The sequence below is a fragment of the Sphingosinicella ginsenosidimutans genome, from assembly GCF_007995055.1.
GTDB classification, from domain to species: Bacteria; Pseudomonadota; Alphaproteobacteria; order Sphingomonadales; family Sphingomonadaceae; genus Allosphingosinicella; species Allosphingosinicella ginsenosidimutans.
Genome location: NZ_VOQQ01000001.1, coordinates 2,602,619 through 3,037,769, shown reverse-complemented (window position 1 = coordinate 3,037,769; position 435,151 = coordinate 2,602,619). Strand labels below are relative to the sequence as shown.

Sequence of the window (435,151 nt, the reverse complement as noted above, 5' to 3'; positions counted from 1 at the left end):
AGCGGCCCTGGACCTGGAAGGCGTCGCCTCGCGCGCAGCGCGGGCGAGTCGAGCGCGGTGCGCCGCGGCGTCGATCCCGGCGACGAGCCGGTCGTCGACGCTCTTGCCCTCGGCATCGCGCTCGGCCCGATACTGGGCGGGCACCCGCTCGTAGCGCTCGATCAGCTCGGGCAGGTGCTTGCCCATCAGCCGCCGCGCATCCTGGGCGAGCGGATCGAGGATATTGGTTTCCGCCAGCCGGCTTTCGAGCAGCGGCAGCTGGGCGCCGATCGCATCGATGCTCCGCGCGGCGGCGGCGGGAAGATCGCCGCGGCGGCGCACCAGCAGGCTTTCGAGCCGCTGCACCACCGCCTTGTTCGGCATGTCCTCGCGATAATCGACGACCGGCTTCTCGCCGCCCCACAGCGAGAAGAAGAGAATCGCGAAGAGCATCAGCGCCGCCACCGCGAACAGGCCGCCGATCCCGATCGGCCCGACGACCAGCCCGAAGCCGATGGTCGCGACGATCAGCGCGCCGAGCGCGACGCCGATATTGGTGATCCTGTGCGCGAAGGCGGCGAGCCCGCGTTTCGTTTCGCGCCGGCGCGCCGCGTTGGCCGGGTTGCGATCGATGCGCCCCATCACGTCGTCGAAACGGGCGATGGCGGCATCGACCTGGCGCGACGTGCTCATCGTCCGCCTTCAGCCCTCGAGCGCGTCAGCGGCGATTCCGAAGGCCCGCTCAGCTGGTTCTGAGCGACGCCCCTCGGCACGGCCGATATAGCCGCGGCTCTTCTCGACCTCGCGGCCGAGCGTGTCGACGGTCTGCTTATGTGCCAGCGCCTCGATCTTGAACTTGTCGATCGAATCCATCGTGTCGTAGATGTTCTGGAAGGCGCGCTGCAGCGTTTCCAGGGGATCGTCGCCGACGCGGCCTGCTGTGGATCTCGCCGGTCTGGCTCTTGAGCAATTCGCCGGTGCGATCGATCATCGTCGCGGTGGTCGTATTGAGCGCGGTGACCTGTTCGAGCACCAGCCTCTGGTTGGTCAGCGCCTGGGCGACCGTCACCGCCGTGCGCAGCGCCGCGACCGTGGTCGTGGAGGCGCGATCGACGCCCTTCACCAGCTCGACATTGTTCTTCTTGACCAGATCGAGCGCGAGATAGCCCTGCACCGTCACGGCCATCTGGGTCAGAAGGTCGGTGGTGCGCTGGCGGGTGTAGAAGAGCGCGGTCTCGCGGATCGCCTTGGCCTTGGCCGGATCGGTCGCGTCGAGCTCGTTCGCCTTGTCCTCCAGCTTCTGATCGAGCGCCTTGGAGATGTGGATCATCTGCTCAAGCTTGCCCATCGTCTTCCACAGATTGGCGCGCTCGACGTCGATGGCGGCATTGTCCATCAACAGCTCGTCCTTGCCGGAGGCGAGGCTGGCGAGGATCGACGAGATGTGGGTCTGCGCCGACTGATATTTGCGGAAATAGGTCGTGAGGCGGTTGCCGACCGGGATGATGCCGAGGAACTTCCTCGGCTTGCCCGCGGCGCCGTTGCGGCCGGGATCGAGATCCTCGACCGTGCGCCGCAATTTGGTGAGGTCCGCGCCGATGCCGGTCTCGCTGTCGATCGCCTTGACCGGCCGATCGAGGAAACGGTTGGACGCGCCGGCCGCCTCCGCGATCTCCTTGCGGCCCATGGTCGTCAGCTGATCGACCTTCTTGCCGAAATCGGGCGAGTTGGCGTCCCAGCGCCACCAGCTCGTCGACGAACTTCTCCACCCGCTCGTCGAGCGCGCTCTTCTGATCGTCCTTGAGCGGCACCAGCCCGGCGGCCTGCTCCGGCGCGACGGTCTGGAGCGGCGCTGGCGGATCGAGCGTCAGCGTCGACGCCGTCGCGGTCTGGGTCTCGGTTTCGGTCTGGGTCGCCATTGTCGGCCCTCCTCGCAGGTTTCCCGCCAAGATTGGGGCCTCCGGCGGCGCGGCGCAAGTGAGAAAGTGTATTATTTGTGTAAGACGCAGGGCGCGCGCGTTCAGTTTCCGCTCATGCCCCGGGGCGCAATAGTCGCCGCTTTCCGGGCAGGAGCCCCGGCCGGACGGTTCGAAGGACGAGGACATGAACAAGTTCATCATCGGCGCCGCCGCGGCCGTGCTGGCCGCGCTCGCGCTGCCGGCGCCGGCGCTGGCGCAGTTCGGCGGCGATCCCAACGCGCAGGTCGATTATCCCGGCGATCCGAGCGCCGCCGATGCCGGCACGCGCGCGCGGCCGGACGACGCCGCCACAGCCGACGATCAATATGATGACGAGGACGGGCAATATGCCCCGGACGACGAGGGCTGGATCGACGATGAGGGCGCGCCGGTGGACGGCAAGCCCGATGCCGGAACCTATCCCGACGAGGCTTATCCCGACGACGCCTATCCGTACGACGGGGATGGCGGCCTGGATGAGGGGGCTCCCCCGGGGGACGCGCCTGCTTATGGAGACAAGCCCGATCCCGACGCGTCGGTTCCGCCGAAGATGAACCCGGCCTAACCCGGTGATCAACAGCCCGTTCAGCAGCGGCGGGCTAGACCGGGCCCAGATCGGATCGAGAAGACAGGATTTCCGATTCCGGCCCGTTTCCGCCGGATCGGTTGTGAGGGCGCCCCGGCCATCCCCCGGCCGGGGCGTTTTGCATTTTGTTTTGCCACTTTACTGCGAGGCGCGTCCCGTTATGGGAGGGCTTGTCTCAAGTGGGAGCAGGTCATGCGGCATCTGATTTTGTGCGCCTTTGGCATCGTCGGCGTCATCGCCATGGCCAATGCCCAGAGCGGCGGTCCGGCCGGGCGTGATCCGCGACCGGCAGGCCAATTACAAGCAGATCGCCGCCGCGGTGCGGACCATCAGCCAGCAGGTGCGGGCCGACCAGCCGTCGATCGAGCAGATCCGCCAGGCGACCGCGATCGTCGCCGATCGTGCGCCCCGTGTCAGCGGCTGGTTTCCCCGGGGCACCGGGCCGGAGGCCGGCGTGCCGACCCGCGCGCTTCCGGTGATCTGGCAGAATCCGGACGATTTCCATTCCAAGGCCGTCGATTTCGTCGTCGCCGCGCGGGCGCTGAACGATGCCGCGCAGCGGGGCGACATCGCCGCCGTTCGTGCCGGCTTCCCGCGGCTCGGCGCCGCGTGCGGCGCGTGCCACGACACCTATCGCGCGCCCGAGCAGCATTGAGCGACGAAGGCGGAGCCGTCGCGCGGGTGCGCGTTTGGGACCTGCCGACCCGGCTGTTCCACTGGCTGCTGGTGGTGCTCATCGGCGTGATGTGGTGGAGCGCCGAATATCACCGCATGGATATCCACCTGCTGGTCGGGCCGATCGTGCTCGGCCTGCTGCTGTTCCGCCTGGTCTGGGGCGTGATCGGCGGATCGACCGCGCGCTTCGCCAATTTCATCAGGGGCCCGCGCGCCGCGATGAGCTATCTGAACGGCCGCGCGGCGCACGTGCTCGGCCACAATCCAATCGGCGGCTGGAGCGTTGCGATCATGCTCCTGCTGCTGTGCACGCAGGTCGGGCTCGGCCTGTTCGCGAGCGACGAGGACGGGTTTGCCGCGGGGCCGCTATCAAAATACGTGACCTATGGCAGCGCGCGAAAGCTGGCGCATAACCATCACCTTCTGTTCAATGTTCTACTCGTCTTCATGGCGCTGCATGTCGCCGCGATTCTGTTCTACGCGCTGGTGAAGCGAAACAATCTGGTCGGGCCTATGCTGCACGGCCGGCGCGAGGCCCCTGCGGGCGCCGCCGGACTCGTGCCTGCCTCTCCGGCGCGGTTCCTGATTGCCGCGGCGATCGCGATTGGCGTCACCCTGCTGCTGACCCGCTGGCTCTAGAGGTCCGGCAGGACCTGCTCGGCGACGCCCCAGCCCTTGAGGCCGCGCGCGCCGGCGCGATCGAGCAGCTTTTCGACATCGCGCACCGAAAAGGCGTGGCCGCTTTCGTAGTCGTCGAGCTCGTCCCAGTTGATCGGGGCGGCGACCGGGGCGCCGTCGCGGGCGCGGACCGAATAAGGGACGATCGCCGTCGCGCCGCGCTGGTTGCGCAGATAATCGATGAAGATGCGGCCCTTGCGCTGCGCCTTCATCAGGTTGGCTGTGAAGCGACCGGGCTCCGCCTCGGCCAGCGCGAGCGCGAAGCGGCGGCAGAAATCCTTCACCTCGGGCCATTCGGCCTTCGGCGTCAGCGGCGCGATGACGTGGACGCCCTTGCCGCCCGTCAGCATCGCGAAGGTGGTGAGCCCCATGTCGGCGAGCTGGCGGCGCAGGTCGCGCGCGGCCTTGCGGACGGCGGTGAAATCGAGCCCTTCGTCGGGGTCGAGATCGAAGACGATCCGATCCGCTTTCTCGACATCGGCGACGCGCGATCCCCAGCCGTGAAACTCGATCGTGCCCATCTGGACGCAGGCGATCACCCCGGCCGTATCCTCGACGTAGAGATAATCCTCCTTGTGCCCGTCCTTCTCGGCGATCGGGACGTGGCGGACATGATCGCCGAAGCTGCCGCTGTCATGCTTCTGGAAGAAGCATTTCTTCGCGCGCCCCTGTGGGCAGCGGACCAGGCTCACCGGCCGCTCGGCCACCCAGGGGAGCATGGCCGGGCCGATCGCGCGATAATAAGCGGCGAGATCGCCCTTGGTGACCTTCACCTCCGGGAAGAGCATCCGCTGGGGATTGCTGATCCTGATGTCGTCGTCCGGCGCCTCGTCGGCCAGTGGCTGCGGGCGTTCGGCCACGACCTCTTCGGCCGGCTTGTCGCCGCGCAGGCCAAGGAAGCTCGCATGGCGAAGGATGCCGTCGCTGGTGATCGATCCGAAGGCGATCTCGGCGACCAGATCGGGCTTCACCCAGTGCGCGCCGCGCGTTTCCGATCTCGGCGCCGCGACCGTGGGCGACTTCGCCTCGATCCGGCGGAAGCGCTCCAGCAGCGCCTCCTGGTCGGCATTTGAAAAGCCGGTGCCGACCTTGCCCGCATAACGCAGCGTCCCGCCTTCGTTCACCGCGAGCAGCAGCGCGCGAAAGCCGCGACCGGCCTTGTCGCTCTCGGTCCAGCCGACGATGACGAATTCCTGCCGGTTGGTGCATTTGATCTTGAGCCAGGCCTTCGTCCGGCCCGAGCGATAGGCGGCGTCCGCCTTCTTCGAGACGATCCCTTCCTGGCCGGCCCTGCACATCGCCTCAAACAATTGCTCGCCTTTGCCGACGATATGGTCGGCATAGAGGAGCGGGGGGCGGGGGGTGTCGAGCAGGGCGGCGAGCCGCGCCTTGCGCTCGACCGTGGGGCGCTTCGCGAGGTCCTCGCCGTCGATCTCGAGCGCGTCGAACAGGAACAGTGCAAGGCCGCGCCCGCCCTCGCCGATCGCCTGCTGGAGCGCGCCGAAATCGGTGTTGCCCTTGTCGTCGACCGCGACGATCTCGCCGTCGAGGAGCGCCGAGCGGACCGGCAGCGCGCGCGCCGCCGCGGCGATCTCGGGGAACCTGTCGGTCCAGTCGAGCCCGCTGCGCGTATAGATGCGCGCCTTGCCGTCGGCGATCGCGAGCAGGCAGCGATAGCCGTCATATTTCATCTCGTGGATCCAGCCGGCGCCGGCAGGCACGTGATCGACCAAAGTCGCCTTCTGCGGCTCGCGGAAGCGGGGGAGTTTCGCGTCCGCGGCCTTCGCCCTGGGCGCGCGCCGCGCCGGCGCTTTCTTTCCCTCGGCGATCTCGTTCATCGTGCGCCCGGTCGCGACCGAGGTGAGGAAGGTATCGGTGAGCCCGGTCGAGCTGCCGGCATAATCGTCGTCCACCTTCTTCAGGATCCAGTTCTCGTTCTTCTCCTTGGCCCGCGGCTTCAGGCGGAACATCACCCATTCGCCCTTCATCCGCTCGCCGTGGAGGGTGAAATGGAGATGGCCCTCGGCCAGCGTCTTCACCGGATCCTTGCCGGGCAGCGGCTCCCAGGTCCCGCGGTCCCACAGCATTACCGTGCCGCCGCCATATTCGCCCTTGGGGATCGTGCCCTCGAAGGTCGCATAGGACATCGGATGATCCTCGGTGCGGACCGACAGGCGGTTGTCGGCCGGATCGAGGCTCGGCCCGCGAGTCACCGCCCAGCTTTTGAGCGTTCCCTGAAGCTCCAGCCGGAAATCGAAATGGAGCCGGGTCGCGTCATGCTTCTGGACCATGAAGATGAGCGATTTGGCGCGCTTGCGGGCGACCTTTCCGGCCGGCTCGGCGGTCTTCGCGAAATCGCGCTTGCGATTGTAGGTCGCGAGTGGATCGGCGCGCTTGGCCATCTAATCCTCCCTGTCGCCACAGGCGATGCGGAGGGGGGCCGCCTGAAAGGCCGTGAAGGGGCGTTCGGCGGGGGAGCCCCCTCCACCATGCTTCGCATGGTCCCCCTCCCCATGAGCTTCGCTCACAGGGAGGATCGGAGCGACGCGCCTCACGCCCGTTTCCTCGCCGGGCTCTTCTTCGCCGGGGCTTTCTTCGCCGCTGGCTTGCGCGCCGTCGCCTTGCGCTTGGGCGCCTCGGTCGCGCCGGGCTTGTCGATCGAGCGCTTGAGCGCGGCCATCAGGTCGATCACGTTCGATCCGCCGCGCGCCGGGGCTTCTTCCTCCTCGGCCTCGATCCGCTCGCCGGTCTTGCGCTTCTTCTCGATCAGCTCCTTCAGCGCATCGACATAGCGATCGTGGAACTTGCCGGGATCGAACTTGCTCGTCTTGCGATCGATCAGCGCCTCGGCGAGGTCGAGCAGCTCCGCGTCGGGCTTGTCGTCGCCGATGTCGCGAAAATAGCCCTGCGCCTTCACGACCTCGTCGGCATAACGGAGCGTTTCCATCAATATGCCGCGCCCGCACGGCTTCAGGCTCACCACATATTCGCGCCCGCGCATCGCGAGCTGGCCGAGCGCAACCTTTTTCGTGTCCCGCAGCGCCTCGCGAAGCACGATGAACGCCTCCTCGGCGAGATCGTCGGCCGGAACGACATAATAAGGCCGCTCATAATAAAGCGGATCGATCTCGTGCGCGTCGACGAACTGGGTCAGCTCCAGCGTCTTCTTCGACTCCAGCTTGACCGCTTCCAGCTCCTCGTCGTCGAAGGTGACGTAATGGCCCTTCGAATATTGGTAGCCCTTGACGATCTCGTCGGCATCGACCGGCCCGATGCCGGGCACGACCTTTTCATATTTGATGCGTTTGCCGCTGGGCTCGTGGATCTGGTTGAAGGCGATGGTCGCGCCGCTCCGGGTGGCCGAGAAGATTTCGACCGGGATCGAGACCAGAGCCAGCCTGATCTGCCCCTTCCAATAAGCGCGTGCGGCCATGCTCGTTCCTCCCGATCGTATCGCCGCCGAGTCAATTGCCGGGGCGAGAGGCGGTTCCCTCCTATACCGGAATCTCCGTGGTGTATTTGACCTGGCGGAGCGCGAAGTTGCTCGCGGCGTTGGCGACGCTCGGGTGGGCCAGCACGCCCTGGCGGATGAAGCGGTCGTAATCGGCCACGTCCCTGACCGCGATGCGCAGGAGATAATCCCACTCGCCGGACATCGCATAGCATTCGACGATCTCCTCGCGCGCGGAGATGAACTGCTCGAATTCGGCGCGCGCGTCGGTCGTCTGGCGGTGCATGCGGACCTGACACATCACGTTGACGCTGCGGCCCAGGCGGGCGGGGTCGGCGAGGCGGACGGTCGCGCCGAGGACCCCGGCGCGCTCCAGCGCACGCACCCGCCGCCACACCGAGGCGGCCGAGGCGCCGACATGATCGGCGAGCGCGGCATGGCTGAGGCTGGCGTCGCGCTGAAGCGCGCGGACGATTCGCCGGTCGATCTCGTCGAGGTGCGGATTTTCATTCACGGAACGGGCATATCACGAAACAAATGCTTCGCCAAACGGCGCAGAGCGAGAAAATTTGAGAGGCTTTTGCGCGCCGCCCGGAATAGGAATAGGCGCATGGCCATGGAAACGCTCGTGGACCGGGGGCCGTCCTTGCAAGAGGCTCCGCTGCTGTTCGACCGGCTGGAAGCCCAGCCGGCGGATTCCCTTATCGCATTGATCGCGCTCGCCGAAGCCGATCCGAGGCCGACCAAGATCGACGTCGGCGTCGGCGTCTATCGCGACAGCGACGGCAACACGCCGATCCTTCGCGCGGTGAAGAAGGCCGAGCGGATCCTGGAGCAGGTGCAGACCACCAAATCCTATATCGGCTCGCAGGGCGATGCGCGCTTCACCCAGCTGATCGGCGAGATCGTGTTCGGGCCCAACCACGATCCGAACATCGTCGGGCTGCAGACGCCGGGCGGATGCGGCGCGCTCCGCATCGGCGCCGATCTCATCGCTCGCGCCGGCGGCGACATCCGCATTTTCGTCGGCCAGCCGACCTGGCCCAATCACGCGCCGCTGATCGGCACCGCCGGCGTGCCGATGGTCGATTACCGCTATTACGACCGGGCCACCCATCGCATCGATTTCGACGCGATGATGGAATCGCTGAAGGGCGCGCGGCGCGGCGATGTCGTGCTGCTCCACGGCTGCTGCCACAACCCGACGGGCGCCGATCTGGATGCTGACCAGTGGCGCGCGATCGCCGATCTCGTCGCGGCGCGCGGGCTGATCCCGTTCGTCGATCTCGCCTATCAGGGCCTTGGCAACGGGCTTGAGCCCGACGCCGCCGGCACCCGCCTCGTCGTCCAGGCGGCGGAGCAGGCGCTCGTCGCGCAGAGCTGCGACAAGAATTTCGGCATCTACCGCGAGCGCACCGGCAACCTCTTCATCAAGGCGTCCAGCCCCGCCCAGGCGGAGGTCGCGTTCGGCAACCTCATCGGCCTTGCCCGGACCATGTGGTCGATGCCGCCCGATCACGGCGCCGCGGTCGCGCGGATCGTGCTGGAGGACCCCGACCTTCGGGCCGACTGGCACGCCGAACTCACCGATATGTGCGCCCGCATCCGCCGCATTCGCGCCCGGCTCGCCGCAGCCGATCCGCGCCTCGCCTATATCGGCGGGGAGCATGGCATGTTCTCGATGCTGCCGCTGACGCCGGACCAGGTGATCGGGCTGCGCGCCAGCCACGGCATCTACATGGCGCCGTCCGGCCGCTTCAACGTGGTCGGCCTGTCCGACGACAGCGTCGACCGCTTCGCCGCGGCGGTGCTGGAGGCGATGGATGGCTGACCTTGCCGTCCGGGAACGGAGCGGGCGCGCCAACACGCCCGATCCGGACTTCGACTGGCGGCGAATCGCCTGGCTGACCCATGTCAGCCGGGCGATGGACAAGCTGGAGGAAACCCGGCTCGTTCCCGAACGCAAGGTGCTCTACCAGTTCAGCGCGCGCGGCCATGACATGGCGCAGGTCATGCTGGGCACGCGGCTCACCCACCGGCATGACGGCGCGTGCGGCTATTATCGCTCGCGGCCCTTGCTGCTCTCGCTCGGCGTGCCGCTCGCCGACGCGCTTGGATCGGGCATGGGCCGGGCCGGCGGCTATTCGGACGGGCGCGACATCGGGGTGGTGTTCAACTATCCCAATCCGAACGGATGCCCGGCGCTGCCGATGTGCGGCGGGGTCGGCGCGCAATATACGCCGACCGCGGGCTGGGCGCAGGCGATCCGCTATTACCAGGAGGTGCTCGGCGACGAGAGCCATGCGGGCGCGATCGCAGTCGTGCTCGGCGGCGATGCCTCGTGCGCCACCAACGGCTTCTGGTCCGCGCTCACCATCGCGACGACGCAGAAGCTGCCGATGCTCTTCTATGTCGAGGACAATCAGTTCGGCATTTCCGTGCCCTCGACCTTCCAGACGCCGGGCGGCGACATCGCCCGCAATCTCGCCGGCTTCGCGAACCTCGAAATCCTCTCCGGCGACGGCACCGATCCGGCCGAGGCGGCGCGGCTGATCGCGCGCGCGACGGCGCATGTGCGCGAAGGGAAGGGGCCGGCGCTGCTCCGCCTCACCGTGCCGCGGCTCCAGGGGCACAGCTTCCAGGACACGCAGACCTACAAGAGCGAGGAATTCGTCGCCGCCGAATGGGCGCGCGATCCGCTGCCCAAGCTCGAACGCTTTCTCGTCGGCCCGGTGATGACTGCGAGCGAGTGGGACCAGATCGGCCGCGACGCCGAGGCGGCGGTCGCCAGCGCCTGCGCCGAGGCCGAGGCGCGCGGCATCTCCGATCCCGAGGATGTCACCAGCCACGTCTTCTTCGACGGCGAGATGCAGCAGCTCGGCGGCCAGTGGACCAAGGGCTATGTACCGCCGCCGGCCGACGAGACCCCGCGCCCGGAGGGTCAGCGGCTCAACATGGTGACGGCGATCCGCCGCACGCTCGACCAGGAGCTGGAGGCGAATCCGCGCGTCCTTCTGTTCGGCGAGGATATCGGGCCGAAGGGCGGCGTCCATGCGGTGACGCTCGGCCTGCAGGAGAAATACGGGCCGGCGCGGGTGTTCGACACCAGCCTTTCCGAGGAGGGCATCGTCGGCCGCGCCGTCGGCATGGCGCTCGCCGGGCTGATGCCGGTGCCCGAAATCCAGTTCCGCAAATATGCCGAGCCGGCGACCGAGCAGATCAACGATTGCGGCACGATGCGCTGGCGCACCGCCAACCGCTTCGCCGCGCCGATGGTGCTGAGGATGCCGATCGGCTTCTTCAAGTGCGGCGATCCCTGGCACAGCCAAACCAACGAGGTGCAGTTCGTCCACAATCCCGGCTGGCGCGTCGCGGCGCCGAGCAATGCGGAGGACGCGGTCGGCCTGCTTCGCGCGGCGCTTCGCGGCAACGACCCCGTGGTCTTCTTCGAACATCGTGCGATGCTCGACGATCCCTGGGCGCGGCGGCCCTGGCCGGGCGATGCCTATGTCCTGCCCTTCGGCAAGGCGAAGAGGACGCGCGAGGGGGATCAGATCACGATCGTCACCTGGGGCGCGATGGTGCCGCGTTGCGAGGCGGCGGCGGACGGCATTTCCGCCGACGTCATCGATCTTCGCACGCTCCAGCCCTGGGACAAGGAAATGGTGCTGGAATCGGTCGCCCGCACCCGGCGCTGCCTGATCGTCCACGAGGACCTTCGTTCCGGCGGCTTCGGCGCGGAGATCGCGGCGGTCGTCGCCGACGAGGCCTTCCTCGATCTCGACGCGCCGGTCGCGCGGGTGACGATGCCGGACATACCGAGCCCGCACAATCCGGTGCTGCTCGATCATGCCGTCCCCTCGGTCGCGCGGATCCGGGCGCGGATCGACGAGCTTTTGGGATTCTGACGTGATCGACGTCGTCGTGCCGATGGAGCAGGAGGGGACGAAGGCGGTCGTCCGGTCCTGGCTGAAACAAGTGGGCGACCCTGTGGCGGAGAATGATCCGCTGGTCGAGCTCGAGACCGACAAGGTCGCGATGGAGGTGCCGGCGCCGGCGGCGGGCGTGCTCGCGGAAATCCTGCTTGCGAGCGATGCCGATGCGGTGCCGGGCGCGGTGCTGGGCCGGATCGCGCCTGAAGGCACCGAGACCAGGGCGCCGCTCATCCGGCCGGAGCGAAATCGGGGGACGCCGGCGCCGAATCCGAGAATCCGCCCCTCGACTTCGCTCGGGACGAGCGAGGCGGGGAGGGAGTCGCGCCTGTCTCCGTCGGTGAAACGCGCCCTTCGCCAGCATAGCCTCGATCCTGCCATCATCGAAGGCACCGGTCGCGGCGGTCGGATCACCCGCGCGGATGTGGATCGCGCCGTCTCGACCGGGGCGAAGCGGCCGCCCGAGGGCGTCATCCCGGCCGCGACGGCAGACCTTCGCGCGCAGATCGTCCCGCACGATCGGATGCGGCTCGCCATCGCCGAGAACATGGCCCGATCGCTCGCCGAGGCGCCGCACGTCACCGCCGTGTTCGAGGCGGATTTCAGCGCCATCGCGGCGCACCGGGCGAAGCACAGGGACGCCTTCGCCGCGAAGGGGATCAAGCTCACCTACACCGCCTATCTCGTCGCCGCGGCGGCCGAGGCGATGAAGGCGGCGCCGGCGATCAACAGCCGCTGGCACGAAGACCGGCTGGAGATTTTCGGGACTGTCGACATCGGCGTCGGCACCGCGCTCGGCACCAAGGGCCTGATCGTGCCGGTTCTCCGCGGCGTCGAGGCGCTCGATCTTGAGGGGATCGCCGCCGGGCTCGACGACCTCATTACGCGGGCCCGCGACGAGAAGCTGACAAGCGCCGACGTGAAGGGCGGCACCTTCACCATCTCCAATCACGGCGTCTCGGGTTCGCTCTTCGCCGCGCCGATCATCATCAACCAGCCGCAATCGGCGATCCTCGGCGTCGGCAAGCTGGAAAAGCGCGTCGTGGTGCGCGAGGTGGGCGGCGTGGACACGATCCAGATCCGGCCGATGGCCTATGTCAGCCTCACGATCGATCACCGCGTCGTCGACGGCCACCAGACCAACGCCTGGCTGAGCCGCTTCGTCGAGGTGCTGGAGACCTGGCCGGCGGCCTGACGGGGACGCGTCCCGGCCCCGCTCAGGCGAACCCGGCGATGCCGAGGGCGATCGCGACCAGGACCAGCAGCGCCAGGCCCGCGATGAACAAGGCCCGCTGCCACGGCCGGCGCAGCTCGATCTCGCCTCCGCGGACCGCCTCGGCCCTGTGATGCGGTGCGGATTGTGGTGGCTTCGCCATTCCGATTCAACAATTTGCGCCCCGCGCCGTTCCCATGTGGGGGGGCGTTGCAATTCCGTAACGGCATGTTAGCGCTACCCGTCGAGGGGATTGCCTGTGAACCGGAAACTGGTCGCGGCGATAGACGGAGAGAAAGTCGCTTTCGGCCTGGTCGACGGCGATCCTTCGGTCGTGCGCGCGATCCGCGAGCAAGAGACCGGCGACTTCCCGACGTTCACCGACGCGCTGCAAGCCTATCTGCGTGAACATCACGTCGCCGCCACGGGGCTCGACTTCGGGCTGGCGGTCGCCGGGGTCGCGCGGGGAGACACAATCAGCCTTGCCAACTGCCGATGGTATATTTCGGTGAGCGGCCTCAGATCGTTCTTCGGCAGCGAGCCGCTGGTGCTGAACGATTTCGAATCGATCGCCTGGTCGCTGACCGGGCTCGATCCGGCCAGCGTCCAGCGCGTCGGCCCGCTGCCGCCGCGCCCGATCCGGCCGGGAAGCACCTTTCTTGTCGTCGGAACAGGCCCCGGCCTCGGCGTCGCCGTGCTCGCGATGGGCAGGGAAGGCAAGGTGCGGGTGTATCCGAGCGAAGGCGGCCATGCCAGCTTCGCGCCGCAGAATGCCGACGAGGACGCTTTGCTTGCCCACCTGCGCGCGCGCCACGGCCATGTCTCCTACGAACGATTGCTCGCCGCCTTCGGCCTCCAGAACATCCATGGATGGCTCGCGATGAAATCGGGCCGCACCGCCGGCCCAGCGCCGGCCGCGGAGACGATCGTCAACGCCGCCCAGCGCGGCGATGCGATGGCCGGAGAGGCGATCGCGATCTTCGCCCGGATTCTGGGATCCTTCGTGGGGGATATCGTGCTCGCGACGGGCACGTTCGACGGGGTTTACCTGGTGAGCCCGCTGCTCGGTGCGCTGCGGCCGGCGCTCACCGACGATCGCTTTCGCGCGGCGATGATCGGCAAGGGGCGTCTCAAGAAGGCGCTGGAGCCGGTCGCCGTCGGCTATGCGGAAGGCCGCAGCCCGCGCCTTCGGGGCATGGCGGCCGCGCTCGCCGCTCGATCCGCCGCGTCGGGCGAGCCGGTCGCGCCCGCCCGGGCTTGACGCGGGCGGCGCGAACCGTCAGATTCCCGGCATGAGCAGCGCCGTTCTTTCCGGCTTCGATTCCGCGCAGCGCTGCGCCGCGTCCGTCTACGTCTATTATTATCCGCCCGCCCGGACGGGAACGGACTGACGCGCGCCTGAAATAGCCACGTTCATCCACCCCGTCCGGATCTCCGGGCGGGGTTTTTCTTTGTGCCAAGAAGGACCCCGACATGCTGACCGAAGAGAGACTGAACCCGCCCGTCGAAGCGGCGTCCGATTGGACGATCCCGCAGCATTGGGAGCGCTTCACCGAGGAGGAGCATGCCGTATGGGACCTGCTCTTCGAGCGGCAGCGCAAGATGCTGCACGGCCGCGCGGTGCGCGCCTTCGAAGAGGGGCTCGACGTGCTGCGGCTCTCGCATCCCGGGATTCCGGACCTCGAGGAGCTCAACGAACGGCTCCACGCGCGCACGCGCTGGACGGTCGTGTCGGTGCCGGGGCTGATTCCCGACGACGTCTTCTTCGCCCATCTCGCCAAGCGACAGTTCCCGGCCGGCAATTTCATCCGCAAGCGCGACCAGCTCGACTATCTCGAGGAGCCGGACGTATTCCACGATGTGTTCGGCCACGTCCCGCTGCTCGCCAATCCGGCGGTCGGCGATTTCATGCAGCGGCTTGGCGAACTCGGCCTTGAATCGATGCGCCGGGGCGCGCTCCACCGGCTTGCGCGGCTCTACTGGTACACGGTCGAATTCGGCCTCGCCCGCGAGGATGGCGAACTGCGCATCTATGGCGCCGGCATCGTCTCGAGCTTCGGCGAATCGCATTATTCGCTGGAGAGCGCGCAACCCAGCCGTCACGCCTTCGACATCGAACGGGTCCTGCGCACCCGCTACCGGACCGATACGTTCCAGGCCGGCTATTTCGTGATCGACAGCTTCGAGGCGCTGCTCGACGAGTTGCTGACCCACGATTTCCCGGCGCTCTATGCCGGGCTGGAAGGGACGGAAGACCTGTCGGTGGCCGGCTGAGGGCCCGCAGGGGGGCCGAAACGACAAGTGCCCGGGCGTTTCCGCCCGGGCACCCGTAAGACGGCACAAGGCCGTCTACCCCCTTTGTGATGCTCCTGCCCGCGCGTCCGCCCCACCTCGCAAGGGACGAACGGGGCCGGAGCCTCCCCGAACCAGGCCTTAAGCCTTTGGTTGCGTGGGGAAGACGCTATGCGGCGGTGGCGCGCTTGTCATCGCCTCATCGCGCGGGTGCGGCACTTTGGCGTCCGGCTGTTGCGAGTCTGCCACAGGGGAGCGTGGGCGCGCCCAGTTGCCTTGCCCAATCGCCCCCCGTAGAGCGGCCTTCCAATTCCAGTTACCGGACCGGTCCCGATCCCATGCGCCTTTCCCGCTATTTCCTTCCCGTTTCCAAGGAGACGCCGGCCGACGCCCAGATCGTCAGCCATCAGCTGATGCTGCGCGGCGGGCTGGTGCGCCAGACCGCCGCCGGCATCTATGCCTGGCTGCCGCTCGGCCATCGCGTGCTCCGCAAGATCGAGCAGATCGTGCGCGAGGAACAGGACCGCGCCGGCGCGATCGAGATGCTGATGCCGACGATCCAGGCCGCGGATTACTGGCGCGCCACCGGCCGCTACGACGCCTATGGCCCCGAAATGCTCAGGATCGTGGATCGCCAGGATCGCGAATTGCTCTACGGCCCGACCAATGAGGACATGCTGACCGCGATCTTCCAGCATTCGGCGAAGAGCTACCGCGATCTGCCGCGCATCCTCTACCACATCCAGTGGAAGTTCCGCGACGAGATCCGTCCGCGTTTCGGCGTGATGCGCGGGCGCGAATTCCTGATGAAGGATGCCTACAGCTTCGACCTGGACGAGGCCGGGGCGCGGGTGAGCTACAACCGGATGTTCGTCGCCTATCTGCGGACCTTCGCGCGAATGGGCCTGCGCGCGATCCCGATGCAGGCCGATACGGGCCCGATCGGTGGCGATCTTTCCCACGAGTTCATCATCCTCGCGCCGTCCGGCGAGAGCGAGGTGTTTTTCCACAAGAGCTGGGAGACGCTGCGATCGGCCGAAGATTATGCGGTCGACGCCGAAGACAGCACGGCGCTCCAGGCCTTCGTCGATTCGATGACCGCCGATTATGCCGCGACCGACGAGAAGCGCGACGAGGCGCGCGAGGCGGCGCTCGGCGACGACCTGCGGCAATCGCGCGGCATCGAAGTCGGCCACATCTTCTATTTCGGCGACAAATATTCGAAGCCGCTCGGCTTTTCGGTGAGCGGACCGGACGGCAGCCCGGTGACTCCGCTCGGCGGCAGCTACGGGATCGGCGTCTCGCGGCTCGTCGGTGCGCTCATCGAGGCGAATCATGACGAGGCCGGGATCATCTGGCCGGACGCAGTGGCGCCGTTCAAGGTCGCGCTCGTCAACATGCGCGCCGACGATGGCAGCGTCACCAGCGCGGCGGACGAGATTTACGGCCGGCTTTCGGATGCCGGCGTCGAGACGCTCTATGACGATCGCGACGAGCGGGGCGGCGCCAAGTTCGCGACCGCGGACCTGATCGGCCTGCCCTGGCAGCTCATCGTCGGGCCGCGCGGGCTGGCCAACGGCGTGGTCGAGCTGAAACGCCGCGCGACCGGCGAGCGGGAGGAGGTCAGCATCGAAAGCGCGCTCGCGAGGCTGACCGCGTGATTCTCAACCGCTACGAGCGGATGATCGCCCGGCGCTACCTGCTGCCGGGCAAGGGCGAGGGCTTCATCTTCCTCGTCGCCTCGATCAGCCTCGTCGCGGTGATGCTCGGCGTCGCCGCGCTGATCATCGTGATGAGCGTGATGAGCGGCTTTCGCGCCGACCTGTTCGACAAGGTGGTGGGGGTGAACGGCCATGCCGTCATCCAGGGCTATGGCGGCCGGCTCGACAATTGGCAGCCGATCCTGGAGCGCGCGCGCCGAACGCCCGGCATCACCATGGCGACCCCGCTGATCGAGCAGCCACTGATGGCGACGCATGAAGGCCGGGTCGAGGCGATCCTGCTGCGCGGGATGACCACCGACGACATTCGGAACAATCCGTCGATCAATCGCGGGCTGAAGGCGGGCAACCTCGCCGACGTGCGGCCAGGCACGGACAATGTCGCGATCGGATCGCGGCTTGCCGAACTGCTCGGCATCGGCGTTGGCGGGACGATCACGATCATCAGCCCGCAGGGGCGCGAGACTCCCTTCGGGACGGTGCCCCGGATCATCGATTATCATGTCGCGGCGATCTTCGAGGTCGGCCTCTACGATTTCGACAAGGCCTATGTCGTGATGCCGATGCAGGAGGCGCAGAACTTCCTGCTGATGGGCGATTCGGTGGGGATGATCGAGGTGCAGACCAGCGACCCGGATCGCGTCCAGCAGATCCTTGCGCCGCTCTCCGCCGCTGTCGCGGGGCGTGCGGTGGTGAGCGACTGGCGGTCGATGAACTCGGCCTTGTTCGAGGCGATCCAGGTCGAGCGCGTCGTCATGTTCATCGTGCTGTCGATCATCGTCGTGGTCGCCGTGTTCAACATCCTGTCCTCGCTCATCATGCTGGTGCGCGCGAAGCGGCGCGACATCGCGATCCTGCGAACGATGGGCGCGACCCGGGCCGGGCTGATGAAGGTGTTCATGACGGTGGGCGTGTCGATCGGCGTGCTCGGCATCGTCGCGGGGCTGATCCTCGGTGCGCTCGGCCTCTATTTCCGCCAGTCGGTGGTCAATTTCTTCCAGGGGGTGACGGGCGAGAATCTGTGGGATCCATCGGTCCGCTTCCTGACCGAGCTGCCGTCGCGGACCGACCCGATCGAGGTCACCGCGATCGTCGTCATGGCCTTCGTGCTGACCTTCCTCGCGACCTTGCTGCCGGCCTGGCGCGCGGCGAAGACCGATCCGGTCGAGGTGCTGCGTTATGAGTGAGGTGCTTGGCGTCCGCGGGCTCAGGCGCAGCTTCCGCCAGGCCAATGTGACGATCGACGTGCTGCGCGGCGTCGATCTCGCGATCCGCGCGGGCGAGATCGTCGCGCTGCTCGGCCCTTCAGGATCGGGCAAGTCGACCCTGCTGCAGGCGGTCGGCCTGCTCGAAGGCGGGTTCGAAGGCTCGATCATGATCCAGGGACGCGAGGCGGCGGCGTTCAACGATGCCGAGCGGACCGCGATGCGCCGCGACACGCTCGGCTTCGTCTACCAGTTCCATCACCTGCTGCCCGATTTCACCGCGCTCGAAAATGTCGTGATCCCCCAGCTCGTGAAGGGCGCGAGCCGCGCCGAGGCCAATGCGCGGGCGCAATCGCTGCTGACCGGCCTCGGCCTTGCCGAGCGGCTCACCCACCGGCCGTCCAAATTGTCGGGCGGCGAGCAGCAGCGCGTCGCCGTCGCGCGGGCGCTCGCCAACCGGCCGGCTTTGGTCCTTGCCGACGAGCCGACCGGCAATCTCGACGAGGCGACGGCCGACATCGTGTTCGACGAATTCCTTCGTCTCGTCCGCGAGGAAGGCAGCGCCGCGCTGGTCGCGACGCACAATGAACGGATCGCCGCGCGGATGGATCGCGTCCTGCGGCTGCACGAGGGCGTGCTCGAATAGGCTGTGGAAAAGCCCCAACCAGCGCTTCCCACGACTCGTTCCAGGCGTCCATAGTCCCGCCATGCCCGCGCCCTACGTCCCGCTTCGCATCTTCTCCTGCTATACGATGCTGGAGGGGGCGATCGATCCCAAGGCGATCGCCAAGCGCGCGAAAAGGCTCGATTTTCCGGCAGCGGCGGTCACCGACCGCAACGGACTCTATGGCGCGATGGCGTTCAGCGACGCCTGCCTGGCGGAGGGCGTGCAGCCGGTGGTCGGCGCCCTGCTCGGCGTCGCGAGGCCCGGCCCGGGGGGCGATGGCCGCTCGCCGACGGTCGACTGGCTCGCGCTCTATGCCCAGGACGCCAAGGGCTATGAGAATCTGTGCGCGCTCGTCTCGTCGGCGCATCTCGATCGGCCGGTCGAGGACGAAGCCCATGTGCCGTTCGCCGCGCTCGATGGCCGCACCGACGGGCTGATCGCCTTGACCGGGGGCGGGGAGGGGGCCCTTGCCCGTCTGCTCGCCGAGGGCCAGGCGTCGGCCGCGGATGGCGTGCTCGCGCAGCTGATGCGGCTCTTTCCCGGCCGCCTCTATGTCGAGCTCAGCCGTCGCGGCGATCCTGTCGAGCAGGCGGCGGAGGCGGCGCTGATCGACCTCGCCTACACGCACGATCTTCCGCTGGTCGCGACCAACCCCGCGACCTATGCCGATGCCGATTTCCACGGCGCGCACGATGCGATGCTGTGCATCGCCCAATCGAGCCAGCTGGCGCGCGACGATCGTGCCCGCTCGTCGCCCGAGGCATGGATCAAGCCCGCCGCCGACATGCGCGCGCTGTTCGCGGACCTGCCCGAGGCGATCGACAACACCAGCGTCGTCGCGCGGCGCTGCGCGTTCGGCGCGCCCAAGCGCAAGCCGATCCTGCCCCGCGTCGGCGGCGATCTCGATGCCGAGGCCGAGCAACTGCGCCGCGACGCGCGCGCCGGGCTCGCGGCGCGGCTCGAGCGCTATGGCGATCTCGGCGAGGCGCAGCGCCAGGCCTATTACGACCGGCTCGATTTCGAGACCGAGGTCATCGTCTCGATGGGCTTTCCGGGCTATTTCCTGATCGTCGCCGATTTCATCAAATGGGCGAAGGAGCAGGGCATCCCGGTCGGGCCGGGCCGCGGATCGGGGGCCGGCTCGGTGGTCGCCTGGGCGCTCACCATCACCGATCTCGATCCGCTGCGCCTCGGGCTCATCTTCGAGCGCTTCCTCAATCCAGAGCGCGTGTCGATGCCGGACTTCGACGTCGATTTCTGCGAAACGCGGCGCGGCGAGGTGATTCGCTATGTCCAGTCGCGCTACGGCAGCGACCGGGTCGCGCAGATCATCACCTTCGGAAAGCTGAAGGCGCGCGCGGTGCTCAAGGACACCGGCCGCGTCCTCCAGATGCCCTATGGCCAGGTCGATCGGCTCGCCAAGCTCGTCCCCAACCACCCGACCGATCCGTGGACGCTGGAGCGCGCGCTCAACGGCGTTTCGGAGCTGGCCGCCGAATATCGCTCCGATCCCGACGTTCGGCGCCTGTTCGATCTGGCGATGAAGCTGGAGGGGCTGCCGCGCCACAGCTCGACCCACGCCGCCGGCGTCGTCATCGGCGATCGCCCGCTCGACCAGCTCATCCCGCTCTATCGCGACCCGCGATCGGACATGCCGGTGACGCAGTTCGACATGAAATATGTCGAGGGGGCGGGGCTGGTGAAGTTCGACTTCCTCGGCCTCAAGACGCTCTCGGTGCTCCGCAAGGCGGTCGAGATGCTGGCGAAGCGCGGCATCCATGTCGATCTCGACGCGCTGTCGTGGGACGATCCCGCCGTCTACGCGCTGCTCCAGAAGGGCGACACGGTCGGCGTGTTCCAGGTGGAATCGGAAGGGATGCGCCGGACGCTCTCGGCGGTGAAGCCGACCGTGTTCGAGGACATCATCGCGCTCAACGCCCTCTATCGCCCCGGCCCGATGGACAACATCCCGATGTTCGGCCGCCGCAAGAATGGCGAGGAGGAGATCGAATATCCGCACCCGCTGCTCGAAGGCATCCTCAAGGAAACCTACGGCATCTTCGTCTACCAGGAGCAGGTGATGCAGGCGGCGCAGATCCTGGCCGGCTACAGCCTCGGCGGCGCGGACCTGCTGCGCCGCGCGATGGGCAAGAAGATCAAGGCGGAGATGGACGCGCAGCGCGACACGTTCGTGAAGGGCTGCGCCGAGCACAACCAGATCCCGGCCGCCAAGGCGAACGAGCTGTTCGATTTGATCGACAAGTTCGCCGGCTACGGCTTCAACAAGAGCCACGCCGCGGCCTATGCCCTGCTCACCTACCAGACGGCGTGGCTGAAGGCGCATTATCGCAGCGAGTTCTACGCCGCCGCGATGTGCTTCGACATCCATCTGACCGACAAGCTCGCGATCTTCGTCGACGACATGCGCCGGTCCGGGATGACCTGCCTGCCGCCCGCGATCAATGCGAGCGAGGCGGAGTTCTCGGTCGAGCAATCGGGCGACGAGTGGGTGGTCCGCTACGCGCTCGGCGCGCTCAAGGGCGTCGGCGAGAAGGCGATGGAGCAGCTGGTCGAGGAGCGGCGCCTGAACGGCCCGTTCCGCGATCTCGATGATTTCGCCGCGCGGATCGATCCGCGCCTCCTCAACCGCCGCCAGCTCGAAAGCCTCGCGGGGGCGGGCGCGTTCGACGGGCTGGCCGAGCGCTGGTCGGCCTTCGGCGCGGCCGAAACGATCCTCGCCGCCGCCGCCAGCGCCGCCGAGGCGCGGCAGAGCGGGCAGGGCGGCCTGTTCGGCGAGGGGCCCGCCAACGTCGTCCCGATCCGGATGCCGGGCGGCGAGCCATGGACGCTCGCCCAGCGCATGGGCGCCGAAAAGGAGAGCTTCGGCTTCTATTTCTCCGGCCACCCGGTCGATGCCCACGCCCATGTCGTCGCGGCGCACGGCGCACGGACCTTCGGCCAGCTCGGGGCGATGCCGATGCCCGCCGATGGCGGCCGCACCGGCGCGACGATGGCCGCGCTGGTCGAGGATACGCGCTGGCGCACCTCCGCCAAGGGGCGCCGCTACATGATGGCGACGCTCTCCGATCCTTCCGGCCAGTTCGAGGCGACGGTGTTCGACGATATGGTCGCCGAGGAGGTCCAGGCGGCCGCCCGCAACGGCGCCTGCGCGCTGCTTGGCGTCGAACTCGACCGAAGGCCGGGAGAGGAGACGCCGCGGGTCACCATCCGCTCGCTCCAGCCGCTCGATGGTCTCGCGCGGCGCGTTCGGCTCCAGCTCGAGGTCGAGATCGCCGATCCCGCCGCGATCGCCCGCCTCGCCGAGGCGATGGCGGACGCGAAGGGCGGCAATGGGCAGCTCGTCCTCGCCGCCGATCTGGGCGAGGGCCGTGCGGACCTGATCCTTGGCCGCGACTTCGCGATCGACGCCGATCTCGCCGAACGGGTCAAGCGGATCGACGGCGTGCGCGCCGCCCGGCTCAAGCCGCTGGAGGCGCCGAGGCTCGCGCTGGTCGGCTGATCCGGACCCGCGACGGCCCTGTCGCTTTCCCCCTCGACATGGCGGCGTGGAGATTCCAGCCTCCGCGGTGATGAACGGGGGAACGGCGATGCTTGGCGGGATGCAGGATTTCGAGCTTCGGATTCCGCGCGTGCTCGAACATGCCGCGCGCGAACATGGCGGCCGCGAAATCGTAAGCGCCTGGGCCGACGGGAGCGTCACCCGCACCGACTGGGCCGGGATCGCCCATCAATCGAGGCAGCTCGCGCAGGCGTTGGAGGCGATGGGCCTGAAGCGCGGCGACCGGATCGCGACGCTCGGCATGAACCATCATCACCATCTGGTCGCCTGGTATGGCGCGATCGGGATGGGCGGCATCATCCACACGATCAACCCGCGCCTGTTCGACGAGCAGCTGGTCTACATCGCCAACCATGCGGACGATCGCGTGCTCTTCTACGACCGCGCCTTCGCGCCGATCGTCGAGCGGCTGAAGCCGAAGTGGACCGGCATCGAACATTATGTCTGCTTCGACGACGGGGAATTCAGCGATCTCCTCGCGCCGCATGACGGGAATTATGACTGGGTCGAGGGATCGGAGCGCGAGCCGTGCATGCTGTGCTACACCAGCGGCACGACCGGAAATCCCAAGGGCGTGCTCTACGAGCACCGATCCTGCATGTTGCAGGCGATGGCGGAGATCGCGCCGGCCTGTTTCGACCTGTCGCCGCAGACGGTCGCGCTCCCGATCGTGCCGATGTTCCACGCCGCCGCCTGGGGCCTCCCGTTCGCGGCGGCGATGGCGGGCGTGAAGCTGGTTTACGCCGCGCTCAACGATGCCGAGCTGCTGTGCCGGCTGATGAACGAGGAAAAGGTGACCCATTCGGCGGGGGTCCCCACCGTCTGGCTGGCGATGCTCCAGCATATCGACCGCACCGGCGCGAGGCCCGAACATCTGAAGATGATCGCCATTGGCGGCGCGGCGGCCCCGCGCGCGATGGTCGAGCGACTGATGAAGCTGGGCATCCGCGTCGGCCATGCCTGGGGGATGACCGAAATCTCCCCGGTCGGGACGATCGGCGCGCCCACCGCCGACTGGGCCGACCTTTCCTTCGACGAGCAGGTCGATCAGGTCGTGCGACAGGGCCGCGTTCCGTTCGGAGTGGAGCTGCGGACGGTCGATGATGACGGCCGGATCCTGCCGCGCGACGGCGCGAGCTCGGGCCGGTTGCAGGTGCGCGGTCCCTGGGTGCTGCGCCGCTATTTCGGGGACGAGAGCGGCGATTGCATCGACGCGGAGGGATGGTTCGACACCGGCGACGTCGCCATCCTCCATCCCTGCGGGACGCTGCAGATCACCGATCGTTCGAAGGACGTCATCAAGTCCGGCGGCGAATGGATCAGCTCGGTCGAGCTGGAAAACGCCGCAATCGGCTGCCCCGGGGTCGCGGAGGCGGCGGCGATCGGCGTGCCTCATCCCAGGTGGGACGAACGGCCGCTGCTGCTGGTGGTCCGCAAGGAGGGCGCGGAGGTCACCGCCGAGGCGATCCGCGATCATCTACGCAACCACGTCGCCAAATGGTGGCTGCCCGACGAGATCCTGTTCGTCGACGGCCTGCCGCACAGCGCGACCGGCAAATTGCTCAAGACCGTGCTTCGTGTCCAATATCGGGACCATCGGCTGGCGGGCTGAAGCTTTCCTTTACCAGTGCGGCCTATGCGCTTGGCCATGTTCCAGCCGGGTCAGATCGCCGCCGCGGCACCGGGGCCGGGCGCGCGTCCAGCGCCGCCCGAGCCGTCTGCGCGCGTCACGTTGCGGCCGATCGGCGCCGCCATCGACCTCGCGGGCGAGTGGGCTGCGCTCGCCGCGCGCGCCGCCGAGCCGAACCCGTTCACCGAACAGTGGTTCGCCGCCGCGAGCCTCGCCCATTTCGGCCGCTTTTACGATCTGCGCCTCGTCGAGGTCCGCCGCGGCGCGCGGCTGATCGGGGTGATGGTGCTGTCGATCGAGCGCGGCTATGCGCGGCTGCCGCTGCACTACGTCCAGAACTGGTGGCACCATCAGATGTTCCTCGACGCCCCGCAGGTCGAGGCGGGGCAGGAAAGGGCCTTCTGGGAAGCGGTCCTGAAGGCGCTGGACGCGGCCGATTGGGCGCCCAATTTCCTGCACGTGCGCGGCATCGCCGAGGACGGGCCGCTGCACCGCGCGCTGGCCGAGGTTCGTGCCGCGCCGATCGTCCATCGCCGGGTGCGCGCCTTCCTTGAGAGCGACCTGTCCGCCGAGGCTTATTACGAGCAGGCGGTGCGCGCGAAGAAGCGCAAGGAGCTCCGGCGCCAGAAGAACCGCCTCGCCGAGCTCGGCGGGATCGCCTTTCATGTCCTTGCCAACGAGGCCGAGCTTCGTCCCTGGTGCGACGCCTATCTCGCGCTCGAAAAGGCCGGGTGGAAGGGCAAGGCGGGCACCGCGCTCACCTGCGATCCCCATGCCGAGGCCTTTTTCCGCGAGGTCGTGGCCGCTGCCTTCGCCGCCGGCCGGCTCCAGTTCCGCAGGCTCGATGTCGGCGGCAAGCCGATCGCGATGCTGGTCAATTTCCTCACGCCGCCGGGAAGCTATTCGTTCAAGACGGTGTTCGACGAGGAATATGCCCGCTTCTCGCCGGGCGTGCTGCTCCAGATCGAGAATCTCGATATGCTCGAGCGGCCCGACATCGCCTGGATGGACAGCTGCGCGGTCGAGGATCATCCGATGATCGACAGCTTGTGGACCGAACGGCGCAGCATCGTTCGGATCACGGTTCGGCTGAAGGGCGTGCGGCGCGGCGCTGCTTATGCGCTGGTGCGCGGGCTCGAGCGGGTCGCGGCGCTGCGAAAGGGCAAGCGATGACGCCGCAGCTGCTGATCGTCGTCGACACCGAGGAAGAGTTTGACTGGTCGGCGCCATTCTCGCGCGATTCCCGCGCCACCACGTCGATCCCCGCCCAGGCCCACGCGCACGAGATTTACGATCGCTTCGGCATCGTCCCGACCTATGTGATCGACCATCCGGTCGCGACCGATCCGGCCGCCGTCGCGTTTCTCAAGGGGCTGCGCGACGCCGGCAAGGCCGAGATCGGCGCCCATCTCCACCCCTGGGTCACGCCGCCGCATGTCGAGGAGGTGACGACCCGCAATTCCTATCACTGCAACCTGCCGCCGGCGCTGGAGCGGGCGAAGATCGAGACGCTGACCGCGACGATCGAGGCGGCGTTCGGGGAGCGCGCGAAAGCGTTCAAGGCGGGCCGCTACGGCTTCGGGCCGAACACCAGGCAGGTGCTGATCGATCTCGGCTACGAGGTCGATTGCTCCTTCGTGCCGCACACCGACCTTTCCGGCGACGGCGGTCCGGATTTCCGGGGCGTGCCCGATCATCCGCACTGGCTGGACGAGGGCAGGGGCCTGCTCGAAATCCCGCTCACCGTCGGCTATCTCGGCGCGCTCCCCGGTCTCGGCGCGAAGGCCGACTGGCTGTTCGACAATCCGAAGGCCGAGCGCCTGCGCGTCCCCGGCCTCCTTGCCCGCACCGGCCTCGTCGCCCGCTCGCGCCTGACGCCCGAGGGCACCCCGCCGGACGAGCAATGCCGCCTGATCGAGGCGATGGCCGCGCGCGGCCACAGCCTCTTCAGCCTCACCTATCACAGCCCGAGCCTCGCGCCCGGCCATACGCCTTATGTGAAGGACGAGGCCGATCTCGCCGCCTTCCTGGTCAGCATCGAGCAGGTCCTGACCTTCTTCCGTGACCGGGTGGGCGGCACGTTCACGACGCTGGGCGAAGTGCGACGTCATTTCCCCGGAGAACGCGCGGTCGCATAGAGAATACGGAGGATATAGCAATGTTGCCATTCGCGCTTTTATTGATGGTGTCGGATCGCGCCGACCCGAGAGAACACCCAGTCGCAGCAATCGAATGGGTGGATCATTACTCTTACTGTCTTGAATCCGTCTTTAACGGACATCGCGCGACGAGCCCATCCGAGCCTCGCCGCAATGCCGCCCGTAGCGCCGCCGTCGTCTGCTGGCCGGTAAGAGCAAGCGCCACCAGCGTCATAGTCAGACATCTCTCCAGCGACGACCCTGATCGCAGCGCGGACGACCGCCAACAGACTGCGGACCGTGTGTTGAATCTTGTTGCGGATGCCTTCGCTGCGCACGTCGGTCTTACGAGATCAGATCTCGGCCCGCTTTGTGCGCCCTCCTACTTTGAAGGAGATTGCGGCGCGGCGACACGCCCGTAGAAACCCGTACATCCGGCGACTCACTAATGTGCCGCCGCTTCGCCCCCTGAACCCGGCCGCTGGGCATGCTGCTGTCCCGCTCCGAACGTCCGCCCGAAGAAGCTGTCGGCATACCACATCGGCGCCTGGTCGCCGTCGGCGATCTCGCGGGCGATCAGGTAGTTCAATTGCGCGAAGCGCGCGCCGGCCTGCCAGTCGATCGCCTGGTTCAGGTCGTCGGCGGGGCTGTGATATTGGTGGGCGAGGAAATCGGTGAAGCGCTGCCGCCCTTCGCCGGCGAAGCCGGTCATCAGGAAGACGGAAGGGACGCCCGCCTTCACGAACTCGAAATGGTCGGAGCGGGTGAACAGGCTCTCCTGCGGCAGCGGATCGGGCGAAAGCGCGACATGCATCCGCGCCGCCGCCCGCTGGACGATCGGCCCCAAGGTCGAATGCTCGGCGCCGAAGGCGATCACGTCCGAGAAATCGTAGGTGAGCACCGGCATGTCGAGATTGACGACGCCGACGACCCGGCCATCGACCACCGGATTGCGGGCGAGAAATTCGGAACCGTGCAGGCCCTTTTCCTCGGCGGTCACCGCCGCGAAGATCACCGGGCGCCGCGGGCGGTTGCCCGGCTGCGACATCGCGCGGGCGACCTCGATCAGCGTCGAGATGCCGGTCGCATTGTCCATCGCGCCGTTGCAGATCCGGTCGGCCGCGCCCTCGGGCCGGCAGATGCCGATATGGTCGAGATGCGCCATCAGAAGCACATATTCGTGCGCGAGCGCCCGATCGGTGCCGGGGAGGATCGCGATCACGTTGCGGCTTTCGAACGGGGTGTTTTCGCTCGCCGCGATCGAAACCGCGCCATTCTGCGCGAGCGCGAAGCCGTGCGGATGACCGCCACGGCCTGCTTCCGCGAAGATCGCGCCGAGCTGACGCGGCGCGCGGGCGAAAAAGGTCTCCGCGGTCGCCGCATCGGCGGTCGCGGTGAAGGGGAGCGGATTGTCGAGATAGGGATGCCCCTCGGCGTCGAGCCAGGCCGTGCCCGGCCGGCTTCCGCCGCCGCCGCGCCGCCGTCCGTTCGATCCGGCCGCAGGCGGCGGGCTGACCAGGATGAGGCCGGTCGCGCCCCGCGCCGCGGCCGCATGGCCCTTTTCCGCGTTGAGATCGGCCGCGACGTCGCTCGGCAGGTCGGCGGGCGTGCCGGCAAGCGCGACGACGATCTTCCCGCGCACGTCGAGACCGGCATAATCGTCAAATCCGGCCTGCGGCGCGTCGAGCCCGTAGCCGGCGAACACCATCGGCGCATCGATCGCCGTCGCCGCGCTCGACGGCCGGGCGCGGAAGGAGATGCCCTGGCCCTGCGCGAAGACATGGCCGCCGACGGTCAGCGTCGGCGTGCCGCTCTGCGCATAGCGGATGAACTGGATCGGCTGGAACCAGCCGCCGTTCACGCCCGGGCGCAACCCGAGCCCTTCGAACTCCGAGGCGACGTAGCGCGCCGCGATCTCATAGCCGCGGGTTCCGGCCTCGCGCCCCTCGAGCGCGTCGTCGGCGAGGAAGACGACATGGGACCGGAAGGCCTCGGCCGAAAAGGCCGGCGCGGGCGCCGCGTCCTGAGCCGCCGCCGCCCCGGTGAGCAGCAGCGCCGCGATCGGCGCGGCCAGTGCGACGAATTTCATCCCTGTCCCCTCCAAGCCTGATTTAGAGTGCCTAGACCGAGCCCTCGGCAGTGGCAATCGCGGTAACGAAGCTGAACGGGCGCCAACGGCGTCGGTCAGCTTCCGTTCAATCCATCTATGGAAATAAACGCTTCGTCGCACGATTTTCTTGCGGCGGATGGAGTGGAGACAATGACGGTTTCGATCTTCGGTAAACGCGGCCAGACCCTCGCGCACGATCCGGCGCGTCGCGGCTACCACATCGTCTATCGGGAGAACGAAACGAACCACTGCCCTGGCTGCGGCCGCTCGCACTGGTACAAGGGCCGCCTGTCCGCCGAGTGCGCCTTCTGCGGGACGGCGCTGCCGCTCGCGGACGCCGGTACGTTCGGCGTCGGCATGGTGCGCCACGGCCGCCGGCGGCTCGGCGATCTCGCCGCGGCGGCCTGACGATCGGGTGGCGGACGCGCGCCGATGCGCGCGATCCGCTTGCCCTCCTTGCCAGCATTGCTATAGACGCCGCCGAGCCGTAGCCCGGCGGGCGTGGCGGAACTGGTAGACGCGCTGGATTTAGGTTCCAGTGGGCAACCGTGGGGGTTCGAGTCCCTCCGCCCGCACCAGCTCTCTCACAGTCAGACTGAAGAGCGCCGGGGTGGCGCTGACAAGGAAAGTTTTGAGCTCGAACATGCAGACCGTCGAAACGTTGAACGAGGGCCTCAAGCGCGCCTTCCGCCTGACCATTCCGGCCAAGGACATCGATGCCCGCATCGATGCGGAGCTGAAGACGATCGCGCCGCAGGTGCGTATGCCCGGCTTCCGCCCCGGCAAGGTGCCCGCCAACCTGGTGCGCAAGATGCACGGGCAGGCGCTCGCCCAGCAGGCGCTCGAAAGCGCGGTGCAGGAAGGCGTCCAGAAGCTGATGGCCGAGCAGAATATCCGCCCGGCGATGCAGCCGAGCGTCGCGCTGGAAACGGCGGGCGAAGGCCAGGATGCGGTCGTGAAGGTCGAGGTCGAGGCGCTTCCGGACGTTCCGGCGCCCAAGACCGAGGGGCTGAAGCTCGAGCGGCTGACCGTCGAGGTCACCGACGCGATGCTCGACGAGGCCGTGACCCGGCTGCTCGAAGGGCAGAAAAGCTTCGAGCCGGCGCCGGCCAGCCACAAGGCGGGCAATGGCGATCTCGTCGTCATGGATTTCGAGGGCAAGGTCGACGGCGAAGCCTTCGAGGGCGGCAAGGGCGAGAACATGTCGGTGGAGCTCGGCTCCGGCCGGCTGATTCCGGGCTTCGAGGACCAGCTGATCGGCGCCAAGGCCAATGACGAGAAGCAGGTGAAGGTCACCTTCCCGGAAAATTATCCGGCCGCCTATCTCAGCGGCCGCGAGGCCGTTTTCGATGTGGTCGTGAACGAGGTGCAGACCCCGCGCGCGATCAAGGCGGATGACGATTTCGCCAAGTCGATGGGCCTCGAGGGCATCGATCAACTCCGCCAGCTCGTGAAGGCGCAGGTGGAGCAGGAGCTGAACGGCCTCACCCGCACCCACATGAAGCGGCAACTGCTCGACCAGCTTGCCGCCGCGCATGATTTCGAGGTTCCGCAGTCTATGGTCGAGGCCGAGTTCGACCAGATCTGGCGCCAGCTGCTCCACGAGGCGAGCCACGAGGCCGATCCGGCCGCGGCGCGCGACGAGATGGAGAAGGACCGCGACGATTATAAGGCGATCGCCGAGCGGCGCGTGCGCCTCGGCCTGCTGCTGTCGGAGATCGGCGCCAAGGCAGGCGTTGAAGTGTCGCCGCAGGAGATGAACCAGCTCATCGCCCAGGCCGCGCAGCAATATCAGCCGGCCGACCGGCAGCGCTTCGTGGAATATGTCCAGAACGATCCGATGGCGGCCGCGCAGCTTCGCGCACCGCTGTTCGAGGACAAGGTGGTCGACTCGCTCTTCGTCCAGGCCGAGATTTCGGAGCGTACCGTCTCCCGCGAGGAGCTGGAAGCCGCGATCGAATCCGAGGACGGCCATGTCCACGGCCCGGGCTGCGGCCATGATCATCACGATCACGACCACGATCACGCGCCCAAGGCGAAAAAGGCACCGGCGAAGAAGGCCGCGGCCAAGGCTGATGCGAAGCCCGCCAAGGCCGACGCGAAGCCCGCAAAGGCCGATGCGAAGCCCGCAAAGGCATCGGCGAAGAAAGACGCCGCGCCGGCCGCCGAGAAAGCCGCTTCCCCGGCGAAGAAGCCTGCGGCAAAGAAGGCGAAGAGCGAGGCCTAGGAGCTTTCGCTCGCCCCGAGCGCAGTCGAGGGGCGCTGGCACGGACTGATCGCTTGCGCCCCTCGACTTCGCTCGGGACGGACGGAGTCATGGGGGCGCCAGGTGGGTGAAACGAGACTTGCAGGGCCGCGCATCGCCGTCCTCCTTCCCTGCTATAACGAGGAGGCCGCGATCGCTCAGACGGTCGCAGCCTTCCGCGCCGCGCTCCCGGATGCGGCGATCTACGTCTATGACAACAATAGTTCCGATGGGACGCGCGAGGTCGCGGCGGAAGCCGGCGCGATCGTCCGGTCGGAGCGGATGCAGGGCAAGGGCCATGTCGTTCGGCGCATGTTCGCCGACGTCGAGGCCGACATCTATGTGATGGCCGACGGCGATGCGACCTATGACGCGTCAGCCGCGCCGACCTTGATCGCCAAATTGATCGACGAGCAGCTCGACATGGTCGTCGGCGCGCGCAGGTCGGAGGTCGAGGCGGAAGCCTATCGCCGTGGCCACGTGCTCGGCAACCGGCTGTTCACCGCTTTGTTGTCCAATCTGTTCGGCCGGTCGTTCAGCGACATCTTCTCTGGCTATCGGGTGTTCTCGCGCCGGTTCGCCAAGAGCTTTCCGGCGCTCTCGGCGGGCTTCGAGACCGAGACGGAAATCTCCGTCCACGCGCTGGAGCTCGCCATGCCGGTGGGCGAGGTGGTCACCGCCTACGGCGCGCGTCCGGAAGGATCGGTGTCGAAACTGTCCACCTATCGTGACGGCTGGCGGATCATGAAGACGATCCTCCACCTCTATCGGATCGAGCGCCCGGTCCTCTTTTTCGGCAGCCTGGCGCTGCTGCTGGCGGGGATCGCGGTCATCCTCTCGATCCCGCTCGCGGTCACTTACGTCCGGACGGGGCTGGTGCCGCGCTTCCCCACGGCGATCCTCGCCACCGGGCTGATGATCCTCGCCGCGCTCAGCTTCTTCGCCGGGCTGATTCTGGACACCGTGGTTCGCGGCCGCCGCGAGGTGCGCCGGCTCCACTATCTGAGCTTCCCGGCGCCCGGCGGCGATCGCTGAGCCTCACGCGGCGCGACGGGCGGAACGTCGACCGATCCGATCCGTTTCGCCTCCCGCACCGAGGAGGATAGTTATGCGCACGATCATGTTCGCGACCGCGATGGCTGCGCTTGCGCCAATCGCAATGTCCGCGCCGGCAGACGCCCGGACGCGCCATCACTCTGTGAGCCATCACCGCAACGTGCATCATTATCGCCACCGCTGCTACCGCGGCCACGGCACGACGGGCCTGCTCGTCGGCGGCGGCGCCGGCGCGCTGATCGGATCGGCGGTGACCCATGGCGCGGCGGGCCCGATCGTCGGCGCGGCCGGCGGCGCGCTCCTCGGCCGCCACATCCAACGCCACGCCCGTTGTTCATGATCTCCCGATCCGGGACGGCGCGAGGGGCTTGAACCTTCGCGCCGATCCTCCGATGTTGGGCCTTGTCGATCAACACGTACCTACAGGACCCTTCTTCCCATGGACCATGAAGACATCGTCGGCGGCCTCGTCCCCATCGTCATCGAGCAGTCGAACCGCGGCGAGCGCAGCTTCGACATCTATTCGCGGCTGCTGCGCGAGCGGATCGTCTTCGTGACGGGGCCGGTCGAGGATCACATGGCGACGCTCATAACCGCCCAGCTCCTCTATCTGGAATCGGAGAACCCGAAGAAGGACATCTACATGTACATCAACTCGCCGGGCGGGGTCGTCACGGCGGGCATGGCGATGCACGATACGATGCAGTATATCCGGCCGCGCGTCGGCACCGTCTGCATCGGCCAGGCCGCCTCGATGGGCGCGTTCCTGCTGTCGGCGGGCGAAAAGGGGATGCGCGTCGCGCTCACCAACGCGCGGATCATGATCCACCAGCCGTCGGGCGGCGCCCAGGGCATGGCCAGCGACATCGAGATCCAGGCGCGCGAGATCCTGCGCATCCGCCAGCGGATGAATGAGCTGATGGCGCAATATACCGGCCGCTCGATCGAGGAGATCGAGAAGAATGTCGAGCGCGACAAGTTCTTCTCGGCCGCCGAGGCGAAGGAATTCGGGCTCGTCGACGAGGTTTTCGAGCGTCGGCCGGTGCCGGCGGACGAGGATGCGGCGAAGGCCGCCTGAGCCGGCGGTTAACCTTTAGGCCATTGTGGCCGCGCTAATTTGCGGTCAGGATGCGTCGTTAATGTGACAATGGGGCCCGTGCCCCCAAGGACGATTTATGACGAAACTCAGCGGCGGCGACAGCAAGAGCACGCTTTACTGCTCCTTCTGCGGCAAGTCGCAGCACGAAGTCCGCAAGCTCATTGCGGGCCCGACCGTGTTCATCTGCGATGAATGCGTCGAGCTGTGCAACGACATCATCCGCGAGGAAACCAAGTCCGCGCTGGTCAAGACCAAGGACGGGGTCCCGACCCCGGCCGAGATCTGCAAGGTGCTCGACGATTATGTGATCGGGCAGAGCCAGGCCAAGCGCGTCCTCTCGGTCGCCGTCCACAACCACTACAAGCGGCTCGCGCACGGCGCCAAGGGCGGCGATGTCGAGCTCGCCAAGTCGAACATCCTGCTCGTCGGGCCGACCGGCTGCGGCAAGACGCTGCTCGCCCAGACGCTGGCGCGGATCCTCGACGTGCCCTTCACCATGGCCGATGCGACGACGCTGACCGAGGCCGGCTATGTCGGCGAGGATGTCGAGAACATCATCCTGAAGCTGCTCCAGGCCAGCGACTACAATGTCGAGCGGGCGCAGCGCGGCATCGTCTATATCGACGAGATCGACAAGATCAGCCGCAAGTCGGACAATCCCTCGATCACCCGCGACGTTTCGGGCGAGGGCGTGCAGCAGGCCCTGCTGAAGCTGATGGAAGGCACGACCGCCTCCGTGCCGCCGCAGGGCGGGCGCAAGCATCCGCAGCAGGAGTTCCTCCAGGTCGACACGACCAACATCCTGTTCATCTGCGGCGGCGCCTTCGCCGGCCTCGAGAAGATCATCGGGGATCGGCTGGAGGGCAAGTCGATCGGCTTCGGCGCTCATGTCGCCGCGCCGGACGAACGCCGCGTCGGCCAGATCCTGCGCCAGAGCGAGCCCGAGGACCTTCTCAAGTTCGGGCTCATCCCCGAATTCGTCGGCCGCCTGCCGGTGATCGCGACGCTCGAGGATCTCGACACCGAGGCGCTGGTCAAGATCCTGAAGGAGCCGAAGAACGCCCTCGTCAAACAGTATCAGAAGCTGTTCGACATGGAGGACGTGAAGCTCACCTATACCGACGACGCGTTGGTCGCGACCGCCAAGAAGGCGATCGAGCGCAAGACCGGCGCGCGGGGCCTCCGCTCGATCATGGAGAATATCCTGCTCGACACGATGTTCGACCTCCCGTCGATGGACGGCGTGGACGAAGTGGTGATCGACAGGGACGTGGTCGAAGGCCGCAAGGAGCCGATCCGCACCTACGCCAAGGCCGAAGACGCAGCTTAGGCTGCGGACCCGTCGGAACCGGTCCGCGACGCGTGCGCGCTACTTGCCGCTGCGTCGCGCCGGCTGGTTCTGGCTCGGCGTCGTGCCGGCCCAGGGCACGGTCGCGACATTGTAGGTATTGACCTCGGCCTGGGTGAGGCAGCGCATCCGCGTGCGCGGATCGCCGTCGCCGACCGCGCTTTGCTGATACATGACCTCGGTCAGCAGGCGACGCGAGATGCCCATACGGATCAGGAAATCATTGTCCTCGCTGGCGAGCAGCGCGGAATCCTGTTCGATGTCGCCGATCAATCCGATCGTATTGTCCTCGCCCTGGGCGACCTGCTGGCGGATCGCCTGCCGGTCGCTCGTATGGGTGAACATGTGGACGATGAACAACCCGCCATTGTCCACGTAACGGGCGGTTCCTCCCATGAAGAGGAAATTGCAGGCGGAGAAACAGGCCCATCCGGCGGGGATGCGGGTCTGGAGATTGTTCTCCCGGATGATGCGCCCGGCTTCGTTGCCGACACGCGCATTGCCGCCCGGAGACCGCAGCCAGATCTCGTCGCCCTGAAACGCCTCGATCGCCGCGCGCAGCCGGGGGATCAGATTGTCGTCGATCGCACCTTCGGCGAGCAGCACCGGGCGCTGGCCGGGCCGTTCCTGCACCGTGAAGCGCATCTCCCGATAATTGGACCAGTTCGGGTTTTCCGGACAGGTGGGATTGGCGCGTGCCCCTTGCTGGGCCTCGACGCCGGCGCTCGCGCACAGGGCCGCCATCGCGAGGAGGGAAGCGAACGGGCGCACGTCCCGCGTCAGACCCGAACGTAGCGATTGGACGGCGGGCGGCGGCACATTTCCTTGGGCGCGCGCGTTTCCTGGCCGTCGACGATGACGATGTCCGTCACGGTCATGCAATCGCCCTGCGCGGAATTGGCGTTGACGGCCGTCACGGTGGACGATCCGGTCACGCCCGGCCGGCTGTCGCTCTGCCAGGTCGATGTCGAGCCGACGGTGGCGCTGCGGGTCGCTTCCTCGGTCGCGCGGGCGGCCTGCTGCTGCTCGCGGCAGTCGAGCATGCCGGCGATCGCCTCGCCGAGCATCTCATCGACCGGCAGCAAATTGGTCACCATGCTCGCCGCGCCGCCGACGCGGCCGCCAATGCCGCGGGCAAGGCCGCCGAGCATGCCACCCATCGAACGGCCCCGCGAACGCGCATTCTCGCGCTGCTCATCGGTGCAGCCGCCGCCCGAAGCGCCGCGCGTCGCCGCCGGCGCGGCCGATTGCGCGTCGCCCTTCTGGGCGGCGGCGGCGGTCGTCAGGATCGGCGCAAGCACCAAGGGAATTGCCAGCATCGCTCCGCGAAGCATCGTACCACCCCTTCAGTTCGTTGAGCCAAGGAAATTAAACCCCGCCCGATGGATGGGTCAATCGCAAAGCACCCGCTTGCGACGGGGGTGACATTCGGGGCGACGAAGACGCGGCGGGGCGTCACGCGAGTGAATCGCGTGACGTCGGTCGGGCTCGGCTTGCCGACCCGCCGGCCGGCCTTCGCGCTCTCTTGCAGAGCGCGACGATCGCGTTGCGATCGCCGTGCTCTGCGCGGGCGCTCCGGCCCTTCATTGATGCGTAAGGGCTTTGGCCCCATATGGGAGGAAAGCCGCGCCTTCCGCGCGTTCCGGAGTGCCAAGTGAGCGAAACCTATCCAGTCCTTCCCTTGCGCGACATCGTCGTCTTTCCGCACATGATCGTGCCGCTCTTCGTCGGTCGCGACAAATCGGTCGCGGCGCTCGAAAGCGCGATGACGGCAGACAAGAGCATCTTCCTCGTCTCCCAGCTCGATCCGGGCGAGGACGATCCCGATCGCGACGATCTCTACGATCTCGGCGTGGTCGCGAGCGTGCTGCAGCTTTTGAAGCTTCCCGACGGCACGGTGCGCGTGCTTGTCGAAGGCCGCCAGCGCGCGACGCTGAAGTCGCTTTCTCGCCAGGACGGCCACCTCGTCGCCGAGGTCGAGACCATCGACTCCGCCGAGGTCGAGGGCGCCGAGGTCCAGGCGCTGATGCGCTCGGTGATCGAGCAGTTCGAAAATTATGCGAAGCTCAATCGCAAGCTGCCCGCCGAAACCGCGGTGCAGCTCGGCCAGATCGAGGAGGCCTCGAAGCTGTCGGACGCGGTCGCGGCCAACATCGCGGTCAAGGTCGCCGACAAGCAGGCGCTGCTCGCCGAGCTCGATCCGTCGAAGCGGCTCGAAATGGCCTATGCCTTCATGGAGGGCGAGCTCGGCGTGCTCCAGGTCGAAAAGAAGATCCGCTCGCGCGTGAAGCGCCAGATGGAGAAGACCCAGCGCGAATATTATCTGAACGAGCAGCTGAAGGCGATCCAGCGCGAACTCGGCAACGAGGGCGAGGAAGGCGGCGGCGACGAGCTGGCGGAGCTCGCCCGCAAGATCGACCGGATCAAGCTCAGCAAGGAAGCCAAGGGCAAGGCCCAGAGCGAACTGAAGAAGCTGCGCGGGATGGCGCCGATGTCGGCGGAAGCGACCGTCAGCCGCAATTATCTCGATGTGCTGCTCGGCCTGCCCTGGGGCAAGAAATCGAAGCTGAAGCACGACATTGCGGAGGCGCAGCGTATCCTCGACGAGGACCATTACGGGCTCGAGAAGGTCAAGGACCGGATCGTCGAATATCTCGCGGTTCAGGCGCGCACCAACAAGCTGAAGGGGCCGATCCTGTGCCTCGTCGGCCCGCCGGGCGTCGGCAAGACCTCGCTCGGTCGCTCGATCGCGCGGGCGACGGGCCGCGAATTCGTTCGCCAGAGCCTTGGCGGCGTCCGTGATGAAGCCGAGATCCGCGGCCACCGGCGCACCTATATCGGTTCGCTGCCGGGCAAGATCGTGAGCAATCTCAAGAAGGCCGGCACGTCCAACCCGCTCTTCCTGCTCGACGAGATCGACAAGCTCGGCCAGGATTTCCGCGGCGATCCCGCCTCGGCGCTGCTGGAAGTGCTCGATCCCGAACAGAACAGCAAGTTCCAGGATCATTATCTGGAGGTCGATTACGACCTCAGCGACGTGATGTTCGTGACCACGGCCAACTCGCTGAACCTGCCGCAGCCGCTGCTCGATCGCATGGAGATCATCCGGCTCGAGGGCTATACCGAGGACGAGAAGGTCGAGATCGCCAAGCGGCACCTGCTGCCCAAGCAGATCGAAAGCCACGGCCTCAAGGAGGGCGAGTTCGCGCTGACCGAGGAGGGGCTTCGCGCGCTGATCCGCCATTACACCCGCGAGGCCGGCGTCCGCACGCTCGAGCGCGAGATCGCCAAGGTCGCGCGCAAGGCGCTGCGCCAGATCCTGGAGGGCAAGGCGCAGTCGGTCGTGGTCACCGCCGACAATCTCGGCGACTTCGTCGGCGTCCGGAAATTCCGCCACGGGATCAGCGAGGACGAGGACCAGATCGGCGCGGTCACCGGCCTTGCCTGGACCGAGGTCGGCGGCGAGCTCTTGACGATCGAGGCGGTCACGGTCCCCGGCAAGGGCCAGATCCGCACCACCGGCAAGCTCGGCGAGGTGATGCAGGAATCGGTGCAGGCGGCCTTTTCCTTCGTGAAGGCGCGGGCACCGAGCCTCGGCGTGAAGCCGAGCCTGTTCGCCCGCAAGGACATCCACGTCCACCTGCCCGAGGGCGCGGTGCCGAAGGATGGCCCGTCCGCCGGCATCGGCATGGTGACCGCGATCCTTTCGACGCTGACCGGCATTCCGGTGCGCCGCGACGTCGCGATGACCGGTGAGGTCACGCTTCGCGGCCGCGTGCTGCCGATCGGCGGGCTCAAGGAGAAGCTGCTCGCGGCGCTCCGCGGCGGCATCGCCAAGGTGCTGATCCCGGCCGAGAACGAGAAGGACCTGGCCGACATCCCTGCGAACATCCGCGAGGGGCTGGAGATCGTGCCGGTGAGCCATGTCGACGAGGTGCTGACCCACGCGCTCGTCGCGCCGGTCGCGCCGATCGAGTGGACCGAGGCCGATGAGCTCGCGGCGCTGCCGCGTGGCGAGATCGCGCCGGCGGTCGACGAGCGGGGCGGGGCGGCGGTTCGGCATTGACCGGCCGCCTGTCCCGAAGCGGCGCGCTTGTGTGGCGTTCGCCGCTTTCCTTTTGACTTGCGCGTAACGGCTCGCTTTTAATCCCCTTTCTCCGGCCGTGCGCCGCGAGTCTTCGGGAAAGCAGGGGTCAGCGATGAACAAGCAGGAGCTTATCGGCCACGTCGCGGATGTAACCGGGCTGGCGCGGGGGGAAGCGTCGCGTGCTGTCGAGGCTGTGTTCGATACGATCAGCAGCGCGCTGACGCGGGGCGACGAGGTCCGGCTGGTCGGCTTTGGCACGTTCACCTGTTCCCGGCGCAAGGCGTCGACCGGACGCAACCCGCGAACCGGCGAGCCGATGCAGATCAAGGAATCGACCCAGCCCAAGTTCAAGGCGGGCAAGGGCCTCAAGGATGCGGTGAACGGCTAGGCCTCGGCGCTGGACAGGCGGGGAGGCGGCCGCTATGGGCCGCTTCCTTCGTGCGCGTGGGCGCGTAGCTCAGTGGTAGAGCACACCCTTCACACGGGTGGGGTCGTAGGTTCAATCCCTACCGCGCCCACCACGCCACGCCGATGACCGGCCCGCCATTCCTCGAGATCGACTCGATGAGCCGCCGTCATGGCGATCGCCTGGCGGTCGACAACGTCAGCCTGTCCGTGAGCAAGGGCGCGTTCGTCGCGCTGGTCGGCCCGTCGGGATCGGGCAAGACGACCTTGCTCAAATCGATCAACCGCCTCGTCGTGCCTGATTCGGGCACGGTGCGGATCGACGGGCGCGACACCGCGAACCTGGCGCTTCCCGAACTCCGGCACGGCATCGGCTACGTGATCCAGAGCATCGGCCTGTTCCCGCATATGAACGTCGCCGAAAATATCGGGATCGTGCCCCGGTTGATGGGCGAGAAGGGGGACAGCCGAGTCGCCGAGCTGCTCGATCTGGTCGCGCTCCCGCGCGACGTGGCGACGCGCTTTCCACGCGAACTTTCGGGCGGGCAGCAGCAGCGCGTCGGCGTTGCCCGGGCGCTCGCCGCCGCGCCGGCGCTGATGCTCATGGACGAGCCGTTCGGCGCGCTTGATCCGGTCACCCGCGACACGCTCGGCCGCGCCTATCGCACGCTGCACGACCGGCTCGGCCTCACCACCTTGATGGTGACGCACGACATGGCCGAGGCGCTGCTGCTCGCCGATCGCGTGATCGTGCTGATCGATGGGCGCGTGCGGGCCGACGCCGCACCCGCCGATCTGGTCGGGATCGAGGATCCGGAGGTGCGCGCCCTGGTCGAGGTGCCGCGCCGCCAGGCCGAGCGGCTCGCCGCGCTGTGAGCCCGGCACTCTCCGATTCGCTGGTCGCGCTGCCTCCCTTGTTGCAGGCGCACCTGCTGCTGAGCGGATCGGCGGTGGCGATCGGGGCGGTCATCGGCCTCGCGCTCGCCATCGCCTCGGCGCGCAGCGCTGCGGTCCGCAGGCCCGCGCTTGCACTGGCCGGCCTGGTCCAGACCGTGCCGGCGCTGGCGCTGCTGGCGCTCTTTTATCCAGCGCTGCTCATCCTCGGCCGCGCGAGCGGGCTTGCGATTCCGGCCCTCGGCTTCCTGCCGGCCCTGCTCGCGCTCAGCCTCTATGCCTTGCTGCCGATCCTCAGGAACGGCGTCGCCGCGCTCCAGGGAATCGATCCGGGGATCATCGAGGCGGCGGACGGGATCGGCATGACCGCGGGCCAGCGCCTTCGCCTGGTCGAGCTGCCGCTGGGCGCACCCGTGATCCTCGCCGGCATCCGCACGGCATCGGTGTGGACGATCGGGGCGGCGACCTTGGCGACCACGGTCGGCCAGCCGAGCCTTGGCGACCTCATCTTTTCCGGGCTGCAGACCGAAAACTGGGTCCGGGTCCTGGTGGGCTGCGGCGCGGCGGCGGCGCTGGCACTGGCGGCGGACGGGCTCCTCGCGCTGGTCGAATCGGGCCTCGCGCAGCGTAGCAGGGGGCGGATCGCCGCGGGCCTCGCCATCCTCGTCGCGGGAATCGCGCTCGCCTTCGCGCCCGGTCCAAGGGCCGACGGCGGCGAGATCGTGACGATCGGCGCCAAGAATTTCTCCGAACAATATATCCTCGCCAGCCTGATCGAGCGCCGCCTGCACGCCGCAGGCTACCGGACGCAGCGCCGCGACAATCTCGGCTCGACCGTCGCCTATCGGGCGCTCGCCGCGGGCGACATCGACGTCTATGTCGATTATTCGGGGACGTTGTGGGCCAATATCCTGGGCCGGAGCGATACGCCTGACGCGGCGGCGATGCGGCGCACGCTCGCGCGAGCCCTGGAACGGCGCGACCATGTCCGAATCCTCGGCTCGCTCGGCTTCGAAAATGCCTATGCCTTCGCGATGCGGCGGGGCCGCGCCGACGCGCTCGGCATCGCCAGCCTCGACGATCTCGCCCGCGCCGCGCCGCGGCTCGCGCTTGCCGCGGATCTCGAATTCCTGACGCGGCCGGAATGGCGCGCGGTCCAATCCGCCTATCGTCTCGATTTCGGCAGCCAGCGCTCTTACAGCCCGACCTTCATGTACCGTGCGATTGCCGACGGATCGGCGGACGTCATTTCGGCTTTCTCCTCCGACGGCCGGATCGCGGCGCTCGATCTCGTGACGCTGGCCGATCCGCGCCATGCGCTGCCAAGCTACGACGCCCTGCTGCTCGTCGCGCCGCGCCGCGCCGGCGATCGCCGCTTCACCGACGCGCTCGCGCCGCTGATCGGGTCGATCCCGGTCGATCGGATGCGGGCGGCCAATTACATGGTCGATCGCGACACGGGCAAAAGCACGCCGGACGCGGCGGCCGCCTGGCTGGACCGGGGAAGGGCGCCGTGATCGCTGAGTCAGAAGGGGGCATCCGCATCGCCGTCAAGGTGACGGTGCGGGCCAGGCGAAGCGAGATCGTGGGGCCTGTCGCCGACGCCGGCGGTCGAACCGCCCTTGCCGTCCGGCTCGCCGCGCGGCCGGTGGACGGCGCCGCCAATGCCGCGTTGATCGCGCTCGTCGCGGCGGAACTCGGGGTGCCGAAATCGGCCGTCGCGATCGGCTCGGGCGAGAAGTCCCGGCGAAAGGCGGTCCACGTTACCGGGATAACCGCAGGTGCCGCCACGGCCCGGCTCGAAAGGCGGGCGGGCTGACGCGCCCCGCTGTCTGGCGGGGAAGCCGGCACCTAGCTTGAGCGAGGTTACCGGGGAAAGCTTCAATGGACGACGATCAAGCCTATTATGCGCGCCGCGCGGACGAGCATCGGCAATGGGCGGCCGCCGCCGGCTCGCACGATGCGCGCCGCCGCCATCTCGAGCTCGCCGAACTCTTCGCCGCGAGATCGCGGGCGCTGGCGCGCAGCGCCGCCTGACGCACGATCCTTGACGCGGGGGGAGCCGCCCCCCTATGTGCGCGGCGCACCTCGCATGTGGCGATCGTAGCTCAGCTGGTTAGAGCATCGGTTTGTGGTACCGAGGGTCGCGGGTTCAAGTCCCGTCGATCGCCCCATTTCCTATTCCGCCTGCCGACAGGACCGAGCCCGATGGATTCGCTTTGGGATTTTCCCGATTTCGACGCGCATGAACTCGTTCATTTCGTGACCGATCGGGCGAGCGGCCTCAGGGCGGTGATCGCCGTCCACTCGACCCATCTCGGCCCCGGCGCTGGCGGCACCCGTTTCTGGCACTATGCCGAACCGGGCCAGGCGATCGCGGACGTGCTGCGGCTGTCGCGGGGCATGAGCTACAAGAATGCGATGGCCGGCCTGCCGCTCGGCGGCGGCAAGGCGGTGATCCTTGCCGATGAGAGGCGGACCAAGACGCCCGAGATGCTCGCCGCCTTCGCGCGCGGCGTCGACGGGCTCGGCGGGCGCTACGTCACCGCCGAGGATGTCGGGGTCAATGTCGACGACATGGTCGCGATCTCCCGCGTCACCCGCTACGTCGCCGGCCTCCCGGTTCCCGACGGCAGCGTCGGCGGCGATCCCGGGCCGCACACCAGCTATGGCGTCTATCTCGGCGTCAAGGCGGCGGTGAAGCAGGGACTCGGCAAGGACAGCCTGTCGGGCCTGCACATCGCGATCCAGGGCGCCGGCAGCGTCGCTTCCGGCCTCGCCCGCCGCGCCGCGGCCGATGGCGCGCGCATCAGCATCGCCGACATCGATTCCGCCAAGGCGAAGGCGCTCGCCCGCGACGTCGGCGGCGAGGTCGTGGAAACCGACGCGATCATGACCCTTCCGGCGGACGTCTTCAGCCCGAACGCGCTCGGCGCGATCCTGACCGAGGCTTCGATCGCCGCGCTCCAGGCGCCGATCGTCGCCGGCGGCGCCAACAACCAGCTCGCGACCGCGGCGGACGGCGATCGCATCCAGGCGCGCGGCATCACCTATGCGCCCGATTATGTCATCAACGCCGGCGGCATCATCAACGTGTCGACCGAATATCTGAAGGATGGCGACCAGAGCGAGGTGCGCCGCCGGATCGAGGCGATCCCCGGCCGCCTGCGCGAAATCTGGGCGGAAAGCGAGGCGACCGGCCGCAACGCCGCCGCGGTTGCCGACGCGATGGCGCAAAGGCTGATCGGGCGCGGCTGATCGCGCGCGCAAGGCGCTTCCCCGCACCGCGGGCCTTCGCTAAACAAACGCGCGACCATGCACGTTTACGCGAATCCGGCCCGTTTCCTCAAAATAGCGCGACCGCTCACCGCCTGGCTCGGCTGGTTGGGCGCCGTGCTGATCCTGGTCGCGCTGTGGTTCGGCCTGTTCGTCGCGCCGCCGGAGCGGTTCCAGGGCGATAGCGTGCGAATCCTCTACATCCACGTGCCCTCCGCCTGGCTCGCCATGGGCGGCTGGGCGGGCATCGCCGCGGCGGGCCTGGCCCAGCTCGTCTGGCGTCATCCGCTCGCCGCGGTCGCGGGGCGTGCGCTCGGCGTGCCCGGTGCCGTCTTCGCGGCGCTCGCGCTCGCGACCGGCTCGCTCTGGGGGCGTCCGACCTGGGGCAGCTATTGGGAATGGGACGGACGGATGGGCTCCATGCTGGTCCTCTTCTTCCTCTATCTCGGCTATATCGCGCTCGCAGGGGCCGAACGGGAGAGGGACGGGGAAGGGCGCCTCACCGCCATTTTCGGGCTCGTCGGCGCGATCAACCTGCCGATCATCCACTATTCGGTCGTGTGGTGGAAATCGCTGCACCAGGGGCAGAGCATCGACATCCTTCGCGGCACCTCGGCCATCGCCCCGCAGATGCTGTGGCCGTTGCTCGGCTCGGCGATCGGCTTCACCCTGTTGTTCGCGGCGATCGTGCTGATGCGGATGCGCGCCGAGCTTGCGCGCACGAAGGTCGAGGCGCGGATGAAGCGCATGGCCGCCGAATGAACCCCTGGCCCTTCGTCATCGCCGCCTATGGGCTGGTCGCACTCGGCACCATCGTCCTCGCTGGATGGAGCTGGATCGCGATGCGCCGCGCCGAATCCGCCGCTGACAAGCTGAGGCAGCGGCCATGAAGGCGAAGAACCAGCGCCTTGTCCTGCTGATCGTCGCGGTGGTCGCGGTGCTCGGCGCGGTGCTGCTCGCCATGTCCGGCCTCAAGGACCGGGCCGCTTTCTTCTACGCCCCGGGAGATGTCGCGACGAAGGGACTGCCGCTCGATCGCGCGGTGCGGATCGGCGGCATGGTGCGCCGTGGCTCGATCGTGCGGAGACCCGATGGCGTGACGATCGACTTCGTCGTCACCGACGAGACCCCGAACGTCATCAACGTCACCTATCGCGGCATCCCGCCAAGCCTGTTCCGCGAGGGCAGCGGCGTCGTCGCGGAGGGACGGTTCGAACCGAACGGTCATTTCGTCGCCACCGAAATCCTCGCCAAGCATGACGAAAATTACGTTCCGCCGGTGATGCGCCAGGCGCGGGGCCAGCATGAAACGGACACATTGCGATGATCGCTGAAGGGGGGCTTGCGGCTTTGTGGCTGGCGGCGGCGCTGTCGCTGCTCCAGCTCTATCTCGGGTCCGCCGCGGTGCGGCCGGCGGCGGACACGACGGCGGACCTCAGGGCCGTGCGCGCGGTCGCGGTGGCGCAGGGCGCCCTTGCCGCGCTCGCCTTCGGCTTGCTGATCCTGTGCTTCCTGCGCACGGATCTCTCGGTCGCGCTGGTGGCGGCAAACAGCCACTCGATGAAGCCCTGGCTCTACAAGTTCGCCGGCGCCTGGGGGAATCACGAAGGCTCGATGCTGCTATGGGTGACGGTGCTCGCGATCGCCGGGGCCGCCGTCGCCTTGTTCGAGCGGCGGCTCGATCCGCGAACGCTCGCCGCGACGCTCGCGGCGCAGGCGGCGATCGGCCTCGGCTTCTACTTCTTCCTCCTGTTCGCGTCGAACCCGTTCAACCGCCTGAACCCGATCCCGGTCGAGGGCAATGGCCTCAACCCGCTGCTCCAGGATCCGGGCCTCGCCTTCCATCCGCCGACCCTCTATTTCGGCTATGTCGGCATCTCGATCGCCTTCTCCTTCGCGGTCGGTGCGCTGGTGACGCGCGATGTCGGGCCCACCTTCGCACGGGCGATGCGCCCCTGGGTGCTGGCCGCCTGGGTGTTCCTCACCATCGGTATCACCGCCGGCTCCTACTGGGCCTATTATGTGCTCGGCTGGGGAGGCTGGTGGTTCTGGGATCCGACCGAGAACGCGTCGCTCATGCCCTGGCTCGCCGCGACGGCGCTCTTGCACAGCGTCACCGTGCTGGCGACGCGCGACGGGCTTCGCGCCTGGACGATCATGCTCGCGGTGGTTGCCTTCTCGATGTCGATGATCGGCACTTTCCTGGTGCGCTCGGGCATCCTCACCAGCGTCCACGCATTCGCGGTCGATCCGCGCCGGGGCGCGGTGATCCTCGGCCTGCTCGTCATCTATATCGGCGGCGCGCTGCTGCTTTATGCGCTGCGCGTCGGGACGGTGAAGGAAGGCTCGCGCTTCGATCTGTTCAGCCGCGAAGGATCGCTGGTCATCAACAATCTGCTGCTGTCGGTGATCCTCGGCGTCGTCTTCGTTGGTACGATCTATCCGCTTATCACCGAGGCGATGGGGGCCAAGGTTTCGGTCGGCCCGCCTTATTTCAATCCGATCGCCGGATCGGTTGCGCTCATCCTCGTCGCGATCATGGGCATGGGCCCGCTGATGCGCTGGCGGCGCGACGGAGTCGGGGCGCTGGCCAATCGCTATGCGGTGCCGACGCTGGTCAGCGCGGCAGCGCTGCTGCTTGTCGTCGTGCTGGCGCCCGGGGTCGGCATCCTCCCGCTGCTCGGCATGGCGATCGCCCCCGGGGCCGCCATCGCGAGCCTCGCGCCGCTGTGGAAGCGCAACCTGAGGCGCACCCCGCTTTTCACCTGGGGCATGGTGATCGCCCATCTCGGCGTCGCGGTGAGCCTGTCCGGAATGGCGATATCCACCGCCTTCGACAAGGAAACGCTGGTCGCGCTCCATCCCGGCGAGACCGCGACCGTCGGCCCCTATGTCGTGCATTTCGATAGCGTCGCGCCGGTCGCCGGGCCCAACTGGACCGCGATCGAGGCGCGCATGACCGCCCGGCGCAACGGTACCGGCGGGCCGATCGCCCTCAATCCGCAGGCGCGGATGTTCAGCGCGCCGCCGACGCCGACGACCGAGGCCTCGATCCGCACGTTCCTCGACGGGCAGCTCTACACGAATGTGGGGGAATCCGACGATATGGGGCGCTGGCAGATCCGCCTCTGGTGGAAGCCGATGGTGACCCTGATCTGGCTCGGCGGGGCGATGATCGCGTTCGGCGGCTTCCTGTCGCTGATCGGCCGCGTGCTTCGTGAACGGCGGGGGCGCCAGCCGTCGGCCATGGGCGGGGAGGCGCTGGCATGAGGCGGCTACGGATCATCCTGTGGATCCCGGTGCTCGTCGTCGGCCTGCTCTTCATCGTGCTCGCCGTCGGCCTCTACCGGCCCGACGATCACCAGATCCAGTCGGCGATGATCGGCAAGGACGTGCCCGAGTTCAGCCTTGCTGCAGCGCTCGACGGGCGGCCCGGCCTGTCGAGCCGCAACCTGCGCGACGGTCAGCCGCACCTCGTCAACATCTTCGCGAGCTGGTGCATCCCGTGCCGGACGGAGGCCGTCCAGCTCGCCGAGCTCAGCCGGCGCGGCATTCCGATCGACGGGATCGCCGTGCGCGACCGCCCCCAGGACCTCGCCGCCTTCCTTGACCAATATGGCGATCCATTCCGCGCGATCGGCGCCGACAACGACCGGCGCGTCCAGCTTTCGCTCGGCTCGGCCGGCGTGCCCGAAACCTTCATCGTCGACGGGCGCGGCGTCATTCGCCACCAGCATATCGGCGCCATCATGGACAGCGACATCCCGGCCATCGTCGCGGCGTGGGAGGCGGCGCGATGAGGAAGGCCCTTGTCACCGCCGCGCTGCTGGTCGCGAGCCCGGCGCTCGCCGATTCGCTGCTGCCGCCGGCGCCGCTCGCCGACGTGCAGCTCGCCGATCCGAACCAGGAGCGCCAGGCCAAGGCGCTGATGGAAACGATCCGCTGCGTCGTCTGCCAGGGCCAGTCGATCGCCGATTCGAACGCAGAGATGGCCGGCGACATGCGCTCGATGATCCGCGAGCGAATCCAGGCCGGCGAGACGCCGGACCAGATCCGCGCCTGGATGATCTCGCGCTACGGCGAGTGGGTGAGCTTCCAGCCGCCCGTCGAGCCGAAGACCTGGCCGCTCTGGGGGCTGCCGCTGCTCCTGCTGATCGCCGGGCTCCTGCTCATTCGCGGACGCCTGAGGCTGAGGAGGCGCTGATGGGCTGGGTGATGATGATCGGCCTTGCCGTGCTGACCGGCGCCGGCCTTTGGTTCTTCCTTCGGCGGGACATGGGCGCGGTCCAGTTCGCGGCGGCGGCGATCCTGCTCGCGCTCGCCGGCTACGCCTGGCAGGGGCGACCCGACCTCGCCGGCGCGCCGAAGCCGAGGCCCGAGCATGAGGAGGTTCCCGACAGCCAGTTCGCCCAGATGCGCGGCGACATGCTCGGCCGGTTCGACCGCGCGGCGCAATGGCTGACGATGGCGGAAGGGTTCCAGCGGCGCGGTGACACGCAGACCGGCGTCGAGATCGTCGAAGCCGGGCTTCGCGATTCGCCGAACGATCCCGATCTCTGGGTGGGGCTTGGCAACGCGCTCGTCGTCCATGGCGGCGGAATGATGAACCCGGCGGCGCAATTCGCTTTCCAGCGAGCGCAGCAGATCGCGCCGCAGCATCCCGGGCCGCGCTTCTTCTATGGGCTCGCGCTGGCGCAGGGCGGCCATTTCGACGAGGCCGAGCGCATCTGGCGCGATCTTCTTGCCGAAGCGCCCGCCGGCGCGCCTTATCGCGCGGCGATCGAGGAGCGGCTCCAGGCGCTGCAGGCGGCGCGGCTCAGCGGTGAAATCCCGGCACCCCCACCATCGGCCGAGGATGCGCCGGCAAGCGGAATCGCGCCCGAGGGCAATCCGTCCACCGGTGCCCCGTCGCCGCCCCCCGCCGGCGCGGCGACGGGTCGATAGGTCAGGCCGGCTCGTAAGGCAGGCCGAGCGCGTCGGCGACGGCCTTGTAACGGACCTTGCCGTTCGAGATGTTGAGGCCCGCCGCAAGGTGCGGATCGGCCTTCATCGCGGCCTCGGCGCCCTTGTTCGCGAGCGCCATCGCGAAGGGCAGGGTGGCGTTGTTGAGCGCGAAGGCCGAGGTGCGGGCGACGGCGCCCGGCATGTTGGCGACGCAATAATGGATCACGCCATCCACCTCGAACACAGGATCGCTGTGCGTCGTGGGGTGCGAGGTCTCGAAGCAGCCGCCCTGGTCGATCGCGATATCGACGAGCACCGATCCGCGCTTCATCGTCTTCAGCATGTCGCGGGTCACGAGCTTCGGCGCCGCCGCGCCAGGAACCAGCACCGCGCCGATCACGAGATGCGCCTGGCGCACTGCCGCGGCGATCGCCGCCTTGCTGGCATAGGCCGTCTTGATCTGGCTCGAAAAGAACATGTCGAGCTCGGCGAGCCGGGCATTGCTGATATCGTAGATGGTGACGTCCGCGCGCATCCCCACGGCCATCTGCGCCGCGTTCACGCCGGAGACGCCGCCGCCCAGGATCGCGACCCGCGCCGGGGCGACGCCGGGAACGCCGCCGAGCAGCACCCCGCGGCCGCCTTGCTCCTTTTCGAGATAGTGGGCGCCGACCTGCACGGACATGCGGCCCGCGACCTCGCTCATCGGCTTCAGGAGCGGCAGCGAGCCGTCTTTTGCGGTCACCGTCTCATAGGCGATGCAGGTCGCGCCGGAGGCGATCAGGCCCTTCGCCTGCTCGGGATCGGGGGCGAGATGGAGATAGGTGAAGAGCAGGTGCCGCGGCTCGAGCATCGCGATCTCGACCGGCTGCGGCTCCTTCACCTTCACGATCATGTCGGCGGCGGCGAAGACTTCCTTGGCGGTGCCCAGGATCGTCGCGCCGGCGGCGACATAGTCCGAATCCTCGAAGTCGATGCCGGCGCCGGCGTTCGTCTCGACGACGACCTCGTGTCCGGCCGACACCAGCTCTGCGACCGACGGCGGCGTGAGGCCGACGCGATATTCGTGATTCTTGATTTCCTTGGGAACGCCGATGCGCATGATGCCTCTCCTGATGGGCGGATTGGCTCCCTTACTCCAAAGCGTCCGGGAAGTGCTTGCGAATCGCCGGGCGCGCGGCCGGCGCTTTGCAAGATGGTTGCGTCATCCCCATCTATTTTGCGAAATGTGCCACCATGGACGCGATAGACCGCAAGATCATCGACCTGCTCGGGGTCGATTCAGCCCTGACCAGCGACCAGCTTGGCGCGAAGGTGGGGCTGTCTCCCTCCGCCGCGCACCGGCGCGTGAAGGCGCTGGAGGAGGCGGGCCTGATCCTCGGCTATCGCGCCCGCCTGTCGCCGGCGGCGAAGGGCAATCCCTCGACAGTGTTCGTGTCGGTCACGCTCGTCGACCAGCGCCAGGCGACGATGATGGCGTTCGAGGAGGCGCTGGGGCGGACCGCACAGGTGTGCGAGGCGCATCTGATGAGCGGCCAGTCCGATTATCTGCTGAAGGTTCTCGTGCGCGCCGACGACAGCTACGAGCGCGTCCACCGCGAGATCCTGTCGGCACTTCCGGGCGTCCACCGGCTGGTCACGCAATTCACCATCCGCACGCTCGCGGCCGGCGATTGAGGGCCCCGGTAATATTGCTGTGGAATGAACGAGGTGCTAGGGGCCGCGACGCCTTGGCACGGTCGGGGCAGCAACGGGGAAAGTCGGACGTTCAGCGTTCCTGACCGATGAGCGAAGCCAGAACCTCCGAAATGCCCGCGGCGCACGGCCCCGGCGCGCATGGCCGGGCGGGCCTTGCCGGGCTCGCCGTCGGCGCGGTCGGCGTCGTCTTCGGCGACATCGGCACCAGCCCGATCTACGCCTTTCGCGAGACCTTCGCCGGCCATCATCAGCTGAGCCACGGCCTCGCCGAGATCACCGGTGTGCTGAGCCTGATCTTCTGGTCGATGATGATCGTGGTGACGATCAAATATGTGATGGTCATCATGCGCGCCGACAACAAGGGCGAGGGCGGCAGCCTGGCGCTGCTCGCGCTCATCAGCCGGTCGACCGCGCGCGCCCAGCGACGATGGACCGCCGGCATCGTCCTTCTCGGCGTCTTCGCCTGCGCGCTCTTCTATGGCGATTCGATGATCACGCCGGCCATTTCGGTGCTGTCGGCGGTCGAGGGCCTGACCACCGTGCAGTCGGGCTTCGAGCCGTTCGTCGTGCCTGTCGCGGCCGCGATCCTGATCGGGCTGTTCGCCATCCAGGCGCACGGCACGGCGCGGGTCGGCGCCTTTTTCGGCCCGATCATGCTGCTCTATTTCGCCACGATCGCGGTGCTCGGGATCATTCATATCGCCGATCGTCCGTGGATCATCGTCGAGACGATCAACCCGGTGAACGCGGTCGGCTTCTTCTGGCACGACCGGCTCCACGCCTTTCTCGCGCTCGGCTCGGTCGTCCTCGCCGTGACCGGCGCGGAGGCGCTCTATGCCGACATGGGCCATTTCGGCCGCCGTCCGATCGGGCTGTCGTGGCTCGTCTTCGTCATGCCCGCGCTGATGCTCAACTATATGGGGCAGGGAGCGATGATCCTGTCGCTCGATCCCGCCGCCGCCAATGAAGCGGTGCAGAATCCCTTCTTCCTGCTCGCGCCGGAGGCCGGGCGGCTACCGCTTGTCATCCTCGCGACGCTGGCGACGATCATCGCCAGCCAGGCCGTGATCTCGGGCGCCTTCTCCGTGACCCAGCAGGCGATGCAGCTCGGCTTCATCCCGAGGCTGCGGATTCTCCACACCAGCGAATCGGCGGTGGGGCAGATCTACATCCCGGTGATCAACTGGACGTTGATGGTGATGGTGATCCTGCTCGTCCTCTTCTTCCAGACATCCAGCAATCTTGCCGCCGCCTACGGCATCGCCGTGACCGGTGCGATGTTCATCGACACCTGCCTGCTCACGGTGGTGCTGTTCGTGCTGTGGCGGTGGAAGCCCTGGTATTCGGTGCCGCTGCTCGCGCTCTTCTTCCTCGTCGACATCGGCTATTTCACCGCCAATCTCACCAAGGTGCCGGCCGGCGGCTGGTTCCCGCTGCTGATCGGCTTCATCGCCTTCACCTTCCTCACCACCTGGGCGAAGGGCCGCAAGCTCCTGATCGAGCGGATGGACGAGGCGGCGATCCCGGCCCCGGTCTTCATCAAATCGGCGGTGAACAGCGCCCAGCGGGTTCCGGGCACGGCCGTCTTCATGACGACATCGGCCGAGGGGATTCCGCCCTCGCTGCTCCACAATCTCAAGCATAACAAGGTGTTGCACGAGCGGGTCATGCTCCTCACCGTCAAGATCGAGGACGTGCCCTATGTGGACGAGGAAAAGCGGTTCGAATTGAAGGCGCTCGGCAACGGCTTCTTCCGCCTGATCGTTCGCTACGGCTTCATGCAGGAGACCGACATCCCGGCAGCGCTTGTCCAGGTCCAGTCGTGCGGGCCGGAGTTCAAGATGATGGACACCAGCTTCTTCCTCGCCCGCCAGACGCTGATCGCCTCGCAGCGGCCCGGAATGGCGATCTGGCGCGAGAAGCTGTTCGCCTGGATGCTCCGCAACGCCGAGAGCGCGATGGAATTCTTCAAGCTGCCGCCCAACCGCGTGGTCGAGCTCGGCTCGCAGGTGGAGATCTGACCGGCCCGCTGATCGTCACGGCGACCTTCGGGCCGGGCGACGACGGCTGGCTCCAGCAGCTGCGGCGCGATCATTACCCGCCCGAGCGCAATCGGGTGCCGGCGCATCTCACGCTCTTCCACCACCTCCCGCCGAGCATCGAGCGCGAGCTCGCCGCGCGCCTTGCCGACGCGGCCGGGGCTCCGCCGCCACGCGCGACGATCGCCGGGCTCATGGATCTGGGGGAGGGGACGGCCCTGCGCGTCGAGAGCTCCGACCTGGAGGCGATCCGCTCCGATCTCGCCGATGCGCTTCACGGGTTGTTGACGCCCCAGGACCGGGCGCCGTGGCGCCCGCACCTCACCATCCAGAACAAGGTCACGCGCAGGGCCGCGCGGGATGTCCAGGCGCGGCTTGCCGCCATGCCGATGCCGCGAGCGCTCGCCATCCGCGCGCTCGCGCTCTGGCGCTATCAGGGCGGCCCGTGGGAGCCGCTGCGCAGCTGGCCTTTCCGACGCTAGTCGAGCTGGCCGATCCCGTCGCAGCTATAGTCGAACGCCGCCAGCCCGGCCTCGAGATGGCCGCCGAGCGCCGGCATTTCGAGCAGCTCGTCGATCCGCTCGTCGGGATCGAGATCGTTCGCCTCCGCCAGGGCGTCGTCCCATTCGCTTGAATCATAGGTGCCACGGCCGACCCAGGCGAGCGCGACGATCTCCGCCAGCTGATCGTCGGCAAGATCGTCGAGCAGGGCGACGACCTCCTCCTCGACCCCGGTGTTCAGCTCGTCGTCGAGGACCGAGAGCGCGCCGCCGGACTCGTCGTCGTCATCGTCGGTGTCGTCGACATCGTCGGGATCCTCGTCGGGATCGTTGCCGGGCACCTGCGCGTCCAGCTCCTTGGAGCGAATGATGAGGCGGCAGATCGTCTCAAGCGGCGTTTCGAGGTCCATTTTCGTCTCCGTCCCCTCTCATGCGCGCTCGAACGAGGAGGCGCGGCTTGCGGTTCCGAGGCCTGTTTCACATGCGGAGCGGTCGTTGAAAAGCGGCTTCCATCGCTCCGGTTGACCGACACGGCCCACCTTCCTATAGCGCGCCCTCGCGTCGCTCGGCGACGCGGCCGATGGGGCGGAGTAGCTCAGCTGGTTAGAGCAGCGGAATCATAATCCGCGTGTCGGGGGTTCAAGTCCCTCCTCCGCTACCACCGGGCCCGGGAAGGGCCCGTCAGTCCCTCAGCCGTTCAAGATAACCCGCCGCCCACAATGTGCGGGCCAGGGCGATCGGGCTGTCGCAGGAGAGATCGGCGGGGGTGAAGCGATCGCCCGACAGCGCGACATCGAGCGCGTCGCCGTCGTGCGGATTGAGTTCAAGGTCCTCGCCTGGGCCGATGAGCACGAGCCGGCCGCTATCGTCGGCGACATTCCAGGGAACGAAGCGGCGGCGACGGAAGGGCGTCGAGTCGGTGATCGGTTGCTGGGCGGCGGCGATCACGCCGGCCGTGTTGGGCTTGCGCGCACGCATGAAATTGTCGGCGAGCAGATCGAAGGCGCCATCCATGCGCGCCCTTTCGGCGACGAGATCGATGAGCTTCGCGAAATGGCGCTCGGCCGCCGCCCGATCGAAATCGCGGGCGGCGAACCCGGCCGGGAGCGAGCGGCGGAAGGCCGGCTCGGCGAGCGCCAGCTCGGAAATCGATTCGAGCAGAAGATCGGCCCAGGTCTTGGTGATGAGGCCGACGGTGATGTGGAGCGACGGCTCCTCCCCCACATTCTCGGCATCGTGCATCAACCCGCGCGGCACATAGAGGCAGTCGCCCGGCTCCAGCGTGAATGATTCGGTCACCTCGCCGGCCTGATGGGTCGCGATGTCGAACTGTTCGCCGCGATAGGGCGTCTCCACCGGCGTTCCATAGAGCCGCCACGCCTTGCGGCCCGAAATCTGCATCACGAACACGTCGTGATTGTCATAATGGGGCGGGAAGCCCTGGTTTGCCGACCCGTCCTCGTTCACGCGCGGCGTGAGATAGATGTTGGTCTGGACGTGGCACGAGAAGACCTCTTCGAGCGAGCGGCAGAACTCGCCGAGATTCGCCATCGAATCGTGGAGGTGGGGCAGGATGATCGTCGCCCCGTCCATGTAGAGCTCGGCGACCGCGACCGGATCCACCCGGCCGCGCGAATCGATATAGGCATCGCGCGGCGGACGCTCGCGTCGGCTGGTCAGATCGAGCATGCCCTCGCGCAGGTCGGCGCCGGCGATGAACGCGTCGAGCGTGTCGAGGGTCAGGAGGTCGGCGTAGCGAAAGGGCTCGCCGCGCCGGACGAGCAAGGCGCGCTGCTCGTAATATTCGCCGAGGAAGGCCTGGCGGGTCATCGGCGCGATGAGGAAGCCGAGCGCATCCTCTTCCCAGCGCGGCGACGCCGTCGCCCCGCTCGCCTCGTCCATGTTCAACGCCTTGCTCGCCATACCGGTCTCCCCAGGAGGCGACCCTATCCGGCCCGGCGAAGGTCCGCCAAGCGCTTTTCGCCGCGGTTCCTGAGGAAAAGCGGGGCCGGCCGGCGGGCCGGCCCCGGGCAAGGGCTATTGCGTGCCGCTCGCGCCGCCGCCGGCGGCCGCCTGGAGTTCGGCGAGGGTCGCGCCGGTCACGAGCGCGCCGCCGCTCGCGGCAAGCGCCGTGCGCGGCAGGCGGATCTGCTGCTCGCCCATCTGGACGGTCACGGTCTCCGCGTCGAGCGCCTGGACTGCGCCAACGACCGCGCCGTCGCGATCCTTGACCTGGGTGCCGACCGCGAAGGCGGCTTGCGCGGCCTGATTGGCCTGATCGACCGCGGCGTCGAGCTGCGCCTGGGTCATGCCGAACAGGACATCGCCCTCATGGACCGTGAAAGAGGTCGCCGGGACGGTCGCGTCCAGGCGATCGGTGCGGATGGTGACATTCGTGCCGTTGATCGCGGTGATCGTGCCGACGACGCCGCCCTGGACGTCCTTGACCGTGGCGCCGACTTCGACACCAGCGGGAACCTGGGCAGTCGCGGCGCCGGGCGCCAGCGCAATGGCGGCGAAGGCCGCGGCGGCCAGAAATCTGCGAAAAGTCATGCGTTCTCCTTGACGGCGAGACAGGCGCGAACGCCTTGAAAGCCCGCGTTTATCTGCTGCTGATCGGGTGGGGAGCCGGGGGCGGCCCGCCCGATCGGGAGCCTAGACTCGCCCGACTCGCAATTGCAAGGCGCGAATCGGTGAATGTCTCACGCTGCGGACCCTTCCGTCGCGCTCGCCGCCGCCGCCGGAATGACGCCGCGGCGGATCTGGTCGAGCTCGATCGATTCGAACAGCGCCTTGAAATTGCCCTCGCCGAAGCCCTCATTGCCCTTGCGCTGGATCACCTCGAAGAAGATCGGGCCGATCATGTTCTCGGTGAAAATCTGGAGCAGGAGGCCGTCGCCGGTCTCCGGCGATCCGTCGATCAGGATGCGGCGCTTGCGCATCGCCTCCACGTCATGGGCGTGGTTCGGGATGCGCTGGTCGATCATGTCGTAATAGGTGTCGGGGCTGTCCTGGAAATGGACCCCGTTCGCCTTCATCCGGTCGACCGTGACGAAGATATCGTCGGTTGCGAAGGCTAGGTGCTGGATGCCTTCGCCCTTATATTCCTTCAGATATTCCGCGATCTGGCTGTAATCGTCCTGGCTTTCGTTGAGCGGGATGCGGATCTTGTCGTCGGGCGCGGTCATGGCGCGGCTCAAAAGGCCGGTCTGCTGACCCTCGATGTCGAAATAGCGGATCTCGCGAAAGTTGAAGATGCGCTCGTAGAATCCAGCCCAGTGGTTCATCCGGCCGCGATTCACATTGTGGGTGAGATGATCGAGCGTGTGGAGCCCTACGCTGTTGTCCTCGCGCGTCGCGCCGGGGACCGGGGTGAAATCGACGTCGTAGATCTGCTCGGCGCCATAGCGATCGACGAGATAGAGATAGGATCCGCCAATCCCTTCGATCGCCGGAATGTCGAGCTCGCCGCGACCGCGCGGGGTCTTCACCGGCGTCGCGCCCCGGGCGATCGCCATCTCGAACGCCTTTTTCGCATCCTTGACCCGGAAGGCCATGCCGTTGGCGGACGGGCCGTGCGCCTTGCGGAATTCCGCCGGCTGGCCCGCGGGCTCCATGTTGAGGATGAAGTTGATGTCGCCCTGGCCGTAATGGCGCACGTTCTTCGACTTGTGGTTGCCGATATGGGTGAAGCCGAGCTTCACGAACAGGTCCGCCATCGCCGCCGGATCGGGGCTTGTGAATTCGACGAATTCGAAGCCGTCGAGGCCGAGCGGATTGTCGTGGACGGACGAGGGCGTATCATGGGCGGTCATCGGAAACATTCCTGAATCTTGAACATGGGGGATGGCCGAATCCTACCAGCCCGGACGCGCGGCGGCAAATCACGGTTGCGCGGGGCTGGGGGCCTGCCTACCTCATCCGGGCAAGACAAGGACCACCGAATGACCGCCACCCACTCCTCGCGCATGATCATCCTCGGCTCCGGCCCGGCCGGTCTCACCGCCGCCATCTATGCGGCGCGGGCCGGCCTGGCGCCGATCGTCGTCCAGGGCATCCAGCCCGGCGGCCAGCTCACCATCACCACCGATGTCGAGAATTATCCGGGCTTCGCCGACGTCATCCAGGGCCCCTGGCTCATGGAGCAGATGCAGAAGCAGGCCGAACATGTCGGCGCACGCATGGAATGGGACCATATTTCCAGCGTGGACCTCTCGCAGCGGCCGTTCCGCCTCACCGGCGACAGCGGCAACGTCTATCTTGGCGACACGCTGGTGATCGCGACCGGCGCGCAGGCGCGGTGGCTGGACCTTCCGACCGAGGAGCGCCTGAAGGGCAAGGGCGTCAGTGCCTGCGCGACCTGCGACGGCTTCTTCTATCGGGGCAAGAAGGTGATCGTGATCGGCGGCGGCAACACCGCGGTCGAGGAGGCCCTCTACATGACCAACCACAGTCATGACGTCACCCTGATCCACCGCCGCGATTCGCTCCGCGCGGAAAAGATCCTGCAGGAACGGCTCTTCGCGCATCCCAACATCAAGGTGCTGTGGAACCGCGAGATCGCGCGATTCCTTGGCGAGGGCACGCCCGAGGTGCTGGTCGCCGCCGAGCTGCGCGACACGACCAGCGGCGCGATCGAGCGGATCGATATCGAGGGGGCGTTCGTCGCGATCGGCCATGTCCCGGCAACCGAATTGTTCAAGGGCCATCTCGAGCTCGATTCCGATGGCTATGTGAAGGTCCAAACCGGAACGACGCACACCAGTGTGCCCGGCGTGTTCGCCTGCGGCGACGTCATGGACAAGACCTACCGCCAGGCGGTGACCGCCGCGGGCACCGGCTGCATGGCCGCCCTCGACGCAGAGCGTTTCCTTGCCGAGATGGATTTCGAAAGCGTCGAGACGCACCTCCTCCAGGAGGCGTGAGCGCGGCGATCAGCGCCGAAGCGAGTGGATCGCCTGCTCGACCATTTCCAGCAGCGCGGCCTCGTCGCCCGGCCGCGCGAAGGTGTGCGAATTGGTCGCGAAGGTCTGCGTCGCCTGGACGAGCCCGCCATAAAGCGGGGTGCGAAGCTCCGCCGCCGCGGCGATGGCGGTGGCGTCGCCGGTGGCGAGGATCACTTCGCTCGGCACCCGTCGTTTGCGCAGGGCACGGGCGATGTCGCGCGCCAGCCCGGCTTGGCGGCGTCCGGTAACAATGCGCCACAGGCCTCTGATGAGCTTGCGGAAATTCACCGCTCCGGTCAGCAGTCGCTTCCAACCCTCGCGGCTTGCCAGCTGCGCGCGGTAATGGGCGGAGACGGCAGCGGCGGGGGGCGCGCCGGCTTCGGCCTCGACCAGCCAGGGATTGACGAGGATCAGGCCGTCGATCCCGTCCCCGTGCAGCGCCAGCGCGCTCGCCCCGTCGCACAGGCCGAAGCCGAGGATGCGGGTGAGGGCAGGGACCTCAGCCCGGAAGGCTGCCAGCGCGGCCTGGATGTCCGGGCCGCTGCCGCGAAATCCCGGATCCTCGCCGGCGCTGTCGCCAACCCCGCGCCGATCGAAGCGGAAGCAGGAAATTCCATTCTCCGACAGGCTCTTGGAAAGCCTTTCGTACATTCTGTGGGAGCCGACGCGCGTCTGGCTTCCGCCCATGACCATGAGCAGGCCGATCGGCCCTTTGCCTTCGTCCAGCGTCGCGCCGAGCGTCGCGCCCTCGCAGGTGAAGGTCAGGAGCCGGCGCATGTCGCGTGCCAAGCGGCGATGTCCGCCGCCATCGCTTCGGCCAGCTCGGCGGAGCTGCCCGGCTCCGATCGCCGCCACAGCGCCGGGCCTTCGATCTTGAGGTCGGCCTCGCCGGGATCGCTGGCGAGGCGGACGATGCGAAGCGGGGCCTGCGCATAGGGCCTGGCGTCGGCGAGGAAGCCGCGCACGTCGGCCGAGGCCGGGTAGCCGGCCCATTCGCCGCCGCCGAAGCCCGCGCGCTCCATGTCGCGGACGAGCGATGCGCCGTCCACAGGGCTAAGGCGCCAGCGGCCGATCGCCGCCGCCGCATCGTCGATCAGCCCGCCACCGCGCAGCGAAGCGAGGAGTGGCGCGCCGCCGCTCTTCTCACTGACCAGCCTTGCGGCGGCACTGACGTCATGCCGCCAATCGCGCCAGCTGGCCTCCTCCAGAGCGGTCTTGCTCTCCCCGGTGCCGGCGAGATCGGTGAGCCAGCAGCCGAAGCCGCGACCCGCGAGCGCGCGCATCGCCGCCGCGACGAGCGCTCGGGTGCGGTTCATTTCCTCGAAGAGCGCGGGAACGAAGAGCACCGCCGGCGCCTCCGCAGCGCCGATCCGCATCATCCAGAGCCGGCCCCGCGATCCCTCGAAGGGCTCATAGGCGAGGCCGTCGGCGTTCACGCGGCGACTTTCTCCCGCGTGAAGCGAAGCAGCGCGCCATAGCTTTCGAGCATGTCGGCGTCGACCTCATGATCCTCGATCAGGATGCCGAGCCGGTCCTCCAGCTCGGTCAGCAGACCGGCGACCGCCATCGAATCGAATTCCGGCATCGCCCCGAACAGCGGGGTCTCCTCGTCGAACGAGGCGACGCGCGCCACGGGCAGGCCGAGCACGTCGACCAGCACGCCCCTCAACGTCGCATCCACGCGGTCATGATGATGTGGATGTGCAGCCAAGTCTCACCCCTCCGATTGGGCCGCGGGCCTAGCGAGTCCGCAGCCGCGCGGCAAGCGCGGAGGCCCGTTCGCGCAGGCCGCGGAGGAGGCCGGGGAAGGTGCGCGGATTGTGGGCGACGATCCGCCACAGCTGCCGCCGCTCGGCCATCCACTCGGCCTTATAGGGCTCGTCGCCGACGCCATAATCGATCGCCGCCACGCGATCCTCGTCCAGCACATGGCGGAACATCGCCTGCGAAAGGATCGAGCCGGGGGACAGCGCCTTGGCGTCCTCGGCATAAGCGAGCTTGTGGATCGTCGCCTCGCCATTCTCCACGGTCCAGAGCTGCGCGGCGACCGGCCGGCCGTCCTTCTTCGCGACGCCAAGGCGGAGGCAGCCCGCGGCGCCTTCCTGCTCGGCGAGCGCGCGCAGGAAGGGGAAGGAGCCTTCCTCGGGCTTCCAGCTCGCGCGGTAGACCGATTCGTAGTCGGCCCAGGCCTCGGCGTCGAACCGCCGATGGATCATGACGTCGAGCGCGGCCGCCCTGGCCTTGCGCCGCACGGTGTTGCGAAGCCTGCCCGATCGCGAGGCCCAATAGGCCTCGAAATCCATTCCCTCCGTCGCGATCCGCCAATTCGCCTTGTCAGGCTCGACGCGCACCCACCAGCCGGCCTTCGCAAGGCCCTCGGCCAGCGGCTCCGGCCGCTCCATCGGGGCCATGACGAGGCTGGCAAGGCGGCGCGCGGCGAGCGTTTCGGCGAATGACGTCATGGCGTCGGCGCCGGAGCCGCCGATCGGCCCCACCCGCAGGGAATACCAGGCGGCATAGGGCCGTGCCGTCCTGCCCTCGATGGCGAGGACCAGCCATGACGGCGCGCCCTCCGCATCGGCGCGCAAGGCCAGCAACCGGCCGGCAGGCGGGCAATGCGCTTCGAGCAGGCGGAACCAGTCGAGCCGATCGTAGAGGATCGGCCGCGCCGCGCGATCGAGCGCGCCCGCGGCGTCGCGTGCGACCTCGTCCAGCCGTTCGAAACAGGCAATTTTAACCGACACGTGCCAAAGCCCCTTTGCCCGCGCCCTATCACGCGGGCATTTAAGCAGGAATGAAGGTGCCCGATCCAATTCCCCGGCCGCTCGACCATCTGACGCTTCGCGGCGCTCCGGAGGCGCCCGCATTGGTGACGCGCGAGGGCATGCTCGATTATGCCGGACTCGAACAGGCGGTCGGCGCGCTCGCCGCCGCCCTTCGCGCGCGTGATCTCGGCGAGGGTGATCGGGTGGCGTCATGGCTCCCGAAGACGCGGCTCACCAGCCTGCTGCCGCTCGCCTGCGCGCGCGCGGGCCTCATCCACGTCCCCATCAATCCGCTGCTCAAGCACGCGCAGGTCGCCCATATCCTCGCCGACAGCGGCGCCCGGGCCCTCCTCACCGCCAAGGCGCGCATCGCCACGCTCGAGGAGGGCGATGTGCCCGCCGGCTGCGACCTGATCGACGAGGAGGCGAGCGCGGCGCTGTTCGATACGCCGCCGCTCCTGCCCTCCGATCGCGACCCGGAGGATCTTGCAGCCTTGCTCTACACATCGGGCTCCACCGGGCGGCCCAAGGGCGTCATGCTGACCCACGCCAATCTGTGGCTGGGCGCGATCAGCGTCGCCGCCTATCTTGGTCTTGCGCCCGAGGACCGGACGCTCGCGGTGCTGCCACTGAGCTTCGACTACGGGCAGAACCAGTTGCTTTCCACCTGGGCCGCCGGCGGCTGTGTCGTGCCACTCGACTATCTCGCCGCGCGCGATGTGATTCGGGCGATCGAAACACACAAGATCAGTACATTGGCTGGCGTTCCTCCCTTGTGGGTCCAGCTTGTCGAGGCGCCTTGGCCGGCCACCGCGGCGCTGTCGCTGCGGCGGCTGACCAACAGCGGCGGCAAGCTCGCCCCGTCCGTGATCCGGCGGATGCGCGAGGTCTTTCCCGCGGCCGACATCTATTCGATGTACGGCCTGACCGAAGCCTTCCGCTCGACCTATCTCGAGCCGGCGCTCCTCGACGAACATCCCGATTCGATGGGGACGGCAATCCCCTTCGCGGAGATCATGGTGATCGGCCCGGACGGCCAGGCGGCGGCGGAGGGCGAACTGGTCCATGCCGGGCCGCTGGTCGCGAAGGGCTATTGGAACGATACCGCGCGCACCGCCGAGCGCTTCAAGCCCGCCCCGGCGGGCTCGATCTATGGCGGCACCGCCGTCTGGTCGGGCGATCGGGTCCGGCGCGATGCGGCCGGCTTGCTCTATTTCGTGGGCCGCGAGGACGGGATGATCAAGACGTCCGGCAACCGCGTGAGCCCGACCGAGGTGGAGGAGGCTGCTCTCGCCTCCGGCCTCGTCGCCGAGGCGGTCGCGCTCGGCGTCCCCGATCCGCGGCTCGGCGAGGCGATCGCCCTGGTCGTCCGGCCCGATCGCCGCGACGAGGAAGCGGCGCTGCGCGCGTTCCTGAAGCGCGAGCTCCCCAATTTCATGCAGCCGGGGCCGATCGTCTGGCGCGAGGATCTGCCGCGCAGCCCCAACGGGAAGCTCGATCGGGTGGCGCTGAAGCAGGAGCTGATGGGATGACCAAGCCGATGGGCCCGATCCCGGCCGGCTTCGCGGCGGACGCCGACGGAATGCTGATGATCGGGGGGCGACGCGCCGACGCGCTGGTGGCCGAGGCCGGCGATACGCCGCTCTTCGTCTACGACCTTGCGCTGGTGGATGCGAAGATCGCGCGATTCCGCGCCGCATTCCCGAGCGTCCACCTTCATTATGCAATAAAAGCAAATTCCTACGCTCCACTCCTTGAACATGTTCAAAAGCATGTCGACGGCCTCGACATCGCCTCTGGCGGCGAGCTCGGCTTCGCGCTGGAGGCCGGTGCCGATCCTTCGACGATCAGCTTTGCCGGCCCCGGCAAGCGCGATTCCGATCTCGAGGCAGCGATTGCCGCCGGGGTCACGCTCAATTGCGAATCGGAAGGGGAGGCCGAGCGCGCCTTCACCATCGGCGCGCGGATCGGCCGGACGCCGCGCCTCGCGGTGCGGGTCAATCCCGATTTCGAGATCAAGGGATCGGGGATGCGGATGGGCGGCGGCGCAAAGCCGTTCGGCGTCGATGCCGCGCGGGTGCCGGCGCTCGTCCGGCGAATCATCGCGGCGGGCGCGACGTGGCGCGGCTTTCACATCTTCGCGGGCTCGCAGGCGCTCGATCCGGCCGCGCTGATCGAGGCGCAGCGGGCGACGGTGGCGCTGGCTGCCCAGCTTTCCGACCAGGCCGGGGAGGCGCCGCCTCTCGTCAATCTCGGCGGCGGATTCGGCATTCCCTATTTCAACGGCGAGCAGTCGGTCGACGTCGAAGCGGTCGGCGAGGAACTCGAACGGACGCTAAGGAACCGACCGCAAGCCCTTCAGAAAACGGAGTTTGCGATCGAGCTCGGCCGCTGGCTGGTCGGCGAATGCGGCGTCTATCTGACGCGCATCGTCGACCGCAAGGAAAGCCACGGCAAGACCTTCCTCGTCACCGACGGCGGCATGCAGCATCAGCTCGCCGCCTCGGGCAATTTCGGGCAGGTCGTCCGCCGCAACTATCCGGTCGCCATCGCAAACCGCTTCGGCGCCGCGCCCGAGGAGGACGTCACCGTCGTCGGGTGCCTGTGCACGCCGCTCGACAGGCTTGCCGACGATGTCGCCATGCCGCGCGCGGGGCCGGGCGATCTCGTCGCCGTCTTCCTTGCCGGGGCTTATGGGCTTTCGGCCAGCCCGCAGGCGTTCCTCGCGCAGCAGGCGGCCCGCGAGATCGTGGTTGGCGCGCACGCGGATTAACCTGCGCGCCGCTTCGGTCCCATTGTGGGACGACCCCCAAAAGCCCCTTGTTCCTAACCGGAATTTTACCTCTTGGCACCATAGCGGGGGCCGAAATCCGCGGTTCTTCGGGCGCCTTCCAATTTCGGGACAGGCGCCGGCCGCGCGGCAAGAGGATCGATCATGCGCGTGGTTGCGACGTCCAGGCTGGCCCTTCTTCTGGGGAGCGCGGCGCTCGCGCTCGCCGGCTGCGCGACGGGGGGACGGACGGGCCGCACCCTGCCGCCGGCGAGCTTCGTCGGCACCGGCGAACAGGCGCCGGCGAGCGAGAATTACCAGATCGGCCCGTCCGACGAGCTCACCGTTTTCGTCTGGCGCAATCCGGAGCTTGGCGCCCACGTCCAGGTCCGGCCGGACGGACGGATCACGACGCCGCTGATCAGCGACATGGTCGCCGCCGGCAAGACTCCGGCGCAGCTCGCCGACGACATCAAGACGGTGCTTGCCCATTATATCCAGGATCCGCTCGTCTCGGTGATGGTCGATCGGCCCCAGGGCACCTTCGCCCAGCAGATCCGCATCGTCGGCGCGACCGAGCGGCCGGCGGCGATCCCCTATCGGGCGAACATGACCCTGCTCGATGCGATGATCGCGGTCGGCGGCCTCAACGAATATGCCGCGGGCGATCGCGCGCGCCTCGTCCGCACCGATCGGGCGAGCGGGCATCAGCAGGAATATGACCTCAGGATCGCGAGCCTGCTCCGCCGCGGCGACGTCAGCGCGAACGTCCGGCTCGAACCGGGCGACGTGATCATCATCCCCGAGAGCAGCTTCTAAAGGTCCGGCCCGGCTGATGGACGGTCTTTACGAACAGGTCCGGATCGCGCTGCACCAGGTGTGGCGGCGGCGCTGGGTGGCGATGGCCGTCGCCTGGGGGGTCGCGCTGCTCGGCTGGTTCGTGCTCGCGCTCATCCCCAACAGTTACGAGGCCAAGGCGCGGATCTTCGTGCAGCAGCAGTCGATCCTTCCGACCCAGACCTCGCTCGCGCCCGACGATCGCGCCGCCCAGCTTCTGCGGCTGCGCCAGACGCTGACGTCGAACGACAATCTCGCGCGCATCGTGCGGCGCACCGATCTCAACACGCTGGTCGCGAGCGAGCGCGATCTCGCCAATGTCGTCAGCGCGCTGCGCAACCGGATCACGATCACCGCCCAGCCGGACGGGATGATCGAGATCAAGGCGAGTTCGAACATTTCGGGCTTCTCCAACGCCCAGAACGCCCGCGCCGCGGCCGGCGTCGCCCAGGGGCTGGTCGATGCGTTCGTCGAGCAGAACCTCTCCGGCGATCGCGCACAGACCGGCCAGTCGCTCCAGTTCCTCAACGCCGAGCTGGCCCGGCGCGCCGCCGCGCTCCAGGAGGCGGAACAGCGGCAGGCGGAGTTCGACCAGCGTTACGCCACGATCCTCCCCGGCGACGGCCCGATCTCGCAGCGCATGGCGTCCGCACGCGCGGAGCTCGATTCGCTCCAGCAGCAGATCGTCGCCGGCCAGGCCGCGCTCGCCTCGATGCGCAGCCAGCTGGCCGCGACTCCGGCCAATCTCCCCGGCGGTCCCGACGGCGGCGGCGCGACCACGGCGACCGGCCAGATCGCCGCGCTCCAGGGTCAGATCAACCAGAACCTCGCCCGCGGCTGGACCGAGCAGCATCCCGACATCATCGCCGCGCGCGAGCAGATCGCGCGCCTGCGGCCCTATGCCGCCGCCGAGGCGCGCAGCGGCGCCCCAGCCGCGGGCGCATCCAATCCGTCCTACACCTCCCTGAGGGCGCTGATCGGCGAGCGCGAGGCGACGGTCGCCGCCGCGACCGCGCGACGCAACCAGATCCAGGCCAATCTCGCCCAGCTTTCCGCGCGCCAGTCGAGCGAACCCGGCGTCGCCGCCGAGCAGGAGCGGCTGGCGCGCGACCATGACGTGCTGAAGCAGCAATATGACCAGCTCCTCGCGAGCCGCGAGCAGCTGCGCCTGCGCAGCGACGCGCAGAGCCAGGCCGCGCCGGTCAACGTCCAGGTCGTCGAGCCGCCGAGCATCCCGAGCGCCCCCGCATCGCCGAACCGGCCGATCCTGCTGAGCGCCGTGCTCGTCCTCGCATTTGGCGCGGGCATCGCGGCGGCCTTCATCCTCGGCCAGATCCAGACGACCTTCCCGACCCAGAGCCGGCTCGCGGCGATCACCGGCCTCCCGGTGCTCGGGACGGTGAGCGAGGTGGTCACCGCGCCGGTCCGCGCCGCGCGTCGACGCCGCCTCGTGTGGCTCGGGGGCACCGGGGCGGCGCTCGCCGGCTGCTACGCGGTGCTGATGCTCGTCGAATTCTGGCAGCGGGCGCAGGTGGCGTGATGAAGCACAGCCGTATCTCCTTCATCGAACGCGCCGCCGAGCTCACCGATTTCGGCGCCCCGCTGCGCGCCGGCGCGCCCTCGCTGGAGCCGGCCCCCGAGCCGGTCGAGCCGTTCGAACCGGCATCTGCGCCACCTCCTGCCCCGGTGGAAGAGGCGCGGGCGCAGGCGCCTGTCGTCCGGGACGAGGCGCCGAGCCCGGTCCTCTCCCCCATGGAGAGGCGGAGCGAAGGCGAGCGAGCCACCGTCGCGATCGACCGCGCGGCGCTGGCCGAGGCCGGGTTGATCGTGCCTGGCGGGCCGGTGACCGGCCTTGCCGAGGAGTTCCGGCTGGTGAAGCGCCAGCTGCTCGCGACCATCGAGCGGCGTGTATCACAAAGCCCGGAAAAGCGGCGGTCGGTGCTGGTCGCATCGGGCCGGCCGCGCGAGGGCAAGAGCTTCTGCGCGGTCAACCTGGCGCTGAGCCTCGCCGGCGAGCGTGACACCGAGGTGCTGCTCATCGACGGCGATGTCGCCAAGCACGACATGCTCGCGCTGCTGGGGATCGAGACGGGCCCCGGCCTGGTCGATGCGCTCGCCGATCCAGCGACCGACCCGGAATCGCTCGTGATCCGCACCGACGTGCCCGGCCTCTCCGTGCTTCGGGCCGGACGCCAGGCGAGCAACATTCCCGAATTGCTGGCCTCGGATCGCACCCGCGAGCTGCTCGCGCGGCTGGTCGAGGCCGATCCGCGCCGCATCATCCTGTTCGATTCGCCGCCCGTCCTGATGGATTCGGTCGCCGCGACGCTTGCCGCCCATGTCGGCCAGGCGCTCGTCGTGGTCCGCGCCGATGCGACGATCGAGGCGGACCTGCGCGAGACGGTCGGTCTGCTCTCCGCCTGCGACCATGTCGGGCTTCTGCTGAACGGCGCCGGTCTTTCCGTCACCGGTCGCAAGTTCGGCGCTTATTATGAGGGGCGGGACCATGCGGGTTGAGTTCCGCCTCGTCCGCCGCCTCATGCTTGCGCTCGGCCTCGCGCTCGGGGCCGCGGCGGCGCCGGCGCAGACCCTGCCTTATGTTGATACGATCGGCGCAGCGCCGTCCGCCGCACCGGCCAGCGGTGTCTCCTACGCGCCGCCCGCCGCCGACGACTCGCGGGCCGCGCGGGACGCGTCGCCCCGCCGCGCCCGCCACAGCCGGGTGCGAATTGACCCCTATGTCGAGGTCGATCAGGCGATCAGCGCCGAACTGAGCAGCGGCGACACGCTCACCTACACCAATCTCGCGGTCGGCGTGGACGGCACGATCCAGCGCCGCCATGTCGCCGTCGCGGTCAGCTATCGCTACGATCGCCAGATCGGCTGGAATCGCGGGACGGCGGATCAGGACAGCCATTCCGGCCTCGCCATCGTCCATGTCGATGCAGCGCCCGGGCTGCTCGCCATTGATGCCGGCGCGCTCGCGACCCGCACCGGCGGGGACGGCCGCTTCTTCGGCCTCACCGGGCGTGACGCCGGGGTCGATGTCTACAGCCTCTTTGCCGGCCCGAGCCTTTCGACCCATGCCGGCCCGCTCGCGGTCAACGCCGCCTATCGCATCGGCTACACCGCGATCGACGATCATCTGGACGGCTTCGGCCTGGTCGACGGCTTCGATCATTCGACGACCCACAATGCGACGGCGAGCATCGGCATGGGGCCGGGGCGCCTGCCTTTCGGATGGACGATCGGCGGCGGCTATCTGCGCTCGACCACCGACAGCCCCTTCGACGATCGTTTCCACGCCGGCTATGTGCGCGGCGACATCGTTCTGCCCGTCTCTCCGACGCTCGCGCTGACGGGAGGAATCGGATATGAAAATATCAAGTCAGCCCAAAACGATATCGTGCGTAATTCAGACGGTTCCCCGGTCATCGGCGGCGATGGGCGGGCGATCGTCGATCCGGCGCACCGGATCCTCACCTACGATATCGACGATCTCATCTACGACGGCGGCCTGCTGTGGAAGCCGAGCGTCCATACCCAGCTCGAAATTCGCGCCGGCCATCGCAACGGGGGCACGACCGTCGTCGGCTCGTTCACGCACCAGTTCAATTCGCATTACGGCATGAATGTGCAGGTTTTCGATACGGTTGAGACGTTCGGCAACATCCTTGTCAACGATCTCAGTAGCTTGCCGACCGATTTTCAGCTTTCGCGCAATCCGTTCACCGGCGATATCGGCGGCTGCGCCTTCGGCTCGGCGCCGGGCAGCGGCGGCTGTTTCGATCGCTCGCTCCAGTCGATCCGCGGCGCGACCTTCCGGATGCGCGGCGTGAGCGCGGTCGTCTCCGGCAATCGCGGCCTGTGGGATCTCGGCATCGGCGCCTCCTACGTCCGGCGCGATTTCAGCCAGGGCGATGCCTCGCCGTTCGTCACCTTCGGCGGCGATGAAGACCAGACCGCGACAATCTATGGCAGCATCGGCCGGCGCCTCAGCCGCGTCTCGCAGGTCAATGTCGATGCCTATGCGAGCTGGTACGACACCGATCAGCCCGGCTTCGCATCGGTCACCACGATCGGCGGCGATGTCGGCTACACCCGCCGCCTGCTGCTCGACAGGCTCCAGTTCATTGCCGCTCTCGGCCTCTATCACAGCAGCCAGAACAGCGGCGACAGCACGGTCGGCTCGCTGCTGCTCGGCCTCAGATACAATTTCTAAAGGCGGGGAAGGTAGGGGACGCCCATGTACACCGACCATTTCGGCCTCACCGGACAGCCATTCCAGCTGACGCCCGACGCGCGTTTCTGGTTCGAAAGCCGCACGCATCGCAAGGCGATGGCCTATCTCGGCTACGGGCTTGCCCAGGCCGAGGGGTTCGTGACCATCACCGGCGAGATCGGGGCCGGCAAGTCGACGCTCGTCGCCCATCTGATGGCGACCATCGATCGCGCGCGGCTCAACGCCGTCAGCCTTGTCTCGACCCAGGTCGAGGGCGACGACATGCTCCGGCTCGCGGCGCAGGGCTTCGGCGTCGCCACCGCCGGGCTCGACAAGGCCCGCCTTCTCGATGCGATCGAACAGCGGCTCGGCGAGGAATTGCGCGCCGGCAAGCGCAACCTGCTGCTCGTCGATGAGGCGCAGATCCTGCCCGTGTCCTCGCTCGAAGAGCTTCGGATGCTGTCCAACTTCCAGGTGGGCGGCAAGCCGCTGCTCCAGACTGTGTTGCTCGGACAGCCGGAATTTCGTGACCGGCTCGCCTCGTCGGGCCTCGAACAGCTGCGCCAGCGCGTCATCGCCGCGCACCATCTCGAGGCGATGGGCGCGGATGAGCTTGAAGCCTATCTGCGCCACCGGCTGGGCCTTGTCGGCTGGACCGGGCGGCCCGATTTCGCGCCCGAGGCGATCGTCGCGATCCACAAGGCGAGCGACGGCATCCCGCGGCGGATCAACCAGCTCGCCAACCGGCTGATGCTCGCCGCGGCGCTCGAGGATGTCGACACGATCGACGCCGACCTGGTCGATGCGGTGGCCGAGGAGATCGGTGCCGATGCCCGGCCCCACGCGCCCGCGCCGGCTGCGGCCGGCGAGCGGGTGCTGCCGCTGCGCACCGCGCGGCCGACCCTGGTCGAGGCCGATCCGGCGGGCATTGCCGATCCGGCGGCCGTTCCCGATCCGGCCATTGCCCGCCGCATCGCCGCGCTCGAGGCGCGGGCGGATGAGCAGGAGGCGATGCTTCGCCGGATCCTCGCGCTGCTGATCGAATGGGCCGAGGGCGATGCGGAAAGGCCGGCGCGGTTCAACGCGGCCTGAGGAGGGCGGATGCGCAACGCCCTTTCCGTCGATGTCGAAGACTGGTTCCAGGTCGGCGCCTTCGAGCATGTGATCGATCGGAGCGACTGGGAGTCGCTGCCGCGCCGCGTCGAGGCGAATACCGACGCGGTGCTTGCCCTGTTCGACGAGGCCGGAGTGAAGGCGACCTTCTTCACGCTCGGCTGGGTCGCGGAGCGCCATCCAGCCCTGATCCGCCGCATCGCCGATGCGGGGCACGAGATCGCCAGTCACGGCTATGACCACAAGCGTGTGTTCACGCTGACCGAGGCGGGGTTTCGCGCCGATCTTGCCCGCGCACGCGGCCTCATCGAGGATGCGGCGGGGCAGCGGATCACCGGCTACAGGGCGCCGAGCTTCTCGATCGACCTACGCACCCCCTGGGCGCACCGCGTGCTCGCGGAGGAGGGCTATGCCTATTCCTCGAGCGTCGCACCGATCGCGCACGATCATTATGGCTGGCGCAGCGCGCCCCGCTTCGCCTGGCGGCCGGTGGAAGGGGCCGATCTGATCGAGCTGCCGGTGACGACGGCGGATCTCGCCGGACGGCGCCTCGCGGCGGGCGGGGGCGGCTTCTTCCGCCTGCTCCCCTACGGCTTTTCGAACTGGGCGATCCGCCGCGTCAATGCGCGCGACGGGCGGCCGGCCATCTTCTATTTCCATCCGTGGGAGATTGATCCGGATCAGCCAAGGATCGCCCGCGCGCCGCTCCGATCGCGGCTGCGTCATTACACCAATTTGTCCGAAATGCGCGGCAAATTGCTCAAATTGCTCAGGTCCCATGAATGGGGCCGGACCGACGCGATCGCCGCCGAGCAGGCGAGGGCGCTGTGAACGCGCCGGCCGTTCTCACGCTTGCGGTCCGCGCCGCCGATCCGTCGGACGCCGCGGCCGAAGCCTATGTGCGCACCCATCCCGACGCCACGCCCTTTCACTTGCCGCAATGGAGCCGCGCGATTGCGGCGGGCACCGGCCAGCGGGCGCATCTGCTGCTGGCCGAGCGTGGCGGCGCGGTGCGCGGAGTCCTGCCGCTCACCGAAGTGCGATCGCCGCTGTTCGGCAGCGCCCTGGTGTCCGCGGGCTTCGGTGTCGATGGCGGCATCCTCGCCGAGGATGTCGCGGCGCGCACCGCGCTCGCCGCCGAAGCCGTTCGACTGGCCGAGCGGCTCGATTGCCCTTCGATCGAGCTGCGCGGCGGGCCGGCTCCCGATGGCTGGGCGGTCGAGACGGGCGCCTATGCCGGCTTCGCGCGCGATCTTCCGGCCGGCGAAGAGGCGATCCTGAAGGCGATCCCGCGCAAGCAGCGCGCCGAGGTCCGCCGCGCGCTCGGCTTCGGTCTCGCGGTCGGGATCGGGCGCGACCTCGACGCCCATTACCGCGCCTATTCGGAAAGCGTTCGCAATCTCGGCACGCCGGTCTTCCCGCGCGCCCTGTTCGCCGCGACGCTCGCCGAGTTTGGCGAGGCCGCCGATATCCTCACCGTCTCGCGCGGGGGCGAGGTGCTGGCGAGCGTGTTCAGCCTCTACTGGCGCGGCACCGTCTATCCTTACTGGGGCGGCGGCACCCGCGCCGCCCGGGCCGCGCGCGCCAATGAGCTCATGTATTACGAGCTGATGCGACATGCCTCCGCGCGCGGCTGCACCCGCTTCGATTTCGGACGGTCGAAGATCGGCACCGGGGCCTTCGCCTTCAAGAAGAATTGGGGCTTCGATCCGGAGCCGCTCAGCTACGCCCATTGGGGCGGGCGGCGCGAGGTCAACCCGCTCAACCCGAAATACCGGATGCAGATCGCACTGTGGCAGCGTCTTCCGCTCTGGATCGCCAACCGGCTCGGCCCGCCAATCGCGCGAGGGCTCGGCTGATGGACGACATCCTGTTCCTCGCCCATCGCATCCCCTTCCCGCCCGATCGCGGCGACAAGATCCGCTCGTGGCACATGCTGAAGCATCTGGCCGGGCTCGCGCGGGTTCACCTCGCCTGCTTCGCCGATGACAGGGCGGATGCCGCGCACCTGCCGGCGCTGCGCGAGGCCATCGGCGCCGCGCTGGGCGATGTCCATATCGAGATCCGCCGCACCGGAAAGGCGAGCGCCGGGCTGAAGGCGATCGCCAACGGTCGCCCGGCCTCGCTGACCCTGTTCGACAGCGCCGCCCTGCGATCCTTCGTCCGGCGATCGCTGGCCTCGGGGCGGATCGGCACCATCTTCGCTTATTCCGGCCAGATGGCGCAGTTCGTCCCCGATCCATGCCCGGCGCGCTTCGTGATGGACTTCGTCGACATGGATTCGGCCAAGTTCGCCGCTTATTCGAAGACCGCGCCCCTGCCGATGCGCTGGGTCCATGCCCGCGAGGCCGAGCGGCTGTTCGCCTTCGAGCGCGCGACCGCGGCCCGCGCCGACGCCTCATTGTTCGTCAGCGAAGCGGAAGCGGCCCTGTTCCGTGACAGGACCGGTCTTGCCGGCATTCATGCGATTTCGAACGGCATCGATCTCGGCGTCTTCGATCCCGGGGCGTCTTTCCCGCGTCTGGCCGAGGCGGATCGGGGGGCGGGGCCGATCCTGCTCTTCACCGGCCAGATGGACTACGCGCCCAATGTCGACGCCGTCACCTGGTTCGCGCGAGAGATTCTTCCCGCCATCCCCGGCCGGTTCGTCATCGCCGGCCGCAATCCTGCCCCAACGGTGCGCGCGCTCGCCGGGCCGCGTATCGAGGTGACGGGCGCGGTCAGCGACATGCGAAGCTGGCTCGCCGAGGCGGACATCGTCGTCGCACCGCTCCGCATCGCCCGGGGCATCCAGAACAAGGTGCTCGAAGCGATGGCGATGGCGCGCCCCGTCGTCGCCAGCCCGGCGGCCTTCGAAGGGATCGAGGCGGAGCCCGGCCGCGACCTGATCGTCGCCGATGATGCACAGCGGATGGCGGACGCGATCAACAATCTGCTCGTGGCACCGGCGCGGGCGTTCGCGGTCGGGGCGGCGGCACGCGCGGCGATGGTGCGCGATTATGGCTGGGATCGCCGGCTCGCCCCGCTCGCAGACCTCATCGCGCCCGGCGCGCGCGCCGCGGCATGACGGCGGCGCTGTCCGCCGCGCGCCCGGCCAGTGCGGTCTCGCCCTGGCGCGCGCATCTCGCCGCGCTCGGCCTTGTCTGCCTCTTGCTCCTCGCGCTGTTCCACAGGGATGCGGCGCATATCGTGTCGATCTGGTGGAGCGATGCGACGTTCAACCACTGTTTCCTCGTCCTGCCGCTGATCGGCTGGTTGGTCGCCCAGCGCTGGCCGCAGCTGAGGCAGCTCCAACCCGCTGCCTGGTGGCCCGGGCTCGTTCCGGTCGGCATTGGCGCGATCGGATGGCTGCTCGGCGAAGCAGGCGGCGTGGCCTTTGCGCGCCATGCCGGCCTGGTCCTCATGCTCCAGGGCGCGGTCATCGCATTGCTCGGGCGCAACGTCGCGCGCGGGCTCGCTTTCCCGATCTTCTACGCTTTGTTCCTGATCCCGGCCGGCGAGGCGCTGGTGCCGGCGATGCAGACGCTGACCGCGAAGATCGCGACCGTGCTGCTGGGCTTCAGCGGCGTGCCCGCGCATCTCGAAGGCGTCTTCATCACCACGCCGGCCGGCTATTTCGAGGTTGCGGAAGCCTGCGCCGGGGCGCGCTTCCTGATCGCGATGATCGCCTTCGGGGCGCTCGTCGCCAATGTCTGCTATCGTTCCTGGCGGCGCCGCGCGGCATTTCTCGCCGTCGCGATCGTCGTGCCGGTCGTCGCCAATGGCATACGCGCCTGGGCGACCATCTATGTCGCGGAGCGGACCAGCATCACCTGGGCCGCCGGTTTCGACCATGTCGTCTATGGCGGCATTTTCTTTGCGCTGGTCATCGCGCTGATCCTCGGGCTCGGCTGGCGCTTCTTCGATCGCCGGCCCGACGATCCCTGGTTCGATCCCGCGGCGATGCCGGAGGAAAGCGGCGCGCCGGTGAACCTCGTCGCGGCGGCCTTGCTCGCCATGGCGATGCTGCCGGTGAGCTGGGCGGCGACAGTGTCGGCCGCGGGCACCCGCGCCGCGCCCGCTGCGATCGCGCTGCCGGACGTGCCGGGCTGGACCCGGATCGCGCCGGCGCGCGACTGGGCGCCGCATTTTGCCGGCGCCGACCGAGCCGCCTTCGCCCGCTATCGCGATGCGGAGGGGCGGGCCGTCGATCTTGCTCTCATCCTCTTCACTCATCAGGGCGAAGGGCGAGAGATCGTCGGCTTCGGCCAGGGCGCGATCGCCCCCGAGGGCGCCTGGGCATGGACCGCCGACGCGCCGGCTCCGCCGGACGGAAAGGCGGAGCGGATCGCCTCGCACGGGGTGGAACGCGAGGTGCTGAGCTTCTACCGGGTGGGCACGATTCTGACCGGAAGCGGGGCGAGGGTGAAGATTGAGACGATGAAGACGCGCCTGTTCGGCGGACCGCAGCGCGCGGTCGCGGTGCTCGTGTCCGCGCCGGCGCCGGCGCGCGGCGTCAGCGCACGCCCGGCAATCGACGCCTTCCTCGCCGCTCTCGGCCCCGTCGCGCCGCTCGCCGACCGCGCCGCCGGAGGCGCCTGACCATGTGCGGCATCGCCGGCATCTTCCACCCCGACGTGCCCAAGCCGGTCGATCCGGCGCGGATCGAGGCGATGACCAATGCGCTCGTCCATCGCGGTCCGGACGGCGGCGGCGTGTGGACCGCGCCCGGAGTCGGCTTCGGCCATCGCCGCCTTGCGATCATCGACCTTTCCGAGGCCGCGGCGCAGCCGATGCTGACCGCCGATCGCCGGCTGGTCGTCACCTATAATGGCGAGATCTACAATTTCCGCGAGGTTCGCGCCGAGCTGGAGGCCAAGGGCCACCATTTCGAGACCCAGAGCGACACCGAAGTCATCCTCGCCGCCTGGCGGCAATGGGGGCCGGACTGCCTCGCCCGGTTCAACGGCATGTTCGCCTTCGCGCTCTACGATGCCGATCAGGACGCCTTGTTCCTCGCCCGCGACCGGCTCGGCGTGAAGCCGCTCTATGTCTGCCAGCTGTCGGACGGGGCGGTCATCTTCGCCTCTGAGCTCAAGGGGCTGATGGCGCACCCGTTGCTCCGCCGAAGCCCCGATCCGACCGCGATCGAGGATTATCTCGCCTTCGGCTACGTGCCCGACGACGCCTGCATCATCGCCGGCGTCCGCAAGCTCCCCGCCGGCCACTTCCTCCACATCCGCCGCGGCCGCGAGATCGCGAACCCGGTCAGATGGTGGGATCCGGACTTCTCGAGCCCCGTCCGCGGCTCCGCGCGCAAGCTCGAGGCCGAGCTGGTCGATCGGCTGCGCGCGGCGGTCACATCGCGCATGATCGCGGATGTTCCGCTCGGCGCCTTCCTCTCCGGCGGGGTCGACAGCTCGGCGGTCGTGGCGTTCATGGCGGAGACGAGCCGGACGCCTGTCGAGACCTGCTCGATCGGCTTCGACGTCGCCGCGCTCGACGAAACGTCCTATGCCGAAGAGATCGCCCGCCTCTTCGCCACGAACCATCGCGTCCGCGAGGCTGCCGCCAATGATTTCGCGCTGATCGACACGCTCGCCGACGCCTTCGACGAGCCGTTCGCGGACGCATCGGCCATGGGAACCTACCAGGTCTCGGCGCTCGCCCGCGAAAAGGTCACGGTCGCGCTTTCCGGCGACGGCGCGGACGAAGCCTTCGCCGGCTATCGCCGCCACCGGCTGTTCCGCAACGAGGAGCGGGCGCGCGCCCTCCTCCCCGGCCCGCTCGCGCGGGGCGTGGGGGCGCTCGGCGATCTCTATCCAAAGGCGGATTGGGCGCCCAGGATGCTGCGCGCCAAGACGACTCTGCAGGCGCTGGGGCAGGGGAGCGGCCTTGCTTATGCCAATGCGGTCGGGGTGACGCCGCTCGCATTGCGCCGCCGCCTCTTCACCGCACCGCTCCACGGCTACCGTGCCGAGGCGCGATACGAGCGGGCCTTCGCCGAGGCGCCGGCCAATGACGGGCTGTCGCGCGCGCAATATGCCGATCTCAAGATCTGGCTGCCGGGCGACATCCTGACCAAGGTCGATCGAACGTCGATGGCGGTGAGCCTCGAGGCGCGCGAGCCTTTGCTCGATCACCGCCTTGTCGAATTCGCCGCTGGCCTGCCGGCGCGGATGCGCCTTCGGGGCGGCACCGGCAAATGGCTGATGAAGCGCGCGCTCGCCTCGCGCCTGCCGCACGACATCCTCCATCGTCGCAAGATGGGCTTCGTCACCCCGATCTCGGACTGGTTCCGTGGCCCGCTGGCCGGGGAAGCGGCGGCGATCGCGGACGGATCGGCGCTTGCGCAGACCGGCTGGTTCGACATGACCGCGATCGCGACGCTCGCCCAGGACCACCGCGCCGGGCTTTCCGATCACGGCCGCACGCTCTGGCAGTTGCTCATGCTCGAAAAGTCGCTCCAGCGCCTCTTCGGCCTCGGCGCGATCAAGGCGCCGGATAAAGCGCCGCGACAAAGAAAAGCCCGTCGGGCGGCGCGTTGAAGCCCAGAGCGGCGCGATCTCTCGCGTCCAGCGCCGCCTTCAGGTCCGCCTTCGTCCATTTCCCGCGCCCGACCAGCTCCAGGCAGCCGACCATCGATCGGACCTGATGGTGGAGGAAGGAGCGGGCGGCGGCCGCGATTTCGATCATGTCGCCGATGCGCCGGACGGCGAGCCGGTCGAGAGTCTTGACCGGGCTTTCGGCCTGGCAATGGGCCGAGCGGAAGGTGGTGAAATCGTGCCGGCCGACCAGCAGCTGCGCCGCCTCGTCCATCGCCTCCGCATCGAGCGGCACCGGCACCCGCCAGGCGCGCCCGGCGTCAAGCGCGAGCGGCGCGCGGCGATTTGAAATCCGATAGAGATAACGCCGCCCAATGCACGAGAATCGGGCGTGAAAATCCTCGGCTGCGATCTCGGCACTCAGGATCGCGACCGGGAGCGGGCGAAGCTTCGCATTGATCCCGTCGGCGAGGCGAAAGGGCGTGATCGGCCGCTCGACATCGACATGGGCGGTCATCGCCAGCGCATGGACGCCGGCGTCGGTCCGCCCGGCCGCGTGAAGCGTCACCTCCTCGTGGGTGATCGCCTGCACCGCCTCCTCGATCGCCTGCTGGACCGAAGGCCCGTGCGCCTGGCGCTGCCAGCCCATGAAGGGGCGGCCGTCATATTCGACGGTGAGGCGGAAACGGGTCACGCGAGGAGGGTGCCGGCCGGGATGGGAAAGCCGCGAAGCAACTCGCCCGGCGTCATCGCCGCGCGGCCCGCGCGCTGCACCAGGGTGGGGTGCAGCGTTCCTTCGGCGCAGGCGATGGCAAGCCCGTCGGCCACCGTTCCGGGCGGGGCGGCATCTCCGCTCACCTCGGCCGCAAGGATCCGGATCCGCTCGCCGCGATATTCGAAGAATGCGCCCGGCGCCGGGTTGAACGCGCGCACCTGCCGCTCCGCCGCCACGGCGCTGCCCGAAAAATCGAGCCGCGCCTCGCTCTTCTCGATCTTGTGCGCATAGGTCACCCCCTCGTCGGGCTGCGGCACTGGCGTCATGGCGTCGATCCGGCCGAGCACGTCGATCATGAGCCGCGCGCCCATTTCGGCAATTTCGGAGGTGAGCTCACCCGCCGTCTTTCGATCCACCGGTGTCGCCTGCCGCGCATAGACCGGCCCGGTGTCGAGCCCCTTTTCCATCTGCATGATGCACACGCCCGTCTCCTCGTCGCCTGCAAGGATCGCCCGCTGCACCGGCGCCGCGCCGCGCCAGCGCGGCAGCAGCGAGCCGTGGACGTTGAGGCAGCCATGGCGTGGCGCCTCAAGGATCGGCACCGGCAGGATCAGCCCATAGGCCGCAACCACCGCGGCATCGAGGTTGAGCGCGGCGAAGGCCGCCTGCGCTTGCGGGTCGCGCAGCGTCAGCGGCGTGCGAACCGCGATCCCCGCCGCCTCGGCGCGAAGCTGGATCGGGGAGGGCGACAGCGCCTTGCCGCGCCCGGCGGGCCGCGGCGGCTGCGTATAGACCGCGACGATCTCGTGTTCCGCCCCGATCAGGGCGTCCAATGTCGGCACGGAGAAGTCCGGGGTTCCCATGAAGGCGATGCGCATGGCGCCGTCCTATCCGCTACATTCGGCTTGGCAAGCCGCCGCGCTTCCCCATATCCCACGGCCATGGCCTCCCAGGAAATCGAAGCCCTGACCCAAGCGCTCGCCCGTCTGCCGGGGCTCGGACCGCGCTCGGCGCGCCGCGCGGTGCTGCACCTCATGAAGCGCCGCGAGAGCGCGCTGACGCCGCTGCTGCGCGCGCTGGAGAAGGTGAATGAGAACCTCTCCGTCTGCGCGATCTGCGGCAATGTCGACACGACCGACCCCTGCGGTGTCTGCGCCGATCCCAGGCGCGACGCGCGACTGCTCTGCGTCGTCGAGGAGGTATCGGACCTCTGGGCGCTCGATCGCTCGCGGCTCTTCCCCGGCAAGTTTCATGTCCTCGGCGGGCGGCTCTCGGCGCTTGAGGGCGTGCGGCCGGAGGATCTCAACATCGCCGGCCTGGTGAGCCGCGTCGCCGCCGGCGGCGTGGACGAGGTCGTGCTTGCGATGAACGCGACGCTGGAGGGCCAGACGACCGCCCATTATCTCGCCGAGCGGCTGGAAAGCTATCCGGTGCGCCTCACCCAGCTCGCCCACGGCCTGCCGGTCGGCGGCGAGCTCGACTATCTCGACGAGGGCACGCTCGCGCAGGCGCTGCGGGCGCGGCGCCCCGTCGCTTGAAGGCGCGGGCTTTTCCACCTACATCCCCGCCATGGCCATCCTGCCCATCTATGAGACGCCGGACCCGGTGCTTCGCCAGATTTCCTCGCCCGTCGAGGAGATCACGCCGGAGCTCCAGACGCTGATCGACGACATGTTCGAGACGATGTACGCGGCGCCCGGCATCGGCCTTGCGGCGATCCAGGTCGGCGTGCCGAAGCGCCTGCTCGTCATCGATCTCCAAGAGCCTGAGGTGGAAGACGGCGAGCCGGTTCGCGACCCGCGCGTCTTCATCAATCCCGAAATCCTCGAAGCGTCCGAGACGACCGTCCCCTATCAGGAAGGCTGCCTCTCGGTCCCCGACATGTATGCCGAGGTGATGCGCCCGGATCGCGTGCGCGCCCGCTGGCAGTCGCGCGACGGCAAGGCCCATGAGGAATGGATCGACGGGCTGCTCGCGGTCTGCCTCCAGCATGAGATCGACCACCTGAACGGCGTGCTCTTCATCGACCATCTCTCGCGGTTGAAGCGCGACATGATCATGAAGAAACTGGTCAAGGCCCGTCGGGAAAGCGGCGCCAGGCGCGCAGCCTGAACCCTCAAGGTCTGCAATAGACCAGCCCCGCATCGGCGATCGTCGTCGATTCGAACAGCATCGCCCCGGCCGATTCGGCGAAGCGCAGGCGGATCCTGTCCCGTCGTTCGGGCCCTTCCGCCGTGCAAAGCGCGGAGATGTCGACCCCGCCCGGCGTCTTTTCGACCCGTCGGAAGCGGCAATGCGCGCCGGCCGGCGTCGAGAGGGACTGCGCCGTGAACTGCCACGGCGCCGTCGCGCAGAGCCCGGAATCGGCCGCCCAGCGCCCAACGAATCTCAGCGGAGCATCCGCTGGCGGCAGGGCGTCTGCCTCGGGCGGGGGCGTGTGGTTTTCGAGGCCGTTCAGCTGATCGAGCGAGAGCGAGGCGTCGATGTCGACGCCGGAATCGACGGTGGTGGGCTCGGTCGATTCAGCGGGTGCCGCATCGGCCGCCGCGTTCGCGTCCGCGTCCGGCGCCGGTCGGCAGGCCGCGACGAGGGCGAGAATGGCGATCGTCGCCGACGCACAGCAGGCCGCGCCAAGCTTCATCGTTCAGGCGACGGAGTCGAGCGCCGCGCGGCAATCGCGCGCGCATTCCCGGCACATCTCGGCACAAAGGCGGCAATGGGCATGGTCATGCCGCGCGCATTCCTCGGCGCAGAGCTCACAGGTCCGGATGCAGGTCTCCAGCATCGCGCGGAGCACCGTCTCGTTCGAACCCGTCCGCCGCACGGCGATTGTCGCCATCGCCCCGCAAATGTCGGCGCAGTCCAGGCAGGAGCGGATACATTGCCGCATGTCCATCTCCTCGGCGACGCAGGCGTCGGCGCAGGAGGTGCAGAACAGCGCGCACAGCATCGAATGCCGCGCGGCGAGCGCAAGTGGCTCGCTGGCATCCCCGGCAACGTCGGGATGGGTGGCGATCATCTTCGAAAGGGACATGGGGGCCTCCTGGCGAAGCGAACGGAAATGGCTGGTGCCGGTTCCGCGCCTCGGCTAGGTTCGCGCTTCGTTCCAAACGGACAGGCGCATATGGACCCCATCTATCTTCTGCTCGCAATCTTGGTGGCGCTCGCCGCCGGCCTGGCCCTCGGCTGGTTCGCCGGTCGATCGCGCGCTTCGGCTCTGGCGGAGGAAAGGGCCAAGGCGGCCGAGCTGCTCCGCCTCGCCCTCGACGAGGTGACGAAGGAGCGCGACGAGGCCAGCCGGAACCTTGCGACGCTTCAGGCCGACGCGCGCAATTTCGAGACGCGCATCGCCGAGCTGAGGGAAGCGAAGGATTCGCTCGCCGCGCAATTCCGCGAGGTCGGTGCCGCGATGCTCGGCGAGGCGCAGAAGCAGTTCCTCGAACGCGCCGATGCCCGCTTCCACCAGGCGGGCGAGAAGAGCGAGCAGCAGCTCAAGGCCCTGCTCCAGCCGGTCGAGGCGACCCTCAAGCGCTATGACGAGAAGCTGGCCGCGGTCGAGAAGGAGCGGGTCGATCAATATGCCGGCCTTCGCGAGGCCGTGCAGCTGCTCCATGCCGGCCACACCCAGGTTCGCGACGAAACGCGCAACCTCGTCAACGCGCTTCGTTCGAGCCCCAAGGCGCGCGGCCGTTGGGGGGAGCAGAGCCTGAAGAACGTGCTCGAACAGGCCGGCCTGTCGCAATTCGCCGATTTCCAGACCGAGGTGTCGGTCGACACGGGCGACGGGCGGCTGCGCCCCGACGTGGTGGTGCGGATGCCGGGCGGCCGCAAGCTGATCATCGACGCCAAATGCTCGCTCAACGCCTTTCTCGACGCGAGCGAGGCGGCGGATGAGGCGGCGCGGGTTTCGCACCTCAAGGCGCACGCGGCGTCGATCCGCAACCATGCCCAGCAGCTCGGCTCCAAGGCCTATTGGGAGCAGTTCGGCGACGCCGCCGATTATGTCGTCATGTACATCCCCGGCGAGCATTTCCTGACCGCCGCGCTGGAGCAGGACGACGGCCTGTGGGACTGGGCGTTCGAGCGCCGCGTGCTGCTCGCGACGCCGACCAACCTGGTCGCCATCGCACGGACCGTCGCCGGCGTGTGGCGGCAGGAGCGACTGGCGGAGGAAGCGGCGGAGATCGCCCGCCTCGGCAAGGAACTCCATTCCCGGCTCGCGACGATGGGCGCCCATGTCGCCAAGCTCGGCCGCAACCTCGGGCTCGCGACGGATGCCTATAATTCCTTCGTCGGCAGCCTTGAAAGCCAGGTGATGACCCAGGCCAAGCGGTTCGAGACGCTCGAAGTGGCGAGCGGGGCGCGCGAGATCGAGGCCCTGCCGGTGGTCGAGGCGGCGCCGCGGCCGCTCACCAAGCTCCTGGCGCCCGAGAGCGCGGCGAAGGCGAACTAGCGCGCGGCCCGGTCGGCGCGGCGCAGGCGGAGCGTTCCGGCCGGGGCGGTGAGCTCCAGCATGTCCGCACCGACGGACGCGATTCGCGCGCCTTCGCTCAGGATCTGCGTCGCCTGCCGCTCCATCGCCATCGGATCGACGCCCTCAGGCCCGTTGACGTTCGCGCAGGCCATGCGCGTCATCATCATCGCGCCCACGGCAAGCCGCCCGCCGTCAATGCTGTAAGGCCCGGAAAAGCTGTTGCATCCGGCGCGTCCCGAGACCCGATCCGCCGTAAAGGAAAGAACGAAGCGATCGCCCGACACGGCCCGATCGCCGATGGCGACGATGTGCCAGCCTGTTCCAGCCAGGGCCGGCGATGACTCCGTCTGCACCGCGCTTTCCCCCAAACCGTCCGCCGGCGTCGCGCAGGCCGACGTCGCGGAAATGAGCGCCAGACCGAGCGCGGATGCAAGGACGATGGATGATCGCATGGCCGACGCCCCTGCGCCAAACGTCCTGACCGCGGGCTGAACGATCCCGCCGCGCGCTCGCATCACGACGCCGAAGTTGCGAGCGGCGGGGCGGTCGCTTGAGGTTCCCGCCCTTTTCTTTGCCGTGGCGGCGGCTATCGTGCCTGCCATGCGCAGCCTCATCCTCCTTGCCGCGGCCGTGATTGCCGCCGCCGCCCCCGCCCGTGCCGAGCGCCTGACGCTCGAGCGGGTCTTCGCCAGCCCTTCGCTTTCGGGCCCGACGCCCCGGATGCTGCGGCTTTCTCCAGACGGCCGGCTCGCGACGATGCTCCGCAACCGCCCGGACGACCGCGAGCGCTACGATCTGTGGGCGGTCGACACGTCGACAGGGCAGGCCCGGATGCTGGTCGACAGCGCGCGCGTCGGCACGGGAGCGGCGCTTTCGGAGGACGAGATGATGCGGCGCGAACGCGCGCGGCTTTCCGGCGTGCGCGGCATCGTGAGCTATCAGTGGGCGCCGGACGGCCGATCGATCCTGGTCCCGCTCGACGGCGACCTCTATCTCGCCGGGCTCGACGGCAATGTGCGCCGGATCACGGCGACGCCCGAGACCGAGCTCGACGCCCAGGTTTCGAAGACCGGTCGCTACCTCTCCTTCGTGCGCGACCAGAATCTCTACGTGGTCGGCGCGGACGGGACCGGGGAGCATGCGCTCACGACCGATGGCGGGGGCACCGTGACCTGGGGATCGGCCGAGTTCGTCGCGCAGGAGGAGATGGACCGGCGCACCGGCCATTGGTGGTCGCCCGACGACCGCTATATCGCGGTCGCCCGGGTCGACGAGGCGAGGGTCAACGTCGTCACCCGCACCGCGATCGGGGCCGACGGCACGCGCGTCTACCAGCAGCGTTACCCCGCGGCGGGCACGCCCAATGCGCTGGTCGAACTCTATGTGATGCGCCCGGACGGCTCCGGCCGGGTGAAGGTCGATCTCGGCGACGACACCGACATCTATCTCGCTCGCGTGAACTGGAGCGCGGACGGGCACGTCCTGCTCGTCCAGCGCGAGAGCCGGGACCAGAAGCGGCTCGACATGCTCAGCGTCGATCCGGCGACCGGGCGCTCGACGATCCTGTTCACCGAGACGTCAGACCACTGGCTCAACCTGCACGACAATCTCCGCCCGCTGCGCGACGGCAGCCTGATCTGGACCTCGGAGCGCAGTGGCTATTCCCACATCTATCGTTTCCGGGACGGGCGCTGGACGCAGCTCACGCATGGCGACTGGGCGGTGAAGAGCATCGACGGGATCGATGAGGCGGGCGGGCGAATCTACTTCACCGCCAATATGGACACGCCCATCGAACAGCATCTCTACTGGATCGACATGAACCATCCGGCCGCGCCCCATCGACTGACGGAGGCGGGCTGGTGGAACGACGCCGAGATGGATGGCGCCGCACGCCGGATGCTCGTCACCCGTTCGAGCCCGGCCCAGCCACCGCAGGTCTATCTCGCCGACGCCACCGGACGGCGGCTCGCATGGATCGAGGAGAACCGGGTGGCCGGGGATCATCCTTATGCCCCGTTCATGGCGGATCATGTCGCGCCGACCTTCGGCACGGTGCGCGCCGACGACGGCACGATGCTCTATTACAAGATGCTGACGCCGCGCCTGGAGCCGGGGCGGCGTTATCCGGTCTTTGTCCAGGTCTATGGCGGGCCTGGCGGCGGACGGCAGGTGATGCGCACCTGGGTGAGCCCGCTGCAGGAATATCTCGTGCAGCAGGGCTGGATCGTCTTCTCGATCGACAATCGCGGCTCGCCCGATCGCGGCACGCGGTTCGAGAACGCGATCTATCACGCTATGGGGCAGGTGGAGGTGCGCGATCAGCTGGCCGGACTCGATTGGCTTCGGCGGCAGGACTTCGTCGATCCCGATCGCGTCGCTGTCTTCGGCTGGTCCTATGGCGGCTACATGACGCTTCGGTTGCTCGAAGGTGCGCCGCGGGGCACGTTCCGGGCGGGCGTCGCGGTCGCGCCGGTGACGCGGTGGGAATTGTACGACACCCATTATACCGAACGCTATCTCGGCAATCCTGCCACCGATTCCGCGCCTTATGAGGAGTCGGACGCGGCGCCGCATTCGGACCGGATCGCCGATCATCTCCTGCTGATGCACGGCATGGCCGACGACAATGTCGTGTTCGAGAATTCGACGGTGCTGATGGGGCTCCTGCAGGCGCGCAGCTTCCCTTTCGAGACAATGGTCTATCCGGGCGCGACCCATGCCATTTCCGGCGAGGCCCGGCAGCTCCACCTCTATCGCACGATGTTCGATTTCCTCGACCGCACCGTCCGCAACGCTTCCGAAGGGGCGGGGAACGCGCATTGAGGGCGACTATCTGAGATATATCTTGACTCTTCCATATCGAAAGATATATCTCAGCCTATCTCAGCGATAGGAGGCCCAGATGGGCATGCGATTCAGGATGTATGGTGGCGGCTGCGGGCCGCGCGGTTTCGAGTTCCCCGAGGCGATCTTCGCGATGGGCATGGGCCGCGGCCGCCACGGATGGGGCGGCCGGCACGGCCCTGGCGGCGACTGGGGTGATTGGGGCGGCTGGGGCGGCGGACCGCGCCATGGCCGGCGCGGTCGCATGTTCGACGCCGGCGAGCTTCGCCTCGTCCTTCTCAAGCTGATCGCGGACGAGCCGCGCCACGGCTACGATCTGATCCGCGCCGTCGAGGAGCTGACTCACGGCGTTTACGCGCCGAGCCCGGGGGTCGTCTATCCGACGCTCACCATGCTCCAGGACATGGGCCTGATCGAGGAAGCGGGCGAGGGCGGGCCGCGCAAGGCGTTTGCCGCGACCGAAGAGGGCCGCGCCCATCTCGCCGAGAATGGCGATCAGGTCGACGGGCTGTTCGCCCGGCTCGAGGGCCTTGGCAGCGACCGCCGCCGCGCTGGCGGCGCGCCGATCCAGCGCGCGGTGGGCAATCTCCTGTCCGCGGTCTGGCATCGGGTCACGCGCGACGGCGTCGGCGAGAAGACGCTGCACGATATCGCGGCGATCCTCGATGAGGCGGCGCAGAAGATCGAGCGGGTGAAGGGCGACGAGAAGGAAGGCGACAGCGCGTGATCGCGAGTCACGCCAGCGTCCCCACCGCTTATGCGAGCCGCTATCTCCAGCAGCTCTGCAAGCATTGGGCGCACAATCTCGACGTCGCTTTCGATACGGAGCGGGGAAGGGTCGTCTTTCCCCGCGACGCGCGGGGAGCCGACTGGCCAGGCGATGCCGTGTTTACGATGGCCGCGAAGCCGGACAGGCTCGATTGCCGGATCGAGGCCTCGGCGCCTGGCCAGCTCGATGCGCTGAAAGGCGCCGTCGAGCGCCATCTCGATCGCTTCGCCTTCCGCGAAGCCCCGCTCGCCTTTGCGTGGCGGGACGATGCTCGATCGGCGGCCTGACCCGGTCGGGAAGGGCCGCCCCTAGGGAATCGGGCTCGCCTGCTGTCGACCGCCATGATGGTGCTGGCGGATGACGCGGATATAGGCGTCGACGAGTTCCTGATTGACCTCGTCCCAGCCGTAGCGACGGCTGGCCGCCTCGCCGGCATCGCCGGCGGCGCGGCGCGCGGCGGGATCCGCGCAATAGGCGGCGAGCGCGTCGGCGAAGGCATCGATCGCCCCGGGCCGGATCAGTCGGCCGGTGACATTGTCGGCGACGAGGCTGCGGCTGCCGGTCGCGCTTGCGGCGACGACGGGAAGCCCGGCGGCCATCGCCTCCAGCGTCACGTTGCCGAAGGTCTCGGTGACCGACGGGTTGAACAGCATATCCATAGACGCGACGGCCCGGCCAAGATCCTGGCCGCCCTGGAAACCCGCGAAGACCGCGTCGGGCAGCCTCTGTTCGAACCATTCGCGCGCCGGCCCCTTGCCGACGACGAGCACTTTGTGCCTGACCTTGCGGCGCGCGAGCCGGTCAATCGCCTCCGAGAAGACGTCGAGGCCCTTTTCCATCACCAGCCGGCCGACGAAGCCGATCACCGGCTCGTCGTCGGCGATGCCGAGGCTGCGTCGCCAGGCCATGTCGCGCCGGCCGGGATTGAAGATCTCGCGGTCGATGCCCCGTGTCCAGATGCCGACATCGTAATTCATGCGCTGGTCGCGCAGCAGCTGCGCCATCGATTCCGAAGGCGCGAAGATCGCGTCGCAGCGCCGGTAGAAGCGCCGGAGCACGGCGAGGACCGCCGGCTCCAGAAAGGCCAGCCCGTAATAGCGCGGATAGGTCTCGAACCTCGTATGGACCGAGGCGACGACCGGCAGATCCCATTTGTGCGCGAGCGTCACCGCGCGATGGCCCAGGATTTCCGGGCTGGACACATGGATGACATTCGGAGCGAACGCCCGCAGATCGCGCTTCACGCGCGGCGGGATCATGAAGCCGACCTTATATTCGGGCCGTCTCGGGATCGGGAACCACGGGATGTGGATCAGATCGCCCGTCGGCTCGAAGGCGGGCTTCTCCACGGTCGGCGAATAGACGCGCACCTTTGCCCCGCGCTCCAGCAGGTAACCGGCGAGGCGGTTCAGAGCCTGGTTCGCCCCGTCGCGGACATAATTGTAATTGCCGCTGAAAATGGCGACGCGAAGGTCGGTCACGTCCATCTCCGCGGGCATATGGAATTCCCCGCCGGAACGCAAAAGCGACGATCGCGCGCCGATCGAGGCGAGCGAGTCCCGGTTCGCGGGAGGAAGCAGCGGCGCGCTCAATCCTCGTCCTCCCTGCTGGGCGGCACATTGTTGCGCGGCAGCCGCCGGACGCTCCAGATGCCCCACAGCATCGGCGCGATCAGCGCGAACAGCATGAAGAGGACGAGCGCTTTTTTCATGGCCAGGCCGAAAAACGAAAGCGCCCCGCCGCCGGGTGCAGCGAGGCGCTTCGTTCGTGTCGAGCCTTACTCCGTCTCGGTGCCGGCCTGGAGATAGTCACCCGCATCGGCGTCGGTGCCGTGACCGCTCGGCGTGACCGCGGCGAGCGGCTCCGAATGGGTCGCCGCCTCGAGGCCCTGCGCGAGCTCGGCCGCATGCTCTTCGGCCGCCGTTTCCGGAGCGATGAGCGATGCCTGGAGCGAACGCTGCTGGGCGCGAAGCGCCGCATCGCGCGACGACGCCGCGACCCGCATCCGCTTCATGCCCGCGCCGGTGCCCGCCGGGATCAGCCGGCCGACGATGACGTTCTCCTTGAGACCTTCCAGTGTATCCACCTTGCCCTGCACCGAAGCTTCGGTGAGGACGCGGGTCGTTTCCTGGAACGAGGCGGCCGAGATGAAGCTGCGCGTCTGGAGCGAAGCCTTGGTGATGCCGAGCAGCACCGGCTTGCCGTCCGCGAGCTTCTTCTTGCCCTGCGCCTTCAGCTTGGCGTTGACCTCGTTCATCTCCTGCCGGTCGACCTGTTCGCCGACCAGGAAGGTGGAATCGCCCGCGTCGGTGATCTCAACCTTCTGCAGCATCTGGCGAACGATCACCTCGATGTGCTTGTCGTTGATCTTCACGCCCTGCAGTCGATAGACCTCCTGGATCTCCGACACGAGATATTCGGCCAGCGCCTTGACGCCGAGCACCTCGAGGATGTCGTGCGGATCGGGGCTGCCGCCGATCAGGTTGTCGCCGCGCTTCACGAAGTCGCCTTCCTGCACGTCGATGACCTTGGACTTGGGCACCAGATACTCGACCGGATCGCCGCCATCCTCGGGAACGATCGCGATCTTGCGCTTCGCCTTATAGTCCTTGCCGAACGCGATCCGGCCAGAGACCTTGGCGATGATCGCATTCTCCTTCGGCTTGCGCGCCTCGAACAGCTCGGCGACGCGCGGCAGACCGCCGGTGATGTCGCGGGTCTTGGCCGCCTCGCGGCTGACGCGGGCGAGCACCTCGCCGGCCTCCACCGTCTGGCCGTCCTCGACCGAGAGCATCGCGCCCGGCGACAGCATGTAGCGCGCCGCCTCGCCCGATTTCTCGTCGAGCAGGGTGATGCGCGGACGCAGGTCCTCCTTGCTCCGGGCGCTGCCGCGGAACTCGGTGACGACGCGCTGGGCGATGCCGGTGGCCTCGTCGGTCTGCTCGGCGAGCGTCTTGCCCTCGACCAGATCCTGGAACTTCACTGTGCCGCCCTTCTCGGTGATGACCGGCATCATGAACGGATCCCATTCGGCCAGGCGATCGCCCTTGGAGACGATGTGCCCGTGCTCGACCATCAGGTGTGCACCGTAGGGGATACGATGCGTCGCCCGCTCGCGGCCGTCCATGTCGACGATCGCAAGCTCGCCATTGCGGGCCATCGCGACGTGACGGCCGCGCGGATCGACGATCACCGGCAGGTCGCGCAGCTCGATCGTGCCGTCCACCGACGCCTCGAGGCTCGACGTTTCGTTGAGCTGGGCCGCGCCGCCGATGTGGAAGGTCCGCATCGTCAGCTGCGTGCCCGGCTCGCCGATCGACTGCGCCGCGATGACGCCGACCGCTTCGCCGATATTCACCGGCGTTCCGCGGGCGAGGTCACGGCCGTAGCAGCGGGCGCACACGCCCATCTCGCTCTCGCAGACGAGCGGCGAGCGGATGTTGACCGACTGGATGCCGAGCTCGTCGATCTTCAGGGCCGCGGCCTCGTCGATAAGGTCGCCTTCCTTGACGATCGTCTCGCCGGTCTTGGCGTCGACCACGTCCTCGGCGGGGGTGCGGCCGAGGATGCGCTCGCCGAGCGAGGCGATGACCGCGCCGCCCTGGACGATCGCGCGCATGTCGAGGCTGTTCTCGGTGCCGCAATCCTCCTCGACGATCACGCAATCCTGCGAAACGTCGACCAGACGACGGGTGAGGTAGCCCGAATTCGCCGTCTTGAGCGCCGTATCCGCCAGGCCCTTGCGGGCGCCGTGGGTCGAGTTGAAATATTCAAGGACGGTCAGGCCTTCCTTGAAGTTGGAGATGATCGGCGTTTCGATGATCTCGCCCGACGGCTTGGCCATCAGGCCGCGCATGCCGGCAAGCTGCTTCATCTGCGCCTGCGAACCGCGGGCGCCCGAATGAGCCATCATGTAGATGGAGTTGATCGGGGCGAGCCGGCCGTCTTCAAGCTTCGGCTGCGCCTTGATCTTGTCCATCATCGCGTTCGCGACCTGGTCGCCGCAGCGGCTCCAGGCGTCGATCACCTTGTTGTACTTCTCCTGCTGGGTGATCAGGCCGTCCTGGTACTGCTGCTCGTAGTCCTTCACGAGCGCGCGCGTCTCCTCGACCAGCTTCTCCTTCTCGCCCGGGATGACCATGTCGTCCTTGCCGAACGAGATGCCGGCCTGGAAGGCGTGGCGGAAGCCGAGCGCCATGATCGCGTCGGCGAACAGCACCGTCTCCTTCTGCCCGGTGTGGCGATAGACCTGGTCGATGACGTCCGCGATCTCCTTCTTGGTGAGAAGGCGGTTGACCGTCTCGAACGGCACCTTGTGCGACTTGGGCAGCGTCTCGCCGAGCAGCATGCGGCCCGGCGTCGTCTCGACGCGCTTCATGTACAGGTTGCCGTCCTCGTCCGTCTGCGGGACGCGGCTGTGGATCTTGGTGTGCAGGGTCACCGTCTTGTTGAACAGCGCCTGGTGCACCTCGGCCATGTCGGCGATCATCGAGCCTTCGCCCGGCTCGCCCTCACGCTCCATCGACAGATAATAGAGACCAAGCACCATGTCCTGGGAGGGCACGATGATCGGCTTGCCGTTCGCGGGGCTGAGGATGTTGTTGGTCGACATCATCAGCACGCGCGCTTCCAGCTGGGCCTCGAGGCTCAGGGGCACGTGAACGGCCATCTGGTCGCCGTCGAAGTCGGCGTTGAACGCCGAGCAGACGAGCGGGTGGAGCTGGATCGCCTTGCCCTCGATCAGCACCGGCTCGAACGCCTGGATGCCGAGGCGGTGGAGCGTCGGCGCGCGGTTGAGCAGCACCGGATGCTCGCGGATCACCTCGTCGAGGATGTCCCAGACTTCCTTGCGCTCCTTTTCGACCCACTTCTTCGCCTGCTTCAGGGTCATGGAGAGACCCTTGGCGTCGAGGCGCGAGTAGATGAACGGCTTGAACAGCTCGAGCGCCATCTTCTTGGGCAGGCCGCACTGGTGGAGCTTCAGCTCCGGGCCGGTCACGATGACCGAACGGCCCGAATAGTCGACGCGCTTGCCGAGCAGGTTCTGACGGAACCGGCCCTGCTTGCCCTTGAGCATGTCCGAAAGGCTCTTCAGCGGACGCTTGTTGGCGCCCGTGATGGTGCGGCCGCGGCGGCCGTTGTCGAACAGGGCGTCGACGGCTTCCTGGAGCATGCGCTTTTCGTTGCGGACGATGATGTCCGGCGCACGCAGCTCCATGAGCCGCTTCAGACGGTTGTTGCGGTTGATGACGCGGCGATAGAGATCGTTGAGATCCGACGTCGCGAAGCGGCCGCCGTCGAGCGGCACCAGCGGGCGAAGCTCCGGCGGAATGACCGGGACGACGTCCAGGATCATCCACTCCGGCCGGTTGCCGGATTCAAGGAAGCTCTCGACGACCTTGAGCCGCTTGATGATCTTCTTGGGCTTCAGCTCCGACTTGGTGGTCTCGAGCTCTTCGAGCAGCGCCTTGCGCTCGCCCTCCAGGTCGAGGTCGATCAGCATCTGCTTGACCGCCTCCGCGCCGATGCCGGCGGTGAAGGCGTCCTCGCCATATTCATCCTGCGCGTCGAGCAGCTCGTCCTCGGTGAGGAGCTGATACTTCTCCAGCGGCGTCAGGCCCGGCTCGGTGACGATGTAGCTCTCGAAATAGAGCACGCGCTCGAGCTGCTTCAGCTGCATGTCGAGCAGCAGGCCGATGCGGCTCGGCAGCGACTTCAGGAACCAGATGTGCGCGACCGGGGCAGCGAGCTCGATATGGCCCATCCGCTCGCGGCGAACCTTCGAGACGGTGACCTCGACGCCGCACTTCTCGCAGACGATGCCCTTGTACTTCATGCGCTTGTACTTGCCGCACAGGCACTCGTAATCCTTGATCGGACCGAAAATGCGCGCGCAGAACAGGCCGTCACGCTCGGGCTTGAACGTGCGGTAGTTGATCGTCTCGGGCTTCTTGATCTCGCCGAACGACCAGGAGCGGATTCGCTCCGGCGAGGCGATGCCGATCTTGATCTGGTCGAACGTCTCCGGCTTGGCGACCGGGTTCGCGAAGGTGGTCAGTTCGTTCATGTCTTCTTCCCTCAAACCCTCTCCCGTTCGGGGGAGAGGAAGAGCCGCCGAAGGCGGCGAAGGAGAGGGGGCGTCTTCCCCTCTCCTCGGCCCTCTCCCCTGGAGGGGAGAGGGGGAGTGGCTATTCCGCCGCCTCGGCGAAGTCCTCGTCGTCGCCAGGCTCGTCGATGCTGTCGAGCTCGACGTTGAGGCCGAGCGAACGCATCTCCTTCACCAGCACGTTGAAGCTTTCGGGGATGCCGGCCTCGAACGTGTCGTCGCCCTTGACGATCGCCTCGTAGACCTTGGTGCGGCCGATCACGTCGTCCGACTTCACCGTCAGCATCTCCTGAAGCGTGTAGGCGGCGCCATAGGCCTGGAGCGCCCACACCTCCATCTCGCCGAAGCGCTGGCCGCCGAACTGCGCCTTGCCGCCCAGCGGCTGCTGGGTGACGAGGCTGTACGGCCCGATCGAGCGCGCGTGGATCTTGTCGTCGACCAGGTGATGGAGCTTCAGCATGTAGATGTAGCCCACGGTCACCTTGCGATCGAACTTGTCGCCCGTGCGTCCGTCATAGAGATCGACCTGGCCCGAAGAATCGAGGCCCGCCTTCTCCAGCATCGCCGAGACATCCGCTTCCTTGGCGCCGTCGAACACCGGCGTGCCCATCGGGACGCCGTTGGTGAGATTGGAGGCAAGCTCCATCACCTGCTCGTCGTCGCGGGCGTCGATGTCCGCCGCATAGGCATCGCCGTAGATGTCCTTGAGCGTCGCGCGGACTTTCTTCACGTCGCTGCTTTCGAGGCCCTCGCCCTTGTGGCGGATGTCCTCGAGAAGCGCGGCCACCTGCTTGCCGAGGCCGCGTGCGGCCCAGCCCAGATGGGTCTCGAAAATCTGCCCGACATTCATGCGGCTCGGCACGCCCAGCGGGTTGAGCACGATATCGGCCGGGGTCCCGTCCTCCAGGAAGGGCATGTCCTCCTCAGGCAGAATGCGGCTGATGACGCCCTTGTTGCCGTGGCGGCCGGCCATCTTGTCGCCCGGCTGCAGCTTGCGCTTCACCGCGACGAACACCTTGACCATCTTCAGCACGCCCGGCGGCAGCTCGTCGCCGCGCTCCAGCTTCTCGATCCGGTCCTCCAGGCGACGTTTGATGACGCCTTCGGCCTCGTCATACTGGGCGCGCACCGCTTCCAGATCGGCCTGGGCGGCGTCGTCCTTCACGGCGAACTTCCACCATTCGTGCGGCTCGACGGAGTCGAGCGCCTCGGCGTCGATCTCGGCACCCTTCTTGACGCCCTTCGGCGCTGCGGTCGCGACCTGGCCAAGCAGCATCTCGCGCAGGCGGGCGTAGGTGGAGCGCTTCAGGATGTTGCGCTCGTCCTCGGCGTCCTTGCGCAGACGGTCCTTCTCCTCGGTCTGGATCGCCCGGGTGCGGTCGTCGATGTCGATGCCGTGACGGTTGAACACGCGGACCTCGACCACCGTGCCGGCAACGCCGGGGGGCAGCCGCAGGGAGGTGTCGCGCACGTCCGACGCCTTCTCGCCGAAGATGGCGCGGAGCAGCTTCTCCTCCGGCGTCATCGGGCTCTCGCCCTTCGGCGTGATCTTGCCGACCAGGATGTCGCCCGGCTCCACCTCGGCGCCGATATAGACGATGCCGGCCTCGTCGAGGTTACGCAGCGCCTCCTCGCCGACATTCGGGATGTCGCGGGTGATGTCCTCGGGCCCGAGCTTGGTGTCGCGGGCCATGACCTCGAACTCCTCGATGTGGATCGAGGTGAAGACGTCGTCCTTCACGATCCGCTCGGAGATCAGGATCGAGTCCTCATAATTGTAGCCGTTCCAGGGCATGAACGCGACGAGGACGTTGCGGCCCAGCGCCAGCTCGCCGAGATCGGTCGAGGGACCGTCGGCGATGACGTCGCCCTGACGGACGAGATCACCCTTCTTCACCAGCGGACGCTGGTTGATGCACGTGTTCTGGTTCGAACGCTGGAACTTCATCAGCGTGTAGATGTCGACGCCCGACTTGCCGGCCTCGACCCCCTCGGTCGCGCGGATGACGATGCGGCCGGCGTCGACCTGATCGACCACGCCGGTACGGCGGGCGGCGATCGCGGCGCCGGAATCGCGGGCGACGGTCTCTTCCATGCCGGTGCCGACGAACGGCGCCTCGGCCCGAACCAGCGGCACCGCCTGGCGCTGCATGTTCGATCCCATCAGCGCGCGGTTGGCGTCGTCATTCTCGAGGAACGGAATGAGCGAGGCGGCGACCGAGACGAGCTGCTTGGGGCTCACGTCCATCAGCGTGATCTGGTCGCGCGGCGCCATCAGGAACTCACCCGCCTGGCGGCTGGAGACGATCTCCTCGACGAACCGGCCGTCCTTGGTCAGTTCGGCATTGGCCTGCGCGATCGTGTGCTTGGCCTCTTCCATCGCCGACAGATAGACGACCTCGTTGGTCACCTTGCCGTCCACGACCTTGCGATACGGGGTCTCGATGAAGCCGTACTTGTTCACCCGGCTGAACGAGGCGAGGCTGTTGATCAGGCCGATGTTCGGGCCTTCCGGCGTCTCGATCGGGCAGATGCGGCCATAGTGGGTCGGATGGACGTCGCGGACCTCGAAGCCCGCGCGCTCGCGGGTGAGGCCGCCCGGCCCGAGCGCCGAGACGCGACGCTTGTGCGTCACTTCGGAGAGCGGGTTGGTCTGGTCCATGAACTGCGACAGCTGCGACGAGCCGAAGAACTCGCGCACCGCGGCGACCGCCGGCTTCGCGTTGATGAGGTCGTTCGGCATGACGGTGGACACGTCGACGCTCGACATGCGCTCCTTCACCGCGCGCTCCATGCGCAGCAGGCCAACGCGATACTGGTTCTCGAGCAGCTCGCCGACCGAACGCACGCGGCGGTTGCCGAGATTGTCGATATCGTCGATCTCGCCCTTGCCGTCCTTGAGGTCGACGAGGGTCTTCACGACCGCGACAATGTCCTCCTTGCGGAGCGTCGTCACCGTATCGTCGGCGTCCAGATCGAGGCGCATGTTGAGCTTGACGCGGCCGACGGCCGACAGATCGTAGCGCTCCGGATCGAAGAACAGGCCGGCGAACAGCGCCTCGGCGGTCTCGCGCGTCGGCGGCTCGCCGGGGCGCATGACGCGATAGATGTCCGACAGCGCCTGATCGCGATCCTCGGCCTTGTCGGCCTTCAGCGTGTTGCGGATCCACGCGCCGGTGTTGACGTGATCGATGTCCAGAAGCTCGATCCGGTCGACGCCGGCCTTGTCGAGCTTCTCCAGGTTCTCGGCGGACACCTCGTCGCCGGCCTCGATATAGATCTCGCCGGTCTTCTCGTTGATGAGATCATAGGCGCTGTAGCGCCCGAAAATCTCCTCGGTGGGGATGAGAAGATCGGTGAGCCCGTCCTTCGCCGCCTTGTTGGCCGCGCGCGGGCTGATCTTCTGGCCGGCGGGGAACACGACTTCGCCCGACTTGGCGTCGACGATGTCGAAGGCCGGCTTGTTGCCGCGCCATTGCTCGGCGACGAACGGCACCTGCCACCCGTCCTTGCCGCGCACCCAGATGACGCGGTTGTAGAAGGTGTTGAGGATTTCCTCGCTCGACATGTCCAGCGCATGGAGCAGCGCCGTGACCGGCAGCTTGCGCTTGCGGTCGATGCGGACGTTGACGATGTCCTTGGCGTCGAACTCGAAGTCGAGCCACGAGCCGCGATAGGGGATCACGCGCGCCGCGAAGAGATATTTGCCCGAGGCATGGGTCTTGCCGCGATCGTGGTCGAACAGCACGCCGGGCGACCGGTGCATCTGCGACACGATCACGCGCTCGGTGCCGTTGATGATGAAGGTGCCGTTCTTCGTCATGAGCGGCATGTCGCCCATGTAGACGTCCTGCTCCTTGATATCGAGCACGGAGCGGGCCTCGGTATCCGGGTCCACCTCGAACACGATGAGGCGCAGCGTCACGCGCATCGGCGCGGCATAGGTCATGCCACGCTGGCGGCACTCGTCGGTGTCGTATTTGGGATCCTCGAGCTCGTAGTGGACGAAATCGAGCTCCGCGGTGCCGGCGAAGTCGCGGATCGGGAAGACGCTGCGCAGGGTCTTCTCGAGCCCGGAGACATAGCCGTCCTGCGGCCGCGAGCGAAGGAACTGCTCGTAGCTTTCGCGCTGGACCTCGATGAGGTTCGGCATTTCCGAGACTTCGTGGATGTTCCCGAAGATCTTGCGGATGCGCTTCGATGCGGTGGGCCGGGTGTCCGGGGCTGCCTTGGTCGCCATGGAGATTTTTCTCGCCTTCTGGTGCCTGCCCGGCCTTGCCGGGCTCAAAATCGGGAGCGCTCAAACGCAAAAAGCCGCGAGTCTCCACGTCCTGGAAACCGCAGCTTCAGCGTCATGAAAACCCCAGCCGATCAATGCGTTGAACGCGATGCGCGACGTCGCGTCCTGTTCCGAAAGGCTGTGGCGGAGAGCGGGATATAGGGTGAGGGCCGGGGCGGGTCAAGCGGTGGACGGCAGATCGGCCCAGCTTTCGTCCGCCGCCGGCAGCGAGACGTGAAGGCTGGCACCGCCCTCAGGCCGGTTGCGGGCGCAGATCCGGCCGCCATGCGCCTCGACGATGGTGCGGCTGACGGACAGGCCGACGCCCATGCCGCCGGGCCTGGAAGTGACGAACGGGTCGAACAGGGTCTCGCTGAGCTCGGGGGCGATGCCGGCGCCATTGTCGTCGATCCGCAGCCAGATCATCCCGTTCTCGCGCCCGGTCGCGACAAGGATGCTCGGCTCCGGGGTCGCCGCGGTCGCATCGAGCGCATTGCGGATGAGATTGATGACAAGCTGCTGGATCTGGATCGGATCCGCCCAGATGAGCAGATCGGCGCCCAGATCGTAGCGCAGCCGCGAGACGCCGCCGGCGCCGACGGTGGCCAGCGTGGCCGCCTCGCGGATCACGACATTGGGGTCGATCACGCGCCGCTCTGTCGGATTCTCGCTGGTCATCTGGCGAAGCGAGCGGATGATATCGCCGGCCCCGAACGCGCATTCCTCGATGGCGGAGAGACTGCGTTCCAGCTCCTCGGGCGCCAGGTTTCCGTCGATCATCGCACGGCGTGTTCCGGCAACATAATTGCCGATCGCGGTAAGCGGCTGGTTGAGTTCATGGGCGAGGGTCGTCGCCATCGCGCTCATCGCGCTCCGCCGCGACAGGTGAATGAGCTCCGCCCGGAGCATTTCCACCTTCTCCTGCGCCGCCTTCTGCTCCGTGATGTCCTGCTTCGACCCGAAGATGCGCACCGGCGCGCCGGTCTCGTCCTTCTCGATGTCGGCCGTGAGCCGCAGCCAGCGCAGGTTGCCGCGGGCGGTCTTGATCCGGACGTCGATGGCGAAGCTGGTCCCGTCGCGGATCGCCTCGGCACGCCGCCGCTCCATCTCCCCGCGCGATTCCTCGTCGTACATTGCAACGATGTCGGGCCGCACGACCGGTACTCCGCGCGGCAGCTCGAACAGGTCATAGACGCCGTCGGTCCACGTGAGCTGTTCGTTGGCAAGGTCGCATTCCCACACGCCGATCCGCGCCAGCGACGAGGCGCGGTCGTACATCTTCTTGTAATGGGCGATCGTCCCCGCCTGCTCGTGGGACAGCTGAACGTAGCGCTCCAGCTCTCCCGTCACATCCGCAAGCGCCCGCGCGCGCTCAAGTTTCTGATCGCCGTCCATCGAATCCCAATCGGACGACGTCATGGCCCAATTTGGCAGTCACCACAATTGGTGATGGCGCGCGCCGAAAGCCCCGTTCGCGCGCCCCGGCGCGACTGTCAGATCGAATAGCCCATCCGTTCCGCCCACGGCGCGAGCTTCGGCAGAACCGACTCCATGAACCGACGATAGCGCAGCCAGCGGCCCTTCGCCCGAGAATAGACCGGCTCGCTCACCTGCGCATAGCTCGGCGTGCCGATGAAAGCGCGCGCCTTCGCGCTCGCGCGGTGATCGAGCAGGTGAGGCGACCAGTCGATGCCGAGGAATGCCGCGAGCGGCCGCAACTCGCTCTCAGGGTCGGCGACCAGTCGCTCATAGCGCACGACATGGACGTCCAGCGGGAAGACCTCGCGGCAACGAGCCCAATGGTCCATCGTCAGGTCGTACAGTTCGGCCAGGTCCTCGAGCGTCAGGAAATTCGCCATGCCGCCGCGCGGATCGAAGCGCGTCATGTAGCCGCTCAGCACGACATCGCACGGGTGCCGCTGGACGAAGATGAAACGTGCGGAGGGAAAGATGCGATGGGCGAGGGCGGTGTCGGCGATGCCGAGCGGCAATTTGTCGATCACGAGCTCCGCCTCCGCGGCTTCCGGCGCGACCCTGTCGAGCGCGTCGTAATAGGTCCGACGCAGCGCCGCGATCTCCGCCTCGTCCAGCAGCGGCAGGCGAGCCGGATCGCCGAGTTCGTCGGCGGCCGCCTGCAGCACCGGCCTCTCCTCGATTACCGCCGCGCGCGGATGGCCGGCGAGGAAGGTGTCGAGCAGGGTCGTGCCGGAGCGCGGAAAGCCGAACAGGAAGACCGGCGCGGGCCGAGGTTTCCTCCAGGTGGTATACCATTCGGGCGTGATCCGGGCGGAAAGCGCCCCGATCCGCTCCCTGTAGGCGGCCGCCATCGCTGCCGTGCCCGCGGTCTCGCGCGCCGTGAAGCCGTTCATCTCGGTGAACGCGGCGAACGCGGCCTCCACATCTCCGAGCCGGTCGGAGGCTTCGCCGATGAGCTTCGCCCGCATCCCGGGATCGATCGACGCCGGCGCGACCCGTGCCAGGCGGCGCGCGATTTCGAACTCACCCTTGCGCAGCGCCAGCCTGGCGCGGAGCAGCGGCAAAGTCGGCGGCAGCTCATCGAGCTGGGCGAGCTGGTCCACCACGGTCTCGAACTCGTCGACGCAATTGTCGCGTTCCAGCAGATCGGCGAGCGCGAGCAGCGCGGGCGCGAAGCCCGGGTCGATTGCCAGCGCGCTTCGCAGCGATGCCGTCGCCTCGGCCGGCCGATCGAGCAGGTCTTCTATGCGCGCGACGATGACCCGGCTCATCGGGTCAGCCGGACGTGCCTTGGCGCGCGCGCGCGCCTCGTCCAGCGCAGCGCCGCCGGCTCCGCCCGCGACCTGGGCTTCGGCGCGCTTGAGGACAAGGTCGTGCCGACCGCCGGACAAGGCGATCGCACGGTCAAACGAACCGTTCGCTTCATCCATATCGCCAAGCGCAAGCAGGCAGGCGCCCAGCCGCCCCCAGCTTTCGACATCCTTTCCGTCGCGCGCCACGACCGTGCGGAGCAGCGTGGCCGCGCGTCGATGGTCGCCTCGGCGTTCGCTCAGCAGGGCGTCCAGGCGCACCAGCTCGAGCGCCGCCGGGCCGCCGACCTGGGTTGCCGTGATCGTGGCGGCTGCCTCGTCGAGTCGCCCGGCGGCGATCAGCGTACGGATCAACTCGAGCCTGGCCAGCGGATGGTCATCCATCATCGAGGTGGCCTGCTGGAGGTGCGGCACCGCCCGATCGAAGTCGAGCCGGCGTGCATGCAGCATGCCGACGAACCATCTGAGGCCACCGTCGCCCGGCGCATCGGAAAGCGCGGCTTCGCCCGCTTCGATCGCTTCCTCGATCTCTCCCCGTCGTGCGAGCTCCATGGCCGCGCGCGCCTTCGGGGGGATCGATGTCACGCCTTGCTCCGCTACTGTCCTATTCAGGTAACGCGGCGGCTAGGCAGTGCGCGGCCCAGATTCCATGTTTGGCGCGACCAATGTCACGACAGTGCGACGAACGGCATGAAAGCCAATTCTTTCCGTCGTTTAGCGCGACGAACGTCACACATGTCGTCATCGCCCACCTGATCGCTTCGACGTTGGCGTGGCACTGTCCAACGCAGATCGCGTGGCGAGGCGAGCCCTCCGGCCAGCGAAATTCGTTGTCGGCTCGATATGAAACAGAAACGCACCATGCTTCGCCCCGCGACCCTCGCGCTGTTCGCGTCCGTCGCTTGTTTCAACGCGCCAGTATTCGCGCAAAGCAGCGTTGCGGCACCGCCGCCCGTCGAGGTGGCGCCGCCGTCGCCGGTCACGAGCGCGCCGCCCGGGCCGCCGGTCGTCAATGTGACGCCGGCGCCGGTGCAGGCGAGTCCGGCCCCCAGGCCGGCCGTGACCCCTCGGCTCCAGGTCGCCCTGCCACCGGCAGAGGCGGAGTCGCCGCCCGCGCGCGTCGCAAGGACCGCCCCGCGAGTCCGCAGCGCGCCGGCGCGCGCGGCGGCTCCGGCCCGCGCCCCGGTTCGGGCCGCGCCGCCGCCGGTCGCGGACGCCGCGCCGGTTGAAGCCCCACCGCCAGCGGCAGAGGCGCCGGTCGCTGCGCCGCCGCCCGCCGCCGAGCCGGCCCCGCTCCCGGTCGAGGAACCGGCGGCCCCCGCGACGCAGACGTCCGCCCAGCGCATCAATCCGCTCTGGTACGGCCTGATCGCGCTCGCCGCGCTCGCCATCCTCGGGCTCTTCGTCTTCCGGCGCCGGCGCGTGGACGAGGCGGCGTACGACGAGCCTTATTACGAGGCGCCGGCCGCCGATGTCGCGGCTGATCCCGCGCCCTTTGTCGCCGATCCGGTGATCGCGGCCGAGCCGGTCCCGGTCGTTTCGCCCCGGCCGGTCGCTGCCGAGGCCGTTCCGGATCGGGCCAATGTATCGCTCGCCGCGCCGGACGCCGCCGATATCGAGGCGCTTGCCGCGACCTCGGCGCCGACCGAAGGCCGTCCGTGGATCGAGCTGCTGCTCCGCCCGATCCGCGCCGGTACGAGCCGCGAGGATGCGATCGTCCAGTTCGAGCTCACGGTCGGCAATACCGGCTCGGTCCCGGCCCGCGACGTGCGCATCTCGACCTGGATGATGGCCGGCGATGCGACGGACATGGAGCGCTCGCTGATCACTGCGCCGGCCGACGCCCGGGTTTCCGAGCTCGATATTCCCGCCGGCGACGGAACGAAGATCGAGGCCGAGATCGCGATCCCCAAGGCGGGGCTCGGGGACTCTGTGCTCCCGATCGTTGCCGCAGAGGCGCGTTACCGGCTGCCGGATGGGCGCGAAGGCCGGACCGCCGCGTCCTTTGCGATCGGCCGCGCCGACGAGGAAGGTTTGCATCCGTTCCCGGCCGATCGGGCGTCGGGCCTGCTCGAATCGGTGGGCGCGGAACTGCATGGCGAACCCGAGCGCGTGTAAGAACGCGCCGGTTGCGAGGAGAGGGCGGCGTCCGTCGGGGCGTCGCCCTTTTCGTTCAGATCGCGGCGAGGCCCCTGGCGAGATCAGCGATGAGGTCGTCCGCCGCCTCGATGCCGACCGAAAGCCGCAACAGGTCCGGCGCGATCCCCGCTTCCGCCTGAGCTTCGGGGGGCATGCCGCGATGAGTCATTGTCGCGGGCGTGCAGATGAGGCTCGAATGGCCGCCGAGCGAGGAGGCGAGGGTGATGAGCGCGAGCGCGTCAAGGAAGCGCGCGGCCGATCCCTTCACGCGGAAGCTCAGCATGAACCCCGGTCCGCCTTGCTGCCGCGCCGCAAGCGCGTGGTGGGGATGATCGGCAAGGCCGGGATAATGGACGATCTCGACCTCCGGCCGCGCCGCCAGCCATCGGGCGATGGCGGACGCGTTGGCCTCCTGCCGATCGATCCGGAGCGCAAGCGTGCGCGCCCCGCGAAGCGTCTCCCACGCATCGCGCGCCCCGGCATTGAGCCCGGCGGCGTTCGCCCACCAGTGCAGCTGCTCGACCAGTGCGGCGTCCTTGGCGAGCAACGCGCCCCCGAACAGGTCGCTATGACCGTTGATCGCCTTGGTGGTCGAGTGGAGGACAAGATCGCAGCCGAGCGCCAGCGGGGTCTGGCGCAGCGGCGTCGGCAGCGTGTTGTCGGCGATGACGAGCGCGCCGGCGGGCTTCGCAAGCGCCGCGACCGCGGCGATGTCGGTGATCCGCATCAGCGGGTTGCTCGGCGTTTCGATCCACACCAGGGCCGTCTCGCGCGCGAGCGCCGCCGCCACCGCGTCGAGATCGGTCATGTCCACGAACGTGGCTGAAAGTCGGCCCTGATCTTCCAGCCCGCGGATCAGCCGATAGGTCCCGCCATAACAATCGTGCGGCGCGACGACATGCGCGCTCGCCGGCACGAGCAGCAGCGCGAGCAGCGCCGCAGCCTGTCCGCTCGCCGTCAGCGCGCCGCCGGCCGCGCCCTCCAGTTCGGCGAGCACGTCCACCAGCATGTCGCGATTGGGATTGACCGTCCGGCCATAATCATAAGCGGGTTTGTCCTCCGCGCTCGGCCAGCGGAACGTGTCGGAGGCCCAGAGCGGCGGGGTCAGGCCGCCGAGCGCCGGATCGGCGTCGGGCCGGGCGCTGGAGAGGATCGTGGCCGGATCGCGCTTGTCGGTCATTCAGCCTCCAGAAACGGCCCGATGAGCGCGCCGAGCCGCGCTGCATCCTTGAGGAACATGTCATGGCCCCACAGGCAATCGAGAATGTGGAGCTCGGCATCGGGAAGAGCCGCCGCAAGCTCGCGGCTTTGTTCCGGCGGCACAAGCCGGTCGCTCGAAGCGCCGAGAACGAGCGTCCGCGCGGCGATGGCGGAGGGATCGACGCGATGCCGGTCGATCGACCCCGACAGGCTCAGGAAACGCTGTGGAGACATCACCTCGCCATAGGCGTCGCCGCGCGCGCGCAGATAGGCCCCCGGCGCGGAGATGCTGAGCGGATCGGCGGCGGGAATGCCGCCTGCGAAGCGTTCGGCGAATTCCTCATGGGTGCGGTAGGTGGTCATCGCGAGCCCGCGCGCGATCGACTGCGCCTCGGCGCCTCGGCCTGTTTCGAGGCCGAGCGCGACGATCCGCCGCTGGATCTCGCGAATGGCGGTCGCCGCCGGATGCGGCGCGGCTGGGGCGGAGATGATCACCAGCCTGTCGACCAGCTCGGGCCGTGCCTCGGCCAGCGCCAGCGCGATCATCCCGCCATAAGAGGCGCCGATGATGCTCGTCGGCGCGCCAACGCCCGCCGCCTCGATCGCTGCGGCGAGGATTTCGGCTTGGTCGTGGGTGGTCGGCGCGATCCGGCCGCTTTCATCCGCGGCGAAATCGAGGCCCAGCACAAGATGCCGTTCGGGATCGACTGCGAGCCCGGGCCCGACCAACCCTGGCCACCAGCCCATCGAGCGATAGCGGCCCGCGGCGACGAAGCGGTCCGCGGAAATGCCGCCGAGCGCGACGATCAGCGGCCCGGCGCGATTGCCTGCGATGCGGGCGCGCGTGCTCGTGCCGAGATGGGCGAGATGCGGCGGGATCGGGACATCGATGTCGATCGCCGCCTGTTCGGCGCGGGTCATCAGCATCGGGCCGCATCCCGCACTCGACACAGATCGCCGATGATCGCCTCCGCGGTCGGGGCGCCCCCGGCACCCCGTCCGGCGCACTGGAACACCTGACCGTCGCGCGTGGTCACGCGGGCGGCGTTCCACTCGCCGGGAAGGGCAGGGATGCCGGCGTTCGCGGCCGGGCGCAGCGCAACCTCCGCGCCATCGCGGCTGAGCCGCGACACCTGGATCCAGCGGGTCCCCTTGATCCTAGCGGCGAACTCCGGATCCAGCGCTTCCGTCCGGACCGCGACGGTTGCCGGATCGTCCCCGAAGGCCTCGGCGGCGACCAGCTTCAACTTCGCGGCCGCATCATGGCCCTCCAGATCGCTCGACGAATCCTCTTCGGCGAATCCGGCCGCGCGTGCCTCCGCGAGGGCGGTCTCGAAATCCGAGCCCTGAGCCAGGCGGTCGAGGACGAAATTGACGGTGCCGTTGAGCACCGCCGTCACTTCAACGATCCCGCCCGCGGCGCGCGCGGAGGCGACGGTTTCGAGCACCGGCGCGGCCCCGCCGACCGCGGCGGCGTAACGAAGAGTCCCACCCGATTCGGCGACGAGCGCGGCGAGCCGCGCGTGCGAACGCGCAACGACGCGCTTGCTCGCGCTGACGACGTGGCGCCCCGTGGCGAGCCATTCGATGCTCAAGCCTTCGCCCGTCGAATCGCAGGAGAGAACGTCGACAAGGATGTCCGCATCGGTGGCGAGGAAGGCCGCGCGATCGCTGGACACGGGGCAGGGGGGCGCCACCGAGCGCTCGCGGGCGGGATCGCGCACCAGGATCGCCGCGATCTCGAAACCTGGCTCGCGCTCGAGCCGGCGGGCGAGCGCCTGGCCGACGACGCCATAGCCGGCGAGCGCGATGCGCCATGTGCGGCCTGGTTTCGGGACAGGAAGATCGAGTGTCTGGGCGGCTGGCAACATGAACGCGTCCTTCGTCTCGTTTCGCGAGGGACGGTGCTGCCGAAGGACCCCGTATGATTGCCGGTCCGGCCGCATCGTCCCCCGCCTGGGGAACCGCCACCTTGCCCGGGAGGGCAGGTTGGCGTGGGCCCGAAAGCCCACTCTTGATGCACGAAAAGCGCCTTAGCGCGATCCGATGGAGGTTTCCTTAACGGCCGCGCGGCGCGGCGGTCAAGGCCCCAACGAGAAAGGGCGGCCCCGAAAGACCGCCCTTCCGCATTTCCGTCCCCGGCCAGGCCGGGGCCAGCTTCCGTGCGCCCCTTCGGGCGCAGCGGATTACTTGAGCTCGACGGTGCCGCCGGCTTCCTCGATCTTCTTCTTGATCTCTTCGGCCTCGGCCTTGGAGACGCCTTCCTTGATCGGCTTCGGCGCGCCTTCAACCAGGGCCTTGGCTTCGCCGAGGCCGAGGTTGGTGATCGCGCGCACTTCCTTGATCACGTTGATCTTCTTGCCGCCGTCGCCGGTGAGGATGACGTCGAACTCGGTCTTCTCCTCAGCAGCCGGAGCCGCGCCACCGGCGCCGCCGGCGGCCGGGCCGGCAACCGCGACAGCCGCGGCGGCCGAAACGCCCCACTTCTCCTCGAGCGCCTTCGCAAGGTCGGCGGCTTCGAGAACGGTCAGCTCGGAGAGCTGATCGACGAGTGCATTGATGTCTGCCATTTTAAGTCTCCATGTGCGGGGCGCGTCGGCCCCAAAGGGTTCAGTTCAAACGAGGATAGGTCAGGCGGCGTCCTTGGCGGCATAAGCGCCGAACACGCGGGCCAGCTTCGCGGCCGGAGCGTTGACGACCTGCGCGATCTTGGTGCCCGGGGCCTGGATAAGGCCGATGAGCTTTGCGCGCAGTTCATCGAGGCTCGGCAGCTCGGCGAGCGCCTTCACGCCGTTCACGTCGAGGAGGGTGTCGCCCATCGCGCCGCCGACGATCTCGAGCTTGTCGTTCGTCTTGGCGAAATCCACCACGGCCTTGGCCGCGGCGACGGGATCGGACGAGGTGGCAAGCGCGGTCGGGCCGTTCAGCATCTCGCCGAGCGGCTGGTAGCGCGTGCCCTCCAGGGCGATGAGGGCGAGCCGGTTCTTCGCGACCTTGTAGGCGGCCCCGGTCTCGCGCATCTTGATCCGAAGCTGGGTGGACTGGGCCACCGACAGCCCGAGGTTACGGGTGACGACCACCACGTTGGCCTCGGAGAACGTCTGCTTGAGCGCCGCGACCGCTTCCTGCTTTTGAGCGCGATCCATAGCTACTTCCTTCACACTCGCCCGCCGGACCATCCGGCGGACGCATTTTTGCGGCGCGCGGGAAATCCCGCGCGTCACGAGTCCGAAGGGGAGGGGTTGCAGCCGGAAAGCTCCGGCAAACCCGCCTCGGCATCGCACGCCGGCCAGCGGTACAAATCTCTTCCCCGTCTAGGCTGGAGATTAAGGGCAAGCCCACCAGCGGTCTCGGACGGAACGCAAAGCGGGCGGACCCGCCATGCGAAGCGGCGCATCTACAGATCGCCACGCGAAAGTCAATTCCCGTGCGACCGCGCCTGTGGGAACCGTGCGGACGTCGCGCCGTTGCTTGAGGACGTCCAACGCCGGAGCCCGATGATGCCGCGCTACCACCTGCACGTCTACAACCGCATCGGCCATGTCCTCGACGAGGAGGGAATGGAGCTCGCCGATCTCGCGGCCGCGCGCGAAAAGGCGCTGGAAGGCATCCGCGCCATCATTGCCGAAGAGGCCAAGACGGGGCGGATCGATCTGGCCGGCCATGTCGACATCACCGATGGCGCCGATGCGCTCGTCGCCACCGTCGCTTTCCGGGACGCGTTCGACCTCACTCTGGGCAACGAGGGGGCGGGGTCGTGATCGAAAAGCTCCTTCTCAAGCTCCGCGCGCGCGATTCACTGAGCCCCGTCGAGGAGACGGCCCTGCGCGAAGGCATCGCCGAGGTGCGCGATTACCCGGCGGACAAGACGTTCGTTCGCGAGGGCGAGCTGCTGAACTTCTCGACCCTGCTGATCGAGGGGCTGGTGTGTCGCTACAAGGATCTGTCGGGCGGCGAGCGGCAGATCGCCGCGATCCATGTCCCCGGTGATTTCGTCGACCTGCACAGCTTTTCACTGAAGCGCCTCGACCATTCGATCATGACCTTGAGCCCGTGCAAGGTCGGCATCGTCCCGCATGATCGCCTGACGAAGATCACGGAGACGTTGCCGCACCTGACCCGGCTCCTGTGGTTCTCCACCAATGTCGATGCGGCGCTCCACCGCGAATGGGAGCTGTCGCTCGGCCGCCGCGATGCGCTCAGCCGGACCGCGCACCTGTTTTGCGAGCTGCAGGCGCGGCTCGAAGTGGTCGGCATGGCTGAGCCGGACGGCTACGATCTGCCGTTGACCCAGACCGAGCTCGCCGAATGCCTCGGCCTCACCAACGTCCACGTCAATCGCACGCTCAAGGTCTTGCGCGAGCGCGGCCTGGTCGATTTCCGCGGTCATCGGGTGACGATCCAGGACCGGGAGGCACTGGAGCAGGTCGCCGAGTTCAACCGCGCTTTCCTCTACCTCGATCGCCGCGTCTTCTGACGCTTAACCATGTTAATGCGCCATGACCTCCAGCCGGTGCAAACCACCGCCATGCGCGGTTCGGAACAGGGTACGATCGAGAGGGCGTTCGAGCTGGCGCGCACCGGTCAGGCACGGTCCATGCCGGCGCTCCGCGCCTTGCTGATCCGCGAGGGGCATCTCGACGTGCAGCACCATCTTTCAGGCAGCCTGATCCGGCGGCAACTCCGCATCCTGATGGACCAGGCGCGCGACGTGCGCTCGCCCGCGGAGGCCTGAAGCGGCGCAGGATCGCACGTCTCCGATCCCAGGTCCGGCAAGCGGATACATCGTCTGATACAATTTGCGACCAAGTGTCGCGATGCCGGACGTAGTTTCGGGACACTCGCCATGCAATTGCAGCGGGACTGGTGAGGCGAGATCCGATGGTTGTGCGTATTTCATTGATGGCCGCGCTGCTCCTTGGCGCCGCGCCGGCCGCGCTCGCCGCGCAGAGCCAGCCGCCGCCTTCGCGCGAGCCGGGCGTCAACCCTCCCGCCGGCGAAGAAGGCGACGACGAGGCCGATCAGGAGATCGTCGTCACCGGCGCGGTGCGCCGTCTCCCCGGCGCGGTGATCGGTGATATTCCGCCCGAGCTCCAGCTCGGTCCCGCCGACATCCGATCCTACGGGGTCAGCACGGTCACGGATCTGCTCGCCGAGCTCGCGCCGGAGATCGGCAGCGGCCAGGGACGGGGCGGGGAGCAGCCGGTGGTGCTCTTGAACGGCCACCGGATTTCCGGCCTGCGCGAACTCCGCGACGTCCCGACCGAGGCGATCCTGCGCGTCGACATCCTGCCGGAGGAGGTCGCTCTTCGTTACGGCTATTCCGCGACCCAGAAGGTGGTGAACATCGTGCTTCGTCGCCGCTTCCGCGCGGTGACGCTAGAGGCCCGCGCGGGGACATCGACCGAGGGCGGCGGCGAAAGCGGCCAGGGGGAAGCGACCCTCGTGCACATTCGCGGGGACAACCGGCTCAATCTTTCCGTGCAATATCAGCGCAGCGCGCCGTTGCGTGAAAGCCAGCGGGACATCGAGCCGACGTCGCCTGACCTGCCGTACGACTTCCGTGGCAACGTCACCGGGATCGGGGGTCCGGACAGCGAGATCGATCCGGCACTGAGCCTGCTTGCCGGCGAGACGGTGACGATCGCGGGCGTGCCCGGCCCCGATCCTTCGCTCGCCGATTTCGTCGGCACCGCCAATCTCGCCAACACCAGCGATCTCTCACGCTTCCGCACGCTGCGCCCGCTCGGCGATCAGCTCCAGCTCAATGCGGTCTGGTCCCGGCCGCTGTCCCGGCACATCTCGGCGACGTTCAACGCGAGCTTCGAATCGACCGGCAACCAGTCGCTGAACGGCGTGCCCGAGGCGGCTCTGGTCCTCCCCGCCGGCAATCCCTTCTCTCCCTTCGCCACCGATGTGGCGCTCGACCGCTATGTCGAGGGCCTGCTGCTCACCCAGAATGTGGGAACCCAGACCGCCCATGCCGCCGCGACGTTCCAGGGGGATATCGCGCGCTGGCATTGGACGCTCACCGGCAATTACGATCACGTCGTCAGCCGGACCCGGACAGTGCGCGGCATCGATCTATCGGGATTCCAGGATGCGCTCGACGCCGGCGATCCGGGCGTCGATCCGTTCGGCCCCTTGCGCGCGGGCTTCCTCGGGCCGCTGCTGATCGATCGGGCCCGGTCCGTTTCCGACACCGGGAACGTCCAGCTCATCACCAACGGCAATCTGGCCGAGCTGCCGGCGGGCGCGCTTTCGACCACGGTCAAGCTTGGCGCGTCGACACTCGGCTTCGCTACCAGCTCGATCCGCGCGGGTGTCGTCCGTTCGGCCGATCTGTCGCGCAACGACGCAAGCGCCCAGGTCAGCGTCGACGTGCCGCTCACCAGCCGCCGCCGCCATTTTCTGGAGGCGATCGGCGATCTATCGGCCAACTTCAATTTCTCGGCGGACCGGATTTCCGATTTCGGCACGGTGACCGATCTCGGCTACGGCCTCACCTGGAAGCCTGTCAGCCGGGTGACTTTGCTCTGGTCGATGAGCCGGGAGGAGGGGGCGCCGTCCGTCCAGCAGCTCGGCAATCCGCAGGTGCTGACGCCGCAGGTGCCGGTCTTCGACTTCACGACCGGCCGGACGGTCTTCGTGACCCGGCTCGATGGCGGCAATCCGGGCCTTTCCGCCGATCGCCGGAATGTCTTCAAGCTCGGCCTCAACGCCAGCATCCTCGATCGCCCGCGGCTCAATTTCACCGCCAACTATGTCCGCACCCGCACCGACAATGCGATCGCGAACCTGCCGGCGGCGACCGCGGCGATCGAGGCGGCCTTCCCGGACCGCTTCATCCGCGGCGACGACGGCGAGCTCGCCGAGATCGACAACCGACCGGTCAACTTCGCGCGCGAGCGGCGCGACCAGCTGCGCTGGGGCTTCAACATTTCCGTACCGCTGCGCGCCTCGGCGGCCGAGCGGGCTCGGCTCATCCAGACCTTCCGCTCCGCCTTTGCCGGCCGGTCGCGAGGCCGGCCGGGTGGGCCGGAACGCCGGGCCGGCGGGGAGGCGGCGGCGGCGCCGGCCCCCGGCACCGGGCCGGCTGCGTCGTCAGGCGGCGACAGTGCGGCGCCGGGACAGGAAACGCAGCCCGGCGGCGCGCGCGGTGGTGGTTTTGCGGGGCGCGGCGGGGGTTTTGGAGGCCGGGGCGGTGGTTTCGGGGGGCGTGGCGGTGGTTTCGGCGGCCGCGAGGGGATCGGCGCGGGCCGGCTGCAGTTCGCGGTCTATCACAGCTGGATTTTCCGCAACGACATCCTGATCCGGCCCGGCTTGCCGATGCTCGACCTGCTGAACGGCGATGCACTGGGCAGCTCCGGCGGCCAGCCGCGGCACCAGATCCAGGCGCAGGCCGGTTATTCGAAGGGTGCCTACGGGGCGCGGCTCAGCCTGGATTGGCAGAGCGGAACGACCGTGAATGCCGGCCCCGGCAATCCCAATGGGGATCTGCGCTTCTCCGATCTCGCGACCGCGAACCTGCGGCTGTTCGTCGACATGAGCCAGATCGGCAGCCTCGGCACGCGCAGCTGGGCGCGGGGCCTCAGGTTGTCGCTGTCGGTCAACAATCTGTTCGACGGGCACCAGCGGGTGCGCGACGCCAACGGCAATACGCCGCTCAGCTTCCAGCCGGATTATCTCGACCCGGTCGGCCGCGAGATCCGCTTCACCGTGCGAAAATTGTTCTTCTGACCGTCGCGACCCGGCGGAGATGAAAAAAAGGCCGGAGCGTTGCCGCCCCGGCCTTTTTTCATGTCGATTGAGCGTCGCCTCAGGCGCTGGCGACCTCGGCCACGTCGACCTTGAGGCCCGGCCCCATGGTGGAGGAAAGCGCGACCTTCTGGACATATTTGCCCTTGGCGCCGGTCGGCTTCGCCTTGACGATCGCATCGACGAAGGCGTCGAAATTCTTGCGAAGATCGGCCTCGGAGAAGCTCGCCTTGCCGATGCCGGAATGGATGATCCCGGCCTTTTCGACGCGGAACTCGACCTGGCCGCCCTTCGCGGCCTTCACCGCCTCGGCGACGTTCGGGGTGACGGTGCCGAGCTTCGGGTTCGGCATCAGCCCCTTGGGGCCGAGCACCTTGCCGAGCCGGCCGACGACGCCCATCATGTCCGGCGTCGCGATGACGCGGTCGAAATCGATCGTGCCGCCCTGGATGGTCTCCATCAGGTCTTCGGCGCCGACGATGTCCGCACCGGCGGCCTTCGCCTCATCGGCCTTGTCGCCCTTCGCAAAGACAGCGACCCGCACCGTCTTGCCGGTGCCGGCCGGGAGCGTCACGACGCCGCGGACCATCTGGTCGGCATGGCGCGGATCGACGCCGAGGTTCAGCGCGATCTCGATCGTCTCGTCGAACTTGGCGGTCGCATTGGCCTTGGCGGTCGCGATCGCCTCGTCGACGCCATAGAGCTTCTGCGTGTCGAGCTCGGCGAGCTTCTTCGCCTTCTTGGTCAGCTTCGCCATCTCGTCAGCCCTCCACCACGTCGAGGCCCATCGCGCGGGCGCTGCCTTCAATGATCTTCGTCGCCGCCTCGATATCGTTGGCGTTGAGATCCTTCATCTTGGTCTCGGCGATCTGCTGGAGCTGCGAGCGCTTGATCCGCCCGGCGCTCGCCTTGCCCGGCTCCTTGGAGCCCGACTTGATGTTCGCCGCCTTCTTGATGAGGAAGCTGGCCGGCGGCGTCTTCGTCTCGAACGAGAAGCTGCGATCGGCATAGACGGTGATGATGGTGGGGATCGGCATCCCCTTTTCCATGTCGTTCGTCGCGGCGTTGAACGCCTTGCAGAACTCCATGATGTTGACGCCGCGCTGGCCCAGGGCAGGGCCGATCGGCGGCGACGGATTGGCGGCGCCCGCAGGCACCTGGAGCTTGATATAGCCCGTGATCTTCTTCGCCATGTGTCACTCTCTAGTTCGGCCGGGCGCGCCGCAGGGGCATGCCCGTCCAAGGTTCAAGTCGAGCGGTCCAGACGGCGGCCCCGCGAGGCGCGCCTCCCGCAATGCTTTCCAGGCATGTCGCGTGGAAGGCGCGGCCCATAGCGCAGAGCGGGCGTCGACGCAATTCCCCTTCGCCAGGGGAACGCGATCGTCCGGCGAAGTCATGCAAGCAGATCGCGGCTTCGCGCCAAGACGCCGCCGTCATTTCGTAGATGCAATAACAATCCCCGCAATATCCGCATGTTGAGCGATAATCTTTGAATGACCGAACCGATCTAGATTTCATTCGGGGCCGCGTCTTAATCTGGCACGAGGTCAGGCCGTGGCCCGAGGGGAATGGATCATGGCCGAGGCGGCACTGGACGAACCGACCTACAGCTTTTCAGACATGGTGCCCGCGCCTGAGCGCCGCCATGACGAGCGCTACACGACCACCATGCGCGTCGGGACGATGAAGACCGAGCGCGGGCGGGAGCTCTGCCTCGTGCGCAACATTTCGTGCGGCGGCCTTCGCGCGCGCGTCTATGGCGACGTGCCGGTCGGCACCCATGCCGAGATCGAGCTCAAGAGCGGCCAGAGCGTCGCCGGCGAGGTGATCTGGGCCGAGGATGACGAGATCGGCTTGAGGTTCGACCGTCCGGTCGATGTTGCCGATGTCCTGTCGACCGCGACCGCCGCCGCCGAGGGACAGCGTTCGCGCCTGCCCCGGATCGAGATCCGCCGTTTCGCAACGGTCCGCTGCGGCGTGCGCGTGCTTCGCGGGGAGACGGTCAATCTTTCGCAAGGCGGCGTCAAACTTTCCCTGCCGGCCATGCAGATGCCGCCCGAAGAGGGAGCCGCGGTGGTCGTCGCGATCGCCGGCCTCGACCCCGTCCCAGGCACGGTGCGCTGGTCGAGGGCGGGGGAGGCCGGCGTCGAGTTCAACAGCCTGATCCCCTTGAAGCGCCTCTTCGCCTGGATCGGCGGCGAAGGCTGACCGGCGCGCGGTTCAGGCCGCGATCGCCAGCTCCTCACCGACCTCGGCGGCCTCGGCGGCCGGCGAGGCGGCCGGCGCCTCCGCCGCGGTCACGGCCCGACGCGGAGCCGGCGCGATCAGCCGCGAGGCGAGCACGACGACGCCAAGGCCCAGATAGGCGGCGATGGCGCCGACCGGGCTGAAGAACAGGGCGACGGCGAAACCGACGCGCAGCCAGTTGCCGCTGAACCCGAAATCTTCGCCGATCGCCTGGCAGACGCCGAGCATGGTGTCTTCGCGGGTGAAGAGGTTGGACTGGCTGGCCGACATTGGTGGAACTCCCTGGCGTGGTGGGCGGACTTGCCCGATGCCAATCCCATCAGCAGAAGCCGTGCCAGATCCACAAAAGCGAATATTATCAATCAGTTATGGAAAAGACGGGGAGGCGGACCCCTTCGTCCGCCAGGAATTTTCGCTAAAAATTGGCAAATCCCGCCAGATCGCGGGCCGGACATTGGCCGGAATCGGACAATATCGTCCGTCGACGGCCGATGGTCAGAACAGCTGCGTCAGATAGTAGAAAAGCGCGCCGACGGCTCCGGAGGCGGGGATCGTGATGATCCAGGCGATGACGACATTGCCGGCGATCCCCCAGCGCACCGCCGAGGCACGGCGCGCCGTCCCGGCGCCGACCACCGCGCCGGTGATGGTGTGGGTCGTCGAGACCGGGATGCCGAGCCACGAGGCGCCGAACAGCACGACCGATCCGCCGAGCGACGCGCTGAATCCCTGATGCTGCGAGAGCTTGGTGATCCGCGATCCCATCGTCTCGATGATCCTCCAGCCGCCGCTCAGCGTTCCGAGCGCCATCGCCGCGTAGCAGCTGATCGCGACCCAGTGCGGCACTTCGAAATTCCCGTGGAGGTAGCCGGTGGAATAGAGGAGGACGGCGATGATCCCCATCGTCTTCTGCGCGTCGTTGAGCCCGTGGCTCAGCGAATAGGCGCCGGAGGAGACGAGATGGAGCGCACGAAACGCGCGTTCGGCCCCGCCATAGCTCGCCCGACGCATCAGCCAGCTGGTGATCAGCATGATCAGCATGGCGAGGATCATGCCGAGCATCGGCGACAGCACGATCGCGATCAAAGTCTTGTTGAGCCCGATCCACTGGATGGAGCCGAGGCCTGCATGGGCGACGCCGGCGCCGATCAATCCGCCGACGAGCGCATGGCTGCTGGAGGAGGGGATGCCCTTCAGCCAGGTGACGACATTCCACGTCATCGCGCCGGCGAGCGCGCCGAACACCACTGCGGGCGTCACCAGATCCTTCTGCACCAGTCCCTGGCCGATCGTGTCGGCGACCTTGTGGAGGCTCGGGAAGCTGACCGTGAGGAAATAGGCGGCGCCGTTGAACATGGCCGCGAACAGGACAGCGTGGACCGGCTTCAGCAGCCGCGTGGCGACCACCGTCGCGATCGAATTGGCGGCGTCATGGAGACCGTTCAGGAAATCGAAGGCGAGCGCGACCGCGATCAGGCCGATCAGCAGCGGAAGGGCGAGATCGTGCATCAGGCGTGATCGATGACGAGGCCGTCGATCTCGTTGGCGACATCCTCGAACGCATCGACGATCCGTTCGAGATGCTTGTAGACCTCGCGATGGACCGAAAAGCGCAGCGGATCGACCGGGCCGAGCTCCTTGTAGGCGCGCTTGAGGCCGGCGGTATGGATTTCGTCGGCGTGGCTTTCCATCCGCACAAGCCGTTCGGTGAGCTCGTGGAGCCGCGTGCCGTTGCGGCCGACGTCGCGCAGCAGCGGCATCGCCTCGGCGGTCAGGCGGGCGGCATCGACGATGATGGCGGCCATGTCCTTCATTTCCGGCTCGAACGCCTTCACCTCGTAAAGATCGATCGCCTGGACCGTCGCCTGCATCTCGTCGATCGCGTCGTCGAGCGCGCCGATCAGGCCGATGATCGCGCCCCGATCGAACGGGGTGAGGAAGGTGCGGCGGACGGTCTGGAGCACCTCGCGGATGATCTCGTCGGCGTCATGCTCGCGCTCGATCACCTCGCGGATATGTTCCGCGCTGCCGTCCTGGAGCAGCCGCGCGAGCGCGTCGGCCCCGGCGACGACAGTCACCGCATGCGCCTCGAACAGGTCGAAGAAATTGCCGGTCTTCGGCAGCAGCCTTTGAAACCAAGCGAACATATGCCCCACCTTCGATCCTTGCGCGACGGCCTGGAGGAGACCGGTGCGCTGCGTTGCCGCCCTGAATTCCGATTGTCCGAACGAGCGGATCAGATCGCGCAGGTCCGGCTCGTCGACCGCGTCGGCGGCGTCGGCGAGGCTGAACCAGCGCCGCTCGCGCTCGTGCTGCTCCTTCCACTGGTCGAGCTCGCCGCTTACCGCCAGCGGGAAGACGTCGACGTCGATCAGCAGGGATGCGCCGCTGCGCCGCCGCTTGCGATAGCGATAGGAGCCCAGCGGCACCGGGCAGACGAGACCGAGGACCCCGGCCTCCTCTTCCGCCTCGAGCGCGGCGGCATTGTGCGCATGGAGCCCCGGCGCGGGATTCCCCTTGGGGATCACCCAGCGCTTCGCCTCGCGCGAGGTGATCAGCAGGATCCGCACCGGCGAATCGATCGCGTGACCCTCGGTCTGGTACGGCAAGGCGGCAATCTGGCGGATGACGGCGCTCCGATCGTCTCGCTGGCGCGCTTGTTACAATGTCGTCGCGGCCGGTCCAACCGTTTCGCGAGCGCGCGCCAGGGATCCCGATCCGCTACTTGACCCGTTCGACCTGCTCGAACTCGAGCTCGACCGGCGTCGCGCGACCGAAGATCGAGACCGAGACCTTGACGCGTCCCTTCTCGAAATCGAGCTCCTCGACGAGGCCGTTGAAGCTCGCGAAGGGACCGTCGAGCACCTTCACGTTGTCGCCGATCTCGTAATCGACGCTGACCCGGGTCTTGGGCTCGGCCTTGGCGGCCTCGTCCTTGGTGTTGAGGATGCGCGCGGCCTCGGCGTCGCTGATCGGCTGCGGCTTGCCGGACGAGCCGAGAAATCCCGTCACCTTGGGCGTGTTCTTGACCAGGTGATAGACGTCGTCGTTCATGTTCAGCTTGGCGAGAACATAGCCGGGGAAGAACTTGCGGTCGCTCGTCACCTTCTTGCCGCGGCGAACCTCGGTCACTTTCTCGGTCGGCACCTCGACACTCTCGACCAGCGCGTCGAGGCCCATCCGCGTCGCCTCGGCCATGATCGAATCCCGGACCTTGTTCTCGAAGCCGGAATAAGCGTGGATGATGTACCAGCGGGACATGGTGTCGTGCTTCCTGTCTGTCGTCTGCCTCCGCTGCCTTCGGGCAGGGAAGCAAGGTGAGGGCCTGCGCTTTAGCTCAGCAGGCTCAAGAGCTGGTGGACGATCGCGCCGAAGGCGGTGTCGACCGCGAAGAAGAAGAGTGCGAGGATCGTCGTCATGATGACGACCATCAGCGCCGTCATCACCGTCTGCTTGCGCGTCGGCCAGACGATCTTCGCCGCCTCGATCTTGACCTCGTTGATGAACTTGCCTGGACTGAATGCCACCTGTCGTGCCTTCTCGCTTCGAACCCTCTCGGGCCCGCAGAAACCGCAAGCCGCCTACATAATCGCGCGCCCGGCGAATGCCAGAGCGCGCGCTCGCCAGCCGGCCGCACCGGGCAAGGGCCCGCTGCCCCGTCCCCAAGGACCGGTGCCGCTTCCACCCATGCCGGATTGAGCGGGGCTTTTAGCGACATGCGCAAAGCCCGGCAAGAGGGCGCCGGCGCCGCCGGACCATCGCCGCGCGCCGTCCGAAGAAGGCGGATGCGGAAGAATGGCAGGAGTGGAGGGACTCGAACCCACGACCCTCGGTTTTGGAGACCGATGCTCTACCAGCTGAGCTACACTCCTGTGCCCAAGCGCGCGCTCCTAGACGGCGGGCGGCGGGGGCGCAAGGGGTGGCGCGCCCGGTCGCGCGGCGCTCAGGCGGCGGCGAGATTGCCGGCCGCGCCGAGCATCGCCCTGGCGGTCGACCCGGAAACGGGGCGGGAGAAGATATAGCCCTGGATCCGGTCGCAGCCCAGGGCGCGGACCAGCTTCAGCTGCTCCTCGGTCGCGACGCCCTCGGCCACCGTCTTCATGCCGAGGCTGCCGGCCAGCGCGACGACGGCGCGGATGATCGCGGTGCTCTCCGAATCCTGCGTCGACACGGCCTGGACGAAGCTGCGGTCGATCTTGAGCGTGTCAAAATCGGCCTTCCGCAGATAGCCGAGCGAGGAATAGCCGGTGCCGAAATCGTCCATGCCAAGGCGGACGCCGAGGCTCTGGATCTGCTGGAGGATTTTCTGCGTCGTCCCGGTGAGCTCGAGAAAGACCGTCTCGGTGACTTCGAGCTCCAGCCGGTGCGGCTCGATCCCCGCCTGGGTGAGCGCCGAGACCAGGGTGACGATGAACGCCGGATCGCGAAGCTGGCGTGGCGAGACATTCACCGCGATCGAGATGTCGCGCGGCCAGCTCGCGGCCTCGCGGCACGCGGTCCGAAGCACCCACTCGCCGATCCGGCCGAGCATCCCGGTCTCCTCGGCGATCGGGATGAACTTTTCGGGAGAGATCTGGCCGAGCTCGGGATTGTTCCAGCGCAGCAACGCCTCGAAGCCGCGGATCTTGAGCGTGCCGGCATCGACGATCGGCTGGTAGGCGAGGCTGAACTCGCCGGCATCGGCGGCGGTATGGAGCGCGATCTCGATCTTGCGCCGCTCCTCGGCCTCGAGGTGGAAGCTCGGATCGAAGAAGCGGATATCGTTGCCGCTGCCGTCCTTGGCCTTGTAGAGCGCGAGATCGGCGCTGCGGATCATTTCCTCGACCGTCTCGCCGTCCCTCGGCCCGATCGAAACGCCGATGCTGGCGCCGATGAACAGCCGCTGCTCGCGATAGAGGAAGGGACCCTGGAGCGCGCCGACCAGCGCCAGGCACAATTGTTCGATCTCGTCGCGGCTTTCGACCTCGGGGACGACGATCGCGAACTCGTCGCCGCCAAGCCGGCCGGCGGTCATGTCGTCGGCGATCGAGGCCTCGAAGCAGCGCGCGACCTGCTTCAGCAGATGGTCTCCGGCAACGTGGCCGAGCGAATCGTTGATCGTCTTGAACCGATCCAGATCGACGAGCAGGACGGCGCATTCATGGCCGCGGGCTCGGGCCGCCGACAGCGCGCTTTCGAGATTGTCGAGCACCTGCAGGCGGTTGGGCAGGCCGGTGAGCGCGTCGTGGCGCGCCATGTGCGCGATCCGGTCGGCCGCCAGGCGGGCTTCGGTGACGTCCGATCCGACGCCGTGATAGCCGGTGAAGCGCCCTTGCTTGGTGAAGATCGGCCGCGCGGAGAGCTCGATCGTGCGGCCGTTCTTGCCGAAGGGGAAGGGCAGGGCGATGTCCGAGAAGGGCTCGCGCCGCGCGATCGCCGCCTCGATCGCGGCGAGCGAGCGGCGGGTCGACTGATCGGTGCGCGGGACGGTCTTCAGAAGCTCGGAGAAATCGAGGCCCTCGATCTCCTCAACGCTGCGGCCGATGGCACGGGCGAAGCGGGCCGAGACGTTCTGGAAGGCGAGCGCGTTGTTGGTATGCCAGAGCCAGTCGGCATCGGAGCTCTCGAATTCGCGCAGGAGCAGGCTGACCGTCTCCTCGCGCTCCTCGAGCGCGATGTCGAGGCATTTGCGCTGCAGGAAGGCGCGGCCGTTGACGAGCACCATGCCCATCATCGCAAGCGTGTAGATCGGGCCGATGGCGACGACGATCGGCGATCCCGAGGTCGTCAGCATCTTCGTCACCGCGACGCCCATGATGAGCACATAGGGGGCTGCGGCCGGGGCGACCGGCGCGAAGACGAAGGTGGCGCCGGCCATCATCGTCGCGGTGATGACGCAGATTCCGAGCTGCTGCCCGTGATTGGCATATTCGAACAGATACCGCGCCGGAAACGCCCAGACGGTCCCGAAGAAGACCGTGTGATAGGCGGCGCGATTGAGCGTCTTGCGGGGGAGCGAATGGATCTGGCGGCCGCGAAGTTTCCGCTTGTTCTGAACGATATAGACCATCAGCAGCGCGAGAGCGAGCATCCAGGTCGCGATCAGGGCCGGCGGCGCCTGGCCGGCGAGCAGATAGCAGATCAGGAGCGCGTTGAAGGTCTGGCCCCAGGCCGCGATTTCCATCGCGCGGCTCATGTGGCGAAGCTGCGCGGCGCGCACGCGACCCCAACCGCGAACGCCGTCCGGCGCCTTGCGGTTTGCGACGACCTGCCAGTCGAGTTTGGGCAAGCTCTGTTCGGTCATGGCGCTCCGACGAACGCCATATTCTCAAAAGCGTTAGGGAAGGGTTATCCTAACTGGTCGCACGATGCGGTTACGCGGCGATGTCGTAGGTCTCGATCTCGCCCGAGAGATAAAGGTTGCGGGCCTTGGCGCGCGACAGCTTGCCCGAGCTCGTCCGCGGCAACGATCGCGGCGGAACCAGCTCGATGACGCAGTTCATCCCGGTGATGGCGCGCACCCGCTCGCGAATGAGGTCCTTGAGCTTGCCGCGCTCCTCCGGATCGGACGTGCGGCACTGGACGAGCACCGCCGGCGTCTCCTCGCCGCCCGGCGTGGTGATCGCAAAGGCGGCGATGTCCCCGGCCTTGAACCCCGGCAGCTGCTCCACCGCCCATTCGATGTCCTGCGGCCAGTGGTTCTTGCCGTTGATGATGATCATGTCCTTGGCACGGCCGACGATGTAGAGATAGCCGTTCGACATGTAGCCCATGTCGCCCGTGTCGAGCCATCCGTCGCCGTCAAGGCAGGCCCTGGTCGCAGCCTCGTCGCGGAAATAGCCGACCATGACCGAGGCGCCGCGGCAATGGACCTTGCCGATTTCGCGCTCGCCGAGCGGGCGTCCGTCCTCGCCGCGTATCTCGACCGTCATGTCGCGCACCGGACGGCCGCAATTCACGACGGCGCGGTAGCGCTGCGGCCGATCGCGCTCGCCCGCGGTGCCGCCCGCGAGCAAAGTCTCCTCCACCGTCTCGACGACGATTCCCTCGCCCGGCGGCATGATCGAGACGGCGAGCGTCGCCTCGGCAAGGCCATAGCTCGGCAGGAAGCTCGACGCCCTGAACCCGGCCGGGGCGAAGGTGTCGACGAAGGCCTGCATGACATCGGGCCGGATCATGTCGGCGCCGTTGCCCGCAACCCGCCAGCGCGACAGATCGAAGCGCTCGGCGACGTCCAGCTGGCTCGACACGCGTCGCGCGCAGATGTCGTAGCCGAAGGTCGGCGAATAGCTCATCGTCGTGCCCTGGTTGCGGCTGATGAGATCCAGCCATGCCAGCGGACGGCGGGCGAAATCCTCGGTCTTCAGATAATCGACCGACATCTGGTTCGCGACGGTGGAGAGAAGGCAGCCGACCAGGCCCATGTCGTGATAGAAGGGCAGCCAGGAGACACCCCGATCGGTCGGCCCCATCTTCATCCCGTGGCTGTGCGCCGCGAGGTTGGAGAGCAAGGCGCGATGGGTGATCGCGACGCCATGCGGGAATCGCGTCGATCCGCTCGAATATTGGAGATAGGCGATGTCGTCCGGCTGCGCCTCGGGCAGCGGCCCGCGCACCGCTGGCTCGGCGCCGAAGGCGGTCCAGTCGAGCCCGGCCGCGCCGAGCGACTTGGCCGCTTCTCCCGCCATGCCGGCCAGTTCGGGCGGGTAGAGGAACAGCGTCGGATCGGCGCTGTCGAGCTGGACCGTCAGCTGATCCACATAGGCCTCGCGGCCCCCGAACGAGGTCGGCAGCGGAAGCGGCACCGGCCACGCCCCCGCGTAGAGCGCACCGAAGAAGAGGGCGACGAATTCAGGCGAGGTCTCGGCGACGAGCGCGATCCTCTGCCCGGGGGCGACGCCGCGGGCGATCAGCCGGGCGGCATTGTCCAGCGCATCTTCGCGCAACTCGCCATAAGGGTAGGCGCGCACGAGCTTGCCGCGCGCGTCGTGGAAATTGAGGCCGCGCACACCGCGGGCGGCATAATCCAGCGCCTCCGGCATCGTCGCGAAATCGGCGAAGCGGCGAGGCAGATCGTCATGGGTCGGCGTGGGCTGAAGCCCTGCTGGGGTGGCCATCGTCATCGGCTTCTCCCGGCCTTCAAGGTCAAGCACGTCCGGCTGAATCCTCATCAAGGGGGTCAAGCGCCCCGAAATTGCTGTCCAGCGAGTCCCTTAAAAGACGAGGCGCGTTCATAATCCGGCTCGACTATGGCACAAACATGGCGATGACGCACCGTCGCAACGCTCGGCAACGGCCGCCGCTGGACCCAGCGACGCTGGAGCGCGCGGCGTTGCGCTATGCCGAACGCTACGCGACGACGCGTGCGAAACTCGCGGCTTATCTTGAGAGAAAGCTGCGCGAACGCGGATGGGCGGAGGCCGAGCCGCCCCGGATCGACGCGCTGATCGCGAAAATGGCCGATCTCGGCTATGTCGATGACGCCGCATTCGCAGTCGCCCGCGCGGCCTCGCTGGGTCGGCGCGGATATGGCGCGCGCCGCGTCGCCCAAGCGCTGAAAGCCGCCGGCGTCGGCGAAGAAGACGGCGCCGAGGCCCGCGCCAGCGCAAGAGAGGGCGCCTGGGACGCCGCGCTCAGATTCGCGCGCCGCCGCCGAATCGGGCCTTTCGCGGAAGACGAATCGGATCGCGAGGGAAGGGAGAAGGCGCTCGCGGCCATGCTCCGCGCCGGCCATTCCATCGGCATCTGCCGACGGATCGTCAGCGCGCGCCCCGGGGAAATCCCGGAGGAAGACGCCGCGTGAATGGCGACGGTTCACAAATCCCAAATCCATGTTAGTTTTACGGTAGTTTCAACTGCAACACCCGGGTCGATTTGCGATGACGTCGCGCCAGGAGGCGGCTGGTTTTACGGCTGTTCCCGCTGAAAGCGGGTCCGCGGCGCATGAGGAGGACGACGACGGGCTGCTGCGGATGAGCGGCGCGATCAAATGGTTCGACGCCACGCGTGGCTTCGGCTTCGCGGTGTGCGAGGGCGCGAGGGGCGACGTCCTCGTCCATTTCAGCGTGCTCAAGGAGCATGACCGGCGCAGCCTGCCCGAGGGCGCACGGATCGAGATGCTCGTCGCGGATCAGGAGCGCGGGCTCCAGGCCCGCAAGGTGCTGTCGATCGACCTCAGCCAGGCGGTGGTCCCGGAGCTCAACCGCCAGTCGGTCGCACCCGGCGCCGACCGGATCGATCCGGCCGCGCTGCTCGACGAGGCGGGGCCGTTCGAACCGGTCAAGGTCAAATGGTTCAACCGCCTGCGCGGTTACGGATTCCTCGTCAGGCCGGACGACGAATCGCAGGACATTTTCGTGCATATGGAAACGGTGCGGCGCGGCGGGCTCGGCGATCTCGTTCCCGAACAGCCGCTGCGCGCCCGCGTCGCCGAGGGGCGCAAGGGGCCGCTCGCGGTCGAGGTCGAGGCCGCCTGATCCGCCGAGGCTTGCGCGCGAGGCGCCATCGGCGCTAGGCGCCGACATATGGGCTTCTTCAAGAATCTCTTCACCTGGTGGGAAGGCGCGTCCCTGGGCACGACGTTGTTCAGCTGGCGGCACGGCGTCACCGTGGGCGAGGACTCGAACGGCAACGTCTATCGCGAAGGCGCCGGGCGGCGCTGGGTGATCTACAATGGCTCCAACGACGTCAGCCGCGTGCCGCCCGACTGGTATGCCTGGCTGACCCGCCAGATCGACGACGTGCCGGAGCGCGCGCTTCCGCCAGCGCCCAAGTTCCTCAAGGATCCGATGCCGAACCTCACCGGCACGCCGTTGGCCTATCGCCCCTCAGGGGCGCTGGAGCGCGGCGGGCATCGCGCCCGCGCGAGCGGGGACTATCAGGCCTGGACGCCCGACTGAGACATGGCTTCGCGCCGGACTTTCGCGCTTTGCGTGGGCCTTGCCGCGCTCGCCGCCTGCGGGCCCACCGGCGCGCCGGTCCAGAATGCGGAAGGCAATGAGGAAATCGAGACCGTCGACATTCCGCAGACGGCGACCCGCGAGCCGGCGGGGACGACGCCGATGGCGCAGCGCGTCGCCGTGCTCGGCCTGCTCAACAAGCGCACCGGCGCGACCCGCGACCTCACGCTGCGGCCGGGCCAGTCAGTGCGGGTCGGCGACGTCATCGTGCGGCTGCGCGCCTGCGAGACGACCGCGCCGTGGGAGGTCCAGCAGCTGACCGGCGCCTTCGTCCAGGTCGACGTGCGCAACCCGCAAGGCCAGTTCCAGCGGATCTTCTCCGGCTGGCTCTACAAGGAATCGCCCGGCCTGAATGTCGTCGAGCACCCGATCTACGACGTCTGGGCCAAGAGCTGCGCGATGACGCATCCGGAAGGCGGCACGCCGGCGCCGGCCGCATCGGGCGCGCGGGCGGCGAGCAATTCGTCGAGCGCGTCGAACGAGGCGGCGCCTTCGCCCGCGGCCGCGACAGCATCGCCGGCGGCTCCAGCGGAGGGGGCGTCTCCGCCAACGGCTGCCGCCAACAGCGAGAGATAATCGTCCTGCGCGACCTCGATCGCGCCGAGGCTCCTCAGGTGGCCGGTCATGAACTGGCAGTCGAGCAGGATGAAACCGCCGATCCTGAGGCGCGCGACGAGCCAGGCGAGCGCGACCTTCGACGCGTCGGTGACATCCGAAAACATGCTCTCGCCGAAAAAGGCGCGGCCGAGGCGGACGCCGTAGAGGCCGCCGACCAGCCGGCCTTCGTCCCATGTCTCGATGGAATGAGCGAAACCGCGGCGGTGCAGAACGCCGTAGCTCTCCTCGATCTCCGCATTGATCCAGGTTTCGTCGCGCCCCGCGCATCGCAGCACGACTTCAGCGAACGCCCGGTCGCGAGTCACTTCGAAGCGATCGGATTTCAGTGTCTTGCGAAGCGATCTTGAAAGATGGAATCGATCGAGCGGAAGGATCGCGCGGCGGCGGGGTTCGACCCAGTAGACCTCATCGGCATCGCGGCTGTCGGCCATCGGGAAGACCCCCGCGGCATAGGCGCGCAGCAGCATTTCAGGGTCGATCGCCATCGCTGCCGCCGGACCTGCCCTCCCGCTAGAGTATCTCGTCCGCCTTCTCCAGCGGCCGGGCCAGCCGGACGCCCTTTTCGGTTTCGACGAGCGGTCGTTCGATCAGGATCGGATCGGCGGCCATGGCGTCGAGGATCGCAGCGTCGTCGGCGCCGCGCGCGACCAGCGCTTTCGCGCCGGCCTCCTTCATCCTCAGCCCTTCGCGCGGCGTCATGCCGGCACGGTCGAACAGCCGTTCCAACTCATCGCGCGTCGGCGGCGTCTTGAGATATTCGATGACGGAGACGTCGGCCCCGGCCTCGCGCAAATGCGCCAGCACCTTGCGCGAGGTCGAGCAGTTCGGGTTGTGCCAGATGGTCGCTTTCATGCCGCCCCTATGCACGAGCGGCCGGGGCAATCCAACCGGCTTCGGTGCCTACCAACAGCGCCAGACGCGGCGGTGATGACGACCCCAGCGCCAGCTGCAATTGCGGTAGAAGCGGTTGTTCCAGCGATACCAGCCATAATGCGGGCCGCGTACGCCGTGCCACACCGGACCGTACCAGCCGGGGCCGGCGACACGGCGTTCGCGCCATCGGTTCCAGCCGGGACCGCCACGATGGTGGCGGTCGTAATAGCCGCGCTGTGCGCTCGCCGGGCTCGCCGGAATGGCGATGAGCGATGCCGCGACACCCGCGGCGGCGATCATTGGGAGCAGTTTCATCTCGCTTACCTCCAAACGGAAATGCGCCCTGTCTGGAGTGGTTTACGTTTGGGAAAAGCGACGGTTCCGGCGATCGCGACGGCCGGTTTCATGCTTGCCGCGATCAGTGGGGGGCTGTCGCCCGCGCGCGGCCGTCGAGCCAGCCGCCGTCGGCGAGCCAGTCGGCAAGACGATCGGGCCAGTGGATCACCGAGAGTCGGTTCGATTCGTCGATGTTGAAGGCGTGGCCGGCCTCCGCATACATGTGAAGCTCCGCCGAGACGCCGGCGAGGCGAAGCTGCTCGTAGAGCTGGACGGTCGGGGCGGCGCAGCACGGATCGCGCGAGCCGGCGACCAGGAAGGCGGGCGGCGCATGGTCCACCGCCCGCGCAGGAACGCCGAGCGGGCCGGGAAAGACGAGGATCTGGAAATCGGGGCGGGCGTCCGCGCGGTCGATCGCATCGCGCGCCGGGTTGAGGCCTGGATCGGGATTGTCGGCGATCAGGCTCACCAGCTCGCCGCCGGCGGAAAAGCCCATCACCCCGATCCGATGGGGATCGACCCCATAATCGCCGGCATGGGCGCGAACGAAGCGCACGGCGCGGCGGGCATCCCCGGCGGCGTCGCGCTCGATCGTGTAGGTCGAGCCGGCCTCGCGCGCGAGGCGGTATTTGAGGACGAAGACGGTGATGCCCATCCGGTTGAGCGTGCGCGCGACGTTCAGCCCCTCGTTCGTCCAGACGAGCAATTCGTGCCCGCCGCCCGGAAAGACGATCACCGCCGCGCCATTGGCATGGCCCGGATCGGGCGCGAACATGGTCACGCTGGGATCATGGATGTTGCGGACCCAGTAATCCTGCGCGACTTCCGGCTCATGCGCGCGCGCTTCCGATCCGGGCGCGCCGCTGGGCCAGAGTGGCAGCGTCACGCCATGCTGCGGCACGAACTGCGCTGCGGCGGGGGCGGCGAGAATCAGCAAGGCGACAAGGACGACACGGCGCAGCATCGATCATTCTCCCCCGGCGCCGCCTCGCGAGGCGGCCTCAGCTCTCTTCGCGCTTCAGCCATTCCTCCAGCCACTTGATCGTATAATCGCCGGCCTGGAAATCGGGATCGTCAAGCAGCGCCTGGTGGAGCGGGATCGTGGTCTTGACGCCCTCGATCACGAACTCCTCGAGCGCGCGCCGCAGGCGGCGCAGCGCGCCGTTGCGCGTCGTTCCATAGACGATCAGCTTGGCGATCATCGAATCGTAATAAGGCGGTACGCGATAGCCGGCGTAGAGCCCGCTATCGACGCGCACATTCATGCCGCCCGGCGCGTGATATTGGGTGACCTGGCCGGGCGAGGGCGCGAAGGTGCGCGGATCCTCGGCATTGATCCGGCATTCGATCGCATGGCCGCGGAACACGACGTCCTGCTGACGAAGCGTCAGCGGGTGGCCCTCGGCGATGCGGATCTGCTCGCGCACAAGATCGAGCCCGGTGATCGCCTCCGTCACCGGATGCTCGACCTGGAGCCGGGTGTTCATCTCGATGAAGTAGAATTCGCCATTTTCGTAGAGGAACTCGATCGTGCCGGCGCCGCGATAGCCCATTTCGGCCATGGCGCGGGCGACGAGATGGCCCATTTCCTCGCGCTGCTCCGGCGAAATGGCTGGGGAGGGGGCCTCTTCGAGCACCTTCTGATGGCGCCGCTGCAACGAACAGTCGCGCTCGCCGAGGTGGATCGCATTGCCCTGGCCGTCGCCGAAGACCTGGAATTCGACATGGCGCGGATCGCCGAGATATTTCTCGATATAGACCGTTGCGTCGCCGAACGCGTTCTTCGCCTCGGTGCGCGCCTGCGAAATCTGGCTTTCGAGGCTGTCGGCCGAGGTCACGACCTTCATGCCGCGCCCTCCGCCGCCCGAGGCTGCCTTGACGATCAGCGGGTAGCCAGTCGCGGCGGCGACCTTGCGCGCCTCCTCGATGCTCGCCACCGGGCCGTCGGAGCCGGGGACGAGCGGAAGGCCGAGCCTGGCCGCCGTCAGCTTCGCCTCGATCTTGTCGCCCATCGTGCGAATATGCTCGGGCTTCGGGCCGATCCAGATGATGTCGTGGCTCTCGACGATCTCGGCGAAGCGGGCATTTTCGGACAGGAAGCCGTAGCCCGGATGGATCGCGTCGGCCTGGCTGATCTCGGCCGCCGAGATGATGGCCGGGATGTTGAGATAGGATTCGCTCGCCGGCGGCGGGCCGATGCAGACCGTCTCGTCGGCAAGGCGGACGTGCATCGCGTCGGCATCGGCGGTCGAATGGACCGCGACCGTCTTGATGCCCATTTCATGGCAGGCGCGATGGATGCGAAGCGCGATCTCGCCGCGATTCGCGATCAGGACCTTCTCGATTGCCATCAGTCGATGACGACCAGCGGTTGATCGAACTCGACCGGCTGCGCGTCCTGGACGAGGATCTCGCGCACCGTGCCGGCCTTTGGCGCGGTGATCGGGTTCATCACCTTCATCGCCTCGATGATGAGAAGGGTCTCGCCTTCCTTCACCGCCTTGCCCGGCGCGATGAACGCCGCGGCGCCCGGCTCGGGGGCCAGATAGCAGGTGCCGACCATCGGCGACTTGATCGCGCCGGCCGCGCTCGGGGCGGGCGCGGCGCCGGCTTCGGCCGCCGGGGCGGGAGCAGGCGCGGGAGGCGCCACCGGTGCAGGAGCCGCGGCCGTGACCGGCCCCGCCGCAACCGTCAGCTGACGGCGCACGGAGACCTTGCGGTCGCCGTCCTCCACCTCGATCTCGGTCAGATCCTTTTCGGCCAGCAGATCGGCGAGCTGCCGGATGAGGTCGGTATCGACCCGCATGGCGCTCTCAACAACCTTGTCGTTGCTCATTTGAATCCCTTGTCTTGCCACGTCCCCAGGGGGCAAGCGGCTCTCCCTGTCAGAGACGCGCCGCCGCGTCCAGAGCCAGCGAATAGCTGCGGGCGCCGAAGCCGCAAATGCTCCCGCGCGCGACGCTGCCGATCAGCGAGCGGCGGCGGAAGCTCTCGCGCGCCTGCGGGTTGGAAAGGTGCACCTCGATCACCGGCACCTGGATCGCCTTGACCGCATCGTGGAGCGCGACCGACGTGTGGGTGAACCCGCCCGCATTCAGGATCACCGCCTTGGCGCCCCTGGCGTTCGCCTCATGCAGCCAATCGATCAGATGGCCTTCATGGTTGGACTGACGCAGATCGATCTCAAGACCGGCCTCTCTCGCCTGGTCCTCAAGCTGGCCGGCGATGTCGTCGAGCGTCTCGACGCCGTAAATCTCCGGCTCGCGCGTTCCGAGCAGGTTGAGGTTCGGCCCGTTCAGGACAAAGATCAAAGGTGGCGCGGTCATGGCGCGCCCCTATATGACGGGCGGGGGGCAACCGGCAAGGAATTGGGCTTGGACCACGAAACGATCTCGATCAGGGTCAACGGACAGCACCGGCGCGTGCGGGACGGGATGAGCGTTGCGGACCTCGCTCTGGAGCTCGGCCTCGAGCCCACCAAGGTTGCGGTCGAACGCAACCTGGAGATCGTGCCGCGATCCACGCTCGCCGACGTCGCGGTGAAGGACGGCGACGATTTCGAGATCGTGACCTTCGTCGGCGGCGGCTGAGACCGGGTCAGGCGATGGACGAGAGCTGGGCCCTCGGAACGGGGAGGCGCGCGCCGTAGCGACCGGCGATCCGCGTCACCTCGTCGAAGGTTGATTCGATCGCTGCCTGCGCCTGGCGGACGTCCGCCGAATCCGTCGCGTCGTCGTCATCCGAATCGTCGCCATTGTCCGCATCGTCGCCACTGCCGCTCGCCGATGCGGATTCCTCTGCGGCTGCGAGCTGCTCCCACGCGTGGACATGGGCCTGATAGGCTTGCCAGAAATCATCCGGCGCGCGCCCGCGCGGGATATTTTCCATCACCTCGGCGACATCGCGCGCGCTGAGCGAGCCGGTGTCGAGATTGTCGGCATCGAGGATCCGCTCGATCTCCGCGCGCGCCTGCTGGCCGGTCACGACGATGCCCGGTTCCGGGCTGGCAGCGGCGGCGGGAAGCGGCAGCAGAGCGAGTGCGAATGGCAAAAGAAAACGCATGGTCTTTCCCGGCATGGCGGCAGGGCTTATGCGACGCCGGCCAGCACATATATCGAACTTGCTCTCACCAATGAACGGAAAATCGACGTGAACCAGGCCAACCGCACCGCCGCCGCCGCCGCCGACAACATGGACGATCGCTGGACGGTCGCCGGCCGGACGTTCCGGTCCCGGCTGATCGTCGGCACCGGCAAATATGCGAGCTTCGAGGAGAACGCCGCTGCGCTGGAGGCGTCGGGGGCCGAGATCGTGACGGTGGCGGTGCGGCGGGTGAACATCTCGGACCCCGGCCAGCCCTTGCTCACCGACTATATCGACCCGAAGCGGTTCACCTATCTGCCCAACACCGCGGGCTGCTTCACGGCCGAGGAGGCGGTGCGGACGCTCCGGCTGGCGCGCGAGGCGGGCGGCTGGGATCTGGTGAAGCTCGAGGTGCTCGGCGAGGCCAAGACGCTCTATCCGGACATGCGCGAGACGCTGAAGGCGACCGAGACGCTGGTCCGCGAGGGCTTCAAGCCGATGGTCTATTGCGTCGATGATCCGATCGCCGCGAAGCAGCTGGAGGAGGCGGGCGCGGTGGCGATCATGCCGCTTGGCGCGCCGATCGGCTCCGGCCTCGGCATCCAGAACCGGGTGACGATCCGCCTGATCGTCGAGGGCGCGGGCGTGCCGGTTCTGGTGGACGCCGGCGTCGGCACGGCGTCGGACGCGACGGTCGCGATGGAGCTTGGCTGCGACGGCGTGCTGATGAACACGGCGATCGCCGAGGCGAAGTCGCCGGTGCTGATGGCCAGGGCGATGAAGGCGGCGGTGGAAGCGGGCCGGCTCGCCTATCGCGCCGGGCGGATGGGACAGCGCCGCTATGCCGATCCGTCGAGCCCGCTGGCCGGGCTGATCTGACACACGGCCGCCCGCCGCACTTTTCCTTCCGCACGGCGCACCGTGATGATAGGTTCGCTACGCCCCCGGAACATCGCCGGGCATGGCGTGTTGTCATCAGGCGCAGCGGCGCTCCAGCCGCGGGCGTCCAGGAGTGGAGGTTCGGGTCATGGGTGAGTTCGACAAGAATCAGGGCGCCGAGGGCGGCAAGCCCGGCTTCGATCAGGGCGGCAAGGACCAGTATCAGCAGGACGGTGGCAAGCAGCAGGGCCAGCAGGACCAGGGCTATCCCGAGAAGCCCGGTTACCAGCAGGACCAGGGCGGCGGCTACGACAAGGGCCAGCAGCAGCAGGACGGCGGCAAGGGCGATTGGGGCGGAAAGCCCGGCGCCGACCAGGGCTATCCGGAGAAGCCCGGTTACCAGCAGGACCAGGGCGGCGGCTACGACAAGGGCCAGCAGCAGCAGGACGGCGGCAAGGGCGATTGGGGCGGAAAGCCCGGCGCCGACCAGGGCTATCCGGAAAAGCCCGGCTATCAGCAGGGCCAGGACGACTATCCCCAGAAGGGCTGAGTCCGGCGGGATTCGAAAGGGTCGCGGCCGCTTCGGCGCCGCGGCCCTTTTTTCATCCGGGCTCGGGGCCCGACCTGGCGGTTGGAACCGGCACTGCCTCCCTCACGTTCATCGGGCAGGTACCACCAAAGGGAGAAGCCCGATGGGCGAGCTTACGGACAAGATCAAAGGCAATATCAACGAAGCGGCCGGCAAGCTGAAGCAGCAGAGCGACAATCCCGACAAGCGCGACGAAGGCGCTGCCCAGGAAATGAAGGGCAAGGGCCAGCAGTTCGTCGGCAAGGTCAAGGGCGCGCTCGGCGACGATATCTAGCCGACAAAGCGATCCTGGAGAGGATGGCCGTCCCGCAATGCGGGGCGGCCATTTTCATTCAGCGCGCCCGCAATTTCGAGATGGTCGTCGCGGCGGTGATCTGCTCGACATCGGTCTTGAGGTGCAGGAGGCGCACGCCCGATTGGGCGAGAGCGCGGTCCAGGGCCGGCGCGAACTCCTCGGTCCGCGTCACCGTCTCGGCCCAGGCGCCATAGGCGCGCGCCAGCGCCGCGAAATCGGGGTTCACAAGCTCGGTGCCGGAGATGCGCTGCGGATAGTCGCGCTCCTGGTGCATCCGGATCGTCCCGTAGGCGCCATTGTCGACGACCAGGATCAGGAGCCTGACGCCGTGGCGAATCGCGGTCGCGAGCTCCTGCCCGTTCATCAGGAAATCGCCATCGCCGGCGACCGCGACCACCTGCCGCTCCGGAAAGCGAAGCGCGGCGGCGACGGCGGCGGGCGGGCCATAGCCCATCGATCCGTTGGTCGGCGCGAGCTGGCTGGGGCAGGGGCCGTAATGCCAGTAGCGATGCCACCAGCCCGAGAAATTGCCGGCGCCGTTGCAGACGATCGTGTCGGCCGGGAGCTTCGCGCGCATCGCCGCGACGCAGGGGCCGAGATCGAGCGCCACGCCCTCGCGCGGCTTCGGCGTCGCCCAGGCCTCCCATTCGGCATGGGCCTCGGCGCCCGCGTTGAAATGGATGACCTCGTCTTCCCAGTCGGCGCACAGTTCGGCGAATTCCATCACGTCGGCGCAGATCGGCAGATCGGTGCGGTAGACCCGGCCGAGCTCTTCGGGATCGGGATGGACGTGAACGAGAATCTGGCCCGGATGATCGGGCGTCAGCAGGGTGTAGCCGTCCGTCGTCGCCTCGCCGAGCCGGGCGCCGACCGCGATCACCAGATCCGCGTTCCGGACCCGTTCGAGCAGCTTCGGATTGGGCCCGTAGCCGAGATTGCCGGCATAGACCGGGCTGTCGTTGGGGATTGAATCCTGCCGGCGGAAGGCCGCCGCCACCGGCAGCCCGATCCGCTCCGCCCACTCGCGGAAATGGTGGGACGTGCCTTTGCACCAGCCGGCGCCTCCGACGATCGCGACCGGGGAGGCGGCGTCCTGAAGCAGCGCCATCAGCGCGCCGACCGCCAGCGGATCGGCGGCCTGGGCGAAGCGCGCGTTGCGCGGCCGATCCTCGGCCTCGACCTCGTCCTTCAGCATGTCCTCGGGCAGGACGAGGACGACCGGCCCGGGGCGGCCGGCCATCGCGGTCGCATAGGCGCGGGCGACATATTCGGGGATGCGGCGCGCGTCCTCGATCCGCTCGACCCGCTTGGCGAGCGGCGCGAACATGGTGGCGAAATCGACCTCCTGGAAACCCTCGCGATCGCGGTCGCCGCGGGCGACATCGCCGATCAGGAGCAGCATCGGAGTCGAATCCTGGAAGGCGGTGTGGACGCCGACTGCTGCATTCGTCGCGCCCGGCCCGCGGGTGACGAAGGCGACGCCGGGCCGCCCGGTCATCTTCCCGTCCGCCTCGGCCATATAGGCGACGCCGCCTTCCTGCCTGCAGACGACGAGATCGATCTGCGGCGTATCGTGGAGCGCGTCCAGGGCGGCGAGAAAGCTCTCGCCCGGGACGGTGAAGATGCGCTCGCAGCCCTGGATGACGAGATTGTCGATCAGGATGCGGCCGCCGGTGCGTTTCGCTGTCATGGCGCCTGCCTAATCACGTTCGCGGCACGGTGAAAAGAGAGGCTGGCGCTTTACGTTCGCGTAAAGTAGGTCTGGTCCGCCAGCCAGAAGGAGAGCGGACATGGACAAGAGCGAGATGGCGTCGAAGCTGAAGGGCGCGAACGCCTATGTTCCGGGCAAGAAGGTGAAGCTCGACTTCGGCGACAAGGGCGTGATCATGCTCGACGGCATCGGCAATGAAGTGAACGAGACCGACGGCGCGGCCGACACGACGATCAAGATCAACTGGGCCGATTGGGAGGCGCTGTCCGCCGGCCAGCTCGATCCGATGACCGCCTTCATGATGGGCAAGCTCTCGGTCGACGGCGACATGTCGAACGCGATGCAGCTTCAGGGCGTGCTCTCGAAGCTGAAGGGGTAAACCGCCCACAAACTTGAAAAGTGATTCAAGTTCGCTTGACCGGACTCGGCGCGGGCGATTATCGCTCTCGCGCGAGCAAGGGGAGCGTTTTGATGAAGAAAGTCTATCCCGATGCGGCCGCGGCGCTTGAGGGCGTGCTGTTCGACGGCATGCTGATCTGCGCCGGCGGCTTCGGGCTGTGCGGCATTCCCGAGCGGCTGATCGACGCGATCCAGGCGAGCGGCGTCAAGGACCTGACCGTTGCCTCCAACAATGCGGGGATCGACGGGGAGGGGCTCGGCAAGCTGCTGCGGTCGCGCCAGATCAGGAAGATGATCTCCTCCTATGTCGGCGAGAACAAGGAGTTCGAGCGGCAATATCTGGCCGGCGAGCTGGAGGTGGAGTTCTGCCCGCAGGGGACGCTCGCCGAGCGGTGCCGCGCCGGCGGGGCCGGGATTCCCGGCTTCTACACGAAAACCGGCGTCGGCACCCAGGTCGCCGAGGGCAAGGAGATCAAGAATTTCGACGGCCAGGATTATGTCCTGGAGCGCGGCATTTTCGCGGACCTTTCGATCGTCAAGGGCTGGAAGGCCGACGAGAGCGGCAACCTCATCTTCCGCAAGACCGCGCGCAACTTCAATGCCCCGATGGCGACCGCCGGCAAGATCTGCATCGCCGAGGTCGAGGAGATCGTGCCCGTTGGCAGCCTCGACCCCGACTCGATCCATCTGCCGAGCATCTATGTGAACCGGCTCGTGCTCGGCGCGCCCTACGACAAGAAGATCGAGTTCCGCACCACCCGCGAGCGGGAAGCGGCGTGAGGCGACTGGCGCTTTTCGGGCTGGCGGCGCTGGCGGGGTGCGCGACCGCACCCGCATCCGCGCCCCAGGCGATCGCGCCCGCGACAGCCGAAGCCCCGCCTGTTCCCCCCACCATGCAGTGGCTGTACGGCTCCGGGGAAAGCGCTGCGTCGAGCATTCAGGCCTATCATGCGCTTCGCGACTATGTGATCGCCGCCGCCCGCGCGCGCCCGCGCGACAGCGTGGTGCTGGCCGAGGGCTCCAGCCTCGATCACCCCGATTTCGTGCCCTGCGGCGATCGGCCGCTCGCCGTGGTGCTCGATGCCGACGAGACGGCGGTGCAGAATCTCGGCTTCGAATATGACGATGCGAGGCATCCGGGCCGCGCCTACGACCAGGAACGGTGGAATCGCTGGGAGCAGACCGGCGGCCGGGCGCTGACGCCGATGCCGGGCGCGGTGACGGCGCTGCGGGCGATCCGTGCCGCCGGGGTCGCGGTGATCTTCAATTCCAACCGGCTCGCTCGCTTCGCCGATGCGAACGCGGCCGCGCTGAACGGCATCGGCCTCGGCCCCGTCCGCCACGGCGAGACCTTGTGGCTCCAGGGCGACACCCCGGGCGGTTCCGCAAAGGACCCGCGCCGCGCCCTCATCTCGCAGCGTTACTGCGTGATCGCGATGGTCGGCGACCAGCTCGGCGATTTCTCGGACCTGTTCAACGCCCGCGGCCTGAGCGTCACCGCGCGGCGCGAGGCCGCCGCGAGCGGGCCCTTCGCCCGCCTGTGGGGCAATGGCTGGTTCATCCTGTCCAACCCCGTCTACGGGCCGAGCATCCGCGGCGGCCCGGACGATGTCTTCCCTTCGGACAAACGCTGGTCCGACCCGCAAGGAGATCATTGATGCCCTGGGACCGCAACCAGATGGCCGCGCGCGCGGCGAAGGAACTGCGCGACGGCTATTACGTCAATCTGGGGATCGGCATCCCGACGCTGGTCGCCAACAATATCCCCCAGGGGATGGAGGTGACGCTCCAGAGCGAGAACGGGATGCTCGGCATCGGGCCCTTCCCTTATGAGGACGAGGTCGATCCCGATCTCATCAACGCCGGCAAGCAGACGGTGAGCGAACTGCCGCAGACCAGCTATTTCGGATCGGACCAGAGCTTCGCGATGATCCGTGGCGGCCATATCGACCTTGCCGTGCTCGGCGCGATGGAGGTCGCGGAAAATGGCGACATCGCCAACTGGATGATCCCCGGCAAGATGATCAAGGGCATGGGCGGCGCGATGGACCTCGTCGCGGGCGTCAAGAAGATCATCGTTGTCATGGAGCATACGTCGAAGAACGGCGATCCCAAGTTCATCCCGCAATGCACCCTGCCGCTGACCGGCCAGAATGTCGTCGACATGATCGTCACCGACCTGTGCGTGTTCCAGCGGCCGGACCATCAGAGCCCGTTCCGGCTCATCGAGCTGGCGCCCGGCGTGACCGCCGAGGAGGTCGCGGCCAAGACGACGGCCCATTACGCACCGCTCGCGGTCGCAGCCGAAGCCTGATGGCCGCGGGGGACTTCAAGCCGAAGTTCCTCACCGTCATCGGCGAAGGCTATGGCGCGGATCGACTGCGCGCCGACCTGATTGCCGGCCTCACCGTCGCCGTCGTCGCGGTGCCGCTCGCGATGGCGCTCGGCATCGCCAGCGGCGCTTCCCCGCGCGAGGGCCTGGTCACCGCGATCGTCGCTGGGTTTCTGATCTCCGCGCTTGGCGGATCGCGGGTGCAGATCGGCGGGCCGACCGGGGCTTTCGTGGTCATCGTCGCCGGGGTGATCGCCGCCCACGGAATGTCGGGCCTGATCGCGGCGACCATGCTTGCCGGCCTGATCCTGATCGCGGCAGGCTATGGCGGCGTGGGGCGGCTGATGCGCTTCGTGCCGATGCCGGTCATCACCGGCTTCACCGCCGGTATCGCCGTCATCATCGCCTCCAGCCAGATCGGCGACTTTTTCGGGCTGAGAACGGGCGCCGTGCCGGCGGAGTTCGTCGACAAATGGGCAGCCTATCTCCGCGCCTTCGGAACGATCAACTGGGCGGCCCTTGGCGTCGGCGGCGGATCGCTGCTGCTCATCCTCGTGCTCCGTCGCGCGGCTCCGCGGGCGCCGGCCTATCTGATCGCGATCGTCGCCGCGGGCCTCGCGACCTGGGCGCTGCGCCTCCCGGTCGAGACCGTCGGCAGCCGCTTCGGCGCGATGCCGGCCGGCCTGCCGTGGCCGCACTGGCCCGATCTTTCGTTGCAGATGATCCGCGAGATCATTCCGAGCGCCTTCACCATCGCCTTCCTTGCCGGGATCGAGGCCTTGCTCTCGGCCGCCGTCGCCGACGGCATGACCGGCTATCGCCACCGGCCGGGCCAGGAACTGGTCGGCATGGGCGTGGCCAACATCGTATCAGGCCTGTTCGGCGGCCTGCCGGCGACCGGCGCGATCGCCCGAACCGCGACCAACATCCGCGCCGGCGGCCAGACCCCGGTGGCGGGAATGGCCCATTCGGTGTTCCTGTTCCTCTTCCTGCTGCTGGCGAGCGCGGCGATCGGATATGTGCCGATGGCGGCGCTTGCCGCGGTGCTGCTGATGGTCGCGTGGGGCATGAGCGAGGCGGATCGCTTCCTGGTCCTGCTGCGGGCCGACGCGGGCGAGCGGGCCATCCTGGTGCTGACCTTCCTGCTGACCATCCTGGTCGATCTCACGGTCGCGATCGGCGTTGGCGTGACGCTGGCCGCCCTCTTCTTCATGCGCCGGATGAGCGAGCATGCCGGGCTTGTGCCGATCGATCCGGACGAGGATCCGGAGCAGCGAGCCCGGCTGCCCGAAGGGGTCGAAGTGTTCCGTTTCACCGGCCCGATCTTCTTCGGCGTCGCGAGCGAGATGATCGAGGCGCTGCGCCGGATCGGGCGGCGTCCCCGCGCCGTGATCCTTCGCATGGAGGAGGTGCCCTATATCGACGCGACCGGTGCGGCGGCACTGGCGACCTTCGTGCGGCAGGCGCGCGGATCCGGCGCCGAGGTGTGGCTGTGCGGCCTGAGGCGCGGGCCGCTCGAATTCCTCGCCCGGATGGACCCGCCCTACGCCGGGGCACGGCGCACGCTCACCTACCAGGGCGCGCTGACGCGGCTGACGGAGCCGCCGCGAGGGTGATTGCGCCGGCGGCGCGCGCACGCCACAGTCGAACGAAGGATTTGGGAGAGGGCGATGGAAGCGAAGCGCAGGCGGAGATGGGTCGTTGCGTTTGCGGGAGCGGGGCGGTGAAGGCCCTGCTCTCTCGCGCGCCCGGGGGCCCCGAAACCCTCGCGCTCGCCGAGCTTCCCGATCCGGTCGCGGGGCCCGGCGAGCTGCTGGTCGCGGTGAAGGCTTGCGCGATCAACTATCCCGACGTGCTCATCATCGAGGACAAATATCAGTTCCGGCCCGAGCGGCCATTTGCGCCCGGCTGCGAGATTGCCGGCATTGTCGAGGCGGTGGGCGAGGGGGTGACCGGATGGTCGCCGGGCGACCGGATGATCTCGACGCTGCCGCATGGCGGGCTCGCCGAAAAGGCGGTGGTGCCCGCGGCCGGCGCGCAGCCTTTGCCGGAGGGGCGCAGCTTCGCCGAAGGCGCGGCGCTGATCCTCACCTATGCGACCACGATTCACGCACTCGTCGATCGCGGTGGCATCAAGGCTGGAGAGACATTGCTCGTGCTCGGCGCGGCCGGCGGCGTCGGCCTCGCCGCCGTGGAGCTCGGCAAGGCTTATGGCGCGCGCGTCGTCGCGGCCGTGTCGTCGGAAGCGAAGGCCGAAGCCGCGCGCGCGGCCGGCGCCGACGCGACGATGATCTATGCCGCCGGTCCGTTCGGGCGCGACGAGGCGAAGGCGCTGGCGGCGCAGTTCAAGGACGCCGTCGGCCCGGACGGCGCGGACCTGATCTACGATCCCGTCGGCGGCGACTATGCCGAACCGGCGCTTCGGTCGATCGCCTGGGAAGGGCGCTATCTCGTCATCGGCTTTCCGGCCGGCATCCCGAAGCTCCCGCTCAACCTGACCCTCCTCAAGAGCTGCGACGTGCGCGGCGTCTTCTGGGGCGCGTTCGCGGCGCGCGACCCGAAGGCGAACGCCGCCCATGTCCGGACCCTGTTCCGCCTGTGGGAAGAGGGCCGGATCGCGCCGCGGGTGAGCCGGACCTGGCCGCTCGCCCAGGGCGCGCAGGCGATCGCGCACATGGCGGCACGCCAGGCGATCGGGAAGCTCGTCGTCACGATGGACGACTGATCGCCGGCGCGCGCCGGCGATCAGTGGCCGGGCGCGGCGGCGGCGGGCGGTGCGGCTGGCGCGGGCGATCCCGCCGCCGGAGCGGCCGCCGCGCGCTGCTCGCGGATCGCGTCGGCGACCTGTCCTTCGACCTCGGCGAGCTGCGCATGGAGGTTGGCTTGCGCGGGCGTCCGCTGCTCCTCGGGGAGCTGGGCGATGAACGCTTCGGCAGCGCTCTCGAGCGCATGGAGCTCCGTCGCGCAGCCGCTGGCGACGCTCGCCGCGCCGGCTTCCGGAGTGGCGGTCGCCGGAACATTGGCGAGCCCAGCCTCGATGCAATGTCCGAAGGCCATGCCGGCCTGCTGAATGGTGCTGGTGTCAGGCGTCGCCGGCGCCGCGGTCGCGGGGGCCGGAGCTTCCTGGGCCGGAGCGGAGGCCTGCGCCTGGAGCGCGGCGGGCACCGCGAGAAGGAACGAGGCGGCAATCGGGAATCGGATCATGGAATCGGTCTCCTGTCTCTGGGCCTTCAGGTGACAGATTCCGGCGCTTCGGCAAGCGGCTTTTGCGTTCGCATGGCGTTGCGCGGTCAAGGCGCCGCGCCTATCTGACACAGTGAAGACGCAAGAAGGGGTAGGCATGACCACGTTCGACGACCGCGAGAAAGCCTTTGAGGCGCAATATGCCCGCGATCAGGAGATGCAGTTCAAGATTGTCGCGCGCCGCAACCGGCTGCTCGGCCACTGGGCCGCGAAGAAGATGGCGCTGACCGAGGCGGAGGCCGAAGCCTATGCCCGCGACGTCATCCGCGCCGATTTCGAGACGGCGGGCGATGACGACGTGATTCGCAAGCTGCTCGGCGATCTGACCTCGGCCGGGGTCGATATCGACGAAGCCGCGATCCGCGAGGCGCTGGCGCACAAGACCGTCGAGGCCCGTCGCCACTTCATCGAGGCGCAGTGATGGCCATGGCCGCCGACGAGATCGAGACCCTGATCCGTGCCGGAATTCCCGACGCGCGGGTCGAGATCGTCGATCTCGCAGGCGACGGCGACCATTATGAAGCGCGGGTGGTCGCCGAAAGCTTCCGGGGGATGCCGCGAGTGAGGCAGCACCAGCTTGTCTATGCAGCGCTGGGCGGTCGGATGGGCAACGAGCTCCATGCGCTGAAGCTCAGCACCGCCACCCCCGAATGAAGGAAAAAGAAATGAGCGACGTCAACGCCCGCATCGAAGACATTGTAAAGAAAAACGACATCGTCCTGTTCATGAAGGGCACCGCGCTGTTTCCACAGTGCGGCTTTTCGAGCCGCGCGGTCGCGATCCTCGACCATCTCGGCGCGCCGTTCGAGACAGTCGACGTGCTCCAGGACGCCGAGATCCGCCAGGGGATCAAGGACTATTCGGACTGGCCGACCATCCCGCAGCTCTATGTGAAGGGCGAGTTCGTCGGCGGCAGCGACATCATGATGGAGATGTTCGAGGCCGGCGAGCTCCAGCAGCTCCTTGCCGACAAGCAGATCGTCGGCGCCTGAGCCTCCGTCCCGATGAAAAAGGGGCGGGCGGCGCGACCGGAAAAGTGCGCTACGCCCGCCCCGAGTGGGATCGTGTGGATATCCGGATTGATACATGCCGCGTGCCAATTCGCCGCGGCCGCGCAAATCCGCCATTTTTCACGGTAAATCGCGGTTAACCCTCCCGACGATTGTAAAGCGGCCCGACATGGGTGGCGCTGCGCCAGTGCGCGATCATTCATCCGTCGTTCATTCGTTTGACTACACCCGTAGTCAAGGATTGGGAGGGGATGATGGCGGAGCGTATCTCGTCCGCGGAGCATGAGGTGATGGAGGTGCTATGGCGCGATTCGCCATTGAGCGCCGCCGAGGTCGCCGAGCGGATCGGCGAGCGCCGTCGCTGGAGCATCCGCACAGTCAAGACGATGCTGGCCCGGCTCCTCGCCAAGGGTGTCCTCGCGCATGAGGAGGACGGGCGCCGCTACCTCTATCGCCCCGCGATCGCGCGCGACGACTATGTCGCGGCCGAATCGCGCCGGCTGCTCGACCGCCTGTTCGATGGCCGGGTGACGCCGCTGGTCGCCCACCTCGCCGAGCGCGACCGTCTGAGCGAGGCCGACATCGCCGAGATCGAGGCACTTCTCCAGGCGCTCAAACAATGATCGCCTGGCTCGCGCTCAACATGGGCTGGGCGAGCGCGGCGATGCTGCTCGTGCTGGCGCTGCGCCAGCCGGCGGCCCGGCTGTTCGGAGCTGGCGTCGCTTATGCGCTGTGGTTGCTTCCGGCGCTCCGGCTGATCCAGCCGCCGCTGCCGGCCTGGCACGCGGCCATTCCCTCCGTCGCTGCTCCCGAGACGCTGGTCGTCTTCGTCGAGGGGACGGCCGCGCCGCTGCCGCCGGACGGCGGACCCGGGCAGTGGGTGCCCATCCTGCTCGCGATCTGGGCCGGCGGCGCGGCCGTATTCCTGGCATGGCAGTGCCTTTCCTATCGCGCCTTCCTTGCCCGGCTTGCCTCTGGCGCCCGTCGGATCGGCGCGCATCGGGGGCTTCCGATCGTGGCGAGCGAGGGCGCCGAAGGGCCGCTGGCCCTGGGGTTCCTCAACCGGCATATCGTCGTCCCCGCCGATTTCGAGGCGCGCTATACGCCCGCCGAGCGGGTCCTCGCGCTCGACCATGAGGCGGTCCACCATCGGCGCGGCGATCTTTGGTGGAACCTCGCGGCGCTGCTCGTCCTCGCCCTCAACTGGTTCAATCCGATCGCCTGGATCGCCTTTCGCGCCTTCCGCGCCGACCAGGAGCTGGCCTGCGACGCGGCGGTGATGGCCGGGGCCGACGCCGGCGCCCGCCATGCCTATGCCAGCGCTCTCGTCAAATCCGCGAGCCGACCCGGCCTGATTGCAGCCTGCCCGCTCAATCATGCCGATCAACTGAAACGGAGATTGAGAATGATGAAGCAACATCGCCGCGGCCGCGCGCGCCTTATCGGCGGCCTCGGGATTGCCGGGCTCGTTGCCGCCGTCGGCCTTGTGACCGGCGCTTCCGGCGCGGCGCAATCGCAGCCCGCGCCGCCACCGCCGCCGCCCACGCCGCCGCACGCGGATGGCGAGGGCCAGCACCGCGAGCGCGTGATCGTCCGGACAGTGACCCGGGACGGCCATGATGAGACGACGACCGAGCGGATCGCGGACGGCGCCGACGTGCCGGCCGACGCCCGGCGCCGCACGGAGCGGGTCATCGTGGTCTCGCCGGGGACGGACGGGAATCGCGAGCGCGCCAGCGGGGAGGGAGGCCGCACGCGCATCCACACGCGCGTGGTGACGAGCCATTGCGAGGATTCGCTTCAGGATCCGGCGCGCGGCGACGAGTCTCGTCGCCGGATCGTCGTCACCTGCCGTGCCGGCCAGCCGGGCGAGGCGGGAGCGAGCGCGATGGTGACGGGCTGCAGCGACGCCGATCGCTTCGAGGTGAACGAAGGCACCGATCGCGACCGCTATCGCTTCGTCCTGTGCAGCACCGGGGCGAACGAAAGCCCCGCGCGGCGGGCGCAGACGCTTCAGCAGGTGCGCGACCGGCTTGCCGGCGATGCGGGCGACCTGACCGGCGAGCGCCGGACTCGCGTGCTTGCCGCCATCGACCGGGAAATCGCCCGCCTGCGGGGCAATTGAGGCCCTCACAGAAGTAGCATCGGGAAAGGCATGCGGGCGGCTCGGCGGGCCGTCCGCATCGCCATGGGCCAGCGACACGGGCTTGATCCTGTCGCCAGGCGTGCCACATGGCGCGCATGGCCGAGCCGCCTTATGAACGAGCCGAGGAGGTGGCGCCGGGCGTCCGTCGCATCCTTGCCGGCAATCCGTCGCCCTTCACCTTCGAAGGGACCGAGACCTATCTTGTCGGCACGGCCGAGATCGCGGTGATCGATCCGGGGCCGGACGATCCGCGACATGTCGATGCGATTCTCGCCGCCGTGGGGGGCGGCCGCGTGAGCGCGATCCTGTGCACCCACACCCACCGCGATCACAGCCCGGCGAGCCGCGCGCTCGCAGAGGCGACCGGCGCGCCGATCATCGGCTGCGCGCCGCTCGCGATTTCCGATGACGGCCCGCGCGCGGACGCCGCCTTCGATTTCGATTATGCGCCGGACCGGGTGCTCAAGGATGGCGACACCCTCGAAGGCGAGGGCTGGAGGCTCGCCGCCGTCGCGACGCCGGGACATACGTCCAACCATCTGTGCTTCGCGTTCGGCGACATCCTCTTCACCGGCGACCATGTGATGGGATGGTCGACGACGGTGATCGCGCCGCCGGACGGCGACATGGCCGATTATATGGCGAGCCTCGACAGGCTGCTGGCACGCGACGATCGCCTCTATTTCCCGGCGCACGGCCCAGCGGTCGAAAAGCCGCGCGCCCATGTCCGCGCGCTGATCACCCATCGGCGAATGCGCGAGAAGCAGATCCTCGAACGGCTCGGACAGGGGATCGGGCGCATCCCGGCGATGGTCGAGACGATGTACCGCGCGGTCGATCCGCGGCTGCATCCGGCGGCCGGGCGCTCGGTGCTTGCCCATCTGATCGATCTCGAGCGGCGCGGGCTGATCGGCCGGGAGGGCGAGGAATGGACGCTTCGCGCCTGAAGCGCTGGGCGCCTTGGGTCGCGGCGCTGGCGGCCCTGGTGGCGGGGCTGCTGATCGGCCTTGCCCTGCGGGCCGATCGCGGCCCGGCACCCGAGCACGATCCGCGCGCGATCGCGAACCGGGTCCTGATTTCGGTTCGCGAGCAGGGCCGGATCGTAACCTACAGCGCGCGCTTCGCTGCGATCGTCAGCGCGCGCGAAAGCCGGCTCGGGATGACCGCGGAAAAGACGCTGATCCTGCCCGGCACCGCCCGCTATTCGGTCGATCTGTCGCGTCTTCGCCGCCAGAACCTGGCCTGGGACGCGCCCACCTCGACACTGACGGTGACGCTGCCGCCACTTGAAATCGACGGGCCGCAGATCGATTTCGGCGATGTCCGGGAATATTCGGACGGCGGCCTTCTCCTGGCCCTCACCGATTCGGGACGGACGCTCGATCAGGCCAATCGCCGGAGCGCCCAGGATGAACTGATGCGCCAGGCGCGGGCAGGGACTGCGACGCACCTGGCCCAGGACGCGGCGATGCGGATCGTGGCACGCGCTTTCGCGCTTCCGTTGCGTTCGGCGGGGATTGACGCCAGCGTCGCGGTGCGGTTCGTGGACCCGGCGGGGCGGGAGGACGCAAGCTTCCTCGATCGCCCCGTTCGCATCGAGGACGCGGTAAGGAACAACGCATCATGAATGCCCCCAACGCCACTCTCCAGGGCCTCGACGTCCGCGCCGAGATCGATCGCCTCCGCCGCGAGCGCAACGCCGTGATCCTCGCCCATTATTACCAGGCGCCGGAAATCCAGGACCTCGCCGATTTCGTCGGCGACAGCCTCGATCTGTCACGCAAGGCGCAGGCGACCGACGCCGACGTCATCGCCTTTTGCGGCGTCCGCTTCATGGCTGAGACGGCGAAGATCCTGTCGCCGCAGAAGATCGTCATCCTTCCCGACATGAACGCTGGATGCAGCCTGGAGGACAGCTGCCCGCCCGAGCAGTTCGCTGCGTTCCGCGCGCAGCATCCGGATCACATCGCGCTCACCTACATCAACTGCTCGGCGGCGGTGAAGGCGCTGAGCGATATCATCGTTACCTCCTCGTCCGCCGAGACGATCCTGGGCCAGATCCCGCCGGAGCAGAAGATCATCTTCGGCCCCGACAAGCATCTCGGTGGCTATCTCTCGCGCACCCTCGGCCGGGAGATGCTGCTGTGGCCGGGCACCTGCATCGTCCACGAAGCCTTCAGCGAGACCGAATTGCTGAAGCTCAAGGCGCAATATCCGGGCGCGCCGGTGCTCGCCCACCCGGAATGTCCGGGCCATATCCTCGACCATGCCGATTATGTCGGCGCGACCTCGGGCATCCTCAAATATGCGCTGGAGGCACCGGGCGACGTCTTCATCGTCGCGACCGAGCCGCACATCATCCACCAGATGGAGAAGGCGGCGCCGCACAAGACCTTCATCGGCGCGCCAGGCGCGGACGGCAACTGCAACTGCAACGCCTGCCCCTATATGGCGCTCAACACGCTGGAGAAGCTCTACGTGGCGCTGCGCGACCTCGAGCCGCGGATCGAGATCGAGGAGGAGTTGCGCCTGAAGGCGAAGCGGTCGCTCGACCGGATGCTGGAGATGGCCGGCAACACGGTCGGCAAGGGCGACGTCGGCAAGCCGCAGATCAGCGGCGACTGATGGACCTGAGGCTTTCGCGCCGCGCCTTCATCGGGTCCGCCGCCCTCGCGGCGGCCGCGCCGGCACTCGGCGTCGATGAGGCGGAGGTCGATTGGACCGCGCTCGGCGAGGACGTGAAGGCCGAGATGCGCTGGGCCTGGGCCAATTATCGCGACCATGCCTGGGGCAAGGACGATTTCCTGCCGGTCTCCGGCGGATCGCGGAGCTTTCCACTGCGCGATCATCATCTCGGCCTCAGCCTGATCGAGGCGATGGACACGCTCTGGCTGATGGGCCTCGATGCCGAGTTCGCCGACGCGCTCGGCTGGGTGAAGGCCGCGCTCGACTTCGACGTCGACGGCGAGGTTTCGGTCTTCGAAACCTCGATCCGGCTCGTCGGCGGGCTGCTCTCGGCGCACCTCGCCTGCAACGATCCGGCGCTCCTCGCCAAGGCGCGCGATCTTGCCGATCGGCTGCTTCCGGCCTTCGACACGCCGACCGGCATTCCCTATCGCTATGTGAACCTGAAGACGGGCGCGGTGCGCGACCCGGCGACCAACCCGGCCGAGACCGGCACCTATATCCCCGAATATGGCACGCTGAGCCGCCTCACCGGCGACACGCGCTATCGGGAGGCGGCCGATCATGCGCTCGGCGCGATGTACGATCGCCGGTCGCGGATCGGGCTGCTCGCCGACAAGATCGACGCCCGCACCGGGGAATGGCTCAGCCGCCGCGCGACGATCGGGCCGCCGTCCGACAGCTTCTACGAATATTGCTGGGATGGCTGGCAGCTGCTCGGCGATCCGGGCTGCAAGACGATGTACGACACGCTGACCGCGGCGATCCTGGCGCATCAGGCGGTGCGGCACAAAGGTGCGTTCTGGTTCGTGGACGTCGATTTCGAAACGGGCGCGCGGCTTTCGACCGAGCAGGACGAGCTCGCCTCATTCTATGGCGGCCTCCTCGCCCAGGGCGGCGCGGCGGCTGAGGGCGCCGCTTATACCCGCGCCTGGGCCGCGGTTCAGGATCGCTTCGGCATTCTTCCCGAGGGCTATGATTATGCGACCGGACAGCCGACGGCGCGCACCAATTCGCTTCGCCCCGAACTCGCCGACGCCGCGTTCAACCTGTGGCTGCTCGATCGGTCGGACGAATGGCGGCGCATCGGCCGGGCGCACTATCTCGCGATGAAGCGGTGGAACAAGGCGCGCTTCGGCTACACCGACATGGCCGATGTCGTGACCAGGCGGCAGGCCGATCACTGCCCCGGCTATTGGTGGTCGGAGCAGATGAAATATTATTATCTGATGTTCGCGGACTGTCCCCGCTTCGATTACCGGGACAATTATCTTTCGACCGAGGGCAATGTGCTGAAGGGGCTGCTCGGCCCGGATTGAGCGATCGCCGGCTCCGGCCAATCGTTTTCATTGGCCGGTCCGCCATAGACGCGGTCCAGATAATAAGCGGCAAGATGATAATGCGCCCGCGCGACGTTCGAATGGGTAGCCTGATTGGCGAGCGTCAGCTCCTCTTCGACCCGATCGAGGAAATAATTGCGGTCAGCGGCGTCCATGCCCACTCCTTTGGATTGCCGAGGCGCTCTGGTAACCGCCGGTGGGCAGCCGGGGTTCCACGTCCTTGTCGCTCATTTGCCTCGGCTCGACCGCGGCCTGGTGACCGCGAACCGTCGCCGGCGGCGCATGCGCGGCCGATCGGAGCATCGACCGCTATCGCCGACCCGGAACTTGTGCCAAGGCGCCGACAACGGACGGAGAGACTATGACGGCGCAGCACTGGCAGCTCGAGGGCTTCGATCTCGGCCGCTTCGTCGCCGAGACGCTTGCCGAGGATATGGGCGAGGGGGGCGATATCAGCTCCGCCGCCGTCATCCCCGCCGACGCGCGTTTCGTGGGGGTGATGGATAGCCGCGAGGCGATCGTCGTCGCCGGGCTTCCGATCGCGGAGGCGATTTTCCGGGCGCTCGACCCGGATGCCGGGATCGAGATCCTGATCGACGAAGGCGGCCGGGCGCCCGCGGGCGCGGACCTGATGCGGCTTTCCGGCGATGCCCGCGCGCTGCTGACCGCCGAGCGATCGGCGCTCAACGTGGTCCAGCATCTCTCCGGCATCGCGACGCTGACGCGGCGCTATGTCGACGCGATCGCCGGCACGGGGACGATCCTGCTCGACACGCGCAAGACGATCCCCGGCCTTCGCCTGCTTGAAAAATATGCGACGCGCATGGGCGGCGCGCAGAACCACCGGATGGGCCTGTGGGACGCGGCGATGATCAAGGACAATCACGTCGCCGTCGCCGGAAGCGTCGGGGAGGCGACCCGTCGGGCGGCCGCGGCCGGCATCGCCCGGATCATCGTGGAGGTCGACCGGCTGGACCAGATCGAGCCGGCGCTCCAGGCCGGCGCCACCCACATCCTGCTCGACAACATGGCGCCGCCGATGCTGCGCGAGGCGGTCGGGATCGTCGCCGGACGCGCCCCGACCGAAGCGAGCGGCGGCGTCAATCTCGATACGATCCGCGCCATCGCAGAGACCGGCGTCACCTATGTCTCGGTCGGTCGGATCACCCAGTCGGCGCCGGCCGTCGATATCGGCCTCGATTTTACAGCGGCATGAGAGAGGGCATGATGATCCGCCGCCTCGCAACGGTCCTTCTCGCCCTGCTCACGCCCGCCGCGCTGTCCGCGCAGGCACTGCAGTGCCGCGTCCCGCCGCGCATCGCCGCGCCCCACCCGGAAGGCCCGAGCCAGCAGGAGCCGCGTCGCCTCCTGCCGATCGGCAGCTACACGCTGGCGCTGATCTGGGCGCCGGAAGCGTGCCACAATCGCTCCGAAAATATCGATTCCGACTTCGCCTGCGGCCGCGGAAACCGGTTCGGCTTCACCCTCCACGGCCTGTGGCCGGACGGGGAGGGGCGGGAGTGGCCGCAATATTGCGCCTCGGCGCCGATCCTTCCGGAGGCGCTGATCCGCCGGCATCTGTGCGCGACGCCCTCGGCGCAGCTCCTCCAGCACGAATATGCCAAGCATGGCACCTGCATGGGAATCGCCCCCGCCGCCTATTTCGCGCGCTCCACAGGGCTTTACGGCCGGCTTCGCTTCCCGGACATGAACGCGCTTGCCGCGCGGCGGGACCTGACCGTGCGGCAGTTCGCGACCGCTTTCGCGCGGGTCAATCCTGGGCTCAGCGCCGACATGATCCGGCTCAACGTCAATCGCCGCGGCTGGCTCGAGGAAGTCTGGCTGTGCCTCGACACCCGCTTCGCCTACCGCACCTGCCCGGTCGCCCAAGGCGGCGCATCGGCGACGCGGCGAATCCGCATCCAGCCATTGCCGCGCGGTCGCTAGCGCCGCGCCAGCACCTGCCCCTCGATCGTCCCCGTCTCGGGATGATGGCGATCGAGCCATTTGCGCACGATCCTGAGGTTGCGCGTGTTCGACCGGAAGAAGAAGTCGGGAATGGCGCCGACCCAGGGGATCGCGCCAAGCAGCAGATCGATCCCGACATTGCCGCCCATTCGCGCCAGGTGCCATTTCGGCATGCCCAGGTTGCGCGCTTCCCACACGATCCACGCCCCCATCGCAGCCGCGACGACATCGCCCACGATCGGGATGAGATCGAGCGCGACATCGAGGCCGAAGCGGCGGTTCGTGCCCGGGATGACGAAGGCCCGTTCCAGCAACGCTTCCATCGCCTCGATGCGCCGGCGTACCGAGGCTGGATCGCGACCGGCGCCGAGGCGGGCCGCGAGCGCGTCCATGTCCACGCGATTCGGCATCTTCGTCAGGGTCCTTCGGCGGCGATCAACGTGTCGATCGGATGCCGGGCAAACGGATTGGGCCTGAATCCGTTCAATCGCGGCGCCACCAGCGACCAGCGCAGCGGGGCGCCGATGACGATATAAGCGGTGATTGCGGACAGGATCTGATCGGCCTTGGCGAGCGCGATCTGGCGCGCGGCGGCATCGGGCGCGGCCCGCGCGTCGGCGAGCGCGGCATCGGCGGTGGCTTCGCACACTGCGCTCGCGTCGCAGGAAAAGCGGCGCAGATACCAAGGCGCGGCGATGCTTGGCGCCACCGCGTCGATCAGCGCGAGATCGGCATCGGCGCCGGGCGCGACGACGGTCGCCTGGACGCCGATGGCCGCCCAGTCGCGGCGCAGATGGGCGAAAATCAGGCGATAACCCGGCCCACCGGGCATCGCGACCCGCAACCGCATGGGCGCGGGGAGCGCCGCGATCGCCGTGCGGGCGGCCTGACGCCGCTGGCCGATCGGCTGGCTCGCCCAGTCCGGCTGGGCCGGGGTCGGTACCTCGTCGATGCCGGGGCCGATCAGCGCGGCGCGGCCCGCAAAGCCGGCAAGCAGCGCTTCCGCGGCGATCGAATCGCGGTCGACGGCCATGGCGAGCGCGCGGCGTATGGCCGGATCGCCGAGCGGCCCTTCGGCCTTGAGGAAGGCGAGCGCGAGCAGCCCCTGGGCCGGATCGAGGACGAGACGGTTCGATGGAAGATCGGCGGTGCGCGCGAAAGGAAGGTCTCCGATCGTCCCGCCGGTCACCAGATCGGCGCGGCCCGCGCGGAAGCGCGCGATCGCCTGCGCCGCGCTCTCGCCGCGCAGCTGCACCGGCGCCCTGCGGGGGCCGGCTTCCGGCCCGTCCTCGTCGTCGCGGTCATCGTCGGCCGGGATGGCGAGGCGGACGCCCGCCGCATCGTCCCCAACGACGCGATAGGGTCCTGTTCCCCGATCGCCGAGCGCCACCGACATTTCGGGCTGGGCGAGGAGCTGGAGGAAGTTGGGGCGCGGTCCCTTGAGGCTGATCTCAAGCACCTCGTCGGTCATCGCGACGATGTCGTCGATCGCGCCAAGGACAGGCTTCAGCGGATTGCGACTGGCCCGGCTCAGCGATGCCTTAAGCCGGGCGACGACCTGCGCGGCCGTGACCCGTGCGCCGCCATCGACCCAGGTGGCCCGGCGCAGGCGGAAAGTATAACGAAGGCCGTCGTCGGAGACGATCCAGCTCTGCGCCAGCGCCGGCTCGATCTCGCCGGCGGCATCGAAGCGGACCAAGCCCTGCGCGCTCGCTTCGGCAAGCATCGCCGCGGGCGGATCGAGCGGCCGGAGGTTCGGGTTGAGGAGGTGCGGCGGGCTGCCGATCGCGCTGATGCGGATCGGGCCGCGGTCTGCCCCGCCACATCCGCCGGTCAGCGCGATCGCCGCAATCAACGCCGCACACAGGATTCGCCGTCCCAACATGGCGGCGATCCTAGCGGAGCGGCCTGGAAAGAACAGCGCGGCGGGCGCGGCTTTTACTCCTCCTTCACGTCTTGACGGCTAAGCCGGGGCATGGATCCGGATACCCCGCGACTGGCCGAGCAGGAGGACGAGGAGGAGGCGGGCTTCAAGCCACGCCGCGCCCGCCGACATATTGTCGACGAGGTCACGCAGCTTTCTCCCCACCATCTGTTCAGGGTCGAGGTCCAGGTCCGCAACCTTTCGCCCTTCGGCTTCATGGCCGAATGCGACGAACGCGTTCGCATCGGGAGCTATGTCGCGCTCGATGTGCCCGGAATCGGCTCCGTCCATGCCCAGGTGCGCTGGCAGATCGGCGCGCGCATGGGCGGCATGTTCCTCGATCCGATCAGCCTCGCGCGGTGCGAATGGGCGGCGGTAAAGGCCGGGACGCCGTTCAGCGCCGCCTGACCGGGTCCGCCTCGCGCCGCGCCTTATGGGCTGCTCGGGTGCCCGGTATCCCTGTCGTCATCCCCGAAGACGCCGGCGGCAAGCAGCACGCCGCCAGCGATGATGGCGAGCGCCAGGATCGCCGGCGCGAAACCGCCGGCCAAATCGGAGCCGTGGTGCGTCCGCGCCGACGCGCGCGCCGCCGGCGCATTGGCGAGCGACAGCGGCTGCGCGGAAGGCTGGGCGAGAGCCGGCGATACCGCGAGGGAAAGACCGGCGAACAGGAGCATCGCTCTGGCAACCATTTGATTTCCTTCCGTCTTTGGACAGTCTCATCCAATGCCGCCAACTCGCGGCGATGCGAAAGGATGCCCCATTGCGACGGAGCGGACGGGAAAGCTGCCAAGTGGTGGCGGGCCGGCAAATGCCGGAGAATGGTGCGGACGGCGGGACTCGAACCCGCACGCCCTTACGGGCAGAAGATTTTAAGTCTCCAGCGTCTACCGGTTCCGCCACGTCCGCACGCGACACGCCTGACGCGGCCAGGACGTGCCGTCAATGTCGGCGGCCGGCCGATCAGACGTTCAGCCGCTCGCGCATTTCCTTGCCGGGCTTGAAATAGGGGACTCGCTTCGCCGAGACGTCGACCGGCTCGCCGGTCCGTGGGTTGCGTCCCTTGCGGGCATCGCGGCCGCGCGTCGAGAAGGCGCCGAAGCCACGCAGTTCGACGCGGCCGCCATTCTGGAGCTGCGCGATGATGGCGTCGAAGACGGCGCCGACCACGCGCTCGATTTCCTTGAGCGTGAGGTCCGGATGGTCCTCGCACAACTTCTGGACGAGTTCTGAACGGATCACGACCTGCCCCCCAGTTCGAAACCGCACGGATCAGGCCCGTGCCCGGCGCCGGCGGCCCCTTCGCCGTCCGTGCGCCCGGACAGTCGCACTGAAAACCGCAAAATGCAACAATGCCGTTGCCGAATTTCCGTGCAATTCAAACGGACTAGGGCTGGCAGGAGGAAAAAAGCGGGCTTTCGTGAGACGAAAGCCCGCTTTTCCGTAACGTTAGCCCTGCTTCTGCTTCAGCGCTTCACCGAGGATGTCACCCAGGCTCGCACCCGAATCGGACGAACCGTACTGTGCGACAGCCTGCTTCTCCTCGGCGATCTGCAGCGCCTTCACGGAGAAATTGGGCTTCTTCGAACGATCGAAGCCGATCACCATGGCGTCCAGCTTCTGGCCGGTCTGGAAGCGCTCCGGACGCTGCTCGTCGCGGTCGCGACCAAGGTCGCCGCGCTTGATGAAGCCGGTGGCCCCATCCTCGCCGACCTGGACGTCGAGGCCGCCGTCGGTGACGGCGAGCACGGTGACGGTGACCACGTCGTTCTTCGACAGGCCGCCGGCGCCGGCGGACCCGCCCTTGGCGACGCCGCCGCGCTCAAGCTGCTTCATGCCGAGGCTGATGCGCTCCTTCTCGACATCGACGTCGAGGACGACCGCCTTCACCATCTCGCCCTTGCGGTGGAGATTGAGTGCTTCCTCGCCCGAAACGCCCCAGGCGATGTCGGACATGTGGACCATGCCGTCCACGTCGCCGGGCAGGCCGATGAACAGGCCGAACTCGGTCGCGTTCTTGACCTCGCCCTCGACTTCGGTGCCGACCGGATGCTGCTCGGCAAAGGCGCCCCACGGATTCGCCTGGGCCTGCTTGAGGCCGAGGCTGATCCGCCGCTTTTCCTCATCCACCTCAAGCACCGCGACGTCCACCTCCTGCGAGGTCGACACGATCTTGCCCGGATGGACGTTCTTCTTGGTCCAGCTCATCTCGGACACATGGACGAGGCCCTCGATGCCGGGCTCAAGCTCGACGAACGCGCCATATTCCGTGATGTTGGTCACGCGGCCCTTGAACACGCCGCCGACCGGATATTTGGCGGCCGCGCCTTCCCACGGATCGCTTTCGAGCTGCTTCATGCCGAGGCTGATGCGCTGCGTGTCGCGGTTGATGCGGATGATCTGCACCTTCACCGTGTCGCCGATGTTCAGCACCTCGCTCGGGTGGCCGACGCGCTTGTAGCTGATGTCGGTGACATGGAGCAGGCCGTCGATGCCGCCGAGATCCACGAACGCGCCGTAATCGGTGATGTTCTTGACCACGCCATCGACCACCTGGCCCTCGGCGAGGCTCTGGATGAGGCCGGAACGCTGCTCGGCGCGCGTCTCTTCGAGAATGGCGCGGCGCGAGACGACGATATTGCCACGGCGGCGGTCCATCTTGAGGATCTGGAACGGCTGCGGGAGGTCCATCAGCGGGGTGACGTCGCGGACCGGGCGGATGTCGACCTGGCTGCCGGGCAGGAAGGCGACGGCGCCGCCGAGGTCGACGGTGAAGCCGCCCTTGACGCGGCCAAAGATCACGCCTTCGACGCGGTTGCCGGCGCTATATTCGCCCTCGAGCTTGTCCCAGGCGGCCTCGCGACGGGCGCGGTCGCGGCTCAGCATCGCTTCGCCGTTCACATTCTCGATGCGGTCGACATAGACTTCGACGACATCGCCGACGGAGATTTCCGGCTTCTGGCCCGGCGCCGCGAACTCGCGCAGCGGCACGCGGCCTTCGCTCTTGAGGCCGACGTCGATGACGGCCATGTCGTTTTCAATACCGGTGACGGTGCCCTGGACGACGCGGCCTTCGAAGCTTTCGTTCTCGCCGCCGAGCGATTCGTTGAGGAGCGCCGCGAAATCGTCGCGGGTCGGGTTTGCCGTGGTGGCCATGAGGATGGATATTCCTTCGTTTTGACGTTTGCCGGCCTGGGGGTTGTCTCCCCCGGTCTTTTCAACCAGCATGCCCTTGCGGCCCCATGCCGCCCGGGCGTCCTTCGAACCGTAAAGCCGGGCCAGCCGGATAAGGCAAAAGAGCGCGCCGGGGCGCGGCCCATCGCCCCGCCCGAACGCGCTGCTTATCCTGGCTGCCGCGAGCGCTTTCCTGCCCGTCGGACGGCGGCGCATATAGTGGATGCGCGCGGGCGGGGCAAGCGGGCGAGGATCAGCGGCTCCGCATGGTAATGCTGATGCGATCGGCGCGGCGCATGACATCGAGCGTGACGACGTCCCCGGCGCCGTCGAGCGCGCGCGAAAGCTCGGTCGCATTCGCGACCGGCGTGCCGCCGGCGGTGAAGATCACGTCGCCCGCCAGCAGGCCGGCCCGCGCGGCGGCGGAGCCGGGGGCGATCAGCGCGATCATCGCGCCCTGCTGCCGATCGGTGCCGATCCGCGCGGCCAGGGCGGGCGAAAGATCCTGGGCGACGAAGCCGAAATCATTGGCGGCGGCTGAGTCGCTGCGCAGAAGAGCGCTGTAGACGCGGCTCAGCGTTCCGGCGGGAAGCAGCAATGCGGGATCCGCGCCGCTGCCGGCGCCGCCGAGGCCCACGATGCCGATGACCTGCCCGTTGCGATCCAGCGCCGGCGCGCCTGCGAAGGCGGGATCGGGGGTTGGGCGCAGCTGGACAAAGGCGCGCGGGCCGGGGCGGCCGCTGGCGAAATCTGCGCTCACCATCAGCGGATCGGCGATGCAGCCATGGGCCTCCGGAGCTACGAGCGCGACGGCCTGGGTGCCGACGGGCGCCAGGGCGGACTCGGCCAAGGCGAGCGCGGGAAAGCCCGACCCATCGACCTTGAGCAGTGCGACTCCGGAGAGAGGATCGTCGGCGACGCGTCGCGCGCCGAGGCTGCGCCCGTCATCGAGCAGCACGCGCAGCGGCGCCGTTCCGGCCACCGCCTGCCCGCTTGCAAGGATATAGCCTTCGGCCGAAACGATGAAGCCGGTCGCGCGCGGCGGGGGAGCGGCGGTGCCTCCGCCGGATGCCGCGCCGTCCTGGCCCCACGCCCCGCGGTCGATCGCGACGATGGCAGGGCAGGCGGCGGCGATCATGTCCGCCATGTCGCCCCCGGCGAGCGGCGCGCGCGGCGCGGTCACGGCGTTCACCGCCGGCGCGACCACCTTCTGTTCGACCCGGGCGACCCGCGGCGAGAGATTGCCGCCGACGAGCGCGGCGCCAAGCGCCACCGCGATCGCGACGAGGCCGATGCTGAATGCGCGCAGGGTCGTGCCGCCGGTCATTTCGATTCCCGCGCCTCGCCGAACAGCTCGCGCTGGCTCTTCTCGAGCTCCTCGGCATAGCGGCGGCGGACATATTTCTCGGAGACGAGGCCAAGCACCGCGCCCTCGGGATCGACGACGACCATCTCGTCCGCGCTCAAATCCTCGAACCGGCGCATGATCGCGGCCACGTCCTCGTCCGGCCGCAGCGTCTGATCCGCGAGGATGGCGAGCGTGCGGACAGGCGCGGAAGGATCGGCGGACGCGGCGAAGGCAAGGGGCGTCGGCACGATTCCGGCATAATGACCGGAGCCGTCGGTGAGGATGATGCGGCCGGCCGATCCGAGCGGGAAGCGGTGGCGGAAATCGGCGATCGTGATGTCGGCATCGACCATCGGCGTTTCCCGGCGCATCATCCGTCCGGCCGTCAGGCTGCGCATCCAGCCGATGTCGCGCGCGCTGCGGATCGTCTCGCCGCGCGTGTGGAGCCGCCAGGTCGAGAAGGAGAAGCCGAACGTCTCGCGCACCAAGGTGCTGGCGCACAGCGCGGCCGCGATGGCGACCGCGGTCAGCGCGAAATCATGGGTCGATTCGAGGACCAGCATCGACATCGTCATCGGACCGCCGACCACGGCCACCGCCATCGCCGCCATGCCGACGAGCGCGGCGTCTACCGGATCGATCGGCGGCGCGCCGGGCAGAGCGGCGAGGATCAGCGCGAACATTTGCCCCGCCAGCGACCCGAGGAAGAGGGAGGCGAAGAACATGCCGCCGCGAAAGCCGAAGCCGAGCGAGATGGCCGAGGCGGCGATCTTGAGGAAAAAGATGCCGGCAAGCGTGCCCAGCCCCAGCGGCACGGCAAGATCGAGATGGAGCGCGCCGTGGCCGGCCGAGAGCGTCTGCGGCGAAAGGAGCGCGAGGGGCATCAGCAGGATGCCGCCGGCCACCGGACGCCACCGATCGGGGATCGGCAGCCGTCGCACATTGGTTTCGAGCGCGGTGATCGCCTGCATGAGGATGATCGCCGCGAGCGCGCAGGCGAAGCCGAGCGCGGCGTAGAAAAGATAGTCGGTGGTCTCGATCGCATGGCCGCTCGGCAGAGCGATGAGATAGGGCGCGGCGCCGGCGGAGCGGATCATCACCGCGGCGGCGATGCAGGCGGCGGCGACTGGCGCGATCGCGGCCGGCGTATAGGCGCCGATGACGATCTCGAACGCGTAGAAGGCGCCGGTCAAGGGCGCGCTGAACGCAGCACCCACGGCGGCCCCGGCGCCGGCGCCGACGAGCGTTCGAAGGTCGTTGCGGCGCAGCTTCAGCCACTGGCCGGCGATCGACGCGACGCCGCCGCCCATCTGCGCATAGGCGGCCTCAAGGCCGACGGAGGCGCCGGCGCCGTTGGAAACCAGGGTCTGGGCGGAGACGACCAGACTGTCCCTGGCCGGGATGACGCCGCCATGCAGCGCGTTCGCCTCGACGACGTCGATCGGCGCTCGCTGGCGGCCGCGCGTCGCATAGGAGATCCCCGCAAGGACGAGGCCGCCAAGCGGCAAGGCCAGGAGACGCAGCGGATCGACGGCGGTCACGGCGCTCAGCCGATCGATCGCGGCGCCGTAGAGCAGCCGCTGCACCAGATGGGCGAGACCGCCCTGGATCAGGGTCAGCAGCCCCGCCGCAAGCCCGACCGCGACCGCAAGCGCGATCAGCGCGACCTCGCTGGAGCGCAGGCGACGCCGTTGATGGCGCAGGATCGACGCGAACTTGGTCGGGGTCATGAATATGCTCGAACTTTGCGGGCTTCCGTAGCGACCGGCCCGGCGGTCGTCCACCTGCGGGGTTCCGATGGAAAATGGCTGGAGGCGTTCGCCCGGCTTTCCTACAAGCGGGTGATGTCGCTGACCCAACAGGACGCGCAATCGCTGTTTCACCGCGCCATCGCCGATTTGGGCGCTGGGCGGCTGGACGAGGCACGGAGAGCCGCCGACACGCTGGCCGCGAGCAATTTCGCCAATGCCCATGTCTGGCTGCTACAGGCCACGACGTGCCGCGCGCAATCCGACGCCGCCGCTGAAGAAGCCGCGCTCGACCGGTTGCTCGCCGCCGAGCCGAGATCGGTGCGTGGGCTGGTGATGAAAGGCGATTGCCGTGCGGCGGCCGGGGATGAACGTGCCGCGGCCGGCTATTATCGCGCCGCGGTGATGATCGGTGGGGAGGGGCAGCCCCCGCCCGCGCTCCAGGACCTGCGCCGGGCTGAAGCGGCGCTCGCTCAGTTCAAGGCACGTTATACGGAGCGGCTGGAGGCTTCGCTTGCCGCGCAGGGACTGGGCCCGAACAACCGGAGCGCGCGGTTCCAGCAGTCGCTCGATATCGCCGCCGGGCGCAAGCAGGTCTATTTCCAGGAGCCGACGGGCTATTTCTTTCCTGAGCTGCCGCAGATCCAGTTCTACGAGCGGGAGGTCTTTGCCTGGGCGGGGGCGATCGAGGCGGCGACCGACGCCATCCGCCGGGAGATCCTCGCCTATCGTACGAAGGGCGACACAGGCTTCCGGCCCTATATCCAGGGCGGGGTGAACGAGCCGCGGATCGACGAGAACCCGCTGCTCGACAATGTCGACTGGAGCACCCTGTTCCTGTGCGAGAATGGCGCGATCGCCGAGGATGTCGTCGCGCGCTGCCCGCGCACCTGGGCGGCCGTCCAGGCGGCGCCGTTGCCGCGGGTGGACGGCGCCGGGCCGACCGTGATGTTCTCGCTCCTGCGCCCCGGCGCGCGGATCAATCCGCATACCGGCGTCTTCAATGCACGGCTGACCTGCCACCTGCCACTGATCGTGCCGCCGAACTGCCATTTCCGCGTCGGCAACGAGACCCGCCAGTGGGAAGTCGGCAAGCTGATGGTCTTCGACGACACGATCGAACATGAGGCCTGGAACGGCAGCGGCGAGGACCGGATCGTGCTGATCTTCGACATCTGGCGGCCGGAGCTCAGCGAGCGCGAGCGGCGCGAGATCGCCGCCGTCCTCAGCTTCCGCTAGCGAGCCGCGCCTCGACCGCCGCAATCGCCGCGGCGATGGCCTGCTCCACATCCATGTCGCTCGTGTCGAGCAGGATAGCGTCCTCGGCCTGGCGAAGCGGCGCCGCGCCCCGGCCGGTGTCGCGCGCGTCGCGGGCGCGGATGTCGGCGAGCACCTCGGCGAGATGCACGTTGCGGCCTGCGCGCCGAAGCTCGGCGAGGCGGCGCGAGGCGCGCACCTCGGGCCGGGCGGTGACGAACAGCTTGGCTTCGGCCTGCGGCGCGATCACGGTGCCGATGTCGCGCCCGTCCAGCACGGCGCCGCCGGGCTGCGCGGCGAAGCGCGTCTGTCGCTCCAGCAACGCCGCCCGGACCAGCGGATAGGCCGAGATTCGCGAGGCGACTCCGCCGACCGCCTCGCTCCTCAGCTCCGGATCGTCGGCGTCGATCTGTTCGATATGGGCCGCGCGCGCAGCGGCAAACTCGCTATCGGGATCGCCGCCCATTTCGAGCAGATTGAGCGCGGTGGCGCGGTAGAGGAGGCCGGTGTCGAGATGCGGCAGGCCGAAATGCCGGGCGAGCGCGCGGGCGATCGTGCCCTTGCCGCTGGCGGCGGGGCCATCGACGGCGATGATCATGCCGCCGCCTTTTCGAGCAGCGAGTCGAGCGTCGCCTCGAAGGCCGGAAAGCTGGTTTCGACCGGGCTCATATCGTCGATCGCGATCGCCTTGCGTGCATGGAGGCCGGCGATCGCGAAGCTCATCGCGATCCGATGATCGAGCCGAGCCGAAATCTCGCCGCCGCCGGAGAGGGGCTCGCCGCCGCTGCCATGGACGACGAGGCCGTCCTCGCCCTCCTCGACACGCACGCCGATCGCCGCCAGCCCCTCGGCCATCGCGGCGAGCCGGTCCGATTCCTTGACGCGAAGCTCCGCGAGGCCGGTGGTCCGCGTGGTCCCCTCGGCAAAGGCGGCGGCGACGAAGAGGATCGGGAATTCGTCGATCATGTCGGCGGCGGCCTCGGGCGGAAGATCGACGCCGCGCAGCGCCGCATGGCGCACGCGCAGGTCCGCGACCGGTTCGCCCGAAAGCTCGCGCGGATTTTCGAAAGCGATGTCGGCGCCCATGGCCTTCAGCGCGTCGTAAAGGCCCGTGCGGCGCGGGTTGATGCCCACATCGGCGATGGTGACGTCCGATCCGGGGACGATCGAGGCGGCGACCGCGAGAAAGGCGGCGGCGGAAGGATCGCCGGGCACGATCACATGCTGCGGCCTGAGTTCCGCCTCGCCGCGGATCCGGATCGCCGGACCGTCGCGCTCGATCTCCGCGCCGAACAGCGACAGCATCCGCTCGCTATGGTCGCGCGTCGGCGCCGGCTCGATCACCTCGGTGACGCCGGGGGTGTTGAGCCCGGCGAGCAGCAGCGCGGATTTGACCTGGGCGGAAGCGACCTCCATCCGGTGGCTTTGCGGCAGGGCAGGGACGATACCCTCGACGATGGCGGGCAGCCGTCCGCCCTCGCTCGTCTCGATCCGCGCGCCGATCCGCCTGAGCGGCACGGCCACGCGATTCATCGGCCGGCGGCTCAGCGAGGCATCGCCGACGAAGGTCGCGCGGATCGGATGACTGGCGACGAGGCCCATGAGCAGGCGCGTCGAGGTGCCCGAATTGCCCATGTCGAGCGCCGCTTCGGGCTGGAGGAGGGAGCCGACGCCAGCGCCGGAGACCGTCCATGCGCCGTCCGGCCCGCGCTCGATCCGAGCGCCCATTGCGCGCATTGCCGCCGCCGTCGAGGCGACGTCGCCGCCGTCCGACAGGCCCTCGATCCGGCTTTCGCCGACCGCGAGCGCTGAGAACATGATCGCGCGATGCGAGATGCTCTTGTCGCCGGGCACGCGCACTGTCCCGCGCAGTGAACCGCGCGGCGCGAAGGTCCGCCGAAGAGCCGCCGATGCCGTCATGCGCTTGGCTTTTGACAGCGCGCACCCCATGTGGCAAGGCGCGCGCCGATCGGGCCGATCGCCTTCGTGGCCGCGCCTGCCTTTTCACGTCGTTACGGAGATTTTTCACCCATGGTGAAGCCTGAGTGGGGCACCAAGCGGACCTGCCCCAAATGCGGAACCCGCTTCTACGATCTCGGCAAGGACGATCCGGTCCACTGCATCAACTGCAATGTGGCCTGGCAGCCCGAGCCGGTGCTGAAATCCAAGCAGCCGCTGCCGTTCGAGCAGCAGAAGCCGGAGCGCGAGGTGGAGAAGGAGGATAGCGATCTCGCGTCCGACGATCTCGATCTCGAGGTCGACGAGGAAGCCGAGGAGAATCCGGACGACGAGGTCGATCTCGGCGGCGACGACGATATCGGCGTGCCGGGCGCCGGCGACGACGAGGAAGAAAGCTAAGTCAGGCTTGCGTCGGGGCGGCGCCTTGCGTAAAGGCGCCCTCCACATTCCGCCGGTCGCCCAGGCCGCGCGAAGGGTTCGGGGCCGTAGCTCAGCTGGGAGAGCGTCGCAATGGCATTGCGAAGGTCAGGGGTTCGATCCCCCTCGGCTCCACCAACCTGTTTCTCCAGGACCGGCTGAAGCCGGAGACTGCCCGTAGAAGCAAGGCTTTGGCCGCCCGGCTCATCCGGCCGGCCGCGCCCAGTGGTGCATCGTCAGCCAGCGCATGAAGGCATCGAACCAGCCGGTGCTGGTCGTCTCCTTGTCGTACATTCCGAAGCCGTGGCCGCCTTGTTCGTAGAGGTGGAACTCGACCGGCCGGTGCGCGGCGCGCCAGTTGCGGACCAGATCGAAGCCGCTTTCGCCGAACAAAGGGTCGTCCGAGGCGAGCGCGACGAACATCGGCGGCGCATCATCGGGCACCGTCAGCGGCAGCAGCGGCCCGTAGATGTAGCCGATGAAGGCCGGGCGGGCATCATCGACGGTCAGCGTCGTCGCCATCGTCAGCATCGCGCCGGCGGAAAAGCCGATCATTCCGATCCGCCGAGGATCGACATGCCATTCGGCCGCCCGGGTGCGGACGAGCGCGAAGGCGGCGCGGGCGTCGGCGGTCTGGGGGCCGAGGTTCGCCATCGCGGATTCGGGGGTCATCCGCGGCGGCCCGGCGGCGCCGGAGAACATTTCGCGCATCGACCGCTCGAATCCCGGCATGTCGGGCGGCGTCTGGTTCAGGCGGTATTTGAGGACGAATGCGGCGATGCCGCGGGCGGCCAGCGCGCGCGCGACCTCCCACCCTTCATTCGACATCGACAGGGTGCGAAAGCCCCCGCCTGGCGCGACGATCACCGCGGTGCCTGTGGCATGGGCGGGATCGGGGAGGAATGGCGTCAGGGTGGCGACGGTCACGTTGCGTGTGAATTCGCTGCCATATTGCCGATACCAGCTTTCGGGGGTGCTGGCCCCTGGGAGCGGACCGGTGTCGAGCGTGATCGCGCCAGGCTGCGCCGGTGCGTCGATCGGGGTCATCGCATCGTTCTGCGCCCGCGCCGGCCCGCCAAGCGCGAGCAAGCCGAGCGTCGCCAGCGCCGCGAGGCGCAGTGCTGTTCGTTTCATCTTATGTCTCCTCGATGCGTGTCGGCGTCGCCCGTGGCATGCGGCCGGCCGGTGACGCCCGCATCGGTCTGGACGACCGGCCGCATCGTGCCGTCGGGGTTGAAGGCGAGATATTCGACGGTGACCGAGCGCCGGCCGAGCGCGCCATGCTGGCTGCCGATGGTGAGCGCGGCATTGTGCAGGAAGAGGTAGGTCCGCCCGCGAAAGTCGGCGATTCCGGGATGGATGGTGAAGCTGTCGCGGGCCGATCCGGTCAGTTCGCCGCGATAGGTCCAGGGGCCGGTAATGGCCGGCGCGGTCGCATAGGAGACATGCTCGTCGCGCTGCGTCGAACGGTCGAGCGAGGCGTAGACGAGATAGTAAAGACTGCCCCGGCGGTAGAGCCAGGGGCCTTCCTCGAAATGCCGCGGCGTGATCTCCATGATCGGCCCGTCGATTTCGGTCATGTTGGGCTTGAGCCGGGCGAGGTAGCAGTTGCGGTTGCCCCACGCGATCCACGTCGTGCCGTCCACGTCGGTGAGCACGGTGGGGTCGATATCCTCCCAGCTGTGGGTGCCCCTGGGAGTCATCTCGTTGGTGATCAGCGCCGATCCGCGCGCATCGACGAAGGGCCCGGTCGGGCTGTCGGAAACGGCGACGCCGATCGCCTTGCCGGGATGGGTCGCGTCATGCTCGACCGCGGCATAGAACCAGAAACGGCCGTTTCGCTCGATCACCTGGGAAGCCCAGGCATCGCGGATCGCCCAGCGGAAATCGGTGGCGCGCATGATCGCCCCGTGCGCCGTCCAGTGGCGCATGTCGGTGGTCGAATAAGCGAGCCATTCGCGCATATTGAACATTTCGCCATCGTCCGCCTCGTCGTGGCCGACATAGAGGTAGAGCCGGTCACCGATGACGAGCGGCGCGGGATCGGCAGTGAAACGATCACGGATGATCGGGTTTGAGCCCGGGGCGGGCCCGGCCGAGGGCTGGCCGGAGGAACCGGCGGCGACGGCAAAGGCCAAAGCCGGGATCGCCGCGCGACCAAAGCGCCGAAGCTGAGTCGTTCCGATCAGACGTTCATCCTCCCCGGCGCTGTTAGCGCTATCATTGCACTGGTGAGGCCGCTCGCCAAGAGGGGCGCGCGGCTTATGTCACAAGGCGGGCGGATCGAGCTCCAGCCAGCGTGCCATCCCGGCCAGCTCGGCCCCAAGGCGCGCGCGCGTGTCGACAGGCGCACCCGGCTCGAGATGCAGGCTGCGGACGAGCAGGCGCCCGGCCTGGCGGTCGGCCTTGAGGTCGACGCGGGCGACAAGCGCGCCGTCCATCAGGAAGGGGAGCACGTAATAGCCGTGGGTGCGCTTGTCGGCCGGGACGTAGATCTCGATCCGATAATGGAAACCGAAGAGTCGCTCCGTGCGCCCGCGCTCCCAGATCAGCGGATCGAAGGGGACGAGCAGGGCCTGGCCGTCGATCCGGCGCGGCGCGCGCGCTTCGGCATGGAGGAAGGCGGGCTGGCGCCACCCCTCGACCCGGGCGGGGAGCAGCTCGCCCGCCTCGACCAGCGCCTCGATCGCGCCTTTCGCCTCGTCGGGCTTCAACCGGAAATAATCGCGCAGGTCGGCCGCGGTGGCGATGCCGTGGGCGCGGGCGGCGCGGGCGATGAGCCGGCGCTGCGCCTCGGCCGGATCGGGCGTCGGCAGATCGAGAATCGCTGGCGGGATCACTCGCTCGGCAAGATCGTAGACGCGCTCGAAGCTGCCGCGCCGGGTGGCGGTGGTGATGCGCCCGGCCCAGAAGAGCCATTCCAGCGCCCGCTTGGTCTCGCCCCATTCCCACCAGCCGCTGCGGCTCTTGCCATGCTCGAAGTCGGAGGCGGCGAGCGGGCCTTCCGCGCGGATGCGATCGAGGATCGCCTCGGCGGCGCCGCGCTTCTCGCCGGCGAAGACGCGCAAATGCCCCCAGCCGATCTCCCCCCGCTCGGCGCGGGCCATCCGCCAGCGCAGCAGCGGGTGTAGATCCAGCGGGAGGAGCGAGGCCTCATGCGCCCAATATTCGAACAGGCGGCGCTGGCGCTTCGGCCCCCAGGCGGCGCGGTCGATCAGGCCGCGATCATAGCTGCCGAGCCGGGAGAAAGCGGGGAGATAATGCGCGCGGGCGAGAACGTTGACGCTGTCGATCTGATGCAGGGCGATCCGATCGAGCGTCCGGCCGAGCGGCGCCCAACTGGTGACCGCGCGCCGCGGCAACCCGAATCCCTGCGCGGCGAGTGCGATCCGCCGCGCGGCCTTGAGGCTCAGCGTCGCGGGTGTCACTCGGCGGCCACGCCGGCCTGCGCAGCGAGCCTGGCGAGCGCGGCCATATGGCCGGCAAAGGCCGTGCGACCGGCAGCGGTGAGCGCGAGCCAGGTGCGCTGGCGCTGGGCGGCCACGGCCTTGCGGACCTTCACATAGCCGGCCTCTTCGAGCTGCTTCACATGCTTTGAGAGGACCGATTCGCTGACCCCCGTCTCGTCGCGGACGAGCGCGAACTCGGCCTCGTCGGTCGCCGACAGGATCGCGCAGACGCGCAGCCGCAACGGCGCATGGATCAGCTCGTCGAAGCCGCCGAGGCTCATCGTTCCCCACCCGTCAGCTCGGCGCGCCAGGCGCGGTCCCAGAGGCTGCTGCCCAGCGCCGCGATCGGGACGGTGACGAGCCCGAACGCGATCGGCGCCCACCACCATCCGAGACCGGTCCTGAGCGCGAGGCCGCCGACCATGAACAGGACGAGCAGGAAGGCAAGGGAGATCGCGATCGTGCGCGTGCGGCCGGGGCGATAGCCGTTCAGCGAAATCCCGGCGCGATCCGACCAGGCTCGATAGAGCAGGCCCAAACCGAGTACCGAGCCACCGACGACGAGCATGCCCCATGGCTGCGGCGATCCGCCGCCGGCGACCAGCGCACCGCACAGCAGGCCGTAGATCGGCGCGTACCAGGCGGGGGAGGGGTTGCGCGCCGCGATCCGTTCCCTGGCGCGGTGGACGATCTCGATGGCTTCGCGCGGGTCGACTGTCTCGGTCATGGCTCCTCACTTTCCGAGTCGGAAAGTAGCTTCACTTTCCATCTTGTCAAGTGACGCGTCAGAAGCGCAGGCGCCCGGCCAGCACGAGCCGCGAGCGATAGGTGGCGTCGATCGCGCGATCGGTGTCGTACCAGCGAAGTTCGGCCGAGAGATTGCGGGCCACGGAGAGCGTGAGGCCGGCATTATAGGCAACATAATCCGGCCCGCCGCCACGGGTGCGCCGGGCGATCGCGCCATCGATCGAGAGCGGGCCGTGGAGATGAAGCGCCGCGCCCGCCTCGATCAACAGCGAGTTGCGGGTCGGCCCGAGATCGTCCGGGCTCCACAAGGCGGTGAAGCGGGCGCGGATCGGGCCGATCGCGCGCCCGACGGTCATCGCGGTCTCCAGCGCGCGCGAATCCCGGGCCGCGCTCGCCCCGGTGTTCACCCTGGCGGCCACAGTGGCGGAGAGATCGAAGCCCGCGAGGGTCTGCTGCATGCCGACCGAAAGCGCGGCCTCGCCATCGGCGTCGGCGAGGGTGACGTTCTTGAGATAGCCGGCGATCACGACGTCGCCGATCCGCAGGCTGGGCCGCACCACGATCTGGGGCCCCGACGTCTGCCGCAAACCCTTCGACATGCCTTGGCCCGCAAGGACGATCTCAAGAGCCGGATCGAAGGGTGGAAGGGCAGCCGGCATGGATGGCATTTCGATGACGTCGACGGCTGCGGTGTGACAGACCGGCCTTGCACCTGGCAATGGCGCATGTGGGACGGGAGGGAGTTTTCGTGTGGGGGCGTTGCCTCCCTCCCGGCCCTCCGCCTCGCCAAAGGCGGATATCGCTGAGATCAGAATTGCAGGCCGATCCCGGCATTGGCCCCGGCGCGGCCGCGGGTGTCGACGCTGGCGCCGGCCCGGACGACGGCGCGGCCGCTGCGGGTCCGGGCGGACAGGCCGAGCGCGAAGGCGGTCTGCCCGCCGAACGTGCCGATCCCCATGCCGACCATGCCGCGCCCGGCGTCGGCCGCCTGGGGCAGCGCCGCGGCGGCGAGCGCCCCGGCAATGCCGCCATAGGAGTCGCGGCGAAGCGTGACCAAGTCCTGCCCGAGCGCGTCGATCCTGAGATCGGTGTAGCTCTGGGCCTGATTGACCGCGGCCTGCAGGCCCGCATTGACCTGGCCGACATTGGTGGCGTCGGTGTCCGCCATACCGGCCGCGACATTGTGCAGCCCGACGGGGCCGTCGCCGGCGCCAACGAGGGTCACGTCGTCGCTGACCGTGCCGCCGTTCGATGTCGTGGGCGTCGCCGCATCAGAATATTGAACCGGCGAGACGGTGCTGCCGCTGATATTGTTCATGATATTGGTGATGGCGGTGCTGTTGTCGGTGACGCGTGCGTCGAGAGCGGCAATGTCGGCGACATTCTGAACCACGACCTGGTTGGTGGCGAAAAGCTGGTTGCCGTTGACCGCATCGGTGGAGCCGGCCGCAACGATGCCGTCGCGGACATTGTGCAAACCCACCGGTCCGCCACTGGCGCCGGCCAGCACCGCCTCGTCCGTCACCGTCCCGTCATTGGCGATGGTCGGCGTTCCGGCATCGGCATAGCGGACGGGGCCTGGCGCCACGCTCCCGCCGCCGCTCGACATGTTGCTGTTCACCAGCGTCGTGAGATTGGCGATCGCATTGGTGTTGCTTGCCACCTGCGTGCCGAGCGCGGCGACGGTCTGGTTGGTCGCGTCGAGCTGCGCGCCGTTCACCGCTTCGCGCGAATCCGCAGCGATCCGGCCGGCGGCGACATTATCGATGACGGTCCCGCCGGTGCCGGCGAGGGAGACCCGGTCGCGGGCGGGACCGTCATACTGGAGCGCACGCGCCCCAAGCTGCGAAACATTGTCGGCGACGCCCTGAAGCTGGGCGACGTTCACGGCGTCGGTCGGTGCCGAGCCCGCCGCGACATTGGTGATCTGCCGCTCCGCGCCGAGTGCGCCGACCGAGAATTCGCCGGCCGACAGCTGCGGATCGGGGAGGCCGACGGCGGCATAAGCGAGTTGCGGCCCGCGCGAGGCGACGGAACCCGTGCCGATGGCGACGCTGTTGGCCGCATCCACCTGGGCGCCCGTGCCGATCGCGACCGCGCCGGTGGCGGCACCGCCGGTGGTCGCGCCATTGCCGAAGGCGATGGAATTGATTTCGCCGGCGTTCGCCGAAGCGCCATTGGCGCCGAGGCCGGTGATCCGGTTGCCGCCGATCGCGATGCCCCCTTCATCGGTGAGACTGAGCGAATCGGCCTGACTGTTGCAGCCCATGGAAGGATCGACCGTGTTGCCGTCCGTATCGACGGCCTGGAGGCCGATCGGCGCACCCGACGCTGCACTCGAGAGCAGGCCTGCGACATTGGTGTCGAGCGGCGGCAACGCCTGGCCGACGATCGGGATGATCTGGACGATGCCGAGGATCGAGTTCACCCGGTCCTCGACCGGCGCGACGATGCCGTTCGCGACGGGGCCGAGAATATCGGTCACCGCCGAGCGCGGCAGGCGCAGCCCCGAACAGGCGTTGACGACAGGCGTCGAAGCCTGAGCCTGTGCAGAACCTGCGACGAAAATATTCGACATCGCAAGCAAAGCGCAACCGTACATCCACCTCCGACCGGAGAAGATCGTATTATGTTTTAGAATAGTCATCTGCCTCTCCAGAATTCGTCGACACGAGTTCGTGAAACCGATGGCTATTTTCTGGGGAAGCGGTTAATTATGATTTATGGATAAGAATGTATCGTGTTCAGTTTGAACGATATTTCATCCGTTTTGGATGAGGGCGAGGGGTGGGGGGAGCCGTCCCTGAGCGGGACGGGCCGGACGATGAGGCGACTTGCGCCTCATGGTGAATCAATCGTTAATCCATGCCATGAGTCGACTCGCTCCGATAATGGTGCGGCAAATTGCGCTGGCGTCCTCGCCCGCGTTCGGGTCGACCGCGCCGGCCGCGCCGCCCCGCTGGCAGGAAGACCTGCGGCTGTTCCTGACCGGCTGGGTCGGGGGCCTGATCTTCTTCTGGACGCTGCTGAGCTGAACCGCGGGCCGGCCGTCAGACGGTCGGCGGCAGACCTTCCTCGTCCGCGCACCGGCCATCGTCGCACGCCCGATGGAGCAGCCAGCCGAGCCAGGCCGAGATCACGCACATCGCGGCCGCGAGCAACAGCTGGTTCGCGGCGTCGACCCCCAGGAATGACAGGCCGCCGGCGAGGATCGATCCGCCCACCATCGCGCCCGAATTGACGATATTGTTGGCCGCGACGGTGCGCGCCGCCTGCGATTTCGGCACGGTCGTGGTGAGGAAGGCATAGAGCGGCACGACGAACATGCCGCCGGTGATCGAAATGCCGAGCAGGGCGCCGATCATCGGCAGGACGCCGCGGTGATTGAAGAAATCCCCGATCGTGTAGAGCGTGCCCTCCGGCGCGGGCTGCCAGTGCGCCGCGACAAAGTGGAAGGCAGCGACGAACAGCCCCATGCCGATCACCGACGGGGCCGAATAGCGGGCGGAGACCTCGCCCTTCAGAAGGCGGTTCACCAGCACCGATCCGATGGCGACGCCGACCGAGAAGATGGCGAGGAAGAGGCTGGCGATCTGCCGGTCGGCGGTCAGCACGTTCTTCACCAGCGGCGGGAACTGGATGAAGAGGACGGCGCCGATCGTCCAGAAGAAGCTGATCGCCACCACCGCGAGGAAGAGCCGGCGGATATGCATCGTCGCCGCGACAAGCCGGATCGACGAGCGAACGACGTTGAGATCGATCTTGTGCCCTTGTTCGATCGCGGGGGCGGGGGGCACCTGCCGCCCGGTCGCGTAGCCGATCGCCGCGACCCCGATGACGAGCGCCGCCGCGGCCTCGACCGGGATGATGCCGGCGAGCAGCGTCCCGAAAAGGATCGCCACATAGGTGCCGGCTTCGACCAGCCCGGTCCCGCCGAGCACCTCGTCCGAATGAAGATGCTGGGGAAGGATCGCATATTTGATCGGGCCGAAGAAGGTCGAATGGATGCCCATCGCGAACAGGGCAAGGAGCATCAGCGGGATCGCCAACGCACCCACCGCGATCCCCTGCCAGGCAAGGAGCAGACCGGCTGCGCCGACGATCATGATCAATATTTCGCAGAATTTGATGATCCGGATCATCCACGCCTTGTCGCGGGCGTCGGCGAGCTGGCCGGACAGAGCCGAAAGCAGGAAGAAGGGAACAATGAAGATCGCGGTGGTCAGCGCGCTGAACCAGAATTCCGATCGTTCGTCATTATAGACCTGATAGACGACGAACAGGACCATCGCGTTCTTGAACAGATTGTCGTTGAACGCGCCGAGAAGCTGGGTCGCGAAGAGGGGCAGGAAGCGCCTGGTTCGCAGGAGATGCAGCGAATCGGTCATCGCCGATCCTGGTTCACGCACGCGGGCAAAAGCCGGCCCCCGGGCAGCGATCGGTATCCAGACATCCTCAAACTTTCGCTCCCCGTCACCGGTCATAGGGGGTGGCACGCGCTGTGTGCAACCCCCGCCTCTCCCAATCCGCCGGCTTTGGCGCTAAGCGCTGTGACGAATGCTCACGCTTCCGAACCTGCTCACGCTTTCGCGGATCCTTGCGGTCCCGATCCTGGTCTTTCTGCTCTGGCAGCCGGGCTGGGCGGGCTATGCGGTCACCTTCGCGCTCTATTGCCTTGTCGGGATCACCGATTATTTCGACGGCTATGTGGCCCGCGCGCGCGGCACGGTCTCGCGCCTGGGCCAGTTCCTCGATCCGATCGCCGACAAGATCATGGTCGCCGCGGTGATCCTCATGCTCGTGTCGACCCGCGACAGCAGCCCGCCGGTGATCCACGGCGTGCATATCATTCCCGCGCTGGTGATCCTGCTGCGCGAGATCATGGTGTCGGGCCTGCGCGAATATCTCGCCGGGCTGCGCGTCTCGGTTCCGGTCAGCCAGCTCGCGAAGTGGAAGACGACGATCCAGATCGTCGCGCTCGGCGCGCTCATCCTCGCCGGCGCACTCACGCAATGGCCGTGGATCCACCAGATCGGCCTCGGTTGCCTGTGGCTGGCCGCGGGGCTGACGCTCATCACCGGCTGGGATTATCTGCGGGTCGGCCTCAAGCATATGGATTGAGGCGCGGCGCGGCGCGACCCCGGGAAGGCGGCAACTAGGCCGCGGCCTTCAGCGCATCGGCGAGCAGCCGGAACTCCTTCTCGCGCGGGCTGCCCTTGCGCCACACCAGCGCGATCTTGCGGACCGGGTGATCCGCGTCGAGCCGGCGCGCGACCACGCGCGTGCCGGCAAGGATGCCCGCCTCGACCGCCATTTCCGGGATGAGCGTGATGCCAAGGCCGTTGTCCACCATCTGGACGAGCGTGTGCAGCGAGGTGCCGAGGATCGAGGCTTCGGCGCGAAGCTCGGGCCGGTTGCAGGCGGAGAGGGCATGGTCCTTCAGGCAGTGGCCGTCCTCGAGCAGCAGCAGGCTGTCTTCGTCGATCGCCGTCGCCGGCACGCATTCGGGAAGCTCGGCCGCCGGTCCGGGCGGAAAGGCGACGAGCAGGGCATCGTCGAACAGGTCCGCAACCTCCACGTCACCGCAGGCATAGGGAAGCGCGAGCAGCACGCAATCGAGCTTGCCGCGGTGCAGCGCGTCGCAGGCCGCCTGGCTCGTCTCCTCGCGCAGATAGAGCCTGAGGTCGGGCCATTGCTCGCGCAGCCGCGGCAGCAGGGTAGGCAGAAGGAAGGGTGCGATCGTCGGGATCACGCCCATCCTGAGCTCGCCCGCGAGCGGCTTGCCGGCGGCGCGGACCATATCGGTCAGATCCTCCGTTTCGCGAAGGATACGCTGGGCCTTTTCGGCGACGCGGATGCCGAGCGGCGTGAACCGCACGACGCGTCGCGTCCGCTCCACCAGGGTCACGCCGATCAAGGTCTCCAGCTCCTTGATGCCGGCAGACAGCGTCGACTGGGTGACGAAACAGGCGTCGGCGGCGCGGCCGAAATGGCCCTCCGTGCGGAGGGCGACGAGATATTGGAGCTGCTTCAGCGTGGGAAGATAGGTCGCGGACATTGTTATCGGCTCGATCGATCAATGCGTATGATTTAATCCATTTGCACGATGAAAACCAGCTTCCTACGTGCAGCGCACCATTTTTGCCGCAACGCACAAAGAGGAGAATGCGACACCATGTTGACCGTCGGCGACAAGCTTCCGGAATTGACCCTTCCCGTCCAGCAGGGAACCTCGGCGCTCCCCGCGGGCGAGACGATCGACCTCGCTGACACCGGCGGCAAGTGGAAGATCCTGTTCTACTGGCCCAAGGATTTCACCTTCGTCTGCCCGACCGAGATCGTCGGCTATGGCGAGCTCAAGGGCGACTTCGCCGATCGTGATGCGGTGCTGATCGGCGCCTCGACCGATACGGCGCACGTCCATTTCGCCTGGCGCCGGTCGGACCCGCAGCTCGCCGAGGCGGACTTCCCGTGGATCGCAGACAACAAGAAGGAGCTCGCGAGCGCGCTCGGCATTCTCGATGCCGAAGAGGGCGTCGCTTTCCGCGCGACCTTCATCGTCGATCCCGACAACATCATCCAGCATGTGATGGTGAACGGCCTGAATGTCGGCCGCAACCCGGCGGAGACGCTGCGCGTGCTCGACGCGCTGCAGACCGACGAGCTGTGCCCGTGCAACTGGACCACTGGCCAGGAGGTCCTGCGCCCCGCGGCGTAAGCCCCCCCCCCCACGCCCCGAACAGGGCGCGGACCTCTTGCTGGGGCGCGGCACCACGGGCGCCGCGCCCCATTTCTTTGACCCATATTCCAGCGACTGGAATCCGCCGGGAGCCGCGCCTAGGCTCGCGGTGCGATCAGGAGAGCTTCCAATGTCCCTCAAGACCTTTGCCGACGCCTTGCCCGATTACGCCAAGGACCTCAGACTCAACATGTCCTCGCTGCTCGCCGACCAGACTCTCGGCGACGAGAATCGCAAATGGGGGCTCGTCCTCGCCTGCGCCCACGGCACCGGTTACAAGCCGATCGTCGAGGCGGCCGAGGCGGAAGTGGCCGGCAAGATCGACGAGGCCCATGCCAATGCGGCGCGGGCGGCGGCGGCGATCATGGCGATGAACAACGTCTATTACCGCTTCGTCCACCTCGCCACCAATCCGGTCTACGAGACGCTGCCGGCAAAGCTGCGGATGCAGTGCATCGGCAATCCCGGGATCGACAAGGCGGACTTCGAGCTGTTCAGCCTCGCGGTGAGCGCCCAGAACGGCTGCGGCATGTGCATCGACAGCCACGAGCGGGTGCTGACCCAGCACGGCATCAAGGCCGAGACGATCCAGGGCGCCGCTCGTGTCGCCGCGATCATGACCGCCGTCGCGACGGTCCACGCGACGCTCTAGCCGGCGGCGTAGGCGTCCAGCCGCGCGAGGTGGCGGGCGATCTCCGCCTCGTCGAGGAACGAGCCGAGGAAGGAATTGCGGGCCAGGGTGACGAGCTCCTCGCGGCCCAGCCCGCGTCCGCGGGCGGCGGCGCGATAATTGTCGTTCACATAGCCGCCGAAATAGGCGGGATCGTCCGAATTGATCGTTGCACGCAGGCCCGCCCGAAGCATCGAGTCGATCGGGTGATCGGCCATGTCGGGGACGACGCACAGCTTGAGGTTGGAGAGCGGGCAGACGGTGAGCGTCATTCCGCTGCTAGCGAGCCGCGCGACCAGCTCGGGATCCTCGAGCGAGCGGTTGCCGTGATCGAGCCGGTCGATCTTCAGGATGTCGAGCGCCTCGCGGACATATTCGGGCGGCCCTTCCTCGCCGGCATGGGCGACGCGCTTCAGCCCGAAGGCGGCGGCGGCATCGAAGACGCGCGCGAACTTGGATGGCGGGTGCCCAAGCTCCGAGGAGTCGAGGCCGACCGCTTCGATCCTGTCCAGCCAGGGTTCGGCCGCCTTCAGCGTCGCGAAGGCATCGGCCTCGTCGAGATGGCGAAGGAAGCAGAGGATCAGCGTGGCGCTGATGCCATGGCGCTCCTTCGCTTCCCCCATGCCGGCGAGCAGCCCCTCCATCACCGTCGCGAACGATATGCCGCGCGCGGTGTGGGTCTGCGGATCGAAGAAGATTTCGGCGTGGACGACATTGTCGGCCTCGGCGCGATCGAAATAGGCGATGGCGAGATCGCGGAAATCCTCCGCCTCGCGAAGCACGTTCGCGCCCTGATAGTAGATATCGAGAAAGTCCTGCAGGTTCGAGAAGCTGTAGGCGGCCCGCACCGCCTCGACGCTCTCGAACGGAATGTCGATCTTGTTGCGTCTCGCGAGCGCGAACATCAGCTCGGGCTCGAGGCTGCCCTCGATATGCATGTGAAGCTCGGCCTTGGGCAGGCCGGCGATGAAATCGTCGAGATCGGTCATGAATCAAGCCTAGGCGATTGACGCAGCCGTGCAAGGCACCATCTCCCGCACAACCTTCCCATCATCCACAGGAGCCTCCCATGCGCTACAAGCTGCTCGGCCGGTCCGGCCTTTATGTTTCGGAGCTTTGCCTCGGCACGATGACCTTCGGCGGCGGCGGCGGGATGTGGCAGAAGATCGGCCAGCTCCAGCAGGACGAGGCCGACGCGCTGGTCAAGGCGGCGCTCGACGCCGGGATCAACTTCATCGACACGGCCAACGTCTATGCCGACGGGCTTTCCGAGCAGATCCTCGGCCAGTCGCTTCGCAACCTCGGAGTCGCGCGCGGCGAGGTCGTGATCGCGACCAAGGTGCTGGGTCGGATGGGCAAGGGGCCGAATGCGGCCGGCGCCTCGCGCGGCCATATCATGGACCAGGTGAAGGCCAGCCTGAAGCGGCTCCAGCTCGATCATGTCGATCTCTATCAGATCCACGGCGTCGACCACGACACGCCGATCGAGGAGACCGTCGAGACCCTCGACATGCTCGTGCGCCAGGGTCTGATCCGCTATTATGGCCTGTCGAACTGGCCGGCCTGGCAGGTCGCCAAGGCGGTCGGGATCGCCGAGCGGCGCGGCCTCGTCCGGCCCGTCTCGCTGCAATCCTATTACACGATCGCCGGCCGCGATCTCGAGCGCGAGATCGTGCCGATGATGGCGTCCGAAGGGATCGGGCTGATGGTATGGAGCCCGCTCGCCGGCGGGCTGCTGTCCGGCAAATATCATCGCGGGCAGGAGAGCGAAGGGGAGGGGCGCCGCGCCAGCTTCGATTTCCCGCCGGTGGACCGCGACCGCGCCTATGACATCATCGACATGCTTCGCGAGATGGCCGAGGCGAAGAAGGCGAGCGTTGCCCAGCTCGCGCTCGGCTGGCTGCTCCATCAGAAGCCCGTGACCAGCGTCATCCTGGGGGCGAAGCGGATCGATCAGCTCAAGGACAATCTCGCCGCGGTCGACGTGGAGTTCACCAAGGACGAACTGATCCGCCTCGACAAGGTGAGCGCGCTCCCGCCGGAATATCCCGGCTGGATGATCGAGCGGCAGAGCGGCTATCGCACGGACGGCTAGCCGGCCGGCGCTTCGGCGCCTTAGGCCGACGGCGATTCGTAATGCTCGATCACCCAGGGCTCCTCCTGCGCCGCCTCAATCCATTCCTTCATCCAGGCATGATCGAGGATCGTTTCCATATAGGCGGCCGCGAATCGCGGCACCGGGATCGAATAGGTGACGAAGCGGGTGACGACCGGGGCGAACATGATGTCGACCGCGCCGAAATCGCCGAAGAGATAGGGGCCGCCGCTGCCGTGCCGGGCGCGAGCCTGGGCCCATAGCTCAAGGATGCGGACGATCTCCGTGCGGACCGGATCGGCGAGCTGAGGCTGCGGGAACTGCTTTCGCACGTTCATGCCGAGCTCGCGGCGAAGATTGGGATAGCTCGAGTGCATCTCGGCGGCCATCGACCGGGCCATGCCGCGCGCGATCTCGTCCTTGGGCCAGTAGCGATCCCGATCCGTCTTGTCGGCGAGCCAGTCGACGATGGCGAGGCTGTCCCAGATCACCGCCTGGTCGTCCCACAGGATCGGCACCTTGCCGCCCGACGGCGCGAACTCTTCGCCCTGGGTGCGTTTGTCCCACGCTTCGTCGAACATCGGCACGGTGATCTCCTCGAACGGGAGCCCCGATTGCTTCACCGCGAGCCAGCCGCGCAGCGACCAGGATGAATAGGCCTTGTTGCCGATGATGAGCTTGAGCAAGCGGACCCTCCCGGCCGGTCGTTCGAGGATGTCAGATCTGCGCGGCCTCTAGCACCGCCGCCCGCAGCCGGTCCATGCCGAGCCCGGTCTCGCTCGACGTCACGACGATTTCGGGATGGGCGGCGGGCCGGGTCCGCGCTTCGGCCATCGTTCGCTCGGTGACGTCTGCGAGGTCGCTCGCCTTGATCTTGTCCGCCTTGGTGAGGACGAGGCCGTAGGAGACCGCGGCGTCATCGAGCATCTTCATCAGCTCGCGGTCGATGTCCTTGATCCCGTGGCGCGAATCGATCAGCACGAGCGCGCGCATCAGGACCTGGCGGCCGCGCAGATAATCGTTGACCAGGAAACGCCACTTCTTCGCGAGCTCGCGCGGGGCCTTGGCGAAGCCGTAGCCGGGCATGTCGACGAGCCTGAGGCGCACCGGATCGCCGACGTCGAAGATGTTGAGCTCCTGCGTGCGCCCCGGCGTGTTCGAGGTGCGCGCGAGCCCGTTGCGGTTGGTCAGCCGGTTGAGCAGCGAGGACTTGCCGACGTTGGAGCGGCCGGCAAAGGCGATTTCCGGCACCTGCGGATCGGGCAGGAACTTGAGCTCCGGCGCCGACTTCAGAAACGAGACCGGCCCGGAGAAAAGCTTCCGGGCCCGCGTGTCGAGATCGTCGGCGGCCGCGCTCACTTCTTGATCGGCGTGGTCATCGCCGCCTTGAGCTCCGGATGGCGGGCATAAAGGATGCGCTGCTGGAGGATCGAGAGTGCGTTGTTGGTAAGCCAGTAGAGCTGCAGACCCGCCGCGAACGGCGCCATGATGAACATCAGCACCCAGGGCATCAGGCCCATCACCTGCTGCTGCACCGGATCGGCGGCGGTCGGCGCGAGCTTCTGCTGGAACCAGATCGAGACGCCGACGAGGATGGGCAGCACGCCGAGCGCAAGGATATGCGGCGGCGTGAACGGCAGATAGCCGAACAGGTTGACCGGCGTCATCGGATCGGGCGCGGACAGATCGCGGATCCACAGAACGAACGGCTTATGGCGCATCTCAACGGAGATCAGGAGCGTCTTGTAGAGCGCGTACATGATCGGGATCTGGAGCAGGATCGGAAGGCAGCCGGCGGCCGGATTCACCTTCTCCTCCTTGTAAAGCTTCATCATCTCTTCCTGAAGCTTCATCCGGTCGTCCTTGTGCCGCTCCTGCAGCGCCTTCATCTTCGGCTGCACCGATCGCATTTTCGCCATCGAGGCGAACTGGCGCTGCGCGATCGGGAAGAGCAGGGCGCGGACGATCACCACCAGGCAGATGATCGCGACGCCGAAATTGCCGAGATGGTCGAACAGCCAGACCAGCAGCGAGAAGATCGGCAGCATGAACCAGCGGAACCAGCCCCAGTCGATCGCGCGCTCCAGCGCCGTCCCGAGCGACGTGGAATAGGCCCTGAGCAGCTGCACCTCCTTCGCGCCGGCGAACAGGTGGGTCTCCGTTCTCAGGCCCTGGCCGGGCGGGACCACGGTCTGGGGCGCCGCGACGTCGGCCTGATAGGCGTCGCTGCGGCCATTGTGCCGGAACGTCGCGGTCACGTTCGTGGACTGATCGGGAACGAGCGCAGCGAGCCAATATTTGTCGGAAAAGCCGAGCCATCCGCCACGGCTTTGATAGGAGACCGATCCGGCTTCCCGGACATCCTTGAAATCATTGTCGTAATTGGCGACGCCGCTGAACACGCCGACCGGACCGACATGGTTGGTCCAGGCAGTGGGATCGTGCGATTCGCCGACGCGGTTGACGAGGCTGAACGGCTGTGCGGCGATCGGGCCGGTGCCGCCGTTGGACACGCGCTGCTCCACCGAGAACAGATAATTCTCGTCGACCGTGAAGACGATCTGAAAGAGCTGGCCACGGCCATTGTCCCAGCTCAGCGTCACCGGCGTGGAGGGGGTGAGGCGGGTGCCGCTCGCCCGCCAGACGGTGTCCGGCCCGGGAGCGGCAAAGCCGCTGCCGGTCCAGCCGAAGCTTGCGAAATAGGCGTCGGGTGTGCCGCCCGGCGAGAACAGCCGCACCGGCGGGGAATTGGGGTCGATCGTCTGGCGCTCGGTGGTCAGCACGAGATCGTCGATGCGTGCGCCCTTGAGGTTGATCGAGCCTCGAAGCCGCGGCGTTTCGATCGCGACGCGCGGCGTTTCCGAGATCACGATGCGGCGATCGCGGACCGCGGCGGGGCTCGTTGCGGCCGGGCCGGCGTGCGGCTGCGGCAGCGCCACCTGCCGGCCGTGGTCCACCTTCGTCGCGGGCGGATTGGCGGCGGGGAAGAAATATTGGGTGGCAAGGCCCCAGCCGATCAGCACCAGCGCCGACAGCACGACCGCGAGGATCATGTTCCGGTTCTCGTTCACTTCAATCCCTTCTTGTCCGCCGGATCATGGCACGGGGTCATAGCCGGAACCGCCCCAGGGGTGGCAGCGCAGGATGCGCCGAATTGCGAGCCAGCCCCCGCGCAGCGCGCCATAGCGGGAAAGCGCGCCGATTGCATAGGCCGAGCAGCTTGGCTGGTAGCGACAGCTTGGCGGCAGGATCCGGGAAGGGCCAAGCTGCCAGGCCCGCGCCACCTGGATCAGCAGCCGTGCGATCATCGGGCGAGCTTCGCAAGCGCGCGGCGGAGATCGTCGGCGAGCAGCGAAAACGGCCGATCGATGCCGCCGGCGCGCCCGATCAGCACGTGATCGGCGCCGGCCAGGCCTTCATCCGGAAGAATGAGCCGCGCCAGCTCGCGGAAGCGACGCTTCATCCGGTTGCGGACGACGGCGCCGCCGACCTTCTTCGAGACGGTGATGCCGATCCGCGGTCGTTGGTCGCCGTCGTTGCGGGGACGGACCAGCAGGATGAAGCCCGGCGTCGGCGTGCGCTTGCCGCCGTTCGCGGCCAGATAGTCCGCGCGGCGGGTGAGCTTGCCGATGACCCGTTCGGTCAGGCGGACAGCTTGGCGCGACCGCGGGCGCGGCGCGCGGCCAGGACCTTGCGGCCCCCGACGGTCGCCATCCGGGCGCGGAAGCCGTGCCGGCGCTTGCGCACGAGCTTGCTCGGCTGGAAGGTGCGCTTCATCGCTCATTCCTCGTAAAATCAACTGAAAGAAAAGGGCCGCCACAGGGGCGGCCTCGTTGCGGGGCGCGATAGGCAAAGCCTCCGGCAAAGTCAATCGCCTCCCGCTTCGATCCGCGTCGGCGCGTGGGGCGCTTCGCGACGCTTGCGGATCTCCTCGCGCCGGCGGGCGCTCGCGCGGCGCATCCCCCAGTCGGCCCAGCGTCCCTTCTGCGGATGCTTGCGCTTGAACCGCACATACATCCGCTTCGCCCAGCCACTATATTTGAGGGCGAGGCCGAGGCCCGCCGCGAAGACGAAGATGCCGCCCGGACCCGGGATCGCGCCGACGATCGGCGAGACCAGCATCAGCAGGCAGCCGAGCAGGAACAGCAACTGCCTGACCAGCGGAATAGCGGTCCACCGCGACCATGATCCACGCACGCTCATGGTCGCCATGTGGGGGAGGCGTCTCGAGGGCGCAATACGCATATCGGATCGCGAAGGCTGAATGGCGTTCGCCCGTCATCCTGTGGCCGATACAAGTGACGGCGTCGCGCATGGCTCGACTTTGCAAGTCCCCGCTGCCACAACGAAGTCGGGAGCGGGGGATTTTGAAATGGTTGCGCATGTCGCCACCGTGGCGTTTCTGGGTCTGGAGGCGCGCGCTGTCGAAGTTCAGGTCCAGATTGCGGGCGGACTGCCCAAATTCCTGATCGTCGGCCTGCCGGACAAGGCGGTCGGCGAGAGCCGCGAGCGCGTTCACGCGGCGCTGGCGGCGATCGGCCTGTCGCTGCCGCCGAAGCGGATCACGGTCAACCTGTCACCGGCCGACCTGCCCAAGGAAGGCTCGCATTATGACCTGCCGATCGCGCTCGGCCTGCTCGCGGCGATGGGGGCGATCGATGCGGAGACGCTTGCCGGTTATGTCGCGGTGGGGGAGCTTGCCCTGGACGGCCGGATTGCCCCGTCGCCGGGCGTCCTGCTGGCGGCGCTCCACGCCTCCTCGGTCGGGCTCGGGCTGGTCTGCCCGGAGAGCCAGGGGAGCGAAGCCGCCTGGGCCGGCGATGTCGAGGTGATCGCGGCACCGGATCTCATCACGCTCATCAATCATATGCGCGGCACCGCGGTACTCACGCCGCCGCGCCCCGGCACGGCCGATCCGCCCACCCGGACGCTCGATCTGGGGCAGGTCAAGGGCCAGGAAACCGCCAAGCGCGCACTCGAGATCGCGGCGGCCGGGGGGCACAATCTCCTGATGATCGGGCCGCCGGGCGCAGGAAAGTCGCTGCTCGCGGCTTGCCTCCCCGGGATCCTGCCCGAGCTGACGCCGTCGGAAGCGCTCGAAGTCTCGATGATCGCCTCGGTGGCGGGGGAGCTCAAGGACGGGCGGCTGATCCGCACCCGCCCTTTCCGGGCCCCCCATCACAGCGCGTCCATGCCCGCGCTGGTCGGTGGCGGGCTCAAGGTGCGGCCGGGCGAGGCGAGCCTGGCGCATCTCGGCGTCCTGTTCCTCGACGAACTGCCGGAGTTCCAGCGCGGCGCGCTCGATTCGCTTCGCCAGCCGCTCGAGACCGGCACCGTCCAGGTCGCCAGGGCCAATGCCCATGTGACCTTCCCGGCGCGGGTGCAGCTCGTCGCGGCGATGAATCCATGTGATCGCGTTGCCTTCTTGCTGCCGGGCGTGCGGGCATCCCTGCGCGCGCGAAAGCCCGATCGGTTGCGCGATGCCGGGGACGACTTGCCCGCGCAGCTTCGCCGCCGCCGCCGCGACCTCGGCCTTCTCCAAAAGGACGTGGCGAAGCGCCTTGGCGTGGGCGTCGACACGCTCATCAAGTGGGAGAAAGGCCGCTGCCTCCCGCCGCCCGCCTTCTATCCCGCCATCATCCGCTTCCTCGGGCGCGAGCCATGGGCAGCGCCCACGACTGCCGCCGAGGAGGTGCGCGCCGAGCGGCTGCGACGAGGGCTGTCCATCAAGCAGGCGGCCCGCGCTGCCCGCGTTGACGAAGCCACGTTCGCCAATTGGGAGCGGGCGCGGCGCGGGACGGCGCGCCAGAGCGGTATGAAAATGCGCACGTTTCTCGGCAGGGCGGCCGGGCAGGGAGCGTCATAGGGATACGCGGTGGACAATAGCCCAAGCCGGAACGTACCCCTCGTTTAATGCGAATATTTCGATATGAGGTACAGCACGATAAGCCCGACCACGATCCAGAAGCCCACTGTGCCCGAGCTTGTTGTGCGGGGTTGAACAAGCGGAGACCAGTCTTCGAGTCGAACGCCGTTTGCGTTGCCATCGACGAGCAATTCCAACTCGTGTTTGCCGATCTTGAGCGTCTGCGACATGCGACTGGTCAGTTTTGCCGCATCTGCTTTGATATGTTCGATCATAACGGGCAACTGGATGCGCGTTCCCTCACTAAGCAAGGAGCGCTCGCGGTCGCGCAGGTAGTTGAGAAGCTGTTGCTTCACCTCCACGTCGCCGGCAGCGAGCCAGTTAAATCGCTGCTCCAGTTGAGGGGGAATCTTGTGATGCAGTATGACGGTATCGAAATGAGCACGTACCGCTTCAACCGCTTCCCCCACATCTGCATCCACGCCTATCCGTAGCCGCTTCTTGGAGGTTGGCCCAAAATGCTCCCAAAGCCCCTCGGTGAGTTTGTATTTTTCGGTGAGCGGCATTCGCGGAGGAAGCAAGTTGAACAAGCGTTCGGCGACCAGTCCGCTCATCTGCACCTCGCCGGAGCGCCATTTACGAAGCGTGGCGGTCGCATAGTCGCGCGCTGAACTACCGTAGCGCCGCCCGTAGGCGTCCAGGAGTGATTCCATCTGTCGGGGCGGCAGCGCGAAGAAATATGCTTTAACGTCCTTGTCGGTGCCCCCTAATTCCGCGCTCAGCCGTCTTGCCGCTTCGATATGTTCGAGTGCCCGCTCCAGTCCAATCGACCGAGAGCTGTCATAATATGACCGACCATAGCTGCGAGAGGAGGTACGTCGCGCCATCAGCGGCCGCGCAGGAAACGCCAGAGCTGCGCAAAGAAGCGGGGCCGGCTACCGGCGCCGAACTTGAGCGTCACCGAATAGCTTTTACCCTCGAATTTGCGCGTAACGTCGAGCTGACTGCCCTGTGCCTTGAGCTTGCGGCCGTTTTCAACGAGCGAAACCAGCACCTCGGCAAAGTTAGCTGAGAGCACGTTAGCGACGGCGGGATCGAGGCCCGAACGCTCCGCACCCGCGCGTAGCGATTCAGTCTCATCCGCCACGTTCGCGCGTTCATCGAGATGGACCGTCGCGCGGAACATCGTTCACCTCGCGAAGGCAGCGGCAATCAGCACCAGCGCGACGATACCGACGAGAATATAGATCGGAGTCCAATCGCGCTCGCCTGTTTGGGAGCGCGACAGTTTGCCGCTTCGAGCATTGTCTGTATTGCCCATGATGACTTCGGTGCGACCAATTGCGCTGGTCTGCGTGTGGCTGACGGTGACGGCGTTGCCTGCGTCTGCGACCTGCTTGGTCGTCTCCGTGAGCGTCGCCAGCGTCGATTTGAGCGCACCAACATCGACGTGCAGTTCTTGGGCCTTCTGAGAAAGGTCGAGCATCCCGCGCGTATAGTCTGCAAGGAGCGCTGCACGTTGCGCCTCCGGCAGCCACGAAAGATCAAGATTCGTACTTGGGCTAAGTGGCACCGAAGTCGGCACCAGCGGTTTGGGCGTGGTATTTTCGTCGGACATGTTCACCCCTCCCGATGGCCCCGCGGTTGCCTGTGCTCAGCCCGCCACGTTTCCGGACGTTCAAACCCGCCTTGCCACATACCTCGGCGCGCTGAACGCGCCGCCGCCTCATCCGCCACATAGTCTTGCGAATAGCGGACGAACGCAACAGCCCAACCGCTTGCGACCATTTCTCGTCCTAAATCTTTACCATTAACTAAACAGACTGCCACCGTCCGCCCGTATCGGTCGGTCGATCTCGCGATGCAACTTGGCTGTGCGCTCCCGATTAAACGCGACAGTATTTGGCCCGCTTCATAGCCGCAGGCGATCGCTTGCCCGTTGAGGGTGCAAGGCTGGTCGCGCTCTGGTGCGTCAATTCCAAAGAGGCGAATATGTTCATCGCCAATCGCGATGGTATCGCCGTCAATGACACGGACGGCTGCCGGCGCAACCGAGGCATTAGGTATCGGCATGTTGTCTTGGCGCAGCAAGGCAGCGGCGCGCGACGGTTGCGTCGCTTCAATCTGGGGAGACTTGTCATGATGACGTAGGTGCTTGCCGACGATGAGGAGCACGACGGCAAGAATCAGCACTGTCAATACGGCGAAGCCCGACGAACGCACGATCCCCCCTTGATGGAGGGGATAGAAGCCGGATCGGCGTAGTGCAAACCTCTAGGAAGAATCGCTGGCCGGGGTTCATCGCCGAGTGCTATTCCTCAATCCCGTCCAGAACCTCCCTCGGCTCGACGTTGAGGACGCGGCACCAGCGGACGAACTCCCACACGTCGATTTTGCGCTGCCGTCGCTCGACCCGGCTCACGAAGGACTGATCCTCGCCGTACGCGGCGCCCAGGTCCACCTGGGTCATGCCGAGCGCTTTTCGCCGCGCAATCAGCCGGTCGATGATCTGGATGTACGGCTCGTCGAAAGCCGATTTGCGGGGGCGCGGCATACCACCCGCCCAATCGCAGGGAGATTTGGAATAGTGCAAAACTCCCTATTGACGATGTTTCGACAATAGGAGATTTCTCCCTTTTTACGGGGGAGGAACGATCATGATTATGAAGGCGGTTGCCGCTGTCGGCGGGGCGCTGATGCTGTCGGGGTGCGTTGCCGCGATGATGGCACCGAGCCTGCTGGCGGCGGGCGGAGGAATGGCGGCCAGCAATGCGTGGATGGGGCACCTGATTTCGAGAACGGACATGCGACTCCATTCGGCCCAGGCGATCGGCGGGGACCTGAACCAAGCCGCGATCCGCATCTCTCACGTCCAGAGGACGCAAACCACGCAGTCATGGATCGCTGATACGCCGGACGGCCGCTACTCGTGCAGCGAGGCGAGGGGGCATACCACAGCAACGTGCGTGAGAGCGTAGAGGGCGCGAGTATGAGCGTGTGGAAGCTCTTTGCCGTCGCGATCCTAACGGCACTTCCGGCCCTGCTCGGAGCGGCTCCCCGAGCCGCTCCGACCGGCCATGCGCATATCAGCATCGTGGGCCGGGACGGCTCCCGCATTGTTGTGAACGATTTTATGTCCGGCAGGCAGCCGCTCTCCGCGCCTGGCGACACCTATTACGATTTGGTCCACTCCGGCCCGGTATTCGGGAACGAGAACGATTCCTTCGGCGTCCAATACCAAGCAAGCAGTTCGTACTTCTTGGTGTCGCTCCTTGCGGAGCCGCTCGGACGATCGCGATCCCGCGCGGAAGCGTTCCTCCGCAATACCCTGGGCCTCACCAATGCGCAGCTCTGCCGGCTCAATCTACAGGTCCATGTCATATCGGGCATCAATCGCCGCTACAGCGCGCTAGGCGACCTAAAGCTCGGCGTCTGCCCTGGCGCGGCGCGATTGCCGAATTAACGCGCTGGCGAAGGTCAATCGAACAGAGGGGGTATCGAATGGTTCAAATGGTTCGCTTCCTTGCCCTTCCGCTGGTTCTTTTGGGGGCGCCCATTCTTGCGCAGCCGGCCGCCGATTGGACGAGCGCGGTCTCGTCGCCGTCCTTGGCGCTCGCCCGGCATCCGCGCGAGGCGCGGGCGTGGCAATCGGTCGTTCCTCCGTCATATCGGCGGACGCGGTGGATATATCGCCTTGAAGGAAACTCGTCGCAGCCGAGGATCGTGCAAAGCGGCGGGCGCTCGTATGTGCTCGGCACCGTCTGCAAGCCCCATGATTGCTACGCCAACGTCGGGGCGTTCCTGATCGCGCTCGACGGACGTCGCGCGGCCGGTGGCCTGCTTTTCAATCGCGCCGGAAGGTCGAGGGAGATATATTTCGGGAACCCGAGCCCGTATGAACGGGCGCTGCTGCGCTCCATTCTCATGCTCGGGCAATAATGGGGGGACACCGATGCGCGCAGCGTTGCTTTCAGTCGTCGCCGGCCTTTTGCTCGCCGCCGCCGCGCCGGCGCCGCAAACCGCCGAGCGATTCGTGCGGATGCTCTATGCCAACGAAGCCAACGACCAGCTCACTATGTCCGGCTGGACATGGCAGCGATATCTTTCGAGCCGCACGGCGGCGCTCCAGCGCCGGTACGAGGCCGCGCGATCGGGGGACGCGGACAGGTATCTCGATTATGACTGGCTTTGCCAATGCCAAGACTCCGGCGGCTTTCGGATCGCATCCATTGCTACCGCGCCAGGTGCGCGCGGAACGACGGTTGCTACCGTCCGGTTTGGGCGCAATCAGGGCGTGCGTCTTATCCTCGTCAACGAGCGCGGCTGGAAGATCGACGACATCATCGACGCGCACGGGATGCGATATTCCGCCGCGCTCCAGTACAACATCCGGCGTGCGGGGCGGTAATGGATCGGCTGCTACCCGCCGCGTGCTTGTTGTTGGCTGGTGCGCCTGCGGCTGCGACCCTGCATCAGGTCACGCCCCGCGAGTTTGCTAGGTGGTCCGCTAACGGCTCCTCATACGGGTATACCTGCGCTGTCGCGACGCCGGACGGCGCCGTATTCCGACGCGAAATGAACGGCGCTGTTGTCGGAAGGCTTCCCCGAGGGAACGAGTTTGTCCTCAGCGACGCCGCCTATGATCGAAATCGACGCATCTGGTATCGCGTGGACTTCATCTACCAGAGCCGATTGAGAGGCTGGGTGCGAGCGGCCGATGTCGCGTGCCATGCCGACTCGTTCCACTAGCCGATCGCTTTTCGAGCCGATCGACTGTCCAGTTCCCCGCTGAACGGCTGCGAGGGCGCGCCGTCGATCATGAGCTTGAGATAGAAGCGCCAATTCGGGAGATTGAGGAGGTCGTGAACGTCGAACGTCGGAAAGAACTCGCGGGCCAAGATCGGCGCGTCCTCGGCGCCCACCCGGAAGGATATGAGCGTGCCGACGTTCCCGAGCACGGCATGGAGAATGTCCGGCTCCAGCTGATGAAGGTACTGGTGCGCGAGCACCAACCCCAGGGCATGACTGCGCAATTCGGCGAGCATCGTGGCGAACGAGAGCGTCGTGAAGCTCTGGAACTCGTCCACATAGAGGAAGAAGGGGCGGCGCTCGTGCTCGGGCTGGTCGGCGCGGCTGAACGCGGCGAGGCCCACGGTAGAGACGAGGAGGTTGCCGAGGACGAGCGCGCTGTCCTCGCCGATCTGCCCGCGCGACAGGTTGACCAAGAGGATGCCGCCCGCGTCCATGAGCCGGCGCAAGTGCAGGTCGGTCTTAGGGGCAACGAGGATGCGATAGAGCATCGGGTCGGCCAGGAGCGCGCCGAGCTTGTTTTGGATGGGCGCGACCGCTTCCGCTTGCTGGCGGGGATGGTAGTGGGCGAACTCGTCGCGCCAGAAGGCCCGCACCACGGGATTCTTGATCCGGGTGGTGACGCTCCTGCGGAACGCATCGTTGCTGTAGAGGCGCAGGATGTCCGGCAGCGTTGAGCCGTCGCGTTCCAACAGCGCATAGAGGCTGTTGCGGAGGACGTGCTCCATGCGCACGCCCCAAGCGCTCGGCCAGAGCTTGCGGAACGTCTCCAAAAGCCCCGAGGCGGCCAGCGGTATCTTGGCGTCGGCCACGCGGCGCAGCGGATTGTACCCGTACGGTTGGTCGGGATCGGGGGTGTTCAGGTAAATCGTTCGCTCGCGGGTGAACGGCGAGAGCCCGGCATATATCCGCTCCGCGAGGTCGCCGTGCGGATCGAGGAAGGCGAAGCCCCGGCCGGCCTCGGCGTCCCCTCGCGCGAGCTGTTCAAGCAGGGTCGATTTCCCCACTCCTGTCCTACCGACCACATATATATGGGCGAGCCGGTCCGCTTGGCGGATGCCGAAGGTCTGCGACTGGTTGCGGAACGCGACGCGGCCGAAATACGAGATCGCGCCTTCGTGGGTGTGCATGAAGCCATTGTGCCGACCGCTTTCGGTTTGGCACGGGGGGTAGCCCCTCGAAGGTGGACCGGGTGATGCGCTGGATGAATCGAGGAAAACCGGCCTCGGTCTAGCGGGGGTGCAACTTTAGCTCATCAAGCAGGCTATAAGACGCAGGACCCTCGCGCATCACCGATTGTCTTCCTCGGCAGATGATTGCTAAATCGTCGGCACGACGGTCACTTCCGTACCAGTAGAGCAGCTAATGAATTTGGCTAGAATCTCTACAGTCTATAGAAAAGTGGTTATCATGTCGCGGATCAAAAAATAATTTCTTCTTCAAAGATTCCCATTTCTAATCAATTATCTGGCTCGACTCGCGGGTAACGAGCAGAGTTGAGTCGAGATTTCCATGAATGCGCAGCCCCCACACTCACTGTTTCGAGCGGAAGTCGTTGACGCGCGCCAAGCTCGTATCGCGGGCGAAATTGTCCTGTCCCAGCCGGTGCGCACTCACGCGCTCGTGCTCCTGATTTTTGGGTTGATCGTCGCGGTTTCTCTCTGGCTCGCCTTCGGCAGCTATGCGCGGACGGAGACGGCGCGCGGCATCCTCGTCACCGATCGCCCGTCGGCCAAGATTTTCGCGATCCGGCCAGGCCAGGTGACGGCGCTCGCCGTGCGCGAGGGCGATTACGTCCGACAGGGCCAGCGCATCGCCACGATCCGCACCGAACAGGAAGACGAGGCCGGCGACAGCGCCATTGCCGTGAGCATCGCGGCGATCGAGGGGCAGCGGGCGCTGGCCACGGAGCAGGAGCTGTCGGCGCGCCATCGGGCGGACAGCGAGCGAGCGCGGCTCGCGGCCACGGTGGCCGGGCTACGCCGTCAGCGCGCCGACCTCACCGCGCAAATCGCGCTCCAGGAACAGACCGCCGCCTCGGCGGGCGAATTGTTCGAACGCGTCCAGTCGCTGCGGGAAAGCGGCTTTATCAGCCGGATCGAGATCGAGCAGCGGCGACAAGCCTTCCTTTCCGCGCGGCAGGGGCTGGCGCAGCTTCACCAGCAGCTCAATTCGCTGATCTCGGAGGAGGCGCAGGCGACGGCGCAGATCGCGCGCGCGGCGGCGGATGCCGAAAGCGAAGTGGCAACCGCGCGCAGTTCGGGCGAGTCGCTCGTTCAGCAACGCGCCCAGCTCAGCGGCGAGCGGGCCTATGCAGTCATCGCGCCGATCTCGGGCCGGGTCGCGGCGGTTCAGACCGCGCTCGGCCGCACCGCCGAGACAAGCGTGCCGTTGATGGAGATCGTGCCCGACGGCTCGACGCTCCATGCCGACATCTACGCGCCGACGCGCGCGATCGGCTTCGTCAGGCCCGGCCAGGAGGTGCGGCTTCTCTACGACGCCTTCCCGTATCAGCGCTTCGGCAGCTTTGGAGGCCGGATCGCGCGGGTATCGCGCACCGTGATCGACCCGCGCCAGCTCGCCGCGCCGCTCGACATTCAGGAGGCGGTTTATCGGATCGAAGTGACGCCCGAGACGCAGGGTATCGACGCCTTCGGCCGGCGCGAGCCGCTCCAGCCCGGCATGACGCTGACCGCCAACATCATCCTCGACCGCCGCTCCTTCCTCGACTGGCTGCTCGAGCCGCTCAACGCAGTGATGCGGAGGAGCCGGTGAGCGCCCGATGGCCGCCGGCCAGGCGCGCGCCGCAGGCGAAGCGCGCGGTAAACGCGGACGCCCAGGGCGTTTTTCAAGCGCCGCGCGATCGGTCGGTCTCGTTGACGGAGTGGATCTCCTATCCTTCGACCGCACCGCTCTCACCCCTCATCGTGAGCGCCAAGGCGTTGGAATTGAGCGCGAGCGAGGCCCTTGCCAGCTCGGCAGCGTCATTGCAGCAACTCGCCGACCGCTTGTCGTCTGCGCTGTCCGACCCGCGCGACTATCCCGGCCTTGTCGACGAACTCGCGCCGTTCTTCGACGATCGCGATGCGCCCGAGCCCCGAACGCTGTTCCCAAAGACGAGAGAGGAGTTCGCGGCGTACGCGCGGATGGTCAATCGGTTGCCCCCGCTCGCCGGCACCAGTGAGACCGAGTTCGCCGAACTCTTGGCGCGAGTCCACGCGCGGCTCGGCGAGGGCGCCAACGGATTTCGCACCAGTCCGATCAGCATGATGATTCGGTCCGATGCGGGCGGCGACAAGATCGCGTTCCCGCATCACCGGCACTGCCGTCCGCTCGTGGCACGACTTCATCGCTTCCTTGCCGACCACATCGCCACCCATCCCGGGCTCTGCGCGACGGTGGCCTACGGGGCGATCATGCACGCCCATCCTTTCACGGACGGAAACGGGCGGACGGGGCGAACCATGTTCAACCTCGTCCTCGCGGCCGGGACGGGCACCCGGCATTTCGTCCCGATTCACCTCATCGCGGCCCTTCAGCGGGGCAGCTTCATCATCAAGCTCCGGCGCGCGCTCTACGGCGGTGATTGGGGCGGGCCTCAGGCTTTCTTTCGTGACGCCGCGCGGCTTTCGGCCACCCTCCAGCGGATCAGCTCGGCCGAACAGGTATTGGCACAGGACGCGGATGCTGGACTCGGCTGACCTTCTGAATCTGACGAGCATCCGCCGCACGCCGATGATCCATCAAAGCGAGGCGGCCGAGTGCGGGCTCGCTTGCCTCGCTATGGTCGCCGGGCGGCACGGGCTCGACACCGACCTGCCGGCGATGAGGCGCAGGTTCAGCCTTTCGCTCAAGGGCGCGACGCTCAAGGCCTTGATACAGACCGCCGAGGCGATCGGCTTCATCGCTCGGCCGCTTAGGGGCGAGATCGAGAATCTAGAGCAGGTGCCGCTCCCGGCCGTCCTGCACTGGGACCTCAACCATTTCGTCGTTCTCGTCGGCGTCTCGCGCACGCTGCGCGGACGCCGCTTCCTGATTCACGATCCGGCGCTCGGGGAGCGCCGGATCGACGAGGCCGAGCTATCGCGGCATTTCACGGGCGTGGTGTTGGAGCTGACGCCATCCGAACGCTTCCAGCCCGGAGTGGAGCGTTCGCGCCTGCGGATAAGCCAGCTCTGGACACGGATAACGGGGCTGTGGTCGTCGCTACGCAGCGTGCTGCTGCTCTCGGTCGTGCTCCAGCTGATCGCGTTGGCATCGCCGTTTTACCTTCAGCTCGCTGTCGATACGGTGTTCCCGGCCTCCGACCAGGACCTGCTGTTGATGCTCGCGCTCGGCTTCGGCGGGCTGGCGGTGATCAATATGCTGACGAGTTGGCTGCGGTCATTGATCCTCGTCAGTCTTGGCAATGCGCTCAGCTATCAGATCGTCGTCAATCTGTTCCGCCACTTGATGCGACTGCCGTTGCCGTGGTTCGAGAAACGCCATGTTGGCGACATCATCTCCCGCTTCAATTCGACGACGCCCATCTCCAATATCCTCAGCCAGGGCCTCGTATCGGCGCTGATCGACGGCGCGATGGCGTTCGTCACGCTCGGGCTGATGTTCGTCTATTCCCCCTTGCTCGGCGGCGTGGCGCTGGTCGCCTGGATGCTGTTCGCGGCGCTCAAGGTCGGCTTCATTCACGCGCTGCGCACCCGCAACGTCAGCACGATCACCACTGCGGCGCGCGAGAGCAGCGCCTTCATTGAGTCGATCCGGGGCATCGCCGCGATCAAGGCGTTCGGCCAAGAGGGCAACCGTCAACGGGCTTGGCAGCAACTCAAGGCCGACGCGGTGAATGCTCAGATCAGCCTCAGCCGCTTCTCGGCCGGTTTCGACGCGGGCGGGCAGCTCATCCTCGCCCTTGAGCGCGTCCTGTTCGTCTATCTCGCGATCCGGCTTGCCATGTCGGGCGATTTCACGGTGGGCATGATCTTTGCCTTCCAAGCCTACAAGCAGCAATTCCTCGACGCCGCGACCCGGCTGGTCGATCAGGCGATCCAATACAACCTCATCGGCGTCCACCTCTCGCGCATCGCGGATATCGCGCTCGCTCCGCCCGAGGAGGGAGAGACGCCGCGGTCGGAGACCGCAGCCCGGATACGCGGGGCGATCGAGCTGCGGGGGATCGGCTTCCGCTATGGCGCGGGCGAGCCTGACGTCCTGCGCAACGTCAATCTGAAGGTCGAGCCGGGCGAGATGGTGGCGCTCGTCGGTCCCTCCGGCGGCGGCAAGACCACGCTCCTCAAGATCATGATGGGCCTGTTCGTGCCGAGCGGCGGCACCCTGCTGGTGGACGGGACGCCGCTCGCCGGCCTCGGCCTTCGCAACTGGCGCCGGCAGATCGGCTCGGTGAGCCAGGACGACGCGCTGTTCGCCGGCAGCCTCGCCGAGAACATCGCCTTTTTCGATCCCGAGATCGGCATGGCGCGCGTCGTCGAGGCCGCGCGGCTTGCGGGCATCCATGACGAGATCGAGGCGATGCCCATGCGCTACGACACGCTGGTGGGCGACATGGGGAGCGCGCTTTCCGGCGGCCAGAAGCAACGCATCCTGCTCGCCCGCGCCCTCTATCCCGACCCCTCCGTCCTGTTCATCGACGAGGGCACCGCGCATCTCGATCCAGCCTCCGAGGCGGTGGTGATGATGGCGCTCAAGGCGCTTCCGATCACCCGAATTATCAGCGCGCATCGGCCAGGACCCATTTCGCAATGCGACCGCGTGTTCGCGGTAGCGGGCGGAGGTCTCGTTCCGGTCCAGCGGCCGGCCAGCCACGCAGCACAGATAGCGGAAGGTGCGTCGGCGCCTGCACCCGCCGCTCGTTCGTAGGGCGCTAAGGAGAAGCGGAAATGAACATGCAAAGCACCATGTCAGTATTGCGGGAGCTTGAACCGCATGAGGTCGCGCTCGTCGCGGGTGGCAATTTCACGTATTCTTATACAGATAGAGATGGCGCGAGCATCACGGAGACTTACGACGACAATGGTAATTTCATGAGTCTTCACGTGAATGCACCGTCTGACTTCAATATAGACAACGTCTTTGCGTGTCTGGGCTATTCCGACCTACTTGCAATCGGTGCCTGCTACGGCGCGGGTGATCTTTATGTCTATGCCGGAGTTGGCGGAGGGGCGACTCCTGTGGACATCACTCTCGGCTATTCCGACAACGTCGACGCCTATCTCTCCGGTTTGTCGGCGTCAGTTACCGGTCAGCCGGGCATGGGAGTAAGCCTTAACCCTGATGGATCGATTTCCAGTACAGCCTGGGTAGTCGGCACGCCCGGCGGGCAAGCCACCTACGGCATGAGTTTCAGTGATATCAGCGCCGGTTTCCAAAATGCCTTCGAATCAGTGTCGGATGGTCTTTATCGTATGGCGGGCAGCCCGTATGATCCCCCTGGCGGCGGCGGCCATGAGGTCGATGAGCCCCTGAATTAGATATGTAGGTGGCTGTGGTAGAACCTGCCGCAGCCACCTTCCTTGGAATTCGCGATAATGAAGATTTTGCTTGGCACCTTGGCGCTACCACTGGCATTTCTCTCGTGTATGCCCGGCTGCGCGCGTGAGACGGCGGCGCCCAACAGCTTCGAGCTGCGAATGGCGGGCGATGCCGTGATATATCGCGGACTCTTGCAGGGCGAGGGCGCGCGCGAATTGGCAGAGACGGTGCGTGATCCCCATCGCAACGTAAGCCGACTGGTAATCACAAGCCCTGGAGGTGAAGGCCCGGACGCCCTCACGGTCGGTGAAGCGATTCGAGACCGAGGACTCGATGTTGCGGTGGATCGAATGTGCGTCTCGGCGTGCGCCATTTATGTATTCGTCGCAGGCCGCCACAAGACAATCCTGCCGGGTTCGATTGTGGCCTATCATCTCAGCCCGTCGCTGATGGTGCACTTACTTCGTCAATCGGGCAGAAACGGTGCCGCCGATGCCTTTGCGAGGCAGTATGGTGCGGCCGCATCCTTCTACCGCAGCGTCGGCGCCGACATTGGAATCTTGGATGTGGCGGCGAAGCTGACGCAGCCAATTTGCGTGGCAGAGGACGAGCGGCGACCGCCTAATGACCCACGCAGATATATGATTGCTTGGCGATATACCGGCTTCATTCCAACCCGCGAGCAACTGGCGGCCTTTGGTATCCGCAATGTCGAGGGGTGGTGGCCGCAGGCAGAAGAGCTACCCACAACGCTCGGCCGGCTTGGCTTTCGCCCACAGTATCGGCCGGCCTATGATCCCAACGGTTCTGCTTTCAACGCGGCAAGGTCGAGGCCGCTTCCCGCTCTTGGAACGTGTCCGCCGTCCCTCGTCAATACAACAAGCGCAGCCGGCCGGTGACGACCTACCAACTCGGCTGGCGTTTCAGCTATGTCACCCTCACGATCGCGCTTGGGCTTGGCATCGCAGCCTTTTTCTTTCCTCATCAACGATACCGCCTCGTACTGGCCCTTGTCGTTCCGGCCATTGTCCATAGCGTCGCCAATCTGGCGGTGCGATGCACGCAATGCGACAAATCCGCCTTCATAACGGAGGTGTTCGGCCCGCGTAATACATTGGTCGGGTGGATTACACTCCGGCACCGCGTAGTGCCCGAACGAATCTGCTCACGGTGCGGCGCGGATTTGACCGTGCAGGAAGCCTAACCTCTCTAGAGCCGGGACAGCAGGCCCGAGGCCAGCGCGGCAAGTACCAGCGCTAGCACGATGATGAACTCTAGCCGAAGCAGGAGCGGGGTCTTTCGTCCGCGCACGTCAATCTCCGCGCGAGAGCGATCGCGCCACGATCTTCGCCAGCCGGTCCCGGCGCTCCTTGGCGTCCTCGGGCGACACGGACGTGCGCGACACGCGCACCTTCCATCCCTTCACCACGGATTCGGAGGGCGCAGGAGCGGGCGAGAGCGCGGCGATATAGTCGGGAATGTCCTCGGGCGCGAGAATGGCGACGCGCGCCTGCTCCTCGGGCGTAAGGCCGGCGAGGAGGGCGGACTGAAAGCGGCCGTGGGTGGCCTTGGATTTGGCGAGGACGAACGCGACGCGTGGGAAGCCCGCCGCCAGGCATTTGCGGATATTGCCGCACTCGTACTCGGCGGGCGTGGTCACGGAGATTTCCACCGGCACGGCCGTCTCGCCCTGCTCCAAAAGCACGTCGATCTGCCCGCCGCCAGGCAGCGGCGCTTCGATGGTGGCGCGGAAGCCCTGCTGCTCGCCCAGCTCCTTGACCAGCGATTGGAGATAGCGGTGCTTGGGGCCGCCCTTGCCAAGCTTGCGGGAGGGCGAGGATGCGGGCGACGGGCGCGCGAGGGGAGGGGGCCGTTCGGCCTCCCTGTCGGCGGGGATCTCCGGCGCGGCGGGTGATGGCTCGCGCGATTCGATCGCGAGCATGGCGGCGGCCGGCGGCAACTCCTCCACCATGTCCTCCATGCGGCCGCAATACCGCTCGCGGTTGCGCTCGATCAGCTCGTCATACGCTTCCTCGGAGAGCGTCGGTTGGCGCTCGAGGAAGCCCAAAGGAACGGTGAGGTTGAGGGCCTCGGGCGTCCGATTCTTGAGCCAGACGGCGAACTCCGTCCGGTCGCTTCGCCGTCGCATCCCTTCGATGAACTCGGGCGTCGTGTGCAGCTCGCTTGAAAGCGCCCGCGCGTCTTTCGCGGAGACGCCGCCCGCGCATTTGAGGCTCGTATTGGAGAGGAAGGCGGCCTTGAGGCGCGGGGAGAGCTGGTCGAGCGACTGGTGGGCCAGCGTGATCCCGACGCCGTATTTCCTTCCCTGCGAAAGGATCGTCTCCACGGTGTCGTCGAAATACTCCTGCGCCTCGTCCACGTACACGAAGGTGGGCGTGCGCCTGCTCTCTGGGATGGTGGAGCGCTCAAGCGCGGCCTGCGCGAGCATGGAGACGAAGAAGCGGCCGAAGAGCGCGCTCCCCTCGGTCTTGAGGAGGTCCTTGGCGGTGTTGATGAGGATGATCTTGCCGTCGTTGGTGGCCGTGAAGAGGTCGAGCTTGTTGTGCCGCTGCGCGAACATGCGCTCGAAGGCCGGGGTCGAGAGGACGCCCCACAGGCGTTTCAGAATCTGCTTCTTGGTGGCGGCAAAGGAGGGGTGGAAGAACTCCGTCTCGAAGAAGCGGCGGGCCGATCCCGGCAAGCTTTCCATCTGCGACCGGTACGCCCGGCCGTCCTCCATGAGCTGCATGAGCGTGCCGATGGTGGCGCCGGGAATGGCGAGCATGAGGCGGGCCAGGTACCGGAAAATGACGCCCTGCTTCTGCGTCAGCTCCGCGCCCAACAGCGCCCCGAAAAAGCTCTCATACAGCTCCACGACGCCGTTCAGGACCCGCTCCCGGTCGGCCGGGCCGTATGCGGCCGTGCGCGACAGGGGCGCGTCAAAGAGGTTGAGCGACGCCGGATACTCAACGTCCGAGGGGTCAATGAGAACGAGGCGATCGGCGAGCGATCCCCGCTCGTCGGGAGCGAACAGGTCGAGCCGGACCAGCTTGTTGATGAGGTCGCCCTGGCTGTCGATCACGACGACGGAACGGCCGTCGTTCCGAGCCGCGACGAGATCGGCGTGGATCATGCGCTGCATGAGCTGGGTCTTGCCGTGGCCCGTGCCGCCTACGATGTGGCAATGCTCGAAGCGGGCGCTGGCCGGGATATGGAACGGAACGGGAAGGGCGAGCAAGTCCGCAAACGGCGTTCCGGCGAGATAGAGATCGGCAAGCTCCGTGGGCGTGGCGCTTTTCTTGCGGGTGGGCATCACCAGCCGGTCGGCGTGCTCGCGGGGGTTGGCGCTCGGCGGGAGGCCCGAGGCGACGAGCAAGTTCGTGGCGAGCCGCTCGCGGGCATAGTGGAAGAGTTCGTGTTGAAGGGCGCCGTTGTCGTACAGGAACACCATGAGCCGCTCGACGACCTCCGCCGGCCGGTCAAGAAGGCTCACGAGCGGCACGGTGAACGCTCCCTCGTCGTCCGTGTCGAAGCAACTCTCCGGCATCGCGCGGATGAGCATGAGGAAGGCATCCACGAGCTGCCGGCGCACGATGCCGAGCATCTGGTCATACTCGAAGGCCCACCGCCTGCGGCGGGCCATCATCTGGCGGGCAGCCACGGCGACCGACGCATCCCCCTCGATGGCCGGCCAGTCGAGCGCGAACGGCTCCACGTCCTCAAGGTCGAGGAAGGCGGCGGCCGTCATGGCGATTTCGACCATGATGCACCACGCCGGCTGCCGCTCGCAGCGTTCCCCGACTTCGCGCATGACGGCCTTGGCGACCTCGAAGGCGTAGCGCTCGTCATGGAAGGGCGAGGCGCGCCACGCGCCCTCGGTCTGGTCCCACGCGCGGCGCATATCGCGCATCTCCCGGCCGCGGGCGCTGCCGGAAAGCCAGTTGCTAAGGTTCGAGTTCCCCCAGAGCCCTATATCTCGACGACCTCCTCGCCGCCGAAATGGGCGGCGGCATGGAGCACCTGCGCGAACGTGCGGGCGGCTTCGGTCACGTGCTCCTCGATCGCCAGCATCTCGACGATATCCTTGCACTCGATGCGCTTGCCACCGGCCAGGTCGTTGACGCTCACGGTGAGCGTCACCGCCTTGTATGCCAGCCGGGAGGCCAAACCGAGGAGACCGCTCCCCCGATCGAGCATCTCGTGGCTCTCATACAGCATGGTGTCGCCGAGGCGATATCGGGTGATGTTCCTCTGCTCCTCGTCGGAAAGATCGGCGCGAACGTCGAGCTGGAAGGCGACCTTCCCGAGAAGGCCGGATCGTTGGTTGCGGCGAAGTAGGAGTTTCATTGGCACCCCCAATATCGCGTTATATCACCGAGATATTGGAGTCAAAAGCAATCAGGAGGACGTCTTCTTCTCCATGTTGGAGTATTATCAATTATTCCGGTGATTCTGGCCTGAGGTGACCACAAATAATGCAAAGCAGGCGGCGATTAGTCCTGCCGCCTGCCCACCTATCTCGGCGAATAGGCTCAAAATGCTAGTCTGAGGTCTGCTGAAGGGCGCTTGAGGTTTAAGACGCAAGATTAGGGTCTTCAAGGCCGGCTTCGATTGTTGGGCCAGGTGTTCTGCCCAGCCTGTGCCAGAGCGCAGCCAAGCCCTCGATCCCAACACCGAGGAATTTTCGAGGAGGGCCGAAAAACTGCGCGGTCGACAGGTTAGGTTCTGGGACGGTCGCACCGAGAAGCGTTACCCTAAAAATTACCAGCATCCTTGCTCTGAATCTGTAAAAGCGGATGAGTTTCCTGATATTCTCTCGTGCACGCTTAGTCAGTCCGCCGCCGAGTTCATTTTTGAGCTGAAACATCTTCGTCGCACCTGTCACGCCGATCGTGTGACATCCGCCAAAGAAGAAGACGCGTTGTCCCTTGGCAAAGGGATTCTCCACGACTTCGAGATAACCGTAATCTTCTTTGACGTCCGTGCCCTTCCAGATGCCGGTATCTTTCGTGCACAGCGCGATCGAAGGGTCGGTATCGTCGCACGGTATCTCGACATATTGGGCATAGGCATCCGCTTCCGCCATTACGCGCTCGCACACCTTGTTATAATCCGGACCGCCGATGAGGATCAGGTCGCACTCGAGATCGACCGACTTAGAAAGCGCTTCATTGGAGCTCAGGATTTCCAGGCGACAGCGCGGATAGATCTCCCGGATTAGCGAGACGAGGCCGAACAACGCGTCCAAGTCGCCATATTTGAGCATGTAGATGAATTCGTTCGGTTCCACCCATTGGCGTTGTTCCGCGTTGTCGAGCTCGGAGCAGACGATCAGAATACGCTGCCCATTGCGGAACCGGAAGAAGCGACGCGCCAGCCGATATCTGACATACCGCGGCGCAGCCCGGATGCCCTGAACGACCGAATTGAGGATGGCGCCCACACCCAAGATCACGCCGATTGCGGTGACGGCGGGGTCCATCGCTGTCAGCCATCCGTTGAGCGACAGATTCATCGCCGGCAGCCCCAGACTTGCGCGGGGCCGATGGTGTTGCCCGGTGGCACGTCCTGCGTCACCACCGCATTCGCGCCAACATAGGCGTTGACGCCAATCGTGATTTTTCCAACGAGGACCGCGCCGAACGCGACAAAGACGCCGGCTTCGAGCGTGGGCCCGTCCGCCATTTCGTTATCGTCGTCCCAGCCACCCCAGTGGCGCGGATGGCGATGGACCAGGGCGCCGAAGACTCGGCAGTTGTCGCCGATTGTGGATCGTTCGCCAATGAACCCGCCGATGACGCATCTCTCTCCGACAATCGATCCGGCACAAATTTGCGCCCGGTAACAGGCGAGGGAGCGCCGGCCGAACAGGACGTCGCTTTCTAGGATCACGTGGTGATCGAGGATGGCGCCGTCCCCGATCGCCGTTCCACCTCCGATCAGCACCTGATCACCCACCCAGACGTCGCTTCCAATCCGCGGCGGTACACCCGCGTCCTGGGCTCGACCGTCGAGGAGCGGTCGTAGCCTCATGGGTGGACGTCCATCGCCTGACATGCCGCCGCCCTGTGCTCCCAGCCTACAGGCCCTCGGCCAAATGCGAGGTCACGCTGCCGATGACCTTGTCGCGAAGCGCGACTGAGGCCGGCGAATCCCCATCAGCATCGTCCACATGGAAAGGGCCGTGATCCATTTGCCGCTCCTCCATCAGTTTGACGCCTTTATTCTTGGCGGCCTCTCGCGCTGGGCCCACCGGGACCATCGAGTCCGTAGAACCATGGATGATGAGCGTCTTGGCCCGAACCATCGAAAGCCGGTCCAGCGGATCGATCAGCTCCATTTCGTCGAAGAGGCGCGTCGGCAGATGATGCTTGCCGTCGATGACTAGTCCGCCCGTGTCAGAAGCCTTCGCCAAGGCCTCGGGTCCGAAATTTTCCCTACCCCAAGAGCAGATCGGGTCTATGAATGTCGCCTGATAGTCCAGGACAGGTGAGATGAGCGCGATCCGGTCGACAAGGTCGGCCCTTTTGTAGGCTGAGAATATTGCCGGGGGCGCGCCGAAGCTCGTTCCGACGAGCCGAACGCGTGCTGGCTGGAGTTCATAGGTTTCGGCAAGCCATGCGATGGCGGCGCACGTCTCGACATATTGCTGCACGATGGAAAATTCCCGCCATTCCTTTCGTCGGACGCCGTGTCCCGCGAAATCGAAGCGGACCGAAACAAGGCCGGCGCGCGCAAGAGCTTCGGCCAGATCGAGATAGAATCCATCGAACTCGTCGCGATCGACGCAAAGGCCGTGCAACAGGACAACCCCGCCGATCACCGTCTTCGGCTTGGTCACACTCGCCTTGATCGTCGCTTTGCGCACCGAAAAATGCACCTTTTGCGTCTTTATCTGCTTCACGTCCTCATTTCCCATCTTGGGTCCAACACTCCAGGTCCCGTCGAAATGCATCACACCATAATAGCAGATCATCCGGCGTGAAGCGGGATAGCGCTCGAAGCGCCTCGGCAACGATTCTTCCCCGCGTCAGCGAAATCTGCCGTTGAGCGAGGTTCTCAAGGAACCTGCTGCGAAGCTCGTAGATGCGGCGCCAGAATGCCTGATCGAGCGGAAGGGCGCCCGGATCGCAAAGACCCTTGACGAGCGTTTCGCCAAATTCCTGCTGCGCAACCCGTTCGAGCGGATCGATCGGCCGAGCACCGTGCCGAAGCGCGCCGAAGGGCAGCGTCGCCGGCTGCGCAGCGACGCTGCTGGTCACGAACAGCCAGTCGTCATTGTAGACCTTCGGGAAGAAGCCAAGCGCGGCCGTTCCGTCGAAAAACAGATAATTTCCATTCGGGAAGCAGTGCGGATCACGAAGCCCGCACCAAGCTTCGATGACGCTTAGATCGGCCGCGGAGGTTGGCGGCCTGCCGAGAATGCCGTTCTCAACCCGTGCGAATAGCTCGACGTCGGCACAAGATATCGGCCAGACATCGTCATCGACCAAGAGGGCGATCCGGAATCCGTGCGTTCTTGCATGCAGTAGAGCGATCGAACGCTTGCAGGGCAGATTCCACTGCGGATCGACCCCGGCACCTACGGCGAGACTGGTGGTCGCCAACCCTTGAAAGAGATCATGTCCGCGGTGAGCCTTCCATCCAAGCTCCGCAATATTTGGCCACCTTTCAAGGTCGATCCGTTGCGTTGTCAGCACGTAAACCTGATCAAATCGGTAGCTCAGTTGTCGCAATCGGTCACGCAGGTCACCGCACCCATCCGTGCAAAGATAAGCTATTGTCGGCCCACTCCGCCTCCTCGCGGGCAACTCGCGTACCGGTGATGCGATGGCGGCCAGTCCCTCGGAGAGCCGAAAATGATCTTGGACGAGCGCTCCGGTCATCCCTTACGGACGCTTTTGGGGATGCAATGCTAACACGCCTCTGGGCTTTGCTGCAAAGCGCAGCGCGGCGTCGCAGGAGGAAACTGTCCTGATCACGGGCGCGGCATCCGGCAAGTATTGCCATCGATCCAGGCGTCGAACATTTGGCGACATTGCGCGCCGTGCCACGCGCACGAGCACGACTGATAGGACAACAATTGAGTAGCTTCGCGGATCAGCATGGCTCCCTCAAGGGCGTTAGACTGCCACCTCTGTTGCCGATGATCCCCCATCCGCGTCTTATTGGCGGTAACACTGCGTAGTGCAAGGTCACTTGGTTATTCAAAGGAAAGGGCGGCTCCTTTCGAAGCCGCCCAGTTTGGGTTTTCGCGTGCGTCGATTCTGACCGTGCGCGCCGCTTGATACGAACCGTCCAGGCTGGTCTCTTTATACCTGCCGATACCGGAGAGGGTTAAGATCGCTGCGGCGGATGTCGGACCTTTGCTTACGCTTTCAGGTTAGTGCTTGGTGGGATTCAGCTAAGGAGCATTGCATATCCCAGGGGAAACCATCGGCGTCGATTTAAGGCAGGAAAGTGAAATCTCGAATTCCGGTTGCGTGTCCGCGCGGAGAGGCGTAGGGCGCGACACATATAGAAAACGCGCTGGCGAAGCCGGCGCGTCATTCGTTTAGAGCGAATTTTAGTGGCATCATTGCCGCTCGGGGCTGCTTACGCCCCTTTTCCTCTTCATTTGCTATTTCCGTTAAGCTACAATCGCGCAAGGCGTCGAATCAAGTGATTGGGTCGCCGCACCACTGGAGATGGGCGGCGACCCGGCACAGCCGGAGTAACGGCCATACGTGATGAACACGCCTTCTTGGTCCACCGAGTAGGAGGCGAAGGCTAGCGTGTCCACGGTCTCTAGTTTAGCACCCATAGCCACAGGGTCAACGCGCCGCGTCTGAACAGTGTCCAGACGCGAAGGGGTGCGCGCGAGCTGAATAAGGCTGGTCGCCACGTCCGGCATCGCTCCCGTTATCGAAAGGGAGTGATATGAAAGAGCATTCAGGATTTGATTTAGATCTTGCGCGTCCCGTTAATGTGCGCGGGGTCGGCGTCGTCGCGAATGAACGCGCGCTATGCGTTTGCTTATCGCTTACGAGTGCGACCCTTCTCGAGCTTCCGTTTCCTCGTGATCAGAGCCGCGCAGCTATCCGATTGTTAAAAGCGATGAACGTTAGCGCGATTGCGATCGTCGTGAACGGCCGCGCATCCGCATCTGTGGCTCTTGCCGCAATTGTGGAGAACATGGCCGCTGCGCTCGTTCTGCCGTGGCAGGTAGCGATCACAGGCATCCCCTCGGTCAGGAGCGCTGCACTCGCGATGGGTAGAGGGCTTTTGACGGCGAGAGCGATGGCTCCCCTTATGGAGAACGATGTCGAGCGTTTGCTATCGAATAACAATCCCGATGCCGTGATACGGGCGGCAGAATCAGCCTATGGAGTGGCATGCTGGCCGAAGTATGCACAAGAGATTGGCCCGCCGCCTTGCTCATCCGGCGCGTCGTTATAGGTGCGAGCTTGGTCAAGAGTGTCGAGCAAACGAGCAATCAAATTGCGAGATTCGTCACGGATCGGTTTTCGAGCTGCGCCCTGATGCGGGGCACCAGATATACGCCAGGCGCATAACCGGTGATTCAAAGCAAATAGGCCGCCATACAACACCGTCACGCCACGAAAGGTCCCGGGTGTCGATAGACCGCACCGAAAGTTCGAACTTCGCTCGACATTAAGCCATGATCTGGCCGTGTGTCTCGTGATGATACGGGGATCGGAACTCAGTTGCCGTCGGCGCCGTGGTGCGGTGTAATAAGCGCGTGATTTCAAGAATAGATCGCATCCAGAGTTTGGGGCTCGTGTTCGCCGACTTCACGTGGAAGGCGGGCGTTGCAGGATTCCGGAGGTTCAATCTCATCTACGGCTGGAATGGGTGCGGCAAGACGACCCTGACCCGGCTCTTTGACGAGTTGTCCGCGGCTACGCTTCCAGACCTGTCCTATGAAATCGAGGATTCTAACGGCGCGAAGTTCGGGCCGGGGGACGCTTTCCCGACGCCGATCCGGGTTTTCAATCAGGACTACATCCAAAAGAATGTTCGCGTGCTCGAATCCTCGGCGAATTCCATTTCGCTCTTGCTCGGCGAGGAGAACAAGGAGCTGGTCGCGCAGATTCAGCAGGACGAACAGGAACTCAATGGCGATCCGTCCAATCCCGAGGCGATCGGGAAGCTGAGGGAGTTGGAGGGCTATCGCCAGAAGAAGCGCCGCAAGGAGAAAGAGAACGACACGGCGTTTACCGACATAGCCCGCACCATCGGGGCCGCGCTCGCAAGTACCGGCGCCGCGTCGCGCACATACCGGAGCCCCCAGGCGAAAACCGATTTCGCAGCCTTGAAGGAGGCAACCATCCTCCCCGAGGAAGAGATGGCAGCTCACGTGCTTGCACTCAAGCAGGACCTGCTGCCGGAAATCCCTGAGGTCTTAGTTCCAGCGATGGGAGAGACCGAGCAGGTGGATGCTTTGCAGACGGCTCAGGGATGCGCCACGCTCGCGGAAACCCTCTGTGCGACCACCGTGGAGACCGAGGTTGTCAGCCAGCTCGCTGCAAATCCGGAGATTTCGGAGTGGGTGGAGACGGGCTTCCATCTGCACAACCGGCTCGGTTCAGGCGCTTGCGAGTTCTGTGGGAACGCCATACCTGTCGAACGTCTGGCTCAGCTCGCGAGACATTTCAACGATGCCGACCGCAAGCTCAAGGCCGATATTGAGGACGTTCTGGTACGGCTACGCAGCGCATTGATCGCTGTGCGAGCGTGCGCAGTACCCGACGCGGCGAGGCTCTATGGCGAGCTGCAAAATACCTATTCGGCAAAGGCGAGGGATTTCGAGACGGCAAAGGCCGCCCTTGAGACTCAGATCACCGTGTTAGGGCAGGCTCTCCAGGCCAAAAAATCGCAAACCACCGTGTCGACTCCCCTTCAGGTCCGGCTCGATACGGATACGCTTGCCAATGCGATCTCGGCGGCGAACGCGCTTATTTCCACTCACAACGTGAAATCTCGGGAGTTCGCGAAGCTTCAGGGCCAATCCATCTCTGCGATCAAGGCGCACTATCTGAGCACGATTTTTTCCGAGGTTCAGGAACGGAATCAAGCCATTGCCGCGCTAGAGGAGGACCTTAAGCGGCGCGAGGAGGAGATCACCGCACTGCGCAAGCGGATTGCTGCCGCCAGGCAAAAGGTGTCCTCTGCCCACGCCGCGTGCGGCCATATCAATGATGGGCTACGTACCTTCCTTGGTCGCGACGAATTGCGGTTCGAGCCGTTGGTTGAGGAAGTGGAGGGGGAGGATGGCACGCCCACCGAAGTGGTGGTCGGCTACAAGATCATGCGCGGAGGGATTCCCGCCCGGTACGTGAGCGAGGGCGAAAAGACGGCGCTCGCCTTCGTCTATTTCGTGGTCCACTTGAATGACGGGCAATTTCCTAAGCAGACGGGAATCGTCGTCATCGACGATCCGATCTCCAGCCTCGATTCGACTTCTCTCTATCAGGCGTTCAGCTTCCTCAAGAACGCCGTCTTGGACTGCGGGCAGGTCTTCGTCCTCACCCACAATTTCGACTTTCTCAAGCTGCTCCTGAATTGGCGGAAGAGCGCCGATCGTGGCGGCACTGGGTTCTACATGATTAAGAACCACGTCCGCGACGGGGCGCGCCATGCGACCATCGAAGTAATGGACAAGGAGCTGCTCGAATATGAGAGCGAGTATCACTATCTCTTCAAGCGTTTGAAGGAAATGCGGGCGGCCCAGGACGGGTCGATCATGCAGGCGTATCCGGTTCCAAATATCGCTAGGAAGGTCTGGGACACCTTCCTGATGTTCCAGGTGCCAAGCGGGGCGAAGCCGTACAAAAAGATGGAAGAGTTAAAGGCCGCCGGCCATGACGCACGGAAACTGGACGCTATCTACAAGTTCACTAACGACCAGTCGCACATCACCGGAGCGGGCTTCGACCCGGCGCTCGTCCCGGAGACGCAGAAGGTGCTGGGCGAACTATTCGAGATGATGGAGGCCATCGCTCCCGGTCACTATGCGATCCTCGATGGGGCGACTCCCCTCTAAATCGGGACTCCTGATCCGTTGGACTCGCGGTGTAGGTGGGGATTCTCCCTCCGCAAGAAGATGTCGTGCCGGGCAACCAGCTCGCCCCGCTCGATCAACCGATCGAGCTGCCGGGGCGTGAGGCGAAGGTCCACTTCAAGCTGCTGCCGTCGGAAATAGCTGCCGGGGTGCTTTGCTACGAAGGCGGGATAAAAGCCGGTCCGGAACGCCTCGAAACAGCGGGAACAAGTCATATCCCACTGGTTGAACCAGGTGGCGCCGGCTGGACAATACCGGCAGGTGAAATTGCCCTCGGGTGCAAAGCCCTCCGGCTCTCGAAGAAGGCGCTCTTCATACTCAGCCTGCCGCTTGGCGATGCGTATGAGGGTGCCGGCGAAATTGTGCAGGCGCTCGCGCGCTTTTTCTCGTTCGTCGGGGGTCAGGTCTGGGCAGTAGCGATCGACAATGCGCCCTGCCGGGTCGTTGGTGGGATTCATCCCCGCCAGTCTGAGTCACGCCCTCCAATCCCGCAAGGGTGGTGAGGAGCTTGCGCAATCGGGTGCGCTTCCTGTCACGGATCGGTTTTCGAGCTGCGGTCCAAGACGGTGCACTGCATATTCGTGAGGCGTATAAATCCAACGGACGCGTAAATAGGCCGTGCTACGGCGCTTTTGAAAACTGGGGTCGGGACACCGTACGAGAGATTCGAACCTGGTTTAGCAAATACGCCGTGATTTAGTGTATCGAACCGTGAAAAATCCGCCGCTCCCTGAGGCTGTTTTGGTAGACATTTACTTGTCAGGCTGGCTGACGTCGGTATGCTTGGCGCATGGCTCTCCAGCGCTTCAAAATAGAAAATCAGAAGTCCATTCGCCTGGCGGAATGTGCCCACGTTCCGCGCATTATGGTCATCGCCGGGCCGAATGGTGTAGGCAAATCGACTTTGCTCTACGCGATCAATCAGGGCCGAGGGGAGCGTATCAGCGATCCCGATACTCGGTTTCTGTATCAAGGACCGCACCGAGTAATGAGGAGCACACAGGTGCAGCGGCGCTGGCTTGGCGGTCCTGCTCGATGGCTTCGCGATATTCTCAGTTCGGGTGATGTTAGCGGTTTCGAGGGACTGAATTTTTTTAACCCGGCGCGTACTCCCAGCAATGTCGACGAAGCTGGGAGCACCATCAAACACATCCTCGGGAAAATCGAAAATCGCAGACAAGCTATCTTGGCGGGCACGCTAGATCGTCTTCGTGAATCTAACGGTGCAATCGATGCAGGGAGTATCCCAGACGTCTATACATCGCTGCGCACCCTTACCGAGTTCATCCTGCCTCACCTTAAGTTCGCCCGCATCGACTTTACGAATGAGGATGACATACGCTGCGTCTGGGAACGCAGGGATGCGGCGTCCTCGCATGAGGTAGATATCGACGATCTCAGCTCCGGCGAAAAGGCCGTGATCGTATTGTTCCTGCCCCTCCTCGAGGAACAGCTGGAAGCTGGTCTACGCAGCCTTGAAGCTTTTAAGGGAACTGCGGCGCCCGAGCCGGAAGCGAGTGCCGATCGGGTCATCCTAATAGACGAACCGGAACAACACCTGCATCCCGACCTCCAGGCAAAGATTCTGACGTATATGCGACGCGTGAGCGACGAGAGTCGTACACAGTTCATTATCACAACGCATTCGCCGACCATCCTAGATCAAGCATTCGACACCGAGCTTTTTGTTTTGGCCGAACCCGATCCGGGTAATCCGACCGCAAGCCAGCTCAAACTCATCGCAAACAATGCGGAGCGCCTCGAAGCATTGAAGCAGCTCGCTGGCAGCGCTTACTTCCTGACGACGGGCCGGGTGATTGTATGTATCGAAGGCGAGCGAGACGCCGACCCCGAAACGCCTACCGACGCCCGTCTACTTGAAATACTCTATCCTCGCGCGTCAGCAGTGACTCTTGTCCCTACGACAGGAAAAGGAAATGTGATTCTCACGGTCCAACGTCTTCGCGAGCATTTGCCGGAGAACACGTTTCGTATCCGAGTTCGGGGTCTCATTGATGCAGATCAATCCGATGAGATCGAAGGGGTTGAGCAACTCCCCGTTTGCATGATCGAGAATCTCCTACTTAGTCCCATCAGTTTGCATACCTACCTCGCCGAGCAGGGAGTCGAAACATTTGCCAACCCGGAAGCGGTTGAACGGGAGCTGCGTAGGATCGCCAGTACGCTCCGCGAGAAGGAGATAATCCTTCGGCTTAGGCGTAAGATCAAGCCGGTCATGATCCGTCTAAGCGGCGCGACCGTGAACGCCCTGAAAGCTAGCCGAGATGAGAAACGTGCGGTTGTTGAAGCAATGTTACCGGCTGACCCAGAACTCGGTGACCTTGTCGATGAAGTGACGGGCGTCGTTGATAGAATCATTGCCAGCGGCACGGAACTGGATCAGTTCAGGGGCAAGGATATCTTAAGGCTATTTTATCAACAGCACGCTGCTCCGGCCGGTATCGCATACAATCCGATGTGCATTGATGTCGCCCGACGCGTTGCTCGCGATGAGAACATCACGACACGTCTTGACCCGGTTTTTGAACGTTTGTTAGCAGCCTAGCGTTTGGGTATGTCCAGATAGTTTAGTCACGGTTAGCTGCGGATTCTCCTTCCGCAAGAAGATGTCATGCCGGGCAACCAGCTCGCCCCGCTCGATCAACCGATCGAGCTGCCGGGGCGTGAGGCGAAGGTCCGCTTCAAGCTCGCGTCGCCGGAAGTAGCTGCCGGGGTGCTTTGCCACGAAGGCGGGATAGAAGCCGGTCCGGAACGCCTCGAAACAGCGGGAACAGGTCATATCCCACCGACCGAACCAGGTGGCGCGTGCCGGACAGTACCGGCAGGTGAAATTGCCCTCGGGTGCAAAGCCCTCCGGTTCCCGAAGAAGGCGCCCTTCGTACTCAGCCTGTCGCTTGGCGATGCGTATGAGGGTGCCGGCGAAATTGTGCAGACGCTCGCGGGCCTTTTCTCGTTCTTCGGGGGTAAGGTCTGGGCAGTAGCGATCGACAATGCGCCCTGCCGGGTCGTTGGTGGGATTCATCCCCGCCAGTCTGAGTCACGCCCTCCAATCCCGCAAGGGTGGTGAGGAGCTTGCGCAATCGGGTGCGCTTCCTGTCACGGATCGGTTTTCGAGCTGCGGCCCGAGACGGTGCACCGTAAGCCGAAATTGACCATTCGCGTATCTCCGCGAACGGAGAAAACATAGGAAACACGGGCTTTTTTAGGTCCACTATCAAGTTCGAACCCACGGATTTGAGAACATCGCGTTTTTCGTCGTCCAAGCCGATTTCGTAGCCTTGTAGAGCCGTCAAACCGAGTTCGAACCTTTCTGCAATGGATCGCCAATATGTCGAGTTGCCGCCGCTTTGGCGCTCCATAAGGGTCAATCGCAGAGCGAGGAGTGCCGCTTTCCTCTCCTCGTATGTCTGCTTGTCGATCGTGCCGTCCAAGACCGCATCGGTGAGGCGGTCGAGACGCTGAGCTAAAAGGCCAAGATCACGGTCGATCTCGCCTGCCTTCGCAGCGAGTCCTGCATCCTCCTCCGCGATCTTCTCGGCAAGCAGGTCGCGCAAGTCCCCTACGTCCCCGTCGTCCACCCGCAGCGCTGCCAGCTCGCTTCGGACCAGCTCGTCGGCTTTCGCTTCCGAGAGCGATACGCCCCGGCATCCGTAATCGTGGCAGCGATAATAAACGTGGCCCTTCTGCTGCTCGCCCACGAGCGAGCGGCCGCATCGCGCGCATTTGATGAGGCGGCGAAAGAGGAAACGATGGATTTGCGTGCGCGGGTACAGGCGCCCGGAAAGCACGTCCTGGACCCGATCGAACACGCTTTTTGAGATGAGCGGTTGATGATTCCCCGCGAACATCTCGTTGGTCCGTTTGATGCGGATAAGGCCGACGTAGAACGGATTGTGAAGCAGGTGGGAGATGGCATCGAGGGAGAGCGGCTTCCCGGCTCGCGAGAGGAGCCCGCGCTTTGCCATTTCGAGCCGCAGGTCGTTGAGACCGTAATTTGCGGTGGCGTACAGCTCGAACGCCTGTCGGACGAGCGGCCCGTCGTGCGGGTCGATCTCCTTGGCCTTGGCTTTGCCCCGATCCAGATAGCCGCGCGGCGCGGGGAGGGGGTAATACCCCTGCTTCACGCGGCCGTAGAAACCCTTACGCACCTCGTCCCGAAGGTTGCGGATGTAGTCAGCAGCGACCACGGCTTGCAGGTCGGCCGCCAGCCGCCCGCCTCGCGTGGTCAGGTCCAGATTGTCCTGCACGAAATGGACCTCGACGCCCCGGTCCATGAGTTCGCCGAGGCTCGCCCAGTCTTTGAGGTTGCGCGCGCTGCGGTCGATCTTGTGGATGATGACGCCTGCGGCGCGCCCGCGCGCAAGGTCGGCCATCATGCGGTTGAACTGGCGGCGACCGCGCTTCGCGGCCGTCTCAGTTTCCTCGAACCATCCGGCGATGGAAAGGCCCGTTCGCCGGGCGAACGCTTCTATGGCGGCGCGTTGTTCCTGAAGCGACGAGCTATGCTCGCCCTGCTTCACGGTCGATACGCGGATGTACGCGAAGTAGGATTTCATGCTCCGGGAGGAGTCGGCGGAATCGTACCCCGTGCGTCGGAATGAGTCGAATCGCCGGGGTGGATAGAAACGTGCCGGCGCGCGATCCGTACGAGGACGCGCGCCAGATTATCGAGCCGCTCGCGCGCGCGTTCGCGTTCGGCGGGATCCAGGTCGGGACAGAAGCGATCGAGGATGCGGTCTGCGGCGCCAGGCTGCGTGCGTTCGGACATCTAGGCATGATGCCGCACGCTCGCGCAGCGTCGTAGGATCGGAAAAAGCCCTGTGGCGCATAATGCCGATCCTGTTCCGTTTCCCCGCGAGACGGCACGATAGAGGAATGTCCTCCGATCCAAACGCCTCCGGTCCTACGCCCCTCATTTCGCACGTTTGCCAGGACGGCACGCTCATTGAGACGATCCACGATCCGGCGAAGGCAGAAACGGCGCTTGCCGTGTGTCGGCCCGGCGGCACCACGGCCGTCGTCGCCGATTTCGACCTACCCACCGGCGAACGCCTTGTTCCGTATTCCGCCCGCAACAATCTCCTTGCTTCCGGCTGCGTGCTGCTGCCGGGGGACGTTGGGGAGTTCGGGGACAAGGGGGACGTGGTGCGGGCCGTCCAAGCCTTCATCCATCGGTATGTCGATCTGTCGCCGGCTTTCGAGGAGATCGCCGCCCATTATGTCCTGCTGACGTGGGTGTATGACGCCTTCAACGAGCTCCCGTATCTGCGCTTCCGGGGCGATTGGGGAACCGGCAAGACCCGCGCGCTCCTGACGATCGGCTCCGTCTGCTATAAGCCGTTCTTTGCCTCCGGCGCCTCGACCGTCTCGCCCATTTTCCATGTCCTCGACGCCTTCGGCGGAACGCTCGTCTTGGACGAAGCGGATTTCCGCTTTTCGGACGCGACCGCCGAGCTGACCAAGATTCTCAATAACGGCACGGTCGCGGGCCTGCCGGTGCTGCGAACCATGACTAACCGCCATCGGGAGCTGAACCCTCAAGCCTTCAAGGTCTTCGGCCCCAAGCTCATCGCCATGCGCGAGGATTTCGCCGACCGTGCGCTCGAAAGCCGATTCCTCACGGAGGAAACCGGGCAACGACCTTTACGCTCCGACATTTCGATCAGCCTCCCCGCCGCGATGCAGGAGGAGGCGCGCGAGCTGCGCAACCGCCTGCTGGCGTGGCGCTTCCATGCCCGCTGGAGGGTCGCCTCCGATCCGACGCGACTGGTGCCGGACATAGCGCCCCGGTTCAATCAGACGGCGCTGTCCCTGCTGTCGATCATCGACGACGCTGGAGTCCGCGCCCGCATCGCCGGGCAGCTCGCGGGAGAGGAGGCGCGCGCAGCAGCAGAGCGCGCCGTCTCTGTCGAAGCCGCGGTGCTGTCCGCAATCATGGACGTTGCTGCAAGCCTTCCGGCGTTGCCCATCTCCGTCCGCGCCGTCGCCGAGCAATTTGAACGAACGGCGCTCGGGCGAGCGCACGGCTCGCTTACGGCGAAAGCCGTTGGCATCGTGATCCGCACGAAGCTGCGCCTGCCGACGGTGAAGATGCACGGCACGTACGCGATTCCGAACGCGCAGCGTTCCACCATCGCTGCGCTTGCCGCGCGTTACGGCATAGCGGCGCAAGAGGCGGCATAGCGGAAGGCGGCGGGATCGGTTCGCGCGAAGCGCGAAAATTATGCGCCCAGCGCATAATTCCTATCCTGCACAACATCGGCGGAAGCGGCGATGATAAGAACGGCCCGCTTAGCGGCCGCTAATTTTTCTGTTCTTTATGCACAACATTTACTTACGTCGCCTTCGCACTCGCTGGTCGCTCTCCCAAGAGGAATTGGCCGAACTGCTGGGCGTCGCGCAGGGGCGCATTTCGCGGTACGAGCGAGGCGACGAGCATCCAACCCTCCCGGTGGTGTTCGCCTTGCAAGTCATCTTCGGCCGATCGCCGCGCAATCTCGTCTCGCGCCTTTACGCATCGGTCGAGGAAGCGGTCATGCGCCGCGCCGTGGTCCTCGAACGCAAGGTCGCCGGCAAGAAGGACTACGCTTCCGTCAAGAAGCAGCACCTTCTGCGGGCGATGATGGCGCGCGCAACTAAGCACTCGGACGCATGACGCCGCCCCAGCCGTCATCTCTCGTGCTGGGCTTCAAACCCACAAGCCACGGATTCGGATGGGCGGCGTTCTCAAGCCCCTTATGCCTGTACGATTGGGGCGTGTCTGATACCAAGGCGGACAAGAACGCGGGCTGCCTGCGTAAGCTTGAGAAGATCATCTCGCGTCTGGAGCCGCAGACCATCGTGCTCGAAGCCTTCGAGCCCTCGTCGGCGAAGCGCTCCACGCGGATCGTTCGCCTATGCCGCTCGGTTGTGGCGCTTGCCCAAAGCCGTGGCATGGAGGTCGTCGTCTATACCAAGGGCGAGATTCGGAGTTGCTTTGCGAGCGTTGGTGCGCGGACACGCCAGGAAGTCGCCGAGGCGATCGTCCGTTCATTCGAACCGCTGCGCGACCAGTTGCCCCGGCCACGCCGCGATTGGGAGGGGCCGCCTCGTCGCATGGCACTGTTTGACGCCGGCGCAGCGGTGATCGCGCACTATCATTTGGGCGCATCCCGCCTCTTCGAATCCCTCTCGACGGACGATCCGACGAAGTGAGTCCCCGGTGAGTCGGGCGACGGCAGGCGCGCTTGCCACCTGCGCTAGGAGGCGTAAGCTCGGGCGTGCGGAGGGGTTTCCCATGACCAGCGGACAAGAGCGTGAGACGGCCAAGGCCGTGGGCATCTGGATTCGGGTATCGACCGAGGACCAGGTGCGGGGCGAAAGCCCGGAGCACCATGAGAAGCGCGCCCGCGCGTATGCGGAGGCCAAGGGCTGGCACGTCGCAGAGGTGTATCGCCTCGAAGCGGTCAGCGGCAAAGCGGTCATGGGGCATCCCGAGGCGCAGCGGATGCTTGCCGACGTGCGCGCGGGCGTCATCACGGGTTTGGTGTTCTCGAAGCTCGCGCGGCTGGCGCGCAACACCAAGGAGCTTCTGGAGTTCGCAGAACTGTTCCGCGCCGCTGGCGCGGACCTCGTTTCCCTCCAAGAGGCCATCGATACTAGCTCGCCGGCCGGCCGCCTGTTCTTCACCATGATCGCCGCGATGGCCCAATGGGAGCGGGAGGAGATCGCCGAGCGCGTGTCGGCCTCCGTTCCCGTCCGCGCCAAGCTCGGCAAGCCCATCGGCGGCGCCGCGCCCTTCGGGTATCGCTGGCGCGACAAGAAGCTCGAACCCGATCCTGACGAAGCGCCCGTTCGGGCGCTTTTGTACGAGCTGTTCGACGAGCACCGCCGCAAGAAGACCGTGGCGCGGCTCCTCAACGAGCGCGGATACCGCACCCGAAACGGCTCGCCCTTCACGGACACCACCGTAAGCCGCCTGCTGCGCGATTCCACCGCCAAGGGCCTCCATCGCGCCAACTACACCCGCACGAACGACCGCACGAAAAGCTGGGAATTGAAGCCGGAAGCGGAGTGGGTGCTGACGCCGGTCGTGCCGGTCGTCCCCGAGGAATTGTGGGAGCGCTGCAACGCGGTGCTCGACCAACAGCGCGACGGCCGCAAGCCGATGGCGCGCAAGTCCAGCTACCTCTTTGCCGGGTACGCCTTCTGCCATTGCGGCGGGAAGATGTACGTCTGGACGAACTCGCCCAAGTACGTCTGCACGTCCTGCCGCAACAAAATCCCGATACCCGATCTCGAAGCCGTGTATCGCGAGCAGCTCCGCCATTTCCTGCTCTCCCCCGACGAGATCGAGGCACACCGGCAGGCAGCGGACGAGGAGATCGCCGAGTGCGAGCGGCTCATCCAGAGCGCGCAAACCGAGTTGCGCAAGATCGAAGCGGAGGACGAGCGCCTCTACCAGCTCTATCTCGCCGACAGCCTCTCCAAGGAGGACTTCGGCCGGCGCCATCGCCCGCTCTCCGAGCGACGGGCGCAGCTTGAGGACGAGCTTCCCCGGCTCCAGGCGAAGATCGACGTGCTGCGGATCGGGAGCGCCTCGCAGGCGGAGGCGGTCGCGGAGGCCCGCGACCTCTCCGGGCGCTGGGACGATCTGCCGCCGGAGGACCGGCGGCAGATCGTGGAAGCGATCACGGATCGCATCGTCGTCGGAACCGACGACGTTGAAATAAGGCTGCTCCATGTCCCTTTCGGAAATGGCGCTGACAAGGCAACGCAATCATGCCGGTGCGGCCATCTGGGCGATGCCGCGCTCGCCTGCTCGCGCGCACCGAAATGCGCGGCGGACTATCAGGCGAAGGTTTCCGGCCCGCTGCTCGACCGGATCGATCTTCATGTCGAGGTCGCCGCCGTCGCCGCTGCGGACCTGGTGCTGCCGCCCCCCGCCGAAGGCTCGGCCGAGGTCGCGGCGCGGGTCGCCGAGGCGCGCGCCGTCCAGACAGCGCGCTACGAGGGCAGGGGGCCGCGCACCAATGCCGAGGCCGACGGGGAATTGCTCGATTCGGTCGCCACACCCGACGAGCCCGGCCGGCGGCTCCTCGCTCAGGCGGCCGAGGCGATGCGGCTTTCGGCGCGCGGCTACCACCGGGTGCTGCGGGTCGCGCGGACGATCGCCGATCTGGCCGGCAGCGATGGCGTCGGCCGAATCCATGTCGCCGAGGCCCTGAGCTATCGGCGGCAGGCGCCGCGCAATTAGGATCCGCGGAAGATCCGGACGCCGTTCTGGATCACGACGCGCGGTGTCGAGCGGGCGGGCGTTGCGGCCGCAGGCTGGGCGCTTGCGGGCCGGGCAGCCGCACGGCGCGGCGTTGCGCCAAAGCCGCGCGTTGCGACCGCGCGATAGACGACGGGGCGCTCGACGACCGGAATCTCCATGACGGGCCGCTCGACGGTTGCACCGCCGGCACCCGGCCGGGAGCGATGGATTCGCGGCATCCCGTCATCCAGCGGGCGGAGGACATAATTGTCCATGAAGGCCGCGTTGGGATCGTCCGCCGCCGGCGCCTGGGTGAAGGCATCGGCCGACCCGCCATAGCCGGGCCGGCGATAGAAGATGTGGGCGCCAAGCACGATCTGCGGGACGAGGCTCGGCGCCCAATAGGGGTTGATTGCCGTGGTGTGATAATTGGTGGCGAGGCCGACGGGGCGATAGACACTCCCGTGCAGCGCGGCGTCGGCGATGCGCCGGGCGCGATCCCAGGCGACCGGATCGACGGCGCGATACATCGACCCGTCACAGGTGAAGGTGAACTGGCAGCCGGTCGACCGGCTCGATCCCTGATAGACGACGCCGCACACCGTATTCGGATAAGCCGGGTGCCGCACCCGGTTCAGCACCACCTGGGCGACGGCACGCTGCCCGTCGTCGGACTGGCTGCGCGCTTCGTAATAGATCGCCTGCGCGAGGCATTCCCGCGAGCGATCCGCCGCGGCGGCATCGCCCTGCACGTTGAACGGTTGCGCGACATCGGCCGCGAGCGCGGCGGAGGCGTGGGCGGCCGCAAGACCGGCAAGGATCGACAGAAAACGCATCAAGCAAGGCCCGCAATTCGGGCCTGCCTTTATCCGTCGATCCTTGGGAAGCGGTTAACAAGCGCTTCTCAGGCGCCCGCGCCTCCGGCCTTGCGTTACTTGCCGGACGGGGCCGGCGCCGGAGTCGAGGTCGAAACCTTGACGTCCGGCAGATGGAGGTTGGGCGCGGCGATGTTGACGTTCACGTCCGCCTTGTCCGCAGCCTTGCCGAGATAGCCGCCGAAATAGAGGAAGGCGGCCACAGCAAGCACGATGACCAGGATGACGAGCGCGACCACGCCGCCTCCGCCACCGCCGCCGCCATCCACGACGGTCGTTTCGTGCACAACCTGCGGCGCATCGCGCCGGCCATCATCACCCATGATCTCTCTCCCGATCGTTTCGTGACCGAACGACGGGAGAGAGCGCCGGTTCCCGACCTACTCCTCAGGCAGGAATTCGGGCACCGAGAGATAGCGCTCGCCGGTGTCGTAGTTGAAGCCCAGGATCCGCTTGCCGGTGAGCTCGGGGAGCTTCTGGCGGATCGCGTCGAGCGTCGCGCCCGAGCTGATCCCGACCAGCATGCCTTCCTCGCGCGCGGCGCGGCGGGCCATCTCCTTGGCATTGTCGCCCTCGACGGTGACGACGCCGTCGAGCAGCGACCGATCGAGGATCGCCGGAACGAAGCCGGTGCCAAGGCCCTGGAGCGGGTGCGGCCCCGGTTGGCCGCCGGAGAGGACGGCGGAAAGGGCCGGTTCCACCGCAATGACCTTGAGGTCCGGCCATTCCTTCTTCAGCACGCGGGCGCAGCCGGTGATATGGCCGCCGGTGCCAACGCCGGTAATCATGACGTCGATCGGGGAGTCGCGGAAATCGTTCAGGATTTCCAGCGCGGTCGTGCGTGCGTGCACCTCGACATTCGCCGGGTTCTCGAACTGCTGCGGGATCCAGGCGCCCTCGATGCCGGCGGCGAGCGCTTCGGCCTTGGCGATCGCACCCTTCACGCCCTCGGCGCGCGGCGTCAGCTCGAAGGTCGCGCCATAAGCCAGCATCAGGCGCCGCCGCTCGATGCTCATGCTGTCGGGCATGACGAGGATCAGCCGGTAGCCCTTCACGGCGGCGACCATCGCGAGGCCGATGCCGGTATTGCCGCTGGTCGGCTCGATGATCGTTCCGCCGGGCTTGAGCTTGCCGCTGCGCTCGGCGTCCTCGATCATCGCCAGCGCGATGCGATCCTTGATCGATCCGCCCGGATTCATGCGCTCCTGCTTGATCCAGACCTCGGCGTCGCCGAACAGGCGATTGACGCGGACGTGCGGCGTGTTGCCGATCGTTTCGAGTATCGTGTTCGCCTTCATGGGGTGATCACTCCGTGTTGAGGCTCGATGTCGAGCATTTCAGGCGGGTCGAACGTCTTTGCAAGACGCAGCTCGGGAAAAAGCCGCGCCCAGGCCAGGGTAACGAGGATCGCCGCCGATCCGCCGAACAGGACGGCGCCCACTGGTCCCAACAGGCTGGCGAGAAGGCCCGATTCCGCCTCGCCAAGTTCGTTGGACGCGGAAATGGTCAGCTGGCTCACCGCGCTGACCCGGCCGCGCATCGCGTCGGGCGTGTGCAGCTGGATCAGCGACTGGCGGACATAGACCGAGACCATGTCCGCCGCGCCAGCGACGACCAGCGCGGTGAAGCTGAGCCAGAAATGAGTCGACAATCCGAAGGTCAGGATGGCGAGCGCGAAGACGATCACCGAGGCCAGCATCTTCACCCCGACATTCGCCTTCATCGGCCGGACCGAGAAATAACAGGCGGTGGAGGCCGCGCCGACCCCCATGGCGGCCGCGAGGATGCCGAGCCCGCTAGCATCGACGTGGAGAATGTCGCGTGCATAGATGGGAAGCAACGCGGTGGCGCCGGCGAGGAGCACGACGAAAAGGTCGAGCGTGATCGCCGCGAGGACCAGCCGGTTCCGGCGGACATAAGCGAAACCGTCGATGATCCGGGCGAGGACGCGATGGTCCTTCTGGACGGGGGGCTGCGGCACGGGGCCGATGAGGAAGATGGCGAGAAGCGCGACGACGAGCAGCCCGGTGATCGCGGCATAGGCCGTGTCGGGGTGGATGGCGTAGAGCAGCCCGCCGAGGCTCGGCCCGGCGATCGTCCCGACCTGCCATGCGATCGAGCTGACCGCGATCGCGGTCGGCAGGCTTTCGCGCGGGACGAGATTTGGCGCGAGCGCGGAATAAGCGGGGCCGGAAAAGGCGCGCACGCAGCCGATGAGCACCGCGGCGGTGAACAATACCGGAAGGCTGAGCCGGTCGGCCCAGGTGAAGAGGCCGAGCATGGCGGCGGTGAGGACGAGCACCCCGGTGGTGATCCGCACGATCCAGCGCCGGTCCATCGAGTCCGCCGCGAGACCGACCAGCGGAGTCAGCAGGAACAGGGGAACGAACTGGGCCGCGCCGATCATGCCCAGCAGGAAGCTCGCCTCCTTGATCGTCATCGCAAGCCCGTTCGGATCGCGGGCGATCGAATAGACCTGCCAGCCAAGCACGATCGCGAGCGCGCTGACCGCGATCGTGCCGGTGAAGCGCGACAGCCAGTAGGCGCGGAAATTCGGGATCGTGAAGGGATGGGGAGCGCCGTGACCAGCCATTGCCGCGCTCTTACGGATTGACCCGGCGCGCGGCAACCTGCGCGCGGCGGCGGAACGATCAAAGAAGAACGCCTTGTCTCCGCCGGCCGCGGTGTGAAAGAATTTGCTCCGCTGCGTCTCTGCGCGGGCAAAATCCCTTCCGGCGCAATGGGCTGGCGCCCGCTTGCACCGCGTGCCAGAAGCGCGCCGGGGACGAAAAAGGAGAGGAAGGGAATGATGAGGAAAGCGCTTCTTGCGGGCGCCGGCTCGATCGCGCTGCTGCTCGGCGGCTGCCATGCGGCCGGTTCGGGCAATCAGGCGGCCCACGGCCCCGCGGACTGGGACGGTTTCGTCAGCCGGACGATCGACGGCTATCTGCGGATCAATCCGGATTTCGCCGTCTATCAGGGCAAGCACGAATATGACGGGCAGATCCCCGACTGGAGCCCGGAAGGCCTCCAGCGCCGCCAGGCATTCGTCCAGCAGGCGATCAACGATGCCCAGGCGTTCGATGCCGAGGCGATGACGCCCGAACAGCGCTACCAGCGCGATTATGTGACCGCGGTGATGCGTGGGCAGTTGTTCTGGCTCGCCACCGCCGATCAGCCGCACACCAACCCGGCTTATTATATCGGCTCGCTGGATCCGTCGGTGTACGTGACCCGCCCCTATGCGCCACCGGCGCAGCGGCTTCGCGCCTATATCACCTATCTGCGCAACGTGCCCCGCGCCGCGGAGCAGATCCGCGCGAACCTGCGCGCGCCGCTGCCGGTGAGCTTCATCGATTTCGGCAAGGCCGGGTTCGGCGGATTCGCGGAATATTATCGCGGCGACGGCAAGCGCGCCTTCGCCGACGTGCATGATGCCCAGCTCCAGGCCGATCTCAATTCCGCCTCGGAAGCGGCGGCGACGGCGATGCAGGGCCTGGCCGACTGGGTCGAATCGCAGCGGGCTCAGGCGGGGACCAATTTCGCGCTCGGCGCCGAGCGATTCTCTCAGATGCTTCGCGACACCGAGATGGTCGATCTCCCGCTCGACCAGCTTCAGCAGATCGGCGAGCGGGACCTGCAGCGCAACCAGGCGGCGCTGCGCGAGGCCTGCGCCCGCTATGCCCCGGGCCAGACGATCGAGGCCTGCACCTTGAGGATGCAGAACGACAAGCCGGCCGGCGGCCCGGTCGCCGCGGCGCGCGCCGAGCTGGACAGCCTGCGCCAGTTCGTCATCGATCACGATATCGTCAGCGTGCCCAGCATGGTCCAGGCGCAGGTGGAGGAATCGCCACCCTACAACCGGCAGAATTCGGCCTATATCTCGATCGCCGGCCCCTATGAGCACAACCTGCCGTCGGTCTATTACATCTCCCCGCCCGATCCTTCATGGACGCCCGAGGTGCAGCGCGCCTTCGTGCCGGGAAAGGCGGACCTGCTCTTCACCACGGTCCATGAGGTCTGGCCGGGCCACTATCTCAACTTCCTCCATGCCAACCGCTCGCATTTCCTCTTCGGGCAGCTCTTCGTGGGCTATGCCTATGCGGAAGGCTGGGCGCATTATGCCGAGGAGATGATGTGGGATGCCGGCCTCAATGACGGCGATCCGGAGACCCATGTCGGGCAGCTCAGCAACGCCCTGCTGCGCGACTGCCGGTTCCTCTCGGCAATCGGGCTGCACACGGGGCGGATGACGCAGGAGCAGAGCTACCAGATGTTCCGCACCCAATGCTATCAGGACGAGGGGAATGCGCGGCAGCAGGCGGCGCGCGGCACCTACGATCCGGCCTATCTCAACTACACGCTCGGCAAGCTGATGATCCGCAAGCTGCGCGAGGACTGGACTGCCAGTCACGGCGGGCGGCAGGGCTGGAAGGCCTTCCACGATCAGTTCCTGAGCTATGGCGGGCCGCCGATCCCTCTGGTCCGTCAGCAGATGATGCGGGAGCAGACGCCGCGCTCGGTCTTCTGATCCTCACTCCGCCGGTTCGCCGGCCACCGCATCCGGTGGCCGGCGGACGGCGGGGTTGAGGCGCGCCAGGCTGCAGATCCCGGCGACGAAGGCGAGGCCGCAGGCGACCAGCGCCGGAACCCGCCCGTCGCCGATGCCCAGCGCCAGCAGGGCGGCGACCATCGTTGCGCCGGTCGTCTGGCCGACGAGCCGCGTCGTCGAGACGAGCCCGCCCGCCGGCGCCGTCCGGTCGCGCGGCGCCGATCCGATCACCAGCCGCGCATTGGGCGAAAGGTAGAGGCCGAAGCCGAAGCCGCACAATGACATCCGCCAGGCGACATCCCAATAATCGGGATGCGCGGGCATGAAGCCGATGAGCAGCAACGCAACGACGCCGATCGCCATGCCGATGCCGCCGAGCAAGCCGGCCGGATAGCGATCGGACAGCGCGCCGGCCGCCGGCGCCACGATCATCATGGTGAGCGGCCACACGCCGATCACCGCGCCCGCCTCCGAGGGCGAGAAGCCGAAGCCATGCTGGAGCCGGAAGGACATCGAGAGCAGCAACGTCATCGAGGCGATGAAGGCGCAAAAGCCGCCGACCACCGACAGCGCGATCACCGGCCGGCGAAGCAGGTCGACCGGGAAGATCGGCGCCGGCTCCCGCGCGCCCCGGCGCACCACCAGCAGCCCGATGAACAGGCCCGACAGGACGATCGCGGCCGAGACGACCGGGCTGTCGCCATGCACGCCGCTTTCGAGGCCGCCGATGACGAGCCCGAACATGGCCGCGCACATGACGGCGCCGAGCAGGTCGAACGGCTCCGGCCTCAGCTTCGGATCGGGAAGGCTCCGGCCGAAGAGCAGCGAGGCGATCGCGAACGGGACCGCGCTCGCAAACACCCAGGGCCAGGGCGCGATCGCGAGGACGAGGCCGCCGAGCGTCGGCGCCACCGAGGCGCCGGCCGACACGACCAGCGAATTGAGCGCGAGCCCGCGGCCGAGCGCGGTCGACGGATAGATGGCCCGAACGAGCGCCGAGGAGACGCTGAGCGCCGCCGCGGCGCCGATCGCCTGCGCCACCCGCACGACGAGGAGAAAGGCGAGGCTGTGCGCGAAGAAGCACAGGATCGTGGCGATGGTGAAGATCAGCTGGCCGATCTGGTACATCCGCTTGAGCCCGATCCGGTCGCCGAGGCCGGAAAAGGGGAGCAGCGCCATCACCAGGATCAGCTGATAGGTGGTGACGATCGAGACGACGGACGCGGAATCGACATGAAGGTCGCGCGCGATACTCGGCAGTGCCACCGTCGGGATCGCGCCGTCGATGACCACCAGCGCCGAGCCGAAGGAAACGGCGAGGATCGCCGTGATCCGCCGCGGCATCGGCACGCCATCGCGGGCATCGTAAATGTCGGTTGGATCGGGAAGGCTTGGCGCCGGCTGGGCCGGGACTTCGAATCCGGGCGGCAATCGGTCGCCGCTGCCGGTGTCGAACACGCGCGGCCGGGTCCTTGGCTCTCGAACGGGCATCATCCCCCAGTGCGCGAATTGACGCCTGGTTCCAAGCCTTGATGTGGATCGGGCCCCCGGCGGCGGCCGGAGGCCCGATCGAGGTCACGCGAGGTCGAAGCGATCCGCGTTCATCACCTTCGTCCAGGCGGCGACGAAATCGGCGACGAACTTGTCCGCCGCGTCATCGGCCGCATAGACCTCGCTCAGCGCGCGAAGCTGCGAATTGGAGCCGAAGACCAGGTCGGTGCGGGTTCCGCGCCACTTCTGCTGGTCGGTCTTGCGGCAGGTGCCGACGAAGACCTCGTCCGCATGGCCGTCCACTTCCTTCCACGCCGTGCCCATGTCGAGCAGATTGACGAAGAAGTCGTTGGTGAGCTGACCTGGCCGATCGGTGAAGACACCGTGATCGGAGCCGCCATGATTGGCGCCGAGCACGCGAAGCCCGCCGACCAGCACCGTCATCTCCGGCGCCGAGAGGCCGAGCAGCTGCGCGCGATCGACCAGCAATTCCTCGGTCGGCACGCTGAAGCGAACCTGGAGATAGTTGCGGAACCCGTCGGCCTTCGGCTCGAGCGGCTCGAAGCTGTGCGCGTCGGTCTGCTCCTGGCTGGCGTCGCCGCGCCCGGAGGCGAAGGGGACGGTGATGTCGTGACCCGCCGCCTTCGCCGCCTGCTCGACGCCGACATTGCCGCCGAGCACGATGAGGTCGGCGAGGCTCACCCGCGAAGGCCCGCCGAAGTCGCGCTGGATGCCCTCGTAGACGGCGAGCACCTTCGCGAGCTCGGCGGGCTCGTTGACGTCCCAGTCCTTCTGCGGCGCGAGGCGGATGCGCGCGCCATTGGCGCCGCCGCGCTTGTCCGATCCGCGGAAGGTGGAGGCGGACGCCCAGGCGGTCTTGACGAGTTGCGCGATCGAGAGGCCCGAGGCCGCGATCTTGCCCTTGAGCGCCGCGACGTCGCCATCGCCGAGCTTCGGCCCGGGCGGCACCGGATCCTGCCAGATCAGGTCCTCGGCCGGCACTTCCGGGCCGAGATAGCGGCACTTGGGGCCCATGTCGCGATGGGTGAGCTTGAACCAGGCGCGGGCGAAGGCGTCGGCGAACTGATCCGGATTGCGATAGAAGCGCTCGGCGATTTCCCGATATTTCGGGTCCATCTTGAACGCCATGTCGGCGGTCGTCATCATCGTCGGAAGCCGGCGATCGGGGCTGTGCGCGCCCGGCGCCATATCCTCCGGCTTCTGGTTGATCGGCTGCCATTGCGGCGCGCCGGCCGGGCTCTTCACCAGCTCATAGTCATATTCGAGCAGCATCCGGAAATAATTGTTCGACCATTGGATCGGGGTCGGCGTCCACGCGCCTTCGAGCCCCGAGGTGATCGTATCGTCGCCGATGCCGCTCTCATGCCCGCTTTGCCAGCCGAGGCCCTGCTGCGCGATGTCGGCGCCCTCCGGCTCCGCGCCGACCTTCGAGGCATCGCCGGCGCCGTGGCACTTGCCGAACGTGTGGCCGCCGGCGGTGAGCGCGAGCGTCTCCTCGTCGTTCATCGCCATGCGGGCGAAGGTCTCGCGGATGTCACGGGCCGAGGCGATCGGATCGCTGTTGCCGCCGGGTCCGGTCGGGTTGACGTAGATGAGGCCCATCTGGACCGCGGCGAGCGGGTTTTCGAGAACCATCTCCCGCTCGGGCTGGATCCGGGTCTCGTTCTTCTCGTGGCCGACCCAGAATTCCTCCGTGCCCCAATAGACGTCCTTTTCTGGCTCGTAGATGTCCTCGCGGCCGCCGCCGAAGCCGAAGACCGGCCCACCCATCGATTCGATCGCGACGTTGCCGGCGAGGATGAGGAGGTCCGCCCAGGAAAGCTTGCGGCCATATTTCTTCTTGATCGGCCAGAGCAGCCGCCGCGCCTTGTCGAGATTGGCATTGTCCGGCCAGCTGTTGAGCGGAGCGAAGCGCTGGTTGCCCGAATTGGCGCCACCGCGTCCGTCCCCGGTGCGATAGGTGCCCGCGGCGTGCCAGGCCATGCGGATGAAGAAGGGTCCGTAATGACCGTAATCGGCCGGCCACCAGGGCTGGCTGTCGGTCATCAACGCGGTGAGATCGCGCTTCACCGCATAATAATCGAGCGATTCGAATTCCTTGCGGTAATCGAAATCGTCGCCCATCGGATTGCCGTGAAGGCCGTGCTGATGGAGGATTTCCAGGCTGAGCTGGTTCGGCCACCAGTCGCGGTTCGTCCGTCCGAGCAGGGATCGCAAGGCGGCACGCGCCTTCGAAGGATCGTTGAGGGGATCGCCGGTTTTCGCGTCCATGTCCGTCTCCTGGGGCTTGTGGTTTTCTATACCCTAGGCGCGCCGGACAATCGCGAAAAGCGATTAAACTTGGTCAGCTTGAATTGAAAAATCGATGAGCGTGGTCAGCCGCTCGCGCGGCCTTCCCCTTCGCGCAGGATCCATGCTCGCGCCGCGGCCGCGCCGTCCCGATCGAAGACCCGATAGTCGACGCCCGGAATCAGGTGGGATTCGATGCGGCCGACAGCGCGCACCCAGGCCGGATCGGCGACCAGCGCGATCCGATCGAGCGCGCCGATCATCCGCCTGAACATCGGCAGATGCCTCAGCTCCTCGAGGATCGCGCCGAATTCGATATGAATGCCTTCGCGGACGTCGGCGAGAATGTCGATCCTGGGCGCGGTCTCGATCAGCCGCTCCATTCGCCCGAACGCCTCGCGCGCATCGGCGCCGGTGACGTGTCCCTCGCAGACGATCTCAAGCGCGCGCGGGGTGAGGGAGGTGTAGGTGATCATGGTGACGGAACGCGCGCCGGCTCCCTTGGTGCCGCCTCGTTGCGATCATCCAACGCTGACAAAGCTGTCGAGCACCCGCTTGCGCCCGGTCTGCTCGAAGTCGATCTCCAGCTTGTTGCCCTCGATCTCGGCAACGGTGCCGTAGCCGAATTTTGAGTGGAAGACGCGCATTCCGACCGAGATGTCGCTGCGGCCGGGATTGCCGAAGCTGACTGCGCTCGCGCGGGCTTCGACGACGCGGCTCGGCGAGGAATCGAAGCGGCCGGAGGCGGCTGCGCGCTGCCAGCCGGGGCCGCGCGTGCTGGCGCGGGTGGATTGCGCGGCGGCGAGGTGGGCGAACGGATCGGCATTTGCCGACCAATTGGCGCGCCACAGGCTCTCGCCGCCGGTCATCGTCGTTTCCTCCTCGGTATGGGCGCCGGGGAGTTCGGCGACGAAGCGGCTCGGGATCGAGCTTGTCCATTGGCCGTAGATGCGGCGGTTTGCGGCATGGAAGATGAAGCACTTGCGCCGCGCCCTTGTGATCGCGACGTAAGCGAGCCGGCGCTCCTCCTCAAGGCTGGCATTGCCGCCCTCGTCGAGCGCGCGCTGCGACGGGAAGACGCCTTCCTCCCAGCCGGCGAGGAAGACGGTGTCGAATTCCAGGCCCTTGGCGGCATGGATGGTCATGATCGTGACCTTCTCCGCCTGCGCGTCCGCGTCATTGTCCATGACGAGGCTGACATGCTCCAGGAACGCGCCGAGCGTCTCATAGTCCTCCATCGCCCGCGTGAGTTCCGCGAGGTTTTCGAGGCGGCCGGCGCTTTCGGCGGAGCGATCCGCCTGGAGCATCGCGGTATAGCCGGATTCGTCGAGGATCAGGCGGGCAAGCTCGGGGTGGGGAAGGGAGGTTTGGGAAGAACCCCCTCCACCAGCCTGCGGCTGGTCCCCCTCCTCCGCAAAAGCGGGGGAGGAATTCAATAGGGCGCGCCATCGGGCGAAATCGCCGACGAGATTGCCGAGGCTGCGGCGCGCGGCGCCGGTCAGCTCGTCCGTGTCGAGAATTTGGGCCGCGGCGACGCTGAGGGGGATGCCCTCGGCGCGGGCGAGGCTGTGGAGCTTCGCCACCGCCTTGTCGCCCAGGCCGCGCTTGGGCGTGTTGACGATCCGCTCGAACGCGAGATCGTCCGCCGGCTGGGCGACGACGCGCAGGTAAGCGAGCGCGTCGCGGATCTCGGCGCGTTCGTAGAAGCGGAAGCCGCCGACGATCCGATAGGGAAGGCCGATCGCGATGAAGCGATCCTCGAACTCGCGGGTCTGGAACTGGGCGCGCACCAGGATCGCAGCGGTGTCGAGCCGCTCGCCGCGGCGCTGCATCGCCTCAAGCTCGTCGCCGACGCGGCGCGCCTCCTCCGGCCCGTCCCACACGCCGATGACCTGCACCTTCTCGCCGCCGTCCATGTCGGTCCACAAGGTCTTGCCGAGCCGTCCGCTATTCTGCGCGATGAGGCCGGAGGCGGCGCCGAGGATGTGCGGCGTCGAGCGGTAATTCTGCTCAAGCCGAATGACAGCGGCGCCCGGGAAGTCCTTCTCGAACCTCAGGATGTTGGAAACCTCCGCGCCGCGCCACGAATAGATCGACTGATCGTCGTCGCCGACGCAGCAGATGTTCTTGCGCTCCTGGGCGATCAGCCGGAGCCACAGATACTGGCTCTGGTTGGTGTCCTGATATTCGTCGACGAGGACATATTTGAAGCGCTGCTGGTAGAGTTCGAGAACGTCGCGGTGCGTCTTCAGGATCACCAGCATGTGGAGCAGCAGGTCCCCGAAATCGCAGGCGTTGAGATCGCGAAGCCGCGCCTGGTAGAGCGCGTAGAGCTGCGCGCCGCGGCCGTTCGCATAGGCTTCCGCCTCGCCGGCATCGACCTGGTCCGGCGTCCAGCCCTTGTTCTTCCAGCGATCGATCAGCCCCGCCAGCGCCCGGGCGGGCCAGCGTTTCTCGTCGATGTCGGCGGCCTGGATGATCTGCTTCAAAAGCCGCAGCTGATCGTCCGTGTCGAGGATGGTGAAATTGTTCTTGAGGCCGACCAGCTCGGCATGGCGGCGGAGCATCTTCGCGCCGATCGAATGGAAGGTGCCGAGCCAGGGCATCCCCTCCACCGCCTCGCCGATCAACCGGCCGACGCGCTCCCTCATCTCCCGCGCCGCCTTGTTGGTGAAGGTGACGGCGAGGATTTCCGAGGGCCAGGCGCGGCGGGTGGCGACGAGGTGGGCGAGCCTTGCGGTCAGCGCCGCCGTCTTGCCCGTGCCGGCGCCGGCAAGGACCAGGACCGGCCCTTCAGTCGTCAGCACCGCCTCGCGCTGCGGGGCGTTAAGCCCCTTGAGATAGGGCGGCTCGGGCATGTTGGCTGGGAGATCGGTCACACCTGAACAGGTAGGGAACGCGGCGCATCGGAGCAAGCGCTTGACTTGCCGGGCCCGCGACCGCAGCCTCGATCCTGACGGGCGCGCAACGACGCCCGCGCCAAGGAGGGGACTGCCATGTCGGACGTGAACGGGGCGGCCGCCCCGCCTGTCGCCAATCCCGCCGCGCTCGGCCTGGTCGGGTTCGGTCTCACCACCGTGCTGCTGAGCCTGATCAACGCCGGCGTCCTGCCCGCGGGCGGCGAAGGCGTCGTGATCCCGCTTGCGCTTGCTTACGGGGGTCTCATCCAGATCGTCGCCGGCCTGCTCGAGTTCAGGCTCGGCAACACGTTCGGGATGACGGCGTTTCTGAGCTACGGCGCCTTCTGGTGGTGGTTCGCGCTGCTGCTCCTCTTCGCGCATTCGGGGCTGATCGACATTTCCGGTGCCGGGCCGACGGTTGGCGTCGCGCTGCTGCTGTGGGGGCTGCTGACCTTCTACCTGTGGATCGGTACCTTCCGCCTCAGCCGCATCCTGTTCGCGATCTTCCTCACCTTGTGGGTGACCTTCCTGCTGCTCGGCCTGGGCGCGGCGCAGGGATCGGCGAGCCTCTCCCACGCCGGCGGATGGCTCGGGCTCCTGTGCGGGACGCTTGCGATCTACGGCAGCTTCGGGATCGTCACCAACGCGACCTTCGGACGCACGGTGATCCCGCTCGGCGAGACCCCGATCCTGAAGTGAGGCCGGGCCGGCTTGCGCCGAGGGGCACGAGCCGGCAAGGCTCCCGCCGACAAGCGAGGCGGGGAGTGGGATGATCCATCCGTTCAGGGCGAATGCGCGCGTGCTGCTGGCGAGCCTGGTCGGCACGTCGGTCGAATTCTACGATTTCTATATCTATGCGACCGCCGCGGCGATCGTGTTCGGGCCGCTTTTCTTCCCGTCCGACTCGAGCTCGACGGAACTGCTCGCTTCTTATGGGAGCCTCGCGGTCGCGTTCGTCGCGCGGCCGGTCGGCGCCTGGGCGTTCGGCCATTTCGGCGACCGGATCGGGCGCAAGTCGACGCTCGTCGCCTCGCTGATGCTGATGGGCGGATCCACGATGCTGATCGGCGCGCTGCCGACCTATGCCAGCGCCGGCATCTGGGCGCCGGTGCTTCTGTGCATCCTGCGTTTTGGCCAGGGCTTCGGGCTTGGCGGCGAATGGGGCGGCGCGGCCCTGCTCGCGGTCGAAAACGCGCCCGAAGGCTGGCGCGCGCGCTTCGGCATGGTGCCGCAGCTCGGCGCGCCGGTCGGCTATGTCGCCGCCAATTCGCTGTTCCTCCTCCTCGGCGCGACGATGAGCCGGGCCGACTTCCTCGCCTGGGGCTGGCGCATCCCTTTCCTGCTGTCGATCGTGCTCGTCGGCCTCGGCCTTTGGGTGCGCCTGAAGCTCACCGAGACGCCGGCCTTTCGTGCCGCGCTCCAGGAAGCGCCGCCGCCGTCGGTCCCGCTCATCGAACTGCTGCGCGAACATCCGCTTGAGGTCCTTGGCGGCACATTCGGCGCGGTCGCCTGCTTCGCGGTCTATTATCTCGCGACGGCCTTCGCGCTCGGCTACGGGACGACCACCCTGCATATCGAGCAGCAGACGTTCCTCTTGATGCAGCTCGGCGCGATCGTCTTCATGGCGATCTCCATTCCGGTGTCGGGCTGGCTGGCCGACCGTTGGGGCGCGGGCCGGGTGCTGAGCTGGGGCTGCGTCGCGGCGGCAGCGGCCGGGCTGCTGCTCGCGCCGACGCTGCAATCGGGGTCGCTGCCGGTGATCTTCGCCGGGCTCAGCTTCGCGCTGATCGTGATGGGCCTGGTCTACGGCCCGCTCGGCACCTGGCTGCCAAGCCTGTTCCCGGCGCGGGTGCGCTATACGGGCGTCAGCCTCGCCTTCAACGTCGCGGGCATCCTTGGCGGCGCTCTGACGCCGATCGCGGCGGTGTGGCTGGCGCGGGAGGGCGGACTGATCTGGGTGGGGCTCTATCTCGCCGGCGCGTCGCTGATGAGCCTGATCGCGCTGCTGGCGCTCGGCCGGAAAAAGCGGGCAGGGTAAACGGCCCGCCCGCTCTCCCGGGGAAGCCTTCTATTCCTCTTCGGTCGGCGCGCCGGGGCCGTTCTTCTTGATCGATTCGATCGCGTTCACCGCACCGGCCTTCGAGCTGTAGCCCTCGGTCCAGAAGATCGTCTCGGCGTTATATTTGAAATAGGCGACATACTCGCCAGCCTTGTTCTGCTTGATCGTGAACTTGTGCGCCACGCGCGCCTCCCCTGAAAAAGCCTGGGTGAGACGTTTCTAACATGGATCAACCGACTCCCCAACGGGAAACGCGCTTCGTCAGGCGGTGGTGAGGAGCAGGATATGCGCCTTGCCGAACCGGCGCTCGGCCGTCGGGCGGACATTGGCCGGCAGGGCCAGACTCTCGCCCGCCGTCTCGATCGAGAGCCAGCCGCCCGGCGCCAGCCAGCCGCCAGCGCCGATCCGATCCAGCGCCGCCTGGGCGAGCCCGGAGCCATAAGGCGGGTCCATGAAGATGAGGTCGCACGGGCGGGGCGGGGGCAGGGCGTGTTCCACCGGCTGGGCGCGCAGCTCCGCCTGCGTTGCAGCGCCGAGCTTGCCGAGGTTGCGGCTCAGGATATCGATCGCCGCGCGGTCCTTTTCATAGAAGGTGCAGTGCGCCGCGCCGCGCGACAGCGCTTCGATCCCGAGCGCGCCGGTTCCTGCGAAGAGATCGGCGACGGCGAGGCCTTCGAAGCTCCCGAGCCGGCTCGCGAGCATCGAGAACAGCCCTTCGCGGGCGCGGTCGCTGGTCGGGCGGGTCGCCTGGCCGGTGGGGGCGAGCAGCGGCCGGCCGCGCCACTGGCCGGCAATGATCCTCACCGTTTGACCCCGGCGCGTTCGCGGCGCGGCTCGAGCGTCTTGCGGAATGCAACGAGATCGTGCTGGCGGATTTCGTCCACCGCGCCCGCCGGCAGATCGCCGAGCGCGAACGGCCCGTAAGCGGTCCGAATGAGCCGGCTCACCTTGAGCCCCAGATGTTCGAGAACGCGGCGCACCTCGCGATTCTTGCCCTCGGTGAGCTTCATCTCGATCCACTGGTTGCGGCCCGTCCGGCGCTCCAGATTGGCGTCGATCGGACCGTAGCGGATGCCGTCGATCTCGATCCCGTCGAACAGGCCCTCGAGCGTCGCCTGGCTGACTTCGCCGAACGCACGGGCGCGATAGGTGCGCTCGACCCCGGTCGCGGGAAGCTCGAGCTGGCGCTTGAGGCCGCCGTCGGTGGTGAGCAGCAGCAAGCCCTCGGTGTTCATGTCGAGCCGGCCGACCGGCACGACGCGCGGCAGGCCCTTGGGGAGCCGATCGTAGATGGTCGGGCGGCCCCTGGGATCACGTTCGGTGGTCAGCAGCCCCGCCGGCTTGTGGAAGCGGAAGAGACGGGCCGGGGCAGGGGCCTTCACCGGCTGCCCGTCGACGGTGACGCCGTGGAGGGAGGTGAGCAGCGTGGCCGGCGTCTCGACCGTGGTGCCGGCGATGGCGATGCGGCCCTCCGCGATCATCCTCTCGATCTCGCGGCGCGAGGCGATGCCGGCGCGGGCGAGGAGTTTTGCGATGCGCTGAGGTTCACGGGGGGCGGGCAGGTTTCGTCTCCTTGCGGCCGTCGCGCCGGACGGCCCGACATTTATTTGCGTCCGGCCGAGGTTCGGGCGCGGCACCCCTCTCACCGGCGGCTCGTTGCGGTCCTATATCGAGCGTTCGAGGGAGGAACCGCCACTAACATGCTCTTCGCCAAGCGCCAAAGGATGATCCGGCGGATCATGATCGTCGAGGACGAGCCGCTCGTCGCGTTCGACAACGAGCATCTGCTGGAGGAGGCGGGCTACGAAGTGGTCGCAACGGTCGGCGATGCCGCCGGCGCCTTCGCGGTGATCGCCGCCGAGCCGCTCGATCTGGTGCTGACCGATATCGCGCTTGCCGGAGAGGGCAACGGGATCGATGTCGCCCGCGCCGCGCGCGCGAAGGGGGTTCCCGTGCTGTTCGTCACCGGCAATTGCAGCGAGGAAGCGCGTGCGCTGGCGATCGGCTGTCTCGCCAAGCCCTATTCGGAAAGGACGCTGAAGGCGGCGCTGGGCGCGATCGAGCGCCAGCTGCAGGGCCGGCCGATGAAGCGCCCGCCGGCACAGCTCACCCTTTACGAAGCAGCGGCTTAGCGCTCCAAATTCTCCCCACCCGCTTCGCCCGCGCGGAGGGGCTATTGCGTGAGCGCGTTTTCCACTTCGTCGTGGAAGAGGCGGATGCCGGTCTCGAGCGTCCCGAGGGTCAGCGTCTCGATCGCACCGGAGGCCAGACCGTTCTGCCCCAGGGCGGCGGCGCGAAAATCCTCGCCGCCGAACGTGCCTTCGTCGAGCAGAGCCCAGCTCTTCGCCCAATGATCCTCCTCCTCGGGCGAGCCGGGCGGGGCTGGAATCAGCATGAAATCCTCGACGAGCGTGCGATCGACAGCGCGCGGCATCATCGTCATCACGTTCACATAATCCGGGCTGACGACCAGCAGGGTCGCCGGGAAAAGCTGGTAGGCGAAGGTGATCGCGCCGCGCAGCGCCGGCCAGTCGTGCGGGTCGATCTTCGAAAGATATTCGGCGCGTCCGACGGCGCTGCGCTGGTGCTTGCCGATCCGGTCGGCGGCGGTGATGCCGTCGGCGAAGAACCGGCCGATCGTCGGCGCGTGGAGCCGCTGGACGTGATAGCTTTCAAGGAAGGCGTCCATGATGAGCTTCCAGTTGGCGGCAACATCGTGGATGCGGCGGCGGTAGAGATGGTGACCGGCCAGACCGAATGCGTCGAAATCCGGCGCGAGCGCGGCCGCGTCCTCGAAATTGCTTGCCTGTCGCGAGAACCAGATCAGGCCGCCGGCTTCGGTCGACGGCAGTTCGACGAGGTTATGCGTGCTTTTGTCGAGGCCGGGGAAGGTTTCCGGGCGCGGCACGCCGGTGAGGCGGCCATCGGTGCGGTAACTCCAGGCATGATAGGGGCACACGAGCAGCGACGCGCAGACCGGGGCCTCGCCCTCGACCAGCCGGGTGCCGCGATGACGGCAGACGTTCCAGAACACGTGCGCCTGCCCCTGCTTGTCGCGGGTCAGGAGCAAGGGGAGGCCGAAGCCGTCATGCGGCACCGCCATGTTCGGCCGATCGAGCAAGGCGGACGGCGCGATCACCTGCGGGAGCCGCCCGAACAGCCGCGCCCGTTCGGCCTCGAACCGCGCCGGATCGGTGTAGGCCGAGGCGGGAACACTCGCCACCGCGTCGCCCGCCATGTCCACCCCCTCGGCGATGGCGCGGGCGAGTTCGAGCTGGCCCTGGGTCGGCCGCAGCGAAGCCGGCATGTCCATGCGGCGGATGGTGCGCCTGACGCGCACGTAAGGCAAGCAAAGAGGCTTCCCGGCCGGGGCCGAGCCGCTACAACACCCCGATGAGCCGAAGCCAGCTAGCCGCCGTCATCATCGTCGCCCTGATCGGCTTCGGTTACCTGTTCGCCCGCTATTTCGGCCGCTGGATGCCGACGCCGCTGCGGCCCTATTTCGAGCGCGCGCCGATGGCGTCCTTCTTCCTCGGCATCTCGTCCGGCTTTCCCTATGCGATGATCGGCGCGACGCTCACCACGCGCCTGGCGCAGGACCATATCGACGCCGCCGACGTCACCGCCTTCACGCTCGCCATCCTCGTCTACAATTTCAAACCCCTCTGGTCGTGGATCGTCGACGGCGTGCATATCCCGGTGCTCGGGCGGCTCGGCCAGCGCGTGTCCTGGCTGATTGTCGCCGGGCTGCTGGTGATCGCCGCCGTCGCCAACCTCGCCATTCAGGATCCAGCGGCCAACCTCCCGCGCATGGCACTGGCGGCGATCCTGGTCGCCTTCGCCGGCGCCACGTTCGACATCGTCATCGACGGCTACCGGATCGAGCTCTTGAAGCCGAGCCAGCTCGGCGTCGGATCGGGCATGTCGCAATATGGCTGGCGGATCGGATCGGTGGCCGCCGGCGCGCTCGCGCTCGTCGTGGCGCAGCGCGCGGGATGGGAATGGGGCTATCTCGCCTGCGCGCTCTTCGCGCTGCCGGCGATGCTGACCGGCCTCATCGTCGGCGAGCCGCCCCGCCATCGCGAGCCGAGCGCGCGCAAGGGGATCGGCGAGGTCTGGGCGTCGATCTACGGACCCTTCGCCGAATTCTTCCGGCGGACCGGGGCCTGGATCGTCATCCTCTTCATCCTGCTTCACAAGATCGGCGACACGCTCGGCCAGCTCGTGCTCAGGCTGCTGCTCGACAATCTCGGCTTCACCAATGACGAGATCGCGCTTTACGATGTGGGCGTCGGTTTCTGGGCCTATCTGATCGGAATCTTCGTCGGCGGCTGGCTCTACGCGCGAATGGGGCTCAAGCGCTCCGTTCTGCTGAGCCTCGTCCTGATGGGCGTTTCCAATGCGAGCTTCGCGATTCTCGCCGGCGCGGGGCACAGCAATGCGGGCCTTGCGGGCGCGATCGGATTCGAGAATTTCGCGAGCGGGATCGGCGGTGTCGTCGTCGTCGCTTATTTCTCTGCCCTGACCGACCTGCGCTACACGGCCTCGCAATATGCATTGATTTCCGCGGCGGCGAGCGTGGTCGGGCGCCTGCTTACCGGCACCACGGCCGGCGCGATGGTGAACGCGATCGGCTTCGTCGATTTCTACTGGTTCACCACCATTGTCGCGCTGCCCGGCATCCTGCTCTTCTGGTGGATGAGCCGCAGCGGCCTGGTGGATTCGTCCGTCGGCTCGGCCGGCAAGGCGGAGAGCGATCAGGCCGGCGCCTGACCATTGTCCCGCAGCACCTCGCCCGCAAGGTAGAGCGAGCCCATGACGAGCACGATCGGCGGTCGCGCCGGATCGGCGTGGCGGCCGATCCACGAGAGCGCGTCGCGGACTGAGGCCGCCGGCACGGCGTTCAGCCCGGCTTCGCGCGCGGCGGCGGCGAGCGCTTCGGGGGCGTGCGAGGCATGGCCGGGGACAGAAACCGTGTGCATCGCCATCGAGCGCCCGCGAAAGGCGCGAAGCACGCCCGGCGCGTCCTTGTTGGCGAGCAGCCCGGCGACGATGTGGAACGGCCGGTCGGCGGGGATGTGCGAGCGGAAGAAATCCGCGACGGCGCGCGCGGCATTGGGGTTGTGGGCGCCGTCGAGCCACAGCTCGGCCTCAGCGGGGAGAAGATCGCGCAGCGGCCCGGGCGCGATCCGCTGGAGCCGTGCCGGCCAGTCGGCCCAGCCCATCGCGGCCTTGAGCGCGCAATCGGGGATGGCCAGCGTGCGCTGGTGCCGCAGCATCGCCACGGCGAGCGCGGCGTTGGCCGCCTGATGCACGCCGGCGAGCCGCGGCGTCGGCAGGTCCAGCTGGCCGGCGGCGTCGCGATAGCGAACCTGTCCGGCGGCCATCTCGAAGTCCCAGCCCTCGCCGCGCGGAAACCAGCGCGCGCCCGAACGGTCGACGGCTTGCGCGATCGCCTCGGTCGCGGGCGGCGGATAGGCGAGGGTGACGAGCGGCGCGCCGGGCTTGGCGATCCCCGCCTTCTCCGCGGCGATCTGTTCGAGCCGGTCGCCGAGGAAGGCCTGGTGGTCGATGCCGAGCTGGGCGATGCCGCACGCGATCGGCGCGTCGACGACGTTGGTGGCGTCGAGCCGGCCGCCGAGGCCCACCTCCACGATGCAGGCGTCCGCCGGTATGCGTGCAAATGCGAGGAATGCCGCGGCGGTCGTCGCTTCGAAGAAGCTGATTTCCATGCCGGCCGCGGCATCGAGCGTTTCGGCGAGGATTTCCGCCAGTGCCCTGTCGTCGATCAAGCGACCGGCGAGCCGGATGCGCTCGTTGAAGTTGACGAGGTGCGGGCTGGTATAGGCGTGGGCACTCAGCCCCGCCGCCTCGATCGCCGCGCGCAGGAAGGCGCAGGTCGATCCCTTGCCGTTCGTGCCCGCGACATGGAGGACGGGGGGAAGGCGATGCTGCGGATCGCCGACCCGCGCGAGCAGCGCGCGGATGCGCTCGAGCCCCAGGATGTCGCGGCCGGGCGAAAGGCGCGCGAGGCGATCGAGCTGCGCCTGGACGGCCGGATTGTCGGAGACGGCGTGGTCCGCCACCTGAGGCTAGGCCGCCTCCCGCTGCGGCGTGAGATAATCGAGCAGCAGGGCAAGGCGCGCGCGCAAATCCCTGCGGTGGACAACCATGTCCACCATGCCGTGATCGAGCAGGAATTCGGCGCGCTGGAAACCCTCGGGAAGCTTCTCGCGGATCGTGTTCTCGATCACCCGCTGGCCGGCAAAGCCGATGAGCGCGCCGGGCTCGGCGATCTGGACATCGCCGAGCATCGCGTAGGAGGCGGTGACGCCGCCGGTGGTCGGATCGGTCAGCAGGACGATGTAGGGCAGCCCCGCCTCGCGCAGCATCTGCACGGCCACCGTGGTCTTCGGCATCTGCATCAGCGACAGGATCGCCTCCTGCATCCGCGCGCCGCCCGAGGCGGTGACGATGAGATAGGGCGCGCGTGCCTCGATCGCGGCGCGGACTCCGGCAACAAAGGCGGCGCCGACCGCCGTACCCATCGAGCCGGTGATGAAGGCGAAATCCTGCACGCCCATAACGACCGGATGGCCCTCGATCGCGCCCTGCGCGTTCAGGAGCGCGTCGGTCTCGCCGGTCGCGGCGCGCGCGGCCTTGAGCCGGTCGGTGTAGCGCTTGGCGTCACGGAATTTCAGAGGATCGTCCCTGACGCTCGGCGAGGGCAGGACGCTATAGCCGGGATCGAGCAGCATTCCGAAGCGCGCGGCCGGGCCGATGCGGCCATGATGATCGCAGCGCGGGCAGACATAGAGATTCTCCTCATATTCCTTGAGGAACACCATCGCGCCGCACTCGGGGCATTTGTGCCACAGATTGTCCGGCGTCTCCCTTTTGGGGAGGAACGGGATCTTGTTGCGGACGCGGTTCAGCCAGCTCATCGGGACACTCCTTGCGGCGGCGAATTAGGCGCGGCGCGGCGCGAAGTCCAACCCCTAGAGCGTCGCGGCGATGGCGCGCGCGGCCTGATCCGGATCCTCGGCCTTCGTGATCGGCCGACCGACGACAAGGATCGAGGCGCCGTCGTCGAGCGCCTGGCGCGGGGTCACGACGCGCTTCTGGTCGCCAAGCTCGCCGCCCGCGGGACGAACGCCCGGGACGACGAAATAGCCCTGCGGCCAGAGCTTGTGCGCCGCCTTCACCTCCGCCCCGGAGCAGACGACGCCGTCGAGCCCGGCTTCGCGCGCGAGCTCCGTCAGGCGCGCGACCTGCGCGTGCGAATCGGCGGCGACCCCGATGGAGGCGAGATCACCGTCGTCGAGACTGGTGAGGACGGTTACCGCGACGACCTTCGTATTGGCCGGCGCCGCGGCCTTTGCCTCCTCCATCATCATCCGCCCGCCCGCGGCGTGGACGGTGAGGATCGCCGGCCCGAGCGGGCGCAGCGCCTGCACCGCCTTGGCGACCGTGTTGGGGATGTCGTGGAGCTTGAGATCGAGGAAGATCGGCAGCCCGAGCTCCGCCATCGCGTGGACTCCCGCCGGCCCGTTGGCGCTGAAGAATTCGAGGCCGAGCTTCAGGCCGCCGACATGGGTCCTGACCCGCGCCGCGATGGCGCGCGCCGTCTCGAGATCGGGCGTGTCGAGGGCGACATAGACGGGGCTGGTCATTGGTTGGCGCGCGGTTCGCCTTCCGGCACGGGCGGCGTGCGAACGATCGGGGCATTGGCCACGACCGCATTCGTTCCCGTCTCGTAACGCCGGCGCAGCGACCAGATGCGCGCGCGCTGGACGATATAGGTCGGCAGGAAGCCGAGGAGGAGCGAGCCGAGCACCAGGAACGGCAGGTTGACGTCCGCCTGGAGCCCGCCCCACAGGTCGATCGTGACGACCCTCCAGTTCGCCCAGGAGAAGAGGAAGAGGGTGACGATGACGAGCACCCAGATGAGGATCTTGAGAAACTGCACGGCCGCCTTTCTCTCCGAAACAGGTCCCTGCGTCTAGGGGCGCGTCAGCCGATTTCGCGTTCGAGCTCGTCGAACAGCGTCCCGATCGTCGAAAGCCGGGGCTTTTCCTCGGCGAGGATGGCGCGGAAGGCATCGCGCTTTATCGCCGCCACTTCCTCGTCGGTGAAGCGCTTGTCGGCGGGGAGGGTCGACAGCACGATGTCGATCAGGCGATCCGCGCCGTGCAGGCGCCCCCAAAGATAGTCGTTCTCGCGATAGGCCCGGCTGAAGAAGGCGCCGAAGCTGTTGAACTGAATCCCCTTGAGCGTGGCGGTGGTGCCGCCGGCGCGGATCGCGACCGCATCGTCGGGCGAGATCCGGTCAACCTTGATCGGATCGAACTCGTCCATCCCCTGGCCCTGGAGCAGGGGAAGGGTCGCGACATCATAGAAGGGATAGCCGAGGTAAAGGAGCACGAGCGCGCGCCGGTCCGGCTTCGGCAGATCGGACAGGGCCTCGGTCAGCCTGGCGTCGGTTTCCTCATCGAGCGGGCGAAGGTTCCACAGCTTGGCGAGCGCGGCCATCGCCGCGGCGGGCTCGCTCTCGACCGCCGCGAAGGCGCGGCGCGCGGCGGCATCGAGATGATCGCCTTCGCGCCGGTGATAGCGCTCGAGCATGTCGTTCAGCGTCAGGCGGATCGGCTCGCAATCGCCGGCGATGGCGCCGCTTTCGATCATCCGGGTCAGCCGCTTGGCGACGAAGCGCAGGCGTCGGGTGCGAAAGCCGATGTCGAAATCGCGAAGGAACAGGATCAGCGCCTCGCTCGCCCCCTTCGCGGTCACCGAATCGGGATTGGTGAAGCCCTGCGCGCGGACATGGGTCCACAAGGCCTGGCGGACCCGCTCGCGCCGCGCGCGATCATTGCTGCCGCCGAGACGCGTGATCACGGCGGCCATGTCCTCCATCACGGTCGCGATCTTGAGATGGGCGTAAGCGGCGTAGGCGTAGCCGGCCGCGCGCGCCGCCGCCTCGTTGGCCCGCGCGCGCCAGGTCGCGAGGCGCGAGGGCGTGGGGCGCATCAGGAAGAAGGTCGAGCCGATCGCCCGCTCGATCGCTGCTTCCACCTCGGGCTGCATGGTGCGCACGATCCGGCGCATCCGGCGGATGCTCGCCGACATCTGCTCGATCGTCTCGAGATTGTCGCGGATCGGCTGCTCGCGCGGAATGTCGGACAGCGCGCCGAGGATCGTCGCGAAGAAGCCGGGCGCCTCCGAATCACCGCTTGCGAGGCTGACGCTGCGCTGGCCCGGCTTGGGATCGATATAGACGAAGCGCCGGTCGACCTCGCGCCAGGCGGGCCGCTTGGCGAGCGCCTCGATGCACGGACGAAAGGGCGCGTTGGCGAGGACCGAGCCGTCGATCAGCACGGTCGATTCCGCTTCTTCGACCGAATCGCGGCCGGGCAAGGCGCGGACGAGGAAATCGGCCCGGCCGGGCCAGAGGCGGCGGCGCTTCGCGAGCTCGGCGTCGAGCTCCCTGACCGTGAATGGTGGGAAGGCGCCGGGAAAGCTCGCGGTCGCCCGCGCGGCGAAGACCAGCTCGGCGGGATCGGCGAGATGGCGGCGCGGACCGCCGGAATCGAGGAAGGAAAGGGTGATGCGATGCTCGCGCTCGATCACCTCGGGCGGAGAATTGAGCTTGAGCGCCTCGGGGTAGCCGCGAAAGTCGGTGACGGTGACATAGAGGTCGAGCGGCTGCGCCTCGGGGAGGAGGGGCGCGCCGCCCGGCTGCCGATCCATCGCATCGAAGGCGTCGAGGATGAGGTTCGTGAAATTGGGGCCGCCGAAGGGTGGCGCGAACCATTTGGACCGGACGAAATTGGCGAGCTTCGTGCGGACCTCGGCCCGGTGATCCGATTCGACGGTCTCGTCGATCGTCCCGGCGCGCTTGGAAAAGGCCCAGGCGATCGGCACCGCGGCGGATTTGGCGAAGCGCGAGACACGGCCGACCTGAGGATCGAGCAACTTGTCGACATCGGCCGAGGTCAGCCACAGATCGGTCAGCGGCTCGACCGAGCGCCCCTGGGCGATGGCGTGCGCGAGGAAGACGGCATTGATCCCGCCGGCGCTCGCCCCGGCCAGGATGTCGACATAGACGCGCAGGTCCAGGTCGCAGCGTTCGCGGATCGCGCGCAGGAGATCGCGATAAGTCCCGCCTTCGGGCGCCTCGTCATCTGCATGGAGCAGCTGGCTCGCCTTGGCGAGGCGCCAGATCTCCTTGGTGATGCCGTGCATATAGACGGCGAGGCTGATGCCGCCGTAGCAGACGAGCGCGATCCGAAGCTCTTTCTCACGCATCGCGGCGGAGCGTGGCAGGATGACGCCGGATTGTCGAGCGCGCGTCATGCGCTCCACGACGGCCCGCTTTCCTTATCAATGCGGCGGCGTTAAGCGCGGCAGGCCGGCGCGGACCTTCGACCTGACGGCGACAAGACTGACATGCCGGATACGGATCGTTGAAGCGCCTCTCCCTTTACCTGATCGCCGCTCTCGCCATCGTCCTCGTCATGTGGACCGCCGCCGCGCGCTGGCGCGCGCACCGGGCGGCGGAGGTGGCGGCGCATCATCAGGGTCCCGTGACGGTCGCGCTGACCCAGCCGCCCGAGACGCCGAGCGTGATCGATTATCGCCGGCTCGACGAGCGGCTCCAGCGGCTGAGCCATGACAGCTCGATGGTCGGGCTCGCAGTGGCGGTGGTGGAGAACGGACGCATCCGATTCATCAAGGGCTATGGCACCACCGCGTCCGACAATCAGGAGCCGGTGACGAGCAACACCGTCTTCCGCTGGGCTTCGCTGTCCAAGGGCGTCGCCGCAGACATGGTGACGCTGCTCGCCCATGACGGCCGCCTTTCGCTGGACGAGCCGGTCGCGCGGCATGCGCCCTCTCTGAAGCTGCCCGGCGGCAACGAGCAGGTGGCGACGGTCGCGAACCTGCTGTCGCACACGCTCGGCCTCTTCGCCCATGCCGAGGATCCCAAGCTCGAGGATGGAGAGGATCCGCATCTGCTGCGGAGCGAATATGCGACGCTGAACAACATCTGCGCGCCCGGCCAGTGCCATGCCTATCAGAATGTCGGCTATGACGCCGCGTCGGAGATCGTCGAGCATGTCACCGGCCAGCCTTATGCCCAGGTCGTCACGCAGCGTCTGTTCCGCCCATTGAACATGCGCGCGACCTACGGCCGCGACGCGCTGATGGCCGCGCCGAGCTGGGCGCGCGGCCATGCCGGCGGGCACAATTCGCGGCCGATCGAGATCAGCGACGCTTATTATCGCGTGCCGGCCGCCGGCGGCGTCAACGGATCGATCCAGGACCTCGCCATCTGGATGATGGCGCAGATGGGCCTCGCCCCCTCGGTGGTCCCGCCCGACGTGCTCGCCCAGGTCCAGAGCCCGCGCATCCGCACGCCCGGCGAGAATGCCCGCCGGCGCCGCTTCGCCGAGCGCACCCACGACACGTCCTACGGCCTTGGCTGGCGGGTGATGGATTATGCCGGCCACCGCGTGATCGGCCATCATGGCGGGGTGAAGGGCTATCGTTCGATGATGATGTTCGATCCGGTCACCAAGACCGGCATCGTCGCGCTCTGGAACTCCTCGGCGGTCAAGCCCGAGGGGATCGAATATGAGGTGATGGACATGGCCTATCGCCTCCCGTTCCGCGACTGGATGCAGATCGACGAAGCGGGGCATGAGCGTCAATCGGCGACGCCGGAAAACGAGGGCGGCGGGGGCTGAGTCGGGCCGCGCGGCCGCGGATCAGCGATAGACGCAGGCGTCGAGCGCACCCGCGCGCACCGTGCCGATGCGCCGGAGGATCAGGTTGCCGTAGCGCCTCGTGAACCCGGCCGGATCGACCGCGTCGCGCCGCTTGGGGAGCGGCAGCACCGCCGCGATGCGCGCCGCCTCGGTCGAGGTCAGGCGCGAGGCGTCGTGGTGGAAATAGCGAAGCGCGCCGGCATTGGCGCCATAGGTGCCGATCCCGGTCTCTGCGACATTCAGATAGACCTCCATGATCCGGCGCTTGCCCCACAGATGCTCGATCAGGAAGGTGAACCAGGCCTCGACGCCCTTGCGGGCATAGCCGCCGCCCTGCCACAGGAAGACGTTCTTCGCGGTCTGCTGGCTGATCGTCGATCCGCCGCGAAGCACGTGGCCGCCCGACGCGTTGCGGCGCATCGCCGCCTCGATCGCCTGGGTGTCGAAGCCGCTGTGCTGGCAGAACTTGCCGTCCTCGCCGGCGATGGCGGCGCGGACCATGTTTCGGTCGATCCGATCGATCGGCATCCAGATCGCGCGCGCGCCGTGGCCCTCGATGAGGTCGCCCGCCTGGGTCAGCGTCAGCGGCGGATTCACGAAGCGGTAGAGCAGGACCCACAAGATGCTGAGGGCGACGAAGGCGATCAGCAGGCGGATGATCCAGCCTGCGATCCGTCCTGCCCAGCCGCGCCGCCTCGTCCTTGCCATGCGGATTGCTTAGCGTCCCTGCGCCGGTCCGGCGAGAGGGGTCGCCACGATCACGTAGCCGGTGGCCCCGACGACGAGCCGGAGCCTGGCCGGCGCGTCGAAACGGATGTCCCCGCGACGCAGGATCGTGCCCGGCCGGCCGGGCGCGTCATGCTCGATCCAGACCAGCGTCGGGCAAGGCGAGGCGAGGGGGAGAGTGACCGGTTCGTCGGGCAGCATGGTGACCTGAAACCCGCCTGCTCGCGCCAGCCTGTCATAGCCGAGCGCGAAGACCGGATGCTCGCGCGCGGCGGTGCTGCTCGTGCGCGCGGGGCCGAGCCGCCAGGGGCTCGCCGCATAGACAGCGGTTCCGGGACAGGTGCGGGTGAGCGCCGCGATCCGGTCGCGCGTGGATTCCCACCCGCCGGCCCGTGCCTGGAGCGCCGCCGAAAGCGCGATCATCAACGCCGTCCAGGCGAGAAACAAGCCGAGCGCCCGCGGCCGCCGCTCGAGCTCGGGCGTGGCGAGCGCGACGATCGCACCGAGGACGAGGAGCTGCCAGGCGAGCAGGTAGCGGTCCATCAGCACTGGCCGAAGGGCGTTGAGGGCGAGCAAGCCAACCAGCGAGATCGCCGCCGCGCCGAGCAGGATGGCGACGAACCGGCCGGCCTCGCCCCGACGCCTGACCGCGATCCAGGCGGCGACCGGCGCGGCGAGAATCGCGAGGCCGAACGCACGCACGAACATTTCCACCGCCGCAGCGTTGCTCGTCGTCGCCCAATTGACGTCGAGCGCGGCGCGGACCTGCGGGAGCTGGACCGCGACCGTCGCCATCATCGCGGCCCAGCACAGCACGCAGACCGCCGTCGGCACGACGAGGCGGCGCCGATCGCCGCGCCGCCATCCATCCACGATCAGCCCGAGCAGCGCGAGGCCGACGATCGCCCCGCTGATGAAATGGAGAAAGGTCGCGGTCGCGATCGCGGCGCTCCCAACGGCCAGCTCCGGCCCGCCGAGCATCCCCCGGTCCTCGCGGGTTGCGAAGTAGATGAACTGCAGCACGACCGCGTCGGCGCAGATCTGCCACGCATAGCTGCGGAATTCCGAGGCCCCGGCGGCGAAGCCGGGCAGCGCGACCGCGGTGAGCGCGACGAGCAGGTAGAAGAGGCTGCCGCTCGGGCTGCGGCGATGAAAGAGGGCGGTCGCCCCGACGAGGCCCAGAAAGGGCGGAATGTTGAGCAGGAGGCGATCGCGGACGAGGCCTTCGCCGGCGATCCAGATCACCACCCGATAGAGCGCATTGGCGAGCGGCGGGTGGCTGTCGGTCAGCCAGCGCCGCCAGGTTTCGGCGGAGGGCAGGGTCGGATCGCCGAGATAGAGCGACCAATATTCGTCGAACCAGCTGCCACGCACCAGCGCCGCCCAGGCCGCCCCGACGCCGCCGAGCAGCAACAGCGCCCAGGCGGCGCGGCCGAGGAGATAGGGGGCAGGGCGACGGGACGCGGCCATGCGCCGACTATCGGCGGCGCATGGCGCGCGGGCAAGCGATCCGTGCGGGCCGGCTAGGCGGCGGTCAGCAGCCGCCGCTCGCCGGCGAGGTTCATCAGCGCCTTCTGGAGCTTTTCGAACGCGCGGACCTCGATCTGGCGGATACGCTCGCGGCTGACGTCATAGACCTGGCTCAGCTCCTCGAGCGTCTTCGGATCGTCGGTGAGCCGACGCTCGGTCAGGATGTGCCGCTCGCGCTCGTTCAGCGCCTGGAGCGCCTCGGTCAGCAGTTCGTGCCGGATCTGGGTCTCCTGCGCCTCGGCGACGCGCTCGTCCTGCAAAGGCTCGCTGTCGACCAGGAAGTCCTGCCACGAACCCTCGCTGTCGTCGCGCAGGGGCACGTTGAGCGAGGTGTCGCCGCCCATCGCCATGCGACGGTTCATCGAGATGACGTCCTCTTCGCTGACGCCGAGATCGGTGGCGATCTTGGTCACGTCCTCGGGCTTGAGATCGCCTTCCTCGAACGCCTCGATCCGGTTCTTCATCCGGCGAAGGTTGAAGAACAGCTTCTTCTGCGCCGCCGTGGTGCCCATCTTCACGAGGCTCCACGAGCGGAGGATATATTCCTGGATCGACGCGCGGATCCACCACATCGCATAGGTGGCGAGACGGAAGCCGCGATCGGGCTCGAACTTCTTCACACCCTGCATCAGGCCGATATTGCCCTCGGAGATCAGCTCCGCAGTCGGCAGGCCATAGCCGCGATACCCCATCGCGATCTTGGCGACGAGGCGCAGGTGCGAGTTGACCAGCCGGGCCGCCGCATCGGTGTCCTGATGCTCGGTCCAGCGCTTGGCCAGCATATATTCCTCCTCCGGCGTGAGGATCGGAAACTTCTTGATCTCCGCCAGATAGCGGTTGAGGCCAGCCTCACCGCCGGTCGCGGGGATCGTCGCCGGGACATTCCTGCCTGCCATGATCTGTGAACTCCCTGGTGCCGTAGCTTTATAATACACCGTGACGGCACTTGATTGCTATACGGTAAGCGCCCCGAACAGTTCCTGAATATCAGACGGAACGACGCTTTGGAAGGTTAGGTTTTCTTTAGAAACTGGATGGACGAAGCCGAGCACCGCCGCATGCAGCGCCTGGCGCCTGAAATCGAGCCTTTTCAACACCTCCCGATGGCGAGCTCGCGGCCGGCCGTAGACCGGATCGCCGAGCAACGGGTGGCCGATCGAGGCCAAATGGACCCGAACCTGGTGCGTCCGGCCGGTCTCGAGCCGGCATTCGACGAGCGCGGCATCGGCGAGCGGAGCGACGATTCGGTAATGGGTCACCGCGCGCTTGCCCTTGCCGGCGGGCTGCACCGCGATCTTCTTCCGGTCGGCGCTCGAGCGGGCGAGCGGGGCGTCGATCGCGCCGGCCACCGGCATCGGCCGCCCTGCCACGATCGCGAGATAGCGCCTCTCGATACTGTGCTTCGCGAACTGCGCCGCCAGCCCTTCATGGGCCACATCGGTCTTGGCGACGACCAGAAGGCCCGACGTGTCCTTGTCGATCCGGTGGACGATCCCGGGCCGCGCCACCCCGCCGATGCCGGAAAGCCGTCCGGCGCAATGGTGAAGCAGCGCGTTGACGAGCGTCCCGTCGGGATTGCCCGCCGCCGGGTGGACAACCATGCCCGCCGGCTTGTCGACGACGAGCAGATGATCGTCCTCGAAGACGATGTCGAGCGCGATGTCCTGCGCTTCATTGTGCGCCGGCTTCGGATCGGGAACGGCGAGCCGGTAGGCGCCGCCCGGCGCCGCCTTCGTCGCCGGATCGCGCACCAGCGCGCCGCCCGGATCGGTCACCGCGCCGGCCGCGATCAGCGCCTTCAGCCGTTCGCGCGAGAGGGTCGGCACGGCCGCCGCGAGCGCGCGATCGAGCCTCCAGCCCTGGGCGTCCCCGGCGACGGTGGCGGTGATGATGGAATGTCCCCCAGACACTGACGGGAGATGGGAATTCGCGGCGGAATTTCAAGGGGGCGCCCGCCCTTGCATCGCGGACTCGCAGGGGCCAATAGAGGGTCACTTCGGATTTAGGGACGGAACGGGACGCGACCGCATGAAATCGCACGAATTCGCTTCGCTGCTTTGCTCGCGCCTTTGCCATGACCTGCTTTCACCTGTCGGCGCGCTCAACAACGGGATCGAGCTGCTCGCCGACGAACATGATCCGGAAATGCGCGCGCGGTGCCTCGATCTGCTCGCCGAGAGCGCGCGGGCGAGCGCCAACAAGCTCAAATTCTTCCGCCTCGCCTTCGGCGCCGCCGGCGGCTTCGGCGACAGCGTCGACACGCGCGAGGCGCGGGCCGCGATCGAGGGGCTGTTCGGCGGCGAGGGGCGGATCAAGCTGGGCTGGATGGTCGACGAGCCGCAGATGAGCAAGGCGGCCTTGAAGGTGATGCTCAACATCGCACTGATCGCCGGCGATGCGCTGGTGCGCGGCGGCAGCCTCGACGTCGGCGCCGAGCGTCACGACCAGGGGCTCGACATCGTCGTTCGCGCGGAAGGCAGCCGCATCGTTCTCGACCCGGAGCTCAAGAAGGTGCTGGTCGGCGAGACCGGCGAGGATGAGGTCGCCCCGCGCGCCGCCGCCGCCTGGCTCGTCCACAGCCTCGTCCAGGAAGGCAATGGCCGCGTCCAGGTCGCCGACGAGGCCGGCAACATGCTGCTGATCGGGGCGAGCCTTCCGGCCTGACGGACAGGGCTAACGCCTTCTTTACCACTGGCTTTCCATAAGGCCCCTGCGCGCCGCATGCGGACGAAGGGGCCATGGACGAGCTGATCAACGATTTTCTCGCGGAAACACGCGACATGTTGCAGGCCTTGTCCGGCGCGATCGTCGCCTGGGAGGCCGAGCCCGGCGACCGTGAACGGCTCGACGAGATTTTCCGCTTCGTCCACACGGTAAAGGGCAATTGCGGCTTCTTCGATCTGCCGCGCCTCCAGCAGCTCAGCCATTCCGCCGAGGACGCGCTCGCCGAGGTCCGTGCCGGACGCCGCGTGCCGGATTCGCGGCTGGTCAGTGCCGTGCTGGCGGTCATCGACCGGATCGGCGAGCTCGTCCAGGCGCTCGAGACCGGCGAGGCGCTGGCGAGCGAGGACGACGAGCAGTTGATCGCGGATCTCGCCGCGGCGCCGGCGGAACCGGCCGCCGTGCCGGAACCCGAAGCCGCGCCGCAGGCGGCGTCCGATGCGGGCCGCAAGAGCATGCGCTCGATCCGCCTTTCGGTCGACCTGCTCGACCGGATGATGAGCGGTGTCTCCGACGCCGTGCTGGCCCGCAACGAGCTCGGCCGGCGGCTTCGCGACACCGATCGCGATGTCGCGATCGAGGCGGCGTTCGAGCGCGTCTCGGCCTGCATCGCGGAAATCCGCGACGCCATCACCCGCACCCGGATGCAGCGCATCGACAGTCTGTTCGCGCCCTTGCCGCGCATGGTCCGCGATCTGTGCGCCGAGCTCGGCAAACAGGTGCGGCTGGAGATGGATGGGGGCGATGTCGAGCTCGATCGCGAGATGATCGAGATGATCCGCGATCCGCTGAGCCACATCGTCCGCAACGCGATCGATCACGGCATCGAGGCGCCGCAGAAGCGCGGCGACAAGGGCCCCGTCGGGCTGCTTCGCGTCGCTGCCCGGCAGGCGGGCAACCAGATCCGGATCGAGGTCACGGACGACGGCCGGGGCATCGACGCTGAAACGCTCGTCCACAAGGCGCTCGCCGCGGGGATCGTCACCCCGGAGCGGGCCGAGCGCATGTCGCTCCAGCAGAAGATGGCGCTCATCTTTTCGCCCGGTCTCTCGACGGCGAGCGAGGTCACCGCCATTTCCGGCCGCGGCGTCGGCATGGATGTGGTGCGCGCCAATATCGAGCGGATCGGCGGCCTGATCGACATCGATTCGCGTCCCGGCGAGGGTGTCCGGCTCGTCATCCGCGTGCCGTTGACGCTCACCATCATCCCGGCTCTGACAGTCAGCGCCGGCGGGCAGATTTTCGCGATCCCGCGCGCGGCGATCGAGGAGATTCTGCGCGTCGCGGGCAGCGCGGTGAAGATCGACACGATCGGCGAGGCGCGCGTGGCGACCGTGCGCGGCCGCCGCGTGCCGCTCATCTGTCTTGCCGAGCTGCTCGGCGTCGAGGCGTTGCCCGACGCGTTCGGCGCGAAGGTCATCCTGCTGAAGCCGGCGGGCGGCGATCTCTATGCGCTTGCGGTCGATATGGTCCACGATCACGAGGAACTGGTGGTGAAACCGGCGGCGCCCGCGGTGATGGCGGCGGGAATCTACGCCGGAACGACGCTCGCCGATGATGGCCGCCCGATCCTGCTGCTCGATCCGTCCGGGATCGCCAGCGAGGCGGGCGTCCGGCTTGAGGGCGGGGAGGGCGACCGCCACGCGGCCCCGGCGATCGCCGACTCGGTCGGCCGCGAGACCAGCCTGCTGCTGTTCCGCGGGCTCGACGGTGGCCTGAGGGCGATCCCTGTCCCGGTCGTCGAGCGGATCGAGGATGTCCCCGTCGAGGCGATCCGGTTCAGCGCCGGCAAGCTGCGCGTCTCCACGGGCGGCCACATCGTCGCGCTCGCCGGCTGCGCTGCCGCGCCGGAGGAAGGGTTGCTCCGGATCCTGCGCCTCACCGACGGCCGCAACGAGCTCGCCTATGGCTTCGCGGAGGTCGTCGACATCCGTTCGGCGGTTCTGGATCTCAAGCCGGCGACCGCCCCTGGCGAGATTGCGGGTGTCGCCCTGATCGACGGCGTCCAGGTCGAGATCGTCGACCCCTATTGGCTCTTCGCCGCGCATGGCGAGGCGACGGTAAAAGCGGAGGCGCGGCCTGTCTGCGCGCTCCCCGAAGGCGATCCGTGGATGGACAATATGCTCCGCCCGCTGATCGAGAGCCTCGGCTACCGCGTGGTCGGGGCCGGCGAGGGCGTCGCGGCCGACATCCGGATTGCGAGCGCCGAAGCAGCCGATCCGGTGCCCGGCGGCGAGGGCGAGCTGCTGCGGCTGCGCGCGACGCCGGAGCCGTCCGCGGGCGACGACAGCATCTATCGCTACGACCGCGCGGCCCTGCTCAACGCCCTGAGCCGGCACGCGGAAAAGGGACGCGCCCATGGCTGAGCTCCTCCTCATTGCCCGCATGGGCGGGCGTCGCATCGCCTTTCCCGCCTCGGAGATCGAAGGCGTCGTCGAACTCGAAGGGCTCACGCCCGCCCCGCGCTCGGCGGCCCATGTCGCCGGCCTCTCGGCGCTTCGCAGCCGCGTGCTGACCGTCATCGACGGGCTTGCATCGCTCGGCATCGGCCAGGCCGAGCCGGGCCGCCTCGGCGATGCGATTGTCGTGCCCTCCGGCGGGCATCCTTATGCGTTGCTGGTCGAAGAGGTCGAGGATGTCGTCGAGGCCGCCGCGCCGCCGGCGCCGGCGCGCGCCTCGATCGGCGCCGGCTGGGATCGGGTCGCGATCGGCATGGTCGAGGCCGAGGGCGAGCTTTTCCTGATGGTCGATCCCCATCTGGTCGTCGCCGGTCCGGCCGCGGCGCAGGCGGCATAGGGGCCGTCCCGATCTTAAAGTTGTGCTTACCTCTCTGCGCTACTCCGTCGATGGGGCAATGGAGCAATTGGACATGAAGAGCTGCCTGGTCGTCGACGACAGCAAGGTGATCCGCAAGGTCGCCCGGCACATTCTCGAGACGCTGAATTTCGCCGTCGCGGAGGCCGAGGACGGTCGCCAGGCGCTGACCCACTGCGAATCGAGCATGCCCGATGTGATCCTGCTCGACTGGAACATGCCGGTGATGAGCGGGATGGAGTTCCTGCGCGCGCTTCGCGGATCGGCGGCGGAGAGCCAGCCGAAGGTCGTCTTCTGCACGACCGAGAACGACATCGGCCATATCCGCGCCGCGATCGCCGCCGGCGCCGACGAATATGTGATGAAGCCGTTCGATCGCGACACGCTCCACAGCAAGCTGCAGATCGTCGGCCTCGCGTGACCGCGCAGGGCGCCATCGTCAGGCGGCCGACCCCTTCCGGCGAGCCGCCCATCCGCCTGATGATCGTCGATGATTCGTCGGTCGCCCGCGCGGTGATCTCGCGCATGGTCGGCGCCGATCCCGAGTTCGAGGTCGTGGCGATGGCGGGCAGCGCGATCGAGGCGCTCGACGCTCTCAAGACGGTGAGCGTGGACATCGTCCTGCTCGATGTCGAGATGCCCGGCGGCAGCGGGCTCGAAGCCTTGCCGCACATCATCCGCGCCGGTGCCGGCGCGCGCGTGCTCGTCGTCTCCTCCATGGCCGAGGACGGCGCCGAGGTCGCGGTTCGGGCACTCGCCCAGGGCGCCGCCGACACGCTGCCCAAGCCCGGCGCCAACGCCTTTTCGGGCCGCTTCTCCGAAGTGCTCGCCGACAAGATCCGCCGCATCGGCCGGGCCAATCGCGAGCCGGCCGCGGCTGAGGCGGTCGAGACCAGGCCGCTGAAGCTTCGCGACATGCCGGCGGCACCGCTCCGCTGCGTCGCGCTCGGCGCCTCGACCGGCGGGCTCCATGCGCTGCTCGAATTCCTGCGCGCGCTGCCCGAGCCGATCGGCGCGCCGATCCTCGTCACCCAGCACCTGCCGGCGACCTTCATGCCCTATTTCGCGCGCCAGCTCGAAGCCGCGTCGGGCCGGATCGCGCGCGTCGCCGAGGATGGCGAGACGCCGCAGGCCGATTTCATCCTGGTCGCCCCCGGCGATTCCCATCTGTGCGTCCAGCGCGCCGGTGCGCTCGTCCAGGTGAAGCTTGAAAAGGGCAAGGCGCCGTCGGGCTGCCTTCCCTCCGTCGATCCGATGCTTGCCTCCGTCGCCGACGCCTATGGCGAGTCCGGCCTCGGGATCATGATGAGCGGCATGGGTCGCGACGGGCTGATCGGCAGCCGCCGGATGGTCGAGCGCGGTGGCGCCATGCTCGCCCAGGACCAGCAGACGGCTTCGATCTGGGGAATGCCCCGCGCCGTCGCGGAAGCCGGCCTCGCTTCGGCGGTGCTTCCGCCGCAGCAACTCGCGCGCCGCGTCGCGATGCGCGCGGAGGCCGCCTCGTGGAGATAAGCAGCTCGGCCGAGCGCATCCTCGCCAGCCTCCTCGAAACCCGTACCGGCCAGCAACTCACCCTCGCCCGGCGCTGGCGCATCGACAGCGCGCTCACCTCGATCCTTCGCGAGCATGGGTTCGCCCACCTCGACCAGCTCGTCGCCAACCTGGTGACGGGCCGCAATCCGCGGCTGACCGAAACGGTGATTGAGGCGCTGCTCAACAACGAAACCTATTTCTACCGCGACAAACTGCCGTTCGATCTCCTGCTCGGCGGACCGCTGGCGCGGCTCGAACGGGTCCGTACCGACAGGCGGATCGCGATCTGGTGCGCCGGCTGCTCGACCGGCCAGGAAGTCTATTCGCTGGCGATGAGCATCGCCGCCGACGCCGCGCGCTGGCAGGGCTGGCGGATCGAGATCGTCGGCACGGACCTTTCGCGCGCCGCGATCGAGCGGGCGAGGGCAGGAACCTACTCGCAATTCGAGGTGCAGCGCGGGCTGCCAGTCACCCAGATGGTGCGCTTCTTCGAGGAACTCGGCGGGGGCGCCTGGCGGATTTCCGACGAAATCCGCAAGATGGTCCGCTTCGAGGCGCGCAACATTATCGAGGCGCCACCCCCGCCGGGCCGGTTCGACATCATCCTGTGCCGCAACGTCCTCCTCTATTTCTCGACGGACGTGCGCCGGCTCGCCTTCGCCCGGCTGGCGCAGGGCATCGCCCCGGACGGGAGCCTCATGCTCGGCGCCGGCGAAACCGCCCTCGGCCAGACCGACCGCTTCGTCTCCGATCCCGACCACCGCGGCCTCTACATACCGGCGCCGGCAACGCCCCAGGCGGCCACGCCGCGCGCCCGTGTCGCCTGAAGGCGCTTGACGCGGCGGCGCTTTGGGGCGTCTCTCTTCCGCATGGACGGCATCATCGACTGCCCATCGCCCAATTTCGACGAGCGCGACCGGCCGGTCTCGCTGATCGTCCTTCATTATACCGGCATGACCGACGCCGCCGCCGCCATCGATCGCCTGCGCGATCCCGAGGCGAAGGTCTCCTGCCATTATCTGATCGCCGAGGACGGGCAGGTGCTTCGGATGGTGCCGGAGGACAAGCGGGCCTGGCATGCGGGCCGCTCCTATTGGCGCGGCATGACCGCGCTCAACGGAAGCTCGATCGGGATCGAGATCGTCAATCCCGGGCACGAATTCGGATACCGCCCTTTTCCCGACCAGCAGATCGACGCGCTGATCCCGCTCGTCGCCGACATCAAGGAGCGTCATTCGATCACGCGCGGCAACATCGTCGGCCATTCGGACATCGCCCCTGCGCGCAAGCAGGATCCCGGCGAGCTCTTTCCCTGGGGCCGGCTCGCGCGCCTCCGGCTCGCCTTGCCGCGGCCGACGCGCAACCTGCTCGATCCCAACTGGACCGACAGCGGCTTCCTGCTCGCCCTGGAGCGGTTCGGCTATGATGTTTCGGACCCGCTCGCCGCGGTCGTGGCCTTCCAGCGGCGCTTCCGCCCCGAGCTGATCGACGGCACGATCGATGGAGAATGCAGGGCGATCCTGCTGGCGCTGCTGCTGCCGCGGCCGCAAGGGGATTGAAGGGAAAGGGTTCCGCAAACGCATCGAACAAAGGTCGGCTATTCGAGGGAGGAGCAGCGATGGACCGGACCGAAAGCGCGCCGACGCCGGGGCACATGGAGAGCGAAACCGAGGTCAGGCGCGTGTCGGAGGTGGAAGTGAGCGTCTCGCGCCTGTTCGACGCGCCGCGGGCGGCCCTTTTCGAAGCCTGGACCCGGCCCGACCGGTTCATGCGGTGGTGGGCGCCCAAATCGATGGGCGTGCCGATCCGCTCGTGCGAGATGGATGTCCGCGCCGGCGGCGGCTATCGGCTCGAATTCGGATCGGACGCGGGCGGGACCTTCGCCTTCTATGGCAGGTATCTCGATGTCGTGCCCGGGGCCCGGCTCGTCTGGACGAACGAGGAAGAGCCGGACGGCGCCGTGACGACCGTGACATTCGAGGAAGCGGGCGGCGGAACGCATGTGACTTATCGCGAGACTTACCCCTCCAGGGAATCCTGTGACGAAGGCTATGCGGCGATGGCCGGCTGCGCGGCGGAGCAGTTCGGCCAGCTGGCCGACCTTCTCGCCGAGCCGGCCTGACGCGACGACCGGAGGAACGCGCCGAGCCCCCGCCGCGGGGCTTACGAAGTCAGGCCGTCCTTGCTATATCGGGCCGGCCAGAAGGCCGGGCGGCCGCGGCTCCCGTGAGGGAGTCGAGGAAAGTCCGGGCTCCACGGAACGGCGGTGCCGGGTAACGCCCGGCGATCCCGGTCACGGCCGGGATCAGGGACAGTGCCACAGAAAGCAGACCACCGGATTTCGATCCGGCCAGGGCGAAAGGGTGGGGCAAGAGCCCACCGCGGACCCGGCAACGGGGACGGCATGGCAAACCCCACCGGGAGCAAGACCGAATAGGGGCGGCACACGGGCCACGTTCCGGCTCGTCGCCCGGGTTGGTTGCTAGAGCGGCGGAGCGATCCGTCGCCCAGAGGAATGGTCGCCCAGTCCCGCAAGGGACGGACAGAACCCGGCTTACAGGCCTTCTGGCAGATTTCTTCGATGGGGCGGTGGCGAAGCGCCGTCTCCTTTCTATCTTCGGGAGCGACATGGCGCGGCAGAGACGATCGGACGACTGGGGCTTTCCCCGCTGGCGCAGCTACGGCTCGTCGCGCCAGGCTCAGCCAGTGCGCCTGTGCGACCGCGAAGGCTGTGGCGAGCCCGGCGACCGGCCCGCGCCGAAATCGCCGAACAGCCCCGATCGCTGGTATTTCTGCGAAGCCCACGCCGCGGAATATAATCGCAACTGGAATTACTTCGAAGGCCTCACCGCCGAGGAGGCCGCCGCGCGCGAGGCCGAAGAGGCGCGCGGCGCCGCCGGTTTCCGCAAGACCGGCCATTATGCCTGGGGCGGCCCCGGCGACGGGAGCCGAAGCCGCGACGAGATGCGCGCGCTCGAAGTGCTCGAGCTCGAATCCGACGCCGGCTTCGAGGAGGTGCGCGCCGCCTATCGCCGGCTCGCCAAGGCCTGGCACCCCGATGTCGCGCAAGGCGAGGAGGCTGCGGCGCGGTTCCAGGCGATCCAGGCCGCCTACGATGTCCTCCGCCGCGCCGAGGAACGGGGAAGCAAGGTCCGGTAGGGCGCGAACCCCGGCGAGGGGCGAACGGGCCGGCGCTCATGTCGATAATGGTCGGGGAGACAGGATTCGAACCTGCGACCCTCTGCTCCCAAAGCAGATGCGCTACCAGGCTGCGCTACTCCCCGACGCCGGGGCCGTTACACGCCCGCCGCGCCCGCCACAACCGTCTTGCCTCCGGCTATTCGCCGCCGCCGACGGGCGGGACGCCGCCAATCTCCTCCGGCGCGTTGGCCAGGACCGCGAGCCACGCGGTCCAGGCGGCGACATTCTGCCGCAGCTGCGCCGGATCGATCTTGTCGAGCGTGTCGTCGGGCGAGTGGTGATAATCGAAATAGCGGGTGCCGTCCTGGTCGAGGTCGATTGCCGCGACCCCGGCCCGCGCCCATGGCCCCAGATCCTCGCCGGCACTGGCGCGGCCGGCGCCGGGGACGATGCCGAGCGGCATCAGCAGCGCGCGGATCCGCGCGCCGAGCGCTTCGTTCTGCGGTGCGAGATTGTGCTGCACCCGCCAGACATGATCGGCCCCGAAATCGGATTCGCCGACGGCGACGACATGGTCGCGGCCGTGATGCGCTTCGAAGAGCGCACGACCGCCGAGCCCGCCCTGCTCCTCGGCGCCGAACCAGACGATGCGGATCGTGCGGCGCGGCTGGCCCGCCTGCATGATCCGGTGCGCGGCCGCGGTGACGATCGCGACCCCGGAGGCATCGTCGATCGCGCCGGTGCCGAGATCCCAGCTGTCCAGATGGCCGCCGACGATGATCATTCCGGCCGATGGATCGCTGCCGGGAAGATCGGCGACGACATTGCCCGACGGGTGCGTGCCGGTGAAGCGCGGTGTCAGGGTGAGGCGCATGCGCACCTCCCGGCCGCGATCGAGGATGCGCTGGAGCTGCTCGGCATCGGGCACGCTAAGCGCGCCGGCCGGGATCGGCCGGGCGCCGTCGCCGAAGGTCTGGACGCCGGTGTGCGGGTTGCGGTGATGATCGGTGCCGACCGAGCGGACCACGATCGCGACGGCGCCCTTGCGGCTGGCGACGGTGGGCCCCTGGCGGCGCGGCGCGCCGAAGACGCCGTAGCCGGAACCGTCCTGGGTCGGCGCCATCGCATGGTTGATGAAGACGATCCGGCCGCGCACGATCTCGTCCGGCGCCGCCTCGAGCTCCTCGACGCTGTTGAAGCCGACGACGCGCGCCTCGATCCCCTCGGCCGGAGTCGCGCCGCTATTGCCGAGTGCGGTGACGACCAAGGATTGGGGGAAGGGCGCAATGATCTCGGCATGCTCCGCGCCGCGCACCCAGACGGGCATGTCGAACGGCTCGATATGGACGTTGGAGAAACCAAGCTCGGTCAGCCGCCGCACCGCCCAGTCGCGCGCCCGCGCCTCAGCCTCGGTGCCGGCGAGCCGCTGGCCGACCTCGGTGGTCAGCCCCTCGGTGATGTCCCAGGCGAGATCGTCGCCATGCAGCGCCGCATCGCGCAGCGCGGCGGCCGGATCGGGCGGCGTCGGCGGCACGGTCGCGAAGGCAGGGGATAGAGCAAGCAGGGGCAAGGCGGCGAACGACATGATTTTTTTCATGATGTTTGCCTACAGTCCGGCCGGCATCGCGCAAGCCCCGGCGGAGCTTCGCTTCATTGACGGGCGAGACGGGTAAACCCCGCGCGCCCGCCGGAATCATCGAGCGCCTCGCGCGCCTTTCGATCGAGCCAGATCGAGATGAAGGGCCCGAGCGGGCTGAAGATATAAAGAGCCCAGAGGGGTATCGGGGTGAATTCGATGCCAAGCTCGTCCACCAGCTGCGTCGCCACGACGGTGAGGTAAACATAGGACGCGAGCAGCGCGAGACCGATCGCAAGATGCCAACCGCCTTCGCGCCCGACGAACAGGCTGGCGACATAGAGGGCGATCATCAGAATCAGCAGAGTACGATGCAGGATCATGGCGGCCTCCCGCTTTTCTCTGCCCGTTTTCCTATGAAGCGCTCTCATTCGCAAGCGCGCTTTGGCTTCGCGCGCGTTTGCCATTCGGGGAGGCGCTCGCTAGTGAGCCTCGCGAACAAGTTTCCACGCATTTCCCGGAGAGCAGCGACCCATGGCCGCCCAGTACAGCTTCGTCATGAAGGGCATGACCAAGACCTTCCCCGGCGCTCCCAAGCCGGTGCTGAACAATATCAACCTGCAATTCTATCCCGACGCCAAGATCGGCATCGTCGGCCCGAACGGTTCGGGCAAATCGACGCTGATGAAGATCATGGCGGGCCGCGACACCGAATTTTCCGGCGAGGCCTGGCCCGGCGACGGCATCCGCGTCGGCTATCTGGAGCAGGAGCCGCAGCTCGATCCGACCAAGACGGTGATGGAGAATGTCCGCGAGGGCGTTCGCCCCGTCGCCGACCTCGTCGATCGCTACAACCAGATCGTCGCCGAGATGGCGGAGGATGGCGCCGATTTCGACGCGCTCGGCGCCGAGATGGGCGATCTTCAGGAAAAGATCGACGCGGTCGACGGCTGGACGCTCGACAACCAGCTCGAGATCGCGATGGACGCGCTGCGCTGCCCGCCCGGCGATGCGAGCGTCGAGAATCTGTCCGGCGGCGAGAAGCGCCGCGTCGCGCTCACCCGGCTGCTGCTTGAGAAGCCCGACATCCTGCTGCTCGACGAGCCGACCAACCATCTCGATGCCGAGAGCGTCCAGTGGCTCGAAAAGCACCTCGTCGATTATCCGGGCAACGTCATCCTCGTCACCCACGATCGCTACTTCCTCGACAATGTCGTGAACTGGGTGCTCGAGCTCGATCGCGGCCGTTACTACGTCTACGAATCCAATTATTCCGGATATTTGGAGAAGAAGGCCAAGAGGCTGGAGCAGGAGGAGCGCGAGGAAGCGGGCCGCCAGAAGGCGATCAATGACGAGCTCGAATGGATCCGCCGCAGCCCCAAGGCGCGGCAGGCCAAGTCCAAGGCCCGTATCCGCGCCTTCGACGAGCTGGTCGAGGCGCAGGAGAATCGCGCGCCGGGCAAGGCGCAGATCCTGATCCAGGTGCCCGAACGGCTTGGCGGCAACGTCATCGACGTGAAGGGCGTCTCCAAGGCCTATGGCGACAAATTGCTGTTCGAGGATCTCACGTTCTCCCTCCCGCCCGGCGGAATCGTCGGCGTGATCGGCCCGAACGGCGCCGGCAAGTCGACCCTGTTCAAGCTCATCACCGGCCAGGAGCAGCCGGATGCGGGCGAGATCAAGATCGGGCCGACCGTCCATCTCGGCTATGTCGATCAGTCGCGCGACCATCTCGATCCGAACAAGAATGTCTGGGAGGAAGTCTCGGACGGGCTCGACGTATTCCGCTTTGGAAAACATGAGCTTGGAACTCGTGCTTATGTCGGCGCCTTCAATTTCAAGGGGCAGGACCAGCAGAAGAAGGTCGGCCAGCTTTCGGGCGGCGAGCGCAACCGCGTCCACCTCGCGAAGATGCTGAAGGAGGGCGGCAACGTCCTGCTGCTCGACGAGCCGACCAACGATCTGGACGTCGAGACGCTGCGCGCGCTCGAAGAGGCGCTGGAAAGCTTCGCCGGCTGCGCGGTCATCATCAGCCACGACCGCTTCTTCCTCGATCGCCTGGCGACCCACATCCTCGCGTTCGAGGGCGACAGCCATGTCGAATGGTTCGAGGGCAATTTCCAGGATTATGAGGAAGACAAGCTGAGGCGCCTCGGCCCCGAGGCGGAGCGCCCGCACCGCATGACCTACCGCAAGCTGACGCGCTAGGCGCTCAGTTTATGACCCTGTCCGCGGTGCAATCCCTTGTCCGGACCGTGCGCCAGATATGTATTCCACCCGTGATGTAGCCGAAGCTGACCCTGTGACCGTTGCGGCATCGCACCACCGCCTCGCCCTCTAGCTGGGCGGTGGTTGCATAGACCCCGCCAGGGAAACGTCGCGCCGCGACGGTCCGAACGGAGTCGGTCAGGAGAACGCCCCCGACCGCGCCGTCCGCATCGCGAATGACGAAGCTGCCCGCCATAAAAAGAATGAATGCGCCGATCGGAACTGTCAGGACAGGGAGCAGCAGCACGAAGCCGGAAAGATAAGAGCCTTTATGATAGGGCACTTCAAAGCTCCGTTGCTTCTACCGCCAACCTCTCGATAGCGGCTGACGCGATTGCTCGGTCATGGCGCGATCATATCATTTCGGCATGTAGGAGGCGAGGGGAGGCGGTTCATCGGCCGAAGCTCAGCCCGTCTGCAGGGGCGTCGAAGCGCCGGCGTGCTAAAGCGGAAAATCGTAGCGCAGGAAACCCTTGAAGCGGGCGACCTTGTCGTAAAGGCGCCGGGCCCGCTCGTTGTCCTGCTTGGTGAGCCAGTAATATTTCGCGCAGCCGCGGGTGCGGGCGGCATCGGCCACGGCATGGATCAGCGCGCCGGCGACGCCGCGGCCGCGCGCCTCCGGAGCCGTGAACAGGTCCTGAAGGTAGCAGACATCGGCCATCCACGCATTGGCGTGGAACATGTAATGCGACATGCCGACCAGCCGGCCGTCGAGCCGCGCGCCGAGCCCATATATGGCATCGCCCCCATCAGCCGCGACCACAGGCGGTCATAGACCTCGTCCGGCTGCGGATCTTCGTAGAAGGCCTTGTAGCCGCGGGCGAGCACGTCCCACTCCGCGCGGTCGCCCGCGGCCAGCGGCGCGATCTCCACCATGTCAGCGAACCCGCTTGACGAAGAGCTGGCCGCCCTCGCGCCGCTCGGTCTGGAAATTGGGGATCGCCTCGATCATGTCGGCAAGCCGCGCATAGCCATAGCTCCGCGCATCGAAGGAAGAGCGATTGCCGGCGAGCTTGCCGACGTCCGAGAGGCTGGCGAAGCCGCGCTCGTCGCGCTTGGCGTTGCGCCACGCCTCGCCGAGGATCTTCACGACATTGGGGTCGATGCGCGATTCCGCCTGTTCGGCGCCCTCCGGCTCCTCCGGACGCGGAAGGGCGCCGACATCGATGAACCGTGTGCAGGCCTGGCGGAAGCTTTCGGGCGTCTTGGCGGTGCCGAAGCCGTAGACCGGCACGCCGTCCTGCCGAATCCGCATCGCGAGCGGCATGAAATCGCTGTCGCTCGACATGATTCCGAAGCCGTCGATATGGCCGCGATAGAGCAGGTCCATCGCGTCGATCACCATGCGCATGTCGGTCGAGCTCTTGCCCTTGGTGACGTCGAACTGCTGCTGGGGTTCGATGGCATGGCGATGCGTCATCGCGGCCCAGCCCTTGAGCGCGGGCTTCTGCCAGTTGCCATAGGCGCGGCGGATGTTGACCGTGCCCAGTTCGGCAAGGACGGTCAGCACCGGATCGAGCGTGTCGGGGGATGCGTTGTCGGCGTCGATCAGCAGCGCGACGTTGCGGCTGCGGCCATTGGGTTCATCGGACATTGGGCGGTCTTAGCGCGCAGCGCGGGCGCGACCAAGCTTCAGCCTTCGCGCGCCTCGATCATCCGCGCGCGGGCCTCGTAATCGGCGGCCATGGCGGTGAGCGTCTCCAGCGTGCGCGGATCGCCGATCGAATCGGCTAGCCGCCGACATCGCAGCGCCTGGGCGCGCAAGGCAACCCGGTCTCCCGCCGAAAAATCGCAGGCGCGGTTCTGCGTGGCTGCGGCCACCGGTTGGTGCGTCTCGGGATCGTAAGGCATTGGAATTGCCCCCAAAGCAATGACCACCCAACGATCGCGCGCACGAAAGGTTGCGTGGCGTCCGCCGCGACCGAAGCTCCGCCGGTCGCAGGCGGACAGGCCCGGCTTTGGCATCGGAAGGCTTGCCGCGGCGCATCGGGCGGACCAAGATGACTGCCAGGGTATAAAGGCAGGGGAGGGCTCATGGCACGCTGGAACGCGCGCAAGACGATCGTGGCGGCAGAGGACATGGCGCCCGAGCATCGGCTGACGCCGAGTCTGTCCTGGCCGCATCTCGTGGCGCTTGGCGTGGGAGCGATCGTCGGCACCGGAATCCTGACCCTGATCGGCGTCGGCGCGGCGAAGGCGGGGCCGGCGGTGATCCTCTCCTTTTCGATCGCCGGCGTGATCTGCGCCGCCGCCGCGCTCGCTTATGCCGAAATGGCGACGATGATGCCGGCGTCGGGCAGCGCCTATACCTACACCTATGCGGTCATCGGCGAGCTTGTCGCCTGGATCGTGGGGTGGAGCCTCATCCTCGAATATAGCCTGGTTGTCAGCGCGGTCGCGGTGGGCTGGTCCGGCTACGCCACGCCATTGCTCGAGGCCGTGGGATTCCCGCATCTGCTCACCCAAAGCCCGGAGCTCGGCGGGGTCGTCAACGTGCCGGCGATCTTTATCATCGTCGTGGTGGCCGGCCTGCTCATCTACGGGCTCAAGGAGAGCGCGACGCTCAACGCCGCGCTGGTGCTCGTGAAGATCGCGGCCCTCGTCGTCTTCGTCGCGGTGACGCTGCCCTATTTCGACGCGGCGCATTTCGATCCGTTCATGCCTTTCGGCTTTCCCAAGCACAGCGTGATCGGCGCGGACGGGCAACCTGCGGAGGTTGGCGTCATGGCGGCGGCGGCGATCATCTTCTTCGCCTTTTACGGCTTCGATGCGATTGCGACCGCGGCGGAGGAGACGAAGAATCCGGGCCGCGATCTCGCCATCGGCATCGTCGGATCGATGATCGTGTGCGTCGTCATCTACATGGCGGTGGCGGCGGCCGCGATCGGCGCGCTCGCCTTCGCCCGCTTCGCCAACAGCCCCGAGCCGCTCGCGCTGATCCTGCGCGAGATCGGCCAGCCGCTCGCCGCCAAATATCTCGCGGTCTCGGCGGTGGTGGCGTTGCCCACGGTGATCCTCGCCTTCTTCTACGGGCAGAGCCGCATCTTCTTCGTGATGGCGCGCGACGGGCTGCTGCCGCAGGGCCTGGCGCGGGTCTCCGGGCGCGGTTCCCCGATCCGGATCACCGTCTTCACCGCGATCGTGGTCGCCGCGCTGGCCGGCTTCGTGCCGCTCGCCGAGCTTGCCGCGCTCGCCAATGCCGGGACGCTCACCGCCTTCATCGCGGTCACGGTCTGCATGTTGATCCTGCGCCGCCGCGCCCCCGATGCGCCGCGACGGTTCCGCACGCCGGCCGCCTGGCCGGTCGGGATCGTCGCGATCCTGGGCTGCTGCTACCTGCTCTACAGCCTGCCGCAGCGCACCCAGATCTGGTTCGTGTGCGCCCATATCGTCGGGCTCGTCATCTATTTCGCTTATGGCGCCCGGCGCAGCGTGGCGGGCCGGGAGGCGGAGGGTTGAGGCCCGTTGCGTTTGAGCTTCTCTTCCCTCTCCCTCGAGGGATGACCGGGTGGACAGCGCCCCGTGCTGTCCAGGCCATGCCGGGGGCATGGCCGGCCCGGTCATGGTAGGGTGAGGGTGTCAAGCATCTGGGATTATTCTCGACCGTCGAACCCCCTCACCCCAACCCTCTCCCCGCCGGGGAGAGGGAGTTAAGAGGACAAGGAGAGGGCTTCGACAAGCTCAGCCCGAACGGCTATTTTCGAGGTCCGCTCAAGTCAGGAAAGTCGGATGCTTCGCTCTCTCATTTCAGCTTTCCTCCTTTTGATCGCCACCCCGGCGCTGGCCCAGGAAGCGCCGCCGGCCACGGCGCCGCGCACGGTGAACGTCCTTCTCCACACCAGCATGGGCGATATCACCATCGCGCTGGAGGTGGAGCGGGCGCCGGTCACCGCCGGCAATTTCCTACGCTATGTCGATGCCCACCGGCTCGACGGCACCGAATTCTACCGGGCGATGCACACGGCGACCGACGCCGGCCTGATCCAGGGCGGGGTGCGCGATCCGCGCAAGCTCTTCCCGCCGATCGCGCACGAGCCGACCAGCCAGACAGGCCTTTCCCACACCGACGGCGCGCTCTCCGCCCCGCGCCTCGCGGTCGGGACGGCGCAGGGTGATTTCACGATCATGGTGGGCGACCAGCACTATCTCGACGCCGGTCCCGGCTCGGCCGGCGACGGTTTGGGCTATGCCGTGTTCGGCCATGTCGTTTCCGGCATGGACGTCGTCCACCGTATCCTCGCCGCGCCGACCTCGCCCACCGAAGGCGAAGGCGTGATGCGCGGCCAGATGCTGAGCCCGCGCGTGACGATCATCACGGCGAGAAGGGTGGGGTAGGGCCTGACCGTAAGCCGCTCAGGCGGGCGAGAAACCGTCGCTCGCCTCGTCCAGCACATGCAGAATGCCGTCCGACACCGCGAAGACCGTGCCGTGAAGCCTCAGCGTCCCTGCCGCCTCGCGCTCGGCGATCCAGGGGAAGCTGCGCAGGTTGCGGAGCGAGAGGCGCACGCCTTCCTGCTCCATCGCCTGGAAGGCGGGGCGATCGAGCGCCGGGTGCTCGGCGCGGATTCGGTCGCGGGCGCCGCGCAGCATGTCGATCCAATGCGCGATGAAATGGCCGGCGCCCGGCGCGGCATGGTCGAACCGGCCGGTCAAGGCCGCCGCGCAGCCGCCGCAGAAACCGTGGCCCATCACCACCAGCTCGTCGACCTCGAGCTGGGTGACGCCGAATTCGAGCGCCGCCGAGACGCCGTGATAATGATTGTCGGGCTCGAACGGAGGCACGAGATTGGCGATGTTGCGGACGACGAAGAGCTCGCCCGGCCGCGCATCGAAAATCTGCGCCGGATCGACCCGGCTGTCGGAGCAGGCGATGACCATGATGCGCGGGCTCTGCCCCTCCGCCAATTCCTCCCATCGCTCGCGCTGGGCGGGCCAGCTCTGGCTGCGGAAACGGCGATAGCCGGCGAGGAGCGCGTCGAAATCCTTCATGGGCGCGTGCGTTAGGCGGGCAGGGGAGGGGTGGCAAGTCGGCGCGTCACTCGCTATCTCGCCGCCATGAGCGAAGCCGACCCCGTCCTCACCCCGCACAAGCGCAAGCCCGACTGGATCCGCGTCAAGGCGCCGATCAGCCAAGGTTACATGCAGACCAAGGCGCTGATGCGGCGCCTGAACCTCGCGACCGTGTGCGAGGAAGCGGCCTGCCCGAATATCGGCGAGTGCTGGACGAAGAAGCACGCCACGGTGATGATCCTGGGCGACACCTGCACCCGGGCCTGCGCCTTCTGCAACGTCAAGACGGGGATGCCCCGCCCGGTCGATCCGCTGGAGCCGGAGCATGTCGCGACCGCGGCGGCGGAGCTGGGGCTTGAGCATATCGTCGTCACCTCGGTCGATCGCGACGATCTGCCGGACGGCGGCGCCAGCCAGTTCGTCAAGGTGATCGAGGCGCTCCGCCGCGAGACTCCGTCGACCACGATCGAGATCCTGACTCCGGATTTCCGCAACAAGTCCGAAGCCGCGGTCGAGGCAATCGTCGCGGCGCGGCCGGATGTCTACAACCACAATCTGGAGACGGTGCCGCGGCTCTATCCGACGATCCGGCCGGGCGCGCGTTATTATGCCTCGCTCCGCCTGCTCGAGAGCGTGAAGCGGCACGATCCCTCGATCTTCACCAAATCGGGCGTGATGGTCGGCCTTGGCGAGCAAAGGCTCGAGGTCCACCAGGTGATGGACGACATGCGCTCGGCCGATGTCGATTTCCTCACCATGGGCCAGTATCTCCAGCCGACCCCGCGCCACGCGAAGGTCGAGGAATTCGTGACCCCTCAGGCCTTCAGCGCCTATGCCGCGATTGCGCGGGCGAAAGGCTTCCTCCTCGTCGCGGCGAGCCCGCTCACCCGCTCAAGCTATCATGCCGGCGACGATTTCGAGAAGATGCGCGCTGCGCGCGAAGCAAAACTGGCAAGCACACGGAATCCGAGCGAGGTTTTGAGGGGGTAAAGGCGGATGCCGCGTCACAGTGAGTCCCGCCAGCTTCCCTGGAGCCCCGAGCAACTCTTCGATCTGGTCGCCGATGTCGGGCGCTACCAGGAATTCCTCCCCTGGGTCGCGGCGACACGGGTGCGGTCGAACAGCGAGACCGAGATGCTCGCCGACCTCATCGTCGGCTTCAAGGCGCTGAAGGAAACCTTCACCTCGCGCGTCCGCAAGGATCGGCCGAACGAGATCAGCATCGACTATGTCGAAGGCCCGCTCAAATATCTCCACAATGAATGGCGCTTCCGGCCTGATGGCAAGGGCGGGACGATCGTCGATTTCAGCGTCGATTTCGCCTTCCGCAACCGCCTGTTCGAGGCGCTGGCGGGGCAGATGTTCGATACCGCCCTGCGCCGGATGATCGGCGCCTTCGAAGCGCGGGCCGCCACCCTCTATGGGGACGGCGACGAGGACGGCAGCAGCAGCTCGAGCGCGCACAGCGCCGCCTGAAGGCGCACCCCGGCGCGGCCGAGATCGCCGAAATTCTTCATGTCGGCCATCGCCTCGTCGAACTCCTGCCCGCGTACCGCGCGCGAGAAGACGACGGTGCCCACCGGCTTCTGCTCCGATCCGCCGCCGGGCCCGGCGATCCCGGTGATCGAGACCGCGACATCCGCATTGGTCTTCTCGATCGCGCCGTTCGCCATCGCCCAGGCGCAGGCGACCGAAACGCTGCCGAACGTCTCGATCACCTCCTCGCCGACGCCGAGCACCTGGTGCTTGGCCTCGTTGGAATAGGTGACGAAGCCGGCTTCGAACACGTCCGAACTCCCGGGGATCTCGGTGAGCGCGGCGGAGACAAGCCCGCCGGTGCAGCTTTCCGCGACCGCGATCCTGAGGCCGGCGGCGCGATTTTCGTCGAGCACGCGGCGGGCAAGCGTCAGCAGTTCGTCGGGAAGTGTGTAGGAAGCTTGGGTCATAGGATCTCCGGTAAGCGGACGGTCGCCACCGCCTGGGCGGCGATGCCCTCGCCGCGGCCGGTGAAGCCGAGCCGCTCGGTGGTCGTCGCCTTGACGCTTACGGCGGCAGGCGGGAGCCGCAACAGTGATGCGATCTTTTCGCGCATCGCCTGGCGGTACGCCCCGATTCGGGGCGATTCGCAGATGATGGTGACATCGACATGGGCGATGCGCCCGCATGCGTCGGCGACGAGGTTGCGGGCATGTTCGAGGAACAGGGCCGAGGGCGCGCCACGCCAGCGTGGGTCGCTCGGCGGGAAATGATCGCCGATGTCGCCGGCCGCGAGCGCGCCGAGGATCGCGTCGGTCAGCGCATGAAGCGCGACATCGGCATCGCTGTGGCCGACGAGGCCGCGATCGTGCGGGATCTCGACGCCGCCGAGCCAGACGCTCGAGCCGGGGCCGAAGGCGTGAACGTCGAATCCCATGCCGGTGCGCGGCGTGAGGCACGCGGCGAGCCGATCTTCGGCGCGCGCGAAATCGGCATCATAGGTGATCTTGTCGAGCGTCGGATCGCCCTCGACGGTGGCGACCGTCAGCCCGGCTGCTCGCGCCACCTGCGCGTCGTCGGTCGCTTCGGGGCCATCCCATGCGTCGTGCGCGGCGCGGATCGCCTCGAAGCGGAAGGCCTGCGGCGTCTGCACCCGGACCAGCCCGTCGCGCGCGACCGTGTCGCCAAGGATGCCGTCACCCCGGGCAAGCGTGTCGACGACGTCGAGCACCGGCACCGCCCCGTCATTCGCATCGAGCGCGCCGAGCAGCCGGTCGACCACCGCGGGCGGAAGAAAAGGGCGTGCGGCGTCGTGGATCAGGACGCGCGCGACATTCTGTCCGGCAAGGGCGGCAAGGCCGTTGCGGACCGATTGCTGCCGCGTCGCGCCGCCGATGACCGGGTCGGGGAGGGGACGTTCGCCGACTGCCGCCGCATAGGCCTCCTCCTGCCCCTCGGCGATCACGACCTGGACGGCATCGATCGCGGGATGATCGAGATGGTCGAGCGCGTGGCCGAGCAGGGGACGGCCGAGCAGGGGGCGATATTGCTTCGGCATATCGCCCCCGGCACGGCTTCCGTTGCCGGCCGCGACGACCAATGCGACAGTGCTGCCCCGAGTCATTGCCGGGCCTCTAGACCAGCGCAAACTTGCCCGCCAGCGGCTTTGGCCCTATCTCGCGCCTCCCATGTCCCGCCTGAAGCCCATCCAGATCGGTCCCGTCCGGATCGAGACGCCGGTGATCCTGGCGCCGATGACGGGCGTCACCGACAAGCCGTTCCGGCGGATCGTGAAGCGCTATGGCGCCGGCCTCACCGTGACCGAGATGATCGCCAGCCAGGCGGCGATCCGGGAGACGCGCCAGTCGCTCCAGAAGATGGAATGGGACCCGAGCGAGGAGCCGGTGTCGATGCAGCTCGCGGGCTGCAGCCCGAACGAGATGGCCGAGGCGGCGAAGCTCAACGAGGATCGCGGCGCTGCGATCATCGACATCAACATGGGCTGCCCGGTCAAGAAAGTGGTCAACGGCTGGGCCGGCTCCGCGCTGATGCGCGATCTCAAGGCCGCCGCGGCGATCATCGAGGCGACGGTGAAGGCGGTCAGCGTCCCGGTGACGCTGAAGACCCGCATGGGCTGGGACCATAACAGCCTCAACGCGCCCGAGCTCGCCCGCATCGCCCAGGATCTCGGCGTCAGGATGATCACCATTCACGGCCGCACCCGCTGCCAGCTCTACAAGGGCAATGCGGACTGGGCGTTCGTCCGGCGCGTCAAGGAGGCGGTGACGGTGCCCGTCATCGTCAACGGCGACATCAACACGATCGAGGATGTGGAGACGGCGCTCGACCAGTCCGGGGCGGATGGGGTGATGATCGGCCGTGGCGCCTATGGGAAGCCGTGGCTGCTGCGCCAGGCGATGCATTGGCTCGAAACCGGCCGGCGCCTGCCCGATCCCGGCCTCGACGAGCAGTTGGCGGTGATCCTCGAACAATATGACGCGATGCTCGATCTCTACGGGACGACGGTCGGCGTCAATTGCGCGCGCAAGCATATCGGCTGGTACACCAAGGGCCTCCACGGCTCGGCGGAGTTCCGCAACGCCTTCAACAAGGAAGCCGATCCGGCGCGGGCGAGGGCAATGTTGCGTAATTTCTACGCCCCCTACCTCTCCCGCGCCGCCGCCTGAACGGAGGGGCATTGCTCATTTGCGACAGGCCGAGTGCAAAGACTGTGTTCTTTGCGCCACAGCGTTGTGCTAGAGCCGCATGGTGAACGCCGAAACAGCGATCCCTGTCGAGTCTCCGTCGCGGCCCCGCTGGCGAAGACGGATTTCGGTCATCCGACGTCGATGGCAGCGGCGCCTGGTTCCCTTTGCCGAGATCGGCGCCGTGGTCGCCTTCGCCGCGGTCGCGATCGCGAGCTTCTTCATCATCAGGGGACAGACGACACCGGACCGCTGGCTCTCGCCGCCGAGCGTCGCCGCGCTGCTCGTCGCGAACCTGGTCCCGGCCGTCGGCCTCATCATCCTGGTCGCGCGGCGGACGGCGCGGCGGCGCGCGGCGCAATCGCCGCTGACCGGACGGCGCCGGCTGCACGTGCGGCTGGTGGTGCTGTTTTCGGTGATCGCCAGCGTTCCGGCGGTGCTGGTCGTGATCTTCGCCTCGCTCCTGTTCGAAAGCGGGATCAACTTCTGGTTTTCGGGCCCGACCCGGACCGTCATCACCAGCGCCCGCGACGTGGCCGCCGAATATCGACTCGAGCAGCTCAACCAGGTTCAGCTTCAGGTGCTCACGATGGGCGGCGACGTCGTCGAGAGGATCAACCGGCTCGGCTTCAACGATCCCCATTTCGGCGATTTCATGCTTCAGCAGACGGCGAACCGCTATCTGGTGGATACCGCGCTGCTGACCGTCGATCGCCAGAACCGGCTGCAGATCCACGGCGCGGTCAATCTCTACAACCGGCCGATCGAGCATCGCTTTTCCCGCGAGGCGCTGCTCGCCATGCGGCCCGGCGATATCAAGACCGCCGAGCAGGGCGACCGGATCGAGGCGATCCTTCGCCTCGACGCCGACATTCCGGTCTATTTCTACGGCGCTCGGCCGGTGAACGTCCATCTGCTGAACCTGGCGCGCGAAACGCAGCAGGCGAGCAATGAATATCAGTCCGTGCTCGATCGATCCCGCAACTTCCAGATCAAGTTCAACGTCGTCCTGATCATCGTGTCGCTGTTCCTGGTGGCGCTTGCGATCTGGATCGCGCTCAATCTCGCCGATCGACTGCTGCGCCCGGTCGGGCAGCTCGTCGATGCCGCCCGGCGGGTGACTGCCGGCGATCTCAGCGCACGGGTCGAGGATTCACGGACCCGCGACGAGATCGCGACGCTCGGCAACGCATTCAACCGGATGACGGGCCGGCTCGAGGAGCAGACCGGCGCGCTGGTTTCGGCCAATTCCCAGCTCGAAAGCCGCCGCGCCTTCATCGAGGCGGTGCTTTCGGGGGTGACCGCCGGGGTGATCTCCGTCGACGACGCCCATGTCGTGCGCCTGATCAACCGTTCGGCAGAGGAACTGCTGCGCACGGCGGGGGAAAGCCCGGTCGGCCGCAAGCTCGCGGCGCTGGCGCCCGAACTCGACGCGCATCTCGATGCCGATCCCGGCGAGGACATCATCCAGCTCGCCTCGCGCGGCGAGCCGCGCACGCTCGCGATCAAGATCGCGCGGGTCGAGGGCGGCCATGTCCTCACGTTCGACGACATCACCGAACAGCTGCTGGACCAGCGCCGCGCGGCCTGGTCCGACGTCGCCCGACGCATCGCTCATGAGATCAAGAATCCGCTTACCCCGATCCAGCTCGCCGCCGAGCGGCTCCAGCGCCGCTACGCCGGCGAGGTCGTTTCAGACCGCGCGACGTTCGAGCGGCTGACCGGGACGATCGTTCGACAGGTCGGCGACCTGCGACGGATGGTCGACGAATTTTCGTCCTTCGCGCGGATGCCCAAGCCGGTGTTCCGCGAGGAGCCGCTGAACGAGATCGCGCGGCAGGCGCTGTTTCTGCACGAGATCGCCCATCCGGACATCGCCTTCACGCTCGATGCTCCGGATCCATCGCCGACGCTCGTCTGCGACCGGCGGCTGCTCGGCCAGGCGCTGATCAACGTCGTCAAGAACGGCGTCGAGGCGATCCAGCAGAAGCGCGAGGATCAGCCCGAAAGCCACACGGGTGGGGAGAAGACCGACCGGATCGCGATGACGGTGCGTGTGGAGGGCGATCGGATCGAGATCGAGGTCGCCGATACCGGCATCGGCCTCCCGGCCGATCGCGGGCGATTGACCGAACCCTATATGACGACGCGCGCGAAGGGGACCGGGCTCGGCCTCGCGATCGTCAAGAAGATCGTCGAAGAGCATTTCGGACAGGTGAGCTTCGCCGATGCGCCCTCGGGCGGATCGCTCGTCCACTTCCAGTTCGATGCGGCGCTGCTCGCCCGCCTCGGCAATGCGGGCGCGCCGCAGCGTCAACCTGAAGAACAACCAGTCAAGTAGCTGAGATCACATGGCATTGGACATTCTCATCGTCGACGACGAACAGGACATCAGGGACCTGGTGGCGGGTGTGCTGGAGGACGAGGGCTATACCACCCGGGCCGCCGCCAATTCGGACGAGGCGCTGCTGGCGCTGGCCGATCGGCGGCCATCGCTGGCCCTGCTCGACGTATGGCTCCAGGGGTCGAAGCTCGACGGGCTCCAGCTGCTCGATGAGATAAAGCGGCGCGACCCGACGCTGCCGGTGCTCGTGATTTCCGGCCATGGCAATCTCGACACAGCGGTCGCGGCGATCCGCCAGGGCGCGGTCGATTTCATCGAAAAGCCGTTCGAGGCCGGGCATCTCGTCCACCTCGTCGCGCGCGCGACCGAGACCGAGCGGCTGCGACGGGAGAATGAGGCGCTGCGCCGCCAGATCGGCAACGACATGGAGCTCACCGGCGCGAGCGCGGCGATCAACAATGTCCGCGCGACGTTGAAGCGGGTCGCCGCAACGGGGAGCCGCGTCCTGATCTCCGGGCCGGCCGGCGTCGGCAAGGAGGTCGCGGCGCGGCTGCTCCACAGCTGGAGCCCCCGCGCATCGGGTCCGTTCGTCGTGGTGACCGCGGCGCGGATGACGCCGGAGCGGGTCGAGGAAGTGCTGTTCGGAACGGAAGAGGGGGGCGAGCTCGCCCGGCCCGGCCTCCTCGAACAGGCGCATGGCGGCACCTTGTTCATCGACGAGGTCGCCGACATGCCGCTTTCGACGCAGGGAAAGATCCTGCGGGTCCTGACCGACCAGAGCTTCACCCGCGTCGGCGGCCAGCGCACCGTGCGGATCGACATGCGGGTCGTGTCGTCGAGCTCGCGCAACCTGCCCGACGAGATTGCCGCGGGCCGTTTCCGCGAGGATCTCTATTACCGGCTGAACGTGGTGCCGGTTCACCTGCCGGCGCTGGCGGAACGGCGCGAGGACATCCCCGAGCTGGTCGGTCATTTCGCCGCGCGTTATGCGGTCGAGCAACGGGTGGGCACGCCCGACGTCTCGCCTGACGCCATGGCGGCGCTCCAGGCCTATGACTGGCCCGGCAATGTCCGCCAGCTCAGGAACGTGATCGAACGCACGATCATCCTCGCGCCCGGGGAACGGATCGCGCGGATCGATATCGACATGCTGCCGCCCGAGCTGCTCAACGATCAGGCGCAGCTGACCCCGAACGAAGCCGTCCGCGCCATCATGGGGACCCCGCTCCGGGAGGCGCGCGAAACCTTCGAGCGCGAATATCTGAAGGTGCAGATCAGACGCTTTTCCGGCAACATCTCGCGCACCGCCAATTTCATCGGTATGGAGCGCTCGGCGCTGCACCGGAAGCTGAAGGCGCTCGGTCTCGGCGAAAACCGGGGAGAGGGCGACTAGGCAGCCGGCCAGCGTCCAGCGAAACGATAGAACAAGGGTCCGGGGGGCGGATCCAGGAGACACGAGAAATGGCCGACAAGGTCAACAACCTCCAGGACATGTTCCTGAACAGCCTGCGCCGGACCAAGACCCCGGTGACCATGTTCCTCGTCAAGGGCGTGAAGCTCCAGGGCATCATCACCTGGTTCGACAATTTCTCGGTGCTGCTTCGCCGGGACGGCCAGGCGCAGCTCATCTACAAGCATGCCATCTCGACGATCATGCCCGCACAGCCGATTGATCTCAATGACTTGCGGGAGTCGTTTGCCAAGCAGCTCGAAAGGAAGAAGCCGGTTCTGCTTCAGGATGTCTTCCTGACCGCGGTCCAGCGATCGGATGCTCCGGTGACGATGTTCCTGGTCAACGGCGTGATGCTCCAGGGCGAAATCGCGGCGTTCGACCTGTTCTGCATGTTGCTTGAGCGGGACGGGCTCAGCCAGCTCGTCTACAAGCATGCGATCTCCACGGTTCAGCCCGAGCATCCGGTCAACCTGGCCGAAGTGCAGCAGGACGAGGAGCCGGGCGCCTGACCAGCAAGTTCGGCGATTCGGACAGCGAGTTCCGGCGCGGCGCGCGGGCCGTCATCGCCTTGCCCGACCTGGGAAGGGACGCGCGCCGCGATACCGATGCCCGGCTTGCGGAAGCGGCCGGCCTGGCCGAGGCGATCGGGATCGACGTCGAGGACCGGCTCGCCTTTCGCGTGCGACGGGCCCAGCCCGCCACGTTGTTCGGGTCGGGCCAGGTCGAGCGGATCGCCGATGCCGTGCGGCAGAGCGAGGCCGAACTGCTCATCGTCGACGGCGCCGTCACCCCGATCCAGCAGAAGACGCTGGAGGAGCGCACCAAGGCGAAGGTGATCGACCGCACCGGGCTCATCCTGGAAATCTTTGGCGAACGCGCGGCGACCGCGGAAGGCCGGCTTCAGGTCGAGCTCGCCCATCTCGATTATCAGGCCGGGCGGCTCGTGCGCTCCTGGACCCACCTCGAACGCCAGCGCGGTGGCTTCGGCTTCCTCGGCGGGCCGGGTGAAACCCAGATCGAGGCCGATCGCCGGATGATCCGCGACCGGATGGCGAAGCTGCGCCGCGAGCTCGACCAGGTCGCGCGGACCCGCACGCTCCATCGCGCGCGGCGGCAGAAGGCGCCCTGGCCGGTGATCGCGCTCGTCGGCTATACCAATGCCGGCAAGTCAACGCTGTTCAACCGCCTGACCCGCGCGGAGGTCCGCGCCGAGGATCTGCTCTTCGCGACGCTCGGTCCGACGATGCGCGAGATCGCGCTGCCGGGAATCGAGAAGGCGATCCTGTCCGACACGGTCGGCTTCGTTTCCGACCTGCCGACCCAGCTCGTCGCCGCCTTTCGCGCGACACTGGAGGAGGTGGTCTCGGCCGATCTCATCATCCACGTCCGCGACATCTCGCATCCCGACAGCGACGCACAGCGCATCGATGTCGAGCAGGTGCTCGACGAGATCGGCGCCGGCGGGGAGGGAAGGGCGCCGCGGATCGAGGCCTGGAACAAGATCGATCTGCTCGGCGAGGAGGAGGGGATACGGGCGCGCGCCGAGGCGCAGCGGCGCAACGATGTCGTCGTCATCTCCGCCTTGTCGGGAGAGGGCGTTGACGGGCTGCTCGCCGCGGCCTCCGAAGTCCTGAGGCGGGAGAGCAAGGTGCGGATTGTCACGCTACCGGCCGAAAATGGCGAGCTGATCGCCTGGCTCCACGCCAATGGCGAGGTGCTGAGTTACGACCATGAGGGACTGGAAACGCGCTTCGTGGTGCGCCTGTCCGACAAGGATTGGGCGCGCTTCCAATCCTGGCGGCAGAGCCGCAGCTAGCGGGCTCAATCGCGCTTCTTGGCCTGCTGCCAGAGTGATTCCAGGTCATAAAGACCTAAATCTTTCAATGGCCTGGATGACATTTCTTCCATCGCGCGAAAGCGTCTCTCGAACTTTGCCGTGGCGGCACGCAGCGCGGCTTCCGGGTCGATGTCGTGATGGCGGGCATAATTGACGACCGCGAAGAGCAGGTCACCCAGCTCACCGGCGCGGTCCTCGTCGCTCGCCCGATCGACCTCGTCGAGCTCCTCGAGGATCTTGGCGCGCGCACCCGTTGCATCGGGCCAATCGAAGCCGACACGTGCGGCGCGCTTCTGGATTTTCTCCGCGCGCTGAAGGGCGGGGAGGGCGAGAGCGACTCCGTCGATCGCGCTGGTTGCGCCCCGGGCCTGGCGCTCGGCTTCCTTCGTCTGCTCCCACAGATGATGGCCGCCATGCGCGACATCGCCGAAGATGTGCGGGTGGCGACGCTCCATCTTGTCGGCGATCGCAGTGGCGACGTCGGCGATGTCGAACAGGCCGGCTTCCTCGGCCATGCGGCTATGGAACACGACCTGCAGCAGCAGATCGCCAAGTTCGTCCTTGAGTTCGGCCATGTCGCCGCGGCGGATCGCATCGGCGACCTCATAGGCTTCCTCGATCGTGTACGGCGCGATCGTCTCGAAGGTCTGAGCAGTGTCCCATTCACAGCCGCGCTGCGGATCGCGGAGCCTGGCCATGATGGCCACGAGCCGGTCGAGAGGGGCTTGATCAGGGGGCGCTGGCTCACTCATCCTAAAGTCCGATAATATACATTATGTAAAATACAGAAATGCGAAACGGGCTTCGCGGGGCCCTTCCTCACGGCCGCAGCACCAGGGCGCCGTCTTCGACGCCCCAGCCGCGCAAGGTTTCGAGAAAATTCATCCCGACGACGTTGATGCCGTCGCGATCGGAAATATGGACGGCCAGATCGCGTCGTTCGATCGAACCGATGCGGAGCGACCGCGCCGTGCCGCGTCGCGCCGTGACAGTGCCGTTGGCGGTGTCGACGAGGACCGGAAACGAACCGGACGGCGCGATCCCGGCATCGCGCGCGGTTTCCGCGCTGATCGTCGTCACGGTTGCGCCTGAATCGATCAGGAAGCGCGTCGATCGGCCGTCGATCTCGGCGGTCACCCAGTAATGGCCGTCCGATGCGCGTGGAATTCGCACCGATCCGGCCTCGACCTCGCCGGGCGTCCCGCGCGCATCGCCGAGAATCCGGGCGCCGAGCGCGCGGAAATCGTCGCGCAGCGCGAAAATCGCGAAGCCGACGGCGAAGATCAGGACCCAGGCGATCGCCATCTTGAGGCTCTCACGGATCGGGATCCGGCGAACCGCGAAGGCACTCGCGACGAGGATCAGCACCCCGACGAGATAGACGAGCTGCATCGACCGGTCGCCACTCTCGCCCATGATCCCCCGCCTTCCCCGTCGACTCGCCGGTCAGAACTCGATCTCGAGACCATCATAGCCTGGCTCGACGCCCTGCGGCAGTTCGTGGAGCAGGGTCCTGTAGTCCATCGAATTGTCCATGTGCGTGAGCACGGCGCGGCGCACGCCGAGCGAGCGTATCGCATCGAGGGTTTCGTCGAGATTCGAGTGCGTTGGATGCGGCTTGCGCCTCAATGCATCCACGATCCACACGTCGATGCCTTCGAACAGGTTCGCCATATCACGCGTTATAGCGTTGAAATCAGTAGAATATCCGATCGATGCGCCACCGGCGTCGAAGCGCAGGCCGGCGCTTGTGATCGGCCCGTGCGGCTGATCGACGCAGCGCATCGAAATGCCCCCCAGATTGATGTGATCCGGAAGATCGCTGAGGTCGACGATGGCGGGATAGCCCCCCTTCCCTTCGAACGCATAAGCGAATCGCCGCCGCAGTGAAGCGCCTGCCTGCGGTCGGGCATAGCCGGCCACGGGGCGACCGCGCGCATGATAGAGCTGCCGCAGGTCATCGATCCCGTGCGTGTGATCGGCATGGTCGTGGGTCCAGATCACCCCCTCGATGTCGGAAACCCGCGCGTCGAGCAGCTGTTCGCGAAGGTCCGGGCTGGTGTCGACGAGGATCCGGGCGCCCTGATGCTCCACCAGGATCGAGACGCGGCGCCGGCGATTCTTGGGCTCGTCGCGGTCGCACAGGCCCCAATCGTCCCCCACCCTGGGGACCCCCGACGAGGTCCCGCAGCCGAGAATGCGGACCTTCACGCCGATGCTTTCCTGAAGAGCCTCTTGAAGTTCGCCGTCGTCGTCGCCGCCAGCGTCTCCAGCGTCTCGCCGCGCAGGTCGGCGAGGAATTTCGCGGTGTCTGCGACGAAGGCCGGCTCGCACGGCCGGCCGCGATGCGGTACCGGGGCGAGAAACGGCGAATCGGTTTCGATCAGCAGCCGATCGGCCGGGATGGCCTTCGCCGTTTCCTGCAGCTCTTTCGCATTCTTGAACGTGACGATCCCGGAAATCGAAACGTAAAGACCGAGCGCGAGCACCTTGTCGGCGAATTCCCGGCTCGCGGTGAAGCAGTGGATCAGGGCGGGAAAGGCCCCCTTCTCCATCTCCTCGGCGAGGATCGCACAGGTGCCGTCCTCCGCGTCGCGGGTGTGGACGATGAGCGGCAGCCCGGTCTCGCGCGCGGCGGCGATGTGCGATCGAAAGCTCTGGCGCTGCCGATCGCGGTCGGAGCGGTCGTAATAATAATCGAGCCCGGTCTCGCCGATCCCGATGACGCGTGGGTGGGCGGCGCGCTCGACCAGGGTCGAGGTCTCGACGTCGGGGTGGATGTCCGCTTCGTGCGGGTGGATGCCGACCGACGCCATGACGTCAGCTTCGCGCTCGGCAAGACCGATCACTTCGTCCCATTCGCTGGCGCGGGTGGAGATGTTGAGCATCATCGAGACGCCCGCGGCACGGGCGCGATCGAGCGCGCCCTGCTGGTCCTCGACCAGGCCCTTATAGTTGAGATGGCAATGGCTATCGATCAGCATGGCCGGGGCCTTAGCCCTTTCGGCCGGGCCGCGAAACCCGCTCACGCTTCCGCGGGCAGCTCCAGTTTCGGGAAGATCGGAGTCGGCGCGGCGAGACGGAAATCGGAACTCGCGACCTTGCGATACCATTCGCCGCTGCGGATGGCCTCATAGGTCCGCTCGTCCCGCGGGACTCCCATCAGGTCGAGCAGCCTGTCCGCGCTGCCCGGAATGATCGGCTGGATTGCGATGGCGAGGTTGCCGATCGCCTCGTAGAGCACGGCGAGCACAGCCGACATGCGTTCGGGATCGGTCTTGCGCAGAGTCCATGGAGCCTGCGCGTCGATATACTGATTGCAGGCGAAGACGGCCCGCAGCCAGGTCTCGATCGCGGCCGAAAGTTCCAGCGCCTCCATGTGCCGCGCGAACTGGACGCTGCAGGCGTCGCGGACCTCGCCGAGCAGCCGTCGGTCCCCGTCGGTCGCTTCGTAGCCGTCGATCAACTTCCCGTCGCAATTCTTTGCGATGAAAGACAAAGTCCGCTGCGCGAGGTTGCCGAAGCTGTTGGCGAGATCGGCATTCACCTTGGCGACGATCGCCTCGGCCGAATAGCTTCCATCCTGCCCGAACGTGACCTCTCGGAGCAGGAAATAGCGCAGCTGATCGACCCCGAAGGCGGCGACCAGGTCATTCGGATCGACGACGTTGCCGAGCGATTTCGACATCTTCTCGCCGCGGTGGAGCAGGAATCCGTGACCGAACACCTGCTTGGGAAGCGCGAGACCCGCCGACATCAGGAAGGCCGGCCAGTAGACGGCGTGGAAGCGGATGATGTCCTTGCCGATGATGTGGACGTCCGCCGGCCAGAAGCGCCCGAAGCGGCCGCCATCGTCCGGATAGCCGATGCCGGTCAGATAGTTGGTCAGCGCATCGACCCAGACATACATGACATGGTCCGGGCTGCCCGGCACCTTCACGCCCCAATCGAAGCTGGTGCGCGAGATGGAGAGATCGGCAAGGCCGCCCTCGACGAAGCGGAGCACCTCGTTGCGGCGGCTCTCGGGACGGATGAAATCGGGATTGGCCGCATAATAAGCGAGCAGCCGATCCTGATAGGCCGAGAGCCGGAAGAACCAGCTTTCCTCGACCGTCCACTGGACCTCGGTTCCCTGCGGCGACAATTTCTCGCCGGTCTCGGCCGTGACGAGCTCGTCCTCGGCATAATAGGCTTCGTCGCGGACGGAATACCAGCCTTCGTAGCGGCCGAGATAGATGTCGCCGCTGTCGACCATCGCCTGCCAGATCGCCTGGCTCGCCTTGTGGTGCGCCGGCTCGGTCGTGCGAATGAAACGATCGAAGGAGATATTCAGTTTTTCATCCATCTCACGGAAATAGGACGACATTTCGTCCGCAAGCGCGGCCGGCTCGATGCCTCGTTCGCGGGCCGTCTGCGCCATTTTCAGGCCATGTTCGTCCGTGCCCGTGAGGAAGAAGACGTCGCGCCCCTGCATCCGGCGGAACCGCGCGATCGCGTCGGCCGCGATCGCCTCATAGGCGTGGCCGATATGCGGCCGCCCGTTGGGATAGCTGATCGCGGTGGTGATGTAGAATGGCTCGCTCATGCCCGGATGCGCGTAGCGGGGATGGCGTCGCGGATAAAGCCCCTCGCCGGTCAGGCGGCGCGGCGGCCCGGGTCGGCGAGCGCGGCAAGCAGCCCGCCAAGTTCGAAAGCCACGCCTTGCGGGTCAAGCGAGTTGCGTTTCGCGAAGGATGCGAGATCGGTCGCCCGCTCCCACAGCATGAGGGCCTGGGCGAGGGCGGGGCCTCGGCGCGTTCGCGCCGCCGCGGCAATCTTCGCCGGGGCCCGGACCAGGAAGGCCTCGTAGCGCGGCTGGGCGGACTTCAGCGCCAAAGCGTGCGCGAGCGCCGATCGGCGGCCGCCTGTCGGATCGCCCTCGTCGGCCAGGGCGGCCATCTCGCGATCGAGCCCGGCAAGGTCGAGCCCGCGCCAGGCGATGGCCCGACCGGGCGCGCCATCGCCGGCCGCAACCAGGGCCGCGATCTCGTCCTCGTCCGAATCCGGCAATGCCGCGCGCAGGGCCGACGCCATGGCGTCATCCCCGAGCGGGCCCAGCCGCAGGATCCGACAGCGCGAGCGGATCGTCGGGAGCAGCCGGTCAGGCTGATGGCTGACGAGCAGGAACACGGTGTGGGGCGGCGGTTCCTCGAGCATCTTGAGCAGCGCGTTCGGCGCGCCGGGGCTTTCGAGATCGTCCGCGGAGTCGATCACGACCGCGCGCCAGGGAGAAAGCGACGCCGTGGTGGAAAAGAGGCGGTTGAGCGATCGGACCTGATCGACGACGATCGACCGCGCGATCTCGGTCCCCTCGCCTTTGGCTACTCGTTCGAGGCGCATGAGATCGGGATGGCTGCCGGCATCGGCGAGGCTGACGACCGGATGATCATCGGGGACGTCGAGCCCGGACGCGTCGACCGGGCCCATGCCCTGGGCAAGCACACGCAGCGCCGCCTTGTCGGCGAAGGTCGCCTTCCCAACCCCCTCGGGCCCGGCGATCAGCCAGGCATGGTGGAGCCGCCCCGAATCCAGCGCGGCCCGGAAGGCCGCCACCGCCGCGTCGTGGCCGAAGAGCGGAGTCACAGCAGGTCCTCGAGCGCCGCCAGCAGGCGCGCCGTCACCGCCTCGGGCGCACCGGCGGCGTCGATCGGGCGAACCCTCTCCGGTTCCTCATTGGCGATAACGCCGAAGGCGAAGCCGATGCGGTCGTGAAACGCCTGCTCGCGCCCGCCGATCCGGTCGCTTCCCTCGGTGTCGCGGGCGCGCGCGCGTTCGGCCGCCGCGCGGTTTTCAAGACGCAGCAGGAAGGTCCGGTCGGGCAGGAAGCCGTGGCTGCCGATGGCGTGGAGCTGGCGCACCGCATCGGCGCCGACATGGCCGACGATCCCCTGATAGGCGACAGAACTGTCGATGAAGCGATCGGAGATCACCCACTGGCCGGCGGCAAGCGCGGGCTTGATCGTGCGCGCGACATGATCGGCGCGGGCGGCGGCGAAGAGCAGCGCCTCGGATTCGGCGGTCCACCGATCCTCGCTCCCCTGGAGCAGGAGCTGGCGGATCGCCTCGGCGCCCGGACTGCCGCCCGGCTCGCGGGTTTCGACGACGTCGAGCCCGCGGGCGCGAAGCGCCGCCGCCAGCGCAACGAGCTGGGTGGACTTGCCGACCCCTTCCCCGCCTTCGAGCGTGATGAAGCGCGCGCGCGTCACGCGAGCCCGAACAGCGCCTTCAGGCCCGCCCACATGCGGCCGAAGAAGCCGGCCTCCCCCACGGCCTGCTCGGCGACCAGCGGCATCGTCTGTGGCGGCATGTCGGCGGTGGTGACGACGAGATCGGCGATATGCTGGCCCTGCGCGATCGGCGCCCGGATCGGTCCCTGATAGACGATCCGCGCGCTGAGGCCCTGGCCGAGCCCGGCGGGATAGGTCACGGCGATCGCGCGCGGCGCGACCAGCCCGACCTCGCTCGCGCTGCCGCCCTGGACCGTCGCGTTGCCGATATGCTGGCCCTGGCGAAGCAGCGGCCGCGACTGCCAGGCGCGGAAGCCCCAGTCCATGAAGCGAACCGATTCGGAAATGCGCTGGTTGAAGCTCGAAAGGCCGGCGAGCACCATCACGATGCGCCGCCCATTCTGCTCGGCGGAGCCGGTGAAGCCATAGCCGGCCTCCTCGGTATGGCCGGTCTTCAGCCCGTCCGCTCCCGCGACGCGGCCGAGCAGCGGGTTGCGATTCTCCTGGGTGATCGCCTGGTTGGACCCCATCGTGCGGCCCCAGGTGAAGTTCGGCACCGCATAATATTCGCGGTAGAGCTGCGGATAGTCGCGGATCGTCGCGGCGGCCAGCGTGGCGAGATCGCGCGCCGTCACATGGGTGGCGCCGTTGTCGGGCCAGCCGATCGGATTGCCCCAGTGCGATCCGCGAAGGCCCATCTGCGCTGCCTGCCGGTTCATCAGGGCGACGAACGCCGCCTCGGTGCCCGAAATGCATTCGGACAGGACGACGGTGGCGTCATTGCCGGACAGCGTGACGATGCCGTGGAGCAGATTGCGGACGCTCACCTGCTCGCCGGGTGACAGGAACATGGTCGATCCCGCCTGCGGCCCATGCCACTGCTGCCAGGTTTCGGGCCGGACGGTGCACATCTTGTCCGGGCTGAGCTCGCCGCGCTTGATGAGATCGAAGGCGACGTGGACCGCCATCATCTTCGCCATCGAGGCCGGCGGCATCTGCACGTCGGCATTCTTCGCATAGAGCACCGCGCCCGACGACAGATCGACCATATAGGCGACGGTGGCGGGCGTATCGAACGGCGGCGCGGCCGCGACGGCGGGATAAGCGAAGGTCGAAAGGAGGGCGACGGAGGTAACGGCTTTGCGGATCATCTTCGCTTCTTCTGCTTGCGTGAAAGGTTCAGCGCGCGACCGAATCGGCGAGCAGCCCAACGGTGAGCGCGTAGAAGTTCGAGCAATTATAGTCGAGGATCACGCGATAATTGTTGGTGAGAAGATAGGCCGTCTGCCCCGGCCCGTCCGGCTCGAGCAGCGAGGCCAGCGTGCGGTCCGGAAGGCTGTTGGCGATGCCGCGGCGGCGCCATTCGGCCGCGGTGAGCCAGCGGCTGTGGCGGGCGAAGACGGCGGGGCAGCGCGGCGCGCGAAGGCGGGTCGCCACCGCCGCGCGATCGAAACCCGCCGGCACCCTCACCGCCGTCCCCCACGTCTCGCCCGGCCGCCAGCCGGCATCGCGAAGGTAATTGGCGATTGAGGCGAGCGCGTCGAGCGAGCTGCGCCAGATGTCGGGCCGCCCGTCGCCGTCGCCATCGACCGCGACGCGCAGGTAAACGCTGGGAAGGAATTGCGACTGCCCCGCGGCGCCGGCCCAGCTCCCCTTCAACTCGTCGCGCGGGAAACCGCGCTCGACGAGGCGCAGGGTCGCGATGAACTCGGTCGTGAAAAGCTCGCGGCGGCGGCCTTCGTAAGCGAGGCTTGCCAGGCTGTTGAGCAGATCGAAATCGCCCATGATCGTACCGTAACCCGTCTCCTTGCCCCAGATGGCGACAAGGATCGACGGCGGAACGCCATAGCGTCGGCCGATATCGTTGAGCGCCGCGGCATTGGCCGCGTAGCGCGAGCGGCCGCGATCGATGAGCGCCTGCGTGAGCTGGCGCGCGCGATAGGGCGCGAAGGGAGGATTGGCGTTGCTGCCCGGCGTCCCGCCCGGTTGCGCGCGATCGAGCTGGACCGTGCGCGCCGAAAATTCGAGCGTCGGGAAGATCCGGTCGAGCGTCGATTGGCGGATGCCGGCGGCGGCGGCGCGGGCGCGAAGCTGCGGCAGATAGGCCTGGAATCCGGCGGCGCTGAGGCCGCTTTCCTGCGCGATCGCCGGCGCTGCACCGGGAAGGATCGGCACGATCGGCGTTCCTGCCAGCACCAACCCCGCCGCCACGATGCTCCAACGCCGCATACCCGCCTTCATCCTTTCTGTTCTAGGCGGCGCCAGCTTGTCCGAAGCTGAACGCAGGGGCAAGGCCGAAGCTTGCGCGCTGCGGCGAGCGGAGGCTAACGCGGGAATGCACCGGGACAGGTGGCCGAGTGGTTTAAGGCAGCGGTCTTGAAAACCGCCGTGGGTTCACGCCCACCGTGGGTTCGAATCCCACCCTGTCCGCCAGATGAAAGAGTTGAGATGGCCGATCCCAAACCCCTCCCCTTCGACTGGGCCGATCCGTTCGCGCTCGATGCACAGCTGTCCGACGAGGAGCGGATGGTGCGCGATACCGCCGAGGCCTATGCCCAGGACAAGCTGCTGCCCCGGGTGAAGAGCGCCTATCTGGAGGAGCGGTTCGACCGCGAGATCATGAGCGAGATGGGATCGCTCGGCCTGATCGGCGCGACCATCGCCCCCGAATATGGCGGCGCGGGGCTCAATTATGTGAGCTACGGCCTGATCGCGCGCGCCGTCGAGCGGGTGGACAGCGGCTATCGCTCTGCCATGTCGGTGCAGTCGAGCCTCGTCATGCACCCGATCAACGCCTACGGGACCGAGGAACAGCGGAAGAAGTATCTGCCGAAGCTCGCGACCGGCGAGTGGGTCGGCTGCTTCGGGCTCACCGAGCCCGACGCCGGCTCCGATCCCGGATCGATGCGCACCCGCGCGACCAGGGTCGACGGTGGCTATCGGCTGTCGGGCACGAAGATGTGGATCACCAATGCGCCGATTGCCGACGTCTTCGTCATCTGGGCGAAAAGCGACGCCCATGACGGCAAGATCAAGGGGTTCATCCTCGAAAAGGGCATGAAGGGCCTGTCGGCTCCCAAGATCAACGAGAAGCTCAGCCTGCGCGCCTCGATCACCGGCGAAGTGGTGATGGACGGCGTCGAGGTGCCGGAGGAGAACCTGCTGCCGAACGTCAGCGGCCTGGCCGGCCCGTTCGGCTGCCTCAATCGCGCGCGCTACGGCATTTCCTGGGGATCGATGGGCGCGGCGGAGGCCTGCTTCCATGCGGCGCGGACCTACACGCTCGATCGCAAGCAGTTCGGCCGCCCGCTCGCCGCCACCCAGCTCGTCCAGCTGAAGCTCGCCAACATGATCACCGAGATCACGCTCGGCCTCCAGGCGGCGCTTCGCGTCGGCCGGCGGCTCGACGCTGGCGAGCTGATCCCCGAGACGATCAGCCTCATCAAGCGCAACAATTGCGGCAAGGCGCTCGATATCGCGCGGCAGGCGCGCGACATGCACGGCGGCAACGGCATTTCCGCCGAATTCCACGTCATCCGCCACGCCGCGAACCTCGAGACGGTCAATACCTATGAGGGCACGCACGACGTCCACGCGCTGATCCTCGGGCGCGCGATCACCGGGCTGGCCGCGTTCTGATGGACAGGCCGCTCGCGGGCCTAAAGGTCGTCGAGCTCGCCCGCATCCTCGCGGGTCCCTGGGCGGGCCAGCTGCTCGCCGATCTTGGCGCCGAGGTGATCAAGGTCGAGCGGCCCGGCGCCGGGGACGACACGCGCGGCTGGGGTCCCCCCTTCGCCGCCGATGGCAGCGCCGCCTATTTCCACGGCTGCAACCGCGGCAAGACATCCGTCGCGATCGACCTCGAAAGCGCCGAGGGCCAGGCGGCGATCCGCGATCTCGTCCGCGACGCCGACGTGCTCATCGAGAATTTCAAGGTCGGCGGCCTTCGCAAATACGGTCTCGACTACGACTCGCTCAAGGCGGTGAACCCGCGGCTCATCTACTGCTCGATCACGGGCTTCGGGCAGGATGGCCCCTATGCGGCGCGCGCCGGCTATGACTTCATGATCCAGGGCATGGGCGGGATCATGGATCTGACCGGCGAGCCGGATGGTGAGCCGCAGAAGATCGGCGTCGCCTTCGCCGACATCTTCACCGGCGTCTATTCATCGACCGCGATCCTTGCCGCCCTGCGCGGGCGGGACGCGACCGGCGAAGGCTGCCACATCGACATGGCCCTGCTCGACGTCCAGGTCGCCGTGCTCGCCAACCAGGCGATGAACTACCTGGTCGGCGGCCAGGTGCCGCATCGGATGGGCAACGCCCACCCAAATATCGCGCCTTACCAGACCTTCGCGGTGGCCGACGGTCATGTCATCGTCGCGGTCGGCAATGACGGGCAGTATCGCAAGCTGTGCGCCCTGCTCGGCGCGCCGGAGCTTGGCGAGGATGCGCGCTTTGCGACCAATTCGGATCGCGTGCGCAACCGCGCCGAGCTCGAGGCCGCGCTGGCGCCCAGGATCGCGCTTCGCCGGCGCGACGAGTTTCTCGCCGCGCTTGCCGCCAGCGGGATCCCCGGCGGGCCGATCAATGATGTCGCCCAGGTCTTCGCCGATCCGCAGGTGATCGCACGGGGGATGCGCATCGATCCGGGCGGTGTGCCGGCGGTCGCCTCCCCCATCGTGATCGACGGCAAGCGGCAGGTGTCCGACCGGCCGAGTCCCGCTGCTTCGTCGTCCTAGACGCTGCGCTCAGCCGGCCTGTTCGCAAACGAGCGCGGCCAGATCCGCGCTGTCGACGGGCGGAGCGCGCAGGAACCCCTGGTAGAGGGTGCAGCCCTCGGCCGCGAGCAAGGCGAGCTGCGCCTCCGTTTCGACCCCCTCCGCGACCACGTCGAGGCCGAGCGAGCGCGCCATGTCGATGACGCCGCGCACGACGATCCGGTCGCGCATCGATCCCGTGATGTCCTGCGCGAGGCGCTTGTCGATCTTGAGATAATCGAGCGGAAGCGCCTTCAGGTAGGCGAGGCTCGAATAGCCGGTGCCGAAATCGTCGATCGCGACCCGAAGCCCGCCGCCGCGCAACTCCGCCAGCAGCGCCGCGGCGCCCGCCAGGTCCTCGATCAAGCCGCTTTCAGTCACCTCGACGGTGAGCCGCCCCGGATCGAAGCCGCTGTCCCGCACCATGGCGAGGAATTGCGTGGCAAATCCGGGGCGCGCGATGTCCGCCGCTGTGATGTTGACGGCCAGCCGAAGTCCGGCGAGTGCTTCGGGCCAGGCGGCGGCGGCGGCGATCGCCTTGCGCTGCACATGATCGGAGAGCTGCGCCAGATAATCGGAGCGCTCGGCGACCCGAAGCAAGGTCGTCGCGCCGAGCTCCCCGAGCTGCGGATGGCGCCAGCGGACGAGCGCCTCGGCCCCCACGATGCGGTCGCTCGCGATCGAGACCTGAGGCTGGAAGCGGATCTCGATCTCGCCCTTGTCGAGCGCGCGGCGAAGATCGACTTCGAGCCGACCCTCGCGCGCCGTCTCGCTTTCGGCGCCCTCCTCGAGGACTCGGACGGGCGGGCCGTCGCCGGCCTTGGCCTCGGCGAGCGCGGCGCTGGCGCGGCGCAGCAGGGCCGCGGCATCGTCCCCAGTCTGCGAAATCGCGACCCCGGCCCGGCAGGCCAGAGTGACGACATGACCACCGGCCGCGAATGGACGCGAGACAGTTTCGACGAGTTCCTGTGCGAGGACCCGGCCGTCACCGATGGTCGCCGGCGCGTCGAGCAGCACCGCGAATTCGGCGCCGGCCAGGCGCGCGGCGAGCCGGCCGTGCCCGTCCGCCTCCGCCTGCCGTTCGATCCGTCGCGCCATCGACTGCAGCACGGCATCGCCGCTTGCGCGGCCGAATGCGGCGTTGATCGCATCGAACCGGCTGACCCCGAGCAGCAAAGCGACCACCGGGCCGCGATGCGCGTCGTCGAGCCGCTCCGCCAGCCAGGACCGCGCGGCCCGCGCGTCGCTGACGCCCGTCAGCGGATCGCGGCTCGCGCCGGCATCGGCGTCATCGGAGAGGATCGTCTCGGCGCGGCCGACAATCTCGCCCTCCGCGCGGATCCGGACATGATGGGCGATCCGCGCGCCCGGCGAATCCGCGTCGCCGTGCGCGAAGGCCGTCGCCTCGCCGGTGGTCATCACCCGGCGGATCGCACCGCGCGCCGCGCGGCGTCCTTCGGAGTCGAGCTTGCGGAGAAGCTCCATCAGCCCGATCCGACGGACGCCATCGACGCCGAGCCCGGCCTTGCGCGCGAGCGCAGGGCTCAACTCCACGGTCCGCGAGCCGGGGCGCCAGCGCCAGGAATCGCTCTCCTCCCCGCCGCGCCGCGCCGGACGTGGGCCCAAGACCCGCTCGGCGTGGCGCCGCGCGAAGCGTACGGCATGGCCAAGCTGAGGGTCGGAAAAGGGGCTGACGAGAAAATGGGTCGCGCCGAGCGCATACATCTCGCCAAGCGCGTCGCCGTCGCCGCGCGAGAGGAGGACCAGCAGCGCCGCGCCGTTCGCCTCGACCGCGTCGGCGATGGCGCGGACAGCGTCGCGCCCCTCTCCCAGCGCGCCGCGGGCATCGACGACCGCCACCGCCGCGCCCGAGGCGACGAACCGCGCCTCCGCATTGTCCGCCCGGCGTGCCGCGATCGGCTGCCATCCGGCGCTTTCGGTCACGCGGGTCAATTCGTCGCGGTGACGAAAGGACAGAATGAACAGCGGGGCCCCCATGGGCAGCGGTCTAGCCCGCCCGAGAGCGGCCGCCAATCCATCGACCGGCGATCCATCCCGGCTTGGCACAGGGCGCGCCGCCCACTAGCAAGGCGGGCCATGGACGCGCTCGACAAGCCGACGGCGCTGGTCGCCTCGAACGCCGAAGCGGCGATCGCCGCAGAGGCGTTGCTTCGCGGCCGCTACGATTTCGTCTCGCTCAAGGAGGCGGAGCAGATCGTCGCCCTGGGCGGTGACGGCTTCCTGTTGCAGACGCTGCATGAAATGCTGCTGCGCGGGAAAGTCTGTCCCGTCTTCGGGATGAACCGGGGAACGGTCGGCTTCCTGATGAACGAATGGCGGATCGACGCGCTCGTCGAGCGGCTCCGCAACGCCCGCGCCTTCGCGGTCGCGCCGCTCGAAATGACGGCGACGCGGGTGAATGGCGAGGTCGTCCGGCACCATGCGATCAACGAAGTGTCGATGCTGCGCGAAACAAGGCAGACGGCGTGGATCGAGGTTTCGGTCAATCGCCGCGTCGTCTTGCCGGAGCTCATCTGCGACGGGGTGCTGGTGGCGACGCCGGCGGGCTCCACCGCCTACAACCTTTCGGCGCAGGGGCCGATCCTGCCGCTCAACTCCAAGCTGATGGCGCTGACCCCGATCAGCCCCTTCCGCCCACGCCGCTGGCACGGCGCGCTGATCCCGGACGATTTGCGCGTCTCGCTTCGGGTGCTCGATCCGGTCAAGCGGCCGGTCTCGGCCGTCGCCGACCAGCATGAGGTGCGCGATATTTCGACGGTCGAGGTGTGCATGGATCGCGAACAGGCGCTGACCCTGCTCTTCGATCCCGAACATGCGCTCGACGAGCGGATTTCGATGGAGCAGTTCGCGGCCTGAAAAGCGCCGCTGACAGGGTTGCATGGCCCGACAGGACTGCTATAGGCGCGCCTCGCCTTCGGGCTGCTCCCCGGTAGCTCAGCGGTAGAGCAACCGGCTGTTAACCGGTTGGTCGATGGTTCGAATCCGTCCCGGGGAGCCACTCCTTCAGATCCTCAAGAGACCATTGCCTGCGCCTTATGGCGCGCGCGCTTCGTCATGTCGGAAACGGGATCGATCGCAGCAGCTTAGCGGAACATTGGCCGGCACCGGTCGGTTGTCCCGCAAAAGTTGCAAGGGAGACATGCGATGGCGACGCAGACACGCACCAGAAGCCGGCAATCGAAGAATGGCGACACCAACCGCAAAGGCGGTTCGACGTCGGGAACTACGGCCCAGGGCTCCGCCTTTCGATGGTCGGGACGCCAGGCCGGCATGATCGCCGCCGCCGCGGTGGCCGGCGCGGCGGTTGGCGCCGCGGCGAATCTTGGGCGCAAGCTGATGGTCCAGGGACTGACGTCCAACGGCAATTGGGACGAGGCGCTGGCCGCGGAGCACCGGCTCGTGCTGGGCATCTTCGACAAGATCGAGGCGACCGCCGACGACCAGACTTTCATCCGCGCGCACCTTCTCGTCCAGCTCAAGCATGCGCTCGTCAAGCATGCCGCCGAGGAGGAGAATGTGATCTATCCGGCGCTTCGCGAGGCCGACGACGCGCATGACGCCGACGCGCTCAACGGCGAGCACGGCTATGTGAAGACCTTCCTCTACGAGCTCGAGAAGATGAGCAAGGACAGCCCCGCCTGGATCGCGAAGATCCGCGAGTTTCGTGCGCTACTCGAGGAGCATATCCAGATGGAGGAAAAAGAGGTCTTTCCCCGCCTGAAGCAGTCGATGAGCGAGGAGCAGAACGCCACGCTCACCGCCGCGATGAACAAGGAAGGCTTCGCGATGGCCTGACCGGCCCGGCCGCCGTCAGGCGACCGCGCCGTGGCAGTGCTTGTACTTGCGGCCCGACCCGCATGGGCATGGCGCGTTTCGGCTCGCCGGAGCTTCGACCGTCCCCGTCGGGGCGGCGGGCTGCGCGCTCCCCTCGGGCGGCATCGACAGAAGGGGCGGCAGGCGTGACAGAATCGCGCCCGTCCCCGCGTCGATATCGGCCCCGTCATCCTCCAGGGTGAACGGGTCGATATGGTGGGTGATGAATTCGGGCATTTCCGGCAGCGGGGTCATCTCCTGCGGCGCGATCCGGGCGTAAGCGAGGGTGCTCGTCACGCTCTCGCGAATTTCGGTCAGCATCCGATCGAACATCAGGAAGGCTTCCTGCTTATATTCGTCGATCGGCTTCTTCTGCGCGTAGGCGCGCAGGTGCACGACCTGGCGAAGCGCATCGAGCATCGACAGATGGTCCTTCCAGTGCTGGTCGAGGCTCTGGAGCAGGATCGCCTTTTCAAACTGGATCCAGCTTTCCTCGCCGACGCCCGCGATCTTGTCGGCGACCTGCTGGTCGACGAGCGCCTGGAGACGATCGACGAACATCTCCGGATCGACCGCCTCTTCCTTCACCCATTCCTCGAACGGCGGGCGGAGATCGAACACCTTTTCCACGCGCTCCTTGAGATGCGGGATATCCCACTGCTCCGGATAGGAATTCGGCGGAATGGATTCGCCGATGATGCCGTTCACCGTTTCGGCTCGCATGTCATGGACGACATCGCCGACGGTGGCCGCGTCCATGATGTCCGCGCGCTGCTCGTAGATCACCTTGCGCTGATCGTTCATCACGTCGTCATATTCAACGACCTGTTTGCGGATGTCGTAATTGCGCGCCTCGACCTTCTTCTGCGCGGTCTCGATCGCTTTCGAGATCCAGGGCGAGACGATCGCCTCGCCGTCCGCGAGATTCTTGTTCATCAGGCGGGCGAACATGGTCTGCGGGCCGAAGATGCGCAGCAGATCGTCGTCGAGTGACAGATAGAAGCGGCTGAGGCCCGGATCGCCCTGGCGGCCTGAACGACCGCGCAGCTGGTTATCGATACGACGGCTTTCGTGCCGCTCCGTGCCGAGCACGAACAGGCCGCCGGCGGCGATCACCCTCTCCTTCTCCTCCGCGACCTCGCGGCGGATCCGCTCCTCCGCCTTGTCGCGCTCGGGCCCCGGCTCCATGCCGGCGAGCTCGTCCTCGATCCGGAACTCGGCATTGCCGCCAAGCTGGATGTCGGTGCCGCGACCGGCCATGTTGGTGGCGATCGTCACCGCACCGAGCCGCCCCGCCTGGGCGACGATATGCGCCTCCTGCTCATGATAGCGGGCGTTAAGGACCTCGTGCTTCACCTTGGCTTTCTTGAGATATTCGGAAAGAAGCTCCGATTTCTCAATCGATACGGTGCCGACCAGGATCGGCTGGCCCTGCTTCTGCTTTTCGCGGATCGCCTCGACGATCGCGGCGAACTTGTCTTCCTGGTTCTTGTAGAATTCGTCGTCGTCGTCGCGGCGGGCGATCGGCCGGTGGGTCGGGATCGTCACGACGTTCATCTTGTAGATTTCGTAGAATTCGGCGGCTTCGGTCGCCGCCGTGCCGGTCATGCCCGAAAGCTTCGGATACATTCGGAAATAGTTCTGGAAGGTGATCGATGCGAGCGTCTGGTTCTCGGGCTCGATCTCGACCGCCTCCTTGGCCTCGACCGCCTGGTGGAGGCCCTCCGACCAGCGCCGCCCGTCCATCATTCGTCCGGTGAACGGATCGATGATGACGACCTTCCCGTCCTTCACGATATAGTCGATGTCGCGCTTGTAGGCGACGTTCGCGCGCAACGCCTGGTTGAGATGGTGAACGACCTGCGTGTTCTCGTAATCGTAGAGGTTCGATCCGATCAGCAGCCCCCGCTCCTCGAGCAGCCGCTCCATCCGCTCGGTGCCTTCTTCGGTGAGCAGCACGCGCTTGTCCTTCTCGTCATATTCGTAATCGTCGTCGGGCAGATCCTTCACGATGGCGTCGAGGGCGATGTAGAGCTCCGACTTGTCCTCGGTCGGGCCGGAGATGATGAGCGGGGTGCGCGCCTCGTCGATCAGGATCGAATCGACCTCGTCGACGATGGCGTGATTGAACGGGCGCTGCACCATCTGGCCGCGCTCATACTTCATGTTGTCGCGCAGGTAATCGAAGCCGAATTCGTTGTTCGTGCCGTAGGTGATGTCGGCATTGTACGCGGCGCGGCGCTGGTCGTCGCTGAGATTGGGAACGATGACGCCGACGGTGAGCCCGAGCCAGCGATAGACCTGGCCCATCCAGTCGGCATCGCGCCGGGCGAGATAGTCGTTCACCGTGACGACGTGGACGCCCTTGCCGGCAAGCGCGTTGAGATAGACCGCGAGCGTCGCGACCAGCGTCTTGCCCTCGCCGGTCCGCATCTCGGCGATCTCGCCGCGGTGGAGGACGATGCCGCCGATCAGCTGGACGTCATAATGGCGCTGGCCGAGCACGCGCCACGCCGCCTCGCGGACCACGGCGAAGGCGTCGGTCAAGATGTCGTCGAGCGTCTCGCCGGCTTCGAGCCGGCCCTTGAGCACGGCGGTCTGGTTCTGGAGCGTCGCATCGTCCATCGCCTGGTAGGTCGGCTCGAGCGCGTTGATCTTGTCCACGATCTTGCGCAGCGAGCGCACGTAACGATCGTTGGACGATCCGAAAATGGCTTTGGCAAATCCGCCGAACATGATGGAATTCCCTGACTTTATGGCTCGGCGCCGGCCTGAAGCCGGAGCCCTTGTGACGAAAGGATTGGGGTGAATGCGGCCGCGGCGCGGCCGATCGAAAGGAGATTTCGGGCGCTATTCGATCAGGCGATCGACATAGAGCGGGATCGCGGCGGCGAGAACCTGCGGGCCACGCGGCGCCAGTCGCGCCGGGGCGGCATAGGTTCGCGCGGGCACGCCGACGAGCGCGGTTTGCGCCGCCTGGGCGACGCGCGGGCCTGCCTCGGCCACGCTCTCGGCCCGGATCGACTGATGCACCTCCGCCTGCGGGGCGCGCGCGCCAGTCAGCGCGCCGGTCGCGGCGCTGAGCAAGGCAAAGAGGGTCAGCAGAAACTGCATCGGAAAGCGGACATAGTGAGCGGGCGCGCGAAGGTCCATGCCCTCGCGCGCCCGCATCGGCACTTTCGGGACGATCCGCCTCGCCTCAGGCGGCGGCGCTGGAGCCCAGGGCGCCTTCGAGCCAGCCCTGGATCCGGCTCTTCGGCTCGGCGCCGACCTTGGTCGCCGCCGGCGCGCCGTCCTTGAACAGGATCATGGTCGGGATGCCGCGAACGCCATATTTGGCCGGCGCTTCGGGGTTTTCGTCGATGTTCAGCTTGGCGATGGTGACCTTCTCGCCCAGCTCGTTGCTCAGTTCCTCGAGCGAAGGCGCGATCATCCGGCACGGACCGCACCATTCCGCCCAGAAATCGACCAGAACGGGACCGGGCGCGCCGAGCACGTCGGCCTGGAAGGAGGAATCGGTGACGGTCTTGATGGCCATGAAAACATCTCCTGAAAGGATGTGCGGCATATGTAGGACGCGCCCTGCCCCGGCTCAAGCGCCGGCTGGAGCATGGGCGTCGAGCAAGCTGTCCGGCAGGGCATGGAGGATCGGCGCGGCGCTGTAGAGCAGGGCCGCCTCCACTGCCCGATCGGGAAAGATCACCCGAAGCGCCGCGCGATAGGCCGCCATCTGGCGAAGATGGGCGGATGGAATCTCGTCCAGCGACAACGGCGCCCGCCGTCCCGTCTTGAAATCGGCGACGAGGATCCGGTCCGATGCAACCAGCAGGCGGTCGACGGTGCCCGCAACCACGTCGCCGCCGCCGATCACCGCCGCGATCGGAGCCTCGGCGAGCGATTGCGGGCCGAACAGGTCGACGAATCGCGGATCGTCCACCACGCGGCAGGCATCGGCAATCAGCTCGTCGCGAAAATCGGCATCGGTCACGCCCGCCGCATGTTCCAGCCAGCGCGCGGCGCGGGCGCGTCGCTCCGCCGGCGGGACGCCCGGCAACCGCTCGAACAGGCTGTGGAGGAGCTTGCCACGCTCGGCCGCGCGCTTGAGCGCCGGGCCCGGCGGCGGATAGGGCGCATCATCCTCGCCGATCGCCGAGGGCGCCAGCGGTCGCGGCGGCCGCGCCTCGAGCGGCGCGGGCCGGGTGATCCAGTCGGGCATCGGAGTCGCGCGGGTGGACGGCACTGGGAGGTCGGGACGCGACGGTGTCTCCGGATCCCCGTGATGGAGCGTGCGGCCCCAGCGCTCCTCTTCGGTCCAGGCGGCGCCAAGGCCGACCAGCGCGTCTTCGACCGCCTTGTACCAGCTGGCCTCGGGCGGCCCGTTGCGATCGCGCGAGGTGAGCGCCCCGCCGACATAGAGGCGCTCCTCCGCCCTGGTGAGCGCCACATAGAGCAGACGCCAATGTTCCTGGCGATCCCGGGCCTCCTGTTCCGCGATACGCGAGACCAGCGGCTCCGCCTTCTCCTCCTTGCGCGGAGCGAACACCGGAACGGAAGACCCGTCCATCTCCACCGAGGCGAGCCGCGCATTGGGGCCGAGCCGGCCTGGGTCGGCGCAGGCGTCGGCGAGGATCACCACCGGCGACTGGAGCCCCTTGGCGCCGTGCGCGGTCATCACCCGCACCGCGCCGAGCGGCCGCGACGGATCGCGCACGATCTCCACATCGTCGCGGGCGAACCAGTCGAGAAACGCCTGAAGCGACGAGGTGCCGGAGCTTTCGAACTCCAGCGCCGCGGAGAGCAGTTCCTCGATCGGGTCGCGCGCTTCGGCTCCGAGCCTGGTCATCAGCTTGCGCCGACCGTCGATCGGCCCGGACAGGATCGTCTCGAAGAAGCCATGCGGGGTCGCGTAATCGGCCATGGCGAGGATGGCCGACAATCCGTCGGGCACCGTGCCGCCTGAACGAAGGGCCTGCCAGAGCGGCGCCCGCCCGCGCCCTGCGGCGACCGCATGAAGCTCTTCCTGCGACCAGCCGAACAGCGGCGAGACCAGCAGGTTCGCGAGGTTGAGGTCGTCAAACGGCTGCACGGCAAAGCGCGCCGCCGCGAGCAGGTCCTGGACGGCGAGCGGGGCCGACAGCAGCAGCCGATCGACGCCGGCGACCGGCACCCCCTCGGCATGGAGCCGCGCCACGAGCAACGCAGCGAGGGTCGATCGGCGGCGAACGAGGATCAATATGTCCTCGGGCCGCAGCGCCCTTTTTTCCGATTCGATGCGGAACGGGCGGTCGATCCACGCCTTCACCTGCCGTGCGACGGCCTTGGCGTAGCGCCGCACCGTATCGCTCACCCATCCTTCCTCGCCTGGATCCTCGTCCTCGCCGCGTTCGTCCGTGAACGGCGCCCAGAGCGTCACCGAGCCGGGGCGACCGGCGAAGAAGCTGGCATGAGGATTGGGCGGGCGCAGCAGCCCCAAGGCTTCGTGGCCGAGATTTCCGATCACCCGATCGACGACTTCGAGCACCGCCGGCGAGGAACGGAAGCTGAGGTCCACCGACAGGTCGAGGAAGGGGCGCCCGATCGCACCCGCCTCGCGCGCGAACCAGGCGCGGGCGGTCTCGAAGCTTCTCGGATCCGTCCCCTGGAAGCCGAAGATCGCCTGCTTGTAATCGCCGACGGTGAAGATCGTGCGGTGGCGGCCGCGGGCACCTTCGCCGGCGAAGAATTCCAGGCTGAGCGCGCGCACGATGTTCCACTGCCGCTCGTTCGTGTCCTGCGCTTCGTCGACGAGGATGTGATCGGTCTGCCGATCGAGCTTGTAGCGCACCCAATCGCCCATATCGGGCTTGAGCAGCAACTTCTCGGCCTGGCGGATGAGATCATCGAAATCGACCGCGCCGGCGGCCCGCTTGGCTCGATCGTAGGCGAGCGCGAAAGCTTGCCCTGCGCGCAGGCCCGCCGCGAGGGCGGATACGAATGAAGCGACAGCGCGCATCGTCAGCAGCCGCGAACAGGCATTGCCAAGCCGCTCCGCCAGGCCGGGATAATCCGGCGCCACCTTGAGGAGCCCGGCGGACCATGTTCGCATTTCGCCGGAGCGCCTACGAACGACGAGGGCGAGCGTTTCCAGCTCCGCGCTGCGCCCGGCCGGGTCCTTCGCCAGCCAGGCGGCGATCGCGTCGCACGCCGCTAGGCCGCTCGTCGCGCCCCAGGCGCGGTTGGCGTCGGCGATCGCTCGAACCGAGTCCAGATCGAACGCGTCGTCCGCGCAAGCCGCCGCGATCGCCTCCTCGATATCCCCGATCGGAAGGCCGAACGCATGTCGCAGGCGCGCCTCGATGCCTTCGCGCGGACCGAGCGCGGCCATCGCCTCGGGCGCGCGGGCACAGGTCCGCATGAAGCCTTCCGCCCCGCCCTCGCCGAGCCTCAGGCTCAGCGCCTGGACATCGCGGACAAGGCCGTGGTCGCCCTCCCCTTCCGCCCGGACGAGCAATTCGGCCAGCGCGGACCGGGCAAGCTGCTTTTCCTCGCGCCCTTCGAGCGGGCGAAAGCCCGGCGCCAGCCCCGCCTCGGCCGGGAAGGCCCCGAGCAGGCTCTGCGCGAAGGCGTGGATCGTCTGGATGCGGAGCCCGCCCCCGGTCGATTCGAGCACCCGCGCGAACAGGGTGCGGGCGCGCGCGACCGCATCGTCGTCATTGGGCTCGCCGAGCGCGAACAGCTCCTTGCGTAGCCTGGAATCGTCGAGCCGGACCCAATAGGCCAGCCGCTGGTGGATGCGTTCGGCCATCTCCGCGGCCCCGGCCTTGGTGAAGGTGAGGCACAGGATCGCGGACGGATCGACCTCGGGCCGTCGCTGCAGCAGCAGGCGGAGCACCCGCGCCGTCAGCACATGGGTCTTGCCCGTTCCCGCGGATGCCGAAAGCGCCGCATGATCGCGCGGGGCGGAAGCGCGAAGCTGATCGCCATCGAGGCGCGCGAGCGGTTTCGGACGATGGGCCATCGAACAAGGCTAGCGCGGCCGTCGCGACCCGTCACCCGCAAACGCGTCATGCGAGGAATGGGACGATTCGTGCTATTTCTTGCGTCCGCGACTCGTGATGGAGGCGGCGATGGCCACGATGGCGGCTCCGGACCCCGGAAAGCTCGAACAATTCATGGGAAAGATGCTCGGCGACATGGGCGCGGCGATGAGCGGCGCATTGGTCATCACCGGGGTCAAGCTCGGCCTCTACAAGGCGCTCGCCAAGGGGCCGGCCACCAGCGCCGAGCTTGCCGAACGGACCGGGCTCGCCGAGCGCTATGTGCGCGAATGGCTTGCCGCGCAGGCGGCTTCGGGATTCATCGATTGCGAGCCGGACAGCGGAATCTTCTCGCTCTCGCCCGAGCAGCACATGGTCTTCGCCAACGAGGATGCGCCGACCTATGTCGCGCCGGCGTTCGAGGTGATCGCGTCGGCCTATATCGACGAGCCCAAGATCACCGAAGCGTTCCGGACCGGCGGCGGCGTCGGCTGGCATGAGCATCACGAATGCCTTTTCCGCGGGACCGAGAACTTTTTCCGCCCGGGCTATCGAGCCAATCTCGTCTCGGCCTGGCTCCCCGCGCTCGACGGCGCCGTGGCGCGGCTCGAGGAGGGCGCGAAGGTCGCCGACATCGGCTGCGGCCACGGTGCCTCGACGATCATCATGGCGGATGCCTTTCCGCACAGTCGGTTCATCGGGTTCGACTATCACGATGCCTCGATCCGGCGCGCCCGCGCTGCCGCCGCCGAGGCTGGCAGCCCGGCCAATCTCGACTTCGAGGTCGCCTCGGCGAAGGACGCGCCGGGGAGCGACTATGATCTGGTTTGCTGCTTCGATTGCCTGCACGACATGGGCGACCCGGTCGGCGCCGCGCGCCACATCCGCGCGATGCTGAAGGAAGATGGCTGGTTCATGCTTGTCGAGCCGTTCGCCGGCGACAGCCTGGCCGACAATCTCAATCCGGTCGGACGGATGTTCTATTCGGCCTCGACCTTTATCTGCACGCCGGCGTCGCTGTCGCAGGAAGTCGGGCTCGCGCTCGGCGCCCAGGCCGGCGAGGCGCGGCTCGCCAAGGTGCTGCGCGAAGCCGGATTCACGCGAATCCGCCGCGCCGCCGAAACGCCGTTCAACCTCGTCATCGAAGCGCGGCCCTGATCGTTTCGCGATTATCGACTCCGACCCCGCCCCGCCCTATGAAGCAGCGGGGTTGAGGGAGGGAATTCATGATCGTCGGGCTCGTCATTCTCGGGATTGTCGTCGTCGCCTTGCTGTGGGGCGTGGCGATCTACAACGGCCTGGTGCGCGTTCGCGCGCTCGCCAAGGAAGGGTTCAGCGGCATCACCGTGCAGTTGCGCCGCCGCGCCGATCTCATTCCGAACCTGGTCAGCACGGTCGAAGGCTATGCGACCCACGAGCGTGAGGTCCTGACCCAGGTGACCGCACACCGCGCCGATGCGGTCCAGGGCGGATCGGTCGCCGCCACTGCCCAAGCGGACGCGGCGATGACGGGGATGCTCGGCCGGCTCATGGCCGTCGCGGAGGCCTATCCCGATCTCAAGGCCAACCAGAATTTCCAGCAGCTCCAGACCGAGCTCGCCGAGATCGAGGACAGCCTTCAGAGCGCGCGGCGTTATTACAACGCGACGGTTCGCGACCTGAACACCAGGATCCAGTCCTTCCCCGCCGTGCTGGTCGCGCGGCCGATGGGCTTCAGCGAAGAGGAATTCTACACCGATGCCGATCAGTCGATCCAGTCGGCGCCGGTGGTGAAGTTCGGCCAGCCGGCGGCCTGACTCCGATGCGCGCGCTTCGGTCGCTGATCGCGCTGATTGTCGCGGCGCTGGCGGTTGCCGCTTTTGGCCCGGCGCTGGCCAAGAAGCCGGTCGACGCGCCCGATGCGATCGCCGCGGACGATTCCGCGTTGCGGGCCTTCGGCGACGACGAGCGGATCACCAGCTTCGACAGCGACATCGTCATCGATGCCGATGCGACGCTTCACGTGACCGAGACGATCAGGGTCCGGTCCGCCGGCATGAACATCTCGCACGGCATCACCCGCGATTTCCCGACCCGTTACCGCAACAGCGACGGCCGCACGGTCCGCGTCGGCTTCAATGTCGAGGGGGTGACTCGCGACGGCGCGGAGGAGCATTGGACGACCGAACGCATCGACAATGGCGTCCGGGTTCGCATCGGCCGTGCCGACACCTTCCTCCAGAATGGCGAACATCGCTACGTCATCCGCTACACGACGACGCGGCAGCTCGGCTATTTCCCAGACCATGACGAACTCTACTGGAACGTGACCGGGACCGGCTGGGCGTTCCCGATCGATCAGGCTTCGGTCCATATCCGCCTGCCCCGTCCCGTCCAGCTCAGCCAGCCCACCGTCTATACCGGCGCCCAGGGGGCCCAGGGGCAGGACGCCGAGGTGACAGGCCAGGCGCCGGGGGAGATCAGCTTCCGGACCACGCGGCCGCTCGCCGACCACGAGGGCCTCACCGTCGCCGTCGCCTGGCCCAAGGGCGTCGTCGCGCAGCCCCCGCCTCCGTCGGCTCTCCGCCGGTTCTTCAGCGACGACGGCCCCATCGGCGCAGCCATTATCGCCCTGCTCGGCCTTGCCGGATTTTATTATGTCGCCTGGAAGAAGGCGGGGCGCGGGCCCCTGCCCGGCACGATCGTGCCGCTGTTCCAGCCGCCGCCCGACATGAGCGCGGCCGCGATCCGCTATGTGAAGGATATGGGCTATGACAATCGCTGCTTCACGGCCGCGATCGTCGAAAGCGGCGTCAAGGGCAAGCTGAGGCTCGTCGAGACCGATCCCGGCGGCTTCTTCTCCAAGAAGAAGACCCGCATCGACAAGACCGCCGACGGCGACGATCTCGGCCCGCCGGAGCGTGACATGCTGCGCGGGCTCTTCTCGCGCGGCGACAGCGTCGAGGCGGAGCAGGCGCAGCACGAATCCTTTCAGGCCGCGCAGTCGGGTCTCCAGGATGCGCTCGCCGAGGCCTACAAAGGCAAGCTTTTCCTCTCGAATCTCGGCTGGGCCTTCATCGGATTGATGGTGCTCGCCATGGCGATGATCCTCGTCGGGGCGATCATCATTCTGGCCGATCCCGATTCAACCGCCGGGGCCCGCGCCGTGCCGCTCGTCGGCCTTGCTGTCCTTGCGGGCGGTCTTGCTCTTTCGCCACGCTCGTCGCTTTTGGAGAAGGGCGGCAGCGGGGCCCTGGCCGCACTTTGCGTCGCCGCCTTCCTTGGGGGCGTCGTCCTGATCGTCCTCACGATCGTTCGCGCGGCGGATTCGGGCAATATCGCCTTCATCTTCGCGCCCCTGCTGGCGCTGCCGCTGGTCATCTCGGCCTTCTGGTGGATGTCGGCGCCGACCCGCGCGGGGCGCGACATCATGGACAAGATCGCCGGATTCGAAATGTATCTGTCGGCGACCGAGGAGGATCGGCTCAACGTGCTCCATCCTCCCGAGAAGACGCCGGAGCTGTTCGAACGCCTGCTACCCTATGCAATCGCGCTCGGCGTCGAGAACCAGTGGGCGAGCCGCTTCGCCGCCGTCCTCGCCGCGGCCTCGCAGACCCCGGGCCAGCAGAGCGGCATGGCCTGGTATGTCGGCAGCCAGAGCCCATGGACGAACATCAACGGCTTCACCACCGCCGTCGGCGGGACGCTGGCGAGCAGCGTCGCCGCCGCGTCGGTCGCGCCCGGATCGAGCAGCGGGACCGGCGGCGGCGGCTTTTCCGGCGGCGGCGGCGGCGGAGGTGGCGGCGGCGGCTGGTAACCGCGCCGAAAATCAAGGTAAAAATCTGCGAAAGGATTTCGGTTTTTGCGGGACTATGTTTCCGTGGAAGAAAAAACCGGGGTCCGGCCGTGTCATCTGAAAGCCAGGTGCAAGCACTTCTGCAGTTGATCAGCGAAGGCTTCGTGCTGGTCGATGGCGACTTTCGGGTGATCGACATGAATGCCGAGGGCGAACGGATCGAGGGGCGCCCCAGGGCCCAACTCGTCGGCACGAGCCTGTGGGACTCATGGCCCGATCTCAAGGGCAGCCCGCTGGGGGATCTGTGGATACGTGCGATGCGCGATCAGGTCCCCGTCGCGCTCGAACATCATTACAGCTGGCCCGACGGCCGTTCCGCCTGGCTCGAGATGCGCGCCTATCCGAACGATGGCGGCCTCGCGATCTTCTATCGCGACATTACCGACCGCAAGACCTCGGAGGAGGAGCTGCGCAGGACGCAGTCCGAGCTGATCCATGCCTCGCGGGTCAGCGCGATGGGAACGATGGCGGCGACGCTTGCCCACGAACTCGCCCAACCGCTGATGTCGGCCGGGGCCTATCTGGACGGCGCGACGCGGATGCTTCGGAACATGCCCGCTGCCGAAGTCCGCGAGGCGCGGCAGACGATCGGTCTCGCTGCCGCCTCGATCCGGCGCGCGAGCGATATTTTGAGCCGTCTGCGGGCCTTCGTGTCGCGCGGCCGGGCTCAGCTTGAGACCCACGATCTGCAGGCGATCATAGCGGACGCCGGGGTGCTCGTTTTGCCGCAGGCCCAGCGGGAGGGCGTCGAGCTCCGTTTCGAACTCGATCGGCATGCGCGCTGGGTCAAGGCGGACGCGGTGCAGATTCAGCAGGTGCTGATCAACCTCATCCGCAATGCGATCGAGGCGATGCAGTCGACGCGCGACAAGACGATCACGATTTCCACCCACCTGATGCCCTCGGGATCGGTCGAAGTCTCGGTCGCCGACAGCGGGCCGGGGCTGGATGCATCGAGCGTCCAGGATGCCTTCGAGCCGTTCAGGTCGACCAAGGACGAGGGGCTCGGCGTCGGCCTTTCCATCAGCCGGACCATTGTCGAGGCGCACGGCGGCACGATCACTGCCGAGCATCCCGACAAGGGCGGCGCGCGTTTCCGCTTCACCCTCCAGCGCAGCCGCGCGGCGGCCTAGCCTTCGCGCGGCGCGAAGAGCGGCAGAGCTTCGGGAGCGAGCGCGCCCTCGATCTCGAGCAGCTTCAACTTGGTCGCGGCGCCGCCGGGCGCTGAAAATCCACCGGTGCGGCCGTCGGCGGCGGTCACGCGATGGCACGGGATGACGATCGGCCACGGGTTGCGGCCGAGGGCCTGGCCGACCGCGCGCGACAGCATCGGGTCTCCGAGGGCGGACGCAACGGCTCCATAAGTCCTCGTCTCGCCCGGCGGGATCGCGCGCGCCTGCGCGTAAACCCTCATCTCGAAGGCGCCGACGCCGCGCGTGTCCAGCCCGATATCGCCATAATCCACCGGCGTCCCTCGCAAGTGCGCCCCGATTCTCTCGATGGCGGCGGAGATGGTCGGCGGTGGCGGCGCCGCCCGAGCATCGGGAAAGCGGCGCTGGAGCGCGGCCCGCGCGCGGCCGGCGTCCACCTCCGGGAAGTGAACGCCGACCACGCCCGCAACGCTCCAGACGATGCCGCAGATCCCGATCCGGGTCTCGAAGGTCGTGCAGCCGATGGTCATCCGGGCAGCCTACAGGCTTTGGCGCCCAGCGTCTCTCCTTGACAGCGCACCTGCCTCAATTACGGTGCCCGCCGTCCGCCTGGCGCCGACTCTATTCTGGCTGCTTGGAGTGGTGCTTCGCGGCGGACCTTGGGGAGAGTCAAAATGAAACCGACGCGTAAGATCAGTCGGCGTTCGTTCCTCGGCCGCGTGGCCGGCGGGGCGGTCGCCGGCGGTGCAGCCCTGACCATCCTGGGCGAATCCGCTCATGCCCTGCAGGTTAGCGATTCCGACAGCGGGTCCAATGCCGATCCGGCGGGCCGCGGCTATACCGGAGCAACGGACAGCGACAGCGGTCCAAACGCCGACCGGGCCGGTCACGGCCGCGGGGGCGGCCGCCGGAGCGGGATCACCGACAGCGATACCGGCCCGAACGCCGATCAGGCCGGCAATGGTCGCGGCCGGCGCGCGACCGGCCTCACCGACGGAGACAGCGGCAGCAACGCCGATCCCGGCGGCAACGGACGTGGCCGCCGCGGGAATCGCTGCTCGGGTCTGACCGACAGCGACAGCGGCAGCTGGGCCGATCCGGCACGGTGCGGTCGCGGCCGCCACCACTAGAACGGGTTGAATTCTGCGGGACGGGCGGTCCAGGCGGGCCGCCCGTTTTGCATGCGCGGCGGCCCGGCTTTCGCGCGCCCGGCGAAGGCGCTAGGGTGCCGGTTCAACGATGATGCGAGGAATGATGTCGCGCGAACCAACGCCATCCGCCGCCGACAAGGACAAGACGTCCGAGCCGGCCGAGTCCCGTGACGAGACCCGCGCTCCGGGAGGAAAGCGGACCCGCCAGATCGTTGCCGGCGCCGCAATCGGCATTGGATCGGCCGCGCTCGTCGCGGCGCTGCTTTACGCCAATCGTGGGCGGAAGACGGGCGAGAAGAGCTGAGCCGCGGCCTCAGTCGGTCAGCGGCACGTAGGGAATGAGCTCGATGACATCGAGTTTCGCGCCGCTCCTGGTCCAGGGCAGCACAAGGCGGTAGCGCATCGGCGCGACGCGTTCGACAATGCCGACAAGGTCACGCGAATCGTCCTCCCCATAGGCTGGCGGTGACGCCTCATCCCCGATCGCGGTCGCGCCCAGGAAGATCATCCGGCGATCGCCGTCCGACCACAGATAGCCACCCGGCCGCTCAGCTCCGGTCTGCTTGGTCAGCGCCAGTTCGTCGCCGTCCACGGATACATGGCAGAAGTAACTCGGATAGGCGGTGAAGGCGCGCCCGCGCGGGCCCGCGCCAAGGCGGATCAGCCGGCACCGATAGGGTCCGGGGGCGGGCGCGGCGCGAGGCTGCGCCGCGGCCGGATCGAGGAGCACCCCCTCCCCCGCGACGCGACGCGCGAAACCTGCGGCCCGCGCCATTCCCAGTCCCTCGCGCCATGCAGCGTCGAGCCGCGCCAGACGATCGAGATCGGAATCGCGGATCGCGTCGCGCCAGACAGGCTGTCCCGGTGACGGCAATGTTTCGGCCGGGGCCGCGGGGCCGGGGGCGGGATGCGTCTGGCAGGACGCAAGCCCGCAGACGCTCAGCAGGAAAGCGAGGCGCCGTCGCCCGCGCACCTTCTCACCCCTCGCTGTTCGCGAGCGCAAGCACCCTTTCGAGCACCGCGGGATGGAGCGGCTGCGTGAATTCGCATGTGAAGCGATACCCGTCGATCTCGACGATCCGCGCCGGCCATCCCTCAAGACCGGGCAGCACGATCCACAGCAAGGTGCCGAGGCGCAACGCTGCGAAACATTCGAATTCGACATTGCGCGTGGTCAGCGTCGAAACGTCGATCGACCAGCGACGCGTCCCCTCGCGCACCCGCGCGGGCAGGTTGAGATGGAGGCCGGGATCGACCGGATCCTCGCCTGTCCGTGCAGCGGATCCGCTTTCGCCCCCGGATGCCTCGGAAAGGAACGGCGCGGGCCCGGCGTCGCGACGCGCGCGCAGCCAGGGGATGAGCTCCTGCCAGGGAAGCTCGGCCTGGAAAGAGACGCCGGCGATCCGCCCCTCCACCCAGCGCACGACGCCTTCGATCGGGCGAAGGCCCTCGGGGGTCAGCACGACGCGCTCGTCCACGGCGAGCGGATGGGGCGTTTCGACCTTGGACCCGCCCTGGGCAATGTCGCGGACGGTTACGAGCTCGGTCCCTGCGCCTGTTTCGATGAGCGCCGGCGCGGCGATCTCGACGCGGGGCATGCGACGGCGCTCGCCCGGCTGGCTGGCGAGATTGCGGGCAAGAATGGGGAGGATGTCGATTCGCTCTTCGAAGCGCAGGCCGAATTCCAGGCCGCGCTTCCACGCGATGACTCCGTCGAGCTGTTCGCCGGTTTCGAGTTCGAGCTCAAGCCGCTGCCCCTCTTCCATCGGGAGATCGGCATGGAGGACGGCGCCGCCGGCGCTGATCTTGCGGACGAGGCAAAGCTGTCGGATGCTGCCGACGATGAGCGCGCCCGGCTGCAGCGACGAGTCCTCGGCGACGAACAGCGCCGGATCGAGCGGCGGCACGTCACCGGACAGCGAATAGACGGTATCCAACAGCGTCCTGGACCTTCCAAAAGCGGGTCGTCGCGCCCAGCCTCACACAGACGTGCTACTTTCGGCCGGAAAGGGTTTACGAATTACTAATTTTGGACTGGGTGCGGTACCTGTCGCCGTCCAGCCGGCCATGATTTCCACCGCCTCGGCGCAAGGCGGCTGGGCGACAGGGGCAACCTGCGGTTTCTACGAGCAAGGAGAGCTTTCTTGCCCGATCTCAGCGTCCTTGATCCCTCGCAGATCCTGCCCTTCGTCCTTGTCGGGTTCGCGGCTCAGCTTGTCGATGGCGCGCTCGGCATGGCGTTCGGCGTCATTTCGAACACGCTGCTGATCAGCCTTGGCGTGGCCCCGCGCGTCGCCTCCGCGACCGTCCACACGGCCGAGAGCTTCACGACCGCCGTCTCCGCGATCAGCCACGTTCTCCACCGCAATGTCGATTGGTGGCTCTTCGTTCGCATCGTCCTGCCCGGCCTGATCGGCGGGATCACCGGCGCCTATGTCCTGACCTCGATCCCGGGCGAGGTCGCGCGTCCCCTCGTCCTTGCCTATCTCACCATCATCGGCCTCTATCTGCTGTGGCGGGGCCTGATGCACCGCCATGTCGAGAAGCGGCCGAAGGTGATCGTCCCCCTCGGGCTGGTCGGCGGCTTTCTCGATGCGGCCGGCGGCGGCGGATGGGGACCGATCGTGACGAGCAACCTGCTCATCCAGGGCGCCAATCCGCGCAATGTCGTCGGCACCGTCAACACCGCCGAATTCTTCCTGACCGTCACGATCTCGGCGACCTTCATCGCGACGCTCGGGCTGGAGGCGTTCACCGCGGTGACGATCGGCTTGCTGATCGGCGGAATTCTCGCCGCGCCGCTCGGCGGTTTCCTCGCAAAGCGTCTCCACCCGGATCGGATGCTGACCCTGGTCGGCGTCGTGTTGACCGTCACCAGCCTTTACGGCGTGTGGAACAGCCTCGCCTGATCCGACGCAGCGTTAACCATGTTCGTCAACCGTGCTAGATGTCGCGAGTCCCGCAGGGAGGAACGCCATCGTGAACAAGCCAATCCTTCTCGCCGCCTTGTCCGCCTTCATCCTGATCGGGGCGGCCTATCCGGCCCCGCCGCGTCTATCCTACACGATCGACCTCGACGGAGGCGCCACGGCCGCGACGACCCCGGCGACCAACTGGCGGCCATGCCGTCGCGACCGCAATGACGATCGCTGCATCCAGCTCTACGAGCGAGGGGTGCGCGCCGCTTATGACGAATGGCGGAGCGCGCATGGCGAGACGCGGCTTGCCGCGGACCGGCCGCACCGCCGCAACAGGCGGGTCGCGCTCGCCGCGCGCTGCCCGGAGCCGGCAAGCGCAGCGCGCCCCGCGACCCCGGCGAGGCCCGGCGAAGGCGCCAGCATCAGCGGCATGTAGGCCTCATCTCCGGTCATACCATTCGTCGAGCCGCATCAGCTGGTCGTAATCCCCGTAAGGCGCATATTCAGGGTGAAGCTTGGCGGTGAACGGCTCGGTCCCGGTGAGCCAGCGCTCCGCCGCCTCCGTGAAATGTCGGGCGGCGATGCGCGTGAAATCGACGGGATCGACCCCGTTGCGGCCGCCCGCCGCGCTCGCGACATAACCGAGCTTCCCGCCCTTGCGCGCCAGCGACCAATATTCGAAGCATGATGCCAGGCCGTCGATGCCGGCAAAGCCGCCATGCTCGGCGATCAGCCCGACGAGACCGAGCTGGAGCGCATAGCCCGCAGCGACGGCCTTCGGCTTGGGCGGGTGGCCGGTCTTGTAGTCGACGATCGCGAGGCTGCCGTCGGCGAGGCGATCGACCCGATCGGCCACGCCGCGCAGATGGACGCCCGCAATCTCGATCTCGCCCGAGACTTCCGCGACGATGGGCCGGCGGCCCTCGGCGCGGTCGTCGGCGACCCGATCGGCGATGAAGTCGATCGCCTCCATCAGCCGCGGCTCCCACAAGGCGCGCATGAAAGGGTGGACGCGGGCATCGGAGAGCAGAGCCCGGGCCCGCCGGTGGAGCTTGGCGGGATCGCAATCATCCTCCTTCATCCAGGCTTCGAGCACCTTGTGGACCTCGCTGCCGCGCCAGGCGGCCGTCGGGTCGGCGTCCACCGCGTCGAGCGCGGAAAGGCCGAGCACGCGGCGGGCGTAGAAAGCGAACGGATCAGCCTTCAGGCGATCGACCTCGGTGACGGAGATGCGTTTCGGACGCTCGGCGGGCGCCGGTTTGGGCTGGCCCGCTGGCTGGTAGACGGCGGGACGGTCGATCTCGGCGGCCCATTTGGCGAGCAGCGGCGCGCGCGTCATGCCGCCGGTCATCGCCTCAAGCCTCAACCAGAAACGTGACGCGATGGCGGGCGACCGCGCATCGCGCCGGGCACGCGTGACAAGCACCTGGGGGGCGCCGAGGGCGGCGGCGAAATCATGCGCCGCGAGCCCGATGCGCCGCTCCAGCGACGGCAAGCCCAGCTCCGAGCGAAGCCGTGGCGCGAGCCATGGATCGGGCGCTGGCAAGGCCGGCCACACCCCCTCGTTGAGGCCGCCCAGGATCACCAGATCGGTCCGCTGGAGCCGCGCTTCGATGAGCCCCCAGATGAACAAGCGCGGATGCTGGCCGTAGGGCGGGCGCACCGCGACGGCGGCCATCAGGCGGTCGAGCAGGTCCGGGAGCTCCACCGGCTCGATACGTTCCGGGCCGTGCGGCGCCGCGTCCTCCAACTCGGCCCAGAGATCCGCCGCGGCGCGGCCCGCGGGCCCGGACCACAGCTCGTCGCCGCACAATTCGCTCGCCACCTCGCGCAGCGCTGCGAGCAGCGCCGCGAAGTCCGTCCCTTCAAACGCGGCCTCGAGCGGCGCCAGCAAGGGGGCGACCTCATGCCACCATTTGGCGGCGGAGCCGTCGAGATGATCTGCCAGGCCGTCGAGCCCGGCGGCAGGGCGCGGGCCGCGAAGCGCCAGATCGATCTGGCGGGCCCCGTCGAGCCAGGCGGTCCGCCCCTCCCCTGCGCGAACCAGCGGATGCTTGAGGAGGGCCAGCAGCGGGACCGGTGCGAACCGCTCGGCCGCCGCGGACGCCAAGGCGAGCAGCAACGTGCCCGGGGGGGTCTGCGAGAGCGGGCGGCCGGCGCTGTCGTCGGCTTCGATCCCCCAGCGCCTGAGGTGCGCCGAAACCCGCCGGGCCAGGGCCCGATCCGGTGTCACCAACGCCGCCGTGCGCCCAGGCTCCTCCAGCGCGGCGCGCAGCGCAAGCGCGATCGCCTGCGCCTCGGCCGCCGGATCGGCCAACTCGAGCGCCCGAACGCCGGTGAGGCGCCGTTCGCGCGGCTTCAGCCGCTGCCAGGTCTCGGTGAAGGCGGGCGGGGCCATTGCGTGAGCGACCGCCCTGCCCCGCGCCGGCGGTCCGCTGGGGCCGCCCGCGCGTCGCCAACGCACAACCTCGGCGCGCGCGACGCCCATGCGATCGAGCAGGAGTTTCAGGTGGAATTGCGGATGGGTTTCGATCGACCGCAGGGCGGGACCGCCCTCCTTCGCCTCCTGATCGTGCGGGCCGAGCGCCGCCCATTGGTCCGCCGGCATGTCCAGGTCGAGCGCCGGCAGCACCACCATCCCTTCGGGCATCCGCGCTATGACGCGCAGCAGCCGCGCGACCGCCGGCGCACCGGTGGTGATGCCGGCGGCGCAGACGAAGCCGGGCGGCGGCGTGTCGCGCCAACGCCGGGCCAGCGCGTCGAGCAACCGTCCGCGCCGTTCGGCAAGATCGATCCGGCCCCGCGCGCGCAGGATTTCCGGCCATTCGACAAGGATCAGGCGTAACTGATCGAGCGACGCCTGCCAGTGCGCGGACAGTTCTGGCGTCAAGGCATCGCCGAAGCGCGCGACGCGATCGAGCGAAACTTCCTCGACGATCAGTTGATCGAGCGTGCGCGCCAGATCCTCGGCCAGCCGCAACGCCTCCCCCGCCCCGCCCTTATGATGCCGGGCGACCAGTCGGCCGAGCAGCATCAGCCGCTCCATGGGCGCGATCGCGGGGGGAATCGCCGTCGCCGCATCGTCGAGTGGATCGAGCGCGCCGCCGATCCGCTCGTCGAGTTCCGGATCGCCGATCGGCACCAGCCGGGGAAGCAGCAGCCCGCGCTGCGCCTGCCGGACGAAGGCATCCTGGATCGCCCGCTGTGCACGATTGTTCGGGACCAGAACGACGCCCTGGGCAAGGCCGGTGTCGGTCCGACCATATCGGTCCATCAGGCCGGCGGCGAGCGCGTCGGCGAAGGCCCGGTGCGGGGGAATGGTGAAGACGGTGGGTGTCACGCCGCGAGCCTAGCCGCCCGGACGGCGCGGCGAAACAGGTCTCGTGCGCCGTTCGACCCCGATGTCGCCCGGGCAAGCTGGAACCTCGGCCCGCGCGCTCCTATGTCCGGGCGATGATCCCCTTCTCCATCCTCGATCTCGCGCCGATCGTCGAAGGCGGCGATGCCCGCCAGGCGCTGCTCAATTCGCGCGACCTCGCCCGCCATGCCGAGCGCTGGGGTTACAAGCGCTTCTGGATGGCCGAGCATCATTCGATGCCGGGGATCGCCAGCGCCGCAACCGCGGTGGCGCTTGCCTTCGTCGGTGAGGGCACGTCGACGATCCGGATCGGGGCAGGCGGAATCATGCTGCCCAACCACGCGCCGCTGATCATCGCCGAGCAGTTCGGGACGCTCGAATCGCTCTTCCCCGGCCGGATCGACCTCGGCCTCGGCCGCGCGCCGGGCACGGACCAGGCCGCGGCCTATGCGATGCGCCGCAACCTCGCCTCCGACGAGCACCAGTTCCCGCGCGACGTCGTCGAGCTGATGGACTATTTCAAAGGCGGCGAGGACAAGCGGGTGCGCGCCTTTCCCGGCGAGGGGCTCGACATTCCGGTGTGGATCCTCGGATCGAGCCTGTTCGGCGCGCAGCTCGCCGCGATGCTCGGCCTTCCTTATGCCTTCGCCTCGCATTTCGCGCCGGCCGCGATGATGGATGCGATCCGGGTCTATCGCGAGCGGTTCCAGCCTTCGGCGCAGCTCGACCGGCCCTATGTGATGCTCGGCTTCAACGCCTTTGCCGCCGACACGGACGAGGAGGCACAGCTGCTCGCGACCTCCGTCCAGCAGGCGGTGGTGAGCCTGCGCACAGGCCGGCCGACCAGATTGCCGCCGCCGATGAAGGATTATGCCGAGACACTGCCGCCCGGTGCGCGGGCGATCGTCGACAATTTCCTCACCTGCTCGGCGATCGGATCACCGGCGACGGTGAAGGCCGCGATCGAGGAATTCGTCGCCCGCACCGGCGCGGACGAGCTGATGATCACCGCGCAGATTTTCGATCATTCGGCGCGGCTCAGATCCTACGAGACGGTCGCCGGGCTGTTCGCCGGCTAGGCACGGGTCAGGCGGTACATCGGAAATTGCCCGTAATTCTTGGCGAGCGCGATGCGGCCGACATAGCGGCAGGCGAAGCGGTCGGCCGCCTCGAGCGCGAGGATCGCGGCGAACGGTTCGGTGACGAACACCGCGCCGGGCGGAGTCACCGGCTCGATCCGCGCGGCCTTCGAGACTTCGGTGCCGTAGAAGGTGGTGCGGCCGGTGACGTGATCGGTGGTGCGATAGGCGGGGCCGTAATGGACGCCGACGCGCATTCCGCCCTTCCCGTCGAGCCCCAGCGTCGCGAAGTCGAACCCCGCGAGCGCGTCCTGAAGCTCGAGCGCGATGGTCGCCGCGGCGGACGCGCTCGGCATCACCGCGTAAAGCGCGTCGCCCCAGCTGTTGCGACATTCGACCTCGCCCTCATGCGCCGCCAGCACCTCGGCGACACGGCGCATCACGCCGTCCCAGAAGGCCGGTAGCGCGGTTTCCCTGAGCGTCGAGAAGCCGGCGAAGTCGGTGAACAGGATCGCCGCAAGCATCCGCTCATAGTCGCTCCGCACGCGCGGCGGCGGACGTTCGAGCGCGCGATCCACAGGGCCGGGATCGATGACGATCGTGCGGCCGCCCCGCGCCTGCCAGGTGGCGACATCGGCGCCGGTTCCCGCAGGGCCGGACGCCGCGACGCCATCCCAGATCGCGACCTGCACCGGCTCGGCATCAAGGTGGCGCGCGCGGAGCCGCGCAAGCCCCATCGCCATCCCGCTACCATAGGCGAATTGCTCCGGCCCGCCGAAATAATCCATCGGGCTGGCGGTGACGCTGCCCGCGGCGCCCGCAAGGCAAGCATGATAGCGCGCCAACCAGTCTCCCCCACCTGGAAGAACCGACTGGGCAAGGAAATCCGCCTCGTCGAAGGGGAGGACGACGTGAAGCTCCACCCCTCGCGCCAGCGCCGCCTCGGCGAACAGGATATCGGCGCCGCAGGCGAGCGCGCCATAGGCAAAGCCGATCCCTGCGGCGTCGAGCACGCGATCGATTTCGCCGCGAATCCGCGCTTCGGCCGCATCGTCGCCGGCGAACATGTGGCCGCAGAAATGCGCGACGCGCGGAGGTGTAAGCCCGGCAAGGAGGCCCTCCGCCGTCACGCCCATATGTGCGGCGATCCGGGCGAGCTGTCGCGCCGTCCCCGCCCGCGCGCCATGATCGGCCGAAGCGTGAACGGCGGGTGTCGCGAGCACGGCCGCGACCTCGTCCATCCGGCCGAGAAGGAGCAGCGCCTCGGCCCGCGTCGCTGCCATGTAATAGTCGCCGGCGCCCGCGACCGCCGGATCCTCCAGCAATGCGCGCGCGAGGGCGTTGGCGCGCTCCGCGTCTCCGGCAAGCAGCGCGAGCGTCGCCGCGTTGATCCCGGGAAAGGGATCGCCGCTGTCGAGATAAATGGCGTGATAGGCGGCGAAGGCCTGCTCCAGCGCCGCTTTGCGCGCCTCCCCCTCGGCAAGGCCGAGCGCGCGATCCTTCATCAATCGCGCGCCGATCGCCCGCTCGTGCGGATCGTCGGAGCGATCGAGGCGATAGGCGGAGAAGAGCTCCATCGCACGATCCGTGTCCCCCATCCGCGCGAGTGCGAGGATCTGCTGGTGGCGGATCTCGTTGGATTGGTCGCCGTCCGCGATCGCGAGGACGGTGATGTCGTAGGCGGCGATCAGGTCCCCGCGCGACAATGCGCGCTTCGCAAGATCGGCGGCCCCGCTCATCGCCTTCGGTTATGCCGCCGACGACAGGGTGTGACAATCGACGACATTATGAGACATTGTGAGGCTGGCGCCGCCGCACATTGTCGCCTTACATGCCCGGATGGCTGACGAACCTCATATCCTTCTCGTCGACGACGAGCGGGACATCCGCGAGCCGCTCGCCGCCTATCTCGGGCGCAGCGGCCTGCGCGTCTCCAAGGCGGAGAATGCCGCGACCGCGCGCCAGATCGTCTCCGCTTATGCGATCGATCTCGTCCTGCTCGACATCATGATGCCGGGCGAGGACGGGCTCGCCTTCACCTCGTGGCTGCGCGCGACCCAGCCGGTGCCGATCATCCTCCTCACCGCCAGGAGCGAGGAGACCGACCGGATCGTCGGTCTCGAAATGGGCGCCGACGATTACGTGACCAAGCCCTTCTCCCCGCGCGAGCTGCTCGCGCGGATCAAGGCCGTGCTCCGACGGGCCGGCGAAGGCGGCGGCCGGGTCCGCGGGCCCGATACCGACAGCTATGCCTTCGGGCCGTGGATCCTCAAATCGGGCGAGCGGGAACTGGTCGACCAGGCCGGGGTGGCGATCCCGCTCTCAACGGGGGAATATAACCTGCTGCACGCATTGGTGACCCGTCCCCGCAGGGTGCTCAGTCGCGACCAGCTGCTCGATCTGAGCCAGGGCCGGGAGCTCGCCGCGTTCGAGCGAAGCATCGACAATCACATCAGCCGCCTCAGGAAGAAGATCGAGGAGAACCCGTCCGATCCCAAGCTCATCAAGACGGTATGGGGCGGCGGATATATGCTGGCAGCGGAGGTGCGGAAGCTTTGAAGGCGATCGTCCAGCGCGTCGTGCCGAAAAGCCTGATCGGCCAGATCGCGCTCGTCATGGCGATCGCGCTGCTGCTCGCCCAGGCGATCAACTTCAGCCTCATCTTCACCGAGCGGCAGCGGGTGAGCCGCGCCCAGATCGAGGGCCCGGCGGTCGCGCGGTTCGTGCTCTCCGCGCAGCGCATCGCGAACGGGCTGCCGGCGCGTGCTCGCGATGGTCCCTTTTCCGGATCACCGATTGAGCGGCGCCGGCGCGTGACGATCGACGACGCGAGCTCGGTGCCGGCGGCGCGCAACGACCCCTGGCTCGTCGAGCGACTGCGCGCCGACGCATCCTCCAACGGCCTTGCGTTGCGCGATGCGCGCGCCTTCGCCGAGGAGATCGCCTTCCGGCGCCCGTCGATGGACCACGATGCGCCGTCCGGGCGCGGGAGTGCGCTGCGGGGCCGGAGCGAAATCCGGCTCCAGCGGCTCATTCTCTCCGTCCAGCTTGCCGACGGCCGCTGGGTGAACGGCCGTGCGTTGACCCCGCGCGCCAATCCATGGCTGGCGCTGCGACCGGCGCTCGCGACTTTGCTCACCTATCTGATCGTGCTGGCCGCGATGCTGTTCGTCGCGATCCGGATCGCGCGGCCGCTGCGCGATCTCACGCTCGCCGCGCAGGGATTCAAGGGCAATGGCGAGGCACCGCGGGTCGCGCCGCGCGGCCCTGCGGACGTGAGCCGGGCGATCGAGGCCTTCAACGCGATGGGGATGCGGGTAAGTACGATGCTCGACGAGAAGGACCGGATGCTCGGCGCGATCGGCCATGACCTTCGGACTCCCCTCGCCTCGCTGCGAATCCGCGCCGAGAGCGTCGAGCCGGCCGACGAGCGCGCGCACATGATCGCGACGATCGAGGAGATGACGGCGATGCTCGACGATACGCTCGCGCTCGCCCGCTCCGGCCGCGCGGTCGAGCCGCTGCGCTCGGTCGACGTGACCGCGCTCGCCGATGCGGTGGTCGAGGAGTTCCGGGCGCTCGGCGCCGAGGTCGAGATGGAGGCCGGAACGCGGCAGACTGGCCTCATCCGACCGCGCCTGCTGCGCCGCGCGGTCCGCAACCTCGTCGAAAATGCCGTCAAATATGCCGGCGCCGCGCGCGTCGCGGTGCGCGATCTCGGCCCGGACGAACTCGCGATCGAGATCGTCGACGACGGCCCCGGTATTCCGGAGAGCGAGATCGAAAAGGTCCAGGAGGCCTTCTACCGGATCGAGCCCTCGCGCAGCCGGGAGACCGGCGGATCCGGGCTGGGCCTCACGCTCGCCCGTGCCGCCGCGCAGGCCCATTGCGGGCAGCTGGAGCTGGAGAACCGCCCCGAAGGCGGCCTGCGGGTGCGGCTGGCGATCCCGAGGGCCGCCGGCGCCGCCTGACCCGTTGCAGGGAAAGGAGGGGGCCGGGCGGCTGGAGGCCCGGCCCCGCTTTTGCGCTTATTGCGGCTGGGCGTCGGCGTCGCCGCCGGGATCGGCCTGGCCCTGGCGGCGCTGCTGCATCCGCTCGCGGAACTGAGCCCGCCTTTGCTGCATCTGTTCGCGCATCTGCGCGCGCGCCTGCTGGCGCTCGGCGGCGGTCACGGTGCCGTCATGGTTGAGGTCCATCCGGTCGAAGCGCTGGAGCGCCCGGTCCCGCATCTGTTCAAGGGTCAATTCGCCCTGCGGGCCAAAACGGCCCATGCCGCGCGGGCCGCGCATGCCCATGCCGTGTCCGCCCATCGGGCCCCGGCGCATCCCGGAACCGCCACGGTCGGCGCGACGCTGCTGCATCCGCTCGCGCATCTGCGCATGCGCCTGCGCCATCTCATCGCGCGTGATGCTCCCGTCATGGTTGAGATCCATCCGGTCGAACATCCGGTCCTGCATATGCTGGCGCATCTGCGCGCGGGCCTGCCGGGCTTCGTCCGGGGTGACGCGGCCGTCACGGTTGGCGTCGAGCCGTTCGAAACGCTGCTGGACGCGCTCGATGACCTGTTGACGCGTCTCGGGGGCGTTATGGTCGCGATGCATCGTCGGCACCGACGTGCCGGTTTGCGCGACCGCGACGCCGCCGAACACTGCAAGCGCGGAGCCGGCCAGGATGATGAGCTTGTTCTTCATTTGCGGGTCCTTTGCCCTTTGGAACATGGAATGACGCCCTTTTCCCCTCCCGCTGTCGCGCAACTATGTCCAAGGGCGGCAAAATTTGTCCCGGTTTGTCGTCGCGTACCCCTGTCACCATGCGACGCCTGGACATGCCGACAAGCGCGTAAAGATGAATTTCGTGTCATGGAGCAATCAGGCACTTGATATAATATATCGTGCTGTTATTCGCACCGCCTCCACTCCAGGGAGGCCTGCTTGTTTCATCCTTTTCTGCTTGCCGGCGCCGCGATCGCTGTGCCGACTCCGTCCCTCACTCAAGCCCAGCCTGCGGACGACGCAGCGGTCGCCGCGGTCGATTCGACCGGCGTGCCGACCGACGCGGGCGGCGGCGCGGAAAATCAATCGTCTCCTGGCGCCCATGACGGACAGGGCGATCGCGGCGGCTTTCATGAACCGGAGCAGCAGGAAATCGTCGTCACCGGCTTCACCCGCAACCGCAACGACATCCTCGCCGGCACCTCGGTGTTGAGCGGCGAGACCCTGGCCCAGAGCCTCCGTCCCTCGATCGGCGACACGCTTGCGCACGAGCCCGGCGTCTCCGCCACATCCTTCGGGCCGAGCGCCTCGCGTCCGGTGCTCCGCGGTTTCGAAGGCGAGCGCATCAGCATCCTCACCGACGGCCTCGGGAGCCTCGATGTCTCCAATACCAGCGTCGATCATGCGGTCGCGATCAACCCTCTGACCGCCGACAGGATCGAGGTGCTTCGCGGTCCGGCAGCGCTGCTCTTCGGTTCCTCCGCGATCGGCGGGGTCGTCAACGTCATCGACAGCCGCATCCCGCGCCGCATCCCGGACGAGCCGATCCATGCCGAAGGCATCCTGACCTACGGCTCGGCGGCCGACGAGCGGTCGGCGAATGGTGAGGTGGACGCGCCCATCGGCGGCCATTTCGTCGTCCATCTCGACGGCAATTTTACCAAGACCGGCGATCTCCATATCGGCGGCTATGTCCTTGCGCCGGACCAGCGGGCGCAGGCGCTGGCGAGCGACGATCCGGCCATCCGGGCGCTTGCCGATCTGCACGGCACCTTGCCCAACACGGCCTCCAAGACGACCGAACTGGCCGGCGGCGTCGCCTGGATCGACGGTGAAAACAATATCGGCTTTTCGGTGAGCCGCTACGACAGTCGTTACGGCGTACCGATCCGCTATTCACTCGATCCCGATGTCGAGGCGGAGGCGCCGACGCTCGATCTCCGGCAGACGCGCGAGGATTTCCGCGCCGAATTGGACACGGGATCGGGCCTCATCGACAGCGTGCGCTTCCGGGCCGGCCACGCTCAGTATCGCCATTTCGAGCTCGAAGAGGACGGATCGATCGGCACCACCTTCCGCAACCAGGGCTGGGAAGGCCGGCTCGAGGCGGTCCAATCGAATCGAGGCGGCTGGGGCGGCGGCTTCGGCGTCCAATATTCCAGCCGCAATTTCGATGTGGAAGGCGACGAGAAATTCCTGCCGCCGAGCCAGGGAAGCCAGGTCGGCTTCTTCACGCTCCAGACGCTCGATCGCGGCCGGTTCAAGGCCGAGGCCGGGGCACGATACGAGCGTAGCGTGCAGGAGGCGGACGCCGACGCCCAGATCGGCAACCCCGCCATCCATCGCGATTTCGACGCGTTCACCGGATCGATCGGCGCGAGCTATGCGGTGATCGGCAATCTCCGCATCGGCCTCAGCGGCTCCTATACCGAGCGCGCGCCTTCGGCCGAGGAGCTGTTCGCCAACGGGCCGCATGGCGGCACCCAGGCGTTCGAGATCGGCAACCCCGATTTCAGCAAGGAGCGCAGCTGGGGCTTCGAGGCGACTTTGCGCGGCTCCGGCCGCGGCTACAGCTTCGGCGCCTCGATCTTCCAGAGCTGGTTCTCCAATTATATCTACGAGCAGCCGACGGGGGCGATCCGGGACGACCTGCCGGTCTTCCAGTTCCAGCAGGACGACGCGCGCTATTTCGGCGTCGAGTTCGAAGGCTCGGCGGACCTTCTTCGCATCGGCGGGGTCAAGGTAAAGGCGGACGCGGTCGCCGATTATGTCCGCGCGACCATCGTCAGCGTCAGCCCGGTGCCGCGTATCCCGCCGCTGCGCATCCTCGGCGGGATCGAGGCGCAATCACATTATGTGGACGGCCGCGTCGAGGTGGAGTGGGTGAACGATCAGAAGCGGGTGGCGCCGTTCGAGACGCCGACCGATGGCTTCACCCAGGTCAATGCGTCGGTCACGCTCCACCCCTGGGGCGTGGACAACGGCACCAGCCTGGTCCTTTCGGCGAATAACATCTTCGATGTCGATGCCCGGCGCGCGGCGAGCTTCCTCAAGGATTTCGCGCCGCTCGCGGGGCGGGACCTTCGGGCGACGCTTCGCTTCAACTTCTGATTCACCACGTGTTTTCAGGCTGTTCCGGATTCGATCCGGCGCGCGCCTGCCACGCTTTGTCCCTGCATCGGCGATGCCAAGCTGACAGGCCCCCCAGATTCCGTATGGTGGAAATACGGGTAAAAGGAGCTTTGGGGACATCATGGCGGGGACCTTTATCGGGCGCGCGCGGCTGGCCGGACTTGGGGTGCTGCTTGCGGCGGGAATCCTGCCCCAGGCGCAGTCCGCGTGGAGCGCGCAGCCGGACCCGATCCGGCTCGCGCCCAATGTCGAGGCGCAAAGCGCGCTCGAGCAGCGCATCACCGAGCTCGGGCGCGGCTTCAACGGCATTGTCGGCATCGCGGTGCGCGACGTCGAGAGCGGCTGGACGACGAGCTGGAACGGCCGGCGCTATTTCCCGCAGCAGAGCGTCAGCAAGTTCTGGGTGGCGATCACCGCGCTTCAGGCGGCGGACCAGGGACGGCTCGACCTGAGCCAGAACGCGACTTTGACGCGCGCCGATCTCACGCTGTTCCACCAGCCGGTCGCCGCCGATATCGGCCCCAACGGCTATACGACCAGCCTCGACAATTTCATGTTCCGGGCGCTGACCACCAGCGACAATACCTGCAACGACATGGTGCTCCGCCACGCCGGCGGCCCGGCCGCGGTGCGCGCGATGCTCGAGCGCAACCATATCGAGGGGATCCGCTTCGGCCCTGGCGAGCGGATCATGCAGAGCCAGATCGCCGGTATGCAGTGGCAGCCCGCCTTTTCGCATGGCAACGCCTTCTATACCGCGCGCGCCAACGTGCCGGCCGATCGGCGGCGCGCGGCCTTCAACCATTATGTCGAGGATCCGGTGGACGGCGCGATGCCGGAGGGGATCGTCGACGGGCTGGCCCGGCTGCAGCGCGGCGAATTGCTGTCGCAGCGCTCGACCGCGCGGCTGCTTTCGATCCTCGCCGCGGTCCGCACCGGTCCGCAGCGGTTGCGCGGCGGCCTCGCGCCGGGCTGGCAGATCGCGCACAAGACCGGCACCGGCCAGGTGCTGGGCGCCGAGCAGGCCGGCTATAACGATATCGGCATCCTCACCGCGCCCGATGGCCATCATTATGCGGTTGCGGTGATGATCGGCCGCACCGCGACGCCGCTGCCGACGCGCATGGCGCTGATGCAGAACGTCACCCGCGCCGTCATCGCCTATCACGACGCGACCGGCTTCGGCGGCGCGGCGCGCCTGCGCTGATCCGCGGCCTTGGCAGCAGGCGCGCCGCAGCCCTAGGGTGAGGGCATGGCGCGGCCCCAATCGCCCGATTACGACAAGCGGCGCGAGGCGATCCTCGATGCCGCGGCGCGCCTGTTTGCCGCGCGGGGCTTTTCAGGCGCCTCGATGGCCGATCTCGCCAAGGCCTGCGGCACGTCCAAGTCGCTCGTCTATCACTATTTTCCGTCAAAGGATGACGTGCTTTACGCCGTCATGACGTCACATCTCGACGATCTGGTCGCGGCCGCGGAGGGAGCGACGCAAAGCGGGGATGCGAAGGCGCGGCTCCGCGCGCTGACACGCGCTTTCATGCGGCTCTATGTCGGCGCGGAGGATCGCCACAAGGTGCTGCTGAACGAGCTCGACAATCTCCCGCCGGCGCGGCGGGCGGAGGTGGTGGCGCGCCAGCGGCGGATCATCGCGGCGGTCGTCGGCCCGATCGAGGCGTTGCGTCCCGACGCGCCGGCGATGCCCATCGCGATGCTCTTCTTCGGCATGATCAACTGGACGCACAGCTGGTTTCGTCCGGACGGCGCGCTCACCGCCGACGCGCTCGCCGATCTCGCCGTGGAGATCATGCTCGGCGGAATTCAGGCGTCGTAATCGATGACGACGTCCCCGCTTTTGGGCACCGACTGGCAGGTCAGCACATAGCCTGCCGCCACCTCTTCGTCCGTCAGCCCATAGCGCGCCGCCATTTCGACCTCGCCCGAGACGACCTTCGCCCGGCAGGTCGCGCAGACGCCCGCCTTGCAGGCGAAGGGCGCGGGCAGGCCGGCGGCGCGCGCGGAATCGAGGATGTTCCCCGCCGCGGCATCGAAGGCGACGCGACGCGTGCGTCCGTCGAGGGTCACCGTCATCGCGGCCCCGGATGCCTCGCGGCTCAGCGCCTGCATCTGCGCCTGGGCCATCGCCGAGGTGCGGCCGGCGGTGAACCGCTCGATATGGATGCGGTCGCGATCGACGCCGCGCGCGAGCAGCGCTTCCTCCGCCGCGTCCATCATCGGCCCTGGCCCGCAGATGAAGAAGGCCGCGGCCTCGGCGGGGTCGACCAGCATTTCCAGGATCTCGTCGCACTTCGCGCGATCGAGCATCCCGTTGAACAAGGCGATATCCTCGGCCTCTTCCGCAAGGAAATGATGGACTTCCAGCCGATCCATGAAACGATTCTTGAGCTGCGCGAGCGCGTCGAGGAAGATGATCGAGCTGCTGTCGCGATTGCCGTAGAAGAGCGTGAACCGGCTCTTCGGCTCGTCGAGCATGGCCGATTTTAGCAGCGACATGACCGGCGTGATGCCCGAGCCGCCGGCAAAGGCGACATAATGATTGGCGGCGGCCGCGTCGAAATCGCGCGTGAAGCTGCCGTGCGGCGGCATCACCTCGATCGCGTCGCCGGGCTTCAGCCTGTCGTTCGCCCAATTGGAGAAGAGCCCGCCGGCAATCCTTTTGACGGTGACGGTGAGCATCCCGTCCTGCGGCGCGACGCAGAGCGAATAATTGCGGCGGACATCTTCATTTTCGATCTCAGCCTTGAGCGTCAAATGCTGGCCTGGCTTGAATTTGAAGGTCTCCCGCAGATCATCCGGCACGGCGAAGCGGATCGAGCGGGCCTCGGCGGTCTCGTCGATCACTTCGGCGATGGTGAGGGTGTGGAAACCGGCGCTCATCTCAGTGGCACTTGAACAGGTCGAACGGCTCGAGGCAGTCGCGGCAGCGCCATTGCGCCTTGCACGGGGTCGAACCGAAGCGGCTCACCTCCTCGGTCGCCGTCGATCCGCATTGCGGGCATTCGACGGCGCGTGTGCCGGCCGGGACTGGCGGGGCGATTCCATAGGCCTTGAGCTTCGCGCGGCCCTCCGCGCTGATCCAGTCGGTCGTCCAGGGCGGCGACAAGGTGGTTTCGATCCCGACGTCCCCGAAGCCCGACTGATCGAGCGCGATGCGCACCATCGCCTCGATCGCGAGGGTCGCGGGACAGCCGGTATAGGTCGGCGTCAGCAGCACGCGTGCCGGCGTCACGTCACGAACGATGCCGAGATCGACGATCGAAAGCGCCGGTATCTCGGGATCGGGGACCTGCTCCAGAACCGCCCGGATGCGACCCACGACCTCGTTCTTCCCGAGCGACCGCAAGCCAGCGTGATCGGCGGCTACCATGTCGCGTCCGGATAGGTGCGCTGGAGGAACTGCATCGGCGCGAGGATGTGGCCGAGATGCTCGCTATGGTGGCCGCGCCGGCCGCCGACGATCGGCCGCTGGTCCTTGGGCGCCTCCAGCGTCGCCTCGGCGAGCACCGCGGCGATGCGCGCGTCATAATCGGCGCGAAACAGCGTCACGTCGGTGCCGATGCCGCGCTCGGCGGCCTCGGTCGCGATCTCGTCCATCTCGAACAATTCGGGGATGAAGCGCCACATCCAGTCGAGCCCGGCCGCCATCCGCCGCCGGCTCTCCTCGGTGCCGTCGCCGAGCCGGACCACCCATTCCGCCGCAAGCTCGGCATGATAGGTGACTTCCTTCACCGCCTTGGCGGCAATGGCGGCGATGGTCGCGTCGGTCGAGGCCGTGAGCCGATCGAACAGCATCTGCTGCCAGGTCGAGAAAAGGAACTGGCGCGCCATCGTCTGCGCGAAATCGCCATTGGGCTGCTCGACCAGCCAGCAATTGCGGAAATCGAGCACGTCGCGCCGGAAGGCGAGCGCATCGCCGTCGCGCCCCCTACCCTCGGCAGCACCGGCGGCGCCCAGGAAATGCGTCGCCTGGCCGATCAGGTCGAGCCCCATGTTCGCGAGGCTGAGATCGACCTCCACCGACGGCGCATGTCCGCACCATTCAGAGAGACGCTGGCCGAGGATCAGCGAGTCGTCCCCGAGGCGGAGGAGCGTATCGAACAGCACCAAATTCTCCCCGGCACGGGGAGGATTTTGGGTGCGGGTCTCGTCCTTCATATATGCTTCACGTCGTCGGGGATGTTGTAGAAGGTCGGGTGGCGATAGATCTTGTCCTCCGCCGGATCGAACATGGCGGCATCATCCGACGGATCGGAGGCGGTGATTTCGGCCGAGGGGACGACCCACAGGCTGACCCCCTCCTGGCGCCGCGTATAGGTGTCGCGCGCGTGCCGAAGCGCGATCTCCGCATCGGGCGCGTGGACCGATCCGACATGGCGGTGCGACATCCCGCCTTTGGCGCGGACGAACACTTCCCAGAGCGGCCAATCCTTGCTCATGCCGCCTGCTCCCTGAAGCCGTCATTGCGAGGAGCGAAGCGACGCGGCAATCCGAACAGGCACCAGCCGCCGCGTTGGATTGCTTCGCTACGCTCGCAATGACGAAGAACGGCTGTCACGCCGCCCGCCTTGCCGCATGCTTCTCCGCATAAGCGGCGGCGGCCTCGCGAACCCAGGCGCCCTCTTCCCATGCCTCGCGGCGGGCCTTCATCCGCTCCTTCGCGACCGGCCCCTCGCCGCGCACGACCGCGTAGAATTCCTCCCAGTCGACCGGCCCGAAATCATAGCCGCCCTTGTCCTCGTTCCACCTGAGCTCGGGGTCCGGCACGGAAAGGCCGATCGCGTCCGCCTGCGGCACGGTGATGTCGACGAATTTCTGGCGAAGTTCGTCATTGGTGTCGCGCTTGATCCGCCAGCGCATCGACTGGGCCGTGTTCGGGCTGTTGTCGTCGGTCGGCCCGAACATCATCAAGGAGGGCCACCACCAGCGATCGAGCGCATCCTGCGCCATCCGCTTCTGTGCCGGGGTTCCGGCGGCGAGGTGCATCATGATCTCATAGCCCTGGCGCTGGTGGAAGCTCTCCTCCTTGCAGACGCGGACCATCGCGCGGGCATAGGGACCGTAGGAGGTGCGCTGCAGCGGCACCTGGTTCATGATCGCCGCGCCATCGACCAGCCAGCCGATCGCGCCGATATCCGCCCAGGTGAGCGTCGGATAGTTGAAGATGGTGCTGTACTTGGCCTTGCCCGAATGGAGCGCCTCGATCATCTCCTCGCGGCTCGTGCCCAATGTCTCGGCGGCCGAATAGAGATAGAGGCCGTGCCCCGCCTCGTCCTGCACCTTGGCGAGCAGGATCGCCTTGCGCCGCAGCGAGGGGGCGCGCGTGATCCAGTTCCCCTCCGGCAGCATCCCGACGATCTCGCTATGCGCGTGCTGGCTGATCTGCCGGGTGAGCGTCCGGCGATAGGCCTCGGGCATCCAGTCCTTCGGCTCGATAAACTCGTCCGCCGCGACCCGCGCCTCGAAGGCTGCAAGCTTGTCGGGTTCCTCGGTGGAGGCGATTTGCGCCGTCTTCTGCATCTCGGTGGTGTACATGCGCCAGCTCCTTGGACGCCTGCATAGCATTAATCGACCGATCGGTCAAAGAATAGGCGCTCCGGGACGCCTCCTACCGCCTCAGGGCGAGCGCGCATAACGGCCGATAGAGTTCCGGTCCCTGATAGGCCAGGAAGCTATCCGGCGCGACCGTCTCCGGATGGCTGAGATAGTCCTGAAGCCGCGTGATCATCTGCGGATCGATGCCGCTCCGCCAGAGGCTCATCGTGACAGCGGCCGCGCAACCGCAAAAGTCGCTGTCGGCGGATGTTCCCTCATTCTTTGCCGCACAATCGCTCCTAACGGCCTGGTCTATTCTCGACAGGGCAGGATAACGTTCGATGATACGGGCCTCATCGGCTCGAACCGACGCGACGCGGGCCCGAGCTTCCTGTGTCGATATACGCTGAGCGAGACCCGACGACGGCACGAGCGTAACGGCTAAACTCGTACCCAAGATGAGCAAGATGGATCTAATTCCGATAAAATTCATGTCTCTTCCCCCCTCATCGCGCAAATTATATCACACCCGCTCGATCACCATCGCGATACCCTGCCCCACGCCGATGCACATCGTGCAGAGGGCGTAGCGGCCGCCCTTGCGGTGCAGTTCCTCGGTCGCGGTCAAAGCGAGGCGGGCGCCGGACATGCCGAGGGGGTGGCCGAGGGCGATGGCGCCGCCGTTCGGGTTGACGTGCGGCGCGTCGTCGCGAAGGCCGAGGCGGCGCATCACGGCGAGGCCCTGGGCGGCGAAGGCTTCGTTGAGCTCGATGACGTCGATCTGGTCAACGCCGAGGCCGAGGCGGGCGAGCAGCTTTTCGCTCGCCGGTGCGGGGCCGATGCCCATGATGCGGGGCGGCACGCCGGCGACGGCGGCGCCGAGGATGCGGGCGCGGGGCGTCAGGCCGTTGGCCTTCGCGGCTTCCTCCGAGGCGATGAGCAAGGCCGCGGCGCCGTCATTGACTCCCGAGGCGTTGCCGGCGGTGACGGTGCCGCCTTCCTTCACGATCGGCTTCAGCTTCGCCAGCGCCTCGGCGCTGGTCTCGCGCGGATGCTCGTCGCGGTCGACGATGATGGGGTCGCCCTTGCGCTGGGGGATCGAAACCGGCGCGATCTCCGCGGCGAGGCGGCCATTGCCTTGCGCGGCGGCGGCGCGGCGCTGGCTCTCGGCCGCGAAAGCGTCCTGATCCTCGCGGCTTATACCGAATTCCTCGGCCACATTCTCGGCCGTCTCGGGCATCGAATCGACGCCGAACTGCGCCTTCATCAGCTTGTTGACGAAGCGCCAGCCGATCGTCGTGTCGTACATCTCCGCCTTGCGATCGAAGGCGCTGGTCGCCTTGGCGACGACGAAGGGGGCGCGGCTCATGCTCTCGACGCCGCCGGCGACGATCAGGCCGCCCTCCCCGCTGCGGATCGTCCGCGCCGCCATCGCGACCGCATCGAGGCCGGAGCCGCAGAGCCGGTTCAGCGTCACGCCGCCCGCCGTCTCCGGCAGCCCGGCGAGCAGCCCCGCCATGCGCGCGACGTTGCGATTGTCCTCGCCCGCCTGGTTGGCGCAGCCGTAGATCACATCCTCGAGCGCACCCCAGTCGACGCCTGGATTGCGTTCGATCAGCGCCCTGATCGGGTGCGCGGCGAGATCGTCGGCACGGACCGACGAGAGGCTGCCGCCATAGCGTCCGATCGGGGTCCGGATCGCATCGCAGATATAGGCTTGGGTCATCAGCAGTCTCCAACCCATCCGCTCGGGACGAAGAGGTTTGTAATGGGACGATGGCGGGTTAGGAGGAAGCCATGACCTATGAGACCATCGACTTCAAGGTGGAGGCCGGCGTCGCGCGCCTGACGCTGAACCGGCCGGATCGGCTCAACAGCTTCACCGTGCGGATGCACGAGGAGGTCGCCGCGGCGCTGGAGAGCCTCGATGAGGCGCGCTGCCTGATCCTCACGGGCGCGGGGCGCGGCTTCTGCGCGGGGCAGGATCTGGGCGACCGCGCCGTCGCCCCCGGCGAGGCGGTCGATCTCGGCCATTCGGTGGAGACCTATTACAATCCGCTGATCCGCCGGCTCGTGTCGCTGCCGATGCCGGTGATCGCGCGCGTGAACGGGGTCGCGGCCGGTGCCGGGGCGAACATCGCGCTGGCCTGCGACATCGTGATCGCGGCGAAGAGCGCGAAGTTCATCCAGAGCTTCGCGGCGATCGGCCTCATTCCGGACAGCGGCGGCACCTGGGTCCTCCCGCGCCTTGTCGGCCAGGCGCGGGCGCTCGGCCTGGCGCTGACCGGCGAGCCGATCGAGGCCGATCGCGCCGCGGCCTGGGGCCTGATCTGGAAGGCGGTGGCGGACGAGGCGCTCGATGCCGAGGTGGATTCGCTCGCCGCGCGCTTCGCCGCCGGCCCGACGCGCGGGCTCGCGAAGATCAAGGCGATGATCCGGGCGAGCTGGGGCCAGAGCCTCGATGCCGAGCTCGATCGCCAGCGCGATGCGATGCGCGAGCTGGGGTTCAGCGACGATTATCGCGAGGGCGTGGCCGCGTTCATGGAAAAAAGAACGCCGAATTTCACGGGTAAATAGCCCGTGCACAGCTCAACCCCCCGGCCTTTTTGTTAGGGTGACAAGATGAAGACGCTGAAGCTGCTCAATTATGCCGCCGACCAATGGGTCTCCGGCACGGGCGACCTTGAAGAGGTGCGCAGCGCGGTGACCGGTGCGGTGGTCGCCGAGACGGGCGCAAGCGGGCTCGATTATGCGGCGATGCTCGATCACGCCCGCAAGGTCGGCGGCCCGGCGCTTCGCAAGCTCACCTTCCATGAGCGCGCGCTGATGCTGAAGGCGCTCGGCAATGCGATCATGGCGCGCAAGGAGGAGCTGTACGAGCTCAGCTACGAAAGCGGCGCGACGCGCAGCGACAGCTGGATCGACATCGAGGGCGGCGCCGGAACCCTTTTCTCCTTCTCCTCCAAGGGCCGGCGCGAGCTGCCCAACGGCCGGGTGCTGATCGACGGGGCGATGGAGCCATTGTCGAAGGGCGGCACCTTCGTTGGCCAGCACGTCTTCACCCCGCTCCAGGGCGTCGCGATCCATATCAACGCGTTCAATTTCCCGGTCTGGGGAATGCTCGAAAAGCTCGCCCCGACCCTGCTCGCGGGCATGCCGGCGATCGTGAAGCCAGCGAGCCAGACCGCCTATCTGACCGAAGCGGCATTCCGGATCATGATCGATGCGGGGGTGCTCCCGCCCGGCACGGTGCAGCTGCTCGTCGGCATTCCGGGCGATCTGCTCGATCCGCTGACCTGCCAGGACGTGGTGAGCTTCACCGGATCGGCGGCGACGGCGATGAAGCTGCAATCGCACCCGGTCATCGGCCGCGAGAGCGTTCGCTTCGTCGCCGAGCGCGACAGCCTGAACGCCTCGATCCTCGGGCCGGACGCCGGGCCCGGCACGCCGGAATTCGACCTCTTCGTCAAGGAAGTGGCGCGCGAGATGACCGCCAAGGCGGGGCAGAAATGCACCGCCATCCGCCGCGCGATGGCGCCGGCCGAGCATCTCGATGCGCTCGAGGCGGCGCTGGCCGAACGGCTGGCGAAGGTCCGCATCGGCAATCCTCGCGACGAAGGCGTGCAGATGGGCGCGCTCGCCAGCCTCGCCCAGCGCGACGCGGTGCGTGCGGCGGTAGCGGAGCTCGCGAAATCGGCGCGGATCGTCGCCGGCGATCCCGGCGCCGCGCCCGTGCCCGGCGGCGGCGCCTTCATTTCGCCGATCCTGCTCCGCGCCGACGATCCGTGGGGATCGGCGGCGGTGCACGATGTCGAGGCGTTCGGGCCGGTCTCCACGATCATGCCCTATCGCGATCTCGACGACGCGATCGCGCTCGCCAATCGTGGCATGGGAAGCCTCGCGCTCTCGCTCTTCACCTTCGATCGCGCGGTGGCGCGCGAGTTCGTCCTCGGCGCCGGCGCCTATCACGGCCGGATGGTGATCCTCGATCGAACGAGCGCGAAGGAATCGACCGGCCACGGCTCCCCCCTTCCCGTCCTCGTCCACGGCGGGCCCGGCCGGGCCGGCGGCGGCGAGGAGATGGGCGGGGTGCGCGGCGTGAAGCATTATATGCAGCGCACCGCGCTCCAGGGATCGCCGGACATGCTCTCGGCGGTGATCGGGCAATGGCTGCCGGGGGCGGAGAAGAAGACCGGCGACGTCCACCCCTTCCGGCTGCGCATCTCGGAGCTGGAGATCGGCTATACGCTCAAGACCGCGAGCCGGACGGTCAGCCTCGAGGAGATCGAGCATTTCGCCCATTTCACCGGCGACACTTTCTACGCCCATATGGACGAGGCGGCGGCGAAGGCGAACCCGATCTTCGACGGCCGGGTCGCCCACGGCTATCTGATCCTCTCCTTCGCCGCCGGCCTGTTCGTCGATCCGGCGCCGGGCCCGGTGCTCGCCAATTACGGGCTCGAGAATCTGCGCTTCCTGACCCCCCTCTATCCCGGCGATTCGATGCGGGTGGAGCTGACCGTGAAGTCCAAGAGCGTTCGCAACGAGGAGATGGGCGAGGTTCGCTGGGCCGTGCAGGTGTTCAACCAGAAGGACGAGCTCGCCGCGACCTACGACCTTTTGACCATGAACATGCCCTAGGCATCGCTCGGGCGCGGCTAAAGCGCGGCGCCGGAACCGAGCATGGCCTCGTCGAGATCGCGCAGATCCCGCCCGCGTGTTTCCTGGCCGAAACGAAGGATGAGGATGAGTGCCAGCAGGGTCGGCGCGGCGATCAGCGCGGCGCTGACGCCGAGCGCTGGGACGAGGCCGAGAATGGCGAGGAACTGCGCCAGGACGCCACCCGCCTTGGTGCAGGCCGCGACCCAGCCCGTCGCACGGCCGCGAACCCGCAGCGGAAAGCTTTCGGCGGCATAGGGAAGGAGCATCGCGACAAGGCCGTTGGTGCCGACGATCAGCAAGGCGATCGGAAGCACCGGATTGCCATGCCCCCGGACGTCCAGCGCAATCACCCAGGCCAGTCCGACGATGGTGACAGCGACCGATCCGAGCACCGCGCGCTTCGTGCTCCACTGGCTGTAGAGCCAGGCCGCGAGGAAGACGGTCGGAAAGGCGATGAGCGAGGATTCGGCGAGCAGGCGGCTCGACACCTCCATGGAATAACCCTTCGCAACGAGATCGGCGGGGAGCCAGAGCAGCAGGCCGAAGTTGACCAGGCCCCAGCACAGAGCCGCGAGGCTGAGGGCGGCGAGCTTGGCAAGCAGGCCGAAGCCGGTCAGGGGCGCCTTCCTCGCGGTCTGGCTCTCGGTCCTTGCCGGCCCGGCCGCGCGCATCCGTGCGCCGAAGCGCGCCATCACCGCGCGCGCCTCGCCATCCCGGCCGTGCGCGATCAGGAATTTTGCCGATTCCGGGATGAACCGGCCGAGCAGGACCAGCGAGAGCCCGGTCGGGAGATTGAGCAGCCACAGGATCCGCCAGCCGAAAAAGGGCTGGAGCAGCGCCGAAAGGCCGCTCGCCGCGAAATAGCCGCCGACCGCGCCGAGTCCGCCGACGAGAACGAGGCTCCAGCCGCGGTGACGGTTCGGCATCATTTCAGCGAGAAGGGCATAGGTGACAGGGAGCATCCCGCCGGCAGCGGCCCCCATCATGAAGCACATGCCGATATTCCAGGCGAGGCTCGGCATCGCGCCGCAGATCGAGGTGCCGACGAACATCACCGCCGAAAGAAGGATCGACGCCTTGCGCCCGTAAATGTCGGCGATCACGCCCCAGATCACCGAGCCACAGACGGTGCCGACCAGCGCGAAGAAGGGCACGAGCGCCGCCCGCTCTCGCGGCACGCCATATTCGTGGACCATGCCCGGAATGGTGAAGCCGAGGGAGGCCGGCTTCATCACGTCGATGATCAGCGCGACGACCAGTACCGCCATCAGGCCCCAATGGGCGGAGGAAAGCGGCGCATCCTCCGGCGCCGTGATCTCGATGGCGCGCGCCGTCTCCACCGATCTCGAAATATCGCGGGGGAGCAGGCCGTAGGCGGCGACGAAGCAACCGCCGATGATCAGTCCCATGCCGGCCAGCATGTCGCCGCCCATCGGCATCCCGGCCAGCATGAAGTGGTTCATCCGCCCCATCCAGAACATGGGCAGGTGGAGCAGGACGCCGACGGTCACCGCGGCGACGCCAAGGGCGAACGCCCAGACGCCGCGACGATCCGCGAAGGTGGCGGCGGATCTCAAGCTTGCACCCAATCTGTCATCGTGCCGCCCCGGTGGATTTGCGCGATGTTAGCGCAAACAATGGCGCGATCCAGCGGATAAAGAAGGCCGCGTTCAATCGACGCGGCGGATCGTTTCCTCCATCGTCGCGACGACGATGCCAAAGCGGCGGAAGATCATGCGGTTGTGCGCGATCCGCCCGCCCGGCTGGATCGTCACCTGCTGCTCGACCGTGGGCCCCTCGATGCTCCGATAGCGGATGTCGAGCCGGTTTCCGCGGATCTCGCCCTGGATGGGGCCGCGGGCGTCGCTGATCGTTCCGCCGATTCGGCCGGGGCCGTCACGGACGATTCGCCAGGTCCGATGGCGTGGCGCCTTGCCCTCCTCGTCGACGGTCTGATCGAGCCGCAACGCGCCGTCCGCCTCAAGCCGCCCGCGGCTGCGCACCCGCACGCCATGGTGACCGGAGAGGATGATCCGCACCGTCCCCTCGCCCTCGGTCCGGCCGATGAAGAAAGACTCCGGTCCGCTCGCCGGCGACATCGCTTGCAGCAGCAGCAGGGCGACGAGCGACATGAACACAGGCGGCGACTCGCCCCGGAGGATGGTGGCGCAACGATGGAGACCCGGCGCGGGTTCAGACGAGCCGCGACTGTTTTACCGCCGCTTCGATGAAGCTCGCAAAGAGCGGGTGCGGCGCGAACGGCTTGGACTTCAGCTCAGGGTGGAACTGGACACCGATGAACCAGGGATGGTCCGCACGCTCGACGATCTCCGGCAGCTCGCCATCGGGGCTCATCCCCGAGAAGATCAGGCCGCCTTTCTCGAGCGCGTCACGATAGTGGATATTGACCTCATAACGGTGCCGGTGACGCTCGAAGATCCGGTCGCTGCCGTAGATGGACCGCACCGCGCTGTTCCCGGCCAGCGTCGCCTCATAGGCGCCGAGACGCATCGTCCCGCCGAGATCGCCGCCCTCGGCCCGCTTCTGAAGCCCCTCGTCGCTCATCCATTCGGTGATCAGGCCGATCACGGGTTCCGCCTGGGCGCCGAATTCGGAGGAGCCGGCGCCGGCGATCCCGGCCGTGTTCCGCGCCCCTTCGATACAGGCCATCTGCATGCCCAGGCAGATGCCGAAGAATGGCACCTTGCGTTCCCGCGCAAAGCGGACGGAGGCGATCTTGCCTTCTGATCCGCGCTCGCCGAAGCCGCCCGGGACGAGGATTCCGTGCATCGGTTCAAGCGCGCCCGCGATCTCCGATCCCGGATGTTCGAACAGTTCCGCATCGAGCCACTGGATGTTGACCTTCACCCGATTGGCGAGGCCGCCGTGGATCAGCGCTTCGGTCAGGCTCTTATAGGCATCCGGCAGGCCGACATATTTGCCGACCACCCCGATCGTGACCTCGCCTTCCGGGTTGAACAGGCGATCGAGCACGTCGTCCCACCGGCGCATGTCGGGCGCTGGGGCGGCGAGGCCGAGCGCATGGAGCACTTCGGTGTCCAGCCCCGCCTCGTGATATTGCTGCGGGACCGCGTAGATGCTCTTCGCATCGAGCGCGGGAATGACGGCTTCCGTGCGGACATTGCAGAACAGCGCGATCTTCGCGCGGTCGCTGTCGGGCAGCGGATGTTCGGTCCGGCACACGATGATCTCGGGCTGTATGCCGAGGCTGGTCAGCTCGCGCACGCTGTGCTGCGTCGGCTTGGTCTTGAGCTCGCCGGCCGCGGCGATGAAGGGCACCAGCGTCGTGTGGATCGAGAGCGTTCGATCCCTGCCCTCCTCGTTGCGGAACTGACGGATCGCCTCGATGAAGGGGAGCGATTCGATGTCGCCCACGGTGCCGCCGACCTCGCAGATCAGGAAATCGAGATCGGGGTCCAGATCGGCCCGGATGAAATCCTTGATCGCATTGGTGACGTGCGGAATCACCTGGACGGTCGCGCCGAGATAGTCGCCGCGCCGCTCGCGGCTGATGATGCCCTGATAGATGCGGCCCGACGTGGCGTTGTCGCTCTGTCGCGCCGGAACGCCGGTGAACCGCTCGTAATGACCGAGATCGAGATCGGCCTCGGCGCCGTCGTCGGTTACATAGACCTCGCCGTGCTGATAGGGCGACATCGTGCCCGGATCGACGTTGAGATAGGGATCGAGCTTGCGAAGGCGCACCTTGTAGCCGCGCGCCTGGAGCAAGGCGGCGAGCGATGCCGCCATCAGGCCCTTGCCAAGCGATGAGACCACGCCGCCGGTGATGAAGATGAACCGCGTCATGGGAGTCGAGCCTTAAGAGGACGCGACGGATTCGGGCAAGCGCCGATGCGGGATTTATTTTCCCCGCATCGCCGCCGCGATCACCGATCCGCTTATTGCGCCAGCGGGACCCCGCCGGACTGGTTGCCGGTCGTGACGGGCGCCGGCGTCGGCGCGGTGGCGGGCGCCGTCGCCCCCGGAGCCGGCGCGCCCGGCGTCGGGCCGAGATTGATCGACCGCGAGGGCGACGACGGATTGGGCTGGGCGAGCGAGGCGTCGATCCGGCTGCCGCGATTGGTATTGGCGGCCAGCGCCGCGAGAAGGATCGATAGGATGACGAAGATCGTCGCGCTGATCGATGTCGTGCGGGTCAGGAAGTCGGCGGCGCCGCGCGCCGTCATCAGGCCCGAGGGGCTTCCGCCGGTGAGGCCGCCACCTTCGCTGCGCTGCATCAGGATGACGGTGATCATCACGAGGGCGACCAGCGCCTGGATGACGAGAATGAAGGTGAACAGGCCGGACATCGAGCTCTTTCGGAAAAACGGGTCGCCGGCGATCTAGTCGATCGCCTTCAGGGATTCAACTCGCCGCGGCGGCCTCGATGATCGGCACGAACTGCGCCGCCGTGAGGCTTGCTCCGCCGACCAGCGCGCCATCAACGTTGGCGACCCCGAAGATCGCCGCCGCATTGTCGGCCTTCACCGATCCCCCATAGAGGATGCGGATGCGGTCCCCGAGATCGCCGAAACGCTGGACCAGGGCGGCGCGGATCGCCCCGTGCATCTCGCCGATGTCGGCGGGCGTGGCGACCTTGCCGGTGCCGATCGCCCAGATCGGTTCATAGGCGACGACAAGCTCACCCTCCTCCCACGAATCGGGAAGGGAGCCGGCGAGCTGGCGTTCGACGACAGCGACATGGCCGCGCGCTGCGCGATCGCCCTCGCTCTCGCCCACGCAGACGATGGCCGTGAGGCCGTGGCGAAGCGCCGTTTCCGCCTTGGCGCGGACATCCGCGTCGGATTCATGCTGGTCCGCGCGCCGCTCGGAATGGCCGACGATGACGAGGCGGGCGCCCGCTTCCTTCGCCATCGACGCGGAGACGCAGCCGGTATGGGCGCCGCTTTCGGCGGCATGGCAATCCTGCGCTCCGATGACGAGACCACCCGATCGCGTCACCGCCGGCGCGATCAGGGTGAATGGCGGACAGATCGCGACATCGACCCCGGCGATCTCGCGCGCCGCATCGGCTGTCGCGGCGATCTCCGCCAGGGCGGCGAGATTGCCGTTCATCTTCCAGTTGCCGGCGATGAGCTTGCGGCGCAGATGCATGGTGGATCAGCTCCTTTGCGGCCGCGCCGCCTAGCAGGCGCGCTCTCCCCTGCCAAGCTTGCGGGAGAGTGGCGGCCCCTTTATGACCCCGCGAAACTCGGTCTCGTCAGGACGACATTTCCTTATGGTTTCCTCCGCCAAGCGCCGCACCCGCGCGATCCTCACCGGCATCATCCTGTTCATCTCGCTGCTGGCCATCGTCATCACTGGCTTCGGCACGGGCGGGTTCGGGAGCATCGATTCGCTGATCGCCGGCGGCGGACAGGCGACGGGCACCACGATCGCGACCGTCGACGGGCGCAAGCTGGCGGAACAGAAGCTCACCGACACGATCAACCGGCAATATAACATGGCCCGCCAGCAGCAGCCGGGCCTGACTCTCGCCGCCTTCCTCGGCAACGGCACCTATGAGCAGCTCATCAACCAGCTGATTGTCGGCATGGCGGTGCAGTCGTTCGGGACGGCGCAGGGGCTGACGGTGTCGCAGCGCATGGTCGACCGCGAGATCGTCAATATTCCCGCCTTCCGCGGCGTGACCGGGCAGTTCGACGAAAATGCGATGCGCGCCGCGCTTGCGAGCCAGAACGTGACCGAGGCCGAGCTGCGCGAGGATATCGCCCAGCAGCTGATGCAGCGGCAGCTGCTCGGCCCGATCGCGCTCACCGCGCGGGTGCCCGAGGGCGTCGCTCGCGAATATGCCAATCTCCTGCTCGAACGGCGGGTCGGCTCGATCGGCGTGGTCCCGGCGCAGCTGCTCGTCGCCGGAATCCATCCGACCGAAGCCCAGATCCAGGCCTTTTACCGGGGCCATCGCGACCGCTTCGTCATTCCCGAACGGCGGGTGATCCAATATGCCGTGATCGGTCGTGACCAGATCGCCGCGCAGACCCAGGCCACCGACGCCGAAATCCAGGCCTATTATCGCAGCCATGCCGCCACTTATGCGGCGCACGAGACGCGCAACCTCCAGTCGGTCGTGCTCCCGACCCAGGCGGCGGCCCAGGCCTTCGCGCAGCGCGTCCGCGGCGGCACCAGCTTCGCCGAGGCGGCCCGCGGCGCGGGCTTCGCCGCCAGCGACATCACCTTCAACGGCCAGACCGCGCAGCAGTTCGCGACCGCGACGTCCGCTCAGGTCTCCCAGGCCGCGTTCGCCGCGGCTCAGGGCGGCGTCGTCGGGCCGATCCGCAGCCCGTTCGGATTCCATGTCGTTCGCGTCGATTCGATCCAGCGCTCCGCCGCGCGGCCCATCGAGAGCGTCCGCGCCGAGATCGCATCCGCCATCGCCCAGCAGAAGGCGAACGACGCCTTCACCGCGATCATCAACCGGATCCAGGACCGGATTTCGGACGGAGCCAATCTGAACGAGATCGCGCAGGCCGAGCATCTGCAACTCGTGACGACCCCGCCGCTGACCCAGGCGGGCCAGTCGCCGGACCAGCCGTTCACCGCGCCGGCCGAGCTCCAGCCGCTGCTCCAGCCCGCCTTCGAGATCGACGCCGAGCATCCGGAGCCGGTGATCCAGCCGATCACCGAGAATGAACGTTATGCGCTGCTCGGCATCGAGCGTGCGATCCCCGCCGCGCCACCGCCGCTCGCCCAGATCCACGATCGCGTTCGGGACGCCGCGGCCCAGGACATGGCGCTCCAGCGCTCGCGTCAGATCGCCCAGCAGATTGCCGACGCGATCAACCGCGGCACCGCCCCGGCCCAGGCCTTCGCCCAGGCGCAGCCGGCGATGCCGGCGCCCCGGCCGATCGACATGCGCCGCGCCGATCTGTCACGCGGCGGCCAGCAGATCGCGCCGCCGCTCCTTGCTTTGTTCAGTCTCCCCGAGCGCCGCGCCCAGCTGGTCCCGGCGCCGAACAATGCCGGCTGGTACGTCGTCTATCACCAGCAGCGCACGCCTGGCGACGCAAGCGGCCATCCCGAGATGATCACCGCGACGCGCGCCGAATTCTCGCGGAGCGCGTCCGAGGAGCTCGCCGACCAGTTCGCCCGGGCCATCCAGATGCAGAGCCGGATCAACCGCAACGACCAGGAGATCGCGGCGGTGAAGGCGCGGCTGATCGGCAGCGCGACGGAGTGACCCGATCGATCCTCGTCATCGACAATTACGACAGCTTTACCTGGAACATCGTCCATTATCTGAAGGAGATCGGGGCCGAAGTGCGCGTCGTGCGCAATGACTCCCTGACCCCTGCGGAGACGCTCGCGGCCGGCGACGACGGCATCCTGATCTCCCCCGGGCCCGGCGCGCCGGATGCGGCCGGCATTTCCATCGAACTCGTCCATGCCTGCGCCACGGCACGGCGGCCCTTGCTCGGCATCTGCCTTGGTCTTCAGGCGATTGCCGCGGCGTTCGGCGGACGGATCGAACATGCGCCGGTGCCGATGCACGGCAAGTCATCCGCCATCCATCACGATGGACAGGGCCTGTTCGCCGGCCTCCCCACGCCATTCATGGCGGCGCGCTATCACTCGCTCGTCGTCGGGCGGGCAAGCCTTCCGGCCGCCCTGACGATCAATGCGAAGGCCTCGGACGGGACCATCCAGGGCCTTCGGCACCGCGACCTGCCGCTCCACGGCGTCCAGTTCCACCCCGAAAGCATCGCGAGCGCGCACGGCCACGCGCTGCTGCGGAATTTCCTGGAAAGGCCCTGCTAGGGAGGGCGTCGGGCAAGGACGGCCCGGAGCGCGCACATGCTTGACAGCGCCCGTAACGTTCCATACACGTTCCGCAGATGTTCCATCGGGAGGGACCGGATGCTGACGCGAAAGCAACAGGAACTGCTGCTCTACATCGACGAACGCCTCCATCAGAGCGGCGTGTCCCCCTCGTTCGAGGAGATGAAGGAGGCGCTGGACCTCAAGTCGAAGAGTGGCGTCCACCGGCTGATCTCGGCACTTGAGGAGCGCGGCTTCATCCGGCGCCTGCCCAATCGGGCGCGCGCGCTCGAGGTGCTGAAGGTGCCCGAGGTGCGCGGCGCGGCCAGCGTCTCGGCTGCTCCTCCCACGCCGCCGCGCGCCGCCAATGACGTGCTCGACATCCCACTCCACGGCCGGATCGCGGCCGGCACGCCGATCGAGGCGCTGCAAGGCACGGACACCCTGCCCGTTCCGGCCGCCCTGCTCGGCCCGGGCGAACATTATGCGCTCGAGGTCGCCGGCGATTCGATGGTCGAGCTCGGCATCCTCGACGGGGATTATGCGCTGATCCGCCGCCAGGAGACGGCGCGCGACGGCGAGATCGTGGTCGCGCTGATCGACGATGCCGAGGCGACGCTCAAGACACTGCGCCACGAAGGGCGGATGATCCGCCTCGACCCGGCCAATCGCCAATATGATCCTCAGCGCTATCGGCCGGAGCAGGTCCAGATCCAGGGCCGGCTCGCGGGACTGCTGCGGCGCTATTGACTATGGCCCGTCTGAATTATGTCGAGCTGCCCGTCCGCGCGATCGGCGCGGGCAAGGTCTTCTACGAGACGGCGTTCGGCTGGACCCTGGCCGAGTTCGGGCCGACCTACGCGGCGACGGTGACCGGCGACACCGACATCGGCTTGCAGGGCGATGCCGAGGAGATGACCAAGGCGCCGTTGCCGGTCATCGATGTCGAGAATCTCGATGCTGCCCTGGAAGCCGTGACGAAGGCGGGCGGCGTGATCGTCAGGCCGATCTTCGCCTTTCCCGGTGGCCGGCGCTTCCAGTTCCTCGACCCCAATGGCAATGAGCTCGCCTGCGTCGAGGCGGATCACGGCTGATCACCCTGCGTCGCTCAGCGCGACCCGACCCATGGATGGGCGCCTTCGGCCGCTGCGACGGTCGCGACGCGCGGCGTGGCGCCAAGGGTGATCGCGAGCCCGCCCGTCTGTCGAAGCAGGGTTGCATCCGCCTTGAGCCAGCGAGGTGTGCAGCCGCGCGGCAGGCGACGATCGGCAACGACGATGTCGGCACCGGCGCAGGCCCGGACCATCTCCGCCCAGGGCAAGCGATAGCCGGACCGGGTCGCGACGATCCGCCAGCGGCGATGGCCGCGTGTCAGATCGGCCATGCATAGATCGCTGCTGCACGCAGCATTCGGTAATGTGCCGAGATCGTAATAATCGGGTTCCGCTCCGGACAACTCGGCCAGCAGGTCGCGGACATAATCGCCGGCGCGCGGCCTCAGCAGCGCGAGGCGCCCGGCATCGTCGCGAAGCACGAGGTGGCGCCCGTCGCCGGTGACGATGAGGTCGGGCGCCGGCGTCGCGACCGCCCAGATGGTGCCGGCGGCGACAACGACGAGGCCGAAGGCGCGCCAGCTTGTGCGCCACAGGCAGATCCACAGGCCGCCGGCGACGATCAGCGCGAATGCGGGGCGCGGAATCGTCGGGAGCATCGCGACCGCTCCCGGCAAACTCGCCGTCATGTGCGCCAGCCAGAGGAGCGCCGACAGCGCCTTGCCCGCGAGCCACCAGAATGGCGCGCCCATCCCGACGGCATCGAACAGCAGCGCCAGTGCCTCCAGCGGCATGATGATGAAGGTGGTGAGCGGGATCGCGATCACGTTCGCGCCGGCTCCGTACAGGCCGGTGCGATGAAAGTGAAAGAGCGCGATCGGCGCCAGCGCGGTCTCGACGACCAGGCCGGTAAGCACCAGGCCGAACAGGAAGCGGCCGAGCCGGAGGAGCCGCCCCTCGTCGCGGCGCGCGAGCAGCGCCTGGATGCGCGGATTTTCATGGAGCGCCACGATCGAGGCAATCGCGGCAAAGCTCAGCTGGAAGCTCGCGCCGACCAGCGATTCGGGCCAGAGCAGAAGCACGATCAAGGCCCCGACCGCGAGCAGCCGCAAGGTCAGCGCTTCACGTCCCAGCGCGATCCCCGCGAGGATGAGCAGCGCGGCGACGCAGGAACGGATCGTCGGCACCTCGGCGCCGGTCAGCAGCGTATAGGCGACGCCGGCGATCCCGCCGACGCCCGCCGAGATCGCGACAAGACGGAACCGGAGCGCCAAGGTCGGGCTCAGCGCCAGCAGTTTCAGCGTCAGCAACATGACCGCCCCGACCACGGCGGTGAGATGAAGGCCGCTGACCGACAGGAGGTGCGTAAGCCCGGCCCGCCGCATGGCATCGGCGTCATCGTCGGGGATCGCGCCCTGGTCGCCGGTCGCGAGCGCGGCGGCGATGGCCCCCTCTCCGCCGCCCAATCGGCCGCGGATATGCGCGGAGAGGCGCTGGCGAAGGGCCGAGAGGCCGGCATTCCAGCCGCGCCCGGCCGGCGGCGCCACGACCTCGAGATCGAGCGCGCGCCCCGATCCACCGATCTTCTGGAACCAGGCGGCGCGAGCGAAATCATAGGCGCCAGGCGCGGCCATCGGCGCGGGCGGCATCATCCAGGCGCGCGCGCGGATCGTCGCCCCGGGGACGAGGCCGGAAACCGTGCGTTCCGACGGCACGTTGAGCCGAAGACGGGCCGGGAGGCCTGGGCCGACGGGCGCGACGAGCAATCGCTCAGCGCCATCGCCCGGCAGCGCCTGGACCGATTCGACCTGTCCGGTGAAGGTCATCAGCTGTGGTCGGTCCAGCCGCGGGGCCGCGACCCGTTCCGCGCGGACCCAAACGAGCGCGCAACCGATGCCGGCGGCCAGCGCGAAGATGCCGAGCGCCCGGCTCCATCGACTGGACTCGGAAAGCGCGAAGCCGCCCGCCGCAACGGCTCCGGCGCCGAGCAGGAAGGCAATCCATCCGTCCCGACCGGGAAGCGTGAACCAGGCCGCGATGCCGACCATCAGTCCGACCGGGAGCCAAAGCGGGAACTGGTCGCGCTCGGCCTCGGCGATTTCGATCAGACGGTCCCGCACCGCGCCGATCCAGAGGGCGCGCCGGGGGGACGCAAAATCGGCGAGCGCGTCGCTCACCGGTCCCGGCTTTCGCCCGGATGACTCGCTGTGCTAGGGGCGCTTGCCTTCCGGGTCGCCATGACCCTCATCCTTGGAGAAGCCGCGCGTGAGCGCAAGTCCGCAAGCCATCGTCACCCGTTTCGCGCCCTCGCCCACCGGATTCCTCCACATCGGCGGCGCGCGAACCGCCCTGTTCAACTGGCTATATGCACGGCGCTTCGGCGGCCGCTTCGTGCTTCGCATCGAGGACACCGACAAGGCGCGCTCCACCCAGGCGGCGATCGACGCGATCCTCGACGGGATGACGTGGCTCGGGCTCGACTGGGACGGCGACGCCTGGTTCCAGTCGCACTTCGCGGCGCGCCACGCCGAGGTCGCGCGCGCGCTGCTGGAAAGCGGCCATGCCTATCGCTGCTGGATGACGCAGGAAGAGCTGGCCGCGCAGCGCGAGGCCGCGCAGAAGGAGCGGCGGCCGTTCCGAATCCGCAGTCCCTGGCGCGACCGCGACGACGGCCCGGCCGATCAGCCCTTCGTCGTCCGCCTCAGGGCCCCGCAGGAAGGCGAAACGAGCATCGACGATGCGGTGCAGGGGCGGGTGACCGTCCGCAACGAGGAGATCGACGATTTCGTCCTCCTCCGCTCGGACGGGACGCCGACCTATATGCTTGCCGTGGTCGTCGACGATCACGACATGGGCGTCACGCACGTGATCCGCGGCGATGATCACCTGAACAACGCCTTCCGCCAGATCGCGATCATCCGCGCGATGGGCTGGCCGGTTCCCACCTATGGCCACGTTCCGCTGATCCACGGCGCCGATGGCGCGAAGCTTTCGAAGCGGCACGGCGCGCTCGGCGTCGAAACCTATCGCGACGAGCTCGGCATGCTGCCGGAGGCGTTGTTCAACTATCTGCTCCGGCTCGGCTGGGGTCATGGCGACGCCGAGATCATCAGCCGCGAGGAGGCGATCCAGTGGTTCGATCTCCCGCAGGTCGGCCGCGCCCCTGCCCGCTTCGACATGAAGAAGCTCGAGAACCTCAACGGCCACTATCTGCGCGCCGCCGACCCTCGGCGGATCGCGTCGCTGATCGATCACCGGATCGAGGGCGCGCTGGGCCGCGGCCTCGATGCGGGCGACATCGATCTGCTCACGCGCGCGATGCCGGTCCTGACCCCTCGGGCCAAGGATTTGAACGAGTTGGCAGAGGCAGCTCAATTTCTGTTCAAGCTTCGGCCGCTGGACGTGGACGAGAAGGCCGCGGCCCTGCTAGAAGGCGCGGCGCGAGACCTGCTCGCCCTCGTCCACGAGTCTCTTCAAAAGCTCGACACGTGGACCGTCGAGGCGACGGAGCAGGCCGTGCGGGAGGTGTCTGAAGCCGAAGGCGTCAAGCTCGGCCAGGTCGCGCAGCCATTGCGGGCCGCGCTTACCGGGCGGGCGACGTCGCCGGGCATATTCGATGTGCTGGCTTTGCTCGGGCGGGACGAAAGCCTCGCCCGGATCGGGGACCAGATGACCGGGAAGGGAAAATGACCATGGCGGACAAGGCCAGCCTGACGATCGGCGACCAGAATTTCGACTATCCGGTAATGCGCGGATCGGTCGGCCCCGACGTGATCGACATTCGCAAGCTATACGGCCAGGCCGATGTCTTCACCTACGATCCGGGCTTCACCTCGACCGCCTCCTGCCAGAGCGCGATCACCTATATCGACGGCGAGGCGGGCATCCTCCTCCACCGTGGCTATCCGATCGATCAGCTCGCCGAAAATTCGACCTTCATGGAGGTCTCCTACCTCCTCCTGAACGGTGAGTTGCCGAACAGGGCGGAGCTTGAGAAGTTCACCCACACGATCACCCGCCACACGATGCTGCACGAGCAGCTCGCGACCTTCTATCGCGGCTTCCGGCGCGACGCGCATCCGATGGCGATCATGTGTGGCGTCGTCGGTGCGCTTTCGGCCTTCTATCACGACAGCACGGACATCACCGATCCCGAGCAGCGGATGATCGCCTCGCACCGGCTCATCGCCAAGATGCCGACGATCGCCGCGATGGCGTACAAATATTCGATCGGCCAGCCGTTCCTCTATCCCCAGAACAACCTCAGCTACACCGGCAATTTCCTGCGGATGACCTTCGGCGTCCCGGCCGAGCCCTATGAGGTCAATCCAATCATCGAACGGGCGATGCGCCGGATATTCATCCTTCATGCCGATCATGAGCAGAATGCGTCCACTTCCACGGTGCGACTGGCCGGCTCGTCGGGCGCGAACCCCTTTGCCTGTATCGCGGCCGGGATCGCCTGCCTTTGGGGTCCGGCCCATGGCGGCGCCAACGAAGCCGCGCTCAACATGCTGCGCGAGATCGGCCGGCCCGAACATATCCCCGAATATATCGCCCGCGCCAAGGACAAGGACGATCCCTTCCGGCTGATGGGCTTCGGCCACCGCGTCTACAAGAATTTCGATCCGCGGGCGAAGGTGATGAAGGCGACCGCCGACGAGGTGCTGAAGGAGCTCAACATCGTCGATCCGGTGCTCGACGTCGCCAAGGAGCTCGAGCAGATCGCCCTCCACGACGATTATTTCATCGAGAAGAAGCTCTACCCGAACGTCGATTTCTATTCGGGCGTGATCCTCTCTGCGATCGGTTTCCCGACCTCGATGTTCACCGCGCTCTTCGCCCTCGCCCGCACCGTCGGGTGGGTCGCCCAGTGGAACGAGATGATCGCCGATCCGGACCAGAAGATCGGCCGGCCGCGCCAGCTCTATACCGGCGCGACGCAGCGGGACTACGTGCCGGTGGACCAGCGCTAGGCGCCGCCTGCGCCACCGGCCATGGCCAGGAACGGACCAGCCTCGCCCCAGGGGAGCACCGGCCCCGTCGGGTCCCTTGCAGCGAACTCGACCCCGCACCGGGTCCACATCCCCTTCTCGCGCTGGTGGGGCCATAATGTCGTGGCGAGCGTCGATCACGCCGCAGTGGTGACGGCGGTGCGCGACGATGCGGGCTGGTCCCCGCATTTCGCGTTCATGTCCCTCATGTCCGCCGGCATCGCCGTGCTCGGCCTGCTGCTCTCCTCGCCGGCCGTCGTGATCGGCGCGATGCTGATTTCGCCGCTGATGGGGCCGATTATCGGCCTCGGCTTCGCGGTCGCGACCTTCGACCTTTCGGAAATGCGCCGGACGCTGAGGGCGCTCGCCGCGGGCGTGGTGATCGCGACCATATTCTGCGCGCTGATCGTGCTCGTCTCACCGCTCCAGACGGTGACCGACGAAATCGCGGCACGCACCCGCCCCAACCTGTTCGACCTGCTCGTCGCGCTCTTCTCGGGCCTCGCCGGCACCTATGCGATGATCCGGGGCAAGCATGGCACGATCGTCGGCGTCGCGATCGCGACGGCGTTGATGCCGCCGATCGCCGTCGTCGGCTTCGGCCTCGCGACCGCGAACCTCACCGTCCTCGGCGGCGCGTTCCTTCTCTTTTTCACGAACCTGATGACGATCGCGGCCTCCGCCGCCTTCCTCGCCCGCCTTTACGGCTTTGCGCCGAACCTGTCGCCGCAGCAGACACGGCTCCAGGCGACACTCGCCCTCGCCGTCATGGTGGCGCTGGCGGTGCCGCTGGGCCTGTCGCTGCGGCAGATCGGGTGGGAAACGGTGGCCTCGCGCGAGATCCGCCAGGTCGTCGGCCGCTATTTCGGGGATCAGGCGCGCGTGAACGGGCTCGACGTCGACTATCGATCCGACCCAATCGAAATCGTCGCGACGCTCCTTACGCCGCAATACAGGCCGGATGCGGAGCGGGCGATCACCAATCAGCTTGGCGCGATGCTCGGCAGGCGCGTCCACGTCTCGCTCGATCAGATCCATACCGACAATGACGCGACCGAGGCGCAACAGCTCGCCGCCGCGCGCGGGCTTGATGCGCAGCGCGACGCCGATCGGGTCGCACGCCAGCTCGCGCTCGTCGCCGGGGTTCCGGCGGATCAGGTCCTGATCGACCGCGATGCCCGGCGCGCCGAGGTCCGCGCCGCCGAGCTGCCGGGCGCGCCGATGATCGTCTATCGCCAGCTCGAGCGGCGCGTCGCCGCCGGAGAGCCGGACTGGTCGATCGCGCTCATCCCGCCGGTCACGCCGCTCGGCCGCGTGACGTTCGGCGATGACGCCCCGGACGCCGGCGGCGCCGCAACCATCGCGACCGCGGCATGGGCGGCGCAGCGGCTTGGCCTGCCGATCGCGGTCTCGGGCGGCAATCCGGCGGAGCGCGAGGCCGTGGTCGCCGCGCTGACGCAGGCGGGCGCAAGAGCCAGCGCCGATGGCGGGCCGGATGGAGGCGACGTGCGGCTCGGCTGGCGGATGCCGGGCGTGGCTAACGCGCCGGCAGGGTGAAGGTGAAGCGTGCGCCCTGTCCCGGCGCGCTGTCGACGGCGATGTCTCCACCCATTGCGCGCGCCAGCCGGCGGGCGATGTAGAGGCCAAGGCCGGTGCCGCCGGGCTCCGAAGGGTCGACCCGCTCGAACTTGCCGAAAATCCGCTCCTGGTCCTCCGGCGCGATCCCCTTGCCCTGATCGGCGACGATCACGGCGGCGAGATCGCCCTCGCGCTCGGTGCGCACCCAGACCTGGCCGCCGGCAGGCGTGTAGCGCACCGCATTGGCGACGAGGTTCATGAGGATCTGGAGCGCGCGGGTGAAGTCGCCGGTCGCCGGGAGCCCCTCGTCGGCGGCGGGGGCATCGATGCGAACCTCGCGATCGGCGGCGCGAACCGCTAGCAGCCCGGCGACGCGGCGGGCGATGTCGGCAAGGTCGATCGCCTCGGCCTCAGGCGTGAAATCGGGCCGTTCGATCGCCTGGAGATCGACGAGGTCGTCGACCAGCGCGAGGAGGTGACGGCCGGCGGTCGCAATGTCGCCCGCATAGCCGGCATAATCGCGGCGCAGCGGTCCCTCGGGCTGGCTGCGGATGCGCTCGGCATTTTCGACGATCTCGGCCAGCGGACCGCGCAAGGCCGCGTCGAGTCGGGCTCCGAAAGCGGCGCCATCGGGCGCGGGCGGCTCCGGCTCGGGTTCGACGGCCGGCTCGCTGTCCGGGCGATGGCCGACCGCCGCGCCGGAGAATCCGGCAAACCGGCCCATGCCGTCGATGAGAGGCACCGCGGAGAGATGATAGCGGCCCTTGCGCCCGGCGCGCAGGTCCGCGACCTGATCCTCGAACGCGACATGGCCGGCGAGCGCGGCGAGGATCGGAAGCGAGCCGTCGGGTCCTTCCCGGAAGCGGAAGATGCGGGTCAACGGCATCCCGACCAGCTCGGCCTGCGGTCGGCCGATCGCGGCAGCGGCGGCGATCGACACCTGGGTCAGTTTCAGCGTGTCGTCGCTCTCCCAGGTCCAGTCGGCGGCCGCGCGCTCGAAATCGGCCTCACGGCCGGCGCGGGCCGCGGCAGGCTGAGGGGCATGGCGCGTCCAGCCGGTGATCGAGAGCGCCACCTCGTCGCCTTCGGGCTGGGCACGCACCCAAAGATCGATATCCTGATCCCCGTCCGCGGCGATCGCCGCGCGCGAGACGGTGATGCCGAGCCGTCGGGCGAGTCGGGCAAGCGCGGCGATCTGCGGCACCGAAAGCGGGCCGCCTTGCGCACCGCCGGCGCGCGCGTTGAGATCGGCGAGCGGCGGATCGGCGGCGATGAGGCGACCGTCCGCATCGACCCGGCCTGTCACCGGGCGGGCTTCGAGGTCGAGCGCGCTCACGCCGCCTCCGCCGCGGCGCGGGACCGCGTGGAGATGCGCGCGACGCTGGCGCGATAGGCCGGATTGGCCTGCCACAACCGCAGCACATCACGCGCCGCCGCCTCGTCGAGCGTATCGTAAAGTTCGACCTGCGCGGCCGTTCGTTCTTCCTCGGCGCCGGACAGCAGCGGTCCCCGACTGGCGAGCGCGAGCAGGATCGCGGCCGCGTCCGGCCGATCGATTGCGCCCGCGCGAAGCAGCAGTGCCGGGCCGCGCCCGCGTGGGTCGGAGAGCACTTCCCACGCCGCACCGGCATCGAGCCCGCAGCGGACGGCGAGTCCGGCGAGGAAGAAGGGCAGCATCCCCTCCCCCAGCGAGCGGGCGAGCAGCGCGCCATCGAGCCGGCCGGCGCGATCGAGCCGGCGGGCGAGGCGCAGGGCTCTCGCCTCCAGCGTTTCCCCCTCGTCATAGCCGGCGATGAGCGCGCTCGCGGTCTCCTCCACCGCCGCATCGACACCGCCGGCGCGGTGGTGCTGGACGATATAATGGCGCAGCGCCGCCGCGATCCGCCAGACGAGGCGGTGCTGAAGCTCGGCCGGAAGCTCGACCTCGCCAAGCAAGGGCTCCTGGAATCGATCGAAGCGCCGGGCACGGCCGATCACCAGCTCCATCGCCTCGGCGGCGATGTCGTCATCGGCATCGCGAACGAGATCGTGGAGGAAATCTCCGTCGCCATGCGCGGCATGGGCGGTCCAGAACCGATGTTCCTCCGCGCGGCGCACCAGCAGCGCGGTCAGCTCCGGATCGCGCAGGGCCTGCGCGCGCTCGAGGATCGGCAACGCGATCGGCACATGGGCGGAGGACAAGGCGGCGTGGAGCGCGGCATGATCCTCGAACCGTGCGGCAAGGCGTGCGCGCAGATCATCCTCGATCGCGCCGACAAGGCGGGTGAGCAACGCCCCTGCGGTGACGCGCTGCCACTCCGTCAGGCGGCCCTGGTCGGGGAGCAGCAGGTCCGTCGCGGCGGCGGCGAAACGGTCGCGCGCGGCGGCGAGCAGGAGGCGCGCGGCATCGCCCTGCTTTCCATCCCGGCTGGATCGCGCTTCGGCCATGGTTTTGCCTTAGCGCGTCGTCGGTTAAGCTGTCGTTAGCCGGTTTCGGCTGTCCCGTTACGGGTCAGCCCGGAATGCGCCTGCCGCTGGCTCCAGAAGAAGGAGGCGACGGCATAGGCCATCAGGACCGCGATCCCGCCTGCCCACTGCCCGGCGGCCGCGAAGGGCAGCAGCAGCCAGGTCATTCCTTTGGGCTCGGCAAGGAGCAGGCGGCCGGCGGGCGCGACGCCGCGCAGCTCGATTCCCTGCGCGATCAGAAATGCGATCGTCATCGCCGCGACAAGAATGATCCCCCAGCCGATCGTCGGCGCGAGGCTCGCAGCGAGGCCGAGCAGGCCGAGCGCCGAGGCGTAGGGCAGCAAGTGCCGCCACCAGCTCTCTGACGGATCGCCCTGCATCCTGACGCGCGCCAGCCGCGCCGCCGCCCCATCCAGCGGGGTCGCGATCAAGGTCAGCAGAAATCCGGTCCACAGCCAGTTCATCGCGAAGGCGGCCGCCCCGGCGAAGGTTGCGAGCAGAGCGACGTAGCCCGGTATCGCCGGGGCGAGCGGGCTGGCGATGAGCAGGGTGGCAAGCAGGCGTTCGAGCGGCGCAAGCAGGCGCTCCGCCCAGCCGGCGCCGCTCGCATTGGCGGCGGCGAGGATCCGCCGCTCGAGCGTGTCGAGATCGTCGACCGCATCGAGGATCGCGACCGGGCCCGTCGCGGGCACCTGTCGCGCCGCCGCCTGGAGGATGCGGCGCAGCAGAGTCGATTGCAGATCCCAGTCGCGGAGCATGGCGACGGTGGAGCGCAGCAATGCGCCGTCGAGCACCGCCGCACCCGCCCAGCGGGCATGGGCATCGATCCGCTCGTAAATGTCGCCGTGACCGCCATCGCCGACGGTCAGCACCGCCGGCCCCTCCGCCGCGGCGAGGCTCGCCAGGGTGGCGGCATCGGCGATCGCGCCGTCGGCGATCATGAGAAGCTGGTCGGTCGGCTCGACCGCCTCGGCAGCCTCCTCGGCGCTGCGGACGAGGCGGACCGGAAGATGCTCACGCCGCATCCGCTCGATCGCCGCGGCGAGATCGGCAGGCATTCGCTCGGCAAGGATGAGGACGGGCGATGCCCCGGCCGCCGCCGCGAGCCGCGCCTGCCGCTCGATCACCGTCCGGCCGGCGAGCGGAAGCGCCGCGCGCAGCCGGCCCGGCTCAGCCGATTCGTGATAGGCGGCAATAAGTGCGGCCAGCCCCAATGATCCCTCCGCGCGAATTGCGGAGGGATAGGCGCGCAGCCGCGCAGTTGCAAAGCGGCTTGTCCTAGATCGCGGCGAAGTCGTCGACGGCGACGGCGATCCGACGCAGAACGACCGGATCGCCCGGTGCCCCTTCAAGCGCCTCGTCAGCCAATCCGGTGAGCCCGGTCGCCCCGAAACTCGCGGCAAGACTCTTCAGGCGCGCGGCCGCGGCGATCCAGTTGGCGTCGCAGCGGGCCCGTCGCATCAGATCGAGCTGCCGCGCCGCGCTTTCGATGAACGCGTCGCGCAGCTCGCCAAGCAGCGCCGGATCGGCACCGACGGCGGCAGCGAGCGAGGCGTTCAGGGCTCCGGGATCGTAGGCCATAAGGTGCCCCGGTTACGCCGATCTGCGTTAACGGGGCGTTTCATATCCGCCCCGAAGTGATACAACAGGCCATGACCATGGGGGCAGAGCGCGCGATGGCGCACCAGCCGGACAGTGTGACCTGGGACGATATCGCCGATCAGGGCGAACCGGTCGCGCCGTTCCGTTTCGATCGGATCGTCGAGGAGGAGGAGGCCGCGGCGCCCATCGGCATCCGGTTGCTCGCCGTCGCGCTGATCGCCGCCGCCCTGGGCTGGGCGGGCTTTGCGGGCTACGCGCTGTACGCCGAGGGCCTGCCCGCCAGCCTGTCCGCCTGGGCCGGATGGGTCGCGACCGCGAGCGCGCCGCTGATCCTCCTCACCCTCGTCTGGATCGCCTTCGGCCGCACCCCGCGGCGTGAGAGCGAGCGATTCATTGCCGCGGTCGGCGCGATGCGGCGCGAAAGCCAGGCGCTCGAATCCGTGCTCGGGATCGTCGGGTCGCGCATCGCCGAAAATGGCGAGGCGCTGAGCGCCGAGGCGACCCGACTGATGGCGCTTGGCGACGAAGCCGCTGACCGGCTCGGCCGGGTCACGCAGCATCTCGCGCGGGAGAGCGCCGATCTGGAGCGGCGGGCGAACGCGCTCGACAGCGCGGCTGGCAATGCCCGCGTCGATATCGGCGCGCTGCTCAGCGATCTGCCGCGCGCCGAGCAGCAGGCCCGCGCCGCCGCCGAATCGCTTCGCAGCGCCGGCCTTGCCGCGCACGAACAGGCCGCTGCGTTGGAAGGGCATCTCGCGGCGCTCACCGCGCGCGGGCGCGATGTCGACGAGGCGGTTGGCGGCGCCGCCCAGCGGCTTGGCGCGCAGATCGCGCGGATCGAGACCGGCGCCGGCGCCGCGCAGGAGCGGATGGACCAGGTCGCCGCCCAGATGAACGCGGCAATCGACCAGGCCATGACCCGCGCGGCCGATTCGGTCGAACAGACCCGAGCGAGCATGGAAGCCCAGGGCCAGGCGATGCTGGCGATGGTCGAGCAGGCACGCGCGGCGATCGATCAGTCCGGCGCCGAGGCCGGGACGGCGCTCGCCGACCGGATCGAGGCGATCGGCGGCGGCATCGCAAGAATCGCCGATGGCCTCGCCGCCCAGGAAAGCACGAGCCAGGCCTTGCTCGGCAATCTTACCTCCCAGATCGACGCGCTCGACGCGCGCCTCGCCGAGATTGGAGAGGCGGGCCAGGCCCACGGCGCCCGGGTTTCCCAATCGATCGCGGCGCTGCACGACGCCGCCGCGAAGTTGCACCGCGAGATCGAGGCGGGGAGCAATGCGTCCGGCGCGCTCATCGATCGGACGCACGAGGTTGCTGGCGCGCTCACGACCGTGTCGGATCAGCTCCGCGGCCTGTTGATCGCCGCGCTCGGCGAAGTCGAAGGCCAGGCGGCGCGCACCAAGGATGCGGTCAAATCGGTGGTTCCGGCGATGGACGAGGTTCGCGGTGTCGCGGCGGAAGCCGCCCGCTCGCTCGCGGACAATGAGAGCACCGTGGCCCGCCAGCGCGAGGCGATCGAGGCAGTGGCGGCCGCGGCGCGCGAGGCGATCGATGGGCTCGGGGCAGCGGATAGCGCCGCCGGACGTCTCGCCCAGGAGACGGGGCCACAGCTGATCGAGCAGCTCGTCAGGGTCCGCGAGGCCGCGAACCAGGCCGCGACCCATGCGCGCGAGGCGATCGCGAGCGCGATCCCCGACAGTGTCGCCGCACTCTCCCAGGCGAGTCGGGATGCGATCGCGGAGGCAGTCGGGCGCCCGGTGGAGGAGCAACTGGTCGAGATCGCCGCCTCGTCGGAGCGCGCGACCGAGGCCGCGCGTGCCGCGAGCGAGCGGCTGACCCGCCAGCTCCTCGCCATCACCGAGACCGCAAAGGCGGTGGAGGATCGGATCGCGGAGGATCAGGCCCGACGCGAGGAGCAGGAGGCTGGCGCGCTGACCCGGCGCGTGTCGCTGCTCATCGAAGCGCTCAATTCGACCGCGATCGACGTGAACAAGCTTCTGTCCAACGAGGTCGCCGATACGGCCTGGGCGTCCTATCTCAAGGGCGATCGCGGCGTCTTCACCCGCCGCGCGGTGCGCCTGCTAGAGGCCGGCGAGGTGCGTACGATCCAGCGCCATTACGACGAGGAGCCGGACTTCCGCGACCAGGTGAACCGCTACGTCCACGATTTCGAGGCAATGCTCCGCCGGATCCTCGCGGAGCGCGATGGGGCGACGCTCGGCGTCACCCTCCTCTCGTCGGACATGGGCAAGCTCTACGTGGCGCTTGCCCAGGCGATCGAGAGGCTGCGGCGGTAGGACGCCAGTTGCGCCGAAACACCAGTCGGCAGCGGCCCCTCATCCGTCCGCGTCCGCCGTCCCTGGTCCGCTAGGTCGTCCAGCCCATCATGTTGGCGTCGATCCATCCGTAGACATAATTTGCGTAGAAGACGCCAAAGGCGGCCGCGGCAAGGATGGTCGTGCGCAGAGCCACCCGGCCGAAGCTGAAATTGACGGGTGCGCTGTCGGCGTGGCCGATCTCGGGTCGGGTCCCCTCCTCGTCATGCGTGCGGACGCCGAACGGGAGGACGACGAAGAGACTGATCGTCCAGAACAGGACGTAGATCGCCAGCATCGAGGTCCATTTCATGGCCGGGTCCTCACGATCATCACGCTGACGACGGGCTTCTTGCCGGTCCAGTCGGTCGCGCAGCGGCGCACTGCGAGACGCACCTCCTCGCGCAGTTTCTCCTCGCTGGTGGCGGGCTTGCCGGCGGCCGCGGTGGCGGCATCCGTCGCCTCTTCGAGGAAAGCCGCGCGATCCTCCTCGACCGGAATGCCCTGGGGATCGATGACGATTTCGCCGGAAAGGCGACCGGCCGGATCGAGCGGCACAGCGACCGAAATCAGGCCGGCATAGGAAAGCCGACGCCGCTGGTTGATGGTGTCGCCATCGGCCGGGAGGATGACGTCACCGTCGAGTATCAGCCGGCCGACGCGCTCCTCCGACAGTTTTTCCGGGCCGTTCGGCGCGAGCCGGACGAGATCGCCATTCTTCTGGACGATTCCGTGCGGGATGCCGCGCGCCCTTGCGAAGCGCGCCTGCTCGGTCATGTGCCGCATTTCGCCATGGACCGGGACGATGATCTGCGGGCGGATCCATTCGTACATCGCGGCAAGCTCCGGCCGGCCGGGATGGCCGGAGACGTGGACCGGCGCCTGGCGGTCGGTGATCATCTCGATTCCACGCGCCGCGAGCTCGTTCTGGATCCGTCCGATCGCGATTTCGTTGCCCGGAATCTGCTTGGACGAGAAGACGACGAGGTCGCCCGGATCGAGCTTCAGCGGGTGCTGGTCGAAGGCGATCCGCGCGAGCGCCGCGCGCGCCTCCCCCTGCCCGCCGGTCGCGATGATCATCACCTCGCGCCGGGGCAGCTTCATCGCCTCGTCGAAATCGATGGTCTCCGGAAAATCAGTGAGATAGCCGACGCTCTTCGCGACCCGAAGGATACGATCGAGGCTGCGGCCCGCGACGCAGACCTTTCGCCCCGTATCCCGCGCGACATGGCCCAGCGTCTTGAGGCGCGCGGCATTGGAGGCGAAGGTGGTGACGAGGACGCGGCAATCGGCGCCCTGGATCACCTCATCGAGTCCCTCACGAACGCCAAGCTCGGAGCCCGAGGGCGATTCGTTGAACACGTTGGTCGAATCGCAGACGAGGGCGAGCACGCCCTTGTCCCCGATCGCGGATAGTTCCGCCGCGGTGGACGGGTCGCCCAGCTGCGGGCTGTCGTCGAGCTTCCAGTCGCCGGTGTGGAAGACACGGCCATAGGGCGTTTCGATCAGCAGCGCATTGCCTTCGGGAATCGAATGGGCGAGCGGCACATAGGTGAAATCGAACGGACCGAGGCTGAAGCCGCCCTCCATCTCGATCGTGTTGAGCTCGATCTCGTCCGTAAGCCCCTCTTCCTCCAGCTTTCCTGCGATCAGGCCGGCGGTGAATGGGGTCGCATAGAGCGGCACGCCGAGATCGCCGGCGAGATAGGGGATCGCCCCGATATGGTCCTCGTGGCCATGGGTGAGGACGATCCCGAGCAGATCCTCGCGCCGCTCCTCGATGAACGACAGATCGGGCAGGATCAGCTCGACGCCCGGATAAGCGGGATCGGCAAAGGTCATGCCGAGATCGACCATTACCCATTTGCCGTCGCAGCCATAGAGATTGACGTTCATGCCGATCTCGCCCGAGCCGCCGAGCGCGAGGAAAAGGAGTTCTTTGCCGGGTGTCATGTCTGTCCTTCTAGATCTCCCTGCCGCCCCAGGCGATGGGGAGAAGGGACCATGCGAAGCATGATGGAGGGGCATTCCGGCGCCGTAAGCCCAACCACCCTCGTTCGGACGGCTCCCTCCCCATGCGCCACGCGCACCGGGAGGACAATGGGATGCGTCGTCAGTGAGCGGCGCCGACGCTCCGCCGATAAAGCATCGACAGGCCCTGGATGGTCAGGTCGCTCTCGATCGCATCGAAAATGCCGGTGTGATGATCGAACAAGGTGGCGAGGCCCCCTGTGGCAATGACAGTGACCGGCCGCCCGATCTCGGCCTTCATCCGCGCGACCAGGCCCTCCATCATCGCGACATAGCCCCAGTAGATGCCGATGTGCATCTGCGTCTCGGTCGTGCGGCCGATCACCGACGCGGTCTCCGGCGCCTCGATCGCCACCTTGGGGAGCTTGGCGGCGGCGCTGACCAGCGCATCGAGCGACAGGTTGATGCCCGGCGCGATGATCCCGCCCTTGTAGGCGCCGCTATAGTCCACGACGTCGAACGTCGTCGCGGTGCCGAAATCGATGACGACAAGATCCCCTTCATGCAGGGCGTGACCGGCGATGGCGTTGAGCACCCGATCGGCGCCGACCGTTGCCGGTTCGGCGACGTCCAGGTCCACACCCCACGCGGCCGCTCCCTGTCCCGCGACCAGCGGCTCCACCCCGAAATATTTGGACGCGAGCACCTCCAGATTGTGGAGGGCGCGAGGGACGACGGTGCCGATGATGACGCCGGTCACATCCGCTTTCGAAAAGCCTTCGAGCGCGAGCAGCTGGACCAGCCAGACCGCATATTCGTCGGCCGTCCGCCGCGGATCGGTCGTGATCCGCCAGCGCGTGCGAATCGCGCCGTCGTCACCGACCAGCGCGAAGACGATGTTGGTGTTGCCGGCGTCGATGGCGAGAAGCATCCGGCGCTTCTAGCCGCGCCGCCGCGCCTTGGCGAGGGTCAGATCAGGAACACGTCGCCGGCATGGATGATCTTGGTCCCGCCCCCCGCCAGCCGCAGCCGGAGCGCTCCGCTTTCCTCGAGCCCGTCGAAAACACCCCGAAGGTCTCCCGCCGCGATCGGCGTGCCCACCGGATGTGCCGCCGCGCACCAGGCGGCGCGCACCGGAGCAAGGCCCTCCGCGCGCCAGCGGTCGAGCCAGGCCTGGAAGATCGGGGCGAGCCGGGTGAGGAAAAAGTGGGGGCTTGGCGCGCGGCCCGCGAGGGCTTTGAGGCTGGTTGCGGGGCGGTCGGCGAGGACGGGGTGGAATGCGAGGTTGACGCCGAAGCCGATCACGACGGCGTCCCCCTGGCGCTCGAGCAGGATGCCGGCAAGCTTGGCGCCTTCGACGAGCAGGTCGTTGGGCCACTTGATCGTCGCGGCCGGGGCTTCCGGCTGCACCGCTTCGTGAAGCGCCATAGCCGCGACCAGAGCGAGCGTCGCGGCGGACGGATCGCCCGGCTGAAGTCGGACCAGAGTGCTCGCATAAAGATTGCCGGGCGGCGATTGCCAGGCCCTGCCCTGCCGTCCCTTGCCGCCGGTCTGGCGATCGGCGCGCAGCCAGAGGCCTTCGGGCGCGCCCGCCGTCGCGAGCGCGGCGAGATCGTCATTGGTCGATCCGGTTTCGGCGACGCTGCGGATATTTGCCACACTTCCCCCTATCCGCTCGTCCTGAGCGGAGGTGGCCACGTGACGCTGACGCTCAGGTTCCGGACGGGAACAGCGCGGCTGCCGCCGTCGTGGTCGCCTGATCGAGCGGGCCGATGGCAAGGTATCCCAGCGGCGATACGAACAACGCCGCGGCGATCAGCAGCCCGGCCGTCACCGGCTCCCGCGTAGGTCCGTAAGCCGGCGCCGGCTCGTCGAAGTAGATCGTCTTGACGATCATGATGTAATAGAAGGCGCTGATCACCGAAGTCGCGATCGCGACCGCCGCGAGCCAGGAAAGGTTCGCCGCCACCGCCGCGTTGAAGACCACGAATTTGGGCCAGAAGCCGAACAGCGGCGGGATGCCGGCAAGGCTGAACATGAAGATCATCATGCCGAACGCAAGCCACGGCCGCGTCCGCGAGAGGCCGGAGAGCGACGCGATCGTCTCGACCGGTTGGCCATCCTCGTCGCGCATCCGAAGGACGATCAGGAAGGCGCCAAGCGTCATCGCGATATAGACGGTCATGTAGAAGAGCGTCGCCGCGACCCCTTCCTTCGTGCCGGCGGCGATGCCGACGAGCGCGAAGCCGACATTGTTGATCGAACTGTAGGCAAGCAGGCGCTTGATGTTCTTCTGATTGATCGCGGCGACACCGCCGAGGATGGTCGAGGCGAGGACCAGGAAGATCACGATCTGCCGCCAGCTCTCGGTCGCCGGCCCCATCGCCTCCACGGTCACGCGCGCGAACAGCGCCATGGCGGCGAGCTTCGGCGCCGAGGCGAAGAAGGCCGTGACCGGCGTCGGCGCGCCTTCGTACACGTCCGGGGTCCACATGTGGAACGGCACCGCGCTGATCTTGAAGGCGAGGCCCGCAAGGGTGAAGACGATGCCGAACAGCTCGCCCTTCGACAGGCCGTCGCCCATCGCCTGGGCGATGCCGGTGAAGCCGGTCGTCCCGGTAAACCCGTAGAGCAGCGAGATACCGTAGAGCAGGATGCCGCTCGCCAACGCGCCGAGAACGAAATATTTGAGGCCGGCCTCCGCCGAGCGGGTGTCGGTCCGCTGGAAACTGGCGAGGACATAGGCCGCGAGGCTCTGCATCTCGAGCCCGACATAGAGCGTCAGCAGGTCGGTCGCCGAGGCCATCATGCCCATGCCGACCGTCGCGAACAGGATCAGCACCGGATATTCGGCGCGGAAATCGCCCTCTCGCCCGAACCAGCTCGACGCCGCGAGCAGTGACACGGCGGCCGCGATGTAGATCACGACCTTGGAAAAGGCTGCGAAGCTGTCGGCTGCGAACATGCCCGAGAAGGCGGAGGCGCCCTGATCGACGATGCCGGGCATCACCAGAATTGCGGCGACGAGCGCGACGACCCCGAGCCAGGTCAGGAGCTTCGCGGAACGATCGCCGGCCCAGGCCGCGACGAGCATCAGGATCAGCCCGGCCGCGCTCAGCAGCTCTTCTGGCAGGACGAGCAAGAGATCGTGCGTCGGCATCAATGGGTCCCTTCGGCCTCGTGCGCCGCGGCGGCTGGCGCCGGCGCATGGCCCGGCGTCAGCTGTGCGTCGCCGCGCGGCGCTGCGCGCTCGATCCGGTGGACCAGGGCCGTGACATCGGCGCGCATCGGCGCAAGGAAGCTTTCCGGATAAACCCCCATCCACAGCACGACCGCCGCGATCGGCACGAAGATCGCCCATTCGCGCGGGCTGAGATCGGGCATCGCCGCCGCACCCTCCGTACGCGCGGTCCCGAAGGCGATCCGCCAGTAGAGAAGGAGCATGTAGGCGGCGCCAAGGATGATTCCGGTCGTCACCACGAAGGCGGCCCAGCTCGACGCCTGATAGGAGCCGACCATCGCGAGAAACTCGCCGACGAAGCCGCTCGTCCCCGGCAGGCCGACCGAGGCCATGGTGAACAGCATGAAGAACAGGGCATAAGCGGGCATGTTGTTGGAAACGCCGCCATAGGCCGCGATCTCGCGGGTGTGGAGCCGATCATAGACCACGCCCACGCACAGGAAGAGCGCACCCGAGACCAGGCCGTGGCTCAGCATGACCACGAGGCCGCCGTCGATCCCCTGGCGGTTGAACGAGAAGAGGCCGATCGTGACGAACGCCATGTGCGCGACCGACGAATAGGCGATCAGCTTCTTCATGTCGTCCTGCACCAGCGCGACGAGGCTGGTATAGACGACCGCGATCATCGAGAGGCCGAACATCAGCCACATGAGCTGGTTCGCCGCTTCCGGAAACATCGGCAGCGAGAAGCGCACGAAGCCGTAGCCGCCGAGCTTCAGCAGCACGCCGGCGAGGATGACCGAACCGGCGGTCGGCGCCTGGACGTGCGCGTCGGGAAGCCAGGTGTGGACCGGCCACATCGGCAGCTTGACCGCGAAGCTCGCGAGGAAGGCGAGGAACAGCCAGGTCTGCGCCTCCGGCGGGAAATCGGTGACCAGCAGCTCGGGGATCGATGTCGTGTGGGCGAAATTCACCATCCACAGCATCGCGATCAGCATCAGCACCGATCCCAGCAACGTGTAGAGGAAGAACTTGTAGGCCGCGTAGATCCGGTTCGCGCCGCCCCAGATGCCGATGATGAGATACATCGGCACCAGGGTGGATTCGAACAGGACGTAGAAGAGGAAGATGTCCTGCGCCATGAAGACGCCGAGCATCAGCGTCTCCATCACCAGGAAGCAGGCCATATATTCGCTGACCCGGTTCTGGATCGACTCCCACGAGGCCGCGATGCAGATCGGCATCAGGAATGCCGTCAGCACGATCAGCATGAGCGCGATGCCATCGATGCCGAGCGCCCAGTTGAAATAGCGCCCGAACAACGGGACATTCTCGGCGAACTGCCATTGCGGCCCGCCGACCTGGAAATTGAGCCACAGGCCGACGCAGAGCGCGAGCGTCACCAGGGTGGTGATCAGCGCCACCCAGCGCGCGCCCTGCGCGTTGGTCATGAGGCAGGCGATCGCGCCGAGGATCGGCAGCGCCAGGATGACGGAAAGGATCGGGAAACCGGCCATCACTGCGCCATCGCCCAGGTCGTCGCGGCGGCGACGCCAAGAAGCATCACCAGCGCATAGGTATAGACATAGCCCGACTGGATGCGCGCCGTGAGACGCGTGCCGGCGACGATGGCAGCGGCCGCGCCGTCCGGACCGAAGCGGTTGATCGTCGCCTCGTCACCCTTCTTCCAGAAGATCCGGCCGAGGGCGACCGCCGGGCGGACGAAGATCGCGGCGTAGAGCTCGTCGAAATACCACTTGTTCAGGAGGAAGCGGTAGAGGACGCCGAACTGCGCCACGAACGCCGCCGGGAAGGCCGTGTTGCGGATATAGGCGTAGAAGGCGATCGCGAACCCGATCAGCATCGCGAAGGTCGCGGACAGCTTTGCCCATTCGGGAATGGCGTGGACCGAATGCGCGAGCGCCTCGTTGATCGCGACGCTGCCCTGCCAGAAATGCGCCGCGCCCTCCTCGATGAACCAGGGCGCGAAGACGAAGCCGGCGAGCAGCGCGCCGAGAGACAGAACCGCCAGAGGCACCAGCATCGTCCACGGGCTTTCGTGCGGGTGATAGCCGCCCGTCCCCGCAGGGATCTCGGCCGCGCCCGGCTCGCCGACATGGGTGTCGTGGCCCGCATCCTCGGCATCGGGATGATCGTCCTGCGCATGATGGCCGTGCGCGTCGTGGATGGCGTGCTGGATATGCTCCGAGGCCGCCCAGCGCGCCTTGCCGAAAAAGGTCAGGAAGACGAGGCGCCAGGAATAGAAGCTGGTGAGCAGCGCCGCGAACACGCCGACGAAGAAGGCGAAGCCGCTGCCGCCGCTGCCGGCCGCGAACGCATTTTCGATGATCGCATCCTTCGAATAGAAGCCGGCAAAGCCGAACACCCCGGCGATGCCGACGCCGGTGATCGCGAGCGTGCCGATGGTCATCGCCCAGAAGGTGAGCGGGATCCGCTTACGCAGCGCCCCATAATAGCGCATGTCCTGCTCATGATGCATGGCGTGGATGACGCTGCCCGCGCCGAGGAACAGCAGCGCCTTGAAGAAGGCGTGGGTGAACAGGTGGAACATCGCCGCGCCATAGGCGCCGACGCCGGCGGCCATGAACATGTAGCCGAGCTGCGAACAGGTGGAATAGGCGATCACCCGCTTGATGTCGTTCTGGACGGTGCCGACGGTCGCCGCGAACAGGGCCGTCGCGGCGCCGACGAAGGTGACGATTGTGGTCGCGGTATGGCTCGTCTCGAACATCGGCGACAGGCGGCAGACCATGAACACGCCCGCCGTCACCATCGTCGCGGCATGGATGAGCGCGGAGACCGGCGTCGGGCCCTCCATCGCGTCGGGCAGCCAGGTGTGCAGGCCAAGCTGCGCGGATTTGCCGCAGGCGCCGATGAACAGGAGGATGCAGATCAGCGTCATCGTATCGACGCGCCCGCCGAGGAATCCGATCGTCGAACCGGTCATCGATGGCGCGGCGTGCAGGATTTCCGGAATCGAGATCGTGCCGAAGACGAGGAAGGTCGCGAAGATGCCCAGGCTGAAGCCGAAATCACCGACCCGGTTGACGACGAACGCCTTCATCGCGGCCGCGTTGGCCGACGGCTTGTAGTACCAGAAGCCGATCAGCAGGTAGGAGGCGAGACCGACGCCTTCCCACCCGAAGAACATCTGGACGAGATTGTCCGCCGTCACCAGCATCAGCATCGCGAAGGTGAAGAGCGACAGATAGGCGAAGAAGCGCGGCTGGCTGTCGTCCTCCGCCATATAGCCCCAGGAGTAGAGGTGGACGAGCGCGGAGACGGTCGTCACGACCACCAGCATCACCGCGGTCAGCGCATCGACGCGCAGCGCCCACTGAACCTGGAGATCGCCCGAATGAATCCAGTTCAGCACCGGATGGACGGCGCTGTGTTCGGTGCCGGCGAGAAAGCCGATGAAGATCGGCCAGCTCATCGCGCAGGACGCGAACAGCGCGCCGGTCGTGACCAGCTTGGCCGGCACGTTGCCGATCATGCGGTTGCCGAGCCCCGCGATGATCGCCGCAACGAGGGGCAGGAAGACGATCGCCTGGATCACGCTCAGCCCTTCATCTGGTGGATATCGTCGACCGCGATCGTGCCGCGGCCGCGGAAATAGATGACCAGGATCGCAAGCCCGATCGCGGCCTCGGCGGCGGCGACGGTCAGCACGAACATCGCGAACACCTGCCCCACCATGTCGCCGAGGAAGGAGGAGAAGGCGACGAGATTGATGTTCACGGCGAGCAGGATCAGCTCGATCGCCATCAGGATGATGATGACGTTCTTGCGATTGAGGAAAATGCCGAGCACGCCGAGCACGAACAGGATCGCGCCGACGGCGAGATAGTGGCCAAGGCCGATCACAGCTCCACCCCCTGCCCGACGGCGGGCTGCCGCTTGATCACCGCCTCGTCCGGCCGCCGGCGATTCTGCGCCGAGACCGTCTGTGGGCGCACGTCCTTGCGCTTGCGGTGGGTCAGCACGATGGCGCCGATCAGCGCGACGAGCAGGACAAGGCCCGCCGCCTCGAAGACGAAGAGGTAGCGCGTGTAGAGGAGGTGGCCGAGCTCCTCGATGTTCGATCCCTGACCGATCGGCGCCGCGCGGGACGCCGGCCCGATCGCGCCGGCATTCCACGCGACCACGGTGAAGACGATCTCGGCCAGCAACACGCCGGCCAAGCCAAAGCCAAGCGGCCAGTAGCGTGCGATTCCGGCGCGGAGCTCGGCGAAATCGACGTCGAGCATCATCACGACGAACATGAACAGCACCGCGACCGCGCCGACATAGACGATGATCAGCAGGAAGGCGAGGAACTCCGCCCCCATCAGAAGGAACAGCCCCGCCGCGTTGAAGAAGGCGAGGATGAGGAACAGCACGGAATGGACCGGATTGCGCGAGGCGATCACCATCACGCCCGAGGCGATGACGAGCGCCGCGAAGACCCAGAAGACGATGGCCGCGATCACCGTTCGCGCCCCGCCGCCACCATGCTGCCCATGGTCCCCCTCCCCGTTCCGGGGAGGAACTTCATGTCCGAATCCCGCATGGCGGCCACCTACCGATACGCCGCGTCGGCCGCAATGTTCGCGGCCAGAGCGCGCTCCCAGCGGTCGCCATTGGCGAGCAGCTTCGCCTTGTCGTAGATCAGCTCCTCGCGGGTTTCGGTCGAGAAATCCATGTTCGGCCCCTCGACGATCGCATCGACCGGGCAGGCCTCCTGGCACAGGCCGCAATAGATGCACTTGGTCATATCGATGTCGTAGCGGGTCGTGCGCCGGCTGCCGTCGGCGCGCGGCTCGGCCTCGATCGTGATCGCCAGCGCCGGACAGATGGCCTCGCACAGCTTGCACGCGATGCAGCGCTCCTCGCCGTTCGGATAACGGCGCAGCGCATGCTCGCCCCGGAAGCGCGGGGAGATCGGGTTCTTCTCGTAGGGATAGTTGATCGTCGCCTTGGGCTTGAAGAAATACTTCAAGGTCAGCCAGTGCGCCTTCACGAACTCCCAGAGCGTGAACGATTTGATGAAATGAGCTACCACGGCAGCATCCCCTGCTTGGCGAGCATCAGATAGCCCGAGACGAGGAACACCCAGATCAGCGAGACGGGGAGGAAGATTTTCCAGCCGAGCCGCATGAGCTGGTCGTAGCGGTAGCGCGGCACGGTCGCCTTCACCCAGCTGAAGATGAAGAAGAAGGCGAAGATCTTGGCGAAGAACCAGATGATGCCCGGAACGTAATAGAGCGGCGCCCAATCGACCGGCGGGAGCCAGCCGCCCCAGAACAGGATCGCGTTCATGCCGCACATCAGCAGCACGTTGGCATATTCGCCGAGCCAGAAGAGCGCGAAGCTCATCGAGCTGTACTCGGTCTGGTAGCCGGCGACGAGCTCGCTCTCCGCCTCGGTGAGGTCGAAGGGCGTGCGCGCGGTCTCGGCCATCGAGGAGACCAGGAAGATCACCGCCAGCGGGAAGAGCAAGGGATTCAAGCCGAAGGCGTTGATGAATCCGAAAATATGATCCTGCTGGCCGGTCACGATCGCGGAGAGGTTGAAGCTCCCGCTCCACAGAATGACCGGGATCAGCACGAAGCCGATCGAGACTTCGTAGGACACCATCTGAGCCGCGGCCCGCAAGGCGCTGTAGAACGGGTATTTCGAGTTGGACGACCATCCCGAGATGATCACCCCGTAGACGCCGAGCGACGAGACCCCGAGGAGGTAGAGCAGCCCGACATTGATGTCGGCGAGCACCCAGCCGTCGGCGAACGGGATCACCGCCCAGGCGATCAGCGCAACGGTGAAGGTGACGATCGGGGCGATCAGGAACAGGCCGCGATTGGCGCTCGCCGGGATGATCGTTTCCTGGAGAAAGACCTTGAGCCCGTCGGCGAAGCTCTGGAGCAGGCCGAAGGGGCCGACCACGTTCGGCCCGCGCCGGAGCGCCATCGCCGCCCAGATCTTGCGGTCGGCATAGATGATCATCGCCACCGCGAGCATCAGCGGAAGCGCGATCAGCAGGATCAGGATGAGGTTGGCGACGAACCAGCCCCAGCCGGTGCCGAGATAGAATTGGAAGAAAGCGGTCATAAGCCCTCTCCCTCGAGGGAGAGGGTTGGGTGAGGGTGTCGAGCGTAAGAGATTGCTCGCAAATGCCGAGCCCCCTCACCCCAGCCCTCTCCCCGCCGGGGAGAGGGAGAATGTGTCGTTCGGGGCAAATACCTACTCACTCCGCCGCCTCCGCATAATCCTGGCCGTGGAGAAGCTCGGCCGAGCAGCGCTGCAGCGTCGGAGACGAGCGGGCGATCGGGTTGGTGAGGTAGAAATCCTTGATCGGATAGGCGATCTCGGTGCCCGCAGCGATCTTCGGCGCGTCGAGCTTCGGCGGCGCCCAATCGAAAGCCACCAGGCCGGTCTGCGCGAAGGCCGGGTAATCCGCGAACAGCCGCGCCCGAAGCTCCTGGAAGCTGTCGAACGGCAGTCTGTGGCCGAGCGCGTCGGAAAGCGCGCGCAGGATCGACCAGTCTTCGCGCGCGTCGCCCGGCGGATCGACCGCCTTCTCGCTATGCTGGACGCGGCCTTCCAGGTTCACGTGGATGCCGTGCTTCTCGCTATAGGCGGCGGCGGGCAGGATCACGTCCGCGCCATGCGCGCCCTTGTCGCCATGATGGCCGATATAGACCTTGAGGCTCTTCGCGAAGGGCGCGAGGTCCGCCTCGTCCGCGCCGAGCAGGAACAGCAGCTTGGGCTTCGCTTCGGCAATCGCCGCCATGCCGCCCGGCTGGGCATAGCCAAGCATCAGGCCGCCGGTTCGCGCCGCCACCGTGTGAAGCACGTTATAGCCGTTCCAGCCGTCGCGGATCAGGTTCAGCGACTTGACGAGCGCGAGGGTCGCCGCCTGTGCGCCGGGCACCTTGAGCGCGGCGCCGCCGACGATCACCGCCGGGCGCTCGGCCGCGGCAAAGGCCTCCGTCGCCGCCCTGGGCAGCTTGTGGAGCAGCGAGAGATCGTTGCCGAGCCATTCGACCCGATAGGCGAGATCCGCCTCCGGCCCGATCGCGAACACCTTCGCCCCGCCGCGCGCGGCCTTGCGGATGCGTGTGTTGACGAGGCTCGCCTCCCAGCGCGGATTGGTCCCCACGAGGAGGATGACGTCCGCGGTCTCGATCCCGCCGATGGTGGTGTTGAAATTGACCGATGCGATGTTGCTCACGTCGTAGGCGAGGCCGGTCTGGCGCCCCTCGATCAGATCGGAGCCGAGCGCATTCACCAGCAGCTTCGCCGCATACATCGTCTCGACATCGACCAGATCACCAGCGACCGCGGCGACACTGCCCTTCGCCTTGCCGGCCACCGCGGCGATGGCGGCAAAGGCCTCCGCCCAGGTCGCGGCGCGCAGCCTGCCATCCTCGCGGAGCCACGGCCGATCGAGCCGGTTGCGGGTGAGCCCGTCGACGGCATGGCGGGTCTTGTCGCTCGCCCACTCCTCGTTGACGTCCTCGTTGAGCCGCGGGAGGGCGCGCAGCACCTCGCGGCCGCGCGAATCGAGGCGGATATTGGTGCCGACGCCGTCCATCACGTCGATCGCCGGGGTCTTGGTCAGCTCCCAGGGCCGCGCGTCGAACGCATAGGGCTTGGACGTCAGCGCGCCGACCGGGCAGAGATCGACGACATTGCCGCTGAGCTCGGAGCCGAGGGCGGTCTCCAGATAGGACGTGATTTCCATATCCTCGCCGCGACCGACGGCGCCCAGATCCTCGACGCCGGCCACCTGCTCCATGAAGCGGATGCAGCGCGTGCAGTGGATGCAGCGGGTCATCACCGTCTTGACGACGGGACCCATATATTTCTCGCTCACCGCCCGCTTGTTCTCGCGGAAGCGGTCATGCCCGCGACCATAAGCGAGGCTCTGGTCCTGCAGGTCGCACTCGCCGCCCTGGTCGCAGATCGGGCAGTCGAGCGGGTGATTGATGAGCAGGAACTCCATCACGCCTTCGCGCGCCTTCTTCACCATCGGCGTCGAGGTGAAGATTTCCTGATTGTCGGCGGCGGGCAGCGCGCATGACGCTTGCGGCTTGGGCGGGCCCGGCTTCACCTCCACCAGGCACATGCGGCAATTGCCGGCGATCGCGAGCCGCTCATGGTAGCAGAAGCGCGGGATTTCCTTGCCGGCGAGCTCGCACGCCTGGAGCACCGTCGCGCCCTGCGGCACTTCGATCTCGACGCCATCGACCTTGAGCTTGGGCATTGGAACTCCAGCGGAACGCCGCTCCCCGCGGCGCGCCTTGCCGTTAGACGCTAAAGCGCCGTTTCGACAAGGGAGAAGGTGGCCTCAAGGCGCGGAAAAACGAGTCGTGGGCCTTGTCGGCCTAGTGGGTGACCGCGGACGCATCCCCTGCCGCTTCGGCATGACCTCGATCGGCGAGGCGAAAGGCCGCCGACGCAAGCATCGCCCGAAGCGACGAACGGTCAAGCTCGGCGCGCGCGCCTCTTCTCAGACAGCCCGGCAGCATCGGCGCGATCGCCTGGAGCGCGGCGGTCTCGCTGCGGCTGGACGGCTCGGTCTGGAACAGTGCCTCCACCTGTTCGGGCCTGGCCCGGACGACACAGATGCTCATGATTTCCGATTCGTCGGACGTGCGGATCGGCGGCAGCGCCGGGTCGTCGCCGACATGCGCGGCGAGTGGCTCGCCACCGAGGTCGCGAAACAGGGCGAATTCGGCGAGCGCCCCCTTGAAGATGCGGTTGTTCGTCGAGAGCGTCCCGGCGGCGAGGCACGCGTTGCGCTCGACGAGGTGCTGGAAGGTGCTGGCATAGCGCGAATCCGCCTGCCGCATCGTCAGCAGCGTCCGCACGCGATTCGGCTCGGCGAGGAAGACGCAGCGCGCAAGCTCATGGACGGCGAGCGCCGCACGCGGAGTCACCCGCTCGCCCGCGCCAGCCGCAGCCGGAGTCACCGCGAGCGCCACCGCCGCGACGATGCCCACAATTGCTTTCATCATGCCCCCACCGACAACCCTATCTTAAGCACGCGGCGCCGCCGAAGCGCGCGACAGTTTGTACAAGGCCTCGGCGACCACGCCGCGAAGGATCGGGGCGCTGAAGGTGACAGTGAGCCCGTCCTGCATGCAGGGCGAAAGGTGCGGCGTCAGCGCCTCGATCGATGCCCGCTCCCCCGGGCTCTGGAACGCGGCGGAGAGCAAGGCCCGGCTATCCCCCGGATCCGCCCGGACGACGCACTCGCCAAATCGGAGCAAGGCCCCTTCGAGCGGAGGGTTCGCGCCGCCATTCGGCGGGGCGAGCGGCGGGACATCCGCAAAGCTCGTCGGGCCGCCATTGGCAAAGTCGCGCGCATAAAGCTCTTCATAAATCGCGCCACGCACCAGCCGCGGATCGAGTGGCGGCGCGCCGGCGTCCGGCAGGCACCTCGTCTCGAGGAGCCGCTGATAATCGGGGCTCCGGGCGTCGGGCGTGCCGCCCGCGACATAGGCCTCGGCGATACGCCCGCGGGTGCGAACGAGACACGTGGCGAGATTTTGGGTGATCCGCACCGTGTCGGCGGCGGGCTGTGCGACAGCGGGCGAACCGGAAAGCGCGAGAGCAATGCACAGAAGCAGCGGATGGCGACTCATTGAGCCTCTCCTTTGTCAGCGCGGACGACCGCCCTGAGAAGTTATCGCTTTGCATGGAGCGCCGCAACGCCTTGTGAAAGCGCCTTTCGCGTTGCGGATCAAAGCGGACGCGATCATCCGCCCGCGGCGCCGGCAGCCGCTACTCGGCCGCTTCGAGGATTGGCGCCGAACCGGCCGCACGTTCGGCGATCCGCCGCTCGAGCTCGGGCCGATAGTGACGGATCAGGCCCTGGATCGGCCAGGCCGCGGCATCGCCGAGCGCGCAGATCGTATGCCCCTCGACCTGCTTGGTCACGTCCCACAGCTGGTCGATCTCCTCGACGCTCGCCTCGCCGGTGACCAGGCGTTCCATGACCCGCCACATCCAGCCGGTGCCCTCGCGGCACGGCGTGCACTGGCCGCAGCTCTCATGCTTGTAGAAATAGGAGATGCGGGCGATCGCCTTCACCACGTCGGTGGACTTGTCCATGACGATGACGGCGGCGGTGCCGAGGCCGGACTGGAGGTCCTTCAATCCGTCGAAATCCATCGGCGCATCCATGATCTGCGCCGCCGGAACGAGCGGAACCGACGAGCCGCCCGGGATCACCGCGAGGAGATTGTCCCAGCCGCCGCGGATGCCGCCGGCATGTTTGTCGATCAGCTCGCGGAACGGGATGCTCATCGCCTCCTCGACCACGCACGGGCAGTTCACGTGTCCGGAAATCTGGAAGAGCTTGGTGCCGGCATTGTTCTCGCGCCCGAAGCTCTTGAACCAGGCCGCGCCGCGCCGGAGGATGGTCGGCGCGACCGCGATCGATTCGACATTGTTGACGGTGGTCGGGCAGCCGTAGAGGCCGGCGCCCGCCGGGAATGGCGGCTTCAGGCGCGGCTGGCCCTTCTTGCCCTCCAGGCTTTCCAGCATCGCTGTCTCTTCGCCGCAGATATAGGCGCCGGCGCCGCGATGGACGAAGATGTCGAAATCGAAGCCCGACCCGCAGGCATTCTTGCCGATCAGGCCCGCGTCATAGGCCTCCTGCACCGCCGCCTCGAGCACCTTCGCCTCGAAGATGAATTCGCCGCGGATGTAGATATAAGCAGCGCGGCAACGCATCGCGAAGCCGGCGATCAGCGCGCCCTCGACCAGCTTGTGCGGATCGTGGCGGATGATCTCGCGGTCCTTGCACGACCCCGGCTCGGATTCGTCGGCGTTGACGACCAGGAAATTGGGGCGCTTGGGATCGGGGTTTTTGGGCATGAAGCTCCACTTCATGCCGGTCGGGAAGCCCGCCCCGCCGCGGCCGCGCAGGCCGGACGCCTTGATCTCCTCGATGATCGCATCCTGCCCGCGCGCCATCAGCGCCTTGGTGTCGTCCCAGTCGCCCCGCTTGCGCGCCGCGTCGAGGTTCCACGGCTGGAAGCCGTAGACATTGGTGAAGATGCGATCCTTGTCTTCGAGCATCACTTGTTCCCGATCATCTTCTGCGCGGCCAGGACGACGACCGCGGCGCCGACGATGATGATGGCGACGAATGCCAATTTGATGGCGATCTTGAGGATTGCCAAGAGGAGGAGGACGCCGATGACGACGGCGACGAACGCGCCGATGCTGGCCTTACCCACGCGGCGCCCCTCCCCCGTTCTGGCAGAATTCGGACGATGCCTGGTCCATCGCGCCGGGCCGCATCTGGGGCTCGACGAAGGCGTCGCGTGAATCGACGACGATATAGCGTTGCGGCGCCCCACCGCCCTGGGTGAAGGTGCCGCAGACGATCCGCACCCCCTGGCTCGCGCTGCGGCGTGGCGCGGAGAACACGAGGTTCGCCGGGTTTCCGAGCTTCGCGCGAACGAGGCGCTGGGCGGCGGAGACATCGCCCTCGAGCATCGTGCGCGGGACGGAGGCGGCCGCCGCATTGTTCGCCGGCGCCTCGCCGCGATGGCAGGCCGCGAGCATCAGCAGGATGAGGACCGCGGCACGATTCACCACTCGCCCCGGTAATCGTGATTCTCGCTTTGCATCTCCTTGAGGACGGTCGGGCCGCCCTCGGGACAGGAGGTGATGCGATCGACCTGGGGGCCGATCTTCGGTTGCTTGCCGGCGGCGAGCGCATCGAGCACCGCCGTCATGCTGTCGAAGGTAAGGTCCTCGTAATTGTCGTCGTTGATCTGCACCATCGGCGCGTTGGCGCAGGCGCCGAGGCATTCCACCTCGGTCAGCGTGAACAGGCCGTCCTCGGTCGTGTGGCCCTTCTTCATGCCCTTGGCATAGCAGGCGGCGAGCACGTGGTCGGATCCGCGCAGCATGCACGGCGTCGTCCCGCAGACCTGCACATGGAAGCGGCCGACCGGCACCAGATTGAACATCGTGTAGAAGGTCGCGACCTCGTAAGCCCGGATGTAGGGCATATCGAGATAGCGGGCGACATATTCGATCACCGGGATCGGCAGCCACCCCTGCGTCTTCGTCTCCGCTCCGACCTGCCGCTGGGCGAGATCGAGCAAGGGGATGATCGCGCTCTGCTGCCGCCCCGGCGGATAGCGATCGACGATCTTCTTCGCCAGCGCGGCGTTCTCTGCCGTGAAAGCGAAGGCGCCCCAGCGCTCGCGGATTTCGGGGGTGTCGGGAAGACGTTTGGCAGCCATTAGCGGTCACACTCCCCGAACACGATGTCCATCGCCCCAAGGATCGCGGTCACGTCGGCGAGCATGTGGCCCTTGGACATGAAGTCCATCGCCTGGAGGTGGCTGAACGCGGTCGGCCTGATCTTCACGCGGTAGGGTTTGTTGGTGCCGTCGCTGACCAGGTAGATGCCGAACTCGCCCTTGGGGCTTTCGGTCGCGACATAGACCTCGCCGGCGGGGACGTGCAGCCCTTCGGTGTAGAGCTTGAAGTGATGGATGAGCGCCTCCATCGAGGTCTTCATCTCAGCGCGGCGCGGCGGCGCGACCTTGCGGTCGTCGGTGAGCACGAGGCCGTCGGGCATCTCATTGAGGCACTGCTTCATGATCCGCGCGGACTGCCAGACCTCCTCGACCCGAACCATGAAGCGATCGTAGCAATCGCCCCTGGTGCCGACGGGCACGTCGAAATCCATCCGGTCATAGACTTCGTAAGGCTGGGAGCGCCGGATATCCCACGGGATGCCGGCGGCGCGGATCATCGGGCCGGAAAAGCCCCAGGCCAGCGCATCTGCCCTGGAAACCGTCGCGATATCGACATTGCGCTGCTTGAAGATGCGGTTGTCGGCGACCAGGCTGACCGCGTCCGCGAACAGGCCCGGCAGGCGGTTGTCGAGCCAGTCGGCGATGTCGGTAAGCAGCTTCAGCGGCACGTCCTGGCGCACGCCGCCCGGGCGGAACCAGTTGGCGTGCATCCGCGCGCCCGACGCCCGCTCGTAGAAGTTCATCAGGTCTTCGCGAAGCTCGAACATCCACAGGTTCGGCGTCATCGCGCCGACGTCCATGACATGGCTACCCAGATTGAGCAGATGGTTCGAGATGCGGGTCAGCTCGGCAAAGAGGACCCGCAGATATTTGGCGCGCGGCGGGATATCGAGATCGAGCAGTTTCTCGATCGCGAGCACGAAGCTGTGCTCCATCGACAGCGGCGACACGTAGTCGAGGCGATCCATATAGGGGAGCGCCTGGAGATAGGTCTTGTATTCGCAGAGCTTCTCGGTGCCGCGGTGGAGCAGGCCGACATGCGGATCGACCCGCTCGATGATCTCCCCGTCAAGCTCGAGCACCAGACGGAGCACGCCGTGCGCGGCGGGATGCTGCGGGCCGAAATTGATCGTGTAGTTGGCGATCGACGCCTCGTGCTCGCGCACCTCGTCGAGCCGCTCGACCGCCCGCGCGTCGACGTCCGGATTGTGGAGATCGGTCACGACTTGTCACCCTTCGGCTTGCGCGGCGCGCGCGGCTTGCGGGCCGCCGGCGCCTCGCTGGCCACGGCGGCGTCAGGCCTCGGCGGCGCGGCCTTGCGGGCGCGCGGCTTCTGCGCGGTCGTCTTGGCGCCTTCGGTATTGGCCGGCTCGCCCGCGCCCGTCTGCTCCTTGCGCTCGGTCGTCTTCGGCGTCGACGCCGTCGCGGGAGCCGGCGACTGGGCGGCGTCGGCCTTCCTGATCTCGTCGGCCTTCAGCGGAGTCGGCGCGCCCTTTTCCTCGGGAAGCTTCGCCTTCTCATCGCCCGGAAGGACATATGCGGCCCCTTCCCACGGACTGAGGAAGTCGAAATTGCGGAAATCCTGCGCGAGCCGCACCGGCTCGTAGACGACGCGCTTCTGCTCCTCGGAATAACGAAGCTCGACATAGCCCGTGAGCGGGAAATCCTTGCGCTGCGGATGGCCCCGAAAGCCATAGTCGGTGAGGATCCGGCGCAGGTCCGGATGGCCCTCGAAGACCACGCCGTACATGTCGAACACTTCGCGCTCGAGCCAGCCGGCGACCGGATAGACGCCGGTCACGGTCGGCACCGGCTTCACCTCGTCGGTCGAGACGCGGACGCGCAGGCGATGGTTCTTCGTGACCGAAAGCAGGTGGTAGACCACCTCGAAGCGCTCGGCGCGCTCGGGATAGTCGACGCCCGCAATCTCCATGAGCTGCTGGTACTCGAACCGGTCGCGAAGGGTGGTGAGGACGGTGGCGATCGACTCGCGCGCGACGTCGATCGAAACCTCGCCGACCTCGTCCTTGGCGACAAGGAAGGCTGGGCCGATCGCCGCCTTCACCTCGTCGATAATGCCCGTGCGGGCCGGGATCAGTGGAGCCGCGCTTGCCATGGCCTATCGCTCGATCGTGCCTTCGCGGCGGATCTTCCGCTGGAGCTGCATGATGCCGTAGAGCAAAGCCTCGGCGGTCGGCGGGCAGCCGGGGACGTAGATGTCCACCGGCACGATCCGGTCGCAGCCGCGCACCACGCTGTAACTGTAGTGATAATAGCCGCCGCCATTGGCGCACGAGCCCATCGAGATCACATATTTGGGCTCGCTCATCTGGTCGTAGACCCGGCGGAGCGCTGGGGCCATCTTGTTGCAGAGCGTGCCGGCGACGATCATCACGTCGCTCTGGCGCGGGCTCGCGCGCGGCGCGGCGCCAAATCTTTCAAGGTCGTAGCGCGGCATGTTCACATGGATCATCTCGACCGCGCAGCACGCCAGGCCGAAGGTCATCCACCAGAGCGAACCGGTCCGCGCCCATTGGAACAGATCCTCGGTGGTCGTGACGAGGAAGCCCTTGTCGCTCACCTCCGACTGGATCTGGTTGAAGATGTACGGATCGGGAAGCTGGCTTTCGAGCGGATGCCCGGCCTCGCGCCCCGAGAGCGTCACTCCCATTCCAGCGCTCCCTTCTTCCACGCATAGGCAAGTCCGAGCGCAAGCTCGACGATGAACAGCATCATCGCGCCCCAGGCGACCCAGCCGATCGAAAAGACGCTGACGGCCCAGGGGAAGAGGAACGCCGCCTCGATGTCGAAGACGATGAAGAGGATCGCCACCAGATAGAAGCGCACGTCGAATTGCGCGCGACTATCCTCGAACGCGGGGAACCCGCATTCATATTCGGCGAGCTTGTCCGGATTGGGCTTGTCCGCGCCTGTGAACCGGGCGGCGATCATCGGCAGCACCACGAAGGCGCCGGAAATGCCGAGCGCGACGACCAGGAACAGGAGGATCGGCAGATAGTTCGCGGCGACCGACGCCATGTGACTCAACTCTCCCAGAGGTTGCGGCGGCTTTAGGATGGGCGCGACAGCGACGCAAGGCTCGGCGGCGGAGAAGTTCAGCCCTTGAGCGCGCCGGCGACCAGCTTGTGCAGACGCGAGTGGAGATCGCCATTGCCGGCGAGGATCTGCCCTTTCGCAAGCCCTGCATCGCCGCCACGGAAATCGGTCACGAACCCGCCGGCCTCGCGCACCAGGATGATCCCCGCGGCGATATCCCAGAACTGAAGGTCTTCCTCCCAGAAGCCGTCGAATCGACCGGCGGCGACCCAGGCGAGATCGAGCGCGGCGGAACCGAACCGACGAATGCCGGCGACTTCAGGGCTCACCGCGCCGGCGATCTTCTGCCAGCGCGGGGTATCGCCATGGCCATGGAACGGGATTCCGGTCGCGATCAACGCTTCCGACATGTCGCGCCGCGAAGAGACCCGCAGCCGCCGGTCGTGCAGCCAGGCGCCCCTGCCCTTTTCGGCCCAGAAGCTCTCGTCGGTCAGCGGTTGATAGACGAGACCGTGGGAGAGATCGCCCCAGCCCTGCCCGCCCGGCTTCGGCTCCTGGACCGCGATCGAGATCGCGAAATGCGGGATGGAGTGCAGGAAGTTGGAGGTGCCGTCGATCGGGTCGATCACCCAGCGCGGCTTGTTCGGATCGCCTTCGATGCTGCCGCCTTCTTCGAGCAGCATCCCCCACTCGGGGCGCGCGCGGCGAAGCTCCTCGACCAGCGCCTGCTCGGTGCGCTCGTCGGCGAGGCTGACGAAGTCGGCAGGCCCCTTGCGGCTCACCTGGAGATGCTCGACCTCGCCGAAGTCGCGGCGCAGGCGCCCCGCCGCCTTGCGCGCGGCACGCTCCATGACGGTGATGAGGCCGGAATGGCTGGGCAACTCAATTCTCCCCCCTCCCGCGTGCGGGAGGGGTAAGGGGGTGGGCTTGAGAGGTCGGCCGGGCCCACCCCTCGATCCCCTCCCGCAAGCGGGAGGGGAAGAACATCAGTCCGCGCGACGGACGTACGTCTGTTCGTAAACGTCGACCACGATCTTCGTTCCGGCACTGATATGCGGCGGGACCATGACGCGAACGCCATTGTCGAGGATCGCCGGCTTGTAGCTGGACGAGGCGGTCTGCCCTTTCACCACGGCGTCGGCCTCGACGATGGTGGCCTCGATCGTATCGGGCAATTGCACGCTGATCGGCTTCTCGTCGTACAGCTCCATGACGACGTCCATGCCATCCTGGAGGAAGGCGGCGGCATCGCCGAGAAGGTCGCGCGGCAGGCTGATCTGCTCGTAGCTTTCCTTGTCCATGAAGGTCAGCATGTCGCCGTCGGCGAACAGGAACTGGAAATCCTTCGTGTCGAGCCGGACGCGCTCCACCGTCTCCGCGGACCGGAACCGGACGTTGTTCTTGCGGCCGTCGACGAGGTTCTTCATCTCGACCTGCATATAGGCGCCGCCCTTGCCGGGCTGGGTGTGCTGGATCTTCACAGCGCGCCAGATGCCGCCTTCATATTCGATGATGTTGCCGGGACGGATGTCCACGCCGCTGATCTTCATGGTCTGCTCGTTTGAGAAAGAAAGGTTGCGGGCCTTTAGCGTGGCGACCGGTTTCCGACAAGCAGCGGATAGGGATTGATCGGCGTGCCGCGCCACCACTGGTCTCCCGGGGCCATGCGGCTGATCGCGAAGTGGAGATGCGGCGCCTCGGCGCTGGCATTGCCGGTGCTGCCGACGAAGCCGATCGGATCGCCGCGGCCGATCGCCTGCCCCTCGTGGAGCCCGGGCGCATAGGCCTGGAGATGCGCGTAATAGAACATCCACCGCCGGTCGGGCGATCGGACATAGACGGTGATCCCGCCACCGCCGCGGCTGAAATAGAGCTTCTCGACCGTGCCGGCCGCCGCCGCGATCACGGGCGTTCCGGCGGGCGCCATGATGTCGATCGCATCGTGGACCCGCCCGCCGGCGCGTGCGTCGCTATAGGTATCGGTAAGGACGCCGGGCTCGATCCCGGCCACCGGGAGGGCAAGCCCCGACGGCAGGATGAAGGGGCCCGCGGCCACCTGCGGGGCGGACGCCGGAGGCGGGGCCGGCGCCCTGCCCGACAGCCACACCATGCTCATCAGCACGACGATCACGAGGCCGGTGACACCGACGGCGAGAAGGAGCGTCACGTTGCGCATGCGAAAACAAGCGCGCCCAACGCGGCATCGTTCCCGCCGCGCCTTCCGGACGGTTGAGCATCTCCCTTCCGTCCGGCATAGAGGAAGCAGGGGGGCAAGCGGATGAATCTCGGACGGCAGATCAAGGATCGGATCGGAACCGGAGGGATCGTCATCGCCCTGATCGTGGCCGCGGCCATCGTCTTCATCGGCGCGAGCGCGATCTTCAGCCTTGCGCCGACCACGGTGGATATCTCCACCGGCGCCCGGTTCCCCTGCACGGTCATCAGCATCTACGACGGCGACGGCCCGATCAACTGCGCCGAGGTCGATGAAAACGGCAAGCAGGTGTCGATCCGGCTGCGCGGGATCGAGGCGCGCGAGCCCGACAATACGTGCCAGCTCCCGGTCTGCCCGCCCATGTCCGGCGCCCAGGCCAAGGCGGAGCTGACCCGCCTTGCGGTGGGCCGCATGCAGTGCGTCTCCTTCGGCCCCTCCTACAACCGTGTCGACGCAAGCTGTTTCAGCGCCACCGGAGTCGATATCAGCTGCGAGCTGATCCGCCGGGGCGCCGCCGAACGCTGGCCGGAATATGACCGGGAGCAGCGGCTCGTTCACTGCGTTCCCCGGCGCGGCTAGGCAGGGCGTGCGGGTCCTGAAGCAGCTGCGGCACCGGCTCGGCCGAACCGCCCTTGGCCCCATCGTTGTCCTGTGGGGCTTCGGCTACGCGCTCGTCGATATCGTCGCCTTTCTGCTCGGGCGGAGCGCGCCGGGATCGAACCTCGTTTCGTCCATGCCGATGTTCGCCCTCGGAGTCGGCCAGACGCTGATGCTCGATTGGCTGCGGCAGACCGTGCTTCCCCGGCGCGGCTTGCTTCGCTGGGCCCTGCTGGGGATCGCCGTCGCGACCGCCACGACGATCCAGGGCCTGTTCGATCTTTACTGGCTGCGCTTCCTGTCGATCGCACTCTTTCCGCAGTGGCAGGAATGGGCGCTGGTGATCGACATCCAGCGGCTGTTCACCGTGCTGCTGCTCTACCTTTGGACCTTCTGCCTGGCGCTGACGCTGCTCTGGGCCGCGCGGGCCAACGCCCGGTTCGAGGCGAGCGCGGCACGCGCCGCCAGTGCGGAGGCGGCGGCAGCCAAGGCGGAATCGGCGGCGCTGAGGCTCCAGCTCAACCCGCATTTCCTGTTCAACACGCTCAATTCGATCTCAAGCCTCGTCTATCTCGATCGCAAAAGCGAGGCGGAGGAGATGATCGATCGCCTGTGCGAGTTCCTGCGCGCCTCGCTCTCCGCCGATCCGATGGCGGACGTTCCGCTGGCGCAGGAGATCGACAGCATCGATGCCTATCTCGGCATCGAATCGGCGCGGTTCGGCGACCGGCTCGACATCGCCATCGACGTGGCAGCGGGCGCCGCCGACGTTCAGGTGCCCAATTTCATCCTCCAGCCGCTGGTCGAAAACGCGATCAAGCATGGCGTGGCGCGCGCCAAGGGCCCGGCGACGCTGGAGGTGGCGGCCGCGCGCGAGGGCGATTCGATCCGCCTTTGCGTGTTCAACGGGCCGGCCGTCGATCCTTCGGCTGCGGATTTGGAGGACGGCCATGCGCGACGCAGCACCGGCATCGGCCTCGCCAATATCCGCCAGCGCCTCGCCAATCGCTACGGCGATGCCGCCTCGCTGGAGACCGAGGCCGGCCCGGACGGCTACCGCGCCGTGATTCGCCTGCCCTTTCAGGCCGCGCGCGAGGCCAGTACGTCCTGAAAGGCGGCCACGGCCGCCGCGGGATCGGTGGCGGACCAGACGGCGCCGCTTACCGCCAGGAAATCGGCCCCCGCCTTCACCAGCACGCCGCCATTTTCCGGCGTGATCCCGCCGATCGCGACGCAGGGCAGCTCGAACAGGGTCGTCCACCAGGACAGGATCGACGGATCGGGCCGGTGGCGCGTCTCCTTGGTCGCGCTCGGAAAGAAGGCGCCGAAGGCGACATAGTCCGCCCCCGCCTCGCCCGCCTCCATCGCGAGGTGGCGGCTGTCATGGGCGGTGACGCCGATCTGCGCGCCGGGCCCGAGCAATGCGCGCGCCTCGCGCGGATCGCCGTCGCCCTGGCCGAGATGCACCCCATCCGCGGCGATCCGCTTGGCGAGCGCCATGTCGTCATTGACGATGAAGGCGACCTCGCGATCCGCGCAGATGCGCTGGAGCGGCTCAGCCAGGCGCGCCGCCTCATGCTGGTCGATGCCCTTGACCCGAAACTGGAAGGCAGCGACCGGGCCGCCGTCGAGCGCCTCGGCCAGCCGGTCCGGAAAGCCGCCGCCGACCTCGAGCGGGGAGATCAGGTAGAGCTGGCAGGCCGGACGCCGCGGATCGCGCTCGAAGCGCTCGGCGAAATGGGGATCGAGCGCCAGGTCGTCATCGTCATCCATCGCCGCGCTCTAGCGTGCGGATCGCGGCGGCGAAAGCGGCGGGATCGTCCAGCTTGTGGGCGATGGCGCCGATCGCCCGGCGCCGCACCCGGACGGGCGGGTCGACCTCGACCATGACATTGGGCCAGGCGAGGCGCGCAAGGTTGAGCACCTCGCGGCGCTTCAGCTCCTCGGCGGTCCACGCCATGAACATCCAAAAGGTCGGCGCGAGGCTCCGGTGATTGGCGAAGGCCGTTCCGTTCAGCGGACCAGCGCCATCATCAGGCCGTCCCATCCCTTGGCCCCTACCGTCTGGATCGCCGTTGCATCGAGCCGCGCCTCGGCGGTGAGCATGTCGAACAGGCGGCGCGTTCCCTGGATCATTGCGTCGTCGGAATCACCGTCGATCACCCGCCCGTCGCGCACGACATTGTCGACGATGATGACGCTCCCCGAACGGGCAAGGTCGATCGCCGCGCGGACATAAACGCCGTTGTTCCGCTTGTCGGCATCGATGAAGACGAGATCGAACGGCGCCCCGCCTTCAGCGGCCAGCGCGGCGAGCGAGTCCTGCGCCGCTCCCACCCTGATCTCGACCTTCCCGCCGATCCCGGCGCGATCGACATTGGCGCGCGCGACCTGCGCGTGGTGCGGATCGAGCTCAAGGGTGACGACCCGCCCGTCCTCCGGCAGCGCCCGCGCCAGCCAGATCGTTGAATAGCCGCCGAGCGTCCCGATTTCGAGGATGCGGCGCGCGCTCATCGCGCGGGCGATCAGGTGGAGCAGCTTGCCCTGCAGCGGCGAGACGTCGATCGCGGGCAGGCCCGCCGCCCGATTGGCCGCCAGGGCCGCATCGAGCGCCGGATCGTCGGCGAGCAGCTTTTCCGCCAGATAGGCGTCGACCGTGTTCCACTCCGCGCTCATCCGGCCCTCCTAGGCCTTGGCGACCGAGGCCTCGTAAATCTCGTCGATCGCCTCGCCGAGCGTGCGGTCGAACTCGGCGTCGCTCATCTGCGCGCGAAGATCTTCGAGCAAGGCCCGGCTGAAGCTCGCGATGATCCCGTGATTCCTGGCGAGCTCGGCGCAGGCCTCGCTGCGCGAATAGCCGCCCGAGAGCGCGACGACCCGAAGCACATGCGGATGGGCGACGAGCGGATCGAACAGGCCGCATTCGGCCGGCAGGCTGAGCTTCAGCATGACCCTGGCATCGCCCGGCAAGGCATCGAGCCCCTTCTTGAGCTCGTCGAGAAGGATCGCATCGGCCTCGGCGCGCTCGGGGCTCTTGATGTTGACCTCCGGCTCGATGATCGGGACCAGCCCATGCGCCCGGACCTGCCTGGCCACCTCGAACTGCTGGGCGACGACCGCCGCGATCCCCTCACGATTGGCGAGGTTGATGACCGAGCGCTCCTTGGTTCCGAACACGCCGAGCCCCTTGGCGCGCGCGAGCAGCGCGTCGAGCTCGGGCATCGGCTTCATCAGCTGGACGCCATCGGCTTCGGCCTCCAGCCCCTTGTCGATCTTCACGAACGGGACGACGCCGCGGTCCTTCAGCGCCTGCGGCGTGGGCTTGCCGCCAACCTCGCCGTCCATCGTCCGCTCGAACAGGATCGCGCCGATCACCTTGTCGCCGGTGAAGGCGGGCGAGGTGATGATCCGCTCGCGCATCTTGTGGATGAGGCCGAACATCTCCTCGTCGGAAGACCAGGCGCCCTCCTCGATCCCATAGCCCTTCAGCGCCTTGGGCGTGGAACCACCGCTCTGGTCGAGCGCGGCGATGAAGCCCTTCCCGCTCGCCATCTGCGTCATCATGTCCGAATCCTGCATCATTCTCCCTCTCGCGAGTCCAGCGCCTTGACCCCCGGCAGCTCCTTGCCTTCCATCCATTCGAGGAAGGCGCCGCCGGCCGTCGACACGAAGGTGAAATCGTCGGCCACGCCCGCCTGGTTGAGCGCGGCGACCGTATCGCCGCCGCCCGCCACCGAGACGAGGCTTCCCTCCTGGGTCAGCGCCGCCGCCGTGCGGGCGAGCGAAACCGTCGCGGCCTCGAAGGGTGGCGTCTCGAACGCGCCGAGCGGGCCGTTCCACACCAGGGTCCGGCACGTCTTGAGCACGTCCGCCAGCGCCTCGACGGCGGCCGGGCCGACGTCGAGGATCATCTCGTCCTCCGCGACCTCATGGACGTTGCAGGTGCGGATGCTCGGCGGATTCGCCGCAAACTCCTTCGCGACGACCACATCGTAGGGCAGATGCACGGTGCAGTTCGCCCGGTCCGCCGCGTCGAGAATCTCGTTGGCGGTGTCGGCGAGGTCGCGTTCGGCAAGGCTTTTGCCGATCGCGACGCCGCGCGCGGCGAGGAAGGTGTTCGCCATGCCGCCGCCGATGATGAGGTGATCGACCTTGCCGACCAGGTGGCGCAGCACTTCGAGCTTGGTCGAAACCTTCGCGCCCCCGACCACCGCCGCGACCGGCCGCTCCGGATGGCCGAGCGCGCGTTCCAGCGCGTTCAGCTCCTTTTCCATCGCGCGCCCGGCATAAGCGGGCAGCAGGTGGGCGATCCGCTCGGTCGAGGCGTGGGCGCGATGCGCGGCGGAAAAGGCATCGTCGACATAGAAGTCGCCGAGCGCGGCCATCGCTTGCGCGAGCGCCGCATCGTTCTTCTCCTCGCCGGCATGGAATCGGGTGTTCTCGAGAATCGCGACATCACCGGGCTGCAGCGTCGCGACGGCCTCGGCCGCCTCCGGCCCCGCGCAATCGTCGATGAAGCGGACGGGCCGGCCGAGCACATGCTCATAGGGCCGCGTCACCAGCGCCAGCGACATGTCCGGCCGCCGCTCGCCCTTCGGCCTGCCGAAATGGGCGAGCAGGAGGACGATCGCGCCCTTGTCGGCCAGTTCGGTGACGGTCGGGAGCGTCGCGCGCAACCGGGTGTCGTCGGTGACGGCCCCGTCCTTCATCGGCACGTTGAGGTCCACGCGGACCAGCGCGCGCTTGCCCGAAACGTCGCCGAGGTCGTCGAGGGTCCTGAACGACGTCATGGCGTCAGATCAGCTTTCCCATCGCCGCGGCGGTATCGACCATGCGGTTCGAAAAGCCCCATTCATTGTCGTACCAGGAAACGACGCGGGCGAGCTTGCCCTCCATCACCGTCGTCTCGAGCCCGTCCACCGTCGAGCTCTGGGGCGTATGGACGATGTCGGCCGACACGATCGGGTCCTCGGTATAGACGAGGATATTCTTGAGCGGGCCGCTCTCGGCCGCGGCCTTGAGCAGCGCGTTGATCTCGTCGCGGCTCGTGTCGCGCTTCGGGGTGAAAACGAGATCGATCAGGCTGCCGTCCGGCACCGGCACGCGGACCGCCGAGCCGTCGAGCTTGCCCTTGAGCTCCGGCAGCACCTCGCCGACCGCGCGGGCGGCGCCGGTCGTGGTCGGGATCATCGACATGGCGGCCGCGCGGGCGCGCCGCAGGTCCTTGTGGATCTGATCGAGGATCTTCTGGTCGTTGGTATAGGCATGGACCGTGGTCATGAAGCCGCGCTCGATCCCGATCGTGTCGTTGAGCACCTTGGCGACCGGGGCGAGGCAGTTGGTCGTGCAGGACGCATTCGACACGATCGTGTGCTCTGCGGTCAGCTTGTCATGGTTCACGCCGTAGACGACGGTGAGATCGGCACCCTTGGCCGGGGCGGAGACGAGAACTTTCTTCGCACCTGCAGTCAGATGCGCGCCGGCCTTGTCACGATCGGTGAAGAAACCGGTGCATTCGAGGACGAGGTCGATCCCGTTCGCTCCGTGCGGCAGCTTCGCCGGATCCTTCTCCGCCGTGACATGGATCCGCTTGCCGTCGATCACGAGGTCATTGCCCTCGGCGCTGACCGTCCCCGGATATTTGCCGTGGACGCTGTCGCGGCCGAAGAGCCAGGCATTGGATTCGGCGTCGGCAAGATCATTGACCGAGACGAGTTCAAGCCCGCTGTCCGGACGCTCGAGCAGGGCACGCGCCACGAGGCGGCCGATCCGCCCGAAGCCGTTGATCGCAACTCTGGTCGCCATGTCATTGATCTCCTTGATTTTCGAGCGCCACGACGATGCGCGGCACGATCGCTTCGGCGGTAAAGCCGAAATGTTTGAACAGGTCCTCCGCCGGCGCCGATTCGCCGAAGCGGTCGAGCCCGATATTGAGGCCGCTGCGCCCGGTGTAACGCTCCCAGCCAAGCGTCGCGCCGGCCTCGATCGAGACGATCAGCGCGTCGGCGGGCAGCAGGTCGGCACGATAGGCCGCGTCCTGCGCGTCGAAACGTTCCCAACAGGGCATGGAGACCACATCGGTGCCGATCCCCTGCCCTTCAAGGCTTTCGCGAACGGCGATCGCGACCTCGACTTCCGAACCGGTGGCGAGCAGCACCACGCGCCGCGCCGCGCCCGCGGCCTTCAGGCGATAGGCGCCCCTGAGCCCGTCCCGCCCCGCATAGTCGCGCAGCTGCGGCAGGTTCTGGCGGCTGAGCGCGAGAAGCGTCGGGCCATCCCGTCGCTGCAACGCAGCCTCCCAGGCCTCGGCCGTCTCGACGCGGTCGCAGGGCCGCCACACTTCGAGATTCGGGATGAGGCGAAGGCTCGTCAGATGCTCGATCGGCTGGTGTGTCGGCCCGTCCTCGCCGAGCCCGATCGAATCGTGCGTCATCACATAAACGACGCGGCAGCGCTGGAGGGCCGAGAGGCGGATCGCCGGCCGCGCATAATCGGAGAAGACGAGGAACGTGCCGCCATAGGGGATGATTCCGCCGTGCAGCGCCATCCCGTTCATCGCCGCCGCCATGCCGAATTCGCGGATGCCGTAGAAGATGTAACGCCCGCCATAATCGTCGCGGGTCAGCGGCGTCTGGTCCTTCGTGCGCGTGTTGTTCGATCCGGTGAGGTCCGCCGATCCGCCGACCAGCTCGGGAAGGAGTGGGGTCAGCACGCCGAGCGCGTCCTCCGAAGCCTTGCGGGTCGCGACCTTTTTGGGCTCGGCGAGCATCTCCGCCATCCGGTCGCGAATCTCGTCGCCCTCCGCGAGGTCGCCCGCCATGCGGCGCTCGAACGCCGCCTTGTGCGGGCTCGCCGCGAGCCGGCCCCGCCACTCCGAATGGGCCGATGCGCCACGCCCGCCGAGCTCGCGCCAGGCCGCCGCGATGTCCCCCGGAATCTCGAAGGGCGGCCAGTCCCAGCCGAGCGCGCGCCGCGCCGCCGCCACCTCATCCGTGCCGAGCGCCGCGCCGTGGGTCGCAGCGGTCCCCTGCTTGTTGGGCGCGCCGAAGCCGATGATCGTGCGGCACGCGATCAGGGACGGGCGCGGATCGGCCGCCGCTTCGGCGAGCGCGCGGCGCACGTCGTCGGCGTCGAGCCCGTCGCAGCGCACCGTATGCCAGCCATAGGCCCGATAGCGCGCCTCCACATCTTCGCTGGTCGAAAGATCGGTGGCGCCGTCGATGGTGATTCGGTTGTCGTCCCACAGCACGTTGAGCCGCCCGAGGCCGAGATGCCCGGCGAGCCCCGCCGCCTCGTGGTTGATCCCCTCCATCAGGCAGCCATCGCCGGCGATGACCCAGGTCCGGTGATCGACCAGCTCGTCCCCGAAGGCTGCGTTGAGGTGCCGCTCGGCGATCGCCATGCCGACCGCCATCGCGATCCCCTGCCCCAGCGGCCCGGTCGTCGCCTCGACCCCGGGCAGCAGGAAATTCTCGGGATGACCGGCGCAGGGCGATCCCAGCTGTCGGAAGCGACGTATATCGTCGATCGTCGGCCGCTCGTAGCCGGTGAGATGGAGGAGCGAATAGATCAGCATCGAGCCGTGACCCGCCGACAGCACGAAGCGGTCGCGATCGGGCCAGGCCGGATCGGCCGGGTCGTGCTTCAGGAATTCCGTCCACAGCACGGTCGCGGCGTCGGCCATGCCCATCGGCATTCCGGGGTGCCCGCTATTGGCGGCCTGGACGGCGTCCATCGAAAGGGCGCGGATGGCGTTGGCGAGCGTTCTGATCTCGGGCATCTCGTCTCCAGGAGGTCCGCTGGCGCGCGCCGGCTTGGCGTTCCTTTATCGGCGAAGATGCGCGCGTCAACCGGGCCGACACGGCATCTTGCCGCGCCGCGCAGTCATGCTATGCCGTTGTCCATGGCGGACCAACGCGCTCTGGCAGCGATCGACCGCATCGAACGTGCGCTTGCGCGGATCGAGCAGGGGGCTGAGCGCCTCAAGTCCGGCGGCGCCGATTCCGAGCGACTCCGGCATGCCCACGATGCCCTGAAGCGCAAGGTCGCAGGCGCGATCGGCGAACTCGATCTCATCATCGATCAGGCGGAGCGCGGCTGATGGCCAGTATCGATATCGACGTCGCCGGCCGCAGCTATAATGTCTCTTGTCGTGACGGCGAGGAGGATCATCTGCGCTCGCTCGCCGCGATCGTGAACAAGCGGGCCGAAGACGCGGCCGAGGCGCTCGGCGGGCTGACGGAGGCGCGCCAGCTGCTTTTTGCCGCGCTGCTGATCGCCGATGATCTCAAGGATGCCCGCGCCGGCGCCGGCCTGCCCGATCCGACGCCGCCCGCGCCCGATCCGGCGGTGGCCGAAGCGCTGGAACGGATCGCGGGCCGGCTCGAAAGCCTTGTCGCAACGCTTGAGCCGGCGGCGGTGAGCGCCTAGATAGGGCGGGACGGGTACTGCCCGGTACGAGCTTTAGCGAACATCCCTGAGGCGATAAGACATCCTAGGGAGCTGTCCCTGCCCGGGCCCTGGTCCGACGCATATGGTTCCCACCTGACGTTCTGGCGTCAGAGGATATTCCGGCAAACGGCCATGGCGGTCCCGTCACCCATGTTTCCTGACAAGATGAGCGCGCGCATTGAGGGGCTGAGGCTCCGGCGCGATTGCGCGGCCGCGCTCGACGCCGATGCCCGCGCGGTCGAGGCGGCCGCGCTGGCGGATCACGTGGTGCCGCGTCTCGGAAACGGGGCCACCATCGCCGCTTATCATCCGCTGAAGAGCGAGATCGATCCCGGCGCCATCCTCGATCGCCTGACGCCCGGTCAGCGCGCCGCCTTCCCCTGGTTCGCGGATCGCGAGGCGGAGATGATCTGGCGCAGCGGACCGCCGACCGAGCCCGGCCCCTGGGGCATGGGCCAGCCCGGCGCCGATGCGCCGGCGGTCGATCCGGATATCGTCCTCGTCCCGATCGTGCTCGCCGATCGAGCCGGCACACGGATCGGCCACGGCAAGGGCCATTATGATCGGGCGCTGGCGCGGCTGCGAGCGCGGCGGGCCGTGGCCACGATCGGCATCGGCTGGGCCTGCCAGCTCGTCCCCGGCCCCCTTCCCGCCGACTCCTGGGACGTGCGGCTCGACGCGGTCGCGACGCCGGAAGGATGGTTTCCATGCGCATAGAGCCGAGCTGGCGGACCGGCGTCGGGATGGCGCTCATCCTGCTGCTGATCGTCGGCTGGAGCGTGCTTGCCGTGACGGGCGCGGCCTGGGTCTCGGGTCTGCCGGCCCTCGTCCAGGCGCTTTATTATCTTCTTGCCGGGATCGCCTGGATCCTGCCGCTGCGACCGCTGATTCGCTGGATGAGCCGGCGGGATTGAGGCGACGTTTCCGCTTTGGGGAAATGGCGCGAGTGACGGGGCTCGAACCCGCGACCTCCGGCGTGACAGGCCGGCGCTCTAACCAACTGAGCTACACCCGCGTAAGTGCAGGCCGCGCCGGTTAGTGGAGGCGATTGGGGCTGTCAAGCGATGCGGGCCGATCATTTGGTTGGGGGCCGTGCCTCGTCATGATGTTCGTGGATCAGCGTGCCTTCCTCGAACAGGAAACCGGCGATGTCGGGCTTGCCGGCCGCGTCGAGGACCGTCCGGCCGATGATGAGCAGCGGCACCGCGAGCAGCGCCCCCGTCGTCCCCCAGACCCAGGCCCAGAAGCTCAGCGACAGCAGGATCAACAATGGATTGATGGTCAGCCGACGCCCGACCACCGCCGGCGTCACCAGGTTCGATTCGACCAGGTGGACGCCGATGAAGCAGATCGCCGGGAGCAGCGCATAACCCAAATCGCGGAAGGTCATCAGCCCGCCGAGCGCGAGCAGCAGCGCCGAGGCGATCGGGCCGAGATAGGGGATATAATTGAGCACCGCCGCGATGCCGCCCCACATGAGCGGCGTCGGCATCCCGATCAGCCAGAGCACCAGCGCGACGACGAGTCCCATCCCGATGTTCACCATCGTGATCGTGCCGAGATAGGCCGAGGTCGCGTCGACCATGCGCTGGATCACCCGCGCCGTCGTCATCGCCCCGTCGAAGCTCGCCCGGGTCGTGATCGCGCGCTTGCGCATCCGCGTCCATCCGGCGAGGAAGAAGAAGATCACCAGCAGCGCGAAGAACATCTGGATCGCGGCGACCGGCGCCGAGGTCGCGACGATCTGGAGCAGCGAGTTCGGTGTCTCAACCCTCACCGCCTGCGGCGCGCCCGGGCTGCTATGGGCGAAGCGGTGGACGACATTGTCGATGAAGCGTTCGAGATTGGTGTAGACGTCGAGCACCGGCGCGAAGGTCGCGCGCAGCCGATCGACTCGCTCCGGCAGCAGCTCGAACCATTGCATCGCGGGGAAGACGATCGCCGCGACGGCGATGTTGGCGATGCCGATGAACAGGACCACGCACAGGAAGGCGGCGAGCGTCGAGGGAATGCGTCGCCGCTCCAGCCATTCGAGCAGCGGCACCAGCGCGATGGCGATCACAAGTGCGGCGGTGACCGGGAGGAAGAATTCGGCCCCCGCCTGAAGCGCAAAAGGGAGCGCGACCGCGAGCCCGAGGCCGCTGATCAGCGTGAGCGAGGCGAGCAGCCGATCGCGCCGGAACGCGCTGGTCTCGTCCTCCAGCACGAGCCCGATGCCCGGGCCGCGCGGTGCATCGTCTTCGTCGGGCCGCTGCTGATCCATCTACGCGCACAACCTTTCAACGCGACCATGCCCGAGCCGGCGCGCGCTGGAAAGAGGAAGCGGATGGTGCCCCTGGCCCGAGTCGAACGGGCACTCCTTGCGGAACTCGATTTTGAGGTTGCCCAGACGTGCTACGCCCGTCTTTGCCGGACTAGGCCGGAGCTGGATATATCGATGTTTTTCATTGGTTTGTCCAGCTTTATTGTTCGCCCGGCTGAGATGCAGCACGCCCCGATTTTCCGCCGCTTGGCTCCTATGTGGCTCCTGGAAATCGGGTTTGAGGGACGAAGATGGCGACGCTCAAGCTCACCAAGCGCAGTGTCGAAGCCGCCGTAGCGGGCGCGTGCGACTATGAGCTGCGCGACACCGAGGCGCCGGGCTTCCTGTGCAAGGTGACGCCCGGCGGCCGTAAGGTGTTCATGCTCCAGTACCGCACGATCGGCGGCGAGCGGCGCAAGCCGGCGATCGGCCTGTGGGGCGAGCTCACCGTCGAGCAGGCCCGCACGATCGCCCAGAAGTGGCTCGCCGTCGTGCGCGAAGGCGGCGATCCTTCGCTCGAAAAGGCGAAGGCGCGCGGCAATCCGACCGTGCGGACGCTGTGCGACGAGTTCATCACCCGCCATTCGATCCCGAACAACAAGCCGAGCACGGTCAGGTCCAACCGCAGCTACATCAGGGTCCACATCAAGCCGCGCCTGGGCAAGCTCAAGGTCGAAGCGATCACTCGCACCGACATCGCAGACATGATGCGCGACATGGTCCACATCCCCGGCGCGGCCAACAAGGTGCTCGCCTGCCTCAAGAAGATGTTCAACTGCGCCGAGCTGTGGGGCCATCGCAGGGACGGCACCAATCCGTGCCGGCTCGTCCCCAAATATCCGGAAGGGCGGCGCACTCGGCTCATCAGGAATGTCGAGCTGGCCAAGCTCTTCGACTATCTCGACCGCGCCGAGGCCGAGGCGTGGAGCATCCGTCCTACATTCTCGCCATCCGGCTCCAGTTCGCGTTCGCGGCGCGCATGTCCGAGATCACCAGCCTCGAATGGGACTGGATCGACTTCGACGAGCGGCGCGTGGTCTGGCCCGACAGTAAGACCGGCGGCATCTCCAAGCCGCTCAGCGAGGAAGCCTACGACCTGCTCCGGAACGCGCCGCGCTTTCATGACTCGCCCTATGTCGTGCCCGCAGTCACCAATCCGCAGCGGCGGATGAGCAAGCACAGCTATTGGGCGGCGTGGAAGCGTATCCTGACCGCCAGCGGCCTCGTCCATGTCGGCACCCACGGCATCCGCCACCGCGCCGCGACCGACATCGCCAATTCCGGCATCCCGCTGAAGGTCGGCATGACGCTGACCGCGCACAAGACGGTCACGATGTTCATGCGCTACGTCCATGTCGAGGACGATCAGGTCCGCGCCGCCGCGGAGATCGTCGCCGACCGGCGCGCGACGATCATCCGGTCAAAGGGCAAGGCCCCCTCCCCTTGGCTCAACCGCCCGCCCGACACGCTGCCCGCCGGCGGCAAGGTCGTTCGGCCGCCGATGCCCTACAGCGGCAGCGGCGTTCCGTTGCGGAGGGCGGCCAATGACCGCTGAGCCCGATCGCATGACGCTGCCGCCGGGCGCGCGCCTGATTTTTGTCGAGGCGCTGGATTCGTTGCCGCTCGCCGATCCGACAGAGGCGGCGCGGTTCCTCAAGGTGAGGCGCCACACGCTTGCCTGCTACCGCAATCTCGGCAGCGGCCCGCCTTACTACAAATTCGGGCGTTGGATCCGCTATGCTTGGGTGGATTTGCTGCAATGGGCCGGTCTGGATAGCGCCGATGGCGCGTGGCCACAGCTCGACTTGCCGGAAGCCGCTCCGCCAGGTGCCGTGTTCCTGGCCGATACGCCAACCGCCGCCCGGTTCCTGACCGTCACCAGCTTTTGCCTGGCAAATTATCGCAGCGAGGGCGGCGGCCCACGCTTTTGCCGTTTCGGGAGGCGTATTCACTACCCGGTAGACGAACTGCTTGGCTGGGCGCGGCGGCAGCGCTCCTGTCAGGAACTGCCGCGCGAACTCATCCCTGAGGTTCAGCCAGTCGAGACAGCGTAATGAGGGCGTCGCGACGATGCGCCATGTGCTCAGCGAGTCGCGTCATGATCTGCGCGGCATAGGAGGTGCTCATATCGATCACTTCAGCCTCCGTGCGGCAATCTGAAGCGGTTCGACCGATTTCCGCGAACAGTCGCGGATCGGAATTGGGAAACTGCTGAAGCGCGTCGAGCTGCCGACGGACACCATCGATGTCATCGAGCAAATCTCGTCGTTTGGATTGCCCCTCACCACCCCCGAAGCTGACCAACTGCACATAACTCCTGGCGATCGCCTCGACTTCACCCGCCAATCGAATGGCCTCCGCAATGACCTGGGCGCGCCGCTCGTGCGCCTCATTCGAGGCGATCTCTCGCGCCTTGGTGGCGGACCGCCGTTCGCTTCCGGCAATATGGAGGGCAGTGACCACCGCAGCGAATGCACCAGCTCCCGATACCCAGTCGGCAACGTTTCCCCAATCGATCGCGTTCGGACAAAACATGGATTCACCCCCACTTCCTGAAATCGGATTCTATTAACGTGAACATCTCGATCCGCGCAGGCGTGAGCCGCTATCCGGTTCACGAGCTTCGGCCTGGGCGCAAGGCCGACGGGCTCGAAAGTGGTAGAAGCCGACGATCCGAGACATACAATGGGTCGATGTTTCGCCCGCTTGCCCGTCTCCGCACCCTCCCCGAGAGGATACGATTCAGGCTGTTTCCCCGAATTGCGGCGGCGCGCCTCAATGTTGCGACCCGTAAGGCTCGCAGAGATATGGCCGGCAGGGAGCCGTTGCGCGTTTTGCTCGACAACACAGTGTTTGATCTAGCCGTGACCCATGAAACTCGTTGGATCACGACCGGCATCTCCAATTGGGGCAACCAACCGATGGCCACCGGATACGCTGCCCGTGTCCCAGTCTATGGCCGGAAGAATAAGTCCGAACGCTACAGGCAAGTGACTTATCTAACTGGCCTGACTCATCTCGCGCGCCTCGGTCTGATCGAATTCTGCAAATCCGCTGAACTGAGTGACGAACAGTTTCGTCAGCCTATGGGGCGCTTCCGGGGTTACGGATACTTTGATTACTCGCTGCTCTCGGGCATCAAGATTGAGAGCGTAGACGGCTGGGTGTTTCCGACGCTCGGACCGAAGTGGATGAATCTTCCATCGGCCGCCGAGCAGCAACGGACTCGATTGCGTAAATCAGACGACAGGCTTTTCCATGATCTCTACGCGCTGCTGAAGCAGCAATTGGGCGAGAAATGCACCCAGGACGCATGGCATATACGGACCGCCGAACGGCACAACTCGTTCTGCTTTCTCACCACTGACGGGCCGCTTTTGAAGGCATGTAAGAGCCTCGCGAAAAAGGAGCCGCTGCGTTCCATAAGAGTGCGAGTGATGACTCCAGAAGACTTGGCGCAGCATTTGGGGGTTGCGCCGGTGCCCTCGCATTTGTTGAGCTACAATGACGCGAGTTGGTTCGTCCGAATGGATCACACCATGCCGGAAGAGAGGCGCCGTCGCGTTGGCGAATATCGCCAGAGCAAATAGGTGCTTTGGCACGTCCACCCTCTTGCAAGATGGCGGGCTGTGAGAGGCTATTTGGTGCGGGTGGTCGGACTCGAACCGACATTCTGCTCACACAGAGGCGGATTTTGAGTCCGCTGCGTCTACCAATTCCGCCACACCCGCATGCCGACCGGCACATGGGGCCAAGGATCGACTTGCCACCCCTATAGGTGGCTGAAGGACGGATTTCCAGACGCGATTGGCTCGCGGTCAAGCCGATGATGGCGGCCGCTTCCAAGCAGGATCTGAGGTCGAATCACATCTGCGCAGCCCCGCCCACTCTTCGAGATCAGCAAGGGCGTAGAAGACCCTGCGACCAAATTTGCGGAATCGCGGCCCGCCGCCGATGACCCGATATTTTTCCAGTGTTCGGGGTGAAAGACGCAGAAAATTTGCGGCTTCGTCGTTCGAATAATAGGGGGACGCGGAGCCGGACATGCGGTGAAGGTGACCCGCGGTGCAGCAGATTCCAAGCAAATCTGAGTTCGTCTCCCCTCTGCCCCAGCTTGCTCGCGGCGATGCGATTCGCTCCGCGATGATCCCCGGCGGCAATGGCGAAGTGCGGCGTAGCGGAGATACTTGCACCCGGCGGGTGGCTGGTGTGACCAGGGGCGTCGTCAGGCCGGCAGCAGGGCGGACAACCTCTCGACAGCGCGCACTGCGACTTCAAATGACGGTATGTCCTCGGCGGATTCAAACGCCATGTCTTCGACGAACAGGCGATAGTCCTCCGCGTAGAGGTCATCCGCCCGCAGTCGCGCCAGCATCGCGGCAAGCCGTTCTTTGGGAGCAAGGTCGGCGACGGCGCCGCCGCCGCGCTGCGTGTCGGCGATCAGCGTTTCCGCCAGCAAGATGCCGAAATGACTATTGGTGGCGATAGTCGGCTCAAGCACCGCGAGATCGTGGACGTGGCGTATGATCGTGGGATCGTCCTTGTCCCCGCCGCGTTCGCGAACGAGCGCGCGCCAGGTGAAGGCGCTGAGTTTGTCGGCACCCGTCTCAACAGGATCGACGCACGGAATCGAGGCCACTTCGGGCGGTTCCCCGCGGAACTGCGCCACGAAAGACGTCAATGGACGGTCATGTGGCGGGAGCCGCGGCGGTTTGGCCGAAAGCTCCGCCTGGATATGCGGTCGCAATGCGGCGTGACCGTCCAGGACGGTCGGATAATTCATTTCGATCTTGATGAAGGTGTTGCCACTCCCGGCCTCGATCTTCAGATCGGTGAAACCCGCCTCCTCCCATGCCGCCGCGACATCCTTCTTGAAGCCGCTAAGAGCGGATTTCCGCTGGCCCGGCGACTTGGCGAGAAACGTATCCGATAGCGCGAGCTTGAAATCGATGTCCTCGGAGAAGCGCTTTATGAGGCCGTGCGCCTTCAGCAGCGCGGTGCCGCCGGAAAAAACCGGTTTGATGTCGGGCGTCTCGAGGGCGACCAGTAGCCGGATTGCCTGAACAACAAACCAGTCTTTCTCAATGAAGGCCTCATCGACCGCGAGCGCACCAGCGACGCGGCTGAGCGCGTCGCCGTCAGGCGCGTTCGAAAACGACATAATTGCCGTCATAGCCGATGCGGCGGCGAACACGGTCACTGACCGCCACTTTCCGGCCGGTCGGCACCTGGGTCGACCGGCCGCTGCTGTAGGCGCGATCAGAGGTCGAGCGGGCGACAGGCTTGCCCAACCGGGCAAGCGCTTCGGTCGCCAGCCGACCGATGCCGACGATCGGCGCCGGCTTTCCCGTGAACGGTGACCGCTCAGCCTTGGCGTAGAGTCCATGACCGATCTGCACCAATCGCCCTTGCTCGGTCAGTTGGCGCAACGCCCGGCCAACCGCGTCATAGCTGCGACCAAGCTTGGAGAAATCACCGCGCAGAAACACGTTTCGCTTCGAACGATCAATCTGACGCCGGATGCTGTCGGCGATCGTCGCCGCCGAGACTGCGCCCTTCCGGAGAGCCTTCTTGTACCGGCCGCGCCCCATCCGGATCAGCTTGCCATCGTCTACCAATTGCCGCAGCGCGCGACCGACCGAGTCGTAATTGGCATCGATCGCGAGCTGGGCGCGATCCAGGGTTTCGCCAGTGGCGAAGCGATCGAGGATCTGATCGGTCAAACTGCTCATCGGTGCAACCAAAATACGACGTTTCCGACATTGAGATACGCTTATCGCGCGCGCTTTTCAAGGCACGGATATAATGCAGGGCGACCGCGACTCAGTCGCGCACGATCATTCAATGACGACGCTGAACGGTGGGCTCTTTGCCACCAGTACGTCATCCGATCGTCTGATGATGAAAGCCTCGGTAATGTGAACGCCGCGATAGGCTAAGCTCTCCCAACGCCGGTTTCCCGACGTGGGTGGGTAGAAACCGCCACGCCCATTGTTCAGCGCTAGAGCCATCATGCCGGTGTTGGTGACGCGCCATTGGACGCGATAGCCAGCGGGCAGTGCAGCGCCGCCGTTGATGCCGACGTCGAACCACAGCCCGCCTCTGCGCGGTAGCACGTCATCGCGGCCGACGCTTCGGGACGCGCTATCGTGTTGCCCGGGGTGCCAGGTCGCGAAGACCTGGACATTGGATGAGACATTGGCGATCGCCGGCCAGCGCGGCGGCTGCATATGAGGTGGCTCATAGAACCAGGCGGGCAGAATCGAGACGCCCAGTCTTTTGACGGCATCGACGATGCCGTCGGCATGGGCCGCTGTCGTCACCAGCAGAGACGACATGAGACTGCCGCTCTTTTCGACGCTCGTGGCCGCGCGGATTTCCTCCCCTTTCGCGAACTCAACCCCGAAAATGCGCCGCCACGCCTTAATGCTCTCGCTGCGGTCTTCCTCCTCATAGGCTTCGTCGATCCAGCCCCGATATTTGTGAATGAAGGCCCGGAAGTTGGAATATTGCGTGTCGGTCCAGCCGCTGGCGAAATCTTCTGAGGTCAGTTTGGGGTTTTCGACGCGGGGGCGGGTCGGCCGACCCTGTAGCCAGTCGTCGAGGCGACCCATGACCGTGCGTAATGTCGTGGGAACGTCAGCAAAATCGTCCGAGTCCTTGTCATACCATTCCACTTGCCGCCCGAGCAGAGTGGTCAGGAGCACCGACGGGCAGGTGAAGGTCGTCTTGATATCCCGCAGATATTTGAGCAGCCGCGTCACTTTGCGGAAGGAGTTTGAACCCGACAGCGCGTTCCGCTCGCGCAACCATTTGGTATATTCGATCGGCTCGCTTCGTTCGAAGCGATCGGCGGCGCGGTTGCAGACCTCAAGACTCCCTTCCCAGAGGCGATTCTTCACACACGGCGCGAGGTCGACCTTGCGTTCGCCGGCATAGGTGATGGTGACGCAGTAATCCCAAGCCTTGGCCTTGTCGCCATAGGTGGCGCTGTCGGCAAAGGCCTCGCCCAGCGTGCGGACATAGTCCGCAGCCGTCCAGCCTTCGACCGGATCGACCATCACCAGCAGATCGGCATCGAACTCGCCGCCGTCCACCGGCTTGATGATGGTGTCGTGCGCCCACGACCCCTGCTCCTCGAACCCCCGGATCCTCGGCTCCCAATCGCACTGGCGGACGAAATTCTTGAGAGCCTCGATGCTGTTTTCGAGGTTGGTGATCCGGGTCTGATTGAGATTGACCGTGTCCCGCAAAAAATCCGCGAACTGGCTCGTCAACTTGACCATGAAGGCACTTTCGTTCACAGTTTGTTTCGCAACAGATATGAATCTGCGGGTCTGATGCAAGGGCCACCATTCGAAAGATGTGTATAACTTCTCGGATAGTCGCTGTCCGAAAAGCCTCGATAACTTTTCGCGATGGACGACAGACGAGCTGCCGGCTGCCCGGCATCCCGAACCTATCGGTTCAAATCCTACGACCAACGAGCTGAAGATGGCACGGACAATCGACGAAGCGTTCCGTATCCTGCGTGGAAATCTCGAAATCACGGGACTTCAGGAATCGACCGTATCGACGCGCCAACAGCGCATTCGCTCTGTGATTGAAAATGATTTCACAGTCCTCGATAGCTTCCTGGCTGGCTCCTATCGACGCAACACGATGATCGCACCGCTTGCCGACGCGGACATCGATATCTTCGTCATCCTCGATCCGCGTTACTATGCCGGGAGCGGACAGCAGGCCTTGCTCGAGGCGGTGCGCAAGTCATTGCGCAAGACTTACACTCGAACGCCTCGCATCAGGCCCGACGGGCATGCCGTCACGATCACTTTCACCGATTTCAAGGTCGATGTCGTACCTGGCTTCTACCGCACCGGCGGAGGCTATTTCATTCCCGACGCCACCAATCGCCGCTGGATCGCCACCGACCCCAAGCGCCATATCGAAATATGGTCCGCCGCCAATAAGCGGCATGACGGCGCGCTCGTCCCTCTCCTCAAGATGATGAAGGGATGGAACAAGAGCCGAAAGCTGCTCAAAACCTTCCATCTGGAGACCATCACGCTGCACGTTCTCAATGGGGTTACGATTTCCAACTATCCGAGCGGAGTCCGCTTCGTGCTCGACAAGGCCCGCCAATGGTTGAGCGCCCCCCTCCCCGACCCAGCCGGATATTCAAAAGATATCGGCGCGCATTTGTGCCAGCCCACCGAAATCCAGGAAGTGACCAGACGTCTCACCTGGGCGACCGCGCGAGCGCAAGAGGCCGAGCGCCTCGCTGCGAGGGGCAACGTCAGCGCCGCCTTCGAAAAATGGTCGCTCCTTCTGCCGGACTATTTTCCGGCTTATGGATAGCCGCATGACCACGAACGCGATCCCGGCACGGCAAAACGAGAACGCCCAACTCAAGTTCATGCGCGCCCGCCAATGGACCTACCTGGTCGCGATGCGCCTCATGGTCGTTCAGATCGTATTGACGGTCGTCGTTCCTATCATCGGCGCGGTGACAACGCTGTTCGTGCCGACCCTGCGTCCGCATTTCGCCGCCATCGCCCTTCTCGTTCTGCTTACCGACACGATTCTGCTCGATCGCCAGTACAAAGCGCTCATCAAAAGAGGCGCGAAGATCGGCGAGAAGTTCGACTGCGCTGTTCTGGAATTGCCATGGAACAGCTTCGTGGTCGGCGATGCGCCAGAATCGGAAGATATCCGCTCCGCCGCGCGATCCTGGTCGAAACGTCGGGACGACGCCAAATTGCGGGACTGGTATCCAATCGACGCGGGCGACATGCCGCTCGCGCTCGGCCGCATCATCTGCCAGCGGACCAATCTAAGATATGACAGCCAGCTTCGTCGCAGCTTCGGAGCGGTCATTCTGATCGTGATCGCTGTCGTCGTCGTCGGACTTTTAATTGCTGGTATAGCCCAGAATCTCAATCTCACGGCCTGGATCCTGACATTGGCGCCAGCGATGCCGCTTATGTCCTGGGCCGGGCGCGAATATTATCGGCAGCGGGACACCGCCGACCAGCTCGAGGAATTGATGAAGAAGGCCAAGACCTTCTGGAACCAGGCGCTCGCCGGCGCCTGTGACGATGACGCCTGCCTGCACCAGTCTCGCGACTTCCAGAATGCCATCTACCTTCGCCGAGCAACCAGCCCCCTCGTGTTGCCCTATTTATACAAGATCAAGCGGCCGATGCTCGAAGACGAGATGAACGAAGCCGCGAGCGATTTCCTGGCGGAATACAAGGCCCGAGAGGCGAAGATCCAATCGGTGCCTTAAGCATCGTTTGGCGGCACGCGGGGAGCAGATGAGCGCACACTGACGGCATTCTGACGAAGCCGTCAGAGATCGCGCACCTTTTACCCGCGTCGGCACACTTGCTCTGCCCGGAGGGCGCGGCGGCGGCTGCACGCTACGGCTTTGGCATTCTTGCGCCGTGGGAGGCGAGACTTGTCGAACTGGCCGCGCAGAGCCTGAACAACAGCGAGATCGCCGCGCGCAACGGCTACGCGCCCTCGACCGTCAAAAGCGCGATCAGCCGCATCTACCGCAAGCTCGGCGTCGCAAACCGCGCCGAGCTGATAACTCTGGCGCGGCAGGGTCCGCGCCGGCTGATCGCGGCCAGGCATCCGGCCCGGGAGTCATTCCAATGGTTTGACGCCGTGATCTGAGCCGGGCGCAGCGATTGATCATCACAGCCTATATCTGCATCGGCGCCGTCTATCGGCAGGTCCATATCGTCGGCGCGTCGCCATATGGCATGAAGGTTCAGCTCGAAGGCCCCGTCAGCGTCGGCGATCCGGTTTCCATCACCCACAAGCCGCTTGTCCCTATCGAGGGGCGCGTCGCCTGGGCGAGAGGCGATTTCGCGCGGATCGAGTTTGCCGAGCCACTGAGCACGGAGGATGTGCGGAAGTGGTTTGACGGGGTGCTATGATCCGAGGGGCCCAGACAGCGCGCGATCGTCATCATCAATGGTCAGAACCGACTGCGACCGGCTACGCGACGAGCTGGCCCATATCGTCGATGGCGCCTCATTGGGATTTGCAAGGTCGGTGAGCACCACGCCGCCGTACAAGCGATAGCGCCAAATCGTCAGAAACGGATCATTCACCGCTTGCGCGCCCTCATATTCGATGAGCCCGCCTCCAAGCGATTCCAACACCCGCGCATTCGCATTGAGCGCGATCAGCCCTTCCAGCACCGACTCGGCCCTGCGCACCAACAAGCCGGCGCCGACGAAATAGCTTTGGGGTATCATCACGCCAAAATGATGATGGGCGAGACCTCGGGTGATCAGCACGAAGAGGTCGGCCAGCTTCTCTCCTTCGAACGGGAGCGCCATGCTTGGCCGAATCAGGCCATTCTCGCTGACCCACCCGTCTCGCTTCCCGTGTGCCAGCTCGCGATGAAGGCGTGCGTTTCGGTCGAGTCTGCGGGGCACGTCCGCGGCAAGAATCGCCGGCGACTGCGGATGCCGACCGCCAAAGGGCAAGATGGCGGACAGATAGTGCTCAAGCGCGGACTTGGCGCCATTGCAGGGTGCGCACGCCGGCACCTTCGGAAGATTCGCCCGATACGCGACCGGCAAAAACTCGCGCGCGAAGACGTGATCGCCCGTTTGCGCCGCCCCTTCGGTCCCGCAATAGACGCAGGTCTTGCCCTTGAACTTCTTGCCCATTCGTCTGCCTCGCGCCGCCGTCCGAACATAGGCGGCATGAGGCGCCGGGCAATTGCCGGGGTTGCCGGACGGACGTGGTCGTGCGGGCCGGCAATCGACCTTTTCGATCCCGCTGGCTCCTATGTGGCTCCTAGCCCGAAATCGAGCTCGGAGGGCCCGATTTCCGATCCCGGCAACACACTGAAACCGAACGATTTTCGCTTCGGCCTGTAGAACGAACGCTTGGTCGCGGAACGGCTTTTTGAGTCGAGCGCGTCTACCAATTCCGCCACAGGGGCACGGCCGACGCTCTAGGCGAGCCGGCCGCGCCCCGCAAGGCGGGCGGGAATCAGGAGAAGACGGCGGCCTGCACCCTGTTTTTGGGATCAGGGCCGTACCGGTTCGGCCCCGGCGTCCCGTCCAGGAACATGAAGACCAGCAGCATCAGCCCGAGCCCGAGGGCGCCGATCGCTGCGATGAAACCGATCATTACCGGCACCGCGGCGCCGTTCGTGCCACCCGACAGGGCCGATGCGCCCGCCATGCCGAACGCAAGGAAGGCGACACATTCGCAGGCGAGCGGTGCGAGCAGCCACCATCCCGATCGGTTGGTGTCGTGAAGCCGCCGCACCGCGACCGCGAGCGACGGAATGATCAGGAAGAGGCCGAGCAGCCCGTACAGGGCGAAAAGCAGCACGATGCCGATCCCCATGCCGGCGCCGGCCGCCACGGCGGTGCCCGGATCCTTGCCACCCACTCCCGTTCCGAGCGCAATTGCCGCACTGCCGGCAATGATGATGGTCAGGATCCAGAAGCTGACGGCAATCAGGAACTGGAAAACCACCCACATCCAATATTCCATCCGCCGCGACCGGCCCGAAAAATCGGCGTAGCGCTTCAGCGGCATCAGCATCCATTCCATGACAACCCCCTCGCTTGCCCTGTGGAGGGGGGCAGCCTCGTCCATCGCGCCTGGACAATCAAGATGGAGCGTCAACGCGAAAGCTGCGTTTGCCGCTCGCCGACGTGAGAGAAATTGCCGCAGTGACCAGGGGGATCGGTTGAAATGAGCGCGATGAGTGCCGGAATCATGCTTTGGCGACGGCGGGAAGCTGGCGTCGAGTTGCTTCTCGCGCATTTCGGCGGCCCGCTCTGGGCCCATCGGGACGAGGGCGCCTGGGCCATCCCCAAGGGAGCGGTCGAGCCCGGCGAGACCCCGGCGGCGGCTGCGCTCCGCGAATTCGCCGAGGAACTGGGCACGGTGCCGGCCGGCACACCGGTGCCGCTGGGCCGGATCCGGCAGGCCGGCGGCAAATGGGTCGAAGCCTTCGCGCTGGAGGGCGATCTCGACACCGCAACCGTCGTCAGCAACCGATTCGACCTTGAATGGCCGCCGCGCAGCGGGCGGATCCAGTCCTTTCCGGAGATCGATCGCGCCGCGTGGCTCGACCTCGCAACCGCGCGAGCGAAGATCCTCCCCAGCCAGCGCAGGCTTGTCGACCTGCTCGATGCCCATGTTGCCGGCTCGACCACCGGATCGGACGATTTTCGCTCCACGACGAGATAAGCGCTCCGCTTTGCGGCGCGCCGTGCTAGAGCAAGCGAAGAACCGGCTGGGGGGTTGGTTGAGTATGGCTTGGGGTGATCGCTTCGCGCGGTGGGCGCAACGTTTTGCTTCGACGGATGTCGCGCAGGCGGATTCGAGCCAGGAAATCGGCCCCGCGCCGCGCCGCGCGGTCGATCGGCATCGCGCGCTTTATACGCAGATCGGCGATTTCCTGTTCGCCCATGATCTCGATATCACCGCGCTGAACTTCGCCTTCGCGCAGGATCATGTCTCCGCAGACCCGGCCACGGTGCGTGCGGTCAATGCCGCGCTCGCCCAATATGGCTGCCTCACCAACGCCGTCGTCGAGGAAATCATCGCCGAACGCGATGCCGACAAGATCACGCCGGAAACGCTCGAGACCATGCTCGCGAAGGTTGAATCGCATCTCGCCGAGGTCATGGAAGTCACCGAAGGGTCGCGCGCCTCCGCCGACGATTACGGCACGCGCCTGAAGGAGCAGGTCGACGACATGGCGGAGAGTCCGGGCGGGTCGACGCCGGCGATCGAGAAGGTCATCGCGCTTACCCGCACGATGATCGAGACGATGCGCGCCGCCGAGGCGCGGCTGAAGGCGAGCCAGAAGGACGCGCGCGCGCTCCAGCGCAACCTGGAGGCGGCGCGCCGGGCGGCCGAGCAGGACTATCTGACCGGCCTTCCCAATCGCCGCGCCTTCGAGGCCGTCCTGAAGACCCGCGAAAGCCTCGCACGCGAGGGCGGCCGGCCGCTCGCCATCGCCTTTTGCGACCTCGATCATTTCAAGGCGATCAACGACAGCTACGGCCACGACACCGGTGACCGCGTCCTCCAGTTCGTCGCCTCCTTGCTGGCCCAGGTCTCCCACGATGGCTGCCACGTCGCGCGCCACGGCGGCGAGGAGTTCGCGATGCTGCTGGACGCCACGACAGAGGAGGCGGCACGGATCGTCGACGAGGCCCGCGACGACCTGTCGGCCCGCAAGCTCGTCAACCGCGACGATGGCGCCCGCCTGCCGCCCGTCAGCTTCTCCGCCGGCATCGCCGACGTGCTGGCCTATAGCGACGGCCGCGCCGCGCTGAAGGCGGCGGACGAGGCGCTCTATCTGGCGAAGCAGCAGGGCCGCAACCGCGTCTACATCGCCGCGCGGCCGGTGCAGGGAGGATAAGGCGACCGAGCCGCCCGGTTGCCCCCTAGAACGCCTCCACCGGCAACGCCATCAGGCTCTCCGATCCCGCCTCGATCTTGCGCCTGAGCGCATTGGTCTCCGGCATTACCTTTTCCGCGTAGAAGCGGGCGGTGGCGAGCTTGGTTTCGTGGAAGGCCCTGTCGTCGGTCCCGTTCGCCAGCGCCTCGGCGCTCGCCTTGGCCATGCGAAGCCACATCAGGCCGAGCGACAGATTTCCCATCAACTGCATGTAAGGATAGGAAGCGGCCCCCGCATTGTCGGGGTTCGTCATCGCATTCTGCATCAGCCAGAGCGAGGCGGTCTGCAGGTCGCCGAGCGCGCGCTCGACCGCGCCGGCGATGGTGGCGAGCTGTTCATCGCCTTTCGCCGCCGCCGCCTCTTCGCCGACAAGCTTGAAGAAGGCCTGGATCGCGCGGCCGCCGTCCTTGGGGAGCTTGCGGCCGATAAGGTCGAGCGCCTGGATGCCGTTCGTGCCTTCGTAGATCTGGGCGATGCGGGCATCGCGGACGAACTGCTCCATCCCCCATTCGCGGATATAGCCGTGGCCGCCATAGATCTGCTGCATCGCGACCGCGGTCTCGAAGCCGCGATCGGTGAGATAGCCCTTGATGACGGGGGTGAGCAGGCCGATCAGGTCGTCCGCCGCCTGGCGCTCCTCCTCGCTCTGCGCCTTGTGGGCGAGATCGACCTGGAGCGCGCCCCACAGGACGAGCGCGCGGGCGGCTTCGTTGAACGCCTTGGCCTCCAGCAGCATCCGGCGCACGTCCGGGTGGCGGATGATGAGATCGGCACGCACGTCGGCTTCACGCTCGGCGGGGTTCAGCGCGCGGCCCTGGCGACGGTCCTTCGCATAGGCAAGGCCGTTCTGATAGGCGACCTCGCCCTGCGCCAGGCCCTGCGCGCCGACGCCCAGCCGGGCGGCGTTCATCATGATGAACATCGCCTCCAGACCCTTTTCGGCGGTGCCGACCAGCCAGCCGGTCGCGCCGTCATAATTGAGCAGGCAGGTCGAATTGCCGTGGATGCCCATCTTCTCCTCGATCGATCCGCAGGAGACGGCGTTGCGCGCACCCAATGATCCGTCCTCGTTCACCAGGAACTTCGGCACGATGAAGAGCGAGATGCCCTTCACATTGTCGGGCGCGCCCGTGATCTTGGCGAGGACGAGGTGGATGATGTTTTCGGCAAGGTCGTGCTCGCCGGCCGAAATGAAGATTTTGGTTCCGGTGATCTTGTAGCTGCCGTCCGCCTGCGGCTCGGCGCGGGTCTTCAGCAGGCCGAGATCGGTGCCGGCCTGCGGCTCGGTAAGGTTCATCGTCCCGGTCCATTTGCCCGAGACCATGTTCGGCACATATTTGCGCTTCTGCTCGTCGGATCCCTTGACCAGCAGCGCCGCGATCGCGCCCTGCGTCAGGCCGGTATACATTTCGAACGCCTGGTTGGCGGAGAGGAAATATTCATTGACCGCGGTGGCGACGACGCTCGGCAGGTTCTGCCCGCCATATTCCTCCGGCGCGTGGAGCGTCGTCCAGCCGCCGGCGACGAACTGGTCCCAGGCCTCCTTGAAACCCGGCGGCGTGGTGACGCTGCCATCCTCGTGCCGGGTGCACCCCTCCTCGTCACCGACCCGGTTCAGCGGCGCCAGCACCTCCGCGGCGAAGCGGCCGCCTTCGTTCAGGATCGCCTCGATAAGGTCGGCCGTCGCATTTTCGAAGCCGGGCAGGTTCGAATAGCGATCGATCCCGAGCACCTGTTCCAGGATATAGCGCGTGTCGCGCACCGGCGCGGTATAGCTGGGCATCCGTTTCTCCCGTCTGGCCTTGTCCTGCGGCCCCTGGTCAATCGGCGGGGACGGTTTCGGCCGCCGCCACGATCGCGATGAATCGCTCGAGCTCGTCGATCGTCGCGTCGATATCGAGCTTCTGCTTCCTCAACTGCTCGGCCCGCGCGCGGCATTTTTCAAGCGTCACGCGCCGCTGCTCGTGCCGGCCGTCGCCGAGATCGTAGAGGTCGATCATCTCGCGGATGTCGGCAAGGCTGAAGCCGACCCTTTTGCCGCGCAGGATCCAGGCGAGCCGCGCGCGATCGCGCCACGAATAGATGCGCGCGAGCCCGACCCGTTGGGGACCGATCAGCCCCTCATCCTCATAGAAGCGCAGCGCGCGCGCAGTGACTCCGAACTCCTCGCACAGCTGCGTGATGGTATAGGTCCGCGTCGAGCGGTCCGACTGGCGGTAATCCGAATGGAGCGCGGTTTCCGTCATTCGGGGAGCCTATGTTACGTTGACGTTAGCGTCAACCTGGCGCCGCGCAGGCTGAGCCCGCTGCACTTTCTTGACAGGCAAGGGGCGACAGATCGCCCGCCCCTCCCTATATGCGCGCTCGACACCAGCGGACTCGCGGGAAGCAATGCTGACCACCCACCCATTCGACGACGACAAGCTGCGCGAGGAATGCGGCGTTTTCGGCATCTGGGGCGCGGACACCGCCGCCGCGGTGACCGCGCTGGGCCTCCACGCGCTCCAGCATCGCGGCCAGGAGGCGGCCGGCATCACCTCCTGGGACGGCCATGCCTTCCACAGCCATCGCGCAATGGGCCATGTGGCCGGCAATTTCGACAAGGATTCGGTGATTCGCGCCCTCGCCGGCCGCGCCTCGATCGGCCATGTCCGCTATTCGACGACCGGCGAAACGGCGCTGCGCAACGTTCAGCCGCTCTTCGCCGAGCTTGCGAGCGGCGGCTTCGCGATCGCCCATAACGGCAATATCTCGAATGCGATGCGGCTGCGGCGCGAGCTCAACCGGCGCGGCTCGATCTTCCAGTCGACCAGCGACACCGAGGTCATCATCCATCTGGTCGCGACATCGACCCAGCCGAGCCTGCTCGACCGGTTCATCGACGCGCTGAAGCAGGTCGAGGGGGCGTACAGCCTCGCCTGCCTCACCGAAGAGGGGCTGATCGCCTGCCGCGATCCGCTCGGCATCCGCCCGCTGGTGATGGGCCGGCTCGGCGAGGCCTATATCGTCGCCTCGGAGACGGTGGCGCTCGACGTGGTCGGCGCGACCTATCTGCGCTCGATCGAACCGGGCGAGTTGATCGTCGTTTCGGAACAGGGCGTCCGCTCGCTCCGTCCGTTCGCGCCGGAGCGGCCGCGGCCCTGCATTTTCGAGCATGTCTATTTCTCGCGGCCGGACAGCATCGTCGACGGCGCGTCGGTCTATTCGGTCCGCAAGGCGATCGGGGCCGAGCTGGCGCGCGAGAATGAGGTCGAGGCCGATTATGTCGTGCCCGTCCCCGATTCCGGCGTTCCGGCGGCGATCGGCTACGCACAGGAAAGCGGCATCCCGTTCGAGCTCGGCATCATCCGGTCCCACTATGTCGGGCGCACCTTCATCCAGCCGGGCGACCAGGTCCGGCACCTGGGAGTGAAGCTCAAGCACAACGCCAATTCGGCCCTGATCGCGGGCAAGCGGCTGGTGCTCATCGACGATTCGATCGTGCGCGGCACGACCAGCCTCAAGATCGTCCAGATGCTGCGCGAAGCGGGGGCGCGCGAAGTGCATATGCGGATCGCCAGCCCTCCCACGCGCCATTCCTGCTTCTACGGGGTCGACACGCCCGAGCGGAAGAAGCTGCTCGCCGCGCAGATGAGCGTTGCCGAAATGAACGCCTATATCAAGGCGGACAGCCTCGCCTTCCTGTCGATGGACGGCCTCTATCGCGCGCTCGGCGAAGATGGGCGCGAGGCGGCAGACCCGCGCTATTGCGACGCCTGCTTCTCCGGCGATTATCCGACTCGCCTCACCGATCAGGAAGATCTTCAGCAGCATGGCGAGCTGCTGCCGGCGGCGAATTACGGTTGATCTTGGCCGGCAGCCCGGCGAAGGGCGGCGCATGACAAAATTTCTGGATGGAAAGCTCGCCCTCGTCACCGGCGCGAGCCGGGGAATCGGCGCCGCGAGCGCAGAGGCGTTTGCCAGGGCCGGCGCCCATGTGATCCTCACCGCGCGCTCGGCGGACGATCTCGAAGCGGTGGAAGAGCGGATCCACGCCGCCGGCGGGAGCGCGACGATCGCCCCGCTCGACCTGACGGCGGCGGACGGCATCGCTAGGCTCGCCGCGGCGGTGCGCGAGCGGTGGGAGACGCTGGACGTCCTGATGCTCAACGCCGCGATGCTCGGCTCGCTCACCCCGGTGCAGCAGATCGACGGCAAGGAGCTCAACCGCGTATTCACGCTGAACCTGCTCGCTCAGCAGGCGATGATCGCGGCTTTCGATCCGATGCTCCGAAAGAGCGCCGCCGGCCGCCTGATCGCGGTGACGTCGAGCGTCGCCCGCACGCCGCGGGCTTATTGGGGTGCCTATGGCGCGTCCAAGGCGGCGCTCGAGACGCTCGTGCTCAGCTACGCGCAGGAAGTCGGCAACCTCACGCCGATCAAGGCGGCAATCGTCGATCCCGGCGCGACCGCGACCCGGATGCGGGCGCTGGCCTATCCCGGCGAAGACCCCGCGACGCTCAAGCCGCCGGAAGCGGTGGCGGAGGCGCTGATCGCCCTGCTCCGTGACGATTTCGAGACCGGATACCGGCTCAGCGTCGGCTGAGCCCTTCGACCAGCCAGGCGAGCGTGAGCCCGGGCCCGCGCGCATAATCTTCCGGATCGCCCGGCGCGCGCATCAGCGCGGCGATACGCAGCGCGTGGAGCGTTCGCGCGATATTATGGGCATGGGCGCCGCCCACCGGCCAGGCCGAGGCGACGAGCGTGGTGAGCACGAGCTCGCGCCGCTCATCCGCCTTGGCGACCAGCGCTGCGATCTCGGGATCGTCCGCGGCGAGCATCCGGATTCCCGTCTCCATGCCGGCATCGCCGGGTGCCGGGCGCCAGGCCTCGTCGAGCCGCTCGCGAGCCCCTGCCCCGCTCGCCGCGTTACGCGCCTGAACCTCGGCTTCCGCCTCGATCCAGAAGCGGACGACGGCCAGCCTGAGCTCAGCGATCGTCCGGAAATGGTGGTAGAACGAGCCCTTGGTCCGCCGCGCCCGCTTGCACAGCGTGTCGATGGTCAGCGCCTTCGGCCCGTCCCGCCGGAGCGCATCGACGCCGAGCGCAATCCAGTCGTCATACTTAAGGGTATGGGGGCTGATTTTTCCGGTCATCACACCATGCTAATCGGTATGGTATTGTGCCGCAAGGCCATACCCCGCGGTCTGCCCGACCTCGATATACAATGAGGGATGCCATTTAAGTTATTGTTTTAGCGTTTCACAAGCGTGACCTGGGAGACGTCGATCCCGCCCCCGCGAAAGCCTCCCTCACAATACATGAGGTAGTAGCGCCACAGATCGTGGAACGGCTCGTCGAAGCCGGCGGGCAACCGCCCCTCGCGGACCGCATCGTCATAGCGCGCCCGCCAGCGCTTCAGCGTTTCGGCATAGTGACGGCCATAACCCTTCCGATCGCGCCATTCGAGCCCCGCCGCCGCGGCAATTCTCGCGAACCGCTCCTCCTCGATCAGCAGTCCTCCGGGGAAGATATAGGTCTGGATGAAATCGGCATTGGCGGCATAGCCGTCGAACAGGTCGGCGCGCATCGAGATGAGCTGAAGGCTGGCCCTGCCCCCGGGCTTCAGCGCGCGTGCGATCGCCTCCAGGTAAGCGGGCCAATATTCCTGACCCACCGCCTCGACCATTTCCACGCTCGCCACCGCATCGAAGGTGCCCTCGACGTCGCGATAGTCGACGAGCTGGATGTCGGCCTTGTCCGCCAGCCCCGCGGCGGCGAGGCGCCTTTCGGCATAGGCCTTCTGCTCCTCCGAAAGGGTGATGCCGGTGACGTGGACGCCATGATCACGCGCCGCGATCTCCGCCAGCGCGCCCCAGCCACAGCCGATTTCGAGCAGTCGCTGCCCGGGTTTCAGATCGAGGCGGTCGAGCAGCAGGCGGATCTTGCGCGCCTGGGCAGCCTCGAGCGGCTCATCGCCAGTGATCGGCTCGGCGAAGATCGCGCTCGAATAGGTCATGCTGGGGTCGAGCCATGCGGCGTAGAAATCGTTCCCGAGATCGTAATGGTGGGCGATATTCGCGCGGGCGTGACGACGATCATTGGCGCGAAGCGCGTGGGCGATGCGGTTGACCAGCTTCCACGGCCCGTGCGCGCGCCCCGTTTCGCCGAGCGTCGCGGCGTTGCGGGAGAAGAGTTCGAACAAGGCGACCGGATCGCGGCTCGACCATTCGCCGCGCGTCCAGGCCTTGTACCAGCCGACCGAGCCGGACGTCACGATGCGCACGATCGCACGCCAGCTTTCCAGCGCGACGGCCGCCACGGGCCCCTCGCCCCGGCCGCCCAGCGTTCGCATCGACCCGTCCGGAAGCGTCGCGTCAAGGCGCCCTTCGGCCAGGCCGGCGTCGATCCGGTCGAGCACGCGCCTGAATCCGCCCGCAAAGAGGCGCGCGGCAAGATCGCCGCCGGTGGCGAAGCCCCGGTCCGCCGCGACCAGATGTTTCCCCCGTTGCAGCGTCACGAGGGGCTTAATGATGCGCGGCGGCGGCGGAGGCAAGAGCCGATGGACGCCGCTGCCGGTGACGTCATGGCGTCGAGGCGGGGGCCGCAAGGCGGTTCAGACCGAAAAGCAGGCCCGGTCGCCATAGACTCGGCTTCGCGCTGGTGCGGCCACATGCGCGTTGCGGAGCGTCGCAAGGTCGACGCAGATCGGCGTGCGCCCGCCGACCGCGCTCGGCGCGATCGTCACCCAGCGGGCCTGCCAGGGCGAACCGGCCGCGCCGGGCCAGACCAGCAGGACCGGGCGATAGCCGGCGGCCGGCGGCGCTTCGAGATGGAGGCGCGCGGTGAAGCCGGAGCGCACCCGCGGTCCGCTGATCGTCCGGACGCGGCGAAGCACCGCGTCGACATCGACATCCATGCAGACCTGGCCGCTCGTGCAGGGCGCGCCGACGACTCGATAGCCGCGCCATTCTCCCACGACGACCAGCGACGCAGGCGACTGCGGCGGCGGCGTTGGCGTTGGCGTTGGCGTTGGCGTGGCCGGAGTCGACGCGGCCAGCGCGGCAGCAAGCGCAAGCAACGGGGTGCTCACGCCTTGCGCGGCTCCTTCTCGACCTCCCAGGTCTGGCCCTTGGACACCAGCGCCTGCAGATCGGCATTCTTGCCGGCGGCCGCCTCTTCATTCTGGGCGAGCACCGCGCTTTCGAAGGTGGGGCGCGGATCGTCGTAGATGACGCCCAAGGCCATCGGGAAGCTGCCGATCGGCATGTCGATCAGCATATGGGCGACGGCCTTGTTCGCCGGATCGTGGACGATCACGCCGGCCGACTGCCAATCGCCGTCCGCGACCTCGACCACCTTGAGGTTGAGCGCCTCGCGATCGAGGGTCAGGCCCTTGCTGCCATTGTCGAACAGCATCGGTTCGCCGGCCTTCAGCCAGAGCTGCCGGCCGCTATTCTCCTTCGCGGTGAACGGCGCGAAGACGTCGTCATTATAGACGATGCAGTTCTGGAAAATCTCGACGAAGGCCGCGCCCTTGTGGGCGTGGGCCGCCTTGAGCACGTCGGGCAGATATTTGCTGACGTCGATCGCGCGGGCAACGAAGCGGGCACCCGATCCAAGCGCATAGGCGCAGGGCCGAACCGGCCGATCGACCGATCCGAAGGGCGTCGAGGGCGATCGCGTGCCGACCCGGCTCGTGGGAGAATATTGGCCTTTTGTAAGGCCATAAATCTCATTGTTGAAAAGCAATATCTGGCAATCGAGGTTGCGTCGGAGGAGGTGCATCGTGTGGTTGCCGCCGATCGACAGCGCATCGCCGTCGCCGGTGATGATCCACACGTCGAGGTCCGGATTGGCGAGCTTCACCCCTGTCGCGATCGCCGGCGCACGCCCGTGGATCGTGTGGAAGCCGTAGGTTTCCATATAATAGGGAAAGCGGCTCGAGCAGCCGATGCCGGAGATGAACACCGTGCGCGACGGATCGGCGCCGAGGTCGGGCATGGTGCGCTGCACCGCCTTCAGGATCGCATAATCGCCGCAACCCGGGCACCAGCGCACCTCCTGGTCGGTCGCGAAATCCTTGGCGGTAAGCTTGGTCATGTCGTTCATTTCGAAGCAGCTTTCAGCGCAGATAATAGATCACGGCGAGCACCAGGACGAGGAGCACCACGAGCGGGATAAGGCGCGGGGGGCTCATCCCAGCGCGGCTTCGATCGCCGCCTCGATCTCGGCGATCTTGAAGGGTTGGCCGGAGACCTTGTTCACCGGCCGCGCATCGACGAGATACTGGTCGCGAAGCAGCGTCTTGAGCTGGCCATTGTTCATTTCTGGAACGATGATCCGGCCATAAGACCTTAAAAGATCACCCAGATTCTTCGGAAGAGGCCAGATGTGGCGGAGATGGACATGGGCGACGTCCGTCCCCCGCCCGCGCGCGCGGCGCACCGCCTGGTGGATGGGGCCGTAAGTGGATCCCCAGCCGACCACCGCCAGCCTTGCCCCCGCCTCGCCGAGGCAGGGCGCGATCTCCGGGATCGAATCCGCGACGCCGAGCACCTTGGCCGCGCGGATGTCGGTCATCGCCTGGTGGTTGGGCGGCGCATAATCGATATGGCCGGTGTCGACATTCTTCTCGATGCCGCCGATCCGGTGCATGAGGCCCGGCGTGCCCGGTTTGATCCAGACCCGGGCGAGCTTCTCGTCGCGGGCATAGGGGTTGACCGCCTCGCCCTCCGCAGGCACGCTTGTGTGGAATGCAACCGGGAAGGCCGCGTAGCCCGCCATGTCCGGCACTCGCCAGGGTTCGGCCGCGTTGGCGATATAGCCATCGGTCAGGAGCATGACCGGGGTCATGTATTGGACGGCGATGCGGACCGCCTCGATCGCGCAATCGAACGCGTCGGCCGGCGATCGCGCGGCGACGACCGGCATCGGCGCGTCGCCGTTGCGCCCGTAGACGGCCTGGTAGAGATCGGATTGCTCGGTCTTGGTCGGGAGGCCCGTCGAAGGCCCGCCGCGCTGCGAATTGACGATGACGAGCGGCAGCTCGGTCATGATCGCGAGGCCCATCGCCTCGCCCTTGAGCGCGATTCCGGGCCCCGAAGAGGAGGTGACGCCGAGCGACCCGGCGAAGCTCGCGCCGATCGACGCGGCGATCGCAGCGATCTCGTCTTCCGCCTGGAAGGTCGTGACGCCATATTCCTTGAGGCGCGAGAGATGGTGCAGGATCGCGCTCGCCGGCGTGATCGGATAGCCGCCGAAGAACATCGGCAGCCCGGCCAGCCGCGCACCGGCGACCAGCCCCAGCGAGATCGCCTCGGCGCCGGTCACGGTCCGGTACAGGCCGGGCGCGACGGGGGCGGCGGCGATATGATGCTGGGCGAACTGGCCGGAAAGCTCGGCGGTCTCGCCATAGGCATGACCCGCGTTCAGGGCCGCGATGTTCGCCTCGGCAAGCTCGGGCGCCTTGGCGAACTTGGTCCGCAGCCAATCGACGATCGGCTGGCGATCGCGATCGAACATCCACAGCGCGAGGCCGAGCGTCCACATGTTCTTGCAGCGCAGGGCTTCCTTGTTGCCGAGCCCGAACGGCTTCACCGCATCGAGGGTGAGCTGCGAGATGTTGAGCCGCATCACCTGCCAGCGGGCGAGCGTGTCGTCGTCGAGCGGATTGGCCTCGTAACCCGCCTTGGCGAGGTTGCGGGTGGAAAATTCTCCTTCGTCCGCGATCACGAGTCCGCCCGGCTTCAGCTGATCGACATTCACCTTCAATGCCGCCGGGTTCATCGCGACCAGCACGTCCGGTGCATCGCCGGCGGTGTCGATCGCGGCCGATCCGAAATTGATCTGGAAGGCCGAGACGCCGAAGGTCGTCCCCTGCGGCGCGCGGATCTCGGCCGGGAAATCGGGGAAGGTCGACAGGTCGTTGCCGGCCAGCGCGGTCGACAAGGTGAACTGCCCGCCGGTAAGCTGCATGCCATCGCCGCTGTCACCGGCGAAGCGGACGACGACGGCTTCTGGCGATTCGGTGGAGCGGGATTCTTCGGGTGTGACGAAATGTCTGGCCGTGGCCAATGTCGCTGTCCTTCGAGACTCGGTGTGCGAAAAGCCTAGACCCGCGCACGGGCCGCCACAACGCCTAGACCCGCTCGCGGGCCGCTACAACAGTGGCGAAGACGGTATGGATGCCTAGATAGGGTTTCTCGAATCGCTTGTGAACAAGGAGCCTGCGTTGGACAAGGCCGCCCTGCCCTATCGCCCCGCCGCGGGGGTGATGCTGCTCAACGCCGCCGGCCAAGTGTTCGTCGCCCAGCGCCTCGATTCGACGCTCGAGGCCTGGCAGATGCCACAGGGCGGGCTCGATCCCGGCGAGGATCCGTTGACCGGCGCCCTGCGCGAGCTCGAGGAGGAAACCGGGATCGCCCCCGACAAGGTCGAGATCATCGCCCGCGCCGAGGAGGAGCTCACCTACGATCTGCCGGACGATCTTCTCGGCAAGATGTGGCAGGGCCGGTGGCGCGGCCAGCGCCAGACCTGGTTTCTCGCGCGATTTACCGGCACCGACGATGACGTGAATCTCGACACCGCCGAGCCCGAATTCCGCGCCTGGAAGTGGACCGATCCGAAAAATCTTCCTTTGATTATCGTCCCTTTCAAGAAAAAGCTGTACGAGGATCTCCTCCAGATTTTCGCCGAATGGCTCTGATTCGATGAGGCCGATGATGATCGTCCCCGCGCTTGCCCTGTCGCTCGCCCTTGTCGGCACGCCAGCCGCCGCTGCCGAAGACGACCAGCCGCCGACCGCCGCCTCGGTCGCCACGCCGCCGCAGGCCGCGGACCAGGAACTGCCGCCGGCGGTGCAGGCGATGGTCAACGATGCGCTGACCAGCGGATCGGATGCCGAGCTCGCCGCGGTGGTGAAGTTCGCCCGGCGCGCCTATCCCGCCCAGGCGAGCGCGCTCGATTCGCAGGTCGCCGCCCGTGCCGCCCGCCGCGCCGCCGAGGCCCGTGCGCGGATCGCCGCGGCGGGCCCGTTGGAGAACTGGCACGGCCGCGCCGAGGTGGGCGCGACGCGGAGCACCGGCAATGTCGACAATTTCGGGCTCTACGGCTCGCTCGGCGTGACTCGCGAGGGACTGCGCTGGACTCACCAGGTCCGCGCGAGCGCGAATGTGCAGGAAACCGACGGGGTGCGCACGCAGGAGCAGCTGCTCGCCGCCTATGAACCGCGCTACAAGGTTAACGACCGGCTCTCGACCTACGGCCTTCTCCAGGCCGAACGGAACCCCTTCCTCGGCTTCGACGCGCGCTACTCTGCCTCGCTCGGACTCGGCTATGCGGTGCTCAAGGGACAGCACGTCACCGTCAACCTCCAGGGCGGACCGGCCTTCCGGATCGAGGAGGAGGTGACCGGCGAGAACGAGCACGGCTTTTCGGGTCGCGCCGCGCTCGATGCGCGGCTCCAGCTCCGACCGGGAGTCGCGCTCACCCAGAACGCGACCGCCTTCCTTGACGTCGAAGGCAATACCTTCACCTCGGCGACCGGGCTGGAGGCGCAGCTCGTGGGCCGGCTTTCCGCGCGCCTTTCCTATAACGTGCAATATGAAAGCAAGCCGACCGACGGCCTGACCGGGACCGATACGCAGAGCCGGATCAGCCTCGTCTACGGCTTCTAGCCCCGGGGGTTCCGGCCGCGTCGGATCGCGGCTAGGAAGCGTGGATGCTGGAGAGGGTCGAACAGGAAATCGTCGCGCGCGCGGCCGATGCGCCGATGCTCGATCAGGTGACGGCCTGGGCGGCGATCAATAGCGGTTCGCGCAACCTTGCGGGCCTGGCCGCGGTCGCGCGGCGCCTTGCCGACGCCTTCTCCGCCCTTCCCGGCGAGATGAGCCTGCGCGATGCCGCGCCGGTCGAGGCGATGGCGACGGACGGCACGCTCTCTCCCGTCGCCTACGGCCAGAATCTCCACGTCAAGGTGCGGCCCGAGGCTCCGATCCAGCTTCTCTTCACCGGCCACATGGACACGGTCTTCGCTGTCGATCACCCGTTCCAGACGGTTTTCTGGCGCGACGAGGGCGTGCTCGGCGGCCCCGGTGTCGCGGACATGAAGAGCGGCCTTGCGGTCATGCTCGCGGCGCTCACGGCAATCGAGGCGATCGGCGTCCCGCAGCTCGGCTACGAAATCGTCGTCAACAGCGACGAGGAGATCGGCTCGGCCGGCTCCGCGCCGCTGATCGCCGAGGCGGCGCGCGGCAAGAAGGCGGCGCTGACCTATGAGCCCTCGGCGCTTCCCGACGGCACCCTCGCCGGAGCGCGGCCGGGCAGCGGCAATTTCTCGATCCGTATCGAAGGCCGCGCCGCCCATGCCGGCCGCAACCCGGAGGAGGGGCGCAATGCCCTCCTTGCCGCCGCGGATCTGGCGCTCCGGCTTGCCGCCGGGAAGAATCCGGGGCTCAAGGTCAATCCGGCGAAGATCGACGGCGGCGGCCCCAACAATGTGGTGCCGGACCGAGCCGTGCTGCGCGTGAACCTCCGGCCGACGTCTCCGGCCGACGAGGCGCGCGCCCGCGCCCTGATCGACGAGGCTGTCGCGGCGGTCGCCGCGGCGCATGAGGTCGAGGTTCACGTCCACGGCGGATTCGGCCGCCCGCCCAAGCCGATGGACGCGAAGGCCCGAAGCCTGTTCGAGCTCGTCCGCCGCTGCGGCGCCGATCTCGGCCAGGATATCAGCTGGCGCGACACCGGCGGGGTGTGCGACGGCAACAATATTGCGGCATGCGGCGTACCGGTGGTCGACACGATGGGCGCGCGCGGCGGTTCGATCCATTCGGACCAGGAATATCTGATCACGGCGAGCCTTGCGGAACGGGCGCAGCTTTCGGCATTGACCGTGCTCAGGCTCGCTCATGGGGGGAATTTGTGAGTTTCAGGGTGCGGCCCGCGCGGGTCGATGATCTCGACGCGCTTTACGATCTTGCCACGTTGACCGGCGGCGGCTTCACAAATCTTCCGGCGGATCGCAGCACGCTCGGCGCGAAGCTCGAGAAATCCCGCGCCGCCTTCGCCCGCGGCGAAACGCCGCCCGCCGGCGATCTCTTCGTCTTCGTCCTCGAGGATGCGAAGACCGGGGCGATCCTCGGCACCTGCCAGGTGTTCAGCCGGATCGGGGTCGAACAGCCCTTCTATTCCTACCGGATCAGCAAGCTGACCCAGGTCTCGCCGGAGCTCGGCAAGACATTCAACACCGAAATGCTGACCTTGTGCACCGACTTCAACGAATGTTCGGAAGTCGGCGGCCTGTTCCTCCATCCGGAGGCGCGATCGGGCGGGCTTGGTGTGCTGCTCGCGCGCAGTCGTTACCTGTTCATCCGCCGCAACCGCCCGCGCTTCGCCGACAAGGTCGTGGCCGAATTGCGAGGGGTGATCGACGAAGCGGGCGGCTCGCCCTTCTGGGATGCGATCGCGGGCAAGTTTTTCGGCATGGATTTCAAGGAGGCCGATGCCTTCAATGGCGCCCACGGCACCCAGTTCATCGCCGATCTGATGCCCAAGACGCCGATCTACACCGCGATGCTGCCGCCCGAGGCGGTCGCGGTGATGCGTCAGCCCCACCCGACCGGCCGTGCCGCGATGCGGATGCTGGAGCAGGAGGGATTCAGCGGCGAAGGCTATATCGACATTTTCGACGGCGGCCCGACCATGTCGGTCGCGACCGATTCCATCCGCACGCTCAGGCACGCGAAGGAGCTGACCGTCGCCGGGATCGTCGATTCCCATGGCGCGCCGGTCATGCTCGCGGCCGCTGGCGGCCTGGACGATTTCGCGAGCGGCTGGGCGCATGTCGCGATCGACGGCGACACCGCCACGATCGATGCGGACAGCGCCGCCGCCCTCGGCGTTGCCGTGGGCGATCGGCTGCTCGCGGCGGAGCGCTAGGCGGTGGCGCTGGTCGAGATCAGTTTCGACGGCATCGTCGGCCCCAGCCACAATTATTCGGGCCTTTCCTTCGGCAATCTCGCGGCCACCGCCAACAAGGGGCAGACCGCCTATCCGCGCGCGGCGGCGCTCCAGGGCGTCGAGAAGATGCGACGCAATCTCGCGCTGGGGCTGAAGCAGGGCATCTTCCTGCCGCACCGTCGGCCGGATCATCGCTGGCTCGCCGCGCTTGGCGCCACGATCGCCGAGGCCGATCCTGTCCTGCGCGCGGCCGCCTGCTCTGCCTCGTCCATGTGGGCAGCCAATGCAGCGACGGTCTCGCCGGCGCCCGATACGGCGGATGGGCGCTGCCACCTCACCGTCGCCAATCTGTCGACGATGGCGCATCGCAGCCACGAATGGCCCGAAACGCTCGCCCAGCTCCGCCTCGCCTTCGCCGACGCCGCCCATTTCGCGGTCCACGATCCGGTCCCACCCACCTTCGGCGACGAGGGCGCGGCCAATCATATGCGGCTCGCCGAGCGGCATGACGCGCCGGGCGTCGAAATCTTCGTCTATGGCGTTCGTGGCGGCGCCTTTCCCGCGCGCCAGCATGTCGAGGCGAGCCGGGCGCTGGCGCGGCTGAACCGGCTCGATCCCGCACGCACGCTCTTCGTGCAGCAGTCCGAGGCGGCGATCGCGGCCGGCGCGTTCCACAACGATGTCGTCGCCGTCGCCAACGAGACGGTCCTCTTCGCCCATGAACAGGCATTCGAGGACAAGGCGACCTTCTATGCGGACCTTCGGCGGCTGCTTCCCGCAGTCGAGATCGTCGAGGTCCCGGCAAGCCTGGTCAGCCTCGAGGACGCGGTCCGCTCCTATCTCTTCAATGCCCAGCTCGTGAGCCTGCCCGAAGGCGGCATGGCGCTCATCCTTCCGGGCGAAGCACGCGAGACGCCGCGGGTCTGGTCATGGCTGGAGGCGCTGGTCGCCGGCAACGGCCCGATCCGCCGCCTCGAAGTGGTCGATGTGCGCCAGTCCATGGCGAATGGCGGCGGCCCGGCCTGCCTGCGTCTTCGCGTGGTTTGCGATCCGGCGACGGTCGATCCGCGCTTTCTGGTCGACGACGCGAGGCTCGACGCCATCGCCGGATGTATCGAGACTTGTTGGCCCGAGGCGATCGGCCCCGACGATCTCGCCGATCCGGGCCTGTGGCCCCGGATCGAGGCCGCGCGCGCCGAATTGCTCGGCCTGCTAAAGCTGGGCGAAATCGATCGCTAGCACGATCGGCGCGCCCTCAATTCCTGTCGGCGGGATCGGGCACCGGGAAGGGCAAGGGCGAGATCGGGACCCCTTCCTCGGCAAGCCGCGCCGCCTCCTCCCTGGTCGCGCGGCCGTGAATCGCGCGCGCCTCGCTCTCGCCGAGATGGATCGCCCGCGCCTCATCTGGAAAGCGATCGCCGACATGCTCGCTCTTCTCGAGCATCCGGCCCTGCAGCTGCGCGAGCTCGGCCATCATCTTCTTCACCGTCGCCGGATCGGGCGCGGCATTGCCCTTGGCCGGCACCGCTGGCGCCATCGGCGCCTTGGTCACCTCGCCGGATCCGCAGACCGGGCAGGATACGAGGCCCCTTCCCTGCTGGTCTTCATAGTCGGCGCTCGATCCGAACCAGCCTTCGAACACATGGCCCCCGGCGCATTTCAGGTCGAAGACGATCATCGGATATGCTCCGGCGCCGGGATCGGCCGACGGTGCCAGATGGCGGGCAAGCGCCGGCGCACCTCTTCGATCGCGGCTGGATCGAGTTCGGCGAAGCCGAGGCCGACATCCTCGCCGCCCATGTCGAGCAGCACCTTGCCCCAGGGATCGACGACCAGGCTGTGGCCATAGGTCGTGCGTCCGTCCTCGTGCCGCCCGACCTGCGCCGCGGCGACGACATAGGCCCCTGCCTCGATCGCCCGCGCGCGCATCAGCACATGCCAGTGCGCCTCGCCGGTCGGCACGGTGAAGGCGGCCGGGATCGACAGGATGGTCGCGCCCTCGTTGCTGAGCGCGTGGTAGAGCGCTGGAAAGCGCAGATCGTAGCAGATCGAAAGGCCGAGCGTGCCAGCCGGCGTATCGACGACGACCGCCCGTCCGCCGCGTTCATAGGCCGCGGATTCGCGCCAGCTCTCGCCCGACGGGAGATCGACGTCGAACAGGTGGATCTTGTCGTAACGCGCGCGGATCGCGCCGGTGTCGTCGATCAGGAAGCCGCGGTTGACGAGCTTCTCGCCCGATCCGGACAGCAAGGCGAGCGAGCCCAGATGGACCCACAGCCCCGCCTTCGCGGCGGCCTCGCGCACCGCGCCGAGGACGGGATCCTCATGCTCGAAATGGAGGCTCCGGATCGCGCGTGTGCGGTCGCGGTCGAGCAATCCGCTCATTTCCGGGGTGAACAGCAGGCCCGCACCATTCGCCGCTGCTTCCTCGATGCGCGCGACCAGCGCGGCCGCATTGGCGGCCGGATCGATCCCGCTGCGCATCTGGAAGAGCGCGATCCTCATGCGGTCTTGAGCAGCGGATCCAGCCGGCCTTCGCGATCGAGCGCATGCAGATCGTCCGAGCCGCCGACATGGCGCCCGTCGATGAAAATCTGCGGCACCGTCGATCGGCCCTCCGACCGGCGCAGCATCTCGGTGCGCCTGGGTCCGCCGAGGGTGATGTCATATTCCTCGAACTCGACGTCCTTGTCGCGCAGCAGCTTCTTCGCGCGCACGCAATAGCTGCAGAATGCCTTGGTGTAGATTTCGACCTTTGCCATGCCGCCAGAGGTGTGACGCCGCCCGCGCCTTGTCAATGATCCGCGTCGCGTACCACCCGGGCCCAGCACAGCAGGCCGACCTCGGTGGCGCCGGCACGCTTGAGCGCGCGGGCGACCGCATTGGCGGTGGCGCCGCTCGTATAGACATCGTCGACGAGGAGGATGGAGCGCGCGCGCACGATCGGCCTCAGCTCGGGGGGCACACGGAAGGCCCCGCGAAGCGTATCGCGCCGCTGCTTGGGGCCCATCGCCTTCAATGGCGGCGTCGCCTTCACTCGCCGGACCAGATCGAGCCGCGGCTCGATCTGCGCGCGCCTGGCGAGCGCGGTCGCGATGAGCGCCGCCTGATTGTAGCCGCGCTTCCAGATCCGCCAGCGGTGGAGCGGGACCGGGACGACCAGCGCGCCCTGTGGCACGCGATCGAGATGTCGCGCCATGAATCGCGCCATCGTCTCGGCGACGCCCGGCCGCCCGCCATATTTGAGCTTGAGCGCGACCTGCCGCGCAATATCCCCGTAGGCGACCGCGGCGCGCGCCCAATCGAAGCGTGGCGGCGTCGCGAGGCAGGCGCCGCACAGCCGTCCCGGCCCCCCATGATCGAATGGCGCCGCGCAGCGGTCGCAGCATGGCTCGCCGAGAAACCGGAGCGACGACCAGCAGGAGAGGCAGAAGCGATGGGGCGCCTCGACGATCGCGCCGCAGCCGGCGCAGCGCGGCGGCAGGGCGAAATCGAGCACCCGCCGCGCGGCCGGGCCGAAAAGGAGAGCGGGCGCCGCCATTGCCTCCAGCTTGCGCGGCCCGAAGCGACGGCGCAAGCGCGGTTGACAGCGCGCGCAAAGCCAATCATGTCCCCGCCCTCAACCGCGCCGGGGCCCGATGGCGGAGTGGTTACGCAGAGGACTGCAAATCCTTGCACGCCGGTTCGATTCCGGCTCGGGCCTCCAGCTCGGAAGTCGTGCCGCTTTTCAAAGAGGCGCCTCGGCCCGTTCAGCCGGCCGCCAGTGCCTGTCAGCCGTGCCTGGGATCCGACAGTCGACGGCCGATTTCCCCGGCCGCCCCAGCCTGCCCGTGGTCGAGAAAGGCGAGCAAAGTCTTCGCCATGTCGCGTAGCGAGCCTTCGAAATAGTCCTGGGCGAGGCGCTCGAACGCCGCTTCGAGCATGCCGTTAGAAGGCGTCGCCGGGCTATAGACGAACTTTCGGCCAATCCTGCGCCGGCGAACCACGCCCTTGATGGCGAGGCGCCCGAGGATTGTGCGGACGGCGGAATTGCTGATCGGCGTTGCGGTCGCAGCGCGAATCTCCTCCGCCGAACATTCGATCCGGTGGTGGACGATCGCCGCGATCTCCCGCTCGCGCGGGGCGAGCCGTTCGACCAGCGGCGGCAGCCGACCTGCCTGAACCCCGACCCGAAGATATCGCATCGACGCATCGCTCGCGGGGTACGTTCCGTACCCTCCGTTCTCTGCAAGCATGGATTCGTCCCCACCCCAAATAAGTACTATTCGTACTATTATGGTGAAGGACGGTCAACGCGAAACACCCTGGCTCGGCGATCCTCGCGAAGGGCATGTGGCTGCAGGGCAGGACGCGGCCTAGCCGCCTCCATTCATGACGCTCAGCAGCATTCGGTCGAGCCAGTCCATGCGCGCGCGCGTGGACTGCACGGCGTTGTCGTGAAGGAAATCCTTATATGGAACATCAACTTCCTTGCGATAGGAGTCGAGCTCCGCGAGCTTGTCCAGAAGTCGCTGCTTGGCTTCCATGATCCAGGCTACCTGCTGATCTTTTGTGAGAAGGTCGAACGACTGCACCTTGGTCCGCAACGGATCATCAAGGAGGACGTGGCTGTCGCGAATCTGGCTGACCCAGGCGGTCACCGCCGCCTTCCCCTCTTCGGTGCAGAACAGCTCTTCCGTGCCGCGGCGATCGCCGGGGACCATCCGCTTCCGGAGCAACCCGCGCTCCTCAAGCCGGCGGATCAGCGGATAGATCTTGCCTTTGCTGGTGTTGAAGTTGCTGACCGGCGAGTCTTCGTAAACCTTGGTGACCTGATAGGCCGTCGTCGGCTCGATCCGCAGGACCAGCGAGAGGAAGGTTCCTTCGTGATCGGTCAGGCTGTGCTTTGATGAAGACAATGGAAGGCTCGCCGGCAAAGGGACAGACCGGCGGCGTCTAGCCGCACCTCCCTCCCCCGGCAAGACAGGCGCCGCCGGCTCAGGCCGGCGACGAAGCTCAGCTTCTCAATACAGCCCGGGCCTCACGCGCTTGACCACGGGCGCGGCGGGCGGCGTGGTCTGGTTCCTCGTCGACTTTTTCCCGTTCATCTTCGCCCCCTTTGACACCTTCGAAGGCGCCCAATAGGTTGTCCGCCGAGGGCGCAAAAAGGGCCAAGTCATGAACGACATAGTGGCCGCAACAAACGTCAGCCGCACGGCCGAACGACCCTTGCAGGACGCCGAACGACCGGTTGTTCCAGCCGTCCTGAATGTGGGCGGCACCGATCGCCGCCCCAGTTCCCGATTCTTCCGGAGCATGTCGGTCGCGGTGATCTTCATGCTCTGGGCGCTTCAGTTCACGACGCTGACCGTTTCGCATCTGATCCGCAATGACGTGCCGGCGTGGGTCATCATGCCCCGGATGTTCGTGAGCTGCATCGGCATCGGACTCTCATTCCTGATCCTGGCGGTGAACCGCTGGGCGGCGAAGATGTCGCTGGTGAGGCGTATCGTCATCGCGGCCGGTCTCGCCGTCCCCGCCGCGGGGATCCATTCGCTGACCAGCTACTTCGTCCTGTCGCACCTCTTCGGCCTGGCACCTCTTGAAGCCGAGGATTATGCGCTGTCGATCCTCGACTGGTTCTGGTTCTACGCGTCGCAATCGCTGATGCTGCTCGCGCTGATCTACGGCGCGGAGCTCGGCGAGAGCGAGGAGCGGGTGACGCGGCTGCGCGCGGAGGCCGACGCGATCCACATCAAGCTGCTGCGTTACCAGCTGAACCCGCATTTCCTGTTCAATACGCTGAACTCGATCGCCAGCCTGATCGGCAAGCGCAGGGCGCCCGAGGCAGAGGCGATGGTGCTGAGCCTGTCCGACTTCCTGCGCACCTCACTCAGCATGGATCCGGCACGGCAGATCACGCTCGGCGAGGAGATCGCGCTCCAGGCGCTCTATCTCGACATCGAACGGGCCCGTTTTCCGCACCGGCTCCAGGTATCGATTGACGTGCCTGATCGGCTCAAGGACGCTCTCGTTCCCAACCTCATCACCCAACCGCTCATCGAAAATGCGATCAAATATGGCGTCGCTCGAAGCCTTGTGCCGGTCCGGCTCGACGTCATCGCGCGCGACGAGCACGGACTGCTGTCGATCGAAGTGCGCGATGATGGCGAGAGCGCGCCAGGCCCGATCCCGCCGGGAACCAGTATCGGCCTCATCAACATCAGCGAGCGACTTCGCCTGCACTTTGGCGACGCGGGGCGGCTGGCCGCCGGCCGCCGGTCGACGGGTGGCTTTTCCGCACGGATCGAGATGCCGCTGACGAGGCGGGGATGACGCCGCTTCGGGTCTTCATGTGCGATGACGAACCGCTCGCGCTCGATCGGCTGCGCGGGATGCTCGAGGGCGCGCCCGGTGTCGAGCTGGTTGGCGAGGCGCTGAACGGGCGCGAGCTGCTTGATCGGGTTCTGCCGGCGCGCCCTGATCTCGTCTTTCTCGACATCGAAATGCCGCAGCTCGACGGCTTCGATCTGATCCATGCGCTCGCCCGGCTGGACTGGCCGGGGGAACCGCCGCTGATCGTCTTTGTCACGGCGCATCGGGAGCATGCCGCGGAGGCGTTCGATTCCGGGGCGCTCGATTTCATCAACAAGCCGGTGCGGATGGGCCGCCTCGAACTCACATTGAGCCGGGCGCGGACTGCGCTCGAACGCACCGAAGCGCAGCGGCGGATGACGGAGCTGCTGCTGCAGATCGAGGAACTCAAGAACCTTGGGACCCGGTCGGGCGATGACAGCCAGATTTGGGTCCGCACCGCAACCGGGACCGCGAAGATCGACATGCGCGCCGTCGAGTGGATCGAGGCGGAAGGCGAATATGTCCGACTCCACGTGGGCGCCGTCTCCCACCTCCGGCGCGGCTCCCTGAGCGACGCCGCGACCGAATTCGGCCCGCTTGGGTTCCTGCGCGTCCATCGTTCCGCGGCCGTCAATACCGCCCTGGTCGCGGCGCTCGAAAAGGGCAGCTGGGGCAATCTCCTTCTGCGGATGGAATCGGGAGCGGCCGTCGCCGTCGGGAAGAAGTATCGCGGGGCGGTCCAGGCGATGATCGCCGGCCCGGCCTCCTAACGATCGGCGAGCGCGGCTTCGAACAGGCGCAGCAGCCGCGCGCGCATCGTATCCGGGCAACCATCGCACATCGGCTCGACCGACATGACGGTGCGAAGGATGGTGGTGCCCATAAGCACGGCAAGGATCAGGCTGGCGCGCACCTCGGGATCCTCGCCACCGATGAGGGCCGACAGCGGCTCCAGCACATCGCCCTCGATTGCCTCCCGCACCAGCCGCGATGCGACCGGCGACGAGGCGGAGCGCAGGCTGATCAGCATCTTCTCGACATGCTCGACATCGGCGCTCGCGTCGGTCTGCGTGAGCATCGAGACAAGATAGGCGGGGAGATCCGCGACAGGCAGGCCGGCGTCGAATTTCTCCTTGCCGCCCCTCAGGACTTCGCGAAACAATTGCTCCTTGCTGCCGAAATAACGGCTGACGAGAGCGACATCGACGCCGACGTCGCGGGCGATGTCGCGCAGCCCCACATTCTCGTAGCTCTCGTCGAGGAAGCGCCGCCGGGCTGCCCGCAGCAGCTCGCCACGCGTGTCCGCGGCGGATTTGCGCTTGCGCTCGACGATTTCACCCAAGGTCACGGAAGGTGGTCCTATCAGTTGCGGTTGCAGAATCAACACTTGTTGACCTCATTAGGTCAACGGGTGTTGACACCGGATGAACAGACGCTAGATGGCCGTGCTCCATCGCGGCCCCGTTGCCGCAGCCCCGGCCCCTGCGCCGGCCGTCAGGATGCCGATCGAAAGAAGCTGAGCTTATGCGGATCAACCGACTGGCCCTCCCGCTCCTTCTGGCCGCGACGCTGCTCGCCGCCTGCTCGAAGGCGCCGCCCGCGGCGCCGCCACCGCCGCCGGTGACCGTCGCGACGCCCTACCAGGGCGACGTTCGCGACTGGGACGATTATGTCGGACGCTTCGAGGCGATCAACGAGGTCGACGTGAAGCCGCGCGTCACCGGATATCTGCAGGGCGTGCATTTCCGCGACGGCGATTATGTCCGCCAGGGCCAGCTTCTCTTCACCATCGATGCGCGGCCGGCCCAGGCCCAGCTCGATCAGGCGCGCGCGCAGCTCGCCCGGGCCGAGGCGACGCTCGCCAATGCGCGCACCGAGCTCGCCCGTTCGCGCACGCTTGCCGCGTCGCAGGCGGCCAGCACCGAGGAGGTCGAGCAGCGCCTCGCCGCCGTCCGTTCGGGCGAAGCCGACGTCAACGCCGCGCGCGCGAATGTCCGCGCCCAGTCCCTCACCCTCGGCTTCACCCGGGTCATCGCCCCGATTTCCGGCCGCATCTCGCAGCGCCGCGTCGATCCCGGCAATGCGGTGACCGCCGACCAGACCGTGCTGACCACGATCGTGTCGACCGATCCGCTCCACTTCGCCTTCGACGGATCGGAAGCGCTGCTGCTGCGCTACCAGCGCGAACATGCGGCCGGCATCGGCAGCGAGGTCCGCATCCGGCTCCAGGACGAGGGCCAATATGTCCATCGCGGCCGGCTGGATTTCGTCGACAATGCGATCGATCCGGGCGCCGGCACGATCCGTGCGCGCGCGATCGTTCCCAATCCCGACGGCTTCCTGCGCCCCGGCATGTTCGGCCATCTCCAGCTCGCCGGGTCGCCGCCCTACCGTGCGCTGATGGTGCCCGATACCGCCATCGTCACGGACAGCGCTCGGCGGCTCGTCTATGTCGTCGACGCGCAGGGCAATGTCGCCGCCAAGCCGGTCGTGCTCGGCCCGCTCGTCGGCAGCCTGCGCGTGATCCGCTCCGGCATCGCCCCCAACGACCGCGTCGTCATCGATGGCATCCAGCGCGCCCAGCCGGGCCAGAAGGTGACGCCGCAGAACGGCCGCATCCAGCCGCCCGCGGCCAATGCCCCGGCCGAACCGACTCCGCCGGAAACGCCGGCATCGGTCGCCACTCCGGTCACGGCAGGCTGAGGAGTCGGCGATGAACATTTCGAGCTTCTTCATCGAGCGGCCGATCTTCGCCGCCGTGATCTCGGTGTTCATCACCCTGATCGGCGCCTTTTCCTATCCGCAGCTCTCGCTGTCGCAATATCCGGACATCGCGCCGCCGACGATCACCGTCCAGGCGACCTTCCCCGGGGCGTCGGCCGAGACGCTCGCGGAAACCGTCGCGACCCCGCTCGAGCAGGAGATCAACGGCGTCGAGGACATGCTCTACATGAGCTCCTCGTCGACCTCGTCCGGCACCGTCCAGATCACCGTCTCGTTCAAGCCGGGCACCGATCTGGATGCCGCCCAGGTGCTCGTCCAGAATCGCGTCGCACTCGCCGAGCCGCGTCTTCCCGATCAGGTCCGCCAGATCGGCGTCGTCGTCGCCAAGCAGTCGCAGGGCTTCCTGATGATCGTCGCGCTCACCGCGACCGATCCGGCGCTCGATATCGACTATATCGGCAATTACGCCAATTCGGGCCTTCGCGACCGGCTGCTCCGGCTCGAGGGCGTCGGCGGCGTCACCGTGTTCGGCGGCGGCAATTATTCGATGCGCGTGTGGATCGATCCCGATCGCGCGGCCGCCCGCAACCTCACCTCCGACGAGATCGTCAACGCGCTTCGGACGCAGAACGTGCAGGTCGCCGGCGGCGCCGTCGGCCAGCCGCCGTTCGACCGCGGCGGCCCGGCCTTCGAGCTTCCGGTCCAGGTCCAGGGCCGGCTCACCGATCCGGCCCAGTTCGCCGATGTCGTCATCAAGACCGATCCGGTGACCGGCGCGATCACCCGCGTCCGCGACATCGGCCGGGTCGAGCTCGGCAGCCAGGATTACGGCATTCGCGGCTATTTCGGCGGACGCCGCGGCGTCGCGCTCGCAATCGTCCAGCAACCCGGCTCGAACGCGCTCGACGCCGCCGAGCGGGTGCTCGCCGAGGTCCAGGCCGCCTCGCGCGATTTCCCGCCGGGCCTCCATTATTCGATCCCCTACAACCCGACCGAATATGTCCAGGCCTCGGTCGAGGCGGTGCAGCACACATTGATCGAGGCGATCATCCTCGTCGTGATCGTGGTCGTCGTCTTCCTGCAGACCTGGCGGGCGGCGATCATCCCGATCATCGCCATCCCGGTCAGCCTGGTCGGCACCTTCGCGGTGCAGCTGGCACTCGGCTTCTCGATCAACTCGCTGTCGCTCTTCGCGCTGGTGCTCGCCGTCGGCATCGTCGTCGATGACGCCATCGTCATCGTCGAGGCGGTGGAGCGCCATGTCCGCGACGGCCTGTCGCCGCGCGACGCCGCGCACCGCACGATGCGTGAGGTGACCGGCGCGCTGATCGCCATCGGCCTCGTCCTCGTGTCGGTGTTCGTGCCGACCGCCTTCGTCGCCGGCATCCCTGGAATCTTCTATCGCCAGTTCGCCGTGACGATCGCGTCCGCCGCGGTGATCTCGCTCATCGTCTCGCTCACGCTCTCCCCTGCCCTCGCCGCCTTGCTGCTGAAGCCGCACAAGGCCGGGGAGGAGCATCGCGAGGGCAGTCGCTTCATGCGCCCGCTGCGCGTCGCCGCGGATCGCTTCAATCGCGGCTTCGACTGGCTCTCGAACCGCTATGGCGCCTTCACCGGCCGGGTCATCCGCCGATCGACGATCATGCTCATCGTCTATGCCGGCCTGCTCGGGCTCACCGCCTGGCGCCTCGTCGCGACACCGACCGGCTTCATCCCCGATCAGGACCAGGGTTTCCTGATCGGCGTCGTCCAGCTCCCCCCCGGCTCATCGCTCGAACGCACCGACCGGACGATGCTGCACGCGCTCGATATCGCCACCCATAATCCGGCGGTGGTCGATTCCGGCTCCTTCGCCGGGCTCGACGGCACCAGCTTCAGCCAGGCCTCGAACAGCGCCGTGCTGTTCCTCAAGCTCAAGGATTTCTCCGAACGGCGCAGCGCCGATCTCACCGCGACCGCGCTTGCCGGGCAGATCACCGGCGCGATCGCCCAGGCCGAACAGGGTGCCCAGGTCTTCTTCCTGTCGCCGCCCCCGGTCCAGGGCCTCGGTAACGGCAGCGGCTTCACGATGGAGATCCAGGATCGATCGAACGCCGGCCTCCCGGCGCTTCAGGGCGCGACCTTCGCGATGATGGGCGCCGCCGCCCAGTCGCAGAAGGTCACCCAGGTCTTCTCGCTGTTCAACACCGGCAGCCCGCGGATCGAGGCGGACATCGACCGCGATCGCGCCCAGCTGCTCGGGGTCCAGCCGAGCCAGATCTACAGCGCGCTCGGCACCTATCTCGGCTCGACCTACATCAACGATTTCAATCTGTTCGGCCGTACCTTCCGGGTCGTGGCCCAGGCGCAGCCTTCGTCGCGCAACACGCTGTCGGATATCGGCCAGCTCCAAGTCCGCTCGGCGAGCGGGCAGATGGTGCCCTTGTCGTCCGTCGCGACGTTCCGCCAGGGCAGCGGCGCCGTGCGAGTCGCTCGCTACAACCTCTTCCCCGCCGCCGAGCTTCAGGGGCTGGCCGCGCCCGGCGTTTCGTCCGGCGATGCGATCCGCGAGATGGAGCGGCTCGCCGCGCAGCACCTGCCGCCCGGCTTCGGCTTCGAATGGACCGGCCTTGCCTATCAGCAGCAGGCCGCCGGCAACACGGCGGTACTGATCTTCAGCCTTGCCGTGGTCTTCGTCTTCCTCGTCCTCGCCGCGCAGTATGAATCGCTGACACTGCCGCTCGCGGTCATCCTGATCGTGCCGATGTGCATTCTGGCCGCGATGGTCGGCGTCAACATCCGGGGGCTCGACAACAATATCCTGACGCAGGTCGGGCTGGTCGTGCTGATCGCGCTCGCGGCGAAGAACGCCATCCTCATCGTCGAGTTCGCGCGCCAGGGCGAGGAGGAGCTCGGCATGAACAAATATGAGGCGGCGGTCTATGCCGCCGGCACCCGCCTTCGTCCGATCCTGATGACCAGCTTCGCCTTCATCTTCGGCGTGATTCCGCTCGCCATCGCGGTCGGCCCGGGGGCGGAGATGCGCCAGGCGATCGGCACCGCCGTCGCCTTCGGGATGCTCGGCGTGACCTTCTTCGGCCTCGTCTTCACGCCCGTCTTCTACATCGTGACGCGCAGCCTCGGCCGGTTCCTGCCGTCCAAGCCGGAGCGCGAGACCCACTATCCCACCTCCTATGACGGCCTGCCCGACGAGCCCGCGCCGGCCGGGGGAGAGGCATGATGCGACGGATTTTCCTCGCCGGCGTCGGCGCGCTCGCGCTGTCCGGCTGCGTCGTCGGTCCGAATTACGAATCGCCGGCGCCGCGTGCGCCCGCGCAGACGCCCTTCGCCGGCGCGACCTCGCCCGCCTTCACCGGGGACGAGCCGCAGGGTCAATGGTGGCAGCTTTTCCGCGATCCGACGCTCGACGCACTGATCCGCGAGGCCCTCACCGCCAATACCGATCTGCGCGTGGCCGAAGCGAACCTGCGCCGCGCCCGCGCGGTGCTGAGCGAGAGTCGCGCCGGGCGGCTCCCCTCGACGACGGTCTCGGGAAGCGCGACCTATGCGCGCCAGTCGGGCGAGGCGCTCGGCCTTCCGGGCACCAGCCCGACGGGCGATGCCTATGATGTCGGGCTCGACGTCTCCTACCAGCTCGACCTGTTCGGGCGGATTCACCGCACGATCGAGGCGAGCCGTGCCGATGCGGAGGCGGTCCAGGCCGCTTTCGATCTGACCCGGATCACCGTCGCCGCCGAAACCACCCGCGCTTATGCCGACGCGTGCAGCGCCGGACGCCAGCTCGCCGTCGCGCAGGAAAGCGTGCGGGTGCAGCAGGAAACCTATGATCTGACCAGGCGACTGCTCCAGGGCGGGCGGGCGACGATGCTCGAATCGAGCCAGGCCGGCGCGCAGCTCGATCAGACCCGCGCGACCATTCCGACCCTTGAGGCGCAGCGCCAGACCGCGCTCTACCGTCTCGCCGTGCTCACCGGCCGGCCCCCGACCGAATTTCCGCCCGCGGCCGCGGCCTGCGCCACGCCGCCGGCTCTGGCCCAGGCGATCCCGGTCGGCGATGGCGCGAGCCTGCTCGCGCGCCGGCCCGACATCCGCCAGGCCGATCGCCAGCTTCATGCCGCGACGGCACGGATCGGGGTCGCCACCGCCGATCTTTATCCGAGCATCAGTCTCGGCGGCTCCATTGGGTCCAGCGCGACCTCGCCGGGCAATCTCGGCCATAGCGACGCCTTCCGGTTCAGCGTCGGCCCGCTCATTTCGTGGAGCTTCCCGAACATCGCCGTCGCCCGCGCGCGCATCCGCGAGGCCCGCGCGGACGCCGATGCGGCGCTCGCCAGCTATGACGGCACCTGGCTCAACGCGCTCCAGGAGACGGAGAGCGCGCTGACCCGCTATGCGCGCGAGCTCGATCGGCTGAACACCCTGCGCCGCGCCCATGGCCAGGCCGCCGAGGCGCTGCGCATCGCCCGCCTGCGCTATCAGGCGGGGCGCGAGAATTTCCAGGTCGTCCTCGACGCGCAGGGCGCGCTTGCCGCGGTCGATTCACAGGTCGCCCAGTCGGAAGCCGCGCTGTCGGACAACCTCGTCACGCTTTTCCTCGCCCTTGGAGGCGGCTGGCAGGACGCGTCCTGACGGGCTAAGAAGCCCGGCCATGAGCTCCACCGACATGCCGGGCTTCGCCAATCATTTCGCGACCGAGGCCGTCGCCGGCGCGCTGCCGCAGGGCCGCAATTCGCCGCAGCGCCCCGCCTTCGGCCTTTATGCCGAGCAGCTTTCAGGCACGGCCTTCACTGCGCCACGGCACGAAAACCGGCGCAGCTGGCTCTACCGGCTGCGCCCCAGCGCCGCCCATCCGCCCTATCGCCGCTATGAGGGCGCGCCGCTCTTCGCGCCGGGCACCGACGATGCCCCCCTGCCCCCCAATCGGCTGCGCTGGGATCCGCTCGCAATGCCGGACGCGCCGACGGACTTCGTCGACGGCCTCGTCACGATGATGGCCAATCGCGATCCCGCGAGCCTGGAGGGCTGCGCCGTCCACATCTACCGCGCCAATGCCGACATGGCTGATCGCTACTTCTTCGACGCCGATGGTGAGCTGCTGCTGATCCCGGAAATGGGCCGGCTCGACATCCGCACCGAGATGGGCCGGATCGAGATCGGGCCGGGCGAGGTCGCCCTGATCCCGCGCGGCGTTCGCTTCCGGGTGCTCCTGCCGGACACGCGGGCCCGCGGATATGTCGCCGAAAATCACGGCGCGCTCTTCCGCCTCCCGGAACTCGGCCCGATCGGCTCGAACGGCCTCGCAAATCCACGCGATTTCCTCACGCCCTCGGCGGCCTATGAGGATCGCGACGCGCCCGTCCAGCTCATCCAGAAGAATCTCGGATCGCTCTGGATCACCGATCTCGATCACTCGCCGCTCGATGTCGTCGCCTGGCACGGCAATCTCGCGCCGTGCAAATATGATCTGAGGCTTTTCAACGTGATGGGGACGGTCAGCTACGATCATCCCGATCCATCGATCTTCACCGTCCTGACGTCGCCGAGCCACGCGCCGGGCCGCGCCAATGCCGATTTCGTGATCTTCCCGCCGCGCTGGATGGTCGCCGAGGACACGTTCCGCCCGCCCTGGTTCCACCGCAACGTGATGAGCGAGGCGATGGGGCTGATCCACGGCGCCTATGATGCGAAGGCGAACGGGTTCGCCCCGGGCGGGCTCAGCCTTCACAACCTCATGGCCGGCCACGGCCCCGACGTCGCGAGCTGGGAGAAAGCGACCAACGCCGAACTCGCGCCGCACAAGATCGACGGCACGATGGCGTTCATGGTCGAAACCTGTTGGCCCTACCGGCCGACCCGCTTCGCGCTCGATCATGCCCAACCCGACTATGATTCGGCGTGGGGCGGCTTTCCGAAGGCGAAACTGCCCTGAGATCTCCCGATGCGCGCAGCGGCGAGCGTCGGATCGGGCCTAATTGGCCTGCATCTGGTGGCGCCGCATCGCGTGGCGCAGCTGATCGTAGGTCACGCTCAGCGCCGCCGCCGCAGCGCGCTGGTTCCATCGGCATTTCTCAAGCGCTGCGGCAAGGATCGCCTTCTCATATTCAGCGACCGCGAGCCTGAGATCGGCACAGGCGGCGGGATCGTGTGCGCCCGACGTCGTTGGCGGAGCCACCGCCGGCGCAGCGGCCTTTTGCTCTTCCGCCGCCGCCGGCCTTGGCGTCGCTGCAGGCGCCCAGGGCGATTCGAAGGGGTCGAAGCTCACCTCGTCGATTGGCGCGGCCGGATTTTGCCAGCGATAGACGGCGCGCTCCACTGCGTTGCGAAGCTCGCGGACGTTGCCCGGCCAGGCATAGGCCAGCATCTTCTCCATCGCCCCGGTGCTGAAGCCGGGCCAGCTCTCCCAGTCGAGCTCCAGCGCCATCCGGCGCCCGAAATGATCGGCCAGGATGGGAATGTCGCTATGCCGGTGGCGCAGCGGCGGCAGCGTCACGACTTCGAACGAGAGCCGATCGAGAAGGTCGGCGCGGAACCGGCCCTCATCGACCAGTCGCGGCAGATGCTCGTTGGTCGCCGCGACGATGCGGACATCGACCTGCACCGGCCGGCTCGCGCCGATCCGCGTCACCTCGCCATATTCGATCGCGCGCAGCAGGCGATCCTGCGCCGGGCTCGACAGGGTCGCGAGCTCGTCGAGGAACAGGGTGCCGCCATTGGCCTCCTCGAACCGGCCCTGCCGTGCCTTGGAGGCCCCGGTGAAGGCGCCCGCCTCATGGCCGAACAGTTCGGCCTCGATCAGCGTTTCGGGCAGCGCGGCGCAGTTCATGACGATGAGCGGCCCGTCCCAGCGCGACGACAGGTGGTGGAGACGCTCGGCGATCAGCTCCTTGCCGGTGCCGCGCTCGCCGATCACGAGCACGGGCCGATCGAGCGGCGCCGCGCGGCTGGCGCGCTCCACCGCATCGAGGAAGCTGCTCGATTGCCCGACAAGATGGGTTGTCCGCTCAATGGCCATGAGTTGGCGCATTACGCCATCTCTTGGTGAAAATCCAGCCCGGTGTTTGAGTAAAATAAGGCGCATTTTTGGCGGTTTTGCGCCACTTTCGCTACCTGGCACGGCCCCTGCTTATGTGAGGTCGTTCCGTCACGGTGACGGGGCGCAACGCAAGACCAGATGCAGGGAGACCGAACATGTCGCATTTCGATTCTTTCGCCCGGGTCGCCGCCGCAACGGTCGGCGCGATCGTCCTCGCCACCACTTTTGTCGGCAGCGCCGTCGGCCCCGCCGTCGCCCACTCGACCGCACCGGCCCAGATGGCCTATGCCTCGGTCGAGCCTGGACTTCAGGCGCGTGGCTGACGCCCGGCGGGTCAAGGTTTCGGTCGGACGCTCGGAGCTCATCCGGATGGGCTCCGGCGAACCGACCGGCGCGGACCGACCCGCACGGGCTTACATTTCGAAGGAGTTCTTCCCCATGGGCATCTTTTCGCGGACGCGCGATATCATTGCCGCCAATGTGACCGACCTTCTCGACAAGGCCGAAGACCCCTCGAAGATGATCCGGATGATCATCCTCGAGATGGAGGAAACGCTTGTCGAGGTGCGCGCCTCGGCGGCGCGCACCATCGCCGACCAGAAGGAGATGCGCCGGCAGATCGCCAAGATGGACCGGCTCCAGGAAAGCTGGGTCGAGAAGGCGGAGCTCGCGCTTTCCAAGGGTCGCGAGGATCTCGCCAAGGCCGCGCTCTACGAAAAGCAGAAGGCCGGCGAAATGGCCGATCAGCTGAAGGTGGAGATCGAGGTGCTCGACGATGCCCTGAAAGCGTCGGAAGCCGACATCGCCAAGCTCCAGAACAAGCTGCGCGAGGCGCGTGCCCGCCAGAACGCGATCATGACCCGCATGGAAAGCGCGCATAACCGCGCGCGCCTCCGGGAAATGTATTCCGGCCCCAAGGTCGACGACGCCTTCTCGCGCTTCGATGTGCTCGAGCGGCATGCGGACCTTGCCGAGGGCCAGGCCGACGCGCTGAGCCTGGGTGGGCCGCCCAAGTCGCTCGACGACGAGATCGCCGAGCTCAGGAGCGCCGACAAGGTCGATGCCGAGCTCGAGGCGCTGAAGGCGAGCCTCGCCCGTCGCACCAACGGCGGCGAGGCCGCCAAGGATAAGGATGACCAGTGATGGAAGACGTGATGCTCCCGGTCCTCATCGTCGGCATCCTGTTCATCGGTTTGCCGTGGATCATCTTCCACTATGTCAGCAAGTGGAAGACGGCGGCGACGCTCACCACCGAGGACGAGAATCTGCTCGACGAGCTGCATGAACTCGCCCGCCGGCTCGACGAACGGATGGTGACGATCGAGCGCATCGTCCAGGCCGAAAACCCGAACTGGCGTTCGATCGGCCAGGATCCGGTCGAAACGCTTCTCGAAGACCGCACCGATCGCATCGCCGAGTTCGGAAGCCGCTCCAATCGTCCGTCCAGGAGGACCTGATGACCTCGCCCCGCACCCGCTTCTATCTCGACAAGCAGAACGGCAAATGGTCGGGAGTCTGCGCCGGGATCGCCGATTATACCGGGCTCGACGTCACGCTGGTTCGCATCGCCTGGGTGCTGTCGCTCTTCATCCTCGGGCCGATGACCTTCGCGGCCTACTGGATCATCGCGTGGATGGCGCCGAGGAAGCCCATCGAGCTTTATGCCCGCAATCCTGAGGAGCAGAAATTCTGGCAGGGCGTGCGCGCCAATCCGCGCCGCAGCGCCCGCGACGTTCGCGCCCGCTTCCGCGCGCTCGATCGCCGGCTCGCGGACATGGAGGCCTATGTGACGAGCTCGAACAGCCGCCTGGCGCGCGAGATCGAAGAGCTGCGCTGAACGGAGGGAGGAACCCGAAATGGACAAGATCGCCGAATTGTTGCCCCTCGCGCCGATCATCATCGTCGCGATCGCGGTGCCGGTCGCCGGCTGGGTGTTCACGACCTGGCTCCGGATCAAGCATGGCTATCCGCTCGACGGCGCCTGGGGGCAGGCCATCTATCCGAAGAAAAATGACGAGGCGATGGAGCGGATCAAGCTCTTGAGCCAGGAAAATGCCCAGCTGCGGGCCGAGCTCGGATCGATGAAGGACCGGCTCGTCAATGTCGAGCGGATCGTCACCGACGACAGCCACCGCCTGACGCAGGAAATCGAGGCCCTCCGCGGCACCGCCAATTAGGGAGGCTGAGCATGTTTCCGGGCTTTCTCTGGTTCTTCTTCATCGTCGTCGCGATCCCGGTGATCGTCGGCGTCGGCGGTGATATCGCCAAGCGCTGGATCAAGCTCAAGGAGCGCCAGCTCGAGCTGGTCGGCACCCAGGCGGCGGAAAAGGCGGCCCAATATGCCGCCCATGCCGAACGGCTGGAGCAGCGGGTGCGGGTGCTCGAGCGCATCGCAACCGACAGGGGCGCCGATCTCGCCGGCGAGATCGAATCGCTTCGCAACGAACCGCTCAACTAAGGGGGAATTTTTCAGATGGGGCATCCGGCTTCGTGGATCTGGGTCCTGATCCCGCTCGCGGCGATCATCTCGGGCATCTTCAGGCACTGGTTCCGGCTCAAGGAAAAGCAGATCGAGGCGCTGAAGCATCAGGCCGCCGACAGCGCCGCTGTCCATGCCGCGCAGACCGAGCGGCTTGAGCAGCGCGTGCGCGTGCTCGAGCGGATCGCCACCGATCGCGGCATCGATGTCGCCGAGGAGATCGAACGGCTGCGCGACCGGCCAACGGCGTGAACGCGGCAGGTAGAGGGAGAATGGGATGAATCCGTTCGAGATGGTGGTGGCGATCGTGGTCGTTGTGATGATCGCGAGCGTCATCAAGGCGCGCTACAAATTGCACGGTGGAGACGGCGATCCCGCGACCGCCCGGGAGAATGCGCGCCTGCGGCAGGAGGTCGACCAGCTCAAGGACCGGCTCGCCGTGCTCGAGCGGATCACGGTCGAGAAGGAAAACAGCCTCGCCCGCGAGATCGACGATCTCAGGAACCGCTAGGATCGCAGGCCATGTCCGATCCCGCCTCTGTCCTCATCATCGGCTCGACCAGCCTGGTCGGGATTGCCGCCGCTGCGACCGCGATGCTGCGCGGATGGCAGGCCTGGCTCGATCTCAAGCGCATCGAGATCGACCGGCGCGGCCCCGGCGCGCGGCGATCCGACCTTGCCCACCTGCGCGAGCGTGTTCGTCGGCTGGAGATCATCGCCAGCGGCGGGGAGCTCTGATCGACAGGTGACGGCCGGGCGTCGTTTCATTAGATCGGCGCCATGTCCTTCCACTCCCTCGACGATGTCCTCGCCGATTACGAGCTGCTCGACGCGGACGATCGCTACCGGCTGCTGATCGATCTCGGCCGCTCGCTCGAGCCGATGCCCGACGCGCTGAAGACCGATGCCACCCTGGTCCGCGGCTGCTCGGCCTCCGTGTGGCTCTATCCGGTCGCGAAGGACGACGGGCGGCTCCATTTCCTCGCCGATTCCAACGCCGCGATCACCAAGGGCATCGTCGCCCTCGTCCTGCTCGCGGTCCAGGACCGAAATCCCACGCAAATCCTCGCCACCGATATCGAGGCCGCGCTCGCCCCCTTCGATCTCAAGGCGCAGTTGAGCTCCAACCGGACCCAGGGCATCCCCAACATGATCGCGCTCGTGCGCGAAACCGCGGCGCGGCGGGCGTGACAGAGGCGCCAGCCCCCGTCTTCGATCCGAAGCTGTTCATGGATCGGGTCAGAACCTACGGCCATGGCGGCGCGCTCGGCATCTCCTATGTCGACCATGGGCCGGACTGGTGCATGCTCAGCCTCCCCTATGACGACCGTCTCGTTGCCGGCCGCGACGGGGTCCTTGCCTCCGGCCCGATTGTCAGCCTGATGGACATGGCGACCAGCCTGTCGCTGTGGGTGAAGCTCGGCCGGTTCCGGCCGCAGGCGACGCTTGATCTCAGGATCGATTATCTGCGGCCGGCGCGGCCCGGCGCGGCGATCGTCGGGCGCGGAGAATGCTATGGAATCACCCGCAGCGTCGGCTTCACCCGCGGCATCGCCCATGACGGCGATCCGGGCGATCCCGTCGCCCATGTCAGCGCCACCTTCATGTTCACCGACGCCGGTTGAACGGCCAAGGCGCGGGAAGCTGGTGGGCCCGGCAGGATTCGAACCTGCAACCTAGCCGTTATGAGCGGCCGGCTCTACCATTGAGCTACAGGCCCCTTCCCGAAGCCGCTCAGCGTCTAGCCGAGTCGGGGCGGCAAGACCAGCGCGGGCATCAGTGCGCCTGGGCGATGTCGCTTGCCCGCTCCGCCGGCAGATCCAGCCGGATACGCTCACTCCCGATCGACAGCCCGCCGCCGGCCGCTTCGGCGAGGTTGCGGACCAGGCGCAGCGCGAAGCCGAGGCCGAGTGCGGGGGCGTCCGGCCAGTCTCCCTGCGGCGTATAACCCGGATCGAGCAGCGCCCTTTCGCCGAGGCCGGCGATCGCCTGCGGCCGATCGATCGCGAGCGAAATCGTCTTGCCCCCGCCGGCGAGCGCCAAGGTCGCGCGCAACGTCTCCCCGGCCCCCACGAGCCCGACCGTGGCGGCGAAGAGCCGCCCGAACATCCGTTCCGCCGCCGCCGCGTCGACGGCGGCCGGCGAGAGCGTCGGCGCGACCTCGAGCGTCAGCTCGGCCTGTCGCTGCGCGGCGAGGCGGGCATAGGAGCCATGGAGATGCCCCACGAGCGCCGCCACGTCGACCGCGTCGGCCTCGAGCTCCAGCCGGTTGGTCTCGATCCGCGCGGCGGTGTCGAGATCGTCGATCGCCGACAGAAGATTGTGCGCCTCGCCGATGATCCGGCCGGCGCGCGCGCGATAGGGGGTCGCCGCCGGGCCCATATATTGCCCCTCGATGAGCTCGGCAAAGCCGGTGATCGCGTTGAGCGGGGTGCGCAGCTCATGGATCAGTTGACGGACCGCATCGGCCGGGAACGATTCGCCGAAGAGGCCCTCTTGCGCCCTCGCGGGCCGAGCGACCTGATCGATCCGTGGCCGCCGCGCCGTGCCGCGATAGCCGGTGAAGGCGCCGCTTGCCTGATCGAATGCCGGGACGCCGGAAATCCGCCAATCGCCCGCCGCGGGGCCCTCGCCCGGGATGACCAGCCGTGCATCGCGAAAGGGCGCGCGCTTCTCGAATGCGCCGGCCGCCTGGCCGTCGACGCCGTGCAAACCGGGGCCAGCGATCCGCGCGATGCTCTGTCCGAGAATCGCCTCGCGGGGCGCGCCGTCGAGCCACCTGATCACCCCCTCGGTTCCGGTTTCCCAGCGGAAGCTCTCGGCCATGCGCGCCGACCCACCGTCAAGATCGGAAACCGCGGCCAACATGCCCTCGCCCTTCTGGCGACGATAGGCTTCGATCCGCTCGACAAGTTCGCGGATCTGGGACTCGCCATCGGCGGCGACCCGGCCTTCAAGCACGAAATCGGTCGCCCCGAAGGCACCGAGGGCGCGACGGACGGCGGGATCGAGATCGCGGCGGTGGCGCAGCAAGCCACGCGCCGCCGGCCCGATCCGCGGCAGGATCGCGGTCCAATCTGCCGCCGAAAGCCACGCCGCGCCGATCAGGGGCGCCGCGATCGCCGGGTGATCCTCGGCAAAAAAGACGATCATTTCGGGATCGACCGCGAGGCCCGCGAGGGTCTGGGCGATCCGGCGGCGCACGGCCGGGTCGATCGAGGGGCGATCGGCACGGAGGACTTCGAAGGCGCGCGCGGCCGTCGCTTCCTCGCCATCCCCCCTGGGCTGGGCGAGCAGGTCGACGAGCTGACGCCAGCGCGCGGCACGCGCCGCCGGCGCCTCCGCCGGCTGCGCGAGCACCGTCGCAATCCTGTCGTCGAACCGCATGACGCCTCGTCTCCTCGGCATGAGCGGTAGACGTGGCCGTGGCGCGGCGGAAGGGCCGGATTCGGCGCGTCCCGAATTGCGACGCGCCGGATCCGCCCGCTTATTGCGCGGGCGCTGCTGCCGGCGCCGGGGCCGGGGCCGCCTGGCCCTGCGGCGGATGGGCGAGGAAGAGCAGCCAGAAGGCGGCAATCGGTTGATGCGGCCCGGTCACGGCGCGGAACGCCGTCTCCGCCTCGGCGCGCTGGCCGGCGCGCGCAAGCGCTTCGCCGAGCCGCAGATTGACGAGATTCGCATCCTGGCCGCCCTTCTGGAGCGCCGTACGGTAGGCCTGTGCAGCCTCGGCATATTGGCCGTAACCGAAATAGGCGTCACCGATGCGCAGCGCCGCGGTGCCCGTGGCCGGGTTGCGCGCCTCGGTGGCGAGCGAGCCGCGGTCCGCCTGCATCCGGTTCACCGCGCTCGACTGAAGGGCGCGGACCGATGTGGCATTCGAGGCCTGGATCATGTTGCGCGCGAAGGCTTCATCGAGCACCGACTTGACCTCACCGAGAGCGACCGCGCGATTGGCAGTTTCCGCATAGGTCACATATTCCGCTTCGCTGGCGAGCGCGCCGGCGTCGTGCATCAGACGGAAGAGATCGAGCTCGGCCTGCCTGTCCGTGGCGAGACTGCGATAGACGCGCAGCGAATCCCGCCAGTTTTCGCCCGTCGGATAAGCGGCGATCAGCTGGGTCGCGACCTCCAAGGACGGCTGGGCGAGGTGCGCGCCATAAGCGATGGCGAGCGCGCGGCGATAATAATCCTGCGGCGCCGCCTGCCCGGCCGCCGTGCTCGCGGCGATCGCGCGCTGGAACAGCGCGATCGCCTCCTCATGCTTGTTCAGCCGTTCCTTGACCTCGGCGAGCTGGATCATGGTGCCGATATTGTTGGCATCCGCAGCAAGCAGCTGCGCCAGCTGCGTTTCGGCCGCGGCCGGGTCGCTCTGCGCGACATTCGCCGCGGTGAGCGAGGTCTTCGCGCGTTGCAGCGCTTCGATCTGGTCTGCCGGCGCTGCGCCGCTGTCGATCATCTGGTTGACTGCCTGGAGCATCAATTCCGAATTGTTCGTGCCCCGTGCGATCTGAAGCTCGAGCTGGCCGAGGACGTAGCGCGCCGTCGGGCTCTGTGCGGCCGCCTGGGCCGCCGGCAGCGCAGCGGTGGCCGCCGCCCAGTCCTGGCTCTGCACCGCCTGATAGGCGGGAAGCATCGCGTCGCTCTCCTGCCGGCTGAGCCCGGTGATCTGCAGATGCGTCTGGCGCTGTTGCTGGCCCTCCCCGTCTGATTGATGCCCCCGCCGGTTGCCCTGCTGGGCGTCGCGCATCGTCTGCGCCGAGCTCTGCGAGAGAGCGGGCACGGCCGGCAGGGCCACAAGGGCGATAGCGGCCGAAGCCAGAATCGAGCGGTTCATTTTCATCTCCATTTGCACAGGCCGCCTGTCGCGGGCGGGAGGATCAGCTGGTCGGGCTCTGCGGTTGACGCGTGAGCCAGACCAGCCAGAAAGCCGCGAGATCGGCGCGCGGCCCGGTTACGGCGTGAAGCGCCGTTTCGGCCTCGGCCCGCCGCCCGGCCAGCGCCAGGGCAGCGCCGAGGCGCAGGTTGACGAGATTGGCATCGCTGCCGCTCTTCTGCAGGGTTGCCTGGTAGAGCGTCGCGGCTTCGGCATATTGGCCGTAGCCATAAAAGGCGTCGGCCGCCGCCAGCGCCTGCGCGGCGGTGCCCGAGGCCGCACGGGTCCGCAATCCGGCGAGGCCGGCCCGGCCGCGTGTCGCAGCGGCGGTCACGCGGGTCTGTATCTGGCGAACGGCGGCCTCGCCTGCATCGAGCATGCCGCGCGACAGGCCTTCATCGACCACCGCCTTGGCCTCGCCCATCTGGTTGGCGGTCGCGAGCTGGTCGGCGAATTCGAGATAGTCGCGCTCGCCCTCAAGCGCGCCAGCCGCGCGCATCGCCCGCTTGATGTCGAGATCGAGCTGGGCATCGGCGGGTCGCGGCGTGACGTTGGGCCGCTCGCCCGAACCGGTGCGCGGCGGCGGCGGCGGCGATTGCGAGGCGCGATAGACGAGCAGCGCGTCGCGCCAGTTGGTGGGCGTCGGATAGGCGCTGACGAGCGCCCGCGCGAACGCGACACCCTGCGGCATCATCTGCCCGTCATAGGCGAGCGCCGCCGCGCGCAGATACCAGCTTTCCGGAACCGCCTGCCCAGCGGCGGTCTGCAGTTCGATGGCGCGGCCGATCCAGGTCACCGCCTCGGCCCGCTGCCCGCGCCGCGCCTTGAGCTGGGCATAATCGGCGGCGATCGTCGCATCATTGGGCTGGAGCTGCGCCATCTGCGCGAGGAGCGCGTCGGCGCGCTCGAACTGCCCGGCGCTATAAGCACGGGACGCCTGGTTGGCGAGCAGCGGCGGAAGTTCGGAGGGCGGCACCAGGCCGCTCGCCACCATCGCGTCGACGGCCGCCGCCTGCCCCTGCGCGTCGCCGCGGGACTGGGCGATCTGGAATTCGAGACGGGCGAGCACATAGCGTGCATCCGGGCCCTGCGCCGCGGTCCGCGCCGCCGCCAGCGCGGCATCCTGCGCGGCGCGGTCGCTGCCGGCGGCAGCGGTCTGCAGCGCGACCAGCGCGTTGCGTTCGCTGGCGCTGATCGAGAGCGCCCGCTGGGACTGAGGAGCTTGCGCCGATACGGGTGTCGTCAGCCCGGCAAGGGCGATCAGCCCGGCCAGCGCCACCTTCGATGCCGCCATCAAGCAAAAACTCCTTCCGTCCGCCAGGCTCTCGCCCGCCGGTTCCAACCCCCCTCCGCCGCGGCTTCTACCGATTCCGCCGGGCCCTTGCTAGTAGGCCGTCGCCGAACGCCGCGGAAAAGACGCCGGGCTGGAAAATCCGCGCAAAGCAACTATCTGGAGATGCGGCCTCGCGCGCGTACGCGCGTGCGCGCGGGGTGGCGCCGGCCGCTGCCATCCGCTAGGGTCGCATCTCCCTTGGCGCAAGACGCGCCGTCACCCGCAATGCAGGAATAGATTTTGGCCAGCGAACCGCCCGTTATCGATTCATCCGACATTTCACCCGTCTCCATCGTCGAGGAGATGAAGACCTCTTATCTCGACTATGCGATGAGCGTGATCGTCGCGCGCGCGCTGCCCGACGTGCGCGACGGGCTGAAGCCGGTTCACCGCCGCATCCTCTATTCCAGTCTTGAGGGCGGCATGGTCGCCGGCCGGCCCTATCGCAAGTCCGCCAAGATCGTCGGCGACGTGATGGGCAACTACCACCCGCATGGCGACGCCGCGATCTACGACGCGCTCGCGCGGATGACGCAGGACTGGTCGATGCGCGTGCCGCTGATCGACGGCCAGGGCAATTTCGGATCGATGGATCCCGATCCGCCGGCCTCGATGCGTTACACCGAGGCGCGGCTGGCGAAGGTCGCGATGACGCTGCTCGACGATCTCGACAAGGACACCGTCGATTTCACGCCCAATTACGATGCCTCGCGTGAGGAACCGCAGGTCCTTCCGGCGCGCTTCCCGAACCTGCTCGTCAACGGCGCGGGCGGCATCGCGGTCGGCATGGCGACCAACATCCCGCCGCACAATCTGGGCGAGGTGATCGCCGCCTGCAAGGCCTATATGGACGATCCCTCGATCACCGTCGAAGGGCTGATGGATTATGTCCCCGCGCCGGATTTCCCGACCAAGCCGCTGATCCTCGGCCAGGCCGGCGCCCGCGCCGCCTATCAGACCGGGCGTGGTTCGATCATCATGCGCGCCCGCCACGAGATCGAGGAAGGCCGCGGCGATCGGCGCTCCATCGTGCTCACCTCCATTCCCTATCAGGTCGGCAAGTCGGGCCTGGTCGAGCGCATCGCCGACGCGGCGAAGGACAAGCGAATCGAGGGCGTGTCCGACATCCGCGACGAATCGAACCGTCACGGCGTCCGGATCGTCATCGACCTCAAGCGCGACGCGACGCCCGAGGTGGTGCTGAACCAGCTGTGGCGGCACACGCCGGCGCAATCGTCCTTCCCGGCCAATATGCTCGCGATCCGCGGCGGCCGGCCGGAGACGCTCAATCTTCGCGACATCATCGAATCGTTCGTGAAGTTCCGCGAGGAGGTCATCACCCGCCGCTCGAAGTTCGAGCTCGCCAAGGCGCGCGACCGGGCCCACATCCTGCTCGGCCTCGTCATCGCGGTCACCAATCTCGACGAGGTGGTGCGGATCATCCGCGGTTCCGCCTCGCCTGCCGAGGCGCGCGCCGCCCTGATCGCGCGCGAATGGCCGATCGCCGAGATCGCCCCCTATATCCGCCTGGTCGAGGCCATCGAGACCGAGGTCACGGGCGACAGCTATCGCCTGTCCGAGACGCAGGTCCGCGCGATCCTCGAACTTCGGCTGCACCGCCTCACCGCGCTCGGCCGCGACGAGATCGCCGGCGAGCTCAGGACGCTCGCCACGTCGATCGGCGAGCTGCTCGAAATCCTCGGCGATCGGGTGAAGCTCTATGCCGTGATGCGCGACGAGTTCGACGAGATCGCCGCCGCCTATGCCACCCCGCGCGTCACCGAGATCGCGCCGGCCGCCGACGGCATCGACGACGAGGATCTGATCGAGCGCGAGGACATGGTCGTGACCGTGACGCTCGGCGGCTATATCAAGCGCACCCCGCTGGAGGCCTTCCGCACCCAGGCCCGCGGCGGCAAGGGGCGCGCCGGCATGGCGACGAAGGAGGAGGATGCGGTCACCGCCTTGTTCGTGACCTCCACCCACAATCCGGTCCTGTTCTTCTCGACCCACGGCAAAGTCTATCGCCTCAAGGTCTGGCGCCTTCCCGAGGGCGCGCCTCAGGCTCGCGGGCGACCGATGGTGAACCTGCTTCCGCTCGCGGAGGGCGAGACGATCTCGACCGTGCTGCCGCTCCCCGAGGACGAGGCGGAGTGGGGCAAGCTCCACGTCATCTTCGCGACCGCGCATGGCGGCGTCCGCCGCAACAGCATGGATGCCTTCGCCAACGTGCCGTCGAACGGCAAGTTTGCGATGCGCTTCGACGAGGATGCGACCGACCGGCTGATCGGCGTCGCGCTGCTGACCGAGGAGGACGACGTCCTGCTCGCCACCCGCCAGGGGAAGGCGATCCGCTTCGAGGCGACCGCGGTTCGCGAGTTCCAGAGCCGCACCTCGACTGGCGTTCGCGGCATCACGCTCAAGGACGGCGACGAGGTGATCTCGCTCTCCATCCTCAAGGGCTTCGACGCCACGACCGAGGAACGCGACGCCTATCTGCGCGCCGCGCCGTGGAAAGACGGGGAGCGCGAGGCGAGCCTCAGCCCCGAGCGAATGGCCGAGTTCGAGGCGGCGGAGGAGTTCATCCTCACCGTCTGCGCCAACGGCTATGGCAAGCGCAGCTCCGCCTTCGAATATCGCCGCACCAATCGCGGCGGCCAGGGGATCACCAATATCGACAATCTCGGCCGCAACGGACCGGTGGTCGCGAGCTTCCCGGCCCATGCCGGCGAGCAGCTGATGCTGGTCACCGATCAGGCGAAGATGATCCGGATGAGCGTCGGCGACACCCGGGTCATCGGCCGCAACAGCGCCGGCGTCCGTCTCTTCAACGTCGCCGAGAACGAGCATGTCGTCTCCGCCGCCCGGATCGAGGAGAGCGAGGAGGAAGCGGAAGCGGTGATCGAGCCGAACCCGCCCGAAATCGCGCCGGAGCCAGGGGCCGACACCGGCGATGACCTTGCCGCCGGCCCCGAGGGCGGCGAGTGAGCCGACCGGCCTTCGCCTACAAGGTGCTGACGTCGGACGAAGCGGCGGAGCTGCAACAAGGCACCTTCGCCGGTTCGGCGGTGGATCGCACCGACGGCTATATCCACCTGTCCGCCGCGGACCAGCTCACCGGGACCGTCGACCGGCATTTCGCCGGTCAGCAGGACCTATGGCTCGCCTGCGTCGATCTCACGGCCCTTGGCGAGGCCGTGCGCTGGGAGGAATCGCGCGGCGGCGCGCTCTTCCCGCATCTCTATGCATCGCTGCCCTTGGGCGCCGTCGTCGCCCTCGCGCCGCTGGAGCGCGCCGCTGATGGCCGCGTGAAGGCGCCGTTCCCGGACGAATAGCGCCCGATCAGCTCCGCCGGAATGCGAATACGGCGCCCGTCTGCACCGCTCCAGCGGTTTCCTGGACCGGCGCTTCGTTGAGCAGCTCCAGTCGGTCCACCGGCAGCGGCGCCCGTCGCGGGTCGCCGACCAGCACCTCGATCCCGCGCGCCAGGCACAGATCCAGCCAGTCCGTCACCCGCGCCGCGAGTGCCGCGTCGTAAAACAGGTCGCCGACGAGGACCAGATCCACCTCCGGCGGCGGGACGTCGAGCGGGTCGCCTTCCGGCGCCTCGATCGCGACGCCATTCAGCGCTGCGTTGAGCCTGAGCGCGGCGCGGCCGGCCGGATCGATCTCCGCCGCCCGCACCTCGGAGGCGCCGGCCAGCGCCGCCGCGATCCCGACCAGCCCGCCGCCCGCGCCGAGATCGAGCACGCGGCGTCCCCTCACCCATTCGGGCCGGTCGAGCACGAACCGCGCCAGCGCCAGCCCGCCGGCCCAGTGATAGGCCCAGTAGGGCGCCGGCCCGGCGCCGAAGCGCCGCCCAAGCCCGCTCTCCGGCGCCGCCTTGTGGAGCCGGATCTCCGGCACGCCCGGCACCGCGACAACCGGCAGGTTGGCGACGATGAAGGCGGCAAGCTCCTCCGCCTCAGGCGTAGAGATCGACAGCCTCCCAGTCCGGCATCACGGTCTCGCGCAGCGCCGTGCGATGGCAATGGGCCGGTTCGCGTTCGAAGCAGAGCAGGGCGGAGGGCTTCTCGGCGGCGAGATCGAGGAGTTGCGCCGACGCGATGGCGGCCTCGGGCGTTTCGAGCTGCTCGGCATAGACCCGCCGCATCTCCTCGAACCGGTGCTTGCGCGCCGCCTCCCGGCCCGCCGGCGGCGTGCCGAGCGCCTTCAGCAGCACATAATCGATCCCGGCCTCCTTCAACCCCGCCGCCAGCACGTTCTTCGAAAAGCCAGGTCGCCGCGACAGCGGCACGGCGCGCACGTCGATCACGCGTTCGACCCCGCCGCCCTTGAGCGCGGCGATCACCTCGTCCTGGGTGCTCCCCTCGTAACCGATGGTGAAGATGCGCATGGCGACTGGATAGCAGGGCGCGGCGCCGCTATCGACCCCGCCAATGACATATCAGGTCCACATCATCGGCGGCGGCCTCGCCGGATCGGAGGCCGCGTGGCAGCTCGCCGAGGCCGGCCTCAAGGTCCGCCTTTCCGAAATGCGCGGCGCCGGCGAGATGACCCCGGCGCACCAGACCGACGGTCTCGCCGAGCTCGTCTGTTCGAACAGCTTTCGATCGGACGATGCCGAGAGCAATGCGGTCGGCCTGCTCCATGCCGAGATGCGCGCGCTCGGATCGCTCATCATGTCGGCTGGAGATCGCCATCGCGTGCCCGCGGGATCGGCGCTGGCGGTGGACCGCGACGGCTTCTCGGCCGAGGTGACCGCCCGCCTCGCCGCCCATCCGAACATCGAGATCGTCCGCGAACGGGTGGATGCGCTTCCCGCCTCCGGCGCGACCATCGTCGCCACCGGCCCGCTGACCGCCGCGACCCTCGCCGGATCGATCGCCGCCGCGACCGGCGCGGACGCCCTCGCCTTCTTCGATGCGATCGCGCCCATCGTCCATGGCGACACGATCGACATGGATATCTGCTGGAAGGCCTCGCGCTGGGACAAGGGCGAGGCGGATTACATCAACTGCCCGATGACGAAGGAGCAGTATCTCGCCTTCCACCAGGGCCTCCTCGACGGCGAGAAGACCGAGTTCCGGGACTGGGAGAAGGACACGCCCTATTTCGAGGGCTGCATGCCGATCGAGGTGATGGCCGAGCGGGGCGTCGACACCCTGCGCTTCGGCCCGATGAAGCCGGTGGGCCTCGACGATCCGAAGACCGGCCGGTGGCCCTATGCGGTGGTCCAGCTGCGCCAGGACAACGCGCTCGGCACCTTGTGGAACATGGTCGGATTCCAGACCAAGCTCAAACATGCCGAGCAGGTCCGCCTGTTCCGGACAATCCCGGGGCTCGAGAAAGCGGAGTTCGCGCGGCTGGGCGGGCTCCACCGCAACACGTTCATCCAGTCGCCGCGGCTGCTGGACGAGACACTGCGCCTTCGATCCGCTCCGCATATCCGCTTCGCCGGTCAGATCACCGGGTGCGAAGGCTATGTGGAATCAGCCGCGATCGGCCTGCTGGCGGGGCGCTTCGCGGCCGCTGAATTGCGGGGAGCACCGCTCGCGCCCCCGCCGCTCACCACCGCGCTGGGCGCGCTCCTCGGCCACATCACCGGCGGCGCGGAGGCCGCGACCTACCAGCCGATGAACGTCAACTTCGGCCTGTTCCCGCCGCTCGACATCGGCCGCACGAAAAAGGCCGATCGCAAGAAGCTCTACACCGAACGCGCCCGGGCCGATCTCGGCGCGTGGCGCGCGTCTCAGTCCTCGTCGGTCGAGGTCGAGGCCGGGAGCTGAGTGGCGCAGTCGCAGCGCGCGCTTCGCACCGGTGCGCGGCGAGGCCGCGGCGCGGTGGTCGCGAACTCCGTCCGGTCGAGCGCACGATCGTGATTGGCGTCCGCGCTCGCGAATTTCTGGAGTGTCCGCGCCGCCCACTCGTCGAAGGAGAGCTGCCCATTATGGTCGGTGTCGAGCCGCGCGAAGGCCCGACGCCGAAGATAGGTCATCTCCTCAAGCGTGATCCGCCCGTTTTTGTCGCGGTCGACGCGGTCGAACCGCCGCTGCTCGCGCGTGCGCGCGTCGGCGGCGGGAGGCGTGCGCCCCGCCCCGTCCGGATCGGCCGCGGCCTGGCCCGCCGGCGCCGGCGCGATCGGATCGCTTTCCGGCCGGGCGATGCTCTTCCAGGCAAAGAACCCGGCAAGCACAAGCAATAAAGTCGAACCGACGCCAGCGAAGAACCGAAGCATATCCCCCTCCCCTTTCGGATCAGGCTAGTCGTTCTTCGACGATTCTCCAACTATGCGTCGAACAGCCGCCGGAGCGGATCAATAACCGGTCAGTCGATGGCGCATCATTCGGAGCATTCGACCCGGCGAACCTGGGCGTTCGGCGCGTTCCGGCCCGCGCGACCGGTCACGCCGCGCCAAGGCCGAGATCATGCCGAGCGGCCGGAGCCGCGCCGGCCACCTTCCCCGCGTCTCCACCGCCCCGGCGGCCAGGAACGCGGCGCCGCGCTCATCCTGCGCCGCGCTGTGCCGGGCAAGATCGACCAGTGCCCAATGCCGCCCCGCCTGGGCGACCGGATGCGACTCATCGCCAAGGAGGCGGGCTGAAAGTTCAAACAGGCGTGCGCCCCGCGCCGCGCCATGGCGCGCGAGATTGTCAGGCGTCAGCCTCTCGCCCGGAGCGATTGCCGCCCAGCCCGCCTCCATCGCCGCGAGTTCGGCGCCCGCGACACCGCAAGGAAGAACGTGTCCCGCCAGCGCCCGCAGCAGCGGTTCGGCCGGCGGCGGGGCCGTGTCGAGCTTCTCCAGCGCCTCGCGCCACCAGGCGAGGCGGATGCGGCTGATCATCGGCTCGGTGCCGGTCGCGAGCACGGCGCCGAAGGCGGCATCGAGGCGCCACAGGGTCTCGACGGCCGCGCGCTTCGATGCAGGCACATAGACCAGCGCGAGCTGCCGGTCCGGATCGAGATCAGCGATAGCAGACCTTCTTCGCCGCGCTCACCACATCCTCGACCTTGATCAGCGCCAGCTTCTCCAGGTTCGCGGCATAAGGCAGCGGCACGTCCTTGTCGGTGACCCGAAGGACCGGGGCGTCGAGATCGTCGAACCCTTCCTCCATCGCCACCGCCATGAGCTCGGCGGAGATCGAGCAGGTCGGCCAGCCTTCCTCGACGCAGACCATCCGGTTGGTCTTCTTGAGGCTCGCAAGCACGGTCGCGCGATCGAGCGGGCGAAGCGTGCGAAGGTCGATCACCTCCGCGTCGATCCCCTCGCCGGCCAGCTGTTCGGCCGCTTCGAGGCTGACGCCGACGCCGATCGAATAGGACACGATCGTCACATCCTTGCCCGGCCGGACGACCTTCGCCTTGCCGATCGGCAGGACGTAATCGTCGATCTTCGGGACGTCGAAGCTCTGTCCGTAGAGCAGCTCGTTCTCAAGGAAGACGACCGGATCCTCGGAACGGATCGCCGCCTTGAGCAGGCCCTTGCAATCGGCCGCGCTGTAGGGCGCGATGACGACGAGGCCGGGGACGGCGGCATACCAGGGTCCGTAATTCTGGCTGTGCTGCGCGGCGACCCGGGCCGCGGCGCCGTTGGGCCCGCGGAACACCATCGGGCAACGCATCTGGCCGCCGGACATGTAGTTGGTCTTCGCGGCCGAATTGATGACGTGATCGATCGCCTGCATCGCGAAGTTGAAGGTCATGAATTCGACGATCGGCCGCAGGCCGCCCATCGCCGCGCCGGTGCCGAGCCCGGCAAAGCCATATTCGGTGATCGGCGTGTCGATGACGCGCCGGTCGCCGAATTCCTCGAGCAGCCCCTGGGTGACCTTGTAGGCGCCCTGATATTCGGCGACCTCCTCGCCCATCACGAAGACGCGATCGTCCGCGCGCATTTCCTCCGCCATCGCGTCGCGAAGCGCCTCGCGCACCGTCATCCGCACCATCTCGGTGCCGGCGGGCACGTCGGGCTCGTCCTGGGTCTCGGCGACGGCCTTCACCAGATCGCGGGCGGCGGTCTCCATCTGGTGCGGCGTGACGTCGCCATGCACCTCGGCCTTCTGGTCGCTCGGCTGCTCGACCTTCTTGTCCTCGGCCGGCGCGGGGGTCGGCGTCGGGGCGGCGGCGCCGGCGGACGATACATCCTCCCCATCCTGCGCGAGGATCGCGATCGGCGCGCCGACCTTCACCTCGTCGGTGCCCTCGGGAACCAGGATCTTCGCGATCACTCCCTCGTCGACCGCCTCGAATTCCATCGTCGCCTTGTCGGTCTCGATCTCCGCGAGAACATCGCCGGAGGAGACCTTGTCGCCCTCCTTCACCAGCCATTTGGCGAGCGTCCCCTCCTCCATGGTCGGGGAAAGGGCGGGCATCTTCAATTCAATCGGCATCAGTAGCTCCCGACCAATATGTCGGTGTAGAGTTCGCTCGCCTCCGGCTCGGGCGATTGCTCGGCGAAATCGGCCGCCTCGACGACGATGTCGCGGATCTCCTTGTCGATCGCCTTGAGCTCGGCCTCGGCGATCCCCATCGCCTCGAGCTCACGCATCGCATGGTCGATCGGGTCGGATTTCTCGCGCACCGCCTGGACCTCCTCACGCGACCGATATTTGGCCGGATCGGACATCGAATGGCCGCGATAGCGGTAGGTCTTGAGCTCCAGCAGGATCGGTCCCTTGCCGGCGCGCACCCATTCGAACGCGGTCTCGGCCGCGCCCCGCACCGCGAGCACGTCCATGCCGTCCACCTGGATGCCGGGGATTCGGAAGCTTTCGCCGCGTCGGTAGAGCTGGTCCTCCGCCGAGGAGCGGTTGACGCTGGTTCCCATGGCGTACTGGTTGTTCTCGATCACGTAGACGATCGGGAGCTTCCACAGCTCCGCCATGTTGAAGCTTTCGTAGACCTGGCCCTGATTGGCCGCGCCGTCGCCGAAATAGGCGAGCGTGATGCCGCCATCGCCCGAATATTT

At 67.3% G+C, this 435,151-nt stretch carries 432 protein-coding genes, 14 tRNA genes, 1 other RNA gene, 4 pseudogenes and 1 riboswitch (1 of these 452 only partly in view); of the genes and pseudogenes, 220 read left to right on the top strand and 231 right to left on the bottom strand.

Annotated elements, in window-relative coordinates; genetic code table 11:
- The coding region (locus FRZ32_RS15110) for a hypothetical protein (protein WP_147044266.1) at nucleotides 1–672 on the bottom strand (672 nt) is incomplete at its 3' end.
- Nucleotides 673–681: 9 nt separating this feature from the next.
- A pseudogene (locus tag FRZ32_RS15105) lies at nucleotides 682–1,898 on the bottom strand (toxic anion resistance protein).
- A gap of 184 nt (nucleotides 1,899–2,082) precedes the next feature.
- Here FRZ32_RS15105 and FRZ32_RS15100 point away from each other — a divergent pair.
- The 3 genes from FRZ32_RS15100 (at nucleotide 2,083) to FRZ32_RS15090 (ending at nucleotide 3,837) form a co-directional block, all read left to right on the top strand.
- On the top strand, nucleotides 2,083–2,502 hold the full coding sequence (locus tag FRZ32_RS15100; protein WP_147041568.1) for a hypothetical protein: 420 nt from the start codon (nucleotides 2,083–2,085) through the stop codon (nucleotides 2,500–2,502).
- Between the two features lie 268 nt (nucleotides 2,503–2,770).
- Nucleotides 2,771–3,178, top strand: coding sequence for a c-type cytochrome (locus FRZ32_RS15095; protein ID WP_147044265.1), 408 nt, complete (start codon nucleotides 2,771–2,773; stop codon nucleotides 3,176–3,178).
- Nucleotides 3,175–3,837, top strand: a complete 663-nt coding sequence (locus FRZ32_RS15090) for a cytochrome b/b6 domain-containing protein (protein WP_243445144.1) — start codon at nucleotides 3,175–3,177, stop codon at nucleotides 3,835–3,837. The genes FRZ32_RS15095 and FRZ32_RS15090 overlap by 4 nt, the downstream gene beginning before the upstream one ends.
- Here FRZ32_RS15090 and ligD read toward each other — a convergent pair.
- The 3 genes from ligD to FRZ32_RS15075 all read right to left on the bottom strand — a co-directional run bounded on the left by ligD (nucleotide 3,834) and on the right by FRZ32_RS15075 (nucleotide 7,841).
- Entirely contained in the window at nucleotides 3,834–6,278 is a 2,445-nt protein-coding gene (gene ligD / locus FRZ32_RS15085; RefSeq protein ID WP_147041566.1) for a DNA ligase D, read from the bottom strand. The two genes, FRZ32_RS15090 and ligD, sit on opposite strands and share 4 nt — an antisense overlap.
- Before the next feature lie 149 nt (nucleotides 6,279–6,427).
- Nucleotides 6,428–7,309 (bottom strand): non-homologous end joining protein Ku, encoded by an 882-nt coding sequence (ku, locus tag FRZ32_RS15080; protein ID WP_147041565.1) that lies wholly within the window; start codon nucleotides 7,307–7,309, stop codon nucleotides 6,428–6,430.
- A 61-nt stretch (nucleotides 7,310–7,370) separates the two neighbouring features.
- Nucleotides 7,371–7,841, bottom strand: coding sequence for an Lrp/AsnC family transcriptional regulator (locus FRZ32_RS15075; RefSeq protein WP_147041564.1), 471 nt, complete (start codon nucleotides 7,839–7,841; stop codon nucleotides 7,371–7,373).
- 96 nt (nucleotides 7,842–7,937) lie between these two features.
- Between FRZ32_RS15075 and FRZ32_RS15070 the strand changes: the two genes are divergently transcribed.
- The 3 genes from FRZ32_RS15070 to FRZ32_RS15060 are packed head-to-tail and all read left to right on the top strand — an operon-like array spanning nucleotide 7,938 to nucleotide 12,454.
- Nucleotides 7,938–9,158: an amino acid aminotransferase gene (locus FRZ32_RS15070; protein WP_279379208.1), complete on the top strand. Its 1,221-nt coding sequence runs from the start codon at nucleotides 7,938–7,940 to the stop codon at nucleotides 9,156–9,158.
- Nucleotides 9,151–11,235: an alpha-ketoacid dehydrogenase subunit alpha/beta gene (locus FRZ32_RS15065; RefSeq protein ID WP_147041563.1), complete on the top strand. Its 2,085-nt coding sequence runs from the start codon at nucleotides 9,151–9,153 to the stop codon at nucleotides 11,233–11,235. Before FRZ32_RS15070 ends, FRZ32_RS15065 begins: the two co-directional genes overlap by 8 nt.
- Nucleotide 11,236: 1 nt before the next feature.
- The gene (locus FRZ32_RS15060) at nucleotides 11,237–12,454 is read left to right on the top strand and encodes a dihydrolipoamide acetyltransferase family protein (RefSeq protein WP_243445143.1); all 1,218 of its coding nucleotides are present in this window, start codon (nucleotides 11,237–11,239) and stop codon (nucleotides 12,452–12,454) included.
- 22 nt (nucleotides 12,455–12,476) lie between these two features.
- Here FRZ32_RS15060 and FRZ32_RS15445 read toward each other — a convergent pair whose 3' ends face one another.
- The gene (locus tag FRZ32_RS15445) at nucleotides 12,477–12,635 is read right to left on the bottom strand and encodes a hypothetical protein (RefSeq protein ID WP_192901859.1); all 159 of its coding nucleotides are present in this window, start codon (nucleotides 12,633–12,635) and stop codon (nucleotides 12,477–12,479) included.
- A 96-nt stretch (nucleotides 12,636–12,731) separates the two neighbouring features.
- On the opposite strand from FRZ32_RS15445, the gene FRZ32_RS15055 reads away from it, so the two are divergent.
- The 9 genes from FRZ32_RS15055 to FRZ32_RS15015 all read left to right on the top strand — a co-directional run bounded on the left by FRZ32_RS15055 (nucleotide 12,732) and on the right by FRZ32_RS15015 (nucleotide 25,705).
- A complete protein-coding gene (locus FRZ32_RS15055; RefSeq protein WP_158635960.1) occupies nucleotides 12,732–13,733 on the top strand; it encodes a glucokinase in 1,002 nt (333 codons plus the stop codon).
- A gap of 212 nt (nucleotides 13,734–13,945) precedes the next feature.
- Entirely contained in the window at nucleotides 13,946–14,746 is an 801-nt protein-coding gene (phhA, locus tag FRZ32_RS15050; protein ID WP_147044263.1) for a phenylalanine 4-monooxygenase, read from the top strand.
- A 356-nt stretch (nucleotides 14,747–15,102) separates the two neighbouring features.
- The gene (proS, locus tag FRZ32_RS15045; RefSeq protein WP_147044262.1) at nucleotides 15,103–16,425 is read left to right on the top strand and encodes a proline--tRNA ligase; all 1,323 of its coding nucleotides are present in this window, start codon (nucleotides 15,103–15,105) and stop codon (nucleotides 16,423–16,425) included.
- The gene (locus tag FRZ32_RS15040) at nucleotides 16,422–17,672 is read left to right on the top strand and encodes a lipoprotein-releasing ABC transporter permease subunit (protein WP_147044261.1); all 1,251 of its coding nucleotides are present in this window, start codon (nucleotides 16,422–16,424) and stop codon (nucleotides 17,670–17,672) included. Before proS ends, FRZ32_RS15040 begins: the two co-directional genes overlap by 4 nt.
- Nucleotides 17,665–18,336 carry an ABC transporter ATP-binding protein gene (locus FRZ32_RS15035; protein WP_147044260.1) on the top strand — a complete coding sequence of 224 codons (672 nt, stop codon included), beginning with the start codon at nucleotides 17,665–17,667 and terminating at the stop codon, nucleotides 18,334–18,336. The genes FRZ32_RS15040 and FRZ32_RS15035 overlap by 8 nt, the downstream gene beginning before the upstream one ends.
- A gap of 61 nt (nucleotides 18,337–18,397) precedes the next feature.
- Nucleotides 18,398–21,877 (top strand): DNA polymerase III subunit alpha, encoded by a 3,480-nt coding sequence (gene dnaE, locus FRZ32_RS15030; RefSeq protein ID WP_147044259.1) that lies wholly within the window; start codon nucleotides 18,398–18,400, stop codon nucleotides 21,875–21,877.
- A gap of 88 nt (nucleotides 21,878–21,965) precedes the next feature.
- Complete coding sequence (locus FRZ32_RS15025; protein WP_147044519.1) at nucleotides 21,966–23,549, top strand: long-chain fatty acid--CoA ligase; 1,584 nt, start codon at nucleotides 21,966–21,968, stop codon at nucleotides 23,547–23,549.
- Between the two features lie 36 nt (nucleotides 23,550–23,585).
- A complete protein-coding gene (locus FRZ32_RS15020) occupies nucleotides 23,586–24,740 on the top strand; it encodes a GNAT family N-acetyltransferase (protein ID WP_147044258.1) in 1,155 nt (384 codons plus the stop codon).
- Nucleotides 24,737–25,705, top strand: coding sequence for a polysaccharide deacetylase family protein (locus tag FRZ32_RS15015; protein ID WP_147044257.1), 969 nt, complete (start codon nucleotides 24,737–24,739; stop codon nucleotides 25,703–25,705). Before FRZ32_RS15020 ends, FRZ32_RS15015 begins: the two co-directional genes overlap by 4 nt.
- 445 nt (nucleotides 25,706–26,150) lie before the next feature.
- Here FRZ32_RS15015 and FRZ32_RS15010 read toward each other — a convergent pair whose 3' ends face one another.
- Nucleotides 26,151–27,794: a M28 family peptidase gene (locus tag FRZ32_RS15010; protein ID WP_147044256.1), complete on the bottom strand. Its 1,644-nt coding sequence runs from the start codon at nucleotides 27,792–27,794 to the stop codon at nucleotides 26,151–26,153.
- Between the two features lie 171 nt (nucleotides 27,795–27,965).
- Here FRZ32_RS15010 and FRZ32_RS15005 point away from each other — a divergent pair, with 171 nt between their 5' ends.
- The 7 genes from FRZ32_RS15005 to clpX all read left to right on the top strand — a co-directional run bounded on the left by FRZ32_RS15005 (nucleotide 27,966) and on the right by clpX (nucleotide 33,545).
- Nucleotides 27,966–28,223, top strand: coding sequence for a hypothetical protein (locus tag FRZ32_RS15005; RefSeq protein ID WP_192901902.1), 258 nt, complete (start codon nucleotides 27,966–27,968; stop codon nucleotides 28,221–28,223).
- Nucleotides 28,224–28,310: 87 nt separating this feature from the next.
- A tRNA-Leu gene (locus tag FRZ32_RS15000) sits at nucleotides 28,311–28,393 on the top strand.
- A gap of 65 nt (nucleotides 28,394–28,458) precedes the next feature.
- Nucleotides 28,459–30,042, top strand: a complete 1,584-nt coding sequence (tig, locus tag FRZ32_RS14995) for a trigger factor (protein ID WP_147044255.1) — start codon at nucleotides 28,459–28,461, stop codon at nucleotides 30,040–30,042.
- Nucleotides 30,043–30,144: 102 nt separating this feature from the next.
- Nucleotides 30,145–31,095, top strand: coding sequence for a glycosyltransferase family 2 protein (locus FRZ32_RS14990; protein ID WP_147044254.1), 951 nt, complete (start codon nucleotides 30,145–30,147; stop codon nucleotides 31,093–31,095).
- A 73-nt stretch (nucleotides 31,096–31,168) separates the two neighbouring features.
- A complete protein-coding gene (locus tag FRZ32_RS14985; protein ID WP_147044253.1) occupies nucleotides 31,169–31,456 on the top strand; it encodes a glycine zipper domain-containing protein in 288 nt (95 codons plus the stop codon).
- Nucleotides 31,457–31,555: 99 nt separating this feature from the next.
- A complete protein-coding gene (clpP, locus tag FRZ32_RS14980) occupies nucleotides 31,556–32,194 on the top strand; it encodes an ATP-dependent Clp endopeptidase proteolytic subunit ClpP (RefSeq protein WP_147044252.1) in 639 nt (212 codons plus the stop codon).
- A 97-nt stretch (nucleotides 32,195–32,291) separates the two neighbouring features.
- On the top strand, nucleotides 32,292–33,545 hold the full coding sequence (clpX, locus tag FRZ32_RS14975; protein WP_147044251.1) for an ATP-dependent Clp protease ATP-binding subunit ClpX: 1,254 nt from the start codon (nucleotides 32,292–32,294) through the stop codon (nucleotides 33,543–33,545).
- A 39-nt stretch (nucleotides 33,546–33,584) separates the two neighbouring features.
- Here the strand turns inward: clpX and FRZ32_RS14970 are convergent, their stop codons facing one another.
- Entirely contained in the window at nucleotides 33,585–34,307 is a 723-nt protein-coding gene (locus FRZ32_RS14970) for a COG3904 family protein (RefSeq protein WP_147044518.1), read from the bottom strand.
- A gap of 35 nt (nucleotides 34,308–34,342) precedes the next feature.
- A complete protein-coding gene (locus FRZ32_RS14965; protein ID WP_147044250.1) occupies nucleotides 34,343–34,897 on the bottom strand; it encodes a hypothetical protein in 555 nt (184 codons plus the stop codon).
- A 320-nt stretch (nucleotides 34,898–35,217) separates the two neighbouring features.
- Here FRZ32_RS14965 and lon point away from each other — a divergent pair, with 320 nt between their 5' ends.
- The 16 genes from lon to FRZ32_RS14890 all read left to right on the top strand — a co-directional run bounded on the left by lon (nucleotide 35,218) and on the right by FRZ32_RS14890 (nucleotide 47,169).
- Nucleotides 35,218–37,629, top strand: a complete 2,412-nt coding sequence (gene lon, locus FRZ32_RS14960) for an endopeptidase La (protein WP_192901901.1) — start codon at nucleotides 35,218–35,220, stop codon at nucleotides 37,627–37,629.
- Nucleotides 37,630–37,762: 133 nt separating this feature from the next.
- A complete protein-coding gene (locus FRZ32_RS14955) occupies nucleotides 37,763–38,038 on the top strand; it encodes an HU family DNA-binding protein (protein ID WP_147044248.1) in 276 nt (91 codons plus the stop codon).
- A 58-nt stretch (nucleotides 38,039–38,096) separates the two neighbouring features.
- Nucleotides 38,097–38,171 (top strand) — tRNA-Val (locus FRZ32_RS14950).
- A 43-nt stretch (nucleotides 38,172–38,214) separates the two neighbouring features.
- Complete coding sequence (locus FRZ32_RS14945; protein WP_243445320.1) at nucleotides 38,215–38,931, top strand: ATP-binding cassette domain-containing protein; 717 nt, start codon at nucleotides 38,215–38,217, stop codon at nucleotides 38,929–38,931.
- On the top strand, nucleotides 38,928–40,466 hold the full coding sequence (locus FRZ32_RS14940) for an ABC transporter permease/substrate-binding protein (protein WP_147044246.1): 1,539 nt from the start codon (nucleotides 38,928–38,930) through the stop codon (nucleotides 40,464–40,466). Before FRZ32_RS14945 ends, FRZ32_RS14940 begins: the two co-directional genes overlap by 4 nt.
- Complete coding sequence (locus tag FRZ32_RS14935; protein WP_205008272.1) at nucleotides 40,463–40,768, top strand: DUF167 domain-containing protein; 306 nt, start codon at nucleotides 40,463–40,465, stop codon at nucleotides 40,766–40,768. The genes FRZ32_RS14940 and FRZ32_RS14935 overlap by 4 nt, the downstream gene beginning before the upstream one ends.
- A 65-nt stretch (nucleotides 40,769–40,833) precedes the next feature.
- A complete protein-coding gene (locus tag FRZ32_RS15370) occupies nucleotides 40,834–40,986 on the top strand; it encodes a hypothetical protein (protein WP_158635959.1) in 153 nt (50 codons plus the stop codon).
- A 60-nt stretch (nucleotides 40,987–41,046) separates the two neighbouring features.
- Nucleotides 41,047–41,123, top strand: a tRNA-His gene (locus tag FRZ32_RS14930).
- Nucleotides 41,124–41,157: 34 nt separating this feature from the next.
- Nucleotides 41,158–42,207, top strand: coding sequence for a Glu/Leu/Phe/Val family dehydrogenase (locus FRZ32_RS14925; protein WP_147044245.1), 1,050 nt, complete (start codon nucleotides 41,158–41,160; stop codon nucleotides 42,205–42,207).
- A 57-nt stretch (nucleotides 42,208–42,264) separates the two neighbouring features.
- The gene (ccmC, locus tag FRZ32_RS14920) at nucleotides 42,265–42,987 is read left to right on the top strand and encodes a heme ABC transporter permease CcmC (RefSeq protein WP_147044244.1); all 723 of its coding nucleotides are present in this window, start codon (nucleotides 42,265–42,267) and stop codon (nucleotides 42,985–42,987) included.
- Nucleotides 42,984–43,115, top strand: coding sequence for a heme exporter protein CcmD (locus tag FRZ32_RS14915; RefSeq protein ID WP_147044243.1), 132 nt, complete (start codon nucleotides 42,984–42,986; stop codon nucleotides 43,113–43,115). The genes ccmC and FRZ32_RS14915 overlap by 4 nt, the downstream gene beginning before the upstream one ends.
- On the top strand, nucleotides 43,112–43,552 hold the full coding sequence (ccmE, locus tag FRZ32_RS14910) for a cytochrome c maturation protein CcmE (RefSeq protein ID WP_147044242.1): 441 nt from the start codon (nucleotides 43,112–43,114) through the stop codon (nucleotides 43,550–43,552). The genes FRZ32_RS14915 and ccmE overlap by 4 nt, the downstream gene beginning before the upstream one ends.
- Entirely contained in the window at nucleotides 43,549–45,495 is a 1,947-nt protein-coding gene (locus FRZ32_RS14905; protein WP_147044241.1) for a heme lyase CcmF/NrfE family subunit, read from the top strand. Before ccmE ends, FRZ32_RS14905 begins: the two co-directional genes overlap by 4 nt.
- Nucleotides 45,492–46,025 carry a DsbE family thiol:disulfide interchange protein gene (locus FRZ32_RS14900; RefSeq protein ID WP_147044240.1) on the top strand — a complete coding sequence of 178 codons (534 nt, stop codon included), beginning with the start codon at nucleotides 45,492–45,494 and terminating at the stop codon, nucleotides 46,023–46,025. Before FRZ32_RS14905 ends, FRZ32_RS14900 begins: the two co-directional genes overlap by 4 nt.
- Nucleotides 46,022–46,429: a cytochrome c-type biogenesis protein gene (locus FRZ32_RS14895; RefSeq protein ID WP_147044239.1), complete on the top strand. Its 408-nt coding sequence runs from the start codon at nucleotides 46,022–46,024 to the stop codon at nucleotides 46,427–46,429. The genes FRZ32_RS14900 and FRZ32_RS14895 overlap by 4 nt, the downstream gene beginning before the upstream one ends.
- Nucleotides 46,429–47,169, top strand: a complete 741-nt coding sequence (locus FRZ32_RS14890; protein ID WP_192901900.1) for a tetratricopeptide repeat protein — start codon at nucleotides 46,429–46,431, stop codon at nucleotides 47,167–47,169. The genes FRZ32_RS14895 and FRZ32_RS14890 overlap by 1 nt, the downstream gene beginning before the upstream one ends.
- 1 nt (nucleotide 47,170) lies before the next feature.
- On the opposite strand, the gene ald is transcribed toward FRZ32_RS14890, so the two are convergent.
- Nucleotides 47,171–48,271 (bottom strand): alanine dehydrogenase, encoded by a 1,101-nt coding sequence (gene ald, locus FRZ32_RS14885; RefSeq protein WP_147044238.1) that lies wholly within the window; start codon nucleotides 48,269–48,271, stop codon nucleotides 47,171–47,173.
- Nucleotides 48,272–48,405: 134 nt separating this feature from the next.
- Here ald and FRZ32_RS14880 point away from each other — a divergent pair, with 134 nt between their 5' ends.
- The 3 genes from FRZ32_RS14880 to FRZ32_RS14870 all read left to right on the top strand — a co-directional run bounded on the left by FRZ32_RS14880 (nucleotide 48,406) and on the right by FRZ32_RS14870 (nucleotide 51,388).
- Nucleotides 48,406–48,846, top strand: coding sequence for an Lrp/AsnC family transcriptional regulator (locus FRZ32_RS14880; protein WP_147044237.1), 441 nt, complete (start codon nucleotides 48,406–48,408; stop codon nucleotides 48,844–48,846).
- A 107-nt stretch (nucleotides 48,847–48,953) separates the two neighbouring features.
- Nucleotides 48,954–50,888 carry a potassium transporter Kup gene (locus FRZ32_RS14875; protein ID WP_147044236.1) on the top strand — a complete coding sequence of 645 codons (1,935 nt, stop codon included), beginning with the start codon at nucleotides 48,954–48,956 and terminating at the stop codon, nucleotides 50,886–50,888.
- A 95-nt stretch (nucleotides 50,889–50,983) separates the two neighbouring features.
- Nucleotides 50,984–51,388 (top strand): 2'-5' RNA ligase family protein, encoded by a 405-nt coding sequence (locus FRZ32_RS14870; RefSeq protein WP_341536588.1) that lies wholly within the window; start codon nucleotides 50,984–50,986, stop codon nucleotides 51,386–51,388.
- Here the strand turns inward: FRZ32_RS14870 and FRZ32_RS14865 are convergent.
- A complete protein-coding gene (locus FRZ32_RS14865) occupies nucleotides 51,385–51,816 on the bottom strand; it encodes a DUF3775 domain-containing protein (RefSeq protein ID WP_147044235.1) in 432 nt (143 codons plus the stop codon). The two genes, FRZ32_RS14870 and FRZ32_RS14865, sit on opposite strands and share 4 nt — an antisense overlap.
- 174 nt (nucleotides 51,817–51,990) lie before the next feature.
- On the opposite strand from FRZ32_RS14865, the gene FRZ32_RS14860 reads away from it, so the two are divergent.
- Nucleotides 51,991–52,067: transfer RNA gene (locus FRZ32_RS14860), tRNA-Met, on the top strand.
- 20 nt (nucleotides 52,068–52,087) lie between these two features.
- Here the strand turns inward: FRZ32_RS14860 and FRZ32_RS14855 are convergent.
- The 3 genes from FRZ32_RS14855 to hppD form a co-directional block, all read right to left on the bottom strand.
- A complete protein-coding gene (locus FRZ32_RS14855; protein ID WP_147044234.1) occupies nucleotides 52,088–53,329 on the bottom strand; it encodes a cupin domain-containing protein in 1,242 nt (413 codons plus the stop codon).
- A gap of 114 nt (nucleotides 53,330–53,443) precedes the next feature.
- Nucleotides 53,444–53,959, bottom strand: coding sequence for a hypothetical protein (locus FRZ32_RS14850; protein ID WP_147044233.1), 516 nt, complete (start codon nucleotides 53,957–53,959; stop codon nucleotides 53,444–53,446).
- Nucleotides 53,960–54,108: 149 nt separating this feature from the next.
- Nucleotides 54,109–55,221 carry a 4-hydroxyphenylpyruvate dioxygenase gene (gene hppD / locus FRZ32_RS14845; protein WP_147044232.1) on the bottom strand — a complete coding sequence of 371 codons (1,113 nt, stop codon included), beginning with the start codon at nucleotides 55,219–55,221 and terminating at the stop codon, nucleotides 54,109–54,111.
- A gap of 129 nt (nucleotides 55,222–55,350) precedes the next feature.
- On the opposite strand from hppD, the gene trxB reads away from it, so the two are divergent.
- Nucleotides 55,351–56,331: a thioredoxin-disulfide reductase gene (gene trxB, locus FRZ32_RS14840; RefSeq protein ID WP_147044231.1), complete on the top strand. Its 981-nt coding sequence runs from the start codon at nucleotides 55,351–55,353 to the stop codon at nucleotides 56,329–56,331.
- 9 nt (nucleotides 56,332–56,340) lie between these two features.
- Here trxB and FRZ32_RS14835 read toward each other — a convergent pair whose 3' ends face one another.
- From FRZ32_RS14835 to FRZ32_RS14825, 4 genes are read right to left on the bottom strand one after another with little or no spacing between them, the layout of a single operon-like run.
- Nucleotides 56,341–57,129, bottom strand: a complete 789-nt coding sequence (locus FRZ32_RS14835) for a hydrolase 1, exosortase A system-associated (protein ID WP_158635958.1) — start codon at nucleotides 57,127–57,129, stop codon at nucleotides 56,341–56,343.
- Nucleotides 57,114–57,788 carry an alpha/beta hydrolase family protein gene (locus FRZ32_RS15365; RefSeq protein WP_158635957.1) on the bottom strand — a complete coding sequence of 225 codons (675 nt, stop codon included), beginning with the start codon at nucleotides 57,786–57,788 and terminating at the stop codon, nucleotides 57,114–57,116. Before FRZ32_RS15365 ends, FRZ32_RS14835 begins: the two co-directional genes overlap by 16 nt.
- Nucleotides 57,785–58,063 (bottom strand): acyl carrier protein, encoded by a 279-nt coding sequence (locus FRZ32_RS14830; protein ID WP_147044229.1) that lies wholly within the window; start codon nucleotides 58,061–58,063, stop codon nucleotides 57,785–57,787. Before FRZ32_RS14830 ends, FRZ32_RS15365 begins: the two co-directional genes overlap by 4 nt.
- A gap of 28 nt (nucleotides 58,064–58,091) precedes the next feature.
- Nucleotides 58,092–59,096, bottom strand: a complete 1,005-nt coding sequence (locus FRZ32_RS14825) for a GNAT family N-acetyltransferase (protein ID WP_158635956.1) — start codon at nucleotides 59,094–59,096, stop codon at nucleotides 58,092–58,094.
- A 50-nt stretch (nucleotides 59,097–59,146) separates the two neighbouring features.
- On the opposite strand from FRZ32_RS14825, the gene FRZ32_RS14820 reads away from it, so the two are divergent.
- The 12 genes from FRZ32_RS14820 (at nucleotide 59,147) to FRZ32_RS14765 (ending at nucleotide 74,586) form a co-directional block, all read left to right on the top strand.
- On the top strand, nucleotides 59,147–60,649 hold the full coding sequence (locus tag FRZ32_RS14820) for an acyl-CoA ligase (AMP-forming), exosortase A system-associated (RefSeq protein WP_147044227.1): 1,503 nt from the start codon (nucleotides 59,147–59,149) through the stop codon (nucleotides 60,647–60,649).
- Nucleotides 60,646–61,890: a pyridoxal-dependent decarboxylase, exosortase A system-associated gene (locus FRZ32_RS14815; protein WP_243445319.1), complete on the top strand. Its 1,245-nt coding sequence runs from the start codon at nucleotides 60,646–60,648 to the stop codon at nucleotides 61,888–61,890. Before FRZ32_RS14820 ends, FRZ32_RS14815 begins: the two co-directional genes overlap by 4 nt.
- A 162-nt stretch (nucleotides 61,891–62,052) precedes the next feature.
- Nucleotides 62,053–62,706, top strand: coding sequence for an XrtA/PEP-CTERM system exopolysaccharide export protein (locus tag FRZ32_RS14810; RefSeq protein ID WP_147044226.1), 654 nt, complete (start codon nucleotides 62,053–62,055; stop codon nucleotides 62,704–62,706).
- Nucleotides 62,707–62,722: 16 nt separating this feature from the next.
- On the top strand, nucleotides 62,723–64,264 hold the full coding sequence (locus tag FRZ32_RS14805; RefSeq protein WP_147044225.1) for an XrtA system polysaccharide chain length determinant: 1,542 nt from the start codon (nucleotides 62,723–62,725) through the stop codon (nucleotides 64,262–64,264).
- Entirely contained in the window at nucleotides 64,264–65,241 is a 978-nt protein-coding gene (locus FRZ32_RS14800) for a P-loop NTPase family protein (protein ID WP_147044224.1), read from the top strand. The genes FRZ32_RS14805 and FRZ32_RS14800 overlap by 1 nt, the downstream gene beginning before the upstream one ends.
- The gene (locus FRZ32_RS14795) at nucleotides 65,231–66,946 is read left to right on the top strand and encodes a hypothetical protein (RefSeq protein WP_147044223.1); all 1,716 of its coding nucleotides are present in this window, start codon (nucleotides 65,231–65,233) and stop codon (nucleotides 66,944–66,946) included. The genes FRZ32_RS14800 and FRZ32_RS14795 overlap by 11 nt, the downstream gene beginning before the upstream one ends.
- A 24-nt stretch (nucleotides 66,947–66,970) precedes the next feature.
- Complete coding sequence (locus FRZ32_RS14790) at nucleotides 66,971–68,038, top strand: ExeA family protein (RefSeq protein WP_147044222.1); 1,068 nt, start codon at nucleotides 66,971–66,973, stop codon at nucleotides 68,036–68,038.
- A gap of 9 nt (nucleotides 68,039–68,047) precedes the next feature.
- Nucleotides 68,048–68,890 carry an XrtA system polysaccharide deacetylase gene (locus tag FRZ32_RS14785; RefSeq protein ID WP_147044221.1) on the top strand — a complete coding sequence of 281 codons (843 nt, stop codon included), beginning with the start codon at nucleotides 68,048–68,050 and terminating at the stop codon, nucleotides 68,888–68,890.
- Nucleotides 68,887–69,918 (top strand): FemAB family XrtA/PEP-CTERM system-associated protein, encoded by a 1,032-nt coding sequence (locus tag FRZ32_RS14780; RefSeq protein ID WP_243445318.1) that lies wholly within the window; start codon nucleotides 68,887–68,889, stop codon nucleotides 69,916–69,918. Before FRZ32_RS14785 ends, FRZ32_RS14780 begins: the two co-directional genes overlap by 4 nt.
- Nucleotides 69,915–71,126: a TIGR03087 family PEP-CTERM/XrtA system glycosyltransferase gene (locus tag FRZ32_RS14775; RefSeq protein ID WP_424141308.1), complete on the top strand. Its 1,212-nt coding sequence runs from the start codon at nucleotides 69,915–69,917 to the stop codon at nucleotides 71,124–71,126. Before FRZ32_RS14780 ends, FRZ32_RS14775 begins: the two co-directional genes overlap by 4 nt.
- Entirely contained in the window at nucleotides 71,123–72,640 is a 1,518-nt protein-coding gene (xrtA, locus tag FRZ32_RS14770; RefSeq protein ID WP_147044218.1) for an exosortase A, read from the top strand. The genes FRZ32_RS14775 and xrtA overlap by 4 nt, the downstream gene beginning before the upstream one ends.
- Nucleotides 72,641–72,642: 2 nt before the next feature.
- Entirely contained in the window at nucleotides 72,643–74,586 is a 1,944-nt protein-coding gene (locus FRZ32_RS14765) for an XrtA/PEP-CTERM system amidotransferase (RefSeq protein ID WP_147044217.1), read from the top strand.
- Here FRZ32_RS14765 and truA read toward each other — a convergent pair.
- Together truA and fmt are read right to left on the bottom strand one after the other, a co-directional pair.
- Nucleotides 74,531–75,277 (bottom strand): tRNA pseudouridine(38-40) synthase TruA, encoded by a 747-nt coding sequence (gene truA / locus FRZ32_RS14760; RefSeq protein WP_147044216.1) that lies wholly within the window; start codon nucleotides 75,275–75,277, stop codon nucleotides 74,531–74,533. The two genes, FRZ32_RS14765 and truA, sit on opposite strands and share 56 nt — an antisense overlap.
- Nucleotides 75,274–76,176 carry a methionyl-tRNA formyltransferase gene (gene fmt, locus FRZ32_RS14755; protein WP_147044215.1) on the bottom strand — a complete coding sequence of 301 codons (903 nt, stop codon included), beginning with the start codon at nucleotides 76,174–76,176 and terminating at the stop codon, nucleotides 75,274–75,276. The genes truA and fmt overlap by 4 nt, the downstream gene beginning before the upstream one ends.
- Nucleotides 76,177–76,239: 63 nt before the next feature.
- On the opposite strand from fmt, the gene recR reads away from it, so the two are divergent.
- Together recR and def are read left to right on the top strand one after the other, a co-directional pair.
- Nucleotides 76,240–76,836, top strand: a complete 597-nt coding sequence (gene recR, locus FRZ32_RS14750; protein ID WP_147044214.1) for a recombination mediator RecR — start codon at nucleotides 76,240–76,242, stop codon at nucleotides 76,834–76,836.
- A gap of 31 nt (nucleotides 76,837–76,867) precedes the next feature.
- The gene (def, locus tag FRZ32_RS14745; RefSeq protein WP_147044213.1) at nucleotides 76,868–77,410 is read left to right on the top strand and encodes a peptide deformylase; all 543 of its coding nucleotides are present in this window, start codon (nucleotides 76,868–76,870) and stop codon (nucleotides 77,408–77,410) included.
- 4 nt (nucleotides 77,411–77,414) lie between these two features.
- Here the strand turns inward: def and FRZ32_RS14740 are convergent, their stop codons facing one another.
- The gene (locus tag FRZ32_RS14740; RefSeq protein WP_147044212.1) at nucleotides 77,415–77,939 is read right to left on the bottom strand and encodes a hypothetical protein; all 525 of its coding nucleotides are present in this window, start codon (nucleotides 77,937–77,939) and stop codon (nucleotides 77,415–77,417) included.
- A 3-nt stretch (nucleotides 77,940–77,942) separates the two neighbouring features.
- Nucleotides 77,943–78,332, bottom strand: a complete 390-nt coding sequence (locus FRZ32_RS14735; RefSeq protein WP_147044211.1) for a four-helix bundle copper-binding protein — start codon at nucleotides 78,330–78,332, stop codon at nucleotides 77,943–77,945.
- A 90-nt stretch (nucleotides 78,333–78,422) separates the two neighbouring features.
- On the opposite strand from FRZ32_RS14735, the gene FRZ32_RS14730 reads away from it, so the two are divergent.
- On the top strand, nucleotides 78,423–79,751 hold the full coding sequence (locus FRZ32_RS14730; RefSeq protein ID WP_147044210.1) for a DNA recombination protein RmuC: 1,329 nt from the start codon (nucleotides 78,423–78,425) through the stop codon (nucleotides 79,749–79,751).
- Here FRZ32_RS14730 and FRZ32_RS14725 read toward each other — a convergent pair.
- Nucleotides 79,748–80,386, bottom strand: coding sequence for an META domain-containing protein (locus tag FRZ32_RS14725; protein WP_147044209.1), 639 nt, complete (start codon nucleotides 80,384–80,386; stop codon nucleotides 79,748–79,750). The two genes, FRZ32_RS14730 and FRZ32_RS14725, sit on opposite strands and share 4 nt — an antisense overlap.
- Between FRZ32_RS14725 and FRZ32_RS14720 the strand changes: the two genes are divergently transcribed.
- The 3 genes from FRZ32_RS14720 to FRZ32_RS14710 all read left to right on the top strand — a co-directional run bounded on the left by FRZ32_RS14720 (nucleotide 80,373) and on the right by FRZ32_RS14710 (nucleotide 83,675).
- A complete protein-coding gene (locus tag FRZ32_RS14720; protein WP_147044208.1) occupies nucleotides 80,373–82,598 on the top strand; it encodes a S9 family peptidase in 2,226 nt (741 codons plus the stop codon). The two genes, FRZ32_RS14725 and FRZ32_RS14720, sit on opposite strands and share 14 nt — an antisense overlap.
- Nucleotides 82,599–82,677: 79 nt before the next feature.
- Complete coding sequence (locus FRZ32_RS14715; protein WP_341536587.1) at nucleotides 82,678–83,346, top strand: PadR family transcriptional regulator; 669 nt, start codon at nucleotides 82,678–82,680, stop codon at nucleotides 83,344–83,346.
- A complete protein-coding gene (locus FRZ32_RS14710; RefSeq protein WP_147044206.1) occupies nucleotides 83,343–83,675 on the top strand; it encodes a DUF2218 domain-containing protein in 333 nt (110 codons plus the stop codon). Before FRZ32_RS14715 ends, FRZ32_RS14710 begins: the two co-directional genes overlap by 4 nt.
- 21 nt (nucleotides 83,676–83,696) lie before the next feature.
- Here the strand turns inward: FRZ32_RS14710 and FRZ32_RS14705 are convergent, their stop codons facing one another.
- The 6 genes from FRZ32_RS14705 to FRZ32_RS14685 form a co-directional block, all read right to left on the bottom strand.
- Nucleotides 83,697–84,875 carry a glycosyltransferase family 4 protein gene (locus FRZ32_RS14705; RefSeq protein WP_147044514.1) on the bottom strand — a complete coding sequence of 393 codons (1,179 nt, stop codon included), beginning with the start codon at nucleotides 84,873–84,875 and terminating at the stop codon, nucleotides 83,697–83,699.
- A 101-nt stretch (nucleotides 84,876–84,976) separates the two neighbouring features.
- Nucleotides 84,977–85,099: a hypothetical protein gene (locus FRZ32_RS15690; protein ID WP_279379233.1), complete on the bottom strand. Its 123-nt coding sequence runs from the start codon at nucleotides 85,097–85,099 to the stop codon at nucleotides 84,977–84,979.
- A 66-nt stretch (nucleotides 85,100–85,165) separates the two neighbouring features.
- Nucleotides 85,166–89,455, bottom strand: a complete 4,290-nt coding sequence (gene rpoC, locus FRZ32_RS14700) for a DNA-directed RNA polymerase subunit beta' (RefSeq protein WP_147044205.1) — start codon at nucleotides 89,453–89,455, stop codon at nucleotides 85,166–85,168.
- A 121-nt stretch (nucleotides 89,456–89,576) separates the two neighbouring features.
- On the bottom strand, nucleotides 89,577–93,734 hold the full coding sequence (gene rpoB, locus FRZ32_RS14695; protein WP_147044204.1) for a DNA-directed RNA polymerase subunit beta: 4,158 nt from the start codon (nucleotides 93,732–93,734) through the stop codon (nucleotides 89,577–89,579).
- A gap of 219 nt (nucleotides 93,735–93,953) precedes the next feature.
- Nucleotides 93,954–95,192, bottom strand: a complete 1,239-nt coding sequence (locus FRZ32_RS14690; protein WP_147044203.1) for a sensor histidine kinase — start codon at nucleotides 95,190–95,192, stop codon at nucleotides 93,954–93,956.
- 74 nt (nucleotides 95,193–95,266) lie between these two features.
- Nucleotides 95,267–97,144 carry a tetratricopeptide repeat-containing sulfotransferase family protein gene (locus tag FRZ32_RS14685; RefSeq protein WP_147044202.1) on the bottom strand — a complete coding sequence of 626 codons (1,878 nt, stop codon included), beginning with the start codon at nucleotides 97,142–97,144 and terminating at the stop codon, nucleotides 95,267–95,269.
- 258 nt (nucleotides 97,145–97,402) lie between these two features.
- Between FRZ32_RS14685 and FRZ32_RS14680 the strand changes: the two genes are divergently transcribed.
- Nucleotides 97,403–98,677 carry a hypothetical protein gene (locus FRZ32_RS14680; protein ID WP_158635955.1) on the top strand — a complete coding sequence of 425 codons (1,275 nt, stop codon included), beginning with the start codon at nucleotides 97,403–97,405 and terminating at the stop codon, nucleotides 98,675–98,677.
- A 55-nt stretch (nucleotides 98,678–98,732) separates the two neighbouring features.
- Here the strand turns inward: FRZ32_RS14680 and FRZ32_RS14675 are convergent, their stop codons facing one another.
- The 5 genes from FRZ32_RS14675 to rplJ form a co-directional block, all read right to left on the bottom strand.
- On the bottom strand, nucleotides 98,733–99,878 hold the full coding sequence (locus tag FRZ32_RS14675) for a trans-sulfuration enzyme family protein (RefSeq protein WP_147044200.1): 1,146 nt from the start codon (nucleotides 99,876–99,878) through the stop codon (nucleotides 98,733–98,735).
- Nucleotides 99,875–100,825 carry an alpha/beta fold hydrolase gene (locus FRZ32_RS14670; protein WP_147044199.1) on the bottom strand — a complete coding sequence of 317 codons (951 nt, stop codon included), beginning with the start codon at nucleotides 100,823–100,825 and terminating at the stop codon, nucleotides 99,875–99,877. Before FRZ32_RS14670 ends, FRZ32_RS14675 begins: the two co-directional genes overlap by 4 nt.
- Nucleotides 100,819–101,769, bottom strand: coding sequence for a hypothetical protein (locus tag FRZ32_RS14665; protein ID WP_158635954.1), 951 nt, complete (start codon nucleotides 101,767–101,769; stop codon nucleotides 100,819–100,821). Before FRZ32_RS14665 ends, FRZ32_RS14670 begins: the two co-directional genes overlap by 7 nt.
- 43 nt (nucleotides 101,770–101,812) lie before the next feature.
- Nucleotides 101,813–101,924, bottom strand: a riboswitch (SAM-I-IV-variant riboswitch).
- Nucleotides 101,925–102,084: 160 nt separating this feature from the next.
- Nucleotides 102,085–102,468 carry a 50S ribosomal protein L7/L12 gene (gene rplL, locus FRZ32_RS14660; protein WP_147044197.1) on the bottom strand — a complete coding sequence of 128 codons (384 nt, stop codon included), beginning with the start codon at nucleotides 102,466–102,468 and terminating at the stop codon, nucleotides 102,085–102,087.
- Nucleotides 102,469–102,528: 60 nt separating this feature from the next.
- Complete coding sequence (gene rplJ, locus FRZ32_RS14655) at nucleotides 102,529–103,044, bottom strand: 50S ribosomal protein L10 (RefSeq protein WP_147044196.1); 516 nt, start codon at nucleotides 103,042–103,044, stop codon at nucleotides 102,529–102,531.
- A 354-nt stretch (nucleotides 103,045–103,398) separates the two neighbouring features.
- On the opposite strand from rplJ, the gene FRZ32_RS14650 reads away from it, so the two are divergent.
- The 4 genes from FRZ32_RS14650 to FRZ32_RS14635 all read left to right on the top strand — a co-directional run bounded on the left by FRZ32_RS14650 (nucleotide 103,399) and on the right by FRZ32_RS14635 (nucleotide 107,638).
- Entirely contained in the window at nucleotides 103,399–103,659 is a 261-nt protein-coding gene (locus FRZ32_RS14650; protein ID WP_147044195.1) for a DUF6894 family protein, read from the top strand.
- Nucleotides 103,656–104,375 carry a Crp/Fnr family transcriptional regulator gene (locus FRZ32_RS14645; RefSeq protein ID WP_147044194.1) on the top strand — a complete coding sequence of 240 codons (720 nt, stop codon included), beginning with the start codon at nucleotides 103,656–103,658 and terminating at the stop codon, nucleotides 104,373–104,375. The genes FRZ32_RS14650 and FRZ32_RS14645 overlap by 4 nt, the downstream gene beginning before the upstream one ends.
- A 9-nt stretch (nucleotides 104,376–104,384) precedes the next feature.
- Nucleotides 104,385–104,633 (top strand): hypothetical protein, encoded by a 249-nt coding sequence (locus FRZ32_RS14640; protein WP_158635953.1) that lies wholly within the window; start codon nucleotides 104,385–104,387, stop codon nucleotides 104,631–104,633.
- A 167-nt stretch (nucleotides 104,634–104,800) separates the two neighbouring features.
- The gene (locus tag FRZ32_RS14635; RefSeq protein WP_243445317.1) at nucleotides 104,801–107,638 is read left to right on the top strand and encodes a TonB-dependent receptor; all 2,838 of its coding nucleotides are present in this window, start codon (nucleotides 104,801–104,803) and stop codon (nucleotides 107,636–107,638) included.
- A 79-nt stretch (nucleotides 107,639–107,717) separates the two neighbouring features.
- Here the strand turns inward: FRZ32_RS14635 and rplA are convergent, their stop codons facing one another.
- Both rplA and rplK read right to left on the bottom strand, forming a co-directional pair.
- Nucleotides 107,718–108,413, bottom strand: coding sequence for a 50S ribosomal protein L1 (gene rplA / locus FRZ32_RS14630; RefSeq protein WP_147044191.1), 696 nt, complete (start codon nucleotides 108,411–108,413; stop codon nucleotides 107,718–107,720).
- Nucleotides 108,414–108,417: 4 nt separating this feature from the next.
- Complete coding sequence (rplK, locus tag FRZ32_RS14625) at nucleotides 108,418–108,849, bottom strand: 50S ribosomal protein L11 (RefSeq protein ID WP_147044190.1); 432 nt, start codon at nucleotides 108,847–108,849, stop codon at nucleotides 108,418–108,420.
- A gap of 382 nt (nucleotides 108,850–109,231) precedes the next feature.
- Here rplK and FRZ32_RS14620 point away from each other — a divergent pair, with 382 nt between their 5' ends.
- Nucleotides 109,232–109,864 (top strand): PilZ domain-containing protein, encoded by a 633-nt coding sequence (locus tag FRZ32_RS14620; protein ID WP_147044189.1) that lies wholly within the window; start codon nucleotides 109,232–109,234, stop codon nucleotides 109,862–109,864.
- A gap of 12 nt (nucleotides 109,865–109,876) precedes the next feature.
- On the opposite strand, the gene FRZ32_RS14615 is transcribed toward FRZ32_RS14620, so the two are convergent.
- The 8 genes from FRZ32_RS14615 to FRZ32_RS14580 all read right to left on the bottom strand — a co-directional run bounded on the left by FRZ32_RS14615 (nucleotide 109,877) and on the right by FRZ32_RS14580 (nucleotide 118,005).
- Nucleotides 109,877–110,173 carry a PspC domain-containing protein gene (locus tag FRZ32_RS14615; protein WP_147044188.1) on the bottom strand — a complete coding sequence of 99 codons (297 nt, stop codon included), beginning with the start codon at nucleotides 110,171–110,173 and terminating at the stop codon, nucleotides 109,877–109,879.
- Between the two features lie 225 nt (nucleotides 110,174–110,398).
- Entirely contained in the window at nucleotides 110,399–111,412 is a 1,014-nt protein-coding gene (locus FRZ32_RS14610) for an inorganic phosphate transporter (RefSeq protein WP_147044187.1), read from the bottom strand.
- Nucleotides 111,412–112,530, bottom strand: a complete 1,119-nt coding sequence (locus FRZ32_RS14605) for a DUF47 family protein (protein ID WP_192901922.1) — start codon at nucleotides 112,528–112,530, stop codon at nucleotides 111,412–111,414. The genes FRZ32_RS14610 and FRZ32_RS14605 overlap by 1 nt, the downstream gene beginning before the upstream one ends.
- A gap of 94 nt (nucleotides 112,531–112,624) precedes the next feature.
- Nucleotides 112,625–113,164 carry a transcription termination/antitermination protein NusG gene (gene nusG / locus FRZ32_RS14600; protein ID WP_147044186.1) on the bottom strand — a complete coding sequence of 180 codons (540 nt, stop codon included), beginning with the start codon at nucleotides 113,162–113,164 and terminating at the stop codon, nucleotides 112,625–112,627.
- Between the two features lie 71 nt (nucleotides 113,165–113,235).
- Nucleotides 113,236–113,430 (bottom strand): preprotein translocase subunit SecE, encoded by a 195-nt coding sequence (secE, locus tag FRZ32_RS14595; protein ID WP_147044185.1) that lies wholly within the window; start codon nucleotides 113,428–113,430, stop codon nucleotides 113,236–113,238.
- A gap of 269 nt (nucleotides 113,431–113,699) precedes the next feature.
- A tRNA-Trp gene (locus FRZ32_RS14590) sits at nucleotides 113,700–113,775 on the bottom strand.
- Between the two features lie 71 nt (nucleotides 113,776–113,846).
- On the bottom strand, nucleotides 113,847–116,186 hold the full coding sequence (locus FRZ32_RS14585) for a putative bifunctional diguanylate cyclase/phosphodiesterase (protein ID WP_147044184.1): 2,340 nt from the start codon (nucleotides 116,184–116,186) through the stop codon (nucleotides 113,847–113,849).
- A 70-nt stretch (nucleotides 116,187–116,256) separates the two neighbouring features.
- Nucleotides 116,257–118,005 (bottom strand): fatty acyl-AMP ligase, encoded by a 1,749-nt coding sequence (locus tag FRZ32_RS14580; protein WP_424141296.1) that lies wholly within the window; start codon nucleotides 118,003–118,005, stop codon nucleotides 116,257–116,259.
- 143 nt (nucleotides 118,006–118,148) lie between these two features.
- On the opposite strand from FRZ32_RS14580, the gene FRZ32_RS14575 reads away from it, so the two are divergent.
- From FRZ32_RS14575 to FRZ32_RS15725, 4 genes and pseudogenes are all read left to right on the top strand, one after another.
- A complete protein-coding gene (locus FRZ32_RS14575) occupies nucleotides 118,149–118,685 on the top strand; it encodes a regulatory protein RecX (protein ID WP_147044511.1) in 537 nt (178 codons plus the stop codon).
- A gap of 76 nt (nucleotides 118,686–118,761) precedes the next feature.
- Entirely contained in the window at nucleotides 118,762–119,358 is a 597-nt protein-coding gene (locus FRZ32_RS14570; protein ID WP_147044183.1) for a cold-shock protein, read from the top strand.
- Nucleotides 119,359–119,406: 48 nt separating this feature from the next.
- Nucleotides 119,407–119,781 carry an NADH:ubiquinone oxidoreductase subunit NDUFA12 gene (locus tag FRZ32_RS14565; protein ID WP_147044182.1) on the top strand — a complete coding sequence of 125 codons (375 nt, stop codon included), beginning with the start codon at nucleotides 119,407–119,409 and terminating at the stop codon, nucleotides 119,779–119,781.
- A gap of 3 nt (nucleotides 119,782–119,784) precedes the next feature.
- Nucleotides 119,785–120,177: pseudogene (locus FRZ32_RS15725) on the top strand (DUF2155 domain-containing protein); the annotation flags it as partial.
- 35 nt (nucleotides 120,178–120,212) lie between these two features.
- Here FRZ32_RS15725 and aat read toward each other — a convergent pair.
- From aat to aroQ, 7 genes are all read right to left on the bottom strand, one after another.
- Entirely contained in the window at nucleotides 120,213–120,944 is a 732-nt protein-coding gene (aat, locus tag FRZ32_RS15610) for a leucyl/phenylalanyl-tRNA--protein transferase (RefSeq protein WP_147044181.1), read from the bottom strand.
- A 25-nt stretch (nucleotides 120,945–120,969) separates the two neighbouring features.
- A complete protein-coding gene (locus FRZ32_RS14550; RefSeq protein WP_147044180.1) occupies nucleotides 120,970–121,311 on the bottom strand; it encodes an arsenate reductase family protein in 342 nt (113 codons plus the stop codon).
- A 48-nt stretch (nucleotides 121,312–121,359) separates the two neighbouring features.
- Nucleotides 121,360–121,647 (bottom strand): hypothetical protein, encoded by a 288-nt coding sequence (locus FRZ32_RS14545; RefSeq protein ID WP_147044179.1) that lies wholly within the window; start codon nucleotides 121,645–121,647, stop codon nucleotides 121,360–121,362.
- 103 nt (nucleotides 121,648–121,750) lie between these two features.
- On the bottom strand, nucleotides 121,751–122,632 hold the full coding sequence (locus tag FRZ32_RS14540; RefSeq protein WP_147044178.1) for an alpha/beta hydrolase: 882 nt from the start codon (nucleotides 122,630–122,632) through the stop codon (nucleotides 121,751–121,753).
- A gap of 37 nt (nucleotides 122,633–122,669) precedes the next feature.
- Nucleotides 122,670–124,019 (bottom strand): acetyl-CoA carboxylase biotin carboxylase subunit, encoded by a 1,350-nt coding sequence (gene accC / locus FRZ32_RS14535; protein ID WP_192901899.1) that lies wholly within the window; start codon nucleotides 124,017–124,019, stop codon nucleotides 122,670–122,672.
- Entirely contained in the window at nucleotides 124,019–124,504 is a 486-nt protein-coding gene (gene accB / locus FRZ32_RS14530) for an acetyl-CoA carboxylase biotin carboxyl carrier protein (protein ID WP_243445315.1), read from the bottom strand. Before accB ends, accC begins: the two co-directional genes overlap by 1 nt.
- A gap of 49 nt (nucleotides 124,505–124,553) precedes the next feature.
- Entirely contained in the window at nucleotides 124,554–124,994 is a 441-nt protein-coding gene (gene aroQ / locus FRZ32_RS14525) for a type II 3-dehydroquinate dehydratase (protein WP_147044176.1), read from the bottom strand.
- A 48-nt stretch (nucleotides 124,995–125,042) separates the two neighbouring features.
- Here aroQ and thiS point away from each other — a divergent pair.
- A pseudogene (thiS, locus tag FRZ32_RS14520) lies at nucleotides 125,043–125,255 on the top strand (sulfur carrier protein ThiS); the annotation flags it as partial.
- A gap of 10 nt (nucleotides 125,256–125,265) precedes the next feature.
- Here thiS and FRZ32_RS14515 read toward each other — a convergent pair.
- Complete coding sequence (locus FRZ32_RS14515; protein ID WP_147044174.1) at nucleotides 125,266–125,730, bottom strand: hypothetical protein; 465 nt, start codon at nucleotides 125,728–125,730, stop codon at nucleotides 125,266–125,268.
- 129 nt (nucleotides 125,731–125,859) lie between these two features.
- On the opposite strand from FRZ32_RS14515, the gene FRZ32_RS14510 reads away from it, so the two are divergent.
- The 3 genes from FRZ32_RS14510 (at nucleotide 125,860) to FRZ32_RS14500 (ending at nucleotide 127,493) form a co-directional block, all read left to right on the top strand.
- Nucleotides 125,860–126,630 (top strand): thiazole synthase, encoded by a 771-nt coding sequence (locus tag FRZ32_RS14510; protein WP_147044509.1) that lies wholly within the window; start codon nucleotides 125,860–125,862, stop codon nucleotides 126,628–126,630.
- A 148-nt stretch (nucleotides 126,631–126,778) separates the two neighbouring features.
- Nucleotides 126,779–127,180 (top strand): hypothetical protein, encoded by a 402-nt coding sequence (locus tag FRZ32_RS14505; RefSeq protein ID WP_147044173.1) that lies wholly within the window; start codon nucleotides 126,779–126,781, stop codon nucleotides 127,178–127,180.
- 142 nt (nucleotides 127,181–127,322) lie between these two features.
- On the top strand, nucleotides 127,323–127,493 hold the full coding sequence (locus FRZ32_RS14500) for a CsbD family protein (protein ID WP_147044172.1): 171 nt from the start codon (nucleotides 127,323–127,325) through the stop codon (nucleotides 127,491–127,493).
- 58 nt (nucleotides 127,494–127,551) lie between these two features.
- Here FRZ32_RS14500 and FRZ32_RS14495 read toward each other — a convergent pair whose 3' ends face one another.
- Entirely contained in the window at nucleotides 127,552–129,204 is a 1,653-nt protein-coding gene (locus FRZ32_RS14495) for a thiamine pyrophosphate-binding protein (protein ID WP_147044171.1), read from the bottom strand.
- A 100-nt stretch (nucleotides 129,205–129,304) separates the two neighbouring features.
- On the opposite strand from FRZ32_RS14495, the gene FRZ32_RS14490 reads away from it, so the two are divergent.
- The 6 genes from FRZ32_RS14490 to FRZ32_RS14465 all read left to right on the top strand — a co-directional run bounded on the left by FRZ32_RS14490 (nucleotide 129,305) and on the right by FRZ32_RS14465 (nucleotide 134,681).
- Nucleotides 129,305–129,604: an SCP2 sterol-binding domain-containing protein gene (locus FRZ32_RS14490; RefSeq protein ID WP_147044170.1), complete on the top strand. Its 300-nt coding sequence runs from the start codon at nucleotides 129,305–129,307 to the stop codon at nucleotides 129,602–129,604.
- 89 nt (nucleotides 129,605–129,693) lie between these two features.
- Nucleotides 129,694–130,404, top strand: a complete 711-nt coding sequence (locus tag FRZ32_RS14485; protein ID WP_147044508.1) for a CoA transferase subunit A — start codon at nucleotides 129,694–129,696, stop codon at nucleotides 130,402–130,404.
- Between the two features lie 113 nt (nucleotides 130,405–130,517).
- The gene (locus FRZ32_RS14480) at nucleotides 130,518–131,282 is read left to right on the top strand and encodes an HAD family acid phosphatase (protein ID WP_243445314.1); all 765 of its coding nucleotides are present in this window, start codon (nucleotides 130,518–130,520) and stop codon (nucleotides 131,280–131,282) included.
- Nucleotides 131,282–131,938, top strand: coding sequence for a CoA transferase subunit B (locus tag FRZ32_RS14475; protein ID WP_147044168.1), 657 nt, complete (start codon nucleotides 131,282–131,284; stop codon nucleotides 131,936–131,938). Before FRZ32_RS14480 ends, FRZ32_RS14475 begins: the two co-directional genes overlap by 1 nt.
- Nucleotides 131,938–133,572: a SulP family inorganic anion transporter gene (locus tag FRZ32_RS14470; RefSeq protein ID WP_192901898.1), complete on the top strand. Its 1,635-nt coding sequence runs from the start codon at nucleotides 131,938–131,940 to the stop codon at nucleotides 133,570–133,572. Before FRZ32_RS14475 ends, FRZ32_RS14470 begins: the two co-directional genes overlap by 1 nt.
- Nucleotides 133,573–133,679: 107 nt before the next feature.
- Nucleotides 133,680–134,681 (top strand): NADPH:quinone oxidoreductase family protein, encoded by a 1,002-nt coding sequence (locus tag FRZ32_RS14465; protein WP_192901897.1) that lies wholly within the window; start codon nucleotides 133,680–133,682, stop codon nucleotides 134,679–134,681.
- Between the two features lie 20 nt (nucleotides 134,682–134,701).
- Here the strand turns inward: FRZ32_RS14465 and FRZ32_RS14460 are convergent, their stop codons facing one another.
- Nucleotides 134,702–135,160, bottom strand: a complete 459-nt coding sequence (locus FRZ32_RS14460; protein WP_147044167.1) for a hypothetical protein — start codon at nucleotides 135,158–135,160, stop codon at nucleotides 134,702–134,704.
- A gap of 136 nt (nucleotides 135,161–135,296) precedes the next feature.
- Between FRZ32_RS14460 and FRZ32_RS14455 the strand changes: the two genes are divergently transcribed.
- The 9 genes from FRZ32_RS14455 to FRZ32_RS14415 all read left to right on the top strand — a co-directional run bounded on the left by FRZ32_RS14455 (nucleotide 135,297) and on the right by FRZ32_RS14415 (nucleotide 142,359).
- Nucleotides 135,297–135,620 (top strand): DUF1476 domain-containing protein, encoded by a 324-nt coding sequence (locus FRZ32_RS14455; protein WP_147044166.1) that lies wholly within the window; start codon nucleotides 135,297–135,299, stop codon nucleotides 135,618–135,620.
- Entirely contained in the window at nucleotides 135,620–135,853 is a 234-nt protein-coding gene (locus FRZ32_RS14450; RefSeq protein WP_147044165.1) for a BolA family protein, read from the top strand. The genes FRZ32_RS14455 and FRZ32_RS14450 overlap by 1 nt, the downstream gene beginning before the upstream one ends.
- A gap of 11 nt (nucleotides 135,854–135,864) precedes the next feature.
- Entirely contained in the window at nucleotides 135,865–136,191 is a 327-nt protein-coding gene (gene grxD, locus FRZ32_RS14445) for a Grx4 family monothiol glutaredoxin (protein WP_147044164.1), read from the top strand.
- A gap of 272 nt (nucleotides 136,192–136,463) precedes the next feature.
- Nucleotides 136,464–136,832, top strand: a complete 369-nt coding sequence (locus FRZ32_RS14440; protein ID WP_147044163.1) for a BlaI/MecI/CopY family transcriptional regulator — start codon at nucleotides 136,464–136,466, stop codon at nucleotides 136,830–136,832.
- Nucleotides 136,829–138,334, top strand: a complete 1,506-nt coding sequence (locus FRZ32_RS14435) for a M56 family metallopeptidase (protein ID WP_147044162.1) — start codon at nucleotides 136,829–136,831, stop codon at nucleotides 138,332–138,334. The genes FRZ32_RS14440 and FRZ32_RS14435 overlap by 4 nt, the downstream gene beginning before the upstream one ends.
- A gap of 107 nt (nucleotides 138,335–138,441) precedes the next feature.
- Nucleotides 138,442–139,302, top strand: coding sequence for an MBL fold metallo-hydrolase (locus tag FRZ32_RS14430; protein WP_147044161.1), 861 nt, complete (start codon nucleotides 138,442–138,444; stop codon nucleotides 139,300–139,302).
- Nucleotides 139,284–139,982 (top strand): DUF4230 domain-containing protein, encoded by a 699-nt coding sequence (locus tag FRZ32_RS14425; protein ID WP_147044160.1) that lies wholly within the window; start codon nucleotides 139,284–139,286, stop codon nucleotides 139,980–139,982. Before FRZ32_RS14430 ends, FRZ32_RS14425 begins: the two co-directional genes overlap by 19 nt.
- Nucleotides 139,979–140,980: a quinolinate synthase NadA gene (gene nadA, locus FRZ32_RS14420; protein WP_147044159.1), complete on the top strand. Its 1,002-nt coding sequence runs from the start codon at nucleotides 139,979–139,981 to the stop codon at nucleotides 140,978–140,980. Before FRZ32_RS14425 ends, nadA begins: the two co-directional genes overlap by 4 nt.
- The gene (locus FRZ32_RS14415; protein WP_147044158.1) at nucleotides 140,980–142,359 is read left to right on the top strand and encodes a glycoside hydrolase family 47 protein; all 1,380 of its coding nucleotides are present in this window, start codon (nucleotides 140,980–140,982) and stop codon (nucleotides 142,357–142,359) included. The genes nadA and FRZ32_RS14415 overlap by 1 nt, the downstream gene beginning before the upstream one ends.
- Here FRZ32_RS14415 and FRZ32_RS14410 read toward each other — a convergent pair.
- Nucleotides 142,308–142,535: a hypothetical protein gene (locus FRZ32_RS14410; protein ID WP_147044157.1), complete on the bottom strand. Its 228-nt coding sequence runs from the start codon at nucleotides 142,533–142,535 to the stop codon at nucleotides 142,308–142,310. The genes FRZ32_RS14415 and FRZ32_RS14410 overlap by 52 nt on opposite strands.
- Before the next feature lie 206 nt (nucleotides 142,536–142,741).
- On the opposite strand from FRZ32_RS14410, the gene nadC reads away from it, so the two are divergent.
- Together nadC and FRZ32_RS14400 are read left to right on the top strand one after the other, a co-directional pair.
- Nucleotides 142,742–143,596, top strand: a complete 855-nt coding sequence (gene nadC / locus FRZ32_RS14405) for a carboxylating nicotinate-nucleotide diphosphorylase (protein WP_147044156.1) — start codon at nucleotides 142,742–142,744, stop codon at nucleotides 143,594–143,596.
- Nucleotides 143,597–143,607: 11 nt separating this feature from the next.
- A complete protein-coding gene (locus FRZ32_RS14400) occupies nucleotides 143,608–144,327 on the top strand; it encodes a ribonuclease T2 family protein (protein ID WP_147044155.1) in 720 nt (239 codons plus the stop codon).
- Here the strand turns inward: FRZ32_RS14400 and FRZ32_RS14395 are convergent.
- On the bottom strand, nucleotides 144,324–144,758 hold the full coding sequence (locus tag FRZ32_RS14395) for a DUF4112 domain-containing protein (RefSeq protein ID WP_147044154.1): 435 nt from the start codon (nucleotides 144,756–144,758) through the stop codon (nucleotides 144,324–144,326). The genes FRZ32_RS14400 and FRZ32_RS14395 overlap by 4 nt on opposite strands.
- Nucleotides 144,759–144,763: 5 nt before the next feature.
- On the bottom strand, nucleotides 144,764–146,233 hold the full coding sequence (locus tag FRZ32_RS14390; protein ID WP_147044153.1) for an ABC transporter substrate-binding protein: 1,470 nt from the start codon (nucleotides 146,231–146,233) through the stop codon (nucleotides 144,764–144,766).
- A 90-nt stretch (nucleotides 146,234–146,323) separates the two neighbouring features.
- Here FRZ32_RS14390 and FRZ32_RS14385 point away from each other — a divergent pair, with 90 nt between their 5' ends.
- Nucleotides 146,324–146,680: a hypothetical protein gene (locus FRZ32_RS14385; RefSeq protein WP_147044152.1), complete on the top strand. Its 357-nt coding sequence runs from the start codon at nucleotides 146,324–146,326 to the stop codon at nucleotides 146,678–146,680.
- Nucleotides 146,681–146,703: 23 nt separating this feature from the next.
- Here the strand turns inward: FRZ32_RS14385 and FRZ32_RS14380 are convergent, their stop codons facing one another.
- The 6 genes from FRZ32_RS14380 to FRZ32_RS14355 all read right to left on the bottom strand — a co-directional run bounded on the left by FRZ32_RS14380 (nucleotide 146,704) and on the right by FRZ32_RS14355 (nucleotide 152,524).
- Entirely contained in the window at nucleotides 146,704–146,964 is a 261-nt protein-coding gene (locus tag FRZ32_RS14380) for a hypothetical protein (RefSeq protein ID WP_147044151.1), read from the bottom strand.
- Between the two features lie 130 nt (nucleotides 146,965–147,094).
- Nucleotides 147,095–147,181, bottom strand: a tRNA-Leu gene (locus FRZ32_RS14375).
- 54 nt (nucleotides 147,182–147,235) lie between these two features.
- Nucleotides 147,236–147,514 (bottom strand): integration host factor subunit beta, encoded by a 279-nt coding sequence (locus tag FRZ32_RS14370; protein WP_147044150.1) that lies wholly within the window; start codon nucleotides 147,512–147,514, stop codon nucleotides 147,236–147,238.
- Between the two features lie 207 nt (nucleotides 147,515–147,721).
- Nucleotides 147,722–149,428, bottom strand: coding sequence for a 30S ribosomal protein S1 (rpsA, locus tag FRZ32_RS14365; RefSeq protein WP_147044149.1), 1,707 nt, complete (start codon nucleotides 149,426–149,428; stop codon nucleotides 147,722–147,724).
- Between the two features lie 271 nt (nucleotides 149,429–149,699).
- Nucleotides 149,700–150,773, bottom strand: coding sequence for a S1C family serine protease (locus FRZ32_RS14360; RefSeq protein WP_147044148.1), 1,074 nt, complete (start codon nucleotides 150,771–150,773; stop codon nucleotides 149,700–149,702).
- Nucleotides 150,770–152,524, bottom strand: a complete 1,755-nt coding sequence (locus tag FRZ32_RS14355; protein ID WP_147044147.1) for a chloride channel protein — start codon at nucleotides 152,522–152,524, stop codon at nucleotides 150,770–150,772. The genes FRZ32_RS14360 and FRZ32_RS14355 overlap by 4 nt, the downstream gene beginning before the upstream one ends.
- Nucleotides 152,525–152,539: 15 nt before the next feature.
- Between FRZ32_RS14355 and FRZ32_RS14350 the strand changes: the two genes are divergently transcribed.
- Nucleotides 152,540–153,781: an aspartyl/asparaginyl beta-hydroxylase domain-containing protein gene (locus FRZ32_RS14350; RefSeq protein WP_158635952.1), complete on the top strand. Its 1,242-nt coding sequence runs from the start codon at nucleotides 152,540–152,542 to the stop codon at nucleotides 153,779–153,781.
- On the opposite strand, the gene cmk is transcribed toward FRZ32_RS14350, so the two are convergent.
- Both cmk and aroA read right to left on the bottom strand, forming a co-directional pair.
- A complete protein-coding gene (gene cmk, locus FRZ32_RS14345; protein WP_147044145.1) occupies nucleotides 153,768–154,397 on the bottom strand; it encodes a (d)CMP kinase in 630 nt (209 codons plus the stop codon). The genes FRZ32_RS14350 and cmk overlap by 14 nt on opposite strands.
- On the bottom strand, nucleotides 154,394–155,719 hold the full coding sequence (aroA, locus tag FRZ32_RS14340) for a 3-phosphoshikimate 1-carboxyvinyltransferase (protein ID WP_147044144.1): 1,326 nt from the start codon (nucleotides 155,717–155,719) through the stop codon (nucleotides 154,394–154,396). The genes cmk and aroA overlap by 4 nt, the downstream gene beginning before the upstream one ends.
- A gap of 111 nt (nucleotides 155,720–155,830) precedes the next feature.
- Between aroA and FRZ32_RS14335 the strand changes: the two genes are divergently transcribed.
- Together FRZ32_RS14335 and FRZ32_RS14330 are read left to right on the top strand one after the other, a co-directional pair.
- Nucleotides 155,831–156,157, top strand: coding sequence for a TIGR02300 family protein (locus FRZ32_RS14335; RefSeq protein ID WP_147044143.1), 327 nt, complete (start codon nucleotides 155,831–155,833; stop codon nucleotides 156,155–156,157).
- 80 nt (nucleotides 156,158–156,237) lie between these two features.
- A tRNA-Ala gene (locus tag FRZ32_RS14330) sits at nucleotides 156,238–156,313 on the top strand.
- A 66-nt stretch (nucleotides 156,314–156,379) separates the two neighbouring features.
- Here FRZ32_RS14330 and FRZ32_RS14325 read toward each other — a convergent pair.
- The 7 genes from FRZ32_RS14325 to FRZ32_RS14295 form a co-directional block, all read right to left on the bottom strand.
- Nucleotides 156,380–157,309 (bottom strand): alpha/beta hydrolase, encoded by a 930-nt coding sequence (locus FRZ32_RS14325; RefSeq protein WP_147044142.1) that lies wholly within the window; start codon nucleotides 157,307–157,309, stop codon nucleotides 156,380–156,382.
- Nucleotides 157,306–158,313, bottom strand: a complete 1,008-nt coding sequence (locus tag FRZ32_RS14320) for a glycoside hydrolase family 43 protein (RefSeq protein ID WP_243445313.1) — start codon at nucleotides 158,311–158,313, stop codon at nucleotides 157,306–157,308. The genes FRZ32_RS14325 and FRZ32_RS14320 overlap by 4 nt, the downstream gene beginning before the upstream one ends.
- A gap of 129 nt (nucleotides 158,314–158,442) precedes the next feature.
- Nucleotides 158,443–159,603 (bottom strand): winged helix-turn-helix domain-containing protein, encoded by a 1,161-nt coding sequence (locus tag FRZ32_RS14315; protein ID WP_192901896.1) that lies wholly within the window; start codon nucleotides 159,601–159,603, stop codon nucleotides 158,443–158,445.
- The gene (locus FRZ32_RS14310) at nucleotides 159,600–159,905 is read right to left on the bottom strand and encodes a transcriptional regulator (protein ID WP_147044505.1); all 306 of its coding nucleotides are present in this window, start codon (nucleotides 159,903–159,905) and stop codon (nucleotides 159,600–159,602) included. The genes FRZ32_RS14315 and FRZ32_RS14310 overlap by 4 nt, the downstream gene beginning before the upstream one ends.
- Entirely contained in the window at nucleotides 159,902–160,351 is a 450-nt protein-coding gene (locus FRZ32_RS14305; protein ID WP_147044140.1) for a hypothetical protein, read from the bottom strand. The genes FRZ32_RS14310 and FRZ32_RS14305 overlap by 4 nt, the downstream gene beginning before the upstream one ends.
- A gap of 58 nt (nucleotides 160,352–160,409) precedes the next feature.
- A complete protein-coding gene (locus tag FRZ32_RS14300; protein WP_147044139.1) occupies nucleotides 160,410–160,970 on the bottom strand; it encodes a hypothetical protein in 561 nt (186 codons plus the stop codon).
- Nucleotides 160,971–161,179: 209 nt separating this feature from the next.
- Nucleotides 161,180–162,949, bottom strand: a complete 1,770-nt coding sequence (locus FRZ32_RS14295) for a YadA-like family protein (RefSeq protein ID WP_158635951.1) — start codon at nucleotides 162,947–162,949, stop codon at nucleotides 161,180–161,182.
- 292 nt (nucleotides 162,950–163,241) lie between these two features.
- On the opposite strand from FRZ32_RS14295, the gene FRZ32_RS15360 reads away from it, so the two are divergent.
- Complete coding sequence (locus FRZ32_RS15360; RefSeq protein WP_158635950.1) at nucleotides 163,242–163,406, top strand: hypothetical protein; 165 nt, start codon at nucleotides 163,242–163,244, stop codon at nucleotides 163,404–163,406.
- 15 nt (nucleotides 163,407–163,421) lie between these two features.
- On the opposite strand, the gene FRZ32_RS14290 is transcribed toward FRZ32_RS15360, so the two are convergent.
- Nucleotides 163,422–164,759: an acyl-[ACP]--phospholipid O-acyltransferase gene (locus FRZ32_RS14290; protein WP_147044137.1), complete on the bottom strand. Its 1,338-nt coding sequence runs from the start codon at nucleotides 164,757–164,759 to the stop codon at nucleotides 163,422–163,424.
- A 169-nt stretch (nucleotides 164,760–164,928) separates the two neighbouring features.
- Between FRZ32_RS14290 and pgsA the strand changes: the two genes are divergently transcribed.
- Complete coding sequence (pgsA, locus tag FRZ32_RS14285) at nucleotides 164,929–165,492, top strand: CDP-diacylglycerol--glycerol-3-phosphate 3-phosphatidyltransferase (protein ID WP_147044136.1); 564 nt, start codon at nucleotides 164,929–164,931, stop codon at nucleotides 165,490–165,492.
- Nucleotides 165,493–165,526: 34 nt separating this feature from the next.
- Here pgsA and FRZ32_RS14280 read toward each other — a convergent pair whose 3' ends face one another.
- Nucleotides 165,527–166,429, bottom strand: a complete 903-nt coding sequence (locus FRZ32_RS14280; protein WP_147044135.1) for a hydrogen peroxide-inducible genes activator — start codon at nucleotides 166,427–166,429, stop codon at nucleotides 165,527–165,529.
- Nucleotides 166,430–166,546: 117 nt separating this feature from the next.
- On the opposite strand from FRZ32_RS14280, the gene FRZ32_RS14275 reads away from it, so the two are divergent.
- Nucleotides 166,547–167,089 carry a peroxiredoxin gene (locus FRZ32_RS14275; protein WP_147044134.1) on the top strand — a complete coding sequence of 181 codons (543 nt, stop codon included), beginning with the start codon at nucleotides 166,547–166,549 and terminating at the stop codon, nucleotides 167,087–167,089.
- 151 nt (nucleotides 167,090–167,240) lie between these two features.
- On the top strand, nucleotides 167,241–167,762 hold the full coding sequence (locus FRZ32_RS14270; RefSeq protein WP_147044133.1) for a carboxymuconolactone decarboxylase family protein: 522 nt from the start codon (nucleotides 167,241–167,243) through the stop codon (nucleotides 167,760–167,762).
- Here FRZ32_RS14270 and FRZ32_RS14265 read toward each other — a convergent pair.
- A complete protein-coding gene (locus tag FRZ32_RS14265) occupies nucleotides 167,759–168,769 on the bottom strand; it encodes an adenosine deaminase (protein ID WP_147044132.1) in 1,011 nt (336 codons plus the stop codon). The two genes, FRZ32_RS14270 and FRZ32_RS14265, sit on opposite strands and share 4 nt — an antisense overlap.
- Before the next feature lie 80 nt (nucleotides 168,770–168,849).
- Here FRZ32_RS14265 and FRZ32_RS14260 point away from each other — a divergent pair, with 80 nt between their 5' ends.
- The gene (locus FRZ32_RS14260; RefSeq protein WP_147044131.1) at nucleotides 168,850–169,875 is read left to right on the top strand and encodes an aldo/keto reductase; all 1,026 of its coding nucleotides are present in this window, start codon (nucleotides 168,850–168,852) and stop codon (nucleotides 169,873–169,875) included.
- 20 nt (nucleotides 169,876–169,895) lie between these two features.
- On the opposite strand, the gene FRZ32_RS14255 is transcribed toward FRZ32_RS14260, so the two are convergent.
- From FRZ32_RS14255 to FRZ32_RS14225, 7 genes are all read right to left on the bottom strand, one after another.
- Nucleotides 169,896–170,561: a glutathione S-transferase family protein gene (locus FRZ32_RS14255; RefSeq protein ID WP_147044130.1), complete on the bottom strand. Its 666-nt coding sequence runs from the start codon at nucleotides 170,559–170,561 to the stop codon at nucleotides 169,896–169,898.
- A gap of 31 nt (nucleotides 170,562–170,592) precedes the next feature.
- Nucleotides 170,593–171,234 carry a ribosome biogenesis GTP-binding protein YihA/YsxC gene (gene yihA, locus FRZ32_RS14250; protein ID WP_147044129.1) on the bottom strand — a complete coding sequence of 214 codons (642 nt, stop codon included), beginning with the start codon at nucleotides 171,232–171,234 and terminating at the stop codon, nucleotides 170,593–170,595.
- Complete coding sequence (yidC, locus tag FRZ32_RS14245; RefSeq protein ID WP_147044128.1) at nucleotides 171,231–172,946, bottom strand: membrane protein insertase YidC; 1,716 nt, start codon at nucleotides 172,944–172,946, stop codon at nucleotides 171,231–171,233. Before yidC ends, yihA begins: the two co-directional genes overlap by 4 nt.
- A 24-nt stretch (nucleotides 172,947–172,970) precedes the next feature.
- Complete coding sequence (gene yidD / locus FRZ32_RS14240; protein ID WP_147044127.1) at nucleotides 172,971–173,183, bottom strand: membrane protein insertion efficiency factor YidD; 213 nt, start codon at nucleotides 173,181–173,183, stop codon at nucleotides 172,971–172,973.
- Nucleotides 173,180–173,476: a ribonuclease P protein component gene (rnpA, locus tag FRZ32_RS14235; protein ID WP_243445366.1), complete on the bottom strand. Its 297-nt coding sequence runs from the start codon at nucleotides 173,474–173,476 to the stop codon at nucleotides 173,180–173,182. The genes yidD and rnpA overlap by 4 nt, the downstream gene beginning before the upstream one ends.
- Nucleotides 173,477–173,517: 41 nt before the next feature.
- Nucleotides 173,518–173,652 (bottom strand): 50S ribosomal protein L34, encoded by a 135-nt coding sequence (rpmH, locus tag FRZ32_RS14230; protein WP_147044503.1) that lies wholly within the window; start codon nucleotides 173,650–173,652, stop codon nucleotides 173,518–173,520.
- A 90-nt stretch (nucleotides 173,653–173,742) separates the two neighbouring features.
- A complete protein-coding gene (locus FRZ32_RS14225) occupies nucleotides 173,743–174,087 on the bottom strand; it encodes a hypothetical protein (RefSeq protein WP_243445312.1) in 345 nt (114 codons plus the stop codon).
- 160 nt (nucleotides 174,088–174,247) lie between these two features.
- On the opposite strand from FRZ32_RS14225, the gene FRZ32_RS14220 reads away from it, so the two are divergent.
- A complete protein-coding gene (locus tag FRZ32_RS14220) occupies nucleotides 174,248–175,741 on the top strand; it encodes a YifB family Mg chelatase-like AAA ATPase (protein ID WP_147044126.1) in 1,494 nt (497 codons plus the stop codon).
- Nucleotides 175,742–175,785: 44 nt separating this feature from the next.
- Here the strand turns inward: FRZ32_RS14220 and FRZ32_RS14215 are convergent, their stop codons facing one another.
- From FRZ32_RS14215 to FRZ32_RS14195, 5 genes are all read right to left on the bottom strand, one after another.
- Complete coding sequence (locus tag FRZ32_RS14215; RefSeq protein ID WP_147044125.1) at nucleotides 175,786–176,628, bottom strand: hypothetical protein; 843 nt, start codon at nucleotides 176,626–176,628, stop codon at nucleotides 175,786–175,788.
- Nucleotides 176,628–176,927 carry a hypothetical protein gene (locus FRZ32_RS14210; protein WP_147044124.1) on the bottom strand — a complete coding sequence of 100 codons (300 nt, stop codon included), beginning with the start codon at nucleotides 176,925–176,927 and terminating at the stop codon, nucleotides 176,628–176,630. Before FRZ32_RS14210 ends, FRZ32_RS14215 begins: the two co-directional genes overlap by 1 nt.
- 3 nt (nucleotides 176,928–176,930) lie before the next feature.
- Nucleotides 176,931–177,359, bottom strand: coding sequence for a hypothetical protein (locus FRZ32_RS14205; protein ID WP_147044123.1), 429 nt, complete (start codon nucleotides 177,357–177,359; stop codon nucleotides 176,931–176,933).
- Between the two features lie 2 nt (nucleotides 177,360–177,361).
- Complete coding sequence (locus FRZ32_RS14200) at nucleotides 177,362–177,964, bottom strand: thermonuclease family protein (RefSeq protein WP_147044122.1); 603 nt, start codon at nucleotides 177,962–177,964, stop codon at nucleotides 177,362–177,364.
- A gap of 88 nt (nucleotides 177,965–178,052) precedes the next feature.
- Entirely contained in the window at nucleotides 178,053–178,295 is a 243-nt protein-coding gene (locus FRZ32_RS14195; RefSeq protein ID WP_147044121.1) for a helix-turn-helix domain-containing protein, read from the bottom strand.
- A 103-nt stretch (nucleotides 178,296–178,398) separates the two neighbouring features.
- On the opposite strand from FRZ32_RS14195, the gene FRZ32_RS14190 reads away from it, so the two are divergent.
- The 4 genes from FRZ32_RS14190 to FRZ32_RS14175 are packed head-to-tail and all read left to right on the top strand — an operon-like array spanning nucleotide 178,399 to nucleotide 180,149.
- The gene (locus FRZ32_RS14190) at nucleotides 178,399–178,719 is read left to right on the top strand and encodes a hypothetical protein (RefSeq protein ID WP_147044120.1); all 321 of its coding nucleotides are present in this window, start codon (nucleotides 178,399–178,401) and stop codon (nucleotides 178,717–178,719) included.
- Between the two features lie 11 nt (nucleotides 178,720–178,730).
- On the top strand, nucleotides 178,731–179,204 hold the full coding sequence (locus FRZ32_RS14185; protein WP_147044119.1) for a hypothetical protein: 474 nt from the start codon (nucleotides 178,731–178,733) through the stop codon (nucleotides 179,202–179,204).
- A 47-nt stretch (nucleotides 179,205–179,251) separates the two neighbouring features.
- Nucleotides 179,252–179,680, top strand: coding sequence for an Ivy family c-type lysozyme inhibitor (locus FRZ32_RS14180; RefSeq protein ID WP_158635949.1), 429 nt, complete (start codon nucleotides 179,252–179,254; stop codon nucleotides 179,678–179,680).
- Between the two features lie 13 nt (nucleotides 179,681–179,693).
- Nucleotides 179,694–180,149 carry a DUF3828 domain-containing protein gene (locus FRZ32_RS14175; protein ID WP_158635948.1) on the top strand — a complete coding sequence of 152 codons (456 nt, stop codon included), beginning with the start codon at nucleotides 179,694–179,696 and terminating at the stop codon, nucleotides 180,147–180,149.
- A 337-nt stretch (nucleotides 180,150–180,486) separates the two neighbouring features.
- Here the strand turns inward: FRZ32_RS14175 and FRZ32_RS14170 are convergent, their stop codons facing one another.
- Nucleotides 180,487–181,680 carry a type IV secretory system conjugative DNA transfer family protein gene (locus FRZ32_RS14170; RefSeq protein ID WP_147044116.1) on the bottom strand — a complete coding sequence of 398 codons (1,194 nt, stop codon included), beginning with the start codon at nucleotides 181,678–181,680 and terminating at the stop codon, nucleotides 180,487–180,489.
- 493 nt (nucleotides 181,681–182,173) lie between these two features.
- Here FRZ32_RS14170 and FRZ32_RS14165 point away from each other — a divergent pair, with 493 nt between their 5' ends.
- The 6 genes from FRZ32_RS14165 to FRZ32_RS14140 are packed head-to-tail and all read left to right on the top strand — an operon-like array spanning nucleotide 182,174 to nucleotide 188,237.
- Nucleotides 182,174–183,325, top strand: a complete 1,152-nt coding sequence (locus FRZ32_RS14165; protein WP_158635947.1) for an HlyD family secretion protein — start codon at nucleotides 182,174–182,176, stop codon at nucleotides 183,323–183,325.
- Nucleotides 183,322–184,251 (top strand): Fic family protein, encoded by a 930-nt coding sequence (locus tag FRZ32_RS14160; protein WP_147044114.1) that lies wholly within the window; start codon nucleotides 183,322–183,324, stop codon nucleotides 184,249–184,251. The genes FRZ32_RS14165 and FRZ32_RS14160 overlap by 4 nt, the downstream gene beginning before the upstream one ends.
- Nucleotides 184,235–186,421, top strand: coding sequence for a peptidase domain-containing ABC transporter (locus FRZ32_RS14155; protein ID WP_147044113.1), 2,187 nt, complete (start codon nucleotides 184,235–184,237; stop codon nucleotides 186,419–186,421). Before FRZ32_RS14160 ends, FRZ32_RS14155 begins: the two co-directional genes overlap by 17 nt.
- 20 nt (nucleotides 186,422–186,441) lie before the next feature.
- Nucleotides 186,442–187,032, top strand: coding sequence for a hypothetical protein (locus FRZ32_RS14150; protein WP_147044112.1), 591 nt, complete (start codon nucleotides 186,442–186,444; stop codon nucleotides 187,030–187,032).
- Nucleotides 187,033–187,089: 57 nt separating this feature from the next.
- A complete protein-coding gene (locus FRZ32_RS14145; protein ID WP_147044111.1) occupies nucleotides 187,090–187,932 on the top strand; it encodes a hypothetical protein in 843 nt (280 codons plus the stop codon).
- Nucleotides 187,929–188,237 carry a hypothetical protein gene (locus tag FRZ32_RS14140; protein ID WP_147044110.1) on the top strand — a complete coding sequence of 103 codons (309 nt, stop codon included), beginning with the start codon at nucleotides 187,929–187,931 and terminating at the stop codon, nucleotides 188,235–188,237. Before FRZ32_RS14145 ends, FRZ32_RS14140 begins: the two co-directional genes overlap by 4 nt.
- 108 nt (nucleotides 188,238–188,345) lie before the next feature.
- Here the strand turns inward: FRZ32_RS14140 and FRZ32_RS14135 are convergent, their stop codons facing one another.
- The 6 genes from FRZ32_RS14135 to FRZ32_RS14110 form a co-directional block, all read right to left on the bottom strand.
- Nucleotides 188,346–190,943, bottom strand: coding sequence for a type IV secretory system conjugative DNA transfer family protein (locus FRZ32_RS14135; protein WP_147044109.1), 2,598 nt, complete (start codon nucleotides 190,941–190,943; stop codon nucleotides 188,346–188,348).
- Between the two features lie 59 nt (nucleotides 190,944–191,002).
- Nucleotides 191,003–191,380, bottom strand: a complete 378-nt coding sequence (locus tag FRZ32_RS14130) for a hypothetical protein (protein ID WP_147044108.1) — start codon at nucleotides 191,378–191,380, stop codon at nucleotides 191,003–191,005.
- A 226-nt stretch (nucleotides 191,381–191,606) separates the two neighbouring features.
- Nucleotides 191,607–192,548 (bottom strand): hypothetical protein, encoded by a 942-nt coding sequence (locus tag FRZ32_RS14125; protein WP_147044107.1) that lies wholly within the window; start codon nucleotides 192,546–192,548, stop codon nucleotides 191,607–191,609.
- A complete protein-coding gene (locus FRZ32_RS14120) occupies nucleotides 192,545–192,991 on the bottom strand; it encodes a hypothetical protein (RefSeq protein WP_158635946.1) in 447 nt (148 codons plus the stop codon). The genes FRZ32_RS14125 and FRZ32_RS14120 overlap by 4 nt, the downstream gene beginning before the upstream one ends.
- 121 nt (nucleotides 192,992–193,112) lie before the next feature.
- Nucleotides 193,113–194,009: an alpha/beta hydrolase family protein gene (locus FRZ32_RS14115; protein ID WP_147044105.1), complete on the bottom strand. Its 897-nt coding sequence runs from the start codon at nucleotides 194,007–194,009 to the stop codon at nucleotides 193,113–193,115.
- Entirely contained in the window at nucleotides 193,942–194,769 is an 828-nt protein-coding gene (locus FRZ32_RS14110; RefSeq protein WP_158635945.1) for a hypothetical protein, read from the bottom strand. The genes FRZ32_RS14115 and FRZ32_RS14110 overlap by 68 nt, the downstream gene beginning before the upstream one ends.
- A gap of 1,183 nt (nucleotides 194,770–195,952) precedes the next feature.
- Here FRZ32_RS14110 and FRZ32_RS14105 point away from each other — a divergent pair.
- Both FRZ32_RS14105 and FRZ32_RS14100 read left to right on the top strand, forming a co-directional pair.
- On the top strand, nucleotides 195,953–196,471 hold the full coding sequence (locus FRZ32_RS14105; protein WP_147044103.1) for a hypothetical protein: 519 nt from the start codon (nucleotides 195,953–195,955) through the stop codon (nucleotides 196,469–196,471).
- 343 nt (nucleotides 196,472–196,814) lie between these two features.
- Nucleotides 196,815–199,079, top strand: coding sequence for an AAA family ATPase (locus FRZ32_RS14100; protein ID WP_243445365.1), 2,265 nt, complete (start codon nucleotides 196,815–196,817; stop codon nucleotides 199,077–199,079).
- Here FRZ32_RS14100 and FRZ32_RS14095 read toward each other — a convergent pair.
- On the bottom strand, nucleotides 199,076–199,555 hold the full coding sequence (locus tag FRZ32_RS14095; RefSeq protein WP_147044101.1) for a hypothetical protein: 480 nt from the start codon (nucleotides 199,553–199,555) through the stop codon (nucleotides 199,076–199,078). The genes FRZ32_RS14100 and FRZ32_RS14095 overlap by 4 nt on opposite strands.
- Before the next feature lie 332 nt (nucleotides 199,556–199,887).
- Between FRZ32_RS14095 and FRZ32_RS14090 the strand changes: the two genes are divergently transcribed.
- Nucleotides 199,888–201,663 carry an AAA family ATPase gene (locus FRZ32_RS14090; RefSeq protein ID WP_147044100.1) on the top strand — a complete coding sequence of 592 codons (1,776 nt, stop codon included), beginning with the start codon at nucleotides 199,888–199,890 and terminating at the stop codon, nucleotides 201,661–201,663.
- 337 nt (nucleotides 201,664–202,000) lie between these two features.
- On the opposite strand, the gene FRZ32_RS14085 is transcribed toward FRZ32_RS14090, so the two are convergent.
- Nucleotides 202,001–203,674, bottom strand: coding sequence for a recombinase family protein (locus tag FRZ32_RS14085; RefSeq protein WP_147044099.1), 1,674 nt, complete (start codon nucleotides 203,672–203,674; stop codon nucleotides 202,001–202,003).
- A 41-nt stretch (nucleotides 203,675–203,715) separates the two neighbouring features.
- Here FRZ32_RS14085 and FRZ32_RS14080 point away from each other — a divergent pair, with 41 nt between their 5' ends.
- The 5 genes from FRZ32_RS14080 (at nucleotide 203,716) to FRZ32_RS14060 (ending at nucleotide 208,353) form a co-directional block, all read left to right on the top strand.
- Nucleotides 203,716–203,922: a hypothetical protein gene (locus FRZ32_RS14080; RefSeq protein ID WP_147044098.1), complete on the top strand. Its 207-nt coding sequence runs from the start codon at nucleotides 203,716–203,718 to the stop codon at nucleotides 203,920–203,922.
- Nucleotides 203,923–203,993: 71 nt separating this feature from the next.
- Nucleotides 203,994–205,301, top strand: coding sequence for a hypothetical protein (locus FRZ32_RS14075; RefSeq protein ID WP_147044097.1), 1,308 nt, complete (start codon nucleotides 203,994–203,996; stop codon nucleotides 205,299–205,301).
- Between the two features lie 136 nt (nucleotides 205,302–205,437).
- Nucleotides 205,438–205,773, top strand: a complete 336-nt coding sequence (locus FRZ32_RS14070) for a helix-turn-helix transcriptional regulator (protein ID WP_147044096.1) — start codon at nucleotides 205,438–205,440, stop codon at nucleotides 205,771–205,773.
- 101 nt (nucleotides 205,774–205,874) lie between these two features.
- Nucleotides 205,875–206,312: a hypothetical protein gene (locus FRZ32_RS14065; RefSeq protein ID WP_147044095.1), complete on the top strand. Its 438-nt coding sequence runs from the start codon at nucleotides 205,875–205,877 to the stop codon at nucleotides 206,310–206,312.
- A gap of 82 nt (nucleotides 206,313–206,394) precedes the next feature.
- Nucleotides 206,395–208,353 (top strand): recombinase family protein, encoded by a 1,959-nt coding sequence (locus FRZ32_RS14060; RefSeq protein ID WP_147044094.1) that lies wholly within the window; start codon nucleotides 206,395–206,397, stop codon nucleotides 208,351–208,353.
- On the opposite strand, the gene FRZ32_RS15720 is transcribed toward FRZ32_RS14060, so the two are convergent.
- The 4 genes from FRZ32_RS15720 to FRZ32_RS14040 form a co-directional block, all read right to left on the bottom strand.
- Complete coding sequence (locus FRZ32_RS15720) at nucleotides 208,350–209,189, bottom strand: cell wall hydrolase (protein ID WP_147044093.1); 840 nt, start codon at nucleotides 209,187–209,189, stop codon at nucleotides 208,350–208,352. The two genes, FRZ32_RS14060 and FRZ32_RS15720, sit on opposite strands and share 4 nt — an antisense overlap.
- Nucleotides 209,190–209,284: 95 nt before the next feature.
- Entirely contained in the window at nucleotides 209,285–209,551 is a 267-nt protein-coding gene (locus tag FRZ32_RS14050; RefSeq protein WP_147044092.1) for a hypothetical protein, read from the bottom strand.
- Between the two features lie 57 nt (nucleotides 209,552–209,608).
- Nucleotides 209,609–210,526, bottom strand: a complete 918-nt coding sequence (gene cysK / locus FRZ32_RS14045; RefSeq protein WP_147044091.1) for a cysteine synthase A — start codon at nucleotides 210,524–210,526, stop codon at nucleotides 209,609–209,611.
- Complete coding sequence (locus FRZ32_RS14040) at nucleotides 210,523–211,821, bottom strand: MFS transporter (RefSeq protein ID WP_147044090.1); 1,299 nt, start codon at nucleotides 211,819–211,821, stop codon at nucleotides 210,523–210,525. The genes cysK and FRZ32_RS14040 overlap by 4 nt, the downstream gene beginning before the upstream one ends.
- Nucleotides 211,822–212,037: 216 nt before the next feature.
- Here FRZ32_RS14040 and FRZ32_RS14035 point away from each other — a divergent pair, with 216 nt between their 5' ends.
- Complete coding sequence (locus tag FRZ32_RS14035; RefSeq protein ID WP_147044089.1) at nucleotides 212,038–213,759, top strand: DUF885 domain-containing protein; 1,722 nt, start codon at nucleotides 212,038–212,040, stop codon at nucleotides 213,757–213,759.
- A 3-nt stretch (nucleotides 213,760–213,762) separates the two neighbouring features.
- Here the strand turns inward: FRZ32_RS14035 and FRZ32_RS14030 are convergent, their stop codons facing one another.
- From FRZ32_RS14030 to FRZ32_RS14015, 4 genes are all read right to left on the bottom strand, one after another.
- Nucleotides 213,763–215,124 (bottom strand): MFS transporter, encoded by a 1,362-nt coding sequence (locus tag FRZ32_RS14030; RefSeq protein ID WP_147044501.1) that lies wholly within the window; start codon nucleotides 215,122–215,124, stop codon nucleotides 213,763–213,765.
- Nucleotides 215,125–215,355: 231 nt separating this feature from the next.
- Nucleotides 215,356–217,563, bottom strand: coding sequence for a catalase/peroxidase HPI (katG, locus tag FRZ32_RS14025; protein WP_147044088.1), 2,208 nt, complete (start codon nucleotides 217,561–217,563; stop codon nucleotides 215,356–215,358).
- Nucleotides 217,564–217,667: 104 nt separating this feature from the next.
- The gene (locus tag FRZ32_RS14020) at nucleotides 217,668–218,057 is read right to left on the bottom strand and encodes a SpoIIAA family protein (protein WP_147044087.1); all 390 of its coding nucleotides are present in this window, start codon (nucleotides 218,055–218,057) and stop codon (nucleotides 217,668–217,670) included.
- A gap of 45 nt (nucleotides 218,058–218,102) precedes the next feature.
- On the bottom strand, nucleotides 218,103–220,439 hold the full coding sequence (locus tag FRZ32_RS14015; protein ID WP_147044500.1) for an ATP-dependent helicase: 2,337 nt from the start codon (nucleotides 220,437–220,439) through the stop codon (nucleotides 218,103–218,105).
- Between the two features lie 138 nt (nucleotides 220,440–220,577).
- Here FRZ32_RS14015 and FRZ32_RS14010 point away from each other — a divergent pair, with 138 nt between their 5' ends.
- Together FRZ32_RS14010 and FRZ32_RS14005 are read left to right on the top strand one after the other, a co-directional pair.
- Nucleotides 220,578–221,180: an acetate uptake transporter gene (locus FRZ32_RS14010; RefSeq protein WP_147044086.1), complete on the top strand. Its 603-nt coding sequence runs from the start codon at nucleotides 220,578–220,580 to the stop codon at nucleotides 221,178–221,180.
- Between the two features lie 70 nt (nucleotides 221,181–221,250).
- A complete protein-coding gene (locus FRZ32_RS14005; protein ID WP_147044085.1) occupies nucleotides 221,251–222,519 on the top strand; it encodes an MFS transporter in 1,269 nt (422 codons plus the stop codon).
- Between the two features lie 30 nt (nucleotides 222,520–222,549).
- Here FRZ32_RS14005 and FRZ32_RS14000 read toward each other — a convergent pair whose 3' ends face one another.
- From FRZ32_RS14000 to FRZ32_RS13990, 3 genes are all read right to left on the bottom strand, one after another.
- Complete coding sequence (locus FRZ32_RS14000) at nucleotides 222,550–222,723, bottom strand: YegP family protein (RefSeq protein ID WP_147044084.1); 174 nt, start codon at nucleotides 222,721–222,723, stop codon at nucleotides 222,550–222,552.
- 78 nt (nucleotides 222,724–222,801) lie between these two features.
- A complete protein-coding gene (gene rsmD / locus FRZ32_RS13995) occupies nucleotides 222,802–223,344 on the bottom strand; it encodes a 16S rRNA (guanine(966)-N(2))-methyltransferase RsmD (protein WP_147044083.1) in 543 nt (180 codons plus the stop codon).
- Nucleotides 223,341–224,147, bottom strand: coding sequence for a pseudouridine synthase (locus FRZ32_RS13990; protein ID WP_424141307.1), 807 nt, complete (start codon nucleotides 224,145–224,147; stop codon nucleotides 223,341–223,343). Before FRZ32_RS13990 ends, rsmD begins: the two co-directional genes overlap by 4 nt.
- 117 nt (nucleotides 224,148–224,264) lie before the next feature.
- Between FRZ32_RS13990 and FRZ32_RS13985 the strand changes: the two genes are divergently transcribed.
- The gene (locus FRZ32_RS13985) at nucleotides 224,265–224,672 is read left to right on the top strand and encodes a response regulator (protein ID WP_243445309.1); all 408 of its coding nucleotides are present in this window, start codon (nucleotides 224,265–224,267) and stop codon (nucleotides 224,670–224,672) included.
- A 41-nt stretch (nucleotides 224,673–224,713) separates the two neighbouring features.
- Here FRZ32_RS13985 and FRZ32_RS13980 read toward each other — a convergent pair whose 3' ends face one another.
- On the bottom strand, nucleotides 224,714–225,853 hold the full coding sequence (locus FRZ32_RS13980) for an aromatic ring-hydroxylating oxygenase subunit alpha (protein ID WP_147044081.1): 1,140 nt from the start codon (nucleotides 225,851–225,853) through the stop codon (nucleotides 224,714–224,716).
- Nucleotides 225,854–226,017: 164 nt separating this feature from the next.
- Here FRZ32_RS13980 and FRZ32_RS13975 point away from each other — a divergent pair, with 164 nt between their 5' ends.
- Complete coding sequence (locus FRZ32_RS13975; protein ID WP_147044498.1) at nucleotides 226,018–227,313, top strand: AmpG family muropeptide MFS transporter; 1,296 nt, start codon at nucleotides 226,018–226,020, stop codon at nucleotides 227,311–227,313.
- Here FRZ32_RS13975 and FRZ32_RS13970 read toward each other — a convergent pair.
- The 5 genes from FRZ32_RS13970 to FRZ32_RS13950 are packed head-to-tail and all read right to left on the bottom strand — an operon-like array spanning nucleotide 227,298 to nucleotide 232,845.
- Nucleotides 227,298–228,626, bottom strand: a complete 1,329-nt coding sequence (locus FRZ32_RS13970; protein ID WP_147044080.1) for a bifunctional folylpolyglutamate synthase/dihydrofolate synthase — start codon at nucleotides 228,624–228,626, stop codon at nucleotides 227,298–227,300. The genes FRZ32_RS13975 and FRZ32_RS13970 overlap by 16 nt on opposite strands.
- A gap of 6 nt (nucleotides 228,627–228,632) precedes the next feature.
- On the bottom strand, nucleotides 228,633–229,484 hold the full coding sequence (gene accD / locus FRZ32_RS13965; RefSeq protein ID WP_147044079.1) for an acetyl-CoA carboxylase, carboxyltransferase subunit beta: 852 nt from the start codon (nucleotides 229,482–229,484) through the stop codon (nucleotides 228,633–228,635).
- Nucleotides 229,485–229,538: 54 nt separating this feature from the next.
- Nucleotides 229,539–230,213, bottom strand: a complete 675-nt coding sequence (gene pyrF, locus FRZ32_RS13960) for an orotidine-5'-phosphate decarboxylase (RefSeq protein ID WP_147044078.1) — start codon at nucleotides 230,211–230,213, stop codon at nucleotides 229,539–229,541.
- Entirely contained in the window at nucleotides 230,210–230,509 is a 300-nt protein-coding gene (locus FRZ32_RS13955; RefSeq protein ID WP_147044077.1) for a LapA family protein, read from the bottom strand. The genes pyrF and FRZ32_RS13955 overlap by 4 nt, the downstream gene beginning before the upstream one ends.
- A gap of 44 nt (nucleotides 230,510–230,553) precedes the next feature.
- Nucleotides 230,554–232,845 carry a patatin-like protein gene (locus FRZ32_RS13950; RefSeq protein WP_147044497.1) on the bottom strand — a complete coding sequence of 764 codons (2,292 nt, stop codon included), beginning with the start codon at nucleotides 232,843–232,845 and terminating at the stop codon, nucleotides 230,554–230,556.
- Nucleotides 232,846–233,003: 158 nt separating this feature from the next.
- On the opposite strand from FRZ32_RS13950, the gene FRZ32_RS13945 reads away from it, so the two are divergent.
- Nucleotides 233,004–234,287, top strand: a complete 1,284-nt coding sequence (locus FRZ32_RS13945) for a serine hydrolase domain-containing protein (RefSeq protein ID WP_147044076.1) — start codon at nucleotides 233,004–233,006, stop codon at nucleotides 234,285–234,287.
- Between the two features lie 21 nt (nucleotides 234,288–234,308).
- Here the strand turns inward: FRZ32_RS13945 and mtgA are convergent, their stop codons facing one another.
- From mtgA to FRZ32_RS13925, 4 genes are read right to left on the bottom strand one after another with little or no spacing between them, the layout of a single operon-like run.
- Nucleotides 234,309–235,016, bottom strand: a complete 708-nt coding sequence (gene mtgA / locus FRZ32_RS13940) for a monofunctional biosynthetic peptidoglycan transglycosylase (protein ID WP_147044075.1) — start codon at nucleotides 235,014–235,016, stop codon at nucleotides 234,309–234,311.
- Nucleotides 235,017–235,025: 9 nt separating this feature from the next.
- Nucleotides 235,026–236,504, bottom strand: a complete 1,479-nt coding sequence (locus FRZ32_RS13935; RefSeq protein ID WP_147044074.1) for a hypothetical protein — start codon at nucleotides 236,502–236,504, stop codon at nucleotides 235,026–235,028.
- Between the two features lie 53 nt (nucleotides 236,505–236,557).
- Nucleotides 236,558–237,463 (bottom strand): RNA polymerase sigma factor RpoH, encoded by a 906-nt coding sequence (gene rpoH / locus FRZ32_RS13930; protein WP_424141306.1) that lies wholly within the window; start codon nucleotides 237,461–237,463, stop codon nucleotides 236,558–236,560.
- A gap of 54 nt (nucleotides 237,464–237,517) precedes the next feature.
- Nucleotides 237,518–238,474: an RluA family pseudouridine synthase gene (locus tag FRZ32_RS13925; RefSeq protein WP_147044072.1), complete on the bottom strand. Its 957-nt coding sequence runs from the start codon at nucleotides 238,472–238,474 to the stop codon at nucleotides 237,518–237,520.
- 118 nt (nucleotides 238,475–238,592) lie between these two features.
- Here FRZ32_RS13925 and FRZ32_RS13920 point away from each other — a divergent pair, with 118 nt between their 5' ends.
- The 10 genes from FRZ32_RS13920 to FRZ32_RS13875 all read left to right on the top strand — a co-directional run bounded on the left by FRZ32_RS13920 (nucleotide 238,593) and on the right by FRZ32_RS13875 (nucleotide 246,791).
- Nucleotides 238,593–239,228, top strand: a complete 636-nt coding sequence (locus FRZ32_RS13920; protein WP_147044071.1) for a histidine phosphotransferase family protein — start codon at nucleotides 238,593–238,595, stop codon at nucleotides 239,226–239,228.
- Nucleotides 239,229–239,302: 74 nt separating this feature from the next.
- The gene (locus FRZ32_RS13915) at nucleotides 239,303–241,651 is read left to right on the top strand and encodes a chemotaxis protein CheA (RefSeq protein WP_147044070.1); all 2,349 of its coding nucleotides are present in this window, start codon (nucleotides 239,303–239,305) and stop codon (nucleotides 241,649–241,651) included.
- Nucleotides 241,644–242,081 (top strand): chemotaxis protein CheW, encoded by a 438-nt coding sequence (locus FRZ32_RS13910; RefSeq protein WP_147044069.1) that lies wholly within the window; start codon nucleotides 241,644–241,646, stop codon nucleotides 242,079–242,081. The genes FRZ32_RS13915 and FRZ32_RS13910 overlap by 8 nt, the downstream gene beginning before the upstream one ends.
- A 73-nt stretch (nucleotides 242,082–242,154) precedes the next feature.
- Nucleotides 242,155–242,520, top strand: coding sequence for a response regulator (locus tag FRZ32_RS13905; RefSeq protein ID WP_147044068.1), 366 nt, complete (start codon nucleotides 242,155–242,157; stop codon nucleotides 242,518–242,520).
- A 59-nt stretch (nucleotides 242,521–242,579) separates the two neighbouring features.
- The gene (gene cheB / locus FRZ32_RS13900; RefSeq protein WP_147044495.1) at nucleotides 242,580–243,611 is read left to right on the top strand and encodes a chemotaxis-specific protein-glutamate methyltransferase CheB; all 1,032 of its coding nucleotides are present in this window, start codon (nucleotides 242,580–242,582) and stop codon (nucleotides 243,609–243,611) included.
- Nucleotides 243,602–244,459, top strand: coding sequence for a CheR family methyltransferase (locus FRZ32_RS13895; protein WP_341536586.1), 858 nt, complete (start codon nucleotides 243,602–243,604; stop codon nucleotides 244,457–244,459). Before cheB ends, FRZ32_RS13895 begins: the two co-directional genes overlap by 10 nt.
- Nucleotides 244,460–244,501: 42 nt before the next feature.
- The gene (locus FRZ32_RS13890) at nucleotides 244,502–245,191 is read left to right on the top strand and encodes an N-acetylmuramoyl-L-alanine amidase (RefSeq protein ID WP_147044067.1); all 690 of its coding nucleotides are present in this window, start codon (nucleotides 244,502–244,504) and stop codon (nucleotides 245,189–245,191) included.
- 59 nt (nucleotides 245,192–245,250) lie between these two features.
- Nucleotides 245,251–245,754 (top strand): SRPBCC domain-containing protein, encoded by a 504-nt coding sequence (locus tag FRZ32_RS13885; protein WP_147044066.1) that lies wholly within the window; start codon nucleotides 245,251–245,253, stop codon nucleotides 245,752–245,754.
- 77 nt (nucleotides 245,755–245,831) lie between these two features.
- Nucleotides 245,832–246,205, top strand: an RNA gene (gene rnpB / locus FRZ32_RS13880) — RNase P RNA component class A.
- A 55-nt stretch (nucleotides 246,206–246,260) separates the two neighbouring features.
- Nucleotides 246,261–246,791, top strand: coding sequence for a J domain-containing protein (locus FRZ32_RS13875; protein WP_147044065.1), 531 nt, complete (start codon nucleotides 246,261–246,263; stop codon nucleotides 246,789–246,791).
- Nucleotides 246,792–246,839: 48 nt separating this feature from the next.
- On the opposite strand, the gene FRZ32_RS13870 is transcribed toward FRZ32_RS13875, so the two are convergent.
- The 3 genes from FRZ32_RS13870 to FRZ32_RS13860 form a co-directional block, all read right to left on the bottom strand.
- Nucleotides 246,840–246,916, bottom strand: a tRNA-Pro gene (locus FRZ32_RS13870).
- A gap of 53 nt (nucleotides 246,917–246,969) precedes the next feature.
- The gene (locus FRZ32_RS13865; RefSeq protein ID WP_147044064.1) at nucleotides 246,970–248,370 is read right to left on the bottom strand and encodes a M20/M25/M40 family metallo-hydrolase; all 1,401 of its coding nucleotides are present in this window, start codon (nucleotides 248,368–248,370) and stop codon (nucleotides 246,970–246,972) included.
- Between the two features lie 53 nt (nucleotides 248,371–248,423).
- Nucleotides 248,424–248,816 carry a hypothetical protein gene (locus tag FRZ32_RS13860; protein ID WP_147044063.1) on the bottom strand — a complete coding sequence of 131 codons (393 nt, stop codon included), beginning with the start codon at nucleotides 248,814–248,816 and terminating at the stop codon, nucleotides 248,424–248,426.
- A 67-nt stretch (nucleotides 248,817–248,883) separates the two neighbouring features.
- Here FRZ32_RS13860 and ettA point away from each other — a divergent pair, with 67 nt between their 5' ends.
- On the top strand, nucleotides 248,884–250,557 hold the full coding sequence (gene ettA, locus FRZ32_RS13855; RefSeq protein ID WP_147044062.1) for an energy-dependent translational throttle protein EttA: 1,674 nt from the start codon (nucleotides 248,884–248,886) through the stop codon (nucleotides 250,555–250,557).
- Nucleotides 250,558–250,561: 4 nt separating this feature from the next.
- Here ettA and FRZ32_RS13850 read toward each other — a convergent pair whose 3' ends face one another.
- From FRZ32_RS13850 to FRZ32_RS13835, 4 genes are all read right to left on the bottom strand, one after another.
- Nucleotides 250,562–250,900: a hypothetical protein gene (locus tag FRZ32_RS13850; protein ID WP_147044061.1), complete on the bottom strand. Its 339-nt coding sequence runs from the start codon at nucleotides 250,898–250,900 to the stop codon at nucleotides 250,562–250,564.
- A gap of 159 nt (nucleotides 250,901–251,059) precedes the next feature.
- Entirely contained in the window at nucleotides 251,060–251,380 is a 321-nt protein-coding gene (locus tag FRZ32_RS13845; RefSeq protein WP_205008271.1) for a GNAT family N-acetyltransferase, read from the bottom strand.
- 114 nt (nucleotides 251,381–251,494) lie between these two features.
- Nucleotides 251,495–252,211 carry an NYN domain-containing protein gene (locus FRZ32_RS13840; protein ID WP_147044060.1) on the bottom strand — a complete coding sequence of 239 codons (717 nt, stop codon included), beginning with the start codon at nucleotides 252,209–252,211 and terminating at the stop codon, nucleotides 251,495–251,497.
- 38 nt (nucleotides 252,212–252,249) lie between these two features.
- Nucleotides 252,250–252,468 carry a hypothetical protein gene (locus tag FRZ32_RS13835; RefSeq protein ID WP_147044059.1) on the bottom strand — a complete coding sequence of 73 codons (219 nt, stop codon included), beginning with the start codon at nucleotides 252,466–252,468 and terminating at the stop codon, nucleotides 252,250–252,252.
- A 183-nt stretch (nucleotides 252,469–252,651) separates the two neighbouring features.
- Here FRZ32_RS13835 and FRZ32_RS13830 point away from each other — a divergent pair, with 183 nt between their 5' ends.
- Together FRZ32_RS13830 and FRZ32_RS13825 are read left to right on the top strand one after the other, a co-directional pair.
- Entirely contained in the window at nucleotides 252,652–254,076 is a 1,425-nt protein-coding gene (locus FRZ32_RS13830; RefSeq protein ID WP_147044058.1) for an amino acid permease, read from the top strand.
- Nucleotides 254,077–254,346: 270 nt separating this feature from the next.
- Nucleotides 254,347–254,952, top strand: coding sequence for a peptidylprolyl isomerase (locus tag FRZ32_RS13825; protein WP_147044057.1), 606 nt, complete (start codon nucleotides 254,347–254,349; stop codon nucleotides 254,950–254,952).
- Nucleotides 254,953–254,970: 18 nt separating this feature from the next.
- On the opposite strand, the gene FRZ32_RS13820 is transcribed toward FRZ32_RS13825, so the two are convergent.
- On the bottom strand, nucleotides 254,971–255,606 hold the full coding sequence (locus tag FRZ32_RS13820) for a carbonic anhydrase (RefSeq protein WP_147044056.1): 636 nt from the start codon (nucleotides 255,604–255,606) through the stop codon (nucleotides 254,971–254,973).
- Between the two features lie 66 nt (nucleotides 255,607–255,672).
- Here FRZ32_RS13820 and lipA point away from each other — a divergent pair, with 66 nt between their 5' ends.
- Nucleotides 255,673–256,617, top strand: a complete 945-nt coding sequence (gene lipA / locus FRZ32_RS13815; RefSeq protein WP_147044055.1) for a lipoyl synthase — start codon at nucleotides 255,673–255,675, stop codon at nucleotides 256,615–256,617.
- 6 nt (nucleotides 256,618–256,623) lie between these two features.
- Entirely contained in the window at nucleotides 256,624–257,103 is a 480-nt protein-coding gene (locus tag FRZ32_RS13810; protein ID WP_147044054.1) for a type II toxin-antitoxin system RatA family toxin, read from the top strand.
- Here the strand turns inward: FRZ32_RS13810 and FRZ32_RS13805 are convergent.
- Both FRZ32_RS13805 and FRZ32_RS13800 read right to left on the bottom strand, forming a co-directional pair.
- A complete protein-coding gene (locus FRZ32_RS13805) occupies nucleotides 257,046–257,573 on the bottom strand; it encodes a CinA family protein (protein ID WP_147044053.1) in 528 nt (175 codons plus the stop codon). The genes FRZ32_RS13810 and FRZ32_RS13805 overlap by 58 nt on opposite strands.
- Entirely contained in the window at nucleotides 257,570–258,727 is a 1,158-nt protein-coding gene (locus FRZ32_RS13800; protein ID WP_147044052.1) for a bifunctional 2-C-methyl-D-erythritol 4-phosphate cytidylyltransferase/2-C-methyl-D-erythritol 2,4-cyclodiphosphate synthase, read from the bottom strand. Before FRZ32_RS13800 ends, FRZ32_RS13805 begins: the two co-directional genes overlap by 4 nt.
- 64 nt (nucleotides 258,728–258,791) lie before the next feature.
- Here FRZ32_RS13800 and dusB point away from each other — a divergent pair, with 64 nt between their 5' ends.
- The 5 genes from dusB to hflX all read left to right on the top strand — a co-directional run bounded on the left by dusB (nucleotide 258,792) and on the right by hflX (nucleotide 265,421).
- On the top strand, nucleotides 258,792–259,790 hold the full coding sequence (gene dusB, locus FRZ32_RS13795) for a tRNA dihydrouridine synthase DusB (protein WP_147044051.1): 999 nt from the start codon (nucleotides 258,792–258,794) through the stop codon (nucleotides 259,788–259,790).
- Nucleotides 259,791–259,869: 79 nt separating this feature from the next.
- The gene (locus FRZ32_RS13790; protein ID WP_147044050.1) at nucleotides 259,870–262,149 is read left to right on the top strand and encodes a sensor histidine kinase NtrY-like; all 2,280 of its coding nucleotides are present in this window, start codon (nucleotides 259,870–259,872) and stop codon (nucleotides 262,147–262,149) included.
- A gap of 10 nt (nucleotides 262,150–262,159) precedes the next feature.
- Nucleotides 262,160–263,545, top strand: a complete 1,386-nt coding sequence (gene ntrX, locus FRZ32_RS13785) for a nitrogen assimilation response regulator NtrX (protein WP_147044049.1) — start codon at nucleotides 262,160–262,162, stop codon at nucleotides 263,543–263,545.
- Between the two features lie 50 nt (nucleotides 263,546–263,595).
- A complete protein-coding gene (gene hfq, locus FRZ32_RS13780; protein ID WP_279379238.1) occupies nucleotides 263,596–264,114 on the top strand; it encodes an RNA chaperone Hfq in 519 nt (172 codons plus the stop codon).
- Nucleotides 264,111–265,421: a GTPase HflX gene (hflX, locus tag FRZ32_RS13775; protein ID WP_147044047.1), complete on the top strand. Its 1,311-nt coding sequence runs from the start codon at nucleotides 264,111–264,113 to the stop codon at nucleotides 265,419–265,421. Before hfq ends, hflX begins: the two co-directional genes overlap by 4 nt.
- A 5-nt stretch (nucleotides 265,422–265,426) precedes the next feature.
- Here hflX and mazG read toward each other — a convergent pair whose 3' ends face one another.
- From mazG to FRZ32_RS13730, 9 genes are all read right to left on the bottom strand, one after another.
- Nucleotides 265,427–266,140 (bottom strand): nucleoside triphosphate pyrophosphohydrolase, encoded by a 714-nt coding sequence (gene mazG / locus FRZ32_RS13770; protein ID WP_243445307.1) that lies wholly within the window; start codon nucleotides 266,138–266,140, stop codon nucleotides 265,427–265,429.
- A 121-nt stretch (nucleotides 266,141–266,261) separates the two neighbouring features.
- Complete coding sequence (locus FRZ32_RS13765) at nucleotides 266,262–266,858, bottom strand: retropepsin-like aspartic protease family protein (RefSeq protein WP_147044045.1); 597 nt, start codon at nucleotides 266,856–266,858, stop codon at nucleotides 266,262–266,264.
- A gap of 30 nt (nucleotides 266,859–266,888) precedes the next feature.
- Nucleotides 266,889–267,653 (bottom strand): MBL fold metallo-hydrolase, encoded by a 765-nt coding sequence (locus FRZ32_RS13760; protein WP_147044044.1) that lies wholly within the window; start codon nucleotides 267,651–267,653, stop codon nucleotides 266,889–266,891.
- Nucleotides 267,650–268,426: a TatD family hydrolase gene (locus FRZ32_RS13755; RefSeq protein WP_147044043.1), complete on the bottom strand. Its 777-nt coding sequence runs from the start codon at nucleotides 268,424–268,426 to the stop codon at nucleotides 267,650–267,652. The genes FRZ32_RS13760 and FRZ32_RS13755 overlap by 4 nt, the downstream gene beginning before the upstream one ends.
- Nucleotides 268,427–268,467: 41 nt before the next feature.
- Complete coding sequence (gene metG, locus FRZ32_RS13750; protein ID WP_147044042.1) at nucleotides 268,468–270,027, bottom strand: methionine--tRNA ligase; 1,560 nt, start codon at nucleotides 270,025–270,027, stop codon at nucleotides 268,468–268,470.
- Nucleotides 270,028–270,077: 50 nt separating this feature from the next.
- On the bottom strand, nucleotides 270,078–271,064 hold the full coding sequence (locus FRZ32_RS13745) for a DNA polymerase III subunit delta' (protein WP_147044041.1): 987 nt from the start codon (nucleotides 271,062–271,064) through the stop codon (nucleotides 270,078–270,080).
- Nucleotides 271,061–271,687 carry a dTMP kinase gene (tmk, locus tag FRZ32_RS13740; protein WP_147044040.1) on the bottom strand — a complete coding sequence of 209 codons (627 nt, stop codon included), beginning with the start codon at nucleotides 271,685–271,687 and terminating at the stop codon, nucleotides 271,061–271,063. The genes FRZ32_RS13745 and tmk overlap by 4 nt, the downstream gene beginning before the upstream one ends.
- On the bottom strand, nucleotides 271,684–272,856 hold the full coding sequence (locus FRZ32_RS13735; RefSeq protein ID WP_424141305.1) for a D-alanyl-D-alanine carboxypeptidase family protein: 1,173 nt from the start codon (nucleotides 272,854–272,856) through the stop codon (nucleotides 271,684–271,686). Before FRZ32_RS13735 ends, tmk begins: the two co-directional genes overlap by 4 nt.
- 31 nt (nucleotides 272,857–272,887) lie before the next feature.
- On the bottom strand, nucleotides 272,888–273,949 hold the full coding sequence (locus tag FRZ32_RS13730) for a lytic murein transglycosylase (RefSeq protein ID WP_147044038.1): 1,062 nt from the start codon (nucleotides 273,947–273,949) through the stop codon (nucleotides 272,888–272,890).
- 102 nt (nucleotides 273,950–274,051) lie between these two features.
- On the opposite strand from FRZ32_RS13730, the gene FRZ32_RS13725 reads away from it, so the two are divergent.
- The 3 genes from FRZ32_RS13725 (at nucleotide 274,052) to FRZ32_RS13715 (ending at nucleotide 276,450) form a co-directional block, all read left to right on the top strand.
- Nucleotides 274,052–274,141, top strand: a tRNA-Ser gene (locus FRZ32_RS13725).
- Nucleotides 274,142–274,156: 15 nt separating this feature from the next.
- The gene (locus tag FRZ32_RS13720; RefSeq protein WP_147044037.1) at nucleotides 274,157–275,347 is read left to right on the top strand and encodes an acyl-CoA dehydrogenase; all 1,191 of its coding nucleotides are present in this window, start codon (nucleotides 274,157–274,159) and stop codon (nucleotides 275,345–275,347) included.
- Nucleotides 275,347–276,450, top strand: coding sequence for a CaiB/BaiF CoA transferase family protein (locus tag FRZ32_RS13715; RefSeq protein WP_147044036.1), 1,104 nt, complete (start codon nucleotides 275,347–275,349; stop codon nucleotides 276,448–276,450). Before FRZ32_RS13720 ends, FRZ32_RS13715 begins: the two co-directional genes overlap by 1 nt.
- A gap of 9 nt (nucleotides 276,451–276,459) precedes the next feature.
- Here the strand turns inward: FRZ32_RS13715 and FRZ32_RS13710 are convergent, their stop codons facing one another.
- On the bottom strand, nucleotides 276,460–278,466 hold the full coding sequence (locus FRZ32_RS13710; protein WP_147044035.1) for a putative bifunctional diguanylate cyclase/phosphodiesterase: 2,007 nt from the start codon (nucleotides 278,464–278,466) through the stop codon (nucleotides 276,460–276,462).
- A 99-nt stretch (nucleotides 278,467–278,565) separates the two neighbouring features.
- Between FRZ32_RS13710 and FRZ32_RS13705 the strand changes: the two genes are divergently transcribed.
- From FRZ32_RS13705 to FRZ32_RS13695, 3 genes are all read left to right on the top strand, one after another.
- Nucleotides 278,566–279,345 carry an NAD kinase gene (locus FRZ32_RS13705; protein ID WP_147044034.1) on the top strand — a complete coding sequence of 260 codons (780 nt, stop codon included), beginning with the start codon at nucleotides 278,566–278,568 and terminating at the stop codon, nucleotides 279,343–279,345.
- A gap of 67 nt (nucleotides 279,346–279,412) precedes the next feature.
- Nucleotides 279,413–279,487, top strand: a tRNA-Asn gene (locus tag FRZ32_RS13700).
- Between the two features lie 146 nt (nucleotides 279,488–279,633).
- Nucleotides 279,634–280,284: a hemerythrin domain-containing protein gene (locus FRZ32_RS13695; RefSeq protein ID WP_243445306.1), complete on the top strand. Its 651-nt coding sequence runs from the start codon at nucleotides 279,634–279,636 to the stop codon at nucleotides 280,282–280,284.
- A gap of 15 nt (nucleotides 280,285–280,299) precedes the next feature.
- Here FRZ32_RS13695 and secA read toward each other — a convergent pair whose 3' ends face one another.
- The 4 genes from secA to addA all read right to left on the bottom strand — a co-directional run bounded on the left by secA (nucleotide 280,300) and on the right by addA (nucleotide 287,299).
- Nucleotides 280,300–283,038, bottom strand: coding sequence for a preprotein translocase subunit SecA (gene secA, locus FRZ32_RS13690; RefSeq protein ID WP_147044033.1), 2,739 nt, complete (start codon nucleotides 283,036–283,038; stop codon nucleotides 280,300–280,302).
- Nucleotides 283,039–283,152: 114 nt separating this feature from the next.
- Nucleotides 283,153–283,473, bottom strand: a complete 321-nt coding sequence (locus FRZ32_RS13685; RefSeq protein ID WP_147044032.1) for a hypothetical protein — start codon at nucleotides 283,471–283,473, stop codon at nucleotides 283,153–283,155.
- A 28-nt stretch (nucleotides 283,474–283,501) separates the two neighbouring features.
- Nucleotides 283,502–283,840, bottom strand: a complete 339-nt coding sequence (gene trxA, locus FRZ32_RS13680; protein ID WP_147044031.1) for a thioredoxin — start codon at nucleotides 283,838–283,840, stop codon at nucleotides 283,502–283,504.
- A gap of 54 nt (nucleotides 283,841–283,894) precedes the next feature.
- Complete coding sequence (gene addA / locus FRZ32_RS13675) at nucleotides 283,895–287,299, bottom strand: double-strand break repair helicase AddA (protein ID WP_147044030.1); 3,405 nt, start codon at nucleotides 287,297–287,299, stop codon at nucleotides 283,895–283,897.
- A gap of 109 nt (nucleotides 287,300–287,408) precedes the next feature.
- Between addA and FRZ32_RS13670 the strand changes: the two genes are divergently transcribed.
- The 4 genes from FRZ32_RS13670 to FRZ32_RS13655 all read left to right on the top strand — a co-directional run bounded on the left by FRZ32_RS13670 (nucleotide 287,409) and on the right by FRZ32_RS13655 (nucleotide 292,286).
- Nucleotides 287,409–288,476 carry a class I SAM-dependent methyltransferase gene (locus tag FRZ32_RS13670; protein WP_243445305.1) on the top strand — a complete coding sequence of 356 codons (1,068 nt, stop codon included), beginning with the start codon at nucleotides 287,409–287,411 and terminating at the stop codon, nucleotides 288,474–288,476.
- Nucleotides 288,477–288,544: 68 nt separating this feature from the next.
- The gene (locus FRZ32_RS13665; protein WP_147044029.1) at nucleotides 288,545–289,114 is read left to right on the top strand and encodes a LemA family protein; all 570 of its coding nucleotides are present in this window, start codon (nucleotides 288,545–288,547) and stop codon (nucleotides 289,112–289,114) included.
- A gap of 5 nt (nucleotides 289,115–289,119) precedes the next feature.
- Complete coding sequence (locus tag FRZ32_RS13660; RefSeq protein ID WP_147044028.1) at nucleotides 289,120–291,114, top strand: DUF2207 domain-containing protein; 1,995 nt, start codon at nucleotides 289,120–289,122, stop codon at nucleotides 291,112–291,114.
- Between the two features lie 107 nt (nucleotides 291,115–291,221).
- On the top strand, nucleotides 291,222–292,286 hold the full coding sequence (locus FRZ32_RS13655) for an ATP-binding protein (RefSeq protein WP_158635942.1): 1,065 nt from the start codon (nucleotides 291,222–291,224) through the stop codon (nucleotides 292,284–292,286).
- On the opposite strand, the gene FRZ32_RS13650 is transcribed toward FRZ32_RS13655, so the two are convergent.
- Nucleotides 292,283–292,834 (bottom strand): methylated-DNA--[protein]-cysteine S-methyltransferase, encoded by a 552-nt coding sequence (locus FRZ32_RS13650; protein WP_147044026.1) that lies wholly within the window; start codon nucleotides 292,832–292,834, stop codon nucleotides 292,283–292,285. The genes FRZ32_RS13655 and FRZ32_RS13650 overlap by 4 nt on opposite strands.
- Before the next feature lie 144 nt (nucleotides 292,835–292,978).
- Between FRZ32_RS13650 and FRZ32_RS13645 the strand changes: the two genes are divergently transcribed.
- Together FRZ32_RS13645 and FRZ32_RS13640 are read left to right on the top strand one after the other, a co-directional pair.
- Nucleotides 292,979–293,434 carry a twin-arginine translocation signal domain-containing protein gene (locus FRZ32_RS13645; RefSeq protein WP_147044025.1) on the top strand — a complete coding sequence of 152 codons (456 nt, stop codon included), beginning with the start codon at nucleotides 292,979–292,981 and terminating at the stop codon, nucleotides 293,432–293,434.
- A 124-nt stretch (nucleotides 293,435–293,558) separates the two neighbouring features.
- Entirely contained in the window at nucleotides 293,559–293,759 is a 201-nt protein-coding gene (locus FRZ32_RS13640; protein ID WP_147044024.1) for a hypothetical protein, read from the top strand.
- 9 nt (nucleotides 293,760–293,768) lie between these two features.
- On the opposite strand, the gene FRZ32_RS13635 is transcribed toward FRZ32_RS13640, so the two are convergent.
- Both FRZ32_RS13635 and FRZ32_RS13630 read right to left on the bottom strand, forming a co-directional pair.
- A complete protein-coding gene (locus FRZ32_RS13635; RefSeq protein WP_158635941.1) occupies nucleotides 293,769–294,428 on the bottom strand; it encodes a DUF4893 domain-containing protein in 660 nt (219 codons plus the stop codon).
- Between the two features lie 4 nt (nucleotides 294,429–294,432).
- Complete coding sequence (locus tag FRZ32_RS13630; RefSeq protein WP_147044022.1) at nucleotides 294,433–295,392, bottom strand: PilZ domain-containing protein; 960 nt, start codon at nucleotides 295,390–295,392, stop codon at nucleotides 294,433–294,435.
- 207 nt (nucleotides 295,393–295,599) lie between these two features.
- Here FRZ32_RS13630 and FRZ32_RS13625 point away from each other — a divergent pair, with 207 nt between their 5' ends.
- Together FRZ32_RS13625 and FRZ32_RS13620 are read left to right on the top strand one after the other, a co-directional pair.
- Entirely contained in the window at nucleotides 295,600–296,364 is a 765-nt protein-coding gene (locus FRZ32_RS13625; RefSeq protein ID WP_147044021.1) for a sulfite exporter TauE/SafE family protein, read from the top strand.
- 70 nt (nucleotides 296,365–296,434) lie between these two features.
- A complete protein-coding gene (locus FRZ32_RS13620) occupies nucleotides 296,435–296,809 on the top strand; it encodes a hypothetical protein (protein WP_147044020.1) in 375 nt (124 codons plus the stop codon).
- A 3-nt stretch (nucleotides 296,810–296,812) separates the two neighbouring features.
- Here FRZ32_RS13620 and addB read toward each other — a convergent pair whose 3' ends face one another.
- Nucleotides 296,813–299,713, bottom strand: coding sequence for a double-strand break repair protein AddB (gene addB / locus FRZ32_RS13615; RefSeq protein WP_147044019.1), 2,901 nt, complete (start codon nucleotides 299,711–299,713; stop codon nucleotides 296,813–296,815).
- A 113-nt stretch (nucleotides 299,714–299,826) separates the two neighbouring features.
- Between addB and FRZ32_RS13610 the strand changes: the two genes are divergently transcribed.
- Nucleotides 299,827–300,810 carry an LLM class flavin-dependent oxidoreductase gene (locus tag FRZ32_RS13610; protein WP_147044018.1) on the top strand — a complete coding sequence of 328 codons (984 nt, stop codon included), beginning with the start codon at nucleotides 299,827–299,829 and terminating at the stop codon, nucleotides 300,808–300,810.
- Here the strand turns inward: FRZ32_RS13610 and FRZ32_RS13605 are convergent.
- Entirely contained in the window at nucleotides 300,807–302,549 is a 1,743-nt protein-coding gene (locus tag FRZ32_RS13605; protein ID WP_147044017.1) for an adenylate/guanylate cyclase domain-containing protein, read from the bottom strand. The two genes, FRZ32_RS13610 and FRZ32_RS13605, sit on opposite strands and share 4 nt — an antisense overlap.
- Before the next feature lie 100 nt (nucleotides 302,550–302,649).
- On the opposite strand from FRZ32_RS13605, the gene FRZ32_RS13600 reads away from it, so the two are divergent.
- Nucleotides 302,650–303,369 (top strand): response regulator, encoded by a 720-nt coding sequence (locus FRZ32_RS13600; RefSeq protein ID WP_147044016.1) that lies wholly within the window; start codon nucleotides 302,650–302,652, stop codon nucleotides 303,367–303,369.
- Nucleotides 303,366–304,781, top strand: coding sequence for a sensor histidine kinase (locus FRZ32_RS13595; RefSeq protein WP_158635940.1), 1,416 nt, complete (start codon nucleotides 303,366–303,368; stop codon nucleotides 304,779–304,781). Before FRZ32_RS13600 ends, FRZ32_RS13595 begins: the two co-directional genes overlap by 4 nt.
- Nucleotides 304,782–304,838: 57 nt before the next feature.
- Here the strand turns inward: FRZ32_RS13595 and FRZ32_RS13590 are convergent, their stop codons facing one another.
- Entirely contained in the window at nucleotides 304,839–305,501 is a 663-nt protein-coding gene (locus FRZ32_RS13590) for an EF-hand domain-containing protein (protein ID WP_158635939.1), read from the bottom strand.
- A 240-nt stretch (nucleotides 305,502–305,741) separates the two neighbouring features.
- On the opposite strand from FRZ32_RS13590, the gene FRZ32_RS13585 reads away from it, so the two are divergent.
- From FRZ32_RS13585 to FRZ32_RS13575, 3 genes are all read left to right on the top strand, one after another.
- Complete coding sequence (locus FRZ32_RS13585) at nucleotides 305,742–307,913, top strand: TonB-dependent receptor (RefSeq protein ID WP_243445304.1); 2,172 nt, start codon at nucleotides 305,742–305,744, stop codon at nucleotides 307,911–307,913.
- Nucleotides 307,914–308,055: 142 nt separating this feature from the next.
- The gene (locus tag FRZ32_RS13580; RefSeq protein WP_147044013.1) at nucleotides 308,056–309,141 is read left to right on the top strand and encodes a serine hydrolase; all 1,086 of its coding nucleotides are present in this window, start codon (nucleotides 308,056–308,058) and stop codon (nucleotides 309,139–309,141) included.
- Nucleotides 309,142–309,186: 45 nt separating this feature from the next.
- On the top strand, nucleotides 309,187–309,762 hold the full coding sequence (locus FRZ32_RS13575; RefSeq protein ID WP_147044012.1) for a TetR/AcrR family transcriptional regulator: 576 nt from the start codon (nucleotides 309,187–309,189) through the stop codon (nucleotides 309,760–309,762).
- Here the strand turns inward: FRZ32_RS13575 and paaE are convergent.
- The 7 genes from paaE to pcaF form a co-directional block, all read right to left on the bottom strand.
- The gene (gene paaE / locus FRZ32_RS13570) at nucleotides 309,750–310,826 is read right to left on the bottom strand and encodes a 1,2-phenylacetyl-CoA epoxidase subunit PaaE (RefSeq protein ID WP_147044011.1); all 1,077 of its coding nucleotides are present in this window, start codon (nucleotides 310,824–310,826) and stop codon (nucleotides 309,750–309,752) included. The genes FRZ32_RS13575 and paaE overlap by 13 nt on opposite strands.
- 1 nt (nucleotide 310,827) lies before the next feature.
- Nucleotides 310,828–311,265, bottom strand: coding sequence for a 1,2-phenylacetyl-CoA epoxidase subunit PaaD (gene paaD, locus FRZ32_RS13565; protein WP_243445303.1), 438 nt, complete (start codon nucleotides 311,263–311,265; stop codon nucleotides 310,828–310,830).
- Nucleotides 311,266–311,309: 44 nt separating this feature from the next.
- Nucleotides 311,310–312,104 carry a 1,2-phenylacetyl-CoA epoxidase subunit PaaC gene (gene paaC, locus FRZ32_RS13560; protein WP_147044009.1) on the bottom strand — a complete coding sequence of 265 codons (795 nt, stop codon included), beginning with the start codon at nucleotides 312,102–312,104 and terminating at the stop codon, nucleotides 311,310–311,312.
- Nucleotides 312,101–312,385: a 1,2-phenylacetyl-CoA epoxidase subunit PaaB gene (gene paaB / locus FRZ32_RS13555; RefSeq protein ID WP_147044008.1), complete on the bottom strand. Its 285-nt coding sequence runs from the start codon at nucleotides 312,383–312,385 to the stop codon at nucleotides 312,101–312,103. Before paaB ends, paaC begins: the two co-directional genes overlap by 4 nt.
- A 115-nt stretch (nucleotides 312,386–312,500) precedes the next feature.
- Nucleotides 312,501–313,481, bottom strand: coding sequence for a 1,2-phenylacetyl-CoA epoxidase subunit PaaA (gene paaA / locus FRZ32_RS13550; RefSeq protein WP_147044007.1), 981 nt, complete (start codon nucleotides 313,479–313,481; stop codon nucleotides 312,501–312,503).
- A 73-nt stretch (nucleotides 313,482–313,554) separates the two neighbouring features.
- Entirely contained in the window at nucleotides 313,555–313,707 is a 153-nt protein-coding gene (locus FRZ32_RS15355) for a hypothetical protein (RefSeq protein WP_158635938.1), read from the bottom strand.
- Between the two features lie 297 nt (nucleotides 313,708–314,004).
- On the bottom strand, nucleotides 314,005–315,207 hold the full coding sequence (gene pcaF / locus FRZ32_RS13545) for a 3-oxoadipyl-CoA thiolase (protein WP_147044006.1): 1,203 nt from the start codon (nucleotides 315,205–315,207) through the stop codon (nucleotides 314,005–314,007).
- Nucleotides 315,208–315,278: 71 nt separating this feature from the next.
- Between pcaF and paaG the strand changes: the two genes are divergently transcribed.
- Both paaG and paaZ read left to right on the top strand, forming a co-directional pair.
- The gene (gene paaG / locus FRZ32_RS13540; protein WP_147044005.1) at nucleotides 315,279–316,058 is read left to right on the top strand and encodes a 2-(1,2-epoxy-1,2-dihydrophenyl)acetyl-CoA isomerase PaaG; all 780 of its coding nucleotides are present in this window, start codon (nucleotides 315,279–315,281) and stop codon (nucleotides 316,056–316,058) included.
- Nucleotides 316,059–316,103: 45 nt separating this feature from the next.
- Complete coding sequence (paaZ, locus tag FRZ32_RS13535; RefSeq protein ID WP_147044004.1) at nucleotides 316,104–318,122, top strand: phenylacetic acid degradation bifunctional protein PaaZ; 2,019 nt, start codon at nucleotides 316,104–316,106, stop codon at nucleotides 318,120–318,122.
- Nucleotides 318,123–318,139: 17 nt separating this feature from the next.
- Here the strand turns inward: paaZ and FRZ32_RS13530 are convergent, their stop codons facing one another.
- From FRZ32_RS13530 to tpiA, 5 genes are all read right to left on the bottom strand, one after another.
- Nucleotides 318,140–319,720 carry an MFS transporter gene (locus FRZ32_RS13530; protein ID WP_243445302.1) on the bottom strand — a complete coding sequence of 527 codons (1,581 nt, stop codon included), beginning with the start codon at nucleotides 319,718–319,720 and terminating at the stop codon, nucleotides 318,140–318,142.
- Between the two features lie 93 nt (nucleotides 319,721–319,813).
- Nucleotides 319,814–320,275 (bottom strand): DUF3833 family protein, encoded by a 462-nt coding sequence (locus tag FRZ32_RS13525; protein ID WP_147044003.1) that lies wholly within the window; start codon nucleotides 320,273–320,275, stop codon nucleotides 319,814–319,816.
- Nucleotides 320,276–320,336: 61 nt separating this feature from the next.
- A complete protein-coding gene (locus FRZ32_RS13520; protein WP_147044002.1) occupies nucleotides 320,337–321,971 on the bottom strand; it encodes a CTP synthase in 1,635 nt (544 codons plus the stop codon).
- A 92-nt stretch (nucleotides 321,972–322,063) separates the two neighbouring features.
- Nucleotides 322,064–322,465 (bottom strand): preprotein translocase subunit SecG, encoded by a 402-nt coding sequence (secG, locus tag FRZ32_RS13515; protein ID WP_147044490.1) that lies wholly within the window; start codon nucleotides 322,463–322,465, stop codon nucleotides 322,064–322,066.
- Nucleotides 322,466–322,529: 64 nt separating this feature from the next.
- The gene (gene tpiA / locus FRZ32_RS13510) at nucleotides 322,530–323,279 is read right to left on the bottom strand and encodes a triose-phosphate isomerase (protein WP_147044001.1); all 750 of its coding nucleotides are present in this window, start codon (nucleotides 323,277–323,279) and stop codon (nucleotides 322,530–322,532) included.
- Between the two features lie 124 nt (nucleotides 323,280–323,403).
- On the opposite strand from tpiA, the gene FRZ32_RS13505 reads away from it, so the two are divergent.
- The 4 genes from FRZ32_RS13505 to FRZ32_RS13490 all read left to right on the top strand — a co-directional run bounded on the left by FRZ32_RS13505 (nucleotide 323,404) and on the right by FRZ32_RS13490 (nucleotide 327,037).
- Nucleotides 323,404–325,365, top strand: a complete 1,962-nt coding sequence (locus FRZ32_RS13505) for a peptidyl-prolyl cis-trans isomerase (RefSeq protein ID WP_158635937.1) — start codon at nucleotides 323,404–323,406, stop codon at nucleotides 325,363–325,365.
- Nucleotides 325,362–325,943, top strand: a complete 582-nt coding sequence (locus tag FRZ32_RS13500; protein WP_147043999.1) for an anthranilate synthase component II — start codon at nucleotides 325,362–325,364, stop codon at nucleotides 325,941–325,943. The genes FRZ32_RS13505 and FRZ32_RS13500 overlap by 4 nt, the downstream gene beginning before the upstream one ends.
- A gap of 99 nt (nucleotides 325,944–326,042) precedes the next feature.
- Nucleotides 326,043–326,693 (top strand): transcriptional repressor LexA, encoded by a 651-nt coding sequence (lexA, locus tag FRZ32_RS13495; protein WP_147043998.1) that lies wholly within the window; start codon nucleotides 326,043–326,045, stop codon nucleotides 326,691–326,693.
- A 2-nt stretch (nucleotides 326,694–326,695) separates the two neighbouring features.
- Entirely contained in the window at nucleotides 326,696–327,037 is a 342-nt protein-coding gene (locus FRZ32_RS13490) for a VOC family protein (protein WP_147043997.1), read from the top strand.
- A gap of 14 nt (nucleotides 327,038–327,051) precedes the next feature.
- On the opposite strand, the gene FRZ32_RS13485 is transcribed toward FRZ32_RS13490, so the two are convergent.
- Nucleotides 327,052–329,172: a ComEC/Rec2 family competence protein gene (locus FRZ32_RS13485; protein ID WP_243445301.1), complete on the bottom strand. Its 2,121-nt coding sequence runs from the start codon at nucleotides 329,170–329,172 to the stop codon at nucleotides 327,052–327,054.
- A gap of 88 nt (nucleotides 329,173–329,260) precedes the next feature.
- Here FRZ32_RS13485 and gltX point away from each other — a divergent pair, with 88 nt between their 5' ends.
- The 3 genes from gltX to FRZ32_RS13470 are packed head-to-tail and all read left to right on the top strand — an operon-like array spanning nucleotide 329,261 to nucleotide 333,546.
- On the top strand, nucleotides 329,261–330,685 hold the full coding sequence (gene gltX / locus FRZ32_RS13480; RefSeq protein ID WP_243445300.1) for a glutamate--tRNA ligase: 1,425 nt from the start codon (nucleotides 329,261–329,263) through the stop codon (nucleotides 330,683–330,685).
- A 2-nt stretch (nucleotides 330,686–330,687) separates the two neighbouring features.
- Nucleotides 330,688–331,971, top strand: coding sequence for a citrate synthase (locus FRZ32_RS13475; RefSeq protein ID WP_147044488.1), 1,284 nt, complete (start codon nucleotides 330,688–330,690; stop codon nucleotides 331,969–331,971).
- Between the two features lie 21 nt (nucleotides 331,972–331,992).
- Complete coding sequence (locus FRZ32_RS13470) at nucleotides 331,993–333,546, top strand: DUF389 domain-containing protein (RefSeq protein WP_147043995.1); 1,554 nt, start codon at nucleotides 331,993–331,995, stop codon at nucleotides 333,544–333,546.
- On the opposite strand, the gene FRZ32_RS13465 is transcribed toward FRZ32_RS13470, so the two are convergent.
- The 4 genes from FRZ32_RS13465 to FRZ32_RS13450 form a co-directional block, all read right to left on the bottom strand.
- A complete protein-coding gene (locus FRZ32_RS13465) occupies nucleotides 333,527–334,903 on the bottom strand; it encodes a sensor histidine kinase (protein WP_147043994.1) in 1,377 nt (458 codons plus the stop codon). The two genes, FRZ32_RS13470 and FRZ32_RS13465, sit on opposite strands and share 20 nt — an antisense overlap.
- Entirely contained in the window at nucleotides 334,900–335,994 is a 1,095-nt protein-coding gene (locus tag FRZ32_RS13460) for a DUF2336 domain-containing protein (RefSeq protein WP_147043993.1), read from the bottom strand. Before FRZ32_RS13460 ends, FRZ32_RS13465 begins: the two co-directional genes overlap by 4 nt.
- A 35-nt stretch (nucleotides 335,995–336,029) precedes the next feature.
- A complete protein-coding gene (locus FRZ32_RS13455; RefSeq protein WP_158635936.1) occupies nucleotides 336,030–337,226 on the bottom strand; it encodes a hypothetical protein in 1,197 nt (398 codons plus the stop codon).
- Nucleotides 337,227–337,290: 64 nt separating this feature from the next.
- Nucleotides 337,291–337,593 (bottom strand): Hpt domain-containing protein, encoded by a 303-nt coding sequence (locus tag FRZ32_RS13450; RefSeq protein WP_147043991.1) that lies wholly within the window; start codon nucleotides 337,591–337,593, stop codon nucleotides 337,291–337,293.
- Nucleotides 337,594–337,664: 71 nt separating this feature from the next.
- Between FRZ32_RS13450 and FRZ32_RS13445 the strand changes: the two genes are divergently transcribed.
- Nucleotides 337,665–339,920, top strand: coding sequence for a coiled-coil domain-containing protein (locus tag FRZ32_RS13445; protein WP_147043990.1), 2,256 nt, complete (start codon nucleotides 337,665–337,667; stop codon nucleotides 339,918–339,920).
- Between the two features lie 70 nt (nucleotides 339,921–339,990).
- Here the strand turns inward: FRZ32_RS13445 and FRZ32_RS13440 are convergent, their stop codons facing one another.
- The 25 genes from FRZ32_RS13440 to FRZ32_RS13325 form a co-directional block, all read right to left on the bottom strand.
- A complete protein-coding gene (locus tag FRZ32_RS13440) occupies nucleotides 339,991–340,251 on the bottom strand; it encodes a DUF1467 family protein (protein WP_147043989.1) in 261 nt (86 codons plus the stop codon).
- A complete protein-coding gene (locus FRZ32_RS13435; protein ID WP_147043988.1) occupies nucleotides 340,248–341,891 on the bottom strand; it encodes a ribonuclease J in 1,644 nt (547 codons plus the stop codon). Before FRZ32_RS13435 ends, FRZ32_RS13440 begins: the two co-directional genes overlap by 4 nt.
- 160 nt (nucleotides 341,892–342,051) lie before the next feature.
- Entirely contained in the window at nucleotides 342,052–342,840 is a 789-nt protein-coding gene (locus FRZ32_RS13430) for a type III pantothenate kinase (protein WP_147043987.1), read from the bottom strand.
- A 38-nt stretch (nucleotides 342,841–342,878) separates the two neighbouring features.
- Nucleotides 342,879–343,559 (bottom strand): biotin--[acetyl-CoA-carboxylase] ligase, encoded by a 681-nt coding sequence (locus FRZ32_RS13425; RefSeq protein WP_147044487.1) that lies wholly within the window; start codon nucleotides 343,557–343,559, stop codon nucleotides 342,879–342,881.
- Nucleotides 343,560–343,620: 61 nt separating this feature from the next.
- The gene (gene nuoN / locus FRZ32_RS13420) at nucleotides 343,621–345,072 is read right to left on the bottom strand and encodes an NADH-quinone oxidoreductase subunit NuoN (protein WP_424141295.1); all 1,452 of its coding nucleotides are present in this window, start codon (nucleotides 345,070–345,072) and stop codon (nucleotides 343,621–343,623) included.
- On the bottom strand, nucleotides 345,069–346,607 hold the full coding sequence (locus FRZ32_RS13415; protein WP_147043985.1) for an NADH-quinone oxidoreductase subunit M: 1,539 nt from the start codon (nucleotides 346,605–346,607) through the stop codon (nucleotides 345,069–345,071). The genes nuoN and FRZ32_RS13415 overlap by 4 nt, the downstream gene beginning before the upstream one ends.
- Nucleotides 346,607–348,670, bottom strand: a complete 2,064-nt coding sequence (gene nuoL / locus FRZ32_RS13410) for an NADH-quinone oxidoreductase subunit L (protein WP_147043984.1) — start codon at nucleotides 348,668–348,670, stop codon at nucleotides 346,607–346,609. Before nuoL ends, FRZ32_RS13415 begins: the two co-directional genes overlap by 1 nt.
- Before the next feature lie 2 nt (nucleotides 348,671–348,672).
- On the bottom strand, nucleotides 348,673–348,978 hold the full coding sequence (gene nuoK / locus FRZ32_RS13405; protein ID WP_147043983.1) for an NADH-quinone oxidoreductase subunit NuoK: 306 nt from the start codon (nucleotides 348,976–348,978) through the stop codon (nucleotides 348,673–348,675).
- Nucleotides 348,975–349,583 carry an NADH-quinone oxidoreductase subunit J gene (locus FRZ32_RS13400; RefSeq protein ID WP_147043982.1) on the bottom strand — a complete coding sequence of 203 codons (609 nt, stop codon included), beginning with the start codon at nucleotides 349,581–349,583 and terminating at the stop codon, nucleotides 348,975–348,977. Before FRZ32_RS13400 ends, nuoK begins: the two co-directional genes overlap by 4 nt.
- 89 nt (nucleotides 349,584–349,672) lie before the next feature.
- Nucleotides 349,673–350,155: an NADH-quinone oxidoreductase subunit NuoI gene (gene nuoI, locus FRZ32_RS13395; protein ID WP_147043981.1), complete on the bottom strand. Its 483-nt coding sequence runs from the start codon at nucleotides 350,153–350,155 to the stop codon at nucleotides 349,673–349,675.
- Entirely contained in the window at nucleotides 350,149–351,201 is a 1,053-nt protein-coding gene (gene nuoH / locus FRZ32_RS13390; RefSeq protein WP_147043980.1) for an NADH-quinone oxidoreductase subunit NuoH, read from the bottom strand. The genes nuoI and nuoH overlap by 7 nt, the downstream gene beginning before the upstream one ends.
- Nucleotides 351,202–351,337: 136 nt before the next feature.
- The gene (gene nuoG / locus FRZ32_RS13385) at nucleotides 351,338–353,359 is read right to left on the bottom strand and encodes an NADH-quinone oxidoreductase subunit NuoG (protein ID WP_147043979.1); all 2,022 of its coding nucleotides are present in this window, start codon (nucleotides 353,357–353,359) and stop codon (nucleotides 351,338–351,340) included.
- A 121-nt stretch (nucleotides 353,360–353,480) separates the two neighbouring features.
- Nucleotides 353,481–354,113, bottom strand: coding sequence for a hypothetical protein (locus FRZ32_RS13380; protein ID WP_158635935.1), 633 nt, complete (start codon nucleotides 354,111–354,113; stop codon nucleotides 353,481–353,483).
- A 21-nt stretch (nucleotides 354,114–354,134) separates the two neighbouring features.
- Nucleotides 354,135–354,743, bottom strand: coding sequence for a hypothetical protein (locus FRZ32_RS13375; protein WP_147043977.1), 609 nt, complete (start codon nucleotides 354,741–354,743; stop codon nucleotides 354,135–354,137).
- Nucleotides 354,744–354,882: 139 nt separating this feature from the next.
- Complete coding sequence (gene nuoF, locus FRZ32_RS13370) at nucleotides 354,883–356,184, bottom strand: NADH-quinone oxidoreductase subunit NuoF (RefSeq protein WP_147043976.1); 1,302 nt, start codon at nucleotides 356,182–356,184, stop codon at nucleotides 354,883–354,885.
- On the bottom strand, nucleotides 356,184–356,345 hold the full coding sequence (locus tag FRZ32_RS15350; RefSeq protein WP_158635934.1) for a hypothetical protein: 162 nt from the start codon (nucleotides 356,343–356,345) through the stop codon (nucleotides 356,184–356,186). The genes nuoF and FRZ32_RS15350 overlap by 1 nt, the downstream gene beginning before the upstream one ends.
- Nucleotides 356,338–356,709, bottom strand: coding sequence for a hypothetical protein (locus FRZ32_RS13365; RefSeq protein ID WP_147043975.1), 372 nt, complete (start codon nucleotides 356,707–356,709; stop codon nucleotides 356,338–356,340). Before FRZ32_RS13365 ends, FRZ32_RS15350 begins: the two co-directional genes overlap by 8 nt.
- Nucleotides 356,703–357,365, bottom strand: coding sequence for an NADH-quinone oxidoreductase subunit NuoE (nuoE, locus tag FRZ32_RS13360; protein WP_147043974.1), 663 nt, complete (start codon nucleotides 357,363–357,365; stop codon nucleotides 356,703–356,705). Before nuoE ends, FRZ32_RS13365 begins: the two co-directional genes overlap by 7 nt.
- Nucleotides 357,365–358,552, bottom strand: a complete 1,188-nt coding sequence (locus FRZ32_RS13355; protein WP_147044486.1) for an NADH-quinone oxidoreductase subunit D — start codon at nucleotides 358,550–358,552, stop codon at nucleotides 357,365–357,367. Before FRZ32_RS13355 ends, nuoE begins: the two co-directional genes overlap by 1 nt.
- A gap of 53 nt (nucleotides 358,553–358,605) precedes the next feature.
- On the bottom strand, nucleotides 358,606–359,502 hold the full coding sequence (locus FRZ32_RS13350; RefSeq protein WP_147043973.1) for an NADH-quinone oxidoreductase subunit C: 897 nt from the start codon (nucleotides 359,500–359,502) through the stop codon (nucleotides 358,606–358,608).
- Between the two features lie 3 nt (nucleotides 359,503–359,505).
- Entirely contained in the window at nucleotides 359,506–360,057 is a 552-nt protein-coding gene (locus tag FRZ32_RS13345; RefSeq protein ID WP_147043972.1) for a NuoB/complex I 20 kDa subunit family protein, read from the bottom strand.
- A complete protein-coding gene (gene ndhC / locus FRZ32_RS13340; RefSeq protein ID WP_147043971.1) occupies nucleotides 360,048–360,425 on the bottom strand; it encodes an NADH-quinone oxidoreductase subunit A in 378 nt (125 codons plus the stop codon). The genes FRZ32_RS13345 and ndhC overlap by 10 nt, the downstream gene beginning before the upstream one ends.
- A gap of 77 nt (nucleotides 360,426–360,502) precedes the next feature.
- Nucleotides 360,503–361,324 carry an inositol monophosphatase family protein gene (locus FRZ32_RS13335; RefSeq protein WP_147043970.1) on the bottom strand — a complete coding sequence of 274 codons (822 nt, stop codon included), beginning with the start codon at nucleotides 361,322–361,324 and terminating at the stop codon, nucleotides 360,503–360,505.
- A 105-nt stretch (nucleotides 361,325–361,429) separates the two neighbouring features.
- On the bottom strand, nucleotides 361,430–361,993 hold the full coding sequence (gene efp / locus FRZ32_RS13330) for an elongation factor P (protein WP_147043969.1): 564 nt from the start codon (nucleotides 361,991–361,993) through the stop codon (nucleotides 361,430–361,432).
- A gap of 35 nt (nucleotides 361,994–362,028) precedes the next feature.
- Nucleotides 362,029–362,619, bottom strand: coding sequence for a M23 family metallopeptidase (locus FRZ32_RS13325; protein WP_192901895.1), 591 nt, complete (start codon nucleotides 362,617–362,619; stop codon nucleotides 362,029–362,031).
- A gap of 102 nt (nucleotides 362,620–362,721) precedes the next feature.
- Between FRZ32_RS13325 and FRZ32_RS13320 the strand changes: the two genes are divergently transcribed.
- Complete coding sequence (locus tag FRZ32_RS13320; RefSeq protein WP_147043968.1) at nucleotides 362,722–363,237, top strand: thermonuclease family protein; 516 nt, start codon at nucleotides 362,722–362,724, stop codon at nucleotides 363,235–363,237.
- Nucleotides 363,238–363,244: 7 nt separating this feature from the next.
- Complete coding sequence (locus FRZ32_RS13315) at nucleotides 363,245–364,366, top strand: sensor histidine kinase (protein WP_158635933.1); 1,122 nt, start codon at nucleotides 363,245–363,247, stop codon at nucleotides 364,364–364,366.
- Here the strand turns inward: FRZ32_RS13315 and thiE are convergent.
- From thiE to tkt, 7 genes are read right to left on the bottom strand one after another with little or no spacing between them, the layout of a single operon-like run.
- Nucleotides 364,336–365,028 carry a thiamine phosphate synthase gene (gene thiE, locus FRZ32_RS13310; RefSeq protein WP_147043966.1) on the bottom strand — a complete coding sequence of 231 codons (693 nt, stop codon included), beginning with the start codon at nucleotides 365,026–365,028 and terminating at the stop codon, nucleotides 364,336–364,338. The two genes, FRZ32_RS13315 and thiE, sit on opposite strands and share 31 nt — an antisense overlap.
- Nucleotides 365,021–365,215, bottom strand: a complete 195-nt coding sequence (locus FRZ32_RS13305) for a hypothetical protein (protein WP_147043965.1) — start codon at nucleotides 365,213–365,215, stop codon at nucleotides 365,021–365,023. The genes thiE and FRZ32_RS13305 overlap by 8 nt, the downstream gene beginning before the upstream one ends.
- 53 nt (nucleotides 365,216–365,268) lie before the next feature.
- Nucleotides 365,269–365,931, bottom strand: a complete 663-nt coding sequence (locus FRZ32_RS13300; RefSeq protein WP_147043964.1) for an O-methyltransferase — start codon at nucleotides 365,929–365,931, stop codon at nucleotides 365,269–365,271.
- Between the two features lie 9 nt (nucleotides 365,932–365,940).
- Nucleotides 365,941–366,834 (bottom strand): fructose bisphosphate aldolase, encoded by an 894-nt coding sequence (locus FRZ32_RS13295; protein ID WP_147043963.1) that lies wholly within the window; start codon nucleotides 366,832–366,834, stop codon nucleotides 365,941–365,943.
- The gene (locus FRZ32_RS13290) at nucleotides 366,834–368,045 is read right to left on the bottom strand and encodes a phosphoglycerate kinase (RefSeq protein ID WP_147043962.1); all 1,212 of its coding nucleotides are present in this window, start codon (nucleotides 368,043–368,045) and stop codon (nucleotides 366,834–366,836) included. The genes FRZ32_RS13295 and FRZ32_RS13290 overlap by 1 nt, the downstream gene beginning before the upstream one ends.
- A gap of 4 nt (nucleotides 368,046–368,049) precedes the next feature.
- Nucleotides 368,050–369,060, bottom strand: a complete 1,011-nt coding sequence (gene gap, locus FRZ32_RS13285; protein WP_147043961.1) for a type I glyceraldehyde-3-phosphate dehydrogenase — start codon at nucleotides 369,058–369,060, stop codon at nucleotides 368,050–368,052.
- A 1-nt stretch (nucleotide 369,061) separates the two neighbouring features.
- On the bottom strand, nucleotides 369,062–371,035 hold the full coding sequence (gene tkt / locus FRZ32_RS13280; protein ID WP_147043960.1) for a transketolase: 1,974 nt from the start codon (nucleotides 371,033–371,035) through the stop codon (nucleotides 369,062–369,064).
- A 123-nt stretch (nucleotides 371,036–371,158) separates the two neighbouring features.
- Between tkt and FRZ32_RS13275 the strand changes: the two genes are divergently transcribed.
- The 4 genes from FRZ32_RS13275 to FRZ32_RS13260 all read left to right on the top strand — a co-directional run bounded on the left by FRZ32_RS13275 (nucleotide 371,159) and on the right by FRZ32_RS13260 (nucleotide 372,620).
- Nucleotides 371,159–371,356, top strand: a complete 198-nt coding sequence (locus FRZ32_RS13275; RefSeq protein ID WP_158635932.1) for a hypothetical protein — start codon at nucleotides 371,159–371,161, stop codon at nucleotides 371,354–371,356.
- A complete protein-coding gene (locus FRZ32_RS13270; protein ID WP_147043958.1) occupies nucleotides 371,356–371,685 on the top strand; it encodes a cell division protein ZapA in 330 nt (109 codons plus the stop codon). The genes FRZ32_RS13275 and FRZ32_RS13270 overlap by 1 nt, the downstream gene beginning before the upstream one ends.
- A gap of 186 nt (nucleotides 371,686–371,871) precedes the next feature.
- On the top strand, nucleotides 371,872–372,423 hold the full coding sequence (locus FRZ32_RS13265; protein WP_158635931.1) for a 5-formyltetrahydrofolate cyclo-ligase: 552 nt from the start codon (nucleotides 371,872–371,874) through the stop codon (nucleotides 372,421–372,423).
- On the top strand, nucleotides 372,414–372,620 hold the full coding sequence (locus FRZ32_RS13260) for a DUF2842 domain-containing protein (RefSeq protein ID WP_147043956.1): 207 nt from the start codon (nucleotides 372,414–372,416) through the stop codon (nucleotides 372,618–372,620). Before FRZ32_RS13265 ends, FRZ32_RS13260 begins: the two co-directional genes overlap by 10 nt.
- Before the next feature lie 24 nt (nucleotides 372,621–372,644).
- Here the strand turns inward: FRZ32_RS13260 and FRZ32_RS13255 are convergent.
- Both FRZ32_RS13255 and FRZ32_RS13250 read right to left on the bottom strand, forming a co-directional pair.
- Nucleotides 372,645–372,721 (bottom strand) — tRNA-Asp (locus FRZ32_RS13255).
- 60 nt (nucleotides 372,722–372,781) lie between these two features.
- Nucleotides 372,782–373,969: an AI-2E family transporter gene (locus FRZ32_RS13250; protein ID WP_147043955.1), complete on the bottom strand. Its 1,188-nt coding sequence runs from the start codon at nucleotides 373,967–373,969 to the stop codon at nucleotides 372,782–372,784.
- Nucleotides 373,970–374,259: 290 nt separating this feature from the next.
- On the opposite strand from FRZ32_RS13250, the pseudogene FRZ32_RS15770 reads away from it, so the two are divergent.
- The 3 genes and pseudogenes from FRZ32_RS15770 to FRZ32_RS13240 form a co-directional block, all read left to right on the top strand.
- Nucleotides 374,260–374,652: pseudogene (locus FRZ32_RS15770) on the top strand (Arm DNA-binding domain-containing protein); the annotation flags it as partial.
- 335 nt (nucleotides 374,653–374,987) lie between these two features.
- Nucleotides 374,988–375,563 (top strand): tyrosine-type recombinase/integrase, encoded by a 576-nt coding sequence (locus tag FRZ32_RS15765; protein ID WP_425568514.1) that lies wholly within the window; start codon nucleotides 374,988–374,990, stop codon nucleotides 375,561–375,563.
- Complete coding sequence (locus tag FRZ32_RS13240; RefSeq protein WP_147043954.1) at nucleotides 375,553–376,062, top strand: helix-turn-helix domain-containing protein; 510 nt, start codon at nucleotides 375,553–375,555, stop codon at nucleotides 376,060–376,062. The genes FRZ32_RS15765 and FRZ32_RS13240 overlap by 11 nt, the downstream gene beginning before the upstream one ends.
- On the opposite strand, the gene FRZ32_RS13235 is transcribed toward FRZ32_RS13240, so the two are convergent.
- Nucleotides 376,028–376,543: a hypothetical protein gene (locus tag FRZ32_RS13235; protein WP_147043953.1), complete on the bottom strand. Its 516-nt coding sequence runs from the start codon at nucleotides 376,541–376,543 to the stop codon at nucleotides 376,028–376,030. The two genes, FRZ32_RS13240 and FRZ32_RS13235, sit on opposite strands and share 35 nt — an antisense overlap.
- A 158-nt stretch (nucleotides 376,544–376,701) precedes the next feature.
- Here FRZ32_RS13235 and FRZ32_RS13230 point away from each other — a divergent pair, with 158 nt between their 5' ends.
- Complete coding sequence (locus tag FRZ32_RS13230) at nucleotides 376,702–377,598, top strand: hypothetical protein (RefSeq protein ID WP_147043952.1); 897 nt, start codon at nucleotides 376,702–376,704, stop codon at nucleotides 377,596–377,598.
- A 52-nt stretch (nucleotides 377,599–377,650) separates the two neighbouring features.
- On the opposite strand, the gene FRZ32_RS13225 is transcribed toward FRZ32_RS13230, so the two are convergent.
- The 5 genes from FRZ32_RS13225 to FRZ32_RS13205 all read right to left on the bottom strand — a co-directional run bounded on the left by FRZ32_RS13225 (nucleotide 377,651) and on the right by FRZ32_RS13205 (nucleotide 381,294).
- Nucleotides 377,651–377,739: transfer RNA gene (locus tag FRZ32_RS13225), tRNA-Leu, on the bottom strand.
- A gap of 87 nt (nucleotides 377,740–377,826) precedes the next feature.
- Nucleotides 377,827–378,054: a helix-turn-helix domain-containing protein gene (locus FRZ32_RS13220; RefSeq protein ID WP_147043951.1), complete on the bottom strand. Its 228-nt coding sequence runs from the start codon at nucleotides 378,052–378,054 to the stop codon at nucleotides 377,827–377,829.
- A gap of 179 nt (nucleotides 378,055–378,233) precedes the next feature.
- A complete protein-coding gene (locus FRZ32_RS13215) occupies nucleotides 378,234–379,208 on the bottom strand; it encodes a nucleotidyl transferase AbiEii/AbiGii toxin family protein (RefSeq protein ID WP_243445299.1) in 975 nt (324 codons plus the stop codon).
- Nucleotides 379,147–379,740, bottom strand: a complete 594-nt coding sequence (locus tag FRZ32_RS13210) for a type IV toxin-antitoxin system AbiEi family antitoxin domain-containing protein (RefSeq protein WP_147043950.1) — start codon at nucleotides 379,738–379,740, stop codon at nucleotides 379,147–379,149. Before FRZ32_RS13210 ends, FRZ32_RS13215 begins: the two co-directional genes overlap by 62 nt.
- A gap of 105 nt (nucleotides 379,741–379,845) precedes the next feature.
- Nucleotides 379,846–381,294, bottom strand: a complete 1,449-nt coding sequence (locus FRZ32_RS13205) for an SMODS domain-containing nucleotidyltransferase (RefSeq protein ID WP_147043949.1) — start codon at nucleotides 381,292–381,294, stop codon at nucleotides 379,846–379,848.
- Between the two features lie 208 nt (nucleotides 381,295–381,502).
- Here FRZ32_RS13205 and FRZ32_RS13200 point away from each other — a divergent pair, with 208 nt between their 5' ends.
- The 4 genes from FRZ32_RS13200 (at nucleotide 381,503) to FRZ32_RS13185 (ending at nucleotide 383,955) form a co-directional block, all read left to right on the top strand.
- The gene (locus tag FRZ32_RS13200; protein ID WP_147043948.1) at nucleotides 381,503–382,366 is read left to right on the top strand and encodes an SMODS domain-containing nucleotidyltransferase; all 864 of its coding nucleotides are present in this window, start codon (nucleotides 381,503–381,505) and stop codon (nucleotides 382,364–382,366) included.
- 4 nt (nucleotides 382,367–382,370) lie between these two features.
- Nucleotides 382,371–383,297 (top strand): S-4TM family putative pore-forming effector, encoded by a 927-nt coding sequence (locus FRZ32_RS15345; RefSeq protein ID WP_158635930.1) that lies wholly within the window; start codon nucleotides 382,371–382,373, stop codon nucleotides 383,295–383,297.
- A 98-nt stretch (nucleotides 383,298–383,395) separates the two neighbouring features.
- Nucleotides 383,396–383,689, top strand: coding sequence for a response regulator transcription factor (locus FRZ32_RS13190; RefSeq protein WP_158635929.1), 294 nt, complete (start codon nucleotides 383,396–383,398; stop codon nucleotides 383,687–383,689).
- A gap of 14 nt (nucleotides 383,690–383,703) precedes the next feature.
- Nucleotides 383,704–383,955: a hypothetical protein gene (locus tag FRZ32_RS13185; RefSeq protein WP_147043946.1), complete on the top strand. Its 252-nt coding sequence runs from the start codon at nucleotides 383,704–383,706 to the stop codon at nucleotides 383,953–383,955.
- On the opposite strand, the gene FRZ32_RS13180 is transcribed toward FRZ32_RS13185, so the two are convergent.
- The gene (locus tag FRZ32_RS13180; RefSeq protein WP_147043945.1) at nucleotides 383,950–384,699 is read right to left on the bottom strand and encodes an HNH endonuclease; all 750 of its coding nucleotides are present in this window, start codon (nucleotides 384,697–384,699) and stop codon (nucleotides 383,950–383,952) included. The genes FRZ32_RS13185 and FRZ32_RS13180 overlap by 6 nt on opposite strands.
- A gap of 328 nt (nucleotides 384,700–385,027) precedes the next feature.
- The gene (locus FRZ32_RS13175) at nucleotides 385,028–385,600 is read right to left on the bottom strand and encodes a DUF805 domain-containing protein (protein WP_147043944.1); all 573 of its coding nucleotides are present in this window, start codon (nucleotides 385,598–385,600) and stop codon (nucleotides 385,028–385,030) included.
- A 144-nt stretch (nucleotides 385,601–385,744) separates the two neighbouring features.
- Between FRZ32_RS13175 and FRZ32_RS13170 the strand changes: the two genes are divergently transcribed.
- Both FRZ32_RS13170 and FRZ32_RS13165 read left to right on the top strand, forming a co-directional pair.
- Nucleotides 385,745–386,245: an NUDIX hydrolase gene (locus FRZ32_RS13170; RefSeq protein ID WP_147043943.1), complete on the top strand. Its 501-nt coding sequence runs from the start codon at nucleotides 385,745–385,747 to the stop codon at nucleotides 386,243–386,245.
- Nucleotides 386,246–386,309: 64 nt separating this feature from the next.
- Nucleotides 386,310–387,428, top strand: a complete 1,119-nt coding sequence (locus tag FRZ32_RS13165; protein ID WP_147043942.1) for a GGDEF domain-containing protein — start codon at nucleotides 386,310–386,312, stop codon at nucleotides 387,426–387,428.
- 25 nt (nucleotides 387,429–387,453) lie between these two features.
- On the opposite strand, the gene FRZ32_RS13160 is transcribed toward FRZ32_RS13165, so the two are convergent.
- Entirely contained in the window at nucleotides 387,454–389,250 is a 1,797-nt protein-coding gene (locus FRZ32_RS13160) for an acyl-CoA dehydrogenase C-terminal domain-containing protein (protein ID WP_147043941.1), read from the bottom strand.
- A gap of 37 nt (nucleotides 389,251–389,287) precedes the next feature.
- Nucleotides 389,288–389,713 (bottom strand): MerR family transcriptional regulator, encoded by a 426-nt coding sequence (locus FRZ32_RS13155; RefSeq protein WP_147043940.1) that lies wholly within the window; start codon nucleotides 389,711–389,713, stop codon nucleotides 389,288–389,290.
- A gap of 145 nt (nucleotides 389,714–389,858) precedes the next feature.
- Between FRZ32_RS13155 and purF the strand changes: the two genes are divergently transcribed.
- Nucleotides 389,859–391,313 (top strand): amidophosphoribosyltransferase, encoded by a 1,455-nt coding sequence (purF, locus tag FRZ32_RS13150; RefSeq protein ID WP_147043939.1) that lies wholly within the window; start codon nucleotides 389,859–389,861, stop codon nucleotides 391,311–391,313.
- 31 nt (nucleotides 391,314–391,344) lie between these two features.
- Entirely contained in the window at nucleotides 391,345–392,052 is a 708-nt protein-coding gene (locus tag FRZ32_RS13145; protein WP_147043938.1) for an SDR family NAD(P)-dependent oxidoreductase, read from the top strand.
- Here FRZ32_RS13145 and FRZ32_RS13140 read toward each other — a convergent pair.
- From FRZ32_RS13140 to FRZ32_RS13120, 5 genes are all read right to left on the bottom strand, one after another.
- Nucleotides 392,039–392,602 (bottom strand): TetR/AcrR family transcriptional regulator, encoded by a 564-nt coding sequence (locus FRZ32_RS13140; RefSeq protein ID WP_147043937.1) that lies wholly within the window; start codon nucleotides 392,600–392,602, stop codon nucleotides 392,039–392,041. The two genes, FRZ32_RS13145 and FRZ32_RS13140, sit on opposite strands and share 14 nt — an antisense overlap.
- Before the next feature lie 98 nt (nucleotides 392,603–392,700).
- A complete protein-coding gene (locus tag FRZ32_RS13135; protein ID WP_424141294.1) occupies nucleotides 392,701–393,966 on the bottom strand; it encodes a class I SAM-dependent methyltransferase in 1,266 nt (421 codons plus the stop codon).
- Nucleotides 393,967–394,062: 96 nt separating this feature from the next.
- Nucleotides 394,063–394,539, bottom strand: a complete 477-nt coding sequence (locus tag FRZ32_RS13130; protein ID WP_147043936.1) for a hypothetical protein — start codon at nucleotides 394,537–394,539, stop codon at nucleotides 394,063–394,065.
- The gene (locus FRZ32_RS13125; protein WP_147043935.1) at nucleotides 394,536–395,558 is read right to left on the bottom strand and encodes a 2-oxoacid:ferredoxin oxidoreductase subunit beta; all 1,023 of its coding nucleotides are present in this window, start codon (nucleotides 395,556–395,558) and stop codon (nucleotides 394,536–394,538) included. The genes FRZ32_RS13130 and FRZ32_RS13125 overlap by 4 nt, the downstream gene beginning before the upstream one ends.
- Before the next feature lie 84 nt (nucleotides 395,559–395,642).
- Nucleotides 395,643–397,523: a 2-oxoacid:acceptor oxidoreductase subunit alpha gene (locus FRZ32_RS13120; RefSeq protein ID WP_147043934.1), complete on the bottom strand. Its 1,881-nt coding sequence runs from the start codon at nucleotides 397,521–397,523 to the stop codon at nucleotides 395,643–395,645.
- Nucleotides 397,524–397,680: 157 nt separating this feature from the next.
- On the opposite strand from FRZ32_RS13120, the gene FRZ32_RS13115 reads away from it, so the two are divergent.
- From FRZ32_RS13115 to FRZ32_RS13095, 5 genes are read left to right on the top strand one after another with little or no spacing between them, the layout of a single operon-like run.
- Nucleotides 397,681–398,154, top strand: coding sequence for an RNA pyrophosphohydrolase (locus tag FRZ32_RS13115; protein ID WP_147043933.1), 474 nt, complete (start codon nucleotides 397,681–397,683; stop codon nucleotides 398,152–398,154).
- Between the two features lie 16 nt (nucleotides 398,155–398,170).
- Nucleotides 398,171–399,124: a DUF481 domain-containing protein gene (locus FRZ32_RS13110; protein ID WP_147043932.1), complete on the top strand. Its 954-nt coding sequence runs from the start codon at nucleotides 398,171–398,173 to the stop codon at nucleotides 399,122–399,124.
- Between the two features lie 44 nt (nucleotides 399,125–399,168).
- The gene (locus FRZ32_RS13105; protein ID WP_147043931.1) at nucleotides 399,169–400,371 is read left to right on the top strand and encodes a hydrolase; all 1,203 of its coding nucleotides are present in this window, start codon (nucleotides 399,169–399,171) and stop codon (nucleotides 400,369–400,371) included.
- On the top strand, nucleotides 400,368–401,384 hold the full coding sequence (locus tag FRZ32_RS13100) for an arginine N-succinyltransferase (RefSeq protein WP_147043930.1): 1,017 nt from the start codon (nucleotides 400,368–400,370) through the stop codon (nucleotides 401,382–401,384). Before FRZ32_RS13105 ends, FRZ32_RS13100 begins: the two co-directional genes overlap by 4 nt.
- Nucleotides 401,385–401,387: 3 nt before the next feature.
- Complete coding sequence (locus FRZ32_RS13095) at nucleotides 401,388–402,644, top strand: N-succinylarginine dihydrolase (protein ID WP_147043929.1); 1,257 nt, start codon at nucleotides 401,388–401,390, stop codon at nucleotides 402,642–402,644.
- Between the two features lie 16 nt (nucleotides 402,645–402,660).
- Here the strand turns inward: FRZ32_RS13095 and FRZ32_RS13090 are convergent, their stop codons facing one another.
- From FRZ32_RS13090 to FRZ32_RS13075, 4 genes are read right to left on the bottom strand one after another with little or no spacing between them, the layout of a single operon-like run.
- Nucleotides 402,661–403,083 carry a DUF1178 family protein gene (locus tag FRZ32_RS13090; protein ID WP_147043928.1) on the bottom strand — a complete coding sequence of 141 codons (423 nt, stop codon included), beginning with the start codon at nucleotides 403,081–403,083 and terminating at the stop codon, nucleotides 402,661–402,663.
- Nucleotides 403,080–403,910: a carbon-nitrogen hydrolase family protein gene (locus FRZ32_RS13085; RefSeq protein WP_147043927.1), complete on the bottom strand. Its 831-nt coding sequence runs from the start codon at nucleotides 403,908–403,910 to the stop codon at nucleotides 403,080–403,082. Before FRZ32_RS13085 ends, FRZ32_RS13090 begins: the two co-directional genes overlap by 4 nt.
- Nucleotides 403,907–404,167 (bottom strand): glutaredoxin 3, encoded by a 261-nt coding sequence (gene grxC, locus FRZ32_RS13080; protein ID WP_147043926.1) that lies wholly within the window; start codon nucleotides 404,165–404,167, stop codon nucleotides 403,907–403,909. Before grxC ends, FRZ32_RS13085 begins: the two co-directional genes overlap by 4 nt.
- A 32-nt stretch (nucleotides 404,168–404,199) precedes the next feature.
- Nucleotides 404,200–404,946: a ComF family protein gene (locus tag FRZ32_RS13075; RefSeq protein WP_147043925.1), complete on the bottom strand. Its 747-nt coding sequence runs from the start codon at nucleotides 404,944–404,946 to the stop codon at nucleotides 404,200–404,202.
- A 91-nt stretch (nucleotides 404,947–405,037) separates the two neighbouring features.
- Between FRZ32_RS13075 and FRZ32_RS13070 the strand changes: the two genes are divergently transcribed.
- Nucleotides 405,038–405,111, top strand: a tRNA-Cys gene (locus FRZ32_RS13070).
- A 64-nt stretch (nucleotides 405,112–405,175) separates the two neighbouring features.
- Here FRZ32_RS13070 and FRZ32_RS13065 read toward each other — a convergent pair.
- Nucleotides 405,176–405,589, bottom strand: coding sequence for a BlaI/MecI/CopY family transcriptional regulator (locus FRZ32_RS13065; RefSeq protein ID WP_158635928.1), 414 nt, complete (start codon nucleotides 405,587–405,589; stop codon nucleotides 405,176–405,178).
- A gap of 171 nt (nucleotides 405,590–405,760) precedes the next feature.
- Complete coding sequence (locus FRZ32_RS13060) at nucleotides 405,761–406,303, bottom strand: PadR family transcriptional regulator (protein ID WP_158635927.1); 543 nt, start codon at nucleotides 406,301–406,303, stop codon at nucleotides 405,761–405,763.
- Nucleotides 406,304–406,700: 397 nt separating this feature from the next.
- Here FRZ32_RS13060 and FRZ32_RS13055 point away from each other — a divergent pair, with 397 nt between their 5' ends.
- Together FRZ32_RS13055 and FRZ32_RS13050 are read left to right on the top strand one after the other, a co-directional pair.
- Entirely contained in the window at nucleotides 406,701–407,720 is a 1,020-nt protein-coding gene (locus tag FRZ32_RS13055; RefSeq protein ID WP_158635926.1) for a sensor histidine kinase, read from the top strand.
- Nucleotides 407,717–408,511: a LytR/AlgR family response regulator transcription factor gene (locus FRZ32_RS13050; RefSeq protein ID WP_147043921.1), complete on the top strand. Its 795-nt coding sequence runs from the start codon at nucleotides 407,717–407,719 to the stop codon at nucleotides 408,509–408,511. Before FRZ32_RS13055 ends, FRZ32_RS13050 begins: the two co-directional genes overlap by 4 nt.
- Here the strand turns inward: FRZ32_RS13050 and FRZ32_RS13045 are convergent.
- Entirely contained in the window at nucleotides 408,508–409,089 is a 582-nt protein-coding gene (locus FRZ32_RS13045; protein WP_158635925.1) for a TetR/AcrR family transcriptional regulator, read from the bottom strand. The two genes, FRZ32_RS13050 and FRZ32_RS13045, sit on opposite strands and share 4 nt — an antisense overlap.
- Before the next feature lie 176 nt (nucleotides 409,090–409,265).
- Between FRZ32_RS13045 and FRZ32_RS13040 the strand changes: the two genes are divergently transcribed.
- The 4 genes from FRZ32_RS13040 to hmgA are packed head-to-tail and all read left to right on the top strand — an operon-like array spanning nucleotide 409,266 to nucleotide 416,394.
- Entirely contained in the window at nucleotides 409,266–410,444 is a 1,179-nt protein-coding gene (locus FRZ32_RS13040; RefSeq protein WP_147043919.1) for an efflux RND transporter periplasmic adaptor subunit, read from the top strand.
- Between the two features lie 10 nt (nucleotides 410,445–410,454).
- Complete coding sequence (locus FRZ32_RS13035) at nucleotides 410,455–413,685, top strand: efflux RND transporter permease subunit (RefSeq protein WP_147043918.1); 3,231 nt, start codon at nucleotides 410,455–410,457, stop codon at nucleotides 413,683–413,685.
- The gene (locus FRZ32_RS13030) at nucleotides 413,685–415,094 is read left to right on the top strand and encodes an efflux transporter outer membrane subunit (RefSeq protein WP_341536585.1); all 1,410 of its coding nucleotides are present in this window, start codon (nucleotides 413,685–413,687) and stop codon (nucleotides 415,092–415,094) included. Before FRZ32_RS13035 ends, FRZ32_RS13030 begins: the two co-directional genes overlap by 1 nt.
- A gap of 19 nt (nucleotides 415,095–415,113) precedes the next feature.
- Nucleotides 415,114–416,394: a homogentisate 1,2-dioxygenase gene (hmgA, locus tag FRZ32_RS13025; protein ID WP_147043916.1), complete on the top strand. Its 1,281-nt coding sequence runs from the start codon at nucleotides 415,114–415,116 to the stop codon at nucleotides 416,392–416,394.
- A gap of 39 nt (nucleotides 416,395–416,433) precedes the next feature.
- Here the strand turns inward: hmgA and pspF are convergent, their stop codons facing one another.
- The gene (gene pspF, locus FRZ32_RS13020; protein ID WP_147044481.1) at nucleotides 416,434–417,471 is read right to left on the bottom strand and encodes a phage shock protein operon transcriptional activator; all 1,038 of its coding nucleotides are present in this window, start codon (nucleotides 417,469–417,471) and stop codon (nucleotides 416,434–416,436) included.
- 182 nt (nucleotides 417,472–417,653) lie between these two features.
- On the opposite strand from pspF, the gene FRZ32_RS15340 reads away from it, so the two are divergent.
- The 11 genes from FRZ32_RS15340 to FRZ32_RS12970 all read left to right on the top strand — a co-directional run bounded on the left by FRZ32_RS15340 (nucleotide 417,654) and on the right by FRZ32_RS12970 (nucleotide 421,602).
- Nucleotides 417,654–417,821 carry a hypothetical protein gene (locus tag FRZ32_RS15340; RefSeq protein ID WP_158635924.1) on the top strand — a complete coding sequence of 56 codons (168 nt, stop codon included), beginning with the start codon at nucleotides 417,654–417,656 and terminating at the stop codon, nucleotides 417,819–417,821.
- A gap of 115 nt (nucleotides 417,822–417,936) precedes the next feature.
- On the top strand, nucleotides 417,937–418,641 hold the full coding sequence (gene pspA, locus FRZ32_RS13015; protein ID WP_147043915.1) for a phage shock protein PspA: 705 nt from the start codon (nucleotides 417,937–417,939) through the stop codon (nucleotides 418,639–418,641).
- Nucleotides 418,641–418,955: an envelope stress response membrane protein PspB gene (gene pspB, locus FRZ32_RS13010; protein ID WP_147043914.1), complete on the top strand. Its 315-nt coding sequence runs from the start codon at nucleotides 418,641–418,643 to the stop codon at nucleotides 418,953–418,955. The genes pspA and pspB overlap by 1 nt, the downstream gene beginning before the upstream one ends.
- Complete coding sequence (gene pspC / locus FRZ32_RS13005; protein ID WP_147043913.1) at nucleotides 418,955–419,335, top strand: envelope stress response membrane protein PspC; 381 nt, start codon at nucleotides 418,955–418,957, stop codon at nucleotides 419,333–419,335. Before pspB ends, pspC begins: the two co-directional genes overlap by 1 nt.
- A gap of 19 nt (nucleotides 419,336–419,354) precedes the next feature.
- The gene (locus FRZ32_RS13000; RefSeq protein ID WP_243445297.1) at nucleotides 419,355–419,675 is read left to right on the top strand and encodes a hypothetical protein; all 321 of its coding nucleotides are present in this window, start codon (nucleotides 419,355–419,357) and stop codon (nucleotides 419,673–419,675) included.
- A gap of 11 nt (nucleotides 419,676–419,686) precedes the next feature.
- Nucleotides 419,687–419,956, top strand: a complete 270-nt coding sequence (locus tag FRZ32_RS12995) for a hypothetical protein (RefSeq protein ID WP_147043912.1) — start codon at nucleotides 419,687–419,689, stop codon at nucleotides 419,954–419,956.
- 15 nt (nucleotides 419,957–419,971) lie between these two features.
- Nucleotides 419,972–420,229, top strand: a complete 258-nt coding sequence (locus tag FRZ32_RS12990; protein WP_147043911.1) for a hypothetical protein — start codon at nucleotides 419,972–419,974, stop codon at nucleotides 420,227–420,229.
- Nucleotides 420,230–420,254: 25 nt separating this feature from the next.
- Complete coding sequence (locus tag FRZ32_RS12985) at nucleotides 420,255–420,488, top strand: hypothetical protein (protein WP_147043910.1); 234 nt, start codon at nucleotides 420,255–420,257, stop codon at nucleotides 420,486–420,488.
- 11 nt (nucleotides 420,489–420,499) lie between these two features.
- Nucleotides 420,500–420,715: a hypothetical protein gene (locus FRZ32_RS12980; protein ID WP_147043909.1), complete on the top strand. Its 216-nt coding sequence runs from the start codon at nucleotides 420,500–420,502 to the stop codon at nucleotides 420,713–420,715.
- Nucleotides 420,716–420,757: 42 nt separating this feature from the next.
- Nucleotides 420,758–421,168: a SufE family protein gene (locus tag FRZ32_RS12975; protein WP_147043908.1), complete on the top strand. Its 411-nt coding sequence runs from the start codon at nucleotides 420,758–420,760 to the stop codon at nucleotides 421,166–421,168.
- Between the two features lie 38 nt (nucleotides 421,169–421,206).
- Nucleotides 421,207–421,602: a PaaI family thioesterase gene (locus FRZ32_RS12970; protein ID WP_147044479.1), complete on the top strand. Its 396-nt coding sequence runs from the start codon at nucleotides 421,207–421,209 to the stop codon at nucleotides 421,600–421,602.
- Between the two features lie 20 nt (nucleotides 421,603–421,622).
- Here the strand turns inward: FRZ32_RS12970 and FRZ32_RS12965 are convergent.
- The 4 genes from FRZ32_RS12965 to FRZ32_RS12950 all read right to left on the bottom strand — a co-directional run bounded on the left by FRZ32_RS12965 (nucleotide 421,623) and on the right by FRZ32_RS12950 (nucleotide 426,144).
- Nucleotides 421,623–421,697 (bottom strand) — tRNA-Ile (locus tag FRZ32_RS12965).
- Between the two features lie 56 nt (nucleotides 421,698–421,753).
- Nucleotides 421,754–423,364 carry a sensor histidine kinase gene (locus FRZ32_RS12960; protein WP_158635923.1) on the bottom strand — a complete coding sequence of 537 codons (1,611 nt, stop codon included), beginning with the start codon at nucleotides 423,362–423,364 and terminating at the stop codon, nucleotides 421,754–421,756.
- A 100-nt stretch (nucleotides 423,365–423,464) separates the two neighbouring features.
- Nucleotides 423,465–424,811: a tetratricopeptide repeat protein gene (locus FRZ32_RS12955; RefSeq protein WP_158635922.1), complete on the bottom strand. Its 1,347-nt coding sequence runs from the start codon at nucleotides 424,809–424,811 to the stop codon at nucleotides 423,465–423,467.
- A gap of 43 nt (nucleotides 424,812–424,854) precedes the next feature.
- Entirely contained in the window at nucleotides 424,855–426,144 is a 1,290-nt protein-coding gene (locus tag FRZ32_RS12950) for a tetratricopeptide repeat protein (RefSeq protein WP_147043905.1), read from the bottom strand.
- A 279-nt stretch (nucleotides 426,145–426,423) separates the two neighbouring features.
- Here FRZ32_RS12950 and gyrA point away from each other — a divergent pair, with 279 nt between their 5' ends.
- Both gyrA and FRZ32_RS12940 read left to right on the top strand, forming a co-directional pair.
- Nucleotides 426,424–429,171, top strand: a complete 2,748-nt coding sequence (gyrA, locus tag FRZ32_RS12945) for a DNA gyrase subunit A (RefSeq protein WP_147043904.1) — start codon at nucleotides 426,424–426,426, stop codon at nucleotides 429,169–429,171.
- The gene (locus FRZ32_RS12940) at nucleotides 429,168–429,518 is read left to right on the top strand and encodes a DUF952 domain-containing protein (protein WP_147043903.1); all 351 of its coding nucleotides are present in this window, start codon (nucleotides 429,168–429,170) and stop codon (nucleotides 429,516–429,518) included. Before gyrA ends, FRZ32_RS12940 begins: the two co-directional genes overlap by 4 nt.
- A gap of 7 nt (nucleotides 429,519–429,525) precedes the next feature.
- Here the strand turns inward: FRZ32_RS12940 and FRZ32_RS12935 are convergent, their stop codons facing one another.
- Complete coding sequence (locus FRZ32_RS12935) at nucleotides 429,526–430,089, bottom strand: class I SAM-dependent methyltransferase (protein WP_243445295.1); 564 nt, start codon at nucleotides 430,087–430,089, stop codon at nucleotides 429,526–429,528.
- Nucleotides 430,090–430,147: 58 nt separating this feature from the next.
- On the bottom strand, nucleotides 430,148–430,579 hold the full coding sequence (locus FRZ32_RS12930) for a DUF488 domain-containing protein (RefSeq protein WP_147043901.1): 432 nt from the start codon (nucleotides 430,577–430,579) through the stop codon (nucleotides 430,148–430,150).
- A gap of 43 nt (nucleotides 430,580–430,622) precedes the next feature.
- Here FRZ32_RS12930 and trmFO point away from each other — a divergent pair, with 43 nt between their 5' ends.
- Nucleotides 430,623–431,972, top strand: a complete 1,350-nt coding sequence (gene trmFO, locus FRZ32_RS12925; RefSeq protein WP_147043900.1) for a methylenetetrahydrofolate--tRNA-(uracil(54)-C(5))-methyltransferase (FADH(2)-oxidizing) TrmFO — start codon at nucleotides 430,623–430,625, stop codon at nucleotides 431,970–431,972.
- On the opposite strand, the gene FRZ32_RS12920 is transcribed toward trmFO, so the two are convergent.
- From FRZ32_RS12920 to pdhA, 4 genes are all read right to left on the bottom strand, one after another.
- Nucleotides 431,936–432,421, bottom strand: coding sequence for an EF-hand domain-containing protein (locus tag FRZ32_RS12920; RefSeq protein WP_147043899.1), 486 nt, complete (start codon nucleotides 432,419–432,421; stop codon nucleotides 431,936–431,938). The two genes, trmFO and FRZ32_RS12920, sit on opposite strands and share 37 nt — an antisense overlap.
- A gap of 78 nt (nucleotides 432,422–432,499) precedes the next feature.
- Nucleotides 432,500–433,156 carry a squalene/phytoene synthase family protein gene (locus FRZ32_RS12915; protein WP_147043898.1) on the bottom strand — a complete coding sequence of 219 codons (657 nt, stop codon included), beginning with the start codon at nucleotides 433,154–433,156 and terminating at the stop codon, nucleotides 432,500–432,502.
- Nucleotides 433,149–434,573, bottom strand: coding sequence for a pyruvate dehydrogenase complex E1 component subunit beta (locus FRZ32_RS12910; RefSeq protein WP_147043897.1), 1,425 nt, complete (start codon nucleotides 434,571–434,573; stop codon nucleotides 433,149–433,151). The genes FRZ32_RS12915 and FRZ32_RS12910 overlap by 8 nt, the downstream gene beginning before the upstream one ends.
- On the bottom strand, nucleotides 434,573–435,151 hold the 3' portion of the coding sequence (gene pdhA, locus FRZ32_RS12905; RefSeq protein ID WP_147043896.1) for a pyruvate dehydrogenase (acetyl-transferring) E1 component subunit alpha. 531 nt of this gene lie beyond the right edge of the window; the window shows 579 of its 1,110 coding nt (coding positions 532–1,110); its start codon lies beyond the right edge, outside the window; its stop codon occupies nucleotides 434,573–434,575. The genes FRZ32_RS12910 and pdhA overlap by 1 nt, the downstream gene beginning before the upstream one ends.

Bases quoted from the DNA above. Each gene is read 5' to 3' on its own strand.
- FRZ32_RS15100 (WP_147041568.1), top strand. From the start codon at position 2,083: ATGAACAAGTTCATCATCGGCGCCGCCGCGGCCGTGCTGGCCGCGCTC.
- FRZ32_RS15095 (WP_147044265.1), top strand. From the start codon at position 2,771: ATGCCCAGAGCGGCGGTCCGGCCGGGCGTGATCCGCGACCGGCAGGCC.
- ligD (WP_147041566.1), bottom strand. From the start codon at position 6,278: ATGGCCAAGCGCGCCGATCCACTCGCGACCTACAATCGCAAGCGCGAT.
- ku (WP_147041565.1), bottom strand. From the start codon at position 7,309: ATGGCCGCACGCGCTTATTGGAAGGGGCAGATCAGGCTGGCTCTGGTC.
- FRZ32_RS15070 (WP_279379208.1), top strand. From the start codon at position 7,938: ATGGCCATGGAAACGCTCGTGGACCGGGGGCCGTCCTTGCAAGAGGCT.
- FRZ32_RS15065 (WP_147041563.1), top strand. From the start codon at position 9,151: ATGGCTGACCTTGCCGTCCGGGAACGGAGCGGGCGCGCCAACACGCCC.
- FRZ32_RS15445 (WP_192901859.1), bottom strand. From the start codon at position 12,635: ATGGCGAAGCCACCACAATCCGCACCGCATCACAGGGCCGAGGCGGTC.
- phhA (WP_147044263.1), top strand. From the start codon at position 13,946: ATGCTGACCGAAGAGAGACTGAACCCGCCCGTCGAAGCGGCGTCCGAT.
- proS (WP_147044262.1), top strand. From the start codon at position 15,103: ATGCGCCTTTCCCGCTATTTCCTTCCCGTTTCCAAGGAGACGCCGGCC.
- FRZ32_RS15035 (WP_147044260.1), top strand. From the start codon at position 17,665: ATGAGTGAGGTGCTTGGCGTCCGCGGGCTCAGGCGCAGCTTCCGCCAG.
- dnaE (WP_147044259.1), top strand. From the start codon at position 18,398: ATGCCCGCGCCCTACGTCCCGCTTCGCATCTTCTCCTGCTATACGATG.
- FRZ32_RS15025 (WP_147044519.1), top strand. From the start codon at position 21,966: ATGCTTGGCGGGATGCAGGATTTCGAGCTTCGGATTCCGCGCGTGCTC.
- FRZ32_RS15020 (WP_147044258.1), top strand. From the start codon at position 23,586: ATGTTCCAGCCGGGTCAGATCGCCGCCGCGGCACCGGGGCCGGGCGCG.
- FRZ32_RS15015 (WP_147044257.1), top strand. From the start codon at position 24,737: ATGACGCCGCAGCTGCTGATCGTCGTCGACACCGAGGAAGAGTTTGAC.
- FRZ32_RS15010 (WP_147044256.1), bottom strand. From the start codon at position 27,794: ATGAAATTCGTCGCACTGGCCGCGCCGATCGCGGCGCTGCTGCTCACC.
- FRZ32_RS15005 (WP_192901902.1), top strand. From the start codon at position 27,966: ATGACGGTTTCGATCTTCGGTAAACGCGGCCAGACCCTCGCGCACGAT.
- tig (WP_147044255.1), top strand. From the start codon at position 28,459: ATGCAGACCGTCGAAACGTTGAACGAGGGCCTCAAGCGCGCCTTCCGC.
- FRZ32_RS14985 (WP_147044253.1), top strand. From the start codon at position 31,169: ATGCGCACGATCATGTTCGCGACCGCGATGGCTGCGCTTGCGCCAATC.
- clpP (WP_147044252.1), top strand. From the start codon at position 31,556: ATGGACCATGAAGACATCGTCGGCGGCCTCGTCCCCATCGTCATCGAG.
- clpX (WP_147044251.1), top strand. From the start codon at position 32,292: ATGACGAAACTCAGCGGCGGCGACAGCAAGAGCACGCTTTACTGCTCC.
- FRZ32_RS14970 (WP_147044518.1), bottom strand. From the start codon at position 34,307: ATGGCGGCCCTGTGCGCGAGCGCCGGCGTCGAGGCCCAGCAAGGGGCA.
- FRZ32_RS14965 (WP_147044250.1), bottom strand. From the start codon at position 34,897: ATGCTTCGCGGAGCGATGCTGGCAATTCCCTTGGTGCTTGCGCCGATC.
- FRZ32_RS14955 (WP_147044248.1), top strand. From the start codon at position 37,763: ATGAACAAGCAGGAGCTTATCGGCCACGTCGCGGATGTAACCGGGCTG.
- FRZ32_RS14945 (WP_243445320.1), top strand. From the start codon at position 38,215: ATGAGCCGCCGTCATGGCGATCGCCTGGCGGTCGACAACGTCAGCCTG.
- FRZ32_RS15370 (WP_158635959.1), top strand. From the start codon at position 40,834: ATGGACGACGATCAAGCCTATTATGCGCGCCGCGCGGACGAGCATCGG.
- FRZ32_RS14925 (WP_147044245.1), top strand. From the start codon at position 41,158: ATGGATTCGCTTTGGGATTTTCCCGATTTCGACGCGCATGAACTCGTT.
- ccmC (WP_147044244.1), top strand. From the start codon at position 42,265: ATGCACGTTTACGCGAATCCGGCCCGTTTCCTCAAAATAGCGCGACCG.
- FRZ32_RS14915 (WP_147044243.1), top strand. From the start codon at position 42,984: ATGAACCCCTGGCCCTTCGTCATCGCCGCCTATGGGCTGGTCGCACTC.
- ccmE (WP_147044242.1), top strand. From the start codon at position 43,112: ATGAAGGCGAAGAACCAGCGCCTTGTCCTGCTGATCGTCGCGGTGGTC.
- FRZ32_RS14905 (WP_147044241.1), top strand. From the start codon at position 43,549: ATGATCGCTGAAGGGGGGCTTGCGGCTTTGTGGCTGGCGGCGGCGCTG.
- FRZ32_RS14900 (WP_147044240.1), top strand. From the start codon at position 45,492: ATGAGGCGGCTACGGATCATCCTGTGGATCCCGGTGCTCGTCGTCGGC.
- FRZ32_RS14895 (WP_147044239.1), top strand. From the start codon at position 46,022: ATGAGGAAGGCCCTTGTCACCGCCGCGCTGCTGGTCGCGAGCCCGGCG.
- FRZ32_RS14890 (WP_192901900.1), top strand. From the start codon at position 46,429: ATGGGCTGGGTGATGATGATCGGCCTTGCCGTGCTGACCGGCGCCGGC.
- ald (WP_147044238.1), bottom strand. From the start codon at position 48,271: ATGCGCATCGGCGTTCCCAAGGAAATCAAGAATCACGAATATCGCGTC.
- FRZ32_RS14880 (WP_147044237.1), top strand. From the start codon at position 48,406: ATGGACGCGATAGACCGCAAGATCATCGACCTGCTCGGGGTCGATTCA.
- FRZ32_RS14875 (WP_147044236.1), top strand. From the start codon at position 48,954: ATGAGCGAAGCCAGAACCTCCGAAATGCCCGCGGCGCACGGCCCCGGC.
- FRZ32_RS14865 (WP_147044235.1), bottom strand. From the start codon at position 51,816: ATGGACCTCGAAACGCCGCTTGAGACGATCTGCCGCCTCATCATTCGC.
- FRZ32_RS14855 (WP_147044234.1), bottom strand. From the start codon at position 53,329: ATGGCGAGCAAGGCGTTGAACATGGACGAGGCGAGCGGGGCGACGGCG.
- FRZ32_RS14850 (WP_147044233.1), bottom strand. From the start codon at position 53,959: ATGACTTTTCGCAGATTTCTGGCCGCCGCGGCCTTCGCCGCCATTGCG.
- hppD (WP_147044232.1), bottom strand. From the start codon at position 55,221: ATGACCGCCCATGATACGCCCTCGTCCGTCCACGACAATCCGCTCGGC.
- trxB (WP_147044231.1), top strand. From the start codon at position 55,351: ATGACCGCCACCCACTCCTCGCGCATGATCATCCTCGGCTCCGGCCCG.
- FRZ32_RS14835 (WP_158635958.1), bottom strand. From the start codon at position 57,129: ATGCGCCGGCTCCTGACCTTCACCTGCGAGGGCGCGACGCTCGGCGCG.
- FRZ32_RS14820 (WP_147044227.1), top strand. From the start codon at position 59,147: ATGAAGGTGCCCGATCCAATTCCCCGGCCGCTCGACCATCTGACGCTT.
- FRZ32_RS14815 (WP_243445319.1), top strand. From the start codon at position 60,646: ATGACCAAGCCGATGGGCCCGATCCCGGCCGGCTTCGCGGCGGACGCC.
- FRZ32_RS14810 (WP_147044226.1), top strand. From the start codon at position 62,053: ATGCGCGTGGTTGCGACGTCCAGGCTGGCCCTTCTTCTGGGGAGCGCG.
- FRZ32_RS14805 (WP_147044225.1), top strand. From the start codon at position 62,723: ATGGACGGTCTTTACGAACAGGTCCGGATCGCGCTGCACCAGGTGTGG.
- FRZ32_RS14800 (WP_147044224.1), top strand. From the start codon at position 64,264: ATGAAGCACAGCCGTATCTCCTTCATCGAACGCGCCGCCGAGCTCACC.
- FRZ32_RS14795 (WP_147044223.1), top strand. From the start codon at position 65,231: ATGCGGGTTGAGTTCCGCCTCGTCCGCCGCCTCATGCTTGCGCTCGGC.
- FRZ32_RS14790 (WP_147044222.1), top strand. From the start codon at position 66,971: ATGTACACCGACCATTTCGGCCTCACCGGACAGCCATTCCAGCTGACG.
- FRZ32_RS14785 (WP_147044221.1), top strand. From the start codon at position 68,048: ATGCGCAACGCCCTTTCCGTCGATGTCGAAGACTGGTTCCAGGTCGGC.
- xrtA (WP_147044218.1), top strand. From the start codon at position 71,123: ATGACGGCGGCGCTGTCCGCCGCGCGCCCGGCCAGTGCGGTCTCGCCC.
- FRZ32_RS14765 (WP_147044217.1), top strand. From the start codon at position 72,643: ATGTGCGGCATCGCCGGCATCTTCCACCCCGACGTGCCCAAGCCGGTC.
- fmt (WP_147044215.1), bottom strand. From the start codon at position 76,176: ATGCGCATCGCCTTCATGGGAACCCCGGACTTCTCCGTGCCGACATTG.
- recR (WP_147044214.1), top strand. From the start codon at position 76,240: ATGGCCTCCCAGGAAATCGAAGCCCTGACCCAAGCGCTCGCCCGTCTG.
- def (WP_147044213.1), top strand. From the start codon at position 76,868: ATGGCCATCCTGCCCATCTATGAGACGCCGGACCCGGTGCTTCGCCAG.
- FRZ32_RS14740 (WP_147044212.1), bottom strand. From the start codon at position 77,939: ATGAAGCTTGGCGCGGCCTGCTGTGCGTCGGCGACGATCGCCATTCTC.
- FRZ32_RS14735 (WP_147044211.1), bottom strand. From the start codon at position 78,332: ATGTCCCTTTCGAAGATGATCGCCACCCATCCCGACGTTGCCGGGGAT.
- FRZ32_RS14730 (WP_147044210.1), top strand. From the start codon at position 78,423: ATGGACCCCATCTATCTTCTGCTCGCAATCTTGGTGGCGCTCGCCGCC.
- FRZ32_RS14720 (WP_147044208.1), top strand. From the start codon at position 80,373: ATGCGCAGCCTCATCCTCCTTGCCGCGGCCGTGATTGCCGCCGCCGCC.
- FRZ32_RS14725 (WP_147044209.1), bottom strand. From the start codon at position 80,386: ATGAGGCTGCGCATGGCAGGCACGATAGCCGCCGCCACGGCAAAGAAA.
- FRZ32_RS14715 (WP_341536587.1), top strand. From the start codon at position 82,678: ATGGGCATGCGATTCAGGATGTATGGTGGCGGCTGCGGGCCGCGCGGT.
- FRZ32_RS14705 (WP_147044514.1), bottom strand. From the start codon at position 84,875: ATGGACGTGACCGACCTTCGCGTCGCCATTTTCAGCGGCAATTACAAT.
- FRZ32_RS15690 (WP_279379233.1), bottom strand. From the start codon at position 85,099: ATGAAAAAAGCGCTCGTCCTCTTCATGCTGTTCGCGCTGATCGCGCCG.
- rpoC (WP_147044205.1), bottom strand. From the start codon at position 89,455: ATGAACGAACTGACCACCTTCGCGAACCCGGTCGCCAAGCCGGAGACG.
- rpoB (WP_147044204.1), bottom strand. From the start codon at position 93,734: ATGGCGACCAAGGCAGCCCCGGACACCCGGCCCACCGCATCGAAGCGC.
- FRZ32_RS14690 (WP_147044203.1), bottom strand. From the start codon at position 95,192: ATGACGTCGTCCGATTGGGATTCGATGGACGGCGATCAGAAACTTGAG.
- FRZ32_RS14680 (WP_158635955.1), top strand. From the start codon at position 97,403: ATGAAACAGAAACGCACCATGCTTCGCCCCGCGACCCTCGCGCTGTTC.
- FRZ32_RS14675 (WP_147044200.1), bottom strand. From the start codon at position 99,878: ATGACCGACAAGCGCGATCCGGCCACGATCCTCTCCAGCGCCCGGCCC.
- FRZ32_RS14670 (WP_147044199.1), bottom strand. From the start codon at position 100,825: ATGCTGATGACCCGCGCCGAACAGGCGGCGATCGACATCGATGTCCCG.
- FRZ32_RS14665 (WP_158635954.1), bottom strand. From the start codon at position 101,769: ATGTTGCCAGCCGCCCAGACACTCGATCTTCCTGTCCCGAAACCAGGC.
- rplL (WP_147044197.1), bottom strand. From the start codon at position 102,468: ATGGCAGACATCAATGCACTCGTCGATCAGCTCTCCGAGCTGACCGTT.
- rplJ (WP_147044196.1), bottom strand. From the start codon at position 103,044: ATGGATCGCGCTCAAAAGCAGGAAGCGGTCGCGGCGCTCAAGCAGACG.
- FRZ32_RS14650 (WP_147044195.1), top strand. From the start codon at position 103,399: ATGCCGCGCTACCACCTGCACGTCTACAACCGCATCGGCCATGTCCTC.
- FRZ32_RS14640 (WP_158635953.1), top strand. From the start codon at position 104,385: ATGTTAATGCGCCATGACCTCCAGCCGGTGCAAACCACCGCCATGCGC.
- FRZ32_RS14635 (WP_243445317.1), top strand. From the start codon at position 104,801: ATGGCCGCGCTGCTCCTTGGCGCCGCGCCGGCCGCGCTCGCCGCGCAG.
- rplA (WP_147044191.1), bottom strand. From the start codon at position 108,413: ATGGCGAAGCTGACCAAGAAGGCGAAGAAGCTCGCCGAGCTCGACACG.
- rplK (WP_147044190.1), bottom strand. From the start codon at position 108,849: ATGGCGAAGAAGATCACGGGCTATATCAAGCTCCAGGTGCCTGCGGGC.
- FRZ32_RS14620 (WP_147044189.1), top strand. From the start codon at position 109,232: ATGGCCGAGGCGGCACTGGACGAACCGACCTACAGCTTTTCAGACATG.
- FRZ32_RS14615 (WP_147044188.1), bottom strand. From the start codon at position 110,173: ATGTCGGCCAGCCAGTCCAACCTCTTCACCCGCGAAGACACCATGCTC.
- FRZ32_RS14610 (WP_147044187.1), bottom strand. From the start codon at position 111,412: ATGCACGATCTCGCCCTTCCGCTGCTGATCGGCCTGATCGCGGTCGCG.
- nusG (WP_147044186.1), bottom strand. From the start codon at position 113,164: ATGTCCCGCTGGTACATCATCCACGCTTATTCCGGCTTCGAGAACAAG.
- FRZ32_RS14585 (WP_147044184.1), bottom strand. From the start codon at position 116,186: ATGACCGAACAGAGCTTGCCCAAACTCGACTGGCAGGTCGTCGCAAAC.
- FRZ32_RS14580 (WP_424141296.1), bottom strand. From the start codon at position 118,005: ATGACGATGGCCACCCCAGCAGGGCTTCAGCCCACGCCGACCCATGAC.
- FRZ32_RS14575 (WP_147044511.1), top strand. From the start codon at position 118,149: ATGACGCACCGTCGCAACGCTCGGCAACGGCCGCCGCTGGACCCAGCG.
- FRZ32_RS14570 (WP_147044183.1), top strand. From the start codon at position 118,762: ATGACGTCGCGCCAGGAGGCGGCTGGTTTTACGGCTGTTCCCGCTGAA.
- FRZ32_RS14565 (WP_147044182.1), top strand. From the start codon at position 119,407: ATGGGCTTCTTCAAGAATCTCTTCACCTGGTGGGAAGGCGCGTCCCTG.
- aat (WP_147044181.1), bottom strand. From the start codon at position 120,944: ATGGCGATCGACCCTGAAATGCTGCTGCGCGCCTATGCCGCGGGGGTC.
- FRZ32_RS14550 (WP_147044180.1), bottom strand. From the start codon at position 121,311: ATGAAAGCGACCATCTGGCACAACCCGAACTGCTCGACCTCGCGCAAG.
- FRZ32_RS14545 (WP_147044179.1), bottom strand. From the start codon at position 121,647: ATGAAACTGCTCCCAATGATCGCCGCCGCGGGTGTCGCGGCATCGCTC.
- FRZ32_RS14540 (WP_147044178.1), bottom strand. From the start codon at position 122,632: ATGCTGCGCCGTGTCGTCCTTGTCGCCTTGCTGATTCTCGCCGCCCCC.
- accC (WP_192901899.1), bottom strand. From the start codon at position 124,019: ATGGCAATCGAGAAGGTCCTGATCGCGAATCGCGGCGAGATCGCGCTT.
- accB (WP_243445315.1), bottom strand. From the start codon at position 124,504: ATGAGCAACGACAAGGTTGTTGAGAGCGCCATGCGGGTCGATACCGAC.
- aroQ (WP_147044176.1), bottom strand. From the start codon at position 124,994: ATGACCGCGCCACCTTTGATCTTTGTCCTGAACGGGCCGAACCTCAAC.
- FRZ32_RS14515 (WP_147044174.1), bottom strand. From the start codon at position 125,730: ATGCGTTTTCTTTTGCCATTCGCACTCGCTCTGCTGCCGCTTCCCGCC.
- FRZ32_RS14510 (WP_147044509.1), top strand. From the start codon at position 125,860: ATGGACGATCGCTGGACGGTCGCCGGCCGGACGTTCCGGTCCCGGCTG.
- FRZ32_RS14505 (WP_147044173.1), top strand. From the start codon at position 126,779: ATGGGTGAGTTCGACAAGAATCAGGGCGCCGAGGGCGGCAAGCCCGGC.
- FRZ32_RS14500 (WP_147044172.1), top strand. From the start codon at position 127,323: ATGGGCGAGCTTACGGACAAGATCAAAGGCAATATCAACGAAGCGGCC.
- FRZ32_RS14495 (WP_147044171.1), bottom strand. From the start codon at position 129,204: ATGACAGCGAAACGCACCGGCGGCCGCATCCTGATCGACAATCTCGTC.
- FRZ32_RS14490 (WP_147044170.1), top strand. From the start codon at position 129,305: ATGGACAAGAGCGAGATGGCGTCGAAGCTGAAGGGCGCGAACGCCTAT.
- FRZ32_RS14480 (WP_243445314.1), top strand. From the start codon at position 130,518: ATGCAGTGGCTGTACGGCTCCGGGGAAAGCGCTGCGTCGAGCATTCAG.
- FRZ32_RS14475 (WP_147044168.1), top strand. From the start codon at position 131,282: ATGCCCTGGGACCGCAACCAGATGGCCGCGCGCGCGGCGAAGGAACTG.
- FRZ32_RS14470 (WP_192901898.1), top strand. From the start codon at position 131,938: ATGGCCGCGGGGGACTTCAAGCCGAAGTTCCTCACCGTCATCGGCGAA.
- FRZ32_RS14460 (WP_147044167.1), bottom strand. From the start codon at position 135,160: ATGATCCGATTCCCGATTGCCGCCTCGTTCCTTCTCGCGGTGCCCGCC.
- FRZ32_RS14455 (WP_147044166.1), top strand. From the start codon at position 135,297: ATGACCACGTTCGACGACCGCGAGAAAGCCTTTGAGGCGCAATATGCC.
- FRZ32_RS14450 (WP_147044165.1), top strand. From the start codon at position 135,620: ATGGCCATGGCCGCCGACGAGATCGAGACCCTGATCCGTGCCGGAATT.
- grxD (WP_147044164.1), top strand. From the start codon at position 135,865: ATGAGCGACGTCAACGCCCGCATCGAAGACATTGTAAAGAAAAACGAC.
- FRZ32_RS14440 (WP_147044163.1), top strand. From the start codon at position 136,464: ATGGCGGAGCGTATCTCGTCCGCGGAGCATGAGGTGATGGAGGTGCTA.
- FRZ32_RS14435 (WP_147044162.1), top strand. From the start codon at position 136,829: ATGATCGCCTGGCTCGCGCTCAACATGGGCTGGGCGAGCGCGGCGATG.
- FRZ32_RS14430 (WP_147044161.1), top strand. From the start codon at position 138,442: ATGGCGCGCATGGCCGAGCCGCCTTATGAACGAGCCGAGGAGGTGGCG.
- FRZ32_RS14425 (WP_147044160.1), top strand. From the start codon at position 139,284: ATGGACGCTTCGCGCCTGAAGCGCTGGGCGCCTTGGGTCGCGGCGCTG.
- nadA (WP_147044159.1), top strand. From the start codon at position 139,979: ATGAATGCCCCCAACGCCACTCTCCAGGGCCTCGACGTCCGCGCCGAG.
- FRZ32_RS14415 (WP_147044158.1), top strand. From the start codon at position 140,980: ATGGACCTGAGGCTTTCGCGCCGCGCCTTCATCGGGTCCGCCGCCCTC.
- FRZ32_RS14410 (WP_147044157.1), bottom strand. From the start codon at position 142,535: ATGGACGCCGCTGACCGCAATTATTTCCTCGATCGGGTCGAAGAGGAG.
- nadC (WP_147044156.1), top strand. From the start codon at position 142,742: ATGACGGCGCAGCACTGGCAGCTCGAGGGCTTCGATCTCGGCCGCTTC.
- FRZ32_RS14400 (WP_147044155.1), top strand. From the start codon at position 143,608: ATGATCCGCCGCCTCGCAACGGTCCTTCTCGCCCTGCTCACGCCCGCC.
- FRZ32_RS14395 (WP_147044154.1), bottom strand. From the start codon at position 144,758: ATGCCGAATCGCGTGGACATGGACGCGCTCGCGGCCCGCCTCGGCGCC.
- FRZ32_RS14390 (WP_147044153.1), bottom strand. From the start codon at position 146,233: ATGTTGGGACGGCGAATCCTGTGTGCGGCGTTGATTGCGGCGATCGCG.
- FRZ32_RS14385 (WP_147044152.1), top strand. From the start codon at position 146,324: ATGGATCCGGATACCCCGCGACTGGCCGAGCAGGAGGACGAGGAGGAG.
- FRZ32_RS14380 (WP_147044151.1), bottom strand. From the start codon at position 146,964: ATGGTTGCCAGAGCGATGCTCCTGTTCGCCGGTCTTTCCCTCGCGGTA.
- rpsA (WP_147044149.1), bottom strand. From the start codon at position 149,428: ATGGCCACCACGGCAAACCCGACCCGCGACGATTTCGCGGCGCTCCTC.
- FRZ32_RS14360 (WP_147044148.1), bottom strand. From the start codon at position 150,773: ATGACCGGCGGCACGACCCTGCGCGCATTCAGCATCGGCCTCGTCGCG.
- FRZ32_RS14355 (WP_147044147.1), bottom strand. From the start codon at position 152,524: ATGACCCCGACCAAGTTCGCGTCGATCCTGCGCCATCAACGGCGTCGC.
- cmk (WP_147044145.1), bottom strand. From the start codon at position 154,397: ATGATCATCGCCGTCGATGGCCCCGCCGCCAGCGGCAAGGGCACGATC.
- aroA (WP_147044144.1), bottom strand. From the start codon at position 155,719: ATGACGGCATCGGCGGCTCTTCGGCGGACCTTCGCGCCGCGCGGTTCA.
- FRZ32_RS14335 (WP_147044143.1), top strand. From the start codon at position 155,831: ATGGTGAAGCCTGAGTGGGGCACCAAGCGGACCTGCCCCAAATGCGGA.
- FRZ32_RS14325 (WP_147044142.1), bottom strand. From the start codon at position 157,309: ATGAAACGAACAGCACTGCGCCTCGCGGCGCTGGCGACGCTCGGCTTG.
- FRZ32_RS14310 (WP_147044505.1), bottom strand. From the start codon at position 159,905: ATGAGCCTCGGCGGCTTCGACGAGCTGATCCATGCGCCGTTGCGGCTG.
- FRZ32_RS14305 (WP_147044140.1), bottom strand. From the start codon at position 160,351: ATGACCGAGACAGTCGACCCGCGCGAAGCCATCGAGATCGTCCACCGC.
- FRZ32_RS14300 (WP_147044139.1), bottom strand. From the start codon at position 160,970: ATGTCGAAGGGTTTGCGGCAGACGTCGGGGCCCCAGATCGTGGTGCGG.
- FRZ32_RS14295 (WP_158635951.1), bottom strand. From the start codon at position 162,949: ATGTCGAATATTTTCGTCGCAGGTTCTGCACAGGCTCAGGCTTCGACG.
- FRZ32_RS15360 (WP_158635950.1), top strand. From the start codon at position 163,242: ATGAGTCGACTCGCTCCGATAATGGTGCGGCAAATTGCGCTGGCGTCC.
- FRZ32_RS14290 (WP_147044137.1), bottom strand. From the start codon at position 164,759: ATGACCGATTCGCTGCATCTCCTGCGAACCAGGCGCTTCCTGCCCCTC.
- pgsA (WP_147044136.1), top strand. From the start codon at position 164,929: ATGCTCACGCTTCCGAACCTGCTCACGCTTTCGCGGATCCTTGCGGTC.
- FRZ32_RS14280 (WP_147044135.1), bottom strand. From the start codon at position 166,429: ATGTCCGCGACCTATCTTCCCACGCTGAAGCAGCTCCAATATCTCGTC.
- FRZ32_RS14275 (WP_147044134.1), top strand. From the start codon at position 166,547: ATGTTGACCGTCGGCGACAAGCTTCCGGAATTGACCCTTCCCGTCCAG.
- FRZ32_RS14270 (WP_147044133.1), top strand. From the start codon at position 167,241: ATGTCCCTCAAGACCTTTGCCGACGCCTTGCCCGATTACGCCAAGGAC.
- FRZ32_RS14265 (WP_147044132.1), bottom strand. From the start codon at position 168,769: ATGACCGATCTCGACGATTTCATCGCCGGCCTGCCCAAGGCCGAGCTT.
- FRZ32_RS14260 (WP_147044131.1), top strand. From the start codon at position 168,850: ATGCGCTACAAGCTGCTCGGCCGGTCCGGCCTTTATGTTTCGGAGCTT.
- yidD (WP_147044127.1), bottom strand. From the start codon at position 173,183: ATGATCGCACGGCTGCTGATCCAGGTGGCGCGGGCCTGGCAGCTTGGC.
- rpmH (WP_147044503.1), bottom strand. From the start codon at position 173,652: ATGAAGCGCACCTTCCAGCCGAGCAAGCTCGTGCGCAAGCGCCGGCAC.
- FRZ32_RS14225 (WP_243445312.1), bottom strand. From the start codon at position 174,087: ATGGCGACCATGAGCGTGCGTGGATCATGGTCGCGGTGGACCGCTATT.
- FRZ32_RS14220 (WP_147044126.1), top strand. From the start codon at position 174,248: ATGGTTGCGCATGTCGCCACCGTGGCGTTTCTGGGTCTGGAGGCGCGC.
- FRZ32_RS14215 (WP_147044125.1), bottom strand. From the start codon at position 176,628: ATGGCGCGACGTACCTCCTCTCGCAGCTATGGTCGGTCATATTATGAC.
- FRZ32_RS14210 (WP_147044124.1), bottom strand. From the start codon at position 176,927: ATGTTCCGCGCGACGGTCCATCTCGATGAACGCGCGAACGTGGCGGAT.
- FRZ32_RS14205 (WP_147044123.1), bottom strand. From the start codon at position 177,359: ATGTCCGACGAAAATACCACGCCCAAACCGCTGGTGCCGACTTCGGTG.
- FRZ32_RS14195 (WP_147044121.1), bottom strand. From the start codon at position 178,295: ATGCCGCGCCCCCGCAAATCGGCTTTCGACGAGCCGTACATCCAGATC.
- FRZ32_RS14190 (WP_147044120.1), top strand. From the start codon at position 178,399: ATGATTATGAAGGCGGTTGCCGCTGTCGGCGGGGCGCTGATGCTGTCG.
- FRZ32_RS14185 (WP_147044119.1), top strand. From the start codon at position 178,731: ATGAGCGTGTGGAAGCTCTTTGCCGTCGCGATCCTAACGGCACTTCCG.
- FRZ32_RS14180 (WP_158635949.1), top strand. From the start codon at position 179,252: ATGGTTCGCTTCCTTGCCCTTCCGCTGGTTCTTTTGGGGGCGCCCATT.
- FRZ32_RS14175 (WP_158635948.1), top strand. From the start codon at position 179,694: ATGCGCGCAGCGTTGCTTTCAGTCGTCGCCGGCCTTTTGCTCGCCGCC.
- FRZ32_RS14170 (WP_147044116.1), bottom strand. From the start codon at position 181,680: ATGCACACCCACGAAGGCGCGATCTCGTATTTCGGCCGCGTCGCGTTC.
- FRZ32_RS14155 (WP_147044113.1), top strand. From the start codon at position 184,235: ATGCTGGACTCGGCTGACCTTCTGAATCTGACGAGCATCCGCCGCACG.
- FRZ32_RS14150 (WP_147044112.1), top strand. From the start codon at position 186,442: ATGAACATGCAAAGCACCATGTCAGTATTGCGGGAGCTTGAACCGCAT.
- FRZ32_RS14145 (WP_147044111.1), top strand. From the start codon at position 187,090: ATGAAGATTTTGCTTGGCACCTTGGCGCTACCACTGGCATTTCTCTCG.
- FRZ32_RS14135 (WP_147044109.1), bottom strand. From the start codon at position 190,943: ATGCGCGATATGCGCCGCGCGTGGGACCAGACCGAGGGCGCGTGGCGC.
- FRZ32_RS14130 (WP_147044108.1), bottom strand. From the start codon at position 191,380: ATGAAACTCCTACTTCGCCGCAACCAACGATCCGGCCTTCTCGGGAAG.
- FRZ32_RS14125 (WP_147044107.1), bottom strand. From the start codon at position 192,548: ATGAATCTGTCGCTCAACGGATGGCTGACAGCGATGGACCCCGCCGTC.
- FRZ32_RS14115 (WP_147044105.1), bottom strand. From the start codon at position 194,009: ATGATCTGCTATTATGGTGTGATGCATTTCGACGGGACCTGGAGTGTT.
- FRZ32_RS14105 (WP_147044103.1), top strand. From the start codon at position 195,953: ATGAAAGAGCATTCAGGATTTGATTTAGATCTTGCGCGTCCCGTTAAT.
- FRZ32_RS14095 (WP_147044101.1), bottom strand. From the start codon at position 199,555: ATGAATCCCACCAACGACCCGGCAGGGCGCATTGTCGATCGCTACTGC.
- FRZ32_RS14090 (WP_147044100.1), top strand. From the start codon at position 199,888: ATGGCTCTCCAGCGCTTCAAAATAGAAAATCAGAAGTCCATTCGCCTG.
- FRZ32_RS14085 (WP_147044099.1), bottom strand. From the start codon at position 203,674: ATGAAATCCTACTTCGCGTACATCCGCGTATCGACCGTGAAGCAGGGC.
- FRZ32_RS14080 (WP_147044098.1), top strand. From the start codon at position 203,716: ATGAGTCGAATCGCCGGGGTGGATAGAAACGTGCCGGCGCGCGATCCG.
- FRZ32_RS14075 (WP_147044097.1), top strand. From the start codon at position 203,994: ATGTCCTCCGATCCAAACGCCTCCGGTCCTACGCCCCTCATTTCGCAC.
- FRZ32_RS14070 (WP_147044096.1), top strand. From the start codon at position 205,438: ATGCACAACATTTACTTACGTCGCCTTCGCACTCGCTGGTCGCTCTCC.
- FRZ32_RS14060 (WP_147044094.1), top strand. From the start codon at position 206,395: ATGACCAGCGGACAAGAGCGTGAGACGGCCAAGGCCGTGGGCATCTGG.
- FRZ32_RS15720 (WP_147044093.1), bottom strand. From the start codon at position 209,189: ATGCGTTTTCTGTCGATCCTTGCCGGTCTTGCGGCCGCCCACGCCTCC.
- FRZ32_RS14050 (WP_147044092.1), bottom strand. From the start codon at position 209,551: ATGGGTGATGATGGCCGGCGCGATGCGCCGCAGGTTGTGCACGAAACG.
- cysK (WP_147044091.1), bottom strand. From the start codon at position 210,526: ATGAAGGCGAACACGATACTCGAAACGATCGGCAACACGCCGCACGTC.
- FRZ32_RS14040 (WP_147044090.1), bottom strand. From the start codon at position 211,821: ATGGCTGGTCACGGCGCTCCCCATCCCTTCACGATCCCGAATTTCCGC.
- FRZ32_RS14035 (WP_147044089.1), top strand. From the start codon at position 212,038: ATGAGGAAAGCGCTTCTTGCGGGCGCCGGCTCGATCGCGCTGCTGCTC.
- FRZ32_RS14030 (WP_147044501.1), bottom strand. From the start codon at position 215,124: ATGCCGCGGCGGATCACGGCGATCCTCGCCGTTTCCTTCGGCTCGGCG.
- katG (WP_147044088.1), bottom strand. From the start codon at position 217,563: ATGGACGCGAAAACCGGCGATCCCCTCAACGATCCTTCGAAGGCGCGT.
- FRZ32_RS14020 (WP_147044087.1), bottom strand. From the start codon at position 218,057: ATGATCACCTACACCTCCCTCACCCCGCGCGCGCTTGAGATCGTCTGC.
- FRZ32_RS14015 (WP_147044500.1), bottom strand. From the start codon at position 220,439: ATGCCCGAGCCGCCCTATCTCAAGGGGCTTAACGCCCCGCAGCGCGAG.
- FRZ32_RS14010 (WP_147044086.1), top strand. From the start codon at position 220,578: ATGTCGGACGTGAACGGGGCGGCCGCCCCGCCTGTCGCCAATCCCGCC.
- FRZ32_RS14005 (WP_147044085.1), top strand. From the start codon at position 221,251: ATGATCCATCCGTTCAGGGCGAATGCGCGCGTGCTGCTGGCGAGCCTG.
- FRZ32_RS13985 (WP_243445309.1), top strand. From the start codon at position 224,265: ATGATCCGGCGGATCATGATCGTCGAGGACGAGCCGCTCGTCGCGTTC.
- FRZ32_RS13980 (WP_147044081.1), bottom strand. From the start codon at position 225,853: ATGGACATGCCGGCTTCGCTGCGGCCGACCCAGGGCCAGCTCGAACTC.
- FRZ32_RS13975 (WP_147044498.1), top strand. From the start codon at position 226,018: ATGCCGACGCCGCTGCGGCCCTATTTCGAGCGCGCGCCGATGGCGTCC.
- accD (WP_147044079.1), bottom strand. From the start codon at position 229,484: ATGAGCTGGCTGAACCGCGTCCGCAACAAGATCCCGTTCCTCCCCAAA.
- pyrF (WP_147044078.1), bottom strand. From the start codon at position 230,213: ATGACCAGCCCCGTCTATGTCGCCCTCGACACGCCCGATCTCGAGACG.
- FRZ32_RS13950 (WP_147044497.1), bottom strand. From the start codon at position 232,845: ATGCGTGAGAAAGAGCTTCGGATCGCGCTCGTCTGCTACGGCGGCATC.
- mtgA (WP_147044075.1), bottom strand. From the start codon at position 235,016: ATGGCAAGGACGAGGCGGCGCGGCTGGGCAGGACGGATCGCAGGCTGG.
- FRZ32_RS13935 (WP_147044074.1), bottom strand. From the start codon at position 236,504: ATGGCCGCGTCCCGTCGCCCTGCCCCCTATCTCCTCGGCCGCGCCGCC.
- FRZ32_RS13920 (WP_147044071.1), top strand. From the start codon at position 238,593: ATGAAATCGCACGAATTCGCTTCGCTGCTTTGCTCGCGCCTTTGCCAT.
- FRZ32_RS13915 (WP_147044070.1), top strand. From the start codon at position 239,303: ATGGACGAGCTGATCAACGATTTTCTCGCGGAAACACGCGACATGTTG.
- FRZ32_RS13910 (WP_147044069.1), top strand. From the start codon at position 241,644: ATGGCTGAGCTCCTCCTCATTGCCCGCATGGGCGGGCGTCGCATCGCC.
- FRZ32_RS13905 (WP_147044068.1), top strand. From the start codon at position 242,155: ATGAAGAGCTGCCTGGTCGTCGACGACAGCAAGGTGATCCGCAAGGTC.
- cheB (WP_147044495.1), top strand. From the start codon at position 242,580: ATGATCGTCGATGATTCGTCGGTCGCCCGCGCGGTGATCTCGCGCATG.
- FRZ32_RS13890 (WP_147044067.1), top strand. From the start codon at position 244,502: ATGGACGGCATCATCGACTGCCCATCGCCCAATTTCGACGAGCGCGAC.
- FRZ32_RS13885 (WP_147044066.1), top strand. From the start codon at position 245,251: ATGGACCGGACCGAAAGCGCGCCGACGCCGGGGCACATGGAGAGCGAA.
- FRZ32_RS13875 (WP_147044065.1), top strand. From the start codon at position 246,261: ATGGCGCGGCAGAGACGATCGGACGACTGGGGCTTTCCCCGCTGGCGC.
- FRZ32_RS13865 (WP_147044064.1), bottom strand. From the start codon at position 248,370: ATGAAAAAAATCATGTCGTTCGCCGCCTTGCCCCTGCTTGCTCTATCC.
- FRZ32_RS13860 (WP_147044063.1), bottom strand. From the start codon at position 248,816: ATGGCAAACGCGCGCGAAGCCAAAGCGCGCTTGCGAATGAGAGCGCTT.
- ettA (WP_147044062.1), top strand. From the start codon at position 248,884: ATGGCCGCCCAGTACAGCTTCGTCATGAAGGGCATGACCAAGACCTTC.
- FRZ32_RS13840 (WP_147044060.1), bottom strand. From the start codon at position 252,211: ATGTCCGATGAACCCAATGGCCGCAGCCGCAACGTCGCGCTGCTGATC.
- FRZ32_RS13835 (WP_147044059.1), bottom strand. From the start codon at position 252,468: ATGCCTTACGATCCCGAGACGCACCAACCGGTGGCCGCAGCCACGCAG.
- FRZ32_RS13830 (WP_147044058.1), top strand. From the start codon at position 252,652: ATGGCACGCTGGAACGCGCGCAAGACGATCGTGGCGGCAGAGGACATG.
- FRZ32_RS13825 (WP_147044057.1), top strand. From the start codon at position 254,347: ATGCTTCGCTCTCTCATTTCAGCTTTCCTCCTTTTGATCGCCACCCCG.
- FRZ32_RS13820 (WP_147044056.1), bottom strand. From the start codon at position 255,606: ATGAAGGATTTCGACGCGCTCCTCGCCGGCTATCGCCGTTTCCGCAGC.
- lipA (WP_147044055.1), top strand. From the start codon at position 255,673: ATGAGCGAAGCCGACCCCGTCCTCACCCCGCACAAGCGCAAGCCCGAC.
- FRZ32_RS13810 (WP_147044054.1), top strand. From the start codon at position 256,624: ATGCCGCGTCACAGTGAGTCCCGCCAGCTTCCCTGGAGCCCCGAGCAA.
- FRZ32_RS13805 (WP_147044053.1), bottom strand. From the start codon at position 257,573: ATGACCCAAGCTTCCTACACACTTCCCGACGAACTGCTGACGCTTGCC.
- FRZ32_RS13800 (WP_147044052.1), bottom strand. From the start codon at position 258,727: ATGACTCGGGGCAGCACTGTCGCATTGGTCGTCGCGGCCGGCAACGGA.
- dusB (WP_147044051.1), top strand. From the start codon at position 258,792: ATGTCCCGCCTGAAGCCCATCCAGATCGGTCCCGTCCGGATCGAGACG.
- FRZ32_RS13790 (WP_147044050.1), top strand. From the start codon at position 259,870: ATGGTGAACGCCGAAACAGCGATCCCTGTCGAGTCTCCGTCGCGGCCC.
- ntrX (WP_147044049.1), top strand. From the start codon at position 262,160: ATGGCATTGGACATTCTCATCGTCGACGACGAACAGGACATCAGGGAC.
- mazG (WP_243445307.1), bottom strand. From the start codon at position 266,140: ATGGCCAGGCTCCGCGATCCGCAGCGCGGCTGTGAATGGGACACTGCT.
- FRZ32_RS13765 (WP_147044045.1), bottom strand. From the start codon at position 266,858: ATGGGCGAGAGTGGCGACCGGTCGATGCAGCTCGTCTATCTCGTCGGG.
- FRZ32_RS13755 (WP_147044043.1), bottom strand. From the start codon at position 268,426: ATGCTGATCGATAGCCATTGCCATCTCAACTATAAGGGCCTGGTCGAG.
- metG (WP_147044042.1), bottom strand. From the start codon at position 270,027: ATGAGCGAGCCATTCTACATCACCACCGCGATCAGCTATCCCAACGGG.
- FRZ32_RS13730 (WP_147044038.1), bottom strand. From the start codon at position 273,949: ATGAAGGCGGGTATGCGGCGTTGGAGCATCGTGGCGGCGGGGTTGGTG.
- FRZ32_RS13720 (WP_147044037.1), top strand. From the start codon at position 274,157: ATGGCCGATCCCAAACCCCTCCCCTTCGACTGGGCCGATCCGTTCGCG.
- FRZ32_RS13715 (WP_147044036.1), top strand. From the start codon at position 275,347: ATGGACAGGCCGCTCGCGGGCCTAAAGGTCGTCGAGCTCGCCCGCATC.
- FRZ32_RS13710 (WP_147044035.1), bottom strand. From the start codon at position 278,466: ATGGGGGCCCCGCTGTTCATTCTGTCCTTTCGTCACCGCGACGAATTG.
- FRZ32_RS13705 (WP_147044034.1), top strand. From the start codon at position 278,566: ATGGACGCGCTCGACAAGCCGACGGCGCTGGTCGCCTCGAACGCCGAA.
- FRZ32_RS13695 (WP_243445306.1), top strand. From the start codon at position 279,634: ATGGCGACGCAGACACGCACCAGAAGCCGGCAATCGAAGAATGGCGAC.
- secA (WP_147044033.1), bottom strand. From the start codon at position 283,038: ATGTTCGGCGGATTTGCCAAAGCCATTTTCGGATCGTCCAACGATCGT.
- FRZ32_RS13685 (WP_147044032.1), bottom strand. From the start codon at position 283,473: ATGCGGGCGCGCGAGGGCATGGACCTTCGCGCGCCCGCTCACTATGTC.
- trxA (WP_147044031.1), bottom strand. From the start codon at position 283,840: ATGGCCATCAAGACCGTCACCGATTCCTCCTTCCAGGCCGACGTGCTC.
- addA (WP_147044030.1), bottom strand. From the start codon at position 287,299: ATGGCCCATCGTCCGAAACCGCTCGCGCGCCTCGATGGCGATCAGCTT.
- FRZ32_RS13670 (WP_243445305.1), top strand. From the start codon at position 287,409: ATGGCCACGATGGCGGCTCCGGACCCCGGAAAGCTCGAACAATTCATG.
- FRZ32_RS13665 (WP_147044029.1), top strand. From the start codon at position 288,545: ATGATCGTCGGGCTCGTCATTCTCGGGATTGTCGTCGTCGCCTTGCTG.
- FRZ32_RS13660 (WP_147044028.1), top strand. From the start codon at position 289,120: ATGCGCGCGCTTCGGTCGCTGATCGCGCTGATTGTCGCGGCGCTGGCG.
- FRZ32_RS13650 (WP_147044026.1), bottom strand. From the start codon at position 292,834: ATGACCATCGGCTGCACGACCTTCGAGACCCGGATCGGGATCTGCGGC.
- FRZ32_RS13645 (WP_147044025.1), top strand. From the start codon at position 292,979: ATGAAACCGACGCGTAAGATCAGTCGGCGTTCGTTCCTCGGCCGCGTG.
- FRZ32_RS13640 (WP_147044024.1), top strand. From the start codon at position 293,559: ATGTCGCGCGAACCAACGCCATCCGCCGCCGACAAGGACAAGACGTCC.
- FRZ32_RS13610 (WP_147044018.1), top strand. From the start codon at position 299,827: ATGATCCCCTTCTCCATCCTCGATCTCGCGCCGATCGTCGAAGGCGGC.
- FRZ32_RS13605 (WP_147044017.1), bottom strand. From the start codon at position 302,549: ATGAGCGGGGCCGCCGATCTTGCGAAGCGCGCATTGTCGCGCGGGGAC.
- FRZ32_RS13600 (WP_147044016.1), top strand. From the start codon at position 302,650: ATGGCTGACGAACCTCATATCCTTCTCGTCGACGACGAGCGGGACATC.
- FRZ32_RS13590 (WP_158635939.1), bottom strand. From the start codon at position 305,501: ATGAAGAACAAGCTCATCATCCTGGCCGGCTCCGCGCTTGCAGTGTTC.
- FRZ32_RS13580 (WP_147044013.1), top strand. From the start codon at position 308,056: ATGGCGGGGACCTTTATCGGGCGCGCGCGGCTGGCCGGACTTGGGGTG.
- FRZ32_RS13575 (WP_147044012.1), top strand. From the start codon at position 309,187: ATGGCGCGGCCCCAATCGCCCGATTACGACAAGCGGCGCGAGGCGATC.
- paaE (WP_147044011.1), bottom strand. From the start codon at position 310,826: ATGAGCGCCGGTTTCCACACCCTCACCATCGCCGAAGTGATCGACGAG.
- paaC (WP_147044009.1), bottom strand. From the start codon at position 312,104: ATGAAGGACGAGACCCGCACCCAAAATCCTCCCCGTGCCGGGGAGAAT.
- paaB (WP_147044008.1), bottom strand. From the start codon at position 312,385: ATGAGCAAGGATTGGCCGCTCTGGGAAGTGTTCGTCCGCGCCAAAGGC.
- paaA (WP_147044007.1), bottom strand. From the start codon at position 313,481: ATGTACACCACCGAGATGCAGAAGACGGCGCAAATCGCCTCCACCGAG.
- FRZ32_RS15355 (WP_158635938.1), bottom strand. From the start codon at position 313,707: ATGAGCCTCTGGCGGAGCGGCATCGATCCGCAGATGATCACGCGGCTT.
- pcaF (WP_147044006.1), bottom strand. From the start codon at position 315,207: ATGACCCAAGCCTATATCTGCGATGCGATCCGGACCCCGATCGGACGC.
- paaG (WP_147044005.1), top strand. From the start codon at position 315,279: ATGACCTATGAGACCATCGACTTCAAGGTGGAGGCCGGCGTCGCGCGC.
- paaZ (WP_147044004.1), top strand. From the start codon at position 316,104: ATGAAGACGCTGAAGCTGCTCAATTATGCCGCCGACCAATGGGTCTCC.
- FRZ32_RS13525 (WP_147044003.1), bottom strand. From the start codon at position 320,275: ATGTCGCTCGTCGCCCTGCTGCTGCTGCAAGCGATGTCGCCGGCGAGC.
- FRZ32_RS13520 (WP_147044002.1), bottom strand. From the start codon at position 321,971: ATGACGCGGTTCATCTTCATCACCGGCGGCGTGGTCTCATCGCTTGGC.
- tpiA (WP_147044001.1), bottom strand. From the start codon at position 323,279: ATGCATCTGCGCCGCAAGCTCATCGCCGGCAACTGGAAGATGAACGGC.
- FRZ32_RS13505 (WP_158635937.1), top strand. From the start codon at position 323,404: ATGGTTTCCTCCGCCAAGCGCCGCACCCGCGCGATCCTCACCGGCATC.
- lexA (WP_147043998.1), top strand. From the start codon at position 326,043: ATGCTGACGCGAAAGCAACAGGAACTGCTGCTCTACATCGACGAACGC.
- FRZ32_RS13490 (WP_147043997.1), top strand. From the start codon at position 326,696: ATGGCCCGTCTGAATTATGTCGAGCTGCCCGTCCGCGCGATCGGCGCG.
- FRZ32_RS13475 (WP_147044488.1), top strand. From the start codon at position 330,688: ATGGCGGACAAGGCCAGCCTGACGATCGGCGACCAGAATTTCGACTAT.
- FRZ32_RS13470 (WP_147043995.1), top strand. From the start codon at position 331,993: ATGGCCAGGAACGGACCAGCCTCGCCCCAGGGGAGCACCGGCCCCGTC.
- FRZ32_RS13460 (WP_147043993.1), bottom strand. From the start codon at position 335,994: ATGGCCGAAGCGCGATCCAGCCGGGATGGAAAGCAGGGCGATGCCGCG.
- FRZ32_RS13450 (WP_147043991.1), bottom strand. From the start codon at position 337,593: ATGGCCTACGATCCCGGAGCCCTGAACGCCTCGCTCGCTGCCGCCGTC.
- FRZ32_RS13445 (WP_147043990.1), top strand. From the start codon at position 337,665: ATGACCATGGGGGCAGAGCGCGCGATGGCGCACCAGCCGGACAGTGTG.
- FRZ32_RS13440 (WP_147043989.1), bottom strand. From the start codon at position 340,251: ATGAAATGGACCTCGATGCTGGCGATCTACGTCCTGTTCTGGACGATC.
- FRZ32_RS13435 (WP_147043988.1), bottom strand. From the start codon at position 341,891: ATGACACCCGGCAAAGAACTCCTTTTCCTCGCGCTCGGCGGCTCGGGC.
- FRZ32_RS13430 (WP_147043987.1), bottom strand. From the start codon at position 342,840: ATGCTTCTCGCCATCGACGCCGGCAACACCAACATCGTCTTCGCGCTG.
- FRZ32_RS13415 (WP_147043985.1), bottom strand. From the start codon at position 346,607: ATGGCCGGTTTCCCGATCCTTTCCGTCATCCTGGCGCTGCCGATCCTC.
- nuoH (WP_147043980.1), bottom strand. From the start codon at position 351,201: ATGACCGCTTTCTTCCAATTCTATCTCGGCACCGGCTGGGGCTGGTTC.
- nuoG (WP_147043979.1), bottom strand. From the start codon at position 353,359: ATGCCCAAGCTCAAGGTCGATGGCGTCGAGATCGAAGTGCCGCAGGGC.
- FRZ32_RS13380 (WP_158635935.1), bottom strand. From the start codon at position 354,113: ATGATGAAAGCAATTGTGGGCATCGTCGCGGCGGTGGCGCTCGCGGTG.
- FRZ32_RS13375 (WP_147043977.1), bottom strand. From the start codon at position 354,743: ATGAGTCGCCATCCGCTGCTTCTGTGCATTGCTCTCGCGCTTTCCGGT.
- nuoF (WP_147043976.1), bottom strand. From the start codon at position 356,184: ATGCTCGAAGACAAGGATCGCATCTTCACCAATGTCTACGGCTTCCAG.
- nuoE (WP_147043974.1), bottom strand. From the start codon at position 357,365: ATGGCTGCCAAACGTCTTCCCGACACCCCCGAAATCCGCGAGCGCTGG.
- FRZ32_RS13350 (WP_147043973.1), bottom strand. From the start codon at position 359,502: ATGGCAAGCGCGGCTCCACTGATCCCGGCCCGCACGGGCATTATCGAC.
- FRZ32_RS13345 (WP_147043972.1), bottom strand. From the start codon at position 360,057: ATGGGAGTGACGCTCTCGGGGCGCGAGGCCGGGCATCCGCTCGAAAGC.
- ndhC (WP_147043971.1), bottom strand. From the start codon at position 360,425: ATGGCGTCGGTCGCCGCGAACTATCTGCCGATCCTCCTGTTCCTGGTC.
- efp (WP_147043969.1), bottom strand. From the start codon at position 361,993: ATGAAGATCAGCGGCGTGGACATCCGTCCCGGCAACATCATCGAATAT.
- FRZ32_RS13325 (WP_192901895.1), bottom strand. From the start codon at position 362,619: ATGCGCAACGTGACGCTCCTTCTCGCCGTCGGTGTCACCGGCCTCGTG.
- FRZ32_RS13320 (WP_147043968.1), top strand. From the start codon at position 362,722: ATGAATCTCGGACGGCAGATCAAGGATCGGATCGGAACCGGAGGGATC.
- thiE (WP_147043966.1), bottom strand. From the start codon at position 365,028: ATGGATGACGATGACGACCTGGCGCTCGATCCCCATTTCGCCGAGCGC.
- FRZ32_RS13305 (WP_147043965.1), bottom strand. From the start codon at position 365,215: ATGGCGTGGACCGCCGAGGAGCTGAAGCGCCGCGAGGTGCTCAACCTT.
- FRZ32_RS13300 (WP_147043964.1), bottom strand. From the start codon at position 365,931: ATGAGCGCGGAGTGGAACACGGTCGACGCCTATCTGGCGGAAAAGCTG.
- FRZ32_RS13295 (WP_147043963.1), bottom strand. From the start codon at position 366,834: ATGCAGGATTCGGACATGATGACGCAGATGGCGAGCGGGAAGGGCTTC.
- FRZ32_RS13290 (WP_147043962.1), bottom strand. From the start codon at position 368,045: ATGACGTCGTTCAGGACCCTCGACGACCTCGGCGACGTTTCGGGCAAG.
- gap (WP_147043961.1), bottom strand. From the start codon at position 369,060: ATGGCGACCAGAGTTGCGATCAACGGCTTCGGGCGGATCGGCCGCCTC.
- tkt (WP_147043960.1), bottom strand. From the start codon at position 371,035: ATGCCCGAGATCAGAACGCTCGCCAACGCCATCCGCGCCCTTTCGATG.
- FRZ32_RS13275 (WP_158635932.1), top strand. From the start codon at position 371,159: ATGGCGGACCAACGCGCTCTGGCAGCGATCGACCGCATCGAACGTGCG.
- FRZ32_RS13270 (WP_147043958.1), top strand. From the start codon at position 371,356: ATGGCCAGTATCGATATCGACGTCGCCGGCCGCAGCTATAATGTCTCT.
- FRZ32_RS13265 (WP_158635931.1), top strand. From the start codon at position 371,872: ATGAGCGCGCGCATTGAGGGGCTGAGGCTCCGGCGCGATTGCGCGGCC.
- FRZ32_RS13260 (WP_147043956.1), top strand. From the start codon at position 372,414: ATGCGCATAGAGCCGAGCTGGCGGACCGGCGTCGGGATGGCGCTCATC.
- FRZ32_RS13250 (WP_147043955.1), bottom strand. From the start codon at position 373,969: ATGGATCAGCAGCGGCCCGACGAAGACGATGCACCGCGCGGCCCGGGC.
- FRZ32_RS15765 (WP_425568514.1), top strand. From the start codon at position 374,988: ATGTCCGAGATCACCAGCCTCGAATGGGACTGGATCGACTTCGACGAG.
- FRZ32_RS13240 (WP_147043954.1), top strand. From the start codon at position 375,553: ATGACCGCTGAGCCCGATCGCATGACGCTGCCGCCGGGCGCGCGCCTG.
- FRZ32_RS13235 (WP_147043953.1), bottom strand. From the start codon at position 376,543: ATGTTTTGTCCGAACGCGATCGATTGGGGAAACGTTGCCGACTGGGTA.
- FRZ32_RS13230 (WP_147043952.1), top strand. From the start codon at position 376,702: ATGTTTCGCCCGCTTGCCCGTCTCCGCACCCTCCCCGAGAGGATACGA.
- FRZ32_RS13220 (WP_147043951.1), bottom strand. From the start codon at position 378,054: ATGTCCGGCTCCGCGTCCCCCTATTATTCGAACGACGAAGCCGCAAAT.
- FRZ32_RS13210 (WP_147043950.1), bottom strand. From the start codon at position 379,740: ATGAGCAGTTTGACCGATCAGATCCTCGATCGCTTCGCCACTGGCGAA.
- FRZ32_RS13205 (WP_147043949.1), bottom strand. From the start codon at position 381,294: ATGGTCAAGTTGACGAGCCAGTTCGCGGATTTTTTGCGGGACACGGTC.
- FRZ32_RS13200 (WP_147043948.1), top strand. From the start codon at position 381,503: ATGGCACGGACAATCGACGAAGCGTTCCGTATCCTGCGTGGAAATCTC.
- FRZ32_RS15345 (WP_158635930.1), top strand. From the start codon at position 382,371: ATGACCACGAACGCGATCCCGGCACGGCAAAACGAGAACGCCCAACTC.
- FRZ32_RS13180 (WP_147043945.1), bottom strand. From the start codon at position 384,699: ATGGGCAAGAAGTTCAAGGGCAAGACCTGCGTCTATTGCGGGACCGAA.
- FRZ32_RS13175 (WP_147043944.1), bottom strand. From the start codon at position 385,600: ATGGAATGGATGCTGATGCCGCTGAAGCGCTACGCCGATTTTTCGGGC.
- FRZ32_RS13170 (WP_147043943.1), top strand. From the start codon at position 385,745: ATGAGCGCGATGAGTGCCGGAATCATGCTTTGGCGACGGCGGGAAGCT.
- FRZ32_RS13165 (WP_147043942.1), top strand. From the start codon at position 386,310: ATGGCTTGGGGTGATCGCTTCGCGCGGTGGGCGCAACGTTTTGCTTCG.
- FRZ32_RS13160 (WP_147043941.1), bottom strand. From the start codon at position 389,250: ATGCCCAGCTATACCGCGCCGGTGCGCGACACGCGCTATATCCTGGAA.
- FRZ32_RS13155 (WP_147043940.1), bottom strand. From the start codon at position 389,713: ATGACGGAAACCGCGCTCCATTCGGATTACCGCCAGTCGGACCGCTCG.
- purF (WP_147043939.1), top strand. From the start codon at position 389,859: ATGCTGACCACCCACCCATTCGACGACGACAAGCTGCGCGAGGAATGC.
- FRZ32_RS13145 (WP_147043938.1), top strand. From the start codon at position 391,345: ATGACAAAATTTCTGGATGGAAAGCTCGCCCTCGTCACCGGCGCGAGC.
- FRZ32_RS13140 (WP_147043937.1), bottom strand. From the start codon at position 392,602: ATGACCGGAAAAATCAGCCCCCATACCCTTAAGTATGACGACTGGATT.
- FRZ32_RS13125 (WP_147043935.1), bottom strand. From the start codon at position 395,558: ATGAACGACATGACCAAGCTTACCGCCAAGGATTTCGCGACCGACCAG.
- FRZ32_RS13110 (WP_147043932.1), top strand. From the start codon at position 398,171: ATGATCGTCCCCGCGCTTGCCCTGTCGCTCGCCCTTGTCGGCACGCCA.
- FRZ32_RS13105 (WP_147043931.1), top strand. From the start codon at position 399,169: ATGCTGGAGAGGGTCGAACAGGAAATCGTCGCGCGCGCGGCCGATGCG.
- FRZ32_RS13090 (WP_147043928.1), bottom strand. From the start codon at position 403,083: ATGATCGTCTTCGACCTGAAATGCGCCGGGGGCCATGTGTTCGAAGGC.
- FRZ32_RS13085 (WP_147043927.1), bottom strand. From the start codon at position 403,910: ATGAGGATCGCGCTCTTCCAGATGCGCAGCGGGATCGATCCGGCCGCC.
- grxC (WP_147043926.1), bottom strand. From the start codon at position 404,167: ATGGCAAAGGTCGAAATCTACACCAAGGCATTCTGCAGCTATTGCGTG.
- FRZ32_RS13075 (WP_147043925.1), bottom strand. From the start codon at position 404,946: ATGGCGGCGCCCGCTCTCCTTTTCGGCCCGGCCGCGCGGCGGGTGCTC.
- FRZ32_RS13065 (WP_158635928.1), bottom strand. From the start codon at position 405,589: ATGCGATATCTTCGGGTCGGGGTTCAGGCAGGTCGGCTGCCGCCGCTG.
- FRZ32_RS13055 (WP_158635926.1), top strand. From the start codon at position 406,701: ATGTCGGTCGCGGTGATCTTCATGCTCTGGGCGCTTCAGTTCACGACG.
- FRZ32_RS13050 (WP_147043921.1), top strand. From the start codon at position 407,717: ATGACGCCGCTTCGGGTCTTCATGTGCGATGACGAACCGCTCGCGCTC.
- FRZ32_RS13040 (WP_147043919.1), top strand. From the start codon at position 409,266: ATGCGGATCAACCGACTGGCCCTCCCGCTCCTTCTGGCCGCGACGCTG.
- FRZ32_RS13035 (WP_147043918.1), top strand. From the start codon at position 410,455: ATGAACATTTCGAGCTTCTTCATCGAGCGGCCGATCTTCGCCGCCGTG.
- FRZ32_RS13030 (WP_341536585.1), top strand. From the start codon at position 413,685: ATGCGACGGATTTTCCTCGCCGGCGTCGGCGCGCTCGCGCTGTCCGGC.
- hmgA (WP_147043916.1), top strand. From the start codon at position 415,114: ATGAGCTCCACCGACATGCCGGGCTTCGCCAATCATTTCGCGACCGAG.
- FRZ32_RS15340 (WP_158635924.1), top strand. From the start codon at position 417,654: ATGTCGCATTTCGATTCTTTCGCCCGGGTCGCCGCCGCAACGGTCGGC.
- pspA (WP_147043915.1), top strand. From the start codon at position 417,937: ATGGGCATCTTTTCGCGGACGCGCGATATCATTGCCGCCAATGTGACC.
- pspB (WP_147043914.1), top strand. From the start codon at position 418,641: ATGGAAGACGTGATGCTCCCGGTCCTCATCGTCGGCATCCTGTTCATC.
- pspC (WP_147043913.1), top strand. From the start codon at position 418,955: ATGACCTCGCCCCGCACCCGCTTCTATCTCGACAAGCAGAACGGCAAA.
- FRZ32_RS13000 (WP_243445297.1), top strand. From the start codon at position 419,355: ATGGACAAGATCGCCGAATTGTTGCCCCTCGCGCCGATCATCATCGTC.
- FRZ32_RS12995 (WP_147043912.1), top strand. From the start codon at position 419,687: ATGTTTCCGGGCTTTCTCTGGTTCTTCTTCATCGTCGTCGCGATCCCG.
- FRZ32_RS12990 (WP_147043911.1), top strand. From the start codon at position 419,972: ATGGGGCATCCGGCTTCGTGGATCTGGGTCCTGATCCCGCTCGCGGCG.
- FRZ32_RS12985 (WP_147043910.1), top strand. From the start codon at position 420,255: ATGAATCCGTTCGAGATGGTGGTGGCGATCGTGGTCGTTGTGATGATC.
- FRZ32_RS12980 (WP_147043909.1), top strand. From the start codon at position 420,500: ATGTCCGATCCCGCCTCTGTCCTCATCATCGGCTCGACCAGCCTGGTC.
- FRZ32_RS12975 (WP_147043908.1), top strand. From the start codon at position 420,758: ATGTCCTTCCACTCCCTCGACGATGTCCTCGCCGATTACGAGCTGCTC.
- FRZ32_RS12970 (WP_147044479.1), top strand. From the start codon at position 421,207: ATGGATCGGGTCAGAACCTACGGCCATGGCGGCGCGCTCGGCATCTCC.
- FRZ32_RS12960 (WP_158635923.1), bottom strand. From the start codon at position 423,364: ATGCGGTTCGACGACAGGATTGCGACGGTGCTCGCGCAGCCGGCGGAG.
- FRZ32_RS12955 (WP_158635922.1), bottom strand. From the start codon at position 424,811: ATGAACCGCTCGATTCTGGCTTCGGCCGCTATCGCCCTTGTGGCCCTG.
- FRZ32_RS12950 (WP_147043905.1), bottom strand. From the start codon at position 426,144: ATGGCGGCATCGAAGGTGGCGCTGGCCGGGCTGATCGCCCTTGCCGGG.
- FRZ32_RS12930 (WP_147043901.1), bottom strand. From the start codon at position 430,579: ATGCGCATCTTCACCATCGGTTACGAGGGGAGCACCCAGGACGAGGTG.
- trmFO (WP_147043900.1), top strand. From the start codon at position 430,623: ATGACATATCAGGTCCACATCATCGGCGGCGGCCTCGCCGGATCGGAG.
- FRZ32_RS12920 (WP_147043899.1), bottom strand. From the start codon at position 432,421: ATGCTTCGGTTCTTCGCTGGCGTCGGTTCGACTTTATTGCTTGTGCTT.
- FRZ32_RS12910 (WP_147043897.1), bottom strand. From the start codon at position 434,573: ATGCCGATTGAATTGAAGATGCCCGCCCTTTCCCCGACCATGGAGGAG.